The 461,373-nt window shown below is 28.0% G+C and carries 415 protein-coding genes, 6 pseudogenes, 6 riboswitches and 2 other annotated features (1 of these 429 only partly in view); of the genes and pseudogenes, 85 read left to right on the top strand and 336 right to left on the bottom strand.

The window, feature by feature from the left end:
- On the top strand, positions 1-1,033 hold the 3' portion of the coding sequence (locus JOC62_RS02115) for a [FeFe] hydrogenase, group A (RefSeq protein ID WP_204593502.1). Its footprint begins 893 nt before the window's first position; 1,033 of the gene's 1,926 nt are visible here — the last part of the coding sequence; the start codon falls outside the window, past its left edge; it ends in the stop codon at positions 1,031-1,033.
- Between the two features lie 187 nt (positions 1,034-1,220).
- On the opposite strand, the gene brnQ (JOC62_RS02110) is transcribed toward JOC62_RS02115, so the two are convergent.
- From brnQ (JOC62_RS02110) to JOC62_RS02080, 7 genes are all read right to left on the bottom strand, one after another.
- Positions 1,221-2,570, bottom strand: coding sequence for a branched-chain amino acid transport system II carrier protein (brnQ, locus tag JOC62_RS02110; RefSeq protein ID WP_204593501.1), 1,350 nt, complete (start codon positions 2,568-2,570; stop codon positions 1,221-1,223).
- Positions 2,571-2,809: 239 nt separating this feature from the next.
- Positions 2,810-3,095 (bottom strand) — a binding site (T-box leader).
- Positions 3,096-3,249: 154 nt separating this feature from the next.
- Positions 3,250-3,975, bottom strand: coding sequence for an energy-coupling factor ABC transporter ATP-binding protein (locus JOC62_RS02105; RefSeq protein WP_204593500.1), 726 nt, complete (start codon positions 3,973-3,975; stop codon positions 3,250-3,252).
- A gap of 37 nt (positions 3,976-4,012) precedes the next feature.
- Entirely contained in the window at positions 4,013-4,810 is a 798-nt protein-coding gene (locus tag JOC62_RS02100) for an energy-coupling factor transporter transmembrane component T family protein (RefSeq protein WP_204593499.1), read from the bottom strand.
- Between the two features lie 145 nt (positions 4,811-4,955).
- On the bottom strand, positions 4,956-5,927 hold the full coding sequence (gene cbiM, locus JOC62_RS02095; protein ID WP_204593498.1) for a cobalt transporter CbiM: 972 nt from the start codon (positions 5,925-5,927) through the stop codon (positions 4,956-4,958).
- 257 nt (positions 5,928-6,184) lie between these two features.
- Complete coding sequence (gene crcB, locus JOC62_RS02090) at positions 6,185-6,571, bottom strand: fluoride efflux transporter CrcB (RefSeq protein ID WP_204593497.1); 387 nt, start codon at positions 6,569-6,571, stop codon at positions 6,185-6,187.
- 528 nt (positions 6,572-7,099) lie between these two features.
- On the bottom strand, positions 7,100-8,314 hold the full coding sequence (locus tag JOC62_RS02085) for an ammonium transporter (protein ID WP_204593496.1): 1,215 nt from the start codon (positions 8,312-8,314) through the stop codon (positions 7,100-7,102).
- 550 nt (positions 8,315-8,864) lie between these two features.
- Positions 8,865-9,542, bottom strand: a complete 678-nt coding sequence (locus tag JOC62_RS02080; RefSeq protein WP_204593495.1) for a Crp/Fnr family transcriptional regulator — start codon at positions 9,540-9,542, stop codon at positions 8,865-8,867.
- Positions 9,543-10,082: 540 nt separating this feature from the next.
- Here JOC62_RS02080 and JOC62_RS02075 point away from each other — a divergent pair.
- Positions 10,083-10,232 carry a hypothetical protein gene (locus tag JOC62_RS02075; RefSeq protein WP_204593494.1) on the top strand — a complete coding sequence of 50 codons (150 nt, stop codon included), beginning with the start codon at positions 10,083-10,085 and terminating at the stop codon, positions 10,230-10,232.
- Between the two features lie 136 nt (positions 10,233-10,368).
- Here the strand turns inward: JOC62_RS02075 and JOC62_RS02070 are convergent, their stop codons facing one another.
- The 18 genes from JOC62_RS02070 to JOC62_RS01985 form a co-directional block, all read right to left on the bottom strand.
- Positions 10,369-13,515: a DEAD/DEAH box helicase gene (locus JOC62_RS02070; RefSeq protein WP_204593493.1), complete on the bottom strand. Its 3,147-nt coding sequence runs from the start codon at positions 13,513-13,515 to the stop codon at positions 10,369-10,371.
- A 103-nt stretch (positions 13,516-13,618) separates the two neighbouring features.
- Positions 13,619-14,347, bottom strand: coding sequence for an ATP-binding cassette domain-containing protein (locus JOC62_RS02065; RefSeq protein WP_204593492.1), 729 nt, complete (start codon positions 14,345-14,347; stop codon positions 13,619-13,621).
- Positions 14,348-14,357: 10 nt separating this feature from the next.
- Positions 14,358-15,902, bottom strand: coding sequence for an ABC transporter permease/substrate-binding protein (locus JOC62_RS02060; RefSeq protein ID WP_204593491.1), 1,545 nt, complete (start codon positions 15,900-15,902; stop codon positions 14,358-14,360).
- Between the two features lie 323 nt (positions 15,903-16,225).
- Complete coding sequence (locus JOC62_RS02055) at positions 16,226-16,855, bottom strand: HAD family hydrolase (protein WP_204593490.1); 630 nt, start codon at positions 16,853-16,855, stop codon at positions 16,226-16,228.
- 307 nt (positions 16,856-17,162) lie between these two features.
- A complete protein-coding gene (locus tag JOC62_RS02050) occupies positions 17,163-18,827 on the bottom strand; it encodes an FAD-dependent oxidoreductase (protein ID WP_204593489.1) in 1,665 nt (554 codons plus the stop codon).
- A 204-nt stretch (positions 18,828-19,031) separates the two neighbouring features.
- Positions 19,032-19,595 carry an alkyl hydroperoxide reductase subunit C gene (gene ahpC / locus JOC62_RS02045; RefSeq protein ID WP_204593488.1) on the bottom strand — a complete coding sequence of 188 codons (564 nt, stop codon included), beginning with the start codon at positions 19,593-19,595 and terminating at the stop codon, positions 19,032-19,034.
- Between the two features lie 263 nt (positions 19,596-19,858).
- The gene (locus JOC62_RS02040; protein WP_204593487.1) at positions 19,859-20,653 is read right to left on the bottom strand and encodes a Tim44 domain-containing protein; all 795 of its coding nucleotides are present in this window, start codon (positions 20,651-20,653) and stop codon (positions 19,859-19,861) included.
- Positions 20,654-20,672: 19 nt separating this feature from the next.
- Positions 20,673-21,668 (bottom strand): DUF4003 family protein, encoded by a 996-nt coding sequence (locus tag JOC62_RS02035; RefSeq protein WP_204593486.1) that lies wholly within the window; start codon positions 21,666-21,668, stop codon positions 20,673-20,675.
- Positions 21,669-21,884: 216 nt separating this feature from the next.
- Positions 21,885-22,862 carry an ABC transporter permease gene (locus tag JOC62_RS02030; RefSeq protein ID WP_204593485.1) on the bottom strand — a complete coding sequence of 326 codons (978 nt, stop codon included), beginning with the start codon at positions 22,860-22,862 and terminating at the stop codon, positions 21,885-21,887.
- A 15-nt stretch (positions 22,863-22,877) separates the two neighbouring features.
- Positions 22,878-23,615, bottom strand: a complete 738-nt coding sequence (locus tag JOC62_RS02025) for an ABC transporter permease (RefSeq protein WP_204593484.1) — start codon at positions 23,613-23,615, stop codon at positions 22,878-22,880.
- A gap of 9 nt (positions 23,616-23,624) precedes the next feature.
- The gene (locus tag JOC62_RS02020) at positions 23,625-24,557 is read right to left on the bottom strand and encodes an ABC transporter ATP-binding protein (RefSeq protein ID WP_204593483.1); all 933 of its coding nucleotides are present in this window, start codon (positions 24,555-24,557) and stop codon (positions 23,625-23,627) included.
- A gap of 11 nt (positions 24,558-24,568) precedes the next feature.
- Positions 24,569-25,138, bottom strand: coding sequence for a TetR/AcrR family transcriptional regulator (locus JOC62_RS02015; RefSeq protein ID WP_204593482.1), 570 nt, complete (start codon positions 25,136-25,138; stop codon positions 24,569-24,571).
- Positions 25,139-25,326: 188 nt separating this feature from the next.
- Positions 25,327-26,640, bottom strand: coding sequence for a DUF4179 domain-containing protein (locus tag JOC62_RS02010; RefSeq protein WP_204593481.1), 1,314 nt, complete (start codon positions 26,638-26,640; stop codon positions 25,327-25,329).
- A gap of 2 nt (positions 26,641-26,642) precedes the next feature.
- Positions 26,643-27,185 carry a sigma-70 family RNA polymerase sigma factor gene (locus JOC62_RS02005; RefSeq protein ID WP_204593480.1) on the bottom strand — a complete coding sequence of 181 codons (543 nt, stop codon included), beginning with the start codon at positions 27,183-27,185 and terminating at the stop codon, positions 26,643-26,645.
- 508 nt (positions 27,186-27,693) lie between these two features.
- Complete coding sequence (locus tag JOC62_RS02000) at positions 27,694-28,620, bottom strand: 2-dehydropantoate 2-reductase (RefSeq protein ID WP_204593479.1); 927 nt, start codon at positions 28,618-28,620, stop codon at positions 27,694-27,696.
- A 45-nt stretch (positions 28,621-28,665) separates the two neighbouring features.
- On the bottom strand, positions 28,666-29,760 hold the full coding sequence (locus tag JOC62_RS01995) for a PTS sugar transporter subunit IIC (protein ID WP_204593478.1): 1,095 nt from the start codon (positions 29,758-29,760) through the stop codon (positions 28,666-28,668).
- 925 nt (positions 29,761-30,685) lie between these two features.
- On the bottom strand, positions 30,686-31,363 hold the full coding sequence (locus JOC62_RS01990) for a fructose-6-phosphate aldolase (protein ID WP_204593477.1): 678 nt from the start codon (positions 31,361-31,363) through the stop codon (positions 30,686-30,688).
- Positions 31,364-31,375: 12 nt separating this feature from the next.
- The gene (locus tag JOC62_RS01985) at positions 31,376-33,784 is read right to left on the bottom strand and encodes a glycyl radical protein (RefSeq protein ID WP_204593476.1); all 2,409 of its coding nucleotides are present in this window, start codon (positions 33,782-33,784) and stop codon (positions 31,376-31,378) included.
- 206 nt (positions 33,785-33,990) lie between these two features.
- On the opposite strand from JOC62_RS01985, the gene JOC62_RS01980 reads away from it, so the two are divergent.
- On the top strand, positions 33,991-34,890 hold the full coding sequence (locus JOC62_RS01980; protein ID WP_204593475.1) for a glycyl-radical enzyme activating protein: 900 nt from the start codon (positions 33,991-33,993) through the stop codon (positions 34,888-34,890).
- Positions 34,891-35,068: 178 nt separating this feature from the next.
- Here JOC62_RS01980 and JOC62_RS01975 read toward each other — a convergent pair whose 3' ends face one another.
- The 19 genes from JOC62_RS01975 to JOC62_RS01885 form a co-directional block, all read right to left on the bottom strand.
- Positions 35,069-35,821, bottom strand: coding sequence for a DeoR/GlpR family DNA-binding transcription regulator (locus JOC62_RS01975; RefSeq protein ID WP_204593555.1), 753 nt, complete (start codon positions 35,819-35,821; stop codon positions 35,069-35,071).
- A gap of 259 nt (positions 35,822-36,080) precedes the next feature.
- A complete protein-coding gene (locus tag JOC62_RS01970) occupies positions 36,081-36,986 on the bottom strand; it encodes a GNAT family N-acetyltransferase (RefSeq protein WP_204593474.1) in 906 nt (301 codons plus the stop codon).
- Positions 36,987-37,114: 128 nt separating this feature from the next.
- The gene (locus JOC62_RS01965; protein ID WP_204593473.1) at positions 37,115-37,387 is read right to left on the bottom strand and encodes a CD3324 family protein; all 273 of its coding nucleotides are present in this window, start codon (positions 37,385-37,387) and stop codon (positions 37,115-37,117) included.
- 229 nt (positions 37,388-37,616) lie between these two features.
- Positions 37,617-38,363, bottom strand: coding sequence for a hypothetical protein (locus JOC62_RS01960; protein WP_204593472.1), 747 nt, complete (start codon positions 38,361-38,363; stop codon positions 37,617-37,619).
- 16 nt (positions 38,364-38,379) lie between these two features.
- Complete coding sequence (locus JOC62_RS19265) at positions 38,380-38,511, bottom strand: hypothetical protein (protein WP_279381492.1); 132 nt, start codon at positions 38,509-38,511, stop codon at positions 38,380-38,382.
- Between the two features lie 93 nt (positions 38,512-38,604).
- Positions 38,605-38,994, bottom strand: coding sequence for a hypothetical protein (locus JOC62_RS01955; protein ID WP_204593471.1), 390 nt, complete (start codon positions 38,992-38,994; stop codon positions 38,605-38,607).
- Between the two features lie 34 nt (positions 38,995-39,028).
- Positions 39,029-39,694, bottom strand: a complete 666-nt coding sequence (locus JOC62_RS01950) for an ABC transporter ATP-binding protein (protein WP_204593470.1) — start codon at positions 39,692-39,694, stop codon at positions 39,029-39,031.
- Between the two features lie 9 nt (positions 39,695-39,703).
- Entirely contained in the window at positions 39,704-41,122 is a 1,419-nt protein-coding gene (locus JOC62_RS01945) for an ABC transporter permease (protein WP_204593469.1), read from the bottom strand.
- 153 nt (positions 41,123-41,275) lie between these two features.
- Positions 41,276-42,412, bottom strand: a complete 1,137-nt coding sequence (locus JOC62_RS01940) for a sensor histidine kinase (protein ID WP_204593468.1) — start codon at positions 42,410-42,412, stop codon at positions 41,276-41,278.
- Positions 42,400-43,071: a response regulator transcription factor gene (locus JOC62_RS01935; protein ID WP_204593467.1), complete on the bottom strand. Its 672-nt coding sequence runs from the start codon at positions 43,069-43,071 to the stop codon at positions 42,400-42,402. The genes JOC62_RS01940 and JOC62_RS01935 overlap by 13 nt, the downstream gene beginning before the upstream one ends.
- Before the next feature lie 370 nt (positions 43,072-43,441).
- Entirely contained in the window at positions 43,442-44,554 is a 1,113-nt protein-coding gene (locus tag JOC62_RS01925) for a sensor histidine kinase (RefSeq protein WP_204593466.1), read from the bottom strand.
- A complete protein-coding gene (locus tag JOC62_RS01920) occupies positions 44,544-45,236 on the bottom strand; it encodes a response regulator transcription factor (protein ID WP_204593465.1) in 693 nt (230 codons plus the stop codon). The genes JOC62_RS01925 and JOC62_RS01920 overlap by 11 nt, the downstream gene beginning before the upstream one ends.
- A 20-nt stretch (positions 45,237-45,256) precedes the next feature.
- Positions 45,257-45,967, bottom strand: coding sequence for a M15 family metallopeptidase (locus JOC62_RS01915; protein ID WP_204593464.1), 711 nt, complete (start codon positions 45,965-45,967; stop codon positions 45,257-45,259).
- A 316-nt stretch (positions 45,968-46,283) separates the two neighbouring features.
- Entirely contained in the window at positions 46,284-46,424 is a 141-nt protein-coding gene (locus JOC62_RS01910; protein ID WP_204593463.1) for a MerR family DNA-binding transcriptional regulator, read from the bottom strand.
- 645 nt (positions 46,425-47,069) lie between these two features.
- The gene (locus JOC62_RS01905; RefSeq protein WP_204593462.1) at positions 47,070-48,434 is read right to left on the bottom strand and encodes an FAD-binding oxidoreductase; all 1,365 of its coding nucleotides are present in this window, start codon (positions 48,432-48,434) and stop codon (positions 47,070-47,072) included.
- Positions 48,435-48,609: 175 nt separating this feature from the next.
- Positions 48,610-49,242, bottom strand: a complete 633-nt coding sequence (locus JOC62_RS01900; RefSeq protein WP_204593461.1) for a cysteine hydrolase family protein — start codon at positions 49,240-49,242, stop codon at positions 48,610-48,612.
- A gap of 130 nt (positions 49,243-49,372) precedes the next feature.
- Positions 49,373-50,110, bottom strand: coding sequence for a class I SAM-dependent methyltransferase (locus JOC62_RS01895; protein WP_204593460.1), 738 nt, complete (start codon positions 50,108-50,110; stop codon positions 49,373-49,375).
- Between the two features lie 147 nt (positions 50,111-50,257).
- Entirely contained in the window at positions 50,258-50,533 is a 276-nt protein-coding gene (locus tag JOC62_RS01890; protein WP_204593459.1) for a CD3324 family protein, read from the bottom strand.
- A 368-nt stretch (positions 50,534-50,901) separates the two neighbouring features.
- On the bottom strand, positions 50,902-51,978 hold the full coding sequence (locus JOC62_RS01885) for an FAD-binding protein (protein WP_204593458.1): 1,077 nt from the start codon (positions 51,976-51,978) through the stop codon (positions 50,902-50,904).
- A gap of 433 nt (positions 51,979-52,411) precedes the next feature.
- On the opposite strand from JOC62_RS01885, the gene JOC62_RS01880 reads away from it, so the two are divergent.
- Positions 52,412-53,164 (top strand): acyl-[acyl-carrier-protein] thioesterase, encoded by a 753-nt coding sequence (locus JOC62_RS01880; RefSeq protein WP_204593457.1) that lies wholly within the window; start codon positions 52,412-52,414, stop codon positions 53,162-53,164.
- 180 nt (positions 53,165-53,344) lie between these two features.
- Here the strand turns inward: JOC62_RS01880 and JOC62_RS01875 are convergent, their stop codons facing one another.
- The 6 genes from JOC62_RS01875 to JOC62_RS01850 form a co-directional block, all read right to left on the bottom strand.
- Positions 53,345-55,420 carry an FtsX-like permease family protein gene (locus JOC62_RS01875; RefSeq protein WP_204593456.1) on the bottom strand — a complete coding sequence of 692 codons (2,076 nt, stop codon included), beginning with the start codon at positions 55,418-55,420 and terminating at the stop codon, positions 53,345-53,347.
- The gene (locus tag JOC62_RS01870) at positions 55,410-56,177 is read right to left on the bottom strand and encodes an ABC transporter ATP-binding protein (protein WP_204593455.1); all 768 of its coding nucleotides are present in this window, start codon (positions 56,175-56,177) and stop codon (positions 55,410-55,412) included. The genes JOC62_RS01875 and JOC62_RS01870 overlap by 11 nt, the downstream gene beginning before the upstream one ends.
- 115 nt (positions 56,178-56,292) lie before the next feature.
- Positions 56,293-57,324 carry a sensor histidine kinase gene (locus JOC62_RS01865; RefSeq protein WP_204593454.1) on the bottom strand — a complete coding sequence of 344 codons (1,032 nt, stop codon included), beginning with the start codon at positions 57,322-57,324 and terminating at the stop codon, positions 56,293-56,295.
- Complete coding sequence (locus JOC62_RS01860; RefSeq protein WP_204593453.1) at positions 57,321-57,989, bottom strand: response regulator transcription factor; 669 nt, start codon at positions 57,987-57,989, stop codon at positions 57,321-57,323. The genes JOC62_RS01865 and JOC62_RS01860 overlap by 4 nt, the downstream gene beginning before the upstream one ends.
- Before the next feature lie 435 nt (positions 57,990-58,424).
- Complete coding sequence (locus JOC62_RS01855) at positions 58,425-59,804, bottom strand: sensor histidine kinase (protein WP_204593452.1); 1,380 nt, start codon at positions 59,802-59,804, stop codon at positions 58,425-58,427.
- A 3-nt stretch (positions 59,805-59,807) separates the two neighbouring features.
- Entirely contained in the window at positions 59,808-60,530 is a 723-nt protein-coding gene (locus JOC62_RS01850; protein WP_204593451.1) for a response regulator transcription factor, read from the bottom strand.
- Between the two features lie 289 nt (positions 60,531-60,819).
- Here JOC62_RS01850 and JOC62_RS01845 point away from each other — a divergent pair, with 289 nt between their 5' ends.
- Complete coding sequence (locus tag JOC62_RS01845) at positions 60,820-61,485, top strand: hypothetical protein (RefSeq protein ID WP_204593450.1); 666 nt, start codon at positions 60,820-60,822, stop codon at positions 61,483-61,485.
- A gap of 69 nt (positions 61,486-61,554) precedes the next feature.
- Here the strand turns inward: JOC62_RS01845 and JOC62_RS01840 are convergent, their stop codons facing one another.
- The 12 genes from JOC62_RS01840 to JOC62_RS01785 form a co-directional block, all read right to left on the bottom strand.
- On the bottom strand, positions 61,555-62,124 hold the full coding sequence (locus JOC62_RS01840; protein ID WP_204593449.1) for an ATPase: 570 nt from the start codon (positions 62,122-62,124) through the stop codon (positions 61,555-61,557).
- 1 nt (position 62,125) lies between these two features.
- Positions 62,126-62,290, bottom strand: coding sequence for a hypothetical protein (locus tag JOC62_RS01835; protein ID WP_204593448.1), 165 nt, complete (start codon positions 62,288-62,290; stop codon positions 62,126-62,128).
- 142 nt (positions 62,291-62,432) lie between these two features.
- Positions 62,433-62,777 carry a DUF3784 domain-containing protein gene (locus JOC62_RS01830; protein WP_204593447.1) on the bottom strand — a complete coding sequence of 115 codons (345 nt, stop codon included), beginning with the start codon at positions 62,775-62,777 and terminating at the stop codon, positions 62,433-62,435.
- A gap of 133 nt (positions 62,778-62,910) precedes the next feature.
- Positions 62,911-64,476, bottom strand: a complete 1,566-nt coding sequence (locus tag JOC62_RS01825; protein WP_204593446.1) for a xanthine/uracil/vitamin C permease — start codon at positions 64,474-64,476, stop codon at positions 62,911-62,913.
- 35 nt (positions 64,477-64,511) lie between these two features.
- On the bottom strand, positions 64,512-66,242 hold the full coding sequence (gene ade / locus JOC62_RS01820; protein WP_204593445.1) for an adenine deaminase: 1,731 nt from the start codon (positions 66,240-66,242) through the stop codon (positions 64,512-64,514).
- 17 nt (positions 66,243-66,259) lie between these two features.
- Complete coding sequence (locus JOC62_RS01815; RefSeq protein ID WP_204593444.1) at positions 66,260-68,044, bottom strand: adenine deaminase; 1,785 nt, start codon at positions 68,042-68,044, stop codon at positions 66,260-66,262.
- A gap of 492 nt (positions 68,045-68,536) precedes the next feature.
- Positions 68,537-69,589, bottom strand: coding sequence for a hypothetical protein (locus JOC62_RS01810; RefSeq protein WP_204593443.1), 1,053 nt, complete (start codon positions 69,587-69,589; stop codon positions 68,537-68,539).
- A 21-nt stretch (positions 69,590-69,610) separates the two neighbouring features.
- Positions 69,611-69,949, bottom strand: coding sequence for an Imm45 family immunity protein (imm45, locus tag JOC62_RS01805; RefSeq protein WP_204593442.1), 339 nt, complete (start codon positions 69,947-69,949; stop codon positions 69,611-69,613).
- A gap of 157 nt (positions 69,950-70,106) precedes the next feature.
- Positions 70,107-71,336, bottom strand: coding sequence for a flagellin lysine-N-methylase (gene fliB / locus JOC62_RS01800; protein ID WP_204593441.1), 1,230 nt, complete (start codon positions 71,334-71,336; stop codon positions 70,107-70,109).
- 371 nt (positions 71,337-71,707) lie between these two features.
- Positions 71,708-73,423, bottom strand: a complete 1,716-nt coding sequence (locus JOC62_RS01795) for a hypothetical protein (RefSeq protein WP_204593440.1) — start codon at positions 73,421-73,423, stop codon at positions 71,708-71,710.
- A gap of 180 nt (positions 73,424-73,603) precedes the next feature.
- Positions 73,604-73,921, bottom strand: coding sequence for a DUF1648 domain-containing protein (locus JOC62_RS01790; protein WP_204593439.1), 318 nt, complete (start codon positions 73,919-73,921; stop codon positions 73,604-73,606).
- Positions 73,922-74,248: 327 nt separating this feature from the next.
- The gene (locus JOC62_RS01785) at positions 74,249-76,486 is read right to left on the bottom strand and encodes an ATP-binding cassette domain-containing protein (RefSeq protein ID WP_204593438.1); all 2,238 of its coding nucleotides are present in this window, start codon (positions 76,484-76,486) and stop codon (positions 74,249-74,251) included.
- A 436-nt stretch (positions 76,487-76,922) separates the two neighbouring features.
- Between JOC62_RS01785 and JOC62_RS01780 the strand changes: the two genes are divergently transcribed.
- The 4 genes from JOC62_RS01780 to JOC62_RS01765 all read left to right on the top strand — a co-directional run bounded on the left by JOC62_RS01780 (position 76,923) and on the right by JOC62_RS01765 (position 78,937).
- Positions 76,923-77,201: a CD3324 family protein gene (locus JOC62_RS01780; RefSeq protein ID WP_204593437.1), complete on the top strand. Its 279-nt coding sequence runs from the start codon at positions 76,923-76,925 to the stop codon at positions 77,199-77,201.
- 293 nt (positions 77,202-77,494) lie between these two features.
- Positions 77,495-78,154 carry a FusB/FusC family EF-G-binding protein gene (locus tag JOC62_RS01775; RefSeq protein WP_204593436.1) on the top strand — a complete coding sequence of 220 codons (660 nt, stop codon included), beginning with the start codon at positions 77,495-77,497 and terminating at the stop codon, positions 78,152-78,154.
- A gap of 136 nt (positions 78,155-78,290) precedes the next feature.
- Positions 78,291-78,623, top strand: coding sequence for a DMT family transporter (locus JOC62_RS01770; protein ID WP_204593435.1), 333 nt, complete (start codon positions 78,291-78,293; stop codon positions 78,621-78,623).
- Between the two features lie 2 nt (positions 78,624-78,625).
- Positions 78,626-78,937, top strand: a complete 312-nt coding sequence (locus JOC62_RS01765; protein ID WP_204593434.1) for a DMT family transporter — start codon at positions 78,626-78,628, stop codon at positions 78,935-78,937.
- A 331-nt stretch (positions 78,938-79,268) separates the two neighbouring features.
- Here the strand turns inward: JOC62_RS01765 and JOC62_RS01760 are convergent, their stop codons facing one another.
- Together JOC62_RS01760 and JOC62_RS01755 are read right to left on the bottom strand one after the other, a co-directional pair.
- Entirely contained in the window at positions 79,269-79,763 is a 495-nt protein-coding gene (locus tag JOC62_RS01760; RefSeq protein ID WP_204593433.1) for an NAD(+) diphosphatase, read from the bottom strand.
- A 239-nt stretch (positions 79,764-80,002) separates the two neighbouring features.
- A complete protein-coding gene (locus JOC62_RS01755; protein ID WP_204593432.1) occupies positions 80,003-80,209 on the bottom strand; it encodes a hypothetical protein in 207 nt (68 codons plus the stop codon).
- Between the two features lie 182 nt (positions 80,210-80,391).
- Here JOC62_RS01755 and JOC62_RS01750 point away from each other — a divergent pair, with 182 nt between their 5' ends.
- Both JOC62_RS01750 and JOC62_RS01745 read left to right on the top strand, forming a co-directional pair.
- Positions 80,392-81,261, top strand: a complete 870-nt coding sequence (locus JOC62_RS01750; protein ID WP_204593431.1) for a Cof-type HAD-IIB family hydrolase — start codon at positions 80,392-80,394, stop codon at positions 81,259-81,261.
- 49 nt (positions 81,262-81,310) lie between these two features.
- Entirely contained in the window at positions 81,311-81,532 is a 222-nt protein-coding gene (locus JOC62_RS01745) for a MurR/RpiR family transcriptional regulator (protein ID WP_243424982.1), read from the top strand.
- A gap of 52 nt (positions 81,533-81,584) precedes the next feature.
- On the opposite strand, the gene JOC62_RS01740 is transcribed toward JOC62_RS01745, so the two are convergent.
- From JOC62_RS01740 to JOC62_RS01720, 5 genes and pseudogenes are all read right to left on the bottom strand, one after another.
- A complete protein-coding gene (locus JOC62_RS01740; RefSeq protein WP_204593430.1) occupies positions 81,585-81,950 on the bottom strand; it encodes a hypothetical protein in 366 nt (121 codons plus the stop codon).
- A 313-nt stretch (positions 81,951-82,263) separates the two neighbouring features.
- Positions 82,264-82,332, bottom strand: a pseudogene (locus JOC62_RS19460) (NUDIX hydrolase N-terminal domain-containing protein); the annotation flags it as partial.
- Positions 82,333-82,358: 26 nt separating this feature from the next.
- Positions 82,359-82,982 (bottom strand): HAD family hydrolase, encoded by a 624-nt coding sequence (locus JOC62_RS01730; protein ID WP_204593429.1) that lies wholly within the window; start codon positions 82,980-82,982, stop codon positions 82,359-82,361.
- A 14-nt stretch (positions 82,983-82,996) separates the two neighbouring features.
- Positions 82,997-83,983, bottom strand: coding sequence for an ROK family transcriptional regulator (locus tag JOC62_RS01725; protein ID WP_204593428.1), 987 nt, complete (start codon positions 83,981-83,983; stop codon positions 82,997-82,999).
- Between the two features lie 343 nt (positions 83,984-84,326).
- Positions 84,327-85,151 carry a VanW family protein gene (locus JOC62_RS01720; protein ID WP_204593427.1) on the bottom strand — a complete coding sequence of 275 codons (825 nt, stop codon included), beginning with the start codon at positions 85,149-85,151 and terminating at the stop codon, positions 84,327-84,329.
- Between the two features lie 254 nt (positions 85,152-85,405).
- Between JOC62_RS01720 and JOC62_RS01715 the strand changes: the two genes are divergently transcribed.
- Entirely contained in the window at positions 85,406-85,585 is a 180-nt protein-coding gene (locus JOC62_RS01715) for a replication/maintenance protein RepL (RefSeq protein WP_204593426.1), read from the top strand.
- A gap of 265 nt (positions 85,586-85,850) precedes the next feature.
- Here the strand turns inward: JOC62_RS01715 and JOC62_RS01710 are convergent, their stop codons facing one another.
- Both JOC62_RS01710 and JOC62_RS01705 read right to left on the bottom strand, forming a co-directional pair.
- On the bottom strand, positions 85,851-86,261 hold the full coding sequence (locus JOC62_RS01710; RefSeq protein WP_204593425.1) for a peptide deformylase: 411 nt from the start codon (positions 86,259-86,261) through the stop codon (positions 85,851-85,853).
- 50 nt (positions 86,262-86,311) lie between these two features.
- Positions 86,312-86,665: a YjgN family protein gene (locus JOC62_RS01705; protein WP_204593424.1), complete on the bottom strand. Its 354-nt coding sequence runs from the start codon at positions 86,663-86,665 to the stop codon at positions 86,312-86,314.
- 353 nt (positions 86,666-87,018) lie between these two features.
- On the opposite strand from JOC62_RS01705, the gene JOC62_RS01700 reads away from it, so the two are divergent.
- Entirely contained in the window at positions 87,019-88,443 is a 1,425-nt protein-coding gene (locus tag JOC62_RS01700; protein WP_204593423.1) for a DUF4317 domain-containing protein, read from the top strand.
- 164 nt (positions 88,444-88,607) lie between these two features.
- Here JOC62_RS01700 and JOC62_RS01695 read toward each other — a convergent pair whose 3' ends face one another.
- From JOC62_RS01695 to JOC62_RS01655, 9 genes are all read right to left on the bottom strand, one after another.
- Positions 88,608-88,826, bottom strand: coding sequence for a helix-turn-helix domain-containing protein (locus JOC62_RS01695; RefSeq protein WP_204593422.1), 219 nt, complete (start codon positions 88,824-88,826; stop codon positions 88,608-88,610).
- Between the two features lie 10 nt (positions 88,827-88,836).
- Positions 88,837-89,304 carry a DUF2975 domain-containing protein gene (locus JOC62_RS01690; protein WP_204593421.1) on the bottom strand — a complete coding sequence of 156 codons (468 nt, stop codon included), beginning with the start codon at positions 89,302-89,304 and terminating at the stop codon, positions 88,837-88,839.
- A gap of 325 nt (positions 89,305-89,629) precedes the next feature.
- A complete protein-coding gene (gene bsh, locus JOC62_RS01685; protein WP_204593420.1) occupies positions 89,630-90,619 on the bottom strand; it encodes a choloylglycine hydrolase in 990 nt (329 codons plus the stop codon).
- A 20-nt stretch (positions 90,620-90,639) separates the two neighbouring features.
- Positions 90,640-91,305 (bottom strand): helix-turn-helix transcriptional regulator, encoded by a 666-nt coding sequence (locus tag JOC62_RS01680; protein WP_204593419.1) that lies wholly within the window; start codon positions 91,303-91,305, stop codon positions 90,640-90,642.
- A 269-nt stretch (positions 91,306-91,574) separates the two neighbouring features.
- Positions 91,575-92,393 (bottom strand): MBL fold metallo-hydrolase, encoded by an 819-nt coding sequence (locus JOC62_RS01675; RefSeq protein ID WP_204593418.1) that lies wholly within the window; start codon positions 92,391-92,393, stop codon positions 91,575-91,577.
- A gap of 505 nt (positions 92,394-92,898) precedes the next feature.
- Positions 92,899-94,194 (bottom strand): histidine--tRNA ligase, encoded by a 1,296-nt coding sequence (gene hisS, locus JOC62_RS01670; protein WP_204593417.1) that lies wholly within the window; start codon positions 94,192-94,194, stop codon positions 92,899-92,901.
- A gap of 429 nt (positions 94,195-94,623) precedes the next feature.
- On the bottom strand, positions 94,624-94,845 hold the full coding sequence (locus JOC62_RS19085; RefSeq protein ID WP_243424980.1) for a hypothetical protein: 222 nt from the start codon (positions 94,843-94,845) through the stop codon (positions 94,624-94,626).
- A gap of 464 nt (positions 94,846-95,309) precedes the next feature.
- Positions 95,310-99,590 carry a 2-hydroxyacyl-CoA dehydratase gene (locus JOC62_RS01660; protein ID WP_204593415.1) on the bottom strand — a complete coding sequence of 1,427 codons (4,281 nt, stop codon included), beginning with the start codon at positions 99,588-99,590 and terminating at the stop codon, positions 95,310-95,312.
- A 135-nt stretch (positions 99,591-99,725) separates the two neighbouring features.
- Positions 99,726-100,196, bottom strand: a complete 471-nt coding sequence (locus JOC62_RS01655) for a peptidoglycan recognition protein family protein (protein ID WP_204593414.1) — start codon at positions 100,194-100,196, stop codon at positions 99,726-99,728.
- A 519-nt stretch (positions 100,197-100,715) separates the two neighbouring features.
- On the opposite strand from JOC62_RS01655, the gene JOC62_RS01650 reads away from it, so the two are divergent.
- From JOC62_RS01650 to fliB (JOC62_RS01635), 4 genes are all read left to right on the top strand, one after another.
- Entirely contained in the window at positions 100,716-101,078 is a 363-nt protein-coding gene (locus tag JOC62_RS01650; RefSeq protein WP_204593413.1) for a DUF2089 domain-containing protein, read from the top strand.
- Between the two features lie 17 nt (positions 101,079-101,095).
- Entirely contained in the window at positions 101,096-101,485 is a 390-nt protein-coding gene (locus JOC62_RS01645) for an SHOCT-like domain-containing protein (RefSeq protein ID WP_341534781.1), read from the top strand.
- 10 nt (positions 101,486-101,495) lie between these two features.
- Positions 101,496-101,723: a hypothetical protein gene (locus tag JOC62_RS01640; protein ID WP_204593412.1), complete on the top strand. Its 228-nt coding sequence runs from the start codon at positions 101,496-101,498 to the stop codon at positions 101,721-101,723.
- A 548-nt stretch (positions 101,724-102,271) separates the two neighbouring features.
- A complete protein-coding gene (fliB, locus tag JOC62_RS01635) occupies positions 102,272-103,471 on the top strand; it encodes a flagellin lysine-N-methylase (protein WP_204593411.1) in 1,200 nt (399 codons plus the stop codon).
- A 528-nt stretch (positions 103,472-103,999) separates the two neighbouring features.
- Here the strand turns inward: fliB (JOC62_RS01635) and JOC62_RS01630 are convergent.
- The 3 genes from JOC62_RS01630 to JOC62_RS01620 all read right to left on the bottom strand — a co-directional run bounded on the left by JOC62_RS01630 (position 104,000) and on the right by JOC62_RS01620 (position 105,888).
- The gene (locus JOC62_RS01630) at positions 104,000-104,572 is read right to left on the bottom strand and encodes a class I SAM-dependent methyltransferase (protein ID WP_204593410.1); all 573 of its coding nucleotides are present in this window, start codon (positions 104,570-104,572) and stop codon (positions 104,000-104,002) included.
- A 53-nt stretch (positions 104,573-104,625) separates the two neighbouring features.
- Positions 104,626-105,387 carry a class I SAM-dependent methyltransferase gene (locus tag JOC62_RS01625; RefSeq protein ID WP_204593409.1) on the bottom strand — a complete coding sequence of 254 codons (762 nt, stop codon included), beginning with the start codon at positions 105,385-105,387 and terminating at the stop codon, positions 104,626-104,628.
- Positions 105,388-105,717: 330 nt separating this feature from the next.
- The gene (locus JOC62_RS01620; RefSeq protein ID WP_204593408.1) at positions 105,718-105,888 is read right to left on the bottom strand and encodes a hypothetical protein; all 171 of its coding nucleotides are present in this window, start codon (positions 105,886-105,888) and stop codon (positions 105,718-105,720) included.
- 235 nt (positions 105,889-106,123) lie between these two features.
- Here JOC62_RS01620 and JOC62_RS01615 point away from each other — a divergent pair, with 235 nt between their 5' ends.
- The gene (locus JOC62_RS01615) at positions 106,124-106,381 is read left to right on the top strand and encodes a DUF3955 domain-containing protein (RefSeq protein ID WP_341534780.1); all 258 of its coding nucleotides are present in this window, start codon (positions 106,124-106,126) and stop codon (positions 106,379-106,381) included.
- Positions 106,382-106,413: 32 nt separating this feature from the next.
- On the opposite strand, the gene JOC62_RS19410 is transcribed toward JOC62_RS01615, so the two are convergent.
- From JOC62_RS19410 to JOC62_RS01580, 7 genes are all read right to left on the bottom strand, one after another.
- Complete coding sequence (locus tag JOC62_RS19410; protein WP_204593406.1) at positions 106,414-107,109, bottom strand: ATP-binding protein; 696 nt, start codon at positions 107,107-107,109, stop codon at positions 106,414-106,416.
- A gap of 54 nt (positions 107,110-107,163) precedes the next feature.
- On the bottom strand, positions 107,164-107,619 hold the full coding sequence (locus JOC62_RS01605; protein ID WP_204593405.1) for a DUF2798 domain-containing protein: 456 nt from the start codon (positions 107,617-107,619) through the stop codon (positions 107,164-107,166).
- Between the two features lie 272 nt (positions 107,620-107,891).
- Entirely contained in the window at positions 107,892-109,160 is a 1,269-nt protein-coding gene (locus tag JOC62_RS01600; protein WP_204593404.1) for a sensor histidine kinase, read from the bottom strand.
- Positions 109,153-109,833, bottom strand: coding sequence for a response regulator transcription factor (locus tag JOC62_RS01595; protein WP_204593403.1), 681 nt, complete (start codon positions 109,831-109,833; stop codon positions 109,153-109,155). Before JOC62_RS01595 ends, JOC62_RS01600 begins: the two co-directional genes overlap by 8 nt.
- The gene (locus JOC62_RS01590; protein WP_204593402.1) at positions 109,833-110,390 is read right to left on the bottom strand and encodes a UBA domain-containing protein; all 558 of its coding nucleotides are present in this window, start codon (positions 110,388-110,390) and stop codon (positions 109,833-109,835) included. The genes JOC62_RS01595 and JOC62_RS01590 overlap by 1 nt, the downstream gene beginning before the upstream one ends.
- 151 nt (positions 110,391-110,541) lie before the next feature.
- Complete coding sequence (locus JOC62_RS01585; protein ID WP_204593401.1) at positions 110,542-111,084, bottom strand: UBA domain-containing protein; 543 nt, start codon at positions 111,082-111,084, stop codon at positions 110,542-110,544.
- A 407-nt stretch (positions 111,085-111,491) separates the two neighbouring features.
- Entirely contained in the window at positions 111,492-112,967 is a 1,476-nt protein-coding gene (locus JOC62_RS01580; protein ID WP_204593400.1) for a protein adenylyltransferase SelO, read from the bottom strand.
- A 368-nt stretch (positions 112,968-113,335) separates the two neighbouring features.
- Between JOC62_RS01580 and JOC62_RS01575 the strand changes: the two genes are divergently transcribed.
- Complete coding sequence (locus JOC62_RS01575) at positions 113,336-113,773, top strand: hypothetical protein (RefSeq protein ID WP_204593399.1); 438 nt, start codon at positions 113,336-113,338, stop codon at positions 113,771-113,773.
- Between the two features lie 256 nt (positions 113,774-114,029).
- Here the strand turns inward: JOC62_RS01575 and uhpT are convergent, their stop codons facing one another.
- The 36 genes from uhpT to JOC62_RS01395 all read right to left on the bottom strand — a co-directional run bounded on the left by uhpT (position 114,030) and on the right by JOC62_RS01395 (position 148,409).
- A complete protein-coding gene (uhpT, locus tag JOC62_RS01570) occupies positions 114,030-115,487 on the bottom strand; it encodes a hexose-6-phosphate:phosphate antiporter (protein WP_204593398.1) in 1,458 nt (485 codons plus the stop codon).
- A 786-nt stretch (positions 115,488-116,273) separates the two neighbouring features.
- Positions 116,274-117,038: an ABC transporter permease gene (locus tag JOC62_RS01565; protein WP_204593397.1), complete on the bottom strand. Its 765-nt coding sequence runs from the start codon at positions 117,036-117,038 to the stop codon at positions 116,274-116,276.
- Entirely contained in the window at positions 117,038-117,697 is a 660-nt protein-coding gene (locus tag JOC62_RS01560) for an ABC transporter ATP-binding protein (RefSeq protein WP_204593396.1), read from the bottom strand. The genes JOC62_RS01565 and JOC62_RS01560 overlap by 1 nt, the downstream gene beginning before the upstream one ends.
- 138 nt (positions 117,698-117,835) lie before the next feature.
- Positions 117,836-118,141 (bottom strand): helix-turn-helix transcriptional regulator, encoded by a 306-nt coding sequence (locus JOC62_RS01555; RefSeq protein WP_204593395.1) that lies wholly within the window; start codon positions 118,139-118,141, stop codon positions 117,836-117,838.
- 289 nt (positions 118,142-118,430) lie between these two features.
- Positions 118,431-123,053 (bottom strand): NPCBM/NEW2 domain-containing protein, encoded by a 4,623-nt coding sequence (locus tag JOC62_RS01550; protein WP_204593394.1) that lies wholly within the window; start codon positions 123,051-123,053, stop codon positions 118,431-118,433.
- 148 nt (positions 123,054-123,201) lie between these two features.
- Positions 123,202-123,285, bottom strand: a riboswitch (cyclic di-GMP riboswitch).
- A gap of 209 nt (positions 123,286-123,494) precedes the next feature.
- Entirely contained in the window at positions 123,495-124,154 is a 660-nt protein-coding gene (locus JOC62_RS01545) for a YczE/YyaS/YitT family protein (protein ID WP_204593393.1), read from the bottom strand.
- 5 nt (positions 124,155-124,159) lie between these two features.
- Complete coding sequence (locus JOC62_RS01540; RefSeq protein ID WP_204593392.1) at positions 124,160-124,573, bottom strand: MarR family winged helix-turn-helix transcriptional regulator; 414 nt, start codon at positions 124,571-124,573, stop codon at positions 124,160-124,162.
- A 494-nt stretch (positions 124,574-125,067) separates the two neighbouring features.
- Positions 125,068-126,267, bottom strand: coding sequence for a sialidase family protein (locus tag JOC62_RS01535; protein WP_204593391.1), 1,200 nt, complete (start codon positions 126,265-126,267; stop codon positions 125,068-125,070).
- Between the two features lie 184 nt (positions 126,268-126,451).
- Positions 126,452-127,348 (bottom strand): ROK family protein, encoded by an 897-nt coding sequence (locus JOC62_RS01530; RefSeq protein ID WP_204593390.1) that lies wholly within the window; start codon positions 127,346-127,348, stop codon positions 126,452-126,454.
- Positions 127,349-127,504: 156 nt separating this feature from the next.
- Complete coding sequence (locus tag JOC62_RS01525; RefSeq protein WP_204593389.1) at positions 127,505-127,957, bottom strand: NanQ anomerase/TabA/YiaL family protein; 453 nt, start codon at positions 127,955-127,957, stop codon at positions 127,505-127,507.
- A gap of 117 nt (positions 127,958-128,074) precedes the next feature.
- The gene (locus JOC62_RS01520; protein WP_204593388.1) at positions 128,075-129,577 is read right to left on the bottom strand and encodes a sodium:solute symporter family protein; all 1,503 of its coding nucleotides are present in this window, start codon (positions 129,575-129,577) and stop codon (positions 128,075-128,077) included.
- Positions 129,578-129,651: 74 nt separating this feature from the next.
- Positions 129,652-130,518 (bottom strand): N-acetylneuraminate lyase, encoded by an 867-nt coding sequence (locus tag JOC62_RS01515; RefSeq protein WP_204593387.1) that lies wholly within the window; start codon positions 130,516-130,518, stop codon positions 129,652-129,654.
- Between the two features lie 35 nt (positions 130,519-130,553).
- Entirely contained in the window at positions 130,554-131,219 is a 666-nt protein-coding gene (locus tag JOC62_RS01510; protein ID WP_204593386.1) for an N-acetylmannosamine-6-phosphate 2-epimerase, read from the bottom strand.
- A 332-nt stretch (positions 131,220-131,551) separates the two neighbouring features.
- Entirely contained in the window at positions 131,552-132,007 is a 456-nt protein-coding gene (locus JOC62_RS01505) for an ASCH domain-containing protein (protein ID WP_204593385.1), read from the bottom strand.
- Between the two features lie 113 nt (positions 132,008-132,120).
- The gene (locus JOC62_RS01500) at positions 132,121-132,393 is read right to left on the bottom strand and encodes a hypothetical protein (protein ID WP_204593384.1); all 273 of its coding nucleotides are present in this window, start codon (positions 132,391-132,393) and stop codon (positions 132,121-132,123) included.
- Positions 132,394-132,435: 42 nt separating this feature from the next.
- The gene (locus tag JOC62_RS01495) at positions 132,436-132,831 is read right to left on the bottom strand and encodes an SdpI family protein (RefSeq protein ID WP_204593383.1); all 396 of its coding nucleotides are present in this window, start codon (positions 132,829-132,831) and stop codon (positions 132,436-132,438) included.
- Positions 132,832-133,186: 355 nt separating this feature from the next.
- The gene (gene feoB / locus JOC62_RS01490; RefSeq protein ID WP_204593382.1) at positions 133,187-135,190 is read right to left on the bottom strand and encodes a ferrous iron transport protein B; all 2,004 of its coding nucleotides are present in this window, start codon (positions 135,188-135,190) and stop codon (positions 133,187-133,189) included.
- Between the two features lie 71 nt (positions 135,191-135,261).
- Positions 135,262-135,480, bottom strand: coding sequence for a FeoA family protein (locus JOC62_RS01485; RefSeq protein WP_204593381.1), 219 nt, complete (start codon positions 135,478-135,480; stop codon positions 135,262-135,264).
- A gap of 12 nt (positions 135,481-135,492) precedes the next feature.
- On the bottom strand, positions 135,493-135,711 hold the full coding sequence (locus JOC62_RS01480) for a FeoA family protein (protein ID WP_204593380.1): 219 nt from the start codon (positions 135,709-135,711) through the stop codon (positions 135,493-135,495).
- A 15-nt stretch (positions 135,712-135,726) separates the two neighbouring features.
- Positions 135,727-135,984, bottom strand: coding sequence for a FeoC-like transcriptional regulator (locus tag JOC62_RS01475; RefSeq protein ID WP_204593379.1), 258 nt, complete (start codon positions 135,982-135,984; stop codon positions 135,727-135,729).
- A gap of 265 nt (positions 135,985-136,249) precedes the next feature.
- Positions 136,250-136,759 (bottom strand): hypothetical protein, encoded by a 510-nt coding sequence (locus JOC62_RS01470; protein ID WP_204593378.1) that lies wholly within the window; start codon positions 136,757-136,759, stop codon positions 136,250-136,252.
- A gap of 124 nt (positions 136,760-136,883) precedes the next feature.
- Positions 136,884-137,072 carry a DUF4177 domain-containing protein gene (locus JOC62_RS01465; protein WP_204593377.1) on the bottom strand — a complete coding sequence of 63 codons (189 nt, stop codon included), beginning with the start codon at positions 137,070-137,072 and terminating at the stop codon, positions 136,884-136,886.
- Between the two features lie 219 nt (positions 137,073-137,291).
- Positions 137,292-138,590, bottom strand: coding sequence for a branched-chain amino acid transport system II carrier protein (brnQ, locus tag JOC62_RS01460; RefSeq protein ID WP_204593376.1), 1,299 nt, complete (start codon positions 138,588-138,590; stop codon positions 137,292-137,294).
- A 483-nt stretch (positions 138,591-139,073) separates the two neighbouring features.
- On the bottom strand, positions 139,074-140,366 hold the full coding sequence (locus JOC62_RS01455; protein WP_204593375.1) for a DUF2812 domain-containing protein: 1,293 nt from the start codon (positions 140,364-140,366) through the stop codon (positions 139,074-139,076).
- A 285-nt stretch (positions 140,367-140,651) separates the two neighbouring features.
- Entirely contained in the window at positions 140,652-140,972 is a 321-nt protein-coding gene (locus JOC62_RS01450) for a hypothetical protein (RefSeq protein WP_204593374.1), read from the bottom strand.
- Positions 140,973-140,983: 11 nt separating this feature from the next.
- Positions 140,984-141,391: a helix-turn-helix domain-containing protein gene (locus tag JOC62_RS01445; protein ID WP_204593373.1), complete on the bottom strand. Its 408-nt coding sequence runs from the start codon at positions 141,389-141,391 to the stop codon at positions 140,984-140,986.
- 208 nt (positions 141,392-141,599) lie between these two features.
- Positions 141,600-141,965 carry a nucleotidyltransferase domain-containing protein gene (locus JOC62_RS01440; protein WP_243424979.1) on the bottom strand — a complete coding sequence of 122 codons (366 nt, stop codon included), beginning with the start codon at positions 141,963-141,965 and terminating at the stop codon, positions 141,600-141,602.
- A gap of 585 nt (positions 141,966-142,550) precedes the next feature.
- Entirely contained in the window at positions 142,551-143,276 is a 726-nt protein-coding gene (locus JOC62_RS01435; RefSeq protein ID WP_204593372.1) for a DUF421 domain-containing protein, read from the bottom strand.
- Between the two features lie 397 nt (positions 143,277-143,673).
- A complete protein-coding gene (locus JOC62_RS01430) occupies positions 143,674-144,531 on the bottom strand; it encodes an AraC family transcriptional regulator (protein WP_204593371.1) in 858 nt (285 codons plus the stop codon).
- Between the two features lie 262 nt (positions 144,532-144,793).
- Complete coding sequence (locus JOC62_RS01425; protein WP_148323715.1) at positions 144,794-144,946, bottom strand: zinc-ribbon domain-containing protein; 153 nt, start codon at positions 144,944-144,946, stop codon at positions 144,794-144,796.
- Positions 144,947-145,150: 204 nt separating this feature from the next.
- Positions 145,151-145,966, bottom strand: a complete 816-nt coding sequence (locus JOC62_RS01420; protein WP_204593370.1) for a hypothetical protein — start codon at positions 145,964-145,966, stop codon at positions 145,151-145,153.
- Positions 145,967-146,200: 234 nt separating this feature from the next.
- Positions 146,201-146,500 (bottom strand): DUF1048 domain-containing protein, encoded by a 300-nt coding sequence (locus JOC62_RS01415; RefSeq protein WP_204593369.1) that lies wholly within the window; start codon positions 146,498-146,500, stop codon positions 146,201-146,203.
- Between the two features lie 58 nt (positions 146,501-146,558).
- Positions 146,559-146,927 carry a DUF1048 domain-containing protein gene (locus tag JOC62_RS01410; RefSeq protein WP_243424978.1) on the bottom strand — a complete coding sequence of 123 codons (369 nt, stop codon included), beginning with the start codon at positions 146,925-146,927 and terminating at the stop codon, positions 146,559-146,561.
- Positions 146,928-147,171: 244 nt separating this feature from the next.
- Positions 147,172-147,381, bottom strand: coding sequence for a zinc ribbon domain-containing protein (locus tag JOC62_RS01405; RefSeq protein WP_204593368.1), 210 nt, complete (start codon positions 147,379-147,381; stop codon positions 147,172-147,174).
- Positions 147,382-147,557: 176 nt separating this feature from the next.
- On the bottom strand, positions 147,558-147,956 hold the full coding sequence (locus JOC62_RS01400) for an HsmA family protein (protein ID WP_204593367.1): 399 nt from the start codon (positions 147,954-147,956) through the stop codon (positions 147,558-147,560).
- 21 nt (positions 147,957-147,977) lie between these two features.
- Positions 147,978-148,409 (bottom strand): MarR family winged helix-turn-helix transcriptional regulator, encoded by a 432-nt coding sequence (locus JOC62_RS01395; RefSeq protein ID WP_204593366.1) that lies wholly within the window; start codon positions 148,407-148,409, stop codon positions 147,978-147,980.
- 197 nt (positions 148,410-148,606) lie between these two features.
- On the opposite strand from JOC62_RS01395, the gene JOC62_RS01390 reads away from it, so the two are divergent.
- On the top strand, positions 148,607-149,464 hold the full coding sequence (locus JOC62_RS01390; RefSeq protein WP_204593365.1) for an MBL fold metallo-hydrolase: 858 nt from the start codon (positions 148,607-148,609) through the stop codon (positions 149,462-149,464).
- Between the two features lie 124 nt (positions 149,465-149,588).
- Here JOC62_RS01390 and dhaK read toward each other — a convergent pair whose 3' ends face one another.
- Entirely contained in the window at positions 149,589-151,349 is a 1,761-nt protein-coding gene (gene dhaK / locus JOC62_RS01385; protein WP_204593364.1) for a dihydroxyacetone kinase subunit DhaK, read from the bottom strand.
- Between the two features lie 3 nt (positions 151,350-151,352).
- Positions 151,353-152,489 (bottom strand): glycerol dehydrogenase, encoded by a 1,137-nt coding sequence (locus JOC62_RS01380; RefSeq protein WP_204593363.1) that lies wholly within the window; start codon positions 152,487-152,489, stop codon positions 151,353-151,355.
- Positions 152,490-152,758: 269 nt separating this feature from the next.
- On the opposite strand from JOC62_RS01380, the gene JOC62_RS01375 reads away from it, so the two are divergent.
- The gene (locus JOC62_RS01375) at positions 152,759-153,790 is read left to right on the top strand and encodes a PocR ligand-binding domain-containing protein (RefSeq protein ID WP_204593362.1); all 1,032 of its coding nucleotides are present in this window, start codon (positions 152,759-152,761) and stop codon (positions 153,788-153,790) included.
- 316 nt (positions 153,791-154,106) lie between these two features.
- On the top strand, positions 154,107-154,457 hold the full coding sequence (locus JOC62_RS01370; protein ID WP_204593361.1) for a DUF6568 family protein: 351 nt from the start codon (positions 154,107-154,109) through the stop codon (positions 154,455-154,457).
- 342 nt (positions 154,458-154,799) lie between these two features.
- On the opposite strand, the gene JOC62_RS01365 is transcribed toward JOC62_RS01370, so the two are convergent.
- Entirely contained in the window at positions 154,800-155,966 is a 1,167-nt protein-coding gene (locus JOC62_RS01365; protein WP_204593360.1) for a cyclically-permuted mutarotase family protein, read from the bottom strand.
- A gap of 393 nt (positions 155,967-156,359) precedes the next feature.
- Between JOC62_RS01365 and JOC62_RS01360 the strand changes: the two genes are divergently transcribed.
- The 6 genes and pseudogenes from JOC62_RS01360 to JOC62_RS01330 all read left to right on the top strand — a co-directional run bounded on the left by JOC62_RS01360 (position 156,360) and on the right by JOC62_RS01330 (position 163,305).
- A complete protein-coding gene (locus JOC62_RS01360) occupies positions 156,360-157,430 on the top strand; it encodes an ABC transporter ATP-binding protein (protein ID WP_204593359.1) in 1,071 nt (356 codons plus the stop codon).
- Entirely contained in the window at positions 157,430-158,326 is an 897-nt protein-coding gene (locus tag JOC62_RS01355; protein WP_204593358.1) for a carbohydrate ABC transporter permease, read from the top strand. Before JOC62_RS01360 ends, JOC62_RS01355 begins: the two co-directional genes overlap by 1 nt.
- Before the next feature lie 8 nt (positions 158,327-158,334).
- Positions 158,335-159,153 carry a carbohydrate ABC transporter permease gene (locus JOC62_RS01350; RefSeq protein WP_204593357.1) on the top strand — a complete coding sequence of 273 codons (819 nt, stop codon included), beginning with the start codon at positions 158,335-158,337 and terminating at the stop codon, positions 159,151-159,153.
- Entirely contained in the window at positions 159,137-160,435 is a 1,299-nt protein-coding gene (locus JOC62_RS01345) for an MBL fold metallo-hydrolase (RefSeq protein ID WP_204593356.1), read from the top strand. The genes JOC62_RS01350 and JOC62_RS01345 overlap by 17 nt, the downstream gene beginning before the upstream one ends.
- A pseudogene (locus JOC62_RS01335) lies at positions 160,389-161,705 on the top strand (ABC transporter substrate-binding protein). Before JOC62_RS01345 ends, JOC62_RS01335 begins: the two are co-directional and overlap by 47 nt.
- Positions 161,706-161,790: 85 nt before the next feature.
- Entirely contained in the window at positions 161,791-163,305 is a 1,515-nt protein-coding gene (locus tag JOC62_RS01330) for a bifunctional metallophosphatase/5'-nucleotidase (protein ID WP_204593354.1), read from the top strand.
- A gap of 221 nt (positions 163,306-163,526) precedes the next feature.
- Here the strand turns inward: JOC62_RS01330 and JOC62_RS01325 are convergent, their stop codons facing one another.
- The 6 genes and pseudogenes from JOC62_RS01325 to JOC62_RS01300 all read right to left on the bottom strand — a co-directional run bounded on the left by JOC62_RS01325 (position 163,527) and on the right by JOC62_RS01300 (position 171,394).
- Positions 163,527-166,406, bottom strand: a complete 2,880-nt coding sequence (locus tag JOC62_RS01325; protein WP_204593353.1) for a LamG-like jellyroll fold domain-containing protein — start codon at positions 166,404-166,406, stop codon at positions 163,527-163,529.
- Between the two features lie 284 nt (positions 166,407-166,690).
- Positions 166,691-166,819 (bottom strand): annotated as a pseudogene (locus tag JOC62_RS19455) (transposase); the annotation flags it as partial.
- A 163-nt stretch (positions 166,820-166,982) separates the two neighbouring features.
- Positions 166,983-167,978 (bottom strand): serine hydrolase domain-containing protein, encoded by a 996-nt coding sequence (locus JOC62_RS01315; RefSeq protein WP_204593351.1) that lies wholly within the window; start codon positions 167,976-167,978, stop codon positions 166,983-166,985.
- Positions 167,979-168,464: 486 nt separating this feature from the next.
- Complete coding sequence (gene hdhA / locus JOC62_RS01310) at positions 168,465-169,253, bottom strand: 7alpha-hydroxysteroid dehydrogenase (RefSeq protein ID WP_204593350.1); 789 nt, start codon at positions 169,251-169,253, stop codon at positions 168,465-168,467.
- A 43-nt stretch (positions 169,254-169,296) separates the two neighbouring features.
- A complete protein-coding gene (gene hdhB, locus JOC62_RS01305; RefSeq protein ID WP_204593349.1) occupies positions 169,297-170,082 on the bottom strand; it encodes a 7beta-hydroxysteroid dehydrogenase in 786 nt (261 codons plus the stop codon).
- Positions 170,083-170,137: 55 nt separating this feature from the next.
- Positions 170,138-171,394 carry an MFS transporter gene (locus JOC62_RS01300; protein ID WP_204593348.1) on the bottom strand — a complete coding sequence of 419 codons (1,257 nt, stop codon included), beginning with the start codon at positions 171,392-171,394 and terminating at the stop codon, positions 170,138-170,140.
- A 240-nt stretch (positions 171,395-171,634) separates the two neighbouring features.
- Between JOC62_RS01300 and JOC62_RS01295 the strand changes: the two genes are divergently transcribed.
- Together JOC62_RS01295 and JOC62_RS01290 are read left to right on the top strand one after the other, a co-directional pair.
- Positions 171,635-172,333: a response regulator transcription factor gene (locus JOC62_RS01295; RefSeq protein ID WP_243424989.1), complete on the top strand. Its 699-nt coding sequence runs from the start codon at positions 171,635-171,637 to the stop codon at positions 172,331-172,333.
- The gene (locus JOC62_RS01290) at positions 172,293-173,723 is read left to right on the top strand and encodes a sensor histidine kinase (RefSeq protein ID WP_204593347.1); all 1,431 of its coding nucleotides are present in this window, start codon (positions 172,293-172,295) and stop codon (positions 173,721-173,723) included. The genes JOC62_RS01295 and JOC62_RS01290 overlap by 41 nt, the downstream gene beginning before the upstream one ends.
- Before the next feature lie 70 nt (positions 173,724-173,793).
- On the opposite strand, the gene JOC62_RS01285 is transcribed toward JOC62_RS01290, so the two are convergent.
- The 14 genes from JOC62_RS01285 to JOC62_RS01220 all read right to left on the bottom strand — a co-directional run bounded on the left by JOC62_RS01285 (position 173,794) and on the right by JOC62_RS01220 (position 184,341).
- Entirely contained in the window at positions 173,794-174,321 is a 528-nt protein-coding gene (locus JOC62_RS01285; protein WP_204593346.1) for a putative immunity protein, read from the bottom strand.
- An 87-nt stretch (positions 174,322-174,408) separates the two neighbouring features.
- Positions 174,409-174,855, bottom strand: coding sequence for an NAD(+)--rifampin ADP-ribosyltransferase (gene arr / locus JOC62_RS01280; protein WP_204593345.1), 447 nt, complete (start codon positions 174,853-174,855; stop codon positions 174,409-174,411).
- A gap of 354 nt (positions 174,856-175,209) precedes the next feature.
- Positions 175,210-176,997 (bottom strand): ABC transporter ATP-binding protein, encoded by a 1,788-nt coding sequence (locus JOC62_RS01275; RefSeq protein ID WP_204593344.1) that lies wholly within the window; start codon positions 176,995-176,997, stop codon positions 175,210-175,212.
- Positions 176,997-177,614 (bottom strand): MarR family winged helix-turn-helix transcriptional regulator, encoded by a 618-nt coding sequence (locus JOC62_RS01270; protein ID WP_204593343.1) that lies wholly within the window; start codon positions 177,612-177,614, stop codon positions 176,997-176,999. Before JOC62_RS01270 ends, JOC62_RS01275 begins: the two co-directional genes overlap by 1 nt.
- Before the next feature lie 219 nt (positions 177,615-177,833).
- Entirely contained in the window at positions 177,834-178,160 is a 327-nt protein-coding gene (locus tag JOC62_RS01265) for an LbetaH domain-containing protein (RefSeq protein ID WP_204593342.1), read from the bottom strand.
- A 308-nt stretch (positions 178,161-178,468) separates the two neighbouring features.
- The gene (locus JOC62_RS01260) at positions 178,469-178,834 is read right to left on the bottom strand and encodes an ArsR/SmtB family transcription factor (RefSeq protein WP_204593341.1); all 366 of its coding nucleotides are present in this window, start codon (positions 178,832-178,834) and stop codon (positions 178,469-178,471) included.
- Between the two features lie 17 nt (positions 178,835-178,851).
- Positions 178,852-179,625, bottom strand: coding sequence for a nitroreductase family protein (locus JOC62_RS01255; RefSeq protein ID WP_204593340.1), 774 nt, complete (start codon positions 179,623-179,625; stop codon positions 178,852-178,854).
- A gap of 634 nt (positions 179,626-180,259) precedes the next feature.
- Positions 180,260-180,916: an ABC-2 transporter permease gene (locus JOC62_RS01250; protein WP_204593339.1), complete on the bottom strand. Its 657-nt coding sequence runs from the start codon at positions 180,914-180,916 to the stop codon at positions 180,260-180,262.
- Positions 180,913-181,782, bottom strand: coding sequence for an ABC transporter ATP-binding protein (locus tag JOC62_RS01245; protein ID WP_204593338.1), 870 nt, complete (start codon positions 181,780-181,782; stop codon positions 180,913-180,915). The genes JOC62_RS01250 and JOC62_RS01245 overlap by 4 nt, the downstream gene beginning before the upstream one ends.
- Positions 181,783-181,785: 3 nt before the next feature.
- Positions 181,786-182,160: a GntR family transcriptional regulator gene (locus JOC62_RS01240; RefSeq protein WP_204593337.1), complete on the bottom strand. Its 375-nt coding sequence runs from the start codon at positions 182,158-182,160 to the stop codon at positions 181,786-181,788.
- 137 nt (positions 182,161-182,297) lie between these two features.
- Positions 182,298-182,522 (bottom strand): protein kinase family protein, encoded by a 225-nt coding sequence (locus JOC62_RS01235; RefSeq protein WP_204593336.1) that lies wholly within the window; start codon positions 182,520-182,522, stop codon positions 182,298-182,300.
- A 50-nt stretch (positions 182,523-182,572) separates the two neighbouring features.
- Positions 182,573-183,088: a VanZ family protein gene (locus tag JOC62_RS01230; protein WP_204593335.1), complete on the bottom strand. Its 516-nt coding sequence runs from the start codon at positions 183,086-183,088 to the stop codon at positions 182,573-182,575.
- A 116-nt stretch (positions 183,089-183,204) separates the two neighbouring features.
- Positions 183,205-183,822, bottom strand: a complete 618-nt coding sequence (locus JOC62_RS01225; RefSeq protein WP_243424977.1) for a VanZ family protein — start codon at positions 183,820-183,822, stop codon at positions 183,205-183,207.
- 297 nt (positions 183,823-184,119) lie between these two features.
- On the bottom strand, positions 184,120-184,341 hold the full coding sequence (locus JOC62_RS01220) for a hypothetical protein (RefSeq protein ID WP_204593334.1): 222 nt from the start codon (positions 184,339-184,341) through the stop codon (positions 184,120-184,122).
- A gap of 953 nt (positions 184,342-185,294) precedes the next feature.
- Between JOC62_RS01220 and JOC62_RS01215 the strand changes: the two genes are divergently transcribed.
- A complete protein-coding gene (locus tag JOC62_RS01215; RefSeq protein ID WP_204593333.1) occupies positions 185,295-185,516 on the top strand; it encodes a hypothetical protein in 222 nt (73 codons plus the stop codon).
- A gap of 59 nt (positions 185,517-185,575) precedes the next feature.
- Here JOC62_RS01215 and JOC62_RS01210 read toward each other — a convergent pair whose 3' ends face one another.
- The 3 genes from JOC62_RS01210 to JOC62_RS01200 all read right to left on the bottom strand — a co-directional run bounded on the left by JOC62_RS01210 (position 185,576) and on the right by JOC62_RS01200 (position 186,363).
- Positions 185,576-185,791 carry a hypothetical protein gene (locus tag JOC62_RS01210; protein ID WP_204593332.1) on the bottom strand — a complete coding sequence of 72 codons (216 nt, stop codon included), beginning with the start codon at positions 185,789-185,791 and terminating at the stop codon, positions 185,576-185,578.
- Positions 185,792-185,867: 76 nt separating this feature from the next.
- Positions 185,868-186,143: a hypothetical protein gene (locus JOC62_RS01205; protein WP_204593331.1), complete on the bottom strand. Its 276-nt coding sequence runs from the start codon at positions 186,141-186,143 to the stop codon at positions 185,868-185,870.
- A gap of 76 nt (positions 186,144-186,219) precedes the next feature.
- The gene (locus tag JOC62_RS01200; protein ID WP_204593330.1) at positions 186,220-186,363 is read right to left on the bottom strand and encodes a hypothetical protein; all 144 of its coding nucleotides are present in this window, start codon (positions 186,361-186,363) and stop codon (positions 186,220-186,222) included.
- A 463-nt stretch (positions 186,364-186,826) separates the two neighbouring features.
- Here JOC62_RS01200 and JOC62_RS01195 point away from each other — a divergent pair, with 463 nt between their 5' ends.
- The 3 genes from JOC62_RS01195 to JOC62_RS19450 all read left to right on the top strand — a co-directional run bounded on the left by JOC62_RS01195 (position 186,827) and on the right by JOC62_RS19450 (position 188,236).
- On the top strand, positions 186,827-187,276 hold the full coding sequence (locus tag JOC62_RS01195) for a hypothetical protein (RefSeq protein WP_204593329.1): 450 nt from the start codon (positions 186,827-186,829) through the stop codon (positions 187,274-187,276).
- A 102-nt stretch (positions 187,277-187,378) separates the two neighbouring features.
- Positions 187,379-187,663, top strand: coding sequence for a bacteriocin immunity protein (locus JOC62_RS01190; protein WP_204593328.1), 285 nt, complete (start codon positions 187,379-187,381; stop codon positions 187,661-187,663).
- A 225-nt stretch (positions 187,664-187,888) separates the two neighbouring features.
- Positions 187,889-188,236 carry a CPBP family glutamic-type intramembrane protease gene (locus JOC62_RS19450; protein ID WP_423882969.1) on the top strand — a complete coding sequence of 116 codons (348 nt, stop codon included), beginning with the start codon at positions 187,889-187,891 and terminating at the stop codon, positions 188,234-188,236.
- Positions 188,237-188,786: 550 nt separating this feature from the next.
- Here the strand turns inward: JOC62_RS19450 and JOC62_RS01180 are convergent.
- The 3 genes from JOC62_RS01180 to JOC62_RS01170 all read right to left on the bottom strand — a co-directional run bounded on the left by JOC62_RS01180 (position 188,787) and on the right by JOC62_RS01170 (position 193,213).
- Positions 188,787-188,954, bottom strand: coding sequence for a hypothetical protein (locus tag JOC62_RS01180; protein ID WP_204593326.1), 168 nt, complete (start codon positions 188,952-188,954; stop codon positions 188,787-188,789).
- Positions 188,955-189,570: 616 nt separating this feature from the next.
- Complete coding sequence (locus tag JOC62_RS01175) at positions 189,571-191,010, bottom strand: beta-barrel domain-containing protein (RefSeq protein WP_204593325.1); 1,440 nt, start codon at positions 191,008-191,010, stop codon at positions 189,571-189,573.
- On the bottom strand, positions 191,000-193,213 hold the full coding sequence (locus JOC62_RS01170) for a peptidase domain-containing ABC transporter (RefSeq protein WP_204593324.1): 2,214 nt from the start codon (positions 193,211-193,213) through the stop codon (positions 191,000-191,002). Before JOC62_RS01170 ends, JOC62_RS01175 begins: the two co-directional genes overlap by 11 nt.
- A gap of 185 nt (positions 193,214-193,398) precedes the next feature.
- Between JOC62_RS01170 and JOC62_RS01165 the strand changes: the two genes are divergently transcribed.
- The 4 genes from JOC62_RS01165 to JOC62_RS01150 all read left to right on the top strand — a co-directional run bounded on the left by JOC62_RS01165 (position 193,399) and on the right by JOC62_RS01150 (position 194,625).
- Positions 193,399-193,935, top strand: a complete 537-nt coding sequence (locus JOC62_RS01165) for a DUF3267 domain-containing protein (protein ID WP_204593323.1) — start codon at positions 193,399-193,401, stop codon at positions 193,933-193,935.
- 100 nt (positions 193,936-194,035) lie between these two features.
- Positions 194,036-194,212 carry a hypothetical protein gene (locus JOC62_RS01160; RefSeq protein ID WP_204593322.1) on the top strand — a complete coding sequence of 59 codons (177 nt, stop codon included), beginning with the start codon at positions 194,036-194,038 and terminating at the stop codon, positions 194,210-194,212.
- 26 nt (positions 194,213-194,238) lie between these two features.
- Positions 194,239-194,403 carry a hypothetical protein gene (locus tag JOC62_RS01155; protein WP_204593321.1) on the top strand — a complete coding sequence of 55 codons (165 nt, stop codon included), beginning with the start codon at positions 194,239-194,241 and terminating at the stop codon, positions 194,401-194,403.
- A 57-nt stretch (positions 194,404-194,460) separates the two neighbouring features.
- Complete coding sequence (locus JOC62_RS01150) at positions 194,461-194,625, top strand: hypothetical protein (RefSeq protein WP_204593320.1); 165 nt, start codon at positions 194,461-194,463, stop codon at positions 194,623-194,625.
- Between the two features lie 283 nt (positions 194,626-194,908).
- Here the strand turns inward: JOC62_RS01150 and JOC62_RS01145 are convergent.
- A pseudogene (locus JOC62_RS01145) lies at positions 194,909-195,327 on the bottom strand (cysteine peptidase family C39 domain-containing protein); the annotation flags it as partial.
- Between the two features lie 186 nt (positions 195,328-195,513).
- On the opposite strand from JOC62_RS01145, the gene JOC62_RS01140 reads away from it, so the two are divergent.
- From JOC62_RS01140 to JOC62_RS19445, 3 genes are all read left to right on the top strand, one after another.
- On the top strand, positions 195,514-195,663 hold the full coding sequence (locus tag JOC62_RS01140; protein ID WP_204593319.1) for a hypothetical protein: 150 nt from the start codon (positions 195,514-195,516) through the stop codon (positions 195,661-195,663).
- A gap of 21 nt (positions 195,664-195,684) precedes the next feature.
- The gene (locus tag JOC62_RS01135; protein ID WP_204593318.1) at positions 195,685-195,843 is read left to right on the top strand and encodes a hypothetical protein; all 159 of its coding nucleotides are present in this window, start codon (positions 195,685-195,687) and stop codon (positions 195,841-195,843) included.
- Positions 195,844-195,929: 86 nt separating this feature from the next.
- A complete protein-coding gene (locus JOC62_RS19445; protein ID WP_204593317.1) occupies positions 195,930-196,418 on the top strand; it encodes a CPBP family glutamic-type intramembrane protease in 489 nt (162 codons plus the stop codon).
- Positions 196,419-196,802: 384 nt separating this feature from the next.
- Here the strand turns inward: JOC62_RS19445 and JOC62_RS01125 are convergent, their stop codons facing one another.
- The 4 genes from JOC62_RS01125 to JOC62_RS01110 form a co-directional block, all read right to left on the bottom strand.
- A complete protein-coding gene (locus JOC62_RS01125) occupies positions 196,803-197,024 on the bottom strand; it encodes a DUF2922 domain-containing protein (protein ID WP_204593316.1) in 222 nt (73 codons plus the stop codon).
- A 126-nt stretch (positions 197,025-197,150) separates the two neighbouring features.
- Positions 197,151-197,369 carry a DUF1659 domain-containing protein gene (locus tag JOC62_RS01120; RefSeq protein ID WP_204593315.1) on the bottom strand — a complete coding sequence of 73 codons (219 nt, stop codon included), beginning with the start codon at positions 197,367-197,369 and terminating at the stop codon, positions 197,151-197,153.
- A 470-nt stretch (positions 197,370-197,839) separates the two neighbouring features.
- Complete coding sequence (gene dnaB / locus JOC62_RS01115) at positions 197,840-199,126, bottom strand: replicative DNA helicase (RefSeq protein WP_204593314.1); 1,287 nt, start codon at positions 199,124-199,126, stop codon at positions 197,840-197,842.
- A gap of 328 nt (positions 199,127-199,454) precedes the next feature.
- On the bottom strand, positions 199,455-200,249 hold the full coding sequence (locus JOC62_RS01110; RefSeq protein ID WP_204593313.1) for a conserved phage C-terminal domain-containing protein: 795 nt from the start codon (positions 200,247-200,249) through the stop codon (positions 199,455-199,457).
- Between the two features lie 191 nt (positions 200,250-200,440).
- On the opposite strand from JOC62_RS01110, the gene JOC62_RS01105 reads away from it, so the two are divergent.
- Together JOC62_RS01105 and JOC62_RS01100 are read left to right on the top strand one after the other, a co-directional pair.
- Positions 200,441-200,788, top strand: coding sequence for a hypothetical protein (locus tag JOC62_RS01105; protein WP_204593312.1), 348 nt, complete (start codon positions 200,441-200,443; stop codon positions 200,786-200,788).
- A 94-nt stretch (positions 200,789-200,882) separates the two neighbouring features.
- The gene (locus tag JOC62_RS01100) at positions 200,883-201,188 is read left to right on the top strand and encodes a hypothetical protein (RefSeq protein ID WP_204593311.1); all 306 of its coding nucleotides are present in this window, start codon (positions 200,883-200,885) and stop codon (positions 201,186-201,188) included.
- 143 nt (positions 201,189-201,331) lie between these two features.
- Here the strand turns inward: JOC62_RS01100 and JOC62_RS01095 are convergent, their stop codons facing one another.
- The 6 genes from JOC62_RS01095 to JOC62_RS01070 all read right to left on the bottom strand — a co-directional run bounded on the left by JOC62_RS01095 (position 201,332) and on the right by JOC62_RS01070 (position 204,646).
- Entirely contained in the window at positions 201,332-201,919 is a 588-nt protein-coding gene (locus tag JOC62_RS01095) for a hypothetical protein (protein WP_204593310.1), read from the bottom strand.
- 543 nt (positions 201,920-202,462) lie between these two features.
- Positions 202,463-202,783, bottom strand: coding sequence for a hypothetical protein (locus tag JOC62_RS01090; protein WP_204593309.1), 321 nt, complete (start codon positions 202,781-202,783; stop codon positions 202,463-202,465).
- Between the two features lie 175 nt (positions 202,784-202,958).
- Positions 202,959-203,252 (bottom strand): hypothetical protein, encoded by a 294-nt coding sequence (locus JOC62_RS01085; RefSeq protein ID WP_204593308.1) that lies wholly within the window; start codon positions 203,250-203,252, stop codon positions 202,959-202,961.
- A gap of 122 nt (positions 203,253-203,374) precedes the next feature.
- The gene (locus tag JOC62_RS01080) at positions 203,375-203,608 is read right to left on the bottom strand and encodes a hypothetical protein (RefSeq protein WP_204593307.1); all 234 of its coding nucleotides are present in this window, start codon (positions 203,606-203,608) and stop codon (positions 203,375-203,377) included.
- 312 nt (positions 203,609-203,920) lie between these two features.
- On the bottom strand, positions 203,921-204,301 hold the full coding sequence (locus JOC62_RS01075) for a hypothetical protein (RefSeq protein ID WP_204593306.1): 381 nt from the start codon (positions 204,299-204,301) through the stop codon (positions 203,921-203,923).
- A gap of 159 nt (positions 204,302-204,460) precedes the next feature.
- Complete coding sequence (locus tag JOC62_RS01070) at positions 204,461-204,646, bottom strand: hypothetical protein (protein WP_204593305.1); 186 nt, start codon at positions 204,644-204,646, stop codon at positions 204,461-204,463.
- A 547-nt stretch (positions 204,647-205,193) separates the two neighbouring features.
- On the opposite strand from JOC62_RS01070, the gene JOC62_RS01065 reads away from it, so the two are divergent.
- The 4 genes from JOC62_RS01065 (at position 205,194) to JOC62_RS01050 (ending at position 207,218) form a co-directional block, all read left to right on the top strand.
- The gene (locus JOC62_RS01065; RefSeq protein ID WP_204593304.1) at positions 205,194-205,436 is read left to right on the top strand and encodes a DUF4318 domain-containing protein; all 243 of its coding nucleotides are present in this window, start codon (positions 205,194-205,196) and stop codon (positions 205,434-205,436) included.
- Between the two features lie 166 nt (positions 205,437-205,602).
- Positions 205,603-206,229 (top strand): HD domain-containing protein, encoded by a 627-nt coding sequence (locus tag JOC62_RS01060; RefSeq protein ID WP_204593303.1) that lies wholly within the window; start codon positions 205,603-205,605, stop codon positions 206,227-206,229.
- A gap of 28 nt (positions 206,230-206,257) precedes the next feature.
- Positions 206,258-206,653 (top strand): hypothetical protein, encoded by a 396-nt coding sequence (locus JOC62_RS01055; RefSeq protein ID WP_204593302.1) that lies wholly within the window; start codon positions 206,258-206,260, stop codon positions 206,651-206,653.
- A gap of 25 nt (positions 206,654-206,678) precedes the next feature.
- On the top strand, positions 206,679-207,218 hold the full coding sequence (locus JOC62_RS01050) for an NUDIX domain-containing protein (protein ID WP_204593301.1): 540 nt from the start codon (positions 206,679-206,681) through the stop codon (positions 207,216-207,218).
- Positions 207,219-207,438: 220 nt separating this feature from the next.
- Here the strand turns inward: JOC62_RS01050 and JOC62_RS01045 are convergent, their stop codons facing one another.
- Positions 207,439-207,849 carry a universal stress protein gene (locus JOC62_RS01045; protein ID WP_204593300.1) on the bottom strand — a complete coding sequence of 137 codons (411 nt, stop codon included), beginning with the start codon at positions 207,847-207,849 and terminating at the stop codon, positions 207,439-207,441.
- Positions 207,850-208,190: 341 nt separating this feature from the next.
- Entirely contained in the window at positions 208,191-208,601 is a 411-nt protein-coding gene (locus JOC62_RS01040) for a universal stress protein (RefSeq protein WP_204593299.1), read from the bottom strand.
- Between the two features lie 191 nt (positions 208,602-208,792).
- Between JOC62_RS01040 and JOC62_RS01035 the strand changes: the two genes are divergently transcribed.
- Positions 208,793-209,047 (top strand): hypothetical protein, encoded by a 255-nt coding sequence (locus tag JOC62_RS01035; protein ID WP_204593298.1) that lies wholly within the window; start codon positions 208,793-208,795, stop codon positions 209,045-209,047.
- 77 nt (positions 209,048-209,124) lie between these two features.
- Here JOC62_RS01035 and JOC62_RS01030 read toward each other — a convergent pair whose 3' ends face one another.
- Entirely contained in the window at positions 209,125-209,661 is a 537-nt protein-coding gene (locus JOC62_RS01030; RefSeq protein ID WP_204593297.1) for a tetratricopeptide repeat protein, read from the bottom strand.
- 318 nt (positions 209,662-209,979) lie between these two features.
- Positions 209,980-210,076, top strand: a riboswitch (guanidine-I (ykkC/yxkD leader).
- Between the two features lie 57 nt (positions 210,077-210,133).
- Here JOC62_RS01030 and JOC62_RS01025 point away from each other — a divergent pair.
- Positions 210,134-210,841, top strand: a complete 708-nt coding sequence (locus JOC62_RS01025; protein WP_204593296.1) for a B3/B4 domain-containing protein — start codon at positions 210,134-210,136, stop codon at positions 210,839-210,841.
- Between the two features lie 17 nt (positions 210,842-210,858).
- The gene (locus JOC62_RS01020; RefSeq protein WP_204593295.1) at positions 210,859-211,551 is read left to right on the top strand and encodes a radical SAM protein; all 693 of its coding nucleotides are present in this window, start codon (positions 210,859-210,861) and stop codon (positions 211,549-211,551) included.
- Between the two features lie 169 nt (positions 211,552-211,720).
- On the opposite strand, the gene speB is transcribed toward JOC62_RS01020, so the two are convergent.
- The 12 genes from speB to JOC62_RS00960 form a co-directional block, all read right to left on the bottom strand.
- Positions 211,721-212,575 (bottom strand): agmatinase, encoded by an 855-nt coding sequence (gene speB / locus JOC62_RS01015; protein ID WP_204593294.1) that lies wholly within the window; start codon positions 212,573-212,575, stop codon positions 211,721-211,723.
- Positions 212,562-213,416, bottom strand: coding sequence for a polyamine aminopropyltransferase (speE, locus tag JOC62_RS01010; RefSeq protein ID WP_204593293.1), 855 nt, complete (start codon positions 213,414-213,416; stop codon positions 212,562-212,564). Before speE ends, speB begins: the two co-directional genes overlap by 14 nt.
- A gap of 13 nt (positions 213,417-213,429) precedes the next feature.
- Positions 213,430-214,881 carry an aminotransferase class I/II-fold pyridoxal phosphate-dependent enzyme gene (locus JOC62_RS01005; RefSeq protein WP_204593292.1) on the bottom strand — a complete coding sequence of 484 codons (1,452 nt, stop codon included), beginning with the start codon at positions 214,879-214,881 and terminating at the stop codon, positions 213,430-213,432.
- Positions 214,882-214,899: 18 nt separating this feature from the next.
- Entirely contained in the window at positions 214,900-215,727 is an 828-nt protein-coding gene (gene speD, locus JOC62_RS01000; RefSeq protein WP_204593291.1) for an adenosylmethionine decarboxylase, read from the bottom strand.
- A gap of 650 nt (positions 215,728-216,377) precedes the next feature.
- Positions 216,378-218,291: a multicopper oxidase family protein gene (locus tag JOC62_RS00995; protein ID WP_243424976.1), complete on the bottom strand. Its 1,914-nt coding sequence runs from the start codon at positions 218,289-218,291 to the stop codon at positions 216,378-216,380.
- 395 nt (positions 218,292-218,686) lie between these two features.
- Positions 218,687-219,334 carry an HD domain-containing protein gene (locus JOC62_RS00990; protein ID WP_204593290.1) on the bottom strand — a complete coding sequence of 216 codons (648 nt, stop codon included), beginning with the start codon at positions 219,332-219,334 and terminating at the stop codon, positions 218,687-218,689.
- Between the two features lie 156 nt (positions 219,335-219,490).
- A complete protein-coding gene (locus tag JOC62_RS00985) occupies positions 219,491-219,937 on the bottom strand; it encodes a hypothetical protein (protein WP_204593289.1) in 447 nt (148 codons plus the stop codon).
- Between the two features lie 314 nt (positions 219,938-220,251).
- Positions 220,252-220,536 (bottom strand): 50S ribosomal protein L7/L12, encoded by a 285-nt coding sequence (locus tag JOC62_RS00980; protein ID WP_204593288.1) that lies wholly within the window; start codon positions 220,534-220,536, stop codon positions 220,252-220,254.
- 235 nt (positions 220,537-220,771) lie between these two features.
- On the bottom strand, positions 220,772-221,245 hold the full coding sequence (locus JOC62_RS00975; RefSeq protein WP_341534777.1) for a DUF3888 domain-containing protein: 474 nt from the start codon (positions 221,243-221,245) through the stop codon (positions 220,772-220,774).
- A gap of 282 nt (positions 221,246-221,527) precedes the next feature.
- Positions 221,528-222,064: a DUF4352 domain-containing protein gene (locus JOC62_RS00970; protein WP_204593286.1), complete on the bottom strand. Its 537-nt coding sequence runs from the start codon at positions 222,062-222,064 to the stop codon at positions 221,528-221,530.
- Positions 222,065-222,191: 127 nt separating this feature from the next.
- On the bottom strand, positions 222,192-222,692 hold the full coding sequence (locus tag JOC62_RS00965) for a hypothetical protein (protein WP_204593285.1): 501 nt from the start codon (positions 222,690-222,692) through the stop codon (positions 222,192-222,194).
- A gap of 211 nt (positions 222,693-222,903) precedes the next feature.
- On the bottom strand, positions 222,904-223,425 hold the full coding sequence (locus tag JOC62_RS00960; RefSeq protein ID WP_204593284.1) for a GrpB family protein: 522 nt from the start codon (positions 223,423-223,425) through the stop codon (positions 222,904-222,906).
- Positions 223,426-223,797: 372 nt separating this feature from the next.
- Between JOC62_RS00960 and JOC62_RS00955 the strand changes: the two genes are divergently transcribed.
- The 3 genes from JOC62_RS00955 to JOC62_RS00945 all read left to right on the top strand — a co-directional run bounded on the left by JOC62_RS00955 (position 223,798) and on the right by JOC62_RS00945 (position 226,416).
- On the top strand, positions 223,798-224,262 hold the full coding sequence (locus JOC62_RS00955; protein WP_204593283.1) for a MarR family transcriptional regulator: 465 nt from the start codon (positions 223,798-223,800) through the stop codon (positions 224,260-224,262).
- A gap of 166 nt (positions 224,263-224,428) precedes the next feature.
- Complete coding sequence (locus JOC62_RS00950) at positions 224,429-225,658, top strand: MFS transporter (protein WP_204593282.1); 1,230 nt, start codon at positions 224,429-224,431, stop codon at positions 225,656-225,658.
- Positions 225,659-225,933: 275 nt separating this feature from the next.
- Positions 225,934-226,416, top strand: coding sequence for a hypothetical protein (locus tag JOC62_RS00945; RefSeq protein WP_204593281.1), 483 nt, complete (start codon positions 225,934-225,936; stop codon positions 226,414-226,416).
- Positions 226,417-226,802: 386 nt separating this feature from the next.
- Here the strand turns inward: JOC62_RS00945 and JOC62_RS00940 are convergent, their stop codons facing one another.
- A complete protein-coding gene (locus JOC62_RS00940) occupies positions 226,803-227,213 on the bottom strand; it encodes a hypothetical protein (protein WP_204593280.1) in 411 nt (136 codons plus the stop codon).
- 428 nt (positions 227,214-227,641) lie between these two features.
- On the opposite strand from JOC62_RS00940, the gene JOC62_RS00935 reads away from it, so the two are divergent.
- The 4 genes from JOC62_RS00935 (at position 227,642) to JOC62_RS00920 (ending at position 230,106) form a co-directional block, all read left to right on the top strand.
- Positions 227,642-228,049, top strand: coding sequence for a GNAT family N-acetyltransferase (locus JOC62_RS00935; protein WP_204593279.1), 408 nt, complete (start codon positions 227,642-227,644; stop codon positions 228,047-228,049).
- Between the two features lie 314 nt (positions 228,050-228,363).
- The gene (locus JOC62_RS00930; protein WP_204593278.1) at positions 228,364-228,732 is read left to right on the top strand and encodes a GntR family transcriptional regulator; all 369 of its coding nucleotides are present in this window, start codon (positions 228,364-228,366) and stop codon (positions 228,730-228,732) included.
- 17 nt (positions 228,733-228,749) lie between these two features.
- Positions 228,750-229,445 (top strand): ATP-binding cassette domain-containing protein, encoded by a 696-nt coding sequence (locus JOC62_RS00925; RefSeq protein WP_204593277.1) that lies wholly within the window; start codon positions 228,750-228,752, stop codon positions 229,443-229,445.
- Entirely contained in the window at positions 229,432-230,106 is a 675-nt protein-coding gene (locus JOC62_RS00920) for a hypothetical protein (RefSeq protein WP_204593276.1), read from the top strand. The genes JOC62_RS00925 and JOC62_RS00920 overlap by 14 nt, the downstream gene beginning before the upstream one ends.
- A gap of 75 nt (positions 230,107-230,181) precedes the next feature.
- Here the strand turns inward: JOC62_RS00920 and JOC62_RS00915 are convergent, their stop codons facing one another.
- Together JOC62_RS00915 and JOC62_RS00910 are read right to left on the bottom strand one after the other, a co-directional pair.
- Positions 230,182-230,502, bottom strand: a complete 321-nt coding sequence (locus JOC62_RS00915) for a DUF3784 domain-containing protein (RefSeq protein WP_243424975.1) — start codon at positions 230,500-230,502, stop codon at positions 230,182-230,184.
- A gap of 35 nt (positions 230,503-230,537) precedes the next feature.
- Positions 230,538-231,014 (bottom strand): hypothetical protein, encoded by a 477-nt coding sequence (locus tag JOC62_RS00910; protein WP_204593275.1) that lies wholly within the window; start codon positions 231,012-231,014, stop codon positions 230,538-230,540.
- A gap of 446 nt (positions 231,015-231,460) precedes the next feature.
- Here JOC62_RS00910 and JOC62_RS00905 point away from each other — a divergent pair, with 446 nt between their 5' ends.
- Positions 231,461-231,676, top strand: a complete 216-nt coding sequence (locus tag JOC62_RS00905; RefSeq protein ID WP_204593274.1) for a hypothetical protein — start codon at positions 231,461-231,463, stop codon at positions 231,674-231,676.
- Between the two features lie 172 nt (positions 231,677-231,848).
- Here JOC62_RS00905 and JOC62_RS00900 read toward each other — a convergent pair whose 3' ends face one another.
- Together JOC62_RS00900 and JOC62_RS00895 are read right to left on the bottom strand one after the other, a co-directional pair.
- Positions 231,849-232,844, bottom strand: coding sequence for a DUF4179 domain-containing protein (locus JOC62_RS00900; RefSeq protein ID WP_204593273.1), 996 nt, complete (start codon positions 232,842-232,844; stop codon positions 231,849-231,851).
- An 11-nt stretch (positions 232,845-232,855) separates the two neighbouring features.
- Positions 232,856-233,386 (bottom strand): RNA polymerase sigma factor, encoded by a 531-nt coding sequence (locus tag JOC62_RS00895; protein WP_341534775.1) that lies wholly within the window; start codon positions 233,384-233,386, stop codon positions 232,856-232,858.
- Between the two features lie 167 nt (positions 233,387-233,553).
- On the opposite strand from JOC62_RS00895, the gene JOC62_RS00890 reads away from it, so the two are divergent.
- Positions 233,554-234,048 (top strand): GNAT family N-acetyltransferase, encoded by a 495-nt coding sequence (locus JOC62_RS00890; RefSeq protein WP_204593272.1) that lies wholly within the window; start codon positions 233,554-233,556, stop codon positions 234,046-234,048.
- Positions 234,049-234,263: 215 nt separating this feature from the next.
- Here the strand turns inward: JOC62_RS00890 and JOC62_RS00885 are convergent, their stop codons facing one another.
- The 6 genes from JOC62_RS00885 to ygjK form a co-directional block, all read right to left on the bottom strand.
- Positions 234,264-234,473 carry a hypothetical protein gene (locus tag JOC62_RS00885; RefSeq protein WP_204593271.1) on the bottom strand — a complete coding sequence of 70 codons (210 nt, stop codon included), beginning with the start codon at positions 234,471-234,473 and terminating at the stop codon, positions 234,264-234,266.
- A gap of 9 nt (positions 234,474-234,482) precedes the next feature.
- Positions 234,483-234,782 (bottom strand): hypothetical protein, encoded by a 300-nt coding sequence (locus JOC62_RS00880; RefSeq protein ID WP_204593270.1) that lies wholly within the window; start codon positions 234,780-234,782, stop codon positions 234,483-234,485.
- Between the two features lie 38 nt (positions 234,783-234,820).
- A complete protein-coding gene (locus JOC62_RS00875; protein ID WP_204593269.1) occupies positions 234,821-234,988 on the bottom strand; it encodes a hypothetical protein in 168 nt (55 codons plus the stop codon).
- Positions 234,989-235,593: 605 nt separating this feature from the next.
- The gene (locus tag JOC62_RS00870) at positions 235,594-236,142 is read right to left on the bottom strand and encodes a nucleotidyltransferase (RefSeq protein ID WP_341534774.1); all 549 of its coding nucleotides are present in this window, start codon (positions 236,140-236,142) and stop codon (positions 235,594-235,596) included.
- A gap of 204 nt (positions 236,143-236,346) precedes the next feature.
- Positions 236,347-236,667 (bottom strand): bacteriocin immunity family protein, encoded by a 321-nt coding sequence (locus JOC62_RS00865; protein WP_207758129.1) that lies wholly within the window; start codon positions 236,665-236,667, stop codon positions 236,347-236,349.
- A 580-nt stretch (positions 236,668-237,247) separates the two neighbouring features.
- Positions 237,248-239,899 carry an alpha-glucosidase gene (gene ygjK / locus JOC62_RS00860; RefSeq protein WP_204593267.1) on the bottom strand — a complete coding sequence of 884 codons (2,652 nt, stop codon included), beginning with the start codon at positions 239,897-239,899 and terminating at the stop codon, positions 237,248-237,250.
- Between the two features lie 719 nt (positions 239,900-240,618).
- Between ygjK and JOC62_RS00855 the strand changes: the two genes are divergently transcribed.
- On the top strand, positions 240,619-240,879 hold the full coding sequence (locus JOC62_RS00855) for a hypothetical protein (protein ID WP_204593266.1): 261 nt from the start codon (positions 240,619-240,621) through the stop codon (positions 240,877-240,879).
- Between the two features lie 77 nt (positions 240,880-240,956).
- On the opposite strand, the gene JOC62_RS00850 is transcribed toward JOC62_RS00855, so the two are convergent.
- The 3 genes from JOC62_RS00850 to JOC62_RS00840 form a co-directional block, all read right to left on the bottom strand.
- Positions 240,957-241,475 carry a hypothetical protein gene (locus JOC62_RS00850; RefSeq protein WP_204593265.1) on the bottom strand — a complete coding sequence of 173 codons (519 nt, stop codon included), beginning with the start codon at positions 241,473-241,475 and terminating at the stop codon, positions 240,957-240,959.
- 112 nt (positions 241,476-241,587) lie between these two features.
- The gene (locus JOC62_RS00845) at positions 241,588-242,931 is read right to left on the bottom strand and encodes an ABC transporter permease (RefSeq protein ID WP_204593264.1); all 1,344 of its coding nucleotides are present in this window, start codon (positions 242,929-242,931) and stop codon (positions 241,588-241,590) included.
- Complete coding sequence (locus JOC62_RS00840; RefSeq protein ID WP_204593263.1) at positions 242,921-243,601, bottom strand: ABC transporter ATP-binding protein; 681 nt, start codon at positions 243,599-243,601, stop codon at positions 242,921-242,923. The genes JOC62_RS00845 and JOC62_RS00840 overlap by 11 nt, the downstream gene beginning before the upstream one ends.
- Before the next feature lie 519 nt (positions 243,602-244,120).
- On the opposite strand from JOC62_RS00840, the gene JOC62_RS00835 reads away from it, so the two are divergent.
- The gene (locus JOC62_RS00835) at positions 244,121-244,885 is read left to right on the top strand and encodes a DeoR/GlpR family DNA-binding transcription regulator (RefSeq protein WP_204593262.1); all 765 of its coding nucleotides are present in this window, start codon (positions 244,121-244,123) and stop codon (positions 244,883-244,885) included.
- Between the two features lie 233 nt (positions 244,886-245,118).
- Here the strand turns inward: JOC62_RS00835 and JOC62_RS00830 are convergent, their stop codons facing one another.
- The 3 genes from JOC62_RS00830 to JOC62_RS00820 form a co-directional block, all read right to left on the bottom strand.
- The gene (locus JOC62_RS00830) at positions 245,119-245,634 is read right to left on the bottom strand and encodes a hypothetical protein (RefSeq protein ID WP_204593261.1); all 516 of its coding nucleotides are present in this window, start codon (positions 245,632-245,634) and stop codon (positions 245,119-245,121) included.
- Positions 245,635-245,708: 74 nt separating this feature from the next.
- Complete coding sequence (locus tag JOC62_RS00825) at positions 245,709-245,900, bottom strand: Blp family class II bacteriocin (RefSeq protein WP_204593260.1); 192 nt, start codon at positions 245,898-245,900, stop codon at positions 245,709-245,711.
- Positions 245,901-246,419: 519 nt separating this feature from the next.
- Entirely contained in the window at positions 246,420-246,767 is a 348-nt protein-coding gene (locus tag JOC62_RS00820; RefSeq protein WP_204593259.1) for a hypothetical protein, read from the bottom strand.
- 251 nt (positions 246,768-247,018) lie between these two features.
- Here JOC62_RS00820 and JOC62_RS00815 point away from each other — a divergent pair, with 251 nt between their 5' ends.
- Complete coding sequence (locus JOC62_RS00815) at positions 247,019-247,228, top strand: hypothetical protein (protein ID WP_207758135.1); 210 nt, start codon at positions 247,019-247,021, stop codon at positions 247,226-247,228.
- 149 nt (positions 247,229-247,377) lie between these two features.
- Here JOC62_RS00815 and JOC62_RS00810 read toward each other — a convergent pair whose 3' ends face one another.
- The 6 genes from JOC62_RS00810 to JOC62_RS00785 form a co-directional block, all read right to left on the bottom strand.
- Complete coding sequence (locus tag JOC62_RS00810; protein WP_204593258.1) at positions 247,378-247,881, bottom strand: YbhB/YbcL family Raf kinase inhibitor-like protein; 504 nt, start codon at positions 247,879-247,881, stop codon at positions 247,378-247,380.
- Positions 247,882-248,041: 160 nt separating this feature from the next.
- Positions 248,042-248,659, bottom strand: coding sequence for an SGNH/GDSL hydrolase family protein (locus JOC62_RS00805; protein WP_204593257.1), 618 nt, complete (start codon positions 248,657-248,659; stop codon positions 248,042-248,044).
- Between the two features lie 118 nt (positions 248,660-248,777).
- Positions 248,778-249,461, bottom strand: a complete 684-nt coding sequence (locus tag JOC62_RS00800) for a YjjG family noncanonical pyrimidine nucleotidase (RefSeq protein WP_204593256.1) — start codon at positions 249,459-249,461, stop codon at positions 248,778-248,780.
- Positions 249,462-249,763: 302 nt separating this feature from the next.
- Positions 249,764-250,219 (bottom strand): YdeI/OmpD-associated family protein, encoded by a 456-nt coding sequence (locus JOC62_RS00795; protein ID WP_204593255.1) that lies wholly within the window; start codon positions 250,217-250,219, stop codon positions 249,764-249,766.
- Positions 250,220-250,409: 190 nt separating this feature from the next.
- Complete coding sequence (locus JOC62_RS00790; RefSeq protein ID WP_204593254.1) at positions 250,410-250,784, bottom strand: hypothetical protein; 375 nt, start codon at positions 250,782-250,784, stop codon at positions 250,410-250,412.
- A gap of 121 nt (positions 250,785-250,905) precedes the next feature.
- Positions 250,906-254,166: an MMPL family transporter gene (locus JOC62_RS00785; RefSeq protein ID WP_204593253.1), complete on the bottom strand. Its 3,261-nt coding sequence runs from the start codon at positions 254,164-254,166 to the stop codon at positions 250,906-250,908.
- 741 nt (positions 254,167-254,907) lie between these two features.
- Here JOC62_RS00785 and JOC62_RS00780 point away from each other — a divergent pair.
- Entirely contained in the window at positions 254,908-255,258 is a 351-nt protein-coding gene (locus JOC62_RS00780; protein WP_204593252.1) for an SdpI family protein, read from the top strand.
- A 105-nt stretch (positions 255,259-255,363) separates the two neighbouring features.
- Here the strand turns inward: JOC62_RS00780 and JOC62_RS00775 are convergent, their stop codons facing one another.
- The 9 genes from JOC62_RS00775 to JOC62_RS00735 form a co-directional block, all read right to left on the bottom strand.
- Positions 255,364-262,848 carry a SpaA isopeptide-forming pilin-related protein gene (locus tag JOC62_RS00775; protein ID WP_204593251.1) on the bottom strand — a complete coding sequence of 2,495 codons (7,485 nt, stop codon included), beginning with the start codon at positions 262,846-262,848 and terminating at the stop codon, positions 255,364-255,366.
- 200 nt (positions 262,849-263,048) lie between these two features.
- Positions 263,049-263,132, bottom strand: a riboswitch (cyclic di-GMP riboswitch).
- 133 nt (positions 263,133-263,265) lie between these two features.
- A riboswitch (cyclic di-GMP riboswitch) is annotated at positions 263,266-263,349 on the bottom strand.
- A gap of 133 nt (positions 263,350-263,482) precedes the next feature.
- A riboswitch (cyclic di-GMP riboswitch) is annotated at positions 263,483-263,566 on the bottom strand.
- Positions 263,567-264,132: 566 nt separating this feature from the next.
- A complete protein-coding gene (locus tag JOC62_RS00770; protein WP_204593250.1) occupies positions 264,133-265,635 on the bottom strand; it encodes a catalase in 1,503 nt (500 codons plus the stop codon).
- A 480-nt stretch (positions 265,636-266,115) separates the two neighbouring features.
- The gene (locus JOC62_RS00765; protein WP_204593249.1) at positions 266,116-267,948 is read right to left on the bottom strand and encodes a PRD domain-containing protein; all 1,833 of its coding nucleotides are present in this window, start codon (positions 267,946-267,948) and stop codon (positions 266,116-266,118) included.
- 437 nt (positions 267,949-268,385) lie between these two features.
- The gene (locus tag JOC62_RS00760; RefSeq protein ID WP_204593248.1) at positions 268,386-269,099 is read right to left on the bottom strand and encodes a M48 family metallopeptidase; all 714 of its coding nucleotides are present in this window, start codon (positions 269,097-269,099) and stop codon (positions 268,386-268,388) included.
- 153 nt (positions 269,100-269,252) lie between these two features.
- On the bottom strand, positions 269,253-272,510 hold the full coding sequence (locus tag JOC62_RS00755; RefSeq protein ID WP_204593247.1) for a hypothetical protein: 3,258 nt from the start codon (positions 272,508-272,510) through the stop codon (positions 269,253-269,255).
- A 9-nt stretch (positions 272,511-272,519) separates the two neighbouring features.
- Positions 272,520-273,218, bottom strand: coding sequence for an OmpA/MotB family protein (locus JOC62_RS00750; RefSeq protein ID WP_204593246.1), 699 nt, complete (start codon positions 273,216-273,218; stop codon positions 272,520-272,522).
- 15 nt (positions 273,219-273,233) lie between these two features.
- Complete coding sequence (locus JOC62_RS00745) at positions 273,234-274,652, bottom strand: MotA/TolQ/ExbB proton channel family protein (protein WP_204593245.1); 1,419 nt, start codon at positions 274,650-274,652, stop codon at positions 273,234-273,236.
- Positions 274,653-274,856: 204 nt separating this feature from the next.
- A complete protein-coding gene (locus tag JOC62_RS00740; RefSeq protein ID WP_204593244.1) occupies positions 274,857-276,041 on the bottom strand; it encodes a C40 family peptidase in 1,185 nt (394 codons plus the stop codon).
- Positions 276,042-276,340: 299 nt separating this feature from the next.
- A complete protein-coding gene (locus JOC62_RS00735) occupies positions 276,341-276,820 on the bottom strand; it encodes an SEL1-like repeat protein (protein WP_204593243.1) in 480 nt (159 codons plus the stop codon).
- Between the two features lie 378 nt (positions 276,821-277,198).
- Here JOC62_RS00735 and JOC62_RS00730 point away from each other — a divergent pair, with 378 nt between their 5' ends.
- Entirely contained in the window at positions 277,199-278,167 is a 969-nt protein-coding gene (locus tag JOC62_RS00730; RefSeq protein ID WP_204593242.1) for an arsenic resistance protein, read from the top strand.
- 144 nt (positions 278,168-278,311) lie between these two features.
- Here the strand turns inward: JOC62_RS00730 and JOC62_RS00725 are convergent, their stop codons facing one another.
- The 12 genes and pseudogenes from JOC62_RS00725 to JOC62_RS00665 all read right to left on the bottom strand — a co-directional run bounded on the left by JOC62_RS00725 (position 278,312) and on the right by JOC62_RS00665 (position 289,554).
- The gene (locus JOC62_RS00725) at positions 278,312-279,148 is read right to left on the bottom strand and encodes a MurR/RpiR family transcriptional regulator (protein WP_204593241.1); all 837 of its coding nucleotides are present in this window, start codon (positions 279,146-279,148) and stop codon (positions 278,312-278,314) included.
- Positions 279,149-279,176: 28 nt separating this feature from the next.
- Positions 279,177-280,094: an N-acetylglucosamine kinase gene (locus tag JOC62_RS00720; RefSeq protein ID WP_204593240.1), complete on the bottom strand. Its 918-nt coding sequence runs from the start codon at positions 280,092-280,094 to the stop codon at positions 279,177-279,179.
- Between the two features lie 77 nt (positions 280,095-280,171).
- Positions 280,172-281,944, bottom strand: a pseudogene (locus JOC62_RS19065) (glycoside hydrolase family 10-like protein).
- A 212-nt stretch (positions 281,945-282,156) separates the two neighbouring features.
- Positions 282,157-283,257 (bottom strand): DUF871 domain-containing protein, encoded by a 1,101-nt coding sequence (locus JOC62_RS00705; protein ID WP_204593238.1) that lies wholly within the window; start codon positions 283,255-283,257, stop codon positions 282,157-282,159.
- A 169-nt stretch (positions 283,258-283,426) separates the two neighbouring features.
- Positions 283,427-284,704: a PTS sugar transporter subunit IIC gene (locus tag JOC62_RS00700; protein ID WP_204593237.1), complete on the bottom strand. Its 1,278-nt coding sequence runs from the start codon at positions 284,702-284,704 to the stop codon at positions 283,427-283,429.
- Positions 284,705-284,733: 29 nt separating this feature from the next.
- The gene (locus tag JOC62_RS00695; protein WP_204593236.1) at positions 284,734-285,042 is read right to left on the bottom strand and encodes a PTS sugar transporter subunit IIB; all 309 of its coding nucleotides are present in this window, start codon (positions 285,040-285,042) and stop codon (positions 284,734-284,736) included.
- A gap of 62 nt (positions 285,043-285,104) precedes the next feature.
- Entirely contained in the window at positions 285,105-285,458 is a 354-nt protein-coding gene (locus JOC62_RS00690; RefSeq protein WP_204593235.1) for a hypothetical protein, read from the bottom strand.
- Positions 285,433-286,623, bottom strand: a complete 1,191-nt coding sequence (anmK, locus tag JOC62_RS00685; RefSeq protein ID WP_204593234.1) for an anhydro-N-acetylmuramic acid kinase AnmK — start codon at positions 286,621-286,623, stop codon at positions 285,433-285,435. Before anmK ends, JOC62_RS00690 begins: the two co-directional genes overlap by 26 nt.
- Positions 286,624-286,627: 4 nt before the next feature.
- Positions 286,628-286,948 (bottom strand): PTS lactose/cellobiose transporter subunit IIA, encoded by a 321-nt coding sequence (locus JOC62_RS00680; protein WP_204593233.1) that lies wholly within the window; start codon positions 286,946-286,948, stop codon positions 286,628-286,630.
- A 12-nt stretch (positions 286,949-286,960) separates the two neighbouring features.
- A complete protein-coding gene (gene murQ / locus JOC62_RS00675; RefSeq protein ID WP_204593232.1) occupies positions 286,961-287,866 on the bottom strand; it encodes an N-acetylmuramic acid 6-phosphate etherase in 906 nt (301 codons plus the stop codon).
- Positions 287,867-288,169: 303 nt separating this feature from the next.
- Complete coding sequence (locus JOC62_RS00670) at positions 288,170-288,853, bottom strand: YitT family protein (protein WP_204593231.1); 684 nt, start codon at positions 288,851-288,853, stop codon at positions 288,170-288,172.
- 431 nt (positions 288,854-289,284) lie between these two features.
- Entirely contained in the window at positions 289,285-289,554 is a 270-nt protein-coding gene (locus tag JOC62_RS00665) for a hypothetical protein (RefSeq protein WP_204593230.1), read from the bottom strand.
- A gap of 301 nt (positions 289,555-289,855) precedes the next feature.
- Positions 289,856-290,073: a binding site (T-box leader), on the top strand.
- 296 nt (positions 290,074-290,369) lie between these two features.
- Here JOC62_RS00665 and leuS point away from each other — a divergent pair.
- The 3 genes from leuS to JOC62_RS00650 all read left to right on the top strand — a co-directional run bounded on the left by leuS (position 290,370) and on the right by JOC62_RS00650 (position 294,073).
- Complete coding sequence (leuS, locus tag JOC62_RS00660; protein ID WP_204593229.1) at positions 290,370-292,817, top strand: leucine--tRNA ligase; 2,448 nt, start codon at positions 290,370-290,372, stop codon at positions 292,815-292,817.
- 379 nt (positions 292,818-293,196) lie between these two features.
- Entirely contained in the window at positions 293,197-293,724 is a 528-nt protein-coding gene (locus JOC62_RS00655; RefSeq protein ID WP_204593228.1) for a DUF5808 domain-containing protein, read from the top strand.
- Positions 293,725-293,830: 106 nt separating this feature from the next.
- Complete coding sequence (locus JOC62_RS00650; RefSeq protein WP_204593227.1) at positions 293,831-294,073, top strand: hypothetical protein; 243 nt, start codon at positions 293,831-293,833, stop codon at positions 294,071-294,073.
- Between the two features lie 249 nt (positions 294,074-294,322).
- Here the strand turns inward: JOC62_RS00650 and JOC62_RS00645 are convergent, their stop codons facing one another.
- The 4 genes and pseudogenes from JOC62_RS00645 to JOC62_RS00630 all read right to left on the bottom strand — a co-directional run bounded on the left by JOC62_RS00645 (position 294,323) and on the right by JOC62_RS00630 (position 300,061).
- Positions 294,323-295,162, bottom strand: coding sequence for an AraC family transcriptional regulator (locus JOC62_RS00645; RefSeq protein ID WP_204593226.1), 840 nt, complete (start codon positions 295,160-295,162; stop codon positions 294,323-294,325).
- 231 nt (positions 295,163-295,393) lie between these two features.
- Positions 295,394-296,262, bottom strand: a pseudogene (locus JOC62_RS00640) (IS1/IS1595 family N-terminal zinc-binding domain-containing protein).
- Positions 296,263-296,475: 213 nt separating this feature from the next.
- Positions 296,476-299,154: a bifunctional acetaldehyde-CoA/alcohol dehydrogenase gene (adhE, locus tag JOC62_RS00635; protein ID WP_204593225.1), complete on the bottom strand. Its 2,679-nt coding sequence runs from the start codon at positions 299,152-299,154 to the stop codon at positions 296,476-296,478.
- 163 nt (positions 299,155-299,317) lie between these two features.
- The gene (locus JOC62_RS00630; protein WP_204593224.1) at positions 299,318-300,061 is read right to left on the bottom strand and encodes a hypothetical protein; all 744 of its coding nucleotides are present in this window, start codon (positions 300,059-300,061) and stop codon (positions 299,318-299,320) included.
- A 187-nt stretch (positions 300,062-300,248) separates the two neighbouring features.
- Here JOC62_RS00630 and JOC62_RS00625 point away from each other — a divergent pair, with 187 nt between their 5' ends.
- A complete protein-coding gene (locus tag JOC62_RS00625) occupies positions 300,249-300,578 on the top strand; it encodes a HesB-like protein (protein ID WP_204593223.1) in 330 nt (109 codons plus the stop codon).
- A 190-nt stretch (positions 300,579-300,768) separates the two neighbouring features.
- On the opposite strand, the gene JOC62_RS00620 is transcribed toward JOC62_RS00625, so the two are convergent.
- The 6 genes from JOC62_RS00620 to JOC62_RS00595 all read right to left on the bottom strand — a co-directional run bounded on the left by JOC62_RS00620 (position 300,769) and on the right by JOC62_RS00595 (position 307,057).
- Positions 300,769-301,446: a hypothetical protein gene (locus JOC62_RS00620; RefSeq protein ID WP_204593222.1), complete on the bottom strand. Its 678-nt coding sequence runs from the start codon at positions 301,444-301,446 to the stop codon at positions 300,769-300,771.
- A gap of 228 nt (positions 301,447-301,674) precedes the next feature.
- Positions 301,675-303,027 carry a vWA domain-containing protein gene (locus JOC62_RS00615; RefSeq protein ID WP_204593221.1) on the bottom strand — a complete coding sequence of 451 codons (1,353 nt, stop codon included), beginning with the start codon at positions 303,025-303,027 and terminating at the stop codon, positions 301,675-301,677.
- A 44-nt stretch (positions 303,028-303,071) separates the two neighbouring features.
- On the bottom strand, positions 303,072-304,157 hold the full coding sequence (locus JOC62_RS00610) for an AAA family ATPase (protein WP_204593220.1): 1,086 nt from the start codon (positions 304,155-304,157) through the stop codon (positions 303,072-303,074).
- 13 nt (positions 304,158-304,170) lie between these two features.
- The gene (locus JOC62_RS00605) at positions 304,171-304,944 is read right to left on the bottom strand and encodes a hypothetical protein (protein ID WP_204593219.1); all 774 of its coding nucleotides are present in this window, start codon (positions 304,942-304,944) and stop codon (positions 304,171-304,173) included.
- A gap of 318 nt (positions 304,945-305,262) precedes the next feature.
- Positions 305,263-306,054 (bottom strand): GTP diphosphokinase, encoded by a 792-nt coding sequence (yjbM, locus tag JOC62_RS00600; protein ID WP_204593218.1) that lies wholly within the window; start codon positions 306,052-306,054, stop codon positions 305,263-305,265.
- Positions 306,055-306,367: 313 nt separating this feature from the next.
- A complete protein-coding gene (locus JOC62_RS00595; protein WP_204593217.1) occupies positions 306,368-307,057 on the bottom strand; it encodes a metallophosphoesterase in 690 nt (229 codons plus the stop codon).
- 176 nt (positions 307,058-307,233) lie between these two features.
- On the opposite strand from JOC62_RS00595, the gene JOC62_RS00590 reads away from it, so the two are divergent.
- On the top strand, positions 307,234-307,860 hold the full coding sequence (locus JOC62_RS00590) for a GntR family transcriptional regulator (RefSeq protein ID WP_204593216.1): 627 nt from the start codon (positions 307,234-307,236) through the stop codon (positions 307,858-307,860).
- 155 nt (positions 307,861-308,015) lie between these two features.
- On the opposite strand, the gene tyrS is transcribed toward JOC62_RS00590, so the two are convergent.
- From tyrS to JOC62_RS00565, 5 genes are all read right to left on the bottom strand, one after another.
- A complete protein-coding gene (gene tyrS / locus JOC62_RS00585) occupies positions 308,016-309,242 on the bottom strand; it encodes a tyrosine--tRNA ligase (protein WP_204593215.1) in 1,227 nt (408 codons plus the stop codon).
- A gap of 371 nt (positions 309,243-309,613) precedes the next feature.
- Positions 309,614-310,039 carry a hypothetical protein gene (locus JOC62_RS00580; protein WP_204593214.1) on the bottom strand — a complete coding sequence of 142 codons (426 nt, stop codon included), beginning with the start codon at positions 310,037-310,039 and terminating at the stop codon, positions 309,614-309,616.
- A 99-nt stretch (positions 310,040-310,138) separates the two neighbouring features.
- Positions 310,139-311,314 (bottom strand): RNA-binding domain-containing protein, encoded by a 1,176-nt coding sequence (locus JOC62_RS00575; RefSeq protein WP_204593213.1) that lies wholly within the window; start codon positions 311,312-311,314, stop codon positions 310,139-310,141.
- Between the two features lie 239 nt (positions 311,315-311,553).
- Positions 311,554-312,684 carry a Ger(x)C family spore germination protein gene (locus JOC62_RS00570; RefSeq protein WP_204593212.1) on the bottom strand — a complete coding sequence of 377 codons (1,131 nt, stop codon included), beginning with the start codon at positions 312,682-312,684 and terminating at the stop codon, positions 311,554-311,556.
- Positions 312,656-314,089 carry a spore germination protein gene (locus tag JOC62_RS00565; protein ID WP_204593211.1) on the bottom strand — a complete coding sequence of 478 codons (1,434 nt, stop codon included), beginning with the start codon at positions 314,087-314,089 and terminating at the stop codon, positions 312,656-312,658. The genes JOC62_RS00570 and JOC62_RS00565 overlap by 29 nt, the downstream gene beginning before the upstream one ends.
- 102 nt (positions 314,090-314,191) lie before the next feature.
- Between JOC62_RS00565 and JOC62_RS00560 the strand changes: the two genes are divergently transcribed.
- Positions 314,192-316,273, top strand: a complete 2,082-nt coding sequence (locus tag JOC62_RS00560) for an endospore germination permease (protein WP_204593210.1) — start codon at positions 314,192-314,194, stop codon at positions 316,271-316,273.
- A gap of 279 nt (positions 316,274-316,552) precedes the next feature.
- Positions 316,553-317,557, top strand: coding sequence for a tryptophan--tRNA ligase (trpS, locus tag JOC62_RS00555; protein ID WP_204593209.1), 1,005 nt, complete (start codon positions 316,553-316,555; stop codon positions 317,555-317,557).
- Positions 317,558-317,674: 117 nt separating this feature from the next.
- Here the strand turns inward: trpS and JOC62_RS00550 are convergent, their stop codons facing one another.
- The 8 genes from JOC62_RS00550 to JOC62_RS00515 all read right to left on the bottom strand — a co-directional run bounded on the left by JOC62_RS00550 (position 317,675) and on the right by JOC62_RS00515 (position 327,227).
- A complete protein-coding gene (locus tag JOC62_RS00550) occupies positions 317,675-318,634 on the bottom strand; it encodes an ABC transporter ATP-binding protein (RefSeq protein WP_204593208.1) in 960 nt (319 codons plus the stop codon).
- Between the two features lie 4 nt (positions 318,635-318,638).
- A complete protein-coding gene (locus tag JOC62_RS00545; protein ID WP_204593207.1) occupies positions 318,639-319,652 on the bottom strand; it encodes an ABC transporter ATP-binding protein in 1,014 nt (337 codons plus the stop codon).
- A gap of 26 nt (positions 319,653-319,678) precedes the next feature.
- Entirely contained in the window at positions 319,679-320,596 is a 918-nt protein-coding gene (locus JOC62_RS00540) for an ABC transporter permease (RefSeq protein WP_204593206.1), read from the bottom strand.
- 10 nt (positions 320,597-320,606) lie between these two features.
- The gene (locus JOC62_RS00535) at positions 320,607-321,554 is read right to left on the bottom strand and encodes an ABC transporter permease (protein ID WP_204593205.1); all 948 of its coding nucleotides are present in this window, start codon (positions 321,552-321,554) and stop codon (positions 320,607-320,609) included.
- A 25-nt stretch (positions 321,555-321,579) separates the two neighbouring features.
- On the bottom strand, positions 321,580-323,229 hold the full coding sequence (locus JOC62_RS00530) for a peptide ABC transporter substrate-binding protein (RefSeq protein WP_204593204.1): 1,650 nt from the start codon (positions 323,227-323,229) through the stop codon (positions 321,580-321,582).
- Between the two features lie 628 nt (positions 323,230-323,857).
- Positions 323,858-324,949, bottom strand: coding sequence for a YncE family protein (locus tag JOC62_RS00525; RefSeq protein ID WP_204593203.1), 1,092 nt, complete (start codon positions 324,947-324,949; stop codon positions 323,858-323,860).
- Between the two features lie 111 nt (positions 324,950-325,060).
- Positions 325,061-326,530: a sensor histidine kinase gene (locus JOC62_RS00520; RefSeq protein WP_204593202.1), complete on the bottom strand. Its 1,470-nt coding sequence runs from the start codon at positions 326,528-326,530 to the stop codon at positions 325,061-325,063.
- Between the two features lie 4 nt (positions 326,531-326,534).
- Positions 326,535-327,227 carry a response regulator transcription factor gene (locus tag JOC62_RS00515; protein WP_204593201.1) on the bottom strand — a complete coding sequence of 231 codons (693 nt, stop codon included), beginning with the start codon at positions 327,225-327,227 and terminating at the stop codon, positions 326,535-326,537.
- 126 nt (positions 327,228-327,353) lie between these two features.
- On the opposite strand from JOC62_RS00515, the gene JOC62_RS00510 reads away from it, so the two are divergent.
- Both JOC62_RS00510 and JOC62_RS00505 read left to right on the top strand, forming a co-directional pair.
- Positions 327,354-327,563, top strand: a complete 210-nt coding sequence (locus tag JOC62_RS00510) for a hypothetical protein (protein ID WP_204593200.1) — start codon at positions 327,354-327,356, stop codon at positions 327,561-327,563.
- Between the two features lie 70 nt (positions 327,564-327,633).
- Positions 327,634-327,843: a hypothetical protein gene (locus JOC62_RS00505; RefSeq protein ID WP_204593199.1), complete on the top strand. Its 210-nt coding sequence runs from the start codon at positions 327,634-327,636 to the stop codon at positions 327,841-327,843.
- Positions 327,844-327,941: 98 nt separating this feature from the next.
- On the opposite strand, the gene JOC62_RS00500 is transcribed toward JOC62_RS00505, so the two are convergent.
- Both JOC62_RS00500 and galU read right to left on the bottom strand, forming a co-directional pair.
- Positions 327,942-330,419, bottom strand: a complete 2,478-nt coding sequence (locus JOC62_RS00500; protein WP_204593198.1) for a discoidin domain-containing protein — start codon at positions 330,417-330,419, stop codon at positions 327,942-327,944.
- Between the two features lie 262 nt (positions 330,420-330,681).
- Entirely contained in the window at positions 330,682-331,560 is an 879-nt protein-coding gene (gene galU, locus JOC62_RS00495; RefSeq protein ID WP_204593197.1) for a UTP--glucose-1-phosphate uridylyltransferase GalU, read from the bottom strand.
- A gap of 372 nt (positions 331,561-331,932) precedes the next feature.
- Between galU and brnQ (JOC62_RS00490) the strand changes: the two genes are divergently transcribed.
- The 5 genes from brnQ (JOC62_RS00490) (at position 331,933) to JOC62_RS00470 (ending at position 337,154) form a co-directional block, all read left to right on the top strand.
- Positions 331,933-333,228, top strand: a complete 1,296-nt coding sequence (brnQ, locus tag JOC62_RS00490) for a branched-chain amino acid transport system II carrier protein (protein WP_204593196.1) — start codon at positions 331,933-331,935, stop codon at positions 333,226-333,228.
- Positions 333,229-333,465: 237 nt separating this feature from the next.
- Positions 333,466-334,296, top strand: coding sequence for a Cof-type HAD-IIB family hydrolase (locus tag JOC62_RS00485; RefSeq protein ID WP_204593195.1), 831 nt, complete (start codon positions 333,466-333,468; stop codon positions 334,294-334,296).
- A gap of 24 nt (positions 334,297-334,320) precedes the next feature.
- The gene (locus JOC62_RS00480; protein WP_204593194.1) at positions 334,321-335,292 is read left to right on the top strand and encodes an LCP family protein; all 972 of its coding nucleotides are present in this window, start codon (positions 334,321-334,323) and stop codon (positions 335,290-335,292) included.
- A 159-nt stretch (positions 335,293-335,451) separates the two neighbouring features.
- Positions 335,452-336,426, top strand: coding sequence for an LCP family protein (locus JOC62_RS00475; protein WP_204593193.1), 975 nt, complete (start codon positions 335,452-335,454; stop codon positions 336,424-336,426).
- A 155-nt stretch (positions 336,427-336,581) separates the two neighbouring features.
- A complete protein-coding gene (locus tag JOC62_RS00470; RefSeq protein WP_204593192.1) occupies positions 336,582-337,154 on the top strand; it encodes a sigma-70 family RNA polymerase sigma factor in 573 nt (190 codons plus the stop codon).
- Positions 337,155-337,340: 186 nt separating this feature from the next.
- Here JOC62_RS00470 and JOC62_RS00465 read toward each other — a convergent pair whose 3' ends face one another.
- Positions 337,341-338,924, bottom strand: a complete 1,584-nt coding sequence (locus JOC62_RS00465; RefSeq protein WP_204593191.1) for a hypothetical protein — start codon at positions 338,922-338,924, stop codon at positions 337,341-337,343.
- Between the two features lie 207 nt (positions 338,925-339,131).
- A complete protein-coding gene (locus JOC62_RS00460; protein WP_204593190.1) occupies positions 339,132-339,653 on the bottom strand; it encodes a CpsB/CapC family capsule biosynthesis tyrosine phosphatase in 522 nt (173 codons plus the stop codon).
- A 350-nt stretch (positions 339,654-340,003) separates the two neighbouring features.
- Between JOC62_RS00460 and JOC62_RS00455 the strand changes: the two genes are divergently transcribed.
- Positions 340,004-340,489, top strand: a complete 486-nt coding sequence (locus JOC62_RS00455; protein ID WP_204593189.1) for a helix-turn-helix domain-containing protein — start codon at positions 340,004-340,006, stop codon at positions 340,487-340,489.
- Positions 340,490-340,532: 43 nt separating this feature from the next.
- Entirely contained in the window at positions 340,533-340,676 is a 144-nt protein-coding gene (locus JOC62_RS00450) for a Spo0E family sporulation regulatory protein-aspartic acid phosphatase (protein ID WP_204593188.1), read from the top strand.
- A 219-nt stretch (positions 340,677-340,895) separates the two neighbouring features.
- Here the strand turns inward: JOC62_RS00450 and JOC62_RS00445 are convergent, their stop codons facing one another.
- From JOC62_RS00445 to JOC62_RS00245, 41 genes are all read right to left on the bottom strand, one after another.
- A complete protein-coding gene (locus JOC62_RS00445; RefSeq protein ID WP_207758128.1) occupies positions 340,896-342,206 on the bottom strand; it encodes an NCS2 family permease in 1,311 nt (436 codons plus the stop codon).
- 65 nt (positions 342,207-342,271) lie between these two features.
- A riboswitch (purine riboswitch) is annotated at positions 342,272-342,372 on the bottom strand.
- 172 nt (positions 342,373-342,544) lie between these two features.
- The gene (locus JOC62_RS00440) at positions 342,545-343,381 is read right to left on the bottom strand and encodes a discoidin domain-containing protein (protein ID WP_204593187.1); all 837 of its coding nucleotides are present in this window, start codon (positions 343,379-343,381) and stop codon (positions 342,545-342,547) included.
- A 29-nt stretch (positions 343,382-343,410) separates the two neighbouring features.
- Complete coding sequence (locus JOC62_RS00435; protein WP_204593186.1) at positions 343,411-344,292, bottom strand: MORN repeat-containing protein; 882 nt, start codon at positions 344,290-344,292, stop codon at positions 343,411-343,413.
- A 174-nt stretch (positions 344,293-344,466) separates the two neighbouring features.
- A complete protein-coding gene (locus JOC62_RS00430; RefSeq protein WP_204593185.1) occupies positions 344,467-345,108 on the bottom strand; it encodes a VanZ family protein in 642 nt (213 codons plus the stop codon).
- 147 nt (positions 345,109-345,255) lie between these two features.
- A complete protein-coding gene (locus JOC62_RS00425) occupies positions 345,256-346,974 on the bottom strand; it encodes a phospho-sugar mutase (protein WP_204593184.1) in 1,719 nt (572 codons plus the stop codon).
- Positions 346,975-347,277: 303 nt separating this feature from the next.
- Positions 347,278-348,294 carry a UDP-glucose 4-epimerase GalE gene (gene galE, locus JOC62_RS00420; RefSeq protein ID WP_204593183.1) on the bottom strand — a complete coding sequence of 339 codons (1,017 nt, stop codon included), beginning with the start codon at positions 348,292-348,294 and terminating at the stop codon, positions 347,278-347,280.
- A 43-nt stretch (positions 348,295-348,337) separates the two neighbouring features.
- Positions 348,338-349,441: a UDP-galactopyranose mutase gene (gene glf, locus JOC62_RS00415; RefSeq protein ID WP_204593182.1), complete on the bottom strand. Its 1,104-nt coding sequence runs from the start codon at positions 349,439-349,441 to the stop codon at positions 348,338-348,340.
- A gap of 2 nt (positions 349,442-349,443) precedes the next feature.
- A complete protein-coding gene (locus tag JOC62_RS00410; RefSeq protein WP_204593181.1) occupies positions 349,444-350,889 on the bottom strand; it encodes a flippase in 1,446 nt (481 codons plus the stop codon).
- 67 nt (positions 350,890-350,956) lie between these two features.
- Positions 350,957-352,123, bottom strand: coding sequence for a glycosyltransferase family 4 protein (locus tag JOC62_RS00405; protein ID WP_204593180.1), 1,167 nt, complete (start codon positions 352,121-352,123; stop codon positions 350,957-350,959).
- Between the two features lie 35 nt (positions 352,124-352,158).
- A complete protein-coding gene (locus tag JOC62_RS00400) occupies positions 352,159-353,277 on the bottom strand; it encodes a glycosyltransferase (RefSeq protein WP_204593179.1) in 1,119 nt (372 codons plus the stop codon).
- 50 nt (positions 353,278-353,327) lie between these two features.
- A complete protein-coding gene (locus JOC62_RS00395) occupies positions 353,328-354,164 on the bottom strand; it encodes a glycosyltransferase family 2 protein (protein WP_204593178.1) in 837 nt (278 codons plus the stop codon).
- Between the two features lie 18 nt (positions 354,165-354,182).
- On the bottom strand, positions 354,183-355,550 hold the full coding sequence (locus JOC62_RS00390) for a hypothetical protein (protein WP_204593177.1): 1,368 nt from the start codon (positions 355,548-355,550) through the stop codon (positions 354,183-354,185).
- 9 nt (positions 355,551-355,559) lie between these two features.
- A complete protein-coding gene (locus JOC62_RS00385; protein ID WP_204593176.1) occupies positions 355,560-356,675 on the bottom strand; it encodes a glycosyltransferase family 4 protein in 1,116 nt (371 codons plus the stop codon).
- 29 nt (positions 356,676-356,704) lie between these two features.
- Positions 356,705-357,205 (bottom strand): LbetaH domain-containing protein, encoded by a 501-nt coding sequence (locus JOC62_RS00380; protein ID WP_204593175.1) that lies wholly within the window; start codon positions 357,203-357,205, stop codon positions 356,705-356,707.
- A gap of 12 nt (positions 357,206-357,217) precedes the next feature.
- Positions 357,218-357,952, bottom strand: coding sequence for a WecB/TagA/CpsF family glycosyltransferase (locus tag JOC62_RS00375; protein ID WP_204593174.1), 735 nt, complete (start codon positions 357,950-357,952; stop codon positions 357,218-357,220).
- Positions 357,953-357,974: 22 nt separating this feature from the next.
- A complete protein-coding gene (locus tag JOC62_RS00370) occupies positions 357,975-359,021 on the bottom strand; it encodes a mannose-1-phosphate guanylyltransferase (RefSeq protein WP_204593173.1) in 1,047 nt (348 codons plus the stop codon).
- Between the two features lie 15 nt (positions 359,022-359,036).
- Entirely contained in the window at positions 359,037-359,684 is a 648-nt protein-coding gene (locus JOC62_RS00365) for a sugar transferase (RefSeq protein WP_204593172.1), read from the bottom strand.
- A gap of 30 nt (positions 359,685-359,714) precedes the next feature.
- Positions 359,715-360,473, bottom strand: a complete 759-nt coding sequence (locus JOC62_RS00360; protein ID WP_204593171.1) for a tyrosine-protein phosphatase — start codon at positions 360,471-360,473, stop codon at positions 359,715-359,717.
- Between the two features lie 13 nt (positions 360,474-360,486).
- Positions 360,487-361,137, bottom strand: a complete 651-nt coding sequence (locus JOC62_RS00355) for a CpsD/CapB family tyrosine-protein kinase (RefSeq protein WP_204593170.1) — start codon at positions 361,135-361,137, stop codon at positions 360,487-360,489.
- 9 nt (positions 361,138-361,146) lie between these two features.
- A complete protein-coding gene (locus JOC62_RS00350; protein ID WP_204593169.1) occupies positions 361,147-361,857 on the bottom strand; it encodes a YveK family protein in 711 nt (236 codons plus the stop codon).
- A 440-nt stretch (positions 361,858-362,297) separates the two neighbouring features.
- Complete coding sequence (gene srtB, locus JOC62_RS00345) at positions 362,298-362,972, bottom strand: class B sortase (RefSeq protein ID WP_341534784.1); 675 nt, start codon at positions 362,970-362,972, stop codon at positions 362,298-362,300.
- A 117-nt stretch (positions 362,973-363,089) separates the two neighbouring features.
- A complete protein-coding gene (locus tag JOC62_RS00340) occupies positions 363,090-364,712 on the bottom strand; it encodes a vWA domain-containing protein (protein ID WP_204593168.1) in 1,623 nt (540 codons plus the stop codon).
- A 12-nt stretch (positions 364,713-364,724) separates the two neighbouring features.
- On the bottom strand, positions 364,725-365,339 hold the full coding sequence (locus JOC62_RS00335; protein WP_204593167.1) for a hypothetical protein: 615 nt from the start codon (positions 365,337-365,339) through the stop codon (positions 364,725-364,727).
- A complete protein-coding gene (locus JOC62_RS00330) occupies positions 365,339-366,001 on the bottom strand; it encodes an LPXTG cell wall anchor domain-containing protein (RefSeq protein WP_204593166.1) in 663 nt (220 codons plus the stop codon). Before JOC62_RS00330 ends, JOC62_RS00335 begins: the two co-directional genes overlap by 1 nt.
- A 24-nt stretch (positions 366,002-366,025) precedes the next feature.
- Complete coding sequence (locus JOC62_RS00325) at positions 366,026-366,622, bottom strand: BsaA family SipW-dependent biofilm matrix protein (RefSeq protein ID WP_204593165.1); 597 nt, start codon at positions 366,620-366,622, stop codon at positions 366,026-366,028.
- 21 nt (positions 366,623-366,643) lie between these two features.
- A complete protein-coding gene (locus tag JOC62_RS00320; protein WP_204593164.1) occupies positions 366,644-367,159 on the bottom strand; it encodes a signal peptidase I in 516 nt (171 codons plus the stop codon).
- 342 nt (positions 367,160-367,501) lie between these two features.
- Positions 367,502-368,815 (bottom strand): sensor histidine kinase, encoded by a 1,314-nt coding sequence (locus JOC62_RS00315; protein WP_204593163.1) that lies wholly within the window; start codon positions 368,813-368,815, stop codon positions 367,502-367,504.
- Between the two features lie 13 nt (positions 368,816-368,828).
- On the bottom strand, positions 368,829-369,542 hold the full coding sequence (locus JOC62_RS00310; RefSeq protein WP_204593162.1) for a LytR/AlgR family response regulator transcription factor: 714 nt from the start codon (positions 369,540-369,542) through the stop codon (positions 368,829-368,831).
- A gap of 185 nt (positions 369,543-369,727) precedes the next feature.
- A complete protein-coding gene (locus tag JOC62_RS00305; protein WP_204593161.1) occupies positions 369,728-371,059 on the bottom strand; it encodes a sensor histidine kinase in 1,332 nt (443 codons plus the stop codon).
- Positions 371,060-371,078: 19 nt separating this feature from the next.
- A complete protein-coding gene (locus JOC62_RS00300; protein WP_204593160.1) occupies positions 371,079-371,792 on the bottom strand; it encodes a LytR/AlgR family response regulator transcription factor in 714 nt (237 codons plus the stop codon).
- A gap of 262 nt (positions 371,793-372,054) precedes the next feature.
- Positions 372,055-373,176 (bottom strand): non-hydrolyzing UDP-N-acetylglucosamine 2-epimerase, encoded by a 1,122-nt coding sequence (gene wecB, locus JOC62_RS00295; protein ID WP_204593159.1) that lies wholly within the window; start codon positions 373,174-373,176, stop codon positions 372,055-372,057.
- Positions 373,177-373,207: 31 nt separating this feature from the next.
- Positions 373,208-375,010, bottom strand: a complete 1,803-nt coding sequence (locus JOC62_RS00290; RefSeq protein ID WP_204593158.1) for an EAL domain-containing protein — start codon at positions 375,008-375,010, stop codon at positions 373,208-373,210.
- Positions 375,011-375,076: 66 nt separating this feature from the next.
- Positions 375,077-376,675, bottom strand: a complete 1,599-nt coding sequence (locus JOC62_RS00285) for a peptide chain release factor 3 (RefSeq protein ID WP_204593157.1) — start codon at positions 376,673-376,675, stop codon at positions 375,077-375,079.
- Between the two features lie 238 nt (positions 376,676-376,913).
- On the bottom strand, positions 376,914-377,102 hold the full coding sequence (locus tag JOC62_RS00280; protein ID WP_204593156.1) for a hypothetical protein: 189 nt from the start codon (positions 377,100-377,102) through the stop codon (positions 376,914-376,916).
- A 224-nt stretch (positions 377,103-377,326) separates the two neighbouring features.
- Entirely contained in the window at positions 377,327-383,152 is a 5,826-nt protein-coding gene (locus tag JOC62_RS00275) for an alpha-N-acetylglucosaminidase TIM-barrel domain-containing protein (RefSeq protein WP_204593155.1), read from the bottom strand.
- A gap of 250 nt (positions 383,153-383,402) precedes the next feature.
- A complete protein-coding gene (locus tag JOC62_RS00270) occupies positions 383,403-384,566 on the bottom strand; it encodes an NAD(P)-dependent malic enzyme (RefSeq protein WP_204593154.1) in 1,164 nt (387 codons plus the stop codon).
- Between the two features lie 368 nt (positions 384,567-384,934).
- A complete protein-coding gene (gene pepV / locus JOC62_RS00265) occupies positions 384,935-386,308 on the bottom strand; it encodes a dipeptidase PepV (protein WP_204593153.1) in 1,374 nt (457 codons plus the stop codon).
- Positions 386,309-386,416: 108 nt separating this feature from the next.
- A complete protein-coding gene (locus tag JOC62_RS00260) occupies positions 386,417-387,379 on the bottom strand; it encodes a glycosylasparaginase (protein WP_204593152.1) in 963 nt (320 codons plus the stop codon).
- A 53-nt stretch (positions 387,380-387,432) separates the two neighbouring features.
- On the bottom strand, positions 387,433-387,954 hold the full coding sequence (locus JOC62_RS00255) for a GrdB-related putative oxidoreductase (RefSeq protein WP_204593151.1): 522 nt from the start codon (positions 387,952-387,954) through the stop codon (positions 387,433-387,435).
- Positions 387,955-388,026: 72 nt separating this feature from the next.
- Complete coding sequence (gene celB / locus JOC62_RS00250; RefSeq protein WP_341534771.1) at positions 388,027-389,379, bottom strand: PTS cellobiose transporter subunit IIC; 1,353 nt, start codon at positions 389,377-389,379, stop codon at positions 388,027-388,029.
- Between the two features lie 115 nt (positions 389,380-389,494).
- Positions 389,495-389,818: a PTS sugar transporter subunit IIB gene (locus tag JOC62_RS00245; protein WP_204593150.1), complete on the bottom strand. Its 324-nt coding sequence runs from the start codon at positions 389,816-389,818 to the stop codon at positions 389,495-389,497.
- Positions 389,819-390,182: 364 nt separating this feature from the next.
- On the opposite strand from JOC62_RS00245, the gene JOC62_RS00240 reads away from it, so the two are divergent.
- Positions 390,183-391,793 carry a sigma 54-interacting transcriptional regulator gene (locus JOC62_RS00240; RefSeq protein WP_204593149.1) on the top strand — a complete coding sequence of 537 codons (1,611 nt, stop codon included), beginning with the start codon at positions 390,183-390,185 and terminating at the stop codon, positions 391,791-391,793.
- A 151-nt stretch (positions 391,794-391,944) separates the two neighbouring features.
- On the opposite strand, the gene JOC62_RS00235 is transcribed toward JOC62_RS00240, so the two are convergent.
- From JOC62_RS00235 to JOC62_RS00205, 7 genes are all read right to left on the bottom strand, one after another.
- A complete protein-coding gene (locus JOC62_RS00235) occupies positions 391,945-393,333 on the bottom strand; it encodes an aspartate ammonia-lyase (RefSeq protein ID WP_204593148.1) in 1,389 nt (462 codons plus the stop codon).
- 405 nt (positions 393,334-393,738) lie between these two features.
- Positions 393,739-394,326: an AAA family ATPase gene (locus tag JOC62_RS00230; protein WP_204593147.1), complete on the bottom strand. Its 588-nt coding sequence runs from the start codon at positions 394,324-394,326 to the stop codon at positions 393,739-393,741.
- Positions 394,327-394,685: 359 nt separating this feature from the next.
- Positions 394,686-396,107, bottom strand: coding sequence for an MDR family MFS transporter (locus JOC62_RS00225; protein WP_204593146.1), 1,422 nt, complete (start codon positions 396,105-396,107; stop codon positions 394,686-394,688).
- Between the two features lie 6 nt (positions 396,108-396,113).
- The gene (locus tag JOC62_RS00220; protein WP_204593145.1) at positions 396,114-397,019 is read right to left on the bottom strand and encodes a TetR/AcrR family transcriptional regulator; all 906 of its coding nucleotides are present in this window, start codon (positions 397,017-397,019) and stop codon (positions 396,114-396,116) included.
- Positions 397,020-397,474: 455 nt separating this feature from the next.
- Positions 397,475-398,836: a 6-phospho-beta-glucosidase gene (locus tag JOC62_RS00215; RefSeq protein WP_204593144.1), complete on the bottom strand. Its 1,362-nt coding sequence runs from the start codon at positions 398,834-398,836 to the stop codon at positions 397,475-397,477.
- A gap of 169 nt (positions 398,837-399,005) precedes the next feature.
- Positions 399,006-400,445 carry a glycoside hydrolase family 1 protein gene (locus tag JOC62_RS00210; RefSeq protein WP_204593143.1) on the bottom strand — a complete coding sequence of 480 codons (1,440 nt, stop codon included), beginning with the start codon at positions 400,443-400,445 and terminating at the stop codon, positions 399,006-399,008.
- A gap of 138 nt (positions 400,446-400,583) precedes the next feature.
- Complete coding sequence (locus JOC62_RS00205) at positions 400,584-401,303, bottom strand: MurR/RpiR family transcriptional regulator (RefSeq protein ID WP_204593142.1); 720 nt, start codon at positions 401,301-401,303, stop codon at positions 400,584-400,586.
- A 151-nt stretch (positions 401,304-401,454) separates the two neighbouring features.
- Between JOC62_RS00205 and JOC62_RS00200 the strand changes: the two genes are divergently transcribed.
- On the top strand, positions 401,455-401,751 hold the full coding sequence (locus JOC62_RS00200; RefSeq protein WP_207758126.1) for a hypothetical protein: 297 nt from the start codon (positions 401,455-401,457) through the stop codon (positions 401,749-401,751).
- 266 nt (positions 401,752-402,017) lie between these two features.
- On the opposite strand, the gene dltC (JOC62_RS00195) is transcribed toward JOC62_RS00200, so the two are convergent.
- From dltC (JOC62_RS00195) to JOC62_RS00110, 18 genes are all read right to left on the bottom strand, one after another.
- Positions 402,018-402,245 carry a D-alanine--poly(phosphoribitol) ligase subunit DltC gene (gene dltC / locus JOC62_RS00195; protein ID WP_204593141.1) on the bottom strand — a complete coding sequence of 76 codons (228 nt, stop codon included), beginning with the start codon at positions 402,243-402,245 and terminating at the stop codon, positions 402,018-402,020.
- A 139-nt stretch (positions 402,246-402,384) separates the two neighbouring features.
- Positions 402,385-403,566 (bottom strand): D-alanyl-lipoteichoic acid biosynthesis protein DltB, encoded by a 1,182-nt coding sequence (gene dltB / locus JOC62_RS00190; protein WP_204593140.1) that lies wholly within the window; start codon positions 403,564-403,566, stop codon positions 402,385-402,387.
- The gene (gene dltA, locus JOC62_RS00185) at positions 403,566-405,086 is read right to left on the bottom strand and encodes a D-alanine--poly(phosphoribitol) ligase subunit DltA (RefSeq protein ID WP_204593139.1); all 1,521 of its coding nucleotides are present in this window, start codon (positions 405,084-405,086) and stop codon (positions 403,566-403,568) included. The genes dltB (JOC62_RS00190) and dltA (JOC62_RS00185) overlap by 1 nt, the downstream gene beginning before the upstream one ends.
- Before the next feature lie 108 nt (positions 405,087-405,194).
- A complete protein-coding gene (dltD, locus tag JOC62_RS00180) occupies positions 405,195-406,415 on the bottom strand; it encodes a D-alanyl-lipoteichoic acid biosynthesis protein DltD (protein WP_204593138.1) in 1,221 nt (406 codons plus the stop codon).
- 473 nt (positions 406,416-406,888) lie between these two features.
- Positions 406,889-407,116, bottom strand: coding sequence for a D-alanine--poly(phosphoribitol) ligase subunit DltC (gene dltC, locus JOC62_RS00175; protein WP_204593137.1), 228 nt, complete (start codon positions 407,114-407,116; stop codon positions 406,889-406,891).
- 121 nt (positions 407,117-407,237) lie between these two features.
- The gene (gene dltB, locus JOC62_RS00170; protein ID WP_204593136.1) at positions 407,238-408,419 is read right to left on the bottom strand and encodes a D-alanyl-lipoteichoic acid biosynthesis protein DltB; all 1,182 of its coding nucleotides are present in this window, start codon (positions 408,417-408,419) and stop codon (positions 407,238-407,240) included.
- Positions 408,419-409,939 carry a D-alanine--poly(phosphoribitol) ligase subunit DltA gene (gene dltA, locus JOC62_RS00165; protein WP_204593135.1) on the bottom strand — a complete coding sequence of 507 codons (1,521 nt, stop codon included), beginning with the start codon at positions 409,937-409,939 and terminating at the stop codon, positions 408,419-408,421. Before dltA (JOC62_RS00165) ends, dltB (JOC62_RS00170) begins: the two co-directional genes overlap by 1 nt.
- Before the next feature lie 108 nt (positions 409,940-410,047).
- On the bottom strand, positions 410,048-411,259 hold the full coding sequence (dltD, locus tag JOC62_RS00160) for a D-alanyl-lipoteichoic acid biosynthesis protein DltD (protein ID WP_204593134.1): 1,212 nt from the start codon (positions 411,257-411,259) through the stop codon (positions 410,048-410,050).
- A gap of 492 nt (positions 411,260-411,751) precedes the next feature.
- The gene (gene dltD / locus JOC62_RS00155; protein ID WP_204593133.1) at positions 411,752-412,963 is read right to left on the bottom strand and encodes a D-alanyl-lipoteichoic acid biosynthesis protein DltD; all 1,212 of its coding nucleotides are present in this window, start codon (positions 412,961-412,963) and stop codon (positions 411,752-411,754) included.
- A gap of 438 nt (positions 412,964-413,401) precedes the next feature.
- Positions 413,402-413,755: a DUF1667 domain-containing protein gene (locus JOC62_RS00150; protein ID WP_204593132.1), complete on the bottom strand. Its 354-nt coding sequence runs from the start codon at positions 413,753-413,755 to the stop codon at positions 413,402-413,404.
- A gap of 281 nt (positions 413,756-414,036) precedes the next feature.
- Complete coding sequence (locus tag JOC62_RS00145) at positions 414,037-415,278, bottom strand: NAD(P)/FAD-dependent oxidoreductase (RefSeq protein ID WP_204593131.1); 1,242 nt, start codon at positions 415,276-415,278, stop codon at positions 414,037-414,039.
- Between the two features lie 11 nt (positions 415,279-415,289).
- Positions 415,290-416,720 carry an NAD(P)/FAD-dependent oxidoreductase gene (locus JOC62_RS00140; RefSeq protein WP_204593130.1) on the bottom strand — a complete coding sequence of 477 codons (1,431 nt, stop codon included), beginning with the start codon at positions 416,718-416,720 and terminating at the stop codon, positions 415,290-415,292.
- A gap of 322 nt (positions 416,721-417,042) precedes the next feature.
- Complete coding sequence (gene glpK, locus JOC62_RS00135; protein WP_204593129.1) at positions 417,043-418,539, bottom strand: glycerol kinase GlpK; 1,497 nt, start codon at positions 418,537-418,539, stop codon at positions 417,043-417,045.
- A 150-nt stretch (positions 418,540-418,689) separates the two neighbouring features.
- Complete coding sequence (locus JOC62_RS00130) at positions 418,690-419,247, bottom strand: glycerol-3-phosphate responsive antiterminator (RefSeq protein WP_204593128.1); 558 nt, start codon at positions 419,245-419,247, stop codon at positions 418,690-418,692.
- Positions 419,248-419,713: 466 nt separating this feature from the next.
- A complete protein-coding gene (locus JOC62_RS00125; RefSeq protein WP_204593127.1) occupies positions 419,714-428,266 on the bottom strand; it encodes a GH36-type glycosyl hydrolase domain-containing protein in 8,553 nt (2,850 codons plus the stop codon).
- 333 nt (positions 428,267-428,599) lie between these two features.
- The gene (locus JOC62_RS00120) at positions 428,600-429,877 is read right to left on the bottom strand and encodes an L-cysteine desulfidase family protein (RefSeq protein ID WP_204593126.1); all 1,278 of its coding nucleotides are present in this window, start codon (positions 429,875-429,877) and stop codon (positions 428,600-428,602) included.
- Positions 429,878-429,924: 47 nt separating this feature from the next.
- Entirely contained in the window at positions 429,925-430,851 is a 927-nt protein-coding gene (locus JOC62_RS00115; RefSeq protein ID WP_204593125.1) for a DMT family transporter, read from the bottom strand.
- A 275-nt stretch (positions 430,852-431,126) separates the two neighbouring features.
- The gene (locus JOC62_RS00110; RefSeq protein WP_204593124.1) at positions 431,127-432,425 is read right to left on the bottom strand and encodes a M18 family aminopeptidase; all 1,299 of its coding nucleotides are present in this window, start codon (positions 432,423-432,425) and stop codon (positions 431,127-431,129) included.
- Positions 432,426-432,769: 344 nt separating this feature from the next.
- Between JOC62_RS00110 and JOC62_RS00105 the strand changes: the two genes are divergently transcribed.
- Together JOC62_RS00105 and JOC62_RS00100 are read left to right on the top strand one after the other, a co-directional pair.
- Positions 432,770-433,954 carry a cation diffusion facilitator family transporter gene (locus tag JOC62_RS00105; RefSeq protein WP_204593123.1) on the top strand — a complete coding sequence of 395 codons (1,185 nt, stop codon included), beginning with the start codon at positions 432,770-432,772 and terminating at the stop codon, positions 433,952-433,954.
- Positions 433,955-434,141: 187 nt separating this feature from the next.
- Entirely contained in the window at positions 434,142-434,840 is a 699-nt protein-coding gene (locus JOC62_RS00100) for a DUF2628 domain-containing protein (protein WP_204593122.1), read from the top strand.
- 135 nt (positions 434,841-434,975) lie between these two features.
- On the opposite strand, the gene pulA is transcribed toward JOC62_RS00100, so the two are convergent.
- The 14 genes from pulA to JOC62_RS00030 all read right to left on the bottom strand — a co-directional run bounded on the left by pulA (position 434,976) and on the right by JOC62_RS00030 (position 454,763).
- Positions 434,976-436,991, bottom strand: coding sequence for a type I pullulanase (gene pulA / locus JOC62_RS00095; protein WP_204593121.1), 2,016 nt, complete (start codon positions 436,989-436,991; stop codon positions 434,976-434,978).
- Positions 436,992-437,086: 95 nt separating this feature from the next.
- Positions 437,087-439,105 (bottom strand): amylo-alpha-1,6-glucosidase, encoded by a 2,019-nt coding sequence (locus JOC62_RS00090; RefSeq protein ID WP_204593120.1) that lies wholly within the window; start codon positions 439,103-439,105, stop codon positions 437,087-437,089.
- A gap of 18 nt (positions 439,106-439,123) precedes the next feature.
- Positions 439,124-441,484, bottom strand: a complete 2,361-nt coding sequence (locus tag JOC62_RS00085) for a glycogen/starch/alpha-glucan phosphorylase (RefSeq protein WP_204593119.1) — start codon at positions 441,482-441,484, stop codon at positions 439,124-439,126.
- A 3-nt stretch (positions 441,485-441,487) separates the two neighbouring features.
- On the bottom strand, positions 441,488-442,984 hold the full coding sequence (malQ, locus tag JOC62_RS00080) for a 4-alpha-glucanotransferase (protein WP_204593118.1): 1,497 nt from the start codon (positions 442,982-442,984) through the stop codon (positions 441,488-441,490).
- A gap of 15 nt (positions 442,985-442,999) precedes the next feature.
- Entirely contained in the window at positions 443,000-445,120 is a 2,121-nt protein-coding gene (locus tag JOC62_RS00075; RefSeq protein WP_204593117.1) for a TIM-barrel domain-containing protein, read from the bottom strand.
- A gap of 23 nt (positions 445,121-445,143) precedes the next feature.
- A complete protein-coding gene (locus JOC62_RS00070; RefSeq protein WP_204593116.1) occupies positions 445,144-446,160 on the bottom strand; it encodes a LacI family DNA-binding transcriptional regulator in 1,017 nt (338 codons plus the stop codon).
- A 25-nt stretch (positions 446,161-446,185) separates the two neighbouring features.
- Positions 446,186-447,916, bottom strand: a complete 1,731-nt coding sequence (locus JOC62_RS00065) for a glycoside hydrolase family 13 protein (RefSeq protein ID WP_204593115.1) — start codon at positions 447,914-447,916, stop codon at positions 446,186-446,188.
- Between the two features lie 27 nt (positions 447,917-447,943).
- A complete protein-coding gene (locus JOC62_RS00060) occupies positions 447,944-448,819 on the bottom strand; it encodes a sugar ABC transporter permease (RefSeq protein ID WP_204593114.1) in 876 nt (291 codons plus the stop codon).
- A 1-nt stretch (position 448,820) separates the two neighbouring features.
- Positions 448,821-449,702 carry a carbohydrate ABC transporter permease gene (locus tag JOC62_RS00055; RefSeq protein WP_204593538.1) on the bottom strand — a complete coding sequence of 294 codons (882 nt, stop codon included), beginning with the start codon at positions 449,700-449,702 and terminating at the stop codon, positions 448,821-448,823.
- A gap of 114 nt (positions 449,703-449,816) precedes the next feature.
- Entirely contained in the window at positions 449,817-451,028 is a 1,212-nt protein-coding gene (locus JOC62_RS00050) for a sugar ABC transporter substrate-binding protein (protein WP_204593113.1), read from the bottom strand.
- A gap of 41 nt (positions 451,029-451,069) precedes the next feature.
- Positions 451,070-452,179, bottom strand: a complete 1,110-nt coding sequence (locus JOC62_RS00045) for an ABC transporter ATP-binding protein (RefSeq protein WP_204593112.1) — start codon at positions 452,177-452,179, stop codon at positions 451,070-451,072.
- A gap of 302 nt (positions 452,180-452,481) precedes the next feature.
- The gene (locus JOC62_RS00040) at positions 452,482-453,204 is read right to left on the bottom strand and encodes an ATP-binding cassette domain-containing protein (protein WP_204593111.1); all 723 of its coding nucleotides are present in this window, start codon (positions 453,202-453,204) and stop codon (positions 452,482-452,484) included.
- Positions 453,191-453,877, bottom strand: coding sequence for an amino acid ABC transporter permease (locus JOC62_RS00035; RefSeq protein WP_204593110.1), 687 nt, complete (start codon positions 453,875-453,877; stop codon positions 453,191-453,193). Before JOC62_RS00035 ends, JOC62_RS00040 begins: the two co-directional genes overlap by 14 nt.
- 73 nt (positions 453,878-453,950) lie before the next feature.
- Entirely contained in the window at positions 453,951-454,763 is an 813-nt protein-coding gene (locus JOC62_RS00030) for a transporter substrate-binding domain-containing protein (RefSeq protein WP_204593109.1), read from the bottom strand.
- Positions 454,764-455,038: 275 nt separating this feature from the next.
- On the opposite strand from JOC62_RS00030, the gene JOC62_RS00025 reads away from it, so the two are divergent.
- Positions 455,039-456,127, top strand: a complete 1,089-nt coding sequence (locus JOC62_RS00025; RefSeq protein ID WP_204593108.1) for a P-loop domain-containing protein — start codon at positions 455,039-455,041, stop codon at positions 456,125-456,127.
- Between the two features lie 61 nt (positions 456,128-456,188).
- Here JOC62_RS00025 and JOC62_RS00020 read toward each other — a convergent pair whose 3' ends face one another.
- From JOC62_RS00020 to JOC62_RS00005, 4 genes are all read right to left on the bottom strand, one after another.
- Positions 456,189-458,288, bottom strand: a complete 2,100-nt coding sequence (locus JOC62_RS00020) for a HelD family protein (protein ID WP_204593107.1) — start codon at positions 458,286-458,288, stop codon at positions 456,189-456,191.
- A 26-nt stretch (positions 458,289-458,314) separates the two neighbouring features.
- Positions 458,315-460,351 carry an ATP-dependent zinc metalloprotease FtsH gene (gene ftsH / locus JOC62_RS00015; protein ID WP_204593106.1) on the bottom strand — a complete coding sequence of 679 codons (2,037 nt, stop codon included), beginning with the start codon at positions 460,349-460,351 and terminating at the stop codon, positions 458,315-458,317.
- Positions 460,352-460,381: 30 nt separating this feature from the next.
- Positions 460,382-460,927 (bottom strand): signal peptidase I, encoded by a 546-nt coding sequence (gene lepB, locus JOC62_RS00010; protein WP_204593537.1) that lies wholly within the window; start codon positions 460,925-460,927, stop codon positions 460,382-460,384.
- Between the two features lie 77 nt (positions 460,928-461,004).
- Positions 461,005-461,226 carry a DUF3006 domain-containing protein gene (locus JOC62_RS00005; protein WP_204593105.1) on the bottom strand — a complete coding sequence of 74 codons (222 nt, stop codon included), beginning with the start codon at positions 461,224-461,226 and terminating at the stop codon, positions 461,005-461,007.
- Positions 461,227-461,373: the final 147 nt, after the last annotated feature.

Below are 461,373 nucleotides of genomic sequence, written 5' to 3'. Positions count from 1 at the left end.
AGTTATGGAAGCTGCCCTTCGTACAGCTTATTACTTTATTACAAATGAAAACCCACCTGAAAAATTATTAGATTTAACTCCAGTTCGTGGACTTGAAGATATTCGTGAAGCAACAGTTAGCATTGGAGATCTATCATTAAAAGTTGCAATTGTCCATGGAACTGATAATGCAAAGACATTAATAGATAAGTTACATGCTTCTGAAGTTTCTTATGATTTTGTTGAAGTTATGACTTGTCGTGGTGGTTGCATAGGTGGAGGTGGACAACCTAAGAGCGCTATCCCTATGGTTGATAATATTCGTTCTAAAAGAATTCATGCTTTATATAATAGAGATGAGCATAAGTCTATAAGATCAAGTTATGAAAACCCTGATATAAAGCGTGTTTATGAAGAGTTTTATGGTGAACCACTTAGTGACCTTGCTAAAGAATTACTTCATACAACTTATACTGATAGAAGTGGTACTTTAGGTCCAAAGGGAATGGTCTGTGAAAGACTTTCTAGCTATACACCAACTATAAACAACGATGTATCTACTAGTACATCTAAGGATGATAATAATGGTTCTAAGAAGAACTATAAGTGTTCTATTTGTGGATATATTTATGTTGGTGATGAAATTCCTGATGATTATAAATGCCCAATTTGCGGTGCTAGCAAGGAAGCCTTTGTTCTTTTGGACGACAAAAATTCTACTGAAGATACTACTTCTGATGAAGCTAATAATTCTAATAAAACTAAAAAAAGTTATAGGTGTTCTATCTGCGGATACATTTATGTTGGTGATGAAATTCCCGATGATTATACATGTCCTGTTTGCGGTGCCAGTAAGGATGCCTTTGCTCTTTTAGAAGATAACAATTCTACTAAAGATAATAATTATAATAAAGATACTGCTTCCAGTGAAACTAAGAAAAGTTATAAGTGTTCTGTCTGCGGATATATTTATGTTGGTGATGAAATTCCCGATAATTATACATGCCCTGTTTGTGGTTCTAGTAAGGAAGTCTTTATTCCTATTGAAGAATAATGTAAAGTAAAACTTTTATATTTATTATTAATAATTTTATTTCAATATTATAAAAAGTACTGTATAGAAAAAATCTATACAGTACTTTATTTTTAAATAATAACTAATAAAATTTTATTCCTTTAATTTATAATATCCTAAAATAGTTCAGATTTTATAATTTAAATTTTATTATTCTATCTCATTATTAAGAAGCTTCTTCCTCGCTTAATAACCCTTTATTTACTACTTTATCCTTAACTAAATTTAAACACATACCTATACCTACTCCAAATAAAGCTGGAAGTACCCATCCTAATCCTCTATCATAAAATGGCAACCACTTAACCATGTTTTCAATGACTGAAATATTAATAGACGCATTACTTAATGCATAGATAACACTTACACAAGAAGTAATTCCTATAGTCACTCCATATACCATTTGATTTCCTTTAAAGAACTTATCACACATTGCCAGCATAATTAAAACTATAGCTATAGGGTATATTGCATCAAGAACTGGAATTGATACTTTAAGAATCTTTGTAAGTCCCATATTAGCTAGTACCATACTTGATAATGAAAGAACTCTAACCCAAGTTTTATAACTTACCTTTGAGCTTAATGTTACAAAATATTGACTACATGAAGTTATAAGTCCAACGCAAGTTGTAAGACAAGCTAATGTAAAGATTACTGCAAGAAGTACAGCTCCTGCATCACCAAAGATATATAACATTACATTTGCAAGGGTTTGTGCTCCATTTTCAGTTCCACCAAACCTTCCACCACTTGTTGCTCCTAAGTGGGCTAACATTGAATAGATTATAATTAATAATCCTCCTGCAAATATTCCTGCCTTTACTGAATTCTTAACTACTGCCTTTTCTCCTTTAATTCCTTTAGATTTTATTACAAGTGATATAACAATACCAAAATTTAAAGCTGCAATTGTATCCATAGTCATATACCCATCTAAAAATCCACTTATAAAAGGTGAATCTATATAACTTCCTGTTACCTCTCCATAAGAACCTAATGGCTTAAAAACACTAGCTATAAAAATTGCTGAAATTAAGATTAATAAAGTTGGTGTTAAAATTTTACCCATACGATCAACTAACTTAGCTGGAGTTAAACAAAGCCAGTATGCTACTAAGAAAAATACAAATGTATAGATGAATAATGCTAATCCATGTGATATTAATCCTTCTGGTAGAAATGGTCTTACAGCCATTTCAAAAGGTAAACTTCCTGCCCTTGGAATTCCAAGTCCTGGTCCAATTGAAAGGTATATAAGAACTGTAAATACCGTTGCAAATAGAGGATGTACTCTACTTGCTAGGTTGTGAAGTCCTGAAGATTTTGCTACTGCAATAACTCCTAGAATAGGAAACCCAACTGCTGTAATAAAGAACCCTACCATAGTGACCCATGTTGCATTTCCTGCTGCTTGTCCTAAAAAAGGTGGAAAAATTAGATTTCCAGCTCCGAAAAATAATGAAAAAAGCATTAAGCTTACAAGTACTAAATCTTTTCTTGATAAACTATTCATTTTAAAATTCCCCCAATTAATCATTTTACTTTTTAAATCATTCCAGTTTTATGTCTACCTCTATGTCCATATAAATGCCCCCTTTTTTTCTGTTAATTTATGTAGTAACGCTAAACTACAATGTGGTATAAATTATATACATACATTTTTTTATAAGAATTTATCTAAGCACTAATTATTAAATTTTTAAAGTATACTGCTCTTAAAATCCAAAAAAATAAAAAAATCCCCGTCCCTATAAAAGGGACGAGGTCTAATCGCGTTACCACCCTAATTCTATAAACAAATTATTATAATAAAACTTAATTTAATATATAAATTAAGTATGTTTATAGCACCTTAATTACGTACATCTTAATACGCCTTTCCTGTAACGGTGAAAATCCGATAAAACTTACTAAAAAATATTTTCAGCTTTACTTCTCAGAGATGATTTTCGGAAATACATTGAACATTGGCTTACAGCAAAATGCCAACTCTCTGTAGAACAATAATATACTTACTTTTTCTCGTCATAGAATTTAATTTTGGTCTTCATTAAATTTTATTATATTTTATACCACTGTTTTTTAATTGTCAATTGTTTTCCAAACTTTTTTTATTTAGTTACTATTCTAAAAAAGTTTCCGTCTATTTTTTATATAAATATATTTATATATGATTCATATAAAATATTTTCTTATAAAATATTATTCTTTTCCAAAAACTCAATATCCTCAAATATTTTTTCAAAATCATCATCCTTTATTATATGATTATCCTCAGAAAATACTATACCTCTTTTAAAAACTCCTTTTACATATCCGAACTCATGTGTAGAGCATATTATTGTTTTTCCACTCTCATTAAGCTTTATTAATAATTCTCTTATGAATTTTTTCCCTTTAGGATCTATTTCATTTAGTGGTTCATCTAATACAAGAACTTCTGGGTTTAAAGAAAGCACACTAGCAATTGCAACTCTCTTCTTTTCTCCTCCACTTAAATTATATGGTTCTCTATCTTTAAGATCCTTTATATCTAATAACTCTAAGCAATCATTAACTCTTTTTTGTACTTCATTTTCACTTAACCCCATCTGTCTTGGTCCAAAAGCTACTTCATCATATACTGTTGAGCAAAAAAGCTGAGCATTGGAATTTTGAAATATAAATCCAATTCTTTTATGAAAACTTTTTGAAAATGTACTATCATTTAATTTCTTTTCTGTAATATCATCATCATCAAATATATATTTTCCTTCTTCTGGATTTAAAATACCATTTAAAATCTTCAATAATGTAGACTTACCACAACCATTAGGTCCAATTAGTGCTACTGATTCTCCCTCTTTTATTTCAATATTTATATCTCTAAGTGCAATCTTATCCTTATAGGAAAAATGTACATTTTCTAATTTTATCATAAAACTTCATCCTTCTCTTTAGTTACTTTTTTTATATCTATACTATAAAAAATACTACTACCATTAATACGCTAACAAATAAATATATTGCATCTGCTCCTGTAAATTTAAATTTTGAATATACTATATATTCTCCTGTAAAGCCTCTACATTCCATAGCCGAATACATCTCTTCACCCATTGTTTTTGATTTTAGAAATAGATTTCCTATAATTCTTGATAATGAATTTCTTTTCTCATTATTTTTTCCAACAGATTTTAATTTTAATGCATATAACATCTTAAGTGAAAAATCTCCTAATACATATATATTTTTTATAGTTATATCAAATACTAGTATAAACATATCTGGAATAAAAAATATTTTAAGTGCTTTAGTTATATCACTCCAATTTGTTGTATATGAAAGTGTATTAACAAGCACTACTGTTATAAATATTTTTAAAACTAACATTATACTACTTTGCGTATTTCCCATAAAAAATATAGATGGCAATAACATTATTAGGGTAAATAAAGGAACTATTAAACTCACTGCTAATATCTTTTTTATTGCAATTCCATCTAGAAAACATAAGTATACTAATGAGTATGCTAACATAAAATATACAAAATCCATATTCTTAGATAGTGATAAAAATATAATTAATCCTATAGTAGATGATAATTTTACAAGTGGATTTATTTTATATATTGATCCATCTAGACTATTATTCTCTCTTCGTATCTTAGAAAGTATTGTTATAATTCCAACTATACTTTTATCTAAAAACTTTTCTTTATCTCTAACCGGTTCATAATCATCCTTCTTTAATAACCATTCACTAACTTCCATAATCTATAGATTCTAAAAATATATAATTATTTTTAAAATCTCAATTCACCTCTTTTATACTTAGTCAAATCTTCAGCATATATTATAATAAATCATAGAAAAGCTAAGTGTTTACTTTAACCTTTCTATGATTTATTTAATATTTTTATTCTTTCTTAAAGCTTGCAATTACTTTAAATAATATTATAAGTGCTGCTACTCCTATTACTGCTGATAATATATATCCTGTAACAGAGCTTAACCCACTAAACCCATACCCATCTCCAAACGCATGATATGAGAAACCTGAATTCATTCCCTTAGGAATATATCCAATTAAATCCTTTACTTCATCAGCACCCCATTCCCCCCAAGCTGTACCTGATGCTATAAGTCCAAGAGGTGTTAATATTATCATTACAATTATAGCAATAATTGAAGACTTAAATATTGTGTTTACGTTTTCTTTACCTGCATCATGGATCATTACTGGTGATACTTTTTTAATATAAGCATATACTCCTACTGTAACAGCCCCTTCAAGTAATCCAATTAAAAGATGTGTTGATAGCATAGCTGGTATTGATACTCCTAATGAGTATGGACAATATAAAGGTTGTCCTAATGAATTTTTAAATAATAAAGGTTGTATTCCAAATTCTAGCGCTGCACATAACGCTGCTATATTTAATCCTAAATAGCTTCCCAAAAAGGCTGCTACATACTCTCCCTTATCACTTTTTAATTTTGATTTCAAAAATTTATAAGTATAATAACCAACAACAGGCATAATAAATGCCATGTTAAATGCATTTGCTCCATATGCAAGTATTCCACCATCACCGAAGAATAAACATTGTATTAATAAGGCTATACTAACGGCTATGGTGGCCGATGCTGGACCTAACATTATAGCTATTAATACTGCTCCAACGGCATGAGCGCTAGTTCCTCCTGGTGCAGGAACATTAAACATCATTAACAGAAATGAAAATGCTGCACAAACTCCGAGCATTGGAATTTTCTTTTTACTTAAGTTTCTCCTTACTTTACTTATAGAATGTTTCCATACCGGAATCATAACAGCTCCCATAACTGCACAAGTAGAAGGACTTAAATAATTTTCTGGTATATGCATAGTTTCTCCTCCAAACAGTATGTCATATTTCTATATTATTAAATATATTTAATAATATAGATTTCCTAAGTTTATTATTAACAACTTAATTCTATATAATAATTTTTTCCTATTCAAGGATTATAGTATTCTTATGTATTAAATTAACAAATATTTAAATATAGCGTAATAAAATAAATTATATATAGACTAAACTTAGATAAAAAAGCTTAAAGTAAATATATTTACTTTAAGCTTTTTTATCTAATAAACAGTTCTTAACCAATTATTAATTTTGCTACTGATTGCCCAATTACAACTCCTATAAGACTTAAAAATAAATTTAAAAACAAATTCAATATTCCTAAATGTATTTTTCCATTTGTAATAAGAGTAATGGATTCTAATGAAAAAGTTGAGAATGTTGTAAGACCTCCAAATACACCTGTTGTTATAAATAACTTTGCCTTTGGAGACACTAAATCCGCTAAGCTAAGCTGAACAATAAATCCTATAAGTATAGCTCCTACAACATTTACTATTAGGGTTCCATATGGTATTGGATTTTTAAAGTTCCTTGTAAAAAAATCTGATATTATATATCTTGTTGCTGCTCCAATAAAGCCTCCACACCCTACTATTAATACTAGTATACCTTTCATCAAAGCATCTCCTTCCTAATCTTTAATTATTTTTCTTTTGCTTCTCTTATATTTACTAAAAATAAAGTAGTATCCTTCTATTAGAATTTTAATAAAACTACTATTAAATTTAGTGTTTAATTTAAACATTCTTCTAATATTTCAGTTATTAAAATTACCATGTCATAAAAATATGCTGTCTTCTAAATCTGAGCCTGATATTTGTTATAAATAATACCAATTTATACTTTACTCATAAATGTACTATAAGTTTTTAAAATAAGAATATTTGATATTATAACACAAACAATATTTTTTAAAAAATATCTTTCACAAAGATTTAATATCTAATTTTTATAATTTAGTAATGTATGCATCTAATTTTAAATTTATACAAAACTTAAGAGCCTATATAAAATATATAAGCTCTTAGATTTACATAGTAATATTATGAAATTTTTCATACGTAAACTATTATATTTTGTCTAACCTTATATTATATGTTTTGTTATAACTTTGAACGTATAATATAAATCCTATAGTTTTAAAATTCTAATCCCAGTAAGCTTTTTCACCTAATAACATATCATCTAATCCTTTTAATTGTTGTTCTGGTGTAGCTTTTATAGAGAAAATACTATCAAGAACTTTAAGGATTATATATGTTGCTACGAATGAATATACTGCAACTAAAGCTGCTCCAAATAATTGAACTAAGAATTGATGTCCTCCAGCTGATACTCCATTGACTGAAGCACTTGCTAATACTCCAATTAATAAACTTCCAGTAAATCCACCCATTCCATGTACTCCCCATACATCTAATGCATCATCCCATTTCATTTTGTTTTTTAATGATATACATAATGAACATACTATAGCTGCTACTATTCCTATTATTACTGCAGCCCAAGGTTCTACATATCCTGCACAAGGTGTTATTGTTGCAAGTCCTGCTACTGATCCTGTTAAAAGATCTGTGAATGCAATCCTTCCATTTTTGATTTTTACTATTATCATCCAAGCTACCATAGCTACTGCTAATGCAACTGCTGTATTTACAAAGGCTGTTGCTGCTAATTGATTTGCTGCCAATGCTCCACCTGAATTGAATCCAAACCATCCAAACCATAGTAATCCTGTACCAATTGCAACTATAACAAGATTATTTGGATCTGTTTTTTCTCCTGGTTTCATTACTCTTTTACCAAAGAATAATACACAAGCTAAAGCTCCAAATCCTGCACTAGTATGAATTACCGTACCTCCGGCAAAGTCAACAAATCCCATTTTAGCAAGGAATCCACCTCCCCATACCCAGTGACATACAGGTATATATATTAATATTGTCCAAACTATTAAAAGCCATATATAACCTTTTATATTTATTCTACCTGCAAATGCACCTGTCATAAGTGGTGCTGTTATAACACAGAACATCAATTGGTATACAAAGAACATAAGAAATGGTATAGTTGCTCCATGCATTGCATTTGCATATACTCCTACATTCCTAAGAGCAAAGAAATCTCCTATATTTCCTATAATTCCAAAATGATCTGCTCCAAAAGCTAATCCAAAACCACCAAAAATCCATATTACAGTCACTATTCCCATTGATATAAATGACTGCATCATAATTATTAAAACATTCTTTTTTCTTACTAGTCCACCGTAGAAAAATGCAAGGCCTGGTGTCATTAAGCACACAAGGGCAGTACATATAATCATAAAGGCAGTATCTCCATTATTAATAACGTGTCCCATCAGTGTTTACCTCCTTATTATAAGTAATATTTGTGTAAACGTACTTTCTCAGGACTCAATAATTTTATTCTAACAAGATACACATATACATATACTACTTATATATGTTATGTAAAGTAATAGTTAATCTTAATTATAAATCCACTTACATCTTAATTTGATATACTCGCATTTATATATAAGATGAATAACTTATTTCATCTCTGAAATTATAAGTAAATACTATTAGATACATGTATATAAATAACTCCTCTAAAGACTTTACTTTTTAAGTACGTTTTTCTATAGAATAAATCTATTTACCTCAATTGTAATTGACGGTTATCATTAATTTATAATCTTTTACAAAGTTAATATTTATGTTTTTTTATACTCATATAGTTCTTAAATTTTATTAAAATCACAAATTTCAACTTTCAAATTACCTATATTTAAATCAAATTTAAAATAACTTCTAATTATTTTTATTTTCTATATAATATATTAAAAAAGAGAACCACTTTTTCTGATTCTCCTCTAAAATATTATGTAATATAATTATTTATATTTATTAAATTCCGCATAATTTATTATTGCAACAATTACAACTTAATTCTTTTTTCATATATTCTATATCTGTAATTACTATATGTTTCTTTTGGTATTTTATTAAACCATCCTCTTTTATTATTTTTAATATCCTACTTATAGTTTCAGGAGTAGTCCCAGTGTATTCTGCTAAATCAATATTTGATAACTTTACAGTTATCTTAATTCCATTATCAACTTTAATTCCATAACTATTACTAAACCTTATTAAAATTGAAAACAGAGCATTTCTTTTTGTATTAAATAATAAATCCCTCATTTGAAGATAATTTTTTTGCGCCATAAGATTGTTGTAATAAAAAAAATCACGCCATATCTCTTTATCAAAATTTTCTTCTTCAAATGGAATTATTCCTATAGTACAATTACTCTTTGCTTCTGCTCTAAAAAGAGAGATAGGATTATTGTTATCTAGAAATTGTGGTAATAACATATTAGGCGCTTTATAATACCCTACTGTAAACTCTTTAGAGTTTGGTAATATATGAGTAAGCTTGTACTCTCCTTCAAATATTATTATTACACTATTTCTATTAATCCCCTGAGTGAATAACATTTTATTGCTAGGAATAACTATCTTTCTTTTAACTAATGGGATTAACTTTTCTACTAAATCATTCGTAAATTCTTGCATAATCATAAGAAACACTCTCTTCTTTGTTGTAGTTTTATTCTAGTTTAATTTAACAAAACATTATTTTTCATTCAAGCATTTTTTTCTTTAATTTCTTTTATTTTACATATAGTTAAGTAATTATAAACATTATTATACTTTTATTCACTTATTTTATCTTACTTTATGATTTTATCTATTATGTTGTTAATCTTAATTATTTCATTATATATATCTTCTAGCTACTAATATTTAACCATTTATTAAAAATTAATAATATTTTCTAGGAAATATGTATCTTACCTTATCTTTTTATCATCACGCCCGTATACTAATTGCCTACTCCTTAATCTCTTAATATAATTATATTAATCAATAACCACGAAAGGATTTAATATATGAAAATAACTGCTGAGAATACTGATACTAAAGAAAATGAAATAATCCTTAGATGCAAAACCTATGATACTAAAAATTTAAATGATGGACTTAAAAAATTTCAAAATAAGCTCTAAGCTTAATCTTATAAAAGTTAACTTAAATTAAAGAAATATGAGGTGCTATGTTATGAATAATAAATTTTTAGACATGTATCTATTTAAAAGAATTAATTATTGGTGTGATAAACCTATAACTTTATTAATTGTTTCTATTATCTTTGCTATAATAGGTGGCTTCTTTGGTTTATTGGCTTATAAATATAGATGGCTTGGATAACCATAATAAAAAAGATAGTATATTTAGAATTTTTTAATCTAGATATACTATCCTTTATAATAATTTTCCTTTTAAATATTGTATACATATATATTAAGTACTCTATATTAATGAGTTCACTACTACGTTTATTTATCTAATCAAACAACTTAATTATATCTTCTTCACTAAGTCTCTTAAGACCTTTACCATCCATAGTCTTTCCATCCATAAGACTTTGAATTAATTCTTTCTTATCTTCCTGCATAAGTACAATTTTCTCTTCTATTGTATCCTTAGCTACAAGCTTTATTACTTCAACAGTATTCTTCTGTCCAAATCTATGTGCTCTATCTGTTGCTTGATCTTCAATTGCTGGATTCCACCATGGATCAAAGTGGATAACTAAACTTGCTGATGTTAGATTTAATCCCACTCCACCAGCTTTTAATGATATTAAGAATACCTTTATATCCTCATCTTCATTAAATTCTTTTACTCTCTCTACTCTATCCCTTGCAGATGTTGATCCATCTAAGTACAAATAGTTTACTCCATGCTCTTTAAAATCTTCTTCTATCTTCTTTAATACTGAAGTAAATTGCGAGAATAATAATATTTTCTTTCTAGATTCACTTGCTTCTTCAACTAACTCTTTTACTATGTTTAGTTTTGCACTCTTTCCTACATAATCTGGTATCACAAGAGATGGATCTAAACATAGTTCTCTTAATTTTGTAAGGAATGCAAATAGATTCACTTTATCTCTTGAAGTATCTATCTTCATCTTAATCTCTTTTACATATGACTTATAAATCTGCTTTTGTTTTGAGTTAAGTTCTACTAAGTATTTCTTCTCAACCTTATCTGGTAATTCATCTAAAACATCTTTTTTTAGTCTTCTTAATATAAATGGCGTTATTAATGTCTTTAATTCACTTACATCATCATTTCCAACAAATCTTTCTCTAAATCTTTCTTTTGTAAATAAATATCCTGGCATCACAAAATCAAATATTGACCATAACTCCATTAAATTGTTCTCTATCGGAGTTCCAGTTAATGCAATATTACATCTTGATTTTATTTTCTTTACTGAAACTGTAGACTGTGCTGAATGATTTTTTATATTTTGTGCTTCATCTATTATTAAATAATCAAAGCTTAAATCACTATACTTTTCCTCATCATTTTTTAGAGTTCCATATGTAGTTAAGATTACATCATACTTTTTATAATCATCTAACACATTCCCCCTTGAACCCTTACTTCCATGTGCTAAGCCAAGTTTTAGTGTAGGTGCAAATCTTTCAAACTCATCTTTCCAATTATAAATTACTGATGTTGGTGTAACTATAAGTGTTTTTGTTTTCTTTTGAGATAATATAAATGCTATAACTTGAATAGTCTTTCCAAGTCCCATATCATCTGCAAGTATGCCACCAAACCCTAATGTTGTTATTTCATTAAGCCATTTAAATCCTGCTACTTGGTAATTTCTAAGTGTTGCATTTAATTTCTTTGGCACAAGTTTTCTTTTATATTCTTTGTTTAAAAGTTTCTGCACTATATCTTGAAGAACCTTACTTCCTTTTATGAATGATAAATTTCTATCCTTTAGCTTTTCTTGGAGGTATAGCATTTTATTTTTGTCTATTTCTATTTCATTATCAGATATTTTATCTAATCCTAAATCCTCTAGAAGATTTAAAAACTTAGCAACTCCTGGATCTTCTAAATCTAAATACGAAGTTTTACTCTTATAAAATCTTTTCCCATTTTTCATTAAGTTTATAGCTTCTCCAAGTTCTTTCACAGTAAAATCATTAAAACTATATTTAAGCTTATAAAAGTTATCAAACTCATTTAATTCTGAGAAAATCTTTGATGAATCTATTAAATTTACCCCCTCTAATTCTTTAGAAACTGTAACTATTCCAATCTCCCGTAGCTTTAAGAATCCGCTACTTAAGAGATCATATATATCTTCATCATCTCCGATAAACATAAAATCTTTGTCATTCTTAATAAATTTAAATCTTTCAAGTTCCATATCTATAAGCTTTTCTTTCATCTCATCTCTTAAAAAGCTTCTATTAGATTTATCTTTAATTAAATCTATAATGTACCCAAAATAGCTTAATTTAACATTGCAATATATATTATCTTTTTCTTTATAGAAATAAAATGTAGGTCTTATTAATTTCTTTCTATATTCACTTGTATACTCATCTAACACAACTTCATTAGTTATATTTTTAAGACTTTCTAATAGGGCATTTAGACTTTCTAGCGATTTCTCATATTTTATCTCACTATTTTTTAAGAATATTTTATATATTGGAAGATAAGAATTTAACTGTTTCTTTCTTGGTAGATATATATCTCTATCAAAAAACATTGCTTCCCCATTAGTACTTAATAGTTCTGGGAATTTATTATGATGCTTTAATATAAATTCATTACCTTTAAGTCTAACCGTTAGGGCAACCGGGACATTACTTTTTTTAACCCTTACATCGTAATTTATAAAATCATAATTAAATATAATCTTTTTATTTTCATCTATTAATTTTAAAAAGTCTTTTATTTCATTTTGATACAGAGTTATATATTTACCTTGTGATTTTTTCTTATTTTGTTTTATGAACTTAATTATGTCTCTATCACTATCTAAGAATTCATCTTTTATTGGGTTATAAGTAAATCCTTCATTAAATTTTATTGATCTTTTACTATTGCTCTTATCTATAAATTCTTTAATATCTGGAATTAAATGAGTACCTCCTGAGCCTATTCTAAATTCACACTTAAAAGAAGGTATTCCATCATTTTTGATGCATTTTATCATTATATCTAAATTTAAAAATCTCTTACTTTCCAATTCTTTCTTTACTTTATTTTCTTTTATATTTGTATTCGTATTTTTATTTTCTAATTTCTCTTCTTTTGTATTAGTCTTCTTATTCTTTACCTTTTTTCTTGCTGCATTATAGAATGTATATGTAGTTCCAACTATATGCTTGCATACATAATTTCTTATTTGCCTTCTATTCTCTTCAAAGGTCTCGCAAGTGCACTTAGTATCAATTATCCTATCTGTTTTCATGTCTATCTTTATGTGAGTGCTATATGTCTTGCTTTTATTATCACTTAGAACTTTTCCATATATATGATAGACTCCATTAATACTTTTACCTGCTAGATCTTTTATAAAGGATTCTTTTGATAATTTTTCACCTTGAGTTTTTGTAAATGATGAACTAATCCTTAGTAGATTATCACGTACTGTTTCTAAATTCAAAGGATTCACCCCCTCCTATTTTCTAAAGATATTCTATCATAGTTTATTAAAAATAAAGAAGTTGTATATTAAAATTTATACAACTTCCTATTTTAAATTTATTTTATAATATAAGCTTCTTAACAAAATCACTTGCGGGATTGTTCTTTATTACATCTGGTTTATCAAACTGTATAATTTCTCCTTTATCCATAACTAATACTCTAGTTCCAAGCTTTAATGCCTCTTTAATATCATGAGTTATAAAAATTATAGTAACACCTAACTCTTTGTGAATTCTAATAATCTCATCTTGAAGCTGCTTTCTTGTTATTTCATCTACTGCACCAAAAGGCTCATCCATTAATAATATATCTGGTCCTGCAGCTAGTGATCTTGCAATGCCAACTCTTTGCTTTTGACCTCCTGATAATTGATCTGGATATCTCTTTAGAATACTTTCTTCTAACCCTACTACTTTAATTAATTTTGAAACAGATTCTTTTATTTTTCCCTTATTTTTTTTATTAATTAAATCTGGAACATATGATATGTTTTTTTCTACTGTCATATGCGGAAATAAGGCAGTTCCTTGAATTGAATAACCAATCCTTCTTCTAAGTTCTATTAGATCCTCATTTTTTATATTGTTTCCATTTATAAATATATCACCTTTATCAGGAACATTAAGTCCATTAATCATTTTTAATACTGTTGTTTTTCCACAACCAGAGCTTCCTATTACAGTAATAAATTCTCCTTTATTAATATTAAGATTAAAATCATCAAGAATTATCTTATCATCATACTTCTTCTTAATATTTTTCATTTCTATAATTACCTTATTACTCATAATAATCCTCCTATTTTAACAAGCCTTTTTCAGTTAAAAACTCTTTAGCAACTACCTGTGGCTCTTTCCCCTCTACTTCTATTTCATAGTTTAGTTTAGACATTTCATTATTATCTAGTTTATTATTTAATTCTAATAAAACCTCTTTTATCTCTGGATGCTTGTCTATAACTTCTTCTCTAACTACATTTCCACACATATAAGATGGATAGAAATTCTTATCATCTTGAAGTACAACTATATCAGATGTATTTAATTGACCATCTGTTGTAAATATATTCATAACATCAATATCTTTATTTTTTATGGCATTATATTTAAGTCCTATATCTAAATCAACATTTTTCTTAAATTTAAGTCCATACGCTTTACTTAAAGCATCGAATCCATCTTCTCTTTCATAAAAATCATATTCAGCTCCAAAGACTAGATTCTTAGAATATTTTGCTAAATCAGAATATGTTTTTATATTATACTTATCTGCAATCTCTTTTCTTATTGCTAAACCATAAGTATTATTAAATCCATACATTCCCACCCACTGGAATTTATAAATTTTATTATATTCTTTCTGTAATTCGTTAAACATAGATTCATTATATATACCTTTCTTATTTAAAACATTATTCCATGCTGTTCCTGTATACTCTGGATATATATCGAATTCTCCCTTTTCCATGGCTGGTTGAATATTGGATGTTCCACCTCCAACACCTTGAGTTAACTCAACCTTTAAACCTAGTTTATTTTCAATTAATCTACTCATCATCTCACCAATAATATATTGTTCAGTCATTGGTTTTGTTGCAATTTTTATAGTATCTTTTTCAGCTTTAATGTTTAATACTGAAGTAATTATAATTCCTAGTATTAATATAGAAGATATAATATATATTACTTTTCTTTTAACCTTGTATTTTTTATTATTTTTTCTATTTAAAGATTTTTCTATAATTCCAAGTATTGTGTCTAATACTAATGCAAGTACTGCAATTAATATACTACCAGCCATAGTCATAACTTCATTGTTTGTTGTAATACCTCTATATATAGCTACCCCAAGGCCACCTGCACCAATAAATGAAGCAATACCAGTTAAAGCTATTGTCATAACTACCATATTCCTTAATCCAGACATAATTACTGGAATTGATAATGGTAATTTTACCTTATACAATATTTGAAACGTAGTACTTCCCATACCTTCTGCTGCCTCAATAATGGATGGATCTATATTTTTAATTCCAGTATACGTACTTCTAACCATTGGTAGTAATCCATATATAGTTAATGCAATAATTGCCGTTGTATTCCCTATTCCTGAAAATGGAATCAAGAATCCTAATAATGAAATAGACGGTATTGTATAAATGAAATTTACTAATCCCAAAACAAAACTAGATGATTTTTCATACTGACTAATTATTACCCCTAAAATAAGTCCTAAAATTGCTGCAATAATAATAGCTGTCATTGAAATCTCTAAATGTTGAATAGTTAAGTCAATGAAAAAATCTTTTCTATCAATATACATATCTAATATTTGGTGAATCATCCTTTTCCCCCTCGTATTTAATTAATTTTGCTTAACAAATACTTTATATAATATCCCTTAATATAATCATAGATTTCATGCTCTATCATATATATCTACTTTTAATACATTGTTATGCACAACTCTTCTTAAACTTTTACACATGTAATTCACTAATCTAAAGTAAAATAACTCCTTTTCAATCATAATATTATGATAATATCACAATTTTATGATGAAATTTTGAATAATGAAAATAAATTATTTAGTAAACAAAAGAGATGCCTAAACTCTACAAGCACCTCTTCTATTAATACATTTACACTGAAAACTATATCTTTTATTTATAATTCTAATACTCTTAAAATATCTTTTGGTTCATTTAAATTATAATCTGCCTCTATTTCTGAAGTATCATAGGCACCCCATACGGCTAGTCCAAAATCCATTCCAGCAGATTTTGCTGCTTTATAATCTACAATAGTATCACCTATGTACAATGAATCTTTTGGATCTATATCTAATATCTCTACAGCTTTTAATAATGGTTCTGGATGAGGTTTATGATTATCTGTATCTTCTGCCAAAACAACACTTTTCATATATCCTTGTAATCCTGTCTTAAAGAAATCTACCTCATACTGCTCTCTCATCTTTGAGCTTGATATTCCACATAAGACTCCATTCTTATTTAAAGACTTTATAACTTCATGGAACCCCTCATATAGCTTTGCTCCATCTTTATATTCATTTACATACTTTACCCACTTATCATAAGATTTTTCTATATCTTTAAACCCTAATAATTTTAAAGTCTTTTTACCTGCATATGCTCTATATTTTAGTAAATCATCATAATCTATATCTTTTTCTAACTCCTCTTTGATTAGATTTTGCAGAGGAATTATATTCATTTCCTCTGTATCTAACATAGTTCCATCTAAATCAAATATTATACATTTATATTTTCTCATAACTTACTCCTTTTATTCCCGTTTACTCAATAGTATATCTAATCCCCATATATTATCTACATTGACTTAATTATCTTTAAGGTATTTAAACAATATATAGTATAAGCCTATCATCTAATGTTAAAAATTTCAATTAATATAAAAAAGAAGGTATTATTTTTATAACACCTTCCTTTTTACTCAAAATATATAATAAATTATTATTTACTTTTATAAAGTATTATTAAGTATATAACTTATTTACTTAATAAATCCTTCTTAAATTTTGATACTTTGGTATCAATCCTATAACTAATTTTAAACTTTCCTACTTTATAAGACTTATTATCTCATCTATCTTCTTTGCACCAAAATAAATCTTTTCATCATTTACAATTATAGCTGGTACACTCATTACTTTAAATTTATCCTTTATATCTTTAAATCCTGAAATATCAAGCATTTCAGCTTCTACATTCTTATTTTCTATAGCTATTCTTTGTGATGATACTACAACATCTGGACATAGATGACATGATAATGATACGCAAACTTTAATGTTTGTTTTCTTTTCTATACCTTTAATTTCTTCTAATATATCACTTGAAATTTGTTGCCCTGGTCCACCTAAATTGTATATAGCTAATATAAATGAATTTAGTTCATGTCCACCTGGTACTCCATGGAACTTAACTCCACTATAATTTTTATCATTATCTAAAAGTGCAACTACAGGGTACTTGTCTGCATTTATTTTATCTTGAATTTCTATATTTTCATCCTTAATATAAATCTCTGCACTTACTTTTTCTCCAAGGTCTGATATATCTAATACTAAATCTCTAAGTTCTATAGACTTAGCATTACTTTCATCTACTATAGATACAAGAGTAACTTCTTTTTCTAATCTATCTAATATACCCTTTAATTGAGTTCTTAAAGCATCATTTAAAAGTTTACTCTTTCTTGAAACATTATCTAAATTCTCATTTGTTACTACTTCCTTCTCAGCCTTTTTATGAACTATATACTCTTCATCTTTTATACCAAGTCTTTCTTTAAGTTCAATAACATATCTTTCAGCTGTAGTTGCAGCAATCGCTCCATCTGAAACAGCAGTAACTATTTGTCTTAATTGCTTTGGTCTTAAATCTCCTGCTACATAAACACCAGGTACATTAGTTTCCATATTTTCATTAGTCATTATGTATCCAAATCTGTCTAGCTCTAAAATCCCCTTAAATAAATCACTTTGAGGTGCATATCCTACAAATACAAATACTCCAAAGGCTCCATCTTCTTTTTTAGCATTATACTCAAAGGTTTTGCTAGTTACATTATCAATAAATCTAGCATAGTTAACCATTTCCTCACCTTTAACTTCAAGTACTTCTGTATTAAATTTAACTTCTATCTTAGGATGTGAAAGCACCTTATCTGCAATTGATTTAGCACATGTAAACTCTGGCTCTCTTGCAATTACTGTTACTTTAGTTGCATATTTAGTTAAGAATATCGCTTCTTCTGCTGCTGCAAAACCAGCTCCAACTACAAATACCTCTAAACCTTCAAAGAACTGTCCATCACAAGTTGAACAATATGCTACTCCTCTACCTGTAAATTCTTTTTCACCCTTAAATCCAAGCTTTCTAGGAGACGCTCCTGTAGCTACAACTATAGCTCTACCTTTTAATTCACCTTTATCTGTCTTTAAAACTTTAAGGTCACCTTTTAAGTCTACCTCTGTAACTTCAGCAGAAATAAAGTTTACTCCAAAATCCTCTGCTTGATTTCTCATCTCTTGCATAAGTTTTGGCCCATTACTATCTCTAGCCCCTGGATAATTAGATATCTCATAAGTTTTATTTACTTGACCTCCAAGCTCTTCCTTTTCTATGATTAGCGTATTTAATTTAGCTCTACCTGCATATATCCCTGTTGAAAGTCCTGCTGGCCCTCCACCTATTACTAATAAATCATATATTTTTTCCATACGTACCTCCCAAATTTCATTACATTTCATCACTTTCAAAATATCATTAAAATTTTAACTCATAGAATCTTAATGTTAATTTGAAGAAAAAGATGAATTAATATTTTAAGTAATCATATCAATTCATCTTTTCACAACTAAGTATTTAAACTAATTTTAATTATCTATTATAGTTTTATAACTAAATTTACTATTAATCTTCTATTATAGCTTTCCTACTAAATCTAAGCTTGGTGTTAATGTTTCTTCACCTGGTTGCCATTTAGCTGGACAAACTTGATCTCCGTGTTCTGCAACGAATTGAGCTGCTTGAACCTTTCTTAATAATTCATCAGCACTTCTTCCAATACCTAAATCATGTATCTCGTAAGCCTTGATTTCTCCTTCTGGATTAATAACGAATGATCCTCTTAATGCTAGACCTTCTTCTTCAATCATAACTTCAAAATCTCTTGCTAATTTTCCTGTTGGATCTGCAAGCATTGGATACTTAATCTTTCCAATTGTTTCTGAAGCATCAGCCCATGCTTTATGAACGAAATGAGTATCTGCTGATACTGAGTAAACTTCGCAGCCTATTTCCTTAAACTTTTCATAGTTATCTGCTAATTCTCCAAGTTCTGTTGGACATACAAATGTAAAGTCTGCTGGATAGAATACAAATACTGACCAGTGTCCCTTTAATGATTCTGATGTTACCTCTCTGAAATCTCCATTGTGGTATGCTTGTACTTTAAACTCTGAAACTTTTTTATTTATTAATGACATTTTAAATTCCTCCTTGATATTTATTATCAAATGATATTTCCTATCACTTATCTCTTGTAATTAATAATAATTATTATTTAGTAATTTGTCAACAACTTTTTTAAATTAATTTTTATTTTAATAAAAAAGATAGGTTATCTTAACATATAACCTATCCTTTATTGATCCCATCTTTAAGTTTTAAGATATTCTTATAACTTAATAAAACTCTCTAACCTTCAAAGCTATTAGTTTTTTAAGTCTAAAAAATCACTTTAGATTTATTATTTAATTAAATCTAGTGAATTCTCCTCTTCTATATTAAAATAACTATCTATATCTTCAATTTCATTAGGCCATTTTATCTCATCTAATACCCAGTGTTTTTCATCTCTTTTAAATCTCCAAAATTGCTCATACCTTTTATGCTTAGATTTATTCCCATCTATAATTGAATTCGTTTTTTCATTTATTGTATAATCTACCATTGAACATTTTATATTAACCCAAATCATATCTTCAAATCTATCTTTAGAATTTAATGCTCCAATAGGTATAACTTCTAATAGCTCTATATCTTTTAATATATTTTTTTCTTCCCTTACTTTCATCCATTCTGTTTTTGTTTTATGAAGTGTATAAAGTTTTTTACTCATATACTCCCTTGCTATATCTTGATTTCTTTTAGTCCAGGCCTCTTGAACAAGATAAAAGGCTGTTGTTATATCATTTGAAATATCATTGTATTCCCAACCCAAATCATATTTTTTAAACTCTTTAATAGCTGATAAAAATCCATCTTTTTTTCTCTTTAAAATTATTTTACGTTTTACTTTTTCAAAACCTCCTACAAAGGTAAAAATACCAAGTGCTCCTGATATAATCTGTGATTCTACACTCGCACCTGAAGAACCTCCTCTGCCTGATGAGCCCCCAGACCTTCCTCCAGATCCTCCTCCAGCGCCGCCACCACCACCTCCGCCTGATCCTCCCCCAGCTATTGGGAAAGCAGAAGTCGTTGGAAGAATTAAAATAACCAATATTAAAATTTTTATAATTTTCTTATAATACTTTTTCATTTAGAATTTCTCCTATCTTCTAGCTTCCTGATGATGAAGCAGCAGCTGCTCCTGCTGCTGCAGCTGCACTTGCTGCTGCTATTTCAATAGCTATTTGTATTGTTAAAGCTACATTATTAGTAGTATCTATTAATCTTTGTTTATCTGTGTCAGTTAACTTGTCAACATAATATGAAGCAACAATGCCTGTAGCTATCATATTTCTAATAGTTGAACCTAATGTAAAACTTCCAAATCCCTTTTCAGATTTTATTCTTTCATTAACTTCTCTTACTTCTTTTGCAAAAGTATTAGGATCATCTGCTATAACCGCTGCTATTCCTAAGATTGGTAATGAATAATATCTTAACGGTACTCTATTATCCCTTAGTGCTTCATCTACTTTAACAATCCTACTAACTTTTTCATCCACACTTCCACTAAATAGAGGTAATATATGTGATAAACTTTGTGTATTATTGCCTATTCCAAATCCATTATCTCTTAAAGCTTTATAACATTCTTCTATTTCATTTAAAGTTAATTCCATATTTCCAGAAGTCGTTGCAATCATAGCTGCAGCTGATATATCTTCTTGACCTGTTAAAAATCTATGATTCTTTTTCATGTAATCATAAACCATTCTAGTATTTCTTACTGCCTCATCAATATTCACTCTATATCTTGCATTAAATATTACGATAGAAGATAAAATTAAATACTGATTTGTAAAGAAATGATTTTTTAACCTTTCATTAATAGTCATAAGTTCTTTAAAGCTACCTTCCATATCACTTTCAAGAGATATGGTAATTGCAGTAGTTAACAGATTATTTCCTCTAAAGTTTGATAACATAGATGTATTATCCTTAATAATTTTTATAGCATCATTAATTCTAGTAGCATCTGCATTTTTACCCTTTAATGTTAATGATAAAGCATTACACTTTCTAAAAGAATTCCCTGTAAATATTCCGCCTGCATTATCTAGCTCCATGCTATTATTTACTAATAATTGAACCTTCTCATAATTCATAATAAACACCCCTTAAAAGTTTTAATTAAATATATTATATAGTATATTATACCTTATTTCAAGTTTTTTAATACATTAATTCTAAAAAATGTTAATATTATTAAATCTTGCAATATATTATACTCATAATATTTACTTTAGCATTTCTGAAAATAAAAAAGATTAATTAAGAATTTAGATTTAACCAATCCTTAATTAATCATTTTTTCTTTTTATCTAAATGAATTCTCCATTTTCATATTGCTTTTTCCCAAGAAATATACTAAATCCAATAAATAAAACTATTATTACTAACAAAAATGCTAAGTCATTATTATTAAAATTATTAGCTAAATCAATTAATCTTTTTTGAGGTAACAAACCTCTTAAAAACTCCATTACATTATTGCTATCTACAATATTTACAATACATCCTCCTAAAAGGCATGTAATCATAGCTATTGCAGAACCACCCATTGTTACAGCTACTTTATTTTTGCAAAGAGTAGAAATTAATATAGCAAAACTACTACTTAATATTCCAACTAATACTATTAATAAAGACATTAACCCATAGCTAATACTTAATTCAACATTTAATACATTTAGTACAAGTAATGTTAATATTACTGTAGGTAGTGTTAGCGCTAACATTGAATACAAAATTTGTCCTATCATATACTGAAAATAAGAAAGTTTTCCATGAAGTACCCTTACATAAATACCATTTTCTCTATCTGTTAGGAAATTATCCATAACCATTAAAGAACCAAAGAATAAGAACATTATTAAGAACCCTATTATTTTTCCTTCAACAGTTTGGCTCTCCTCACTTCCCTCATAAACTTCACCTCTTAAACTAGCTTCTAATGATAGTTTAATCTCTTCATTTCCATAACTAATTACTTTTGGATCACCACTTCTAAAATCTATTTCAGCTAAATAAACTCCTTTTATAAGATCCGTAGTAGTTGGTTCTTTATCCAAAAATACTGGATTTATATTTGAATTCTCTTCCATTGATTCTTTCATCATAGTCTCTTGCTTAACATCAGCTCCAACTATTGCAAGTTTACCTTTTATATCGTCAATTTGACCAAAATAAATCCCAAAATAAACTACAATTGGTAATATTATAATTACTATAAATAATATAATCTTTTCTTTAATAATTCTATGCAAATTATTTTTAACTACTAATAATATATTTCTCATTTAATTTCTCCCTTTCTATAAATATTTTTCACTTTTAAATGTTCTAGTGCAAATCCCTATAAATATTATTGCTAAAACTATATTTACACCTATTGTTATAAAAAGTAAGAAATTATTATTATCATAAATACTATTTAGTAATCCATCCATTAACCATTTTACTGGTGATATCTTTGATAAAGCTGCTGGGAATTCTCCTAATGATTCTAAAGAAATGAAAGCTCCCCCAAGTACACATAAAAAGATTTGTAACATATTAAAAATCATATTAATAGGTCCAACATCATCTAATATTGTGCATAATAGAATACCTAATGCATTTGACATAAGTGATAAAGCAACAAAGGATAGAAAGATTATAAACTCATTTCCATTATAATTTATACTAAATAATACTTTAAAAAGTATCATTGATACTCCAGCTCCTACTCCGCTAAATATTGTTCCAGTAATTATTTGAGATAAATATATACCTATATTACTAATTGGAGTAAATATTAGTCTTAAATTACCTTCCTTTATAGGTTTGTCCATAAAGTTATATACACTCGCAAGTCCTGCCCCTGAGAATATGAATATCATCATGCTAATTGAATAATACTGATATGACGTTACTTCTCCCCCAAAGTTATTTTGGGTTAAATACCCTATTATTGAAGTCAATAGCACTGGATAAATAAAGTATGTCAATATCATAACTGGAGTCTTGACCATTAATTTAAATTCAAACTTCACCATATTAAGTAAATTCATAACGTCCTCCTAATCTCTTAAAGTTCTACCTGTTAGATTCAGGAAGACAGTTTCTAAATTTTGCTCTTCAGTAACTATATTTTTTATTTTTACATCATTCTCTATAAGCTTTAAAATTATTTTATCTAGGTTATTAGACTCCTTTAAGGTACTTACCCTTAAACATTCTTTACACTCTACCTTTTCTACTCCTTTAACTGATAGTAATATGCCCTTATCTATTTCCTCTACATCAGTTGCAGAAATGTTATAAACAACCTGTTCTTCCATTTGACCTTTTAATTCTTCTAATGTTCCTTCTGCTATAATTTGCCCATTATCAATTATTAAAGCCCTATCACTTATTGCCTCTACTTCCTCCATATAGTGAGTAGTATAGATTATAGTTGTTCCACTCTTTCTTAATTCTTTAATTGATTCTAAAATATGATTTCTTGATTGTGGATCTATCCCAACTGTAGGCTCATCTAAAATTAGTAGCTCAGGATTATGCGCTAAAGCACAAGCTATATTTAACCTTCTCTTCATTCCTCCAGAATACGTCTTAGGTAAATCATTAGCTCTATCTAAAAGTCCAACCATCTCTAATGCTTTCTCAGATTGAGTTTTTAGCTTCTCTCCTTTTAATCCATAAAAACTTCCAAAGTATTTTACATTTTCTAAAGCAGATAAATTTTCAAATATAGCTAAGCTTTGAGGAACTATTCCTAACTTGCTTTTATATTCTTTTTTATTTTTCAATATATCTCTTCCCATAAATTTCATTTCACCATCTGAGGCCCTAAGAGCTGTAGAAAGTATATTTATTGTAGTACTCTTTCCTGCTCCATTTGGCCCTAAGAACCCTAAAATTTCTCCCTTATTTACAGAAAATGAAATTCCTTTAACAACCTCGTTATGACCATACTTTTTCTTTAAATTGCTAACCTCTAATATCTTCATAAATTTCCCCTTTATATTTTTCTACATTTCATACCATTGACTATATCTTCACAGGTATCCTTTAACATCTCAATAATTTTTTCATCTGTTAGTTCTGAGGCAAAAGCTTCATTTGTAGCCATTATTGATAATCCAACTTGAAAAGCTTCTAACTTAGTTAAAAGCATTTTAAGTTCTTCTTCTGAAAAATTTTTAAGTTCTGGGTCCTTTTTCATTTCATCAATAATTATTGGCATCATATTTTCATTATAGATTTCTAAATAACTACTTTCTTTTAATAAAAGCTCCTTAAAAATTGTGCTATAATTCTTAGCAAATTTTATACTAGCTATCCCTATATCAAAAAATGCATCTCCCGTATTTTGTTCTACTATCATATCAGTACTAATTTCTTGTACTTTTGAAATTACAGCCATTTTCAATTCATCTAATTCGTTAAAGTTTACATATATAGGTGCAATTGAGCTTTTTAACTTTGAAGCAACTTTTCTTATAGTTATACTATCCATACCTTCCTCTCTAGCAATTTCAAATGCAGCATCTATAATTTGTTCTTTAGAAAATTTGTTTTTTGGTGGCATTTTTATTACCTCTTTTCTTATGGTATATTATATATCTAACGATACATATCGCCTGATATATATAATTTTACATTATACTTACATATATTGTAAATATATTTTTTTATTATTTTCACTTTATAGCTTTTACACAAAAAAAACCGTACCTATATATGGTACGGTTTTTAATTACAATTTATTATAATAATCTACTTTACTTTTATTATCTGAGGACTTTTATAATTGTCTAATGGAAGTCCATGATCTCCATAATTAAGTTCTATATTTTTCTTTTTATCTACCCCATCAAATATGGCAACATAACCATCATCCAATTTTGATATAGTATAGCTATTACGATACCTATTAAAGTTTTTCTCATATTCATTATCATAAGTAGCTAAAGCTACTCCATTAAATATAGCTAATGGTTCATACTCACTTTTAAAATAAAATTTAAGTTTATCCCCTTGCCACTGAATTTTATAAAATTCACCTTTTAATCCATTCTGTGATGTTATCATCTTAGGATATTTAATATTACCTTGCTGTCCATTTTCAATCTTAACTGTATCATCATTGCCTGTCCATTCTAATGATTCCTTAGTATCAGATAAAATAACATTTATAGATTTAGCATTCCTTATAACATCGGCTGTTAACTCTGGGAAGTCCATATTATCACCGTATGTTATAGTATATATCTTTCCATCTACTTCTATATAATATTTTGGTCCCCATGAATCATAAATATACCTTATATCTTCACCTGAAAAAGTAAGTTCACTTCCCATTGCATTTGATTCTAAACTCTTAATTTTTGTTTTATCATTAATTGATTTATTTATCACTATATTATATTTATCCTTAAACGCTGAAGAGAAATCCACTTTTGCATCAAAATTTAAATCTAATTCAACTTCTTTAAAATCCTCAGATAACTTTTGTATATTAAGTGTCAAATCTCCTTGCTTAGGATAAGTATCTCCATTTAAGTCTTCTGTGTAATTTAATATCATAGTATAATCATTAAGATAATAGCTATCTTCACTTGAAGAACTAGAAATTCCTGCTTTTCTTTTATCCATATTTACTCTTAACATAAAATTATCTTGTTTTGCTTTTTTCTTTAAAGGCTCCTTGCTTTCAATCTTAACTACTGCCTGCAATTTATTGGGTATAGAAATAATATTTTCTATAGTAACTTTATATCCATTACTCTCCTTTGATTGACCAATATAATTTGTATATTTTTCATATCCTTTAAATAATCCTAATTGCTTATAAATATTATTTAATACAGGTATGTTTGAAGCAACAGCTGGAGTACTTATTACGCCTACTAGAATAACTACTACTGCACTTGCTACTATCTTTCTTTTGATGTTTCCTCTTTTTCTAAGTTTCCTTTTAACATTCTTTTTTGTTCTTTTAATTTCTACTTCTGATATGTTTATCTCTGATAACTCTATATCCTCTATAGTTTCACTATCTAAATTATCTAATATATCCTTTGGATTCATAATTAGCACCCCTTATTTACTAGCTTTTCTCTAAGCTTTTTTCTACCCCTAAATACTTTTAGATTAATTAACTTCTCTGATATTCCAAGATACTTACTAATAACTTTAGTATCTTCATCTAAATAAAATTTTCTTAAGAATATCTCCTTATCTATTGCTTTCATATTATTAATTTCATTTCTTACTTTTACTAGATTATCTTTATGACCCAGTTCATCATCTAAGGTTCTTGTACTACCAAGTTCAACTGATGATATATCCACCTTATCTGGTTCACGTACTTCTTTTCTTAATAAATCTATAGCTGTATACTTAGCTATTACCATAATCCATTTTACGAATTGTGCATTCTCCTTATTGAAATATTTAGTATTATCCCATATCTTTAGAAATACATCATTCATGCACTCTTCAGTTAATTCTCTATTTTGTAATACGCCATATGAAACCTTAAATATAAGATTTGAGTAGTTATCAATTAAATAATCTAAAGCTTTAGGATTTTTATTCTTTAAACCCCTTATAAAATTTTCTTTGTTAACCATAGCCTTCCCCCTGCTAGTTTTGAAAGTACTTTCTTTTCACTAATTAGTCGTACGGTATATATTAAATATTTCATTTATTTATAAAAGAAATGCTTGGAAATTTAAAAATATTTTTAAGTGCACATTTATAGTAGCAATAACTTAATAAACTTACAATGTAAAAATAGCACCTAGAATGATTTATTAATATACTCATTCTAAGTGCTACATCTAATACTTTTTAATATTCATATTTTAACTTTCGAAGTAATTTCAGATATAATTATTTGATTATATCGTATTTTTTCTAATTTTAATTCTTCATTTCCAATAAAGTAAGTCTCAATAGAGTGCCAAATAAATACCCAATAAGATACTCTTCTAACTCAATTGAAAGATTAAAATCATCGGCAGCATAAAAAGAGCAAGATTATATTAAATGTTGCTCTAAAAATATTATAAATATCATAAGTAACAGTATTAAAGTAAAGTCATTTGGTATTAAAGAAACAATATCTTATTCTTAATATTAAACAAGTAAATCTTCTTTTGCATGAATAAAACTAGTAATTAGATCATTATATGGAGCTGATATTCCTAACTCTTTTGCTTTTCTTGAAACATATCCGTTAATATAGTCAATTTCTGTACGACGGTGATGCTGAATTAAATCTTGGTGCATTGATGGGTAATGCTCACCAGCTTGACTTGGATCATATATTGCTTCTATTCCCTTTGCAGTTTCTTCAACATCTAATGTTACTCCATAGTGTTTTGCTACTTCTGAGAATTCAGTAATAATTCTACGAATTATATTTGAAGTCTCACCTAAGCTTCCAAATTGTCTTATATTGCAATCTAAAAGTGTGCAACAACTATTTAAAGTACCATTAACGCAAGCTTTACGCCAAATTGAGAATACAACATTTTCACTATAATGAGCTTTTAAACCAGCTTCACTTAACACATCACAGATTTCTTTAGCTTCATCAGTCATACTTGAATCAATATTTTGAACTTCTAAGCTACCATCACCAGTTAATGTAACATGTCCAGGCCCAACTAATCCTGCTGTCCATAAAGTTACTCCCATGAATATATTCTTCTTATTTACATATTTAGCAACTGTTTCTTCATGTCCTAATCCATTTAATAAGCATAATACTTTAGTATTTGGACCTAATATATTTTTAATAGAAGTTAACATTGCTTCTAACCCCATTGATTTAGTAAATAGTATAACTAAATCTGGAACTTCTGTTGCATCCTTTGGTAGAACAGCTGGAATTTTTACATTTTTGCTTGTTCCATTTTCATCAATTCTCAATCCACTTTCATTGATAGCCTTTACGTGATCTTCCCAACCATCAATTAATAATACATCATTTCCTTTTTCATGTAACATATAACCATAACGTGAGCCCATTGCGCCGGCTCCAGCAATTGCGATTTTCATTAGTTATTCACACTCCAATTCATTAGTTTTGTATAAATTTTTTCATTAGCTTTGTATAAATTTAAAAATTTCATCTGTATATAAATGTAGAACTTTTCTGCAAACTAGATCAATTATAAATCCACCTACAAATGGGATAACGATGAAAGCTACGATAGCGCTAATGATAGCACCTGCTGCTCCAGCTGCTGCATTAACAGAAGCAATTGGACCAACTAAACCAACTAGACCAAATCCAGCACTACTTGGTGTTCCAAGAATATTGAACATATATGCTCCAATTCCTCCTAAAATAGCATTAGCAACAACTGGAATAGCTAATCTTGGATACTCTACTAAGTTTGGCATCATCATTTTCATTGCTCCTAATAATACAGCTAAAGTAACTCCACTTTGGTTTACTCTTCTAGAACCAATAACTAATATAGCTGTACACGCAGCAACACCAATTGCTGCAGAACCTGCTCCTAATCCAGTAACTCCGATAGCAATACCAATAGCTACTGTTGAGATTGGAGAAATAATTAAAATTGAGAATGAAACGCTAATTAAAATAGCCATTAATAATGGTTGTAAAGTAGTAAACGTATTAATTAAGTTACCTATATAAACAGTAATTTGCTTTACATAAGGAAGCATGAATAATCCAATCGCACCTACGCCTGCACCTACTATAATTGGTAAAAGTAAAACTGTTAATGACCCTAATCTATCTCCAATTAAACGAATAACATATACTGCTAAAAAGGAAACTAGCATAACATTTATTAAATCACCAATTCCCACCATTTGCACTCCTGCTTCAGTAACTTTATAAGCTCCTGAACCTAAAAATGCTGCGGCTCCAACAATAATTGATTGCATAGGATTAAATTTAAATTGTAATGCTATTAAAACCCCAACCATTACTGGAACAAGGAATTGCATAATATTTACAACGTTATAAAGGTCTCCAAAGATTGGATAACTTCCTCTTAACGCTTTAAAGATCTCTCCTAAAATTGCGTTTGGTATTAATCCAACAACAATTCCTGTAGCAGTTCCAGCTAAAACTTTATTTAGATAATCTTTGGGAGTTAATCTGTCAGCCTTTTCTACTTCATTATCTTTTTTCTTCTCAGATGTACTCTTCTGTGACATTTTTTCGCCTTCTTTCTTTTGTTGAATATTTCAATCAATATCTATTTGATGATAAAATAAATACTAACTAAATAGCTAATTTTTACTGAAATTAACTATGCTATAATATAAGGTAAAATTAAAGATTACTTATATATAAGTATTTCAAAAAGGTTATTAAAATATAAATAAATATTATAGAAAAGTAGATTTACTGTTTTATTTATGTACTCTATCTTGTTAAAAAAATATCTATTATATATAAAAAAAATGATACCTGTTTAAATAAATATAAAATCTATTTTTTTTTGTTCTTCTTTAAATAATATTTGCTTTTTCCTTAGTTAATATTCTCTACATATTTTATTAAACCACCCAGAACTATTTATTTTCAATTAGGTGATATACAATAAATATGCTTATCGATTTTATCTACATCATTGCAATTATTTAATTTATATAACTCTTTTACTTTTCTATCAATACAGTATAAATATACACACGAAATAATTACTTAATATTTTAATGTTAAATTTTCTACAATTATAAATATAATTATCCCATAGTTATTTATAATTTATAAAACGCCTTAGAAAATCTTGTTAACTATTACCTAATGATTAAACATATTTCCTGCAAACGCTAGCCCTTATATATATTAATTTCACATTACGTCATTTGTCAATAAATTTGTCGAAAAAACTTTATAAAAATTTCATTCTTTATATATATTTTTACATTTTTATTAATTTATATATAAAATTTTTGTAATATTTTTACTCATATAAATATTTTATACTCCCCATATAAATTATTACTTCAATCTACTTAGCATAAATTACGTGGCTGTAATTTAATGAATAATAAAAAAGAGATAATAAATATTTAAATTTATTATCTCTTTGATAGTAAAAAAAGGTAAGTTTCCTTACCCTCTTTACTATCTTTAAATATTCTTCATTGTTTTATTTTCACCACATAATTTTTCAAAGTCTTTAGTGAAAACATCCACTGCACAAGTAACAGCATCATTTTTTAATAACCCTTCAATAACATCAGGACTTACTGTTGAAGCCCCTACTCCATATTTAGCTAATTCTAATACTTGTTTAGAGTTTTTAAAACTAGCTCCTAATACTTCACATTTCAATCCATTATTTTTAAAGATATCATGAATTTCTTTTGCAACTTCAATACCATCAAAACCTAAATTATCAATTCTATTAATGTATGGTGCTGCATAATCAGCTCCTGCCTTTCCTGCTAGATACGCTTGCATAGAAGTATATATAGCTGTTGCTGTAACATTAATCCCTTTAGCTTTTAATGCTTTAATTGCTTTTAGACCTTCTCTAGTAACAGGTACTTTAATAAATGTATTATTACCTAATTCTTTTAATATACGGTCTGCCTCTTCTAGCATATCTTCTGCTTTTTTAGATATAACTTGAACATGAAGCTCTGCATCCTTACCAATAAATTCACGTATCTCTTTTAATACTTCAAATGGATTTCTTCCTGCCTTTGATAATATAGTTGGGTTTGAAGTTACACCATCTACTGGGAAATACTCATATATATTTTTAATTAATTCAATATTTGCATCATCAATAATAAATTTCATAGCTTTATCTCCTTATAATGTTTGTTCTGTTCTTTCAATAATATCATCTTGTGTTTGCTTTGATAGCACATTAAAGAATGCAGAATATCCAGCTACACGAACAATTAAATCACGGTATTTTTCAGGATTCGCTTGAGCATCTAATAAGGTATCCCTAGAAACTACGTTATATTGTACATGGAATCCTTCTAATCTATTAAAGAATGTTCTAATTAACATTGCTAATTTAATCTTATTCTCTTCTGTGGATAACATAGCAGGAGTAACCTTTTGATTTAACAATACTCCCCCTGTAATTTCACGAGTTGGCAATTTAGAAACTGTCTTAAATACAGCTGTTGGTCCATTTTGATCCATTGCATGTGATGGTGAACATCCTTCAGCAAGAGGTGTTCCAGCATTACGTCCATCTGGAGTTGCTAAAGTACCTTTCCCCTGACCTACATTTGCTGATATTGATGAAGTTCCTGCATATCTAACTCCACCAATTGGTCCTCTTCCGTATCTTGTATTTGGATACTTTTTAACCTCATCTATATAAGTGTTGTAAGCATCAACAACTAGCTTATCTACATAATCATCATCATTACCATATTTAGGAGCATCCTCAATCAATGTTTTTTGAATCATTTTACCTTTGTCACTTGCAAAGTCCTCCATTAAAGCATTCCATAACTCTGTTGTAGAAATTTTCTTTTCTTCAAATACTAACTTTTTAATTGCAGCAAGGGAATCAGCTAAGTTTGCAATACCCACTTGTAATCCTGAGATAAAGTCATATATAGCTCCACCTTCTTTTAGAGGCTTACCTCTACCAATACAATCATCAGTTAAAGCACTACATAGCACATCTGGTACATCATCTTCTAAAACTAAATCACAGCAATTTTCAATAATAACACTATGCTTAGTAAATTCACGGATAGTTATATCCCACGCTTCTTTTAACTCTTCATAACTTGCCATATTATCAAAATGTGTTAATCCTTCAACTAGTTTAGTTTTGCTAGCAGGATCAACCCCTTCATTCATTGCAATTAATAATGTCTTAGGGAAATTTATAAAACTCATACCTGTGCAACGATATCCCCATTTACCAGGAACAGCAACTTCAACACAACCAATTGCACTATAGTTATAAGCATCTTCTTCTGTAACACCTTTCTCAATAAATGAAGGAATAATAACTTCATCTGAATTAAAGGCAGGCATTCCAGTTCCTAATTTAAGAACTTCAATTGCTTCATTCATAAATTTATCATCTAACCCTTTATGATATCTAACAGTTAGGTTAGGCTGAGGTAATTTTGTTTGAGCAACAGATTTTAAAATTAAATAAGATAATTTATTAACTGCATCTTTTTTATCTATAGTTTGTCCACCAACAGTAACATTTTGATATAAAGGTGATCCAGCACTAAATTGTGTATGAGACCAACTTCTTACTTTATTGATTGTGAATGTTTTAAGCCATAAATTTGTTAATAACTCAACAGCTTTATCTTCAGTAATATTTCCACTTTCTAAATCTTTTTCTAAATATGGATATAAATATTGATCCATTCTACCATATGATAATGAATGTCCATTAGATTCAATTTGAAGAATTAAATGCACAAACCACATTGATTGAACTGCTTCATAGAAGCTGCCTGATGGTTCATATGGAACTTTATCCATTATTCTAGCAATTTCTATTAATTCCATTTTTCTAGTTTCATCATTTTCTTTTTCTGCCATATCTTTTGCTAAATTAGAATATCTTTTAGCAAAAGTTTTAATTGCATCCATTACAATTAGTATTGCTTCATAGAAATGATATTTTTTTATATTATGGAAGTCAGTAAGGTCTAGCGCATCTATTGCAGCAATAGTCCTTTCCTCATATTCCTTTAATCCATTTTTCATAATGCGTCCATAATCAACTGCAATATGGGCGTCACCACTAGTAATATTTCCCTCAGCTTTAATAATTCCTAAATCATATAATACCCTACTACTTGGAGGAATATTTGCTAAACCTTTATCAAGAGTTGTGTTATGTTCCCAATATGGAGCTATATTTCTAAGTTCTTCTTTAGTCTCTTCATCAATATAGAAAACATCACCATCTCTTTTTTCAAACTCATCTAACTCTCTGACTACCCAATCCATAGCATATTCAGGGAAAATAGGAGCTGCTCTATTAGCTTTTGCTTGGTTACCAACAATTAATGTTTGCTTTTCAATAAAGATAGGCATCTTCTCTAAAATGTTTTTAAGCATGTATGCTCTTTTCACGATTATTGGCTTATCTGCGTGTTCTCTATAAGCCTCAGTAGTAAGAATTGCTCTTGTAGCATCAACTGATGCTTTAGTTTCTAATAATTCTTCTCTAAAATCATACATTCTATTAGTTAATAATCCAAAATGATTTTTCATTCTTTCTCCTCCTTAAGGGAAATATATTATTTAAGTTTCATTCATAAGTTCATTTCCTTTCGTCTATAATTACATACTATCATATTAAGTATTATTGTCAATATTTTATTTCATAAAGAATATAAAAAAGTTTCATTTGAAACAATTTTATTTACTTTGATAACCTATAATGCTATTATATAAATATAATAAGGGGAGGAAGTAATATGAAAGATAAAGGTATAATATTTAATATTCAAAAATTTAGTATTCATGACGGTCCTGGAATAAGAACTACTGTATTTTTTAAAGGGTGTCCTTTAAGATGCAAATGGTGTTCTAACCCTGAATCACAGCTAGATAGTATTCAAATACTATGGGATCAATCAAAATGTTCAAGATGTAAGACATGTATTAGTACTTGTAACCAAAATGCTATTAGCATAATTGATAATAGAATCACTATTGATGATAAAAAATGTATAGGATGTTTACAATGTATCGCAAATTGTCCTAATGATGCTCTTAAAAATGAAGGTGAATATAAAGAAATTGAAGAAATTCTTGATAAATGTCTTAAAGACAAAGATTTCTATGAGGAATCAAATGGAGGTGTAACAATTTCAGGTGGTGAAGGAATGAGCCAACCAGCCTTCCTAAAGGAGCTAGTTGCAGCTTTAAAAAAAGAAAATATAAATGTTGCAATTGAAACAACTGGATACATTGATCATGAAGTGTTTAAAGAACTCTCTATTTTGTTTGACCTACTACTATTTGATGTTAAGCATTATGATAGTAATAAACATTTTGAAGGTACCGGTGTTTATAATGATTTGATTACTCAAAACTTGAAATGGGCAATTGAAAATGAAATAAATGTTTTGCCAAGAATTCCAGTTATACCTGATTTTAATAATTCTTTAGAAGATGCTAGTGGAATAGCAGATTTATTAAAAGATGTTGGTGCAGAACGTGTGCAACTTCTTCCATTCCACCAATTTGGTGAAAAAAAATATGATATGTTAAATAAAGTATACACTCTAAAAGATACAAAAGCTTTGCACCCTGAAGATTTAAAGAATTATCAAGAAGTATTTATTAATAAAGGATTTAATTGCTTCTTCTAATAAAGCAGGGGCCACCTCATAACTACAATTTAGTAAATTATATGAATAGCTACGAACAAAAATTTAACCAGTAGAATGAATATTTCTACTGGTTTTATTATTAAACTTGTACTGATTGCTTAATATTCTATAAGTATAAGTTCTATTTTAGGCACTGGCTATTTTAATACAGTCCCTTTTAATATTCTACTTTTTTTACTTCTATATTTTTACTAGACAAATAATCTTCATATTCTTTAGGTATATTTACATCCGTTACAACAGAACTAATCTCATCAGTTTCAATTAAATTAACAACACCCTTTTGAGAAAATTTAGTTGACTCAGTAACAATGATTACATGATTAGCTTGTTTTGCCATATCACGTACGGTTTCACTTCTCATATAATCCTTGCCTGTAAATCCTGATGCTTCTGAAAACCCATCAGTTCCAATAAATAATTTATCTACAAAGAAAGATTCTACACATTTTCTAGTAATAGGCCCAACCATTACTTGAGACTCATTTTGATATTCTCCACCTAACAAAATAATTCTTGTATTGGATTCTTTTCTTATATATTCAGCGATAAAAGCTGAATTTGTAATGATGGTAATATCTTTTTTTGTTCTTGCTATTTCAAGGGCAACTAATGCACAGCAAGACCCTGATTCTATCATAACAGTTTCTCCATCCATTACTGACTCAGTAGCGACTGTTGCAATCCTTCTTTTAATATCATAGTGATAAGCTAAACGATTATTAATATCATCACTTGAATTTAATGTTGCAAAACCATGCTCTCTAATAATAAGACCTTTATTTTCTAATTGTATTAAATCTTTACGAATAGTTACTTGAGACACATTTAATAACTCAGATAACTTAGTAACTTCTATTTTTTTATTCTCTGTTAATAACTCTAAAATTTTAGTATGTCTATCTAACATCTTAGCCATATATCAATTCACCACTCTTTTCATTAATACAATATCATACAATTATTTCGATTGCAATTTAAATAGCTTTCGTTTATTATTATTTACTCCAAAAACGAAAGCTATTCTAATCTTATTTATAATACTAAGTTTATTAACAGATATATTTGCAAAAAATCACTCTATATTTTTTTATTATTTCTATAATTATTTATTAATTTAAATTCATTTAGTCTCATACAATACACTAATTTTCTATCTCTTTCGTTAGCTATATCTCTTCTCCATCTCTCATATAACTTCTTGTAATACCTCTATTGGTAAATCCATTTCTGTCATAAAACCTTTGGGCACTTATATTATTTTTTGCTGTATCTAAATCCATTCTAGTAAACCCATTGTCTATTAAGTCTTTAGAAATTACTCTAATAAATTTACCTCCAAGACCTTTGCTTCTATGATTATCATCTATCCATATAACATTCACGTAGGCAGTATTTATTTTATTTAAATATAAGATTTTAACTTCTCCTACTTTTTCATTCTTATAGACTAAATCAATAATCTCTTTATTATATTTACTTACCCCATTCTTAATTAACTTAATATCTTTATAAGCGGAGGCATCGCATAAATAAGAAGAATCTTCACCTATTTCTGTTAAATCAATACTATAATATATATTTTCATGTTCAATATGATATCCATACTCTTTAAGTAAATCTGCAATATAGATTTTACTTTCATGAAGCTTACCATGACGTGCATTACAGCTTAATCCTAAACTATGATTAAAAGCAAAGTAGCTGTCAAATTTATTATTACTAAAATTCTCTTGAGCCTTTTTTATTAATAAATTACCTGCATCAGCTCTGCCTTCATTGAAATAAATATTTCTTATTATACCTATATTAGGCGAATAAAGTTTCTCACCAGTAGTATCAAAATATATATGAGGCTGTCCAAACTGAATAAACCCTAGAACTTCCTTATCTTCCTCTACTAAGTAAGTTTCTATATAATCAAACATTTTTTCACCTTCATAACTATCTTCAAAGAAACAAGTTTTTAAACCTTCTATATCAACTTGATAGAAATACGGAATATCCTTTGAAATCTCTTTCCAATAATTAAATATCTTATAAAAGTTACTTCTATTAACAATTATAATTTTCATATCTTCCCTCTCCCATCTAATACCTATTAATATCATATTTTAAATTTATCCTTTTATAAACCTATTACTTTTTTCTGAAATAAAAATAAGCCATAAACTATATAAATAGTCTATGACTTGTTTAATCTTTATTTAGATTTCTCTTTTAATATTATTCTATCTATACTCTTTTTTGATAAAAAATACTTTTCTGCAAGGGCTATTCTACTAGCTCCACTTTTATATTCATCATAAATTTTTAAATCTCTTAATTTAATTTCACTTCGTATATTAGTTGTCTCTCCCCAAGCTTTTCTATTATTCTCTTTCTTTGGGATGTATATATACTCACCTTGTACATACTGCTGAATAAGTTCCATGACTTCTATTGGAAGTATGTCTTTTGCTGTTTTATAGCACATAATGCTCCTCCTAAATTTTTAGATTCTATTTAGGGTTAGCAAAGGCTATTATATTACTTTTATTATAATGCAATAGCCTTGCTATGCATTAATACCAGGTCTTGCCATAAGAAAATCCCCCTTATTTTACAATATAATCATTATTTTATATATAATTTATTTAAAATACAAGTCGATTTTAGTTTATAATTTATTTAAAATCTGATAGTTATTATCTATTTCTATAACATTAATCCCATTTTTTCTCTTTAATAAAACTCATCATATAATCCTTATTTTCATTTAATTGAGGTATTCTATTAACATTTGCTCCAGATGGATGTGGAAATCCTTTAAGAATTTGATTTTCATTTATGATTCCCTCTTCTTCTAATTTACATAAAACTTCTTCTACTGCCCTACCTAGTGGTATTAATAATATATCTTCAAAATTATCTAAGCTTCTAAGTTCATTAATAAAATTCTCACGAACATATTTCATTAAAAAATCACTTTTAATTAACGTTGGAGTATGTCCTGAGTAATTTTGTTTTTTAACAAAAACAGAATACGGAATTAAAGATACTGTATGTAATAAATAGTCCTTTTCAGCAAATAATTCACTACAACTATCTATATTCAACACTTTATTAAGTTCTATCTCATCTAACATACTTATTATATTCTTTCTTAAAGATCCACTAAAACGTCCTGCAACTTTACACTTATACTGAATTGATTCAATATCATCGCTTACTTCTAACTCTTTTCTTGCAGTAGCAATTGCTGTACTCATTTGTTGAAAACCTGGAGTTATTCCAATTATAAACACTTTAGCTTTTTTATTAATATACTCATTATGTGGAGCGTAATATATTTCTATATTATCTTTTTTATCAATTAAGAAATCTTCTATTAATAATTCTTCTTTTGTATATTTATCTTTCAGAGGTAACTTTTTAATTATCTCTTTATAATCATATAATGTCTTTTTCATACAAACACCTCCAAAATTATATTATTACATTTTTAGTGAAATCTATAAGTATATCTTTATCCTTTAAAATAATAGTTCTTATAGCAGTTCTATAAAAACTTTTCATTTTTTCTACTTCATTTATTCTAATAATCTTGTTAAAATACATATCTTCACCCATTTAAAGAAATTAATATTTATAAATATAAAAATAAGGGAGTTTATATTCTAAACTCCTTTAATAATTAATTTATGCTTTATATTAATTTTGTTTTACCTCTAAATCTTTCAGAAATAAATCTATTTCATCGTCATTAGATTTCATTTTATTTACACTATAGTGTTCTTTATTACAGTTAATTATATTATCATGTTTATTATTTTTCTCTTTTCTTATACATTCTAATTTATTTATTATATATCCTATAGCTCCAAATACTATTGAATAAAATACATACGGCATACATGCATTCATATAATATATTATCACTTCTTTAAATTGATATTTAATACTTATTCGTCCTTGATTTACAAGTTCAGAGATATAGTCATAAGAATTAACTAAAGTAAATATTGAGTATAATATCATTAATCCTGCCATAACATAAAAAACTATCGAAACTATAGATACATTCTTACTATCTATTTTCAAAATCAACACTCTCCCTACACCTTTTTTTATTAACTTATTTTACAAACATAAGTTTTCCCTTTGCAAGTCCCCATATCTCATCAGCATACTTAGTTACTTTAGTTGAATGAGTTACAATAATAACACATTTATTTTCTTCATGAGCCAATGAAGTCAAAATACTCATTATATTTTTTTCTGTTTCTTCATCCAAATTTCCTGTAGGTTCATCTGCTATAATTATATCTGGATTATGTGACAATGCTCTGGCAATTCCGACCCTCTGTTGCTCTCCTCCTGATAATCTTAATACCTTTCTGCTAGCTTTTTCTCTATTAATTCCAATACTATCCAACAATTTAAAAGCTATTTCTTTTTTATTTTTTCTCTTATCTTTACTAATCTCCATTGATAGCATTATGTTTTCTAAAGATGTTGCATTATTTAATAAATTATATCCTTGAAATATAACACCTATATTTTCAGCCCTATAAACATCTCTATTTATTTCTTTCAAATCCTTATCTTTATACTCAACTACTCCACCAGTGCATACATCTAATCCTGATATTAATGACAATAAAGTACTTTTCCCAGCTCCTGATTTCCCTACAATAGTGTATACACACCCCTTTTCAAACTCTATATTTATTTTATTTAAAACATTTTTTTTGCTTCCTTCATATCTATAAGAAACATCTTTTAATTTAAGAACTCCCATATCTCTCACCTAATTCCTTTCTGAAAGTATTTTTATCGGTTCATACTTTGTAGCATATCCTACTGATATTGAGCTAGTTATTAACCCTAAAATAATTGCAAAACCTGATATTTTTAGAGCAGCATCTACACTAAGTTTAACTTCTAATTCTTCTAACTTTTCTACCTCTTTTATTTCTCCTGATTGAGTATATAAAGGTCTTAAATTTTGTTGTTCTACTTTTGATTTCACCTGTTCTTTTAACAAAATATCAGATGCTGGTTGTGCGCTTATAGCTCCAATTCCCAGTCCTAAAGTAAGACATATAATAATAATTGCTACACTCTCGTAAATAAATCCTATAGCTAATTTAAACTTAGACATTCCCATAGCCCTTAATACACCAATTTCATATTTTCTTTCCCTAATAGATAACACTGAAAGTAAAATAAGCACTATAGAACCAAATCCCATTATTCCAATCATAAACATTACGGATACCTTTTTTAATCCATTTACAGGTGCTATAATCCTATTGTAACTTTCTTCATCTGTTGAAACTATGAAATTATCTGTTAATCCCTTTGATTTCAACTCTGATTTAAAAGCTTCAAGATCATCTGGACTATTTAAATAATATGTTGCATTAATTTGAATAGGAGCACTTTCACCTTTAAATAAAGTATCGAACTCTGCTAATGTATTAAAATTTGTATAGATTTCATTTCTTAAATCCATACTAGGAATTGGCATATTTTCATCTTTTTGATTTAATCTTGAATATATACCTGTTACTTTTAATTTAAGTTTTTTATCCTTTTCATTTATATCAGCAATTTCAAGTTCATCTCCGGCCTTTAACTTGTTTAAATCTGCTAACTGCTGAGATATTATTGCTTCATTATTACCTTTAAACATTTCTCCGCTTTTAATTTGTATAAAGCCATTTTTAAAATCCTTAGGTAAATTATTTTCAGTATATCCCTTAACACTTAAAGATGGCCATACATTATTTGAGCTTGCTGCTCCCTCAGAAATAGCCCCTTTTAATGGTCTATTATTTTGTCTTTCACTTTGTCTTTTATTAAACTCTTCTTCTCCAATACCTTTTATTTCTTCAGATGCTCCTTCAAAAATTGCTTCCATTTTATATTCCTTGACCAATTTAGAGTCTGCAAAATTGACTTTCATCTTTCCAGTTATTTCTCCTGAAAAAGGTATCTTATTTTGATTTTTCTCAATTTCCTTTTGCGCTTTTACAGGATCTATATCTATAAAAACCTCCGATCCAAATCTATTTTTATACGACTTTATTACTTCATTAGTAGTTGTATTAATAATCGTAGAGATAGCTATAGTAGAGATCATTGTCAAAACAATTATTCCTATCAAAATATTTCTTCCCTTGTTTCTAACCAAGTTTTTCATAGCATTTTTTAAAATATACATATTACTTTCTCCTATCCTTATACTCACTTTATACTTGTTTATAAGTAAATTATAACAATTACTATGTTAATTGAATGTTTATCTATTTTATTTCCATGTATAATTAACATAAAATAAAAACAGTAGTTTTTTAATTAACCTACTGTTTTTTACCTAACAAGCTCTGAATGCAAGATAGAATACTGATCCCTTGCCTAAATTACTATCAACCCATACATACCCATCACATAAATCACATACATGACTTACAAGACTTAACCCTATTCCATAACCATCCTTATTAAGTCTATTTACCCTATATCTATTATCAAAAATTTTATCTAACTTATCCTCAGACATTCCTATTCCATTATCCTTTACAGTAATAATCACACTATTATTTTTATTATATACCGAAACCTCTATAGGTTTATTTTCTCCATACTTTACTGCATTATCTAACAAATTAGCTATAGCTCTATATATCCATCTTTCTTTTGCATAAATATTTGTGTTACCCTCTTCATCAAAATCAAAAGAAATATCATTATATACTTTCTTATATTGATCAATCACCTCTGCACATATAAGAGCAACATCAATATTTGCCATTCCGTCTACTTCATTTGAATCACTAACTGTTAGTATATCTTCTATACTATCAGTTATATAGTCTAAATTTTTTAATAGCTCCTTATCACCATTTATTTCAAGTTTAGTTTTTAATATAGCAATTGCATTTTTTTGCTCATGTGATATATACGAATGTAATCTTTTATAGTCCTCTATATGATTATTAAATTTTTCTTTTAGACCAGTATAAACCTCTACTAAAACAGGATCTAAGTTCTCAATATTATATTCTTTACCTTCTATATTAATTAAACTACGTGCAATAGTTAATACTTCTTCCTTTTCTATTTTTTTTAATATAATCCACAGTATCCAGGTAAAAACTATAGTAAGAATACATATTATCATCATTAATACTGGTAAATTACTATATAACTTAGCTGCATAATAATTTTCTATTTGATCTCTACTAATAATAGAATCTTTAGCAGTAGCATATTTAGTTATATCGTCTTTAGTAAAATCAGCATAAATATCATTAGTATTTTTCAATTCATTTATAGTTCTATAATTAATGCTTCCTAAGTCTACTAAATTATTTGGTAAAACATTGTATTTATTATTATTAAAGGTTCTAAGATAGATTAATATACCAACTACAAATATAATAGTTATAACCATTGAATATATAACTAAAATTAATCCTGTTTTTTTATTCCATTTAATCATTCTTCGCATATTGAATATCCCTTTCCTCTAGTTGTTTTTAAAACTTCTTTCCCACAAGCTTCTTTTAATTTTTTCTTTAATTTAGCTATATGAACTCTAAGTACAGAAGAGGTTGGATCAAAAAATTCATCATACACATGTTCTGCTATATCCTCACTTGATACAACATCAGGATGTCTATTAATAATATATTCAAATATATCAAATTCTTTTACTCCAAGCTCTACTTCCTTTTTATCTATAAAAACCTTCCTAGAAGCTGGATTTACCTCTATATTTCCTATAATTATATTTGGATTTGCTCTTCCATGAAATCTTCTTATCACAGCTTGTATCCTTGCTCTAAGTTCTAATAGTTGAAATGGTTTAACTATGTAATCATCAGCTCCCAAATCTAACCCTCTAGCAAGTTCTTTAACCTCATCTCTAGCTGTAACAATTATTATTGGAGTATTTATTTTATTACTCCTTAAATATTCCAAAATTTCTAACCCATCTTTATCAGGCAAATTTAAATCTAACAAAATAATATTGTAAGAATTTACAAAAGCCTTCTCCTCTCCATCTAATCCAAGATTAGCTACATCAACACTAAATTTTAGATTTTCTAATCCTTCCTTAATGTTATAAGCGAGTTCCTTATTATCTTCTATTATTAAAATTCTCATTACCTCATCTCCTAAGTCTTTTAAAAGTGCCAATTAATTATACACTTTCTTATGTTTATTGAATGTTAATCATATATATCCTATCATCTTTAACAAAAAAGAAAATCCTAGAAAATATTTGATATCTTCTAGGTTTTTTAAATTTGAAATTTATCTGCTAATTCTTTTGCTGTTACAATTCTTTTATTTAGAAGTATTATTATTATTATCTCAGTTAATCTATTAATTTTCATAACTTACCTCTATTTATGCTTTGTATTTTCTATATATATTTAAGTAATAGCATTTTATCTTAAACTATACACCTAGATTTTAACTATTTTAATTACATTATTGCCATTCTAAATATTAAACATATATATTAATAAGTCTATTTATTTAAAACTGGTAACCTAACTTCAAATATTGTTCTTGAATCATCACTATAAGCCTCTATTGTTCCTTCATGTAACTCAATAATATTTTTAGTTATTGCAAGTCCTAACCCTGATCCCCCTATATCACTATTTCTTGATTTTTCTACTCTATAGAATCTATCAAATATATTTGGAAGATCTATTGAAGATATTGCCTTACCATAATTTATAACTTGAATTACTGCCATATTATTTTCAAGCTTTGTTGTTACATCAACATAATGTCCGTCTTTGCCATACTTAATTGCATTAGATAATAAATTTTCAAAAGCTCTTACTAATTTTTCTGCATCTGCACTTACTATTAGTTTATCATCTGAAAAATAAATTCTTGATTCCATATCTGCATTCTTAAACTGGCATTCAAAATAAGCAACTACTTGACCTAATAATTCTACTAAATTAATTTCTCTCTTATCTAAATTAATAGTATTATTCTGCATTTTAGTTAATTCAAATAAATCATTTATAAGAAGATTTAAGCTCTTTGATTTTTCATATGCAATACTTGCATAATATCTAAGCCTTACTTCATCATCATACTGATCGCTATCAATTATTTCTAAATATCCCATTATTGAAGTTAATGGAGTTCTTAAATCATGAGAAACATTTGTTATTAAATCTGTTTTTGTTTGCTGTGCTTTTCGCTCCTCTATAGTTCTATCTTTAAGCTGTTTTGATATACTGTTTATATTATCTGCTAACTTTTTGATATCTCCTTCTTCGTAAGCATTTATTGATCTATCCAAATCACCATTAGCCATTATTTCAGTTTCATTTATAATATTCACCAGACTCCTATTTCTTCTATATCTCTTAACAAGTAAATAAAATATTATAAATAATCCTAATCCGGCAACTAAATAAATAATTCCATCAAGGTACATCTCATGTATATAACGCCATAGATTTATAATATTATTAATAACTTGAATTGTAGTATATCTATAAAGAAATACTATAATCCCTCTAATTATTATTACTGTAAAGTAAGTTAATATTGCAGAAATAGCTATATCAATTAATGTTAATTCCCAATGTTTATAAACCTTTTTATTTTTCAATTTTATAACCAACTCCCCATACAGTGTGAATTATCTTATTGCCTGCCATATGTTGTTCTAGTTTATCTCTGATTCTACTCATATGAACCATTACTGTATTATTTGATTGATAATATCTTTCTTTCCACACCTTCTCAAATATTTCTTCTGTATTAAATACCCTACCTCTATTTGTAGCTAATAAATATAAAATATCAAATTCCCTTGCAGTTAATGATACTTCATTATCATCTACAGTTACCTTATGTTTACTCTTATCTATAACCATTGACTCAATTCTTATTATGTCATTTGAAGTTTGCATTTTAGTATTTAAAAAGTATGCCCTTCTAAGTAATGCTCTTATTCTAACTGTAAGTTCTAAATGATTAAATGGCTTACATACATAATCATCTGCACCAGTCATGATTCCTTGTATTCTATCCATATCCTCCACTTTTGCACTTAACATAAGTATTGGAATATTATATTTTTCTCTTGCCCTTCTACAAACTTCTAAACCATCCATACCTGGCATCATTATATCTAAAACCATTAAATGAATTTCTTCTTTATCTAATATCTCTAAGGCTTCTTCTCCGCATTTTGCCTTAAAAACATTATATCCTTCATTTCTAAGATTTATTTCTAATAAGTCTCTTATTTCATTTTCATCATCTACTACAAGAATGTTATTATTCATATACCCCTCCAATTATATATTTATTTTCCAAGATACTCTTCTAATGTAATCTTATTATCATAAATATCCTTAGCAGCTTTTTTGCCAACGTATCTAACATGCCAAGGTTCATACTCTATACCTGTTACATTTTTCTTTCCATAAGGATATCTTATAATAAATCCAAATTTATAACAATTATTCGCAAGCCAATCTGCCTCTTTTGTTCCCTGTGCAAAATATTTATCCCTATTAGTAATATCAATACATAATCCTGTTTGATGTTCACTAAATCCTGGTCTTGCTACATATGCATCTGCACGTTCCCGTCCTTCTGCTTCTACCCTATTATTATAAGTTTTAGTTTGAGATCTATATGATCTATAAGCTGAATTTCCAAGTAATATTATTCCTTCTTCTTTAGCTGTATTCACCATATCCTCTAATGGTTTTACCACAATTCCAGCTACATGTTTTTCTTCATTAGTTGCTTCGTCTGTAAATTCTATATTTGGTATCGTTGAATCTTCTGGTTCATAATATTTGCTTAGTCCATATTTTCTATTTACTAAAATCAATTCCGTTCCTAAATTAGGACTCTTTGTTTGTGTCGCCATCTCTGCACCTTTTAAATTAAATATATTTTTTTTATTATTTATATCCCTTGATCCCATGCCTATAAAATCTAACATGTATAAAATTCCAATAATAATTATTATAAACGCTAAAACCTTTTTTAATCCACTTTTCATTTTTCTATCCCTCTTTTCTAAATATCATGACTTCATATCATGATTTTATTTTAGAAAGGAGAGTTTACAACTCTTATAAAAATTTCTTAAGAAACCTTAAGTTTCTTAATTTATAAGAGAAATTCTACAAGATTTATTCTGTCTTTCTTTAAGTTCATAAGATCATACAAACACTTGAATCTGGCAATTATATGATTCTATATTGAAAAAGTCATTAAATAACTCTTTCAAATTTTCAGTTTCTTTGCATGGTACTGTAATTACATAACGTTCTTTAAAAATTTGTTGTAACTCTGCTATGCTAGTTTCTAGTGCTCTAAAACCTTTTATAATATCTATAACCTATTGCATCATCAATATATTTCGGTATAAGTATACCAACCTTATGATAATATATTAAAGCTTTTATCGTAACCTCTTTAATTTTAGAAACTTCACCAATAGAAAGCAAGTTCATTTAGCAAAGTTGCAGAAAAAGACAATAAAATAATAGGATTTATTTAGGTAATGCAAAAAAAGATAATTTTAAAGGATGTATACAATTATTTATTGTATCAAAAGAATCTAGAGATCTTGTAGTAGGTAGAACTCTTCTTGGTTATCTATTTGATTATATGAAAAGGATGAATATGAAATCTTAATACCAGCTGCAGCTATGATTAAAACAGAATAAAATGTTACTTTTAACCCCAAAATTAAATTAACTCTAGTATGTATTGTTGGATGCATATCTCAAGAAAAAGATTGATCAATGAAGATGGCTGTGTTGACTGCGGAGCATACCAACTTGCTTGCCCTAAAAAGTGTATTTCACAAAATTAATTAAAATATAAAGATATTATTGAATTAACAGAAATAATAGTTGACTTGCTTAAAAATCTCAAGCAAGTAGAGTTACTTTTCAAGGTCTAGAATTAAGTCTAGACCTTATTTTTTATTTGTAGTAAAACTTTCCACCTAATCTCTAAATGAGGTTTTAATACTAAATCATATAAACAGGAAACACTTTTCCCACTTGATTATCACTACTATACCCTGTCTATACGACACCTTTAATTTTACCAATATAACTTTTTAACACATTTATTTCACAATATAATATCTATACAAAATTAAATTCTGCTTTTATTGATTGTGGATAATTAAATATATTAAATGGATCATATTTTTCTTTTACACATCTTAACCTACATACATTTCCACCATAATACTTTGCTTCATAATTTATTAGTGGACTGTATGGGAAGTTAACATATGAACCTTCCGTAATCAGTTCTAAATAATTTAATCTACTAGCTACCCACTCTTTATTTTCTCTAGCATAAATTGAGTTTTCCCATACTGATTGTATACTTATAATATAATTAGAATCTCTATAATAAAAAGCTGTTTCATGTTTTCCTTTATCCTTCACCGCCCCACCTAATCCATAAAAAGTGACTGCAACATAAACTGAACCTATAGGTTTTTCTCTAATAGATGATGCTAATTTTAATAACTCACACTTTGAGTATATTCTATCTTCAAATCTACCTTCTGTTTTGAATTTTTCACTCTCTGGATATATAGACTCAATCTGCCTTATAGCATTTAAAAAAGTTGTATATTCAAAATCAGACTCAGCCTTTGGTACTACTAATAAAGGCTTTAATATTTTCTTTAGCTCTGATATATCTCCATAAAATAAACCTATAAAAAATACTGCCAAACCTTCATCTTCAGCATTATAAAAACTTGCTCTCATATTTACCCTTCTATCTAAGGTTTGATATAGGTTTTGAAATATATCCATAATCTTTGCTTGTTCTCTAGTAGTAGTGTTTGGATAATATATTCTAAATAAGGTTACTTTATTCAATTTTGGTGGTAATCTAAAAGTTAATGAGGTAACTATTCCAAAATTCCCTCCACCGGATCCCCTTAATGCCCAAAATAAATCACTATTACAATCTCTATTTGCAATAATTACTTTACCTCTATAATCTACAATCTCAAATTCTACTACACTATCTATACCTAACCCAAATAATCTACAAGACATCCCCCAACCTCCACCTAAAGTGTATCCTGATAATGCTACAGTTGGACAAGTTCCACCAGGAAAAGGATATCCTCTTTTACCTAAATATTCATAAAGCTGACTATTTTGTACTCCTGATTCTATTTTTACTGTATTGTTTAATTCATTTATACTTATTCTCTTCATTCTGCTTACATCAATTACTATTCCATTATTTACAATTGAATAACCTTCATAATTGTGCCCACCAGATCTAATTCTAAAATTAATATCTTTTCTAACGCAGAATCTTAACGCACTTATAACATCTTTTCTACTAGTACAATATAATATAGCAATTGGACATTTTTGTATTGCTCTATTCCATATTTGTCTATCTTCATTATATTCCACATCATTAGGCGTTACTATTTCACCGTTAAAACATAACTCCTTAAATAGTTTCATATTTATCATCCTTTGTAATATAATATTTTGATTTATAATAAAATCTATATACTACTATCAATATATGACATACGTAGGAATTGATTTCACATATTATATTAAAAAAAGTAGCTAAAGAAACTTCTCTAACTACTCTTTATATATTATATAATTATTATAATCTTGATTTTATGTATTAATTTAATTCTTTTAATACTTCTTCTGTTGTTAATGAACCACTTGATAACATACCAAAGTTAACTTCTGCTGCTCCGTATGCTTCCATTCCTGGTGCTGCTGTTGCATCCTTTGCAATATAAACTTCAAACCCTTGTTCTACTAGATCTCTCATGTGTGATTCAATACAAATGTTTGAGTTCATTCCTGCAAGTATTACAGTATCTATTTTTTGTTTTCTTAACTGTAATACTAAATCATTTGTTTGTGGTCCAAAGATTTTATGTGGACTTGCTATTATAGTTTCTCCATCTTCAATATATTCCTTAAATTCATCAAGCATATCTGCTCTTGAATTCTTTTCTACCGCTTCTGAAGGTCCTTTTCTTTCAAACATTTTCATTTCATGCATCATATGCTCACCATTTGTTCCAAATTTCCATGTGTAATCATGTGGATAGTAGTAATGTGGTGATATAAATACTTTATATCCATTTTCCTTTGATTTTTTAAGTAGAGATACAATATTTTCTATAGTGTTATTAGCCTCAATAACATCTTTAGCTAATTTATATCCTTCTCCCATTTCATGTAAGAATTCATTCTGTGGATCTACTAATACTAATGCTGTTTCTTTATTATTAAATTTCATTTTAATTCCTCCCGGTTTTTTATTTAAAATTATTTAGTGCTGTCTTACAAACTCATAATAATTCATTAAATAAAAAACAACAATTAGGCACTTTTTAGTTTCCAGTAACATTAAAGTTACCACATATCCACTATTTCTTTTTTCTTGCTGATATTAATAACATCATTGGTCTACGTAATTCATCTTGCATTTCTTTATTACCTTCTAACATTTCTTTTGGTGGCTTTGGCTCAGTTACTTCCTTTATCTCGAAGCCACAACCTATTAATGTATTAATGTATGTAGTTATAGTCTTATGATATTTAACTACCTCTTCACCTAAAAAAATGCTTTTTCTTTTTCCTTCATTAAAGTAATTATCTACTGGCCAATGTAGTCTATCCCCTAATTCATCAACATACCATTCTTGGCTCCCATATGCTGTGAATATGGGATGTTCAACTGAAAATACAAAGTCTCCCCCATATACTAGGCAATCATATACCTTCTTACACACTTCTTTAAAATTTTCAACATAATGAAGTGCTAATGAACTTATTACAACATCAAAATATTCTTCTTTAAGTTTTACACTTTCTATTGTATCTTTTACATACTCTATAGATGAATCCCCATTAATTTTTTTAGCCTGTTTAAGCATTTTCTCTGAAGAATCTACTCCAACTACTTCTTTAGCATTATTTTCAATAGCATATTTACAATGCCATCCAAATCCACAACCTAAGTCTAAGACCTTTTTCTCCTCTAAATTTGGTAACATTCTTTTAAATTCCTGCCACTCACCAGCGCCTTTAAGCCCATAAATAGAACGAGTCATTTTAATATATTTATCAAAAAACTCTTGATTATCATACTTATTTTTCCCCATAAATTATACCTCACACTATTAATTTTATTTCTATATAAATTTTATCCTAATTAATCCATATATACATAGTTCATAAATAATTCTGTATTATTTATGTTTAATATATAAAAAGATATTTGTAATTAAACAAATATCTTTTAATTTTATTTATATATTATTTTTATATTCTCTTAATATTCTTCTTATACTATTATCAACTAAGTAGTATTTAGTTGATAACTCCTTTACTGTCATTCCATTATTAAAATCTTCATAGATTTTCTTATTTCTTGCATATAAATCTTTTTTAATGCCAGTATTATCTCCCCATGATTTTTTATTGCTACCTTTTTTAGGGATATATAAATAAGTTCCATCTACAAATTCCTGAAGCTTAATAACTAAATCCTGTGGTAATATGTCTTGTGCTTTCTTATATTTCATACTTTTTGCTCCTATCTACTATTAAAGTCGTAAATATTAATGCAAAAACTGCACAAAACTATTCTATTAAATTTTATAATTTCTTAAATGCTCCTAACAAAATAGTCTTATATACTACAGTTTCTGCTAGAAGCTTACTACACTTTTTAAGTAATCAGTTTTATATATACTCATACAATATTCCCCTATCTTTTAGATTTATTATCATATTAATTATATATCATATAAAATTCAATTAAATAATTAAATTATTGGTAATATTATTTTCATCCTTTGTCTAACGAAAGGCTTAGATTAAAAGATTCTATCATTTTAAAGCAAATAAAAAAGAGAAGCTATTAGCTCTCTCTTTTATTAAAATAACATAATTAAAAATCATTTTCTATTTTTATTACATCAATGCTATTAATTTTACTTTTAAGTACAATCTTACGTAAAATAGGATTGTACATAAATGGACATTTAAATAGTTTTGAAAATATTTTTAATCTTAATTTCAAAGTTTTTTGTCTATATTTTTTATTTGGGTTTTTGCTATATGAGTTTAATACTTTGCTTAAATATTCAGCACTTATTATTGCTGAACTTATTCCTTCTAGAGAACTTGGACTTATAAACCCTGCTGATTCTCCTATTAAAAAAGCATTATTTTTTCCACAGCAAAAATCTGAGTATTTTGATGGTCTTAATACAAGGCAAGCCTCTGTTTTTAATAGTTCTCCAAACTTAAAACCTTGCTTTCTTAAGTTCTTCTTTTGCTTTTCAAATCTTTCTTTTGAATTGTCTATTGGATAAGCTCCACCAAATATAAAGTGATTATCTTTTGATATTGACCATGAACAACAGTCTGTAATTTCCTTATCAAATATACAAGAATAAAATGGAGTTTCATGTTCTTCAGAGAACCATTGCTGAATAGCCATATAGGTTCTTATTTTTTTATTTGGATAAATTGTTCTACGAACAATTGAATTTGCTCCATCCGCTCCAACTAAATATTTAGTTGTTATAGTCTGTTTTTTACCATTTTCAGAAAAAGTTACTTTATACCCTGTATCTATTTTTTCAATATTAGTACAGTTAGAATTATTATAAATATGTACATTACTTGGAATAATTGATTTTAGCCATAAATCAAATTTATGACGATTAATATTTATATAAAACCTTTGATAATAACGAATTAATTTATTGTTTTCATCTATAGTTTTTACAGAAAAAATTTGAGGATCAACTAAAATACTTTTTGGTATAGTCATATCAAATCTTGCAAAAACCTTCTGAGCATCAGAAGACAATAACCCACCACAAGATTTTTGAAATCCATTTTCAAGATCGTTTTTTTTATCTATGGCAATAATCTTAAATTCCTTGGAAAGTAATCTTGCTAGAACAGAACCTGCTGGTCCTAATCCTATAATTGCAATATCATATGTTGTATTCATAAAAATAATCTTCCTTTTAATATATATTAAAATTAAATAAAGTAAATTTTCATTTAATTTATATATAGTATATTATTTTATAACAGATAAATCAATAATTATTTATTGATAAACAATATAAAATTATTATAAATTGATAATAATAAATAAAATTTATATATAACATCAATAATAAATTCTAACTAAATCACTTACTATTTATTATCTGTAAAAAGGTTGTAGAACTCCATAAAAGCGCTTGAAATTTAAACAATTCATCTGTACAAATACACCATGCCATGCAACAAGCCCCTACTATATTTAATCTACCTGAATAAAATATCTATCAATCTAATATTCCTTACATCTTCTATACATAATATGGAAATATTAAAACTGTGATATAATATTTAATATGAAATACATACCAAATTTATAATAGGAGGAAATATAATTGAATAATGTTTTTGAAAAAGAATACAGAATAAATATTTTTGACGTTGACTCTGAACATAAATGCAAATTTTCATCTTTAGTAGATTACTTATGGGATGTTGTTATTTCTCAATCTGATTATTTAGGCGAAACTAACGAAGGATTTGTTCATAATCAGTGTATTTGGGTTCTTTTAAAATATGACATAACTATATATGAATACCCTAAATTTAGAGATAAAATAACTGTAGACACTAAGGCTTTAGGTACAAAGAAATTTTATGGCTATAGACACAATAATATAAAAGATTCTGAAGGAAAAATTATAGGTGAAGTTGTTTCAACAGCTATATTAATAGATTTTGAAAAAAGACGTCCTATGAAAATAGCACCTGATCAACGTGAAATATATGGGCTTGAAGGAGAATTAGAAGAAGTACCTCCTTTAGATGATATTCCTAATATTCAAAAAAAGGATTATATAAAGGAATATCCTATTAGATACAGTGATATAGACTCTAATGGACATGTAAATAATGTAAAGTATATGGAAATGGCAATGGATACTCTGCCAAGATCTATTTTAAATGAATATGAACTATTTAATATCAAAGTACTCTTTAAGAAAGAAACAACTGATGGAGATACATTACATATTTCATCTGAAGTAATTGATGGTGATAATAACGAGATTACTACTATTCATAACATTACAAGTGACAATACTGGAAAGCTTCTTACTAAATTACAATTTATATGGAAGAAAAACTAAGATAGACTAATTTTAGTCTATCTTAGTTTTAGAAATATGTTTGTTTTCTTCTATATAACTCCAAATAACTCACCCAAAGTAATTCTTTTTCCCCTTTTTAATAATCGAATTCATTAGATTAATTGAAAAGTTCTTAGCATAATATCTAAATGAGCTTTTACGTTTTATTATTGTATATTTCTAACATTTAATATTTCTCTTAAATGTATAGTAGGTAGCTATAAAATAGGCCACATAGATACTAACTATTAACACTAAGGCTATTCTTATATTTAATATAAAACCTTTCTCTCCTATATATGCACTTATTTCACTGTTAAATATAACAGCATAATTATATATAAATATTATAAACCCAATTATTGCTACCAATATTGGAATAATAAAATATATAGATATTTGCTTTAAAATTATATTACTTATTTCCTTTTCCTCTACACCTAACTTTTTAAGAACATTAAACCTGTCTTTATGCTCTATTGAATCTGCAAGTTGTTGCAAAGCAAGTACTGTTAAGCTTATCATAAGTAAAACTATACCTAAATATATTCCGAGTATTCTCATTGCTAATGTTGCATTTAATATTTCACTAACTTCTGCTACTTTTGTGCTTGCATAAACAAAATATGAGTAATCATCATATCCATCATCATCATACTTACTTGCCAATTCTCCATACTCATTATTAATCCATTTCTGTACGTAATCATTTTCAAATGATATAGCATTATCATAACTCATATCCTTTTTAGTATTTGCATAAAAATCAGTACTAGCTACAATTAAATCTTTACATATTTCATCCGGTAAAATAATGATAGCATTTGTATAGAAATTATAAATGTCTTCTCCAAGAGATTCAGTATAATAAGGTGTATTACTAATACTTAAGCTTTTATTACTAACCTTAAAATTAGAATTTGAATTAATAAATTTATCAACTTCTTCTTTTGGTATTCTCTTAGCCCATTGCATAGTAAATTCATCATTTTTTAAATTTACCTTTTCATACCCTAACATATTTCTTAATTTATTAAATTCACTTAATTTAACAGCTAGTATAGGCATATCTCTTTTTTCTCTTTTATAAAAATCTTCTTTCTCTATAAAGTATTTATTAACCTCACAATATTCACTAATATTATAATTATCTTCATTTAAATACTCAACTATCTCCCCGTAGTCTATATTAGGAATATCATCTATATCTGTTATACTAAAACGTCCTGGTACACTATATTCATTTGAAATACTAATATCAAAAGGAATTCTATAATCTAAGTATCCTAAACTCCACTCAGACATTAAAAGTGTTAAACTAAAACTTATTGCTGCACCTAAAAAGGTTAATGATATAGTTGCCATCAAAATAGGTGCTGTTTTTATTTTTGATACAATTGATCCAATTAAAAATAAATTAGTATTTTCGTATCTAAATCCTATCCACCTATTTTTAATAAATATAATTATATAACCTAAAGAATAAAACAATGCATATGTTCCTAAAATGAAAGTAACTAAAGATACTATTATAAATGCTTGTTCACTTCCTTTTATAAGCTCTGGATTGTCAATTGCTTTTATAAGCTTATAAGTACAATATCCAGCAATTACATATAATATTGTTGATATAATAGATATGCTTCCATAAACTTTACCACATCTCTTAAGTTGAAACTCTGTTTTCTTTTCTGCATTAAGCATATTGATAAGTTTAACTTTTTTAAGAACCTTAATATTATAAAGACCTATTATACAAAACATAGATACAAAAAATATAAATGTTAAGGTAACTGTATCCATGTATAACTTTAAAGTAAATACAATCTCTTGCTTTGCTGTAATAAGAACTAAAGCTGTAACTACTTGAGAAAATAATGTCCCAATAAATATACCCAATATTATAGCCAATATTCCTACTATTAATGTTTCAATAAAAAACATCAATGCAACATTTTTTTGTTCTGCCCCTAATAGTATATATGTTGCAAATTCTCTTTGCCTTCTTCTTATCATATATTTATTTACATATCCTATAAGAACAACTAATAATGCTGTAATAATATATGTTGAATACTTTAATATGTCCTTTAACATATCAAATTTATAAGATTCTTCTGTTATAAACTCATAACTAGAACTTGATAAAGATGTAAAAGCATAAAATAAACTTACACATAAAGTTATAGTTATAAAATAAATTAAATAATCTTTTATTGATTTCTTTGCATTGCTTATTGCTAATTTAGCGTACATCCCTTACGTCACCACCTAACAATGCAACTACATCTAATATTTGATTAAAGAATTGTCTTCGACTATTATTGCCCTTTACTAATTCAGTAAATATCTTTCCATCCTTAATAAATAAAATTCTTTCACAATAACTTGCAGTAAAAGAATCATGAGTTACCATAAGTATAGTTGCCTCTAGCTTCTTATTTAAATCTGAAATCATCTCAATTAACATCTGTGCTGATCTTGAATCTAAAGCTCCTGTTGGTTCATCCGCAAGAATAAGTTTTGGATTTGTAATAAGTGCCCTTGCACAAGCAGTTCTTTGCTTTTGCCCTCCTGATACCTCATAAGGATATTTTAAAAGCAAATCTTCAATCCCAAGCTCTCTTGCTATCTTTTTCACTTTTCTATCAATTTCACTTTTCTTAGTCTTATTAATAGTCAATGCTAATGCAATATTTTCATGAATAGTTAATGTATCTAAAAGATTAAAATCTTGAAATATAAAACCTAAATTTTCTCTTCTAAACTTAGCTATATCTTTTTGATTTATTTCAGTTAAGTCCATATCTCCTATATAAATATTTCCTGAACTAACTTCATCAATTGTTGCTATAGTATTTAAAAGAGTAGTCTTTCCTGATCCTGAGGGCCCCATTACTCCAACAAATTCTCCTTTAAAAACATCAAAGCTTATATCATCAATAGCCTTTATTATATTCCCTTTACTTCCATAATATTTTTCTATATTTTTTATTTTTAATACCCTTTCCATTTATACCACCTCAATAAAATTGTACATTATTTACCCCTTATCTAATTCGATTTAATGTTACTTTAATGTTACAATGTTGTCACTTAATTTTTATAACCCCTAAAGCTAATCTATTTTATGAATTAACTTTAGAGGCTACATTTACAAAGCTCCCTTTAGGAAATGTAATTTTTACTCTCGTATATAAATTTTCTTCTGATTCTATTGATATTAATATTCCTAACTTGCTGCATAACTTTTCACATAGATATAAGCCTATTCCTGTAGATTTATTATTATTTATTCTACCTTTATTTCCTGTAAATCCTTTTTCAAAGACGCGACTTATTTCATTGCTAGGTATTCCAGACCCATTGTCTTCAATTATAAGTTGGATTCCATTTTTAATATTTACAGTACATATTTTAATCTTTGGGCTTTTTTCCTTTCTATACTTCACAGCATTAACTATTATTTGATTTATTATAAACTCAAACCACTTACTATCACAATAAACATTTCTATCTAAACTATCTATTTCAATATCTATTCTATTTAAGATAAATATCTGTTTATTTTTTATAATAGCCTTATTTACACATTCTTCTAAAGATATCTCTTTTATAAGATAATCTTTCTCTACCTCTTCACTTCTAGCATAAAAAAGTGCTTGTTCAACATATCTATCCAGACTTTCTAGCTCTTGTAATATAATTCTTGAAGTCATTGTCTTATTATTTTCCTCTATAAGCTTTATTGATGATATAGGGGTTTTTACTTCATGAATCCACTTTTCAATATACTCTTTATAATCTTTACGCTGGTTCTTAATATCATTAATCTCTTCACGCATAGATTTACTAGCTTTTTTTAATAAAGTATAATATGGTACAGCCTCAATATATGGTGGTATATCAATAACTTCGCTTATTAAATATTTCTTATCTAAATTTTCTGTATATTTTAAGATATCATCAAAATATACCTTTCTCTTTCTATATTCAAAAAATAAGTAAATTGTTAATATTGTAATCCATACTAAAGCTACCACCTTTATAGTATCAAAGGTATTACCTACACTAAATAAAAATACAATTAACGTTATTAAGGCTATAAAATTAAGTAATATTACATTTATTCTACTCTTTATATAATCACCTAAACTCATACTATATACCCCTGACCCCTTTTAGTCTTTATAAAATCTTTTATCCCTATTTCCTCAATCTTATTTCTTATCCTTGTAATATTGACAGTAAGGGTATTATCATTTACAAACATAGCACTATCCCATAAATACTCCATAATATCTACTCTAGATACTATCTTTCCCCTATTATTTAAAAGATAATGTAATATTTTAAGTTCATTTTTAGTAAGCTCAATTGCCTTTCCATTACACTCTATAGTGCTAGATAAAACATTAACCTTTATACCATTATGTTCAATAACATCCATAGATTTTTCATTAGGATATGCTCTTTTTAAAAGAGAAGCTATTCTTGCTAAAAGAATTTGAATGTTATAAGGCTTAGTTATAAAGTCATCTCCTCCTAATGTTATACCCATAAGCTCATCTATATTTGTATCTCTACTTGTTATAAATATAATTGGAACTTTTGAAAAACTACGCACTTCAGTACAAATTTTAAATCCATCACTTTGCGGTAAATTAATATCTAATAAAATAAGATTAACATTACTGTCCTTTACTAAATTAGGTATGTTTGAAAAATCCTTTGGCTTAATAACTGAATATCCATTACTAATTAATACATTGCCTATTTCATTTTGTAACTGTTCATTATCATCAACTATCATTATATTAAACATTTTTATTTCCTCATCATTAATTTATTCTCATACCTATTTTACAATTTATAGAGTAATATATAAATATTTACTTTTAAAATATTAAAAATTTATCTTAAACTAATAAAGACTTAAATTAATTTTAGTAAAAATAATTGGTTTTAATATAGAAATCAATAAAAAAATCTACTTATATTTTATAAAATATAAGTAGATTTTTTCATTTGCTTAATAGATGTTTTATTTTGTTATATAAATTTTTTCTAATAAATATTAGCTACTTTAAGAGCAATATCTAATTCATTAAAAAGGTTTTATCAATTAAACACTTTTGGGTAATCAGCATCATATAAATTCCAAGCATAACTATATATATAATTAATAACTTTATTAAACAAAAAGATGCTTAAAAAAAAAAAAATTGCAACCTTAAATTTAAGTTACAATTCTCTTTATCTAAAATTTTATATCTATTGTCAGTCCTTGTCCTAGTTTACTTGTAGCATAAATGTTTCCACCATGAGCTTTAACAATGTCATAAGCTATAGCCATTCCTAATCCTGACCCTTCTATATTCCTACTTGTATTTGTTCCTCTATAATATCTTTTAAATATATTATTTAACTCTTCTTCAGATACTCCTTTGCCATTATCCTCTACTAAAATATCTACATTATTATCATCAAGCTTTTGTATATTTATATTTATCTTTACATCATTGCTGTTATGAACAAATGAATTTATTATAAGATTTACAAATACTCTTTTTATTAAATGCTCATCTAGTTCTAGTAATATCTCCTCATCTGAATAATTAAAACTTATATTGCTATGGCTATATTTTTCATCATTTATAATATAAATTACAACATGTCTTATTAAGGATACTATATTTATTTTTTCCTTATTTAAAACTAAAGCATTATTTTTTAATCGTGTTGATAAATTTAAATCTTCAACTAAAGTTTTTATATATTCACTTTTACTTATTATAGTGTTGCAGCATTTTTTTATTGTTTCATCATCTATTTCATATTCAGTGTCTTCCATTATTTCTGCATTCCCAATAATTGAAGTAAGAGGAGTTTTTATATCATGAGAAATGTTTGAAATCCACTCTTCCCTCATATTTTCTAACTTTTCTCTTTCCTTCTCATTACTTTGAAGTCTTTCTTCTAATTGATTTAAACAATTTTCTACCTCATAATAAATTCCAAGCTTTACTTTTCGCTTTGAATAAATACCATTAGATAAATCTAATATTTTATCGACAATTCTACTTATAGGTCTAGTCACCCTTAAGGTATATAAAAAGCTTATTATTAATACTAAAACTACATTCATAACAATTAATGTAGGAAATTTATGTGCCTTCTCAATTAATTTAGAGTCATAAACATAATTTACTCTTTTCACTTCATTAGGATCTAAAAATAATAAATATGTATAAACAGTATCTCCTAAAGTTTTTTCATCTAAAAACAAAGTTTCATCATCATTATTATACATATTTATAAGTGATACATTAGAATAGTTAGATGGAGCTATATCAGGCTTCTTGTAATTATAAACCTCATTATTATTTTCATCTAATATTTGAAGTCCAGCATTATTTTCTTCTAGAAATTTTATTCCATCATTATTAACTAATACTTTATTATCCTTTGATAAATATAAATAATCCTTAAATTCTGATATTATCTCTTCTGGATGATAATTGTATAATGCTCCTTCTTTATAAATGTTACTTCTCATGAAAGCAATATTTATAATTATAATAATTGAACATCCTAATATAAATGATACGGCGTAATGAGCCAAAAGTTTCCCCTTCATACATTACTCCCCATTCATTATAAACTTATAGCCTAATCCAATTACTGTAGTTATATACTTAGGCTTTGATGGATTATCTTCGATTTTCATTCTAATTTTTCTTATGTGAACTGTAATTGTGTTGTCATACCCAAAGAAATTTTCTCCCCAAACTTCATTACAAATCATCTCTTTACTTATTATTCTATTAGGATTATTAATTAAATACATTAATAACTTTAATTCCTTTGCAGTAAACTCTAGAAGTTTCCCTCCTTTATATACTTCACTTGTTTCTTCGTTTATTTCAATATCCCCAAACTTAATAATTCTATTAACCTTTATATTTTTATTTATAGATACATTATCAAAAGCTTTGAGCCTTGCCTTTAATCTATATGCTACTTCTTTAGCACTAAAAGGTTTAGTAATGTAATCATCAGCACCAATTGCAAAACCTAATAGTCTATCTACCTCTTCTGCTTTTGCTGATATAAATAATATTGGTGCTTGACTATATTTTCTTAGTTCATTAAAAACATCATACCCACTTATATCAGGTAGCATAATGTCCAAAAGTACTATATCTGGATTAACCTTTTTGAATAATTCTATTCCATCTGTTCCATTATTAGCTATAAAGATATTACTAAAACCTTCCCTTTTTAATACAGTATCTAAAATATCTATAATATCTTGTTCATCATCAATTATTAAAACCTTATACTTATCAAAAATACTATTCATATATCCCCATTCCCCTTATTTTTTTAGATTATATCATAGAAATACTTAATATATACTATATTTCTAACAACATGAATTTATTTAAGATGGATTTAAGATGAAATTTATCCCAGTTAAATATAAACATAATAAACTAATATCAGAATTAATACTGTTTTAAGTCATTGTTAATTTTTTAGACAACCCTTCAGAACTAATTACTTATTAAAATGTTCTTACAGCGCTATCTAAAAAATAAACATTACTAAAAAATAGCTTAATCACAAATAATTTAATAAGGAGATTATTTATGCAAGCAATTATGGAACCAATTTTTCACGTAGTTTATTTAACTACAGTTATTATTTTAGGAATAATAATGATAATCAAATCAAAAGATAATAAGTATTTTAAACTTTTTGGAACAATGTCAGTAGTATTAGGATGTGGTGATGCATTCCATCTAATTCCTAGAATATATGCTTTATTAACTACTGGATTAGAGAGTCATGCAGCTTCACTAGGGTTTGGTAAGCTAGTTACATCAATAACTATGACGGTTTTCTATCTTATACTATATAAAATTTGGAAGATTAGATTTGATGTTAAAAATACAAGAACATTGGACATAACAATGTATGTATTAGCTGGAATTAGAATTGTACTTTGCCTATTCCCTCAAAATGAATGGTTTGTAAATAATCCACCAGTTAGCTGGGGCATATACAGAAATATCCCATTTGCAATTATGGGAATTATTATGATTTATCTTTTATATAGCTCTGGAGTTAAACATAATGATAAAGATTATAAACATCTTGGTATAGCTGTATTTTTATCATTTGCATTCTATATTCCAGTTGTGCTTTGGGCATCTGAAAGTATGCTTGTTGGAATGCTTATGATACCTAAAACTTTAGCATATGTTTGGGTAATTTTAATTGGATATAAGGAATTTAGAAAGGCTATTAAATAAGAATAAGGTTATGTTTTCACTTTAAAACATAACCTTATAAATAAAAATAGTTAGTAATAATATGTATTACTAACTATTTTTTAATATTTTATTTATACAATCTGGTATATTTATATCCGTCCATACAATATCACCATTTTGAAAATACATAACTTCTCTAAACATTTTTGTATTATCATATATATTTATCTCATCACATATTTCAATGACTTGCTTTAAATTATTTAATGAATCATAATATCTTCTTTCTATATCATTATCGGGTATTCCATGCCCTCCATTACTAACTCTAATTCTAACTCTTTCCTTAGCAACTTCAGGATTATCTACACTTATATAATTCATGGCCACATAAAATCCATTTTCTTTTGCTAATTTAATATTCCTGATAATACTTTTACCAGATAATGTTGTTTCCTGATTAAATGATATTCCCTTGGAAATATATTGTTTTATTAATTTAACTGCTTCCCTAGCGCATTTCATTTGAAGATTATTATCTCGCCATGATCCAATTCTAGCTACCATTTCATCAGTATTTATTCTTTTTTCATCTTTATTTTCATTGTAATAAATAGATTTATATATTGATGTTTTTCCGGCACCATTAACGCCTGCAAAAATTGTATAAGTCTTCATACTATTTACCTATGATCTTTGCTTGTTCTTTTTGTAATACCAAGTTAGATAAAGTCATATAAAAATCTTGTTCTTCTTTTGTCTTTGCCTTTTTAAACAGATCTTTTAATTGGCTATATGAATAATTTGTAAAAACATCATATAAATTAACTTCTTTATTCTTCATTAAGCTTACCTCCTAAAAGAAAGTTATTTATGTATTATTATATACCAAAATAAATAAACAATAAACACACCCTCATTTAATTTTACTTCTATAAATAAAAAAAGTAGCAAACCTTAAGTCCACTACTCTAATAATATATAAATTAATTTCTAGGAGATTTTCTATATTTTCTAAACGCCTTTTCTGGATCTATATGAACATCTTTTATAAAGAGAATTACCCAAATAATAATTGCTATAATAGCAAAGTAGTTACTTATAAAATATGAGAGTATTGCCCCTAAAAATAATATTATTGCCCAAAGTAAAAATGAGTTTCTCATATCTATACTCATTTTCTTTTTATCGTATCTTTCTCTTTTTTCTTTTGAAAATGAATTGAATCCACTAATTATTATTGTTGCTTTTTCTTTTAATACTGCAAATACTATTGAGACTATTAAAAATATTATTGCAAGTACTAAGCAAATTGTTGACCATACATTCATAATAATATCCCCCTTTTACTGATATTCCTTATATTTTATTCTATCATTAATACATATAATCATCTTATTTTTACGATAAATTTCCTAAAAAATAATGAGATAAGCATTAAAGCCTATCTCATTAATATTAATTTTATACATACTCAAAATCTTCTTGTGCATCAAAGCATTTTCCTCTTCCTAAATGAAGAATAAATGCTATTGCTGCAAAAACTAAATATCCAATTACAAAAGGTGAAGTTATATAAAAACCTAATGCTGCACTATGTATAAATCCAAATAATGCAAGTGCTGCCGCTGCTAATGCTGTTATTGCTACTTTATCTAATCTTCTATCAATAATAAATACTGTTATCGTTCCTAAGATAATTCCAATTATTATAGCACCTGATTTTACTTCTGCAACACCTCGCCACATTACACCATGATCAATTAAATATTGTGCGGTTTCTGCTTGATATCCAACAACTCCTGAAGGTAATGTTTCAGTCCAAACGTCTGCCATTCCTACTGCTCCTGTAACTTGAGTAAACAAATAATCTGCTACTGGTGGTACCATAGCTACTGCAATAGCTGCATAATGCTTTACCTTACAATCTTTAAATGCTTGTGATACCATAACAACAGAACACCAAAGATATGTTATCGCTGCAATTGCTGGTGGTACTAGTTTACTGAAGAATGTAAATAGACCAAATAAACCTGCAATTCCTAAAAGTACTCCTCCAAGCCAAGAGAATCCTATTCTTGCACCAGATTTTTTAAGACCAGCATGTCCAAGCCAAACTGTATTTGGTACAACTCCTCCAAAACTTGCAGAAATCATTGTACAAATTCCATCCACAAATTGAGCTTCTCTTATACTATAGTTATCCCCAGCTGCATTAGCTGCTTCAACATTATCCATAGTTTCTATAAAATTATAAATTTCAATTGGAATTATTATTGTTAAGTATGGTAATACTACTGCAAATCCATTTATAAGAGCTTGAATTGATGTAGCTGGATTTGGTATATATAATCCTATTCCTGAAAAATCTATTTCAGTACGTCCAAGTACTAGTGCATAAACTATACCACCTATAATTGCAATAACAAGTGGTGGAAACTTCTTCTTAAATAGATATCCACCAAATACTCCGACCATTGCTACAAGTAAAATAGGAAGTCCTACAATAGGATCACTAAATACATCAAATACACCTTGTGTAGCCATCCATATAAATCCAATACCTGCAACTGTTCCAAGTAGAGCTGCACGTGGTATTCTCTTTTTCATCCATGGTCCAATAAATCCACCAATAAACTCAACAAGTCCTCCAATAAAACATGCTACAACTGCTGCTGACCATGTAAGTTCTGCATCACCTAATGCATAATGAAGTGGCATTATAACACCGTATAATATTACAAACATCGCTGGTGTAGATACCCCTGAAGGTAATGCTGTTACATCAGTTCTTCCTTCTTTCTTAGCTAACTTATATCCCATATAAGCATAGTAACAACCACTTATTAAAAGACCTATGGACATCCCTGGAATAACACGTCCATAAACTATTTCATCTGGCCAACCAAGTACTCCTGATAATGTTGCTATTACAATAAGATAATTAACTATGTTATTAGTTAATGTATATGTTAATCCACCTATATCACCTGTAGTAAATAAAGGCATAATCCTTTTTGCTTTGTTCATCTTTATTTCTCCCCCACTTTTTCTTTAGCTTTTTCTTAAGCTTCTATTGATATAAATTTAAATTGTGTTACATCAAACAATCCCATATCTGTAAGCTTAATTTCTGGGATAACTGCTAAAGACATAAAACAAAGTGTCATAACTGGTTCTACAGTTTCATCTACATTAAGAATTTCATGAGCTACTTTATGTATACTTATAAGTTTTTTATCAACCCATTCTCCACTCTTATCGCTCATAAGTCCACCTATTGGCATTGGCATACTTTCTACTACTTCCTTATCTTTTACAAGTATAATTCCTCCACCTTGGCTAATAAGTTCTTCAACGGCAAAAGCCATATCTTCATCATTTACTCCTACTACTATGATATTATGTGAATCATGAGCTACTGAAAGTGCTATCGCTCCTTCTTTTATTCCATACCCCTTTAATAAAGCAACTGCTACATTTCCTGTATTTTGATGACGTTCAACTACAGCTACCTTAACAACATCTTCATTAGGATTATATACAAATTCATTATTCTCATCACGATTAATAGCTACTATTTCCTTACTTGTAACTACTCCACCAGGTAAAATTTTTATAACATGAGCCTTATCTGAATTAATTGGTAGTCTTAACTTTTCTATAGAAAAGTCTTTTACATGGAAGCTTCCCTTTGTATCAGAAATATCATGAAGTGATATAGGTAACTTATACTCTCCATTACCTGCTACCTCTTTACCTTCTATTAATACATTATCTACATTAAAATCTTTAAGATTATCAAAAATAACAATATCAGCTCTTAATCCAGGTGCAATTGCTCCTCTATCCTCTAATCCATAACATTCTGCTGCATTTAAAGTAGCCATTTGAATTGCTATAATTGGATCAATACCTTCTTCAATGCACATTCTTAAGCTATTATCTAAATGACCAACACTCAAAATAGTCTTTGGTTGCATGTCATCTGCACAAAGTATACAACGCTTGCTATTAAAAGGAGTGACCCCTTTAGCTAAAGTTCTAAGATTATGGCAAGCTGAACCTTGACGAAGCATTACATAAAGTCCACGAGAAATTCTATCATGCATATCTTCAACTGTTGCACATTCATGGTCTGTTCTAATTTGAGCTGAAGCATAGGCATTAAGATCATTTCCTACTAATCCTGGACTATGTCCATCAATAACTTTACCTTCATTTTTAGCTACAAGAAGCTTATTTAATACCTCATCATCAGCTAAAACAACACCTGGGAAATTCATAAATTCCCCTAAACCAAGAATCTTATCATCTTTCATAGGCCCAGTCATATCTTTTGCATTTATTATAGCTCCAGAATGTTCAAAAGGAGTAGCTGGAACACAAGAAGGTAACATCATTTGAATATCAAGGGCTGTTCCTTCTGCTGCCTTTAACATATAGTTGATACCCTTAAAGCCACATACATTAGCTATTTCATGTGGATCTGCAATAATAGTTGTTGTCCCATGAGGAACTATAAGTCTTCCAAGTTCTTCTGGACTAACATAAGATGATTCAATATGTATATGACTATCAATAAACCCAGGTGCTGCATACTTACCCTTTCCATCAATTACTTCTCTTCCTTCGTAATTACCTACACCTGCAATTAACTTATTACATATTGCAATATCGCCTTCAATAATACTTCCGTTGTATACATCAACAACCTTACAATTTTTTATAACTACATCAGCAGGTATTCTACCTGCTGATACATCAATTAACTTTTTAAGTTCTTTCTTTTCCATACTTACGCACCCCTCTACTACTTATTTTCAATAAGCTCAATAATTGGATCAAATGTATCTAAAGCAATACAATCAACTGGTCCAACATCTGTAATTGCGTAATCTGGAATAGCTGTAATTGGTAAGAAGAACATATACATTAATGGTTCTGGTAAATCACAACCTAACTGATTAGCTGCCTTATTAACACGCTTTTCCCATTCAGCAATTACCTCAGGTTCTAAGTCACTTGCAATTCCTCCAACTGGCAATGGTAAAAATTCAAGAACTTTACCATCAGCAACTACTACTTGTCCTCCACCATTTTCAATTAGATGATTTGCTGCAACAGACATATCTTCTGCATTTGCTCCCATAACAATTAAATTATTATCATCTGGAGCTGCTGATGAAGCCATTGCTCCCTTATTAAGCTTCCATCCTGAACAGAATGCTAAAGATTTATTTCCATTACGTCCAAAACGCTCAAGAACTGATACCATTAATGCATCTTGTTCTATATCTGGCTGAACAATTCCATCTTTAACCTCAAGAACTACATCTCTTCTCTTACGAACAAATGGCCCTTTAACATCCATAGATAAAACTTTTGCTTGTCCATTTTCTATACCTACTTTATATTCAAAATCCTCTTTTGTAGTTTTATCACATTTTAATTCACCAGTTAAAACAGCACTTCTCTTTGGAGCTTTAAGTTCATAAGCTAATTTACCATTTTCAGCAACTAACTTACCATTTGTTATAACTGTTTCTACATTAAATGTTTCTATGCTATCTACAAAAAGAATATCAGCAATTCTTCCTGGTGCAATTGATCCTACTAAGTGATCAATTCTGTACGCTTCAGCACTATTAATAGTAGCCATTTGAATAGCAGTCATTGGCTCTACTCCTTCTTTTATAGCTAAACGTACAACATTATCTAAATGACCTTTCTCTAAAACATCAGATGCAGTTACATCATCAGTACAGAAACTCACACGTCTTGCAAGATATGGATTTACTTCTGTTACTGCTCTTATATTTTCCTTAAGGAAATGAGTTACTGAAGATTCTCTGATTAACATATGCATTCCGTTACGCATCTTTTCTACCACTTCTTCATGATCATAACTTTCGTGGTCTAATCTTATTCCAGCACAAAGATAACCATTTAGCTCCTTACCTCTTGCCATAGGTGCGCATCCAAAAACAGGTAGCCTATTTTTAGCTGCAACTTCAATTGCTCCTAATGTATTTTCATCTTCTTCAGTTACATATTCACGAACTGTTTCCCATACTCCAAAGCACTCTGGCCACTTTTGAACTGTTTCATGAACTTCTTTAGTAAAATTGAAAGCAACTGTTGATTGTGGGAATGTATAAGGCGTCTTGTAAGGTGCACCCCAGAATACCTTTAGTGGGCTGGCTTTAATTTCATCGAATACTTCTTGTAATCCTTCTAAACCTGAAACTGAAATATACTCATCAAGTCCTGAAATCATACTTGTTGTTCCTCTTGGAACTACTGCCTTAGCATAACTTGTAATACTAAGCTTACTGCATTCGCTGTGAATATGGCCATCAATAAGACCTGGTACTAGATATTTTCCATTTGCATCGATAGTTTTGGTATCTTCTCCGATATAATCTGTTACATTACCAACTGCTACAATAGTATCTTCATAAATTGCAACATCAGCTTTGTAAACTTCACTAGTCATAACATTAACTAAGTTACCGTTAACTATAACTGTGTGCGCTGGTATAATACCTCTTCCTGCTTTGATAAGTTGTTTTAGATTAGTCATTGTTTGTTTCATTTTTAATTCCTCCAATAAATAAAGTTTTAGATACCCCGACTATTTCTAGTGAACCAGGTTTCCCGTCCTGCAGATTGTATCTAGACGAATTTAATGGATAAAATAAATATTTTTTTAATTTTAAAATACATACTATACAATTAAATGATTCGTATTTTCTTTGTGAAACATTGTTTTAGTAATATGATATATAATTTTTACATCACTTTTTTATGATTTTAATTATTAAATTTAATTTTTACGATAATTAAAGTTAATTTTTATTTAATTGTTCGTATTTATCTTGTATGTATTCTATCATAGTTTTTTATGTAAAACAATATTATTTTTTGCTTATATGAAAAAATATAGCTTTGCACCTAATTAGTACAAAGCTATATTCTATATCCCATTCATCTTTTTATTCTATCTATAAATATAATCTGATTCATTTATGATATGTTTCTTCACATCATGCCTAGCATGGCATTACTACTTATCTAATATAATACTTTACTTCCATTCACTTTTATTTAGTATCTCTACTATATCATTTATTGATAATTTCTTTACATCCCTTATTCCATTGATTTCTTGCAGATCAATATATCTAAAACCTTGTAGACCTCCTTTTGATACTTTAGGAAAATCACACTCAACAAATTTTTCTACAATATAATATGTATGAGGTTTTGTTAAATCCCAACCATACTCTTTAGCATTCTCAAATGAATATTCTATCTTTTTTCTTTCATCATCTGTAATCATATGTTTTAGTTCACCTTTTGGGGGTGAATAGTACCTAATAACTTTTAGCTCCTCACCTCTATCAAATTCAGCATCAATAATTGCTGAAATCTTACCAATACATCTAATGCTTTTATTTGTGTACAAACCTATATATGACACATCTCTGTACCCCATATATCCCTTGTAATATATATTATTCTCTAGATTAAATTGAAATGTAGTTCCTACAGTCGGTACTCTCATTAATGATTCTAGATTAGCGATTAAACCCTCTTCAATACAATACCTTTTATAATCAGAAAGAAGATTTTTTAATTCAAAATTGAATTGTGGTATTATATCTTCTAAAGATTCAATTATAGATTTAAAAGTCATATGAATATGTATTATATTCGTTGAACTTTCTTTATTAAATACATCTATATCATTTTTTATATCATTTTTTAATTCAGTCGGAAAAGATGTTGGATCGACTGTCAGCAATAATTGATAGTCCTCATTTGAAAAGGAACTTAGATGTCCTTGTAATTGCTTTTTATAAAATGCATTATTCAATTTAGTTTCAATTACAATCTTATATGATGGTTGAGTAATTGTAGCATCTGGTATCGATGATCCCCTCTTTTTATTTTCTCCTTCTTGTAATTTTGTAGTCTCTCTCAAACCTCCAACATCAAGATTATCAGTAAATAATTCCTCAATAAATTTATAATATGTATCTATAGAAATATGCTTTATTCTCTCTAAGAAGAATATTAAATTCGCAGTTACAACATTTTCTTTAGAATGATATTTTTGAAATATTTGAGTACTCATCTTTAACTCCCCCTTTTTAGATTATTTATTACTTATATCAATCATATTGTGAACGGTAGGCTCAAAAATTTCCACATTTATTATTGGGCAATCCGGATATACCCATTCATTCCAGTTCTCTATAAGCCACTTCACAGAAATCCCACGATTATATTTAGAAACCGCTTTTAATGGCAGAACAACTTCTACGCATCCTGCATGATAGCCGGAAATACAGTAAATTGCATAACCACTACTCATATCATCAAGATATTCCACCAACATAAAATCCACAATATTTTCAAACGGATATTTTCCAATACACCGAAAAATAGTTCCTCTAAATAAGGTTTCTGCTTTGCAATCAATTAATTTCTTCATACAACTCCTCACTCCTTACTCTTATTTGCCAAAACTTATTATATTATTAAAACTAAATTAAATAATTCTAACTCAACTCTAGTAAAAACCGCACCTATTTATGGTACGGTTCCTAATATCACAAATAGTTTTTTTAAATATTTCTTTTTTACTTCTATTACTTTAATACAGGCAAATGTATTTTAACAAATTCTATATTATTAAATTCCTTCTCTTTTATATACTTCAATAAATTAACTAAATAATTTCTATGATGCCCTATACTCTTTGAGAAAACTTGAATGAATTTAATTACATCTTCCTTAGACTCCTCTTTATTATTTAAATACCTACCAACTAAATAAAATCTAATAAACGAATATCTCATTAAAAGCATAATATATCCATCAAATACTGATTGTGTCTCAGAGAATGGGAACATATAATTATACATAAAATTCACTAGATAATTTTCAAATATATAGCTATTTTTATTTATAAACTCTTCTGAGTAATCTTCAAATGCTTTTATATATATCTCTGAATATTTATTTATATTCTCTTCTTCAAAATTAAATCCAGACATAACTTCCTTAGTACATTCTTTAAAATAAAGGCTGTACACTTCATTAAGTATATTTAAATACTTCATTGTCTTTTTGAAGAAATCAACTTGAAGTAGATAACTAAACTCTTCTTTATCATAAGGATCATTAACTGAATCTATATCATACTCTTTAATAAACTTAGATACATCTTTATAGTTATATTTAAGCTCTTCTTCTAATTCATTTATAAATTCACCTAATATGTAAAGTCTTTTATTTAAATCAAATTTTCTATTCTTTATTATTTTGATACTTAAATCTCTAATCTCTTTTAAATATTTCATAGGAGAATCTTTAAACTCCTTAGCTTTAGTATCTATTTCGCTTGATATTATGTGTTTTCCTAAAGTTTCTTCACTCTCTTCAAATTCAATACCTTCTTCTTTTGATAAAAGTATTCTTGCAGCTTCTGGACAAGATACATCAAGGGACATTTCATAATATCCATCTATTTTATTTAATATTCTAGGGAAAGATGTACAAACATTTGAAAGGTATTCCTCTCCAAGTTTAGAATAGATAACACAATAATTATCTTCATCTAAAAAAGGACATCTCTTATCACCTTTTAATTTTACTTTTCCATAGTCTACATCAGGACTTTGACAATATTCATTGTTATGAACATTTTTCTGGAACATCTTCTTCATTTCTTTATCTTGAACTTTGTAATATTGTCTGAAGGTAGTTTTATCAATATCTATATCCCAGCCAATACAACAACTATCTTCACACTCTCCCCCTATGCATTTGAACTCTTTAAGATATTTAGGATATCTTTTTTTTATACTTTTTTCCATGGTATACTTCCTTTGCAAATAAATTACTTCCTGTATTTCTTTATATTTATTTTACTATAGTATTTTATATTTGTCAGACATGCTTTCATTGCTCTATAAAACTTTCAAGTTCAATTTCGGATGCTTTTTCTGCTAGAATTATCTATTTCCTAGTTATATTAATACTTCATAATAGAGCCTTATTTATATTTAATTTTCTTATTATTTTGATATATTTAAAAAGATCTAATCATAATAAATTTAAGCACATCAATAACCAGATTAATTATCCAAATAACCGCATTAACTATTCTCAAAATAAAATAAGCCAATGATACCATAACATCATTGACTTATCTAATAAATTTTATATATTTCAAGTTTGCTACCTTCTATGAATCTCTAGCTACTTCTTTTACGTACTTCCATGCCTTTCCTTCATCCTTTGATTCATACAAAGCTTTACTTACTCCATTATAATCTCCATCGGAGCCTTGTCCTACTAAAACTTTAAGAGTTCCATCTTCCTTATAAGGCATTTCAGGGAAATCAAAAGGATTATAAGTTTTTTCCTCATTTAATTTCACTTTAACTTCTGGAAGTTCTACCTTTTTGTAAGATAAACCTCCATCATCTGTACGATACAAATCAGCATAGCTTCCGCCACTATGAGATAAAGCTAAGAATCCAATTTTATCATTTAAAAATGTTACCCCAGCCGCTCCACCACTACTTCCTGAGAATGGATCTCCATTTATAACCTTCCATGTAGCTCCTCCATCACGAGTTCCATATAATGCATAGAATCTACTACCTAGCGCTGCACCAGCTTCTACTAAACGATAACCAACTTTATCTGATAAATAAAATTCCTGTGTCTCTTTATTTATTGGTACAGCAAAATTTTTATCATCCTCTGACTCTAAAGATTTTGCTTCTTTAACTTCATTTAGATTCTCTACTAAATTATATCTAACAGGAGTATATCTAGTCTCTTTATCTGGTACAAATACAGAAACAGTATTTTCTATTATCTCTGATGAAACAACAGCAGGTGATTTTTCGTTTCCTTCTGGATCAATATAAACAATTCCATCTGTGTTATAACCCCAACTTCTTTTACCACGATAAAGGATACCGTACTGCTTTTCATTCCACTTGCTTACTGTTTGCTTAAGTGGAATAACTTTCATTGTATCAATTAGTGGTTCTAAAAGCTTGTCTTCATTATAATCTGCATATACGTTTCTATTTAGATATACGGTAATCTTATTTGAGCTACTTCTATCATAGGAAATTAAATAACTTTTTAATTCACCTTTATCATTTTTTCCATAAAGAAAAGTATCAATGTATGTTATTATTCCATCTGAATCAAAGTAAAGTCTAAACTCATCAGAAACATATAGTTTCTCAGGCATATGAAATTTTTCATTTATATCAGTAAAAATCCCCTCTATACCATCTTTATATATATCATTATGATTAAACTCTACAGTCTTTTTATCCTTTAAATCTTTTATAATCCATGAAAGTTTACCATTATATTTTATTGAACTACGATATATTTTTGCTCCATAAAATAATGTTATAAATACTATAAGTATTATAGCTACATACGTCCATATAACTTTATAAATTGCTTTATTTCTTATATTATCATTTAGAGCTTTCTTTATCATATCTATTTCTTCAGGTGTTTTATTTATCATATTTAGCACAAGTATGTCTTTATTTTTAAGTTTTATAAATCCATATTTTCTATTTATTCTAAATGACTTTATATCTTGAAAGTCTACTTGTAAATTACTTTCTTGTAACTCACCTTCCTGAAAAATCCTTATTCCACTATAATTAAATTCATATCTATCTATAACCTGTTGTGGTACACTTACTGGCTTTTTTGTAATTCTAATTATAAAAAATACAAACCAAGCTAAGAAGAATATCATGCATATAATTAAAATAATAATATTATTATTAAATCTTCCAAACCTAGCTAAGGTATGTAATTCATAAAATGAAATTCCATATACAAATATAAATATAGGGCACGTTAGCATTGATAGGAATACTCTTTTTGTTATAATTCTCTTGTATTTTTTCATTTACACATCATTTCCCCTTTTTATTAATCCTTATTTTTAATACTTATATCTTTCTGTAAAACTATTCATATTCTAAACTTAAAAATTATAAATTTTTATTTATAATAGCATTTTCTTAATTAATGATATTTTTATATATAAGTTTAAATAATTCATTAAACATCATAATATTCCTTATAATTAACTATTTATAAAAAGTAGAAATATATTTCCTAAAAATACAATAGCAGAAGCAATAGTAGCCTTAGCGCTTATATCTTTTTTAATTATAATTGAGTATATATTTATTGCTAAAAGTACAGTTGGAATTAATAAAATAAATGTAAATTTAGGCATAGTATTTAATACTTGTCCTGTACTAGAAACTTGAACTGCTATTTCATTTGGCAAACTATTTGACATTATTACGTTTAGACCTAATGTAATAATCATTAAGCTAATATTTATTACATCTAATTTATTAACCTTTATCTTCTTTTTACTTTCTTCTATTTTCATATAACTTCCCCCCATTACCCCTTTTAAATTCTGTCTATCTTAATTATATGTTCATATAACTTACTTCAATAGTATTTATATTTTATGCATTCCATAAGCCATATCCTTTAAACATAGTAAATAATAAATTTAAAGACCTCCCACCTTGTAACAAATATGAGAGGTCTTTCTTATTATTTTACCATAATATTTAAATTAACTATACATATTAAATTCATTTATATCAAATATATCAAACTAAAAATCTATATTTATAATACTTATATCTTCCTGTAAAAACTCTTTATCTTGATACTACTATTGTAGTATCTCCTTTTTTTAAAATCTCTAAATGTATTTAGCCGTTAGTGATTCTTTACATTTACGTAACTCCATTGGTGTTCCTTCAAAGATTATTTCTCCACCATTTGTACCACCATCTGGTCCAAGGTCAATAATCCAATCCGCACTTTTAATAACATCTATATTGTGTTCAATTATTATAACAGTATTTCCGTTATCTACAATGTTTTGAACTATATTTATGAAATTCTCAATGTCTGCCATATGAAGCCCTGTAGTTGGTTCATCCATAATATATACAGAGCTTTCTTTATGTAGCTCACTTGCAAGCTTTAACCTTTGACACTCTCCCCCTGACAATGTATCAAGAGTTTGGCCCAGTGTTAAATATCCAATTCCCATCTCTTCTATTGACTGTAATTTAGTTTTAATTGGCTTCAATTTAAAGAATTCTATTGCTTCAGAAACTGTCATATCAAGAACATCTATTATATTTTTCTCTTGGAATTTATATTCTAAAGACTCTTTCTTGAATCTTTTACCTTCACAAACATCACAAGGAGTTTTGATATTCTCCATAAAAGCAAGGTTTGTCTCTATAACACCAGTTCCTTTACAGTTCTCACAAGCCCCTTCTGAATTATAGCTAAATAATGATGCATTAACCTCATTAACCTTTGCAAAAGCTTTTCTGATGTTATCCATAATCCCACTGTAAGTTGCTAGATTTGATCTTGAATTTGCCCCAATTGGACTTTGATCTATTAGTACTGCTTGTTTATTTTGTTTTAAGAATTCATGCTTTATAAGTGTACTCTTACCAGAACCTGCTACCCCTGTAACCACTGTTAATACACCTTTTGGAATTGTAACTGAAATATTCTTTAAGTTATTTTTATTACAATTAACAACTTCTAAGTATCCATTATGACTTCTTACATCCTCTTTTATTGAAATGCTGTTATTTAAAGCATTCCCTGTAAGTGTTCCTGATGTTAATAAATTTTCATAGCTTCCTTCATATACAATAGTTCCACCCTTTTTTCCAGCACGTGGTCCAACATCAACTATATGGTCTGCTATCTTAATTACATCTGGATCATGTTCAACAACTATTACTGTATTACCTTTATCACGTAATCTTTTTAGAAGATTATTTAATTTATGGACATCTCTTGGATGAAGTCCTATACTTGGCTCATCAAATATATACATTAAATCTATAAGATTACTATTTAAATGCTTTACCATCTTAATACGTTGTGATTCTCCACCAGAAAGTGATGATGTTTCTCTATCTAAAGTTAAATATCCAAGTCCTATATCTATGATATTATTAAGTTTTTCTATTATACCTTTTACTAGTGGCTTAGCTTCTGGTTCATCAATTTCAGAAATAACATTTACAAGCTCATCAATCTGCATACTTGTAAGGTCTGCAATATTATAACCTTGAATTAAACATTTATATACTTCTTGATTAAGCCTTCTTCCATTACATAGAGGACATTCTCCTTCCTTTAGAAGTTTATTTAACTTTTTCTTTGCAGCCTCTGACATTTCCCCTTCTTTTTTTAGATATAATCTATTAAATTTAACTATTAATCCTTCATAAGTTAAATTCATAGTACCAACATCAGGTACTTTTATTTTTTCTGGCTCTCCATATAAAAATTTCTCTAATTCTTCCTCTGAATAATCACATATCTTTTTATCATTATCAAAAAAGCCTGATTCTGTGAAGAGTTTCCAATGCCAAGAACCAACTCCAAATCCTGAAAGTAAAATGGCTCCCTCATTTAAAGACTTACTTTTATCAAGAATCATATCCATATCTACCGTTAATTTCTTACCAATACCTTCGCATTCTGGGCACATACCATTTACATCATTAAATGAAAATACGTTAGCTTTACCTATGTTAATACTTCCAAATCTTGAATATAAAGCTCTAAGAAATGAATTAATATCAGTAATTGTTCCTAAAGTTGATCTGGAATTTCCTCCAATTCTCTTTTGATCAATTATTATTGGTGTTGATAAATTTTCAATGCAATCAGCCTTTACATCACCATACTTTGGTAGAAAGTTTCTTATGAAAGCACTAAATGTCTCATTTAATTGGCGCTGTGCTTCTTTTGCTACTGTCTCAAAGACTATAGATGATTTACCTGAGCCAGATACCCCTGTAAATATTGTTATTTTTCTTTTTGGTATTTTTAATGAAATATCCTTTAAATTATTTTCTCTACACCCTTTTAAGATTATATATTCTTCATTCATGTTCTGCCCTCCATTTATCCTATAAATCTATACTTAATTATTCCTTCTTCTTTTGTGTGTAATTATAACCACATAGAAAATTTATAACCTTTATGCTTTAGATTTAATGCTAATTTTAGCTATAAGGATCTAAAATTTTAGGCTTTTATCTATTTAGGTATTGAAAATTATATCAGAAATCAAATCATAAACCTACTGTTATTTTAATTATGATATAATGTGCTTAACGTATTGGAGGTGTTTTTTATGAAGGTTTGTAATACATTCAGCTCTAAATCAGGCTGCTCCTTGCAAAGACTACAACAAAGTCAGCTATGCCTTGTTTGGAGCCTAATCTATTAAGTTAGCTGAAATACGTACATGTTTTAGGTTCTGGGCATATAGCTTTTTAGTATTCTTTGCTTTAATACTATCGTAAAAGTAAAGGAGTAAGGAAATGAAGTATTTAAAAGCGCAAGATGTGTTACCAGAAGAAATTCTTAAAATAATACAGGAATATGTAGACGGAGATTATCTTTATGTACCTAGAAAAAATGGAAACCATAAATCCTGGGGAGAAAAGAGCGGTATAAAAAGTATCCTTAAGATAAGAAATAATGAAATTTATAAAAAATATCTTAACGGTCATACTATTCGTGAACTAGCTCAAGAATACTACTTGTCTGAAAAGAGTATTAGAAGAATAATAAGTCAAGAGAAACGTCTATGCTCATAATCGTTACAGAATTATTTATTAGATTGAATGTTTATTTAAACTCGTGTTATTCTTTCATTGTATCAATTCAATGAAAGTTATCATTTCTAATTTAATACAATATTCATAGGTAACTTGATTATGAATGTTTAATATATTTTAAATTTAGATGGTTATTGTTACTTTCAGTTGAAGTAATAATAATCATCTTTTTTTGTTATTGATCTGTTAATGAAATGAAACTGTATTTAATATATTGTTTAATTACATGAACAATAAAAATATCGTATGTTAGAAAAGAGGTGCTATATTTTATGAAAACTTTCATAAAAAAACACGAATATAATTATATAAAAAAATGCTTATATGATTTAAATAATGCTTTTAGAAATTGTATAGATACTAATACTATTGAAGCAACTAAAGGATATATACAAGATAAAATATTAAGTATTTTTACAAATTTATCTGAAGAAGAACGAGGTTTACTCGATATTAGTAAAATAACTGATCCATTGCATATCAATCCTTATTTAAGTAACCTGAATGAATATGTATATGGAATGCCAAATATCACAAATGCACAAATCAGTAAATTATTTAAAAAAGAAAAAAAATTAAAATTACCAGATTTAACGGTTCAGGATTCAAAGAATGTATATTTAGGTTGGATTGATCACTCTATAAGAAAATTACTTATAGCTTATAATATGGATGGAAAGCTCGTAGGTATGGCATGTAGAATTTTAAATTCTAATTCTAATAATACTAACGTATGTACACTTTGTAATCATATAGGCCCTGATAACGAGGTTGCATTTGTTTCACCTGTATGTAAGAAAGCTAATGCTGGAAAAGATTATTATAGATCAATAGGATTTCATATATGTTTAGATAGCGAGAAGTGTAATGATAGAATTACGTCTGTAGAAAAACTTGAGAGCATCTTAAAAGATGTTAATAATATAAAGTAAATCGAAAGAATTGACATCTATTTTTTCACATGCTAAAATGGCATTGTTTATCGGAGGGTTAGAGAAAGACCGGATAAGATATTTATCTTATCCGGTCTTTTTTGTCCTTATACTATATTAGAATCGGAGGAATAATATGAATAAAGCTTGGACTTATGTTATTATAGGTGGATTTTTAGAAGTTTTTTGGGCTCTTTGTTTAAAAAAATCTAATGGTTTCACAAACTTAGGATATACTGCAATAACTATTATTTTAGTTGTAATAAGCTTCTATCTTTTTTCTAAAGGAATGACCTTATTACCTTCTGGAATAGCTTATACAGTTTTTACTGGAATTGGAGCCATTGGTACAATTGTTTTTGGAATTTTAATTTTAGGTGAGAGCGTTAGCTTGCAAAAAATTATTTTTAGCTGCTTATTACTAATAGGAATTATTGGTTTAAAAATAAATTCAAAAGAAGAGGTGTAACAATGGATTGGCTATTTTTAATTTGTTCTGGATTATGTGAGGTTCTTCTAGTTTATTGCATAAAAAAGTCAGCTGGATTTACTCATAAACTATGGTCCTTAATTGTTATTTTAGTTGCAGCTAGTAGCTTAACTCTTTTATCACTTGCTATGAGAACAACTGAAGCTGGAACTGCTTATAGTATTTGGGTTGCTATAGGTTCAGTGGGATCACTTTTATTAGGTGCTTTCTTATTTAATGAGAATTTATCTAAAAAACAAATCTTTTATTTAATCTTGATTATAATTTCAGTAATTGGATTAAAAATATTCTAAAATAAACATTAAATCAAAAAAACTAACAATATAATGCGTAGGAGATATATTCCTATATATTATTGCTGCGAAAACATAATTTACATAAAGTGGCACTAATTATCTAATAAACTTAGATAATTAGTGCCATCTATCTATAAAGATATCTTATTTACTTTTAGTGTTTAATAAATATTATCAAACACTTCTTTAAGGTTAGTCAATTAATTAGTATCATTATTAAGACATATACTTTGTTCTCTCTAAAAATACTGCATATTTATATTCCAGTTAACTTTTCTTGATATTGTCATTTGCTTTCTCCTACATACTAAATAACAATATTAATATTTTATATATAATTCATTTTTTTAAAAGCATGTATTAAAAATTCTTCTGCTAAACTTTCACTTTTAATATGCTTTATTGCATCTTTAAATGTAAACCATTGTGCTTTATCAATCTCATCATTAATTTGACTTAAATCATCACTATCTACTGTACAAATAAAGTTACACATTAGTGTATTAGTTTTTTCATAATATTTGCTCTTCATATATTGATAATCTTTAATATTAAGACCTGTCTCTTCTTTTACTTCTCTTACTAAAGTTTGTTCTGCATCCTCACCTTTATTGATATATCCTGCTACAAGTATATTATCTACTCTTCCATACTGCTGTATAAGCAACACTTTATTTTTATCAGGATTTAAAATAATCGCACTTATAGCTGAACTAAAACCAGGAAAACGAAACATTTTACATTCATTACAATATGGAACTTCTCCCTCACTATTACATTGTTTATTTATTAATTTATTTCCACACTGAAAACAATAACTCATATTATTACTCCCTTTATATCTATATAATTTTATAATTATCCTATTTATAAGATTCTTAGATTTACATATCTTAAAATTGAATACATTATAAATCCTTCCGTAAATCATTTTTCTTTTCCTCTAATATTATAGTCTCATTCTATTATAAACTAAATAACAAAAACCTCATTTATTTATGATACGCTTCTCCGTAACTATTTTAAGTGAGGTTTTTCCATCTTTATTTATATATATCTGTGCTATTTTTGAAGATCCCTATTTAAAAGAAATATATTTTCTATCTCATTTCCTTGTTCATCATAATATTTTACTTGTGCTCCTGTTATATATCCTTCCGTGTCTCTATCAAGTACACTCCCTTGAATCTTTAATAAGGCTTCTTCATTCATAGGTAGGTTTACTTCTTTTGTTTCATAGTCTCTTTCGCATACTATTTTTACTTTCATCTTTATCACTCTCCTTTATAACATTAGTATGCTTCAATAAAATCTAAAAAATAATAAACTTGTTTCATTTATTATTTCCTAACTTTATTATTTTTGATATATATTATTAATTCTTTAATTAGCCTATTTATTTATAAAGTTAGTATTAGTATAATCAAATAAAAAACTATGGGGGAAGATATATGAGTAATATAAAAGTAATTATTATGGATGTGGATGGTACATTAACTAATAGTAAAAAAGTAATTACCAAAAAAACTAAGGACGCTTTAATTAAAGCACAAGAAGCAGGAGCTCTCCTAATTCTAGCATCAGGAAGACCTACATCTGGCTTAATAGATTTGTCTAGAGAATTAAAAATGGATGAAAATCATGGTCTTTTAGTTTCCTTTAATGGTTCTAAGGTCGTTGATTGTCAGACTAATGAAGTTTTATTTAATGAAACAATGAGTATTGAAGACGGACAAGCAGTGCTTGAGCATATGAAGAAATTTGATGTTAAACCTATGATTGATAAAGGTAACTATATGTATGTTAATGATGTTTTCAACAATCAGATACATTATAAAGGCGAGACTTTAAACATAATCCAATATGAATCTCGTGGTGGTAAATTCAAGTTATGTGAAAAGGATGATTTAGCAGCCTTTGCTGACTATCCATTAAATAAAATTTTAACTGCTGGAGATCCTGAATATCTACAGGCAAATTACAAAGAAATGATGGAACCATTTAAAGATACTTTAAGTTGCATGTTTACAGCAGCTTTCTACTTTGAATTTACTGCTAAAGGAATTGATAAGGCTAAAGCATTAGATACTGTACTAATTCCTATGGGATATAAAAAAGAAGAAATGATTGCTTTTGGAGATGGACATAATGATGCCTCAATGATTAAATATGCTGGCATTGGAGTAGCTATGGATAATGCGGTAGATGATTTAAAAGCTATAGCTGATGAAGTAACTTTATCTAATGAAGAAGATGGTATTGCTCATACACTAAATAAGTACTTAAAGGATATAGATATTTCAAAGTATTCTTTCGCTTAAAACAGTAAAATTTAACAAAATATTGTCTAATGTTCATGAGGTGATCTTCATGAACATTTTTAGTAAATTAACCAACTTAACTGAAAATGAGAAAACATTAGTCGGCTATATGCAGGATAATCCTGAATCCTTTGTAAGAATGAGTGCTCTTGAAATTAGCAAGTCTTACTTAATTTCAACTTCAACTATTTATAGATTTTGCAAGAAATTAGATTTATCAGGACTATCAGAATTAAAAATACAAATTACTTACTTCATAATGGTTATATAATACTTTTAAAAATTAACCTAAAATATAAGAAAGATTAAAATTAGATTGAAAATTAACTTCTTTTATTAATTTCCTCTGTTATTACTGATTTTGAAATATACATGGCTCTTATTATTTTATTGAAACGACTGTAATTAGATGTACCCTCTTCAAATTTTGATTGTGCTTTTTCACATTTACTAATAATTGAAGATACAGGTGTAAGTGCTTTTGTTAATTCTTCCTTTGTATATTTCCCCACAATACCCTCATTTGTTATTAATGACCTTGAAATGTATAGGGCTTTTAATCTATTCTTGAGTAATGTGTGTTGTGATGTACCCTCTTCAAATTTAGGATACATTTTTTCACATCTACTAATAGTAGACGATACAACTTTTAGTGCGTCCTTCAATTCCTCTCTTGTATACTTTTCCATACGCCTTCCCCTTCTGAAACTATTTGTTTTATTACATTAATTAACTATACTATATTATACATTATAAAATTTTCATAAATTAAGACTTAATATCTTTAGTTCACTCTTCTTTTCTTACATCATCTTTACAAATATATTATATTCCAATGAATATAAGGTTTATTAACTCAGTTAGTGCCTTACGCTGTGATTCATTTGAATCTATATAATACTAATTTTTTTCCCCTTCTGTATTAATATTTACAATTTTTGAAAAAGAATAATCATTAATTTAAACCACTTAACTATAAGTTAAATTATTAAAAGATAGACTTTATTCAAATGAATCCTTTGAATATGTTAGACCAACCTGTGCTAAATACTGTAACTCTATAGTCCAGTCTAGCCAATCCTTATTTAATTTGTTTTTTAAATTAAAACATCTAAAATTTCTTTAGGCTCTTTTAGCTTATAAGTTGCCTCTATGCATTCTGAATCATTTGCTCCCCATAATGCTAGTGCAGAATCAACACCTGCATTTTTAGCACATTGCATATCATAAATTGAATCACCAATGTAAATTACATTGCTTCTTTTAGCATTAGCTATTTCTAAATATTTTTCCATAGGATCTCCATTTGGTTTATGCTTCTTAGTATCATCAGCACAAACTACTACATCAAAGTATGGATGTAATCCAAATTTTAAAAAGTCATCTTCATATTCCTTTTTTGTCTTAGATGTTATAATTCCTAGTTTTATTCCATTTGACTTTAAAGCTTGTACTATCTCTCTTACTTGAACAAAGAGAACTATTTCATCAGCATAGTCACTTAAATAGTTATTCCACTTTTCCTCTACTCCTTTTAAATCTTCAATATCTAGCTTTTCTAAAGTATTTTTTCCTGGAATACCTAATGAAAATCTTAATTCATCTAATTTTTTTCTTATGCCTTTCTCTTCTAATACAACTCTTTGCAATGATTTTAAAACAGCACTCTCTGAATCTATTAAAGTCCCATCAATATCAAATACTACATGTGAATATCTCATATAATCTCCCCCTTTTAATTTTTACTCTCAATTAAATCAGTGGCAATTTTGCCCAATCCATACTCATAGTCACAAATAAATTCATCAGATAAAATAAGCTCTGGCATTACTTCTTGTGGAATCCTAAGCTTGCAATAATCTATTATCTCTTCTAATTTATCTGATATAAATGAATTATTGTATATGACTATTAAATTAGGGTTTACTAAGGCTATATATGATTGAATTATTTTTCCATAATACTCAACAATATTAATTCCATGAAACCCATTTTTACAATAACTTAGATTATTATCATCTATAGGAAGATAATGTATCTCTCCAGCAAAGCTAGCTGCACCTTTCCAGACATTGCCGTTAAAAATCATTCCTGCACCTACTCCATTGTCACCCATATATATGTTGACAATTACTTCATCATCTTTATTATCATGTTTTTCCCAGTATCCATTAATTGCAACATTCATATCATTTTCTACTTCTATAGGTATATTATATTTCTCTGTAAAATATTTAATAATATCTACCTCTTCTAACTCTTTATATTCTAAATATGATTCTACTTTTCCATTAGCAACATTACTTGCAATACCAATTACTATACTTGCTAACTGACAATACTTAGATTTTGTTAAAGATACTATGCTATCGATTTCTTCAACTATACTATTTTTTAATACTACAGCCCCAGAATCTATTTTTCTTCTGCAGAAATCATTTAATATCCAATTTATTTTATTACCTTCTAAATATAATAATAAAGAAACTGCATACATTGGATTAAGACCATATTTTTTTGCACATCTTCCACCCAATGAGCTTTTTAGACCTACCTCAATTACTTCTTCTTTTTCGATTAAATACTCTATGATTGTACTAACAGTTGGAAAGCTTAATCCTGTATACTTAGCTATATCTGTTTTACTCATAGCTTCATTCTCTTTTAGCACTTCATAGATATTTTTAATATTTAAACTTTTTATAGTCACTGAATTTGCCATATATCTTAAATCCTCCAAACTTTTTAAAATAGTTTTAAAAAGTATTTTAATAATTTAATTAAAGCAGTTTTTACTTTAATTGTCAATAAAAAACTCTTACCTTTTTTTAATAAAGGTAAGAGTTCTACTTTTCTAAGTAATAATATATATTTAAATTATCTTCTATATATAACACTTTAATTTTAAAGCTACCCAATAAAGTTAAATTTAATCTATTAATTATTTTTTGCTTTATCTATTATTATTATATCCAATAATAATTATCTCCTTAACAACTATCTCTTATATTTATAATAGTTATAACATAGATTTTTATTATTTTTAAAATAGAAGAGTGTCCACTTTATGAACACTCTTCGTCTTTGAATTCTTCAGGAACATACTTTACTAAAGCACAATTTTTAGTAACAAGTTCAGTATCTAGAATCCTTCCACCTTCAAACTTAGCTATCTTATTTCTCCAAATTTCATTTTGTCTATAATAATCATCTTTAATTTTTGAAAATTTGTGGTTCTTCTCAAACACATGATACCCAAAGTCAAGCTCTTCACTTACCCTAAGTTCCCCTTCTAAACATTTTTCACTCATCCAAAGGTTTATCTGAAAGGTATGGCTTGTATTATTTTTAATCTGAAAGTCTCCATAATTATAAAATATAGTAGCACCACTCCCAAAAGGAAGTACTCTGCCATTATCAGGGAATGGATCAAAACCATGATGGTGTCTCTCTATTACAGTAAGAGGACTATGTATTGTAAGCCAATTTAAAAGATTTGCAATTTGGCACAATCCTCCTCCAATTCCTGGCCTTGCTTCACCAAAACAAAGCTCCATCCCTTTAAGATATCCTTTCTTTTTTGTTGGAAGTCCAACTAATTTACAGAAGGAAAAAACCTCTCCTGGTCTTATGATAATTCCATCTATCTTTTTTATAGCTATCTTTAAGTTTTCAACCTTATTAAGCTGTAACTGTCTATCGCTATCCCCTAATTTTCTGATTAAAACTGACTGGTGCTTTTTAACTCTATATGGTAGTTTAGTAAAATCCCTTTCCTTTGCAAAATTTATAGAACTAAAATACCACTGTTTGTATCTAAGTATACGCCTATACCAAACAGCTAAAAAATAAAATATTGGTCCCCTTTGACTTAATAACTTCTTTTGCATTCTAATCTCCCCATCCAACTATTATCTATAAAACTATTATAAATAATATATTTCAATTCACCGCCTTTACATTTTACAATATTATGGATTTTATTTCAATAATAGGATACTACGAGTTGTTATTCATTCATTTTAATATCTTATATAAAAACTCTACAAACTATAACTTTAACGAAGTCTGTTTCTCGTTCTAATTTTATGATTATTTATTTGGGTATGATTACTCAGCTTCTTGATGGTGTAGATAATAAAAAATGACAGTTATAAGTTACATATTTAAAAATATGAATAAATCAACCAATACTCTTTTAATAACTGATAGAGATTTAGTTAAAAAATATAACGTATCATTAGATATAGTTACTAAGGCAATAAAGTTATTGAAAGGAAATAATATTATTGTAAAAACAAATTTTATTATGATTAATTCATAAGGATGATGCGGCTAATGAAACTCCCCTATTGACATGATTTAAAGAAATAGAAGAATAATGTATGTTTAAAAATGATTAATAGAATAGAATTTTTAACAAGAAAAAAAGATGAGCTTGTCCAAATAGCCATAATAGCTAAGAATTGACTATTACGATTACACTTTACTATTTGAAAAGATAACATTTTTAAATGAGTTGATTGATTAAATAAAAGCTGAAAAAATACGCAGATTAATATCTGCGCAATCTTAATAAATTTTACTACTTAAATTATTATACCTTCAAAATGATCTATTTCATGCTGAATAACCTGTGCAGTAAACCCAGTAAATTTTTCTTTGTGCTTTTTAAAGTTTCTATCAAGATATTCTACCTCTATTGTTTCATATCTCATTGTTTTTCTAAAACCTGTTAAAGATAAGCAGCTTTCTTCTGTCTCATAACTTTTATCTTTCTTTAATATAACTGGATTCACCATAGGAACTATAATATTTCCTACGCTAAATACTAATATACGTTTTTTTACTCCGATCATATTAGCAGCCATTCCAACACAACGGTCTAGATTTGCTCTTAATGTATCTACTAAATCATCAATAACTGATATATCACTTTTAATTGCTGGTTCTGATTTCTGTCCTAAAAATAATACATCCTTTACAACTGGTCTTATCATATTTATTCCAACCTTTCTATATGACTAAGTAATTTTAGTCATATAAATCTTTATTTTATTTCTACATCTTCAAATATTGTATTTGCTGTTATCCATTGATCCATTCTTACATGAGTTACTATAAGAAATAATCCAAATGTTATTATACTTAATAACCACCAAAATAACCAATGAAATATTAACTCACTAGGTTTACCTATAAACTTTAACCTTCTTCCACAAATAACTGTATGATGACTTTTCACTTTATATTCCATGCATAATGCCCATGGATATCCTATACCTAAAGTTAAAACACATATTAAAACAAATTTTATTTTTAATATAATATAATCTTTAACCTGTTTATCAAAATATGAATCATACTTTATTTTGTTTTCTATTATAGATGAACATATCTTCACGTCTATCACCTCAATAACCTTTATATACTCTTTTTTACTAATTATTTAATAAATTTTCTTTTACATTTAACATTTTAACAGTATTTTTATTTGCTTTATTTTTTTAACTTTATTTTTAATAAATATTTAAATTCATATTCATAAGCTTTACAGATTTAACTTATTAATATTAAAGTTTTATATGATTTATTTTTAAAATATAAAATTAACTTCTTCTAATAAAATCTTTAATTAAGAGAAAAAAAATACTATACTTAAATAATGAAAGTAAATATTGCATTTATATATAAATGCAATATTAAGTACAAGCAATATACCGTCGAATATGAAATATCAAATTGAGGAGTTTATATATGAGAAAAAAAGATATACTTGAGTTAAAAAAGCGTTTCAAAAAAGATTACTGCACATTCAGCAAAATGTGTGGTTGCTATGTTAATGGAGAAAAAAATACTATTTTAAAATTTAGAGAAACATTTCTAAATTTAGATGAGGATGAATACTTTAAATATTTAGAAATTGCTAAAAAAGTCTTATCTGGAACTATAGGCAACAACATTTTAGAGCTTAACTTTCCACTTAACGAAGATCTTATAAACGAAAAACAAATTTCACTCATGCAACTTAAAAACAGTCAACTAAATGATGATACTTTACTTGATGATTTTTATAAGTCTATCATAGATAGTTATGATTATACAGGTAATTTCTTAATACTTATTTTTAATGACTCTTATGATGTTCTTACAAAAACTAAAGATAATCAAAAAATAGACGAGTCTGAAGAAGTTTACGAATATGTTTTATGTGCAATATGCCCTGTAGAACTTTCAGAACCTGGACTTAGATATTTTGAAGAAGAAAATAGTATAAAAGCACGTATTAGAGATTGGATAGTTAAGCCACCAATTAATGGTTTTGTATTCCCTGCATTTATTGATCGTAGTTCAGATGTTAACTCTATTATGTATTACACAAAAAATGCAAAGGATACACATCCTGAATTAATGGAAAGTGCTTTAGGTTGCTACTCAAAACAGACTGCTACTATACAAAAAGAAACATTCCAATCAATTATTAAAGACTCTTTTGGTGCTGATGAAAAGAAGGCTGATAAAGTTTTTATGGACATACAAGATAATCTAAATGCTATGGTAGAAGAATATAATGAAATGTATGATGATACAGACTCAGAACCTATAAGTTTAAAAAATAAAGATATCCAAAATCTTTTAATAGAAAGTGGAGTTCCAGAAGAAATTACTACTAAGATTGAAAAATCCTATGTAGAAAGCTTTGGTGATGATATTCCTCTAGCAGAAAATTTAATTGATTCAAAGATACTTAAAGCAAACGAGCAAAGAAAAAAGGAAGAACACCTAAAAAAGCAAGTAGAAGTGCTTCAAACTAGACTTGAACAAGTTAAACAAGAGGTTGCTGTAGATAATGAAGCTACCCCATCTGCAGAAATTGATGATACTGTAGTTTCAGAAGAAGTTTCAGAAACTAATCTAGAGGATAATTTAGAAAAAGATTCAAAAAATAATGAAGAAACTTCTAATGCAGATTCAGAAGAAATCTTAGAAAATAATGAAGAAGCTCCTGATACAAACGTAGAAGATAGTAATATTGATTCTGATTATGATGTTATACTTCAAGTTAAACCTGAAAAAATACCTGAAATAAAATCTCAAGTAATTGATGGACAAAAATGTATAGTTATTCCTATCAATGATGATGAACAAGCTAAAGTTAATGGCTTAGATGACTTGATTTAAGTTATATTAATTGAGGCTGTATTTAAATATAGTTTTGATTTTTAAATGCAATCCACTGAAAAATGCTAACAAACAAAAAGCTCAGCAAATTAGCTGAGCTTTTTGTTCCTATTATTTTAATATTATGAAATGGTTATTATATATTAGATTAATATCACTTCTATTTATTCTTCTAATATATCATTTCTGTATTCTAAAATATCTCCAGGTTGGCATTTCAATTCTTTGCAAATTGCATCTAAAGTTGAAAACCTAATTGCTTTTGCCTTTCCATTTTTCAATATAGAAATATTCGCCATTGTTATTCCAACCCTCTCTGAAAGTTCTGTTACACTCATTTTCCTTTTAGCAAGCATAACATCAAGATTAATTATAATCGCCATATTATTCACCTCAGACCGTTAAATCATTTTCTGATTTTATATCTATGACATTTTTTAATAGCTTTTGAAGAACAGCAGCAAATACCCCAATCACAAAAGCTGCAAAAACAATAACCATTCCTATTACTATAATACCAGGAGCATCCTCTTTATCAGCTATGATATATAATAATGGTAGTCCTAATACATACAAGATGCTGATTGTCATAGCACAGTATTTTATATTCTTTAAAGCTTTTACAGATAAATATGAGAAAGCTTCATTTTTATCAATATAGCTTAAAATTCTTAAAGCCTGATACAGTGCAATGAAAAATGGTATCGCTGATACATATACAACTATTATAAAATGATACAAATCTTTATTTATTTCTGCCGCTCTATTTGCTATTCTAGGCAACAAAAATATACATAACCCAAGAGCTATAATTCCAATAAGAAAAATAACTGCCTTTAAAAAGAGCGTTTCTCGTTTCATAAAAAGCACCTCACTTCTAAATTTCTATATATAGAATAACCTTATTTTTATCGTTTTGCAATAAATAGTTATTAAAATTTATTATTTATTTATCGACATATTCTATATTTCTTAATAAAAAAGAGTATTCCTGATTTGCACAGAAACACTCTCCAGATTTTATATTTTATTAATAAGTAAATATATATCTATTTCACGATATATTTCAACTTTTCGTTACTTATTTAGAATTGTCTTATCATAATTATAAGGTTAATTCTAAACTTAACATATAGTATAATTTTATTTGTTTTACTTATTCACTTCATCATATATCTTTTTATTATTAATTTTGATAATTAAAATCTTGTTTTATTAAGTATGGAAATTTTTTAATTTCATCTCCATCTAAATCTTCCTTATTCATATCAACAGCATTTATTCTATTATTATAATAATTTTTATAATAGTAAATTCCTTTTTCTTGACTCATACAAGCTGTATATGTAGTTAAGTCTTCTAGTCCATCTTCTGTTATAACTCCACCCTTCACCATTTTTACATAATCAAGCATATTGAAAAACTGAGTAATAGCAGCTTCATCATCTTTTATATTAGGCATATTAGCTCTAATATATGCAATTCTTATAAATCTTGAAACAGAGGCAAAATCTCCTGGAATTCCTAATGTTCCAGCTCCAATACCTAATGCTCTTAAATTCTTATTGCTCCATTTAGCTTCTTTTGGGTGATTAGGAGTAATATATAAATACTCATTTAAATTTGTTAAATGCCAATCAAATTTTGGGTTATTAGTCATAGCTCCTACTGGATTATCATAAACTGCAATCCCTTCTTTAGTCTTTTCAACTACTATTGATTTTCCTGCTTTATCACAGATCATCCAATGAAGCATTGCTACTGGTGTACTTTCATTTATAGGAACATTTACTAGTTCTATATCTTTAATATTATTTTTAACTTCATCTACTGTTTCATAATTAGCTAATACCCAATATATAAAATCATATGGTGCAATATTATTTTTTCCTTCTACTAGCTTTTCTTCAAAGTAAGCATAATCTGCAAAATTCAATCCTGCACATCCTAATCCTTTTTCATTCATGCCATCAGCCATAGCAAGATGATTATCAATAACAGTTCCCATCCCAATAATTGCATAATTACATGTCATAATATTTCCTGTGGCTTTATTTTCGTTCTTATAATTTCTTGGTACAATTAAAACTGATTGATTAAAGTTATATGCCAAATCCATGTTTCTCCCAAAGAAATTATGTCCTTCGTTTGATTTAATACTTAATGCTGTACACATATTATCACCTCATTATTTTATTATTTACTATAATTAGAATAGTATTTTATATTTTCTTTATTATCTTCGTATTTAATTATTTTTCCTTCATAATGTCTTTCACATTCTAAAGCATTAGATACCGTGCTCTCTAAAATTAATTTATAATCATCATCGTAACAATATAAATATAATCCATCTTTTCTTAAAACATAAGAAATAGGAAATACTTCTATAACTTTTCCTTCTACTTCTACCTTCATAAAAGTTTTGTTATCCATACACTTATTAATTACTTCATGTATGTTATTTTCATTATTACCTTTCTCTTCATCCAAATCTATTATGAATTTTTCTTCTAACTCGGATAATATTTCTTCACATTTTTTAGAGTTAATAAATCTAAACTTATCGATAAGGTTTGATTTTTTTAAATCACTCATTATATTTTCTGAAATATATAATGATAGGATTAAATCTTTATAATCATTTTTCGTTAATATATATTTGGCTATTATATAATTTGGATCTATTTCTATACCACCATTCTTGCCTCTATACGAAATTATAGGAATTCCTAAAATTGATAATTTATCTAAATCTCTCTGTATAGTTTTTTCTGATACATTAAATGTCTTTGCTAATTGTTTAATTGTAGTTTTAGAATTAATTTTTAATAAATAAAATAATATTTCCAATAATCTCATATTACTCTCCTTAAAATAACTATAATTTAATTATTACTTGATGATTTTGTAATTATTATAATACTTAATTAAGACATTTATAGTCCTATTTAAATTTTTTAAAATGCCTATTTACAAAAATTTATTTTATTTAAAAAGGCTTCACTTTTATTAATATATATTTTAGTTATTTGTAATTTTAATATTATTAAATCATTACTTTAAATATTTAATAAAAAAAGAAAAGCACTTATAATTAAAATAATAGTGCTTTTCTCTTAATTAAATCTCTACTTTAACATTTCTAATTTTTCATAACATAAATTACGAAATAGCTGACAATATTTATTAAATCCACTACGTCCAATTAGATATATGTTTGGCATATAACTCATTCTCTTTTTTGAATATTCAATACGCTCAATTCCATTATCTAAGGCTGTATGGTTGCTAAGTGCTATTTGAACATTTTTATTTTCGGCCTGTTCCATAAAATAGTCTAATGACTTCATATAAATAATAATATCATTTAAATTAGATGGTGGATTAGAACCTCCCCATAAAGCGGCCCAATATGTTTTATTATCTTCTGTTACATTAAATATAAAACTAAGTCCTCCAGGTGTATGTCCTGGTGTATCATATATAAAAATCACTTTATCGCCAAGAGTTATCTTATCACCATCTTGAACATAAACATCAATATCATAATCTTTATATGTCTCAGGTCTATTTTTTTTAATGGGTTCATCTCTCCAAAAAATATCATCTCTTTTAGATAAATATGTTTTAGCATTATATTTATTTACAATCCACTTTCCACACCCTGTATGATCTGCATGTCCATGAGTTATTACTAACTTTTTTATAGACTTTGGATTCCATCCTATATCTTTAATTGCATATATAATGGCCTCAAAAGCTTCTTTGCATGGCCAAATTGCATCTATTACAATTAATCCTTCACTTGATTTTAATACAAAGCAATTTGTTTCTTTTTGTGCAATAATAAGCAAATCATCAAATATAAGCGCATGTGTGAAATAAGACATATCCTCCATTGCTTTTATTGTTTCTAATGTAATAATTGGTTTTTCTAATCTAAACATTTTTTACTCCTTTAATAATCATTTTTAATTAATCAAAAACGATGTACAAAATTTCATATTAAACGTTTCATAAAAGTTACTAAATACAATAAATTTTTGATGAAACTTTTTTCTACGCTCTGTACAACGTTTCACCTATTGATTTGTACAGAGCAAATCCTATTCTTTGGATGCATTTTTAAATATTTCTTCATATTATTTACCACCAAATCTTTCAGTTTATTAACATTATCTCTTAGATTAAATTCTATAGAGCATCCATTTTTAGCTGATTCCATATAATCAACTACAAAATGATATCTTAATTTTAAACTCTTAATATTGCTTCTAACACTTTTTCTACATTAATTATCATTCAATCATCACAAAAGCACAACGCTCATCTCACATTACATAATTAATATATTTTTTGTTTCATACTTATTATAAAGTAACTTTATCTAAATAAATATTAGAATACTAGAATATTGCAGCATTATTTTATCCAATTATACACTATAAAATCCTACAGCAACTTATAATCAATACTTTTACTCTCACCAGAAATCATATTTTTTATATTTACTTCATTCCTTTTAACCTCATCTTCACCAATTAATATTACATTCTTAACACCTATTTTATTAGCATAATTCATTTTTTTCTTTAATGAATCCTCTTCAAAATAAATTGTAACCTTCTTTCCATTTTGCTGAATACATTTCATAACTTCTAATGAATATTCAATTGTATCTCCTATTGGAATTATTAAATAATCTAAACCTTTTTTCATTTCATATTTATCTATAAATCCTATTTCCTTTAAAACAAAGAATAATCTAGTTATACCTATTGATATACCAACTCCAGGTAATATATTATTAGTATAATTTCCAGCTAAATTATCATATCTTCCCCCTGAACAAATAGAGCCATAGCCTTCATTTCCTATTAATATCGTTTCAAAAACTGTTCCTGTATAATAATCTAAACCTCTTATTATCTTTAAATTTATTTCAAATTCTTCATCACTTACACCTAATATTGATAATATAAAACACACCTTATCTAACTCTTCTATTCCTTCAATAAAATCTTTATTTTTAATATTAAGTTTTAAAAGTTCTTCTATTCTATCTTTATTAGTGCCACTTATATCTAATATTTTATTAATATACTCACTTTTATAAGCTCCTATAAGATTTTTTAACTCCTTAGAAAACAACTCTTTACCTATCTTTTCATACTTATCTATTAATATCATAACTTCATTAACTTTTTCTATTTCTAATTCATCTAATATACCTTTTAATATCTTTCTATTACTTATTTGAAATCTATAATTAGTTAATCCTATCGCTTTAAAAGCTTTAGAAGCTAAACTTATAACCCATGCATCATTATCTATGCTTAACTTTTCTTTGCCTATAACATCAATATCACATTGATAAAATTCTCTATATCTACCTTTTTGATTTCTTTCGCCTCTATATACCTTTCCTATTTGATATCTTTTAAATGGAAATACTAAGTCGTTATAATATTGTGCTACATATCTAGCAAATGGTACTGTTAAGTCAAATCTTAAAGCTAAGTTGTTCTTTCCCTTTTGAAAATTATATACTTGCTTTTCTGTTTCTCCACCAGTCTTTGCAAGTAATACTTCTGCTTTTTCTATTATTGGTGTATCTATTGCTAAACATCCATTATCTTCGTATACCTTTGTTATTTTAGATACTATATTATTAAATATTTGTTGATCCTTTGGTAGTAGCTCCATAAATCCTGGTAGTATGCTTGGTTTTATAATATTTCTTTTCATTTTAATCACTCCTATATATTTTTTATATAACAAAAGCCATGTAGGCATATATCCCACATGGCTCTAAATAAATTATGATTTCACTTAATTTATCATTACCTAGAGATACAAGCCTAATGCTAATAGACTTGTATCTGATTTTTTACAGACCAAGTCTCTAGTAATGATGATGTATTTTGCTTTGTTTAATAATATTAAGTGTTATCATAACTTTCCTCCTAAAATAATATTACTAAATATTATACGCTCAAATTATTTAATATTCAATTCTTATTATAAAAGTTTGTAGATTAATTCCCAGATAAACTTATGGCTATTTAAAAAATTAAGAATAAAAAAATAAGAGGTCTGAGTAATATAATCTCAAACCTCTTAGATTTTTAATCATAAGATTAATTAAATATTTATTCTTTTGTTTAAGTATTATAATTAAAAGAAGTAAGGGTATGGTGGCATAATAAAAGGATACTGTAATAGTGCTACTGTTGCTAGAGCACCAAATGGGAAAAATCTAGGTCTAAATGCTCTAAATCTCCTCCTTGGACGACCAAACCCAACAGGTTGACGCTGTAACTCTGATTCGCTTTCGCGGTCTTGCTCCATTACATCTTCACCAACTAACACCATAACACGGTCTGTCTGTACCTCCACAACAATTCCATCTAATTTACTTCCATCCTTCAGGGTTATCATAACATGGTAGTTTAAGCATTTTTTGCAATCATTATATATTGACTGTGTATCTCTGTAATAATTATTTTCTTCTAAGGCCATTTTTTAACAACCTCCTTTCCATTCCTATGATATTCATTTATATAAAGATTTGTACCACTGTAATTAATAAATATATATAAGATTTATAGATATAATAGATTAAATTTAGGAAGGATTCTTTTCTGTTCTAGCTAAAGGCTCAGCCTTAGTTATTAGCTTATCTTCATAAGCTTAGAAATTTTTTTCTCTAGTTAAAAATAAAATTAGTAAGTTTTATAATTTTAACCTTATATATTATAATAAAAATCCCATAGTTTATAATTTGTAAACTATGGGATCGATTCTATTATTTAAAAATTGAAAAAAGAAAAGATTATATATAAATTATGACATTATTAATTCTATTGGCTAAATCCTTGATTCTTTATATCTATTTTATCCTTTTCTACTTTTTCCATGTTTTTAATTGCAGTAGAAAGCATAAGCTTTATTCTGTTTAATTGGTTTACTTCACTAGCACCAGGATCATAATCTATTGGTGTAATATTTAAATAAGGATATCTTCTTTTAATTTCTCTAATCATTCCCTTTCCCATTACGTGATTAGGTAAACATGCAAAAGGTTGTATGCAAATCATATTACTAACTCCAGACTTCAATAATTTAACCATTTCTGCGGTGACTAACCATCCCTCTCCAGCTTGATTGCCAAGAGATAAGATATCACCAGTTTCTTTAGCTAATTTATCAATTTTTTCTGGCGCTATAAATCTTTTACTATCACTTAGTGACTTCTTCATTTCTGCTATATAAAATTCTATATATTTAATAGCCAATCTACCACCTAAGAAGCTTTTTAAGTTTCCACCTAACTTCTCATATTTAAATTTCTGATTATAGGCACAATATAATATAAAATACATTAAATCTGGTATTATTACTTCTGCGCCCTCCTTCTCTAATACTCCTATAATATTGTTATTTGCTAAAGTGTTATACTTTAAGAAAATTTCTCCAACCACTGCTACCTTTGGTTTAGCTACATTTTTAATTTCCAATCTATCAAATTCATTGACCATTTCTTTTGTAATATTTTTAAATTCCTTAAAGCTTCCACTAGCTATACTGTCTTTACATATATCAAGCCACTTCAAATAAGTTAATTTTGTTGAATCTTTAATTTTTTCATAGGGCCTTACTCTATTTATCATTTTTAGTAGCATATCTCCATAAGCTACTGCCATTAATGCTCTATTAATTATTGGCAATGTTATTTTGAACCCCGGATTATTCTCTATTCCTTGAGCACTTAAAGATATAACTGGTATTTTTTCATACCCTGCATCTTTTAACGCTTTTCTTATAAGAGAAATATAATTAGATGCTCTACAAGTACCTCCTGTTTGAGAAATCACCACAGAGATATTGTTTAAATCATACTCTCCAGACCTAAGTGCACTTATAATTTGACCTATTATTATAATGGCAGGATAACAAGTATCATTATTTACATATTTTAATCCCTCTTCTATGGTATATCGACTAACTGTAGGTAATACTTTCAAATTATATCCTGAGCTTTTAAAAGCAACTTCTAATAATTCAAAATGTATTGGAGAAAACTGCGGACAAAGTATTGTATGTTTTTCTCTCATTTCTTTTGTAAATATAGTTTTAGAATATGACTTAATTGGTTTAATATTTTTTGAGTTGGAACTTTGGGACTTATTTATATCATCCATAGCAGCTTTAAGAGAACGTACTCTAATTCTAGCTGCCCCTAAATTATTAACCTCATCTATTTTTAACAGTGTATATATTTTACCAAAGCTCTCCAATATTTCTTGTACTTGATCTGTAGCAATTGCATCTAATCCACATCCAAAAGAGTTTAATTGAATTAACTCTAAGTTTTTCCTAGTACCTACAAAATGTGCTGCCCTATATGTTCTTGAATGATAAGTCCATTGATCCAGTACTCTTAATGGTCTTGGAATTTCAACTAAATCAGCTACAGAATCCTCTGTAAACACTGCCAATCCCTCTTGTGATATCATATCTGCTATACCATGATTTATTTCTAAATCTAAATGATATGGCCTTCCACTTAATACAATACCTTTTTTACCACTTTTATCTAAGTATTCTAGAATTTCCAATGCTTTATTTTTTAAATCTTCTTTAACCTTGCTAACTTCTTCATAAGCCTTATCAACTGCAATGCTTATTTCCTTTCGACTTATATCAAATTCCTTTAGATCATCATATAAGTTCTTTTTCATTGACTTTATATCATTAAAATTTAAAAATGGATTTTTATATATTATGTCTTTACTTCTCAAAAATCCAATATTGTTTTTAACAACCTCTGGATAAGAGATTACTATAGCACAATTATAGTGATTATCTGCATTTTTATCTTCTAGTCTCTCATAAGAGATACATGGATAAAATATAAAATTTAAGCCTTTCTTTATAAGACTTGATATATGTCCATGAGCAAGTTTAGCAGGATAACAAATAGACTCTGAAGGTATAGTATCAATACCTTCATTGTAAACTTTCTTTGTAGAATTTGGAGATAATACTACTCTAAAACCTAGCTTTGTAAAAAGTGTGTACCAAAAAGGATAGTTCTCATACATATTTAAAACTCTTGGTATACCTACTTCTCCTCTTGTTGCTTCTTCTATTGAAAGAGGTTTATATCCAAAAATTCTTTTATATTTATAATCAAATAAATTTGCTGCTTTTTTTGTATTTTTAGTATCTCCTATACCTTTTTCACATCTATTACCGGAAATAAATTTTCTACCATCAGAAAATTTATTTACAGTAAGTAGACAATTATTACTACATAATCCACAATGCCTAAATTCATTTGATACTTTAAATTTTTCAATATCAGATTTTCCTAAAATATTAGAAACCTCATTTTCATTATGGTTATCTTTTGCAATAAGAGCAGCTCCGAATGCTCCCATGAGGCCAGCAATATCTGGTCTTACTGCCTCTTTACCAGTAACTTTTTCAAATGCTCTTAAAACAGCTTCATTATAAAAAGTCCCTCCTTGAACTATAATTTTTTCTCCAAGGTCTTCAAGCTTTCTTATTTTTATAACTTTGTAGAGAGCATTTTTAATTACAGAATAAGATAATCCAGAAGATATAGCTCCAATATCAGCTCCTTCTTTTTGAACTTGCTTAACTTTAGAATTCATAAATACAGTACATCTTGACCCTAAATCTACTGGACTTTTTGATAATAACCCTTCTTTTGAAAACTCTTTAATATCCATGTTTAAAGATTGTGCAAACATATCAAGAAAAGAACCACAACCTGATGAACAGGCTTCATTTAATTGAATAGAATTTATTACTCCATCTTTTATCCTGATGCACTTCATATCTTGACCTCCTATATCAAGAATAAAGTCCACATCTTTTAAAAAATGTTTTGCTGCTCTATAATGTGCTATGGTTTCAACTTCTCCAATATCAATATTTAAAGCTGACTTTATAAGTGCCTCTCCGTACCCCGTAACAGTGGCTTTAGCAATTTTTATTTTTTCATTAATTTTACTATATATATCTTTTAATATGTTTATGATGATTTGCATAGGATTGCCCTTATTGCTACCATAAAAAGAATATAATATAGTCCCTTCATTATCTATTAATATAGCTTTAGTAGTAGTAGACCCAGCATCTATACCTAAAAAAGCTTCTCCTTCATATGTATTTATATCTCTTATCTTTGCTTTGTATTTGTAATGCCTTTGTCTAAAGTCTTGTAATTCCTGTTCATTTTTAAATAATGGCTCTAATGTATCTGAATTAGCTATATCATTATTATCTAAACTCTCAACAGTTTTTAACAGTTGCTCAAAAGTTATAACTTTTTCTTTTTTGGATTCAATAGCTGCACCAATAGCCACAAATAGTTGAGGATTTTGCGGAAATAATATTTCCTCCTCCTTTAATTTTAAGGTGTCAATAAACCTTTTTCTAAGCTCTGATAAAAAGTATAGAGGGCCTCCTAAAAATGCAACATTTCCCTTTATTGGCTTTCCACAAGCAAGCCCACTTATAGTCTGATTTACAACAGCTTGAAATATAGATGCAGCCATATCTTCCTTGGTAGCTCCTTCATTTATAAGAGATTGTATATCAGTTTTTGCAAAAACCCCACACCTTGCAGCAATTGGATAAATTATCTTATAATTTTTAGCTAATTCATTTAATCCTTTAGCGTCTGTTTCAAGTAACGTAGCCATCTGATCTATAAAAGCACCTGTACCACCAGCACAAACCCCATTCATACGTTGTTCTAAACTACCTTCAAAATATGTTATTTTTGCATCTTCTCCACCTAACTCTATTACTACATCAGCATTATTTATAAAAACTTCAACAGCTTCTGTGCAAGCAATAACCTCTTGAATAAAAGATACTCCTAAAAGCTTTGACAGTGATAATCCACTAGACCCTGTTATCATTGCTGTAATATCATAATCTTTATATTTATTAAAAACTTCTTTTATAAAAAAAGCTGTAGTTTCTTTTATATTTGAATAGTGCCTTTCATACTTACTATAAATAATATTGCTATTGGTATCTAATAATACAATCTTAACCGTAGTTGATCCTATATCAATACCTAAATGTAATACTTCTTTCATAATCTTCTCATCCCAACATAAATTATTAATGTATAATACTTAAACATCATTTTATAATTCTGCCCTTTTTAATACCTAATATACCTATTTTGGGGTGTAAAAAGAGGTCATAAATATTTCATTCCGACCTGCACTTTAGAGTAGTAATCCATTAAATAAATATCTTCTAAATTCATTCATATTAAAATAATATCCTGGGCAACTTTTAGTTACTCCTTCAACCTCTCTATGTCCTATAACACTCTCTATCGGTATATTATATTTCTGCATCAGCATATTACACATATTACATAATGATTTTATTTGTTCTTTTGATGGATAACTTAAATCAAAGTTTCCGTTTAAACAAATTCCTATTGACTTATTATTAAAACCTTTAGTGTGAGCACCTATATGCATACCTCTACCCTCAATTATAGTTCCATTTTCCTCTATAAAATAATTATATCCAATTCCTTCCCATCCCAAAGTTTTATGATGATTATGGACTTTATGAATATTCCACCCTATTTCTTCAGTATGATGAATTATTATAAGACTCGGGTTTTTTAGTTCCTCTAACTCTTTGTCAAATTTAACTACGTCTCTTTTAATATATATATTCATATAACCTCCTTAAAGATCTAAATAAAATAAGCTCCATTTATTCCCTTTAATGTACCAATATTATTATATGTTCTTCCCTTAATTCATTGCTTATTAATACTTGAAGTTTCATATACTTCTAAAGCTTTTAAGGTCTTCTAACTTTTTTTAATTTCTCCTTGATATATACTCATTTCCATACAAAACAAAAAAGAACCAGCTCTATATAGAGTTGGTTCTCATTTATTATACTAGTTTATAACCATAAATGAATCATAAGAATTATAGAATGGCATAGTTAGTACTGAAGATTTTATAAATAATGATATTCTCTTTAAGTAGTACTATTTACATTACTCATTTTTTGCAAGCAATATATAAAATCCATATATATTAAAAATATTAATATAATACATTGATTATATTAATATTATATATCAATATATTAATATAATTAATTTAATAATTAAAATATTTAATAAAACTCTTTACATTTCATAAAAAAAGGAGTAATTTATTATTAGAGATTGGAGGTAATTTATGTATAAGTTATTAAGTCGTTGTCCAGTATGCTCTAATAAATTAAAGGCAATACGATTAAGATGTAATAGTTGTAATACTGTTATAGATAATGAATTTGAATTATCTAAATTTGATTATTTAAATAATGAACAATTATATTTTATAGAAACCTTTATAAAATGTAGGGGAAATATAAAAGAAGTTGAAAGAGATCTAGGCATTTCATATCCAACAGTTAGGGCAAAATTAGATGAGGTTATTGAAAGTTTAGGTTATTCATCAAAAGAAACTAAAGTTAAACAAGAAAATAAGGATATTTTAGCAGCTCTAGAAAATGGAGATATCTCAGTTGATGAAGCAATTAGTAAATTAAAAGATTAAATTTAGGAGGGATTATTGTGAACGAAGAAGTTATGACAGTGTTAAAAATGGTTGAGGAAGGTAAGATTTCTGCTGATAAAGCAAAGGAAATCATTGATGCTTTAGGAAATACATCAAAAAATACTGAAGCTATCACCCCTAAAAAATATGAGGATAAATTTTTAAAAGTTGAAGTTTTAAGTCATGAAGGAGATAAGGTCAATATAAAGTTACCAATTAAGGTAGTCAAAGAAGTTCTAAAGGTTACTGGTAAATTACCGATATCTAAATATGTTGAAGGTATGGATGAAATTGATATAGATGAACTAATGAATACTATAGTATCTTGCTTAGATAATGAAGTTATGGGAGAAATAGTAGATATCTGCTCCAGCGAAGGAGATACAGTTAAAATAGTTATAGATTAGAGGTTTCTAAATGATAGTTTCAATAAAAAGTAAAGAATTTAATTTAACTTTACCAGTGCCGTTATCTATGGGAGGTTTAATAATAAGATGCATTCCCAAAAAACAGCTTAATAAAGAGGAAAAAAAGATAGCTTTACAACTTTTTAAAGCAGTAAAAGGTAGCTTAAAGAGATATAAAGGATTAAAAGTGGTAGAAGTTGTGTCTCAAAGTGGTGAGCATATTACCGTTAAAATATAGCATAAGGAATATTCAAAAAAAGGTTGATCAAAGTGAACAACCTTTTTTTTGAATTAATAACTATAACTCCTTATTACATAAATTTTATCTTCCTCACCTAATTGAATATCATCAATCTCACTCATATAAACATTCTTATACTTAGGACTCTCTCTTATTTGACAATCCAAATTCAGTAAAAATCTCACCTCTTTAAGGAAACTATTCTTACTTTCTCTTACTAAGCAAGTTCACTTTAGCCAAATCGAATATTTGGAGGCTTATTTATGATAAGGTTCATTTCACTATTCTAAATTTATTTTTTATTAACTTTTTAAATTCTAAATAAACATTTTATCCCCAAACTTTCATATAAGTGTTAAAATATTAAAGCATGTAAACAAAATGCAAATTAATGATAACAATATAAAAAATATTTTAAATTACAGCTGTAATCTTATATTGAATTTAGGATAAACCTTAATTAAGCTTGCTTAAACTCATATAATTTAACAACTATAAGGGATAAATATAATTGTATTATTATCCAAGAAAGATGGTGTTACATTTTGAGAGTTAGTTTTTTTATGCCTGAATATATGAAAGGATTTAGTTGCGTTGGCCCAAATTGTACTGATACTTGTTGTGCCGGTTGGGATGTAAACATAGATGAAGCTACATTTAATAAATACGAAAATAGTAGTGACAATCTTAAAGCTCTAGTTAAGGATAAATATATTAGAAGTAATATACTTGATGATTCATTTAATTATGGATTTATGATTATTGGTGAAGAAAATAAATGTCCTTTCTTAAATAAAAATATGCTTTGTGATATCCATGGTTCTTGTGGTGAGGATAATCTTTCTATAACTTGCAAAAGATATCCTAGAGTTTTTAATATTGTTGATGATATATATGAGAAAAGTGGTCTTCCTTCCTGTTCTGAAGTATGTAATAAAGCATTTTTAAATAAAGAAAAAATGGAATTTATAGAATGGGAAGAAGATTTAGATGAAGATGCAGTTGAGATAAGAAGAATGATAGATAGTGAAGCCTTTAGTGGCACTGATAGCCTTCTTCAATATTTCTGGGATATAAGAATTAACTCAATAAACATAATGCAGAATAGAAATTTTAGCATTGAGGAAAGACTTAATATACTTAAAAGCTTTTATACAGAACTTGAAATTTTAAGAGAGGAAGCTTTAAGTGATACTAAAGATTATTATGATATTGAGATGCTTTTAGAAAACTTTGCTGATGATTCTATGGATTTTGATCCTTTAAAAGGAGAATCATTTGTAGAAAATACTAGCTTTTATAATTCAATCTTAAATGATAATATCTTTGATAAGGTTATTGGAGCTAGGCTAAAAGATTATTTAGGTAATTTAAGAAAAGATATTTTAAATGTAGAAGATGATTTTAGTAATATAAGTTGTAATACCATTGCTGAATTAAATCTAAATAGCTCTAATAAAGTTAGCTCTAGAGATTTTGAGCTTAGTAATTATTCTTACATCTTTGAAAACTACTTAGTAAACCAAATCTTTAAAAATATTATACCTTTTAATAGAGGAGAAAATTTAAGTGATAGTATAAAGATTCTTATTAATAGCTATAGAATTATTAAGGGGTATCTTCTATGCTCTTATGAATATTCCCATGAGATGATTACAGAAAATCAAATAATAAAAATTATTCAAGCCTTAAGTAAGGATACTGAACATAATAAAGTATTTAAATTTATTTTAGAGAATAGTTAATTAAAAAATGAGTAACTATATAAGTCTAAAGACTTATATAGTTACTCATTTATATTTTCTTATTTAATATAAATTATTTACTTCACAAATTTCCTATATGAATCTAAGGAACTTATATGTTTTATAAACATTCCTAAGTCTATTAAAAGCATTATAATTGATATTAAAAAGGCTGGTATTATAGTTATAACGCATATTATACTAGTTAAACATAATATTGGTTTGTTGATTTTTATATTTTGATTTTTTATATTCTTCAAACTAGATATTGCTGCCAAAATAAATATAATTATTCCTATAATCATTATTGAATTAATTAAAAAGCTCATATTTTTACTTTTACTATTTAATGCAATAGCAAGTGATGTAATGATAAAGGTTATAATATTTACTGGATACAGTCCTGCCAAGAAATAGTCTAGTTTTACCTTGTCACATATATAAATTCTTATTATAGCTAAACAAATTAGCAACACTAATACTACAATGATAATCCTCCTCCAATGTTTATAATTTTATATCTCTGTTTTAAGCTTTTATCTTTCTAAAAATATAAGTAAGGACAATTCCTCTCTCATCTTGATTTTCAATATAATTAATTAACTGAAATGACTTATTTATATCTTCAAAATCAGTTAGTTTGATTAAGTCCTCTTTTCTAAATTTAGAATCTACCTTATTATTATCTCCAAAACCACAGATAAATAAAATTCCATTATCGGTTAAATGATTTTTTAGATTTTTAAGTTGCTTCTTATTTAATCTATAGTGATTAATTACAATATTATCAAATATACCAATGTGATCTAGTGACCCATCTATGCTTAAATCAATTTGTTTTGTATTTACTAAATAGTTCTTTCTTTTAGCAAATCTTTCTAAGCGATTAAGAGCTTTGCTACTAAAATCAATTCCTGTTACTCTAAATCCATTTTCAATTAGAAATATTGTATTTCTTCCATCTCCACATGCAATATCAAGAACTGTACCTTTCTTAAAATACTTTATACTTTGAACTAATGATTTTTCTGGATTTAATAGTTTATCACTTCTATTAGAAAACTTCTCATCCCAATAATTCTTATTTCCCATGTATTCCATTTTAGCTCCACCTTATATTCTTTTAAATAACCATTTATATATAATCTTTATATCTATTTCTTTATATTTTTGCATACAACAATGAATCTATGCTCAAAACTTTCAATATAACCTTTAGTCTTTAATTCATCATTTAATTTGCAAAGTTCATCAAAGCAATTATCTACAGAAAAATTAGGGAATTCCCATTCTATGATTTTAGCAAAATACACTATTGCTCCAACATCATAAAATCTTAAATATGGAAAATATTCATTTTGGTATATAATATCAAAAGAATTTTCTTCAAGTTCTATTACTACATTATCTAAATTAATATTTGAAAATTGTGGCTTAAAGTCTTTTATTAATCTCTTAGACATGCTTTCATTATTCTTTCCACCAACTTGCTGAGTAATAAATATTCCATTTGGCTTTAATATTCTTTTTACTTCCTTTTCCTCATAGGATTCATGCCTATTTATAACTATATCAAAGGAGTTCTCTTTAAAAGGTAACTTGCTATCATCATATACTTGATTTACATCTATCCCTAACGGAACCAATCTTTCATTACATACTTTCACATTAGGTTCCCATTTTTCTGTTACTGAAGTCTTTTTATAGGGATGCTTTAATGATAATAGAAATTCTCCTCCACCAGTACCCATGTCAAGTAATGTATAAGTATTTTTTAAATAGTTTTCTACTATATTTTTATAGTCCCAAGGTATAAGTTCCTCTTCCCATCTATTATCTAAATAAGAAAAATCCCATCCCTTAAAACTCATATCTTCATCCATTTTCCATAATTCTTTTAATTTATTATAATCCATAACTGTTTACTCCTTTATATTGCTATTTTTCTTATAATAAGGGCAGTGCAGTTAGCTGATAGTAAATTAATTTATCTCAATACAATCTACTATCAGATTATCTAAACTGCACCGAGTAGTTAATTCGCTTTATTCTCATTAAAGATATTCACCTACTTTCAAAGATACTATTTATAGTATCTATATATAGATTATATAATTATTACCATTATTTGTATATATTTTATATTCTAATATATTCTTTTAAATACTTTTATAAAAAAAGAACATGAGTGTAATATACTAATACTCCTTTTTCAGCTAATTTCTTAATAAAGCACAGCTTCATTTTTACTTACGAATAAAATCCTTATAATTTATTTTTAATTTATCATATGCCTTTAGTACATTCTTAAATATTTCAACATGTACTATAAACCCTCTTCCCTTTGGACCATATCCCTCTTTATTATCAAGTAATCTTGGTATCTCGCCCATTATCAAAGATAAATAGCGATTCATGTCCCATATTCCCCATATGTCATTATTGATAAATTCAAGTTCTTCATTCTCTTCTTTTAAATATGGAATAAAAGCTGCATAGTTTATAAAAGCATATTCCTTTGTTACATTCTAAGACTTTATAAACTTACTTTAAATCACTCATTCCACAACTTCGTTTCAGTGCTAATTTTATTCCTAAATAATACTTTTTTATTGTTTTACGATATATTTTTATTGCTATTTATTCTTCCATATGCTAATATATGATCATAAATACAGAATATTAAGGAGTGATTTATATATGAAAAAATTTATTTATCTTTTACCATTTGGTTTAAGTTTTTGTTGCTTAATAGCTTTTAATATTATAGGTTCAGAAGTGGCTTCTGATGGAACACTTGTAGAACCATTCTTTTTAATTCCTATAGCATATATTTTCCTTTTTATCGGCATAATTTCATTATCAATTAAAGGAATATACTCTTTATATAAAAAACATGCAAAAGCTTAAATTAATAATATAAAAATGCTTCCATATACTTTTTAAGTATATGGAAGCATTATAATAAACTTAGTTCCTATCCCATATTTAGATTCTACTTCTATTTTTCCTTTTATAGCTTCTATATTTTCATATGCTACATAAAGCCCTATACCTTCACCTTTTATTTTATTTGTATTTACTCCTCTATAATATGCTTCGAATATTCTTTTTAAATCTTCTTTCTTTATTCCAATCCCTGTATCTTCTAGATCCTTTTCTCCTTCTATCATTTCACTCATATTAGATATTATGGATGTTACATTATCTATTTGATCTTCTAAGATGTTACATTCACTACTATTTAATTCTAATATACCATCTTCATATGCTTCTACATGGGATTTTAATATAGTTAAAGGAGTTCTTGTTTGGTGAATCATTTCATCTAGAAGTTTCTTTCTTCCCTTTTGTTTTAACTTTAATTTACTACTAAGCTCTTGCAGGCTTACTTGAATAAATCTTATTTCTTTTATACTGGATAATTTAATATTAGTATCATTACCTAAATTTATATTTTGAGCTAATTCCTCAGTCTTCTTTAAATCATCTACAGTTTTTTTACTAATATACAAACTTATTATTATGGCAAGGAAAATAACTATAGCACTAACTATCAAACTATTCATGACAAGTGTTTTCTTAAATATATTGATGGTACTTGATCCATCAATTGAAGCATTTTTTACTATGTACACTTTTCCTATTTTTCATAAAAGGATATAAACTAGTATATATTCTATAATACATTTTTATTTATTGAATATTTTATTAAATACAAATCTTATAATAGGCCCTGCTATTAGTAATTGTAATGGTAATGCTACAATAAAATTCATACCTAGTGCTCTTATATAAGCTGATGGTAAATCTGATATTAATTCTATATTATGTAAAGCTCCAAACATTGACATACATAATACCATACCACATACCATAAATACTGATATTAAAATAGCTATTTTTATTTGCTTGTCCCCTTCCTTTATAAATTTAAATGCTAATGATTTTGCAGGTTTTGATACAATGAACCAATCACATATCATTGCAACTATAAATGTAAGTGGAAATCCAATTAATGATTCTATAATAACATCTTTTGAAAAACCTCCTGAATATATTGATACATTATAAATGCTCATGCAAAGCACCATGAATGCACACATAATAATTGTAAAAACTAAACTTTCCTTTTTCGTTGTTGGCATAATTTTATTCCTCCTTAATTAACATTAAGAATTATATCAGCTTTTTTTAAATGGATGTAAGTTTCTATTTTGTTAACAATTTTATTTGATTTAATTAAAATATAAATTTCACTCTCCTTCCAGTTATCTAATTATCCTTATAAAATATAAAAAAGCATCTATATTAAAGATGCTTTAATTCCATTAATTATTTTTAATTTACTTATTTCTTACATATAATTATTTGAATAATTTCTTCTTAACAGGTATAACGTAGATTTTGATTATTTTTTCTATTTATTATTTTGTGGTAAAAATACTGTTACTCTTGTACCTATTTCCTTTCTACTTAAAACACTAAAGTATCCCTTATGGTTATCAATAATCCATTTTGCTATAGATAGCCCAAGACCAGTTCCCCCATCTTTTCTAACTCTTGCAGTATCAGCTCTAAAGAAACGTTCGAATATATGCGGTATATCACATCCATCCATTCCTATTCCATTATCTTGAATAGAAAAATAAGCTTCTCCTTTATCACTTTTTCCTGCTCTAAGTGTTATAACTTCACCATACTCTGTATATTTAGCTGCATTTTCAACTAATATTCTAGCTGTCTGTTTAAGCAGTCCTATATCACCATAAACGATTATATTTTCTGAATTAATATAACTATATATATGGTTTTTATCTATCATCTTAGACTCTTCTAAAACTTCATTCATCATATCATTAAGTGAAAATTCAGTCATAGTAAGCTGGGTTTTTCCATTAACACCTCTAGCTAAGAATAATAACTGCTCAACTAAATTTTTCATATTTTCTGATTCAGATTTTATTGCTGTAATAGATTCTTCTAATACACTCTCATCATTTTTACCCCAACGATCTAGCATATTTGCATAACCTTGAATTACAGAAATAGGAGTTCTAAGTTCATGTGATGCATCTGAAACAAATCTTGCCTGCTGCCTATAAGAATTCCTCATTCTATCTAAAAGTTTATTTATTGCATCTTCTAATCCTTGAAGCTCACTATCACCAATGTGTATTCTTTCATCAGATGTTACAGGACTAATTTTAGCTATAGCCTCCTCAAGGCTCTGAAATTTTTCCTCATCAAAATCCATATTACTAAGTCTACTTGCTGTTTCTGCTATTTCATTAAGTGGTTTTAAAACCTTTCTAATTTTTGCTGTACCAAATATTATTTCTTCTAATAAAAATATTCCTTCCACTATTCCTAAAACTATAATTATTTTTATAATACTATATAAAAAAGTACTAGCTTCTTTAACCATAGTCTTTCCATTATCCCAAGTAACTGTATAGTTTGCTGTTTCTATAGGATAAAAATTAAATGACCTTTGCGCATTTTGTACTAATTCCCCATAGAAGCTCTTTTCAGATTCCATGCACCAAAGACCAACTAAGATAATGATTAAACATATATCAATTAAAAGAAACTTAAAAAATAAATCTCTTACAGAGATAGCATTCATCTTTATTGCAATAGATGTAACGTTCTTGTTCTTATTCTTTTTACTCTTACTCTTACTCATCTTTTATTACATATCCTACACCACGTACTGTAGTTATTATTTTCACCTTAAAAACATCATCAATTTTTGTTCTTAAATACCTTACATAAACATCTATTACATTTGTTTCTCCAAAATAATCGTAACCACATACTTTTTCTATAAGTACATCTCTTGTTAGTACTATATTTTTATTTTCCATTAATATTTGCAGCAAATTAAATTCTCTATTAGTCAATTCAATTTCTGTATTATCATAAATTACTTTATGTCTCATTTTATTTAAAGTTAACAGACCACAGCTTAGTACATCTTCATCTTTTTTTACTGTAACTACTCTCTTTTTAAGAGCTGTCCTTATTCTTGCAAGTAATTCTTCTATTGCAAATGGCTTTGTTATATAATCATCTGCTCCTGCATCAAGTCCTGATACCTTATCCATAACAGCATCTCTTGCAGTAAGCATTATAACAGGAATTTCTGAACTTCTTCTTAGCCTTCTTAATACTTCAAGTCCATTAAGTTCAGGAAGCATGACATCAAGAATAACCAAATCAGCCTCACCCTTTTCTGCAATTTCAAGGCCTGTTCTACCATTATTCGTCTTTATTACTTTATACCCCTCATGCATTAGCTCTAGCTCTATAAATCTTGCTATTTTTTCTTCATCTTCAACAATTAAAATCTTAATCATTAATTAAACCCCTTTTTAAACTTATCTTTTATAATTTGGACATTTTTTGATATTTCACTAAATACCTCATTTACTTTATCTACCTTATCCGTATTAATACTTTTAGACGATACTAAAAATTCTATCTCAAAGAATAATCCAACAATCATTAGAGGTATTATTATCCAGAAGGTAAAAAATAAAAGTAGTATTAATACAGTAAGTGGAATCTTTAAAAGTACTATACCTCTTTTCCTAATCTCAACAAAGATATTATTGCAAGTATCTATAGCTTTACATATAGCTTCAAAAATTCCCTCAAAGTTATTTTTACTTTTAGAATAGTTATTATCTCTATTTTCACTAATATTACCTATTTCTCCCTGACTAGTGTAACTTTCTTTATATTCATTGGTATAAAATATGCTAACAGAAGGCTTTTCTACTCTTCCATTTTCTTCTAAATACAACATGGCATCTAGTATATCCCAATTATTATTTTCTAAAGCACTCTTAGCTTCTTCATAACTTATATTAGTTTTATCTCGTAATTTATCTACAAGCTTAAGCTTCTCCATAAATAATCCTCCATACCTATGGCATAATTAAAATCAATTATCTTAATTCTATCCTTATCTATTAAATTATATCATTCCCTTTAGTATTTCCACAGCATAAAAATAAAGAGACCTTGAATATTTTCCAAAACCTCTTTGTTAAACTTATATATTATTTTTCGTACCCTTCTTTAAAATCACTTTTAATGTTTTCTGCTGATTTTGATACCTCTTCAAAAATATTATTTACTCCATCATAATTAACATTAGGACCTGAAATTGAATATTTATATCCACAGAATAATCCTACTATTAACAAAATTATACTTGGCACTGATAAGAATACTAATGCAATTACTGATATTGTTAATGATATTCTTATTGGTTTTTCATTTTCCTTTCTGACTTCAAAGAAATGATTATTTCCTTTTTTTAAAATCTTTCCTAAGAACTTAAATACTCTTCCTACAACTTCTCCAATACCACCAAATTTCTCATCATGCTCTTTATTCTCCTTCGACTCCTCTTTCTCTTGATCTTCTTTCTTCATTTCAATTATAGTAGTAGTTTCATTATTTTCTACTTTTCCGCTTCTCTCTAAATAAATAATAGAGTCTAAGAGATCAAAGTTGCATTTTTCTAATACTTCTTGTGCCTCTTCATTACTTACATTAGCCTTCTTAGTTAAAATTTCAATCATTTCATTTCTTTCCATATTATATTACCTCCACAAATTCATTACTTGATTTATTATGGTTATATAGTACTTCTAGAAAATTAATCTAAAATATAAGAAAGATTAAAATTAGATTAAAATCTTATTTAGAGGTATTAATATGTGTAATATAGATTGTGATAGATACTTCTTCCGTAGAGAGTAGTGTGAGAGATATTGTAGTAGACAATGAAATAGCGATTGGGATAGCAGATTTGATTACTAATGTAATGTAATATTCTACTTAGAATTTCATAGATATGTACTTTTTAATTCAACTATAATTATTGTAATTCAGTATCGAGTGCAAATATATAAGGTCTTTAAAAACATATTTATAATTCAATAAAATAGCTAGTAAAACTTAATCTATTTTACTAGCTTCTAATTTTAAAAATTTTATATTTTTATGTTCCACAATAAGTCTTATATTTACAATTTGATGGCTCAGGTAATATAGAATAATATTCCTGTTCCTTAGAATGAGCATATGGTTTTGAAAGAGCATCTAAGAGTCTATCCATAACGCTATAATCTTCATCTTTTACTGCTGCATCTATCGCTTCCTCTACTCTATGATTACGTGGAATTACTGCTGGATTATTATTTTTCATAAGCTCCTTTGAATCATCCTTTGATTCTTCTTGCCTTTCTAATCTCGCCTGCCATAACTCATACCATTTATTAAATTCATCATTACCTGAAAGTTCTGTACTCTCTATTTTATCAAAAGTTAGATCACGGAATGTATTAGTGTAATCTGCACCATACTCTTTCATAATATTTAAAAGATTTTCTATTAGCTCTTCGTCCTCTGCCTCTTCATTAAATATACCTAGCTTTGCTCTCATTCCTGAAATCCATTTATCCTTATAAAGCTTTGCAAAATTTGAAACTGCATCTTGCGCCATCTTTACAGCTTCATCTTGATTGATATGCAAAAGTGGCAATAAAGTTTCTGCAAATCTTGCAAGATTCCATCCTCCAATACCAGGTTGATTACCATAGGCATATCTACCTTGAATATCTATAGAACTAAATACAGTTGCAGGATCATAGGTATCCATAAAAGCACAAGGCCCATAATCAATTGTTTCTCCACTAATTGTCATGTTATCAGTATTCATTACTCCATGAATAAATCCAACTAATTGCCATTTTGCAATAAGCTCTGCTTGCCTCTTAATAACTTCTTGAAGCAAGAAAAGATATGGATTCTCTTTATTTCCTCCTTCTTTAAAGTGTCTTTTTAATGTATAATCTGCTAATTCTCTAAGTTCTTCAACTGTTCCCCATTCTGAAGCGTATTGAAATGTACCAACACGTATGTGACTAGAAGCTACACGAGTTAATATTGCACCAGGCAGCCTAGTTTCACGAATTATTGACTCACCTGTTGTAACTACAGCTAAACTACGAGTTGTAGGAATACCTAGTGCATTCATTGCTTCACTTACAATATATTCTCTTAGCATTGGACCAAGTGATGCTTTTCCATCTCCACCTCTAGAATATGGAGTTCTACCTGAACCCTTAAGCTGAATATCAACTCTCTCGCCTTCTGGAGTTATATGTTCTCCTAGTAATACAGCTCTTCCATCACCTAACATAGTAAAATGTCCAAATTGATGTCCTGCGTATGCTTGTGCAATAGGTTTAGCTCCTTCTGGAATATTGTTTCCTGCAAATATATCTACTCCTTCAGCGCTTTCTAAAATATTTGCATTTAGCCCTAATGACTCTATCAACGAATAATTTAATTTAATTAATTTTGGTGATGGTACATGACTTGGATTCTGTTTAGTAAAAAACTTTTCTGGAAGGCTAGCATAAGTATTTTCTAAATTAAACCCTCTCTCTATTGTTCCCTCTTCTTCTCTCATCGTATCTCCCTTTCTCCTTTTATTTTTGTATAGTTTTTTATATGAAACAAAAAGCATAGATTCTATTATTTTTCAGATATAAACCTATATAATAACTAAGCTATTTTTAGTTTACACTTCTCATAATTTATTATTCTAGCTATATTTTATTTATCTTCTAACTATTTAATAAATTTATATTACTAAAATATTGTTTTTGCAATATTAATTTATTATTTTAGAATTGATATTTATATTAAAATGGCCTTTATTCTAACATTTTAATATTTAAATCTAAATTCATTATTTATTTCGACTTTTTTATGTACCATTATTAACAATTTGACATATTATAACATATAAACTAATTTTTATAAGAGGTGTTTTGTATGTGTGATAGAGATTTTGATAGAGATTGCTTTGATGAAGATTTCGGTTGTAGCAGTTGCAATGGAGATTTTGGGATAGGTTCTGATAGAGATCGTTGCCCTAGAGAATGCGAACGACGTTGCCGTAGAGAATGCGAGAGAGAATGTAATAGACGCTGTCGTAGGGAATGTGCAAGAATTTGTGCATGTTTACGTAGAGAATGTGAAAGAGATTGTGAACGACGTTGCCGTAGGGAATGCGAAAGAATTTGTGAGCGTTTGCGTAGAGAATGCGAAAGAGAATGTAATAGACGTTGTCGTAGGGAATGTGAAAGACGTCGTAGAGAATGTCAAAGAATTTGTGCACGTTTGCGTAGAGAATGTGATAGAGAATGTGAGAGACGTTGCAGAGAATGTGAAAGACGTTGCCAAAGAATTTGTGAGAGAATTTTAGCATAGAATATGAAAGACTTTGCCACAGAAATTGTGATTGAGACTGTCATCTAGAATTCGATAGAGAGTGCCATAGAGGTGTACTTTTTAATATAAATATAATTAATCTAATTAATTATATAATTTTAAATTTTTAGATTAAGATTAAGCTTGTATAATAAAAAAGAACTTATATATAAACTCTCTTTTTGATTGTCTATTATATAGGTTCTTTTTTATTTTTAGATTTATAAAATAAATGTTTATTTATGAGCTAAAATTTTTAGTTAGTTACAGCTGCTTCTTTTTCTAAACTAGTTAAAACTGCTTCTTCTAACTTAGCTGAAGCTTTCTCTCTTCTTAATCTTCTGATTTTCTTTTCTTCTCCATAAGCTACTACAAGAAGTAAAATTACACCTACGATAAGTGCTGCATAGAATACAACAAAAACATCATTCCATCCATGAAGATTTGTCCCAAATATAGTTATACCTGATGATTTTGGATCTGCAATTTTTGCAAGTGCAACCTTAGCAGTTGAATCACCAAAAAGATAACCAAATGTTCCACTTAACCCATTAGTTACTGTGGTTGCCTTTTTAGGAGTAAAACCTACTATTGAGACACCTATTAAAAGTTGAGGTCCAAATATTAATGCACCTAAGCAGAATAATGAAACATCTATCATTGCAACACTAGTTGCATATCTATATCCAAGTACCGCAAAAGCAGTTATTCCTAAACAGAAAGCTGCAAGTATTGCTCTTCTTCCTTTTAGAAGGTCAGATACATATCCCCAAGTCATACTTCCTAAAAGAGCTCCCATTTCAAAGTAGAATATTGTATCAACAGCATCTGTCATTCCAAATCCTAAATGTTCTGTAACATAAAGTGGAGCCCAGTTGTCTATTCCTATACGAACAATATATACGAAAACGTTCGCTACACAAAGTGTCCAAATCCAAGGATTCTTTAAAACATATTTTTTAAAGATTTCAAACTTAGTCATTGATTCACTTTCGATATTATCTTCATCTACAGGTTCACCAAAGATGTCTTCAACTCTATTCCAACCTAATTCTTCAGGTTCATCTTTACCAACAAACATTAATCCTACACCAACGATAAGTGCTATTATTGCTGGGAATATAAACATTCCTGCAACATTTCCATGGAAGAAAGTATTAGCACCCCATAGTGCAAGTATTCCAGCTATTGCCCCACCTATATTATGAGACATGTTCCAAAATCCTAAATATCTACCTCTTTTAATTGTTGGAGTCCATCTTGATATTGTAGAGTAAGCAGCTGGTCCTCCTGGTGCTTGTAAAAATCCACTTAATCCCCAAAGTAATAATATAATTCCTGATGGTTGTTTACCACTAAGTAGTAAAATACCTATTATTAATACTATTGTTGCTGACATTGCTAATAAAAATGAAACTATACGTTTTGCATTTCTACCATCAATTATGTAACCTAATAATGTTTTACCTATTGCATATGTAATTGAAAATCCAAATCCTATGTATCCAAGTTCTGATGTAGTGTAACCTAATTGTTCTTTTAAAAGTGGTTGTGCCGCTTTAAAGTTATTTCTAATTAGATACATACAAGCATAAACAACAAATACAACTAAAAAGGCTTTTAAAAATTGTTTAATCCATTGTTTTCTTTGTTGTTCTATTGGTACAGAAACTGATTTTTTATCGATATTAAAAAAATTAACTATTGCGTCCATTTAATTCCTCCATTTACTCATATATTCTGAAGTATTCTAGAATATATTTTAACTTTCAAAAAACGTTTTCTGAAAATGTTTGCAATATAATAATAAAATAATTTATACACGAAAAAATCTCCTAGATGTTTCACAAATGTAACATTTAGAAGATTTTAATTCTCAACCTTTTATACTTGCCTTAAGTAGACCTTTTAATTTTTAACCTTATATAAGCTAATTAATTATATTTTCTAAGTCTTAAACTGTATTATTATAATTATCAAGTCTAACTGTTTTAATTTCAATTTCTTATTAATATTATCTATAAAATTCCAAGTTTCATACTCCTTGTACTTTTCTAAAGAAGGATATAACTATTAGAATACCCATCATTAAATATAGATATAAATTTTTTATTTTCTAATAATCCATCATTCATTATCTCGTTTGTCCTAATAAGGTTTCTATAAATATACTCTAAAATATTATTAGTACCTTACCCCCTTATATCTCCATTTTGTCGCACTTCACTAATATATATACAACTAAAATGCATAATCCTAGTACAAATAAACTAGAGTAAGAATCAAAAAATATATTCATAAAAATAAATAAAATAATAAGTAATATAGCTTTTATAATAAACTTAAAATGCCTTTTTCTTTTAAGCAAAAGCTCACCTCTTTATAAAATACATATACTAAATTTTATGTGTAGAAATTATCTTTTAGAATGAAGTTTATATATAAAAAAGACTAAGTTCTATAGAGAACTCAGTCTAAATTTATCACTAATAATATATTATTAAAGAATATATTTACTTGAATCTTTTAATTGCTTTCTTTTATTAAAGAATGTTTTATAAGTTAAATATGTAGATATCATAGTTGATATAGATGCTGATGATAGAATCATAAAGGTAACCATTATTTGAAACTTTACTGCAACTATTGGTGATGTTCCACCTAGTATTAATCCAGTCATCATTCCAGGTAAGGATACTATTCCTAAAGTTTTTGCTGAGTCGATGGTTGGCATTATAGAAAGCTTTATACTTTCTCTTATTATGTCACTTGAGGCTTCTTTTATATCTGCCCCTAATGACAATTTAACTTCAACAGCTTCCTTTCTCTCTTTAAAGCTAGTATTTAAATTTCTATAACTTAATATAATTGCTACCATAGAATTACTTATAATCATACCTGCAACTGGTATTACATCACTTGCTTTAAACTTTATTGCATTTGATAGTATTAATATTGTCATAGTAATACTTGTCCCTATAAGAATAGAAACAAAGGATATAACAATTTGATTTTTTATAGAATCTCCTTTTTTCTTAGTATTTAATGCTGCAATAAATATCATAACCAAGATTAAAATTATTGTATATATTGGGTTTTCTAATCCAAAGATAAAATTTAAAAGATATCCTACTATAACTAATTGGATAATTGCACGAACTACACTTACTATTATATCTTTTCCAATATTTAATTTATCTTTATATGAAATAAATATTGGAATTACTACTAAAATTGATGAAAAAATTAAAGCCTCTGTACTCATTAATTTAATTCCTCCATCTTCTCTATATTTCTCTTTGAAAAGACTATTCTTTTATTAAATATGCTAGTGCTTTGCTCCTCACTATGAGTAATCCATAATACAGTAACACCTTCATTATTTATTTTTTTAACATAATCCTGAACGGTTTTTGTGTTGCTAATATCTAAAGCAGATGTTACTTCATCAAGTAATAGAATATCTGGCTTAAATATAACATTTCTTATAAGTCCAACCCTTTGCCTTTCTCCTCCTGATAAAGCTGATATTTGCTTGTCTAAATAGCTTTCATCTAAATTAAATAGGTTTAGAAAATATATCATTTTATCTTTATCTACATCGTTATTTCTTATCTTAAAAGGAAACTTTAAATTATCATACACAGTGTCTCCGAATAGACGTGCTGATTGTGTACAATAACTAACTTTTCTTCGTAATTCAGTAGGTTCATATGCTTCATATTCTTTATCTCTATATTTTATGCTCCCACTTTTAATTTCTATTAAATCTGCACATATTTTCATTAATGTGCTTTTGCCACTTCCTGATTCCCCTATAATAGATATACAATCACCCTCATTCACTTGAAGGGATACTCCATTTATTATATTTTTCTCATGATCTACATCATAGTAGACCTTATTTAACTCAAGTATTTTCATATTTACTCTCCCCAATTCTCAATAATATATCAATATCAATTTTCAATATCGCATTTCGATATTAACATAAAAATTTTTCCTTTTCAACATAAAAATAGGTTAGTAAATTTAATTTTTTTAAATCTACCAACCTATCTTCTACATAACCTCACCTACTAAAACCTTTAAGCTTTCCTTTAATTCTAGTAAAAGTTCATCTCCTTTTTTTGTACTTTTATAATATTTTCTTATCTTGCCGTTAACATTCTTTTCTTCCTTTTCTAAAAGCCCTTCCTCTACCATAGTTTTAAGAACAGGATATAATGTTCCAGGACTCATATTGTAGCCGTGTTCTTTTAGTTCTTCTATCATCCAACTTCCATAAAAACTCTCTTGATTTGCATGATGTAATATATGGATGTATATTAAGCCATTAAATATCTTTCTTATTATCTGTTCCTTCAATATATCCAACTCCTTAAGTTTTACAATCATTATTAGTTTTATTTATACAATTATATCATTTTATAATATATAAATTTAGATTATTTTTTCTTAAAACTAATAATACACTTATTATCATATGTTATTATATTTCTTTTATAAACTATATTTTATTAGTAAGATAAATATTTTAAAACATAAGTAAAAGAAGGTAGCTTAAGCTACCTTCTTTCTTCAAAGTTGTCCCATTTTAAATTAATATGATTTTTTGTTCCTATCATGTCTTTAGTATTGGTATCTACATATTCTACTAATTCTCTAAGTTTTTTTCTTTACTTTCATTATTATTAGCAAAATGAAGTTTAGCATCTCCCCATGTAGCATGATCTGAACCATTTCCATTTCCACCATCAGTTACTACAAGCTTTAATTCTTTAGCATCATTTATATTAACTTCAACATATTTTTGATGATCTCTTGAGTTCATTAACCCACTATCAAATTTCTTTTCTCCATCTACATAGACTTCAAACTTTACTGAACCTACACTTCCATACATGGCCCTATCCACACCTACATAAGAAGTGAAGTAAGCATAATTTTTATCAGTTAAATCATAGATTATAGTTGATGGTGCATGAGTTCCTATACCTTTAGCATAAGTAACTTCTTTATTATTATCTCCAGTAAGTCTTAAAGCATTACCACTTACTGCTTTATCCTTTTTAACAGTACTCCATCCTGTTTTAGCACTCTTCCAGTCATACTCAGTTAGATATTTATAATCTTTCATATTAACTACTGCAACTGTTCTAGTTTTAACTACTTCATTTCCATCACTATCTGCTACTTTATAAGTTAGATTGTATTTTCCTGGTTTATTAAAGTTAACGTATCCAGTTACTTTAACTTTAGATGTTAAGTCACCATCTTTAGTATCGTGTGCACTATATCCAATAGTTAAATCTATAGGCTCTCCTACTTTTGTAGACTCAGACTTCGCTATCTTTAATGTTGGGAATGTTGCTCTTATTAATTTCTCTGCTTTATCAAAATCTCCTTTAAAGAATTTGTAAGCTGGATAATCTTTAACTTCTTCTTTAAATGCATTTAATTTATCTAACGTATTGTATGCTTTTTCAACTTCAGATTTAGATTTATCAGTGAATAATTCAGTTGATATCTTCTTAGCTATAGTGTCTTCTTTATAGAATCCTATTTCATTCATACTTGCCCAATTAGCATTAGCATCTATAAACTTAAACTTAACTCTTCTTGCATTAGTTTTATCCATATCAAATTCAACAATATCTGATGCACTTCCTTTGTATTCACCTTTTCCTGTTAATATAAAGTCATTACCTTCTACTTTGTTAGAAACATATATTTCAAACTTAGTAGCAAATCCTTTATTGCCTGCATCTCTTCTAGCACCGTACGCTATTTTTGAAATTTCTTTAGATTCACCTAGATCAAATATTATTTCATTTTTGAATGAACTACTATTTGGAGTTTTAGTTTCCCAATGCGTATTTTGTTTACCATCTATAGTGTTTCCTATAACACTATTACCATAGTTTCCGCCGTTGTTACTTACAGAAACCACTGGTATCTTATATTCTTTATTGTAATTAGCTAAGTTATTAACCTGTCCATACTTAGACTTCTTAACATCTAATTTTTCAAAAACAGTAACATATACAGTTTTTGATGTAGTATACCCCTTATCCTCTGCTTCATAAGTAACTTTATACTTTCCTTTAGTTTTAGTGTCAGCATTACTCGTTACCTTTATTCTAGAATTTGGTATAGATTTTTCATCAAATGTGAGTGCACTTACATATTTTAAAGGGTCGAATTCACTATTTTTCTCTACTAATATATTTTCAGAATCTACTCTTAAAACTGGCTTATATATTATAGATGCAGTTTTGAATACTTCACTTTTACGTTCATTTACTCTATAGTCAAAAGCTACAACTTGGTAATCGTATTCTTTAGAACTATCAGTTAAGTCTTTATAACTACCTGTTCTTGTGAATCCAACAAATTCTCCATCTCTATATATTTCATAAGCTATAGTTCCTTTATTGTTATCACTTGTTCCTATATTTATTGTAAATCCATCTTTATCTTTCTTTACAGAAGTTATAACTGCCTTAGTTTCTTCATTAAACGCTTCAACATTATCATTTATTTTCTTATAAGTATCTATTGTAGTATATCTTATCTTTTTATTGAATGGTTTAAACTGAGAAGTGAACTCTTTTGTCTTATCAGTTACAGGGTAGTTATAATACTCGAAGTGGCCAGATAAATCATAGCCTGTTGCTTCTGACATTGCAGTAATTATAGCTTGATAATCCCCAGTTGCTCCATATCTAGAAGGATTTTCTCTAATTAGTCTACTTGCATTAGAATAGGCTTCGTCTCCGAAATAATTTGTTATTTGAGTTATAACTAACAATCTTTCGAATAATCCAAGTTTATATTTAAAATTATCACCTGGGAATCCACCAAATCCTTTAGTTCCTTTAAAAGTAAAGTATTTATCAATATTAGCTTGATTCCAAGTAAAGTCTCTTCCTATATAACCTATGTTTGATTTATGTGCTGCTATTGAGAATACGTTGTTAGTAACTTCTAGAAGTCTCATATCACCATTTTCTATTTGATGTCCAAACTCATGACCTATTCCCCAATCAGAGAAGTTTCCTGCAAATATATCTCTTGCTATACTTCCTTCATAATGAATATATTCATTAGATGCAAATAATCCCTTTGCATTACTACCTTTATAGTGATATAGAGCTTTTGATGGTCTATGTATTGGATTTGGATCGTTTTTATCATATCCTGCTAATTTGTCAAATGAAGATATAAGCTTTTTAAAAGCGTTAACTGCATCTAATGGGCTTTTACCTCTATCTACATATGCTATCTTAGCTTCACTATTTTTTCCTGATATTAAGAATCGCTCTCCTATTACATCTGTCATGTTGGCGCCTTTGTGATTCTTCACTTGCCCTATGTAATCATCTATATTTGTTTTACCATCTATGTATACAGGGTACTTTTTTAAATTCTCCCCTGCCACTCTAACTTTTGGTGCATATGTTTGTTCTTCAGGTAAAGCTTTATTAGTAAAGTATATTGCAAATCCCGTTGTTCCACTTGGAGCTTTTATTATATTTCTACCTGCGTTTAAGCTTCTTATATGCCTTCCCGAACTATCAACTTCACCAACTTGTGCCATAACTAATTGTGGTAATATACCATTTTCATCTGCATCTACATATACTTCAAATGCTTTATCTGGCATCACATAATATCCTGTTAAATCTAAATTTCCACCTGCAAATACTTGTCTTCTTTTATCTCTTTGATTGTTTTCATTGCCTCTTTGAGATAATGTTATTATTTGGCTTATTGTTTCTACTTCATTTTTACTTACTATTTTTTTTGCCGCATTAATTATTTCCATGTGATCATTTTTTAGAGGATGATTATTTACTTCTTCTTCTAGCTTATTTAGTTTATCTATCGTATTATAGTCTTCAGATATTTTAGTATATAACTTATCTTTAAATACAGAGTTTACCTTTCTTGTCGTTGTATCTTCTTTATAAAATGACATATCAGCAAGTCCCGCTCTATAATTATAAGCAGTTACAAATCTGAATTTTAACTTCTTAAATTTAGTCTTAGGAAATACTATTTCAGTGTCTTCTGACATAACACCATTTGCTTTTCCTTTAGAAATTAATTTATATGTATTAGAATTTTCATTTAGAGAACCATATATTTCATACTCTAGTGGGAATCCTTTATGTTCTTGACCTTTTCTAGATGACATAATAATTCTTTCTATTTCTTGTATTTCTTTAAATGTAAATACTACTTCATTTTTAAAGTTATCATCATTTCCTCTCCCGGTTTCCCAATGAGTGTCTTTATTATCATCATAAAGTTTTGTAAGTACACTACTTCCATAATTACCACCATTATTAGTTACACTTTTGAAATTATCTGTACTTATCTTGTATTTTTCATTATACTTAGCTAAATCTTTAGATTTTGCTATATCTGATATTTTAATTAAAGAATATGTTGACTGCTCTTCATCGCTACTATGTAAAAGATCTTTAGCTATATTTATATCATTTAAAAGAGTTTTTCTTAATGGATGGTTTGCTACTTGTTCTTCTAAGTTCTTTATTACATTTATATCTTTGTATTTATCTTTTAATTTATATTTAGTTTCATCTGTAAATAAATCATTTACTTCATCAGTTGCTTTATCTTCTTTATAAAGCATTATTTCTGAGGCTGCTGCCCAATCAGCATTAGCTTTTTCAAATACAAATTTTACTCTTTTAAATTCTGTAGAATTAAATTTAATCTCTAATAAATCAGAAGTTACTTCAGCTGAGCCATACGAGACTAATTGGAAGTCATCACCTTTACTAGTACTTGATGCATATATCTTAAACTCTTTTGCAAAACCTTTGTTGCCGGGTCTTGATTTATACATTATTCTATTTAATGTTGTTTTTTCACTAAGTTCAAATACTATTTCATTTTTAAAATTTGAGTTATTTGGTTTCCCTGTTTCCCAGTGAGTATTTAAATCACCATCTATTACTCTATTTAATGCACTACTTCCATATCTTCCACCATTATTAGTTATTGAAATTATTTTAGAATTATCAACTTTAAAAGCTTTATTGTACGCTTCTAAGTTTTCACTACTAATTAAATTAAATTTATTTACAGTAGCTTTTGTTTGTTGTTTATTTTGATTATTTTCATTTGATATGTTTTGAATCACTTTATTGCTATTTAATTCATCTGCAAAAACTTCTACTGCTGTAACTGAAAAATTTGTGATTATTGCAGCCATAATTATAGCTGCTACTTTTTTCTTATTCATATTTCTTCCCCCCTGATTAATTTAATACCTCAGAAGTACATTAAAAAAGCTACTCAAAAAGAGTAGCTGTATACACATAATGAAATTAATAAATTATAATCAATAATTATAATTAACTAATCTTAAAAACAAAAAGTATAATGTACCCTTTGGCAACTGGCTGACATAGTTTTAAACCTTAGTCCCTATAGCTTTGCGTCCCTAGATTTCTCTAAGTTTGCCTATTTAATTTTATTTCTTAGTAAAATTTTACTATTATTTTACATAAAATTCAATATATTTTCTATTTATTTTTTGAAAATTTCGACAAATTATTTTTATATAATAAAAAAGCTCCCATATAAAACTCTATATGAGAACTTTCAATTATAATCGTAACTTTAAAATCTATTTTTATTTTCTCTATTACCTAACTTAACTTCTATAACTGTCTTCTTCAAATTAGTCCATACTCTCTAGTTTATCTAATTTCTTTGTCCAAAACTTTAATGATGCCTGCATAACTGGTCCAATTAAAGGCACTGAAATAAATGTACCAAAGGAAACTGGTCCACCAATTAACCATCCAGTTGTTAGTGCTGTTACTTCAAGTAAAGTTCTAGCAAGTCTCACAGAAATAGAAAATCTTTTTGACAAAAATAAAGTCATTCCATCTCTAGGTCCTGCCCCTACCTTAGATGCAACATACATCCCTGATCCAATTCCCATGAGTACAATTCCTAATATTAATAGTACAAATCTTGATACTAGTCCTTGAAAATGTGGTATTATATTTGCTCCTAAAATAATATTAAGGAAAAATCCAACTAATACTATGTTAAATATACTTCCAATAACAGGTCTTTTTCTTTCAAAAATGCATGTCATTAAAACCATGATCACTCCTACTATTTGAACCCATCTCCCTACAGATAGGCTGGTTAAATTAGATAGCCCTATATGCAAAACATCCCATGTAGCTACTCCCAAATTTGCTGTAATTAAAGTTCCAGCACCTAATGCTAAAATAAATATCCCTACTACAAATAATACAACTCTAATACTATAGTTAAAGCTTATTATTTTTCTACTGTCTATTACTTCATGCTCACTTTTCTCCATTAACTTTATTCTCCTTCTAAGTTTTTCATCATCTTTTCTAAAACTTTATCAAATATTTCTAACTCCTCTTTATCTATATCTTTTAAAGCCTTTAATTCAACACTATTTGATTCTTCATATAATCTTGGATACATCGCATAAGCTTTTTCTGTTAACTCTATAAGCTTCTCCCTCTTGTCCTTTCCCTCTTTACGACTTATAAGTCCCATGGTTTTCATTCTAGTTAATGTCCTTGTAACTGTTGGTGCCTCAACACAGAGCTTGTGACTTAACTCAACTTGTGTACATTGCTTTTTTTCATGTAAGTACAACATAATCCTCCATTGTGAAGTATATAATCCCAAAGATGAAATCTTCTCGTTTAAATCTTTATTAAAATATCTAGCTAGTTTGTTTATGTTATGCCCATACAATTTCATATATTTCTTCTCCTTAAATTACTTACCTAGGTAATAGTTACCTAGGTAAGTATATCACTAAAACTATTGATTATCAAATTTTCTAAATAAACTAAAAGTCCACATATACCTATTTAGCATATGTGGACTTCTAATATGTAAGTTATTATATAAAAAGAAGTGTTAGCTTAAAATTATAAAAAATATTTGTTTAACTAAAGGTTGTTAGTAGCCTATAAATAGGCGTTACTTAATATTACATAATCTAAAACTAAAACTCAATAATTTAATCTATTCATATTTTTTATGCTATATATTAAAGCTTTATATACAATAAATAAGAAAGATTACAAAAAAATAGTTGCCTCAAAATTATTTTTAACTGTTTTAAGACAACCAATTATATTAATTTCTATCTTTAAAACTAATTACTATTAAAATCAATCAACTTGGTTTTCTCTTACTAAAAAAATCTTCAGCATAATTACTGAAGATTTTTTTAATAATATTTTCTTTTATAGTATTGATTTATAATAGGATGTTAAATCTTTATATTCTATATTTCCATCTGCTTCATAAAGAATACTTAATTTTTCATTATTAAAAGATAAGCAGGAATACCCACCTCCAGCTTTGTTTCCATCTTTAGGATAAGGAACACATAGTTCTTTAATTCCTTTAGATAAGTCATCAAAATCAATCATATAGACAGTAATATTATCTCTAGTATACCAGCCTTTAGTGTTCTTAGGTGCTGAAATTAATCCAATTCTATGCCCATTAGAATTGGTAATTTTAATAAATGAACCTTGACAGCCTGAACCATAACCAGTTGAAATTTTACCATTTAAAGGTTCATATACACTCCATGTAGATCCTAAATCATGAGATATATATGATGCTCTATAACCCGCTGAATCATCCCTAGCACTCATAATTAAGGCTCCATCTAACTCTATTACCATATTTTCAGAAGTTTTTGATTTAGGTACTTTATTTCCCATTGTCCATGTTTCACCATTATCTTTTGAATATATAATTGATGAATAATAATTATTAGTATTGTTTTCTCTTAATGCAATTTGTATTGGCATTACTATTGTTCCATCAGACATTGTAATACCTGATCCAACTCCACCTAACCATCCAATTGTATTACTTGGCTGATTTTTTATTCTTGATTGATTTGTAGTTAAATCTATTTTATCAGACCATGTTACGCCATTATCATCAGAGTAAACCATCTGAACAGACCAATCATTTCTTAATGAAGTTGTACTATTTGCCCAATTACCGTCCTTATTCCAAGAGCCTGCAATTAATATAACTCTACCTGTATTGGTAACTACTGTTGTTGAATCCATTACACGAGAAAATTTTGAATTGACACCATCATTTTTCATTGCCACTTGATAATCCCATGTTTTTCCGCCATCAATGCTACGTGCACATCCAATATCAATATTTCCATGGTCTTGAGGACCATTATGACGAATATCAGAAAACGTTAACATAGTGCCATCCTTCAATGATTGCATACTTGGAATTCTAAAATACTTTGAATTCCATACATTATTAGTTTTATCAAATACTGTTATTGCTGACTCCTCAGTATTAGTATTTAGTTCACTTGCAAATACAGGATTACTAATACACAATACGATAATAGTCATTATAGATAAGAATCTTAGGTTTTTAACAAAATTTTTTTTCATTTCTATCCCTCCATTTAAATTAGTATTTAAAATATTTTATAGAAATTTGCACATTTTAAAATTAAATAAATTTTTGTGCAATTTTGTATAAATCCTGAAGGCTAGTATATAAGTAATAAAACAATATATACCCAAATCAATGCTAATAATCTATCTTTTAAGTATCTCATTCTTAATAATCAAATTACAAAGAAGACTCCTTAAATATTTCCTTAAAATTATAAAAAGCTCCCTTAAGTCCAGCGGTATTTCTAAGTTCTGCAAAAGCTATATTAGTATTGATATAAACTGACTCTATTAAATACTTTTTCAAACTTTTTTCAATTAGAGGTTTAAAAACTTCCTCTCTAGCCATTATTCCTCCACCTAAAACAATAACTTCGGGGTTTATTAAATAAACAATGTTTGAAATTCCTAATGCTAAATTATCAGCCAATTTCTCAACTTCATCTCTGCATATCATGTCCCCTTTTTCATAATTATCTAATATGTATCTACCATCTATTTCACTAGAGTCAACATTCTTTCTTTTAGCTACATTTTTTACCAAGGTACTTGCTGATGCAATTTCTTGAATTTGTTCTCCGTTAACTAACATATATCCAATTTCTCCAGCTGAATTACTAAATCCACGAAGTATTTTGCCATCTATAATTAATGCTCCACCAATTCCTGTACCTATTGTTAAACATGCCATTGAAGATTTACCTTTACCAGCTCCCCCGAAAAATTCTCCCAGCGCAGCACAATTAACATCATTCTCCACAGCGCATGGCAAATTAAATTCTTCCTCTAATATTTTTTTCACTTCAACCCCGGTATAATTAGGTATTGTTGGTCCAGCATAAACAATTTTGCCTTCTTTAGGACATACCATTCCTGCTGTTGATATACATATTCCTTTTATATCATAATTAGCCTTAATCTCTTTAATTATATCTTTAACTTTATCAAGTATACTTAATCCACCTTTATAAGCTTGAGTATCTCTATCATTAACATTTATTAACGTTTCTTCTTCGTTTATAATTCCATACTTTATGCTAGTTCCACCTATATCTATAACTGCAAATAAATCCATATTTATCACCTCTAAAAAATTAATACCTTATAAAATTTATTATAAGCAATAAAGGCTGTATTAAAATAACTTAAAATAAAATTCTAAACCTAATCAATCACTTTAGTTTCATAGTTTATTATTGTAAGTTTTAATACAACCTCATAAAATAAAACATTATAAAATCACTTTATAAATAGCCTTTTTTATATCAGAAGACTCCGCACTAGCCTTTAGACAAGTCATGTGTATATCCTCTGGATAACAAATTAAGAAGTCCCCCTCTTCTAAAACAACTGAAGAGTTTTCATCTCCTTCAAAAGCTAAGAAATCATCCTTTTCAATAAATTCTTTAAATTCTAAGTTTTCTTTAAAATTAAGATTTATTCTTTCTTTTCCACTGAAAACAACATGAACATCTATATATTTTTTATGTCCTTCCCAAAAACGATCTTCCTTATTTTTTGTAGTATAATTAACCCTATTAAAGAACAGCTCTTCGCCTTTTATTTCATGAGTACCTGGAGTAAACTCTATTACATTATTATTTTTTGCATGTAGCAAAGCTTCCTTAATAAGCTTTGGTAAATAATCATAACTTTCTAAATTTCTTAAATTGCCAAATATCATTTCATTCACCTCTAAAAACATTTAATTTTAAAGTAGTGCTGATCTTCAAATGAATAGTAAGGATCATTTAAAAATCAACACTTAATCTAATTAAATATTATACTTTTATTTATATTATTAATTTTTATTGTAGTACATTGTTGCCTTATTTAAAGTTTTCTCATCAACCAATTGAGATTGAGTCATTAATGAAACTATCATTCCAACTATAACTGAAACTCCGATTGATATGATTGAGTATGACCATATACTTACATCAAATCCGCCATATTTACATACAACAACAGCTATTGCTGATGCTATAAATCCAGCATATGCTCCTGTTTTTGTAGCCTTTTTGAAGAATACTCCTAATACAAATATTCCTGCTAAAACTCCAAGAACAAGTCCCATAAATCCATTAAACCATTCATAAGCTGAGTTTACTCCACCATTTGCAAGGATTACTGCCATTATTATTGAAGCTATACCAACTCCTAAAGATATATATTGTGCAATTTTTGTTTGTTTTTCCATTGACATATCTTTTGTTATAAAGTTTTGAATATCTAAAGTCCAACTTGTTGCAACTGAGTTTAATCCAGTTGAAAGTGTTGATTGTGCTGCTGCATATATAGCTGCAAGAACTATACCTGTTATCCCAACTGGTAATTGGAATGCTATGTATGATGCAAAAATTTGATCTTGTTGAGCAGTTTGTAATAACTGAGGATTTTGACTATAGAAAACATATAAAGCTGTTCCTATTAAATAGAATATAGTTGCTACAAATAATGATAATACTAGGTTACCATAAGTCATTTTCTTTAATTGTTTTATATCTGTAGTTGTAGTAAACCTTTGCACTACATCCTGACTTGAAATATATGATGAGAAAGTATTTAATCCTCCTCCAACTATTAATAAGAATACACTTGTTTTAAATATATTAGCATTAAATATCGGTTCTGTTGAAGATAAAAATTTTCCTCCTTCAGTTAATTCACTCATAATAGATCCGAATCCGCCATCTATTGTTGAAATTAAGAATACTAATGCGAAAATAATACCTGCTATAAGTACACATCCTTGAATAAAGTCTGTCCATAATACTGACTTTAATCCACCTGTATATGAATAAATTATTGCTATTACGCCCATTGCTATGATAAGTAAGTAAACATTTATACCAGTAAGCTTTGCTAATACCATTGATGGTAAATACATTATAATTGCCATACGTCCAATTTGATAAATTATGAACATTATAGCTCCAAGAACTCTAAGCCCTTTATCCTTATATCTTATTTCTAAATATTCATAAGCAGTATCTATATCTAGTCTACTATAAATTGGTAAGATATATCTTATTGTAAGAGGTACTGCTACAAACATACCAAGTTGAGCAAACCACATTATCCAAGTTCCTTTATAAGAGTTACCAGCTAATGATAAAAATGAAATTGGACTTAATAAAGTTGCAAATATAGAAACTGAAGTAACCCACCAAGGAATAGTTCCATCACCTCTGAAGAACTCTTTTCCTTTCATTTCTTTCTTAGAGAACTTTAAACCTGCATAAAGCACAGCCCCTAAGTAAACAACTAGTACAACTAAATCAATTTTCGTAAACCCTTGCATACCAATTTTCCTCCCCTATTCTTTTATGTAGTCTAACTTTTTAAAGTTAGACTACTATTTTTCAATAAATATCCCTAAAAATACTTTTTGTTAATTTCCTTAGCTTTTTCAACCATTTCTTCAGTAGCCTCTTTCATAGGTTGTCTGCAGTATCCAGCATCCACACCTTGCTCTTGAAGAATTAATTTAATTGTTTGGTAAAGACCATTGTTTAAAATATCAGTTATTAAATCATTAGTTACATGTTGAACTTCTAATGATGTTTGTACATCACCCTTTTGAGCAGCTTCAAAGATTTGTCTTGCTCTAATACCGTTTACATTGAATGTTGAACCGATTGCTCCATCAACACCAAGTACTGTAGCAGGTAACAGCATTTCATCAAATCCAGCAAATATTAATTTATCTGGGAATGCTTTTCTCATTCTTTCTAATAAATAGAAATCTGCTGCTGTAAACTTAACGCCTATAATCTTATCGTTTTCAAAAAGTTCAGCAAATTGATCTATTGACATATTTACTCCTGTTAGGAATGGAATTGAATAAATAATCATTTTATTATCTACTGAATTTATTATTGTTTCATAGTAATGTTTTATCTCATTAAAATCAAATTTATAGTAGAATGGTGTAACTGCTGATAATGAATCATATCCAAGCTCTGTTGCAAACTTTGCAAGTTCTACTGCTTCTTTTAAGTTTACTGACCCTACTTGAGCTATTAATTTAACTTGTCCTTTTGCTTCATCCATTGCAATTTCAAATATTCTTTTCTTTTCACCAGTTGAAAGCATAAAGTTTTCTCCAGTACTTCCTCCTACATAAAGACCATCTACCTTACATACATCAATATTATGTCTTATTATTTCTCTTAACCCCTTCTCATTGATGTTTCCATCCTTATCAAATGAAACTAATAGTGCTGAATAAATACCTTTCATTGTCTTTCTCCTCCCAAAATCATTTAATTTTTAATTTATTTTAAAACATCAGTAAATCTCTTTGTTATTTGTTGTGGTCTTGTGATTGCGCCTCCAACCACTGCTGAATATGCACCTAATTCAAATGCCTTCTTTAGTTCCTCTGGAGTATTTATCTTTCCTTCGCAAATAACTGGGATTTTTACCGTTTTTATTAACTCTTCTAAAAGTTCAAAATCAACCTTGTTACTTTGTTTAGAATATGCTGTGTATCCTGAAAGTGTTGTTGATATACAATCAAATCCTATTTTTTCTGCTTCAATACCTTCTTCTAAAGTTGACACATCCGCCATTGCCAATTTTCCCTTTTCATGAATAGCATCAACTAAGTCTTGTATATTTTCATTATTAGGTCTTTTTCTTTTTGTAGCATCTAATGCTATCATTTCACATTCTGTTTCTAGAAGCTCGTCCACTTCTTTAATAGTTGGCGTTATATAAATTTCTGAATCATTGTAAACTCTTTTTATTATTCCAATGATAGGAAGTTTTGCAACCTTCTTTATTTCATTAATATCACTAACACCTTGTGCTCTTATTGCTACTGCGCCACCTTCCTTAGCTGCGATTGCCATTCTTCCCATAATAAAAGAGCTATGCAAAGGCTCATCTGCTAAGGCTTGGCAAGAAACTATCAAATTCCCTTTTAATCCATCTAACATTTTATATATCACCTTTTCCTGAAAATTATTTTCTCTATATTCTTATTGTAATCATTTTCTAAAGATATTTCAATACTTTTTTGAAAATATTTTTCAATTTATAGTTATTTATTTTCTAATATGGATCTCTTCTCTCATATAATCAAAATCTATTAGATAAGTTAAGTCTTACTTTTCTTTATGCGAACTACTTTCCCTTAAAAATAAGCAATAAAAAAAGTGCATAAATTCCTACAATTTTATGTTGGAACTTTTATGCACTTTCATCAACATACACTTCATTTTTACTACTCAATGTATCTAATCAAAATTTCCCATTAATTTTAATCAGTTTATTCTTTATAAAGAACTTCAAAATCTTCAAAAACTACTAATAATTCTTCAGTAAATTCGTAGCCTATTTCTTTACCCTCTTCTTTAAAAAATCTTATATGACCATCTCTCCAAGTTTCCAAACATTCGTCTTCCCCTTCTCTTTTACAGATATCATAAGTAATATCTTTAAATGGAATAATCGAAATGTCTTTAGTTTCTATTACACATTTAGGATTTCCCTTCCAATCTGTTACAATACTTAAATTACCTACCTGTGGAGATCTTATCTCTTCTTTTTGATATGAAATCAAACTACTTGAAGTTGCTTTTTTCTTTCCTTCAAGTACAAGCTCTAACAATTCATTTGCTAAGTATTCTGTAAGTTCAAAATGAAAAACTTCTAAATATTTTGTGCTCTTATCATAACCACTTTCTTGTAAAAATCTATTCCAAAACAAATCTATTTTATTCATTTTATCGCCCTCTTCTTATGAATAATAATGTACAAATATTCCTTTACTTTATACACTCCATTATAAACAGCTTATGGATACTTAACAAAATATACTATCCCCTTATTTCATGACTATCTATTCTCTTTAACTTCAGTATGAAAACTACTCAGTACAAATTTAAAATACAATACTATAGCAATAAAGAAAATTACATAACCTATGACTTTTAATGTAATTATATTCGGTAATATTATTGTAGCAATTGATTTATTAATTGTATTACACTCTATATATTCAAGTGCATTCTGTATACTGTTAGGCTTGGACTCATACAAACCTAATGTAACTGGAATTACTAACCACGCAAAATTTCTAACGATTTTATACTCCCATATAATTTTCATAAATTTTCTATACACCACTTTCAAAGATATTTGAGTAGTTGATCATTTTTTAGTTATTTCACTTTTTCTATTACCACGTTCATCAAAATTTTTCTTTAAGGCTCTCTCCGTAGGAAAAATAGAACCAATAAAAAAAACAAGCTGTATACCACAAAGTATTCCCCCAAAATTTCCTACAACATTTTCATCTTTTCCAATTACAAATAACATGGCTATGGCAGAAATAACAAGCATAATTCCTCCTATAGTTAGCCACAGTTTTCCACAATAGTGATGTGCAAACTCCCAAGTATCTTTATTTTTCATAGACATAGATGTTCTGTACCCATAAACTCCATTGATTTCTTTTGGTGCATTTTTCATAAACAATTTACCAAACCCAACCATTGTAAGTGGAATTAATAAATCTGAAACCATCATAAAAATCCAAAATCCCATTTTAATTTCCCCCATAATTTAATCAAATTCTTTATATATTCCATTATATATATCTTATAGATAATTAATCCAGTAATATTTATAAATTATTATATTTAAATATTTAAATTACTTTTCTTAAAATAATATATTATCATAGCTGTAAGGAATATTTCTTTATACTATAAAAATTTAGTATCTACATCACCTTTTTCATTAAAATATATAAGCCTATTTCAATCATTTCAGATAACTAAATAATCAATAAGATTAACTATAGTAATTTTATAAAATAAAAAGATATGAGAAGACTAAACCTCTCATATCTTATCAAAAACTTATATTAAAATTTCCAAAGTAATTCCCTATAAATTCTCTATTTAAATCCTAAAAGTAATCCTACTTGATATACAATTGTTGATACTATAAGTGCTACAACAAAAGTTCCTACTGCTGCAAAGATTGTCCATTTAGTTGAATTTGTTTCCCTCTTTATAGCACCAAGTGCTGCAAGACATGGAGTAAATAATAAAGTCATAACCATATATGACATAGCTGAAAGTGGTGTAAAGTGTGCTGCAATTGCTGTAGTTAACGCATCTCCTTCAGATACTCCAGCATATAACATACCTAAAGTTGCAACAACTGTTTCTTTAGCAATTATTCCTGAAAATAATGCAACTGAAGCTTGCCATGTAGCAAATCCAGCTAAAGCATATATAGGTGCTATAAATCCACCAATCATACCAATTATTGATTGCTCACTATATTGTTCTACACCAAATGGTAATACTGATAAAATCCAAATAACCACAACTGCTGGGAATATAACAATTCCTGCTTTTTTAATAAATGCTCCACCTTTTTCCCAAGTTAATGTTGCAACATTTTTAATAGATGGCATTCTATAACTTGGAAGTTCCATTACAAAATATGAAGTTTCACCTTTAAATAGAGTTTTACTTAGTAAATTTCCGCAAAGTAATGCTATTATAATACCTAATAAATAAAGACATAATAAAATAAGTGCTGCATGTGTTTGGAAGAATGCATCTATAAATACAAGATATATTGGAAGTCTTGCACCACAAGATACAAATGGATTTATAAGTATGGCTATCATTCTATCTTTTTTACTTTCAAGTGTTCTAGTTGCCATTATACCTGGAACATTGCAGCCTGATCCAATTATCATTGATACAAAAGTTTTACCATGAAGACCAAGTGCTTTCATAATTCTATCCATTATATAAGCAGCCCTTGCCATATATCCACTGTCTTCTAAAAGTCCCATTAAGAAATACATAACCATAATTAATGGTACGAAAGTAAGAACAGCTCCAACCCCTGCAAATATACCATCATTAACAAATCCTGTTAAGAATTCTGATGCTCCAAATCCTTCTAATTTACCAACTATAAAAGTTCCTAAATCTGCAATCAATTCTCCTGCCCACTCTTGTAAAAATCCACCTACATTAAATGTTATACTATATAAAACATACATAATTGCTGCAAATATAGGTATTCCAAGGAATTTATTAGTTACAATACTATCTATTTTATCTGACATTGTTTTAACTGATGTCTTTGGTTTTTTAAGTATTCCTTTAGTTATACTGCTAATATAGCTGTATCTATCGTCTACGATTGCCATTTCTGGGTCTAGACCCTCTTCTTCTATGTACTCATTTATAAGCCTATCTGATGTTTTTACTATATTTTCATATCCTTTTTTACTCATATAATCTTTTATATAGCTATCATTTTCTAACAGCTTTAACGCTATCCATTCTGATGAATAATCTAATCCTTTTGCAGTACCTTCAATCTCTCTCTCTAAGAAACCAACTTTTTCCATTAGCTTTTTATTTATATTGAATCTTCTAGTACTTTCTTTTTTAAGGTTTATAGTTTTCTCTATAAGCTTGTCTATTCCTTCTTTCTTTGTTGCAATAGTTTCAACAACTGGAACTCCAAGTCTTTTAGATAACTCATCAGAATCTATATTAATTCCCTTTGCTTTTGCATTATCCATCATGTTTAATGCAACAATAACATTTACTCCAAGTTCAAGTAATTGAACTGTTAGATATAAGTTTCTCTCAATATTTGCAGCATCTACAACATTTATAACTGCATCAGGCTTATCTTTTATTATATAATCTCTAGCTACTATTTCATCTTCAGAGTAAGCACCTAAACTATAAGTCCCTGGTAAATCAATTACATTATAATCATTTCCCTTATACTTTAAAGTTCCTTCCTTCTTTTCAACAGTAACACCTGGCCAGTTACCTATATGTTGTCTAGATTTTGTTAATACGTTGAATAAACTGCTTTTTCCACAGTTTGGATTACCTGCTAAGGCTATATTCATTTTTGTACCCCCTAAAATTTTACGAATAGTTAAGCTATTTTTTCGTAACAACTTAACAGATTCTTTTTTTCCTATTCTTCTACTAATATTTTTTGTGCCATACCTCTATTAATTGCTACTCTCATTCCACTTATCCCTATAATTAATGAAATACCATCGTTTTTGATTATGTCTATTATTGCTCCAGTATTAACTCCCATTTCTTGAATCCTCTTGCCCATTTTTTCATTTATCCTAATATCTTTAACTGTCACTGATGTCCCCTCATCAATAAAAGCCATTGGTACCATAAAACCACTTCCTTAAACTAATATTGCATTTGCCTCTTCTTTTCTTAATGTTAGCTTGTACCCTCTTACATAAACCTCAATTGGATCTCCAAGAGGTGCTTTTCCTGTTATTTCGATTAAAACTCCAGGTGTTATTCCCATATCCATTAGTTTTCTTTTTACCTTGCTATCTTTATCAAGTCCTTTTACTTTAATCTTATCTCCAACATTATACTTAGATATCTTTTCCATAACTCTACGCTCCTTTTATTTTCTCTTAATTAGATTTAAAGCTTTATCAGTGAATTCCCATTGAATAATTGGATTTAATGACTTTTCATTGCATCCACAGCTACACTTCTCACAAGCTGCACTACTGCAATCACCTTTTTTTATATACCCTGTAAGCTCAAGTTTATTTTTATACTCATCTACTACTTCTTCACTCATCTCTAAATTTTTTGCTATATTTTTTGAAGAGAAGTCTTTATTAGAATACATATAATTCAATATATCTTTTAACACTTAATCACCCCTTAACTGATATTGAATATCATTACCCGTAATTTCATATTAATAGTTTGTTTAAAAATTGTCAAATTTATTAACTTCTTCTATTATTTATTTGAATTTAATTAAAAGAATTTATCTCTCATTTCCTTTATAATTGTACTTTTTCCTATAAATACCTTATTATCTTTTTTAATTAAATTTATTCAATAAAAATAGAGCATTAATCAGAATTATTTTCTAATTAATACTCTATTTAGATAATATAGATATATTACTTTTAAGAATTATTAAGCGCTCTCTCTTCATCTATTTTCTTTTCTAATTTTTTTATATAAACATTTTGACCATCATCCATCTTTTTTATTACTCTTTTAGGGAATAAGTCTTGTAATTCCTCTTTATAATCGTCACCACCATTTGGATACTTATGACCTATAACTTCAAAATCATCATTTACCTTTAATTGAACTGGCGTAGATACTACACTTTTATCATTTGCTTTTAGGAGCCAAATATAAACTTCATCATTATTAACCCCTAGAATTTCAAATGCATTATAAGATCTGTTATTTGTCTTTTCACAAATATCATCAGTTTTACTCTCTATGTATTTTGTTAAGTTCTCTATTTCTTTTGTTGTTATCTCTTTTCCACCCGACTCTACCTCTCCGTCAGACTCTACATCTCCACTAGACTCTATAGCATTTTCACTAGAGTTATTATTTACATAATAAGCTCCACCTATTAAGAGCGCTAATAAAAGACAAGCTACTATAAATTTTTCCATAGAATACTCCTCCTTGAAATTTAAATTTCGTACATTTTAAAGGAATTTGTAATAAATCGTTACAATATTAATTCTATGTCAAAACCTATATCTTTTATTCACTATATTATCTTTTTATATAATTTTATTCGTCACATTTCTTTTCAAAAACTAAATCAAAGGTTTGAATTTGACCATTATTTCCATAAAACTCAGTTGGTATAGCACTTACATATCTCCAACCCTCTTTGCTATAATTATCTATTAATTCCCTGTGATCTGCTTCCCTAAACATTCCACTAGTAGTTGCCTCCACATACATATATTTATACATATAAACCCCTCCAATAATATTATAGAAATTGTATTTATCAAATTAATAACCCTATTTATACAATAATCAACAATTAATTTCAAAACGTTATCATAATTATAACATAAATTCAATAATTTGTATTTTAATGAAATAAAAAAGACATTAGCTAGACTATGTTATCTAAGCTAATGTCTTATAAATTCCATTGTTTTATGATTCTTTTATTTTGTGAATTTCCTATTCTGCATCTACTATATCAACAGCTGCATCTATTGATTTCCTATTAAGAATGTTAATCAATAAAGAAACTCCCACTGCAATTACAGCTGGTACTACCCATGCAAATCCCGCACTAGCTAATGGTACAAAGTTAAATAGCCCATTAAGTGCTGTTACTCCAAATTGAGTGTGAAGCACATCTAAAATAGATACTACAAGAGTTGTGTATACTGTAATCTTATAAGTTAACTTACTCTCTACTCCAATTACATTAAATAATATAAGAATTATTTGTATTGGGTAGAAAATCATAAGTATTGGTAATGCAAGTTTTATTATGCTACCTATACCTGCAATTGAAACTACTGCTGATGCAACACAAATTATTGTAACTATAATTTCGTATTTAACCTTTAAAAGTTTTGAGAAGAACTCTCCTACCATTGCAGTTAATCCAATTGCTGTTGTAAGACATGCTGCTGCAACTGCTATTCCAAGTGCTATCTTACCAAAGTCTCCTAATACCATATGTGCAATACCTATAGTTAATTCTGTTTGGCTTATTCCTTGTGGAAAATATCCTCCAAGGGCTGCACCTAAGAATAATAATCCTCCATAAACAAATACAAATCCAATACTTGATACTATACTTGCTTTTTTAAGTATAGATTTCTTATCTGAACTTTTAGTGTATCCTAATGCTACAATAGCATTTATAGCAATTACTGCTGTAAGTGGCGCACCTAAAGCATCCATTGGTTGGTATCCATTTATAAATCCATAACTAAATGAATTTCCTGTTCCTTGTGTAAACATGTGCTCTGTAAAGAAGACACCTTTAATTATGATAATTGCAAGAATAACCAAAATAATTGGTGTTAATACCTTTCCAATATATCCTACTATCTTTGTTGGTCTTAAAGTCAATACTAAAGCTATTCCAAAGAATATTACTGCAAATACCCATGGGCTTATTACATTACCTATATTAGGTAATATCCCCATTTCATATGTACTAGCTCCTGTTCTAGGAATTGCAACGATAGGTCCTAAGCATATAAGTATTAGTGCTGTATAAATATTTGTAAATTTAGATCCTATCTTTTCTCCAAACTTTTCAAGTGATCCTGCTTTATTAATTGCCAATATTCCAAGAAGGGGTAGTCCTATTCCTGAAATAAAGAATCCTAATAAAGCCATAAACCAATTTCCACCTGAATTTATCCCAATCTCTGGTGGGAATATTAAGTTTCCTGCGCCAAAGAATATGGCGAATATTGTGAATCCTACTGCTATGAAATCATGTTTTTTATTCATGTTCATACCTCCTATACTACTATAAATTTTTCTTCTTTTAAGTATCTACAATATTACTTTTAAATACTTAAATCCTACGTAACTATCTTCTCTTTTTACCTATGCTACTACGCTACATATTTTGTCCTATTTTATCATAGAAATTAATATTTTGTAAACACAATTTTCTATTTTCATTTGATATTTTATTAACTTTTAGTATAAATTTTGTATTCTTAATCAAATAATAGAACTTATTTTTTATAATATTATAAAAATTTTTTCTACACTTTTATTATATGAATTAATATTTAATTTTTTACTTTTTATAATATAAAAGAAAACCCTATCTCTAGGATTTTCTCTTAATAGCTATACATTACTAAAATTATTCTTTAGCATTATATTAAAACGTAATAAATAAAGTTAATTCATATGAGATGAATTCTAAGAATCTATGTTTCAGCATTATACTTAAACATAACCTAATTATTGAACATAATGTTATTCAAATAACTTTTTATATACCTTATTTATAAACTCATCTTCTCTAATATTATCTAAACCATTTCTAATATCAACTACTCTATCTTCTGAAATAATCACATATTTTTTAAAATTATCATCAGAATATATTTTTATATTCTTAGTTAAATTAATATTTCTTTCACTCATGTTAAGTTCATATTCATCAAGTTCATTTAATAATCTATTTTTATAAAGTTTAATTACCCAAGGATATTTACTTTCAATAATTGTGTAATCTAAACCATTATTATCATAGTCATAACTATATTGTATTCGCTTGGCCAAAACACTTGATTGAATATTTTTATATGGATTCTCATCCGCTTTATCAATTTCAAAATCCGCTACTGTTAAATTTAATTCATAGGCTATATTATTATCTTTTAAATCAAACCAATTAACCATTGGAGATGCTAAAACCTCAATAACCATAATAAGACTGATAATAGTTATTCCTATAGTAATAAAGATATTAATCCCAGTAGAAACCTTAAGTTTATCAATTGATTTATAAGAAATTACCATGACTATAACTGGTATAAGTATTAATAATAAATCTACAAAGGTAATCCCATCTCCAATAATCATAGAAACTATTAATGTAATTACAGCTAATACAGCATTTAATAGCATAATAGAATTTTTTATTCTTAGTTGTTTATAACTACCATAGTGTTTAAGCTTATTTTCTTTAAGCCTTCTTTTAGTTTTTAAATACCAACAGAAAAAGCTTACAACCTCTATAAGATTAATAAGTATTATAGTCACCATAAGTATACTTAATACTATACTTAAATTTGAAGAAAGCCAATGGTCTGGTGTTCCAGAAAAAAACTGTGAATAAATATTGACCATAAATAATATAACTATAGCCAATTGATTAAATACATAATAAGATGAGGATTTATAGATTGATTTAAAAAGCTCTTCTGGCTCTTTATAAATAGAGATAGTCTCACATTCATATTCTGAAGCAAATATTTGCACCTTATTAGCCTGACATATGAATCTCCACCCATCAGCTTCACGGCCCCTTCTATATTCTAATACTTCATCATTATCTTTAGTATCAAAAATAGAAATTTTATGAAGAGTATCTACTGAGTAGCTTATCTTCCTAGGCTTTATTTTTTTGAACTTGAAAAAGTTCATTGATATTGATTGTAGGATCCACCCTTTTTCTGCCATGCTCTCTAAATATTCTTTAACAGCATTGCATTCGTAAGGTTCAAATAAACATAGTGTTATTTTGGTATCTTTAAATCTCATACGCCCCCCTTATATAAATATTAATTACACTTCTATATAAGTAATTATATAGAACCTTCATATATAATTAGTAACATTTTAGTAATATAATTACATATATATTTAAAAGTTAGTAGTTATAAGTTATTAAAATAAATAAAAGGCAATAGAAATAATTCTATTGCCTTTCAAATCATATTACTTAATTAAAATCTATTATTCTATTCTTATACTGATTTCCCCTCACAAGATTAGATCTCTTCTCTGTTAATTCCTACTTTTATAAGTTGTTGATTTTTAATCTATTTAAAATGTTAAAATACAAATTGTGAATAGAGTAATTGTTGATAATGCCAGAAAAGCCAAAGAAACACCTGCTTTCTTTTTTCGTGATTCCATTGCAAGTTTATCAGCTTCACTCATAGAAGATGTATATTTTCTTCTCCCAATCAAATATAGTAATAATCCACCGCATCCATCTCCACTCAACGAGAAAATTCCCCAAAACTTCGGATGCTTCAATCCTCTACTTACAGCATCAAGTTCTGTCATTTTATAAACTTGATAAGCAAGAGTTAAAGCTCCTAACATTACAACAAATACTACTACAATTAAATACCAGCTCATATAAATCCCCCCTAAAATTTCTTGATTATTTGATAGAATAATACCGTTGTACTTAATACACCAACAGATGCACTGCCTATCATCAGATAATTATTCTTTACTATAATACTATTGAAAAAGATAAACAAAATCATAAATAACACATTCAATCCAATAGCAATTATCAGCTTTTTGTTACTACTCACAACATTCGTGCTTTCCTCCAAATGTTTTATCATGTTGGAATCTCCTTTCAGTAATTCGTCCAGACTGATACTATAGAGATCACTCAATTTGATTACACTTATAATATCCGGATAAGATTTTTCATTCTCCCAATTTGATATTGTCTGTCTGGAAACTTGTATTTTCTCAGCTACTTTTTCTTGAGTAAATCCAGAACCTATACGTGCATTTTTTAATTTGCTTCCAACCTCCATAACACCCTTCCTTTCACTAACATCTTGTCATAGTTGAGAATATTCGTCTATCAAAACTCTTTTACATTGGATTTTTTCTATGTCAAAATACTTTTACATGCCCATTTTACAGGCTTTTTCATATAAATTAATTATAAAGAGCCTTGTTGTTATTTATATAATTATATTAGTTTTAAAACATACTATTTTTTATTTTATAAATTTGATTTTAGCTTTTAAGAATATTCAAATCTCTGAAGTAATATTTTTTATCAATTATAACTTTATATCCATCACTTAATACTCTATATGTCCCTGCATCTAAGGGAGTTTCCATCCATGATGGCTCTACAATACCAAATTCAATTTCTCGTCCATCTTTATACCATACTCTGATTGAAGTACATTCTCCGTAATATTCAGTTTGTTTTTTCTCAATACTTCCAAATACTTTCGTAAAATCTTGATTTTCAATCATAGTTTCTTTATTGGATGTAATTATACAAATGTCTATATCAGAAGTTTCCTTATTTAACCCTCGTGCGTAAGAACCTACAACAATTACACTTTCGATATGTAAATCTTTTTTGCCCATTCTTCAATATCTTTAATAAATTTTTCTATCATAAAAATATATCCTCTCTATCGAATTCCTATTTATTTTATATTTATAATATATATTAACGTCCAACTATCTATTATTCACTATAGCATTTATTGTAAATATTGTATATTATAATCATTTCACATTATTACTTATAATACGTTATTTGCACTCATAAAAATAGCCTTAGCCAATTAAAATTAATTTCTAAGACTAACGCTCCCATTTAACTGTGCTATATTTTTGTTATATTGATATAAATATTATCATTTCAATATTAATAACAATTAAGCCCTCAACTAACTAGTCGAGGGCTTAATTATTTATATACTATTTACCTTTACCACTATACCTTCATTCAACCTTAATAAAAGACCAAATTTACTTATATGAGACTCTTCTAGCATTTGCTCGCTGAATAAATTCGCCTTATCCAAATCAAATATTTAGAGGCTTACTTATGGTAAAGTTCTCCGTAACTATCCCAAGTGAATAAGATTACTGGAGTAACCATATGGACAGCAAAACAATTTATTTTTCATTTCACATAAGTTTATTTCTTTTATTATTTAACGTTTATTCTATACCAAACTTATCTTCTGGATTAAAATCATCCGGATACTTCTCTGAAATAATAAGTTTTTTATTTTTATCTACACCTGCATAAAAAACATCTTTAATATTATTTATCTTTTTCTTTTTAAGTTCAGATTGTAACCACTTTTTATCTATACCGGCTATTTTAAGATTTTTATCTCTTATTTTCCCATCAATTATAATATCACTTAGCAAAGAAAGTCCCTTCACCTTTAAATTCATATCATATGGAGTTACTGGCTTTTTATCAGCTTTTATTAAAACTGATAATTTACCATTGCTCTCCATTATTGCAAATTGTACATCTTCTAAACTAAAAATATCCTTTTCTCGAAGCTTCATCATAAGCTCATTTATTGTGATTCTAAGTTTCTTAATATTTTTATCAATAATGCGTCCATTTTCTACTAATATTAATGTCTTAGCATTTATTATGCTTCTAGCTGTATAACTTTTTAAATTTAAATAACTAGTTGCTATAGTTAATAATGTAAACATTATTAATGCTACAAGTCCTGAAAATACTACATGATCCTTATCAATTATAATTTTAGCAATCATTGAGCCTATGGATATACCCACTATAAAATCAAAAAAATTTATTTGAGAAATTATTTTAATACCAATTAATTTGCTGAGAATTAATGCTAAAATATATATTAAAATACTTTTAATTATCGTACTAAGTAATATACTAGTATACATTCAAATTTACTCTCCTTATCTAAAATATAGTTATATTTTAAGCAAGTGGAATAATTTTATTCATTAATACTTTTTATTAGACTAAGATATAAGCGTATAAAATGAACTCTTTTTATATAAAAAACCTCCACTCAAATAGTAGCGAATTCTATATTAATGATATTTCAATATCAAACTTTAATTATATATTTTTATAAAAATAGCAGTTTGTTTAAAAAACCTACTTAAAAACAAGGGCACTAAAAACTTAAATTTTTTCAGTACCCTCATATTTATATATATTACTTTTTAGACTAGCCAAATATCATTTTGTTAACTAAATAATATTGAAATATTGCCTCCATCTTTTTCGTCCTATCTAAAAGGAGCTTCCATATCCTAATATCTTAATTAAAACCTATTTTTTCTTTACCGGAATCCAAACTTCGCTATAGTAATTTTTATCTAAAATTCCCTTTTCATACTCACTTGGATCATTATACATTTCTATATTATAACCTGCAGCAATCTCATAATCTCTACAGTTTGGTAACCACTCTGAGAATATTTTCTTATTAGTTTCTTGAATTGATGCTGGGCTTGGTCCATAGCAAGGGAAAACAGCCCAAGTAAACTTAGGAATTGTTTTAACTATATATCCTGCCATACCTTCTTTCTCTTTAGAATAATCCTCTGCAATAAGGTACTCAAATTCATTACCACCCATTTCCTCATCAATATTAATACCATACATTCCGCATATATCCTTTAACTTTCCTTGTGAAATATGCTCATTCCAGAATGAAGGTACCTCCATAAACGCTGAATCATATTTAAAATTTTTAGATGCTCCTATAACCTTAAATGCATCCTTCTCAAGTATTTTATAATCCATAATATATCCACCTTCCAATGAAAATTTGATTTTAAGGGCAACAAAAGACTTTATCATTGCACCCTCTTTACGAACCGCAGATGGTGTAACTCCATGGAATCTTGTAAAAGCTTTAGTAAAGCTGTCTGGAGAATCATACCCATACTTCATTGCAATATCTATTATTTTCCCATTAGTAGATAAAACTTCACTGCCGGCAAGTGCAAGTCTTCTTCTCTTAATGTACTCGCTTAGAGAATAGCCACATAACATTCCAAATCCTTTTTGAAAATAAAAAGGAGAAATATTTACTCTATCTGCAATTTCTTTCATGGATAAATCCTTGGTAATATTCTCTTCAATATATGAAATAGCTTCTCTAATACTTTCAATCCATTCCATAACTTTACCCCCTTACAATTCGTTAATCTAATCTTATCATCGTAAAAGATTGACATCCCGACTTTTTAAGCTTTCTTTTGTCCTATTATATAATTGACTTTAATTTAATATTTTACAAATTTCTTTTAATTTTGGTTCTTCACAGATATACTTCTCCGTATCAGTCATAAAGGAGTTTTTTTATTTAACATATCATTCATTTCATTATAATAAAACATTAAAAAAGGTTGTAGTTTACACTACAACCTATAACAATCTAAAATTATCTTCTATTTTGTTCTTTCTTAGCTCTTCTACAAGATACACATCTTGTTGGCTCATTTTCGAATCCTTTTTCTTTATAGAATTCTTGTTCTCCTACTGAAAATATGAATTCGCTTCCGCAATCTCTGCATGTTATTGTCTTATCTGTCATAAATATTCCTCCTGAAATTAAAGATCCTAAATTGATATAATAATCTCTAATTTACGAGAAACTATTTACCTAAATGAAACTTTTTTTGTTAGCAACTTTGCTACTTATTTATATTAACATATTATTCATTTCATTGCAATACTTTAATTAAAATATTTACTATAAATAGGTTTTATTGCAATTCATAATGTATAATCTATGATATTAAAAATCATTTTTTGAAAATTCTCTAGGCCATGAAAGTAAACTCTTTCTTGATATTTTTAACTGTTTTTCATTTGGAAAATTTAAATCACAGAAATAATTATGATAATTAGCTATCCACACATACTTGTCCCATACTCTTATATTTTTTTTATTTAACTCTAACATTTCTTCAACTTTAGCTTTATGTCTAAGAAGCAACTCTATTTGTACTCTTTCAAACTCATATTCATTGTTACATTCTGTGTAATATTTAAATACAGTATTTAAATAATTTAAAAACCACTGCCCATCACTATCGATAAGTATTTTCTTGTGTTGTGGCGCAACATCATAATTGTCTATATACTTTTGTAATCTACTCACTGTCTTATCGTCTAATATAATTCTTGGGTAGCAAGCTAGATTACTTTCAGTATTGTGAGCATCTAAAAGAGCTGGCCCAAAAACAATCTCTTCATTTATGTAAAATTCACCTACACTTACACCCCCTCTAACAAAAAGCCCTTCTAATGCTAAGTTAAATTGATATTCTGATACATTATCCAATATTTCGTCTAATTCTTCCTCACCATCATCTTTTATAGGGTATCCAACAATCATATTATCAGTATATATCTTTATCTTTCCTTGACTATACTTATTGGGGATTATACATTGTTTGTTCTTATTTATAAGAACGTTAATCTCATTAAGTAGCCTGTTTCCATTCCCCTCACTACAAGAGTCTACTATCATTTGTGAAAATCCTAATATATCTATAGTACATACCATAGAATTAATAAGCTTTGGATTATCCTGATTATATTTTTGCATAACTCTTTCAACACATCCTTACTTAAACTTCTTCTATGGCTACTATTTTAACATTTAAGGTAAGCTGTTGTGAAGATATTATGTTATCTCAATGAAAATTCACATTATTAAATTTATAAAAACCTCATTTATATGAAATTCTTCTAGCATTCGCTCACTGAGTAGTATTATATTTTTTCATTGCCTTTTCTTCATCTACAATATAGTAGTCTTATGCAAATCTAAAAAATATCTCTATTTAAAATCATTTTCTCTCCCGGTTTTATTCAATATATCTCGGTTTAATTTTTTACTAAATTTGTCGGTCCACTTTTTCGTATCACGTAAAAATTCGTCGCAAAAGCCAACAACATCTTTGCCTGTCACTTCGAGAACATGCTTGCCATCTGCTGCACTATTTTCAAACAACTCTATCAATTCTTGCTGAGCTTTCAACATATCTGATCCGTCACCTCCAGCTAAACTCCACATATATCCATGAATTTTTTCAAATACAAATCTATAGTCCTCTGGCAACGCTTCTACCCTTACCATTTGCTCTTTATACTCTTTTTTATCATCAATCTTTTTTTAATAAGATTTATCATTATTATTATCCCTCCTTATTAAACTTTTCCATAATCTCTTTATTTAGTTTTTCTTTTAATGTTTCTGTATCTAGAATATGAGCACGCATAAATTCATCACTAAACTTACTCACGTCACTTCCAATAACATCAGTAATCTTTCTTCCCGCAGCCGCACTAACTTCAAATAAATCTAATAAATCCGTAAACATAGTGATATCCGTAAATATTGTCATATTACCGCCAGGTGCTCCAACAGTATACATATACTTTTGAATTTTTTTAAATGCAAATCTATAATCTTTTGGCAGTTCATCAACCCTCTTCATCATTTGCTTATATTCACCTTTCTCATCTAAGTCTCCTATTATCAATTTTATAAAATTATCAAGCATTTTTTCTTTCCTCCTTTGCTTGTCATGCGGCTTCCTAATATTAATTCTAAATAATTAATTAGTAGTCTAACAATATTATAAAATACTATTTTAAGAACCCTTCTCTCCAATGATATAAAAATATTATCACTTTTATAATACAAAAATTAAATACTATATTTAAACTACTCTCATAACAGCTATAAATAAGACTATGTATAAGCATCATACTTAAACATAGTCTTATTACTTAACTTTTTTATTATTAACCTATTAAGAAATCTAGTACATTCCATCCATCACTAGTTTTTGCTTTATATAATTCCGTATATCCACATCTTGTACAGCTTATTGTAATAAATTTCTTATTTTGGACATCAAATATTTTTGCGAAATTTCCTCCAGTTGCTTGAAATTGATCTGATTCATAATGATCATTTCCACACTTTGAACAAATATATTGTTTCTTTTCCATAAATACCACTCCCTCTATATTAATTAAATTATATTTTACTATTAAAATTGCCTTAAAATCAAAATATTAATCTTAAATATAAGTCTACATTAATATATATTATATTTAAAACTTTTGATACTCCTGATATTAAAAAAGGTGCTAAATTCATAGCACCTTTATTTTCATATAATATTTTAGCCTGCCATTCCTATATACATTCCTACGAAGTATGGTATTAACCATATAAACCATACTACCATACTGAATTTATGGAATGCTTCTTTAGCTTTTTCGCTTCCTCTATTTAATACCCAAGTTGCCCATACAGCATGACATAACATTAATAATATTGCAAGCATACCTGTTGATTGGTGAATTAAAAGTTGTGTAGCTGTTATTGTTTTATCAGTACCTGCTTCTGCAATTCTACTCATTGTATATGTTCCTAATGTGTCACAAACTAAACCACACCAGAAAATAATAACGTGTTTCTTTTTTAGTACCTTTGCTCTATGCTCTCCCCATACACCTACTGTGTAGAAAATTAAAGCACATGTTATAAATATAATTGCTGGAATTAATAATTTTGGCATATAAATCTCTCCTTTTTTATTTTAATTTTTTTGTATTAAATTACTTAGCTTTCCTAAATTATTTTCTATAAGTATTAGATCTTCTTCAGAAATACTATTGAATATCTCTTTAAAACATCCATTTATATCTTCTTTTATTTCATTTGATAAGACCTGTCCTTTTTTAGAAAACATTATGTAAGTTATTCTCTTATCAGTTTCATCTTTAACTCTCTCTAAAACTTCCATCTTTTCTAATCTATCAACAATTCCTGAACAAGTAGATTTTTTAATTGACATATAATCACTAAGTTCTGTGATTGTTAATTTTTTAAAATGCGCAATAAACTTTATTACTGTAATTTGACTTTGAGTAAGCCCTCTTTCTTTAACTCTATTATTTATCTTATTATTTATTGTGGAATTGATTTCTTTTAAATAAAGACATATCCTAAATTCATGTGCGCCTTTCATCGTAGCCTCCTAGGATTAAATTAGTTAGCATCCTAACTACTTTTTCATGATAATACTTTTTCCGAGTAATTACAATGAACATACTATTAAATAACATTTAACAAACAAATACTAATTTTTAAGAAATTCATAAATTGAGAATGCATATATATAGATGTTATAATTAGTTAAATCAAATGAAAAGAAGGGATGAGATTATGTTAAAGAAACTTACTGATAGAGTATATTATATGGAAAATAGAGAGTCTGGAGATAGACCAGCACTTGGGGTTGTAATTGGTGATAAATATAGTTTAATTATTGATGGAGGAAATTCTAAAAGTCATGCTGAGGAATTTTTAAATGAGGTTAATAAATTAAATCACTCACCTCTTAAGTACCTAGTTATAACTCATTGGCACTGGGACCATATAGTTGGTGCAAATTATATGAATTTAATAAATATAGTAAATGGTATTACTAATGAAAAACTGGATAAGATTAGAGATTTAGAGTGGACAAACAGTGCTATTGAAGAAAGAGTAAAAAGTGGAGAAGAAATAGAATTCTGCCTAGAGCATATAAAGATAGAGCATCCAGATAATAATAGAGAAATTTCAATTCCTACAGGAGATATTATTTATGATGAACTCTTAAAAATAGACTTAGGTGGAGTTAAAGTATTTATTGAGCATATATCAAGCGATCATTCAAATGATAATTCAATAGTTTTAATTGAAGAAAATGATAAAACTACTGCCTTTATTGGAGATTCCCTTTACCTAGATATGTACAACGGTGAATGGAGCTATTCAAAAGATAAATTTATACCACTTTTAATAGAGCTTCAATGTTATGAGGCTGATTATTATGTTCCTTCTCACCATGGAATATATACTAAAGAAAGCTTTGATGAATATGTAAAGCATATGAAATCTATAAGTAAGTTTGTTTCTGATAAAACTTCTATTGAAGATTGTATAAATGAATTTAAAAAGAAATTTAACAGAGACCCTAAGGAAGATGAAATTTACGATATGAATTGTTTTGTGGAAGGTAATAAAAAAAAGCTATAAAATAATTAATTTAGAAGACAAAAGTGATTAAATCACTATTTAATATTATATAAAGAAAGGTCAGCAATAAATTTGCTGACCTTTTTAAAACCTATTATATTAATATTGAAGTGAATTTCTATTTTTATTTTAATTCTTTTGAAATCTCAGTAAATATAACACCTAAAGCATAGGCACCAGCATCTGGATATCCAATACTTCTTTCTCCTACAGTTCCTGCTCTTCCCATACGAGCTACTATTTCTTCTGTATTTTTAGCCCCTTCAACTGCAGCTTTAGCAGCATTTTCAAAGGCTTCTAGAACGCTTTGTTCTTTATCAGCACTTTCTGACCAAGAATCTGCGCAAGGTGCAAGTGCATCTATTAAAGTCTTATCTCCTACTACTGCTCCTCTTCCGAAAGATCTCTTTCCTGTGTCTTGGATACCTTTTACCGTACTTTGTAGCATACTAGCAAAATCCTTAACTGATAACTCTGATAAATCTCCAACGTTTTTACCAGCAGCTCTAAAAGCAGATCCCCAAATTGGGCCTGATGCTCCTCCACAGTTCTCCATTATGATCATAGAGCATGCATCTAAGAATGATCCTATACTCATGTCTTCATTACTTATAATATCTTTCCACTCTCTCTTCAATTGTCTAAATCCTTTAGCAACACTCATACCAAAATCTCCATCTCCAGCATGGGCATCTAATTCACAGAATGGAACTTCATTAGATATAATACATTCACTCATTTTATCTACAATATATATCATGTTATTTAATGTAATCTTATTGTCTCTTATAACAGAGTGTGCTTCATCTGTTTCTACTTTAAATGATACTTCTTCATCATTTAAATCTTCAATCTCTACATCTGTATATTCTCTTGATTCTATATGCTTAGATACTTTAAATGCTGGAGTATCACAAGGCTTAGTTAGTAATTCCTTTAATTGATTATCTAATTTCATTATAGATATAGACGCTCCAGCCATATCTATACTTGTCATATAGTTACCTACAAAAGTCTTATATATCTTAATATTTTTCTTTGCAAGTTCTCTAGTAACTGAGTTATTAAGTAAATATAATTCTTGTGTTGGTGTTGCTCCAAATCCATTTACTAAAAGAGCAATCTCATCATTACTACCTTCACTTATTCCTAAATCATTTAAAACTTGATTTACCATTCTTTCAGCTAATTGATCTGCTGATATAACTTTTTCGCGACGAATTCCTGGCTCACCATGGATTCCTACACCATATTCCATTTCGTCATCACCAATTTCAAATGTTGGTGTTCCCTTAGCTGGAACTGTGCATGAAGTAAATGCAAAACCTATGCTACGTACATTATCAGCTGCCTTTTGTCCAATCTCTTTTACATTTTGCAGACTCTCTCCAAGTTCTGCTGCTGCACCAACTATTTTATGTACTAATACAGTTCCTGCAACACCTCTACGACCTACCGTATAAAGACTGTCTTCAACTGCAATATCATCTTCTACTTTTATATAATCTACATTTATTCCATCTTCACTTGCTAGATATGCTGCATTCTTAAAATTCATCATATCTCCACTATAGTTTTTGATTATAAGTAAAGTTCCTTTATTACTAGCAGATTCTTTTATTCCTTGATAGATTTGAATTTGTGATGGTGATGCAAATACATCTCCACAAACAGCAACATCTAACATACCTTCTCCAACAAATCCTGCATGTGCTGGTTCGTGTCCACTTCCACCACCACTTATAAGCGTTACTTTATCTTTATTAATTTCTCTCTTTTTAACTATTTTATATTTGCTTATGAATTCTAACTCAGGATGAGCCATAACCATTCCATTACATAATTCTCTTACTACATTTTCTGGTGTATTTATTATCTTTTTCATGTTTTATCTACCTCTATTAATTTTATATTCTTTACCAATCTTATCAGCTACTACTATTGCTGCCGCTACTTCTTCTACTACTATATCAAATGGCATTGAATGAACTGATTCCTCTTGAATACAAGACTTTCTAGCTACTTCCATTAACTCTTCATTTGAAATTTCATCAACACCTATATCTGAAAGACATACTGGTAATCCTACTTCTAAACAAAAATCTAATACTTGATTTATTTCTTCAGTTGGCGCATTTTCAAGAACTAATTGTGCAATAGTTCCAAAAGCAACCTTTTCACCATGGAAATATTTATGTGTTCCTTCTAATATAGTTAGTCCATCATGAATAGCATGTGCTGCTGCTAATCCACCACTTTCAAATCCTAAACCTGATAAAAGTATATTAGTCTCAATTATATTTTCTAATGCTTTAGTTACTAAATTACAATCACAAGCTTCCTTTGCTTTCTTACCATCATTAAGTAATGTTTCATAACATAGTTTTGCAAGTGCTAATGCTGCATTAGTTCCTCTCGCACGTCCACAGTCTCCTTCTCTAACTCCACAAGGTAATCCTGCATTTACATTTGAATAAGATTCTGATGTAGCTCTTGCTTCAAAATATGTTGATAAAGCATCTCCCATACCTGAAACTAAAAATCTTGTTGGTGCATTTGCAATTACTGTAGTATCTACAAGTACTACACTTGGACTTTGTTTGAAATAAGCATAATCATCAAATGCTCCATCTTCTGTATATAATACTGCTGAGTGACTAGTAGGAGCATCTGTAGCTGCTATAGTTGGAACTATTATTAATGCATCTCCCTCTGCAACACACTTTGCAGTATCTATGGCTTTTCCACCACCAAGACCTATTGTACAAGCACAAGAATTTTCTTTTGCTAATTGTTGTAATCTCGCTACTTCAGTTCTAGAGCATTCTCCTTTAAAGTTACTTTCTATAAACTTAACTCCAAATTTTTCTGCTGTTTTATCTAATTTAGTTCTTACACGTTCTATATCATCTTTATGGGCAATTAAAAGTGCTGATTCTCCAAACGTTTTCACGAAGTACCCAAGATTTAATAACTCATCTTCTCCTTGAACATATTTAGTTGGGCAAATAAATGCTTTTCTCATAAAAAGTCCTCCTTTAATCTTAACTATCCTGTTATGATAATGTTTTCGTAAGTTCATTATAATCCCTCTATTATTTATTTTCATTGGAGTATAATGATGAAATATTGCAATTTGTAATCGTAATATTTTGCTACAATTTAAAATAATTATACTTTTATGATATTGGCATTATTTTCTTGTACAAAGTTATAGGTACTAAAATAGAGTTTTTATTATTTATGTGATAAAATTAATTTTATATTATTAAGAAAATAAGAAAGGAGATTTCATTGAAAAGTAGACACCTAAATTTAAATAAAATTATTGATTTAGATAAATGGCAAAAACTCCAAGATTCCCTTTCCCTAGTTACAAAAATGGCTATGATAACAGTTGATTATAAAGGTATTCCGGTATCTAAGCATAGTTCTTGTAATCAATTTTGTGAATCTGTTAGAAAAGATCCAAAGTTATCATCTTACTGTCAAAAATGTGATTCTAGAGGTGGACTTGAAGCAGTTAGAGAAAATAAACCTTATATTTATCTTTGTCATTATAATATCGTTGATATAGCAATTCCTATTATTGTAGATGATAAATATATTGGTGCCATAATGGCAGGCCAAGTTAGATTAAATAAAAAAGAAGATGAAGATTCATTAGAGCATATTTTAACTATACCTTCAAAGTCTTTTGTAAATGATAACATGGATCAATTAGATGATTTATACTCTAATATACCAAGTTTATCTTATGAAGAAGTTAAAAACACTGCTGAAATGCTGTTTCAATTATGTAATTATATAGTTGAAGAATCACTAGATAAGAGTCTTATTCTTGAACTCTATGAAAAAGAAGTTATACATAAAAACTCCTCTGATAATCAATTAGATTTATCTAGTTATAAAGTAAATAATATAAAAAATATAAAAGATGAGCTTTCTAATGCTATTACAAACTCCCATATAAAAGATTTATCTTGTGAAAAAGATATCGTACATAATTCAATCTTAAAACCAGCTATTGAATATATTTATTCTCATAAGAATGAAAACGTATCACTTAAAAAAGCTTCTGATTTATGTCATATAAGCCCTAGTCATTTTAGTAGAATATTTGCCAAGGACGTAGGTCAAAACTACTCTTCATACTTATCATTTCTAAAAATAGAATGGGCAAAACAATTACTTATATCAACAGATTTAACTATTTCAGAAGTTAGTGATAACCTTGGTTTTAATGAATCTGGATATTTCATAAAAATCTTTAAAAAGCATGAAAGTATAACTCCTTCACTATATAGAAAATATCATAAAAAATAAAAATAGCCTTAGTCATTTCTTGAGTGTGCTAAGGCTATTTTTAATATTTCTCTTTTATTAAGATTGTCTCTATATTATTGTATTTTTAATTGTTTCATCAATATCACATAATTCATCATTAGAAAGTTTAAGTGCGTCATTAAATTTTCTAAATGATTTTCTTTAAAAAATCATTTTATAATACTAATAAAAAAAAGAAGTACAATAATAAATTATAAACAATTTCATTATTCTGTTCTATTTCTCTTATATCAGGTCTATAATAAGTTTAATATAGCTTTGGTATAATATTTTGAAAAATTAGGAGGACAATAAAATGTTTGAAAAAGACACATATATAGAAGATGTAAAACTATTTGAAAAAGTACTTTCTACACAAGCAAATGAGTTATTATCTAATAAGGAATTAGCAGTTGTTTATATTGGTAGAGGAACATGTCCATTTTGCCGTAAGTTTGCTAAAAAATTAAGTGGATTGGCTAATGAAATTAATACAACTATTTATTATGTAGATAGTCAAAATTCTTCAGATTATGGACTTAATTCATTTAGAGATCAATATAATATTATAACTGTGCCAGGGTTTATTATTAGTAAAAAGGGAGAAATAGAAGTTCGTTGTGATTCTTCACTTCCAGAAGGTGAAATATTAAATATGTTAAAATAAATAAGCTTAAGTTATAAGAAATAGTCTTAGATATGTTTTATCAATATCTAAGACTATTTTTTCTATTTATTTCTTTTATTATTTAACGTTTATTTACTTATAAAAAGCACGTTAAAATCTCTAGATAATTAACAATAATATTTTTAATTGTACATACAGAGTATCAATAAATTATTAAACTTACCTTATTCTTATATAAAAAAACCGTATTAAAACTTCAGCAATAATGCCTCTATGTTTCAATACGGTTTCTATATAATTATCTATTTAATCTTCAATGTTTATTAATTCTCAGTAATATTAACTAAAATTCTTACATATCCAAGTTATTTTAATATTATATTATTTATAAATTAAAGTTCCAGAATAAATTTTGTCTGTTCTAGTACCAGGCTTGATTTCTCCATTTATTGAATATATATGGTCTTTATCAAGAACTAATCCCTCTCCACAAGGTGCATTAAATGGTACTTCTCCTATGGATGTCCATTTATCAGTAGCAGCATTATAAATTAACATTTTTTTGTTCCAATTAAATTCATGGGGATCTGCTCCAAAATAAGATTGTTTAAAATCATCTAATTCTTTATCCTTTAATGATCCTAACTTCTCTACAGCATTGTCATAAATCTTTTTATTAAAACCACCTATTACAAGCATTTCATCTTCATTTAATTTAACTGAATTTGCTCCTAAAAGAGAAATGTCTTCATCTCCGATTTTAACATCAGATGCCTTACTCCATGAATTATTTTTTATATCATACTTGTATCCATCTGTATAAGCAATCTTATCTCCACCACTAAATACATATATGTTATCTCCTAAAACTTGAGCTACAGCTTGATTTCTAGTAGCTTCTCCAGGAATGGATTCTAATTCCTCTGTTTTTCCATTTTCAGTATCGAATTTATAGAATTTATTGCTTGGCTTTCCATTTTGCTTTCCAAGTCCAACATATATATTCTTATCCTTTTTTACTGCAATACCATCGCTAAGAGTAAAAGGTAAATCCCCTATGTGTTTTGTAGTTATATTACCCTTATCATCAGCTGTAATAAGTGTGACATTATCTCCTTCTTTTTCATCTGGACTTCCACCAACATAATAAACTCCTTCGTCAGTAGTTATCGAACTTCCGTAACCAATTTCATAGTCTAATGTTGTATGATTTACCTGATTTAATTTTCCGTCCTCTTCTTTTAATACATAGATATCTCGATATAATTTCTTTTTCCCACCTTTTGCGGCTGGCTCGTCAGGAAAATTAGCGCCCCCACCAACAATAATAAAACCATTTGATTTACCGGCAAGTACACCTGCGGTACCAATATTTTTACTATAACCTTTTTGTGCCTCTAATTCTCCTCCTTGTTCCCAGAGAATCTTTTTTATTTCCTTCTTACTATTAGATGTTTCCCCTTGATCCTTTGTGCCATTAGTAGTACATCCTACAAGAATTAATGATGTAGCTGCTATAGCTACAATAGACTTTAATAACTTTCCCATCTTCTCCTCCTAACAAACAGTCTTTTATAGAATTTTGTTAATATTTACCTACCTATAATTTTATCATGAAACCGTTTAAACAGCAATTAATTAGTAACATAAGAATATTCTTAAAAACTAGGATGAAAATAGAATGTTTGAAAAAATATATATAAATAAGATATAAAACTATATCACTTTCCTCCTTTTAATAAAAATAAGTTAAATTTTTGTTGAAAATTTTTGTTTTAGTTAAAATTATGTTAAAAAAATTCACATAAATATAAAATTGTTTAAAAAATCTTTAATAATTTTACACATTGTTGTATTATAAAGGTGGCAATATAATCTAAATAATGAACAAAATACTAAAGTGTATTGAGAAAAATCAAATATTAATAATAGAGGTGAACTATGATACATATCGAAAAACTAAAAAAGGTTTATAACAATGGTTATGAAGCTCTAAAAAGCATTGATCTTCAGATTAATGAAGGTGAACTTATCTGCCTTTTAGGACCTAGTGGTTGTGGTAAAACTACTATACTTAATCTACTTGCTGGATTATTAGATCCTACTAGCGGAGATATTAGATTTGATAATGAGTCAGTTATTGACAAGCATCCTAAGGACAGAAATATAGGATTAGTATTCCAAAACTATGCTTTATATCCTCATATGTCTGTACTTGAAAATGTTATGTTTCCTCTTACTGTTGGGAATAAAAAGAAACCTAAAAATGAAGCAATGGAAATTGCAAAAAAGTATATGAAAATTACAAGTATTGAGGAGTTAGCTGACAAAAAACCTGGTGAAATGTCAGGAGGTCAACAACAAAGAGTTGCTATTACAAGAGCATTAGTTCAAAATCCTAAGATTCTTTTATTGGACGAGCCTTTAAGTAATCTAGATGCTAGGCTTAGATTAAGAATAAGAGAAGAAATAAGAAAGCTTGTTAAGGAAATTGGAATCACTACTATATTTGTTACTCACGACCAAGAAGAAGCTTTATCTATAAGTGACAGAATAGTACTTATGAATGAAGGTATTGTTCAACAATTTGATATTCCTCAAAATTTATATTTAGAACCTGCAAACTTATTTGTAGCTAAATTTATGGGAAATCCAATTATTAATATATTCAACATGAAGAAAAAAGGAAATATTTTAGAAAGCAAAGACCTTTCAATTGATTTAAGTCTATTAGATAAAAAGAGATTTAAACAAGAATTAAATGAAGAAAATTATATAGTTGGTATTAGACCTGAGTATTTTAAAATAAGTAACGATTCTTTATTTAAAGCTGAAATTAACTATGTTGAATTAATAGGAAAAGATTGCATATTAAACTTCAATATTAATGGTATGGATTCAAGATTAATTACAGATATAAGTAACAAAGTTTCTGAAGGTGATAAAGTAGGTATTGATATTGATTATAGTGGTATTTATATATTCAAAGAGAATGGAGATAGAGTGTACTAATGAGAAAGTTTAAATTTAAAAAATTTAAGTACAGAGCTGAAAATTCTCCACAGGCATGGCTATTCCTTCTGCCTGCTTTAATAATAATAGGAATATTCAATGTATTACCATTAATCAAAACCTTCATTATGTCCTTTCAAAAAGGAACTTTAAATAACTTAGCATTTAATGGAGCAAAGAATTATGAGTTTGTTTTGCAAGATCCAAAATTTCATAAAGCAATAACAAACACATCAATTTATGCATTCGTTGTTGTGCCCTTAGGGCTTATTATCTCAATGTTTATTGCTATTACAATTTACGAGAAGATAAAACATAAACAAATATTTGAGACTATATTTTTTATACCATATTTAACTAGCATTATCGCAGTTGGTATTGTGTTTAGATTTTTATTAAATAAAGACTATGGATTTGTAAATTACTTATTAGGTATTGTAGGTGTTGATCCAGTAAACTTCTTAGACAATCCTGCTATGAGTATGGTTACTCTCATTATATTTGGTATTTGGTCTGGACTTGCTTTTAATATAATTATATTACTTTCTGGACTGAGAAATGTTAATAAAGATTATTATAAAGTTGCAGATATGTTTGGAGCATCAAAGATTGAGCAATTCTTTAGAATAACTCTTCCACAAATGCTACCAATTATTACATTCCTATTGATGGTTAATTTTATTAATGCATTTAAGGTATATGCTCAGGTATTTTCTATATTCAATGGAAAAGCTGGTATTGCAGATAGTGCTACTACCGCTGTTTTCTATGTATTCAATAAGTTCTATGTAGAAAATCGTTATGGTCAGGGTATGGCTGCTGCAGTTATTTTATTTATATTAATTTTAATTTTCACATTAATTCAAAATAAAATATTAAAAAAATTATCTAAATAGGTGAAAGTATGAAGAAGATTAATTTAGTTTTATCAAAAACATTTATTATTATCATGGCGCTTATTACGCTGTTTCCATTTGTATATATGATTTTGTCAAGTCTTATGACTTTTCAGGAAGCAACTAGTATTCCACCAAAACTTTTCCCAGATAAGTTTCAGTGGGAAAACTTTGCACTAGCAATGAAGCAAGCTCCTTTTGTTAGATATTTCTTTAATACAATTTTAGTTGCAGGATTATCAACAATTGGAACAATATTAACATCTATACTTGCTGCATTTGCTCTAGTTAAATTAGAGTTTAAATTTAAAAATGTATTAATGCTTGGTATGATTGCATTATTAATGGTACCTTATGAAGTTGTAGTCTTTACAAACTATCAAACAATTGCAAAGCTTGGCTTATTAGATAGTTATGTAGCATTAATAGTTCCATCCCTTGCAAGTGTATTTTATATATTCTACTTAAAAGAATATCTTACAAGTATACCTATCTCCTACTATAAAGCTGCTAAAGTTGATGGATGCGGTGATTTAGAATTTATAAAGAGAATTTTAATTCCTTTAGCTAAACCTTCATTATTCACAATGGGAATACTTAGTTTTATTAATGGATGGAATTCATTCCTATGGCCAATACTTGTAACTAACAGTAAAGAAATGAGACTTTTAAGTAATGGATTAAGTTCTTTCGCAACAGAAAGTGGTACAAACGTACAATTACAGATGGCTGCATCAACAATAGCCATTGTACCGATTTTAATATTATATTTAGTCTTTAGAAAACAAATTATTAGAGGAGTTGTTAAGAGTGGTATTAAAGGATAAAAAAACTAGAATTACTTTCCACAATGGTATCCTAACTATTGGTGGAACTATTATAGAAATTACTTATGAAGATAGTCATATATTCTTTGATTTTGGTAGCGAATATAATCCAAAAGCAGAGGTACAGCCTGAAGATCTTCAAGGATTATTGGATGAGAATTTGGTTCCATATTTAAATAATATGTTTGATCCTAAAATACCTTTGATTGGATATGAATCAAAGGAAGATAACTTTAAAAATACAGCAGTATTTTTATCACACGTTCATTTAGATCATTCTAAAATTGTTAACTACTTAAATCCTAATATACCTTTATATACTTTAGAAGGTACTAAATCATTATTAAATACTTTAAATATTAATGATGATTTTCTATTCCCTCTTCATGAAAAAAATGAAGGGGCTAACACTAGAGAAATCGTAGGTGTTAAAGAAAATGAAGTTATAAATGTTGGGAAAATTAAAGTAAAGGTAATGCCAGTTGACCACGATGCTTATGGTGCTAGTGGATTATTAATAGAAACTCCAGATTTAGTAATATCTTATACTGGAGATATTAGACTCCATGGTTATAGAAAAGATGCTACATTAAACTTCTGCAAAGAAAGTGAAGAATGTGATGTTTTATTAATAGAGGGTGTTAGTGTTTCATTCCAAGAGTTTGATGAGGATGTAAGTGATAGAGAAATATCAAATGAACCTGAGTTAATAGAAAAGATAAATGAAATTGTTAAAAACAATCCTGAAAAACAAATAACATTTAATTATTATATTTCTAATATAGAAAGAATTTTAAATATAATAAAGACTAATCCTAGAACAGTAGTTTTAGATGCATATTACTCATATGTACTTAAAGAAGCTACAGGATATCAATCTTATTACTATCAATTAGATGATAAAGAGTATGGGCTAGATACAAACTATAAGATTGATTTTGAAAAACTTTTAGAAGATGAAGGAGAATTCTTCTGGCAATTAGATTCAAATGCTCTTAAGCATATGGATAAATTAAAATCTGGTGGAATTTATATTCACTCAAATGCAGTTCCATTAGGAGACTTTGATCCAAGCTATGTACCTTTTGTAGAAAAGTTTGGAGAACATAATATTGAATTTGTTAGAGTATCATGTAGTGGTCATGCTCATCCGTATGACCTAATTGAAATAATAAATTTAATTAAACCTAAGTTATTAGTTCCTATTCATTCATATCGTCCTGAGAGACTTTACAATGAATGTGGAGATATATTATTACCAGAAAAAAAACAAACTATTTAGTGGGGGGAAAACAATTATGAAACTAAAAAAAATATTACCTTTAATGCTATCGCTAGGATTACTTACTGGTTGTGCTAGTACAGGAGGTAACGGAAATGATGAAATAGTAACAGAAATTAAGGAGCCAGTTGAAATAACATTCTGGCATGCAATGAATGGAGAGCAAGAAAAATCTCTTCAAAAGCTAACAGAAAAGTTTACATCTGAAAACTCAAATATTAAGGTAACACTACAAAACCAATCAAGTTACCCAGACTTACAACAAAAAATAACTTCAACTGTTTCAAGTCCAAAAGATCTACCAACAATGACTCAAGCATATCCAGATTGGATGTTAAATGCAGTTAAAGATAATCTAGTTGTTGATTTAGGTCAATATATAAATAATGAAACACTTTAATTTGATAATTATGATGATATTCTGCCAAGCCTTAGAGAAGCAACAACTATAGATGGAAAGACATATGGAATACCTTTTAATAAATCAACAGAAGTTATTTGGTACAACAAAACATTATTTGATGAATTAAAATTAAAAGTACCAACAACTTACGAAGAATTTGTTAATGTTTCTAAGACAATAAAAGAAAAGAAAGGTATACCAGGAGCTGGATTTGATTCACTAAATACTTACTATACTACTTTCTTAAAAAATGAAGGACAAACATTTGACCCTAACTTTGATGTAACTAGTGAAACTTCAGTTAAAGCTGCTGACTATTACTTAAAAGGTATAAAAGAAGGATACTTTAGAATAGCTGGAACAGATAAGTACCTATCAGGACCATTTGCAAATGAGACTGTTGGTATGTACGTTGGTTCAATGGCTGGAGAAACTTTTGTTAAATTAGGAGTTGGCGATAAATTTGAAGTTGGTGCTGCTCCATACCCTGCAAAAACATCTATCCAACAAGGTACTGATTTATACGTATTCCAAAATGCAACACCTGAACAAAGAACTGCAGCATATGAATACTTAAAATTCTTAACTACTAAAGAAAACCAAATAACTTGGGCTAAAGAAACTGGATATATGCCAATTAGAAAGAGTTCTATTGAATCAGATGAATATAAGAATTCTGGAAGCTTAACAGCTAAAATCTTATCAGATGCAACTAAAGACTTATATATAATGCCTGTTGTACCTGGTGCTGATAGTGCATTCCGTGAAATAAGCACAGTATTAGAAGGTATCTTATCTGACACTAATTCAGATGTAAATAAAAAGTTAGAAGAATTTAAAAATACTTTAAGTTCAACTTGGGAATAAAAGAATTATAATATAAATAAAAAGGTGTCTTAAATGTAGTTTTTAAGTCACCTTTTTTATTAAACTTTATTAAAGGAGAAATTTTATGAAAATTGCTATATATCAAACAAGCGACCTACATGGATTTGTATATCCAACTAATTACGTAACTGATCAAAATCTTGGAATCCTTAAAATAGGAAGTTATATTCTTAAAGATGAGAAAAATTATGATGCATCATTAAAGATTGATTGTGGAGACTTAATTCAAGGGTCAGTACTTACAAATTATTTATCTAGAAAAGATTTTAAAAGTAATACTATAATTCAAGGGTTAGAAAAAATAAATTATGATGCTTATGTATTAGGAAATCATGAATTTAATTATGGATTAGATTACTTAACTAATTCATATACTGAAGTTTCAGATAAGGTTATAAATGCTAATATTAAAGGTCTATCTTTTGATACAAAACCATATAAAATATTTGATTTTAATGGATTTAAAATTGGATGTATTGGACTTACAACATCATTTATACCAAATTGGGAAAATGAAAATAATATCAAAAATATAGAGTTTTTAGATCCTGTAGATATGTATGCAAAATATGAAAAGGAATTAAAAGAAAAATCTGATTTAATTGTTGTATGTTATCATGGTGGATTTGAAAGAAGCTTAGATGATCATATGATTCCAACTGAAAGCTTAACTAAAGAAAATCAAGGAAGTGAATTGCTAGAAGAATTTGATTCAATTGATATCATTTTAAGTGGTCATCAACATCGTTCATTTATAACTAAGGTAAAAGGAGTTATTTGTTCTCAACCACTTAATAACGGACAAACTTTTACTAAGATTATCTTAGATACTGATACAAAAGAACTGACTTATGAATTAGTAGATGTTAAATTGCTAAATGATAATATAGATGAAAACTTAGAAAGAATTTTTACAAGCGTTCAAGGTGATTTAAAAGACTTTTTAGATACTGAAATTGGACATTTAGATAAAGATATAATTATTGATGATATTTTCCTAGCTAGATTAAAAGGACATCCTTTTATTAATCTATTACATCAGATTCAGCTTGATATTTCTAATGCCGACTTCTCTGCTCTTTCATTATTTGACTGTGCAATAGGATTTAAGAAGAATATAACTATTAAAGATGTACTAATTAATTATCCTTATGCAAATACTTTAAAGGTTCTAAAGATTAAAGGAGCTCAATTAAAAGAATCTATTGAAAAAAGTGCTACATACTTTGTTGTTGCAGATAATGAAGTACATATAAGTAAGGACTTCCTTCTTCCAAAGGTACAAAATTATAACTATGACACATATGGTGGTCTAACATACGAAATAGATTTATCAAAGGAATTTGGAGATAGAGTTGTTTCTATGAAAAAGAATAACGAAGCAATTAATATGGATGATTACTATACTATAGTTTTAAGTAATTATAGAGCTAGTAATACTTCTGTTTACCCAGCTTATGAGAATTCTGAAGTATTAAAGGAAATTAATCTAGATATGAGTGAAATCATAATGGATTATTTACAAAAGAAAGATAAAATTGATTTAGTGGATGAAAGTAATTATATAGTTAAGTATTAGGCTGATTAATATATTTAATATTTTCTACTTAAAAAGGCTACTTATTAGTAGCTTTTTATATTTAACTTCTATATTATCATTATATAAAATTAAAGCCACATTAAATAAAAACCTCACTACTTATGATATGGTTATCCGTATCATATTTAAGTGAGGCTTTTTATTATAAATAATTCTGAAATATATTATTATTTTAATGCTGCCTTATCAACTTATGGTACTTAAACTTCATCCTTTAATTTTAGTTTTAATCCTACAACAGAATGCGCTGGAACCTCATATTGAATTTTATCAAGGTCTACAATAGTTTCCCCTTTAACTATATCTACATTATTCGGATTATCTAAAGAGTTAATATCATAAACATCATCTCCTGAAAGTGTCATTGTTTCTATTTTATTATTTTGTACTACTTTCCCATCTATATCAAATTCAACTGTAATGTTTTCATCTCTATTCATATTTATAAGAAGAACATAAATATTATCTTCATCTTTAGTTATCATTGAATGAATGGAATCTACATTATTGTAGAACTTTTTATTGTTTCTAATGTTACTTTCTATAAGATTATTAGCTGTCATTTCATTTAATATGCTAAATACCTTTAAAGAAGGTGTTCCATAAAATCTATAACTTCCATCTGCTTGTTGTATAGATTGTATTAAGGCTTGTTTACCAGGCCCTAATATATCTCCACCTGGAAAATCTATTAAACAATGCTTATTAGTATAAGCGGTATTAAACTTCATAAATTCCATAATATTTGATGCAATATATATAGCATGTGTTTGTGATTGTACAACATCACTAGGATGATTAAATATTCCATATTCTGATATTGCTACTTCCTTACTTCCATCTGTCCAATATCTTTTTAAAGCATCCTCTCTACTTCTAATCTGTCCTACAACACTAGTTTCAATTTTTTCCATTATTTTTTCATAAAATAATGGATCATTATCTTGTATTTGCCCTCCAGTATGAGAGTATGGATGTACAGCTATACCATCAAATTTTCCACCATCTTTACTCGCTTTCTCAGATTGATCAATCGCTTGAGCTATATTTGAATTTGAATATCCTGAATATATTTTAATTTCTGGATCAACTTTTTTCATTTCTTCGTAGTAATCAGCTAAACCATCTTTGTAAACAGTATATGATACTCTAATGTCTGAATCTTTAACAGGAATTGCACCATTTACTCCATCACCAAAAAGTATTTCTCCATTTTCATAATTAACTTGAGCTACTTTTTCATTTGCCCCTGCTTTCTTAATATCATTTACAATTGGCCACTCTTTATTATTTACATATACATGTACACTATCACTTTTAACTTTTTTTGATTTATCGACTTGATCAGTTACATCATTTGCATAACGCATATACTTCTTTTGATTTGCTGTTCCATCACTAAAATATGATGCCTTTGATTTATTAACAGATGTGTTCCAATTATCTATTTCTGCTACTTTTTCTTTTTCAAATGTTCTAACTGCACCTTCTGCATACATTTTTGCAACATCTAATCCACTTCCTGACCATTGATCAGGGCTATTTTGTAACCAATATCCACGACCTTCGTCAACCTCATTACCTATTTCAAACATTTTAACATTATAAGGTTCAACATGACCATTATCAGCACGAACTTGAGCCCAATCAATACCACCATTTGGATTTTGTCCAACTTCACAGTTTAAGTATTCAACTAAGTCAGCCGCATCTAAAGCTGAGCCATTACCAAATCCATATACATAAACCATCTCACTGTTACTTTCGTCAATAATATATTTAGCAGCCTCATCTAAACCAAAGTTAGGTGTAATAGTAGGTTCATTCCAATTTCCATGAATAGTTGTAATACGATTTTCTATATTTCCAATAGACCTTTTCCATTGAAATAAATTAGCTACAATTCCTCCTGGATATCTTACTGATCCAAATTTAGCACTATCTGATAGTTGTCTAAATTCATCATATAAATCTTCTGTTTCTGGATTATAACTTCCATAACCATCCATATGATATCTATGATTTACTCCAAACATATAATCCGGTATGTTTTTAATTACATTATTATAATCAATTGATATTTTTACTGGCAATTTTCCCACCACTTCTGTATATATATCAATTAATAATTGTAGTTCTGCCTTTGCTCCCATTATCTCATTATAAGATGAATTTATAGTAATATTTTTAACTTCTTCAATTTTATTATATAAATCTGTATACTCACTGTATTCATCTGTTAATATTCCATTTTCTAAAAGCTCTGTAGCCTCTTTAATTAAATTATTTAACTCATCGAAAACAATTACATTTTTATGTTCATCAAATAATGCATTGATCATATTTTTATCCGCTGATTTATTATAAATACGAACACTATCTATCATACCTTTGAATGAATATCCTGTACCTGGATTTTTATGACATCCAAACTGTAAATCTGTAATACCTCCATTAATTAAGTTTATATCTTTAATTAATTCTTCTTTAAGTAATTCTCCATTTGAATATATTTCAAAAGTGATAGTTTTGTCATCGTTAACCTTACTTGTTATAATAACATTTTGCCATTTTCCATAGTCTTCTATGTTATCAGATATAACGTCACTTCCTGAAACAAAACTCCCATACTTTTTATTCTTTAAATATAAAAGTGTTCTCCCAACCCCTGTTTGTTGTATAATATTTATTGATGTTGAGTTAGTTGGCTGTGTTACATTATTATATATCCATAGTGAAATTGTATAATTTTCCTTTGCATTTATTACTTTTGGTATTCTAAAATAACTTTCTGTTCCATCAAATTTTAATCCTTCTCCTGAAATCCCCCTATCTATCCTTATGTTAGTTGAATTAAAATTACTTAATGAACCTAGTCTCCCATTGTATACCTCTCCAGTTTTAGCAATATTCGTAACTGTCATATTATTTATACTATTGTTATCAAATACATAATATCCTAGCAATGAATTACTTAAATCATATTTTGATGAATTTTCAGCCATAGCTAGTTTAGAATTAAAGCAACTTGTAATTAACATAATAGCTATTAGAGTAATACTAATACACTTTTTTCTCATAATTTTCCCCCATTAACAACTTAATTTTTCACATCATTATTTTATATTATATTTTAATAAAAAATCTCAATAATCACCCTCTTTTCTTTTATTTTGCATATATAGTTTAATATTATATGTTTTACTTTAAGTAGCTCCTATTCTTTTGTTATTTCTCCAATATTATATATATATATTCTAATAAAGTTTCCACATTTTAACATATAACCTATCTATAGTTTGTATAGGAAATTTATTTATTTATTCTTCGCGTCATTACTCACCTCTTACCTTGAGTAATGACGCGAAAAGAATACATTGTTTATTACAGAAGACTTTAACCCTCCCCATAAAACCTCTATCAAATTAAGTTTAGGACTATATGGTGGTAAAAACATTAATTCTAATCTGTCTTTAAATTCATCTAAAAAAGGAAAATTATATGCTGCCATTGAAAGAGCAAAAGAAAAGTTTGAGTATAAAGAAATTGAATAAAAATATAAGATTAAAGGATATAGTGAGTTACATTATATCCTTTAATCTTTGCAGTAAATTGAAATTTGGTTATATATTGAAAACCTTAAATTTGTTAATTATCTAATTTATGTTTTCTATTTCCATTAATAATTCATAGGTACTAAATTTTCTATTTCCTAGTATAGTTACTTCAATTTCTTTATTAGGATATACTATTGACTCAAAGCTAACACCAGGATCTCCACCAATTATAGAATATTTATAAATACCATCATCTCTTTTTACTATATAAATACCATAACCATAGTATACGTCGTAATTAACATATACTTGTGGAGTCAATAATTCATTAGTAATATCCTTATTTAATAATTTATAATTTAATAACCCATCCCATAGCTTACTTATATCATTAGCTGTTACAAAAACTCCACCATCTCCTCCGCCAACTATTGGGATAGAAAATATATTAGTTTTTAAGGTACCATCACTATTTTCTTCGTATCCATAAGCACAGTTTTTAGGTAACATGTCCATACTAAAATAACCGCTTGAATTCATTTCTAAAACATTAAAGATGTGTTCTTTTACAAAGTCAACAAATCTTATTTCACTTACTTTCTCAACTATATAAGCTAGAATTACATATCCTCCATTATTATATTGGTATTTTTCACCTGGCTTACAAACACTTTTTTGTCTTATAATAAGAGGAAGAAAATCTTTTGGTTCTTTCAACATATACATAGGAGAAGTTATTTCAGTAAAATCTACATAAAAATAATCTGGCAATCCTGAAGTATGTGTTAATAAATGCCTTACTGTTACATTTTGATCAAAATTATCACAATCTATATATTCTTTTAATAATGAGTCAAACTTAAGTTTTCCTTGTTCAACTAACTTACATATAGAAATTGCAGTTAATAACTTAGCTCCTGAAGCAATTCCAAATCTTGTATTAATATTATTTATCCTATCATTTGAAATATCAGCAAAACCATAAGCCTTTTCAAATAATACCTCTTCAGCTCTATTTATTCTTATGACACCTGAAAATTCTTTCATATTATTAATTTTATCTTCTATTAATTTTATATTTAAATTTTTCTCCATATAATTCTCCCCTTTTTAATCTTCTATAATCTCCAATGCTTTTGGATAAACATCTATTATTTTTCCAAAGCTACCTAATCTCAAAATCACAAAAATCATTCTTAATAAGAACATCTGTTTTTTTATAATATACCTCCAATAAAAAAAATCATTTGCTGCCAAATGATTTTTAGATGTACACAAAATAAACGTACTTATTTTTATTTAACTAAGCACATCCATGATATATAATCTAACTTTGGCAACACAATAAAACGCACCCTAAGTACGCCCAAAAACTATGTCATTCCAAAATAGATTAATTAATCATTTCAGCACCTCTTCTGCATTTAATATAATTATTATACCAAATAACACCATAATATCCAACTTTGCTTAAATTTAAAATTAAGACAACTTTAATTACACTACTTACTCCTTGTAACCCTTATATAAAATATTTGGCAAAGATAATTTATCCTTGCCAAATTCAATATATGCCTTAATTTATCTTGGACAGTATTCTGAGTATTGAGGAGTTCCTAATGCAAAACCTCCTGCAACTTCATGAATCATTCCTGTTACATAACCTGAATCATCACATGCATAGTATAAAACTGCATTTGCTATATCTTCTGGTCTTCCTACTCTATTTAGAGGAACATGTCCTAAGAATGAATCTCTAAATTCATCAGTCATATTTTCGAGTGCTGCTCTAGTTCCTATTAAACCAGGTAATACTGCATTACATCTGATATTCTTTCTTGCATATTGTAATGCTATGTTTTGAGTTAAAGAGTTTATAGCGGATTTTGATACACAGTAAGCTATTCTTGATATATCTGGAACAACTGATCCTATAGTTGAGATATTAACTATACTTCCACCGCCTACTTTTTCCATATGTGGTATAGCAGCCTTTGATGGTAAGTATACACTTTGAACGTTATCTTTTAATATTCTAAAGAATTCATCTGTATCTCCAGCAGTTAAGTTCTTATCTAAATTAACATTTGTTCCACCGTAGTTATTAACTAATATATCTAATCTGCCTTCAGCTTCAGCAACTTTTTCTACCATTGAAGTGTAAGTTTCTTCTTCTCTAGCATTAAAGTAAACAAACTTAGCTACTCCACCTTGCTTTTTTATATCTGCTATAACTTCATTAGCTAATTCCTCTGAACGTGCTGCTAGATATACTAAAGCACCTTCTTTTGCTAATGCTTCTGCAGATGCACGTCCTATTCCTCTAGTAGATGATGTTACTATTGCGACTTTTCCTTCTAATCTTTTCATTATGTTCACTCCTTAAATAATATATCTATTACAAATATAAGTTTTATGCCATATGATCAAACATTTTTCCTAGTTTTGCAATTAAGTCATTTCTATCCATTGCATTATTTTCCTTCATTTTTTCTCTATTTAATTCTCCAGCTAAATAAGTGAATTTTTTTCCTAATTGTTCAAATCCATCTTTTATAACATCTTCTGGATACATTGCTGCTGCAACCGCCTTAGGGTCTGATGGCTTATTTTTTAACCAAGTAGGTGTGATTGTTGAACCAGCTGATAAAAGCATTACGTCAACATTAGTATTTGCACATTCGTAAGCAACTCCTTCTGTTACTGTCATCATATACGCTTTTTCTGCTGCATATTCTGCACAGAATGGTAATGATGTCCATCCTGATAAAGAACCTATTGTTATGAATGCACCTCTATCTCTTTCTTTGAATTCACCTACATAGTGATGTAATAATTTTGAGAATGTTCTTATATTAACTCTATACATTTGTTCATATTTAGCGTAGTCAACTTTATTATATTGTCCCATTGCATGTAAACATGCAACATACTCAACCACTCCCATATCTAGACCTTTAGTTGCTTCTATTAATTTTTCTGCAGCATCATATTCAGATAAATCTTGTGGTAATACTCTGATTTCATTTCCTGTTTCTTCATGTATTGCCTTAGCTAGCTCTTCTAATGCTTCTTTTCTTCTTCCAACTAAAATAACATCCATTCCTCTTTTAGCTAATTCGAAAGCACTAGCTTTACCTATTCCTTCTGTTGCTCCTAAAACGATTCCCCATTGTCCATATTTTTCTCTAAAATTCATATCTAAATCCTCCTAAATTCATAATAATTTATTAAGTAATCAAGATAAGTATTTCTTATCTTGCTGCTTTCTTTTTATTTGCAATATTAATTGCTACTAAGAATGTACCAAAAGTTATAACTAATAATACGATAAATATCATCCAAGTTATTTTGTATTCTCCAGTAACATCAAAGATAAATCCTGATAATGTAGGTCCTATAGCACCTCCAAGCTGGAAGAACATCATAACTACACCTAATACTGTTCCATAGTCCTTTTTACCAAACATTTCACTTGTTAAATATGATGGTCCCATTGCTGCTATAGCTGCAAACATACCAAACAATACTGCAAATACTACTGCAAGAGTTGAAACTTTACCTAATAGCAAACATATTATTGCCAATACCATGAATATTCCAACAGTAGCCATTCCTTTTTTTAATCCAGCTTTCTCTAGTAATGCGCCTATTAATACGTTAGAAACTATACCTACTATTGCAACAATTGAAGTTACTGTAGATGCAAAACTAGCACTATGACCTATACTTTGCATATAACTTGGAATATGCATTTGTACTCCTGCAAATACTACCCCTAGCAAAATTATTGCTGCTATAAAAATCCAAAATATATTTGTACCCATAGCTTCTTTTAATGTATATCCTTGTGCTTCCTTTTTAGGTGCTCTTTTAGAGTTTGATTTTGCTAATTTTTCCTCATATCCATATGGAAGCTGCCCCTTATCTGCTGGTTTTCCTTTAATTACAAATAATGAAACTAATACTGTTATTACTAACATAATTCCACCTAGGATAAAGTAACACTTTTCATATCCTATAGTTGGTATTAAATTAGAAATTATTAATATAGTTAAAAATGATCCTACATTCCCTCCTGCAAAAGCTATCCCTGTAGCTACACCTTTCTTCTTTGACGGGAACCAGTTAGTAATTACATTCGAAATTGGAATTTGAGTAATTCCTGTAGCTGACACCCCAACTATTGCAGCCAATATGTAAAATTGCCATAATTCAGTTGCTAGTCCAAATGCACCAAATGCTATTGATACTATCCCACCACTTATAGCCATAACATATCTAATATCATACTTTTTCAATAATTTACCCATTACTGGTGATGTTAACGCTGTTGCTATTGCCACAATTGTAAACACTAATGAGAATTGAGTTGCTGAGAATCCTAATGCCTCTGTAACTGGCTTAAGAAATATTGAATGTGCTAAAAATATTACTGCAAAAGGCATTGCCATTATAAAGAATGATCCCGTGGCAACTTTCCATCCATAAAACCCTTTTTTATTTTCCATAGTTACTTCCCCCACTTTGTGATTTCTTTTATTAAATATTTAAAAGTTCTTGTTAGATTGTTTTTATTCTATCTAACTAGCTACGGCAAAACAAACGAATAACTGTGGCAACTTTGTGGCATTTACATATCTTTCTAATAATCAATAAAGTACGTGACTAATTCATGATTTTACTCTTTATAATATGCTATAATTATGTTTAACAAATTTATGCAATTTAGAGGTGATATATTGAAAAAGATGATATATTTAGTCGATGATGAAGAAAATATATGTGCACTTATAAAATCATTTCTTGAAAAGGATGGCTTTATAGTAAAATCATTTAATATAGGTTCAGATTTACTTCAGGAGTTTTATAAGACTCCTGCTGATTTAGTTATTTTGGATGTAATGTTACAGGATATTGATGGAATAACAATTTGTTCTTTACTTCGTAAATTAAGTTCTGTACCAATAATTATTGTTTCTGCACTTGGTAGTGAAATTGATAAAGTAACAGCCATTAATATTGGCTGTGATGACTATATAACTAAACCATTCTCACCACTAGAGCTATTAGCAAGAATTAAAGCTATTTTTAGAAGAATTGATCTTGATCAAGTAGATAAAACAAGCCCTGCTAATTTAACTTTTGGTAATCTAATAATTGATGAAAGGAAACGTATAGCTACTATCGATGGTGAAGAAATCAATTTTACACCTACAGAACTATCACTTATAATTTACCTTATTAAAAACTCTAATCGTGCTATAAGTAGACATGAACTTTTAAGAAAAATATGGAACTTTAATTCAGATACTATAGATACTAGAGCAACAGATGATACTGTAAAAAGACTAAGAAAAAAATTATTATTATTTAATGCTAATATAACTATTCAAACTTTGAGAGGATATGGTTTTAGAATTATACAAAATGATAGCTATGAAAAATAAGCCCGTAAGTATAAGATACAAGATTCTTAGTTTCTTATTAATAGTATCAATATTATCCTCACTTATAATTTACATCCTTTTTAAATTAGTAGTATCTCCTGATATTGAAATGTATATTAGTACTAACCTACTAGATTTAACAAATACAATTGAAAGTAAATACAATCAAGATACTATTGATAAAGACATGGCTCCTGAAGAAAAATTTAAGGATTTAATTGATATATTGAGTAATGAAATTAATGATTCTAAATTAATGTCTGGTATTCATATAGCATTATTTAATAGTTCCGCTAAAGTTTTATACCCACATGATAATATTACATCTGATCTAACTAATGATTTATTAAATCAAGCTTTTACTTCAATAGACTTTAAAAATCAAAGTAATAAAAATAAGATTTTAAAACTTTACTCAAATAATAATAGTTATTATGCTTCAATAATTAAAACTGATATTTATAAAGAGGACTATCTATTGATATATCTATCTAAAGATATAATTGATTCTTTTCTTAAGCCACTTGATTATACCATGATAATAATTTTAGTTTTAACGACCATAATATCTATAGTTCTCTCTCATTTTATGGCTATATCTTTATCAAAACCCATTAGGGATCTTTCTAATATTACTAAAGATATTGCAAACGGACATTATAAACCATTAAAAAATGATAATAATATACAAGAAATCATTGAACTTAATGAAAATATAAACCATCTGGTTTATAGACTTGAAAAATATTATTCATCTCAAAAGATGGCTTTTCAAAATGCTTCACATGAATTAAGGACTCCTTTAATGTCTATTCAAGGATATGCTGAAGGAATTAAATATGGTGTGTTTGATGATTTAGATGCTCCAACTGATATTATTATAGCTGAAAGCAAGAGACTTAATGCAATAGTAGAACGTCTTTTAGAACTTTCAAAATTAGATACTTATGATTTTGAATTGAATTTAGAATACTTAAATTTATATGATGTACTTAAAGATTATTCAAATAGATTAGTAGGCATAACATATAAAGATGATTTAGAAATTTTAATTGATTGCTCTAAAAACATTCTAATCCATACTGATGAGTATTTATTATCTAAAGTTGTTCTAAATCTGCTATCTAACTGTTTAAGATATGCAAATAAGGTTGTTATCATATCTGTTGAATTAGATGATTCTTATATAAATATAAAAATAAGTGATGATGGGAAAGGTTTTGATGAAGACGATTTGAAAAATATGTTTTCTAGATTCTATAAAGGTAAGGGTGGAAAATTCGGCTTAGGATTACCTATAGCTAAATCTGCAATTACTTATCTTAATGGAGATATTAGTGCTAATAATACTGATATTGGTGCTCAATTCACTATAAAGCTTCCGTTATAAAAATAAATAGGCTAAAAATATTTTTAAATATCGTTAGCCTATTTTTAATCTCTTAAATAAATTTTTATATTTAGCAATTCCAATTTATTTCTGCTGGATTAGGCTCATCTATTACAGATGCTTTGCGTAAAGCCTCCTCCATGTTCTTGCACTCTCTTGCTGCAATTTCATCATAAACCTGAGCCTTCTCATTAACACCAATAGATGAATATGCTATGGCTGCAGCACCGTAAAATGCAAGTCCTAAAGAACTCGTTACAGTATTAATTGTTGCCGTTGTTGCTCCAATTGCCCTAGCCGCGGCTTGTGCAGCTGGATTTCCTTCTGCTTCTCTTGCAGCTATTTGAGCTTCCTTAATAATTTTCTTTGCATCTATTAATTTCATATTTCCTTCTAGCCATTCATTAGATGCATTCAATGCATTTTTTAAACGAGAATCATTAGGATAGTCTTTTTCATAAATAGGTAGAATATGCTCCCTTGCATATTCATTACACCATTTTACAATTGTATTTTTGCTTTGTGTTTCTATTAATCTCATAAGAGAAACAATATATGGTGAATCTGCCTTTCCAAGCATTTTTCGTACTTTAGCCATAATAACCCCTTTTCCTTAAATATATTTTTTAAATTTTTATTTATCTCATTGTTATATACTCATTTTTAGTAGTACTTAATCTAGTTTTTACTCATTAATGGCTTCAATTCCCTGTTCCTTAAGCTTAATTAAATTATCTTTCATATTTTTAAGTACTTCTGGCGAATGTCCTTTCCATTCACTTATTTCACCAATTACTTTCAATGGAAAGCGTGTACGATAAGAACGTGTAGGATTCCCTGGGAACTTTTTATCAGTCAAATTAGGGTCATCTTCAAATTCACCAGTAGGTTCAACTATATATATTCTTTCATCGCTATCACCAAGTGCTAGCTCTGCTCCCCAAATCGCTGCATCTAAAGTTGCTGTCATATAAACAAAATTAGCTTTGTTACCTTTACCATAATTAGATGAAAATCCTATTTCAATTAAATCTCCTATTTCAAGGTTAGCCTTAGTTCCATGATAAAAAGGTCCTTTTTCTAAAGTTACATCTAGGTTGGTTTTTATAGGTGCCTTGTCTTCAATACTCATATAAAGTCTCCTCGTCTTTTTATTATAGTTACATTATCTTAATATATATAAAGTGAAAAATATAGACTTATATCTCCATTTTATATATGCTATAATTAAGTTGAAAAGAGATGTTTACTAAATAAGAGTGACTTCTCTTTTTTTGTACTTATATTTACTGGCTACCTTACCTTCGAAGAAGCTAATATAGCAATATTTAAATACATTAAAGACTGCTATAATAAAAAAAGCTACACTCTTCTATTAATTATATGACTCCACATCAATATGAATTATTAGCTATAAGTGTAGCATAAAAAAGTTTGATTTTTTGTGTCTAAGATATTGACATAGGACCACTCATAGATTATTCTCCTACCTCGTTAAAAGCGGAGTTTCAACTCTGAATTGTTCACTCACATACTTCGCATAAGTTTCGTGGCTTTCTACAAGTTCATCATGCGTTCCGCTACCAGTGATTTTTCCTTTTTCTAAGAAATATATTTTATCGCTGTCAACAATTGTGGCAAGTCTATGTGCAATTACAAGTGTTGTTCTACCCTTCATTAAATTCGTAAGAGCACTTTGCACCATCATTTCTGATTCACTATCAAGACTTGCAGTTGCTTCATCAAGCATTAAAATTTTAGGATTACGTAAGAACGCACGAGCTATGGCAATTCTCTGACGTTGACCACCAGAAATTTTCACACCTCTTTCCCCTACTTCTGTTAATAAGCCCTCTGGCATTTCTTCTACAAATTTACGAGCATACGCTAGTTCTAATACTTTCCATAATTCATCATCACTAAATTTCCCATCTAATCCATAAGTTAAATTTTCACGAATCGTTCCTGCCATTATGGCACTGTCTTGAGAAACGAAGCCTATTTGACTACGATAATTTGTTAAATTAATATCTTTAATATCAATATCTCCAAACTTAATAGTTCCACTAGTTGGATCATAAAATCTTTCAAGCAAACTAAAGATTGTTGATTTACCACCACCAGATGGTCCTGCAAAAGCAATAATCTGACTTGGTTTTGCCTCAAAAGATACATCTGTCAAAATCATTTCATCTTTTTCATAAGAGAAAATTACGTTTTCAACTTTTAAATTTTTACCAGTCAAATCAATAATTTCTCCCCTTTGTAAATCCTCAGGTTCTTCATCAAGTAATTCTTGAACACGCTTAGTTGAACCAGCAGCTTTTGCCATTTCTGTAAACAACGTAGCTACGCTTGGTATTGCACCAATTAAGTTAAATAGATACATTAAAAAGCTCATCAATGTCCCAATTTCCATCTCACCTATGGCAATTCGATGCATACCATATGCAAGCAATCCAAAAATCATACTCATCATAACCATCATCATAATTGGCTGCATGGTTGCATCAAAAACTGCCTCTTTCTTACCAACTTTAAAAAGTCTATCTACTTCCTTGTTTGCACGAAGTTGTACCTGTTTTTCAGCATTTGATGTTTTCACTAAGCGAATCTCACTTAATGTTTCACTGGCAACCCCATTAAATTCAGCTAGTGCATCTTGTCGCATATGTCCAACTTTCGTTCCAAAACTAAATATCGGTAACATAATAATTACCACGATAGGAACGACTACGAGCATCGCCACACACATACGCCAATCCATACGAATCATCATATATACAGAGCCTAATATTAAGATAATACTCGATAGAGTTTGCGGGAATGTAGTAGCAAGTAATTGTTTCACTTGTGATGTGTCATTTACTAGACGACTTGAAATTTCACCTGCTTTTACTGTATCAAAGTATTTTACTTTAAGTGTTACCAGTTTAAACCAGAGATTTTTTCTTAGGTTTTGAATAACATTTTCGCCAAAAACCCCTAATATTGTTCCAGCGATAGCTGAAATAATAGCTGCAGCTACAAAAAGAAATACAACCTTTGCTAATAAAGTATAATCTATGCCTTTCGAGAAGTTGTTAACTAACGATGATGCTAATTTGGGTACGTAAATTTGTACACTAGATGAAATAAGTAATAACAAACTTCCAATAATTAATAGATAATATTTAGGTCTTGTTGTTTTAATCAGTTTGGCAAATTGTTTTAAAGAGAACTTTGTTCCGTCTTTACGAATATCTCCGCCACCTTCTGGTCTTCCTCCACTCATTATTTGTGCTCCCTTCCAAAGAATTTACCATCTCCACCGAATATACCATGAAAATCTCCGCCAAAGCCCCTATGTATATCATTTCCGAAGCCACTACGCTCTAACATTTGCTCTCTAGCACGACCGAAATGAGCAGATATTTTACTGAAATGTTTCCAACGTTTGTCATCACCAAAAATCTCATTTAACTTTTCATTAAATTCATCACTTGAGATATTTTCATTAATACGGTTTAAGTATCTATCAAGTGTTTCTAACTCCTCTTCAGTGAAGTTTTTAAACATTTCATCTTTCAAACCTGAAGAAATTTTTCCTTTATCCCTTATGCTTTCTCTACCTTTATCGGTTAATTCTACAAAAATAACACGTGCATCATTTTCTGATTTAACACGATTAGCAGTTCCTGCTTCTTCTAATTTTTTAATTATTTGCGTAACACTAGAAGGTTTGATATCCAAGTATTCAGCGATACGGCCAGCAGTAACATTTTCCTCTTTTTCTAGTAATCTTAGAGTTTCAAAAGCATTGTCAGACTTTTCTTCTACTTTATTTGCAAAAATCAGAAACGGCTGATATGTAATCTCCATTAATTTATTTAATATATTATTCTTATTCATGTGATTAACCTCCACAATAATTTATTTAGTTTATATATTAACTAACGAAATAAATTGTAACCTTGTTTATTTAGTTTGTCAATAACCAAACTAAATATTTTTTTACTTATTATAAGTTTTATAATTAATTAGGCAATATATTTATATTAAATAAAGAGATACCTTAATAGATATCTCTAAAATTGAAATGTTTTAAAATTACTTAATATATGCAATATTTTATTTATTTAAAATTATAGTTTTTGCATCAACTTGAACAGGATAACTTTCTCTTATTTTTCCTGTAATAAATACTCCTTTGCCTAATCTAATATTAGCTCCAAAATCTGTGTTAAATGGCGTTAATACTTGTATAGAACTATCAATTTTACTACCAGTGATTTTTGATAATATATTTCTGATTTCTTCAGGTGTTTTATACCCTGAATTTAATTCATTTGTTAATTTTAAAATATTTTCAAGAATTTTATTAATTTCAGTAAATATTGGATCCTCATTTGAAATAAACTCTCTTGTTTGTATCTTCTCTAATAACTCTCTACTCATTATATCCCCCTTAATTAGCAAATATCGCTATGTGTATACCATATAGTAGACTTTATTAATAACTCTATTCTGCCTTTATAATCAATATATAAATTTATTCTATCACTTAGAGTTAACTCCAAATCAATAAAAAACTACTCTTATTTCCTTAATATTTTTACTTATGATAAGTTTTTCCCTGTATCCTACATAAAAAAGCTTAAACTTTTTCTTATACAATATAATTAAGATTATTTCAAATTCAAGTTTTGATTATATATTTCTATAAAAAAAGAAGATAGGCTTTCACCTATCTTACTAATCACAGCTTATTCCTCTTTTCTTTTATCATCTTCACTAATATGCTGTATTCCTACAAATACAAGGTTTATTAGATCTCTTATAGTTTTCCATTGAGATTCATTTGAATCAAGATAGTAATAATTTTTTGTTCCTTCTTTGCGGACATTTACAATTTCTGCTCTTTTTAATATTTGCAGATGATGAGAGACAGCAGGTCTAGAAAGATGAGTTTTCTTTGAAATTTCTCCTACTCTGATCCCATTAAAATCACTTTCTAAAAGAGTAAGTAAAATTAATTGTCTAGTTTCATCTCCTATAGCATGAATAGCTTCTCCGCAGATTTTAAATTTTGATGCTATTTCTTCTAATCGTTCTTTGCATTCATTTTCCATACTTTTTCTCCTAATCTTTATAAATATCTAACCATAGCTTCCTCTTTTTTAGTAGTTCTTCTATATTTCACATTTGGGTATCCAATTACCAAAGTTGTTACTACATTATCCCCATGTTTTAAGTTTAAAATTCTACGTAATTTTCTTGAATAGTTTGCTACACTTGTAAAGAATCCACTATACAATACCCCTAAACCATAAGATTCTGCCATTAAAGCCATATTGCCTGCTGCAAGAGAACCACTCACTTTATCCTTAGTTACCACCATAATTGCAACTGGTGCTTTCTTAAAGAAGAAATTATCATCAATGGTAACTTCTCTTGCATCTTTCATCCAAAGTTTTGCAAAGCCTTGAATTTTTCTGAAAAATTTTACTGCAACTTCCTCGTACTTTCCTTTATCTTCACCTAAAACAATATATGATACATTTTGAGCATTCTTAGCACTTGGAGTTATTCGTCCTGCCTCAATAATTTGCTGTATAATCTCCAAAGGAACTTTTTTATCCTTAAACTTACGAATAGTCCTTCTTGTTTTAAGTGCCATTAATAAATCCTTTGGATTTAGTGTAGATTCCTCTGTAATTTCCATTGTTTTTTCACTAAATCCAGTTAAAGTAATAGCAGCTTTAGGACAAATAGCTTCGCAATGTCCACACTTAATACAATCCTGATTTTTAATTACTGCTTTTTTTTCTTTAATGATAATATTATTTACTGGACAATCACCACTGCAAAGCCCACAACCAATACAAAGATTTTTATCTACTTGAATAATATGATCTTTCATAAATACATTTCCTACCTTCCGTTCATTTGTTTAAACCATTATAGCAAATAGATATTCTTTTTGTTCATTGGTAAAGAAATTGATTACCATTACTTAAATTTCAAATTAATATTTAGGTCTTTAATCACTTATCCAATACTATAAAATAATATTTTAATAATACGATTTACTAGCAGAATAAAAATCTATCATAGTAAAGTATATTAGTTGATTTCTAGTCACTAGAAACTATAATGTTACTAAGCCTTTATGTAATCTATCTAAAACATGCTTTGCAAATTTATAATTACCTTTCAATTTTCACATAGCTATACCTTACTTATAATATGATATTTTTATATTTTAAAACCTTATAACCCTAGTCTTGTAATCACTTTGCAAGAAAACCTCACTTATTTGTGATACAATTCTCAGTATCAGTAGTAAGTGAGGTTTTTGCATTTTATTCTTATATGTATATTCTACATAATTATGGTATAATTCTAAAACATAATTTTTTTAATACATCATTTAAAAATTAAGATTAAATTTCTTGACCTTGATATAGAAGTTAAAGGCAAAGAAAAAAGTGCCCCATCCTGCAAAGATTAGCACTTTTTCTTAATAAATATGAAGGTATAGTAATAATAATAAATTAAAATTCTTTTCGCTTATATATAGCAAGAGAGATAAAATAAGAAGATATAAATATTATCACACTAATAACAATACAAATTATTCTATAAATCATATTTGCATTGTTTAGTTTAATCAAGTATGGTGTTAAAATTGCACTTCCAGCATTAAATAAACATAGAGTAATTGCAACGGAAATACATAGCATTATCTCTGATTTATCTGCTCCGAATTTTAATACTAATGGATATAAAAATGCTGGAACTAAAAGAGCAAATATAATTCCAAAACTATATCCATAGCCTACTCCTTCAAGGTTCGTTGGTTGAGCTGAAATAACAGAGAATAATACTACAGTTAATGTGGCAAGTAAAATTCCTATAACAGAAAAAATTAGGAATGAAATGTATCTTGCCATTACAACATTACGTATTTTTACTGGTAAAGTTTTTTCATATTTGCTCCAATTTGAAGTGTTATCCTTTTGAAGTGCAGTGCCAGTTAAACCTACAAAAGCCCCTATTTGTCCAATCATCAATATTGATAAAAAGCCGTCATTGCTTTGAAATCGCATTGCTCCAATTATGACCGCAACATTTACAACAATGCAAAAAGCTATTGTCCATCTTAAAGAACTGCCAACTGAATAGAAATTATTTCTTATTAAACCTTTCATTTTGTTTGTTCTCCTTTCGTAATAAGTGGTAAAATTTCATCAATGCTTGTTACATCTAAAGTAACATTTGGATATTTTTTTAAAAAACTAATTTTATCCGAAATTAAAACCTCAATCTGTAAGCCTCTTTTCCTGTAAGAAATATATTCAGATTTTTGAAGTTTATCAAAATCATTTCGTTTCATACGGGCAATACCATAATCATAAATTAAAGTATCTTTGCTTTCCATTAAAATAACTTTACCATTATCAATAACCGCAATATAATCAGCAATTTTTTCAAGATCACTGGATATATGAGATGATATTAAAATAGAGTTATTCTCATCTTCCACAAAATCTAAAAATGTATCCAGAATTTCTTCTCTTATAACTGGGTCAAGACCAGCTGTAGCTTCATCTAAAATTAGAAATCTAGCTTTATGAGAAAGAGCAATACTGATTGATAATTTCATAGTCATACCACGAGAAAATGTTTTTATCTTTTTATCACTCGGAATTTTGAACTTTTCAAGATAGGAAAAAAATAAATCTTTATCCCAATTTTTATAGATGTCCGACAAAATCTTTTCTATATTTTTAGCAGTTAAATCTTCGTGGAAATTAACTGTATCAAATACAACACCAATGTCTTCTTTAATAGAAGTGATATCATCAGTCATATCGCAACCAAAAAATTTTACTGTTCCACTATCCTTTTTAATAATATTTAAAATTGAATTAATTGTGGTGCTTTTTCCAGCACCATTTTTCCCCACAAACCCCAAAATGGAGCCTTTAGGGATACTAAAAGTCACATTATCTAATTTGAAATCCGTATTTTCATAAACCTTACAAAGGTTTTCAACTTTTAAAGCATAATCCATTTATTAATTCTCCTCATAGAATATTTTAAGTAGTTCTGTTATTTTTTCTAACTTAATACCATTGGTGCGAGCAATATCAGCCGCTATCATTAAATGCTCTTCAACTTGTTTTTGCCGCTCTTCTTGTATGAAATCTTTATTCTGAGCAGCTACAAAGCTTCCTCTTCCAACGGAGGTTTCAATAAAACCATCTCGTGTCAAGTCTTCATAAGCCTTTTGAACAGTGATTACACTAACATGAATTGTTTTAGCAAGTGAACGCATAGAAGGAATTGGATCACCTGTTTTTAACTCTCCACTCATAATCATAGCTTTCATTTGTGATGTTATTTGCTCGTAGATTGGCTTACTTGTATTACTACTGATTATAATTTCCACGTAGTACCTCCTTCCGTAATGTAGTGTACTTATCGTACAAGTACATTATAGGAAATAAATACCATACTGTCAAGACATAAAAAATAGCAGACTATATTTCAAGTCTGCCAAAGAGTATATAGACACTTGGTATTTCATCACCTTTTTATTAAGTCTGAACTATGCATTTTTTCTGTTTCTATACTTTTTCCTTCGATAAATTCAGTAATTAAAAAATCCTTCTTATTTCTTGTAGAAAAAATAATAGGCGCTAAGCCTAATTTTGATGCTTTAATATTTGCATCTTGTTCTTTTTCCCTGCTTAAATCTAGATATTCATTTTGATTACTGTTAATCCTTAATACATAAAATTTATTATCCACTTTTATCTTATAAGTAATATTTTATAAACCACCATTCTTAAAGTAATAAACTAATTATAAATAAACAGTGCTAAAATAATAACTGCAACAGGTACCATAACTAAAGTACTACAAATAGACACAAATGTTTTAACTCTTTTATCATCTTTTAATATCTTCTTAATTACTAAGTACAAACCTATTCCAATAATTCCACCAAAGGTATTTGTAATTATATCAGTTATATCACTCGCCCCTATTGCAAACACATATTGAATAACTTCAAACAATATTGATATTCCTGCTATCTTAACTATATTTTTGCCTATCTTAGAGTTTTTCAAAAATATATTAATATAAATTCCTAAAGGAATAAACAAAATCACGTTACCCCAAATATCAAGGCTATTATAATATCCGTTAATAATATCATTAAAAGGAATCAAATTAATACTTCTAGAAAAATATCTTCCACCACTAAATAACTCCATAGGTGAAACATACTTAAAAAGAATATTCCACAGCAAAAATAAAATATAAAAAATAAAACTTAGCATAAATAAACTATTGATTATCTTCTTTTTCACATTCTCACTCCTTTTCAATAAATCTAATGAATCATAATATACAATAGTAAACTTCTATATGTTATGAAAATACTATTTTGCGTAAGTTATACTTGCTATTATCTTCACTTAATAATTCAGCTTAAAAATGTACTTATAATTGCAATTACAATGTATATATAAGGTTCCAATTTTAAAATAATACTATCTGTAGAAGAAGGCTCAGCTGCAGTCGTATTAGACAGTTTATAAAAAATTTTACTCATAGCCATAAAAATAATCAATCCTAAAATAGCTCCTAGTACATTCATTATTAAATCATCAATATCAGAGGCACGATGAGTAAATAATTGTCCAATTTCAATGATAAGTGAAAATACTACCCCTGCACATAATGTAGGTAAAAATCTTCTAAATTTTTGCCATAAAACAGGTAATAAAAATCCAAATGGCATAAAAAATATTATATTAAGTATAGTTGAAATTTCAATTCCATTGCTAAAAGGAATAAAATTTATAATAGGATTAAATATTGATTTATTTAATTTTAAAGATGTTTGCAAATCACTTATTGAAGGAAAACCTACTACATCTTTTAATGCAATCATTAAGTATAGAATAAAAAGATATCCAAAAAAGTAATGCTGCCATTTAATTTTCCCTTTAATATTATTAGTACTTTTATTTAAACAAATATTTAAAATAGTTATTAAAATCAATGCTAATGCCATGGATATTATATAACTTTTCATCATAATAATTTAACCTCCTCATTTATTATTCAATTAAAACTTTATCATTTACAAATATAGTATATACTTCTAATATTAAGATAATATTGCTAAATTTCTTAATTTTTTCTTATATCTACAAATGTAAATCCTTAAATACAAATATATAATAGATTTATTTATTGTTTTAAAATAGAAAAACTATATAAATAACTAAAAAAAATTAACCACAATATGTACTTTGGGTTAATTTATTTCCCAGTACATATATTGTGGTTAATTTAAAAAGTCTATCTAAATCTACAAGTAAACTTTATGTTTCTATGCTTTATGATTAGTCATAATATTTTTTACTTCTTCAATGAATTCTGGCTTTATTAATTGTAGCATTTTCGGAATGAAAGTAGCCATATATTCTGCATTGAAAGTACCTTCATCTTGCTTTGCAAAACTTTCGCTAAGTAATTCTTTTGCTTTACCTTGATTTTGTTCTTCTACTCTATCCATTATAAAATTAAAAAATCTTTCTTGCCCGTTGTTCATTGTAATTCTCCTTATTAAAGCATTTTTTCATTATACTATTTGAAATATTGATTTCATTATACTATATATTTTTTATTAATGTTATATATAGTTTATTTTGTAAAGTAACTTTAATTTAAAATATTATACTAATGGTCCAATTGATAGAAATTCACAAATAAAAACTAAAATAAAGAAATTTAGTAATGATAATACAATATAAACTAATTTACTTTCCTTTATAAAAAAGTCAATAAAATATTTTATACTAAGTTTAAAAGATATATACATATAAATAATACATAAGCTCATACCTACAAACATAAGTGTAAGTCTAAATATTATAACAATACACAACAATAATATATTACTTATAAAAACTAATAATTTCTTTTTTTGTAGAAGTTTTATAAATAAATCACCAATAAAAAAAGAAATTATTATAGAAAATATTATGTATAATTCACGAATGTATGCGGGTACTAAATAATATTTAAAAGACATTTCTGTATATCCAAAGGATAATATAACAATACCTGCAAAACATAAGAATTTAATTATATTGAAAACTATGTACCTTTTATTTGATCTCACAAAGATATCCCCCAATATATAACAAATTATAATTTATTATACATTATAAAGAATTATCATCAAAGCTAATTTTATTATATTAAAAGTAAAAAACTTTATTAACTACTTAGAAATTGTAGTATTTTTGTAGAGTACAATTTTAAGAACATCCTTTTTTATTCTATTTACTTTTATGTAAAAATGTGGTAAAATTATTAGACTATTTATTGAAAGGGAGGGAAATACCAACAACTTTTTAGAAGTTATTGATATATTGAGAGTTATGGGAAAATCAAAAACTAAATTATTATTATTATCCTTATATGACATGGTAGTTGATGGTGTATGGGGATCAGCTTCTAAATTAGCAGCCAAAAGTTTCCAAAAGAGGATACACTTATATGAAGACATACTTAGGTCTATTTAATGAGCTATCTAAAATGAATATATTAAAAAAATTTATTGAATTTGTTCTCTTCCCTTTTATTGGTGGGCTTATTCTTTCTATATTATTTCCTGAAATTCATATATTAAAAATAATAATAATTGTTGTAGGATTAGAATTATTAATTGAATTTAAAGTTAAGTCTACAATAAAAAATATAAAAAATGAGGAGTCTTAGCACTCCTGTAATAAATAAAAGTAACATAATTTAATTATGTTGCTTTTATTTTTGCATACTTATTTTCTTTGATTATTAAACTCTCTTATAAAATAAAAAATTGTATATATAGTACTACACAAAAATAGAATTGCTGATCCTCCATACATAATCTTAGTAAATATCATGTTTGATTGAATGCTTAAGCATCCTGTAACAATAGAAAATACTAAAGTGAGAAATACAAATTTTAATCCATTCTGTTTAAATTTATAAAATTCTTTTATTGTTTCCATAAAATATATCCTCCTAAGAATTAATATACATTAATTCTTTTTTCTTCACATTAAAAACTCCCACCTCTAATAATTTTTATAACTTACTTAAAATTAATTCTTGCTCTCCATTTATAGGAATATTATTAGAGCTTATTGGTACTTTATATTGAACAAGCCCAGCCCCTTGTAAAACTAATTTCATCTTAAATATGGAACCATCTATTTTAATATATAAGTAAAATGTCTCTTCTTTATTTACTAGTTCAATAGAAAATCCTAAATTAGTAAAGTAATCTTTGCAACATTCTATAACCTGCTCTTTGTTTGTTAAGTTATTCTTAGGATATATAACATATCTATTTTTAAGCATATCTTTTCTCCTATTCTAAATCTTAATTACTTCATATTGTATACTTGATATGTATGTTGAGCATTGCATCTATAAATTATCGTAAATTAAATAAAGAAACCATTATAAAAATTATAGTCAATATAACTTCTGTTTTACTAAGCTTTTTCTTTCCATAGTCTCTAATACACATGATTAGTGCAATAATTGAAACTATAATAAGTATAATTTTAAAAATCATATACCTCTCCCCTAACCATATTAACTTTTTTCTCTAAAAGCAATTAGTCCTATAATAATTATTATAAATGGTGAAAATACAAACGATAATGCAAAGTATTTGGGAGGAGCAAAATTCTTTAAAAGTGTGAATATTATCAAAAATATTGTTAATACAATACTCATTTTTTTATCCTTAATAGTAACTCCTCCCTTCTTTAATAAACTAATAGATTTACAAGCTAATATACTTCTAATTCCTTTATTATTATTTTTTACTTTTTAATATATAAACATATATTCTCTTTTATTATAGAAATACTATTATTTCTTAATTTTCTATTATTTATATTAACTTTATAATATAGGTTAAATATGTATATTTTTTAAATTTTTTATATATTTTAGGTCAACTTTTATTTTTTAGGCTTTATTATGCTAATTAAAAATATATAATTAGTATTTAGATACGAGGGGGAGTATTAATGAGTTATAAAAAGGAAAAAAGAATAAAAACACCTTGGCATTTATGGTTTGTTGCAATACTGTTTATTTTTATATATACAAATGGTGTTTATGATTATTTTATGATGTTAGGACATAATATGGACTACTATAATAGTAAAGGTTATGGAGATACTGTAGTGCAATATTTTACAAACTATCTAACTCCATTTTTAATTTTATATACTATGAATATATTCGCTGGTATTTTAGCACCAATACTACTTTTATTGAGGAAAAAGGTGGCTACTTACGTTGCATTAATATCTGCTGTCTCTGATACGTTATTACTTATACTTACATTTTTATTTCGCAACCGCTTAAATGTGTTAGGATTTAGTATTGCTCTTTTTGATATTGGAATTGCTTTAAGTACATTTGGATTATATTATTATTGTACTAAAATGAAGAAGAAAGAAATTTTGCGTTAAATCACAAATTATTTAAGTGACAATGTATAAATAATTACAACATAGACCTTATGCTCATTAGAATAAAAATAATATACTTTTATATAGAAAGGTAATAATCAAATGAATAAAAAATATTATGATTTAATAAACGAACTACAAAAAACATTAGATGATCCAAAAGTTAAAATCAATAAAGAATTAACTCATACTTTAACAGTATATAAAAATAAATTAGAAAATGGAGAAGAGTATAGGTTAGTTTGTACAAAATTGACAAATGATATCACCATATATGTACGAGCTAACCATTTTAAAGCTCCAGAATCAGTTTTAAACTTATATAATCATTTAGCAAATGTTGCATCTCAATACAGAGGATTCTCTTCATTTATTACATGGTTTTAAGTTTTCAAAATACAGATATATAACAATGAAAAAGTATTTTTCTTAATTTTAGGAGGCCCTATGAACACGATTAAAGCCAAAATTAAACATTTAAATAACTTTCAATATATTATAAGTTCTTCTTTAGTAGCTTTTATTTCAGTAATCCCTTTCGTACTATTAAAATCCTCTATAAATATCCATTCAGAACCTTCAACTTTAGAATACACATCAATACCATTCGTATTGATATTTAATATATTAATTGTTCCTATTATAGAAACTTTGTTAATAGTATTATTGATAAAAATTATTAATAAGCTTATTAGTAATAGACTTATTATTACTATAATAACAACAATAATTTTTAGTTTAGGTCATTATCAAAATATAATCTACATTTTTCAAATGATAATACCTGCTTTTATATTTGTATATTCATATGAGATTCGTACATACGATTATATTAAGCCTATATATTCCTCTATATTGATACATATGTTATTTAATGCTTATCCATTTATATTAATATTATTATCATTAATATTATTCTCAGCCTCTATAATTACTTATCATTATCTTGTTATTAAATAAAACACGACTTACCTTAAAAGCTAAGTCGTGCTTCATCATTATCTATCTACATCTAACATACATAATTTAGATAAAATCAAATACAATTTTTTATCTTTTTTGCATTAGAAGATATTATTATGAAACTTCTTGAAAAAAATAAAGTAATTGAATTTATATAATTTATTTAAGATAAAAAAAGGAGCTGAGCACTAATTATTTAGTGTGCCAGCCCCATTTAAGCTATAACTATATATAAACAATAATTTAAAACATACTCCTATTATTAAATAAACTATTTAATAATAAAGACTAGCTCTCTGAGTAAATCATTTATACATTAATGATTCATATAAAAAAAGATAAGTCTTTCTCTTGAAAAAAGCATAATAAAACATCATTAATGTCTGAAAAAAATCCTGTTAAATTAATCTCCACATCTAAGTATATAGCTTCATCAAGTAATATAAAAAATGTAGTAGTTTCAAATAGAACTGCTACATTTTTATACTACCTTGATTTCACTTCAAGATAATAACCTTTTTTTATTAAGCACTAGTTGGACGACCACCTAAATAACTTTCTGAATTCCAAGTTGAAATAAAGAATGGGAACGCACTTGGTCTTCCAAGAATATTTTTATATATCTATAGCCAACTCCAATAGCAGTTGTTATGTTATCCCAAGTACGACCTCCTCCGTTTATTTCTTCTAACTCTTTAAAATTTAAGTTATTCAAAAACATTCCTCTTATATTAATCTTAATATTAGATCTAATATCTGCAATAATAATTTTTTTGGGTTTTTACTTAAAGGTCCCTCATCAATATGACAAATGGTATCTTTTAATTTTAATAATTTTCTTTCAAAAGAATTTAACATGAAATCACTACCTTTATTTATGATGATCATACAATAATTTCTATATAAATTGTACCTTAATTGTAAAAGCTAAACACTTATTGTAAAAATTTATAAATTGTCTATTCTTCTTTTTAAACAAATATAAATACACTCCGTAAAAGCTTATTCTTTAATGGATTATTGCTCCACCACATCAAATATTTAAGAAATCAGCTATTAAAAGGTCCATAATCGATTTTGAGAGTTCTTATATAGTTCCTCCCTAACAATATTATTATTACTATCAATATCCCTATTGTCTTAATTACTTTTTCACCTGTCTGCCTAAACTTCCTTGCTATATATAATAAGCCTATCGCTAAATTTCTTTTAGTTAATATAATTCACATTATATTTAATGCTAGTGCAATATTATATGATTCACAATTATTTATCTTTTTATTTTTTATTGATACTACTAAATCAACTATACTTATTATTAAACTTATATTTTAATTTTTGATCCCTAATTTTTCTAATAAATAATACAACATTCTTTCTTTTCTTGTTATTATTCTCCCTTCACAAGTCATTCCTGACTTTATAAAGCTTTCTTCTCCATTATTGCTATATAAAACATTCTTATCTAAACTACCTTCAGCTGTATAGAAAGATATTCCCTTTTCACTATCAATCTTTGAATCTGGACTAATACTTTCTATCTTCCCATCTATAAATCCATATTCCTTATAAGATAACGCATCAAAACTATACTTTATATCTTCTCCATCTTTTATATTTGCAATTTTATTATTTGGTATTATTAAATCTACCTTATATTTATTTGCACCTGGTAATATATTTGCAACTATTGCACCAGTTTGGATCATTACTCCTGGTTGTAACTTCATATTTATATCTAACTTTCCACCAACGGAAGCTTTTACAGTGCAATCTTCTATATTTTTGTTTATATCTTTTATACTTGAATTTACTTCTTTTAACTTTTCTTTATCAGCAGTTATTTTTTCCTCAATCTGAGCTAAAACTGTTGTTTTACTTTTTTCTTTTACTATATCATTAGATTCATCTATTTTATCTAAATCATTATCTAAACTTTTAATATTTTTATTTATTTTATCTATAGATGCTTTTATTTGAACTTCTGTATCACTTTCTAATTTAGATAATTGATCTTCATTACCTTTAATTTCTCCTTCAGCTTGAGTAATCTGATCACTGGTTGCTTCACTTGAACTATTTTCCTGTAACTTTTTTTTCATTTTTTTTAGCTGATCAATTTTATTCTCTATAACCTTTCTTGAAGAAATATAACTGTTGTACTGATCACTATATAGAGAGTTACTTTCATTATAATTTTTCTGATCCTTAACTGATCTTAATAATGACTCTAAATTACTTTTCTCATTTTGAAGGTCTTTCTTAGATTCACTTATATTATCTTTATCACTTAATGGAACCTTATTTCCAGCCACATAACTTTTATATTTATAATAATATTCCTTTTCTTTTCTACTGTCTTCAAAATAGTTCGTATTATCATTTATACTCTTAGTTAACTTTTTTAAATTATCTATGTCTGTTTCAAAATAATCTTTATTATCTTCTAACTGCTTCTTTTTATCTTCTAAATCTTTAGAGTTTATTTTAAATAAAATATCTCCTTTAGAGACATTTTGTCCATTTTTCATATTAATTTCATTTACTTCGCCTGCTATAACATTAGATATTGCATACGTTTCATTATATGGTCTAACTATTCCAGTGGCTTTTACTACAATCTCCTTTTTACTAAACCAAGCCCATAATAAAAATATAACTATTAATGCAAGTACTATATAAATAAAAATACTTGTAAATTTATTTGGTTTAGACTCCATAACCTCTCTGCTATCACTTAAGTTTTCTATATTATCTATTTTAAACTTCAACTTTCACAACCTCCTTAACTTGAATTTCTTCAACTTTATTTATTTCTGGAAGTTGTTCTTTCCAAAGTTCATAATACCTACCCTTTTTCTCTAATAATTCATTATGTGAACCTTCTTCTTTTATCTCTCCTTTTTCTAAAATATAAATATTATCGCATCTCATAATTGTACTTAATCTGTGAGCAATTATTACAGTTGTCATTCCTTCACTAAATTCGTGAATGGTTTTTTCTATAGCCTTTTCTGTTATAGAATCAAGATTGCTTGTAGCTTCATCCATTATAAGAATTTCTGGTTTTCTAAGAATTGCCCTTGCTATCGATAATCTTTGTTTTTGTCCACCAGAAAAATTTGATCCATTTTCTTCAACTAATGTGTTATATCTTAATGGCAGTGAATTTATAAATTCGTGAATTTGTGCCTTTTTGCAAGCCTCTATAATTTCCTCATAAGTTAAATAAGGATTTCCAAGCATTAAATTTTCTATTATTGTTCCATTAAATAAAAAAGTTTCTTGTGATATGTACGCTATTTTATTTCTCAATGCTTCAACATTTATATCTAACAAATTATAACTATTTATTGTAATTTCACCTTTTTCGCATTGATAAAAATTAAGTAAGAGTTTTGCTAAAGTAGTCTTTCCTGAGCCACTTTCCCCTACTAAGGCTATTCTTTGTCCAGACTTTATATTCATATTTACATTCTTTAATACTAGACTTCTAGTTCCATATCTAAAATCTACATTTTCAAATTTTATATCTCCTTTTAATGAATCTGGATTTATTTTCTTATGTTCTTCTGCAGATTTTTCAAGCTCTAAATCCAATATTTCACTTAATCTTTCAGCAGCTACTACTGCTGTTTGTAATGTTGGCTGCAAATTAATTATATTTTCAATTGGTGTTAAAAAGTATGCTAGTAATGCATTGAAGGTTAAAAGTTCACCAAAAGATATTTTCCCATTTAATACTTGAATTGTACCAATCCATAGAATTGATATTGCAAAAATACCTTTTACTCCACTTTTTAGTGAAACCTGTATGTTATTTATTGTTCCATTTTTAAATATAGCTTTTATAAGTTTTATAAATCTTTTCTCTGTTTCTAGATTTACTTCTCTTTCTGAATTAAAAGCCTTTATAGTTTCAATTCCGTTTAATGATTCTACTAAGTAAGATGTTAACTTTGCATTACTCTCCATAGTTTCTCTGTTAACTTTTTCTATGTTATTTTTAAATATAAAAACTATTATTCCATATAAAATTAAAGGAATTATTGTAATTCCAAATAATAATGTACTTTGAGAATATAATATAAAACCGCCTATTAATACCATAAGTACATCTATCATCATAGTTAAAGTTACTCCAGATATTGCATCTCTTATTTTAGATGCATCATTAAATCTTGATATTATTTCACCAACTTCTCTTGTTCCAAAAAAGTTCATTGGAAGATTAACTACATGATCATAATATCCAAGCATTAGTGGTATATCTAGCCGTTGTCCCAAATGTATCAGAAGTTGAGTTCTAAATGCCTCTAAAATAACTTTGAATAAAGCTAAAACTATGAATCCAATTGAAAATATAGTTAAAGATTGTTTTAGATTATTAGGTACTATATCATCCAATAAAAACTTAAAATAGAATGATCCCAATATCCCAAATATAGTTATTAATATTGATGCTAAAAATATATTTACTAATAACCCTTTTTGAGGTTTTATTAAATCAAAAAACCTCGAAAATACACCTTTAACTTCATTTCCTTTTTTAAATTGTGAAGTTGGAGTCATAATTAAAAGAACGCCTGTCCAAATGCTAAAGAAATCATTTGGCTTATATTTAACAATTCCTTTAGCTGGATCTGCAACAATTATTTCTTTTTCGCTTATTTTATGTATAACTACATAATGTAGAAATTTCTTATCTATAACTACATGAGCTATAGCTGGTAGTGGTATTTCACCGAATATGTCTTGCGGCTTATTCGCTTTAACTCCTTTTGCCGAAAATCCTAATTTTTCAGCTGCTTGTATAATTCCTAAAGCACTAGTTCCCATTTTATCTGTCCCAGCAACTTCTCTTATCTTAGATATTGGATACTTTAGACCATATGTCTTACATATAGTGGATAAGCAAGCACATCCACAATCCTTAAAATCATGTTGCTTTATACAATAATATTTTTTTATCATGCTGTCCCCCAAAATAAAATTCATTAAATTTATAATATAGGTTAAATATGTATAATATTTGAAATTTTTATAAAATTTAATTCAATTTTACCATATTTTTTAGTAAATTTTATATAATTATACATGAATAGTATTACTAATATTTAATTTTTTGAACTATTTAGAAAATTATGGAGGTTGCTACTATGTTAAATGATTTAACCTTATCTCGTAAAAAAATTTTAAATTTACAAGTTGCATTGAGTATACTAATTTTATTTATAGGAGATTTATTATATAAATTAATATATGATATATCAATTTTTAAGGTAATTTTTCAATTTTTAAACTACAGTTTTTTCTTATTTCTTATATCTATTATTTTTTTAGGACTATTGCATGAATTTTTTCATTCAATTTCTTATATTTTATTTGGCAAAGTTAATTTTAAAGATATATCAATTGGTTTTGACTTTAAAACTTTATATTTTTATACAGATTGTACTAAATTTTTAACAGCCAACACATATATCTGGATATTATTATTTCCTATGCTTATATTAGGAATATTTCCCTACTTCATTGGCATCATTATTGAAAACGTTTATATAGCTACTTTAGGATTAGCTCTAATTGCATCTAGTAGTGCAGATATAATATATCTTATATCTCTTAAAAATATTCCATCTAATTCACTATTAAAAACATCAAAAGAATTTGATGGGTTCATAATAAAAATTTAAAGTTCTAACATTATTTTTTATTTGTTTTGTACATTGAAAATTTTTATTTATTAAAATTTTCAATGTTCATATAAATTTATACAATAGGAGGTATTTAAAAATGTATAGTTCTTTTTTAGACTTAAATGAATCATCACTAATTGATATTAATGGAGGGATAGGCGATCTTTCATATGATTTTGGTACGTGGATCGGTAAAATTTTCCATGGATCTCATGATGAAATGGTTAAAAGTGCTTCTCATATAATGGGTAATCATACAACTATAAGAAGATAGTATTTATAATTTAAGGAGGATATTTTATGAATTACGAAAATTTTAATCAATTGGATGAAACTACTTTATCTAATGCAAATGGTGGAAGTATAGCCGCAACAATAGTAACTATTGGTGGAGTAATCGTGGCTGTTAATGAAGTATATAAATTTGGTCAAGGGGTTGTAAATGGCTGGAATAACTACAAATAAGCACATTATATTATTATGATGTCCATTGTAATATCATAAACTAAGGAGGTTACTTTTATGAGCTACGAAAATTTTAATCAATTAAATGAAACTACTTTATCTGATATAAATGGTGGAAGTGTAGTAACAGTAATAGCAGTAGCTGGAGGCATAATTTGTGCTGCTAATGAAGTATATAAGTTCAGTCAAGGTGTCGTAAATGGTTGGAATAACTATAAATAAATATATTAAATTTATTTATAAAATAATAAACTAAATAAAAATATAGCTTAATTTAGAATGAGTTATTCAGAATTAAGCTATATTTTTTATTTATATACTAATAAAGTAAATTCCAAGTAATATTGCAATTTAGTTCTTTTCTTTGAATAGTATTAAGCCAGTTTTCAATAAAAACATTTCATTTACACTATAGATAAATAAACTTGTTCCTTTTAGCATAACTCTTCTTATCAGTGAGTTATTATTTCCATTACACCCTTCTAAAATTGTGCAGTTGTAGTCCAGTTGCAGTTATAATTAAAAGTACACTGTCCAAATAGCAAAGAAATCACTTGGCTTATATTTAACTATTCCCTTACCTTTATCTTCAGCAATTATTTCTTTTTCATTTATATTATGTATAATTACATAATATATAAATTTTTTATCTATAACTACATGAAATATAGCTGGTAGTAGTATTTCACCAAATATGTCTTGCGACTTATTCGCTTTAACTCCTTTTGCCGAAAATCCTAACTTTTCAGCTGGTTGTATAATACCTAAAGCACTAGTTACCATTTTATCTGTTCCAGCAACTTCTCTTATCTTAGATATTGGATATTTTAAACCATATGTCTTACATATACTTGCTAAGCAATCACATCCACAATCTTGATAATCATGTTGTTTTATACAATAATACTTTGTACCATAAATTATATTTATAAACTTTATTTGTATATTATATATAACAAAGTATTTATATGTATATTATGTAAATACTTTGTATATTTTAGTTCAACTTTTACAATTTAATTAAATTCTTTTGTATAATCTATTTGTAATTATTTTATATAAGAGAAAATAATTACAATATATAATAAAATTTATAAGGAGGTTATAATAATGCAAGATTTAAATGAAAATTTTGAAAATCTTAATGAAGAATCATTAGAATTAGTCAATGGCGGTGGATCTGATAGTATTTGGTATTGGATTGGAAGTAAATTAGGTAAAGCTGCTTATGATACAAGAAATGATGTTTTTTGGGATTAATATTTAAGGGGGAAATTTTTTATGAATAAATTAAATTTAGAAGAATTAGAATCTATAAATGGTGGAATAAGTGGAAAAAATATTTGGAACGGAATTAAGTGGCTAGGAGCTCATCTTCAAGATGTTTCTGATTTTGGACATGGTTTTGTTGATGGCATAGAGTCAGCAGCTTCAAAATAACTATAAATTATAAATGACTATAAATTCCAAAGAACTTTTAATGTTCTTTGGAATTTATAGTCAAATACTATTAAAAAGGGGATAAAATGGACATAATAAAAAAACTAGATAAATTTTTTTTGAATTTAAAAATACATAACTTTATAATAATAACTATATTATTAGGTATATTAAATTTTCTCTTTAGTCTATTACCAAACTTACTCTTTGAAAATGCATATGTAAATAACTTTAATTCCCCAACCTCTATAATATCAAATTCTATCTTCTTACAAATATATATCATTTCTATTGGTCCTTTTCTTGAAACATTTATTTTCCAATTCTCAATTGTAAAAATATGCAAAAATTTATTTAAAAATTATATAGTTGGATTCATATTATCTGTATTAATATTTTCATTTTTTCATAATTATTCATTAAAATATATATTTTCAGTATTACCTGATGCTATATTTTTTGCATATATATTTATATTATATGATAAATATAAAAAAAATCCATTAATAAGATTAACATTTATACATTCTATATTCAATTTAATTCCTTTGCTAGTAATTAAATTTATAATGTAAAAACTTAATTTAAATAAAAAGAAAGTGATTAATATATTTTTTTATATTATTCTCATAAGTCGTATATAATAAGCCTTAAAACATTTAAGCCACACTCTTAATAAAATTAAGTGTGTGGCTTATAAATAAATTATATTCTTAATATTTTTCCATTACAGAATTCAATTTATTTAGTGCTACAGCCTAAATTTAAGCTATGACTATCTATAAATACCAATTTAAAACATAGCCTTATTATTAAAATAAATTGACCTAAATAAATTTATTTTAATAAAGAGCTAGTCTAAAGACTAGCCCTCTGAGTAAATTTATTTGAGAAAATATTACTTGTTATAAAAAAGTTTATTTATCTGTAAGAGATTTTATACTATTACTTATAATTTACTACACTATTTCTATATCAGTAGTTTCTTTAGTAATTATTTCAGCATCTAACTTTTGAACTAGAGCACCACCTGATGTTTCAAAAACACCCTTTGAAATAATTAAATCCATTAGGTCATTAACAGCTGTATTATCTAAACTTTCCTTTACATCCTTAACTGTAATGTTAACCTTCTTTTCTAATTCATTCTTAAAACTCATGACTAATGACTTTTGTATCATATTCCTTCTCCCCCTAATCTTTTAATATTTTAATTTTAATCTAGCCTCTATCCTTAAAAGACTTAACATAATTTCTATAAAAGTAAACTATATTAAATTCTAAGGATAGAATCAAAATAACTTTAATTATTCTGATAATAGACTTGCTTCTTCTCTTTCTACAGATACTGCTGGATAGTTTACAACTTCTGATAAAGCTACTCCAACTGCATGTAGATCCTCATCTTTTGCATTTAAGTTTATATCCTTAAATCTTTGATATTTAATTATGTCCTTACCCTTATCGTCCTTTCCTTTGTTGTAGGTAATTTTTAAAACTACCTCGTCGATTGTTTTTGTTATCATACTTATCACTCCCTTCACTTTACATATATGCACTAGCCCAAAAAAACTAAAAAAAGATCTACTATTTTTTAAAATTTAAAAATAGCAGATCTAAAATCTAATAAATATAATTGTTATTTCATTTCACCCATAATCCATAACTTTATAATCTTTTCATCTCTAAATACCTTATTTCTTTTTTCTCTAAATAATATACCCTTATTACTTAGTTCTCTTATAAGTTTCATCATAAATACTCTCCTCCTCATATTATTCTCTTAGACTTTTATAAACCATAACAAATACAATCCATATATTGTATTTAATTGCATTATATCACTAACCTATATAAATTAAACCCTCTTCTCTTATGTTTCCTTACTTTAAGAAATTATTTTTTAATCCTCATGTCTTTTCTATTTTCTACCCTATACTTCAACCTTTTATAACATACTTTACTAATCTATACTTTCTATATACTCTATGCTTTGCTACACTATATTCTCTATTCTTTGATAACTCTCTAAATATCTAAACTTTAATATTCCTGTCCTTCCATTTCTCTGCTTTGAAATAATCCACTCCATAATGTCCTTCTCATCACTACTTTTCTCATAATAAGCATCTCTATAAACAAATATTACAAGGTCTGCATCTTGCTCTATATTCCCACTTTCTCTAAGGTCTGAAAGCCTTGGCCTTCTACAAGATCTTTGCTCTACTGCTCTGGATAATTGGCATAAAAGTATAACATTAATATCAAGCTCCTTTGCAAGAATTTTAAGTGCTCTAGTTACATCCCCTATAGCTTGTGTTCTATTTTCTGTCCTTCCCATATCCATAAGCCCTAAGTGATCTATTATAATTGCATCTAAACCTTCTGCCATCTTTAGTGCTGTTGATTTAGCTCTTATATTTAATATATCTTGTCCACTTGTACAATCTGTAAATATCTTGCCTCTCTTTGATACCTTATTAAATACTTCAGTTATCTTAAAAAACTCATCATCGCTTAAAACAGCCTTTTTAATCTTATCAGCTTTAATATTAGCCTTTGCCGCAAGTCTCCTTGTTCCAATACTCTCCTCATTCATCTCCATCTCAAAAATGCCAACAGTATTCCCATTATCAGCTAACCCTTCTGCAATACTAAGTGCCATTGCTGTCTTTCCCATAGAAGGTCTGCCACCAATTATAGTAAGCTCTCCCTTTTGAAGACCATTTACTGCATTATCAAACTTTATAAAGCCTGTCTTCATTCCTGCTATTCCACCACCATTTGCATATCGCTCTTCCATATGATCTAGTGTTATACTAAATAGCTGATTTTCATTAAGCATACTTCTCTTACTAGTATAATTCTCCATAAGCTCTACCTCTATCTTACTTGTAATATTTCTTAAATTTGAGGTTTCATCTTGCAGCTCTCTAATTCCATTATGCAAGCACTTTATAAGCCTTCTCCTATAGCTTTTGTCCTTTAATATTCCTATATAAGAATCAATATTTATAACTGTTCCAGTTGCCATAAGTTCAGTTAAGTAGCTCACTCCACCAAACTTTTCAAGCTCTTTCCTTGAAATCTCCTCGATTAAAGTTATAAGGGATATATCCTTCCCCTCCCCATAAAGAGTGATTATTGCCCTATATATTCTCTTGTGCTTATTTAAGTAAAAATCCTCTTCTTTTAGACTTTCAATGCATTTTGGTATAATGCTATTTTTATAAATCATAGCTCCTAAAACTTCTACCTCTGCCTCAATATTTTTTATCTCCATACCCTAATTTACCCCTTTTCTTTTAAATCCTAAAATAAAATCATAGAGACTAAAACTAATTGCTTTAAAACTAAAATAAAATTTTAAACTCTAAAAATAATTTCTTTGCCTCTTAAAGCAAAGCCCTCAAACTCTAAACCCACTTACCTTAAGCCTTAAAGTAAAACTCTTAGATCCTAAAGTAGATACCTCAACCCCTAAAACTACTTACTTCAAGACTTAAGTAAAACTCTTAAACTCCAAAACCAATTACTCAACCCCTTAAGTAATAACTAACTCCCTTAAATCATAACCTCTCCCATAAGCCCTAAATTATGGTGCTAAATCACTAAATATCAAAATCAAATTCACTATACATGTCCTTAAATATCTCATCTGGTGCACTTACCCTTGAATATACTTTCTCATTGAGATATTCCTCAAATTTACTCTCCCTAAAGAGAGTTGATGGTCTTAAATAAGCCTCATACTTAGTGCCTTTCCATGACTTTTTCTTATTCTCAATAACTTTTTTAAAATCATCTACAGTGTACCCCTCCGCAAGCCTTCCCTCTATTAACCTAACTATAGTCTTTGTTGTGCTTTTATAATTTGTATCTAACTTTTCATTTAGAAAATCTATAATCTCCTTGCAAATCTTTTTTGTATATATTTTTTTATTATCTTTTTCTTTAGTATCTATAGCATTAGTATTCTTTGGTACTGATTTTTCATCGTCTCCTTCTGCGTCAAATTCGGACCCCCCACCTAAATTTTTATCGTCTCCTTTTGGGCGCAAAGAATCCTTGTCATTTTTAAAGAATAAATTTTCATACTCACTTCCTATAGCATAAAGTGTGTATGTGCCTCCTTCTTTCATTAATCTATAATCTAAAAGCTTATTTTCAACTAATTTCTTTACTCTTCTCATAATCATATCTTTGCTCTTTATATTAAGTAATGGAAGCTGCTCTATAATGTAGCTTGTCTTTATCCAATAAAAGTCACGTCCATCAATTTTTTTCTTAAATATTGATTTACTTATTATAAAAGTACAAATAAACCTAAGTATTATTAGATCCTTTAAATCTAACCCAAATTCTACTGCCTTTTCTTGTGAATATCCAATTAATATGTTTTGCATAGTGCTTTAACCCCTTTCTTTTTCTTATCTTATTTTGTATATATGCAGTAGATTAAATTTACTAGAAAAATTTTTTAAAGTTTTTAAATAAAATTTTTAGAAAGCATAGGCATTCTCCAGGAAAAATTTGTTATAATTTAAAATGAAGTGATTTTAAAACAATCTATATTTAATGAGGAGAGTGGTTACATATGAAAAATTATATAGTTGGAATCATTGTGGGCTTATTAGGTGGCATGGTAAACATATTATTTTTATTGTTTGCACCTGATATTGATATATCAGTTTATGTCTCAACATTTATTACTTGGACAATTATTGGTTTATTAATTTCAAGTAGTAATTTCAAATTAAATGGATTTTTAAAAGGTTCATTAATTTCTGTAATGCTTTCTCTACCATCTATTGTTTATACAATTAGTTTTTCTGTGTTTGGAGCTATTTGGACTTTAATAAATGCAATTATTGTTGGTGCAATTATGGGATTTGTTATAGAAAATGTACCAAAAAAATTTAATCAAAATAACCGTAATATGTAAGCTTTACATTATATACACTAAGTAGCAATTTCACTTTACGATAATATTAATATGTAACAAGATACTAATGCTAAAAATATTAAGGGGGTATATTATGCTAACAATTAGTAGAAACAATTTATTTAGGGATGAATTAAGAGGTTATAAAGTCATAATAGATGGAAATTATTGTGGCAGTATTAAGTGTGGTGAAACGAAATATATTGATATTGATCCTGGGAATCACACAATATATTTAACAATAGATTGGTGTAGGAGTAATAAAGTAGACTTTGATATTTCAGAGAATGAGACAATAAAATTTAAATGTGGTAACTCTATGAAAGGATGGAGAATTCTATTTGCTATTATTTATACAACCTTTCTAAAAAATAAGTATTTATGGATTAATAAAGCATAATCTTAGAATTATAAGAATTAAATAAGAAAATGAATAGATAAAAAGGACTTAAGATAACTTTGTTTAATAACAATTTTTATCTTAAATCCTCTCATTTGAATAATATGCTTGATATTATATACTAATCTTTTATTATGAAGTCTTTATTTCTTTTGGTATTCTATTTTATCTTCCATAATATTTCCACTGCCCTCTATATTAATAACTTTTCCATTATCATCTAAAGTTCCGTAATTGAATATATATGATTCCCCTGTAAATTCTATGCCCTTTTTACTAGATAATCTTAATGTTACCCATTTATAATTTGAATCCTCTACAGTATCTTTATAAAACTTTATTAAATTCGCATCTGTAAATTTTGATTTATCCTTTATAGTTACTTCTGCATATGTACCTATTTTATTAGTTTTCTTTTCATCCATTACAGGTTTCTCCGTAACTTGTCCAAAGATTTCTGTCTCTTCTATTTGCTTTACAACATCTTTAGTCTCATTAGATAAATTCTTATTATCATCATCAGTAGTAGTCTTATCTACTACCTCTAAATCATCTTCTATGTTTATTTGTGATATTACATCTTTATTTGTGCTGATTTCTTCATCAGATTTTTTACTAGTAGTATTATTAGTTTTCGTAAATTCAACAATTTCGTTCCTTGATGTGCATGCCACAGCTGCCCCTATAGCTACTACAGCGGCTAAACACATTATTAACTTTTTCCCCCTCATTATGTTCCTCCAATTTTCGCTCTTTTGTTTTAATATATATTTAACATATTATTCAAATTCATTATAAGTTTATAATATTTCTAAGTTTTTTTCAACTGTATTAAAATTTTATACATAATTTTAACATATATATTTTTTTGATAATAGTTTATTTAATACTATATTAAATTGATATTATTTAAATTTTGGGGTTATTATTTTTAAAATCTCCTCATCCATTTTACACTTAGTGTATTAATTGTAATTTTATTCATTTTAAAATACAAATGCCTATATTTATTACCATAAAGAGTTTAATTTGGGATTTTATTAACAATTTCCTGATTTATTCTTTAGTATTACCACTTTTCTTTTAATAGGTTTGTTTTACTACCCTCTCCTTTATTATTCACCATATATTTAAATGAATTCAACTTATGTATAGCACTAAAATCTATTATATATGCTCCCCCTATCCTTATATTTATTGATATAAAAAATACAAGTTGCATTTGATATTATTGATAAAAGGTGCTTAAGTTCTATTAAGCACCTTTTGTCAATTTATATTTTACTTATAATTTTTTTACTAATACATATCATCTTAAATATAAAATTAACACTATGCAGTAACAGGGGAACTAGTATTATAAAGTATATTTCTATGGATTCAAGTGATATTAATATTCCTATAGTAATGCTTAATGTACATGAAAGTAATGAAAATAATAAATTATATAGATAGAAAGTCTTTTTATCTATAATTTCATAATTATCTAAATTAAAATAAATAGGCACTGACTTCTTATTTTTACTACATATTATTGAATAGATTAAATATATTATAGTTAAAAATATATTTGCTACACCTACCATTATGCTCATAATAAATCCTCCCCATCACATTGTATCAACTTTTAATTTTCATTATTACATACTAATTAAGAAGATTACCTTCTCTACTTTCTAAATCTATTCTTGATTTTCATCATCATGTGCTATTTTAATAGTCCTAATATTAATATTTTTTATACTTTCACTAATATATTCTAATAGAATTTTAAGCAGTTCGTTTTTTTCTAAAACTCTCAAATAAAATATTAACTCCTAATAATGCGGCTGAAGTTATCAGCGTTGCATTTAAAAATCTCACAGCTCCATAAGATTGTATACTCATTATTTCAGTATAGTTTTCCGGTCTTATTATAAATACAAATGAAGTTATACTATAAATAAATAAAAGTATCCAAAATACATGTAATTTTTTTCTTCCTTTAGTTAAATTATTTTTAGTTAACTTATAAGTACAATATGCTATAACAATTATAGCTAAAATAATTCTACCTATATCCAAATTTAAACACCTCCTTTATATATAAATATCTGCTCCACCTTTAGCTTTTTTCTAATGTTATTTAAATTTATTTTTATGTAGTATATATTAAAATCTTTAGTATTCTTTATTAAAGTAATTGATTATTCATTTTTAAATTTAATATTATTCTTAATTAACTTTACAGATGAAATTATAAAAATAATAACACCTACACAAGATAACATGTTAATTAGTACTAATGCTATATCACCTAAATAAGGTATGCCAATAAGATTTAAAAACATTAAAGCATTTTGAAATACAGTAGTTTGTAACAATACAAGCATGAAAGCCCCTAAAGCAGAATAAAGTAATTTAATATCTTTACTATTCATAAAAATATCCCTTCTATTTTTAAAACTCTCTATTTGAATATAAGATTTTCTCTATAAAACATTTAATTTATGAAATTCTTATCTTTATAGTATAATAATATTATATACAAATTTAACCTTTTTTACTATATTATCCAATAAAAATATATTATAATATACTTATACCTAGATACTTTCAAAATCTAATTAAAACATTCTACAAAAATAGGGACTTAGATTTCTACTCATTAGATAATCTAAATCCCTATTTTTCATATGTGGACTAACATTTATTTTAAATGTTAACTAGTATTTCTTTTTAATATTAAACATCTATTTTTTTCTTTTAAATAATTTAAATGCAGCTACTCCTGCAATTAATGCACCTAAACCTAAAGCTACGTTCTTTTTATAATCTACTTTTGATTTCTTAACTGGAAGTGATTCATATATTACTACATTACTATCTCCTGAATCATTATAGCTTTTATAAAGATTTTTAAGTATTATGTATTTTTCTCTTGAAAAGTTACTCATTAATTGAGTTGTACATCTATCTATGTAATTTCCTAAGCTTTCATTTTCTTTTCTTACAACTCTTTTTCCATTGTCCATTTCAAATATATCATTTAAGCTAGCCTCTTCTTCAAGTCTCTTGACTACGGCTTCATTTTCATTCCATAATAATGCATTTATTAATTGTTCTTTTAACATATATAATCACCTCTCTAGTTATCCTTCGTTTTCTTTAAATTAATTATAATTCTTTTACAATTATAATTCTTCTACAAACTGATTAAAATTAATTACAAATAGGTTAAAATTCTGCATACATAATTTTTGAGTGCAGAATTTTTTAAAAATAAATACTAACTATCCTTCTCTATATTTTGGATTTATATCTGCAATGAACTTTCTGCTACTTAATGCTAAGTACCAAAATCCTATTACTGAAAATACTATTCCTAATATACTTCCAAGAAGACCTACTCCAAAGTTACTAAATATTTTATATAAAACTATTATTGCTATAACCCATTTTATAAAGTGGATATGCACTTATAACATACATTATAACTAATAAGATAAAGCTGACTCCTAAAATGCTTGTAGAATAAACCATATTATAATCAAAATTTTCTATAATATTAATTTCTCCCCTCTTTTGTATACTATTAGTTTCTTACTAATATTAGTTTTTATTCATGTGGTTTTGCCCATATTAGTATTCATTTATTCTAATATTTACTGATACTTCTATTTATTTAATATATATGTTATATTAAAATTCTTATTTTTTCATAAATCAAAAATGAACAATTTGTATCTTTTGATAGCATAATACAAATTGCCCACTACTTCTGTTATTTTATAATTTTATTTACCCTATATTTTATATTTAAATTCTGAATAATAATAGTCTCTATTAGACAATAATGCTTATATGTGTATACATACTTAAACACCTTTTATAATATAAATATTCTAAAGGGAATTTTATGTATTATTTCCAATAAAACCTTGAAAATAAATAATTACCACTATATAATAAGTTATATAATAACCTATTGTGTAATATATCACGATATAAAAAGGAGATATTATTATGAGTGAAGGATTTTTTGCTAAACTTCTGAAAAAAGGGTTTGATGTTGAATTAGATGAAAAGCCAAGTGATAGAGAAGAATTTTTCATTGAAATCGAAAAGTACTGTGCTAAAGAATATTTTAAATTTGAATTTATTCAAAGAACAAAACCTGCAATAATATCTATAAATGATGTCACTTATAAATGCGAACTTGTTCAAAAAGGACGATCAGGTTGGTTTCTTGACTTTAAAGAAATATAATTTAAATAATTAGTAAGTTCCTAAGACAAGGCGGTTATAAAAAGTTTGCCTTGTTTTAATTTTAAGCTATATTAATGTATTTATCATATACAATACACTAATGCTTTCTACAATAAATGATTACATATAAATTACACTTAAATATTCTATATAGTGAGGTATACCAATGAATTTAGATAATTATAAATATGTTAATACTATAGAAATTACTGGAGATATAGTAGTTGATGTAACTAACTTTCTTCTAGAAAACAATAAACAAAAAACTTTAGAACATGTTATTAATGTTGCTAGTACAAATAGTAAAATAGCAGAAAAGTACGGATTGGATAAAAATATATGTGCTATATGCGGCTATTTACATGATATAAGTGCAGTAATCAAACCTAATGATATGCTAACTTATATGATGGAAAACAATTTATTTATTGATGAATCAGAAAGAAAATATCCTTTTATCTTACATCAAAGAATTTCAAAATTACTAGCAAAGAATTTTTTCAATATAGAAAATGAAACTATATTATCTGCTATCGAGTGTCATACAACTTTAAAAACCAATCCATCACAATATGATATGGCTCTTTTTATTGCTGATAAACTTTCATGGGATCAAGGAGGGACACCCCCATTTTATGATGTAGTAATCAAAGATCTATCCATTTCCTTAGAAAAAGCATGTCTATCTTATATAAATTATATTATAGATAATGGTATGATTTTATATCCTCATTCATGGATAATAGAGAGTAAAAAATATTTAGAAGAATTGTTGTGTATAAAACAAAATTAACTAATTTAATTTGAAAAGGAAGTGACTTATGAAGAAAAAAAGTTTTATATTAATATTAACTTGTATATTAATACTTTTACTTATGGATAATATCTACAGACCTTATATTTATAGTAGGGGAATATTTGATTTTTTTATTGCTGATTCTTTCCCTAGCTTAATGGGACCTATAATTCTGTCAGCTTATACAGCATGTACAGATACATCTATTTATAAAAATAAAATAGATGAAATATTATTTATAATTACACCATCTCTTGGACTTATAATTGCTGAATTCATAGCCCCAATTATTTCTAAACATGCAACATTTGATATTATGGATATAGTTTATACGGCAATTGGTGGGGTAATAGTTTATTTTGTTAAGAAAAATTTATACGATAAGTGGTATAATACTATAAAACTAGCACATACTATATAGATTAAGTTTTGTCTGGAGGGATTTTATGGTATTCAATTATAAATTAGGGATAACAGAGATAAATAACAATAGAATAAATATAAACTATAGAGAAGCTGTTCGCGGTATCATATTTAGAGATGATAAGTTTCTTATGGTCCATTCTAATAATGGTGATTATAAATTTCCAGGTGGTGGAGCTATTATAGATGAAGTACATGAAGACACATTAAAAAGAGAAGTTAAAGAAGAAACTGGATATATAGTCACTAAAGTAAAAGATAATATAGGATTAATTATAGAAAGACATCCAGATCATTTTAAAATAGGTGATATATTTGAAATGGTTTCATCCTACTATTTATGTGAAGTATCCCATGAAAAAACTTCTCAAAAGTTAGACCTTTATGAAAAGGAGCTTGGTTTTAATCCAGTTTGGGTTACATTAGATGAAGCTATCTCTACAAACGAAAATATTTTAAATTCTACTAGTAAAACTATAAGTCCTTGGGTTTATAGAGAAACTTTAGCCTTAAAAGCCATTAAAGATAACTTTGATTTAATAAAAAATGCTAAAGTCTCTTAAAGATTATTAGATATAGAATAATTTTAAAAGCCATAAACATAATTTCAAAAGATATAATATTGTTCTTTGAACTTAACAAATAAAAAATTATAAATAAAGAGGTAGTTAAAATTTTTAACTACCTCTTCTTATATTCAATTAATAATTTATTCTAAATTTGATTAATAGTTCACTCTAGATTTGATTACTAAGTCATTCTAAATCTAATTAATAGTTCACTCTAAATCTGTGGTAATACTATTACTGTACACTTTGACTTTTTAAGGACTTTAGAAGTTACTGAACCAATAAACGGCACAAATTTCTTTTTAGTATTCTTCGCCATAATTATACTATCAACATTAAGATCAATTGCGTAATCAACTATAACCTTATCTGCATATCCAAATTGAAATTCCTTAGTGCAGTGAAAATCTTTTAAAATTTCATAAGCTCTTTGTAATACTCTCCCACCATGTTCTTTTTCTGAACCTATTAAGTGTGATACAACAATACCATGAGCATAAACTATTTCCCCTACATTTAGTAATATAACCTCTGTTTCTTGTGGCTTAAAGTTCTCCTTTAGGAAGTTTACTGCAATTAAATCTCTATCACTTCCATCAAGTGGTAGTAATACTTTTTTCTTCACATAAATCACCTTCCTTTTATATATAATTCTATATTTACTTACTATTTCCTTCTAAAATTTATAAAATATTCTTTTTAAAATTGGCTCTGTTAAACTAAATTTTTGATATATACAAAAAAATAGGTAGCCTAAATTTAAACTTGAAAAATAAATATTTATTATTTTAAATATTGGAACTACTTGCCATAAAACTTCACCTTAGTACATTTATATTTATGTTGTAATAATTCTTTCACAAAGCACAACAAGGCAATATTATTGTCTAATACTGCCTTAAAATAAAATAATGAGGTAACTAATTTTTCAGCTACCTCACGCAATATTTAAACTTATAACTTATTCTAAACTTGTGGCAATACTATTACTATACACTTTGCTTTTTTAACTACTTTACAAGTAACAGAACTTATGAAAGGTATATATACCTTTCTAGTATCCTTAGTCATGATTATAATATCACTCTCAAAAGCAATAGAGTATTCAACTATAGTTTTATCTACATATCCAAATTGAAATTCCATCTTGCAATCAAAGTCATCTAGTATCTCATAAGCTCTTTGTAGTGTCCTATCTGAATTTTCCTTCTCCATTGAAATTAAATGTGATACAACAATTCCATGAGCATAAACTATATCCCCTACATTTAGTAATAAGACCTCTGTATCTTCTGGATTAAAATTTTCTTTTAGGAAGTTTATTGAAATTAAATCTCTATTACTTCCATCTAGTGGTATTAATACTTTTTTCTTCATAAAAACCACCTACCTTAAATACACAGTAATTCTAGATTTATTTAATATTATTTTTATAAATCTAAAAAAGAACTATCTTTATATATAGTATGATGTTTTTCTCTACTCTGCTTTAAATTGAATATTTTAAATTTAGCAGAATATATATAATACATAATGATAGATATGTATTTTATTAAGGAGTGGTACTTTTGAAATCAATAATTTTACTAGGTTCTATTCTATTTTTTAATTCATTTTTTGGTTTAGAACCTCAAACACTCAATCCGTCTTATAGCTATATTATAAATAACGCTTTTGAGAATAGTGAATATACAACTAATAAAAATAAATCTGATGATATTATAACAAAGAGTTCTACTGATTATAATAAAGGTAATATTAATGTTATAGAACTTCCTACTCCAAAGGATACTTCAATAGAATCTATTACTTTAGATGTTTAGATTCTTTAACAACTGAATAAAAATATATTAAAATGAAAGAGACTATAACTTAATCACTAATTATAGTCTCTTTCCTTTTAATTGATATTCTCTTTTATAGTCTTATTTAAAGTATTAATCTTTTCTAGTTGCTTTTTACTTGGTGAATTTACATCTATTTTCTTTATCTCAGCGTCAGCTTCTTTATATTTCTTTTGCTTTATCAATGTAGTTGCTTTGTTTATATATTCATCTACAACCTTTGTCTTACTTTCTTGGAATGCAATTTCACTCTTCAATTCATCTATATCACCCTTAATAGCAAGATTACTATAATCTGCTGTTATTTCATTAAGTTCCTTTTCAGCAGCCTTATATTCTTTATCTTTATAGTGAATTACTGCTCCATTATAATTTCCTAATATTTGCATAAGATTATTTGCTTCTTTATTATTGCTATCTTGGTCTATTACTATTTGCAGGGCATCCATTGCCTTTGCATAATCTTTATTATTTATATCTTCTTTTGCTTCATTTAGTGACTTTGTAACCACATCGTTACCACAACCAACAAATGCAAGTGATAAAATTATTGCTCCAATTATTATAAATATTCTTTTATTTAATATCTTCATTTTAACTTCCCCCTATATTTAATTTTTACTATCTTTTCTTCATTATATAATAATAAAATTAAGTAAATTGGGATTTAACAATAAGTTTTCAAAAAGGATAATAAATTTAACCTTTGCTAAAAGAAAGAAAGCTAGAAAGAGTTCTCTCTCGCTCTCTTATCTTTTAAAAATTAAATCAATTATAATCTATTGTTTTATTTTAAAAACTTCGCAAATTTTATTAAGCTCTATAAAGCAAGTCGTATGTTTGATTTAAACTTACTAGTATGATAAAATTATTTTATAAATTTAGACTTGTAAATCATAATTTAATTATATATTTAAGTTTTCTAGGGTTCCGTAGTTTTTAAACTAGCAGGTCCGAGAGAAAACGCACAATTAACTGTGTACACGGAAGGATAAAAGCCTGGGAGATATTTAATAATATTCCTATGGCTTTTTTTATTTTTTATTTTTAAGGAGGTACATTCTAATGAAAAAATTTATTGTTGAAGATGACTTTTGGAACATATTCCCTAATGCTAAAATTGGTGTTGTTGTTTGCGATGGAATAGACAATACCATTAAAAATGAAGATAAATATAAAGATATTATTTCTTCTTCAGAAAAGGAAGCTTTAAATCACTTAACTAATCCAGAATTTAGTAGTAATGAAGTTATAAAGGTATGGAGAGATGCCTTTCAAAAGTTTAAGAAAAAGAAAGGTGCAAGATCATCTATTGAAGCGTTACTAAAGAGAGTACATAATGGAAATCATCTAGGAACTATTAATCCTCTAGTTGATATTTATAACTCTATTTCATTAAAATATGGATTACCATGTGGTGGTGAGGATATTGATACATTTGTTGGAGATATAAAGTTAACTAAAGCAGTTGGAGATGAAAATTTTGTTACATTGGGAACAGATAGAAGTGAACCACCTTATGAAGGTGAAATAGTATATAAAGATAATGAAGGTGCAATTTGTAGATGTTTTAATTGGCGTGAATCAGTAAGAACCATGCTAACTGAAAATACAAAGAATGCTTTTTTATGTATAGAATTAATTGATGAAAAAAGATTAGATGAATTCCAAAATGCTTTAAAAGACTTAGCAGAAACAGTTCAGAGAGATTTAGGTGGAACATGTAATATTTCTATTATTGATATTAACAATAAAGAAGTATCAATACAGTAATTTAGGAGGCTACGGTGATGGGTAATTTTACTTATAAAGATATTTATATTGAAGATGAAAAAAGGATACTAGAAGTTAATATACTACCAGAAAAGCATTGCAACTTTGACTGCATATTTTGTCCTATTGGAAGAACTCAAAATAAGGTAGATACCCAAAAATCATTTGATAAAATAGATAGTTCATTAATTGAGCTAGAACGTATGATAGACGATAGAAAAGCAGATTTAGTATTTATTAACTCAAAAGGTGAAGCCCTAGTAAATGATAAAATTGACGATATAATTGATCTTATCAAAGGCAAGAATATACCTGTAAGGTTATTATCTAATGGATATTTACTAGATAGAGATGAATATATAAAAATTGCTAATAAATGTGATGAGGTTATTGGAGAGATAAAAGTAATAACAGAAGAAGATTTCCAAAAAGTCCAAAGACCTATTGAAGGATATACATTAGAAGAATATATTTCAAATATGATTTCATTTAATAAACAATATAAAGGGAGATTTATATTTGAAATAACTATAATTAAAGGCTATAACGATGATGACGAATCAATCGAAAAAATTAAAAATATCATCAAAAAAATATCTCCTAGTGAGGTAATTGTTGTAAGAATGGATGATGAAATGTTTAAGAAAAAGCTTGGTATATCTGATGAAAGATTTGAGGAAATTTCAAATGAATTACTAAGTATTCAGTAAATTGCTAAGTATTCAGTAATGCTTATACATAATTTTTATACTAAAAATTTTAAGGATGTCAAATAGACATCCTTTTTTTAAACCATAAGAAGCCAGAGAAAGTACATACCTCTCTCTAGCTTCTTTTTTAGAAATTCAATCAATTAAAATATATTTAAACTCTTTTAGATTACTTATTTGTTATAAGTAACATCTCCCTAAGCACCTTACATGCAACAGCAGTTGATACTCCTGTTTGGTCATATTGTGGTGATAATTCATTTATATCAAAACCTACAATATTCAATCCTTTAAGCTTTAAAATAGAATTTAATAAAGTATTAAACTCTATTCCTCCTGGTTCTGGTGTTCCTGTCCCAGGAAATACTGATGGGTCTAACACATCTAAATCTATAGTTACATAGACTGGATGCTCTTTAACTTTCTCAATTGCATACTCTAAGTTGTCACAGTTAAATTTGTTTGTAAATACATGATCTTTTCCCCAAAGGAATTCCTCTCTATCCCCTGAGCGTATTCCAAATTGGAATATCTTATTATCACCAACTAAGTCCCAAACTCTATGAAGAACTGTTGCATGAGATAACTTTTGATCTAAATAACTATCTCTTAAATCTGCATGAGCATCAAAATGTATTACATGGACATCAGGATATTTCTTAAATACTCCCCTAAATGCTCCAAGTGTTACTAAATGCTCTCCCCCAATCATAGCTGGAATCTTAGAATCTTCTACTACTTTAGTTGCAAAGTCCTCTATACATTTAAGTGAGCCTTCTGTATTACCAAAAGGTAATTCCAAATCTCCACCATCAAATATATTCATGTCATAAAGGTCAGCATCTTGGTATGGACTATAACTTTCAAGTCCCCAAGATTCAAGCCTCATAGTTTGACTTGCAAATCTTGTACCTGGTCTAAAGGATGTAGTTGAATCAAAAGGTGCTCCAAATACTACAACACTTGACTTATCATACTCTGATTCACAGCCTATAAATGTACTAACATTCTTATTCATTTGCATCCTCTAACATTTCCTTTACGTAGTTTGGAAGAGCAAATGAAGCCTTGTGAAGGTCTGTATTATAGTACTTAGTCTTTAATCCTAAGCTATTCCACTCTTCTATGCTTTCACTATTTATTGGATCATATTTCTTTGATGCAAATCCAAATAACCAGTGTCCTGAAGGATATGTTGGAATATGTGCTTGATATACTCTGCATACAGGGAATGATTCCTTTATTCTCTTATGAGCTCTCTTCATTGATTTTGCATAAGATTCATAATATGGACTTTCATGTTGATTTACTAAAATTCCATCCTCTTTAAGAGCTTTGAAGCAGTTTCCATAAAACTCTTTTGTGAATAATCCTTCTCCTGGTCCAAATGGATCAGTTGAATCAACAATTATTAAGTCATACTTATCTTCTACTGTTCTTACAAACTTTAATCCATCTTCAAAGTATAAAGTTACTCTCTCATCATCAAGCTTTGAAGCAGTTTGAGGTAAGTATTCCTTGCATACATCAACTACCATCTTATCAATCTCAACCATATCAATCTTTTCAATTGATTTATATCTTGTAAGCTCTCTTACAGTTCCACCATCTCCAGCTCCAATTACTAATACATTTTTTATATTAGGATTTGTTGCCATAGGAACGTGAACTATCATATCATGGTAAATAAATTCATCCTTCTCTGTTACCATCATAAGTCCATCTAATGTGAAGAAAGTTCCAAATTCTTGTGATTTAAAAACATCTATTCTTTGAAAATCACTTTGTCCTTTAAATAGTTGTTCCTCAACCTTAATTGAAAATCTAACCTTATCTGTATGTTCTTCTGTGTACCATAATTCCATTTTTCATACCTCCTTAAATTAAAACGTTTATATATTCGATATTCATATCCTGAGGTCCAGTTATTAAACTTCCCTTTGATTTTGAATACTCTATACACTCAATTGCTTCCTTTGTTATAAGCTCCCCTGGTGCTAATATTGGTATTCCAGGTGGATAACACATAACAAATTCGCCTGTTATATTGCCTTCACTCTCTTTAAGAGGAATGCTTGTCTTCTCTGCATAAAATGCTTCCTTTGGAGTAACCTTAACTATTGGATTTATATACTCATGATCAAATATAAAAATCCCTTCCTTCTTGTGAATTCTCTTAATCTCACTTAAAGCTGATACAAGTCTTTCTATGTTGTACTTTGTATCACCAACTGATATTATTGCTAGAATATTTGCTGTATCTCCAAGTTCTATCTGTATTCCATAATCATCTCTTAATATGTCGTAGACCTCTATTCCAGCTAGTCCTACCCCTAAAGTATTTATAGTTAATTTAGTTACATCAAAATCATAAATATTATCGCCATTTACAATTTCTTTTGAGAAAGCATAGTAGCCTCCAATTTTATTTACTTCATTTCTTGCATACTCTGCAAGCTCTACTATATCTTCAAAAATCTTTTCACCATTAGTTGCAAGATTCTTTCTTGCAATATCTAGAGATGATAATAAAAGATAAGATGCACTTGTTGTCTGAGTTAAATTTATAACTGTTCTTACATAATCAGGACTTATATTATTGCAATTCATAAGAAGAATTGAACTTTGAGTTAAAGAACCTCCTGTCTTATGTATACTAACAGCTGCCATATCTGCACCAGCTTCCATAGCTGATGGTGGAAGATTCTTATCAAAGTAAAAATGCGTTCCATGTGCTTCATCAACTAAAACATACATGCCATGTTCATGTGCTAACTTAACTATTTCTTTAAGTGGAGAACAAATTCCATAATAAGTTGGATTGTTAACAAAAATAGCTTTAGCATCCTTGTTCTCTAGTATTGTTTTTTCTATATCCTTTATAGACATTCCAAGTGAAATACCTGTTTTTTCATGTGTTCCAGGATTAATATAAACTGGCTTTATTCCAGCTATTATTAAAGTATTAATAGCTGATCTATGAACATTTCTTGGAATTATAATCTTATCTCCATCTTTACAAACAGTCATAATCATAGCTTGTACTGCTGAAGTTGTTCCATTTACCATAAAGAATGCTCTATCTGCACCAAAAGCTTCTGCAGCTAAACTTTCAGCATCTTTAATTACTGATGTTGGATGGCAAAGATTATCTAAGGGTTTCATTGAATTTACATCAACTGATAAACAATCTTCCCCTAAGAATTCTCTAAGTTCTTCATTTCCTCTACCTTGCTTGTGTCCTGGTACATCAAATGGAACTATTCTTTGGTTTCTATACCACTTTAGCGCCTCATATATTGGGGCATTTTCTTGAGATAATTTATTCAAAAAACTAAGCCTCCCTTCTTAATAAACATTCACTCCACAATAAATTTCTATCATCTCTTTAGTTAGTCTATCTCTTATGTCTCTTCTCTCCTCTGGTGATAATTCATATGGATCTGAATTGAATAAGTAATTATTTAATTTAATGTCTTTAAGCATCATCTTTGTATGGAATATGTTTGATTGATACATATTTACATCCATTGCATCATAACGCTTTAATATATTGTCATCTATAAAATCTTGTATTGTCTTCATCTTGTGATCTATATAACACTTGCGGCCATCTACATCTCTTGTAAATCCACGAACTCTATAGTCCATAGTGATTACATCTGAATCAAAACTATTTATTAAATAATCTAGTGCATTTAGTGGTGATATCATTCCACAAGTGGAAACGTCAATATCAACTCTAAAAGAAATAATATCATTGTTTGGATGAAACTCTGGATATGTATGCACAGTAAGATGACTCTTATCTAAATGACCCACAATACTATCTCTTAAATCCACATATGAAAGTTCCCCCTTGTTACAGGATGGATCAATATTAGCAACCGGTAGTGCTTCCTCTGTGATGAGGATATTAACACTAGCCCCTTGTGGTTCATAGTCTTGTCTTGAAATATTAAGTACATGGGCTCCAATTATTTCTGTTACATCACATAATATTTTTGTTAAACGCTCTGAATTATATTGCTCATCTATATATTTAATATAATCCTCTTTTTCTCTTTCTGTTTTTGCATAACAAACATCATAGATGTTAAAACTTAATGTTTTTGTTAGATTGTTAAATCCATAAAGTTTTATTTTTTCACTCACTGCATACACACCTCTTCTCATTACTTTTTGATATTTAGCTAAATTTCAGATTTTTCGGCTTTATTATATATTACAATTTTTCTTTTTTCTATCACTATAAACTTACATATATTCAACTTAATTACATTTATTCAAAATATTATCTTTTGTTAAACAAATACTAAATAAAAAATTTAGTATTACTAAACAACCAACTATTATAACCAATTTTTTATTAAGCATTGATATAACTTATATCTAATCCCTTATTTCCTATAAAAGTAAAAAATCTAAATTTAAAATTTATTTTCAAAATTTAATTGTTAAATCTATGTTAAATCTTTTATGAATTTGTATTCATAGTAAATTTTATTACTTTAGAGTGCTAAATTTATACTATTTTATAATATGAAAGGCAGATATACAGTGCAATATATCTGCCTTTTTAGTATTTATTCACATTGCTTTTTTACATGATTCAATGCATTTTCATCATTTTTTCTAGATATATTGATACATTTTTATACTCTAAAAACGTATTAAATTCATATCTATTTACATTTAATTTATATATTTTATTTATATGACTTTTATAACTTAATACACGCCATAAACTTTCTAATTATATTTTCTATAATTAGAAATCTATTAATGAGTCTCTTATTTTTTATCATTGTAATTAGATATTTAAACTAATCTTTTAGAACCCTAAGAGGTCTCATCATATCATAATCCTCATGTTCAAGTATATGACAATGCCATACAAAGTCACCTACATGATCCTTAAAGTGCATAATAATTCTTGTAATCTTTCCACCATCAACTCTTACCGTATCCTTAAATCCCTTTTCAAAATCTAAAGGTTCCTCTGGTGGGCCAGTAAACACAATTTCTCCTGTTCTTCTATACTCTTCAACATCAAAAGGTGTCCTATCTAGTATTTTAAATTGAACTAAATGCACATGAATAGGATGTGGAAATGGGAATGTGTTTATTATATTCCATATCTCTATACTATCTATTTCGGGTTTTTCAGTAGTAGGATCTGTCCAAGTTTTATCATCTAATAAGAACATTTGTCTATTAAATCTATCTAATCTTTGAGTTAGTGGTAGGAATCTAGTATTTTTAACTAAAGTTTGATTTATAGGCTCAGCATGATTTATTTCTTCTGGAATTTCACTTGTATCTGCATCAGTTAAAGGCATAACAACCTTAAATTTCATTATTACATTAGTATTATTGTCAGCACCAAATCCTGAATTTAATAATGTAATCTCTTCTCCTTTAAATTTTGAAAAGTCTATGATAACATCCACTCTTTCAGCTGGTTCTAAAGTTATGCTTGAAACCTCCATTGTGTGATCAATAAATCCACCATCAGTACCTATTTGATAAAAACTTTCACCATTTGATAAGCTTAAATCATATGGTCTTCCATTAGAACCATTTAAAATTCTAAATCTATATTTACGAGGCTCTACATTAAGATAAGGCCATAACTTTCCATTTACCGCTATAGTGTTTCCAAAGAATAACCCTACTATTGAAGGGATAGGCGCATTTGGATTATTTGCTACTCTATCAGGGTAGAATAATGAACCATCCTCATTAAAGCTTTTATCTTGTATAAGAAGTGGTATTTCATATCTTCCCCTAGGAAGATTAAGTCTTTTTTCTAAACTGTCTCTAATAATATAGAAACCAGCAAGACCAGCATAAACATTTAATCTTGTTATTCCCATAGAATGATCATGGTACCATAAAGTAGTACCTGGTTGATGATTAGTATATTCATAAACTTTTCTTGTGAATTTTTTTCCTACCTGTGAGTAATCTTTTGTAAACCAAGCTTCTGGATGACCATCACTATCAGAGTCTACATTTGCACCATGTACATGAACTACGCTTCTCACATCCGGAAGATCAATAGTACTATGAAGACTATGATCTATTGGAAGGAAATGTTTATCAGGAAGGTAATTAGTCCACTTTACAGAAATAGCTGAGTCCTTAGTTACCTCAATAGTTGGTCCAGGATATATTCCATTATATCCCCATATTTTAGTGAATGGAAAATCCCTATGGAATTTATGTCTTGCTTCTCTCATTACAATATTATAATAAGGATTTTTATTTGTGTTATCACAACTATTTATTGATCTTGCAATAGGGGGAATCACTAAAGGATCTCTAAATTTAGAAATGGTGTTTGGATCAGAAGGATTAACTTTTCTATTTTGTCTTCCGTCTCTATTACTTGGCTTTTCTTCTTTTTTAATTTCCTCTTCCTCTTCTTCATTTGGTTCTTCTTCCTTTTTAACTTCGTCTTCTTCTACCCTTGGCTCTTCTTCCTTTTTAGCTTCCTCTTCTTCTTCCCTTGGCTCTTCTTCCTTTTTAGCTTCCTCTTCTTTTTCCTTTGGATCTTCTTCCTTTTTAACTTCCTCTTCTTCCTTTAGCTCTCCTTCTTTTTTAGCCTGCCCCTTTTCTTCTTCCATTGGCTTTTCTTCCGTTTTAACCTGACCCTTTTCTTTTCCCTTTAGCTCTTCTGTTTTAATCTGCGCCTCTTCCTTATTAAGTTCTATTTCTTTCTTATTAATCTCCATTGTATTCACATCCTTTTATTACGCTATATATTGCCTTTGTTAAAAACTTACTACATTATATGAATGTGCTATGTGTTTGTGTTTTGTATAGTTTAGTATTTGAAATTATCAAAAGTAATTTAAAGAAATGGTTAAGACAAAAAAAGTGTAGTTATCTAATCTAGATAACTACACTTAATTACTTAATATATTTTCTTTAAAGTTTATATATTACTTTACATAACTCTTAAATTAAACTTTATATTTTAAATTATTATAGCCCAATTATAGTTAATACTATCAAATTGTTTTACTACTATTCTCTAAGATACTCTTCTGCAAGTAATGCATACATAGAATAATCACAAATTCCTTGATTAACAATATATATAACAATTACTAATTTAATTATTCCCTCATTCTTCTATCTCATATAGTTCTTCTTCTAAAGAATTTAAAAAATCATACAAAATTTTAGTTCGTCTTTCTGCAATACTTTTTGCAGTTTCAGTATGCATTACATCCTTTACTATTAAAAGTCTATTATAAAATAAGTCTAAAGCATAATTTAAACTATCTGGATCTCTTTCCCTGCAAAAAGGATCATCAAAATTATATAACTTACTATTCATTAACCCAGCAGAGGCAAAGGTTCTCATTATAGAAATAGCTCCTGTTGCCTCTAAACGATCTGCATCTTGTAATATCTTCCCTTCGAGAAGTTCTGGAATTATTCCTTTAGAAAATGAACATTCTCTTATTGATGTATGTACTTTTGATATTTTATCCTTAGGATAATCAGGTAATGAGTATAATATACTAGCTGCAAAATTTGCACTTTCGACTGATGAATATTTAGACTTCTCACTATCTTTTGGATAGCAAATAATATCATGAAATAATGCAGAAGGAATAATAATATCTAAATCTCCATTTTCTTTACTTGCTATAAATTCAGCATTTTTTAAAACCCTAAGAGTATGATAGATATCATGAGAAGGATCACCCTCTTGAAACTTTTCTTTTGTAATGTTAATTAATTTATCCTTCATAATATTATCCATTATTACCTCCTGATAACTTAACTTATAGTGAAAATTTACAACCACGAATTAATTACACTAAAATTTACATATATGTTTTAAATACCATATATTCTATTTTAAATAATACGATATTTTTTATCATCAATCTATATTAAAAGAATGTCTAACACTATTTTAAAAACCACCAACAATTATACCAAATCTAAAAATCATAAATAGCATAATTAGTATATTAATTAAATAGCCAATTAGCAAAGCAACCCATTTTTTACAGTTCATTTTTTCTTCTATATCTCTGTAGTTAAAAAAACCAATCACAATTACTATTCCAACAAATATTAACGTATAAAAAATCTCAAACTTAAAACTCTCTGATGTAACCACATTCCAAAAACCTAAATTTGTATAATGATGAATGCTGTGTATCATATCATAAATCATTTGCGCTATTGATACTACAATGCCTTGGGTAAACAAAACCATAATAGCAACTTTCCATATCTGCTTTTTCTCTATAAAAAATGAAAATACAACTTGAGCACTCATTGCAATTAAACAATATGCAATATATACTACATACATAAAATAACCTAAAAATAACATTGGAAAAATGGCTTCCATATCGAATCTCCTTATAAATGGTTTACGTAATTCTATACAACCATTCTTCATTCTAAATCATTAACTACTAAGCAAATTACTATTTATATAGTAATTTTGCTAGAATTTAATGTATAACTTCTTCCCATTGATAATTAATTATAACATACTTTCCAAATATTATATTTTTATCTAGCTCGTAATTTCTTAGTATTGCGAGCTAAAAAATACCGTATGTTCATTTTGAATAATACGGTATTTTAATTATATCTTTTCTTATATTTTAAATATTCTAATCAATAAACTGGAACTTAACATATTCATATTTCTATCAACTAATCTAATTTTTCAACATACTGTTTTGCTTCTATTAGAGACATTTGTGTTTGCTCACGAATTTTTTTTATGGCTTCAACTTCCTTTCCAGTTCGTTTTAGATGAATGACAAGCTCTTTTAATTCATCTGAAACCCAGTAAGAGGATAAGTTGTTATGTCCTGTTAGCTTGCATAATTGATTTATACGATCTTCTTGACTTTTTATTCTTTTCTTTAATATGGAGATTTCATTAAATGCCAGCATACCACCGATAATCAATAATACAGAAATAAAATAGTCCATGTGTTTTCCTCCTGATAAAAATAATAATTCCCAAAATTTTAATTTCTATAACTCAAAAATTAATACTTTTCCAAATAAATTATAACACATTTTGTAAATACCATATTATTCAGTTTTTTAAAAACACTTTTTCGTAATTTCCTCAATCTCTCGTGTATATGCTTGTACACTTATGTAATTTATTTATTTTTACATAGACTACATATAAACAATGTAGTCTATAATTAAGCTAATTTTAATATGCTTTCTTTATTATATGTTGCCAATTCCATGTCAATTGGTAACTTTTAATATGTTCAAATTTAATAACCTTAACTGATCCAAAAGCTCCAGTTTCAATTATAATTCTGTCATCTCCAACAATATTAATAGGCCCAACGAATGGATGTACTATAAGTTCTAATTCGATTAAATACCCACTTCCACTCTCTCTTTTAGCCCTTACTATATCTACGCTATATGGAAAAACTATTGGCAATTCAGTCAAGTAATCTTTATAATAATTATTTATTTCTCCTTGTATATATGGAATAAGTAATGAAATAGACACATCTCGATATATTGCTTCTTTTGAATTTTCAGGTAGTTCAGATATTTTTTTGTTATAATGATTTCCTATATCTAAAGCAAAGGATTTATCTGTACAAAAGAACCATGTGAAGAATAGTACGCAACTTAATACTATTATTATCTTTTTCAAAGTAATCACCTTCCATTCTCTTATATACACTCCTATATTCTTTATCTTCTTACTTATATAGTTTACTATGATTAGTTTTTACATACTAACTGTATATAAAATAAGTAATGTTATATATTTCATTAGAGCCCTATATTTAAATTTTCAGTATATATTTTCATTAGATCAAAAACTATATAAAAAATAAAACGAGTAATAGACAACGTTTTATTAACGCAATCCATTCCTCGTTTTTAACTATATTTATCACAATATAATTTAACAAATCCAATCTTTATAATAATACTTATATTACTTTTTAAAGTTTAGCTTAAATATTGTATCTTTCTTACTATTAAACATATTATCATAATACTCAAGCTCTAAAGTATCTCCACTATTTACTGCATAAGCCATTTGTGCAGTACACTTTCTACCCTTTGAAACTGCTTTTGGCATCTTTTCTATATTTGCTGGATAAGTATCTACTGCATTTCCATCAGCATCATATACCTTAAATGCCATAGAATCTATAAATAAATCTTTATCACTATTTAAATTCTCATAAGTGTAAGTTATAATTACAACCTCTTTTGCCTTCTTATCTGCAAATTGATTTCTTTCCTTTGTAGTCTTAACACTATCTATTTTAAGTGAGTAATCGTCTTTGTATTTGTAAGTATCACCTACTCCATATACTTTTTCTTCCTGTTTTTGTTCTTCAGTCTTTTTATCATCTCCTGAAGCTTTAGCTGAATCACTTGTATCCGTACATCCAACAAATCCTGCACCTATCATCATTACTAATAATCCTAATATTAATATCTTTGATTTCTTAAATAATCTCATTTATACGCTCCCCCTAAGAATGTATTATAGTTCTCTCTTATAATTTATATTTTATATAAAAATTTAAGGAGATTGGTCTGCTCGCAGCATACAAACTAATTACTTTTTTAAATTTATAACTAATACTCTAATTTGTTTGTTTATATGTATCTAGTTTAGCATCATATTCTATATAAGTATTTTCCTCACCTTTATTTTCCACTGTTATCTGTGCACTTAATAACTTAGCATCAAATACATTAAGAGATTTTGGACCAGGTGATTTTACTACATCACTTACATCTCCAGGCTTTAATTTCCCATAAGTAAATAAATATGATTTCTCTCCATTTACTTCATATACATATTCAATGCTTAAAATATTCTGATTGGAATTATTTTTAAATTTTGTTTCCATATAGATATCGCCTGACGAATCTGGTTTTCTAACTTTAAACCCTACTAATTCAATATCATTTATCGTTACTTTTGGTTTATTACTTTGACTTTGTTCTTTTTCAATTTCTTGAGATTTAGTTTGTTCTGTATTATTACTTGCTTTCTTATTTGATTTTGTTTCTCCACAGCCTTGTAATACTCCTATACAAATAATAGAAATAATAACTAAACTTAAAAGCTTTTTCTTCATTAGTATTCCTCCGTTAATATTTGAATCTAAAATTGCATGTATAAGTTTAACATTGCATAAATCCCATGTCTATATTTCAATTTTTTCTATATTTGTTATAATTCTAAAAACTATATTTTAATTAACCAAGAGATTTCTACTATTTTTATCTAACTATTATTTTCAATTTTAAATACATATACATCATAAATACACTATAAATATAACTATATCATTTCTTATTATTCAAAATACCACTTATAAAATCAGCCTTCGCTTCTGTATACTCATATCTATCATTTGGATACTTCTTCTCTAAATTTAATTTTAACTCTTCATATGCCCTTCTCTTACTAACATCATTATTTAAAGTATCCCTAAACTTAATATAATCACACCATTCCTTATCTCCAAATATAACAACATGAATATGATGTGTTCTAGTATCAGCATCAAAATCTCCAGAGCTAAAGAACCTTTGACTCTCATCATCATTCTTTTCTACATGAATAAATCCCTTATCTTCAAGAGTTTCAATAAGTTTGTCCACATCCTCAAAAGATTTTACTCCTACAGCAATATCAATAATAGGTTTGGCTTTAATCTCCTTTATAGACGTACTTCCTACATGCTGAACATCTACTGCCTTATCTGAAAATATATCTTTTAAATCTTTTATTGTAGCTTCCGCTAAGTTTCCCCATTCATTTGAATGTGGATATAACTTTACTGTATTTCTCTTTAAACCAATCATAATTCCCTCCATGCAAATTTATATTTTTATATTCCCTTATGTACAATATTTTAATATCTATATCTCATGATAACCCTCTGAAAATCATATTAATTATAATATATAGACCCAATTAAAATCATATTGGAAAATCCTCTCAAAATAATATTATATTTATCATATCACTTTCTATATTTAATAAAAATACAAAATTATTTTTTAATATAAGCACCAAACGATAACTAGAGTTTATTTACAGAGTACTTAGACCCTTTCTGTATATCTTTTTTCACGTATACCTCAATTCCTATAATAATTATTTTAGTATTGTTGAAATAGAAACAAAACTTTAATATAATATTGTTAATGCACCAACGGATGGGAGGACAGTCCATGAACAAAGAAGAACAGGTCATGATGAGTTTAAGGGATTTATTAAACAAGATATCTTGGCTTAATAAGTTTAAGATGGAAGACAGTCTTAAGGGTTATAAACCTTCTGAAGTACATTGTATTGAATATATTGGAAGAAATATAGACTCCAATGTGACAAAACTTGCAGAATCCTTTTTTATGACTAGAGGTGCCATAAGTAAATTAACTAAGAAACTCATAGAAAAAGGCCTTATCGAAAGCTACCAGAAACAGGATAACAAGAAAGAAATCTATTTTAGGCTTACTGAGCAAGGGAAAATAATTTATAAAATTCATGAAGAATTGCACCAAGAGTTTCGTGAGCGGGATAAAGCCGTATTTGAAAAGGTAACCGAGGAACAATTTGATAGTATGCTTAGCTTAGTGGAAAAGTATAGTAAGCATTTGGATGAAGAAATTAAAAAAACTAGAGATAGATATTAAGTCGAAATAAATTTGAATAATTAAAATGAAACCATAGGCAGCCAAAAACTCTATTGAGAATAGGCTGCATTTTTATTGCTATTATTTTGTTGACAAGGAAACAAAATTGCGATATTATTTTTGTTGACTAGGAAACAAAATATTAACTTTTGAAAGGAGAATTTAAGTGTTTAAATTTAAATCATACAATGAACAGAACATAGAAAAGACCGTAGATAAACATGCTTTAATATTTGGTCTTATCTCTGTGTTTCTTTGCGGGATAGGCTTCAGTATCATAACACCTGTCGTCCCATTTTTAGTACAACCTTATACAAGCAATCCAGGAGAACAAGCTATAGTTGTTACTCTTCTGACCTCTGTTTATGCAGTCTGCGTGTTTTTTGTAGCTCCCGGACTTGGAGCTTTGAGCGACAAATATGGCCGCCGTCCATTACTACTAGTATGCCTTTTAGGTTCCGCAATTGGGTACTTAGTTTTTGGCATAGGAGGATCTCTATGGGTACTATTTGTTGGGCGTATAATAGAAGGTATAACAGGCGGAAGCATAAGCACTATATTCGCATATTTTGCAGACATAATTCCTAGAAAGCAGAGAACCAAATACTTTGGATGGGTGAGTGCAGTTGTCGGTGTAGGTACCATCATCGGTCCAACTATAGGTGGATTACTTGCCAAGTTTGGTTATTCTGTGCCAATGTATTTTGGAGCAATAATAACTTTATTGAATGTTGTTTATGGAGTTTTTTATATGCCTGAGAGCCTTGAGAAGAAGAATAGACTGAAAGAAATCACCTTTGTAAGACTTAATCCATTCACACAGCTTGCAGACATACTTTCCATGAAAAGCTTAAAAAGATTACTTGTCTCAGCATTCTTACTTTGGATACCAAACGGATCCCTTCAGGCAGTTTTTTCACAATTTACAATAGATACTTTCAATTGGGCTCCTGCACTAATTGGACTTATGTTTTCAATTATGGGATTCCAAGACATCATTTCACAAGGTTTCATAATGCCAAAGCTTGTAATAAAGCTTAGTGATAAGCAGATAGCAATTCTTGGAATGTCTTCAGAGATTATAGGCTATAGTCTTATTGCAGCATCAGCTTTATTTTCATTCTACCCTCTTTTTATCGCTGGAATGTTTATATTTGGTTTTGGTGATTCAATCTTTGGGCCTTCATTTAATGGGATGCTCTCCAAGTCTGTCGACTCCAGTGAACAAGGAAGGATTCAAGGCGGTAGCCAATCTATTCAGGCTTTAGCAAGAATGATTGGACCTATCATTGGAGGTCAAATCTATGTATCACTTGGTCATGCCGCACCCGCTTTTATGGGTATAATCCTTATATCAGCGGCAATATCCGTTTTATATAAGGATACACACATGTAAATATGTAAACCACCTACTTTGTTTAGCCAAGTATCTACATTCATTTATGATTATAGAGGGGTAATAAGAAATTCAGCACACATCTCTCCACGTTGTGTGTGATATACTTTCATTATCCTTCTTTATAAAATCACCCTTACCAAATTATTGATGTAGTAATCTGAAAAACTTCTACACCTTAAAAGCTTTAGATGTTTTTTAATTCTATAATCCTAATATTTAACTTTATTTTTCCAATATATGTTATAATGTAGAAAAAAGAATTGAGGTTTTCTATGAATAAACGTAGAATCAAAAACTTACTAATTATAGTTTTATTTATAATAGGATTATTATCATTTATATTTTACTATTCTTCAAAGTTCCCATATGATCCCCCTACTCTTAAAGTAACTTCTTCAAGTGATGACACAACATTTTACGCACCTACCAATGGAGGTAATTGGTTTGATTCTTACGGAGGTAATAGCTTTGACTTAGGAACATATGATATAGATAAATTGTCGGAGATTAATTATGCTACTGTTCCTTGCAGTACCGATATTAAGTTAGACCTATCATTTACTAAAGATCTTAAATCCTTTAAAGTTTATTCCATAAATAAGAATTTAAGATCAAATAAAGATCATACTGAAATTGAAATCTCTAATTATACAATTACTACCCCAAAAGATCCTGGAACTTATGGATATGTAGTTGAAACTGAGTGGGATGATACACATAATATTAGATTTATTTTTAAGATTAAAACTATTTAAATTAGTGTGTTAATCTTAAGCTTTAAATTATATAATAAGAAATTCTTCTAACCTTACACAAAAAATTTTTTAACCTATTAAAAGGAGGCTATAAATGACTAATTTTTCTATACTTAAAATAGTTAATATCTCATATCTACTATTAATATTTACGCTGTATATATTCAACATAATAAGCTATTCATTATTTTGGACTCTAAGTATACCTGGTCTTTCCTTAAGTATTTTTATATTAAGGAAAAATAAAACTCTTAAATACAGCAAAATACCTAGGCTTATGAATATAGTAACAAAATAAAGGATACTTAAGAGTATCCTTTATTTTTTCTACTTTTCTTTATCATCCGACGAACTATTAAATAATGTATCATATTTTAATAGTTTAATTAAATTTTCTCTTTCACTTTTCCAATTCCTAGAGACATGGCTATAGTTAATGATATTCCTGTAGGAATTACAATAATCATATATAGTATCCTTAAATATTTCTCCCATAAAATAGTATCGTATAATCGTACATATCCTATTGATGGATACCACTTTTCAACTTTAAATTTAACATTATTATTTTCATCTCTTTTAAATGTTCCATAAAAATTAAAGTCTATATATTTAGGATTTCCTTCTGTAAATGTAGTTAATTTTGGAGTATTTCCATATATACTTTCCCCTTCTAAATTATGATTTTCTGCAACAAATCCAGCCATTTGTGAGTGATAAACCTTTATCATTGTATAATCCGAATTATCTAAAGTTCTTGCTATTTTATATGGAAGAAATGGTAATAATAAAACCAAAATTCCAATAAGAATTGCTATATATTTTCTTGCTTTTTTTTTTCATAAATCCCCCTAACACCCTAATACATTTTATCCAATATATGTTATCATAAGTATATCATATTAATCTAATTTAATTAATAATTGCCATGTAAAACTATAAATTCTGGAGGTATTATAAATGAAAAAAATGTTTTTTGGTGCAACCCTTCTATTAGTTGGAACACTCATTATATTAACAATGTTTTCCCTCTCTCTTATTATTCAATATGAACACACCGGTGTATTACGTCTACTTAGATTTGCATCCGAAACTGACTCTGTACTTTACTTTTTATTTGCAGTAATAGCTAGTATATACGGACTCATAATTTGCTTTATGGAATCACGTAAAAATTAAAACTAAAGTTATAAAAAAATATCATAAAGTAAAGTGAGGGACAGCAATGAAAATTGAGTATGCAAGTGAACTAGACTTTCAATATATACTTGATAATGATAAACATATATCGAAAGAACTAATAAACACTAAAATCAAAACAAAAGAAATTATTATAGTAAGAAACCAAGATAATAAAAATATTGGTTGGCTAAGATATGGTTACTTCTGGGATAACACCCCATTTATGAATATGCTCTATATTGATGAAAACTATAGAAACAAAGGCATTGGAAAAGATTTAATTAGATTTTGGGAAAATGAGATGAAAAACAAAGATTATAAATTAGTTATGACATCAACTTTATCCAATGAGAATTCACAACATTTTTATAGAAAATTAGGATATAAAGATGCTGGTAGCCTCCTATTAGAAGATGAACCTTTAGAAATAATTTTTACTAAAAAGATATAACTACAAACTGTTAATGAAGGAATTTCGCTCTTAAATGAAACAAGCTCTGCTTTTTACTTCATACTTGCAGTACTAGCTAGTATCTATGAACTTATAATCTGCTTTATTGAATCACGTAAAAATTTAAAATACACTCATCTAAAACTAAGATTACTTTAAAATCAATATGTATATTTTAAATAATTAATATTATATTACCATATATTCCAAAGTATTTTTTTGAATATATGGTAATTTTTGTTGACTTCCATTTATTACTAGTGTACTATATCAGTAGTACACTAGTACAAAGCAAATGGAGGTGAATTTTAATTGTGAATTTAGATAATTTTGAATTTAATAGTAATGAGCCCATATACCTTCAAATAATAGAACTTGTTCGTAGGGCTATTGCTACTGGCAATTTAATGCCAGGTGATAAACTCCCCTCAGTAAGAGGTATGTCAACTTCCTTAGGGGTTAATCCAAACACACTCCAGAGAGCTTATGGTGAATTAGAAAGATTGGGTATTACATATACCAAAAGAGGTATGGGATCATTTATAAGTGATAGAAAAGAAAATTCAGATGAACTTCAATATAAAATGGGCATAGAACTAGCAGATAAATTTCTTAAAAATATGAAATCAATAGGAATATCAAAAGCAAATGCCTTAAAGATACTTGAAGAAATAGCCGAGTAAATTTAGGAGGGGAATAAATGATTAAATTAATTAATCTAAATAAAAGCTATGAAAATAAAATCATTCTAAACAATATAACATTAGATATTAACAAAGGTGAAATAATAGGTCTTTTAGCTCCAAATGCACAGGGAAAAAGTACATTACTTAAAATTTTAGGTGGTCAAATTACATTTAATAGTGGAGAATATTATTTTGAAGGAGATAAATTCAATTATAAGCATAAAGGACTTATTGGTTACATGAGCGATAATTCAATTATGCCTAATGATTGGCTTATTAAGGATTGTATATCTTATTATGAAGAAAACTTTAAACTATTTAATAAAGAAAAATGTAAAACTATATTACAAAACTTTAATTTAGACTTAAAGAATAAAATAAAGACATTATCAAAAGGTGAAAATGAAAAAATGCATTTAGCATTAGCCCTATCAATTGAAGGTGTCTTATATATTTTGGATGAACCTTTAGCTGCTGTTGATTTACTTACTAGAGAAGAAATAATTAAAATGATTTTAGAAAATTTCAGTCCAAAAAGTACAATGATAATTTCTAGTCATCTGCTAGTAGATATTGAAAAAATGCTAGATAGAATCATTCTTTTAAAGGATGGAAATATAGTCCATAACGAACTAGTTGAGGATTTAAGAATGAATGGTAATTCAGTAATAGATCTATATAAGGAGGTATATAGTCATGCAAATAGTTAAAAAGGATTGGTTATATGATGCAAATTCTATTACATTGGTACTTATATCAGGTGTACTTAGTTTTGGTGTTCTATCACTTTTATTTTTAGGATTTGTTCCAGAATATCATGAATTTATAAAACAGATTTACGGTAAGTCCTATACTGCTATAACAGCGATATTATGTATGTATCCAATCTTCGTTTTAAAAGGAATATGCCCACAGATGGGAAGTGATAAGGTTTATTTAAGTACAACAAATCTTCCTTATAGCAAAAAACAATTGCTTTTTAAAGGATTAAGACAATGGATTATAGTATTTATACTCTATAGCTTAATTGGTGCTTTAATAAATACTTTATTAATAAATTCTTCTGAATCATTTATCTCACAATATATTATATCACTTACTAAGCCTGTTTCTTTTTTAATTACATTATCCCTTATTCAACTTAATATTTTTTCAGGAGTTATTTTAGCTTTAGCTAGAAGAATTAAGTGGTACATTATCCTTCCTATTGGACTACTTTCATATGGAATATTAACTATATTATGTAAGTTTATTATTTCCTTCTTAAACAATTCAATAACACAAGGATACCTAATAGTTGGTATATATACATTATTTACTTTAATTGTATTTGCTATAGCATGGAAAGATATCGAGAATGTTCACAACTAACTCTTATTAATTTCTTCATTTAAAATTAAAAGCTATTATCAATACTATACATACTGATAATAGCTTTTTAAAATATTACTTCTTAAATTTCTTACTTACATTCATATAAATTAAAGTAAATATTATAGAAATATACATGATTACTTGTCCTATGACAAATAATGCCTTCTTTTCAAATACTTCACTTAAAGCAAACAGTAATATAGAAAAAGCAATTACAAACATGAATTTCCCCATATATTTGCATAAAGCAGGAACATTATATTTTGCTTTCTCTTCCTTTGACATTGTATTAAGTCCTGCAATTAAGAATGCTCCCTTCCCCATTGAAAAAATAACTCCTAAGAAAATAAATAATCCTATAACTAATCCAACAAAAATCATTCTAAAATCCATAACCTTTATCCCCTTTATACTATTTATATAAAACTCTAGTCATATCTATTTCTATGCTTTATAAAAAATGTAATGAATCCTAATAGCACCATCACTCCAACTATTATGAAATAAACATCACTAATCTCCTCTTCCCATAATGCAGTATCTAATAATTGTACATGTCCATTTGATGGGTACCAATCCTTAACATCAAAAACTTCATAACCGCCTTTTTCTTTTTTAATCTCTCCATAAAGATGAAATTCAAGGTATTTAGGAATGCCTTTCTTAAATGTAGTTAATTCCTTGTAAGGAGTATTCCCTATTATATTGCTATCAGTAAATTTATTCTCTGAATTTCCTTGTCCATCTGTTGTTAAAAATCCATCCATTGAAGAAAACCATACCTTTACCATTGTATGATTTTGATTATCCATTTTCTTTGGCAATTTATATGGTAACAATGGAATTGATATTAGGAAAATTACAATTAATGTAACTGTTATTTTTCTTATCAACCTATCTCTCATTATTAATCCTCTACCTTTTAAAACTCTGTGTTTTTATTGACTTATTCTACGAAAATACTATTCTTTTCTAACAATCTTAAAATTAAATCCTTCAATCATTTCACTTTCACATATTATACAAACTCTCATATATAAATACCCCCTAATTTTTTAAATAGTAAAATTATCTTTCCAATAAATAGTAACTCTCAAACTAACTTAATAACACTATAACGAACCCTCAGCTTATCTGCCTTATATAAATTCATTTACTTTTTTATTATAATTATAACATATATTTCCACTACAACCATGATATATTACCTATTGACACTTATCCTAAAATACTATAATATAAATTGATTTATTAATCTAAGGAACTTTTATATTTAAATAGGATTATTAACTATACAATATGTAAGATATACTGATTGATAAAAAGCAAATGATAAACAGGAGTTAAAATTATGATAATTGGAAAGCTATTATTTATACTTTTTGGAGTGCTTTTAACATTATGGGGTATCCATAGAATGAAAACAGATGATGCCTTTTTTGGAAAGACTCAAAAGAGAAAAAACATATTCAATCTTTTAATAATGGGACAAGCTTCTGGAATAGGACAATTCTTAGGCGGAATTCTATGTATAATTATAGGTATTGTATCCTTTATAATTAAATAATTCATACATAAATGGAGTTAAGCTGTATTTTAAGGCTTAATTCCTTTTTTATAACTTCATTTAGGCTTAGTAATTACAAAAGAAAAAGCTATGAATATCATAAGATCTTCATAGCTTTTATTTTTATTATTTAAATCTAATAAATAACTCCTATTCAATAGCCTCCTATTTTCTATCTTAAGTTCACCTTTATAATTTTATCTTTTAATACTTCTATATTATCTCTATCTCTCAATATAGGAACTATATAAATTTCATCACTTTCAGGCATTATATATTGATTCAGATATGAATTTTCTACTTTATTTTCAAATCCTGCAATATACTTTAATTCTTTTTTAGCATCCCATACTATAAAGTCTAACTTTTTGTCCTTTTTATCAATGCTCATTCTATTCTCTACAAGTATCCTTGCTGGGTACCTCTTTACTTTAAGAATTTCAATTTTATCTCCATCATTTTCTATTACTTTATTTACCTTATATTCTTTAATAGAATTTGCTTTATTATCCAATGATAACTTTAATATATTTTTTTCAACTGGAATCTCTTCCTTCTTATCTCCAAAACCAATAAATAAATCACTTATCTTTAATTCTATATCAAGCTTATCTTGCATTTTTATCTCATTAGAACCCGTATCATTTTGAATAAAATTAAATGTCATCATTCCAGCAAAAGTATTTTCATCAATAAGACTTCCCTCTTCTATTGCATATTCATAACCACAATCAATATTCATCTTCATATTAGCATCAAACCAATATTTTTTTGCTTTATCTAATGGTTTATTACTAGTAACTGTATAAAATAACGTCATTTCTAAATCATCATAATATACATCTTCAATATTAATTGAATAATCGCCTGCTTTAATAGACTTTCTAACTCCCTCTACCACATTCTCATATCCATGCCTATCAAATTTTTCATTTAAATATTCTATAACATTTCTTACTATAGGTACTTGATCTGCAAATGCTGGAAAACTAAATCCTAATGTAAATATACAAGCTATAAAAACTACCGCTACCTTACTTACACTTTTAAACATATATTTTATTTTTGCCCTTCTACAAGTTTTATTAACTTTCTCTCTAAGGTGATTTGAAGCTTTAACTTCAGATTTTTTTGCCATCTCCTTTAATTCCATATCAAACTTATCCATAATATCCCCCTCTACTTTTCCTTAAGCATTACATAAAGTCTTTCTTTTGCTCTAGATAGCCTTGATTTTACAGTTCCCTCTGCAATGTCTAAAATTTTAGCTATCTCCTTATGACTCATATCATCAAAGTAAAATAATATTGTAGTCACTTTAAATTCCTCTGGCAAATTACTTATAGCATTATATAAATCTATGTGACCATCTTTATCAATTGTATATGTCTCTTCTTCAGCTTTACTATAAATTCTTTTGCTCTTAGAATAAATCTTATTAGATTCATTAATTAAAATTCTGATTAACCAAGTTTTAAAATACTTATCTTTTTTCAATGATTTTATATTTTTATAAGCTTTATAAATTGTATTTTGTATAGCATCCTCAACATCTACTTCATTACTCAATATACCTTTTGACACTCTGTACATAGAATCTAGATTATCCTGCATTAACTTAGTAAATGCCTCGCTACTCCCTTTCTTTGCTAAACTTATATCATATTTTTCTACTATAAAGTTTCCTCTTAAAAAATTTATTGATTCCACATTATCCCTCCCTTATGACCATTAGATATTCAATATCTATATAAGGTTCCCTCGTATTTATAAATATTTTATTAGAATTAGTATTACAGAATATTATGTAAACAATGTTATAATAGGTATATTATAGTAATTAGCTAAACTCTTCAATATTGTAAAGGAGATAAGATATGGATAATAATAAAACTCTAAGATTTGAACCTATAACTAAAGATGACATTATTCCATTAACCGATATAATGACAAGAGCTTTCGACTCTGATTCTAAGCTTCATACAGATAATGAAAAAGATGGACCTACTGGATATGATAATGGAGACTTTCTAAGGAAGTGGGCTTTAGAATCACCTTCTGAATCCTATAAAATATTATTAGATAATAGACTTATAGGAAGCTTTATTGTGTTTATAAATGAAAATCAAGAAAACTACTTAGGTAATATCTTTATAGATCCTGATATTCATAATAAGGGTCTAGGATTAAAAGTGTGGAAATATATCGAGTCTAAATATCCAAACACTAAGAAATGGACTACTGAAACACCCGGTTTCTCAAAAAGAAATCATAACTTTTATGTAAATAAATGCGGATTTAAAATAGTTAAGATACTTAATCCCCATGACTTACATATTGAAACTTATGTACTTGAAAAAGAAATACTATAAAAAACTTAAATAGACTTTTATAAATTCACTTAAATTCACTTAAATTCAAGTAATCATAATACAATAAAAGCCATGAAAATCATAAGATTTTCACGGCTTTTATTGTATTATGAAGATAAAATATTCTTAACTTTTTCTCTAACTTCTACTAATATCTTTATTCCTTTTTCACTCTTATTTATTTGAAATCCTTTTCTTTACAAAAGATATAATAACTAACCTTCAACTGTTCCATTAGGTTGTTTCTGCATTAAGATAATATTATTATGAGAATAACTATAAAACTTTGTCTTAAAAGAAAAATACTCCTTCATATTTTCTGGAGTATCAAAAATCTTTTCTATTCTTTTTTGAACATTACTTATTAATAACTCCACTTCTTTTCTCTTTTCATCTAACGACTTCTTTTTATATACTTTATACATAATTCACCTCTAAATATTATAATTTTTAGGATCTATTAGTTCTCCATTTTTGTTAAAACATAATCCATTGCTTAAATAAACCTTCCCTTCCTCTTTTTTTATTTCACTTAATATTACAGCATCTGCAATAGCTAATTTATCATCAATATACATTGCTAGTGCTACAATCATTCCTTTTTCTATGTATTCATAATTAAATTCATCTAAATCATATTCACTATCAGTTGAATTTAAAAAAATCCCCTTGTTTAGATCAAATAATCTATACAAGAAGGAATTAAAAAATTTTAATCTATATTCATTTAACATATTACTCTCCTACTGAATCAAATTTTAATATCTTTCTATCAAATAAAACTATAATAATCTCTTTTGATAGTAGATTGTTTTATTCTTCGATTTCTTCTTTTTCTGCACTTATTTCGATTTCCTTTTCTCCTCCTATTGCTATAATAGATAATTTTTTTTTCATCTATTATGTACCTTACTATTTCTAATTCATCATTTAAATTCATAGAAATCACTCCTTCTTATTAAATATTAAAAAGTTGTCTCCTTGGGAAACAACTTTAACTTAACACGTTTAAAATAGCTTTTTCTTGCTGAATATACTTCACTTTTTATAACTTCTATTTTCTCCAAATCAAATTTATATGTATAGATATATTCATCATAATTACAATACTACTAATTATAATTATCGGTTTTATTTAATATATCTTTATACTCTTCATTAACATCTTTAACATTATAAAACATTTTTAATATATATAGTAAATGTAAAAAATCAATATCTAAACCTTCACCAACTAATTATTCAAATTTAAATTGTATTTCAACTATTATTTTTGCTAAAGCACTAGATTCTAACTCACTTTCTATTATAAGTATAATTTAAAAATTGGAATGGTATAAAACTAGAGCATAAGTGTGGACTTTACATCTTGACTAACGTTGAAATAAAAGGTAATTTTTCTGATAACAAATATGATTGTATAGAACTTGAAAAAGAAATACTATAAAAAGACTTAAATAAACTTTTATAAATTCACTTTTAATTAAATAATTGTAGTAAAAAAAAGCTATGAATATCATAAGATTTTCATAGCTTTTATTTTCATTATGAAGATAACATATTCTTAACTTTCTCTCTAACTTCTAATGGCAAATTTCCTTCTAACATTCTCTCTAATAAATCATATCTCTTAATTCCATTTGATATTATATATTTTTCTATCATATTTACCTTCGCTTCTCTGCTCGGAATCAATTGATAAATCACATACCAATCTTCCAAAGAAGTAAAAGGAATATCAACTCCATTAATTTTTCTAGTTTCTGAAATTGACCTATTATCAAAAACATATTCAAATACTCCACTATTATGATTAATTCTAAACCCAGCCATTACATCAATATTAACACCATTTATTACATACTCGTAAAAATATTTTGTTGAATATGTAGAAGCTTTTTCCCATGGCTTTTTATCACCAATACTTTTAAGAATTTCATCTACTTTATCAATATCTTTAATATCTACAAAAATATCTATATCATTAGGTTTATCTATAAGACTAAATTGATTTAATAATATGGAAGCTCCCACTCCCCATACTACATTTGAATCATTAAGTTTTTTACCTATATAACTTAAAGTATTAAACACGTTATTTATCACCTCTTACTTCTTATTTATTATATTATATCACTTATATTTTAATCTTTATTGAGTGAAAATATATCTAAAACTTTATACATACATAGTATAAAAACTATTAAATATAGGTATTAAAAACCTAACATTAACAACACCAAATGTAAAATGTAAAGAATTAGAGCAAGCAATAAAAGAATATAGAAAATGAATTCTTTATTTACCTAAAAAGCCAAGTGCAGCCAAGCCAATACCCAAATTCTTTTTAAGTAATCCAGTAGTAGAAATGTCCATGTAAAATTTACCAACTTCTTGACTAAGTGTTTCTTTATCCTTGAACTTACGAACTGCTAGTTGTCGTAAAGCTTCTGCTAAGTCCATTAGTTGTTGCTCAAAATCTTTTCCGCTTTCAACTGCATTCTTAAATTCAATCAGTTTAGAACGTTCATCATCAAGAGTTTGTGTATTTAAAATTAAATCATAAACTCTTGCTAATAAATCATCTTGTTCTTCTATTCTTTTTTCTTTTTTACTCAATTTAATTACCTACTTTCTGCAAAAATATCCACCAGTAGCAGAGCTTGCCCAACCATTGCTAATAACTTTTAAAGTATAAGATAAGTTAATTTCTGTTTGAATCCATTCATATTTGTGTGTACTTATATTATATTGATATACTTCTGGTAAAACTGATCAAATGTTTCCCCAATTGCCTCCAGTAATAATTGATAACTGATGATCCGTACTTTTTCCAATATAGTCTAAATTTTTCGTATTATCTTAATTAATAGTTTTTGTATTTGATCTAAATCTATTATGTTTCCTTTAATTAAAATTATATATTAAATCTTAAAACAAGCAATATTTATGGATAAAAGTGGAAATAAAGAAAGTAGTGATTGTATGGAATTTGCTTGGAAGGTTCCAAAATAATAAAATGTTAGATATTAATAAAAGTGAGTATTAAAAACCTAAATTCCTAATACTCACTTCATTATTCATACTATTAAATTTACTTACCTTAGTAATATATCTTAGACTATTTAACTTAATAGTCTTATTTATAATATTTACCTTAGTAACTTTTAATTGCTTAAGAAGATTTTAAATAAATTTATTATTTCTTTCTTCTCTTAAGCATTCTAACACCTACACCTATTGAAGCTGCAGCTGCTGCAAGTCCTGCAAATCCAAATGCGTATCCAGTTGGTGGTACTGGCTTACTATTGTCAGCCCCTGGCTTGTCTTCTCCAGGTTTATTGTTATCATTTCCTGGTTTATTGCCCTCACCTGGCTTGTTTCCTTCACCTGGTTTATTCTCATCTCCTGGCTTATTTCCTTCGCCTGGTTTGTTTTCATCACCTGGTTTATTTTCATCGCCTGGTTTATTTTCATCTCCTGGCTTATTACCATCTTCAACCTCAGATACTGGAATTGCTATTCCATCTTGTGATGTTGTATCTTTTGAAGTTAATGTATTTTGGTACATTAAGTAGTAAGCTGATGCTGACCAACTGAAGTTTGTTGTATGAAGTCCCTTACCTGTTTCAGGATTATAATTTTCTCTTATTGGTCCATCTCCCATAAGGCCTTCTGCATTATTAAATAATTTCTTCGCCATTCTTTCTGCATCTTTATCAAATCCATAGTTTTGAAGAGCCTCTACACCATATAAAGCTTGGTCCATCCAAACTGGTCCTCTCCAATATTTATTTGGATCGTACTTTGAATTATCCTTTGAAGCTGTTGGGAATGGTACAAATGTATCAAACTTTCCTGGATCAGTCATATTATCTTTAACTTGTTCAGCTTGTTCTTGTGTTGCCATCTTAGCCCATAGAGGAATCCAACCTTCAGTTCCTTTTCCTCTTTCATCTAACATGTTCTTTTTCTTTCCATCTGCACTTATTTGAAGATCATAGAAAAATCCTGTCTTTTCATCAAACATATTTTCACTTACGTATTCTCTTACGTAATCTGCTTCTTTCTCATACTTTTTAGCATCGCCATTATTTCCAAGCTCTTCTGCCATTGATTTTAAGAAAGCTTTTTCTGCATAAAGATATGCATTTAAATCAGCTGATTCTTGGTTTATTGAATATCCAATAAGATTTCCCTTCTTATCTTTATTTTCAAATACCTTAACTCCAATATCTTCTCCCCCTGCGCCTTCTTTATCGAATCTAGTAGCATTATCCATACCACTTTCCCAAGCAGCAGCTAAGATTACTTCATCTTCATTAAATTTAGGATTTCCATCTTTATCTTTTACTATATTTCCATTTTCATCGTATAACCAATGAGCATCATGTACCATTCCACCATATTCTGCTATACCATTTTTATCGTGGTCTCTATTTGTATACCACCAGTTATGGTACTCAACAAGTTTTGGATACATTTCTTTTAAGAAAGCCTTATCCCCTGTTGCTTCATATACATTCCAAACAGCCCAAGCTGCTAATGCTGGCTTTGAGTTTCTCTCATTCCAGTTACCGCCATCTTCTCCTCTAGCTCCATCTTTGTTATAGAATATTGCATCAATTATTGCGCCCTTATCCTGAGGTCTAACATCATCCTTACTACTTATTTGATAATCAAATAATGCTCTAATATTATCCTTAGCTAAATCTCCATTAAAGTTTGCTGTAGCAACTGCTTGCTTCCATGAATCCCATGCCCACATTCCTATAAACCATTTGTATGACATTGAAGGTACTATACCATCATGCTTTATAGCACCTGCTGCACTTCTCCAGTTTGTAGTTAATGTTTCAACTGATTTTACAGCAGCATTTTTATATTCTGGGTTTCTTGTGCTCTCTACCTTTTCAAATGTTTTATCTAAATATCCTTGCCAACGCGTATTGTTATCTGCAAAGTGCTTGTCTCCATTTTTAATAAAATCATCTAACTTTTTATTTTCTTGTTTAAGTTCCTTATCAGTAAATGTATAACTTTGAGTTGAATATGTTTTAAATTCTCCCTTAGGTGCTATTTTCACTGCATCTTTTAATTTGGTAGTGTATTCTTTTCCTTCAACTTTAGTTTCTACATTACCATCATATTTAACTGTGAACTTAGTTTCAGGAGTTGAGAAGAAGTTCCATGTATCTCTAAAATCTGAGAAGTTAACTTGAACTCCATCATTTGTAGCCTTTAAGCTTTGCTTTAAATCTATAACTTTTTTACCTGTATTAAATTCTCCAAAGATATTTCCAGTCCATTGAACATCTAAGTTTAGTTCTTTGTCTGTCTTATTCTCAATTTCTGTTCTTACAAGTGCACTTCTATTTGATGCAAATATAAGCTCTAATTTCAAGTTAAAATCTTGCATTTCATATACTTGTACTAATTTTCCTGGATAATAATCAAAACTTACCTTTTTAGCTTTTGTTAAATCATATAGTTCATTATTATCAGCATTTTTAACTTCTATTTTGCTTATTGTATCTGACATATTTACAGGATACTCTTCCCCTATAATTACAGGCCCTGCAAATCCCCCGTAAATATTTGTTGCATCCTTACTTGGAAGGTAGTATCCATGCCAAGCTCCCATATCTGAAAAGTTATTATACTTATTTGTTGAATATGATCCATATATTTCTGATGTAGGATTTGCAGTTACATTAAGTACATTTTTAAAATCTGTAACCTGATCTCTTCTATCCTTTGCTAATGCGTTTATTCCCCCTAGGTTTCCAGCAATTACAGTTGCTGCTAAAACAGTAGCTATAAGTGTTTTTTTCTTAATTCTAAAAGCCATAAAATTATTCTCCCTTTCCAAAATTACTTTTTTTATAATTAATTAGTCGCGACACCATTATTAACTTAAATATTTTTTTAATTTATTTGTAAATAAAAAATACCCAAATCAAAGTTATTCTAAACATATAACTGCACACTAATAGACCACAAAAAGTATGGTTCTTTGCGTATAGATAATGTAAGAATTAAATTTTGACTTAGGTATTGCCTCCTTATTGAGTAACAATCCAATTATTAACTTGTATAAATATCCTTTACAATCCAAATATTATCATGTAAAGGTTTAATGGTCAATAGTTTTTTGAATTTTTATTAAATATTTTTAATTTTTAGTGAATTTATAATCAATTTCGACATATTCATTAGTTTTCTCTTAAGAATAATCTCCTCATCTTTATGTGAAAAATATATAATAATATCAATTTAAGTCACTAAAACCTACAATAGAAATTCTTTTTAGCTCTATAAAAATACTATTTATATATTTCTATATTAATCTTTAACAATCTACTACACCCTAAAATTTCACTTTGCAGCTTCTTATTAAAAGTTTGAGAAAAATCATTAAGAGGCTTGAAAAAGAAAATAAAAAAACTTAAAGAACAGACTAAAATAAATTATGCTGATATTTATAAATAACTATAATTTTATGGAATTTATGTTGTAATTAAACATATGGATTAATGTACAATTGTATCTAAAAAAAAGGGGGATAACTTGGAAAAAAAGTCCACAATTATTATAGGAATATCAATTGTCATAGGTTTTCTTATTTTGGGAGGGGCGATAATTTATTCTTTTAAGCATTTTACTGAAAATGATATAGTTAATAAGAGTAGATATGAGATGATACGCCCTAACGACTCAAATATTATAATATTTGATAAAGAGACAGGCCGATATTGGAGAAAATTTATTAAATCAGATGAAGGTCCAACTGATTGGACAGAAGAAACAATAGATTTTTTGAATGAATAATACACAGTTTTCTTAAATTACTAATTAAAAACTCCAACAAATAAATTTGCTGGAGTTTTTATTATTACAACATATTCTTAACTAAAAATTGTTCTTTCAAATTCTCTTATTATACTCTTATTTCCATAATCAATCTTAACTTCATAAAGACTTATTTCATCACTTGCTAAGTCATAATCTTCGAAGTCTGAAGGTCTAGAACCTGAAGCATAATCTTCTATAATATCATTTATAGCAGATACAGGTGCAATAGTATCTTTTTCATAGAATCCCCCATCTGTTGAATCTATATTTATACTAAGCATTGAATCTAATCCATCATCTAAACTTTCAATATCCATTATTCTATAATATTTAAGTAGTAAATATAATGCTGTATTTAACTTCTTACAATCAACCTTTGGAAGATCCTCTAATTGCTCCTCTTTAAGTAATACACCGTAGTTTATAACTCCCTCTATTACCTTTAAAGCTTCTAAGCTTGTTAATTCTGAATAATTTATACCCTTAATTAATTTTTCTTTATCTCCACTTTTAATATTGCTGTTAATAATTATTATTTGTTTAAGTAATTCATTGATATCAAATTTTTTCATATGTACCATCTCACTTCTCTCTACTTTTATATATAATTATTGTAACAAAATTATAAAGACTAAAAATTAATTTGTAATGATTTTTTTATAAATAATTTATTACTTATTTTAATTACTCATACTTTAATGCATCAATTGGGTTAAGCTTAGCTGCCCTTGATGATGGATATAATCCAGCTAATATAGTAATTATTATCGCAAAGCTTATTGTTATTAAACATATCTTAAGTGGTGATGCAAATACATTATCTAAAAATGATGTATCCGTAACCCCTTTAGATTTTAGTACATACATTGCAATTGCCTTAATTACAACTAAGTTAAATAAAGAGAATAATGTTCCAAGTACTCCCCCTATAAATCCAATTGTTCCAGACTCTACTAAGAATATTGCCTTAATATCACCTTTAGATGCACCAACAGCTTTCATAACACCAATAGATTTAGTTCTTTCATAAATAGACATAATCATTGTATTTATTACTCCAAGTGCTGCAACAAATAAAACTATTGCTCCACCAATTGCAAGTATTGATTTAATAACTATAAATATTGATTTAACTCTCTCTGCAACATCTTCCAATGAGAATGTTGTATATCCTAAATCTTTTTGAATATACTCATTAATTGTCTTAACATCAGAAGCATTCTTAACATTAACATTTATAGTTGTTGGTCCAACTTTTGCATAAGTGTATTCATTGTTTTTCATAAATTTATTTATCTTATCTGCCACTCCAATTGTTGTAATTACGCTATCTGATTCATTTACTTTTTCATTTATTACTCCAACTACTTTTACCTTTAGGTTCAGTGGTTTCTCCTTTATATTAGCAAAACTTTTATCTGCTATTATCTCTATTTCTTTTCCTATCATGTCTTTAGGATTATCTATTCCTAATTTCTTTGAAAGCTTTTCTGTAATCATACATTCACTTGCATTATTATCTTTAATTAAATTACCTGATATTAAGTAGTCTATACTATCATCTTTCTTCTTTTGTCTTGCTGAATCAACATTTGACTTTGCATATATACTGTAATTAGTATCTACACCATTAACAGAGGCAAGTTTAACATCCTTATCTCCAAGCTTGATGCTACTAATACTAGCATTAAACATTGAAACTATATCTTGAACGTCCCCTTTTTCTTTAATCTTATTTATATTTTCTTTTGTAATTTCTTTAAACTTAGTATCTGCTACTGCATTTTCATTAGTATTTGCACTATCATCTACATCATCTTTATACTGAGTAGGTATAACTGATATAGCTTTTATATTATTGAATTCTTCTAAAGAATCTGTTATTAAATTTTCAACGCCTTTTCCGAGGCTTACCATTGTAATTATAAGCATAACTCCAATAGCTACTGCAAAAGCGGTTAAAAATGTTCTAAGCTTTCTTCTTCCTAAATTAGAAAAAGCCATCTTTATGTAATCTTTAAATTTCATTTTTTCTTATCCCCTCTATTTTTCCATCCTTAATAGTTACTACTGTTTTCACTTCATTTGCTTGTTCATTATTATGAGTAACCATAATAATTGTATATCCCTTTTTATTAAGATCCTTAAGTAATTGCATTATTTGTGCTCCAGATTTAGAATCTAGATTACCTGTTGGTTCATCTGCAAATATTATCTCTGGATTATTTACAAGAGCTCTTGCAATAGCAACCCTTTGCCTTTGTCCCCCTGACAATTCTGTTGGCTTATTTCTAATCTTATCTTTAAGTCCAACTTTCTCTAAAGCTTCAGTTGCCATTTCAACTCTTTTCTTTCCAGATATCCCTGCAAATATAAGTGGCATCATAACATTTTCAAGTGCAGTCTGTGTTGATTCTAAATTAAAATTTTGAAATATAAATCCAGTCTTTGTACTTCTATACTTTGCAAGTTCCTTTTCCTTTGAAGTACTTATGTCTTTACCATCTACAATAACTTGTCCAGTAGTTGGTTTATCAAGTCCCCCTATAATATGCATAAGAGTGGATTTACCTGATCCTGAAGGACCTACTATAGCCATGAAGTCTCCATTTTCAACCTCTAGATTTATATTATCTAAAGCATTAAAAACTTCTTTACCCATAGTGTATCTTTTATTAATGTTTTCGAGTTTTATCATTAGTTTATTCATCCCCCTAACTAATACGTTTTTCCATATTTCATTATATATAATTAATTTGTATTAATCTTCTATTTTAATCATTTGTTTACAGTGTGGGTTGCTTAATATTTACAAAATTAATATGCAGTTTAAATAATATTTATATTCTTTAAATTATTAACATTAATAAAATAATTATGTTTTAAAATATCTCTCTCTTTGTTTATTATTTATTATTGTTTTTTATTATTATTTATTATTTACTATTGATTTCGCCGAATTTTTCTCTTATAATATTTTTAAAGGCATCATTATAGCGTCATAGGATAATGCCTAGCGTAATATTTTATGGGCCGGCAAAAGTACTAAGTCATAAAGAAAATCACTTAGTACTTTTCTTTATGACTTTCATAATATACCCATATAATCAATATAAAAATCATTTATTATTTTTATTAAATTAATGTATAATTATTTGATTTTAGATTATTTATTCTATAAAATATTATTAAATTTATATAGATTGGAGTTTTTATATTGTTTAACAAAGAAAGATTAGATGAAATATTAAATATCTTGGATAATGAAGGGAAAGTTAAAGTTAAGGACTTAAGTAAAAAATTCAGTGTTACAGAAGACTGTATTAGAAAAGACTTAAAGCAATTAGAACAAATGGATAAACTTCAAAGAACTTATGGTGGTGCTATTCAGCTTCGTAAATCTAAACAAATTTATGAATTCTCTGATCGTAAAAAAATAGATCTTTCTAAGAAAAATATAATAGCAAAAAAAGCCGTAGATATTATTGAGGATAGAGATACAATCTTTCTAGATTTATCAACTACTAATATTTTAATTGCAAAACTATTAGCTTCAAGTAAAAAGAGAGTTACAGTTGTTACAAACATGCTAGATATAATAAATATTTTATCTAGTGAAGATAATAATATAATAGTAATAGCTACTTCAGGAATATTAAGTAAGAATTTAAATGGATTTGTTGGTCCTGTTACAATTGATCTTATTAGAAGATATAAATTTGATAAATCCTTTATAGGCAGCTCTGGAATTGATGTTTTTGATAAAAGTGTTACAACTTTTGATATTGAGGATGGAATAACTAAAACTGCAATAATTGAATCTAGCAAGAAAACTTTCTTAGTTATGGAAAACAAAAAATTCTATATTGATGGTAATTATAAATTTGCAACAGTAGATGATATTCAAGGAATAGTAACTGATACTATTCCAAATGATGAAATTGTTAATATATTAAATGAAGATAATATAGAATTATACTAAAAGTATATTTAAATAGATTGTATATGAAACTGTATTTATAAGCCATATTAAATACATTCCTCTACCACTATCAATTACATAGTTTGGAATAGATAAATTTTGTAAAAATTAAGAAAATTATAACATATTTTATCTAAATAAAAAAGAGCTTTTAAAGCTCTTTTTTTTACCATTTTTATTCATGCATTTAACAATATTTTTCCACAAATAATATACTACATATATAATTATCTTTACTTAAAAGTCTTATCTAAATAATCTATAGCAGACTGATAATTTGTTGATAATGTAAATACGCTAATCATAGGACCTTCAAAACCACTATTTTTAATTTGTCGAAAAATTAGTCTACGTAATATATGTAATCCTAATTGTTTTCTGAATATATTATAGTCTTTAGGATAAATATTTATAAAAGGAATTCCTTTATATTCAACAAACTTATATCCTTCGAAAATATCAATATTTAAAGAATATTCTCCCAATATTGAACAAGAAGTTATTTTTTCTTTATCAAATATAATACAAGGTTTATTTTTTCTTAATATTACTACACTCTTAAAAGTATAATATATCAATATCAAAAAAACACACAATATTGCCATAAAATAATAAGGATTAAATGACAATTTATTATTACTAATAAAATAATAAATTAAATATAGAAATGACATAATAGCTATAGGTCCTATAGAATAAATTAAAAATTTAATACGATTATGTTCATAAGGTATTTCTACTGTATCCAAATTTTACTCCTTTTTTTAAATAGTATTATTTCTAAATTTAGAAATAATACTATTTTTAGTTTGAATTTTAATGTTTATGATAATCCACCAAGTATTCCACCTACAAGAGCACCAACTGTACCACCTACAACTTCTCCACCAAGAGGATCTATAATAGCCCCAACATAAGCACCTGCTTCAGCACCAGTTTGTGACCAATACCATGCTCTACGAGCAGATGTTCCACCATTAATTTCTTCTAATTCATTTAATTCTAATTTTTCCATTTATAATTATCTCCTTTAATAAATATTATTAAAATTAAACGTTTAACTTTAATAAGATATTACAATAAAATTTATAAATATATCAAATAAATTAATTTATAAATATCTCAAAAAAATTTATTAAAATAAATTGAATTTAACACTCTAATAAAAAAAAACTCACCATTTATTTCATAATTAAATGATTTTCATAGTAAAAGTATATTTATTTTAAAATTTATTTTATTTAATTACAGTATTTACTTTTATTTGTGCAATACTTTAACTTTTTAATTTTACTAACTTCTCATTATTATTTTTAATTTCTAAGTCTATTTAAATTATTTGATTTTTTAATTTATTATTTTTTTCTTTTATTACCTGATCCTTATTATTTTCTTTATTTGATTTTTCTAATTATATATTCCTTTTAAAAAAGAAAAAAATAATAAGTATAGCATTCAAAATGCTATACTTATCAATTAAATTTTAATATTTCTTTCTTAGAAATTAGCTAAAAATACTCCCTTTTTCTATCCTTTAAGCTTCACCATAAGCATTTGCAAAATATAAGAAACCTACCTTTTTAACTTTAAAATTATATATGCCAAATCCATTTCTATCTGTAAACCCTTTATTTTTAACACTATATATTTTAGAATTATCATCTTCTAATGTTACTTTATCTAAATTATGCTGAAATTCATTAAATTCTATATCTGCTATAATTGATTTTATAAAATATCCTTTAAAAAATAAATCACTTCTAATTGAAGCTGAAGGTGTCAAATGACTTAAAATAAAAATTACAGCTATAACTAAAATACCACTTATTATCATTTTTATTTTTCTCTTACTTATAATTTTCCATCTTCTTTTATCCCCCATACTATAATCCTATCCCCCTTAAATAAAATTATCCCCTATAAAATTATTTATGCTATATAAATACAACTTATTATATTTAATTCTTTACAAATCTTATTTACTATACCCATAAGATTAATTTTAAATAATAAATATATCTAAAATATATTATTATAAATTTTTCTCCTATAACTCTTTGAAAATTATTTCACTATGGCTTATACTTAATATTAATGGTAAACCATTTTTTTACATATATCAATTTAAAAGGGGTGTTCTATATAGAAAATAATGAAGTTAAACAAACTACTAATGATAATAGGAACGTTATAGTAAAAAAAACTGTTAAGTCTGGACTTTCTTTTGGTTCTTGCCTAGCAATGATAATATCTTATACTGCATGGCATTCAATACCATGGGCAATACTACATGGATTAATGAGCTGGCTATATGTTATATATTATTTAATTAAATATGTATAAAGTCATTATATAATTAATTTATAAAAAACTCTCACTAATTCTTAAATTTTAATAGATTCAATAAATTATTAAAGCTAAAATAAATAAAGAACTTAGATATTTTAAAGTATCTAAGTTCTTTATTTATATATAATATATTTTTATTCTAACTAATTTTTATAAACACCTTTTAATGTATCTTGATCTATAATATGACCTTCCATCTCTTTGTATAATTCATTTAAATAGAATCCATCTTTTAAATCAAGTAATTTATCTAATGCAAAAACATGAATTTCATATGTGTGAGGTGCATCTGGAGGTGCCATTCCACCATAGTAACTTGATTCTCCTCTACTTAAGTTTCCTCCAAGTTCACTATGCCAACTATTAACCCCTTGAATAAAATCTTTAGCATTTTGACTTTCATTTTCTCTAATATGGTCTTTAGTTATATTGGCTGCAACCCAATGAATCCATGTGAATCCTTTAGTTACAGGGTAAGCATCCTTATCTTCTAATATTAAAGCAAAAGACACTGTATTTGCTGGTGCATCTTCTATCTTTATAGGTAAAGAATATGTTGGCATCCCAAAACTATTAAATTCACTCCCCTTTTTACCATACTTTTCTTCAATGACACCATTATTGATGCCTGCACTGGTTACTTTCATACTATCTCTCCTTTATCTCAAGTTTAAATATTAATTAAATTACAAGACAAATAAATGTCTATATAAGCTACCCTTTTTCTTTTATATGTCATTTGCTAATTTTATAGCATGCCATATAAAATTAGACATCATCTTCATTATTTTTTTCCTCCATTTTAAGCTAAATATACACTCCAAATAAATATCCAGCTATAAATGAACTCTGCATTTTCACTATATCTTCTTTAAAATGTACATGATCTCTATAGATATCTTTTCCTAAAGTACTTGTAAATTTATAAAGATCAATAGATGATACACCATTATCCATCATGATTTTATATGCTATTTTATTGTATTTTAAAACATCCTTGTTATAACGCAAAAATCCAAACTTTCTCTTGTTGTGAATTTCATCATCAACAGGAGTTGTTGTAATCCAAAATACCTTTTTAGCCATCTTATTAGCTAATCCAATAACCTCGTTTAAGTTCTTTTCATAAGTCTCTTCATCTATCTGAATTTTTTTAGTATCCCTATCTACTCTTACATCATGCAACCCACAATTTAGTAACAATATTTCGTATCTAACACCTTTATCATGTTCTTCTTTCAAATACTCTAATACCATTGAACTATCACCAGCATTTGCCCCAATAGGTTTATCTAAATCCTCTATTGCATCTTCTAAATTGCTTTTTCTTCCATAGTTATATTTATTTTTAATCATGTCCTCTAAATAGGATCCATAATTTAAAGATATACTATCTCCAATAACAAATACTGTTTCTTTATTCATTTTTACTTCTCCATTTAATTCTTATTTTATAAATCATTATACATAATAAATTTGAATTTTTTTGAGTTTATCTGTTAATAAAGAAGCACCAATCTGTAAAGATTGATGCCCAAAACTTTTATAGAATGTTCTTTAAATCCTCTAATTTATGTATCTCATATGTAGGTTTTATATTAGTATCATTAACCTTTTTATCTGGATTATAAAGACAAGTATCAATTCCTGCATTTATTCCGCCTTTAATATCTGATGATAAACTATCTCCTATCATCAATACTTTACTCTTATCTCTATACTTTATACTATCTAATGCATATTCAAATATTCTAGCATCTGGCTTTGCTATTCCAATTCCATCTGAAATAATAACTGCCTCAAAGTATTTTCCTATAGTAGATTTACTTATCCTGTTAGTTTGTACTTCTTTTAGCCCATTGGTTACAATAACTAGTCTATAATTTTTACTTAATCTCTTAATAAGTTCCTCTACTCCATCAAATAAAAATGTAGACATACCTAGATATCTCATATAAGTATTACTAATTTCTTCAGCATCTCTTTCAATATTTAATGCTTTAAGTAATCTTCTAAATCTTTCAATCTTTAAATCTTTTGATGTAATTAATCCCTTCTCAAACTCTTTCCATATAAGAGTATTTATCTCTTTATATAATTTAATGCAAGCTTCTTTATCTTCCGATAAATTAAAATCATCTACACATTTTAAAAATGCAAAATTCTCTCCCTTTCTAAAATCAAATAATGTCTCATCTGCATCAAATAATAGTACTTCGTATCCCATTTTTTAAATCCTCACTCTCTTAAATACTATAAATAATTATAATTACTCATTACAAATATTTCAAACTTATTTATATAATATTATTCTATAAATTATTTATTGCAATTAGAGAATTCTACTTAATTAATTCTTTTATAATATAAAGTCTACAAATATGTTAGATTATAAAATTAATTATAATACATAGTACCTCAGCAATAATTAGTTAGAGCATACTTATGCTTGCACTTAGTGTTATCTTAAAACTATTAGTTTTTATTAAACTAATAGTTTTTTATTTTAGTTATATATTTCAATTTTGCTTATATCTTTTCTTTATTTTTAAGTTTTTCTAAAGCTGTATTTATACGCTTAATCCTTGTTTCCTCTTTTTTGGCTGACTCTATCCAATTAACATATTTTCTTTGCATTGAAAATGATAAACCATTCCAAAAACCCTTTATTTCATTATCACTTTCCATACCATTAACTAATTCCTTTGGAGGTACAACTATCCTTTCATCCTCATCTTTTTCAATAGTTACATCAATAATATCTCCAGGCTCCTTTCCAATAGTTTTTCTTATAGCTTGAGTAATTCCTATAATATAACAAGATGCCCCCATCTTAACTATTGAACCTCTATAGTTAACTCCGTCGAAAGTTGCTTTTACCTTAACTCTTTTACTTCCATAAGTTTTTTCAACATCAAATGGAATTTCAATATAAGTTCCATTTTTATCTTCTAATTTTTTAATTTCTGCTTTAAACTTCTCCATTAGGTTGTCATCCTCTCATAAAAAATTATATTTTCATAATATTATTTTGATTATATATTATAAATTTTACTTTTACTATACCATCCGTATAACAGTGGTTTTCTTTAAACTAATCAAAAGAAAAAAGGAGTATCTCTACTCCCTTTTGTAATATATTATCTATCTTTACTCTTCACCCTTTAAAATTTCTTTAGATTATAAAATTAATTATAATACATATTATTCCACCAATAATTAGTGACATCATACTTATACTTGCACTTATTGTTGTCTTAAATCTATTTCTTCCTCTATCTTTCTCCATCTTAGATATTTCAAGATTAGCACTTCCTATATATTGAGCATTATTTTGCCCAAGTCCTTGAAGTGATACCCCCATAGGATCTCCTCCAACACATGAAAAAATACCAATAATCACAAAGATAATACCTTCAATAAACAGAACATCTTTAAATACATGCTCTGTATATTTAGAGATTACAATTGCAGCAACAAATAATATAGCAGCCCATACTATTCCCCAAATTACACATTTAATTAAGGATTTAACTTGAATTTTATCCACAATAAATTACCCCCTTTTTTATTAAGATATCTTATATAATATCTTATGATAATTATGATTGAATTACCATAAAATGTATATAAATAAAAGGAGTATTTCTACTCCTTTTTATAACATATTATTATTCTTTACTATCATCTACATTTTCTGCTTTACTCTCTGTTTTAGCTTCTATCTTTTTGCCCATAAATGGCCACCAACTTGCTTCTCTAAATATTCTAACCATAGCTGGTATGAATAATGGTAGAATGACTATTGCATAAAGAAGTATTCCTGTAAGTACAACTAATGATATTTCAACAAGAGATAGAACTCCTGATGGAAGTAATGCTGCAAATGTTCCACTTAATATAATTACAGCAGAAATTATAACTCCTCCCATTACCTTCATTGTCTTAATCATACGCTCTTTAATTGGCATGCCTTCATATTGGTTAAATCTTGTCATTATAAATATAGAATAGTCTATTCCAAGTGCCATTAAAACTACAAATCCAAAGAAGGATGTTATCCATGATATTCCTGGATACCCCATTATCTTCTCTACAATAATCTCTACTATACTTAGTGAAGTAAAGTAAGTTAGTATTAGAGATGCCATTAAGTAAATTGGCATAACTAATGATCTTAATATACAAACTAATACAATTGATACACCAATAATAACAAATGCTACTGCTTTCTTGTAATCTGTATTTGCCATTAATTTAGTTTCATAGCTTGTACTAACTATACCACCAATACCAACATTAGCATTTTCAAGCTTAGTTCCCTTAACACTATTTTCTACAGTGTCTTTAAGCTTTGGTATCTCTGATATAGCTTCATTAGAATATGGATTCTCATTAAATGATACATTTATTTCTGTTAGCTTTCCGTCTGGGCTAATATATTGATTTAATGCTTTTTGGAATTCACTATTATTAAATATTTGTACTGGAACAGATATTCCTGAATCATTGTATGAAAGATTTGCCCAATCATTAATGAAACCATTAGCATATTTAAGTCCATTTTGAATTTCTTCTAACCCATTTGCACCTGATGATAATCCAGAAGATAATTCATCAACTTGATTTGAAAACTCTTTAAATCCATTCTTTATTTGAGTTTGTCCTGATTTAATTTCAGTTAATGCACTTGATATTTCAGGTACTTTACCTAATATTTTTTTGCTTCCGCTATCTGTTTTATCTAGTCCATTATCTAAGGCATCTAACCCTGTCTCTAATTGACTAATACCAGTGTTAAATTCACCTAGTCCTTTACTTACTTCAGCAGATTTTGAATTTAACTCGTTCATTGAAGTAGCTAAAAGCTTAATTCCATTGTTTAAATCATTTAATTGACCAATGGCACCCTTTATTTTACTAGCTACTTGATTTTCTATTTGCTTTTGTAAACCACCTGTTTCTTTAGCTAATTGCTCTATATAATTAACTACAGCTTTAAAGTTATTATCTCCCATAACTTCAGGATGTTTATTTATATATTCTGTTAAGTTAGAGTTAAGAGAATTAAATATTTTTTGAAGCTCTGAAGTATCTATTGCATTTGCACCTGAATTAATTTTTTGAGTAAATCCATTTAATTTACTTGATACTTCATTTAGGTTTTTCGCTACTTCTACATAGCCATTTTGTATTTCATTTTGTCCTGTTTTTAATTCTTCTAATTTACTCTTTGCATCTGCAATTCCTGATTTTAATTTATTTGTACCAGTTGTTTCTAAGTTTATACTATTAGTTAATTCATTTAATGCCTGTTGTAGTTGCTCTACCCCATCTTTTGTCTTAGATGTACCATTTTGAAGTTTTGTAACGTCCTTTTGTGCAGTAGAAAGCTGAGGTTTTGAATCATTTAATTTATCACTTGCACTACTTAATCCATCCTTAACCGTATTTATTCCATTTGTAGCTTTGTCTACACCTTTATTAACTTGACTTGCTTGATCATTTACGTAAATCTGATCTAATCTTGTGCCTTCTGGCCTTGTAACACTTAAAACTGAAGTTATATTGCTATTAGAATTTCTAATATCCTCTGATATCTTTTCTATTAATGCAATATACTCTGGCGTTTTCATATTAACATCATTTTCAATATAAATTGATGTTGTAGAAGCCTTTCCTTCACCAAAACTATCAGTTAAAATATTAAAACCTTGTTTTGAAGAATACTGATTTCCTATTTCATTTACATTATTAAAGGATTCGTCCCAGTTGTTTAATATAATAAATGGAATAGTTACAACCGCAACCATAATAAGTGTTTGTACTGGCTTTTTAAAAGCAAATAAGCCAAGCTTTCCCCATAATTTATTTTCTTTTTCTCCAGTATTCTTTTTAGAAGGCCAGAACACATTCCTACCAAGTAAAGCCATAAATGCTGGAACTATTGTAAATAAAGCTAGTACTAAAAATACTATCCCAATTGCAACAGCTACTGCACTTCTATAAAGATTAAAAGAAATAAAATTAAGTGAAGCAAATACTACAAATACTGGTGTTGCACTAAATAATACTGTCTTACCTGCTGTTTTATAGGTTGTTTTTATAGCTTCAAATCTATCTTTTCCATTTGATAATTCTGCTTTAAATCTACTTAATAATAGAATTGAGTAGTCTGTACCTATACCAAACATTATACAAATCATAAATATCTGCGTATAATTTGAAAGTGGAAAATTAAACCTATGAGCTAATATAGCTACAACATCTTGAGCCACAAGATAACTTATTCCAATTGTCATTAATGGAATAAATGGTGCAATTATTGATCTAAATACTATTATAAGTACAACTAGTATAAATACTATTGTTATACCCTCTGTCTTTTGAAGACCTTTCTGTGCTGCTATATTTACATCAGCTTGTATTAATTTACTTCCTGTAAGATAAGTCTGAACGCCTTGTGTCTTTATCTTAGATTCAAGTGCCGCTCTTATATCTTTAATATTTTCTGGAGTTGAATTTAATGTAAATAATACAATTATTGTTTTATTATCCTTTGATACCATTTGAGATTTTAACTGTGGATTATTAAAGCTATCTAATACATTTGATATATGGAGATTATTTTCATCATTTTTTAAATTATTTACAGTCTGTTTTATATTTTCTTTATTTGCGCTTGTAAGTTCACTATCTGAATGGAAAACTGCTATACAAGAATCATTAGAATTTAGCCCGTGATCTTTAGCTAATTGTTCTGCTACTTTTGAAGAATAACCATTTGGTAGCTGTACTCCTCCCTTTTCACTAACTAGTTTCGTAAGTGATGGAGAAGTTAATGTTAAAAATATTATTGCTACTATCCAAATAACCAATGGAATGCATTTTAATATCTTTTTCTTTCCATTATGTTCGCCCTTTTGCTCCATAAATCACTCTCTCCTTTTTAAATTTTTATTTAATCTCTCTTTATCATGCTTTTAATTAAAACGAATTATATACTTTTAATAATCCAGAGCTTATTATGTATTTAAATTATTACTTATTTGAAATTACATTCAAATACATAATCAGTATATCAACTGCCAAAAAAAAGTCAAAAATAGAAGAACTATTTTTACTAGTTCTTCTTAACAATAGTTTATATCTTTATTATTTTTAGAATATTTTCTTAATACTTTTTACAATTTATCAAATATATATTATCTGATATTTATCTACCTGTTATTAAATTTTCTATATTTTATATCATTACTTCAATAAGATTTCTTTATATCGTTCATATTTATATATTAATGTTCATGATAATTTTAAAGATTTAGTTAATAAAAAAAATTATTTCTCTATATTACATAATAATTATATATTGTTATGTATATTCAACTTACTTTTATCCCCGTAACAAATTAATCCTAAATCTATTATTATAAATGGAAGCATTATAATACTTAAGAAAAAATATTTTAGAGATGCACAATCCTTAACCAACGCAAAAATTATCATAAATAATATTAACACAATATGAAACTTCTTAGATACCATAATAACTACTTCCTTTCTATAATTATTAGTATTACAATAATAACATATATGGAAATTATAGATAATATAGGTGAACCTGTATTATATAGTTAAAATCATTTCATTATTAATGAATTTAGGAGGTAAATATGATAGGTACTATAGGAATAGTATGTATAATCATTGGTTTTATATTTAAGGCTTTTCCACCACAAAAAATAAATGGTATATATGGTTATAGAACTCCATCATCAATGAAAAATCAAGATACATGGAATGAGTCACAAAAATATTCAGCAAATGCTCTTATTATATTGGGTTTTATTTATCTATCTTTAGGATTTCTTTTAAGTCACTTATTTGAAGATATTAGTATTGTTTATGAAAATATAATAATTTTAATAGGGGTCATTATTATGATTCTTCTTGATGAAGTACACTTGAAAAAGGTTTTTAATAAAGACGGAAGTAGAAAAAGTTGTAATATAAATAAAAATTAGAAGGGTATCATTCATCCTTCTAATTTTTATAAAGATTTAAACATTAAATAAAGGTATAGACTAACAAAAAAGAACACAACTAAAACTTAGTTGTGTTCTTTTAATTTATTTCTTATTTCTTTTTTTTGCTAAAATCAATAACATTATACCTACTGCTATTATAATAAATGCATATAAATATTTCATCTCATAGCCAGTCTTCGGAATAATATCTTTTTTACTATTATCAATAGTTTCTTTATCCTTTGGTTTATCTATCTTATCATTTGTATTTGGTTTATTATTGTTATCCTTTGGATCATCATTTTCTTTAGGGTCTTCTTCCTTAGGCTTATCTTCTTTTATCTTAGTATTCTTAACTACTAATTCCATAGGACTTTCAGTTTTACCTAAAGTTATTTTAAATTCATGCTTTGAATTGTCTAACTCATATCCTACTGGTGCCTTTGTTTCTACAAAATAATAATCTCCTGGCCTTAAGTCTTTTACTGATATTGATCCATTTTCATCTGTAGTATATGTTCCTATCTTGCTACTATCTGGAGTAATTAAATCTGATATTCCCCTTATTATCGAATTACTATTAGTTGATTTATCATTTACTTTATATAAATCAAACACTGCACCTTCTAAGCTCTGATTATTTTCACTATCTTCTTTGATAAGATTTACTGATCCTAAAAGTATATCATCATTAGCAGTTATCTCTGGAACCTTTGATGTTTCACCTAAAATTATCTCAAATGGATATTTAGTTTGACTTAATTCATATCCAAATGGAGCTGTAATTTCTCTAAAATAATACTTTCCTGGTCTTAAATCAGTGGCTGTTACTTCTCCATTATCTCCTGTTGTAACCTTCTCTACTAAGTTATTATCTGCATCATATATTCCATATACTGCACCTTTAAGTTTTCCACCAGTTTTGCTATCAATCTTTATAAGTTTTGCTGATCCTAATATAACATTATCTTTTCCAATTGCTACCTCTGGATTTACTGCTCCACCAGTATTTATTTCAACTGATATTTTTTCATTACTTATATTGTATCCATTAGGCGCTTGTATTTCCTTAAAGTAATACTTTCCTGGTCTTAATTTAGTACTTACTATAGCTTGACCATTCTCATTTGTTGTAACCTTCTCTATAAGATTATCTGATGAATCATATAGTCCATATATAGCACCTTTAAGTCTTTCTCCATTATCTGAATCTTCTTTAACTAAGATAGCTTCTCCTTTTTCTATATCATTTTTTATAACTAACTTAGTTGTCTCTTCTGTTTTTCCTAATACTATTTTAAATTCATGTTTCGAACTATCTAACACATATCCATTTGGTGCTTTTGTTTCAATAAAATAGTAAGTTCCTGGTCTTAAATTCTTTACTTCTAATGAACCATTCTTATCTGTAGTATATGTTCCAAGATTCTTATTACCCTTTGAATATAGTTTAAATTCTGCACCTTCTAATCTCTTGCTCGTTTCACTATCCTCTTTAGTAAGATTTACTGATCCTAAAAGTATGTCATTTTTAACTGTTACTTCTGGAACCTTTGATGTTTCTCCCAAAATTATTTCAAATAGATATTTAGTTTGACTTAATGCATATCCAATTGGTGCTTTTATTTCCTTAAAGTAATATTTGCCTGGCCTTAAATTAGTAGCTGTTACTTCTCCATTATTTTTTGTTGTAACTTTATCTACTAAATTATTATCTTTATCATATATTCCATATACTGCACCTTCTAATTGTTCACCTGTCTCACTATCTACTTTTATAAGCTTTGCTGAACCTAATATTACATCATTACTAGCAGTTACTTCTGGAACCTTTGATGTTTCTCCTAAGTTTATCTCAAACGGATACTTAGTTTTACTTAATTCATATCCAAATGGAGCTGTTATCTCTTTAAAATAATATTTACCTGGTCTTAAATCGGTAGCTGTTACTTCTCCATTATCTCCTGTTGTAACCTTATCTACTAAATTATTATCTGCATCATATATTCCATATACTGCACCCTTAAGTTTTCCACCTGTTTTGCTATCAACCTTTATAAGTTTTGCTGATCCTAAAATAACTGAATCTTTTGCAATTACACTTTCTCTCGCTGAAATTCCTCCTGTTTTTATCTCAACAGGTATTTTTTCATCACTTATGTTATATCCATTAGGTGCTTGTATTTCCTTAAAGTAATAGTTGCCTGGTCTTAACTTAGTACTTACTATAGCTTGACCATTTTCATCAGTTGTTACCTTTTCTATAAGTTTATCTGATGAATCATAAATGCCATATATAGCACCTTGAAGTTTTTCTCCTGTTTTACTATCTTCTTTAACTAATATAGCTTCACCTTTTTTGATGTTATTATTTACTGTTAATTGTATTGGAGTATTAGTTTCACCTAAGGTTACTTTAAATTCATGCTTTGAACTGTCTAACTCATATCCTATTGGTGACTTTGTCTCCACAAAATAATAATTTCCTGGTCTTAAGTCTTTTACTGATATTGCTCCATTTTCATCTGTAGTATAAGTTCCTATCTTACTACTATCTGGAGTAATGAAGTCTGATATTGCCCTTATTATTGAATTACTACTAGTTGATTTATCATTTACTTTATATAGATCAAACTCTGCTCCTTCTAGTCTTTGAGCTGTTTCGCTATCTTCTTTAATAAGATTTACTGTTCCTAAAAGTATATCATCATTAGCTGTTACTTCTGGAACCTTTGATGTTTCACCTAAAATTATCTCAAATGGATATTTAGCTTGGCTTAATTCATATCCAAATGGAGCTGTAATTTCTCTAAAATAATATTTTCCTGGTCTTAAATCAGTAGCTGTTACTTCTCCATTATCTCCTGTTGTAATCTTATCTACTAAATTATTGTCTGCATCATATATTCCATATACTGCCCCTTTAAGTTTTCCACCTGTTTTGCTATCAACCTTTATAAGTTTTGCTGAGCCTAAAATAACTGAATCTTTTGCAACTGTTATTTCTGGATCTGCAATTCCTCCTATTTTTATCTCAACAGGTATTTTCTCATCACTTATGTTATATCCCTTTGGAGCTTGTATTTCTTTAAAATAATAACTTCCTGGTCTTAACTTACTACTTACTATAGCTTTACCATTTTCATCAGTTGTTACCTTTTCTATAAGATTATCTGATGAATCATATATTCCATATATAGCACCTTGAAGTTTTTCTCCTGTTTTGCTATCTTCTTTAACTAAGATAGCTTCACCTTTTTTGATATTATTTTTTACTATTAATTGTATTGGAGTATCAGTTTTACCTAAAACTATTTTAAACTCATACTTTGAACTATCTAAAGCATATCCTTCTGGTGCTTTTGTTTCTACAAAGTAATAAGTTCCTGCTCTTAAGTCTTTTACTTCTATTGATCCATTTTTATCTGTAGTATATGTTCCTATCTCTGTATTGTCTTGAGAGTATAATTTAAATTCTGCTCCTTCTAATTTCTTAGCTGTTTCACTATCCTCTTTAATAAGATTTACTGAACCTAACAGCATATCATTCTTAGTAACTACCTCTGGAACCTTTGATGTCTCCCCTAAGATTATTTCAAATGGATATTCTGTTTGGCTTAAAGCATATCCAAGTGGTGCTTGTATTTCTTTAAAGTAGTATTTACCTGGTCTTAGATTAGTGGCTGCTGTCTCTCCATTATCTCCTGTTGTAACTTTCTCCACTAACTCATTACCTGAATTATATACTCCATATACTGCACCTTGAAGTTTTTCTCCTGTTTTACTATCAGTCTTTATAAGTTTTGCTGAACCTAATATTACATCATCATTAGCTGTTATCTCTGGAACCTTTGATGTTTCTCCAAGTGTTATTTCAAATGGATACTTAGTTTGACTTAACTCATATCCAAATGGAGCTGTAATTTCTCTAAAGTAATACTTCCCTGGTCTTAAATCAGTAGTTGTTACTTCTCCATTATCTCCTGTTGTTACTTTATCTACTAAGTTATTGCCTGCATCATATATTCCATATACTGCACCTTTAAGTTTTCCTCCAGTTTTGCTATCTACTTTTATAAGTTTTGCTGAGCCTAAAATAACTGAATCTTTTGCAATTGCACTTTCTGGATCTGTAATCCCTCCTGTCTTTATCTCAACAGGTATTTTCTCATCACTTATATTATATCCATTTGGTGCTTTTATTTCCTTAAAGTAATACTTTCCTGGTCTTAACTTAGTACCTACTATAGCTTGACCATTTTCATCAGTTTTTACCTGTTCTATAAGTTTATCTGATGAGTCGTAAAGCCCATATATAGCACCTTTAAGCTTTTCTCCTGTTTTACTATCTTCTTTAACTAAAATAGCTTCACCTTTTTTAATATTATTTTTAGCTACTAGTTGTATAGTATTTTCTGCTTTACCTAAAACTATCTCAAATTCATGTTTTGAATTATCTAATTCATATCCATCTGGTGCTTTTATTTCTACAAAATAATAGTTTCCTGGTCTTAAATCTTTTACTGATATTTGACCATTTTCATCTGTAGTATATGTTCCTATCTTCTCATCATTTGATTTAAATAATGATTTTATTAGATTAACTAATCCATTGCTAGAACCATCATTAACTTTATATAAATCAAACTCTGCTCCACTTAACTTCTGAGATGTTTCACTATCTTCTTTAATAAGATTTACTGAACCTAATATTATGTTATCACTAGCTGTTATTTCTTGAACCTGTGATGTTTGTCCGAGTGTTATTTCAAATGGATATTTAGCTTCATTAACTTCATATCCAACTGGTGCTGTTATCTCTTTAAAATAATACTTTCCTGGTCTTAAATTAGTAGTTGTTACTTCTCCGTTTTCTCCTGTTGTAACCTTATCTACTAAGTTATTATCTGCATCATATATTCCATATACTGCACCTTTAAGTTTTCCTCCTGTTTTACTATCAACCTTTATAAGTTTTACAGATCCTAGCATTATTGAATCTTTTGCAATTACGCTTTCTGGATTTGCAATTCCTCCTGTTCTTATCTCAACAGGTATTTTCTCATCACTTATGTTATATCCATTTGGCGCTGTTATTTCTTTAAAGTAATAGTTTCCTGGTCTTAGCATACTACTTACTATAGCTTTACCATTCTCATCAGTTGTTACTTGTTCTATAAGATTATCTGATGAATCATAAAGTCCGTATACAGCACCTTTAAGTTTTTCTCCAGTATCTCCATCCTCTTTAATTAATACAGCCTTACCTTTTTTAATATTATTCTTTACTACTAAGTTTATAGGATTCTCTGTTTCCCCTAAAGCTATTGTAAACTCATGCTTTGAGCTATCTACGTCATATCCTTGTGGCGCTTTTGTTTCAACAAAGTAATACTCTCCTGGTCTTAAATCTTTTACTTCTATTAAGCCATCTTTATTTGTTGTATATGTTCCTATTTCTTTATTATCCTTAGAATATAGCTTAAATTCTGCTCCTTCTAACTTTTGTGCTGTCTCACTATCTTCTTTAGTAAGATTTACTGATCCAGTCTTTATGTTATTTTCTAAGTTTCCTATATTAACAACTGTTCCTATATCACTATCTTTTATAGTAAATTTCTTTTCAAAGTTATCTAAAACATATCCCTTTGGAGCTTCTACTTCTTTAAGATAATAATCTCCTGGAGCATCAACATTATGCTTTATATTTCCTTCAGAATCACTTGTTACAGTATCAATTAAATTTTTGTTGCTATCTAAAAGCTCAAATTTTGCTCCGTTTAATGCTTCTTTTGTATAACTATCAATCTTTTTAGCTTCAAAAACATATCCTTTTTTAGTAGTAACTTCATTTGTTGTCGCTTTATCTATTTTAGCTACATTGCTTATTGTTGTTCCATCTGGTACATTGCTAAAATCAGCTTTTATCTTTACTTGAAGCTTTTGTCCATAGTCTATTGAACCTTTATCATTTACTACAGTAACTTTGTTTCCATCTGCTACTTTTGCTGTAAATTCCTTTGGTACCTCAACTCCTACAATCTTTAATCTACTATCTAAATTGTCAACTAAACTTAAATAATTTTGATTAAAATATCCATAACAATCAAAGTTTATTGTATAAGTAACTATCTGATCGTCACCCTTTTTAATCTCTGTTTTATCAACTAATTTTTGTGCATTTATTGCACCTGCATTCATCTCATAATTAATTTCTGAATTTACTTCCTGTGATGTTCCATCATAAGATATTTTTGCATTATTGTTATATTCTTTATATCTATCAGTTACTTTAAGTTTGTAGTATATATAATAGTGCTTGTTTGTATCTCCAAGATTTATAGTCATTTTGTTATTGGTTGTACTTATATTACCTTTAATACTATCTGTTATCCATTTAAAGTTTCCACTTATATCTTTTTCTCCAACCTGTACACTGCCATCAACAAGCTGCATTCCTTTTGGGAAGTTATCTTCAAATATTGCATTTTTTATACTAGCATTATTAGGATTTACATCAACTGTATAATCTACAATGTCTCCTATCTTACTTACAACAAATGTGGATCTTCCATCCTTATCTTTAATTTCATTTTCACTTTTATATTCTTTAGTAATCATCCTATCATCAACTATAGGTTTAACTATTGTTGAACTATTTATAGGATCTTTTCCATATTGTGAAAGCTTTGCTGTATTTATATATTGAGGATACTCAGTATTATACTTTGCTGAATACTCTATCATATATTGTTTATCTGTATAATCTAAGTATAAATATAATCTATTAGAAGTTATATTCATCTTATTTATCATATCCTTAGTTACATCTTTTGCTGATCCACCATATGGTATTTCATAAATTTTTATAGAATCCTTTAAAAGCTCTGTGCCTTCTGGCATAGTATCATCTAAAGATACATTATGCATTGGTGCATATTTTTCATTTATATATATAGTATACTTTGTACTTTTTCCAACCACTGGTTTAGCTATATTAGCTAACATTTTATTTCCTTCCCAACCAATAGCATTTTCAACACTCTTTAATAACTGCCTATCTGCTGGATTCGGATTTGGGTTTATATTTGGATCTTCTGGTTTTGGTGTTACCGCCACATCTAAGTATTGTGTTGTACCATTTACATTTACTTCAACCCTAGCAGGAGTGTTATTATTTACATTTTTTGCAGTTGCTACTATTGACATATATCCAGCAATAGCTGTTTCTACTCCTTTACTAAATATAGCTCTTACAGTAGTTCCATGTACCTCTACATCTTTAAAATGTTCTGGTGGATATTTAGGCTTTATATTACTAAATTCATCAGGTAGTTTAAATTCTAAAACGTCCCCCTCTTTTATAGAACCCTGTCCACCAACAACTTTATATTCTAGATTAAATGTAATCTGACTTCCTGATTCTACAGTCTTTTTATCACTAGTTATCTTAACTTCTATATTAGAGTTACCTTTTGAAGTTGTTGCTGCCAAAACTGATGCAGTAGGTAAAAACATACTAGTAATCATATTAACTACCACTACTATAGCAAGAAATGCAAAAAACTCTTTTCTCTTATGACTCATATAATCCCTCCTTTTTAAATTTTCTTAAAATTCCCATAAGATAATTTCTCCTTCACTTACTCTTAAATAATCCTTTAATTATCACTCCTTTCTAAATTTTTTTAGTTTAATAAATTCCTGTTGTTCATTTCATTCTATTTGCATAAAAAAAGACTAATTTATATTTAATTTGTATAGAAAGTTCTATAGCAGTAATTAAAAAATAAATTAGTCGGTTGCACTACCAACTCCATACATTCCAAGTGCCCAAATACAGAATGTATTTCACAGTTCCTAAATATTTGTTATTTAATTTTGTTATTATATAATTAGTTCATTTATGCATAAAAAAAGACTAACTTATATTTAATTTGTATAAAAAGCTCTATCCCAATATAAAAAATAATTGGCATAAAAAGTTTTATAACAGTAATTAAAAAATAAATTAGTCGGTTGCACTACCAACTCCATACATTCCAAGTGCCCAAATACAGAATGTATCTCACAGTTCCTAAATATGTGTTATTCAATTTTTTATTATATAATTAGTTAATTTTTGTATAAAAAAAGACTAACTTATATTTAATTTGTATAAAAAGTTCTATCCCAATATTAAAAAATAATTGGTATAAAAATTTCTATAAAAGTAATTAAAAAATAAATTAGTCGGTTGCACTACCAACTCCATACATTCCAAGTGCCCAAATACAGAATGTATCTCACAGTTCCTAAATATGTGTTATTCAATTTTGTTATTAATTAGTTCATTTATGCATAAAAAAAGACTAATTTATATTTCTAAGTATTAATTTAAATAAATTAGCCAGTTACAATACAACCTCTATATATCTAAAATATAAATATACAGAGTATAATTCTTCAGTTTATAGATTTTATTGACATCATGAAATTTACTCATTTTATCAAAACCAATTCTAACACTATACAAATTTGACCTCAATACATAAAATCAGTTATTAATAATTTATTCAAATTTCTTCCATAATCATCCACCATTTATATGTTAAATTTTATTTTTGTTAAAATTTATTTAATATTAGTTGATAATTTATATTACTTAATTATCTGTTAATTATAGGACTAAATATCCAACTTGTCTACTTAATATCAACAAAGTAAATATTTTTTTGTCTTACAAGTAAAATAAATTTTGGTAATATAAATCAAATCTTATACTGTTCTATTTTAAAATTAATTATATAAAATATTAGAAGGACTTTTTCCTAAAAGAAAAAGTCCTTCTATCTACAGTCTTAAATCAGCTAAAACTTGAACTGATTTTTATTAATAATTTAAAGTTGCTTTCACTCTATCTTCTTGAAACATTTCTGCAAGCTCTTTCACTCTATTAACATCTAATTTTAATTGTTCTGCCACTTTAGTTCCGAGTTCAACATCAACTTTGTAGAATAAAGCTGCTTGTCTATATTTAATGTTTTCAACAGCATTACCAAGATGTAGTACAATATTATGAACTAAGTTAATTTTTTCTTGTGATTTAAGAACTCTTCTATAGAATTCTCCTGGTTGAAGGAAATCTATATCTTCTACATCTAGTTTATGCTTTGCTAATATACCACTTACATTTACTGCTGGTGGATTAAACTTCTCATCTGTAGATATGTCTTCAAATGAATTTGGATAATAGTTTGGTCTTGATCCTCCATTATTTAAAGTCATTTGTCCATCTCTTTGTTTTGTATTGGTAGGATGTTTTGGAGCATTAATCGGTAATTGATCATGATTAGCACCAAGTCTATATCTTTGAGCATCTTTATATGCAAACAATCTACCTTGTAATAACTTATCTGGTGATGCTGCTATTCCTGGAACAAAATTACTTGGAGAAAAGGCAGCTTGTTCAACTTCTTCAAAATAGTTTTCTGGATTTCTATTTAAAACTAATTTACCAAATGGAATTAATGGAAAATCTTTATGATACCAAACCTTTGTAACATCAAATGGATTAAAATTATACTTTTCAGCTTGTTCTGGTGTCATTATTTGAACATATACAGTCCAGCTTGGGAAGTTTCCTTTATCTATATTATTAAAAAGATCTTCTATAGAACTATCAGGATTTTCACTAGCTAGTTTTTCTGCTTCTTCAACAGTAAGATTTTCTCTTCCTAAATCAGTTTTAAATGTATATTTAACCCATACATACTCATTCTTTTCGTTATACCACATGTATGCATGGCTTGAATATCCATCTATATGTCTTATATCTTTTGGTGTTCCAGTATCTGTAAACATATAAACTACCTGATGTATTGATTCTGGATTAAGTGATAAGAAATCCCAGTACATATTTGCATCTTTTAAATGAGTTTGTGGATTTCTCTTTTGGGTGTGTACGAAATCTGGGAACTTTATAGCATCTCTAATGAAGAAAACAGGAGTATTATTTCCAACCATATCATAGTTTCCTTCTTCTGTATAAAATTTTAAAGCAAACCCTCTTGGATCTCTTGCTGTATCTGCTGTACCTGACTCACCGCCAACTGTTGATATTCTTGCAAGCACCTCTGTTCTCTTACCTACTTCTGATAAAAATTTAGCTTTTGTATATTTTGACACATCATTTGTAACTTCAAAATATCCATGTGCTCCAGCAGCCTTTGCATGAACAACCCTCTCTGGAATTCTTTCTCTTGTGAAATGAGCAAGTTTTTCAATTAACTCACTATCTTGTATACCAACATATCCTTCGTCTGTTGAAAGTGATTGATTATCATTTCCTACTGGAGTTCCAGCAGCAGTAGAAAGTATATTTTTTTCCTTCATAAATAGCTCTCCTCATCTGTATAAATTCAATACTCACAATCCATTAGCTAATAAACTTTAAATATTAATTAATAATTATTATTTGTCATTAGTATACTCCTGCAATTTTCTAAAATCAACATAAGAATTAGTATTTTAAGAATAATTAATATTTCAAAAAATAAAACTTCACTAGAATACGCTCTACTCCGCATTATCACTACATTTAGAAAATAACATTCATTTTGAATACAACTTCACAAATTCACCAATAATATATTTATAATTTTCATTCATGAATTTAACTCTATTTATAATTATAATAAAAATTTCAAAGTCAGAATTGCTTAATACATTCTTAATCAAAAACAAATATTTTGTTAATAGGATTTTCATTAATTTATATTAAAATAAAAATATCATTTTTATAAAGATAAGATACAGCTTAAATTCTTCAAAAAAGAAGCGAGCCATATAGCTCACTTCTTTTTTATTTAAATATTAAACTTTTATCTTCCCTAATCTACTTTCTATTATTTCTTGAACAATTTGAATTTCTTTAGTTGTTAAGTAAAAATTATATTCTTTTGAAGTATCTCTAAAGCTATCTTCTATGACTTCTATAATCTTTTTATTATTCTTAACATACTTCCTATCATCTTCTTCAAAGACCATTCCTTGATTTAATATAAGTCTCTCTATCATAACGCTTATATGAATATATAAAAGCATCCTAAGATCTAATGAAAATACCTTTTTAAACTTTCTTTCCATTTTACTTATTATTATATCAACTTCATTTATTATCTTATTTGGATTTAATATAGTTAATTGATTTATTATATTTTGAAGTGAGAACATCTTTGCAATGTCTCTTTTTATAATCTTAATATGCTCTTTATCTAAAAACTCTAATAATAATTTTTCAAGCTTTCTATCTGAATCAGAATTTATTAGACTTTCTAATAAGATGCAGTTTATACCGTCTATTTTCAGATTGGTTGTACTTATTATAAGCTTTACATCATACTTCGAAAAAATTTCATCATCAATTCCTTTATTAGCTAGACTTCCATATTCATAAGGGATTATATCGATATCTACATCCCCTATACACTTTAAAAGTAATTCTTTTATTTTTACAGAAGTTCCTATTCCAGAAATACATGTTGTAAGTATAGCTTTCTTTTTCTTTTTACCTTTAATAAGTCTACATTTTGATTTTTCTTCTTTTTTTATGTAATCAATTATATCTGGTATACCTTTCCCATCTATCATCTTCTCTGCAATATTTATAGCAACATTTGTTGTTATATTATTTATAACTCCAATATCACCCTGTACTATATCCTCTAAATCACTATCAATAGACAGTAGAGATTCCATATCAACTAAAACTAATGCATCTTCCTCATTATCTACTGATTTTATATATCCATTTATTATTCGTACAATCTCTTCCTTTGGCATATTTATAGGTATATCAAATGTATTAAATATAAACTCTCCAAAGTATTGATTTACTGTACTTGCAATACTGCTTGCAGTTGAATATCCATGAGCAATTATTAAGGCATTCACCTTTAAGTTATTATTCTTCATTGTAATTAAAATATATAGTGTTATAAAAAGCTTAGTATTAAAACCTATATCACACTCCATATTATTTTTAATATTTAAGGTAAGCTTATTTACCATTATGTATTCTTTAGATAATTTTCTATTTAATATTTCTTTAAGTTTCTTTTTCTCTTCCTCTGACCATGCAGAATTTAGACATTTATGTTTCATAAAAAATAAGATTATTCTACTGAATACTTTAGCAGTATTGCCATAATATTTAAGTCCATAATTATCATGAACTATTTCAAGAGATTTGCTAATTATATTTAAATATTCTTTCTCCAAAATATCATTTTTAGCAGGATTTTCACTATATACAATACTGCTTAAACATTTATTCATTATTATACTAATCTCTTTTCTAATTTCTTTTAAGCTTAATCTATTTTCATCATATTCTATAAGTAAATTACTTATAGACATAAATTCATTATATATAACTCCTTCAATAGATCCATCTTTTATTTCACTACTCTTTTTATTTCTATACTTATTTAATGTCTCTCTGTGAATAAATTGTACAGGTCTACTTTTTATTTTAATAACTTTATCTTCTGCTACTAAAACGTTTAAATAATGGCTAACAACATTTCTTCTTAAATTCAATCGTTCTGATATTTCAAGGGTTTCTACTCCACCACTTCTATTAGATTTAAATGCTTCATCTGTTAGTTCTGCTAAACATATCTCAATTTTTTCTTTATTACTCAATTTTGTCCCCCCATTATACTACGGTTAAATCTATCCTTTATTTAAATTATTATTTTAATTTAATCCTTTTCATTTGAAATTATATCATCTATCAAGTAAAATATACAGTGCTTATTATATTAAATGATAAATCCTTAAGTCTTACTTCGCATAACTATATATATCTACAATTAACACTCTAATATTATTATAAATTAATCATATGTAAACTTCTTATAAGCTTTTAAATTAAAATATCATATACAATAAATAAATTCTTAAACAATATAATAACCTCTTAATCACTACTCTAAATAAGCTAATCATTTAAAGCTTTAATATTCAGCATAAAAATTAATTTTAATAAAAATAAATAGGAACATAATGTTTCTTATATTCTTAAAAATTAAAAGATTATAAAAAATATTATGCTCCTAAATAAGCTATAAAAGTTCATTCTATAAACAAAACTTATTTAATACTTCTTTTCTTTTCTTCCAGTCTGGCATTACCTTAGTTAAAACCTCATAGAAAGCTTTACTATGATTTGCTTCAACTAAATGGGCAAGCTCATGAGCTATTACAAATTCAATACACTCCATTGGTGTTTTCATAAGTTCACTATTTAAAGTTACTCTTTTCTTTACTGGATTGCAAGATCCCCATCTACTTTTCATTTTTCTAACCTTTATATCAACATGTGGAATCATATAAGAACCAAATTTCTTAAACATACTTCCATATATAGAGGTGAATACCTCTAAGCAACTCTCTCCATACCACTTGCTTAAAAGTGTATTAACTCTTTTCTCATTATCCTTATCTTTTAAAAATACATAAATATCATCTTTTCCTCGCTTTATATATTCTTTTTCACTCTTAACAGCCTTAACTTTATATACCTTTCCAAGATACCAAATACTATCTTCGCTAGTTCTATCCTTTTCTTTTTGAATTGATTCTCTTCTCTCTTTAAACTTCTCTCTATGTCCTATTATCCAAGGCATTTTTCTCTTTAAGAAATCTATAATATACTCTTCATCAACCCTAGGATTTGCTGTTACTATAGTTTCTCCTGTTCCTTTAACTCTAAGGTTTATATTCTTTACATTTTTTCTTATAAGAGTAAATGTAATAATCTCACCATTATGAGTTATGTTAAGCTTTTTCATTTTCTTCTCCTAATAATATATAAATTTATTTTCACTTATATATTATAACTTTAGATAATAATTATCAATAAGCAGTAATTATTAAAACTTTGTAAACTTTTAAATTATAAAATAAAAATAGATATAATGCTTCCACTATATCTATTTTTCTAATTAACTTATCATTTTCTCTTCTATATATTGAAGATTCTCTATTCCAGCTAAACTTCTAACTTCCATTAACACTTCAAGGCTATCATAATTGCACTTTTTAGGTGTATTTAAAAATAGCTCTATAAGTTCATTTTGGAAATTTCTAGTTATAGTGCTATCTTCTTTTATCATTGCTATTACTTTTTCATAAATCTCTTGAAGTTCAAACATATCTAAATCAAAGTAATGCTCATTAAAACAATCAATTAAATAGCTGAAATACTCTTCCTTTTTAGATACCTCTAAATCATAATTTATAGCAATTTCTTTTGCCCTTTTTCTAGTATCTCCTCTATTAAGAATGAGCTCAAGAACCCTCTCTTTAAATAAATTTTTAAGCTTTGGATATTCTTCTAAATATTTAGGATACTTGTATACTTTAAATTCTTCAACTGATGATTTAGCTGTATTTTTTAAAGCATCTCTTAATCCTCCATAAGTATTTACTTCCTTATTTTGAATTATATCTTTCATAATAGAATTTAATACCCTAAATTCATTTTCATCTAATGATTTCTTGTCTATTAATTCAAGCCTTAAATGTAAAAAATACTTTATTAAATTAACTATATTCTTTTCATTTATAATTAGCCTTCCTTTATCATTAGTAACAATCTTATCATTCTCAAAAAGCTCCCTATTCCTGCATACATACTCCTTCTTATAAGGAACTAAATCTTCTAAATTCTTAGGCAATATTACTCCATTTATATATTTAAATGAATTCGCTCTAAAATCAACTATCATGCTTCCATTTAGTATTAGTCCTTGTTGAAGTTTTATAAGATTTAGTATATTTCTAATCTCTAGGCTAATTGTATCTTTCTTTTCTTTTTTTATATCTTCTATTTCATTATTTATAATTAAAATTTTTGAATCTATTTCTCTAAATCCTATACTAGCTTCTTTTAGATATTTTTTAATTATATTTTTAGAACCATCATTTTTAAATAGGTATCCCTTTGATTCTTCTTTATTAAATATTCCCTTTAGTATTACAAAATCACATACATTAGATGATTTTCTTCTTAAAACTCTCATATTTCCAAAGATATATAGAAGTTTAAGATTATCTTTATACTTATAATAATCTCTTATATATCCTTCAATCTTCTTAATCTCTTTATTTTTTGATCGTAATAGTGATATTAATTTTTTAACATAATCCTTATCTTTGTAGAATTTACTCTCTATCTTTTTTAATACGATAGCTAAGACTTCTGGATCATCTTTTCCTTTTTGTATAGTCTTTAAAAATTCCTCATCACTATCAAAACATTCTTTAAGGGCAAGAGTTTTGGAAAGTGCACTATCTGAATTTCCATTTAAGAAATTTTTCACTATACAAGTTTCATTCTCCTTACTTCTATAGATATTATAATTTTTTTCTCTAAAGCTTATTGGAAGATCTTTTCTCTTTATCAGAAGCTCATATATATCTATTTTTTCATCATTTGGAAGTTCATTATATATTGGAATTATAAGCTTATTATAGGCGTAATTATTTATGAAACTTCCGTTTATAATAAGCTCTTTTAATATAGGAATATACTTATCTTTTCTTTCCATCTTCTTATATTCTTTTAATATAACAACTAAAAGATCCTGCTTCTTATTTTTAATTACTCCCTTAGTTACAATCTCTAAAATACCATCATCTCTACATACTTCTGCAAGTCCATCTCTCATTATAAAAGTTCCTAAGAATTCTATATTTAAAAGATTATTTTCTATAATTCTCTTAAGACACTTGTTTTCATCCCGTGTAGCTAAGTTAACAATATAGTATTTCAAATAAGATATATACTTCTTTTCATCTCCATTTTTTATATAAAAATCTATTATATTCTCAAGTATCTCTATCCTTTTAGAATCTTCAATACCTTCGCCAATATTATTTAGGTAATTTTCTAATGTTATAATCTTATCTAAATTCTTTTTAGTGTAAGAATCCATTACATTTTCTATATAATATCTATAAACTACTCTACTATAATTACTTAAATCTCTTATTACCGTTTTATACTTTACACAAATATATCTCTTATCCTTATCTTTTCCCTTTGTAATAATTTCTTCTAATATATTTACTAAAGCATCCTTTATATAAATACTTCTTTTATAATAATCTTCTGAGTATTCTAAAAGCTCTTTCCAATCTATTAATATATTCTTTCTGTAGGCTTTAACAAGTAAATTTCTATCTTTAATTTGTATACCATAATCCTTTAAAGGTATGCCCCTCTTTTTAAGCTCTCTACATACAATAATTAAAGAATTTACATCATTATTTCTCCTATAAAAATCAAATATTATCTTTAATAGCTCGTCATTATACTTAACATTATCAGAATATAGAATAATATTTAAAATCTTATCTAATGACTTCTTATTATCTGACCTACTATATAGAATTATTAATCCATGTATAAATTCTTCATCAACAACCTTAAGCTTAACTTTAACATTTATTAATGCAGCATTAAGTTCTTCATCACTGGAGCTACCTATTCTTAGGTATCTTAATACATCTCTTGTATTTTTAGTGACTAATCCTTTCTTATACATATCTTTAAGTGGTTCTATAATATCCTTTAGAAGTATTCCTTTCTTTTTTAGAAGTTCCTCACAAAACATTGAAAGCTTGATATTCTCTTTGCTTAAAGACCTACACCTTTTTATTATTTTAATATAAGTATTTATACTAAGTTCATTATTTAATATAGCTGGTGCTTTCTTTGTAATTTCTAATATATCATCAACTCTTTTTATTCCATTTACTATCTTTAATAGATTCTCTTCACTTCTATTAAAAAATAAAATCTCTTCAAGTTTTATAATATTATTTTCGTTAGAACTTCCATCTATACATTCAATAGAAAATGAAAATTCTCTAATATCATAATCTGTATATATAAGAATTGTCTCTTTAAAATTGTATTCTCTAGTAAGACCTTTTGGAATATCAACAGCTATCTTAACTTTCTTTTCATCAATAGTATTAAATACATCACACTTTATAATTTCATTATGATCATTATGAATAACTCTTATATCATAAAGTGGCCCATCACTTTCATACTTAACTTCAAATCTTTTATGAAGTCCAATATCTTTTTTGTAATACAAAACTTTATCTTCTAAGGAAGTACTTTCTTTATAGCTAAAGGCATCATCCGTTGTAATTTCCTCATAATCTCTATAAATCATATTACTCATAAAGTCCTCCTACTCACTTGCTCTAGACCTTATAGCCTCTTCTAAATCTCTATTAGAAAATACCATTTTTATTTCAATCTTTCTTTGATCCTTAGTCTTTTCAATATCTTCCTTAGAATACTCTTTTTTATCTCTATCTTTCTTATCTGGATTGGTTTCAAATTCTGACATACCAGCGGCTTTAAACTTTCCTCCAAATTCATTTTCTAAGGGACTATCCATCGGAACCATAGCATTTAAAAAGCTCATAGCACGTTCTGTAGAAAGTTTTCTATTTGAAATTGTATCTCCTGCATAATCTGTATGTCCTACAACCTCTATATACTCAATTTCAGGTGCTATTCCTTTTTCATTTAAAAGTAGATAAAATATCTTATTAAGCTGATTGGCTAGAGTTTTCCCTTCATCTTTTAATATCCATTTATCAGTATCAAAGAATGTTTCTGTATTTAAAACCATTTTTCCTTCTTCTCTATCAAAGTACATAATATCTTCATTGACTTCATTCTTATCTAGATTCTCTTGAATTGAATTATAAATCTCTTCTCTCTTTTTAGATATATTATCTACGAATAGAGAAGAAACCGTCATAGATATAATCATAAGGAAGAAGAAAACTAATGTAGCTGCTGTCATTACATCTACAAAAGAAGGCCAGTAAGATGGACCCTCTTCCCTAGTCCTATACTTTCTGCTTCTTATCTTCATAAAGCTTCGCCTCCCCTACTCATCACTAGTTGCAGCTACCCATTCATTTGTTGCACGAACAAGCTCCCCAACAGTTCTTGTATTGTAGCTTAAGCTTTCTGTTGCCTCTTCAATTCCTCTAATTGATTTTTGAAGTTTATTTGCCATTTCCTCTGAAATATTTGCAAGTTCCTCTCTTAATACCTTAGATATAACTTCTCCTATTCCTTCTCTTAACATTTCTACATTAGATACAAAGTCATTTATACCAGATTCAAAGCCTGCATATCCTTGTCTTAAGCTTTCAATTTGCTCACTTGCACGACTATTACTATCTTCAATTGATTTATTAATATTCTCTGTTCCACGTATAAGCTCTCTATAACTCTTATCTAAACCTTCTTTATAACCTCTAAGCTCTTCATTTATAAGCTCGATAGATTCCTTTTCTCCTTCTATACTCATATCAAGCTTATTTAATACTTCTGATAAAACATCTATCTTATCAGAAAGTCTAGTTACTGAAGTATTCATAACAAATTCTAATTTTTCAGTTGTTATATCAAAATCATCTATTGAAGACTTAAACATATCAATTGGCTCTTTAAAGTTATCAACTGATTTATTAAGGGATGATATAACCATTTCTAAATCCTTAGTGTAATTAGATAAAACTTTTGCAGACTCAGTCATATCGATAGTATTTTTATTTATGTTTGAAACTAGTTCATCAATTCCTTCTTGGAATAATGATCTCATCTCTTTAGTTAATGTAATCATAGAAGCTGATATAGTATCATTAAATCTTTCAAATTGAGTTACAAAGCTAAAAGCATGTTCACTATATAAAACATTATCTAAATAATCTTCAACATCATCATAGAATTCTTCCTTTTCTCTTTTTGCCATTTGTATTACAGAATTTAAAACAAGTGACATTATTACACCAAAGATACTTGTCCAGAAGGCACTAGCCATACCTTGTAGTGGCACCCCCATCTTATTTAAAAATACATCCATGGTTTTAATTCCAGACTCTAACACACCATTAGTTGAGTGAATTGCAACAGTCAGACCTAAAAATGTTCCAAGAAGACCTAATGCAATAGAAGTCGATGGCAGTAAATGAATTACTCTTTCATTAATATTTATATATTTTCTTAAATTTTTCTCCATAAGGACTTCAGTATTGATATTCTCTGTTCCTTTGCTTGCACTCATTTTAAATTCTTCTGATATTTCATAAAGTGCTGTCCCCTTAAGATCCTTCTCTCCTGTATCTTCATTTATAACTATGCTACGTTCAAATTCCTCCCTTAACCCTTCATAATTTCTCTTAAGTTTAATACTTAAATATACTCCATAACTTCCAAGAGCTAAAATAACAAATATAACAGCCCACCCTAGTATTCCTTGACTTATCATTGAGCCAAAAATTTCTGAAATAACTTTCAAATTATACCCCTCCAAAAAACTTAATATTACTGTATTTTTATTATTTTATATCTTTAAATATTCTAAATTTCTAATTACTAATTATATTTTAAGAATTGTATATTTGTATTTTTATATTTTATGTTTTAGTAAAACTATAAAACAAAAGACCTTTTGGGTAGTTTTACTAAAACTACCTAAAAGGTCTTACTTTAAAAACTTATATTAATTTATTACTCTTCTTGCATATCCTATCTTGTTCCAAGGTACACTCGCAATTCTTACAGTCTTTCCTGTACTAGGTGCTTCTATCCATTGTCCATTTCCTATATACATACCAATATGTTCCTTACTAGAATAAACTAATAAATCTCCTGGTTTTGCACTATTAATATTTACAGCTGAACCTGCTTTTACTTGGTCATAAGTAGTTCTACCTATGTTAATTCCAGCTTGTTTAAATCCCCATTGCATAAGTCCAGAGCAATCAAAACCTGTTGATGGTGACGATCCTCCATAAAGATACGGCTTACCAATTTGAGATTTCATAGCACTCAAAACTTTATTGTATTTAGACGATGCGTTATTTGTATTTTGTGAATTTGAACTACTACCTGAAGTTTTTTGTACATAATCTGCATTTACATATCCTAAAGAACCATTATACTCTACATAGTACCAGTTTCCACTTTTACTCTTTAATTTAACTTGAGAGTTGTATGGAATAGTTGTTATTAATCCTGAGCCTGTAGATGCACCTTTTCTTAAATTTAATCCACTTCTTGCTGTAACTTTTCCATATCCATTTATTTGAGTTTGCGTATTTGAATTGCTGCTTGAATCTTGTGAATTAGAGCTGACACTTGAAGTCTTTTGAATATAATCATCGCTTACATATCCATAAGAGCCATTATATTCTACATAATACCAACTTCCACTTTTGCTCTTTATATTAACTTGTCCATTATATGGGATAGTTCTTATTATCCCTGAACTTGTAGATGCACTCTTTCTTAAATTTAACCCACTTCTTGCTGTAACTCTTCCAGTTCCACTTGTTTGAGTTTGTGCATTTGAATTACTTCCTGAATTACCACTTGAAATTTGATTTATATAACTATCACTTACATATCCATAAGTACCATTGTATTCTATATAGTACCAACTTCCACTTTTACTCTTTATATTAACTTGTCCATTATAAGGAATAGTTCTAAGTATTTGTGAACTTGTAGTTGCACTTTTTCTAATATTTAGTCCACTTTTTGCAGTAACTTTACCAATTGATACAGAACTTCTCTCTGTATTAAGCTGAGTTGCATTAGCTTGTGTAGCATTCGATGTAATTGAAATTGCTGAACAGAATATAGTAGCTATAGCCAATATTTTACTTACTTTTCTTTTTATCATATTTATAAATCCTCCAGTTTTTTTATTGCTTTTGTATTTTTTTAGTTAACAGAACAAGAATTTAATTTACCTTCAAGTATTATTTGTCAACAAAATATGATATTTGTTAACATTCTATAACATGATAGTTACATTTTCAAATATTGGCCCTAATTTCCTACATTGTCTATTTATATTTTCATTAAAAACATTTAACATTTTTGATATTTTGATAAATTAAATAAGCCTAGTACAATAAATTCATTGTACTAGGCTTATTATTTTAGCTGTTAAATATTTTTTATTTTCTGAATTTAATATCAATTTTCCTTATTTAGCTCCTTCGCAAGCTTTTTAAGTCCATCTAATCTATTATCATTAGATTTTATTAAATTACCATCACCTTTTTCTAAAATTTTCATAGCAGATTTTGCTTCACTTTTAGTAGATTTCATATGCTTTTCTGCAAGCTTATAATAGTAATGACTCTTAGATCCATCAGCCTTAACTTCTCTACCACCTTTAGAGTAAATTATACATAAAATCATTGCTGCATGTACACTTGCAAATGATTCTGCTCTTTCAAATAAAGAAATGGCCTTTCTAATATTTTTATCAAAGCCATTTTTACCTTCTAAAAAATTATATCCTTGTCTAATTAATTCATCACAATCATCAATAGCTAAAAATTCTTCCATCTCTTCTACTTCAGCTTCATATATGCCATATTTCTTTTTATCTCTTTTATGAAGTCTGTTTGTTATTGATTTTTCTATCTTTTTAAATGGTACCCAGTCCATTCTCGTCATCTCCTAGTTTTATCAAATTTCTATTTAACAGCTATGTATCTAAATTATTAAATTTAATTTTAGCTATTTTATTGATAATTCTAATTTATTAATTATAGGTATAAAAAATATGTATCATTTACTATGATAATACTTTAATTCGTAAAGGCTATTAACTATCTGTTATCATTTAATTAACATTTATAGTTATATCAATTTATTATTTTTACTTCTTATATAATAATATATTAAATCGAGTCATAGTTAGATGTTATCCCCTTAACAAACTATCTATGGGTTCTTTTTATTTCTTCAAAATTGATATTGATTATCATTAATGATATACTTCTATATTAGAGTTTAGAAAACTTACATTAGGAGGACATTAAATTGGATACAAAAGATAAGTTCCAAAGCTTGATTATAATTATTATAGCTTTTATTGGTATTTTTATTGGACAAGTAGACTTTATATCTATTATATCTGATAAGCTTATTATGCCATTTCTTACATTAATGCTATTTTTATTATTTCTTCAGATTCCCTTTGGAAACATAAAAACTTCTTTAAAAAATATAAAATTCACTTCTACAGCAATAATAATAAATTTTATAATAACACCTATGCTAATATTTATATTAGGTAAATTATTTTTAATTAATGAAGCTGATTTATTAATTGGATTTGTTATGCTTACTGTTACCCCTTGTACTGATTGGTATTTAATCTTCACAGAGATAGCTAAAGGGAACACTGCTCTTGGTGCATCTCTTCTTCCATTAAACTTTATCCTTCAAATTGTATTACTACCTTTATATGTATTATTAATATGCGGTACAAGTATTAAGTTTAATTCAATAGAACTAATAAGTAGTACTATAATAACTTTAATTATTCCTCTTATACTTTCTATAATAATTAGAAATATAATTATTAAGATTAAAGGATATACATATTTTGATGGAACAGTATCAAAAAAATGTTGCAGCCTTCAAGGATGGTTTTTAAATTTAGCTATACTTTCAATGTTTGCATCACAAGGAAAGGTATTTTTATCACATCCAAGCATATTTTTAAAACTACTAATTCCTTTATTACTATTTTTCTTTATAGTATTCTTACTTGGGCAGATTATTGGGTTTAAGTTAAATATGTCCTACGAAGATACAGTAGCTTTGAATTTAACTACATTAGCTAGAAATTCGCCAATAGCTCTTGCAATTGCTGTAGCTTATTTCCCTGATAGACCTCTGATTGCTGTTGCCCTTATAGTTGGACCACTTATTGAGATTCCAGTTTTAATGGTTGTATCTAGAATATTATTATTTAAGCAAAGTAGAGAAAAGGAGTGTACTTAAAAATCGCAAAAACTACTTCAATTAACATACTTATTATTTAAGACTTACGAATAAAAATAAATAGTAATTTAAAAATAAAAAAGCCTAGCAATTAATTTTATCTAATTGCTAGGCATAATTATTTTAGTTTTTATCTTAATTTTCTTATTTTATTTTTTCAATTATTTTTCTAGTTTCAGTAATATAGTTTTTCGTTTTTGATATATTACCCTTTACAATTCCAAGATATAAAATATCAATTAATGTTAAAGCTGACATTCTTGATGCTATAGCTCCAAGTCTTATTTCCTTTTCTTCATTTGGTATATAAAGACACATATCAGCATTTTTTGATAATGTGCTACTATTATATTTTGTTATAGCAATAGTTTTAACACCATTATTTTTAGCTTCATTTATTGCAATATTAATCTCCTTTGTTTCACCGCTGTAGCTTATTCCTATAGCTACATCATCTTTTTCTATATGAGATGCAGTAGCAAGTTGTATATGAGAATCATGGTTATATATTACATCTTTTTTTATTCTAAGTAATTTATACTGAAAATCTAAGGCAATAAGTCCTGATGCACCGACACCATAAAGATATACTTTTTTTGCATTAGCTATAGTATCTATTGCATTATTTACTACATCAATATTTATAAGCTTACATGTCTGCTCTAATGTATTAATGTTAGATCTTATAGCTTTTTTTATCATGGTTTTTGTATCATCATCTTCACTAATCATCTCGCTAAAATCTACTATTTCCTCTTCATTTTCCTTTGCAAGTTCTACCTTTAAAGCAGTAAAGCCTTTAAAGCCTAACTTTTTTGAGAATCTAACTATTCCAGCTGGTGATACAGATACTCTATCTGCAAATTCTTGTGCTGAAATATTAATCACCTCATCTTTATTTAAAAGAATATATTTACCTATCTTTTTTTCAACATCTGTAAATCCATTCATTCCTTGTCTTATAATATATAAACAACTCATTTTTCATCTCCTAATTTCATTTGTAATACTAAAGCAACTTATACTCATCATTTTTTAATGCAAGTATAGCTGCCCCTATATCCGCTGTATATTTTGGAGGAACTAAAACACATTTTTTATCTAATAATTCTATTAATGGATTTAAAATAAATTTCCCTGATTTAAATACGCCACCAAGATAAGATACTTTTATATTATTACCTTCAAAATCTTTCATTAATAGATTTACCAATTCTGAAAGTTCCTTCGATGCAGCCTTAAATATCTCAATTGCATTTTTATCACCAAGGTTTGCTGCTTCAAAACAAACCTTTGAAAATTTTGCTACTTCCAACCTATCAGCTTTTATATCCTCATTAATATATTTAATAATATCATAATCATTTGATAGAGCTAACTTTTCCTTAATTATCTCATATATATTTGTTTTTTCCAATCTTCCATCAGCTTCTTTAGAGAATGTCTCTATAATTCTTTTGCCTATCCAGTAAGCAGACCCTTCATCACCTATAGAATATCCCCAGCCTCCACATCTCTTATACTTATCACCTATTTTAGATAATGCTATAGACCCTGTTCCTGAAACTATAACTACACCATCTTCTCCATTTAATGCCCCAGCTAGAGCTATTTCAACATCATTTCTTAGGATATATTTAAAATCTTTAAATACTGTTTGTACAACTCTATCAAGCACTTCTCTATCCTTCTGTATATTTCCATACCCTGCAAGCCCAATACCTACTCCCTTTATCTCATCTGCACTTATACCACTTTCAAGTAATACTTCACTTAACCCATCTCTTAAAACATTTTCTACTCCATCCAAGCCAATCTGTTTAAAATGGGATGTACCTTTTTTAATGGATTGAATAACCTCTACATTTTCATTTATTATTGTAAATTGTGTTTTGGTGCCACCACCATCTATTCCTAAATAGTACATATATTTTTACTCCTTTATTCTAAAATAATCCATCATTATTTTATCTATATAAAAATTATTTTAATAGTTTATATAGATTATTTTTTACCCTTTACAGTAAATGTATTAATATCTGATTCATTACCTGCTTTATCTACAATAGTTACTCCATAAGTATAAGTCTTTTTGCTATCAGCTGTATTATCTGTAAATTGTGTTCCATTATCTATCCCAAAACGTGCTATAACATTCTTAGCATCATTTCTATCTATATTCTTACCCCTGCCTTCTACTCTATATATTTGATAGAACCTAGTATCACTATTTTTATCATTCCATCTTAAAGTAATCTCCTCATTCTTATTCCTTCCATTTAAACCATTTACCGCTGAAGTTTTTTCATGATCTAACCAAGGTTTTGCTGGAGTTTTAGCATAAGTTTTATAATATTCTTGTATTGTCTCTGTAGTCTTCTTGTTAATATCATCTCTATTTACTGTATTTATATTTTCAACTATATTATCTAAATTAAACCTTGCTCCTATAAGGTCATATGAACTCATTAATTTTATATGACTTCTTCCATCTAACTTGTTATAAGAGAAAAATGCACTACCTTTTACATTATCATATTTCTGATTAAATCTTAATTGTGATGGTATCTCATCAGGATTATCAAAATCTTTTGCTGAGTTTTCTATTATCTTATAGTTTGGATGTCCAATATATAATTGTGTTTCTTCTACACCTTCAAACTGCTCATTCCACCAATCAACTAACTCTCCATAAGGTGCTGCTGGTTGATTAAATTGCCAATATATTTGTGGTATTAAGTAATCTACCATTTCTTCCTTAGCCCATTTTCTTGTATTTACATAATCGTTTATACTTGCTGTAGATGTAGTAGGTGTATGTGATCCCCCCTCTATCTCTTCAGCATGTCCTCATATTCCAAATGGACTTATACCAAATTGAACACTACTTTTCGCTTTATTATTATGATTTGAGATAGTATCTTTTACTTCTTTTACAAGTAAATTTATATTGTCTTCTCTCCATTTATGGATATCATCAAAACCTCTATTATAATTTTTAAATGTTTCAAAATCAGCATCACTATCTCTCATTGCCATTGTAGTGCTATTTGTATCTACTATAGGGTTTCCATTTTCATCATAGCCTAATACTTTCTTAAATGTTGTTTTATATGGATAGAAATAATCATCAAAATGTATTGCATCTACATCATAATTATTTAAAACTTCTTCTATTGTATCTACTATATGATTAAGGACTTCTGGTCTACCTGGATCTAAATATAGCTTATTTGCAAATTCGTATACTAAATCAGGGTTCTTTTTAGCAAAATTCATATCGTCTAATTCTTTTAGCTTATCTTCTTTTCTTCTATAATCGGTAGTTTTATTAGTTACCCTATAAGGATTAAACCATGCATGGAGCTCTAACCCTTCCTTATGTGCTAATTCTATCGCAATCTTTAGTGGATCAAAGCTTAATTTTCCACCTTGAGTTCCATCAATAAATTCTGATGATGGATTTATTGAAGATTGATACCAAGCATCTAACATAGGTCTTACTTGAAAAATCAAAGCATTTAGACCTAATTCTTTTACCTTTTTTACTACCTTTGTAAATTCAAATCTAAACTCTTCCTCATTAGCTATTTTAGGAAAGTCTATATTGCTTACTGTAGATACCCAAGTTGCTCTAAAGTCCTCTTTTTTATCATGAAATTTAGATGGTACTGTAATTTGCTCCCCGTGTAATAGTATAGGTTCATTAGTTCCATACTTGAAAAGTGGTTCTTCTTTAATACTACTTGCAGATGTTATTATAGTCTGTCCTCCCATTAATGCAGCTAATACTGTTGATAATAAAATAAACTTTTTCCTTACCATTAATATTTCCCCCTAATTTTTAAATATTAAATTAGCTTAATTACTAAATGTTTGGTACTTTATAATATTTTTTATTAATTCTGCTCAGTTTAAATGTGAAAATTTATATTTTCTTATAATCCATCCAATATACTGCTTATATCTTTATTAACTATTATTTTAATTTATAGTTTTTCCATAGAAGTAAAAGTGAACTTTTGCCATGGCTTAATATAATCTAATAAGAATATCTCCTCGTCTCTTACTCTTCCAACTACATTTGATTTACCACTATTTTTCATATCACTTCTCGCAATTTGAAGCTCACCTGCGTAATGACCATATTCGCTACTTTCGATTATTATATCTCCCTTTTTAATGTCTTCCTTTGGATTAAAAATCTTAAAATCATGACCTTTGTATTTTACTCTACTTGCTGTTGATCTTATTAAATTATCTGAGAAATCCCCTCTATTAAAATGTAGTTCTTCAAATAAAATCTTCTTCTCTATTTCTGGTACATTCTCCTCTAACATAACTTCAAATGTCACCATATCTTTTCTCATATTTTTAAGTTTTAAAAGCTCTGCCTCTGTTGGATAGCAATTTGAAATTATAATATCATCTATGTTTCCCATAGCTATTAAATGTTTTGCTTGTACTTCTATTGGTATATTTCTATGCATCTCTAAAGTTGGTAGCCCATCAGTTACAGGCCATGGTCCAAAACTATCCTTGTTCTGACTAGTTATAAATGCAGCTGTTCTTAAACCATATTTATTGAATCTCTCTGTACACTTAACAAAATGATCGAAATTTAATCCACTATATCTATGAGGATAAAAATTATGGCAAGCTATTAAGTTATCTTTATTTGGCATATAGTCCATTATTGTATCTATATAACTTGTATTATTGCTCATATTTATTTCAATTTTTAATCCTTCTTTATTAAAAGTCATTAAAGATTCCTCAAGTCCTGTAAATCCCATATCGAGTCTTAATCCATCAGCTTCAATCTCTTTAAAGAAGCTTAAATCTTTATAACTTATGCCAAGCTCATCAAATACTCTAGGGCTTACATCCACTATAACTTCAAAACCTCTATTTTTAGCATAAGTGTTTATACCTTTAAACTTTTTAATTATACTCTCTTTACTATCTTTAACTGATAAAAGGCATGAGAAAATTCTGCTAAATCCACATTCCTTTGCCTTATCTATGTATTCATATATTTCTTTTTCTGTACTCTTTTCTTCATATATTGATATTCCAAGTCTTCCCATACTAACATCTCCTCAAATCTTACTTTTATTTACTAATTAAAATATTTGCTATACATTACATAATGACGCTTTTTACAATATATTTTACTTTTATTTATTAATCAGAATGCCCAATGAAGAGATGTATATTTTCCTCCATTGAGCATTCCCATAGTCATTATTATATTTACTAGATTATATTTCCTTCTCCAGTTGTCTCTTCAGCTAATAATTTTTTATCATACATTTTTACAAATGGATAGTAGATTATTAGTGAAATTATTATACATATTATATTTAAAACAGAAGCTCTCCAGTCTCCTCCAGTTGCTAGGAATGCTCCTATAGGTCCTGGAAGTGTCCATGGTGCTGTCACTGTAACTTTATTTACGAGATCGAAGCTCATGGCAAACCAGGCTACTATAGCTGAAACCATTGGAGTTATTACGAACGGTATTATGAGTATTGGATTTAATACTATCGGTGCTCCAAATATTACTGGTTCGTTTATGTTAAATATTCCTGGAACTAAAGCTGTTCTTCCAAGGCTCTTACCATACTTTGACTTACATATTGTAGCCATTAATATTACAAGACCTATTGTAGCTCCTGATCCTCCGACCCATATAAACCATTGATAGAATGGTTCTGCTGCTATTCCTGTTGCTGTTTGTCCTGCTGCTACTGCTGCAGTGTTTTGATCTAAAAGTTGTAACCATAATGGTCTAGCAAGTGATCCTATAATTGATACTCCATGAATACCAAATGACCAGAATAATGTAATTAAGAATACTAATATTAAAACACTTGGTAATGTATCTGATGCTGATACTAATGGATCAACAACCTTTGCTATAAATCCATGCCAATCAAATTTTAAGAAGTATGATACAACACCCATAAATAATATAACTATTGCAGTAGGTGTAAGTGCTTCAAATGATCTTGCAACTGATGGTGGAACTTGTTCTGGCATCTTTATTCTAAAGTTCTTTGTTGTAGTAAACCTCAGAACCTCTACAGCAAATATAGAAACAACTATTCCAACGAACATTCCGCCTCCACCCATGTTACCCATAGGCATTACAAATCCCATACCTTCAACAACTTGAGGAACAATAGTCATCATAAATGCTATTGCAGCTAATATTCCGCCTGTAACTCCATCAAGCTTATATGATTTTGCAAGGCTATACCCTATACCCCAGGTCGCATACATGGTCATAATATACATTGTCATACGATAAGGTAATAAAATTGTACTTGCGTTTTCTTTTAAGTATTGTGTTATTCCCCATGAATCAGGTAATGGTGGAAATGCAATAATTAAGAAGAATGATCCTACAATAATAAGTGGTAGAGTTGCTATGATACCATCACGAATAGCACGTAGATGTCTTTGTTCAGCTAACCTTGCCATTGGCATTGATAGCTTGTTCTCTAAAAAGTCAGTAATTTTCTCTAACATATAATTCCCTCCCCCATTTTAAATAAAAATTATAATTTAAGAGTTTCCTTAACTTGTTCTAAAAGTTTAGGACCTCCAAGTGGGCTATAAGCTTGTGGTTTAATTAATACACATGGAACATTTGCACTATCTGCATACTCCTTTAAATAATCAAATCTATGTCTAACTTGTGGTGCAACCATTGCAATATCATATCCATTTTTAACTTCTTCTTCAAACTCTTGAGTACTAACAGCTAAAACTTCCATGTCTAATCCAGCTTTCTCTGCTGATTTTTTAAGTGCACTTACAGCTATTGCACTTGACATTCCTTGAGAACAAACAAATAATACTTTCATAATAAATCCTCCTAAAATTTTCTTTTAATTAATTTTTTAATATAAATTTTAAATATAAGCTTTTAAATATAGGCTCCTAAATACATCCAGAAAAATGCTATTATGCAAAATGCTAATGCAAACCCTCCATATGTCATCCAAAATCCTTTGCAGTACTTCTTATTAGTTTCTATGAAATATCTTGAATAAGCCAGTGTATAACTTGTAATTGTAGCATTTCCAATTACTACTCCTGTTTTGAAATCTATTCCAATAAAACTAAGTATATATGGTACAATAAATGTTGAAATCACTGCACCTAGCATAATCACTAAGCTACTTTTAAAGCTAAAAGTTGGAATCCCATAATCTGTTCTACCATTTGCAAATGCTTTAACTTGAGTAGTTTTTTTACTCTTTACACATTTTGAAACCATACTTTCTGTCTCCTTCCATAAATACTCTTGGACTCATTGTTATCTGCCCTAATATCACTTTCTCCTTTGCACCAGTCGCTGATGGAACATTTGAAAAATTGTTATTTAATGTTTCATTTCCTAATACAGCAAATGCTATTGCTTCCTTAGCATCTGATGAAAAGCCTATATCTTCTTGTATTAATACATCAATACCTTCTAACTCTTCTTTTATAAACCTAATTAAAGTCTTATTATGAGCTCCACCACCTGCTATTATTACTCTTTCCAATTTATTATTTGGAATGATAAACTTTTTATAATTATGGGATATTGTTTTTGCAGTAAACATTGTTAATGTGGCTACTATATCCTCACCCTTTAAATTGCTATATTTAGATATGATTTTTTCAACAAATCTTTGTCCAAAGTCTTCTCTCCCTGTTGTTTTTGGTGGTTTTTCATTAATATATTTGATACTCATAAGTTCATCTAACATTTCATTATTAACTATTCCTTTCGATGCTATCTCTCCATCTTTATCATAAGGAATACCAAATAGTATATTGCAAGTTTCATCAATAGCCATATTTCCAGGACCTGTATCAAAGGCAAAGATATCATCTATACAATTACTTGCTGGTAGACATGTTACATTCCCTATTCCGCCTATATTTTGAAGAGCTACTCCTTTTCCTTTTTCGCTATACAAAATATACTCTGTATATGGAACAAGTGGAGCCCCTTCTCCATGAGCTGCCATATCCATAACCCTAAAATTAGATACTACAAGTGTGCCTGTTCTATATGCAATTACACTTGCTTCTCCTATCTGCAAAGTAGATTTAACTAAATCACATTTATTTCTAGGAATATGGTATATAGTTTGCCCATGAGATGCTACATAATCTAATTTGCCTGTATCAATATTAGCCTTATTACAAATATTGATTACAGCATCAGCAAATAGCTCTCCAAGCTTAAAATTCAAACTACAGATTAAATCTACTGATGATTTATCCTCTAAACAAGCTCTCTTTATTTCACTCTTTATATCATCTGGAATTTTGTAAGTTTCAAATTCCACTAGATCAACTTCCGTATTTAATCCACACCCTTTAATCTCAACTAATGCAGCATCTATGCCATCTAATGATGTACCTGACATCAATCCTACAGCTAACATTTTTTTATTTCCCATCAACCTTTTTATGAAGTTTTATCATACCTTCTATTAAAGTCTTTGATTCTATAGCTGCCATTAGATGGTCTTGTGCATGTACCATAAGTAATGATACTTCTGTTTTTCTTCCTGCTGCTTCTTCTTGAATTAATTTTGTTTGGACTGAGTGAACGTTTAATAATGCATTATCAGCTTCTTTTAAAAGCTCATCTGCTTTTTCATATTCTCCTTCTTGTGCGGCACTTAAAGCTTCATAGGCTAACCCCTTTGCTTCTCCTGCATTACCTATTATCTCAAAAATTATTTCTTCCATATTTAAATTACTCATAAATCTTTCCTCCTATTTTAATCTTTCTAATGCTTGTGATATTCTGCCTTCGCTTTCTTCTAGTGCCTTAATTGCATCTTCAACTTCTAACCCTGAAAGAATCATAAAAATCGCTAGTTTAACGTTTTCAGAAGATTTGTAGAAAAATTCTTCTGCAGTTTCTCTCTCACATCCTGTAGATTCCATTATTATTACTTTAGCTCTCTCAACTAATTTCTTATTTGTAGGCTTTAAGTCTATCATTAAATTTTCATATACCTTACCATACTTTATCATAACTCCAGTTGAAATCATGTTTAAAATCATCTTCTGCGCAGTTCCAGCTTTCATTCTAGTAGATCCAGTAACAACTTCTGCACCTGGGATAACTTCTATTGATATATCTGAATACTTAGAAACTTCCCCATTATTAACGCAACATATAGAAACAGACTTTGCACCAATTTCTCTTGCATATTCAAGTCCACCTATTACATATGGAGTTCTTCCAGATGCTGCAATTCCAACTAAAGCATCATTTTCATTAAATCCTATAGATTTTAAATCCTCTACTGCAAGCTCTTTGGAATCTTCTGCACCTTCTTTAGCTTTAAACATAGCACCTTCTCCACCTGCAATTATTCCTCTTACTAAATCAAAACTAACTCCATAAGTTGGTGGACACTCTGATGCATCTAACACGCCAAGTCTACCTGAAGTTCCAGCCCCTATGTAAATTAATCTCCCGCTTCTTTTGATCTGTCCATATATTAAATCAATAGCATTAGCTATATCTTGTAATACTTCTTCAACTGCAAGTGCAACTTTCTTATCTTCATCATTTATCAATTTCACAATTTCTCTTGTTGAGAGCTTGTCTATATTTTTACTATTACAATTTCTTTTTTCCGTATCTAACCTTTTTAAATTCACCTGCATCTTTCTCCCTCATCTCCTTTTTGTTTGAAATAAAATTTCAACATCTCTATATTTTTTAAAGAAATTTAATTTCAACCTTATTATATCATGCTATATTTTATTTGCAATAGTTTTCATAAATAAAATTTCAATTATTTTTATTATATTTTGAAATTTTATTTTATACAGTGTCTATCCTTAATTTTATTCTTATAAATTTTCTTATAACTACTTACTACTAAGCAGTGATATATATTATCGTCCCTAAATTTATTCAAAATAAAAAGAGTAGTTAAAAAACTACTCTAAAAAATCTATAATATACTACACTGTTAATGAATCACCTTTTATGTCCTCATTATTTTCAGCCTCTTCAGTACCTTTATCTTCAACACTATTATCTTGTATATCATCATTTTTGTATTCATATATAATACCTATTAATTTACCACTTATAAGCACAGCTACAATAGAAAACATAACTTGTATAACGTCTAGATAAACTAAAGATATTATAAGAATTATTGCATCACTTAATAAATAAACATGATTTACTTTAAGGGGTGTAAATTTATTACCTAAAAGTGCAATAACATCATCTCCACCTGACGCTCCTCCTCCACGAAGTACTAGTCCAGCTCCAATTCCTACAAATATTCCTGCAAACATACTTGCAAATAACATATGCTCGTTTAAATTTGGTACAACAAAGCCCATTCTTTCAAATATGCCATATGAAGTTGAAAAACATACTGTTGCAAATATTGAACATAATAAGAATCTCTTCCCAAAAAATCTTGCACCAAGTGCAAATAATGAGAAATCAATTATAAGATTTGTTATTGATGGTGAGATATCAAAGACATTTTTCACTAAGAGTATTAATCCTAATACTCCTCCCTCTGTTACACCATTTTGATAATTAAAATTATAGCTTCCAAAAGCTAAGATACCTGAGCCAATTATTACTAATAATATGCTTCTCAGGTTCTTTCTCGTCGAACACAAAATATCACTCTCCTAAATTCTTTGTTTGATATAAATTGTTTAAATCATTAACACCCTTATTAAAATTATATTATTATATTCAATTAATATCAAACCTGCCTATTTAGGTCTATTAGGACTATTTAAAGGCAATATGGATTCAATTGAATCCATCTCTTCCGTCATCATACTTCCTATTATCTCGTATGATTTCCTCTTAGTTCCTTATATTTTTAAAATATATTCATATACCTAGCCATCTTCTAATATATAACTTTTTCTTCTATTCTATAAATAGAAATGGCTTTGTTTTAAAATAATATGTAATTACAGATAAATTAAAGGATGCCCTATAAACACCCTTTAACCTTGTAATATTTTAATATTATTCGATTGTCCTATATTCATTAAAACTAAAATCAGAAAAATAATAATTACTCCATTTTAAATTACTAAAACCCTATACCTGAAAGCTCTGATGAATTTATTACTGTAATATCATTTGATTCTATTCCGATTTCTTTACATATTAATTCAATCAAATTCTCCTTAGTTAATTCACAATATGCATGGTAACTATTTTCACCAAATTTTGACCACTGTACATCCTTTTTTAATCCCGCATAATTATTAATATCAATACAGTCATTTTTAAATTTAACAACGTAGCACACTACAAATGCATCTTTAGAGAAAAATTTAAAATAATCTTTTACTGCCATCTGTCCCCCTCCTTTTTATGGTATAACACTCTACTATTATTCGTTAATCTATATATTTAATTATACACAAACGAGAGAGAAATATAAGCATTTTTTCCTATTTATGTATATATTAATTTCCTTTTTGAAACTCTTCCCTAAAGTAATTGAATGTATAAAATTCTCATGAATAAAAAGTTTTTATACTTATTTCTTTCTATCGATAATGCATTAAGTATAAAGAAAACTTAACTTATCTATCACTATTGACTTAAAGTTGTCCATTAATATATAATTATAAGAAATGATTACAATTATATATTTCATTGCTATGATTAGAAGTAGTACTATAACCTTGTAATTCCAGAGAGCTGTTGTTTGGTGCAAAACAGCATTTCAAATATAGGAACTTGTCTATGAGCTTACTTGATGATAAGTCAAGTACGGTTTAACCGTTAAATTATTGAGTGAGGAAGTTTTATTATATTATAAAATTTTCTAACAAGAGTGGTAACGCGGAAGTATCCTTTCGTCTCTTATATTTTAAGAGATGAGAGGTTTTTTTATTCTCAAAATATACTTAACTTATATAGATTAATACTATTTTTATTCTATATTTACAGTCTTATTCTTATATAAATAAGTACTATTTTCATCTTACCCAAGACCCCTAAAAATTTATAAAGTATATTAGTGGATTAAAGGTAAGTTAAAAGATTATGCTACATACTTTCACTCATTTATATAATTAAATTGTAATTTTATAAATGTAATTTATATTAAATAATAATTCTATTTTAGATTATTATTTTTGAAATATTAAGGAGGAATAAACTATGGGAAACTATGGAACTGCTATTGATAAGAAATGGCAAGACAAATGGGAAAAAGAAGAATTATATAAATTCGATCCTACAAAATTAGATAAAAAACTTTATGTATTAGAAATGTTCTCTTATCCATCAGGAAGTCAGCTACATGCTGGTCACTGGTTCAACTACGGACCAGTAGATACTTGGGCTAGATTTAAGAGAATGAATGGATACAATGTATTCCAACCAATGGGATTTGATGCTTTTGGATTACCTGCTGAAAACTTTGCTATAAAGACTGGTATCCACCCACAAGATTCAACTGATAAAAATATTGTAACTATGGAAGCTCAACTTAAGGCAATGGGTGCTATGTTTAACTGGGAAAATGAAGTTGTAACATGTAGACCTGATTACTACAAATGGACTCAATGGTTATTCTTAGAATTATACAAAAAAGGATTAGCTTACAGAAAGCAAGCTCCTGTTAACTGGTGTCCATCATGTAACACTGTTCTAGCTAATGAGCAAGTTGTTGATGGATTATGTGAAAGATGCGATACAGAAGTAACTAAGAAAGACTTAACTCAATGGTTCTTAAAAATCACTGATTACGCTGATGAATTACTTGAGAAGTTAGATGGACTTAACTGGCCAGAAAAAACTGTATCAATGCAAAAACACTGGATTGGTAAGTCAACTGGTGCTGAGGTTACATTCAAGATTAAAGATCATGATTTAACATTTGATGTATTCACAACAAGAGTTGATACTTTATGTGGAGTTTCATATGTTGTTTTAGCTCCTGAAAATAAATTAGTTGATAAAATAGTAACTCCAGAAAATAAAGATGCAGTTGAAGCTTATAAAGAAGAAACTGCTAAGCAATCAGAAATAGAAAGACAATCAATTTCTAAAGAAAAGACAGGAGTATTTACTGGTGCTTATGCTATAAACCCTATAAACGGAAAAGAAGTTCCTATCTGGGTTGGAGACTATGTTCTTGCTAGCTATGGAACTGGTGCTGTAATGGCAGTTCCTGCTCATGATGAAAGAGACTTTGCTTTTGCTACAAAGTTTACTCTTCCAATAAACAGAGTTATAGCTGCTAAAGATGGATCAGAAACTGAACTTCCATACTGCGAACATGGAGTATTAGTTAATTCTGGAGAATTTGATGGATTAACTACAAAAGAAGCTAAAGTTAAAATCGTTGAAAAATTAGCAGAAACTAATGAAGGTAGCCAAAAGGTTAACTATAGATTAAGAGACTGGCTTGTATCAAGACAAAGATATTGGGGAGCTCCAATTCCAATGATATATTGTGAAAAATGTGGAACTGTACCAGTACCTGAAAAAGATCTTCCAGTTAAATTACCATATGATGTTGAATTTACACCAGATGGTAAGTCACCACTAGCTAAGTGCGAAGAGTTCGTTAACACAACTTGCCCATGCTGTGGAGGAAAAGCTAAGAGAGAAGTTGATACTTTAGATACATTTGTTTGTTCATCATGGTACTACTTAAGATACCCAGATAACAAAAATACTGAAGCTCCATTTAATAAGGAACTTATAGATAAGATGCTTCCAGTTGATATGTATGTTGGAGGACCTGAGCATGCTTGTATGCACCTTTTATATGCAAGATTCATAACTAAAGCTCTTAGAGATATGGGATACCTAAACTTTGATGAACCATTTACTTCATTAGTTCACCAAGGACTAATCTTAGGACCAGATGGACTTAAAATGAGTAAATCAAAGGGAAATACAATCTCACCAGATGATTACATTAAAGAATACGGCGCTGACGTATTTAGAATGTACTTAATGTTTGGATTTGCTTACACTGAAGGTGGAGCTTGGAGTGATGACGGAATTAAATCTGTTGGTAGATTCGTAGATAGAATTGAAAGAAATCTTGAAACTGCAAGAGAAGCTATTAATTCAGGAAATTCTAAGACTACTGTAGATAAGGGTGAAAAAGAGCTTAACTTCTGGCTTAACACTGCAATTAAGGGTGCTACTGAAGATGGCGAAAAGATGCAATTTAATACTGCAATAGCAAGAATGATGGAATTTGTAAATGCACTATCAAAGTATAACAAAGAAGAAGTTGTAAATGCTTCATTCTTAAAAGAAGTTTGCGAAAGCTTTATAAAAATACTTGCACCATTTGCACCACACTTTGCAGAAGAACAATGGAGCCTATTTGGAAATACTACTTCAGTATTTAATGAATCATGGCCAATGTTTGATCCTAAGGCTTTAGTTAAAGATGAAGTTGAAATAGCTATCCAAGTTAATGGTAAAATCAAATCTAAGATAAACGTAGCTTCTGATCTTGATGAAGAAGGTATAAAAGCTGCTGCTTTAGCTGATGAAAATATAGTTAAGAATACTGAAGGTAAGAATATCGTTAAGGTTATTGTTATCAAAGGAAGACTTGTTAATATAGTTGTAAAATAATATTACATTATTAATTAGTTTATAAATATATAAAGGAACTTTGCAAGGTTTTGCAAAGTTCCTTTTATATTTCCTAATTATTATTTTATAAATCCTTAAATTCATGCTTAAAATAACCATAATTAAAGTATAAAAGTAATATTATTAATTTATAAAGTATACTAATAAATTAAATCTCGACATCATATATTGTTAATTGTCAATTCTCAAATTAGAAGTATAAATTACTGTTTTATATACATTAATATTATTTCTAATTACTTAATAGTTTCTTTATAATTTCTTTCCATTTTTTTCATGTGTTAATGATAATATTAAAGTATAAAATAATACGAAATTACATATACTAATTTCCATACATTAAGGAGGGATACAAAATATGATTATTAATATTTCTACAATTTTTCTTTACTTTAATTTGTTGATTTTATTTTCAATTGGATGTATCTTACCCTTTATGAGTAGTGATGATACAATCTTTGGAGTAAAGGTAGATGAATCCTTCGATTCTGAAATTAACTTTACTAAACTTTATTTTAAACATTATATTATAAGCTCTATATTTCTTTTAACTTTATCATTTATAACATTTTCAAAATATCCTAATGCTAATCTTTTTATACTTTTTACTATACTTATTGTATTTAATATATGTGTGAATTACTTAATAATAAATCATAGAGTGATGATGCTTTTTAACTCTAGCCAACTTAATAATCATAATACCATTATTCAAAGTAACTCTACACTTTGGAAACTTGGAATATTTTATTATAATCCAGAAGATCCTTCAATATTTATTCCTAAAAGATCTGGAAATGGTCTTGTGTTAAATTGGGCAAAGAAGACAACTTGGATGATAATAATAGTTCCGCTAATTCCTATATTTTTAATATTGTTTATTTAAGCTTTCCATAAAAAATTATATATTTACTATGAAACATAAATTACATTTTTCTTTAATATTAATATATTGAATATATGAAACTCTTTATTTAAAGGAGGTCATTTAATTGAATAGATTTAAAGAAAAATTTAGTTTAATAGCTGTATCACTAACTTCATTTTTGGCCATTAAAGCTCCAACTTGTGCCTTTGCAAGTAGTATCTTTAATCAAAGTTCTATCTACAAATCATTTTCTTTAATGTATTTTATTGCTTTTATAGTAATTCTTATCTTCTCAACTGCATTAGTTCTTAACTTTAATAAAAAAGTTAAGAAAAATCCTGACTATAAAAAAAGTCATAAACTATAAAAACAATTCTTGATCTAATATTCTATGAAGTTAACGTACTATATAATGCATTATATAGTACGTTAACTTTTTATATAAAAAGGAGCATATAATAAGTTATAAATTTTCTAACATTTTTGGCTCTGTTAGACAATACTAAGAATATAACACAAAAAAGTTAGCCCATTCAATTGAATGGACTATTTCGGATAACAGAATAACTGTTTTCTTGGTTAACGTTACTGTTGTAGCAGATTTATAAACCAGAATTTATACCTTTTCTACAGGTATCCAAATTTCGTTATATTCATCATCCGGATTTCCACAAAGTGGTGTATACATCTCAATATTGTAGTTACCTGCAAGCTTATATGCTTTGCAAGACGGCAACCACTCGCTCCATATCTTTGTGTTCACATCCTGCAACGCTCTTGGTAATGCACCACGACAAGGGAATATAGCCCATGTACCTGCCGGAATTACTTTTGTTTCGTAGCCCTCTGGAATCTCATTCCCCGGAATATAGTTATCGGCAATGAGATAATCAAAGTGCTTTCCATCACTGTCCATACATATTCCATACATGCCACATACAACTTTGCTCTCGCCGCTTTCCATATGCTCCTGCCAGAACTTAGGAATTTCACCATAAGAAGTTTCTGTATTGAATTTACGTAACCTTCCCATTACTGTAAACTGTGCCTTTTCGGCAATCTTGTACTCTAACATAGTACCACCCTCCAATGTAAGTTTAATTTTCAGCGGTGCAAAAGAATTCAGCTTACTGCCTTTTTTTCTTGCTGTGGAAGGACTTATCCCATGAAACTTAGTGAATGCTCTGGCAAAACTATCCGGCGAATCATAACCGTATTTCAGTGCAACATCAATCACTTTGATATTGCTAGAACAAAGTTCCTGTGCAGCAAGTGTCAGACGGCGATTCCTTATATACTCACCCACTGTAAATCCACATAATACATTGAATATTTTTTGAAAGTAGAAACTTGACACATATGCTTTATCAGCTATTTCATTTATATCAATATCTTCAGTTAAATTCTCTTCAATGTATGCAATCGCATTGGTAATACCTTCATTCCAACCATTCATAAGATGCTCTCCTTCCTTATTTCGCTGTAATTACATTATATTGACAAACATATATATTTTCCCGACTCTCATTGTCTTCTTATGTCGGTATGTAGCCGTTCATCATCTGATAGTCAAAATTTATAATTTATCGACTTACAAAATATATATTTTATAAATAATTATATATAAGTCTATACTAAAAATCTAAATATTATAACAGTTATTCACTTAACTAAATATAGCCTCTCTTTATCGATAGGTTACTATTCTAGTGTCTACACACGGAACCACACTATGCAGAAGGATGTGTTTACTACGTACAGATTCTTTTTTATCCATAAAGGTTTGAAGCCATTTAAACCAATAAAAGTAATTAATTAAGAATTTAGTCGATACTCCTTTAAATTGACGTAACCACCCTTTATACACGCTGTGTAAGGCATTTAAGTGGTTTATATAATATATATCCTCTTTTTGTCTGCCACGTTTGATTTTCTTATGGTCTAGGTTGAAATCTTTAGCAAACAGAGCATAGGATTCATGGCTATCCGTACAAATTATGGTTCCCTTTTAATGCATCCTTCAAATAGGCATGTTCAATTCTTCCCTTACAAACAGGTCTAGGCATAACGAATCCACTTTTCTTATGATTTCCTTTGTAGCTAATAGGCTTAAAAGTTTCATCCATATCAATAACACACTTAACTTATCCTATTCCCATCTACTCACGAATACAATCAAGTAGCTTATGTCTCATATAAAAATGAGATTTTAACGCTAACATCAATGTGTGCCGCACATTTGCGAATACTTATACCAAATAACATGTACTTAGCATATTCCATCCATACGTTTAATGGAATCTTTGTACAAGCTAGTGCAGATAAGGATACGTTATTAAAATGTTTTTTTCAATCTTTGCATTTATAAAGTTGTTTATTACCTAACTTTCCATTTTTAACAACAGAAAGTGAACCACAATGAATACATACTTGCCCACTATTAAAGCGGCGTTCTTTAAACTCAGTATGAATCTCACTAGGAACAAAATGAATCGCTAAAATTTTACTGATAAAACCAACTAGTTCTTTTAGTTTTCTAGGTGACAATTCTTTAATCTCATTTTATAAACTAACTAAATCTCTCATGTGTGGATCCTTTAGCATAGTATATTAGTTAGATTATAACATTTGTAGGTTTACCTATACAAATATACCAATTTAATCTAATATATCCATATTTTAAATTACAGTTTTAAGTTATTTTAATAGCAAAAAAGGAAGGTATTGACTAAACACTCTTCCTTTTTATAAAAATTATAATTTTAAATTTTATTCTTCCGTTCCTTCACCTGCATAGCCATAGTCTTCAGAATATTCTTCATCTACACTTCTGCCAGCCTCTTTAACAGCATCATAATTCTTATATCCATTATATGCATTTATGTACATTTGTTTTATTTCACTCATTAATGGATATCTTGGATTTGCTCCAGTACATTGATCATCAAATGCCTGCTCTACCATTTCATCTAAAGTTGCATAGAATTTATCCTCTGAAACTCCAGCTTCTTTAATTGATTTTGGCATTCCAACAGTTTCATTTAATTCATCTATAGCTTTAAGTAAGCTTTCTACTTTTTCATCATCATTTTCTCCTTGAAGTCCTAAGTATCCAGCAACTCTTGCATATCTCCACTTAGCATTTGGATATTTATATTGTGGGAATGCTGCTTGCTTTCTTGGAGCATCACTTGCATTGAACTTAATAACTTCTTTAATTAAAAGTGCATTTGCCATACCATGTGGTATATGGTGGAATGCTCCTAATTTATGAGCCATTGAGTGGCAAATTCCTAAGAATGCATTCGCAAATGCCATACCTGCCATGGATGCCGCATGAGCCATCTTTTCTCTTGCTTTAACATTCTCTGTTCCATTTATATAAGAGATTGGTAGATATTTAAATACTAATCTAATAGATTCAAGTGCTAATCCATTTGTAAATTCAGATGCAAGAACTGATACATAAGCTTCTAGCGCATGAACTAATACATCTACACCTGAAGCCGCTGTTAATCCCTTTGGCATACTCATCATAAGTGCAGTATCAATTATAGCCATGTTAGGTGTTAATTCATAGTCCGCTAATGGATATTTAACTCCTGTCTTTTCATCAGTTATAACTGCAAAAGGAGTTACTTCTGATCCTGTTCCTGCTGATGTTGGTATTGATACCATCATTGCCTTATTGCCTAGCTCTGGGAACTTAAATACTCTCTTTCTTATATCCATAAATCTCATTGCAAGCTCATCAAATTTAACATCTGGATGCTCATACATTACCCACATAATCTTAGCTGCATCCATTGGTGATCCACCACCAACTGCAATTATTACATCTGGATTAAATGAAAGCATTTGCTCTGCACCCATCTTAGCTGCTGCAAGTGTTGGATCTGGTTCTACATCTGTAAACATCTTAAATTCAATACCGCAGTCTTCTAAAACTTCCACAACCTTATCAGTATATCCAAGTTCAAATAATACCTTATCAGTTACTATAAATGCTTTTTTCTTTCCCATATCACATAGCTCTTTAAGTGCTATAGGTAGACAACCATATTTAAAGTAAGTTTTCTCAGGAACTCTAAACCATAGCATATTTTCTCTCCTCTCAGCTACACTTTTAATATTTAATAAGTGCTTAGGACCAACATTTTCAGAAACTGAGTTTCCGCCCCATGATCCACACCCAAGAGTAAGAGACGGTGCTAACTTAAAGTTAAATATATCTCCAATTGCTCCTTGAGAAGAAGGCATATTTACTAAAGTTCTTGCAGTCTTCATAGTAGTACCAAATTTATCCATTCTATCTTTTGATTTTATTTGATCTGTATAAAGAACTGATGTATGACCAAAACCTCCAAGTTCTATAAGTCTTGAAGCTTTCTTTAGTGCATCATCAAAGTTATGCGCTCTATACATTCCTAATATAGGTGATAATTTTTCATGAGAGAATGGCTCTTCAAGTTCTACTGATTCAACTTCTCCAACTAAAACCTTAGCATCTTGAGGTACTTTAACTCCAGCCATCTTCGCAATATTATATGCAGATTGACCAACTATTGCAGAGTTAAGTCCTCCTTTTTCATTTAATATAATCTTTCTTACCTTTTCACATTCTCTATCATTTAAAAGATATGCTCCTCTATCCATAAGTTCTGCACGAACTTCATCATATACCTCATCAATAGCAATAATGCTTTGCTCAGATGCACATATAACTCCATTATCAAAAGTTTTGGATAATAAAATTGAATTAACAGCCATCTTAATATGTGCTGTCTCATCAATAATTGCTGGAGTATTTCCTGCTCCAACTCCAATAGCCGGCTTACCTGATGAATAAGCAGCCTTAACCATTGCAGGTCCTCCAGTTGCAAGGATTATATCAGCTTCATGCATAACCTTTTGAGAAAGTTCAACTGATGGTTCATCAATCCATCCAATAATATTAGAAGGTGCCCCTGCTTTAACTGCTGCATCTAATATTATCTTAGCAGCCTCAATTGTTGCATTCTTAGCTCTTGGATGAGGTGATATTATTATGGCATTTCTTGTTTTAAGGGATATCAAAGCTTTAAATATAGCTGTTGATGTAGGGTTTGTGGTTGGTACAATTGCAGCAACGACCCCTATTGGCTCTGCAACTTTTGTAACCCCAAAAGTATTATCTTTATCTATTATTCCACAAGTTTTCATATCTTTATATTGATTATAAATATATTCAGCTGCAAAATGATTCTTAATAACTTTATCTTCAACTATACCCATTCCACTTTCTAGAACAGCTATTTTCGCAAGCTTTATTCTTGCATTGTTAGCTGCCATTGCAGCAGCTCTAAATATGTCATCTACCTGCTCTTGGGTATATGTTGCATATTCCTTTTGAGCTAATCTAATCTCTTCCATCTTTTTAGATAGTTCTTCTGAGTTAGTAACCTTCATAATAAATTCCTCCTAAGTATTTTAAAACTAAATATTCTTAAAGGTATTTTCTATACCAAAATATAAGCCATTACGTACTTTAGTAGTTTTAGAATTATTATGATGATTTATTCATTTTACTCTTTATTATATTTACTTCCTTTTCTGAACCCTTAAAATATCTTTAATCATTTAGGATTTCTTTAAACTCTTCAAGAACCTTTTTAACAAGTTTACTGTCTAATTGCTTATACCACTCTAAATATCCTGACTGTTGAAGAGCTGCAAATATATGCTTACTAAGTTCCATCCATATTTCAGGAATATATACCCATACTATATCTTCATATCTACAACTTAATAGGAAATGTTCAACACCCCAAAACACATAATCTTCGATATCAAGAGCTTCATTGAAGTGTTTATAATCACTAACTACTTGTTCTGTTAATTTGTACTCATATATATCAACATAAAAATAATCAAATTTTTCGCCCTTAACTTTATAAGCATCTTCATTAATTATTTTTATCTTTTCATTTTCACCAAAATTCTTTTTATAAAGCTCTATTATATCTTTTTCAAATTCATAAACAACTACTTCAGAAACTTTATCACTTTTAGCTATTTCTTGTACCACGTAGCCAAGTCCAAGTCCAACAATTCCAACTCTTCCATGTGCTTGCTTTATAATTCCATATGAGCTCTCTATTTCTCTAGGACTAAGCTTCATCCAAAATTTATCATTTCCTACAAGTTCTAAAATATCTATATCTATTTCATCATCATGTTCATAAAGGTATCCATGAATCTTTCCTTTTATTCCATTTGTCCTTATTATTTCATGATTATTTATTCTTCCTTCATGAATCTTTTCATTATATTCTTTTATTTTTTCTAATACAAAATTTCTGTCATATGGTTTCACTAAAAACCATCCTTTCTACATTTATATAGTATCTTACTTATAATAAATTCGCTCTAAAGTCTAGTATACCTTTATTTTTTTTATTGTACATAAATATTTTTAATTCTGACTGGTTTACTTTGAATTAAATTGTGTTATAATATCATTAAGACTATTTTTAATTTTAAAATAAGGACAGGTGAAAAAAATGAAAAATATGACAATAAGCGAAGATGCTTACAAAGAATTTAAAGAATTTTTAGACGAAAACAAAGTTGAAAATTATAATATAAGAATTAACTTAGGTGGAATGGCTTGTAGCGGTCCAGTATTTAACATAACTGTTGATGAAGCAACTGATGACGACGTAGTAGAAGTAGTTAATGACATAAACTTCGTTATAGAAAAAAGATTAATCGAAGAATTCGGTGGATTTATCTTACTTTCAGCTGAAGAAAATAATGGAAATGGCTTAAGCTTAAAACCAGTTATCGCTCCAGAAGGTGGTTGCGGTTCATGTGGTGGTGGATGTCACTAATTATAAGTAATTAAATTATCTTGATTACTTATAAAGCGTAGTATATATACTACGCTTTTTTTAATTAATTTATACACTCTCAAAAATAAAATAGAAAATCATTACAAAAATATTTCTTATAAGTTTTAATAGTTAAAAAATAAGAGTTTTATAATAGTTTAAGCTATTATAAAACTCTTATTAATATTAATTAATAAATTACTTTAGATACACTAACATCTCTTGTAAAATCATAATCTATATATTCACTACTTGTTCTATTAATCTTATTTAAAACATCTATCCAATATTTCTTTTTAACAACTACCTTTTCTTTCTCTTTACCATCTATACCTTTTAAGGTTGTTTCATTAAATTCTAAAAATATATCATTCATTTTAGTAGATAAATCTTTCATAACAATAAAATCCCTTAGGTCTTTTTCTTTAAGAAGAAGCTCATTTTTTTCAGTATTCATTATATTTATTAATGTATTGCTCAAATAGCTCTCAATTCTAGAATACACTTCATTCTCTATTATTGAACTAGTATCAATATTCTTTTTAAATAAACTATTACTATCATTTTCACTATAAAATTTATAATCATCCCATAGTTCTATTACACAATCTGAAATATCACTGTAATTTGTATACAGTGTTAATAGTTCCTCATTACTAATTTTATTTACTTCTATAGCCTTATTTACTATCTCAAGAGTTTTATCATTTTTGACTTTAATACTCTCTATATTTTTATATGAATTAATCCCAACTCTATGCTTGTATTCTATATTATCAATATAAACAAAAATGTTTATTAAAAAACTTATTAATAAAATTACTATGAGTATGATTGAATGATTCTTATATTTTTTCCCTTTCTGCATACTTATTCTCCCCCTTACATTAACAATTTTAACATAAAGGTTACAATTATACTACAAATAGAGTATTTTTTGATTAATTATTAATTTTAGAAAGCTTTTATTTATATTTTGTAAATTCAAGTTAACTTTTTGCCCGAAAATTTTCCAATAACTGAATTATTACTATATAGTATCCTCTACTGATAATTGAAACTATTTTATATACCTTCTTTTAATTGAATATATATTTTATCTATGCCATTCATGCCCAACTTCCCTCATCATTTCAATAGCTGCTGATCCACCTTCGCCAACTTTCTTTTTAACCTTTATATGCTTTATAACTCCAAACTTTTCTTTTAAAGAAAGCTTACCTTCTCCAGTTAATACCCATATAACATTCTTTAAAGTAGGCTTTACTGTAAGTTTCTCTTCACCTATACCATCTGTAAAATAAATTAAAACTCTATCAGAAAGTCTATTATCTTTTATATATTCAAATACTGGCGAGAATTTAGTAGCTCCATTTTTACTACTTCTCTCCTTTATATCTCTAGGTGTTCTAATATCATAAACTCGTCTTATCATATCATCACATTCAATAACTTTTATTTTATCTACTCTGCTCCTAGTTATAGCAAGTACCTCAACCATAATCTTACGTACATCATCTTCGCTCATACTAGCACTAATATCTATTGCTACAATTAATTCTGGAATGGTATCTCTTAAAGCTCCTCTAAGATCTACCCTATCTGGCTGTCTCCTATCTCTTCTAACTATGGTCTTCTTATATCCACTCTTTACAGTCGGAAGAATTCTTTTAAGAAACTCCTGCCAGTTTATTTCTTCCTTTTCTTTATACTTTGCAACTATATCTAATATATTTTTAGGAGTATCCCCCTTTATAGAGCTAATTGCAGTCTTTTTAGTAAGCTCTTTTACCCTATCTTTATCCATCTCGAGGTTTTCCCATACATCATGAGCTGATTCAGTATCGTACTCTCTTTTTATTTTATCGCTCTCATTCTTTTTCTTTTTATTCTTATTTTTTTCTTCTCGCTTTTTTATTGCCTCATCTATTTCTTTTGCATAGTATTCAACGGTCATTTCATCTTTTAAATTTATATTGTATTCCATCTTAACAGAATCAATTCTCTTGCACTCCATTGGAAGATGTTTTATAAATTGATTTATTGAAATATCCATAGCAACACTTACAGCTTCTTTACTATAAGAATTTTTAAGCTCCTTTTCTCTCTCATAATGATTAAACATTATATGATATATCTCATGCTTAAAGAGAGCTCCCATCTCCCGCTTTGAACTATTAAGAAATAATATTGGATTAAAATACATCTTAAACCCATCGATAGTTGGAATAGTTGCAAGTGGCCATGATATATCAAGCTTTATTTCCCTATCTACTTTAAGCATAAAGTTTCCAAAGAAACCTTCCTCAATTTCTATTTGATCTATTATTATTCCTTCAACTAAGTTTAAAAATTCTCTCTTAAACTTAGCTGAGACATCATTTATATCCTGAAAATTTAGAGCTTCTTTTAATAATAAACTCCTCTTGTCTTCAAATGCTACCGCCATACCATTCCTCCTAATCTATGGATTTATTTATACAATACTTATATCTAATATTCATATATAGCAAAGAACGCCTCTAAGAATTCATCTTCATCTAGAAGTCCTTCATATACCTTCCTACTTCCTTCACTCTTAATTTCCTTCATAATTCCAAGCCTTAAATCTCTTGGATAATAGTTTAATATTTCTCCAAAGATTGAAAGTTCATTATTAAATTCATCTAATCCATCAAGGTAGAATAAACATGTCTTTGCTAAAATATAAAGTCTTGAATTATTCTCACTTTCAAGTCTTTCTTTTATATGACTTGGAAGTATATCATAGCTAAATACTTCTTCAGCTTTAACCATTGGTTTCTTCTTACTTTTTATAAAGCTTGCAAAATCTGTTGATATACTTACTCCTAAATTACCTTTAACAGTACTTAAAAATACATCAAAAGAATATCTTTCTTTATTCTTCTTATATATCTTATAAGCTTTAGAAATTCTTTCATAGCTTCTTGGTGTTGCTTTTATACTATCATTTGAGTGTGGAGTGTGAAGGTATTCTGGGAATGTTGATATAAATTCAATTATATCCTCATCTATATTACCTTTCTTGCTCATTCCCCATTTAATCCACTCTTTAACATCAACATCCATTTCAAGCCAAACAAATCTATCTTCTTGAGCTGGATCCATATCAACTACTGCATATTCACTATCTCTATAATTTTCATATTTATTTGATGGGTTCATAGCAGCAAGTATCTTAACATTATCATGAAGAACAAATCCATTTATTTCTCTATTTAAAATTAGATTCATAAGTTCTTGCTGTACTGCATGTTCACATCTATTTAATTCATCAATGAAAAGCAATACTGTTCTCTCAAGATTAGTGCACTCACATACTTGAACTAACTTGTTATGAGTTGCATATTTAGTTCTTCCACACTCAACCGTTGGAAGACCTCCTATTTCTCCCTCTTTTAATAGATTTGCATCAATTGTAATAAGGGTATAATTATTTTTCTTAGCAATTTCACGTGCTAAAGCTGTTTTACCTATTCCACTTTCTCCTATAATTAAAGGAACGTCATTTCCTTCCATAACTAATTCTGCTGCACTTAAAACTTCTGAATATCTCATTTATAATCCTCCCCTAAAGCTTGCAATCTACTAAAAGCTTCTTTGTTTCTTTATCTCCATATTCTTTAATAAAAAATACTTTATCCATATCTAAAATCTCTAGATCTAAAAAGTTCCTCATATACTCTTTAGTCATTTCTTTATCACGTAATTTTTCAATTAATACATCCACTACAAGTTCTGGATCTATACTCTCATAAAGATATTTAACTACATTTATATTATCTTTTATAAATAGCTTCATCTCATCGTAAGAATAACCTTGAATATAATTTATAGCCTCATCATCTTCCATTATAGAAAGTCTTTGAACTTTAAGTGTTGGATTCTTTATAAATCTTATAGCTCCCCAATAATTTTTAACTGCAGTTTCTTGTACTTCTTCACTTGGATTTTCTATATATTTTATTGCATCATAGTCTTTTGATACTGCTAAAAGTTGCAGTTCTTCACTAGGATCTTTTACATATTGAATTGCCCAACCCTTAGTCTTTATAGCTTCCTTTATAACTCTTTCACTTGGATATTTTATATATTTTAATGAATTCCATAATGTTCTAACTGCAAGTATTGCAATCTCTTCATCTAAATTATCTATATACTCTATTGATAAAGGATCATTCTTTATTGCAAGCTTTTGAAGCTCAATGCTTGGATTCTTCATAAATTTTATAGTCATCCCATTTCTCTTAAGAGCTGCTATTTTCATATCTTCAGTTTGATTTTCTATATCTCCAATCTTCATTGGATTTTGTTCTATCATTTTAATTATACTTTTTTCATCCATTGTAACACCTCATAACACAATGTTTTTTACTTACACACTATAATATTTTCTTATTTATTATTTGCTTTATTAGCTTAAATTTATTATTTATTTAACGAACTGAAATTTATCATCAATTAACAGATACTGAATATTAAATATCTACTAATAATTATTATTTTATAATTATATCATTTCTTACCATTTTGCTCAACATTAGTTTTTGGAAAATCAGTCTATATAATTCATTATTTCTTTTAATCTTAATAAAAAAAATCAACATAATTTGGAAAACCAAATCTATGCTGATTTTTTTAAATATATTTAAATTTTTATATTTTAATCTTTATACTTATCCACTTCTTTTTTTATTGAGCTAAGTAAATTATTTAGTTCCCAAACATCCCCATTTTCAATTAATTTATTTAAGGATTTTTCATATCTACTTGCTTCTGGGATCTTCCCTAAAGATATTAACACTAGAATTTGATTCATTATGTCTGAAATAATTGCTGATTTTACTTCAAATAACTTTTGAGCATCTTTTATTTCATCTTTAATTTCTAGCATTTCTTCATCAAGCTGAAAAGCTGCATCTGCTGCACTTTTTAGTTTTTGCTTAAGTTCGACTGGTATTTGTTGTTTATATTTATAATTTAGTGAATGCTCTATTGTTGCCCAGAAATTCATAGCTAACGTTCTTATTTGAAATTCTGCTAGTATATCTAAAGGACCATCAACCATATTTACAGTATACTTAATAATCATATGGTAACTTCTATATCCACTAGATTTTACCCCTCTAACATAATCTTTCTCATATAAGACTTGCATATCTTTTCTTTCTCTAAGCAGTTCGACCACTCTATCTATATCATCAACAAACTGGCACATGACCCTTATACCAGCTATATCTTCCATTTCAAATCTTATTCTATCTACAGGAATTCCAAATTTATTAGCCTTCTCTAAAATACTTGATACTTCCTTGACTCTTCCAGTAACGAACTCAATTGGAGAATATTCTTTTCTCTTTCTGTACTCTTTTCTTATACTTCTTAGCTTAACCTTTAATTCCTCTACTGCCTGTTCGTAGGGCATTAAAAAACTCTTCCAATCATTAATCGCCATAAATAACCCACCTATTCCTATTACTACACTTTATTATACCAAAAACTTTTCTGTATGTAATGTCTTTATAGATATTCATATTCAATGAAATTCATCAAAAATATTTCATTTTATGCTATTAAATTATAGCTAGTTTCTATAAATATTTAACTCAATTAATTATAAATATAAATTTAATTTTTATAGTATCTATTTGTGTTTTTCTTTAGTATTAATAAATAAAATATGGGGAAACATTTTTAAATTTATTTATTACTTTAAATCAATTAAAAAAACGTCTCCCCCTTTCATATTTTAAAGATAAGAAAATCTATTATTCTTTTATAAGTTTTGGATCAAAGTCTAAAAAGTCAGCTGCTGTCATTATATATTCAACGCCTTCAAATTCACCTTCTAATACTCTATTTAAGCAATTTCCATGAAGATGCCCATAAATTACTTTTTCAACACCATATTCTGTACAAATTTCAGTAAACTGTGATGGCATAAACTTTTCATTAGTTGGAGGGTAATGTAGCATTACAATAAACTTAGTAAATCCTTTTTTCTTTGCTTCATCTAAAGAAAGTCTAAGTCTTATACCTTCTCTTGAATATATTTTTTCATCATGAGAAGTGAATCTATCAGTACCAGGACATATCCATCCTCTTGTACCACAGATTGCATATTCTCCATATTCATAAAAATTATTTTGAAGGAACTTTGTCTTTTCAAACATACTGTTTAATTTGCTAATACTTCCCCACCAATAATCATGATTTCCTTTTGATATTATCTTTTTTCCTGGAAGGCTTTCAATCCAGTTAAGATCTGCTTCACTTTCACCTGATTTCATTGCCCAAGAAATATCCCCTGCAATTAATACAGTATCATCTTCATTTATCTTAGATAACCAATTCTCTTTTATTTTTTCATCATGTTTGCTCCAGTGCTCTCCAAATATATCCATTGGCTTATCCCCACTTAAAGCTAAATGCAAATCTGATATAGCATATAACGCCATTATTTAATCACCTTTCTATTTATGTATACAAATTCTAAACTCTGCTTTATTATATCATCATACCCTTAATGATTTCCAATAACTTTAGTAAATATTATCATATATACTATTTATCATTCCATCTATTATGTTTTATTAATTTATGGTACAATTATTCACTGATAGGAGTGATTAATATGGCAAGAAAAACATCAACTCCAACATACTTAAAAATAGCAATTGATATTGCTTCAAGAATAGTAAATGGTGGATTTACTGAAGGTGAGAAACTTTCTGGTCGTTCTACACTTGTAAGTATATACAACGTTTCTCCTGAGACAATACGTCGCGCAATTGCTTTATTAAAAGATATGGATGTTGTAATTGTAGAAGAAAAGAGCGGAATAAGAATTGCCAGCAAAGACAATGCTAATGAATTTCTGAAAAAATTCAAGACTAAAAGTGAGTTTACAAATATCAAGGAGCAAATTTATACTCTGTTAGATGAGAAGAAAACTCTAGAGAAGAGTTTAGAGAGTAATATTGAAAATCTTATTGAATTTGCTACTCAACTTAGAAATGTAGGACTTATTGTTCCCTACGAGAGTTTAGTTCAACCAAATAGCTTGATGATTGGAAAAAGCTTAGGTGAGTTAAACTTTTGGCATAATACTGGGGCTACTATAGTTGGAATTAAAAGAAATGATCAATTATACCTTTCTCCCGGCCCATACTTTACTATAAACGAACACGATATAATAGTTTATGTAGGTGAGAATGATGTTGTAGGCAACGTCAAAAATTACATAACTTCAATAGAATAAATTAAAAAATAAATAATTTTATAAGATATTTTAAAGCCCCCTAATTAATAAACAAATTAGGAGGCTTTTATTTAACTAATAATAAGTTACTAAATTAAATGATTATATAAATCATTAAGCTTTTAAACTATATTATTCAGTGATTACGCTATAAATTATTCAACTATTAATTTGTAGAACTTCTTCTTTCCTCTTTTAACTAGAGCTGATCCATCTACAAAGTCACTTTCTTCTAATGTTCTCATAAAGTCAGTAACTTTTTCATCATTTATTGTAACTCCACCTTGCTTCATTAATCTCTTTCCTTCAGCCTTTGATGGGAATATATTAACTTCAACTAATGCATCTAATAAGCTTCCACCTATCATTTCTTTCTTGATTACTTCAGTTGGAACATTGGTCATATCATTTCCACCTGCGAAAAGTGCTGCTGAAGCCTCTTCAGCTTTCTTAGCTTCTTCTTCTCCATGAACTAAGCTAGTTACTTCAAATGCAAGTACTTTCTTAGCTTCATTTATTTCTGCACCTTCAAGACTTGAAAGCTTATTTATTTCATCCATAGGTAGGAATGTTAATAGCTTTAAGCATTTTTCTACATCAGCATCTGCAACATTTCTCCAATATTGATAGAAATCAAATGGTGAAACTTTTTCTGGATCAAGCCATAAAGCTCCTCCAACAGTTTTACCCATCTTTTCCCCTTGGCTGTTAGTTAAAAGTGAACAAGTCATTGCAAATACACTTTCTTGTGATTTCTTTCTAACTAAATCAACACCAGCAATCATGTTTGACCATTGATCGTCTCCACCAAGTTCCATCTTACAGTTATACTTTTTGTTTAATACATAGAAGTCATATCCTTGCATTAACATGTAATTAAATTCTAAGAATGAAAGACCATTTTCAGTTGCAAGTCTCTTCTTAAAACATTCAGCTGAAAGCATCTTGTTAACTGTAAAGTGTGCTCCAACTTCTCTTAAGAAATCAATGTAATTTAGGTCTAATAACCAATCTCCATTATTTACTATAAGTGCCTTATCATCTGTAAAGTCAATAAATCTCTCCATTTGCTTCTTTATTGAATCAACATTATGCTTTATTTGCTCTTTAGTAAGCATCTTTCTCATATCAGTTTTTCCACTTGGATCTCCAACCATTGCAGTTCCACCACCAAGTAATGCTATTGGTCTATGTCCTGCTCTTTGCATATGCGCCATAAACATCATAGCGATAAAGTGTCCAACATGTAAGCTATCTGCTGTTGGATCGAATCCTATGTAAAAAGTTATCTTTTCTTTTTCTAATAACTCTCTAGTTTCTTTTTCATGTGTAAATTGTTTTATGTATCCACGTTCTAATAATTGATCTAATACATTAGCCATTCTATTATCCTCCAAGTCTTTAATTCTTTCCTACGTTTACATATAAATAGTATATATTCTATATGTTATTTTTGCAATAAAAACAACCTTTATTCACTACTTCATCACCATTATTTGCTTTTTATGTTTAATACGTTAATTTTTACCTTATAAAATTAAATTATCCAAAATTACAAGATACTATAAGCTTTTAACTAATGTAATAAAAGCCTATAGTATCTCTAATTTTAGATAGTAATTTATATTTTACTATTAATATATGATTATCTTGATTTATATCCCATGCTAATATACTCAAGTGTATTTCTAATTCAAATTCTTTAATACAAAGTAATTGTTTTCACAAATAACTATTTCAAAATTAAACAAACCTACGCAACGTGATCTCTAACGTGAGCTCTTATGAACTCTGGAATATCCTCTTGGAATTCATAATTTATATTTATGAATATATTAATATTGAATCTGGCTGAAAGTGATCTTAATCTTTTAAACAAACTAGAAGTTTCCTGAATTGAACATGAAACAATACCAAGTAAACCATCAATATAAATATTCTCTACATCATAATTTTCTGCAATAACACCACAAAGCATTCCATAAAAACTCTCGCAATCATTTACTCCAAATTCTTCTGTGGATATAAACCTTATCTTTCTATCTACCTGCCTCATGTATCTTGAATCATCGTCTATATATACTGAATCTCCTCTAACTTTATCTAAATGAGTATTTGCAAGTTCAATTAGTTTCTTTGTCTTTCCTGAACCTCTCCTGTTACAAAATACTTGAATCATTAGGACCACCCCTTATTTATAGTTATATTACATTATATTCATCATTTTAAATTTAATCCTAATTTTAATAAAAGTTTTATCATTTTATAGATAAATATTTTAAAAAGTTCCAGGCAGTATAACTTTAAATGAATTCTGCGATTTAGAATTAATGAATCTTACTCTATTTTTACCTTTAAAGGCACTCTTAATTCTTGATAAACCATTCCCATCATTTAAAAATCTCTTTTGTTTATCTAAGCTTATTAATTTCTCATATATCCACATGTTTCTTTTGCTGCAGGATAACTTATTAAAATCAACTGTTTTATCTATAAAATCACCAGGACTTGTAATCGCTACACTTTTATCAGTAATAACTACCTCTATAATCTTGTTAATTTCTGTATACTCTCTATACAAAATAGCATTTTTTATAGCTTCTACAATCGTACATGATGGATAGTTAATTGGCATAATACTATTTATTTCTTTTTCTGCTTTATCTACCATTGTAAGTAGACTACCTTGTACTATTCTAATATCAGAACTATCACACTTATTGTTTCCCTTATTTCTTTTACTTTGATTTTTTGATTTATTGACTATCTTTATCATATTATTTGGAATACATAAATTATTAACCTCTGAAAACACAAGTAATCCACCATAAGTGCATCTATACCCATTTAATCTATCAACAAAATTAATTATGCCTGCACTTTGAAGTAAAAACTCTTTATTATCTTTATTAAGTTCTATTCCTTTTTGCCTAAAATATAACTTTAGTAAATTTTCATCTAGCATATTAATATTACTTCTTATAACACTTGTGGTTTCAACTGTTAGCTCCATATTATCTTCAAAGGCTGCAATAAGTTCACTTCTTCTCATAACATCTGTTATTGAACCTCTTCTTGTATAAAATATTCCATGTTCTTTAATTTGATATGGTCTCTGCTGACCATCACATATTGTAATTATAGCAACAGTCTTGCTATCTACCTTGAGAAAATCAACAATAATAGGAATAGGTGGATCACATCTTGATGATATAATCTGTTGGACTTTCTCTTCTGTAAACATGTCCTCTTCTTTTATTCCCTCTATTATCTTACTTTTATCCCTTACTCCAACAACAATATATCCCCTTCCCCCATTACAATTTGCAATTGCACATATATCCTTTGCAAATTCCTTTTTACCATTATCAGTTACTAGGTCTAGTTTTAACTTAAAATCTAATTTTTGTCCTTCTTCTCTTTTAATTAAGGAGTTTAATTTTTTTCTATCCACAATTTTTCTTCCCTTTCTCCAAATTAAATACTTGTCCTGTTGATTATCTAGTTAAAAAGTTTTAAACCTCTCTATCTTATATTATATTTCTATTAATTAACTCTATTACTAATAGTTTTATACATATAATTATATTTTATAATAAAAAAATAAGTGACATTATAGACTAATTCACATATAGTCTATAATGTCACTTTATAAGTTATCTAAATCTATCTAACAATAGCATATTTTTTAAATTAAACAAGACTACTTTCTACTCTATCTCCACCTTGAATATTTATTTCTACATCTAAATTAAAATCAATTTTTGATAATACATCCTCTATAATTTTCTGTGGATATTTAATTTCTAATAGTCTTTCAACTTGCAAAATATCTATATCTTTATCAGTAAAGCTATAAAAAAATTGTTCAAGATAATCTTTTATATTTTGTTCAGCTTTAGCTTTCAAAGTATCTAATGCTTCCTTAGAAACAACAAATCTTCCTTGTGCCTCAGCAATTACAGCCTTTACTTTTATCTTTTTATTAAGCGTAACTTTATCATCTTTATATTCAACATTTGTCTTTGTCTTACTATTTAAGATCTCTAGTGTTACGAATCCCTCATTCATTTGAGGATTTGCTATTTCTAATGTTCCTGTTTTTATTTTATCCATTAAAAAATTGTAGCTCATTCCATCTGTAACATCTATTTTTTCAATCATTTTATTATCTCTCATAAGTACTCCACCAGATAACTCAACTCTTTGGTCTACAACATCTTTTCTAATTTCTAACCCACTCATCACTGCATAATTATTTCCTGTTTCTGAGTCTACTATATAGTCATTTATGTTACTTATTATACTCCTTGGATTTTTTTTATTTTTATCAACTAAGTCATTTAAAAATAGTCCTATATACTCCTCGTCATTTTGACTAATATCAATTAAATTTTTAACATCTCCAAAGTATACAAATGCATATGGTTTTACTTGGAATTCCTGATCGTTATTTATTAAATTTAAAAATTTATTTATCCCTTGTTTTGCAGCAGCTTCAGTAAATATTAATGCTCTATTTTGAGTAAAGTTAATTTTATAACTTGAAGCCATATTTACATCTCTTATAGCTTCAAGTGCTGTCTTACCAACACCTTTATATATCACTCTCTTACCATTATCTGAACTTTCACTTGTATTTCTATATGGTCTCATAGAGTCTAAATACAATATAACATTTCCTGTGTCATCAATATCAAAAATTGCACTTGTTACAAATGTTATTTGATTTATTTCATTATAATTAAAGCATCCAGATAATATAGTAGGTACCATAAGAATTATTAATATTAAACTAAATATTCTTTTTCCATTCTTTTTCATATTCCTTTCCCTCCCCAATTATCTTCTTAGATATTCTATCAAGTCTTCCTCTGTATATTACATCCTTAAATTTAAATGTATCTATACTTCCAATTGGGAATAGATAAGAATATCCAGTTGATTTTAAATCTGCAAGTCTTGTTAAGAATATAAGGAAAGTAATAAATACTCCTGGAAGTCCATAAAATCCTGCTACTATTACAAATATAACAGACCAAATTGATAAAGCTCCATAAAGCTTTGGTACTAAGAAATAGCTTAATGTACTAAGGGCTACAACTATTATAGTTATCCTAGATGCAATACCAGCTCCAACTGCTGCATCTCCTAAAATAAGAGCTGCAACAATACTCATAGCTCCTCCAATTGGCTGGGGAAGTCTAAGTCCAGCTTCTTTAATTATCTGAAATGCAAAAATCATGACCAGAACTTCTACTACTGTTGATAGTGGCACACCAGCCCTTGAAACTGCTAATCTAAATAAAAATAATGATGGTATAAGAGAAGGGTGATAAGTTATAATTGCAACATACATACTTGGTATAAAAGTTGCAAAAACGAATGCCATCCATCTTATTACCCTTGTAAAATTAGTATAGGTTTTATTCAAATAATAATCATCTGGTGCTTGAAAATTCTCTATAAAAAAATATGGAGCTGTTATTACAAATGGTGTACCATCAACTAATACAGCTACTCTTCCTTCCATTATCTTAGAAGCTGCTTCATCTGGCTTTTCTGTATATCCAATAGTATCAAATGCTGAATTTGATTCTCTAAGTTGGCTCTCTACATAATTAGTATCTAATATAAACTCCATATCCATATTTTTAATAACACTTTTTATGTAATTTATTAAATTATCTGGCGCAACTTCCTTTATATACGCTACACATACAACTGTTTGGCTTTTATCACCTACATATATAGGTTCAAACTTAAGATCTGGATTTTTTATTCTTCTTCTAATAAGTGCTATGTTATCAACAAATAATTCATTAAAACCTTCTCTTGGACCCTTTACTACTGATTCAGTAAGGGGGACTCCAACACCTCTTCTTACATAACCTTTAACTTCACAATAAATCATTTCTTCATAGCCTTCAACAAATATAACAACATCTCCTGAAACTATATGAAGCATTGCATCATCTATACTTGTTTTGTTCTCTACAAAGTTTGCAATATTAATTTCTAATACATTAGTAATTAGATCTTCAAGGCTTTGACATCTTACCTTTTTACTTCTTATTGGACTTACAATGTAGTCACTAAGAAATTGTGTACTACAAAGATTATCAATAAAAACTAATGTTGTCTTACCTAAAGGTCCATTAATTTCTCTATACTTGACATCAAAGCTATCTTTAAATCTTTCTTTGATTATTTCTAAATTATTTTTCATCTGCATCACCTAAAAATATTATTCCTCCAGAAATGTTTAATATTCATTATTTTGCTAATACTATACTTGAATGTTGTAACTTAGAGTTTTAGAGGTGATTTAATGAATAAACTATCAAGCAAACATTATTTATTTTTTATATGTGTTGTTTCATTTATAGGTTTAAGAAGTTATTCTTCCATTTTTATTAGTATGGGGGGTGCTGATACATGGATTGCTGGAATTATTGCTGGAATTATTTACTTAGCTTATTTATACTTCATTATATATGTATGTAAAAAGACAAATACTTTCGATATTAAGATAATATTTAAAGGAGCATATCCTAAAAAGATCGGTAATATATTTATTTTTATTTTTGCACTTACACTATTTTTAACATCAATTGAATCTACTGCTGCTCAAAGTGATTCAATACATTCTAATATATTTATCGAAACACCAATTTGGTATAGTTTACTATTTTTTATAATACCTGCTGCTTATTTAATTACAAGAAGACTTGAAACATTATTAATTGTAATAACGGTTACCATTGTACTTGTATTCTCAACAATGTTTATTGTTGAGTTATTTACCTTCTCATATCAACATTACACTTATCTTTTACCTATAATGGGCCTTGGGATAAATAAAGAGTTTATTCTATGTATACTACTTATACTTGGTTCTTTTTGTTCGACAGCAGTTACTTTTCCATTCTTAAAATATGTAGAGAAAAAGGAAAAGCTAAGTAAATTTACTCTTATAGCTGGATTAATTATTGTATTTATTTCAGTAGCAAGCGTTACATCTGCTGTTACAACCTTTGGTCCCTTAAGAGCTAGTAATATATATTATCCTGAATTTTTAAGAACTCAGCGTATAGAGCTTCAAGGGTTTATAGAATTTGGTGATTTATTATTTATATCAAAGACAACTTGTTTATGGTTTCTTAAATATGTTATTTGTGCTGTTGCTATACTTTATCTTTATAAAGATAAGTTCTCAAACAAAAGGATATATTCCATTGTTTATTCGATAATTGCCTATATATGTGCATTTTTTATTACAAAAAATCATTATATCTTCTTTGACTTTTTAAAATATTATCAATTAATTGCTTTAGTACTACTTGGTATAATGCCATTTATAACATTTTCTATTTACTATTATAGATGGAATAAAAATTTAAGGGCTCAAGCTGCTGGAAACGTAAATACTCCATCAAATAATCAATGTGCTCCTAATAATCAAGATACCCCAAACAATCAGAGCAATCCGAATAATCAAGGTATCCCAAACAATCAGGGCAATCCAAATAATCAAGGTAACCCGATTAATCAGGGCAATCCGAATAATCAAGGTACCCCAAACACTCAGGGTAACCCGAATAATCAAGGTAACCCGATTAATCAGGGCAATCTGAATAATCAAGGCAATCAAATTAATCAGGGCAATCCGAATAATCAAGATATCCCAAACACTCAGGGCAATCCGAATAATCAAGATATCCCAAACAATCAGGGCAACCAGAATAATCAAGGTATCCCAAATAATCAGGATAATCCGATTAATCAAGGTATCCCAAACACTCAGGGCAACCCGAATAATCAAGGTACCCCAAACAATCAGGGTAACCCGAATAATCAAGGTATCCCAAACACTCAGGGCAATCCCAATAATTATGGTAACCCAATTAATCAGGGCAACTCGGATAATCAATGTATCCCAGACAATCAGAGCAATCCGAATAATCATGGTATCCCAAGTAATCAATGCAACCAAATCAATCAAAACATTTATGGTAATCAAAATTACTTTAATAGTACTACTAATAATGGTGCAAATATTCCAAACAACTTTAACAATAGGAATTATCCTAATGCTCAAAGTATTTTAAATAACCAGAACAATTATAATAATCAAAGTAATTCTAGCAATGGAAATTATCCTAATAACCAAAGTGCTTTAGACAACAATAACAATTATAATAACCAAAATGGAACTAATAATTGTAGTGATCAAGATGAATCAAGTGGCTGCTATGTATTTGGTAATTATACTGATTCACAAAATAAGAATCAAAATAACAATCAAAATAACAGTGAAAGTAATAATCAAACTAATAGCGAACAAGATTTTAAAGAATCCCATATTAGCGGTAACTTTTTCTTTCCATCAGGCACACAGTCAAAGGAATAGAGAAGTTATAATTAAAAATCATTATAAAGCTCACTATATACCAGTAAATGCTATTGTAAAGTTTACTATCTATAATCTAATTTTAATTATTAATATTCCCCCAAATGCTTAGGTTTTATTATTTTACCTAATCATTTTTTATATGTTACAAAGTAACCTATATATCTAAATAATATAAGTAAACTGCCTATTTACATAATACATACAAATTGACATTACTAGGCAAGACCAATTATAATTTATATTATGACTTTAGTTTAAATTAAGGAGTGAAGCACTATGGAAAATAGCGAAGCTAAAAAAGTCATCTTTAGTGGAATTCAGCCTTCAGGAGACCTTACAATAGGAAACTACCTTGGAGCTATAAAAAATTGGGTGAAACTTCAAGATGAATATAACAGTTACTTCTGCGTTGTAGATTTACATGCAATAACAGTTCCTCAAAAACCTGCAGATTTAAGAAGGAGAACATTAGAACTTCTTTCAATATATTTAGCATGTGGAATTGATCCTGAAAAGAATACTCTTTTCATTCAATCTCATGTACCAGCTCATTCAGAAGGAGCATGGCTTTTAACTTGTAATTCATATATTGGAGAACTTTCAAGAATGACTCAATATAAGGATAAATCAAAGAAAGCCGGAGATTCAGTAGGAGCAGGATTATTTACATATCCTGTACTTATGGCAGCTGATATATTATTATATCAAACTGATTTAGTTCCTGTTGGTAAAGACCAAATCCAACATTTAGAACTTGCAAGAGATATAGCTGCAAGATTTAATAATACTTACAGCCCTACATTTAAAATACCAAATGGATATGTTCCTAAAACTGGTGCTAAGATAATGAATCTACAAGAGCCAACTAAGAAGATGTCAAAATCAGATGATAACTTAAATTCATTTATCTTAATCATGGATCCACCAGATGTTATAAGAAAGAAAATTTCAAGAGCTGTAACTGACAGTCTTGGAATTGTTAACTATACAGATGATCAACCTGGTGTTAAAAACCTTTTAAATATTTTATCTGCAATAACAGAAAAGAGTCCTGAAACTTTAGTAAAAGAATATGAAGGCAAAGGATATGCAGAGCTTAAAGCAGATGTTGCAGAAGCTTTAGTAAATGAACTTGCTCCAATTCAAGCAAAGGTTAATGAACTTCTTAAAGATAAGAAAGCTTTAGAAGCTATTTATAAAGAAGGGGCTTCAAAAGCATCCTATATCGCAAATAAAACTCTTAGAAAAATGCAAAAGAAAATTGGCTTTATTCCAAGATAATTTTTTCATATAACCACTATGAAAAAGGAGAATTACTAAATTTAGATTATCTCTAATTTAAGTAACTCTCCTTTATTTTATAAATATTTTTTTATTAACTATATAGCTATGCTCTCATTAATTATATAAATGGCAAGCAACAAAGTGATCTTTCTCTACTTCCTTTAATTCAGGTTGTTCCTTTGAGCAAATATCCTTTGCATACTTACATCTACTTACAAATCTACATCCTGGTTTAGGATTTATAGGACTGCTTACTTCACCTTCTAATACTATTCTATCATCTCTTTTTTCATTGCTATATTCAGGTAATGGTATAGATGACATAAGAGCTTTAGTATATGGATGTAATGGATGCTCATATACCTTATTACTTTCAGATATCTCCATAAGATTTCCTAGATACATAACTCCAACTCTATCTGATATATGTCTTACCATTGATAAATCATGAGCAATAAAAAGATATGTTAACCCCATTCTCCTTTGCAAATCAATTAATAAATTTACAACCTGTGCTTGAATTGAAACATCAAGAGCAGATATTGGCTCATCACATACAATAAATTTAGGCTCTACTGCAAGTGCTCTCGCTATTCCTATACGTTGTCTTTGTCCACCTGAGAACTCATGGGCAAATCTTGATGCATGCTCTTTATTAAGACCAACAAGTTCTAATAACTCATATATCTTTTTTGTTCTCTCCTCTCCAGTGTATAGCTTATGTATATCTATACCTTCTGCTATAATATCACCAACTGTCATACGAGGATCTAATGAAGCATATGGATCTTGGAAAATCATTTGACATGTCCTAGAGTTAGCTCTTTTTTCTTTATTACTAAACTTAGCAATATTTTTCCCGTCTAATATTACTTCGCCACCTGTTGCATCATAAAGGCCCATTACAGTTCTTCCGCAAGTTGTTTTTCCACATCCTGATTCACCAACTAATCCTAATGTTTCTCCTTTATTTATGGTAAAACTAACTCCATCTACTGCTTTTAGCGTCTTATCTTTTCCTACACTAAAATATTTTTTTAAATCCTTAACTTCTAAAAGTATTTCTTTGCTCATTAGCTTACACCCCTCTCTTTAAAGGTGATTCTACCTTTGGTGCATTTTCATGCATAAGCCAGCAGTTTATCTTATGAGAATCTGTAATTATTGTTTCTTCTGGCATTTCTTCTTTACATATTTCCATTGCATACTCACATCTTGCTGCAAATGGACATCCGATTGGTGGATTTAATAAATCTGGTGGAGTTCCACTTATTGAATATAATTCCCCTTTATGCTCAGTATCTAAAGTTGGCATAGACTTTAATAACGCCCAAGTATATGGATGTTTTGCATCGGTAAATATCTCTTCAACCGTTCCTCTTTCAACTACTATTCCAGCATACATTACCTGTATCTTATCTGAGAATTCTGCAACAACTCCCAAATCATGAGTTATAAGAATTACAGATGTTCCAAGCTTCTCTTTTAAATCATTTATAAGATTCATAATTTGTGCTTGGATAGTTACATCTAAGGCTGTTGTAGGCTCATCTGCTATTAACACCTTAGGATTACAAGCAAGTGCTATGGCAATCATCATTCTTTGCCTCATACCACCTGAGAATTCAAATGGATATTGATTTATTCTACTTTCAGCATTAGGAATGTTAACTAATTTTAATAGTCTAATTGCTTCTTCTGTAGCATCCTTTTTATTCATACCTCTGTGTATTTTGAGAACTTCTATTATTTGTTTTCCAATCTTCATTGTTGGGTTTAGAGAAGTCATAGGATCTTGGAAGATCATACTTATATCTCCCCCTCTAAGCTTTTGAAGTTCCTTTTTATTTAAAGATAATACATCTTTTCCATTAAATATAATCTTTGAATTTTTATCTATCTCAGCTGGTGGAGTAGGTAGTAATTTCATTAATGATTTAGCTGTTATACTTTTACCACAACCTGATTCTCCAACTATAGCTAAAGTTTCGCCAGCTTCTAAATCAAAGCTAACTCCTCTAACTGCCTTAACTTCTCCAGCATAAGTGTGAAATAACACCTTTAAGTCTTTTACTTCAAGTATCTTTGACATTTCTTTTCCTCCTATACCGAATCCTTTTATTGTCTTAATTTAGGATCTAACGCATCTCTTAATCCATCACCTAATAAATTAAATGCTAACATTGTTATAGCAATAGCTAGTGATGGGAATATAAGCTGACTTGGGTAGAATAACATAACCTGTTGTCCTGCTGATGCCATAGCACCCCAACTTGTTTCTGGAGGTTGAATTCCAAGTCCTATAAAACTTAAAAATGCTTCAGCAAATATATAACTTGGTATATCAAAAGTTATATAAACTATTATTATTCCAAGTGAATTTGGTATCATATGTTTAAATATAATCCAAAGTGGACTTGCACCTAAAGTTTTTGCTGCCATTACATATTCTGATTCCTTTAGTTGCATAACTTGTCCACGAACCATTCTTGCAATCCCAGTCCATCCAGTAATACATAATGCAATTAAAAGTGGAAGTATACCATTTCCAAGTCTTACTGCAATTAATATAACTATAATTAAATATGGAATACTATTTAGTATTTCAACAATTCTCATCATTATATTATCTACACGACCACCAAAGTATCCACTTATACCGCCATATATTATTCCAACTAAACACTCAATTAACGTACCAACAAAAGCAATAATTAAAGATACTCTACCACCAATCCATAATCTATCAAATAAATCTCTTCCAAGATTATCTGTTCCAAAGAAATGTTTTGCTGAAGGTCCTTGATTCATTTCACCCATATTTTGAACAGCATAATTTTCACCTGCTATTAGTGGTTGAATTACGCACATCAATACAATTACTATTAAAACTATTAATGATACTAGTGCTACCTTATTTCTCTTAAGTCTCCTCCAAGCATCTTGCCAATATGTTAAATTTGGTCTTACAATACTTTCTGATCTTGTTTTATCTATCCCTACAATTTTAAATTTATCCCTACTTATTTCTGCCATACATAAATCCCTACTTTCCCTCAATCTTAATACGTGGATCTATAACACTATATAAAATATCAACAATTAATATTGAAAGAATATAAAGAGCTGAAAAGAAAACTGTTAAGCCCATTATAATGTTATAATCCTTAGCATAAATCGCATCAATTAAAGCATTACCTATACCTGGTATAGCAAATATTCTTTCAATTACAACTGTACCTGTAATTATTGTTGCAATTTGAGGTCCTAGTATTGTGATTATTGGTAATATAGCATTTCTTAAAATATGCTTCATTGAAATAGCACATGAAGATAATCCCTTCGCCTTAGCTGTTAAGATGTAATCTTGGCTTACAACCTCTAGTACTGATGCTCTCATATATCTTGCATATGTTGCTATTCCTGCAAAACTTAATGCTATTGTAGGTAATATAGTAAATTTAAACTGCTCTATAAACGGTATTGAATTATCATACCATCCTGCAATAGGAATTCCATGAGATCCTCCAATTGCTAATTGTATTAATGTAGCTAGAACAAAACTCGGTATTGATACACCGAGTATTGCTATAAACATAACCACATAATCTATTGGAGTTTCCTTTTTAAATCCTGCTAAAATCCCAAGTAATACACCAATTACTAACCCAAAAGCTACAGATTGTAGACCTATCCTGACTGATGCTGGAAAGTTGTCTTTTAATTTATCTTTTACACTTATTCCTGGCGTTACGAAAGAATCACCTAAATCTCCTTTTAAAAGATTCTTCATATATACCATATATCTTTCAGTAACAGGTTTATCTAATCCATATTTAATTTCCATATTTTTTGCAACTTCTGCTGGCAATTTCTTTGCTTGAGATGTTACTGGATTTCCTGGCATACTGTTCATTAAGAAAAATGTTGCAGTAGCTATTACAAATAAAGTAACTATCATTAAAGCCAGTCTTTTTAAAAGATACTTAACCATGTGGTCTCCTCCTCAAATTTCTAGATTACTCTCCTATAGATGTCCATCTTAATTGATATGTCCCTCCAAATTTAGGAAGTTGTAATCCCTTTACATTCTTCTTTTGGAATGAATGGATATCTTTATAGTAAGTAGGAGTCACAGCTGGATTCTTAACTACTTCTATTTGCTCAATCTCTTTATACATCTCAAGTCTCTTATTATTATCAGTTTCAGTATTTAATTTTTCTAATAATTCATTTACTTTTTCATCATTATACTTACCTGTGTTATTTGTATTTGATTTTCCAAACAAATCAAGGAATGTTATTGGATCATTAAAGTCTGCTCCCCATCCTGCACTTGCAATTTCAAAATCTCCATTTTCTAACTTAGTTAAGAAATCTGAGAAATCTGCTGCAGTAACTAATTCTATATTAACACCAAGCTTTTGTTTCCATGTGTTTTGCATAAATTCACCTTGACTCTTTGCTGTTGCATCGCTAGTTTGTAGTAAGAATTTAAAAGTATGTTTTGCTGGATCTGGATCTAATCCAGCTTCCTTTAATCCTTCTATTAATAATTTCTTTGGATCTTCATTCATAACCTTCTTTAAAGGTTGCTCTACCTTATCACGATAATCAACATCTCCAACAGCTATTCCTTGTGGAACTAATCCATATGCTGGAATAGCTCTTTTTAATACATCTTTAGTATATCCTTCTCTATCAGATGCAATTGATAATGCAAGTCTTACCTTAGGATTACTTAATGCCTTATTTTTACTCTTTATATTATATTGACCATAGAATACACTTGGTGCAGTTCCTGTAATTTCATTCCATTTACCATCCTTTGCACCTTGTTGAAGTTTAGCTAAGAATTCTCCTTGTCCACCCATTACATCTAATTGGTTGTTAGTAAACATTTGGTATATAGTACTTTGTTCTGTAAGTTCCATAAAATCTACTTCGTTTAATTTTACATCCTTTTCATTCCAGTAATTAGGATTCTTTTTAAGTTCAAATTTAGATCCTTTTTGCCAATTTGATACTGTAAATGGTCCACTATAAACAAGCTTTGATGGATCACTTCCATATTTCTCACCTTGTGATTCTACTATATCTTTTCTTTGCGGTGCCAGATTTGGATATGCAACTAATTGGTCAAAGTATGGTACTGGATTTTCAAGTGTAACAACTAATGTATTATCATCTGTTGCCTTTATTCCAACATCTTCAGCTTTAGCTTTACCATTAAAATAATTTTCACCATTTTTTACTTTAAATAAGAAGAATGCATATTGTGATGCAACTTTAGGGTCTAGCAACCTCTTCCATGAATATTCAAAATCCTTTGCAGTAAGTTCCTTTCCATCACTCCACTTTAATCCTTTTCTTAAATGGAATGTATAAGTCTTACCATCCTTACTCTTATCATAAGACTCTGCAGCACCTGGTACTGGTTTATTATCATTGTATACAAGTAATGTTTCTTGTGTATTTTGAGTTACACTATGAGAAACTTCATCTGTCGCTTTAACAGAATCAATAGTCTTAAGAGCCCCACCTGATGTTAACTTTAAAGTTTCTACTGACTTTCCTGATGATTCTGTATTGCTACCTCCACATCCTACAAATAATGATGCTGTTAATCCAAGCATCACTATTGCTCCTATGATTTTTTTCTTTCTCATTTTTAACGCCCCCTTTTTTTCTTGTTTCTATTCTATCAAAGATAACGTCACTAAATTATATATTTTTTGAAAATTTTTTATCATATTAAATCAATCATAAAAATAATGTATTTTCTTTATCATTTTAATATATGTTTTTCTGTTAAATACATGTGTATTTCAAGGTATTTTTTGTAAGTTTTTCACCTTTCTCAATACAGTTCAATTGATATAAATTATTAATTAATACACTTTTGGCAATATAATCCATAGTTATATGTAATTTGTTATTTATAACACTAAGATATAAAATGGCTTTATTACTAGTAATATAATGGCTTTTAAATCTATTTTTAATATTTATTGATTATCATATATTCTTTTAAAAGTGATCCCTAAATAAATACTGTATTAACGTAATATTTACTGTATCAAATCACTTCTGTAATTTTTTTGAATCTTTTCTTTATTAGGTAAATTAATGGTATATTTTAATCATTTCCCTTCAATATTTATATATAAATATGTATATTTTTACGGTGTTTTTAAACATTTTATTAATAATTTAATATTTTATACATATATAAAAGAGTAGATAGATTATACTAATTGGTATAATCTATCTACTCTTAATAAAAATTTTCTTATATTATTTATTTAATTTATATTTTATTATTTTAGGTTCAGATCCATGTAAAAAAACATAAACTTCTTTTCCATCATTACTAATATCTACTCTACATTCTTCATTATTGATGTTTTCATAAACCTTACATAGCTCACCTTTGTTCTCTCCTGAAATAGATGCAATATATACAACCTTTTTATTATCCTTTTCTTCAGTATAGTAAATCTTTTCTTTATTTTTACTTATTCCAATATACCAAATGTTCTTATTCTTAATTATAGTATCGTAAGTTTTCTTATTTAAATTAAAAATATTTAAATCTGCATATTCTGAGGATATAGTACTTAATGCAACTGTATTTTCATCTATTAGAACTGCTTGTCTGTATGGATCTACCTTAATAGTATCTTCAAATTCCCCTGTAATTAAATCAATTTTCCCTATCTCATTTGCAAATTCTCCACTTTCTTCTCCACTTGCATATAATAATTTGTTATTTATAATTCCAATAGTGTCATAATAGTTTATATCATCTGGTATATCTATTGATATTTTTTCTTTAATATTAGATTTCTTTTCTTTAGAATTCTTATTATTATGTTCTATATCATCTTCTTCATTATATATGGTTATATTTTCTACTATTATCGTCTTCTCTTCATGCCAATTCTCATTTAATATATTCTTTACTGCATATCCATCAAATTCCTCATAAATTTCATGTGAACTATTCTTCCTTTTATGAACTGACTTAGTAACCTCTCCCTCTGGGTCTATCTTTACCTCTCCATTTTTGAATAATAATTTCTCCTTTGTTGATTTGTAACCTGATTCATTATTAGGTTCATCATCATCTTCATACAATTTTGCATAAACCCCATCATCTCTCATTAAATATTCTATACCTGTAAATCCATATATTATTGCATCAAGTATTTTATTATCAGTAATTTTATATTCTTCTTTTGATACTACTTTAAAATCATTTTTATTTGAATCTTCTTTTACATTTTCTGAAAGTATTGATGACTCCTCAATACTTTTTGGACTGCTACAACCTGTAGTAAATAACACAGCTATTAAAGCAGCTATCATTACTCCAGACCTTATCATATTCCCTTTACCCCTAATTATCATATTCCCACTCCAATCTATTATTTATATCTCAATAATAATAGTAGGATTTTACCAAAACATTAAATTATATTGCCAAAATGTTTCCAATCAAAGTTTTTTATTACATTCCATTTTAATAACTACTTTTGCTTCCATTAGATTTTCATCATATATAAATTTTATATCTCCATTATACTTTTTAACTATTCCCTGTGTTATATAAAGTCCAAGTCCATTTCCACCTATACCTTTTGATTTTTTTATATTATATCTATAGAATGGTTCGAATACTTTACTAATTTCCCCTTTACTAATTAGTTCACTAGAATTCGTAACTACTAATTCTAAATATCCATCATCTTTTGAAAGATTAATATTAATATCTTTATTAGGCTTAGAATAATTAATAGCATTATCTATTATGTTTATAAGAATTCTCTTTAAATCCTCTGAAGAGCATACTAGCTTAACCTTTTCTAAGTTATAGATAATATTTACATTATTTTTCTTAGCTTTTATTGATAAATCTTTTACTATTACTTCTATAAATCTATCTACACATAATACTTCCATAGATTCACTATCTATATCCAGATTATCTTTTGAAATATCTATAAGTTCCTTAACCATTCTATGCATTCTATCACTTTCTTTTTCTATTCTCTCTAAAGCTAATTCTTTAAATTCCATATCATTAAAATCAGGATCTTTAAGAATTTGTGCATAACCTGATATAGTAGTTAAAGGGGTCTTAAGTTCATGAGTTACATTATTAAAAAACTCTCTACGATTTTTCTCTAAAGCTATGACCTTATCTTTTTCATTATTTATTGTATCTATCTGATTTTGTATTCTCTCATTCATATTGTTGAATCCAATTGATAAGTCGCCTATTTCATCCCTAGATTCTATATCACTTCTTACATTTAAATCTCCATTTTCAACTTTCTTAAATAAAATTTTTAATCTCTCTAAGGGCTTAATTATTTTGCTACATAATATATAGCTTGAAATCAGTATTAAAATAAATATAATTACAGTTAGAGTTTTCCATATTCCCATGAGGTTAATTAAGCTTTTATAATTCTCAGTAAACTCTTTACTTAAAGATATTATTTTTAAATGATTTCCTTTAATGTATAAAGGAAATGTAATACTTGAAGTTACTTTATTCTGTTTTGTGTATATATTGAAAGATAATTTATTTTCTTTTGAATCATTTAATGACTTTTTAAGTTTTTCCTTATCTATATAAATCTCCGTATCATTATTTTCATAAGAATAATCCTTACTTCCTTCTGTATTGTAGATATCTATCTGACAATTATTCTCTTCATTTATCTGAGTTGCAAGCTCTGGAGAATTCTTATCAAATATACTTTCCTTAATTTCTAAATCGTTATTTTGAAAGTATCTATTTATAATTCTATAAGCACTTTTATATGAGTTTTCCATTTCTACTTTTATTTGATTTTTAATATAATTATCAAATGTTCTATTTATAAAGTGATTAAATACTATGAAAGAAATTAAAAATACAGCTATAAATCCAGCCCCAAATTTATGTTTAACTTTCATATAATTACCCCTTTAGCATGTAGCCAATACCAAAGATAGTTTCTATAATATCCTTGTTATTAAGCTTCTGTCTAAGCCTTCTTATATGGACATCAACAGTTCTAAAGTCTCCATCATAATCATCACCCCACACCTTGTCCATTATCTGTTCTCTTGAAACTGCTATATTTTTGTTATCTATCAAATATATTAGTAAACTCATTTCTTTTGGCTTTAATTTAACTTCTGTATTATCTATAAATACCTTTCTTGAGTTTTTAACTATTTTTATATTATCTATAGTAATTTCAGTTAGCTTTTCCTCTTTGTCTATATATTTATACCTTGATTTATTTTTTTGCACTCTTCTTAGTGCTACATTAACTCTTGCAATACATTCTCTTATATCAAAAGGTTTTGTTATATAATCATCGGCTCCAAGTTCTAATCCAAGAACCTTATCCACTATATCATTTCTTGCAGTTAACATAATTATTGGTATATTATATTTTGTTAATCTTTTGCAAACCTCAAATCCACTTATATCTGGTAACATTAAATCCAGCATTATTATATCTGGACTAAAATCTTCACATATTTCTATGCCATCTATTCCACATGAAGCACATCTAACTTTAAACTTTTCCTTCATAAATGAGTATCTAAGGATATTTTGAATATCCGATTCATCCTCAATTATAAGTATCTTATTTTCCATATCTTTTAATCCCCTACCCCTTTATATAAATATATTTATACCATTAGATAATAACATAATTTTGGAATTTATTTAATATTATGTTAAAATTGAAATTAAGTTATTTCATCATAGGAGTGTATTATAATGTTTATTATTTTATTGTATATTTTCATACTTATTGTTGTATTAATGAGACTTTTTGAATTGAAGGAGTCTATTATTGAAATATGGAATGAAGATGAATCAGTATGTTATAAAGTATCTATGAGTGTATTTGCTACTTCACTTAAGTTTACTATAATTGCATTAACCTGTTTCTTTTCTCATTATTTTATAGAAAGCCTCTTAATTTAGCGTAAATTTTAAATCTATGTTTTTTTAATAATCTATATTTCTTATTATTTAACTTTAAGGAGAACTTTATATGGTCAAACTAGCCTATTTATCCCTACTATTAGGATTCTTTATAAAAATATTTCTTTTCATAAAAGAATTCCATGAAGTTTTTTCTAAGAAAAAAGAAAAGCACACTGCATTTATAAGCTTTCTCTTATGCAGTATTTATGGAATTGTTGATATTATGGTTAGCATTGGATGCGGACTCTATGGTATTGAAATATTTTTAATTAAATAAAACTTTAGTAGCCAATATAGACTCTATTTTTAAAATTAGAAATTAACTATAAAAAAAGAAACCAGAAATATAACTGGTTTCTCTTAATTTATCTTTTATTAATTTGTGTATAAACTTATATCAGTAGCTGATGCATATCCGCCTGCACCTTGAATAACTTCAAGTTTAACATACTGAGCCTTAGTTGCCTTAAACTCTGCTGTTTTCATTGCTCTATTGTTAGCCCATGAACCACTTGCTACCTCAGTAAAGTTCTTTCCATCTAAACTTGTAGATATCTTATACTCTGTTATATTTCCATTATAATTACCCGCTTGTCTTGGAAGGTAAGTTAGTTTTGAAATATCATATTCTTTATTAAGCTTTAAAGTTATAAATGGATGCTTATCACTTCTATCCCACTTTGTATGCCATATTGTATTTTTGTTTCCATCAATAGCCTTTGTTGCAGCAGATCCATTATCTTGTTGACTTGAATAACTATCCACTGTCATATCTTTATGAAGTATAAATCCTTTTGGAAGCTCATTATTTGTAAATACTAACTTTGTTATATTACTAGCTAATGTATTCCCTGTTGCTGCTCTACGTACTAATAATGTCATATCTTTACTAAGATCAGGTAGGTTATTTCCATTATATTTTGTCCAAGTTGCACCATTATCAGATGAGAATTCCATATTTTTATCTAATCCGAAAATTAAGTTTTCTTCATCATTGTTAGTTACATTTATATTAGCTGCTTTTTTTATAGAAATCAGATTTGCATTATCTGTTCCTTTTACTCTAATTAATATTCCATTTTCTGAAGTTATAGAATCTAACTCTTCTTTAGTTAGCTGCTGTGAATCTTCTTTAACTAACTTATATGTTTTTCCACCATCTAAGCTATATTCATCAACTCCAGCTTTAGTTCCATTTAATTTTCCTGCATTTTTTCCATCAAAACTAAATGTAGCTAAATAAAGACCATTCTTTTGCATATCATTTAATATATTTTCAACATATGGCTTTTGTCTATTATCAGTAACTTTATTTAATGCCTCTTTATATTCTGAAACATATTTTTGAAGTTCTGCTCTATTATTTATCACTTTGTCTTTAATTTTAACAAGAAGATTTGCCATAACTTGTGGATACTGTGCAAAAGTATTCATTATATCTGAATTTACTTTTCTGAATTCTTCTGTTGATGTACTAGAATCTTTAAGCATTAAATCTAATTTATATTCCCATGCACTATAGTTAAGAAAACAAGCTTTAGTAGATTCATCTGATATAACTTTTGCTTTTTCATTTGAATTAACATCATTTGCAAGCATTCTAAGTTCTTCTGATTTATCGAAAGCCTCTTGGTTTTGACTTAGAGTTTCATGTAAAAACATATATGGAATTGTAGTAGTATAATGCGCAGTACCTTTCCATCCTGAGATATTATTTCCTATATACCAATGATTATCTGATTTAAGATAAAGGAAAGCACAATGTCCAGGTTGTCCAACTGCATATGCTGGAACACCAAACACTTGACATGAAGCATTACCATATTTAGATAAAGCACCGCATACTCCCCCATACTCTACTACCTTTTGTATTGTAGGGTTATCTCCATAGAATCCAGATCCAAATACACTCTTACCTTCTGGATTCTTAGTTGTATACTGTATTGTATAATCACTTTGAGCTATTTTATCTTGGCTTAATAAATCTTTCTTTTTAATATGCTCTTTTTGCCATTTAAACTTTGGATCTATTTTACCTTCTGACACATCCTTAGTATGCTGTCTAAGCCATACTACATCTTCATTAGTTAATTTTACATTTACTATATTTCTTAAGTTCTTTACATTAAATATTCTAAAACAAGGGAATAATTCATTATTTTGATTAGCATCTTTAAAATTTAGATATCTTTCAACAGGATCTATTACTTTATTTGCAGGCCAACTCATTACTGGACTTGCAAATTCTAATGAAGTTGCTACTGCTATCTTTAGATTGATTCCTTCCTTTGAAGCTGAATCTTTATTCCAAATCTTTGACCATACTTCAAGAGCACTTAGTTCTTTTGCAGGTACAACTTTGTTATCGTTGCCATAAAAATATGCATCCATTGTACCTTGTTTTATTTTAGACGGTAAACCTCCATCTAAATATTCTTTCATTGCAGTTTCATCATTTAAAAGCCAATTTAAAAAATCTGCATTTTTCTTATCTTTGCTCGCAAAAGCTTTAAGGTTATTTTCTCCGACTCTTGATATAATTTCTTTTGCATATACTTTTTTAGTTAATTTTTGATTGCTTGATAACTTGTCAAAATCAGAAGATGGTATTTTATCTACATCTGAATTGATTTCATTCTTTATACCCTCTATTGATAGATTATTAATGTCTACATTAGAATTACTATCGTCATTTAAATTTTTCTGACTTTCTTGTTTACTCAAATCATTATAATCACTTGATTTCGTATTAGTACTTTTTAATTCGTCTGCAAAGGCAGTTCCCCCTGGCAATAGTAAATTTACACTAAGTAAACTTGCAACAATTATTGCTTGTATTTTCTTACTCTTCATTTGCTTCTCTCCTATCATTTCCCCTTAATTTTATTCGATATATAGTTTTAATTATAATTTTAATTTAATTATAATTATAATTAAATTTTTACTATTAATTTATTATATACAATATCTTTGGATATTGTATTAATAATATGTATATAAATTATTATAAATAAAAAAATATCGGAGATAGGTTTTCTAAAAACCTATCTCCAATATCTATCATATTTTATTTAATTTAAGACTAGCTTTATGAATAACTATTAATCTAATAATTCTACTTAAGAGTTTTTTCCCAATCTTTATTTTCTAAGTACTCTAATAATTGTGGTCTTAATTCATCCTTTTTAAGTCCAAATTCTATTGTAGCTTGTAAGAATCCAAACTTATCTCCAACATCATATCTTCTTCCTTCAAAGTCATATGCATACATAGCTTCTTGAGATATTAAAGTCTTTAGAGCATCTGTAAGTTGAATTTCATTTCCCTTACCTGGTGCTGTATTTTCTAATATTTCAAATATTTGTGGAGTTATTATATATCTTCCAAGGATAGCAACATTAGTTGGTGCTTCTTCTCTCTTTGGCTTTTCAACTAAGTCCTTAACCTTGTATACCCTATCTTCTATATGAATTCCATCAACTATACCATACTTTGATACATCTTCTTCTGGAACAGTTTGAACTCCAAGTATTGAAGTTTTATATTCATTAAAGCAATCCATAAGTTGCTTTAAACATGGTGTTTCACTATCAACTACATCATCACCAAGTAAAACTGCAAAAGGTTCATTTCCAACGAAAGTCTTTGCACAATGGATAGCGTGACCTAACCCTCTTGGTTCCTTTTGTCTTATGTAATGGATATCAACCATATCTGAAATATCTCTTACAAGCTCTAATAATTCATTCTTACCTGATTTTTCAAGTTCCATTTCAAGTTCTACTGATTTATCAAAATGATCCTCTATGCACTTTTTATTTCTTCCTGTAATTATTAATATTTCTTCAATTCCAGATGCTATAGCTTCCTCTATAATATATTGTATTGTTGGTTTATCCACTATTGGAAGCATCTCTTTTGGCTGTGCCTTTGTTGCAGGTAAAAACCTTGTTCCAAGGCCTGCTGCAGGTATTATCGCCTTTTTTACTTTCATTACTATCACCCTCAACTTAATTGTTATTAATTGTTACTAATTGCCATTATGAAATTAATAATCATAAAGCTAATTTTCACTAAAATATAGACATGTAAACATTATATCATAAGGGATACTTTAATTGCCATATAACGATTATTCAATATTAAGCGCCTTTTTTTATCAATTTGTTAATTAAATTCCATATAAGTCTTGTAGTTTTCTATAATATTATGTGTTTTTTTGTTGATATTTATAAATATTAGTGCTATTATAGTTGATATATTAAAATTTATAGGGATTAAAACAAAAGATATTTAGTAACACTTAACGCAAGAGTTATATTATAAAACGCAATATTTTACTTTATTTAAGAAAGGGTTTGAAATTATGAATAAGAGAACAAAAGATTGTTTAGTTATAGGATTTGCGCTATTTGCAATGTTCTTTGGTGCTGGTAACTTAATATTCCCGCCTTATCTTGGACATGCAGTAGGAACGCAATACATATTTGCAGTAATAGGATTTACAGTAACAGGTGTTGGTCTTCCACTCCTTGCAATAATTGCATGTACTAAAGGGGATGGAACATTTGAAACTATGGCTTCAAAAATAAGCCCAAAGTTTGCAATTATATTTGCATCACTTTTATTTATCGCAATTGGTCCAATGCTTGGAATTCCAAGAACTGCAGCAACTACTTACGAATTAACTATTAATCCAATACTTCCTGGTATTCCACCACTAGTTTGGATGTTTATATACTTTGGAATTAACCTATTCTTCGTATTTAGACAATCAAGTATTATAGATACAATAGGTAAATTCTTAACACCTTCACTACTTATTATACTAGCTATAATAATAATTAAAGGATTCATATTCCCAATTGGTGATATAGAAGCAACAGGTGCAACTTCAGTACTATCAACTGCATTCCTTGAAGGTTATCAAACCATGGATGCCCTTGCAGCATTACTTTTTGCAGCAATAGTATCTTCTAGTATTTTAGCTAAAGGTTATAAGAATAAAGATTTAGTTCCAATGACAATAAAAGCTGGTATTGTAGCAGCTGTTGGACTAGCTTTCGTATATGGTGGATTAACAATTATAGGTGCACAAACTGCATCACTTGCTCCAGCTGATGTTACAAAGACAGGATTACTTTTAATAATATCAAAAGGTATCTTAGGTAATGTTGGAACTATAATTATTGGTATAGCAATGGGACTAGCTTGTCTTACTACTTCAATAGGTTTAATAACAGCAGGTTCTTCATTCTTTGCAGAAATCTCAAAAGGAAAGCTTCCTTATAAGGTTAATGCAGTAGTTATATCAATTATAAGTATAGTAATTGGATGTCTTGGTGTTGATAATATAGTTAAAATATCAGGACCAATATTAAATATATTATATCCTGTTGCAATAACACTTATAGCAACAACTCTTTTAGACAGATTCTTAACTAATGTTAATGCTGTAAGACTTGGAGTTTACACTTCATTAGTATTTGGATTACTTAGCCAAGTTCCTGGAATAAACTTAAGCTTTATTCCACTTGGAAACCAAGGCTTTGCTTGGTTAATTCCAACTGTTATTGCAATTTTAGTTGGATATGTATTATTTAGAAATAAAAATGAAGATAGTGTCACTAATACTTCTTTTAAAGAAGAATTAGTTAAATAAATTATTGGTAGAACCCCAAACACCTTAGAAGCAGGATTATTAAATATCCTGCTTCTTTCCATTCTGATTATTAATTAAATTAGTCTATATCACTTAGATTAAGCACTTCATACTTTAATTTACATATTTAGCATTGTAAATGTAATAAATACTTAACTTTACATTACTTTTTATTGATGATAAAATTTTGATGAATACATTAGAGTATAATAATCTATGTATAAAGGAGGTTTAGACATGGCTATAAAACTAATTTGTATAGATATGGATGGTACACTTCTTGATAATGACCATAACGTATCTGATGAAAATAAACAGGCATTAATAGAAGCTATAGATAAAGGAATTGTTATAGCAATTACAACTGGCAGACTTTTCACATCTGCAAAACACTACTCAGATTTACTTGGAATTAACGCTCCTATAATCTCATCAAATGGTGCTTATATAAGAGAAAAAGATTCATCTAAGGTTATATATGAAAATGCTCTATCTTTAGATGAGTGTTTAGAAATATATGATATTTCCAAAAAGTATAGCTTTGAGACTTATTTTAATACTCATAATACTGCTATATCTTCTACTGAATTTAAAGAAGATCATGCTTACGCAGTTACAAATAAGCTACTTAAAAATGAAGATAAAATTAAATTCAAAGTAGCTCATGACCTTACAGAAATATTAAAAGAACTTGAAGGTGATGTACTTAAATCTATATCAATTAATAGAGATTCTGAAGATGATACTGAACTTTTAGAAGCAAAAAATGAATTTATAGATCTTAATAAATATGAGGTTGTAAGTTCTGGATTACATAATTTTGAGGTAATGAAAAAAGGCACTTCAAAAGGAAATGCTGTTAAACAATTAGCAAAATTTCTTGGAATAACTAAAGATGAAATTATGTGCATTGGAGATAGCGAAAATGATCTTTCTATGATAAGATTCGCTGGAACTGGAGTCTGTATGGGTAATGGTCTTGATATTCTTAAGGAAGAAGCAGACTATATTACTGATACTAATGTAAATTCTGGTGTCGCTAAAGCAATTAGAAAATTTGCTCTCTAATATAATTTGAAAGGAGTCAAATAAATGGGGGAAAATAAAACTACAAAAAAGAAAATGGCTACGTGGAAAAAGGTACTTATAGGTGTTATAGTTGCTGCAATAGTTATTATAGCTTCAGGAATGGGATATGTTTATGCAACTCTTAGTAAAACAAATAAGGTTGAATTAAACAAAGACTCATTAGGTATCAATGAAAATACTCAATCTACAGACAAGAAAGACGCTATAATTAATATAGCATTATTTGGAGTTGATGCTCCAAACGGTCAGGCAGGAAGATCTGATGCTGACCTTATACTTACAATTGATAAAAAACATAACAAGTTAAAGCTTAGTTCTATTATGAGAGATTCATATGTTGATGTAAAGGGTCATGGTATGACAAAGCTTACACACGCTTATGCATATGGTGGACCTGAACTTGCACTTAATACAATTAATACTAACTTTGATTTAGCTATTGATAAATTTATTACTGTTAACTTCTCATCATTACCAAAAGTTATTGATCAGTTAGGTGGAGTTGATATTAATATAACTAAGGGCGATTTAAAATATATCAATAATTATATAGTAAACTTAAATCAAATAAATAAAACTAACGTTGATAAAATCGAAAGCGTTGGAATGCATCATTTAAATGGTACTCAAGCGTTAGCTTATTGTAGAATTAGATATGACGGCGGAGATCAAAGAAGAACTGAAAGACAAAGAACAGTCCTTGAAGCAATTCTTAATAAAATGAAAGATACATCTCCAACTAAATATCCTGCTATCTTAAATGAATTACTACCACTTGTAACTACAAATATAAGTTCAAGTGAATTCATAAGCTTAGGTAAAGATATACTTGATACTGGTGCTACAAGTTTCCAAGATTTAAGAGTACCTTGTGATAAACATGAAGATGGTAAAATGATAAAGGGTGTTTATTATATGACATATGATTTAAAAGCTGAAGCTAATGAACTTCATAAATTTATATATGAACAATAAAAATAAACTTTCTAGAGATAGATTATTAATTTAATCTATCTCTTTTTTTTAATCACTTTATATTCTGATATTTCTTAATTTATATTTCTTATTTACATAAAATTAACAAAATGATATACTGTCTTTATATTGGGAATTTGTAAATTTAAGGAGATTGATATGGGAAAATTTAAAAATATATCCTCGTGGAAAAAAGTTCTTTTAGTAGTATGCCTTTTAATAATTCTTTTCTTTGGTGGAAGTTTTATGTACATAAAAAGTCTTTTAAATAAAACTACTAAGGTAGATATAAATAAGGACAACTTATCAATAAATAATGAAGTCACTCAAAAATTAGATAAAGATAACAAAGTAAAAAATATTGCATTATTTGGAGTAGATTCCCCTGAAGGTAAAAATGGACGTTCTGATTCAATAATGATACTTACAATTGATGATAAAAATAATGAATTAAAACTTTCATCAGTAATGAGAGATTCTTACGTAAATATAAAAGGTCATGGACAAGATAAAATAACTCATGCTTATGCCTTTGGTGGTCCTGAACTTGCAGTAAATACATTAAATCAAAATTTTGACTTAGATATTGAACATTTTATAACAGTTGACTTTACTTCTCTTCCAAAGATAATAGATGAAATCGGAGGAATTGATCTAAATATTACTGAAGGTGATTTAAAGTATATAAATAATTATATATCAGACATAAATAAAGTTAATAATTCAAGCTCTACTAATATAACTACCTCTGGAGTACATCACTTAAATGGAAATCAAGCTCTAGCTTACTCTAGAATCAGATATGATGGTGGAGATCAAATGAGAACTCAAAGACATAGAAATGTAATAGAAGCTATATTTAATAAAGTTAAGAAACTGCCTGTTACAAGCTATCCTTCTTTATTAAATGAAACACTACCTCTTGCTCAAACAAATTTAAGCTCAAGTGAGTTTATGACAATTGGTACAGATATTATATCAATGGGAGTATCTGATATGAAGCAGTATAGATTACCTTGTGATACTCATTCAAAGGGAACTAATATGAATAGTGTATATTATATGACTTTTGATAAAAAGGCTGAAACAAATGAACTTCATAATTTCATATATGGAAATACAGCTAAAAAATAACAAAAATATTAGCTTAGTAATTTAATATTATGATTACTAAGCATATTTTTTAAAAATTAATCGAACATATGTTCCTATATTTTTCTACTTTTTTTACTTAAATGCATATATAAAAGGTAAATAATATTTGTTTTAATTTGAAAGGGGGACATAATATGTGTGACTTAACTTTAATAAATTTAGCTAAAGAAAATAATTCTAAAGCAAAGGAAGAATTAATAATTAAATACTCTCCACTTATTAAGAATCAGATAAAGAAATATACTTTTATAGATTGTTATGAGAAAGAAGATCTTATGCAGCATGGAATTCTTTCTATTTTAAAAGCCATAGATACATTTAACCCTAATAAAAGTTCATCTTTTAGTTCTTATGTAAAATGGGCTATTACAAATAATTTCGCTTATCTTTGTAGACAGAATAATATAAATAAAAAAGCTTCTAGTTTAAATAATAAAATAGATGAAGGGATTGAGATAATGGAATTTTTAGTTGAAAAAGTTACTACTGAAGATATAATACTTAATCAGTATGAAGATAATAAAATTAAGAAAGCAGTAAATCTTTTAAGCGATGAGTACAAGCATTTATTTAACTTTCTTATGTATAGTGGAGTTAAATGCCCTCTTAAAAGATATTCTGAAAAGTATAATATTGATTATGCAAAATGCCTGTATAGAAAGAAAAAGCTTGCAGATAATCTTAAAGTAATTTTATTTAACTTATAATATCAGGTTTCATAAGTTTATTTAGATCTTTTAAATGAAATTATATAAATTTTTACCCATCATTAAGCTATTTTAAATTCATTATAAAATATAAAAATGAGGTAATCTTCCTAGCTTACCTCATTTTTATTATGTTTAGAATAGTTTTTTATTATTTTTATACTTTACTATTTTATAGTATCATTTTTATCTTCTATGGTGTGTCGTTCCATTTTGGGTAGCTCCATCTCCATTCCCTTCTGCTTGACCATTATCATCATTTCCTTGGTCTGGTTTACTTCCTGCATTAGACCCACCAGCTTGATTATCACTATCTGTTTTATCTTCATCTACTGTTTCATTATCAGTGTTTCCATTACCGTTATTACCATTACCACCTGATGTGTTATGATTTCCACCACTACTTGGTCTATTCGTTGAATTTTGAGGTCTATAATAATTACTTGATCCTGAGCTATTTTGAGGTCTATTATTATTTCTATTACTATTATTATTTTCAACAGCAGTATTAGTTGCTTCTTCCTCAGCATCTTTAATTTCTTTATTCTTTGCTTTAAGCTTCTTTACTAAATCATTATATTCTAAATCATTATAATCAAAGTAATATAATACATCACCCTTAGCCTCATCCCCTAAAGCCTTTATAGCTTTATTAGATGCTATTGAGTTTAATGAAACTTCATAATACTTACCTTTTTTAATATCAAAAGTTTCTTTTGAATCTTTTATTATATTTTTATACTTTAATGCAGCATCATAATCTAAATAATTTTCTTCTACCTTATCATCTACTTTATTTAAGATAGATGCATCACTAACTATCTTCTCATATTTTTCATCATCTAATTTAGTAGTATTAATTAATATATCTTTATATTTATTTTCTACTTTACTATCTTTAAGTTCTGGCATTATTTCTTCCACCTGTTTAATATCAACCTTTACTTGAGGAATACTCTTATCTATGCCAAAATATTTTTTAAATACTCCATCTGGTATTATTCCCTTATCCTTAAATACATCATTTAATGGTATAGCTTTATCCCCTTCTTTAACAAGAACTTCACCATTATAATATTTACCACTCATCTTATGTTTATCTTTATCAAAATTAATCAAAGCAAAGGATTCAATATTTTTATCATCTGCTAGTAATATTATAAACTGACTTGGTATCTCAATCTTTTTATCATTATTCTTTGAATCACTTTCACTTTGAGTTGTTACAGCCTTATATTCTGTATTATGACTATTAGATTTCACTTTAAATCCAGTAAGTAATGTAACACCTATAAGCATTAAAATTCCTGCAATACAAAAAATTGTATTTTGCTTTTTTATGCTATGCTTATAGCCTTGATTCATCCTAGCGCCCTTTTTCTCATCAGCACGAGATAATGATATATTCTCCTTATACTCATGAGAATATCCATTTTCCTCATATTCATCAAAAGGTATTGCACCTTCCCTTATAAGCTTATTAGAATAAGCCTTACCTGAAAATACACCTACTATAAATGTAATAATAAAACTTAATATAATTCCAATTGGTATATTTAATAAATATATTAAAAGTCCTTGTAAAAATAACAATGCTATACCTTTTATTATTTCTTTTCTAAATAAATATGCTAGCCCTCCAAATAAGAAGGTTAGATAGTCAAAATTATAAGGAACAACTTTCAAATTGTTTTTATCATCTACTAAAACATCATATTTAATGCCTTTACCTTTAAGATAGATATGTCTATTAAAGTCATTTTTATTCATTCAATCTTCCCCCCACAAATTATTTCATATACTACATAATTTTAACATATAATCCACATAATTTTAATTGTATATTAGATTATTTTGGAAAATAATTGTTGATATAAATAAAAAAATATAGAATATATAGTCTTATTAAACTATCTATCCTATATCTATAATAAAAGTATATTACCTTATCTAATCTAAATTAAGTTTGCTTGTCCCTTAAAATATACCAAGTAATTTCTTCTTAGGCTTAATCCTTCTTCCATAGAATTCAACTAATTCTTCATTATTTAATTTTTCAATACTCTCTTCTAATATGCCATTATACCCTTCATATCTTGAAATATCTTTATCTATATCTTCCTCAGAAACTCTATTTTTATTGATAAAACTATAGATTTTATTTTCCAATAAAGTTTTTGAAGTGTTCTTTATTGCTCTTCCATAGTCCCCTTCTAAACTCTTTGCATCAAGTACAAACAGACAATCTGAATCAACAAAGTCGTTTATATTACTTATGTTATCTATTATAGGTATAAGTTTTTCAGGATAAAGTATTATCGGAATATCTCCTTTTAATTGAATATCATAAATATCCTTAAATATGTCTGATGGATAGTCCTCATCTAATTCTAAAACTTTATATCTGCTTATATCTAAATTTTTATTACTTATTTTGGTATTTTCAGGATTATACAAATTTATTAAATCTAATTCTTTTAATTTAATTAAGCTTTCCATAATTTATTTCCTCCGACAACTTATTTTATGTATGTTTTTATCACTCGTATATTTACTGTTTTATATAAAAATAATATTTTAGTAATTAATCTATTATTCAACTAATTTATTATTCAGCTAATTTCTAATTTAATTATTATAAATTATATCATTTTTTAAATACAATTTATAATTTACAAGAAATATTAAGAAATTTATAATAATTACCTTCCTATAATAGCATTCTCACATAAGTAAATTTATGTTAATATATGTTTATTACTTTAAATTTGACAAAAATTTAAATTTAATTTATTTGTCAGAACGAATTTTTATTTACTGTTTTTGGTATATTATATTTAGGTGATTTTATGAATTATAATTTTTGTGTTAACTTGAAAAATTTACGGCTAGATAATGATTTAAGCCAAATAAAGCTCTCTGAGAAATTAGGAATCTCACGTTCTACATATTCTAATTACGAGAATGGTATAAGCGAACCTGACTTAGATATGATAATAAAGATATCTGACTTCTTTAACTGCTCTATAGATGAACTCCTTAAAGGTAAAGTTGCAACTGAATCTTATCCTTTTGATACTCCAAAATTTGCTGACCCAACTTTTAATTTCGATATAAATAAATTTAATATAGAAAAACTCCTTAGAAAACTTAAAAACAATAAAAAATATTATGAAAATCACTTAAAACAACTTAATAAAGAGATAAAATTAAAGATTAAAGAAATTGATGAAATAGTTGAAATATTAGAACATAAACAAATAAAGAACCATAGAAACAATACAATTGAATTTGCAGAAGAAATAACTCCAATAATAAATAAAAAATTTTTTTAATCTAAAAATAAATTATACAAAAACTATTATTAGAGGTATTTAAATGATTGATATTCTTAAAGAGAAACTATATGAAATGATTGATGAACATGGGCTTGATAGTATAGAGGCTTTAAGAGCTAGTGAAGCTTTAGACTATGAAATTGTGAATCAAATGAAGCTAATCCATAATAAAAAGGATGATTAATATTAATCATCCTTTTTTACTATAATTTTATTTTTTCTCTTTTCCTTTAATCTCTGGAACAGGATCTACATCATTCTTTGGTGGAGCTTTAAATCTTTTACTATTCCATGATGATTGCTGATCTTTTTTAGCCAATAAAATTACCTCCTAACAACATATAGATTACATAATAATCTTTTGTAATTAGGAGGCTTTTTATTCTGATATTATATTTCTAAGCTATGCTATTCCAAATGCAAAGTAGAATGTAAATAATACTGCTAAAGTATACATTACAGGATGTATTTCCTTAAACCTACCTTTAAACATCATTAATACAACATAAGTACAGAATCCAAATGCTATTCCTATAGCAATACTATAAGATAATGGCATTAAAATAACTATTAAAAATGCTGGTATTGCAATTTCTGGCTCTTTCCAGTTTATATCTGCAAGAGATGAGCACATAAGTGATCCAACAATTATTAATGCTGGAGCTGTAACTTCTGGAGTTACAACTGATAAAAGTGGTGAAAAGAACATTGAAAGTAGGAACATTCCAGCAACTATAACACTTGAAAATCCTGTTCTTGCTCCAACTGAAGCACCTGATAATGATTCAATGTATGAAGTTGTATTAGTTGTTCCAAAAACTGCTCCAACACATGTTGCAACTGAATCTGAAAGTAATGCCTTTGATCCATTTTCAATTGATCCATCTTCTTTAACTAAACCTACCTTTGACCCAACAGCAACTAGTGTTCCTGCTGTATCAAAAAAATCCATAAATAACATCGTAAATACAACCATTAACATTTGAGGATTAAATACTTGTCCTAAATTTTTAATAGCTACGCCAAATGTTGGTTCTAATGATGGAATAGGTGCAACTATAGCATCTGGTGTTCCAATTAATCCGAATACCACCCCAGCAATTACTGTACATACCATTCCAACAAATATAGCAATTTTTACTTTTCTAGCTAATAATATAGCTGTTACTAAAAGACCAAATACAGCAAGTAAAACTTTAGGATTGGTTAAATCTCCAATTTTAACAAGAGTTGAAGCATCTGCAACTATAATTCCTGATCCTTTAAGTCCAACAAAGGCTATAAATAATCCTATCCCTGCACTAACTGCATATTTTAAATTCTGCGGAATTGCTTTAATTATAAGTTCACGAAGTCCTGTTACTGATATTATTATAAATATAATTCCTGAAAGTAAAACTCCTGAAATAGCAACTTCCCATGGAATACCCATCTCTCCACAAACAGTAAATGCAAAGAATGCATTTAGTCCCATTCCTGGTGCAAGTGCCATTGGGAATTTCGCATATATACCCATTATTAGTGTACCAACTGCTGCTGCTAATGCTGTTGCAACAAAGACACTATTCTTATTCATTCCTGCGGCTCCTAGAATGTCTGGATTAACAAATAGGACATATGACATTGTAATAAATGTTGTAAGTCCACCTATTATTTCTCCTTTAAAACTAGCACCTCTCTTTTCAAAATTAAAATATTTTGAAATAAAATTCATCTTGTAATCCTCCTTTAGTACTTTAAAGCTTTTTCTTTGTCGTATCTTTTAGGATTCATCTAAGGGTTGCCCTTTAGAAAAATCGTAGTCAAGTCATTTACGGTGACTTGGTAGAGACTATCAGACCATATTCTGATATTATACGATAATTAATGTTTATTTTTTAAATATCTTTCGTATATTTACATAATATTATATATCTATACCTTTGTCAATGTTCGTGAAATATTTTTTAAAATAAAAAATCACTTACAAAAATATTTTTATTTTTGTAAGTGATTCTTATTTAAACCTTATACTCTTAAAAGAATATTTTAAACTTTTATAGTTTTGATCTCTTAATCTACATCATATCCAACAGCTCTTATATCTGATATACATGTATCATTATATTTATTTCCTTGATAAACATCATAAATAGTCATTCCTACATATGGTGTTTCTATACCTTTACCTAAATTTATTTCCTGCTCTCCCATTACATCATCTTGTAACTTAAAATCTTTAATTTCTCCATCTCCAAAATCTAATCTTAATATTTTAACCCTATTATTTGCATAATACAATCTTTTAGATTTAGCAGATCCATTTATTATATATAATTTCTTTACAACTTTATTTTTATTAAAATCAATCCTTATAAATTGCTCTATTCCTGGCCCCTCTGCTCCCTCTGCCCATATAGTATTACTTCTTCCATCAATAAGATTACTTGGGTCATAATTTGCTCCAGTCTGATCTTGTAATGTTGATGATACATAAATCTTTTCTACTTTTAAGTTTTCTTCTACATTATTATCTTCATCATTATTTATTTCTTTATCATCTTTTGCTTGTTTATTATTTTCTAAGCTTTTATGTGATTTATTAATATTATAATCATTCTTTTCATTATCTTTAATATCTAAATTATATGTATTATCTTTATTTTCAGTACCATTAACATCATTAACTTTGCTATTATCTTTGCTTACTTTACCTTCATTATATTCAGCTTCTTTTTTCGCTAATAGATCCATACTTTCTGCTTCAGCTTTAGCTTGTTCTTTATCATTTTTTATTTTAAATGTTACTCCTAGAACTATAGAAACAATAACTACTATTGATATTGTTCCTGTAATTAATATTCTATTTCTTTTTTTTATTTTATTTATATTCTTATCTATCTTTGCCACCTCTTATTTAAAATTCTATTATCGATTGTCTATTTTTGATCTCCATTAAGCCACTTTCCTTTATATTTAACTGAACCATCCTCATTATATAAAGTGCCTTTTCCTTCATATTTAGAGTTTTTAAATTTACCTTCGTACTCTATATTTCCATTTTCATAATATAATTTTCCATAACCTGAGTATTCATCATTTCTAAATTCACCAGTATACTTTACATTCCCATTTTGATAATATTCAGTTCCATTGCCATTTAACTTGTTATTTTTAAATTCACCATATCCTGAGAATCTTGAAGGAAATAATGGCATATTAGAAATACATACCTCAGAATCTAATTTCTTATATAGTTCATCTTTAAAGTTTTCTATAAATTTACCATTCTTATCTATATAGTTATTAAATGCTTCTTCATAGTTATCTGTATTTATTTTAGGTGAGTATAATTTCCCTCTTCCAGAATGTCTTCCATTTTTAAATTCACCTTCATAGGATAAATATTCAATCCCCATATTACTTAGATATTCATTTTCTATAAGCTCTAAATTATCATAGTGTAATCCAAAACCATTATATGTACCATCTTTAAATTGTCCAACATATCTAATTGCATAAATATCGTCTTTATCTGTATTTTTAAGCAATACCCCTTCACCGTTTGGTTTATTATCCTTTAATTCTCCATAATACATGTAATTTGATTTTTCTAATGTTAATTTTAATTTAGTACCTCTCAAAATATGCTTTTCTTCTTCTAAATAACTTCTTTTATATTTTGATGTGTAATCCTCTCGTAATTTAATGAATTTATCTTTTTCTTTAAATTCATATCTATTACTTTTCCCGCATCCTCCTATAGCAAAGATTACTGCCACAGTTACTGTAATTAATAGTATTCTTTTTAATAATTTCATTCTTCCCCCTAGATTTATAAATATTTTGTCTATATTGTTACATTTAATATTTTATAATAAATTTAAATAATATTTGGTAAATATTCTATTAAAATTATTCTTTTGATTTCTAAGAAATAAAAAAATCACTTACAAAAATATTTTAATTTAAGTAAGTGATTTTTTATTTAAACTTTATATTTTTAAAGTAGTGTCATATAGCTTCATACCAATTATAAATCCAATTGTATTCATAAGTACATCATTCATATCACAAGTTCCAGTCTTAGTTATACCTTGAGTAAGCTCAACTATAAGAATATATATTAGAAATAATATTATAAGTACTTTAGTTTTACGGCTTGTCTTGTATTTAATATATATACCAACTGGTACATACATTAATAAATTTCCAAATATATTTATAAGTGCAAAAGTCATATCTCCTTTTAATAATTCAAAAAATGTACTAAATGGATTAAATACAAATTGCATTGAATACAAATTATTCTTAAAAAATGTAACTCCTAGTAAAAATAATATATATATAATCATAAAATTATCTGCATGACTTAATAGTTTTTCTTTATTTACAATTATATTTAAAATAATATATATTATAACTTCTGTAAGAGTTATAAATATTGCTTGAATAAATATATTTCTTTGATACCCAAATTTCCCCCAGAAAGGTATAAGAAACTTTATATTAATTATGGTAGAAATAATTACTGATATAACCATAAATATATCTTTATTTATATTAGGTACTTTATTATTCTTATTAACTCTTCTTATTCTCGCTTTATTTATTTCTTCATCTCTATCACTACTCATATTACTCCCCCTCTTAATACTATCTTTTAATTATAATCCCACATTATAACATTTCAATGTTATTTCTATATATTTAAGAAATTTGTTATTATCTATTTTAAATAATTAAAGCAGCACCAAAATAATAAGTGCTGCTTTTTATAATATTTAAATTTCTATATTTTGCATTATATTCTTTTCAAATTCTATAGCTTTCTTATTGGAATCTTCTAAATCAGATCCAACTACTGCTAAGTATACTTTCATCTTAGGTTCAGTTCCTGATGGTCTTACAACAAACCATGAACCATCTTCTAAAATATACTTAAGTACATTAGATTTAGGTAACTTAACGTCTCTTATTTCTCCTGACTCTAAGTCTTTTTCTACTGATTCTTTATAATCAAAGAATGTCTTGACCTTTACCCCATTAACTTCTTTAATAGGATTTTCTCTTAAAGTATCTAAGCAAGCTTTAATCTTTTCTTGTCCTTCTTTACCTTTAAGTTCAATAGAAATTAAGTTTTCCTTATAGTATCCATATTTTTCACAAAGATTTATAAATCCTTCATAAAGACTTAGTCCCTTACTCTTATAGTAAAGAGTCATTTCAGCAATCATTTGAGCTGCAATAACCGCATCCTTATCTCTTGCATGATCTCCAAATAGACATCCGTAACTTTCTTCAAAACCAAACAAGAATGTGTTACTATTTGTATTTTCAAATCCTGTCATCATCTCACCGATATATTTAAATCCTGTAAGTACATCAAAAAGCTCTACATTATATTCCTTACATATATTTCTTACCATTTCTGTAGTAACTATGGTTTTAATTACAGCACCATTTTCAGGAAGATTATTTAATTCCTTATAAGAATCTAATATGTAGTGAGTAAGTAAAACTCCCATTTGATTTCCTGTAAGTATTTGATATTCTCCTTTAGAATCTTTAACTACCGCTCCTATTCTATCAGCATCTGGATCTGTTCCAAATATTATATCTGGATTTAATTCCTTTGCCATATCAAGAGCAATCTTAAATACTTTTGGATCTTCTGGGTTCGGATATGAAGCTGTCGGGAAATTTCCATCTGGCTTTTCTTGCTCCTTTACTATATGTAGATTTTCATATCCAAGTTCTTTTAATATTCTAGTTACTGGCATTAATCCTGTACCATGTATTGGAGTATAGATAATTTTTAAATCTTTAGCATTTTCTTTCACTAAATCTTTTCTTATAGTATGTCCCTTTAAAGTATCTATAAATTTCTTATCTACTTCTTCTCCTATTATGTTAAGTAGTTTATTTTTTAAAGCCTCTTGTTTTGATATCTTTTTTATATCTTTATAATCAATATTATTTATCTCACTTATTATTGCATTTGCAGCTTCATCTGTTATTTGGCATCCATCTTCTCCATAAACCTTGTATCCATTGTATTCCTTTGGATTATGTGAAGCGGTAAGTACTATTCCAGCTTTGCTCTTAAGTTCTCTTACAGTAAATGATAACTCTGGAGTTGGTCTAAGGCTTTCAAAAAGATTTGCCGTTATTCCATTTGCAACAAGTACAAGAGCTGCGGTTTCTGCGAATTCTGGTGACATATTTCTTGAATCGTATGCAATACTTACTGATATATTATCTTTGTATTTATCTCTTAGATATCTAGCTAGTCCTTCAGTAACTCTACCTACTGTATATATATTAAGTCTGTTAGACCCAGCACCTATTACTCCTCTAAGTCCACCAGTACCAAACTCTAAATCTTTGTAAAATCTATCTTCTATTTCTTTTTCTTCTTTTATTTTTTTAAGCTCATTTTTTATAATCTCATCAAATAAATCATTTTCTAACCAATTATTATATTTATGTTTATAATTCATTTCTTGATCCCCTTGTATTATATATTCAAAAATGCCTCAAATATATAATAATCTATATCATATCTTTGAGGCAGTAATTTAGTTAAGCATTTAATTCTTTATTATTTATAGTATACTCTTTAAATAATCAGTAAATTCTTTTTAATCTTCTATTCTTAGTGCTTATTATACTGTTGCTTCTAAGAAGCTAGCTTATCTACAGCATTATATCTTATACCTTAAAATTATAAGTATACATTATTGTAAAATAGTTAAATACATATTTAGCAGCACAAACTTCCTATATTATTACCTTCTTTATTTTTATTTAAAATTTTTCATACCAATACATTGCCATTTCCAGAAATCTTTGCACATATCCTCTAGACTTTTTTCTGCACACCATCCAAGTTCATTTTTAGCTTTACTTGGATTTGCATAACTTGTAGCTATATCTCCAGCTCTTCTGTCAACTATTTTATAAGGTATTTTTTTACTAGATGCTTTAGAAAATGCATTTATAATTTCTAAGACTGAATAACCTTGTCCTGTTCCCAAATTATAAGTATTTAAACCAGAACCGTTTTTTAACTTCTTCATAGCTGATACATGTCCTTTTGCTAAATCAACAACATGTATATAGTCTCTTACTCCTGTTCCATCAGGTGTATCATAATCATTTCCAAAAACTCTTACATAATCTAATTCTCCATCAGCTACTTTTGATATATATGGCATAAGATTGCTTGGTATCCCATTTGGTAATTCACCAATAAGTCCACTTTCATGAGCTCCAACAGGATTAAAATATCTAAGAAGCACTATATCCCATGACCTATCTGATATATAAATATCTCTTAAAATATCTTCTATCATTGTCTTTGTTCTACCGTATGGATTTGTTGCTGTCATTATAGGTAACTCTTCATATACTGGCATGATATCACTATCCCCATATACCGTTGCTGAAGAGCTAAATATAAATTTTTTTACATTATGCTTTTTCATTGCGATCAAAAGATTTAATGTCCCTATAATATTATTATTATAATATTCTAATGGCTTTTCTACTGACTCTCCTACTGCTTTAAGAGCTGCAAAATGTATTACTGAATCAATATCTTCGTTGTTAAACACTTCATTTATACCATTAAAATCAGTTAAATCTATATTATAAAATTTTATATTTCTCATTGAAATTTCTTCTATAATATCTTTTATTTCTATCCTACTATTAATTAGATTATCAATAACTATAATCTGGTTATTACTATCTTTTAATAATTCGATTATAGTGTGACTTCCTATATAACCTATTCCACCAGTCACTAATATATTCATTATTCTACCCCCTCCAAATTTCAAATGCGCCTTAGTCGTATTTCTAATCAAACTCTTTTTTTACACATTCTAACACTCTTTCAATAACATTATGCATATCATAGTATTTGTATTCTGCAAGTCTACCACCAAATATAATATTTTCCTCTTTATTGGCTAATTCTTTATACTTTTTATAAATTTCATTATTTCTTTCATTATTCACTGGATAATATGGCTCATCACCTTTGTTCCAAGTTGCCGGATATTCTTTAGTTATAACTGTCTTCTTAGAATCGCAATTTTCAAAATGCTTATGCTCTATTATTCTAGTATAAGGTATTTCATACTCTGTATAATTAATTACAGAATTTCCTTGATGATTTTCTTCATCTAATATTTCATTTTCAAATCTTAAGCTTCTATACTCTAATGTTCCAAACTTATAATTATAAAACTCATCAATCATTCCTGTAAATACTACTTTATCAGCTAAAGCTTCTAATTCTTTTCTATTTTGGAAAAAATCTACCTCAAGTTTTACTTCTATTCCAGTTAACATTTTTTCTATTATTTTATTATATCCACCACTAGGAATTCCCTGATAGCTATCATTAAAATAATTATTATCAAAAGTAAATCTTACTGGTAATCTTTTTATTATAAACGCTGGAAGTTCATTGGCTTTTTGTCCCCACTGCTTTTCTGTATAACCTTTAATTAATTTTTCATATATATCATATCCTACTAAACTTATTGCTTGTTCCTCCAAGTTTTTTGGTTCTAATATGTTAGCTTCTTTCTTTTGCTCTTCAATTTTTTCCATAGCTTCCTTTGGAGTTTTTACTTTCCATAATTGATAAAATGTATTCATATTAAATGGAAGATTATAAAGTTCTCCTTTATAATTTGCAACTGGAGAATTTGTATATCTATTAAATTCAGCAAAACTATTTACATAATCCCATACTTCTTTATTACTTGTATGAAATATATGTGCACCATATTTATGTACATTTATACCTTCCACATTTTTACAATAAACATTTCCTCCTATATGTTCTCTTTTATCTATTACTAAACATTTCTTTCCTCTTTTATTTGCTTCATATGCAAAAGTTGATCCAAACAATCCTGCTCCTACTATAATATAATCATATTTTTTCATTATTAAATTCTTCCCCTATCCTTTTTAAATTTTGTTTTTAACAAATTCATTACTTCTATTAAAAATTGATCTTTAAATAAATACATAATAATTATATATATTAAAGCTCCAATAACAACCTCTATAATTGTCCATATAAAACCAATCTTAAACATAGGTAATATAAATATTAGTATTATAAGCATAAAAATAGATCCTATCATAGGTTTTATTATCGTTTTTATTATTCCTTTTATATCAATAAAGTTTCTTAAAAAATATACTTGTGTAGATGTTACAGCAAATTCAGCTAATACAGAAGCGACTGTTGTCCCTACAGACTGAAATTTATTTATAAGTAATATATTTAGAATAAAATTTACTATAGCACCTATTATAACAGAAATTGTAAACTGCTTTTCTTTTCTCATAGGTAACATAACCTGTATTCCTAATATGTTACTCCATCCTATAGCAATCATTAAAACAGAACCAACTTTTAACAAAATATCTATTCCATTAAATGCTTGTCCATAAAACCATACTGAAAATGTATTAGATATTGCTATAAGTCCGAATACCATTGGAAAAGCCATAAAATTAACAAAGCTAAATGATTTATTTATCATCTCTTTTATTTTTTTAATATTTCCTTCTGAATACAATGCGCTCATTCTAGGCAACATTACTACTCCAAGTGATGTTATTAAAGTAAGTGCTAGTTTTATTGTTTTCTGCGAATTTTCATATAGTCCTACTTCTCCAACTCCAACCATATATCCTAGCATAGTTTTATCTAATAATGTGTATACTTGAATGGCTAACTGAGATATAAAAAGTGCTAAAGCAGGTTTTAAATGTTTAATTGAACTTTCAAGTTGCGGTTTATAAAAATCAATTTTATCTTTTAAATTTAACCACATTATAATTTGTCCTATAAAATTACTTCCAGACATTATTATTGCATATTTCCAAACATCTGATTGTTCCTTTACAAAGATAAACACACAAACTATACCTAATATTTTTACTATAGTATTCCTTACTACAACACTTTTCATATCTTCATATCCAATAAAAAACCACGATATATCGAAAACTGTTGATAGTACTATTATAGATTGAATCAAATATATCGCTTTATTGTTATCATTTATTATACAAAATAATACTATATATATAACTAAAGCAAGTATAGTTGTAATAAATTGCAAACAATAAATATTCCAAAATTCTTTAGATAAATTTTCTTTATTATTTTTGGTATATGCAACTTGTCTATTTCCGTATAAAGAAATTCCTATCATACCAAATAAAACAAAATATTGAGCATATGAAGCTGTATATGAATATAATCCAACCCCATCAGGACCTAATACTCTTGATACATAAGGTACTGTTATTATTGGAATAATTATTATAAACATTTGATAAATTGTATTATATAAAAAATTTTTTTTTAAACTCATATATCTTTCTCACTAATTCATATTATTTTTGCACTAACTCATGATTTATATCAAAATATCTTTAATCTTAATATAAATTATTTAACAAATTATTATATCTTTCTGCGAACTTTTCTGTTGTGAAATTTTTGTAATAACATTCTAAATTGGCCAATTTCATCATATCTAATTTTTCTTTATTACTTCCTAATCCTTCTATCTCCTTCACGACCAAATCAATATTATCTAAATCAAATAAACTTATCCCATCGGTGTACTTTGAAACTGTTTTGTTTCCACCAGTATTTGATGCAATAACAGGTACTCCTATTGATAAAACTTCAAGTAGCACCAAATCGAAGTAAGTTCTTCTATTAGGTAATATAAATAAATCTGATGAATTTACAATGGATCCTGGATCATCAGTCCATCCTATATCAATCCATTTTTCATTTTTTAAAGGCTCTATATCTCCAATTCCACCAGTTACAACATAAACATTCATGCCTTTTTCCCAAAGTTTTTGTGTGATCATTTTTAATATATCAAATCCCTTAACTTTATTATGTCTTCCTATATAAGATATTAGGAATGCATCATTCGGAATATTATATTTATTTCTAAATGTTTCCCTATCTAACTTGAATTGTAATTTTTCAACGCCACTCATCATAAATTCTAAGTTCTTATTCTTTATTAACTTTTCAAATCCATTAATAGTTTCTTTATATGGATCCATTGATTCTTCTGAAGGGAATATTATATAATCGGCTAATTCAAATGCCTTTATGTCATAGTTTCTATATAGAAAATTTTTAAGTTTAGTAAAGTTATAATTTGTCTTAAGAGAAGCTCTCAAACTATTCACCTGTTCCTGTGATGGAGCCTCCGGTGAATGTGATGTTAAAATTAATTTAACATTTTTTTTATTTTCTTTTTTATACCTAACTATATCTTTTACATTGTGAAAATGTATAAAATTGCAATCTTCATCTATGTATACTTCTTCTGAATTTTTTTCTTGATTAATCAATTTTTTCTCGTAAACACTTGGTAATTTATGCTTAATTATATTTACTAAACTTTTTTTCACTTTATTTTGTTTATTTATATAAGTTTCTGAATTATAATCTTCAAGTAATTTTATATTTTTTATATTATTTTTTTTTATTCCATCAAAAAGATTATATAAGTATCCTGCTGGACCTCCTGATCTCTTGTTGACTTTATCTCTTATATATATTATAGTTTTCAAAATTATCCTCCTAAAATAATAAAATATTTACTTTACTAATCAATCGCATTATATATTTTTTTCATTATATAATTACTTTCAAATAATTTTATTGGTTCAATAGTTTTACTTATATAGCTTTTATATAAAGTATGATCCTCAAATACTCTAATTATATTTTCAGAAATTTCTTTGTATTCTCCACATTTAACCAATATACCCGCCCCATTATTTAACAACTCTGATGGTCCAGTACAATCTGTTGAAATTATTACTCTGTTCAATGCTAAAGCTTCACAGATAACTAATGGAAGTCCTTCATAATCTGAAGCCATAATATATATGTCTGATTTTGCTATATATGGGTATGGATTTTTAACAAACCCAAGAAACTTTACAGAATCACCTACACCTAAATTTTTAGTTAATTCCATTAAATCATGTTTTAATGGACCTTCTCCTAAAATTATAAGATTATGACTTATACCTCTATCAATAACTTCCTTATGAGCTCTTATTATTAAATCAAACCGTTTAGACTCTATGAGTCTTCCTACAGATACTATATTTTTACCATCAAATTTAAATTCAATTTTTTCTTTTGCTCTTTTTTTTATCTTTTCTATATCTATAAGATTATATATTACCGTTGACTTATCTTCTGTAAAAGGATATAGCGATATTAAAGCATTTCTAACCTCATTTGAAACACATATTATTTTATCAAATTGGTTATATATTGTTTTTTCCTCTTTCATTTTTATTCTTCTTAATCTTCTTAAATCTGTATGAACCCACCCAATCTTTTTAACACTATTACTCTTTATTTTAGAAACTACTTGTGATGAAGGGCCCTCTAGAAACGCAATTTCTGCATAATAATTAGAGTCTATTTTATTTTTAATAATAAAATTACAAAAATATTTAACAATTATTTTTTTAAATATTTTATCCTTTATTTTATCTAAAATTAATATTTTGCTTTTATTATATATATATTTTTTATTGACATTTTTATTTATCTGCTCTATATATACACCAGTATTCTTTATTAAAAGCAAATCTACATCATATTTTGAATATTCTATGTTATTTAGAATATCTATTAATACTTTTTCAGCTCCACCACCTTCAAGTGTTTCCTGTACTATTAATATTTTTTTCTTTTTTCCCAAACATTTCACCACTTTTATTAATTCTTTTTATAATTAAATAAATATTTTAATTAATATGTTTTATATCCATTTATAATTCCCTTTAATCTGTTTAAATGAACTTTCGTTCTATCTAATTTAATAATATTAAAAGATATTATTGCTATAACTTGTTTAATAATTTTTACATTATACTTTTTCTTAATAACTTTATTTTTATATATAGTACTATGTTTTTTAACTAATGCCCCATATCCGACCCCATAAGAATAAATTTTACTTAACTTAATGTCTTCTTTTTCCTCATAAGGATGGTATACTATAGCATCCGGATAATAATAAATATTATTATCCTTATAATAAATTCTTAGTATTAAATCAGTCTCTTCAGCAGACCCATATTTAGATCCTGCTCCAAATTTTTCATCAAATCCATTTACTATACTTAATAATTTTGAGTCAATTACAAGAGCTGAGCTTACAAGATAATTTTCTATAATATCTTCAGTCAATTTTATAATTGAATCATTCATGTCTTTTAAAAATACTTGTCCTGTTATTTTATCCTTTACTTTTCCACCAATGATTGCCGCATTATTATTACTTAAAAATCTATTTATATTTTCTAAAAAATTTTTATCATATTCAGCATCATCATCCAATAAACATATATAATCACCTTTAGCAAACTTTACTCCAATATTTCTAGCATTTGATAATCCATTTGGCATTATATTTATATATCTTACATCATCATATTTTTCTACTATTTTTTTTGTTTTTGTATCTCTACTCTGATCTACTACTATAATTTCATAATTCTTATAACTCTGTAACATAACAGATTCTATACATTTATTTATCAAATCACTTCTATTTATCGTTGCTATAATAATAGAATATTTCATTTTTTCCTCCTTTTTATTTTATTGTCTTTCATTCCTTATATTATATTTATAAGGAAGTAGTATAAATAAGTTCATCATCATAAATACACTTGGAACTTCAAAATATATATCGAATATAGATATAATTATAAAAAATATTATAATTATAGAATCTTCATAGTCTTTTATATAACTTTTGAATACTAATAACATAAAAATAAAACCTATAAATCCTATTTCTGCAAATATAGATATAAAGCTTTGTAACGGAAAACTTAACACAAAGCTTGTATTATGTATGTTTCTCATATAACTTCCTATCATTAAGTCTTGTATATTATATCTATAGTCTTTACTTATAAATGATTCAAAATATTTATCTCTTTCTCCTATATCTTCATGGTAAAAACCATTATAAGCTATATAGTTTGAAGCTTGTGAACTGTACTGGCCTAATCCTTCTCCTATAAAAAATTTATATCCCCTTAATGTATTGAAAGTTCTATCAAAAAAAATATATTTTTGATTATATCTTGGATTGTACACGTATTGAGATACATCTGGAATTTCTTTATTTAATTTATTTTCTACTGCATTAATTTTAAATACATTAATCCCCAAAATTATAATTAATAATATAAAAACTCCTGAAATAACAACAACATTTTTTTTAGATATTTTCTTAATAAAATAATATATAATTAAAGCCACTATAAAAATTGCATATACATGCTTTGCATCATTCATCACAAACATAATAATTACTAGCATATAATTAAATATTACATGAATTTTATTTGATTTTTTGGTATCATTAATTACATATTTTGTATAGTAAAATATCCATAGCGCTAAAAATATTCCATAATAATGCGCACTAATAAAAGAACCTCTAATAGAATCTCCAAACTGTTTTGAAATAATGAATTGAGTTATTCCTATTATAGCTTCAACTACAACTATAATTTCTAAATTTTTAATTAGCTTATACTTAATTAGTGAAGCTTTATTTATTATTAAATATATGCAAACAAAATATATTGAATAAATAGAAAATTCTAATATTAAAGCTAAAATACTACCTTCATGAATTAATATGTCAAATAAAGACTGTATTAAAATATATATTAAAAATATAATTATTATATTTGTTTTTTTATAATAACTTGCTTTATTTTTCTTTATTAATAATATGAATATTACAATCAAAACAGCTAAAAATTGTACTGCTTTTGATGGAATTAAAAAAGAATAAAGTAAAAATGTAACATCATCAATATTAGAGAGCATATAAAAAATAACATTTATCAGAAACAACGCTACATATATTGATTCTTTATTTAATACACTTGCTACAATACCTATTAAAAGCAAAGATAAATTTAAAAAATTAATACTCTTATTCATATCTTAAATTCACCTCTCTAAATTCCTAAGTAGTTTATTAGCTTCTTCTTTCCAAGAAAAATCTTTAGCTCTAATGTATCCATTGCTAATAATTCCTTTTTTATCTTCGTCATTCATATTCAACAATTTCATTATTTTCAATTTTAAACTTTCTTTATTATTTTCAAACAATATTCCATTACCTTCCAGAACTTCTGGTATAGATGAAGTATTCGCACCAATTACTGGAACACCCACTGACATTGCCTCTATTATAGGTATTCCAAATCCTTCATAAATAGATGGGAACACAAATAATTCTGCCATATTGTATACATATGGTAAATCTTCATCATCTACAAATCCTGTAAATATAATATCTTCCTCAAGATTATTTTCCTTTATCTTATTTATTATATTATTATACTTCCATCCCTTTCTACCAACTAAAACCAATTTAAAATTAATTCCATATTCTTTTTTTAGTTCTATGTATGAATCTATTAATAACATTACATTTTTTCTAGGCTCTATAGTCCCTAAGCATAAAATATATTTAAAATTCAAATTATACTTCTTGGATACTTCATTAGCCCTATCTAAATCAAACTTAAAGTCAATAAATTTTTCATCTATCCCATTAAAAATAATATCTATTGGAATATTATTTTTATTAAATATTTTATTTATATCTCTTTTAGAACTTTGTGACACTGTTACTATTCTTTCACTATTAATTAGTGCCTTTCTAATTAATAGCTTAAATAAAATTAGTCCCTTTTTAGACATAGTTTCTGGAAATAACCATGCAGTCATGTCATGAATTGCATTTACTATTCCTTTTCTAAAAAATAAAACTGGTGCTGGAAATGCCAAAAATATATATTTATCTGCCTTAATTTTATATAATTTTAATGGTAATATTATTTGAGTTGTTATTAATTTATTTTTCCCTTTTATAACTTTAACTTTAACATTATTTTTATTTATAATATCTTTAAATTCTTTATATATTTCATTTTTAAATATGAGTATATATTCATTTTTAAAATCGTTAATAATTAAAGATTTACTTATATTTAAAGTAAATCTCTCAATACCTGAAAAATTATCATTAAGACTCGTTAAATCCAAAAGTATTTTCATCAATTTTATATCCTTTCATAATCTTGCAATTAGGATTTTTCAATTATTCTTTGCTCACTAACAACTGTGGTATTTTTCTTTATATTCTTAAATACCACTGCATTAGCTCCTATTTTACAATTATCACCTATAATTATTTGACCAATAATTTTCCCACCGGTCCCTATATATACATTATTACCTATAGTCACCGCTAAACTTTTTTCTGAATGCTCATTTATTCCAACTGTAACTCCGTTAAATATAGTACAATATTCTCCTACTTTAGCACTACTCGCTATAATTATTTCTTTTGGATGTACTATTCTCATACCTTTTCCTATTGTGGATTCATAATTAATCTCAATACCAAAAACAATATCAATAAATATTTTTTGAAAAACTTTAATAAATATTAAAATAATTTTTTTTATAACTTTATTTATTTTAGAATAGTAAATCTCATTTCCTATCCTATATATGAATAATATAAAAATTGGAGTTATTCTATAATTATTCACCTTGGCATCTTCTTTTAGTTTTTCAAACATACTTACCTCACTTTAATATTTATTTATTAATTTTATTATTTTCAAATCATCAACTATATATCTTTTAAACATTCTTTTAGGTTCTTTACACAATCTATAAAACCATTCTAATCCATAATTCTGCATCCACTTCGGAGCCCTATTTATATTCCCAGCTTCAAAATCTATACTAGCTCCTATAGCCAATGAAATTGGTACATTTAATTCATCTCTATATTTGTATATAAATTTTTCTTGTTTTGGAGCCCCAAGCCCAATCGCTAATATATCTGGTTTTACTTCATTAATGATTTTAACTATTTCTTTAATTTCATTATCTTTTTTTTCAAAGCCATAACTTGGTGAATATGTACCAACTATATTTAGTCCTTTATATTTTTCCTTTAAATTTTCTGCCGCCTTATATGCAACTCCCTCAGCAGCTCCTAATAAAAATATTTTATACCCTTTAATACTTGCTAATTCACATACTTTAGGAAAAAAATCTGAACCTGATACTTTCTCTTTTATAGGATTCCCTTTTAATTTTGATATCCATATCAAAGGCATTCCATCAGTCAATATTAAATCAGCATTTTTATATACATCTTGAAATTCCTTATCTGTTTCTAATTTAACTATATGGTCTACATTTGGAGTAACTATATAACTTGGTTTTCCATTTTGTATAATCTTATCTACAACCTCAATAGATTCATCCATAGTTAAGTTATCTACTTCTATATTGAGAAATTTAATTCTACTCATCTTTACCAACACTTTCTATTTATTATAAAACTTCTTTGTAATCTCTTAAATTATCCATATAATCTTTATTTACTATAAATATTGTATCCTCTGTCTCAACAGTCATAGTATCTTCTATTCCTATCATTACAATTTTCTTATTATTATTTATAGCCATATTTGACTTTGATTCAATCACCTTTACATTTTCAGTTACTATATTATTATCTATATCTTTTTCCTTATATCTTTCAACAGACTTCCAAGTTCCTATATCATCCCAATTTATATTACTTGGAATTACATATATATCATTTGATTTTTCAAGTACTGCATAGTCTACTGAAATTACTTCAGTCCGTCTATAATTTTCATTTATAGTTTCTTGAAGTCTTTTTTCTTCCACAATTTCAATTTCCTTTAATGCCTCATATGTGCTTGAACTAAATTCTCTTATTTGTGTTATTATATTCTCTACTGTCCATATAAACATTCCACCATTCCAAAGATAAGAACCATTTTCTAAATATTCCTTAGCAACTTCTAAACTTGGTTTCTCAACAAACTTTTCCACCTTTATTACTTCATTTTCATTAACACTTACTTTATCATTTGTAAATTTAATATATCCGTATCCTGTTTCTGGTCTATTTGGCGTCATACCAAGAGTAATTATAGAATTACTATTTTCTTTTAAATACTCTTCTCCATTTAATATTATATTTCTAAATCTTTCTTCATCTTTTATTAAATGATCTGAAGGTAATACTACCATGGTTGCATCTTTATAATACCTTTTTATAACTAATGCGGATAAAGCTATACATGGAGCTGTATTTCTGCCTTCTGGTTCTACAATTATATTTCTTTCTGGAAGTTCTGGTAATTGTTCTTTAACTAAAGACACATATCTCTCGCCAGTACATACAAATATTCTTTCTATTGGTATTATTGGTTTTATTCTATTAATAGTCATTTGTATCATAGTGTTATCACCAATAAGATTTAAAAATTGCTTTGGTTTTTCCTCTGTAGATAAAGGCCAAAACCTTGTACCTTTACCTCCTGCCATGATTAAAGCACATAACATATTACATTTCATCCCCTATCTAGCATTTTCATCTCCAAACAGTACAAATACTGTCTTAAAAATTAATTTTATATCAGTTACAGTATTTCTTTCTCTCACATACCTTATATCAAGATTCATCCAATCCTCAAAGTCAATGTTATTACGCCCTGAAACCTGCCAGTAACATGTAATTCCAGGTTTAACTTCAAGTCTCTCCATCATCCAAGATTCAAACTGTTCTACTTCTTTAGGTAATGATGGTCTTGGCCCAACAAGACTCATATCCCCCTTAAGCACATTAATAAGCTGAGGCAGCTCATCAATACTTGTCCTTCTAATAAACTTACCTATCTTAGTTACTCTTGGATCTTCCTTCATCTTAAACATTGGGCCTGACATCTCATTTTGCTCTTGTAGCTTTACCTTTAACTCCTCAGCATTTTGAACCATTGATCTAAATTTATACATTTTAAATATTATGTTATCTTTACCAACTCTATCTTGGGAGAATATAATTGGACCTTTTGACTCCTGCTTTATTAATATACTAACTACTAAAAATATTGGACTTAAACATATAATTCCACATAGAGATCCAATTATATCTATTACTCTTTTACTTATATTATATAAAGTAGTATTTTTTTCTCCCACGGTATCTCTTACTTCCGCTTTTTCCAAAGCACATTCCCCCTATCATAATTTTATCTATTATCTAAAAAAGAACCCCTTTTTCTTCTTTATCATCTTTCCTTTAAACTGAATTTCTTCATTAGCTAAAAGTTTATTAGAATTATCTAAGAATATATTTTCCAAACCCTTATTCTTCTTAAATATCTCTTGATATTCTTCTTTAATTCCAGTATTTCTACTGCTATTATTATGAGCATCACTTCCAATAAAAGAATAAATATTATTTTTTATCAACGTTTCTGCTGTCTTCTTAACATCTTTTCCGAAGAACCCTCTTATACTTCCTGCATTTAGTTGGAAAAGACAACCTTCTTCAATAAAAGGATTTAATATTCCAGGATTTTTTATAGCTTCTGAATATCTTTCTGGATGAGCTATTATCGGAGTAATTCCTCTAAGTTTAAGCTCGTACATATAATCTGCTGCTTCACTTGGAATCCTCCTCATAGGAAATTCTACAAGCATATATTGTCCCCCATTTATAGTACCTATAAATCCTTCTTCCAAATCTTCAATAATCCTGTCTGAATAATAAACTTCTTGTCCATAATGTATATTTATATCTAGACCCTCTGACTTTAGTAAATCCTTAAAATACTTAACTACTTTCTTAACTTCGCTATAAGGCGTCTCAAAACAGCCTCTTCTATAGTGAGGAGTGGCTACTATATCTTTAGTTCCTTCTTCATAAGATCTTCTTATCATATCTAATGACATTTCCAACTTTTTTGGACCATCATCTATTCCAGGTAATATATGAGAATGAATATCTACCATAAATACCTCCTAATTAATTACCATAGTAGTAGTAGTATTTACCTTTACTACTTTCTCCGCCATTTAGTACAGTTCCTAAGATATTAGCATTAACTTTATCTAATGCTGCCTTAGCTGATATTACTGATTCTTTCTTTGTTCTTTCTGCTCTAACAACAAGTATTACTCCATCAACCTTAGTTGAAAGTATCTGAGCATCAGTTACAGCATGTACTGGAGGAGTATCTAAAATTATTACATCATATTTTTTTCCTAATTCATCAAGTAAATTTTCTAATGCCTTTGACCCTAAAAGCTCTGATGGATTTGGTGGCACCTTACCAGCTGGTAATATATCTAAATAATCATTTCTCTTTATCAGTGCCTTATCTAATTTCCCATTATCTAATATTACATCTGAAAGTCCTATATTATTAGAAACTCTAAACTTCTTATGTATACTAGGCTTTCTTAAATCACAATCTATAAGTAAAACTCTCTTTTCATCCTGAGAAAATGTAAGTGCAAGATTACCTGTTGTAGTTGACTTACCTTCTCCTGGCTCTGAACTTGTAACTAACATTCTCTTTATCTTTTTATCAATAGATGAGTATTGTATATTAGTTCTTAATACTCTATAGCTTTCTGCTGGTATTGATTTTGGTTTCTTTTCAACTATAAACATCTTATCACCTTACTTTCTATATTTTGATCTTCTAGCACTTGGATCTTCAGAATCTAATTCTGGTATAACACCTATAACTGGAATGTCTAATGCTTTTTCAAGTTCTTCCTTTGACTTATATGTGTTGTCCATAAATTCTAGAAGAAGTGATAATCCTATACTCACCATAAGTCCAAGTACAAAGGCTATTAGTATGTTAAGTTTCTTATTAGGACTAATTGGATCTTCTGGTATCTTAGCCTTTTCTATGATTTGAATATTACCATTTGGAATAAGTTTTTTTGATTCCTTTATAAACTCCTCAGTAATATTTTTGACTATATCTACAGCTTCAGTCTTATCTGTTCCTGTATAAGATATTTCTAATATTTGAGTGTCAGCTCTAGGCGTAACCTTTAAATTTTTCTCTACATCTTTAGTTTGTTCATCTATGTTACCCTTCTTAAGAGCTTTCTCCATTAGATCATCAGTTTTTATAATTTCGGCATATGTAGTAATAAGCTTTTGGTACATCATTACATCATTACTGTCATACTTCTCTGTTTTACTTTCTTGTTTTCCTATGAATAATTTAGTCGTGATTTCATACTTAGGTTTAATCACTAAAAAACTAATTAGCGCAGCTATTATTGTAAATGCTAAAGTGATTGTAATAATCATCTTATATCTCTTCTTTAGCGCATCTAATATTTCACTAATATTTATGTTTTCTTCCTTCATTTACTTTCCCCCATCTTAACATTTCATTTATTATGATTATTTCACACATTTAACATCAAATGTGTTTTTTTTACAAATACTAAACAATTATAACATAAAATTAGTCTTTTTTCTCGGCATACTTATGTTTAAATTTGATGCATTTTATCTTTTTTTTACGTTTTGTTCATCATTTATTCATTTTTATAGTAACAATCTAATTCCTTATATATGTTACTATACTTTTTTATCACAGTTAATTACTTTCGTTTTACAATTTTTGTACTAAATCACTTTCTTTTTTATTTTTATTAATTATAATTAAACTTTTTATTAATTTAAATTAAACAATCAATTAACTTATTTGATAGATCACAATTTGTAATTTTGATAACGTTTTTATTTATAAATTAATATCCCTATTTATAAGAAAAAGAAAAGTAGTATTAAAATTTTTAATACTACTTTTCTCTTTTTAATCTCCCATGAACAACCATCCTAGCATCATCATTCTCATAACTACATGTACTTAAAGTTACTATCCTATCATTACTTATAATATCTGTATCTCTACTAAAAATAGATTTTTCTTTAATTTCTTGTAGATACTTTAAATACTCATCATCATTTCTAAAATTAAATTTAAATTCTACGTTATTTGCATCATTTACATATGCTGAAAATATTTCGTATTCATATACTTTTCCATCTATAGTTAAAATAATTGTATTATTATTCTTCCAAAACTCATCATCTTTAAATTTCATAAGATTTTGAAACATGCTTTTATTTTTCATGTTGTGTCCATAGATTACTATATTTTTGTCTTTATCTATATCATTTTTATAATCTATAAAAATAGCCCCTGAGCTACTTTCTTTCTTATTAAAATCATGATTTAAGTAAAAATGATTATCTTTTCCTTGTACTACCGGATAGTTTATATTGGTATTAGGTATCTCTATCCACATCTTATAATCTTCATTTATTTTCATTAGCTCTTTACTAAAATCATTACTATTACTTTTCACATCTTGAATTTTTTCATATGTGTTTTTACTTTTATTATAATCATTTATCTTTGTTACAACTTTATATAAAGAAAAGATTATTGCTATTATAAGCAATATATTTATAACTTTTTTAATAGTAATACCCTCCCTTAAACTGATAAATCATAAAAAATAAGCCCTGAAAATTCAGAGCTTATTTAAAAAGAGTTATTTACTCTTACAGTTACCTTTAGTTCCAGATTATTTTGCAAGTTGTAGCACATTTTCCTCTTCGGCTTTATCATAAAAATATTTATCATTTACATACTTATTTACAACTTTGATTGTAATATTATTATTTGTATTATTTATTGTAAATTTATTATCTTTTATCATATCTTTATTTAACTTAGTGCTGCCTACATATATATCTTCAAGCTCATAATTCATTGGAACTATTTCTCTTATATCATATTCTCCAATATTTAAGAAATCTTTAGATTTTAAGTTTTCTGATGATACCTTTGCATCACTATGCTTTAATGTGAAGTTCAAAATTTTTGTTTCTCCACCTTTCAGCTTAATACTATACTCACCTATATTATCTTTTCCAGTTAGTGAAATATTAAAGTTATCATCTTTAGGCGTTGTTAAACCTGTATTATTCTTAACTTCTTTTATAACCGTAATTGTTCCCTTCTTATAAGGTACCTTTACTGCTGGTTTCTCAAAGGTTATTGTATTTTTATTTCCATCTGGATCTTTGTAATCCATAGTAGCTTTTACATTCGTTGGTATCTTATCATCACCAATTCCATAATACTCATCTTTAAGCCTAATCTTAAATCTAATTATTCTACCTTCAGTACCAATATTTCCAAGATCCCAAGAAAGCTTATTTCCAATTACTGTTGGCTTTATATTTAGTTCCTCTAGTTCCCCATCTTTCAATGGCTTATACACTTTAGCATCAGCTCCATTATTTACGATTTCAAACTCTTTTGTAACTTCGTCTGTTATAATTGCACCATTTGCCATTGCTGTTTCTGTTTTTATATTATCTGCTATTTTAGCATATATTCCATCTAAATTTATTTCTTTTCCTTCTATAAAATGTGGTCCTGCTTCTTGATTTTGCACTCGTCTCAAGAAACTTCTTGCTTCTTCTTTTTCATACCAGCTTACATTTCTTATAAGTCCTATTGAGTATGCATTAATTCCATTATATTTTGCAACAACACTATTATAAGCAGATACAGCACTTTCAACAGCATCTCTACCACTTGAAGTTTTATTTGGTAATCCATCAGTAAAGAATAACACATATTTATTTGCACCTTGTCTTGCCTTAGCTAACTGGTCATACGCTTTTAACCATGCTGCTTGAGCGTTTGTTCCACTCCATAATAATTCTGCATCACTTATCTTCCTATTTATATTTTCTGCATTATTCGAAAAATCATGAAGAACACTTGCACTACCTGAAAATCCAATTACTGATATTCTTGAATCTTTTACCCCTTTTTCTTCATCAAGTATACTGCTTGTAAACCTCCTCATAGCATTTTTAAGGTCTCTCATATCATTTTCCATACTACCTGATGTATCCATTATCATTACTATATCTACAGGAACAGTTTTAGTTGTTGGAGTTCCTGAAACCTTTAGTTCTATTTCATATTCTCCCTCAACTCCTGTTGGTGTTGCTGTTTTACTATTTTTTATACCATTAGTTTCTTGCTCTCTATTAATTTTATCTTGCTTACTACTATTAGCTTGACTATATGGCTCTGCCATTGCATTTATCAAAAAGCAATTACATAATATAAAAGCTAGAGATATAGCCATCTTTTTAAATTTAAATTTTCTTTTCTGTTTTCTCATATAGCTACCTCCCTACTCTTTATTACATAATTTATCTAGCATATTCTTTATAGTATCATTTAAGTTTTTCCAAGTTGCATTATATCCACCAACAGTAGCTTGAACTGCTTCAGTCCTTACATCAACAATTACCTTTTTACCTTTATATCTTTCCTTTAACTCCACCGGAACACTAAGCTCAACTGAATCTAATATTGCTTGAGTAACTTCATTTTCAGACATTATCTTATTGTAGTAGAAGTATCCATCATTTCCATCAACCCAAAGATTTCCCTCACGTTCTGAAAAACTTAGGTTAATATAATTTGTATCTCCAGCCCATGTATTTCCTTTCTCATCTACCCATCTCTTCTGTATGCTAATTCTTATAAGAGCAGGTCCAGTGCTATTATTTTGAACTTGAACTAGCTTTTTATGAGAAGTCCCATTCCAATCAGTAGGAGGTTTAAAATCTTCCTCAATCTCCACATCTATATTAGCTACACCCAAGTTATTTGTTTTGCTATCAAAGTCTCTAAACCAACCAACTATCTCCTTACCTTGAGCATATACCTTTGTAATTAATCCTCCTGGGAATAGCATTGTGATTCCAATTACTGAACATATAATCAATTTACTTTTCTTCATTATGCCTTTCTCCCCTTTCTATTAATTACCTTAAATACAATAAAGCATGAAACAATAGCTATCAAATATCCTAGAATTCCATTATCTCCTGTTTGTGCTGGTTTACTTGTTGAATTATTGTTTGATTGATTATTATCTTGAGGAATTCTTCCTGTAGGTTTGGTTCTTACAGCTGTAAATATCCATTTAACCTCTCCAGATTTATTTTTATATTCATTTCCTGTACTCTGTCCATCAAGGTCTACTTCTGCTACTAGCTCCTTACTTTCTCCTGGATTTATTTTTCCAAGCGAAACATTCTCCTTTATACTATGCTCACCAGTAGCATCACCTTCATGTAAATTACCATCATTACGATCTATCTTCATCTTTAACTTTTCTAATAGATCGTATTCTTCTTTTTCACTTATTCTTTCAGCTCTCATGAATATTTCATAAGAATCTGTAAATTTATTGCTCAATACCAACCTTCTTTTTATTTTATCTCCTGGAACCATACCCCTAAATTCTAAAAAAGGTTCATTGCCAGGAATATATACTATACCATTAGCATTCCCCTCTAATTCAACATTAGGGGGTGCAAGCTCTGCTGCATCCCCTATAGTTCCAGTTATTAAAAGAAGTGATAAAGATAATATTAATATCTTAAAAATATTCTTCATTATCTCACTCCTTTATTTTTAATATTAATTACCTAAATTCTTTATAACGTCTGGTGCAGTTGTCCAAGCACTGCTTACTGCTCCATTTGAAGCTTGTATACCTTCAGCTTTAACTATTACATCATATCCTACATTTTTGTAATTATTGTCAGCTTGAGAGCTTAATTTAACACTATCTAAAAGATATTCTGTAGCTGTACCAGCTGCAACAACTCCGTTGTAATAGAAGTATCCATCTTTCCCATCAATCCATTTATTAGTTTCAGGTGTTTCAGTTAAATTTTGATATTTTAATTCTATGAAATCAAGATTTAAGTTTTTACCATCTGTGTTTGTTGTCCATTCCTTTTCAAACTTAACTCTAATAATCTGATCGTAACTAGCTGTATTTTTAACTTTAGCATCTTTATTTACATCAGTTCCTGGTAATACCTTACTTGCTAACTCATTATCAAATACTTCCTCTATTTTTATTCCATTAGTTTCATCTATTCCATTGCCTTGTGTTGCAAAGCTATTAGGAACTTCAGCGTTATCTGTAAACCACGCAAGTGATCCTCCAACTACTCCAACCATTAATCCTACTGCTAAACATAACCCTATAATTTTTTTCTTTCCCATAAAACCCTCCATAAAATTAAATTAATCTTTATTTTTAATTGCCTTAGCCCCCTTATAAAACGTGCCAAAACATAAATAAGCTATTATTAAAATGACTATGACTACTCTATACTGATTTATAAAGCTCATAACCTTTCCCATATAAGGAATATCAAATACTACCTTTCCAACCAAAAGGTTTCCATCAATAAGCATAGGATCTAAAACATCATTAGCATCCCCCTTTGTTTGGAATTTAATATTTTTATCCTTTTCTATCACTTCAACAACTCTATGTGTTGTTAAGTTGCTTGTACTATTTCCTTTAAAGGTTATAATATCCCCTTCTTTTACCTCACTATCATCTATTTCCTTAACAACAATAAGATTTCCAGGATTTATAGTTGGACTCATACTTCCGGTCAAAACATCATAAAACTTATACCCAAACAATCCAACATTACTTAAAATTGATATAACCATAAAGATAAATACTATTGCTATAACAATATAAGAAATAATATCCTTAACTAATTTCCCCTTACTCTTCTCTCTCATTTAATCACCATTATTTCTAAAACTTAACCCTTTATATTTTTATCATTTATTAAAATTTGCAACAACATATTTGTAATTAATAACATTTAATTTGTTCCAAATAACAAAAGCATTAATATAGTCTCATATATTTTTATCTATTTTATACAAATCTTAATCTTCTGATTTGTATACTATAATCACTATTTCTCTTAAAATTTAGTTCTCTATATTTTTATCATCCATTAAAATCCATAACAACATATTTGTAATTAACAACCTATAATTTGTTCTAAACAGCAAAAAAGCATTAATAAGAACTATTAAGTTCTTATTAATGCTTTACCTCTATAAAATTTCAATTTATATTTTCATTATTAATTTTGCTATAAATATATCTTTTTTATCTTTTAAAATTAATTCCCCATTATACTTTTCAATACTTTGCCTAACGTTGTCTAAACCTATACCATGAAACTTTTTATCATGCTTTAACGTTATGAACTTATTATTTTTGATTACTACATTCTCTGAGTTGGAATTCTCAACCTTTATCATAAAAAAATCATTTGATATTCTTGATTCAATTTTTATAACTTTTTTAATACTATAATCTTTTATTCTCTCACATGCCTCTATAGCATTGTCTAAAAGATTTCCATATATAATGCATAAATCTAAATCATCTATTGATATATCATTTCTTATTTCAATATCAAAATATATATTAATATTTTTCTTCTTACAAATAGCCCTTTTGCTTACGCATATAGCATCTATTATTTTATTGTCACATATTAAGATATCGTTATTAATCTTATTAAAAACTTTATCAATATTTCTAATATAATCTTCTAACTTCTCATATTCATTCTTTTTAATTAACGCTGATATGATATTGTTATGATTGTTCATATCGTGTTTAACTTTAATAACATTATTATAGTGCTTTTCTAGCTCATTATAATAATTTAATTGTTCTTTTATAAGCTGATCTAATATTAACTTTTCTTCCCTCATTTTCCTTAATTTAAATCTATATTCAGATTGAGAAATCATTAAATAACTAGTAAATACCCCTACAATAGAAAATAATAATAAGAAAATATTAATTTCACTAGAGTTTCCCACATAATAATCATGATTTAATAACTTTAAATTAATCATATATATAATAATCAAAGAAATATTATTTATGAATATTTCTTTTTTCTTATATTTTATACATACTATCTTTTTATCTTTTATAATCATAGAAATAATCATTTTAAGCCATATAATGATTAATATTATATATACTACTAAATAAAATAAATTGAACTTTGTATTATTATTTACTCCTAAATTATATTTTTGAAAAATTATAACTATACAAAAGGTTATATTTTGTAAGTTTATTAACGCTATAGCTACCATGCCTATACTATATATAATAGATAATTTTTCCTGAATATAAATAGAACTTATAAGTAAAATAACTGAAAAAAATAATATATATTCTAAAATATAATTACTTAATTCAGAATACATAGAAGATGTACCCAGAAGAGCAACTAATAAAAGAGCTATGATATTTTGCCGAATTCCACCATTTTCTGAAACTAAATTATTAACTAACTTAAAGCTATAACTTAAAACTATAACTAATATAAAAATCCTTAATATAATTTCTACCATTTATATTCTTTCCTCAAACTAATTCTAGATAATCAAAAAAAGACTCTTTTAAATTCTGTTTATATTTTCTCCCAATAGGAATTATTTCTCCGTTTATTAAAGTTATATCATTTCCATCTATCTCTTTTACTTTTGAAATATTTATAACATATCCTCTATGACATCTGATAAATCCTTTATCTAATAAATCATTCTCTATATTCTCTATTTTTTCATAATACTCCAACTGTTGCTTGTCCATATAAACATTTATCTTTCTTTTATTTATTTCAAAGTAATATATATCACCCAAATTAATAAATTGTTTTTTTCCACATCTATTTATTTCATAAAAACCTCTATTACTATTTCTGATATCTAATGCCCTATACAATTCTTTCTTTATTTTCTCTTCACTTGCTGGCTTTAAAATATAATTTACTGCCATTATTTCATATCCATTAAAAACATATTCTTTTGTGCTACTTAATATTATAAATTTAACTGATTTGTCTATATTTAATATCTTCTTTGCTATATCTATTCCATTGTATTTTCCAAGCATTATATCTAGAAAAATCACATTATATTCTGGAGTATCTCTTTTGTATAATTTAATTAGTTCTTCTGCATCACTAAAGCATTCTGTATTAATAACAATATTATTGTCTAATGATATTTTTTCTATTATACATTTAAGATAATTTAAATCATGTATTTCATCATCACATATAGCTATATTAATCATATTATCTCCAATCCTTCAGTTACATTTTTTTCCAACCAGTAAATTATATATCATTTACTATTTTTTTACAATATTTACTTATATATTTAATTAAACACATATTAAAATTATATGATAGTAGGCCTATTTAAATTCTATTTTAAAAAGGATTAATATAAGAAAACTCCTACATTAATCCCAAATAATCATTTATTTTTAATTATTACGCACGCTATAAAAGTTTCGCCTTTATCCTTTAGGATAAGTTGCCCATTATATCTATTAATGCTCCTTCTGACACTTTCAATGCCTATTCCATGATATTTCTTATCTTTCTTTAAAGTTATAAACTTATTATCTTTCCTTATAGATACATCGGCCTTTGAATTTATTAACTTTATAGTTAAATATCCATTTGATACTTTTGACTGAATATCTATAACTTTTTCCCTATACTTATCATCTATTCTATCACAGGCCTCTATAGCATTATCTAAAAGATTTCCATATATAGCGCATAAATCTAAATCATCTATATTAATATTTTCAGGTACTTTAATATCAAAGTTTATGTCTATCCCCTTTTCTTCACATATTATTTTTTTACTTAAACATATGGCATCTATTATTTTATTTTTACAAATTAAAATATCCCTTTCTAAATCTATAATATTAGAACAATATTTATCCATATAGTTTTTAAGCTCATTATACTCTTCATTTTGAAGAAGTACTGAGATTATATTATTATGATTATTTATATCATGCTTTATTCTAAATATTTCACTATAATATTTTTCAAGTTCAACATAGTGATTATATTGATTTTTTATTTGCTCATTTAATAAATCAGTCTTTTCTTTAAACTTCTTTGCAGTACCTTTTGCTATTGAATTTTTGATTATAAACCAACTAATCAATAAATTAGTAGCAGAACAAAATAGCACAAATATTGAAAAACCTCTAGTATTACCTAATACGTAAAGATACTGAACAAACCCAATATTAACCATATATGAAAATATTAATATCAGCTTTATTCCTAAACTTTTTTCATTTTCAAGACTCTTTTCTATATACTCACTATTATTAATTATTACGTTACTTACTATTTTAAGAGTTATTATTACCAAAGTAATATATAAAACTACAGTTCTTGTTTTATCTAAGCTTTGTATTGAAGTATTAATGTTACTTATATTATTTTTTGTAATTAATTCATAAGATGAAAATATTATATTTTGAAAATTAATTATATTAATAGGTATTATTCCAGATAGGAATAATACCTCCCCTTTACTACTCTTTGTGAATAAAGTTACTACACTTAGCAAAACAGAGAATAATAATGTATTCATATTTATATTATCGTTAAAACGAAATGATACTAAGGATAATAATATTGTTGATGTCATAAAAAAATATATACCAATCTTACTAATAAAATTTAAATCATCATCCAATTTCCTTATAATAGATATATTATATACAGCTATAAAAATACCTGTTGCCAGAAATATAACTTTTGTTTCATTCATCCCCAATATTACTCACAATTTATACCATCTGCAAATAATTAAAGAAAGATTCTTTTAAACTCTCCCTATATTTTCTACCAATTGGAATTACTTGCCCATTCAACAGTCTTACTTCATTACTTTTAAGTTCCTTTATCTTAGATATATTTATAACATAACTTCTATGACATCTTTTAAATCCTTTCTCTTCTAGATCTCTTTCAACATTTTCTAATTTTTCATAATAATTAATAACATCATCTTTTTTGTATACATTTATTTTTCTATGTTCTACTTCTAAGTAATATATGTCATTTAACTTCAATAACAGTTTACTGCCATTTTTATTTATTTCATAAAACTCCTCATTACTATTACTTATCTCTATAGCTCTAAGTAATTCTTTTTCAATTCTATCAATAGAAGGCGGCTTTATTATATAATTTACTGCTGATATTTCATATCCATCTAATATAAATTCTTTGCTACTACTTAGAATTATAAATTTTACTGATTCATTAAATTCTATTATCCTTTTTGCAATATCTATTCCATTTGAATCACCAAGAATCATATCTAAAAATACTACATCATATTTTGGTATATCTCTTTGATAAACACTTAAAAGTTCTCTACCGGAATTAAATTCTTCTATTTTTATTATTATATTATTTTTTATTGCTATCTTTTCTAATATATTTTTTAGATTTATTCGATCATAGCCTTGATCATCACATATAGCAATGTTAACCATAATATTCCTCCTTAAGTTTATTACCCCAATTCCCTTTGATTTTTATTATATATTAAAATTTATTTTATTAAATACTGAGTATATAATTGTATTTAAAATTATATAATAGTTAATATTTATTTTTTATTATTTTGTATCAAACTACTAATATCATGTACTAAACAACACATTTTATCTACTTTTATCTTTTTATGTAAATTTTTTCATACTTATTAGAAATAAAAAATCCTTCTAATTATCTATATAATCAGAAGGATTTTCTTTAATTAAAATATTTATCTATTTCATCTAATATTCTGATACATGCTTTTCCATCTCCATATGGATTTGCAGCATGTGCCATCTTTTCGTAAGCTTCTTTATTTGTTAGAAGCTCTTTTGCTTCATTATATATATTATCAGTGTCTATCCCAGCAAGTTTTATAGTTCCTGCTTCTACTGCCTCTGGCCTTTCTGTTTCTGTTCTAAGAACCATAACTGGTTTTCCAAGAGTTGGTGCCTCCTCTTGTATACCACCTGAATCTGTCATTATAAGCTTAACTCTTGACATAAGATTTGCAAACTCAACATATTCTAGAGGTTCTATAAGATGAACTCTTCCTTTATATTTATCAAAATAACTATGTGCAAGTTCTCTTATTGCAGGATTTTTGTGCATTGGGAATATCACTTCAACTCTTTCATCTTCTTCAACTAACTTTATCATAGCTTTAAAGATATTTTCCATTGGTTCTCCCCAATTCTCTCTTCTATGAGTAGTTAATAATATTACATCTTTATTCTTGTAATTTATATCATTTAATACTTCTTGTTCAAATACTAAATTTTCATCTATTACACTTAAAAGTGCATCTATTACTGTATTTCCTGTTATGAATATATTATCAGGATTTACTCCTTCTCTTAGAAGATTACCCCTATTAGTTTCTGTTGGAGCAAAATGCATTGTTGCAATGCTACCAGTTAATTTTCTATTTGCTTCCTCTGGAAATGGTGAATATATATCATATGTTCTAAGTCCTGCTTCAACGTGTCCTACTGGAACTTGATTATAAAATGCAGCAAGAGCTACATTTAATGTTGTTGAAGTGTCTCCATGAACTAGAACTATATCTGGAGTACACTTTTTAATTACTTCATCTACTCCTCTTAAAACCTTAGTTGATATATCTATTATTGTTTGTCCATGTGCCATTATATCTAAATCATAGTCTTGCTTTACATCAAATATCTCAAGTACAGTATCTAGCATATCTCTATGTTGTGCTGTATCACAAACTATTGATTCAAATCTATTATCTCTTTCAAGTGCCTTAACTAAAGGACACATCTTTATTCCTTCTGGTCTTGTTCCAAAGACTGATAATACTTTTATAGGTTTCATAATAATCTACCATCCTTATATTATATTTAGCCTATTTTATTATTTCGCTATAGTCTAATTTTATTTCTTCTATTTTAGTTGGTTTTTGAATATAGCATCCTTGGCCAAAATCAACACCTAAGGCTCTAACAAAATCAAATTCTTCCTTTGTTTCTATGCCTTCTGCAACAATTTTAACTCCAAGCTTTTTAAGCATTGTTATTATATTTGTTGTTACTGTCTTAGTATACTCATCTTTATCTATATTACAAATAAGCTCTTTATCTAGCTTTACTATATCTGGTTTTATTTTAAGAATTAAAGACTCATTTGCATATCCAGCTCCAAAATCATCAATTGCTATTTGAATATTTTGCTCTCTATATTTATTAAGCATATTTTCCAATTTTTCATTCACATTATAGGATGTTCTCTCGGAAAATTCTACAACTATATTCTTATAATTATCAATGCTATCCATATCTACACCAATGTTTTTAAGTTCATTTTTTGTCTCAGCTACATATCTATATCCATCATCTTCATTCATCTCACTAAAATTAACATTTATAAATATTTTAATTTTATTGTAGAAAGAAGAGCTTATATAATCATTATAAACATTAACGCCAAATTTCATTGCTGCATAATCTTCTAATCCCTTTTCTTTTGCTATATCTAAAAAGTCAACTATGCTCCTATAAGTTCTATCTTTAATACGGGTTAATCCCTCTATTCCATAAAGACTCATATCATCTAAATATACAATTGGCTGGAATATACTATAATACTTCCTATCCTCTATAACCTTTTGTAATCTTAGCTGCTTTTTATTTATCTTTTTATATTTTTCATACTGATTTTTATTAAAATAATTTAAAGTTGTTTCTAAAGGCTTTCTAATCTTTTTAGCTTCTTGCATTGCAAACTCAGCATATTTATAAAGGCCATCCTCTGTTGCAACGTCAAAACTTAAAATAGATATACCTATTGAGCAGGTTATATTAACTTCTGTATTATTTATTAAAGTATTTATAGTTAATCTAGTCCTTATATCATTTAAGAAAGATTCCATATCTTTTCTTTTATTAAATCCATGTCTATAAACTCCAAATTGATCTCCTACAAATCTAAAAACTACTGTCTTCTCATCACTATAGCCTTTAAGCCTTGCAGCAAAAGTTTTAATAACTTCATCTCCAAATTCATGTCCATAGACTTTATTGTATGTTTGGAATTCATCTATATCTATAAATAAAAAAGCACCATATGAAAATCTATAGTCATCAATAAGCTTTTTTATCTCTCTTTTGTAATTATTTCTATTGATAAGTCCTGTTAGTGGATCTATTCCTTCATCAACTTGATAAGTAATATCACCACTTCTTTCATAAGTAATATCAGTTAAGATAATATCAACTCTATTATTACTTATTATGTGAGCATACGCCCTAACAAATCGCTCTATACCCTCATCTTTTACTGAATACTCAAATTCAAAATGCTCTTCTTTTTTAGCAGAATCTATAAGTCTATTAAACTCTTCTCTTGAAATTGATATTGCTTTTAAGAAATCATTTAAGGTTATAATATCGCTTGACTTATCATAAAGAAGCTTGAAATTCTTTTGTGAATTAACTCTTTCACTTTTTATCTTTGCAGTTACTATATCTATATTTTCGTTTTTTCTAACTAACGTATCTAACTCTCGTCTTATTATTTCATACTTTCTATTTGTATCTTTATTCATCACCATAATAAATATCCAGATGAGAGCTAAAACCAGACAAAACAATATTAATATAACTGTATTATCTTGCAAATTCCCAGTTTGCATAATAATTAAAGATTCCACACACACTTCATCCCCTCAAATATTTAATTAACCCTTTTATACCACACACTAAATTATTGTTATATTCTAACTTTCTGACTTTCCTACATCTGATAATATAATTCCCTTATTATGATCTAATGCCCAAGATATTCCCCAAGTGTTTTGGAAAATAAGTAAGCTTCTATCTTTTAAATCCTTAACCTTCTTAGTATCTGATGTAAGATTTAATTTATCTACGTCTATGTTTCCATCATCTTCAATCCATCTTACGAATCTATATGGAAGTCTTTCCATCTTAATATCAACATTATATTCATTCTTTAATCTATACTCTAAAACTTCAAATTGAAGTACACCAACAACACCAACTATTATTTCTTCCATACCAATGTGTAACTCTTTAAATACTTGGATTGCTCCTTCTTGAGCTATTTGAGTTACCCCTTTAACGAATTGCTTTCTCTTCATAGTATCTACCGGTCTAACTCTTGCATAATGTTCTGGTGCGAAAGCTGGTATTCCTGCAAATGTGAATTTCTTTGAAGGTGTACAGATAGTATCTCCAATTGAGAATACACCTGGATCAAATACACCAATTATATCTCCAGCATAAGCCTCTTCAACTATTTCTCTATCTTGTGCCATAAATTGTTGTGGCTCTGCAAGTTTAATCTTCTTACCTTGTTGCATATGATAGTAGTCTTTACCTTTTTCAAACTTACCTGAACAAATTCTCATAAATGCTATTCTATCTCTATGTGCTTTATTCATATTTGCTTGTATCTTAAATACGAATGCTGAGAAATTATCATCAAATGGATCTATTTCACCTATAGATGAATTTCTTCCAAGAGGTGATGTTGTCATTTCTAAGAAATGTTCTAAGAATGGTTCAACACCAAAGTTTGTAAGAGCTGATCCAAAGAATACTGGTGTTAATTGTCCTTCTCTTACTTTTTCTACATCAAATTCGTCTCCTGCAATATCTAAAAGCTCTATATCTTCCATTAGCTTTTCATGAAGAGCTTCTCCTAATATTTCTTTGAATTTAGGATCATCTACATCTCCATCAATTGCCTTAACTTCTTTTTGTCCATGTTCTCCACCTGTAAAGGCTATGATTCTCTTATTATCTCTTTCATATACCCCTTTGAATTCTTTACCTGAACCTATAGGCCAGTTCATTGGGTATGTTTTAATTCCAAGTTCATTCTCAATATCTTCTAGTAATTGGAATGGATCTTGAGCTTCTCTATCCATCTTATTTACAAAAGTAAATATTGGCATTTCTCTAAGTGCACATACATGGAAAAGCTTCTTTGTTTGTTCTTCGACCCCTTTAGCTGCGTCAACTACCATTACAGCTGAATCTGCTGCCATAAGAGTTCTATATGTATCCTCTGAGAAGTCTTGGTGACCTGGAGTATCTAATATATTTATACAGTGTCCTTCATAATTAAATTGCATAACTGATGAAGTAACTGATATTCCTCTTTGTTTTTCTATTTCCATCCAGTCAGAAACTGCATGCTTTGATGCTTTTCTTGCCTTAACTGAACCTGCAAGTCTTATAGCTCCTCCGTATAATAGGAATTTTTCTGTTAATGTTGTCTTACCAGCATCTGGGTGAGATATAATTGCAAAGGTTCTTCTTTTTTCTATTTCATTTCTTAAATCAGCCAAGATTTTTCCTCCTTAATTTATGTTAATCTAGTTTTATTTACAAATATTATAATCCACTCTCGATTATAACATAGTATTTAGACTTCTGTATATAATTTGGTCTGACAATATACACCTACAATTTACATTTTCTATTATTTATTTTAATATTATTATTCTATAATCTTGCCATATAAAAAAGCACCTAAACTTATATTTTAAAAATAAGCTTAGATGCTTTAATTTATAACTGTTCTTTTTAAGGCATAACTCCAATTAAAGACATAAATCCAAATACAACAACTACTATTACTGCAACTACTATTACTATTTTGTGTATGGCTATTTGTTCTTTACTTTCTTCTGGCCTTGAATTAACATGCTTATGTGATATTTGTTTTTCATGTTCTTTGTGTTCTTTGTATTCTTCATGCCTATCTTTACTCATATTCTTAGCTCCTCACATTCACTAATTTTATGTATAGTATCTTTATTTATAAGTAATAAATTATTTTTAATAATAAAATATCATCTTATAACTAATATAATACTTCCATAATTTTCAGTAAATGATTATATGAGTTAATTAATCCTTTATTTATAAAATGTTATAAATGTTCAAGATTAACCTACATAAAGCTCTAATATAACGGTCTAAATTAAAGTAAATTATTAGTCTCTCTTTTTCTTTATTAAGAATGCTCCAGCTGCTGTCATTATTCCCCCTAATATAAGACCCATAGTTGGAACTTGTCCTCCTGTATTTGGAATATCATTTGGATTATTACTTTGATTACCAGGTTTATTGTTCTCATCTCCTGGTTTATTATTTCCATTTCCAGGCTTATTCTCTACGTCACCTGGCTTGTTATTTCCGTCTCCTGTATTATTTCCATCACCTGGTTTGTTATCCTCTCCCGGCTTATTATCCTCTTCTGGCTTATTGCCATTATTTTGTTGAAGCTCTGATAACTTATCTTCTCCAAACTTTATAACATCATTTAATTTATCTGTAATCTTTTTAACTTCCTCTGCTCCTATATCATCATTATTACATACTTTTTCGGCTTCCAATATACAATCTTCTATCTTCTTTATTACATCATCTGTACCATCATATTTTTTAAGATCATTAATAAGTTCTTTTGCCTTTATTATTAATGATTTTAAATTATCCTTATTTACAATTAAGGACTTATTGAATTCATCTTGAGCTTCTAATAACTCTTTTATAGCTTCATCAACTTTACTTTGACTAGCATTTTTATCATTTAATACGTTAGTTGCAACATCTATAGCTTCCTTATATTTTTTTATTGCAGACGGAGTATATATTCCGGAGGCTCCTTCAAGTTCCTTTTTACCTTCATCTATAATATTCTTTAATGCATCTTTATTTACAACATGTACTCCTTCTTCAAACTTATCTAATGCAGCTTTTAGAGTCTTCGTTATTTCTTTAATTTGCTCAGAGCTTTCTGCCACTTTAAACTCTTTTTCTGATTTTTCTATTGCTGCTTTAAGCTCATCTACTGATTCTTTAGAATATTGGCCATGACCTTCACCAACTACTGCATTTCCAACCTTTTCTTTAGCTATGCCTAATATAGAATTGTATCCATTTTCTGCATCAGCTACTTCAATATAGCTATCTAACGCTTTGTTTAATTCATCATATGAATCATCAATTTCTTTCTGAGTAACCTTAACTTTTTCATATACTTTTACTGCATTATCCTTTTCTGTCTTTAATGCATCTATTATACTTCTCTCTTCTTTTGTTAATTTATTTAACATCTCAGTATCTATATTATCTAATACATATTCAACATTACTTATTAATGATGCTAAGTTTATTCTATTAATTGTAACTTTACCTTTATAGAACTCTTTTAATGCTTCTTTAAGCTTATCTATCTCTTGTCCTACTTCCTCTGAATTTAGACCTCTCTTTGAAGCTTCTTTAGCAGAATTTATAGCATTTTCTAGAATATCTTTTGACTCGTTGCTATATTCTCCTGAGAATTCTCCAACCTTTGCACTATCATATACCTTTTGAACCTTTTCTATATAGTTTACTAATGGTCCAGTTACATCTGCTTTATAGATCTTTAGCTCATTTAAAGTAATATTCTCATTTCCATAAGTAACTCTTATTGCACTTGCAAGTACTGATTGAGGTAACATATTAAGATTGCTTTCTACATTTTTATCATTTGATAATTTATCAACTATAGTCTTCCAGTTTTCATTATCACTTGTATATTCTATCTTATACCTTAGAGCCTCATTTGAACTTTTTATTGTCTCTATTGCAGAAATATCAGATTTTTTATCTAACTTAATTACATATTCTTTTGCATCTCCATTTATTAATGAAACTGAAGTTTTAGCATAACCATCTACTAAAGAATTCATCTTACCATCAACATTTGGAGTAATAGATGAATTTATAGCTACATTTTCTGGCTTTGAATATGCTTTTATTTCAGCAATTGCAGGCCAAGCTCCTTGAGCATTTCCAACTTGTGCTTTACCTGTTATTGTTACTACTGTGTTTGTTATATTCTTATTTACTGGAATAACATATGATTTCTCCAATACTTCATTATTGTTTGTCTTATCTAAAACAGTACTTCTATTTCCATTTCCATCTATAACCTCTACCTTAAATTTAAATGGTAATCCAGCCTTTTCAAATACTAATTCTAAATTTTCAACAAAGTATTCTTTCCCTAAATCTACAGTTGCTTCTGCTGGCATTGCTCCACCACTTGCAACCCATATAGTATTTTCATCTCCATCTGTTATGTTTGATAATGGCTTTCCACCTTCTGCATTACTTCCTGTTACTTTCTTATTTAAAGCAACATTTACAGATTCAATTTCTTCTTTTACTGGTCTTAATGCCTTAACCTCTGCAATTGCAGGCCAAGCCCCTGGCCATTCACCAACATTTGCCTTGCCAGTAAATGATACCTTTATATTTTTAATATTATCATTTACAGGTATCTCATACGTTCCTTCAAGAACTGAATCATTCTTAGTTTTATCTAATATCACTTTCTTATTTCCATCGTTGTCTATAGATTCTACCTTAAATTTAAATGGTAACCCCGACTTTTCAAATACTAATTCAACTTTTTCAATATATTCCGAATCAGTTAAATCTATAGTTACTTCTGATGGTATCTTGCCTCCATCTGCTATCCACAATGTATCTTCTTTTCCATCTGTAATATTTGATAATGCACTTCCACCTTGTGCATTAGTTCCAGTTACCGGCTTACCTAATGCAACATTTTCGTAATTTACCTTTTCATCCGCACTTTCGTATACCATTATCTCTGTTAATTCTGGAACTAAATTTTTATCATTACTATTTAAGTTAACTCTAACTTTCTCAGCGCTACCTTTATAATCTATATTTATAGTTCCTGTAACTGTTCCTTCTGTCTTTTCTGCAATCTTAGTCCATTTACCTCCGCTAAATATTTCAACATTATAAGTTATAGGGAAGCCTCCAGCGGCTTGATTAAATGCAATTTGAATTCCATCTACATTATATGATTTTTCAAGATTTACAGTTAAACTTGCTGGCCATGTAACTCCATTTGCAATCCATGATGTACCTGTATTTCCATCAGTAAGATTTTTAGTTGGATATTCACTATTAGTAGGTACACTACTTTCAACTGTTTTTCCTAAAGCTATATTAACTTTCTCTGCTACACTTCCACTCTCACCTAAGAATTTTTCCATGTTTGTTACAGAGAATTTCTCCATAGCTATAGTTGCAAGTTCACTTAAAATTTCTCCTGATCCTTCAGTTGGATAAGACTTTTCTTCACTTGACTTTTGAACTGCCCACTCATACTCCATCTTATGCCAATTTATTGATGGAGCTTTCTTTCCAGTTTTCAATTCTTCAGTTAAACCATTAACCCAAGTCTCCCACCTCTTAAGATATAAATCTCCTGTTAGACCTGCCCACTGTCTATTTGAATAATCCTTTAAACTACCATTTTTGTAATCACCCCAAGTTGTTATAAGAGCTCTTGCATTAAATTCAAATAAATCCTTTGTCCAATCATCAGCACCCTCAAGCATTGTTCTTGAATCTTCTATCCAATTTCCAACTAAGAATTCAGGACTTGTAGATAATATTCTCTCTTGTAATCTTATAAGTTCTAAGAACTGAGTAGATATCTTCTCAAATTTAGCTAAATCCTTCTTCTTATAAGCATTTACTATTTCTTTGTGATATTCTTGAGATGAATTTGCAAGTACTTGCTTTGCAACATCTAGGAAATCATATATAAATGCCTCACTATCCTTTAATTCATCATAAGCCTTTATAAATAATTCTAATGACTTTTCAAATTCCTTCTTGTCATATGGAATCTTATTATTTCCCCAAGTCGATGCACTGTTTATTGTAAAGTCTGGTCTTGAGTTTATAATTGACTCTGCTGCCCCTTGATAGTAATCATTTCTTTTGTTATAAGCTGTTTCTAGAAGTATATCCCAAGCTTCTTTTATATTCTCATTCTCTTTTCCATATCTTCTTTCAATATATTTATAAGTCCACTCTTTAAAATCAACTTTATCTCTAGTCCATATCATATCACTAAGTAATTCATAAACTATTGGACTATTATTTATTGCTTCTGGTGTAATTCCTATCCCCTTCATATTTTTTGAATCTGCATATGCATCTTGTATATTGTTTGCTATTCTCTCTGGTTGTCCGTCAAGACCCATTCTTCCTCCAAAGTTATGAAGCATGTTCCATACCCACGGTACTCCTAAGTCATCAAATCTTTTATATCCTGGATTTAATTCAGAATTCAAATCTAGAATTAGAGCTTGATCCTTGTTCTTTAATCCATTTACTTTATTATTAGATGGATTTCCTTGCCAATGTTGTATAACCCAAACTGAATCTTTATCATGTTCAATCATCTTTTCTTGAATTGTTCCGTAAATTCTTCCCTCATCAATCCCTCCAGTATTTCCACCTTCATGGAATGGATCAACTGCATAATAATCTGTCACATCTCCAAATACCTCTTTTTGCTTTTCATAGAATACATCTGCAACTTCTGCAAAATAATCCCTTTTACCATCCTCTACAAAAGTTTTAAGCATGTTAGGTCTATCAAATCCACACCACTCACCTTGTGGTAATATTTCAGCATCCTTATTCTTTTCTTTAAAATCTAATGGAACCATACCTGAATATCCTTGAAGCACTGGGTTTATTCCATAAGTTTGCATTCTATCGTGCATCTTTCTTCCAAGTTCAGCTCTATCTTCAAACCAATTATCTGGAAGTGGTCCTCCAAAGCTAGTCATATTCTGCATATAAAACCATGCAAAATAAGCAGGTCCTGATATAAACTCTTTTACTTCTTCATCAGAATATCCAAACTCATTTAAAGTTCTTCTTAAAACTTCTTCTTGTCCTACTATATCTAAAACTAAGTTATAACCGCTCATTGCAGCCCAATCTAGAAATGCTTCATACTCATCCCAATCCCAGAATGCCATTGTGTATGAATAAGTACAAAAATTTAGTGCGTATCTATGTTCATATGGTGTATCAATAACTATTTTCTTTAAAACTTTAGGCAAATTCTCTGGCATATTTAGATTTGATCCCATCATAGGATTGTACATTACATTACAATAATTCTTTAAATAATAATTAAAACCTGACGCTAGTGAAACCCCATCATTTCCTCTTATTACTATCTTTCCATCCTTAGAATCTTCAATTTCAAAAACATCATTTCCTGTTGACGTAGCTTTTCTTACCTCAAATTTAAACTTATCTTTATACTCATCTCCTATAACTCTTCCAACCATGTTTGACATTTCTTTTATAGTTTTTTCATTAGCATAAGCTTTATCATTTGCAAAATTATTATATTCTTTTGACCATTTTGTATCATTGAAATCAGTCACAGAAATTGGTTTATCAACTGGCTTTTCATTAGATACTTTCTCTCCATAAATTTCAACTTCTGCAATGTTTGAGTTATTAGATGCAGAGCTAAAAGTTACATCTACTCTAATCTTTGAAGCTGACATATTTCCTAGATTATGAGAATCCCCTTCTGATTTAGCTGGACTTGAATCACTCTTTTCCGCTACTTTAATGAAATTTTCCCCATCTGAAGAAGCATATATATTGTAGTTATAGTATCCTTCTAATTTATTAAATATCTTAATTTCTGATAAGCTATAGGTCCCATTTAAATCTATTTCAATCCATCTATAATGATTTGATGACTCCCAGTAAGTAGATTTATCTCCATCCATAGCTAAGTTAACATCATGACCATTTGTATTGCTTTTAGCTGTTACTGTAACGCCCTCTTTAATATTCCCTTTTTTAATATCTGCCTTTGCTATTAATGGAGCATTCCCTATAAGACTTGTTACTATTGTTAATGCCACTGCCCTACTAACAATTTTCTTGACGTTTTTCATTGATATTCTCCCCTTTTGAGTATATTTTTATTAATTAATGTAATTTGCACATAAAAAAAAGCTAAAAAAGATAGTAATATATCTTTTTTAGCTTATGCCCATTTTTTATGGTAGCACGCTTTCGTTTGCAATTATTATTCATTTTCTATATTTAAATTATATTTCATATTTTTACCATAGTCAACCATTTATTTACATTTTTCTCGTCTTAAACTAACAATATCAACCTTATATTTACATCTACTTTATTTTATTTATTAATATATTTAACTGCCTTTCTAACCTCTTCTGCTACTTTTATTTGAACATCTCTATCAAATGGCTTTGGCATAATATAATCTTCTGAAAGCTCATTAGATTTAACTGAATCAGCAATAGCAAATGCTGCTGCAAGCTTCATTTCTTCTGTTATTCTCTTAGCACCACCATCAAGTGCCCCTCTAAACATACCTGGGAAAGCTAATACATTATTAATTTGATTTTTAAAATCTGAACGTCCTGTTCCAACTACTCTAGCGCCAGCTTCCTTTGCATCTTCTGGGAATATCTCTGGTACTGGATTCGCCATAGCAAAAACTATAGCACCCTTATTCATAGTTTCTACCATTTCCTTTGAAAGAACATTACCAGCTGAAACTCCTATAAATACATCAGCATTCTTTATTACATCAGAAAGTCCACCTTTTTCATTATTTAAGTTTGTAACTTTAACAAGCTCTCTATGAATATCACTTTCTTGTTCCATATCTCTATGAAGTACCCCATTTATGTTGCACATAACAATATTTTTAGCCCCCCATGATAAAAGAAGCTTCGCTATTGCACATCCTGCTGCTCCTGCACCATTTATAACAATTTTTATATCTTCTTTATTCTTATCTACAACTTTTAAAGCATTAATTAAAGCTGATAAAACAACTATAGCTGTTCCATGCTGATCATCATGGAATACTGGAATATCTAATCTTTCTTGAAGCTTCTTTTCTATTTCAAAGCAACGTGGTCCTGAAATATCTTCTAAGTTTATTCCACCAAAAGTAGGCGCCATTCTAACTACAGTATCAACAATTTCATCTACATCCTTTGTATCTAAAACTATTGGAATTGCATCAACATCTCCAAACTCTTTAAATAGTACACTCTTTCCTTCCATTACAGGTAGTGCCGCCTCTGGTCCAATATCGCCAAGTCCAAGCACTGCTGTACCATCTGAAACAACAGCTACTGTATTCCACTTTCTTGTATATGTATTTACTAATTCTTTATTTTCATGAATCTTTCTGCAAGGTTCTGCAACTCCAGGCGTATAGGCTAAACTTAAATCCTTCTCATCGTTTACTTTAACTCTTGATTTGATTTCAAGCTTTCCTCTAAGTTCTTTGTGAAATTCTAATGCTTCTTCATATATATTCATTTTAACCTCTCCCTTTACCATAATCTTTTCTAATATATTACATTTATTTTTATATTACATTACAATCATTTAGAATACAACATTTCATAATATTATAAAGAAACCTATATCCATAAAAGAGACTCTTACATCTATTATTACTTTTAAAGTTTGAATTCATTAACGCAAATATATTTCTATACATAAAACTTAAATTTACTAACTTAATCGTCTAATTATGGTTGCTTCTCCTAAAGATACCTCTTCTGCAATTTCTGTTATTGATTTATATATACATTCAAAAGCGTTTTTCTTAAATAGAAATTCTAAATTATATATAAATTGCCTTGAATAAGAGTATATTTTACTCTCCTCAAGGCAACTTTAAGTTATTTCGCTAAATTGTAAATTGCATTTGTAAAAATTTCTGTATTAAGAAGTAAATCTCTAATATACATGTACTCATCTTTATTATGACCTATTCCTTTTTGTCCTGGAAATGATGGTCCAAAGGCTACTATGTTTGGGAATACCTTAGCATAAGTTCCCCCTGTTGTAGTTACTGGTGTTCCATCAAATCCAGTTACAGTTTCATAAGATTCTTGTAGCTTTTTAAGAAGTTCATGGTCTTTATCAAAGCAAACTGAATCCATTCTTCTGTTTTCAGTTATCTTATATCCTTCATTTATGATACTCTCTATTATACTTATCATATTTTTGTGAGTATAAGTAATTGGATATCTAAATACAACAGATAATCCTATTCGATCTCCACTAATAGATAACTTATATGGATTTACTACTAAACTTCCTGATATATCATCTTTGCACTCTATACCGCTCTTTTCTAATGAATAATTCTCATGGAAGTTTTTATATACAAATTCTATGAACTCTTTTAGTTCACCTGTAAAACTACTATTTCCTATTCCATGTAAGGTTTTACACAATGTTGTAATAGCATTCTCTCCAGCTTCTGGTGCATTACCAGGTGCTTGCGATCCTTTAACACTTATCTTTTCCGCAACTTCAGTTTGCCAATTTATATTCTCTCCATCCAATGATTCTCTTCTAAATATTTCTATCTCAGCGAAATCTGGTACCATATTATTTCTAAAATTTCCTTTTATACTTTTTATAATACAATCTTTAATCGGATTACTCCATATAGTTACATCAAGTATTCCCCTCTCTCCATATACTGCTGGATACTTACAATCTGGAGTAAATCCCATAATTGGTGGCTTCTCTTCATTTAGATAATATGGAATATCTTTAAATCCAGTCTCTTCGTTTGTACCAAAGATTACTCTTATCTTTCTTGAAATTTTAAGATTTAAATCCTTTATTATCTTCATTCCATAAAGTGCTGCCATTATTGGTCCCTTATTATCTAGAACACCTCTACCAAATATTTTCCCATCTTTAACTGATAGATCAAAAGGAGGATAAGTCCACCCTTTTCCTGCCGGAACTACATCTACATGTCCAATAATTGCTATATATTCTTCCCCTTCACCGTACTCTGCATACCCAATTGCATTTCCTATGTTCTTCGTTCTAAACCCCAATTTTCTTGATATCCTTAAAGCTTCCTCTAATGCCCTTTTAGGATTTTCTCCAAAGGGTGCATTTAAGGATTTTTTACCTTCAACACTGTTTATTTGAACTAATCTTCGTATACTGAATAAAAGCTCACTTCTATATTCCAAAACCTTCTCATAAAACGCAATCTCTAGACTATCTTTATCTACGTTTTTCATATCTAATTTCTCATCTTCTTTCATAATTATTTAAACATAGACTATATATACTCTAATCTTTTTTAGTTTAAACCTTTAAAATTGACCCATTTAATAATTAATTAGTTATTAGTCAAAAGTTATTGGTGATTTTATTCTCTTAAGATAAGCATCAAGCCACTCTTCTGAAGCTTTTTCGTAAGTTGTTTTTCCATCTTTAATTTCGTTACAAACATATACTGTTGGCTCTTCATCTTCTGATACAACTGAGAATGAGAACCCTACTATATTAGTTGCAACTCCCCATTCACCTTTGTTGTTAAGAGCTACTAGTGAAAGATCTCCTGACTTTCCTCTTCTTTTTACAAGCTTATCATTTAATTCTTGAACCGCCTTATCGCAAGCTTCTTGAGGATGCATTCCCTCTTTCATAAGTCTAACTATTTCATATGAAATACAACCTTTCATTAAATCTTCTCCAAGACCAGTTGCTGATGCTCCACCAACTTCACTATCACAGTAGAATCCTGAACCTGATACTGGTGAATCACCAACTCTTCCTCTTCTCTTCATGAAAAGACCACTAGTTGATGTACCAGCTACCATCTTTCCTTCTTTATCTACAGCTATCATACCAACTGTGTCATGACCATCATATGGACTTAATCCTTTTTCAATTGTTTCTTTTCTTCTCTTTGTGTAATATCTCTTTGCTCTATCTGTAAGCATATTCTCTCTTTTAAAGCCTTCTTTATGTGCATATTCTTCTGCACCATCTCCAACTAAGAAACAATTAAATCTCTCTTCACTAAGCTTTCTTGCGATACTTATTGGATTCTTAAAATCTTTAATTCCTCCAACTGCACCTATTGAAAGAGTGTCTCCATCCATATATGCAGCATCTAGTTCAACTTCACAATTTTCATTTGGAAGTCCACCAAATCCTACTGATTTATAATAAGGGAAATCCTCAACCATTTTTATTGCCTTTTCTATTGCATCTCCTGCAAACCCACCCTTTTTAAGGTCTTCTGATGCTTCTGTTATTCCCTCAACTGCCATTCTCCACGTTGCTATCATAGCCCACTTCATAATAAATTCCTCCACTTCTACTGCTTTTCTACTATCCATTCACTTCTTTTATTCTAAAAACATACTTCTCTTTTTAAATCTTCTACATTTTCTTTTTTAGCAAGTTTAACTGCCATCTTGCAGATATTTTCTATTGATTGATTTAATCCAACTCCACCTTTTTTAGGTGTTTTTACAACTATAACTTTATCTTTATATTTTTCTGTTGCTGGATTTTCTAAAGACATAGCCGCAAATGCTGGTATATCTGATTTATTATTTATTTCTTCAGCAAGTCCCCCTGCCATTTCTCCAAAGTTAGGATAGTGAAGAGCTGGCCCACATACTACTACATCTGGACTTAACTTCTTCGCCATTGCTACAAACTTCTTCTTTACTTCCTCTTCATTGTTTTGATAATATAAATCTCCACAATACAAAGTAGCAACTATCTCCCCGTCCATTTCTTTGAAATAAGGCTCCATCATTTTTCCTGGTCCTATTATTGATTTTTTTCCAGCTGGTGGTAAATCTGCGTTTTCATCACTTCCCATTCCAGCTTGTACATGATTTAATACTAGTAATATTTTAACCATTGCTCTATCTCTCCTCCTAAACCTTTATATCTTATCTAAATCTTCTAATTTTTATTTTTAAATTCTTAAATTCTATAACTCTAAATCATCAAAATCTATATCGTCATCATCATCTTCAGTAAGTGCCGCTGTGCCTTCTTCTTTTAGGTACTGTCTATCAATTGTCTTTATAAATGGAATGTATATAAATACCCCTAAGATTATTAGTAATATTTGTAGCACTGAACCTTGCCATCCTGAAACTAAGAAACCTGAAATAATTGGTGGTGTTGTCCATGGAATTTGAACTCCATTAGTATATGGTACCAGTCCACCTGACATTGCAAAATATGAAATAATTATATTGATTGTTGGTATTAAAACAAATGGTGCAAGCATTATTGGATTAAGCATGATTGGTAGACCAAATATAATTGGTTCATTTATACCAAATACTCCTGGTAAGAATGAAAGTTTACCAATCTTAGAAACCCTCTGGCTTTTACATACTAAAATAATTGCAATAAGTAATGATAATGTACTTCCTGCGCCTCCAAATGTTGCAAACATATCTTGGAATTGACCTGTTATAATGTTTGGAATTTCTTGTCCTGCTTGGAAAGCTTCTAAATTTTCTACTGATAATGCCTTTAATACTGGATTAAATACTGCTCCAACAACACTTGATCCATTGATTCCAAAGAACCAGAATCCGTGTAAGAACAGATATGCAATAATCATTGCAGGTAGTGTATTACCTAGCTTTAGTAGTGGTACTTGTAGCATTTTGAATACAAAATTATGTATTGTCTCATAAGCTGTTGCTGCAAATATATAATTTACTGCGAAGAATATAACAATAACTATTCCAGCTGGTATTAATGCTTCAAATGATTTTGCAACTGTTGGTGGAACACCAGCAGGCATTTTAATTACCCAACCTTTTTTAAGAATCTTTGCAAATATAGTAACTGAAACAAGGGCAACTATCATTCCAAGGAATAATCCATTAGAACCTACCCAATCTAATGGAATACCTTTAACGATGTAACTTACATCTTCTCCCTTTGGAGCGAAATCAATCTTATAAGGAGTTACAATAAAGAATGCAACTATAGCTGTTGCTGATGCTTGAATTGCATCAATATCTAACTGTCTTGCTAAGCTATAAGCTATACCCATTACAGCTAATATTGTCATAATATCAAATGTTGCTGCAACTGGTGTTGTAAGCTTAGCTGCCCATCCTTCTCCTAAGAATTGCGCTACCCAGTCATTCCATCCTGGAATTGGAAAGTTTGCTATAAGTAAGAAAAGTGATCCTATAATTAAAAGTGGTGTCGAAACCAAGAAACCATCTCTTATAGCTATTAAATATTTATTTCTACCTATAACTTCTGCCATAGGCATTAATATTTTCTCAAGCTTTTTCATAAAAAAGTTCATTTTGTATTTCCCCCTCAATATTAAATTTTGCTATTATACCAAGTAAACTTTAACCCTTTTCACTTAAAATATTGCTTTATCTATTAATGTTTCTTTTATCTTGTTCTTTAGTAAATTACTTTGATGCTTTCTTGATTAATTTAATTGCATGCTTTAATACTTTCTCTCCGTCCATAACTCCATAATCAGCTGCATTTATTGCATCAACTGGTATTCCTAATGGCTCACACTCTTCTTGCATTTTTTTAAGCATAAATCTTACTTGTGGTCCAAGTAATACACAATCAGGTCTTTGCTCTTGAATTAAGGCATGAGCTTTAACACACGGATTTGCTTCAATATGTATGTCTAAGTTATGTTTTTTTACAACCTCTTGCATTTTTGAAACTAAAAGACTAGTTGACATACCTGCGTCACAGAATAAAAATATTTTTTTCATTTATAATTCCCCCTTAGATTTTGATAAATTTTTTAAAATTTTAATATTTTATTTACTTATGCCTATATTAATAGCAATTAATATGCCAACATTTTTTAACATCTATAAATGACCTATTTTAGCCAATATAAATGATATCCTTTTCAATAATCATTGATTTTCTATAGAGTGTGCATTAGAATAATACATAATAATGTAAATATTCCTTATTTTAAGCACACTAAATAAGCTTAAAATACTTATTTTAGACAATAGGGAAATAAAATAAATACATTAAGTGATATTACTCTAAATATTTAAAAAAGTAATTATAAAGAATTTACTTATAAAATAAATATATTAAAAGGTATTAGGGGTGAACAATTTGAAAAGAGTCGATTTAGTTTATGAGACTATTGAGAAACTAGACAAAGGTAATGGGGTAACAACACAGGATGTTTGCGATGCTTTAAATATAGAGCGCTCAAACATAAGTAAAAATTTAAATAGATTAGTAAAGGAGGAACGACTTTTTAAAAATTCTACAAGACCAGTAAAGTACTATCTCAAAAATCCAAATAACATAGATTTTAATTTAAGATCATCTCTTGATAAACTTTCCTATCTGTATCCATCACTAACTGAAGCAACAAAACTTGCTAAAACTGCTATTTTATATCCTCCAAATGGCATGAATTCTCTAATCATTGGTGAAACTGGCTCTGGTAAATCCATGCTTGCAAAACTTATGCACGACTATGCAGTTTCATTCTTTAAAGATAATGATATTCCTTTTATACATTTTAATTGCTCTGACTACTCAAATAATGTTCAGCTATTAAGCTCACATTTATTTGGTGTAAAGAAAGGTACATTTACTGGAGCTACTGAAGATAGAGCAGGCCTTATTGAAAAAGCGAATGGTGGAATATTATTTTTAGATGAAATACACAACTTACCTAGTGAAGGACAAGAAATGTTATTCTTATTTATGGATACAGGCTATTTTAGAAGGTTTGGTGAAGTCTCTAAAAAGATAAAATCATCAGTTAGGATAATATGCGCTACAAATGAAGATATAAGCCAAACATTACTTAGCACATTTTTAAGAAGAATCTCTATAAAGATTAAAATGCCAAACCTTCATGAGAGAAGTCTTGAAGAAAGACTTACTTTAATTGAAACCTTCCTAAAGGAAGAAAGCCACAACTTAAACAGCCCAGTGTACATATCTTATAATGCATTACTTTGCTTCCTATCCTATGATTGTCCATACAATGTAGGACAACTCAAAAATGATATAAAGCTTGCAGTTGCAAATGCATATACTGATTATTTTATAAATAACAAAAAACACATTAAAATAAATAGTCCTGATCTTCCAAAAGAAATAAAACATAAATTATCTAATCCTTTGATTGAAGAAAGAACTGTTTTAGATACATTGGATTCTATAAATAGATACTTTATTTATGATGATAATACTAAAATAACTAGTCATTCATTCCAAAATCAAAAGCATGCAATATTTACAGCTTATAAAAATTTAATTAATAAAAGTGAAATACTAGCTTCAAGTAAAAACTCAATTGCTTCTGATTATAATACTATATTAGAAGAATATTTAGATTGTATAGAAAAGCATTCTGATAATTACAGATATAACTTTTCATATGCAACCTTTGATGAGACAAATGATAAGCTATATGAATTTGACAATAATATAAAAAAATTCTTTAAGGTTAAATTATATGAAACATTATTTAATATTCATATAGACTTAATCTACGATAGACTTAGCCTTATAACGTTAGATACAGTCACTCTTCATAATAGATTGAAGGCTCAATTCCCTGAAGAATATAAACTTGCAATATCATATACCAATATAATTGAGGATAATTTAAATCTCTATTTCCCTGCATCCGAATTTATATTAATTATGCTTATATCAATTTATGTAAGTAATAGACAAGCTACTAAAACTGAAGATTAATATTATAAAAAATAAAATGGAGGCTTCCCTATTTAATTAGATTAGCTTCCACTTTATTTCCTAACTTTTTATATATTAAATTTATTTAATTGTCTATAATTAACTTTCCATAAAAACCCTAACTAGCCTTTATTAGTTTCAAACATTTAAATTATCCACTTATTTTAACCATCTTATCTATATTAAGCGTCTTAGTTATTTCTTCATCACTAAGTCCTAATTCTTCCTTTATAACCTCTTTAATATTTCTATTAAGTTTAAGTGCCTTCTTTGCAATAAATGCAGATCTTTCATAACCAAGACTTGGTGCAAAGGCAGTAACTATTCCTATACTCTTTTCCACAAGTTCTTTACATCTCTCCTCATTAGCCTCTACTCCATTTATACAATTCTTAGTTAAAGTATGAACTCCATTAGTTAAAATTCTAATTGATTGGAATACATTTAGAAGTATTATTGGATAAAAAGCATTAAGCTCTAATTGCCCTGAACTTGCAGCAAGTGTTACTGTTGTATCATTACCTATTATTTGAAAAGCTATTTGCTTTAATAATTCTGGCATTACAGGGTTAACTTTACCTGGCATTATTGAAGAACCATTTTGCTTTGCAGGAAGATTAATCTCGGAAAATCCTGTTCTTGGACCTGATGACATAAGAATTAAATCTCCTGCTATCTTACTTAAATTAACTGCACATACCTTTAAATCTGAAGAAAGTGCTGCAATAGTATCCGCATTTTGAGTTGCGTCTATCAAATCTTCTGCTTGAGTTATATTAAGTTCAGTTAACATTCTTAAATTACCTACAACTTCTTTTATATAATCTGGATTTGCATTTATTCCTGTACCTACTGCTGTTCCTCCAAGATTAACTTTTAATAATTCCGTTTGTCTTGATTCTAATCTATTTATATCTCTTCTTATAGCTCTACTATATGCAATAAATTCTGAACCTAGGCTTATTGGAACTGCATCTTGCATTTCTGTTCTTCCCATTTTAATTACATCTTCAAATTCTTTTCCTTTATTTAAAAGAGCATTTTCAAAATCTCTTAATTCCTCTAAACAATATTCTAATAAGCCATGACAATTAATAAGCCCAGCTGTTGGAATTACATCATTTGTTGACTGCCCCATATTAACGTGATCATTTGGATGAACCGGATATTGAAGTCCTTTTTCATAACCTAAGATTTCATTTGCAAGATTAGCCAAAACCTCGTTCATATTCATATTAGTTGATGTTCCAGCTCCCCCTTGTATTGGATCTAATATAAATTGATCCATATAATTTCCATTTATAATTTTATCGCAAGCTTTTACTATACCATCCTTAATCTTATCTTTGAGCTCTCCTACTTCACAATTTGTAATAGCACAAGCCTTCTTAACTAAAGCTAAACTTCTTATAAATGATTCTTCTAAACTCATCCCACTTATTCTAAAGTTTTCATGCCCTCTCAAACTTTGAACTCCATAATAAACATCCTTTGGTACCTTTTTACTTCCAATAGAATCCTTCTCTACTCTAAATTCCATCTTAAAAACCTCCAATATCACTTATGATAAATTTCTCTTATCTATGTTTATATTAATAGCAACTCTCATGCCATAATCTGTGTGGATTCTATTTTTAAAGCTTTTAAGCATGCTCCTTAAAAGCCAAATACAGTAGATATAATTTTATATAAATATCTTCACACTTATTTAGACTATATAATCACACAATACCCTTAAATCTTGTAGTATCAATATAAAAAAGTAGTATTCACTATCTTAATGAACACTACCTTTTCTTACAAATTTCATTGTTATACTTTTCCTACTTTATAACTCTTAATAATCTTAAAATCACTTTTTATATAAAACTACAAGTAATATAAATATAAAATAAAAAAACATGCCTATTAAATATGAACACTTTAATAAACATGTTTTCTAAAATTATTTTTGTGGCATAGCTGCCTTTACTTCTACATCTTCTAATCCTATAATTTCAAGTATCTTCTTAGATCTTTCCTTAGTTGAGCCAGTTATAGTTTCAAACTTAACATTTTCGGCTTCTAAGAAACTTAAGATTGCTTTATCTATTGATTCAGCCATTTCTTCATCTTGCCATCTTACTCCATCCTTCGCATATCCAAATTCTCTTGGTACAAAGAATATGTAATCATACTTTGGCAAATCTCTTAAGGCTAGTATATATAAATCTTTAAGTATTTCTATTTCTTTTACTGTTCTCTTTTTATCACCTAACATGAATCTACCATATATGTAAGGCACAAAAGTTGCATAGTCTGTTATTGCATAATCAAATTCATTTAAGCTTTCTTCTAGTTGTGCTTGTCCTAAATATATACCATATTGTTCTGCGATAGTTTCTATCATACCTTTATCTCTTAAGTAATCAGTGCTATACTCCGTTGCTACTCCAACATTTAAATCTCTTATTTTTAAATCAACATAAAGTTGTTGTATTAATGTAGTCTTTCCACATCTTGGACCACCTAAGATGGCTATTCTTATCGGCATATAATCTCTCCTTCAAACTAATTATATTACCACCATAAGGTAATATTATTGTTTTTTATATTCTCTAAATTTTGAAAACAAAATCATTATATCAGTTTAACCGACAATTTTCAATAAAATTCGCACTTAGAGGGAGTAGCAAGATATGACAGTTGCTACTCCCTCTAATTATGATTTAAGTAATTTTATATATATTTTTTTATATCTAACTATTTATGTTAATTTTGTCTTTTTCCACATCTAAATATTTATCTCTGACGTTTATATCTTATATTTAGATTCTTTTTCTATTAGACAAATTCACCTTTTATAGTTATTCTTCAATAGACTATTTTGAGTTTATCTTCTTATAATATTAATTAGTTAACTTGAGCATCTTCTTTTGGTTTTTTCTTAACAACAAATACTGCTATAATTAATGAAATTAATGTAAGAACTCCTGATGCAGCAAAAGCAATATTCATTCCGTGTATTTGTGCAAGTTGTGGATTTAATATTCCTGATTTTAAAGCTGCTTTAGTCATTAATGTAACTAATATTGCAGTACCAATTGAACCTGCAACTTGTCTCATTGTATTATTTACAGCAGTTCCGTGTGATAAATCTTCTTTTCTTAATGTGTTTAAACCAGCTGTAGTTAAAGGCATCATAAACATTGACATACCTAAAAGACGAACTGAATACGCAAATGTTATAAGTTCAATCTTTGTATCAGCACCTAAGAATGATAATCCAAATGTACCAGCTGTTAGAAGAGTTAATCCAATTATTGAAAGAAGTCTTGCTCCAAATTTATCAAATAACTTACCAGTTATAGGGTTCATTATTCCCATTATTATTGCACCTGGCATAAGCATAAGTCCTGAATCAAGTGCTGAATATCCTCTTGCCATTTGAATATACATTGGTAATATTAACTCTGCTGAAACAAGTCCAGCATATGCTATCATTATTATTATTGTTGTATATGTGAATGTCATACTCTTAAATACTCTTAAGTTTAACATTGGCTTCTTGCTTGAAAGTTGTTTCCATGTAAATATAATAAGTGAAACTATACCTAGTATTAATGGAATTAATACTTTTGCATTATCCCATCCATCAGTACCTGCATTACTAAATCCAAGTAATAATCCTCCAAAACCTAAAGTTGATGTAATCACTGATATAATGTCTAATTTTATTTTGTTTGATTCTTTTATATTCTTAAGCGCAAAAAATGCAAATACTAAATCAATAATACATATAGGTGTTATTAAGTGGAATAAATCTCTCCAAGGATGACTATCTACTATAACTCCTGCAAGTGTTGGTCCTATAGCTGGTGCAAAGGCAATTATTATCCCTACAACCCCCATAGCAAATCCTCTTTTTTCCTTTGGGTATATAACTAAAAATACTGTTTGCATAAGTGGCATTATTATACCAGCCCCTGCTGCTTGTATAATTCTAGCTACAAGTAACATATTAAAACTATTAGAAAATCCTCCAAGTATTGTACCTAGCGTGAATAATCCCATTGATGCAAAAAATAATTTTCTAGTTGAAAATCTATCAATTAGATAGGCTGTACATGGAATCATTATTCCAGTAACTAGCATAAATGCTGTTGTAAGCCACTGTCCTGTTGTTGGTGATATATTTAAATCTTTCATTATTGTTGGAAGTGCTGTTGTAATAAGTGTACCATTTAAAAATGATACAAAACCTCCAATTAAAAATACCGCTGATATAAGTATCGGGTTAAATTTTTTCTTTTCTCTTATGTTTTCTTCACTCATAAAATTTTATCCTTTCGTTTTTATTCCGTTCCATATATGCTTCAAATAATTAGCATGCTCTTTTAATTCTTCATTATTGCTTATATACATTATTAAGGCTTCTATAATTACCTTGTTGCTATTCTCCTTTAGACCTTCTAGCTCTAACAAGGTTATTGCTTCTAATACCTTTTCTCTGTCCATTACTGAAGATGATGTTACTACTATTGATTTTATTTTTGCTATTTTAAATCTCCACTCTTTTCTTAGATATTCTAAATCCAAATTAAATTTATCATTCTTAGTAAAAGCTTCTGTAATGTCTACTGGTATAAGTGGTTTATCTTCTTTGTGTTTATTTATAAGAGCTGTAGTTGAGCTTACTATAAATTTTGCTATATCTCTATAGTTCCCTGTTGCAATCTCTCTGATTGCAAATATAACTACAAATTCTTTAATCATACCTTTTAAACATAATGTTATATCCCAAACTATTGATTTTATACTTTCTCCATATGCTTCAATTAATATATCTTTCAATTGATTTGTCATATAAATCTTGTTAGACAAAATTATATTTCTCACACTCTCTTCTTTTTTTATTGATTCATTCTGGGCCATCATCAAAGAAAATTCCCTATCGACTGAAAAATGTTTGAATAATACATATATTTTTTCTTCATACTTCTCCATAGGCGATAAATCTTTGTTAAGATCTACTCCTCCAATAAGTCTCATCATTTGGTTATTAAAAGATTTTATTATCTCAATTAGTATATCTTCTTTAGAGTTAAAGCATTTATAAATTGTAGCTTTTGAAATATTGCATGCTTTAGCAATATCTTGAACAGATGTTGACATATACCCTCTTTTAGAAAATAAATATGTTGCTGTATTGATTATTTCCTCTTTTTTCTCATTAATTAAATCCAACCTATTATCTCCATATTTATAATTTATTTATAAAAACTATACGGTTTTTTAAAGAACTATATAGTTTTCATTATGAGATTATATTACTTTAAATATTTAGAGTCAATTAGTTAGCCGCCTAATTAACACTTAATTCACATCATTTTCATCTAAATTTCTATAATATAAATTAATTGTTTTTAATTTACATTTAGGTCATTTTCTATATTCAACAATTATTTTATATAAAACTACTAATTTATTTTAAAAATGTATTACTCTTTCTTATAAAGCTTCCAAAAGTTCTAACTTTTATATACTTCAAAACAAAAAAGGAGGAATAACTCCTCCTTTTACACTATCTTACTTTTAAAATTCTCTATTTAACCCATAGATGATTTTATAGTAGACAATTAATTTTATACTTTACTAATTTAAAAATATTAGGTTTAAATCTAATATTTATATTAAGACTACTAGAACTCTGCTAAGTTAACCTTCTCAATCACGTCTATCGCTTTAGAGAATTGAGGTAAATACTTCTTATGTGCAACTAACATATCATTTAATAACTTTCTTCCTCTTATATCATCCCCAACTAGTGGATTAGTTACCATAGCCAAAAGTGCTGTATTGTAATCTCCTGTATAAGCTGCCTCTGCTGCTAATCTTTCAAATGCTTTTATTTGAGATGTTAATCCTTGAGCTGCTATTGGAAGCTCTCCAACTGTCTCAACTGGTACTGGACCATCTTTTGTAATATAACAACTTACTTCAATTGCTGAATTATCATCAAATTGCTTAAGGGTTCCATTATTCTTTGTATTTACAGCAACTACATTTCTCTTGTCATTATATATGCCATTTATGACATTGCAAGCTACATCTGAGTAATGTGCGCCCCCTCTTTTTGAAAGTTCTTCAGGTTTTACATCTAAATCTTTATTCTTATAAAGTTCAAATAACTTCTCTTCAAGTTTCATTACAACTTCTGCTCTTGTTTTGCCTTCTTCATATTCTTTTAATTCATCTGAAAGCATGTCTCTCTTTTTGTAATAGTATCTATGATATGGACATGGCATTACTCCAAATGCTCTTATAAATGCAGCATCCCATCCTAAAGCTTTTATATTTGCCATACTATGATCATCTTCTGAGAATATCATTTTTTCAATTACTTCATTACTTACATCTTTTCCATCTAAATAAGCTCTTTCTGCATAAACCATATGATTAAGTCCTGCGAAATCTACTTGTATTCTATCTTTCTCTACTCCTAAAGTTTCTGCAATTGCAAATTCCATTCCTATTGGTACATTACAAACACCAACAACTTTCTTGTGAACTCCATATCTAAGTAATGCTTCTGTCACAATTCCTGCTGGATTTGTAAAGTTTATAAGCCATGCATCTGGACAAAGTTCTCTTATATCTTTAGCTATATCTAAAATTACAGGAACCGTTCTTAATGCTTTAAATAATCCACCTGGTCCATTTGTTTCTTGTCCTAAGAATCCATAGCTTAAAGGAATTCTTTCGTCTTTAGCTCTTGCTTTTAAAAGGCCTACTCTCAATTGGGTTGTTACAAAGTCAGCATCCTTTAAAGCTTCTCTTCTATCAAGAGTTAAATGAATCTCCATAGGAACTCCCGCTTTTTCTACCATTCTCTTTGCAAGTGCTCCTACTATTTCAAGCTTCTCTTTTCCATCTTCAATATCAACTAACCAATACTCTGATACCGGCATTTCATCATATCTTTTTAATATTCCTTCTACTAACTCTGGAGTATAGCTTGACCCACCACCAATAGTTACAATTTTAAGACCTTTTTTACTCATATATTCCACCCACTTTATTAAATTTGCATATAGCATAATATTTTAGACGTTTTCTAAACTTTATATATAAGAGAAACCTATAAAAGCTTTCTCAAATTATTAAATTAGATTTTATCTGTATAATAATAACGGATTCATCTTGATAATGCTTATTTTTAAAATTATTAATCTAAAGTTCCTCTCCATTAGTTTCTATAACTTTCTTGTACCAATAGAAACTATCTTTCTTATATCTCTTCATCTCTTTTTCATCATCTTCATCCCTATCAATATAGACAAATCCATATCTCTTTTGATATCCATTAAGCCAGCTTAAAAGATCAGTAAAGGACCATGTGCAGTATCCAATTAAATCAACACCATCATTTACGGCTTCCTTACATGCTTCTATATGTTTCTTTAAATATTTAATTCTATATTCATCATGGATTTCTCCATTTTCTAATTTGTCGTATTCTCCTAATCCATTTTCAGTTATAAGTATTGGGATATTATATCTGCTTGTGATTCTTCTCATACCTATTCTTAAACCTTCAGGATCAATTTCCCAATCCCAATTTGTAGCTTCAAGATTTGGATTTTTTATTGTTTTGAATACTCCTGGAATTCCAGTTTCTTTAGATGTACCTTTTTTACCTGTAGTATTAAATGTACCACTATCATCAACTCCACCTTCTAATGAATTCATCTCAACTGTTGTTGTTTGATAATAATTAACACCCATAAAATCTGGAACACCTTCTTTAAGAAGTTCCATATCTCCTTCTTCTATAATTGGTTCGATGCCCATTCTTTCCATGTATCTAAATACTACCTTTGGATATTCTCCTCTACAGTAAACATCAAGCCACCAATGAACATTAAATTCTTCTGCATTCTCCATTGCAAGTACATCTTTTGGTTTACATGAATATGCATAATTAGGCGATAGAGCAAAACTTGGTCCTATCTTACCATCTTTAACATATTCTCTAAATGATTTTATTGCTTTTGCATTAGCTAAACTTGCAATATGATTTGCTTGTATCATCCTTTTGAAGTTTCTTACCTTTGGTGGGTGAAGTGCTAATCTATATCCAAGACCTATAAATATATTTTGTTCATTTAATGTAACCCAGTACTTAACTCTATCTCCAAATCTCTTATATAAAATTATACAGTAATTATTAAAGTCATCTATTATTTCTCTAGACTCCCATCCCTTATAAAGGTCTTGAAGGGCTTGTGGTAAATCCCAATGATATATTGTAATTATTGGTTCAATATTATGTTTTATTAATTCATCTATTAAATTATCATAGAATTTTAAACCTTCTTCGTTAACTTCACCTCTACCCCTTGGGAATATTCTAGTCCATGAAATAGAAAATCTATAGGCCTTAAGTCCCATATCAGCCATAAGCTTAACATCTTCCTTATATCTATTATAATGGTCTACTGCTACATCACCATTTGTATTCTTAAAAGTATTCCCTGGTACTTTAACATATTCATCCCATATTGAAGGTCCTTTTCCATCTGCATCATGTGCTCCTTCAACTTGATATGCTGCTGATGCTGATCCCCATAAAAAATTTTCTTTAAATCCATCTAACTTTTCATAAAACATACTTATTACCTCCAGCTATCTTCTCATCTGCTTTTATACCCTAATTATATTTTCAAAAATTCACTAAGTAAATGCTATTATACTCTTAAAAAACATGTACCATCATTAAGTAATATGTTTTATACATAAAACATCCTGTTACAGGTTAATCATTCTTTTTCCTATATCTTCAATCATATATAAAACAGGAATTTGAGTTGTTGCTTCATGGGTTCCTCTCTTCTGTTGTGGAACATAGTATGCAAGCTTTATGTCTGAAAAATTTGCTATAGTACAGTTTTTGCTATTTGTAATAGATATTATTTTTCCTCCTGCACTTTTCATTCTATTTATATGTGTTATAGCACTTGGGTTCTCTCCTGATACTGAGAATACAAATGTTACACTTCCTTCTGCATATATACCTTCAGTAGGATAATATGGATCTGTTATTGAAAGAGAGAATTTCCCAAGACCTGCAAAATATCTAGATGCATAGCTTGCCATAGCCCCTGAGCTTCCAACGCCAACACAAAATACATACTTAGCCTCCTTAAGTGCAACTGCAGCTTCTTCTAAATCATTTTTAAAATTATCATTATTAGCTCTATTTAAAAATTCTATTATTATACTTTTATCATCCTTTATATTTACACTTTCATTTTCTTCTAAAAACATTTTTAATTTAATTTTAAATTCAGAAAACCCTTCACAACCAAATTTTTTACAAAATCTAAGTATCGTAGTCGTTGATACATGAGCTTCATCTGCAAGTTCCCTTATTCTCATATAAATTACAGTATTTTTATTTTTCATTATGTAATCATAAACACCAAACTCTAAATCATTAAGACTTTTTATTTCATTAACGTCAAACATAAATAACTCTCCTTTTATTCTTTTCTTAAAAACTACCATATTTATTCCTATTCTAATACAAATATCCTTATAGTAAAATAATTAAATTTTTATAATTCATGTATTAATATATTTAAATTACAAAAACTATTTTTGTAGGAGGCGATATAAATTGAATAAGAATACGAAGCATAAAATCGGTGATATATCTAGTGCTACAAAAGTTCATGAAGAGTACTCAAACGTATATCTTCCTGATGAAAGAACAGGCTACCATCCTAATGATGAGGATCTAGTAAGCAAAGCTCCAAATGGTGATATTACACCTATTCCTAACCCTGCTACTGATCCTATAGTATGTAATAATATCTCATGGCCAGAATTTGACTATACTGAAAGCATGGCAGATGAAATGAATGACTTTGAAGATGCATCAGGAATAAATAGAGATATGCAAGATAACAAATAATTGAGTGTCCTGTATAAACTAAAATAACTAAATTAAGCGTCAAAAAGAGAGTTCAATATTTAAAATAAGAATATTGAACTCTCTTTCTGTATTAAACCATTAATAATTTAAAGTTTAGCTAATTTACTTCACATATAATATAAAACAAAACATAAAGAATTTATAACTAAAAATAACTTACTATTACTTTACATAACACATAATATAAAACAAAACCCAATCTTTAATAGATTGGGTCTTAAATTTATAATTACTTTTTAAATTAATTATCTAGTTTCTAAGAATGCTACTAGGTTATTAACAGTTGCCATATCTGATCTTTCTAGATCTGTTGGTTGAAGTTTTATTCCTAGTCTTTCTTCTATTTGTAATAATACTTCTATTATTGCAAGTGAATCTAAAAGTCCAGCTTCAAATAAATTTAATTCTAAGTCATCTCTTATTTCGTCGCATCCAGTTACTTCTTCAAAAATTTCTATTACTTGTTCTTGCATTTTCCTCTATCTCCCTTATATTTAAATCAAATTCTTTAAAAATCTCTATCTTCTATTTTAGCTATAAAATCTTTTTTTTCTATAAAGTTTATATAAAATTTACATAAATTTATTTTAAGTAATTATTAAGCTTTAAATTTTACTTCACTATGTGGAAGTATCCTGAGAATATTAACAAACCAAAACATGCTATGTGGAATGTTATTATTATCTGTATAACTTGGAACCATTTTTCTTTCTTATGAGCTTTATAGAATTTTGATTTCTTTTGATATATATCAGTTAATACTAAAACTACACCTTGATAAATACCATAAACTATGTAATACCAAGTTAATCCATGCCAAAATCCCATTGTAAGCATTGTAATAATTTGTGCAACATGGGCTGCTGTAGCTCTCTTTTTAAATCTCTTCTTTCTCATTGAACTGATTACAAACCTTGAGAATATATAATCACCAAACCACCTTGAAAGTGATATATGCCATCTTGTCCAGAACTCTTTCATATCTTTACTTATGAATGGTTTATCAAAGTTATCTGGTGCCTTTATTCCAAATATATAACTTGTGCCAACAGCAAAAAGGCTGTATCCTCCAAAGTCAAAGAATAAGTATAAACTATAAGCATACATATAACTTAAAGCTCTTAAAAATGTCATATGGTCTGTATGAATTTTAGTAAGCCATAAAGTATTTATAATAAATGCTATAACAAACTTATATCCAACACCCATAATTATTTTCTTAATACCTGGCATTAAATAATCATTTATATATTCATCTTTTGGTATTTTCTTTTCTAAATCTTTTTCAAATCTTCTTGATCTATCAATAGGTCCTGAACTTAATGTTGGGAAGAATAATATAAAGTAAAAGAATGTACTAGGTTTTACTTCTGTTATTGCTCCATCATATATTTCTATAACCATTTGAATAGCTCTAAAGTTTAAATAAGATATTCCTATAAATCCTATTATCCCAATTTTTGCGTGGGGGAATAATACATTAAAATGTGGTGATAGTTTATTTATTATTACTGGAAGCATTGATGCAAACAGGAATAATCTATATACAAGTTTGCTCTCTGTTCTCCTTCTAACAAACAAGTAACCATAAACTATAAGTGTTTCCCATATAATAAATATACATAGGAATTTAAACTGTACATTTATTCCAACTATAAGGAATATCATAAATGCAGTTGCAATCATTCCATATATTTTTATCTTTTTACCGCAGATTCCTAAAACTATTGCAGGAATTGCTGTTAATAATAGTATGTATAGATAAAAATAATCTCCATATTGTGAAAAAGTCATTACATTTCCTCCATAAGTTTCTTTCTATCTATTTTTCCGTTTACGTTTGTTGGGAACTTATCTATTACCTTAATGCTTCTTGGTATCATGTATCCTGGAATAAACTTCTCTAATCCTTTTTTGATAATCATACCATTTTTTAAATTGCTTAAATCATTCTTTTCTTTAAGTTCTACTATTCCTTGAAGATAAGCAATCTTTTCATCTTTGTATATTGGAATAACTACAGCATTCCTTACATTCTCAACTTTTCTTAAGTTGTTTTCTATATCTTCTATTTCAATTCTGAATCCATTAAGCTTTATTTGGAAGTCCTTTCTTCCACAGTAGTATATTCGCTCATCTAATATGTAAGCCATATCCCCTGTTTTATATGCTCTAAACTTCTCTCCGTTAAAATTATCATAATAGAACACTTCATTAGTTTTTTCTGCATTATTGAAATAACCCTTTGAAACTGACTTACCTATTATTACAACTTCTCCCTTTTCTCCAGCTTTTACATCTTGTCCATTTTCATCAACAACTCTAATTCTTGTTGTTTCCATAACTATTCCAACTGGAAGACTCTTTTCATCTTCAAGCATTTCTACAGTTATATCATTTGCACTTATTCCAACTGTTGCTTCTGTTGGTCCATATCCATTTATTATTCTAGTACTCGGGAATCTTTCCATAAGCTCTTTTGAAAGATTCTTTGGAAGAACTTCTCCTATAAATATCATTGATTCTAGGTGCTCTAGCATTTCACTGTTAAAACTTGCTTCTGTTACACAAACTCCAGCAAATGATGGTGTTGAGACCCATATATTCATCTTTGATTCGTCTAATTGCTTAAATAACTCTTTATAGTCTGCTAAAGTCTTCTTTGATAATGAGAATAATGTAGCACCATGAGTTAATCCTGGATATATAGTTGTTACTGAAAGATCAAATGAATATGCCGCTTGGTTCATTATAACTTTTTCGCTTCCATCAATGTTTAAGTATTCACTTATCCATTCAACGAAATTATCTATATTGTTGCTACTTATTTGTACTCCTTTTGGCTTTCCTGTACTTCCTGAAGTAAATAGGATATAAGCATTCTCATCTTCCTTTACCCATGCCTCTTCCATTATTACTTCATCTTTATAGTCTTCAATTATTCTTTCAAGTTCTTCTTGATTAATTACTTTAACATCTTCTCCGAAAACTTCTTTTTCTAAAGTACTAAAATTAAATACTATCTTAGGTTTAACTTCTTCTGTTACGTTTAATACTCTATCTAATGGAAAACTTATGTCTAGTGGTACATAAGCTCTTCCTGATTTTAATGCTCCTATCATACAAGCCATTATTAAATTATCTTTATTTCCGTATATAACTATAGGAGTATTATCATTATGATTTTCTTTTAAATATGCTCCTATACTTTCTGAAAATCTATCTAAATCTTTATATGTAAGTTCTTCTCCATCACATTTTAAAGCTATTCTATTAGTTTTAGCATATTTTTTAATCCCTTTAATTATTTCCATATCAATATCCTCCTAAGTTAAAATTCATTATATATAAATGGTATTTGCTTAAATGGCGCAAATGTAAATACTAATATTGCTGCTATAATAAATATTGTTATAACTATACTACTTATTAAATATTTGTCCTTCATTATATTCTTTATAAAGTTTTTCATTAACATCTAGCCATCCTTTCGTTCCAAGATGCATAACATCTCTTAAGTAATACTCAGTATTTTCTTTATCCTTTAAATTAATAACATTAAAACCTTTTTCTTTTGCCATTTCTGTTACTTTATCATAATATTTGTATCTTTCTTCTTGTGACATTCCAGTATAATTATAAAACCATCGTGAACCTGGCATAACTACTATTGTAGGTTTAACGCCTAAATTTTTACATATATCTAAGAAGTATTGATAATCATGTATTTCTTCTGATTCCAATAACTTAACGTTTGAGTATTTATTCTTGAGGTTAGGTAACTCATGCTTCAAAATGGTATTATAGTACCAATCATTTATTTTATATTTATTTTTATTGCTTCTTACTTCTGCATCTTTAACAGCTCTTTTATATTCGTTATCCCAATTAAAAGGCTTACCTAGTTTTTCATTATTATTAGTTTTATTTTCTAAATTTTTAAGGTCTAAATATAGTAATCCTTTTTCTTTTAAAATAACCATCTTTTCTCTTAATTTAAAATACGGATATAATAACATTTTTTCAACCTTATCTATAACTGTGTTAGAATTATAAAGTAACGCATATTCTCTTTCTGGTTTATATTCTTCACTTCCATTTAGTAGTGTAGCAACTCTTTCAGCCATTTCTTTTTTATTTTCATTAGATATTTTTTTATTATTAAAGAATGTGTAAAATTGTGCTGGAGAAAATCTTCCTTGGAATTCAGAATCTTTGATTCCTTCTTTTCCCATGAACCACTGCATAGATAATAGTAATACTATTTTTTTATTCTTTATATTTGAATCCGTGCTTCCAACTACTAATGCATCCTGCAAAGTTTGGGTGTTAGCTCTTCCTATTATAAACACTCCATCCTTACTTCTATTTGTATTAAATATATTAGATGGATGTTGGTTTTTAACTGCAATTGAATGGTTAAGTTCAGATGATCCAATCATCATTATATTACCTTGTTCTAAAAAATGATTATTTATTAATATTCCTTTATCTTTAATATTTGTTGAATATTGATTTTTAAGAGGTACTAGATTTTTGCTTTGATACAGTTTATTGATCTCATTATCTAAGAACTTATTTAAACCAAAGGCGAAAACTACCCCTATAAGTACTGGTATTATAAAATATAATAATTTCTTCATACCTGGCTCCTCTCTAAATAAAATTCAATAAAAATAGTATTACTATTATGTAAGATAATCAATTACATAAATTTAATCCTTTTTAACAAACAATGAATAATATCTTAAAAAATACTAAAACTTATTTTTTAAAATTAAATAAATACGTAATACAGCCGTTTTTTAATGTATTACTTGATTTTTACTTTTAATCATTTAACAAATTATTAACTATTTTTTTTTAAGTATTTTTACAAATTATCCATTTCTACTCCTATTTTTTCACTCAGAAGCTATTGTTTAAGTCATAAGCTCCCTCCCTAAATTAACCGCCATAATATAATCCCTAATAACTAATATATTTCTAGGTATCTAATCCCCTATAAAATATAATTCTATAAATGAAAATAGTTTCTATATTTATTCATAAAATTACGCAAAAAAACCAACCTATTATTTAGGTCGGTTTTAATCATAATTCCTTTTTAAATTAATTATCTACTCTCTAAGAATGTTACTAAATTATTAACAGTTGCCATATCTGTTCTTTCAAGATCTGTTGGTTGAAGTTTTATTCCTAGCCTTTCTTCTATTTGTAATAATACTTCTATTATTGCAAGTGAATCTAAAAGACCAGCTTCAAATAAATCCATCTCTAAGTCCTCTCTTATTTCGTCGCATCCAGTTACTTCTTCAAAAATATTTATTACTTGTTCTTGCATTTTCTTCTATCTCCTTATTTAAAAATATAATTATATATATATTAATTTTATAATTACTTTTATAATTTACTATTAAAAAGTACATGAATTTCATTTTGATGATCTATAAAATATTATAATTCTACTTTACCATATGGAAGTATCCAGAGAATATTAATAAACCAAAACATGCTATGTTAAATGTTATTACTATCTGTACAATCTGGAACCACTTTTCCTTCTTATGAGCTTTATAGAACTTTGATTTCTTTTGATAAATATCAGTTAATACTAAAACTACACCTTGGTAAATACCATAAACTATATAATACCAAGTAAGTCCATGCCAAAATCCCATTACAAGCATTGTGATAATCTGTGCAAAATGTGCTGCTGTAGCTCTCTTTTTAAATCTTTTCTTTCTCATTGAACTAATTACAAATCTTGAGAATATATAATCTCCAAACCATCTTGAAAGTGATATATGCCATCTTGTCCAGAATTCTTTCATATCTTTACTTATAAATGGCTTATCAAAGTTGTCTGGTGCCTTTATTCCAAATATATAGCTTGTACCAACAGCAAAAAGGCTATATCCTCCAAAGTCAAAGAATAAATAAAGGCTATACGCATACATATAACTTATTGCCCTTAAAAATGTAACATGATCCATCTTTATTTTTGTTAATACTAATGTATTTATAGCAAAGGCTATAACAAATTTATATCCAATCCCCATAAAAATCTTCTTAAGACCTGGAATTAAATATGAATTTATATATTCATCCTTTGATATTACCTTATCTAAGTCCTTTTCAAACCTTCTTGATCTATCAATAGGTCCTGAACTTAGTGTTGGAAAGAATAATACAAAATAAAAGTATGTTGAAGGTATTACTTCTGTTATCGCTCCATCATATATTTCAATAATTATCTGAATTACTCTAAAATTTAAATAAGATATCCCTATAAATCCTATTATTCCAATCTTAGCTTGAGGTAATAACACCTTAAAGTATGGTGAAATCTTATTTATTATTACCGGAAGCATTGATGCAAATAGGAATATTCTATAAATTAATTTACTATCTGTTTTCTTTCTAACAAATAGATACCCATATACTATAAGTGTTTCCCATATAATGAATATACATAGGAATTTAAACTGTACATTTATTCCTACTATAAGAAATATCATGAATGCAGTTGCAATCATTCCGTATATTTTTATCTTTTTACCACATAAACCTAAAACTATAGCAGGAATTGCTGTTAATAGGAGTATGTATAGATAAAAATAATCTCCATATTGTGAAAAAGTCATTACATTTCCTCCATAAGTTTCTTTCTATCTATTTTTCCATTTATATTTGTTGGGAATTCCTCTATTACCTTAATGCTTCTTGGTATCATATATCCTGGAATAAACTTCTCTAATCCTTTTTTAATCATCATACCATTTTTTAGATTACTTAATTCATTCTTTTCTTTAAGCTCTACTACGCCTTGAAGATAAGCTATCTTTTCATCCTTGTATATTGGAAGAACTATTGCATTTCTTACATTATCAACCTTTCTTAAGTTGTTTTCTATATCTTCAATTTCGATTCTGAAGCCATTAAGCTTTATTTGGAAATCCTTTCTTCCACAGTAGTATATCTTCCCATCTAATATGTAAGCCATATCTCCTGTTTTATATGCTCTGAATTCATCTCCATTAAAATCATCATAATAGAATACTTCATTAGTCTTTTCTTCGTTTCTAAAATATCCTTTAGAAACTGACTTTCCTATTATTACAATTTCTCCTTTTTCTCCAGTTCTAACGTCTTGTCCATTTTCATCAACAATTCTAATTCTTGTTGTCTCCATAACTGTTCCAACTGGAAGACTCTTTTCATCTTCAAGCATTTCTTTAGTTATATCATTAGCACTTATTCCAACAGTTGCTTCTGTTGGTCCGTATCCATTTACTACTCTAGTACTTGGGAATCTTTCCATAAGCTCTTTTGAAAGGTTCTTTGGAAGAACTTCTCCTATAAATATCATTGATTCTAAATTCTCTAGCATTTCACTGTTAAAGCTTGCTTCTGTTACGCAAACTCCAGCAAATGATGGTGTTGATACCCATATATTCATCTTTGACTCGTCTAATTGCTTAAATAACTCTTTATAGTCTGCTAATGTCTTCTTTGATAATGAGAATAATGTAGCACCATGAGTTAATCCTGGATATATAGTTGTTACTGAAAGGTCAAATGAATACGCAGCTTGATTCATTATAACTTTTTCACTTCCATCAATGTTTAAGTATTCACTTATCCATTCAACAAAGTTATCTAAGTTATTACTACTTATTTGTACTCCCTTTGGCTTTCCTGTACTTCCTGAAGTAAATAGGATATAAGCATTCTCATCTTCCTTTACCCATGCCTCTTCCATTATTACTTCATCTTTATAGTCTTCAATTATTCTTTCAAGTTCTTCTTGGTTTATTACTTTAGCACCTTGCCCAAAAGAATCTGATGATAAATCACTAAAATTAAATACTACCTTAGGCTTAACTTCTTCCGTTACATTTAATACTCTATCTACTGGGAAACTTATGTCTAGTGGCACATACGCTCTTCCTGACTTTAAAGCTCCTATCATACAAGCCATTATTAAGTTATCTTTATTTCCGTATATAACTATAGGTGTATTATCATTATGATTTTCTTTTAAATATGCTCCTATACTTTCTGAAAATCTATCTAAATCTTTATATGATAGTTTTTCACCATCACATTTTAAAGCTATTCTATCCGTTTTAGCATATCTTTTAATACCTCTAATTATTTCCATGTTAACATCCCCTTAGCTTAAAATTCATTATAAATAAATGGTATCTGTTTAAATGGTGCAAATGTCACTATTAATATTGCAGCTATTATAATTATTGTTATAACAATACTACTTAATAGGTACTTGTTCTTGATTAAATTGCTTATATAATTTTTCACTAACATCCAACCATCCTTTCGTTCCAATGTGCATAACATCTCTCATATAATAAAGTTCTCCAGCTCTGTCACTAGTATTTATTACGTTAAAGCCTTTATCTTCTGCAAGCCTAGATATTTTATTATATAAGCCCTCTCTCTTCTCAGCTGTTACTCCAGTATAATCATAATATTTAGGTAAACCAGGTATTATAACTATAGTTGGCTTTATCCCTAAGTCTTCACATATCTCTAAGAAGAACTTATAGTCATCCATCTCTTTTGCATTTTCTACATCAACTTTTGCATACTGATTTTTTAATTTCTTAAGTTTAGGTTTTAAAGTTTTATCATAATACTTTTGGTCTACACCAAATGGATTATTACCAACTCTTTTCTTAGCATCAGATACAGCTAAGTCATATTCAGCTTTCCAATCTATTTCTTGTCCATTTTTTTCATCTTCTGATGTTTTATTTTTAAGCTTTTTAAGTCTTGAATATAAAATACCCTTTTCCTTTAAAGAAACCATTCCTTTTCTTAATTCAAAATATGGATATAAAAGTGTCTTTTGAACTTTAGATAAGAATGTATCTGAATTGTAAATATCTGCATATAACTTTTCTGATTTATACTCGTCGCTTCCTTTTAGAAGTTCTGAAGCTCTAGCATTCAACTTCTTTTTGTTTTCCTCAGATATATCTGGATTATTTAAAAAAGCATAGAACTGCCCTGGTGAAAATCTTACTTGGAAATCCTTTGGTCTAATACCATCTGGATACATAAACCATGATAGGGCTACTAATAAAACAACCTTCTTGTCCTTTATATTCGTATCCATACTTCCTATTGTAATTGCATCTTGAGCTTCTTGCGTAAGCGACTTACCTACTGTAAAAGCTCTATTTCTAGTTCTATTTGTATTGAAAAAATATGCAGGATGTTGTCTAGTCTCATGTATAAAATCAGATGCACCAATCATCATTATATCTCCTTGTGATAAAAAGTGATTATTTAATCCGACACCTGTATCTTTAACAGCTGCTCCGTACTCACCCATAAGTGGCACTAAATTTTTACTTTGATATAAACTATTTATTTCTTTATCTAGAAATTTATTTAGTCCAAAAGCAAAAATCCCTCCTATAAGTACTGGTATTATAAAGTATAATAATTTTTTCATTCCATACCCCCATCTTAATAACTTTAATGAAAACAAATTATAATTTATTTGTGTACAAATAATTTTAATATAATATTTACTATTTTAATTATTTATTTGTAATTCTATGTAATTTTATGTTATTTTATACACATTATACAATAACAATATCTATTATAAATGAATTAGACTTTACATACAATTACAAAAGAAAGTCAAAATTGTTACAATTGTTAATTCAAATTGTATAAAAAAGAAAAAGATTTTAAACTTCTCTTATGATTTATGCTCTACGTTAGTGTATATTTAATAATTAAAAGTTATTATTCACATTCAATATTCCTGCTAACAACTACACCACAATCAATTACTTTTTGTACATCATTATAATGGATAATTTTTATTATATTATTGTTGAATTATTTATATAAAAATAAAAGCCACGCTTAACATGGCTTAGTATCTAATATTATATAATTTTCATAGGTATTAGACTTTAATTTCTGATATAAACTACTTATTAAATATTTGTTCTTGATTATATTCTTTATAAATTTTTTCACTAACATCTACCCAACCTTTAGTTCCAAGATGCATAATATCTCTTAAATAATAATCTGTAGTTTCTTTATCTTTTAAATTTATAACTTTAAATCCCTTTTCTTCAGCTAATTTTTCAACAGTGTTATACAACTTAAATCGTTTTTCTTCTGTTAACCCTGTATAATCATAATACCACTTAGCATTTGTCAACATAACTATAGTTGGTTTTATCTTAAGATCTGAGCATAGGTTTAAAAATTGTTTATAATCATCAAGCTCAGTAGATTTTAAAAGATCAATTCTTGAATATGCATTTTTCATTTTAGGTAACTCTTTTAGCATAAATTCATAATAAGAATAATCAACTTTATACTTATTTCCTTTAGTCCTCTTTTTCGCTTCCCTAATAGCTTGTTCTTCTTCCTTATTCCAATTTATAGGTTGTCCTATTTTGTTATCTTCAGGAGTTTTATTCGGAAGTTTTTTTAATTTTAAATATAATTCACCTTTTTCCTTTAACTTGACCATATTTTTTCTTAATTCAAAATATGGGTATAGTACTATTCTTTTAATTCTTCCTAAAAAACTCTCATTATTATATAGCTTTGCATACATCATTTCACTTGCATAATCTTCATTCTTCTGTAAAAGATTATGAACCCTTTTAGCCATTATATATTTATTTTTTTCCGATATCATTGGATTGTCTAAAAATTCATAGAATTGATTTGGTGAAAATAATGTTTGAAAATCCTCAGGCATTATTCCATACTTCCCCAGAAAAGCTTGCATAGAAACTAACATTACCACTTTTTTATTCTTTATATTAGGATCTGTACTTCCTAAAGTAATAGTTTGTTGTAAATTTTGATCATATGGCCTTCCTACAGTAAATAAATTACTCCTACTTCTATTTGTATTAAAATAATTTGTAGGATGTTGATCTTTTATAGTATGAGCAAGTTCTGATGAACCTAACATCATTATATCATCCTGTGTTAAAAGCTCATTATTTAATAATACGCCTTTATCTTTTATATTAGATGCATACTCATTTTTCAAAGGTATTAAATTTTTACTTTTAAATAAATCATTTATTTCTTTATTTAAAAATTCATTTAACCCAAATGCAAAAACTACACCTATAAATACTGGTATTATAAAGTATAATAATTTTTTCATGTCAGCCCCCCTTTAAGTAATTTAAATAAAATAACATTATCATTTAATATATTAACTTTATGATTTTCAACAAATAATGAAGTTACTGCTTGTATAACTAATTTTAAATATCTCTAATACTATTTAGTTTCCACTACTTAATAGTATTTATTGATATTTATTCTGTATATAAATATTTACGATAATATTCTACTATTACAGTCATTTTTCTGTTGACAAAACCATTTTTATACTATTTTATGCATATTATACAATATCCATATTTATTATAAATAAATTGTATCTTACATACAATTACAAAAAGAAGTCAAAATCATTACAATTGTTAATGACAAAATAATAAAAATAAAAGCAGCTTAAACTTGTTTTAATAGGCAAGTTTAAACTGCTCTTATGAGGTACGCTTTATGTTAGTGTGTATTTATTAATTAAAATTTATTATGCACATTCTATATTTCTGCTAGCAACTATATCAACACCAGTTCCTAACACATTCTCTATAATAACATCTCCCATTTTAACTGGAGCTTCTATTACAGTTTCACCTATTATATCCATGCATTCAAAATTTAAATGCTTAGGTATTGCACCATTTGTCTTTACAGGTATTACTGGAAGTTCTCCTCCCTTTACCTTTACTGTTGAAGTAACAACTCTAACTGGATTTGTAACTTCATTTAATCCATATATTTCTCCTCTTTTACAAGTGTTTCCTTCTACTGTCTTATTGTCTACATCTACTTTTAGATGACATCCCATTGGACAACTTATACAAATTAATTCTTTGATCATATCAAATTCACCGTCCTATAATATAGTATTTATATTAAATCCTTATTTACATATTCTAAAATTATATATTTATTGGTCATTCCTTAATAAGCCCGTCTTATATAAAAAATTGTAGTTTAAAATATCCTATTTTAAATGGTTGTTGCACATTGTTATCATGGATGATTGTTTATTATATATCATTATTTGTTTAGGGAATTTTTGTTTTTTCTCAGTCATCATTAAATTAATTAAAGAGTAACCACTAAGAAATGACCACTAAATTGGCTATATTATTAAACCTATTCTAAAGAAATTGTTAAATCTCCCTTAACTCCTTCTAGAAGCTTTTTAGGTAAAATTATCTTTTCCATTTCTGATGGTGCAAGATGTTTTCTCTTAAATGAAGCTATTTCCTTATCTCCTTCTCTAACTACTAGAGCTTTATCATGATAGATATTATTTACTCTCATAAATACAGTCATGCTTCCATCTATTGCATCTACAGTAACTCTTTGAGGTACAGTGTAGTTTACATTTTGACCATTAACTATTTTGATGCTATCTCCTTTTTTAAGGTCATCTTTGATGTATTTAGCTGCTGATTTTCCAGCATGCTTTGATTCTTGAGTAACAAAATCAACTAGATCATGAACATGTACTACATTACCACAAGCAAATATACCATCTATTGATGTTTCCATGCTTTCTGATACTATTAATCCATTTGTTCTCATATCTTTTTCTATTCCAGCTTTTCCTGATAATTCATTTTCTGGAATTAATCCAACTGAAAGAAGTAATGTATCTACATCAAATTCTTTTTCAGTTCCTTTAATAGGTCTTCTATTTTCATCAACTTCAGCTATAATAACCTTTTCTAATCTTTCTTTTCCTACTATATCAATTACAGTATGTGATAAGAATAGTGGTATATCATAGTCTTCAAGACATTGAACTATATTTCTATTTAATCCATTTGAGTATGGCATAAGCTCTACAACACCTTCAACCTTTGCTCCTTCAAGTGTCATTCTTCTTGCCATTATAAGTCCTATATCACCAGATCCAAGTATAAGAACTTTTTTACCTGGCATAAAACCTTCCATATTTATATATCTTTGAGCAGCTCCTGCTGTAAATACTCCTGAAGGTCTATCTCCTGGAATATTTATCGCTCCTCTTGTTCTTTCTCTACATCCCATTGCAAGAATAATTGCTTTTCCTTTTAATACAACATATCCTTCTTCTGGATTTATAGCATGAACATTTTTATCTTTATCTATATCAAGTACCATTGTTCCAAGCTTAACTTCTACATTTGTATCTTGTAACATATTGATAAATCTTTGTGCATATTCAGGACCAGTTAGCTCTTCTTTAAATGTATGTAATCCAAATCCATTATGGATACATTGATTTAATATACCACCTAGTTCGTTATCTCTTTCTATAATTAAAATTTTCTTTACTCCATCACTATAAGCTTCATAAGCTGCTGCAAGTCCTGCTGGACCTCCTCCAACTACTATTAAATCGTACATAGCTATCCCTCCTACTTTGTTTTTCCTACTAATATATATGAACCGTCTTTATCTTGATGAATATCTTCCATCTTTATTCCTAATTCTCTTGCTATTATTTCTTGTACTTTTGGTCCACAGAATCCACCTTGGCATCTTCCCATTCCTGGTCTACATCTTCTCTTAACACCATCTAATGTTATATTTCCAAAACATCTTTCTATAGCTGCAACTATTTCTCCTTCTGTTATGCTTTCACATCTACAGATTATTTTTCCGTATCTTGGATCCTTTTTAATAATTTCAGCCTTTTCTTCTGGTGAAAGTTCCATAAATATTATTTCTTCTCTTTTACCATTGAAATCTTTATTTTCTTTTAGATCTAAACCACAGCTTTCTAATATTTCAATTACACCCTCTGCAATTGCTGGTGCTGATGAAAGTCCTGGTGACTTAATTCCAGCTACATCTATAAAGTTTTTAACATCTGCAGCTTCTTCAACTATAAAGTCCCCTCTATCTGGAGTAGCTCTAAGGCCTGCAAAGTTTCTGATTGATTCTCTAAAGTTAACTTTATTAGTTGTTTTAGTTGATGTATTTCTAATATAGTCTAATCTATCACCTTTAGTTTTAGTATCATCTTTATCTTCTATGTCTTCTGCATCTGGTCCAACTAATAGATTCCCATGAACTGTTGGAGTTACTAATATACCTTTACCAAGTTTTGTTGGAGCTTGGAATAGTGTATGATTTACTAGTTCTCCTTGAGTTTTATCCATTACAAAGTATTCACCTTTTCTTGGGATAATCTTGAAGCTTTCTTTAGCTATTAAATTATGTATTTCATCCGCATGAACACCAGCTGCATTAATTACATACTTTGCTTCAATTACTTTTCCATCTTTAGAAGTTATCTTGAAAATATCATTTACTTTTTCTATCTTTTCAACTTCAGTTTTTAATTCAAGCTTACCACCGTTTGCTACAGCGTTTTCCATTAATGCTATTGTATATTCATATGGTCCAACGATTCCTCCTGTTGGTGCATGTAATGCTCCAACTACATCGTCATTTATGTTTGGCTCCATTTCTAATATTTGTTCTTTATTTAGAATTTCTAATCCCTTAACTCCAATTTTAGTTCCATTTTCATATAATTCTTTTATATGATCCATTTCTTCTTCTGAGAAAGCTAATACTAGTGATCCATTTCTCTTAAATGGTACACTTAATTCTTTACAAAGTTCCTCAAACATTTCATTTCCTTTTACATTGTACTTTGCCATTAAAGTTCCAATCTTTGGATCATATCCTGCATGGACAATAGCTGAGTTTGCTTTTGATGTTCCCATTGATACATCATTTTCTTTTTCTAATACTACTACCTTCAAATCATATTTTGTAAGTTCTCTACAAATTGAAGCTCCTATAACACCTGCTCCTATAATTGCAACATCATACATACTAAAACCTCCTAGAATTATTTAAATTCTTATAATTAAGTTATTTTATATTTCATTCATTAACTTAGCGATAGCGACTTCTCTAAGTAATTATCTTGTAGCTCTCTCTTTTTCATTTCTTTATCCCTAAAATTTTAAAGGGCTATAAGATAACTTGAATCTTTAAGTATACAGAACAAAAAAAGCCAAGCAGAAACTAAGGACTATTCATCCTTAATTTATGTGCTTGACTCTATCTCTCTCAACACTTGTATTTGATTATATTTATATGCTATCACATTTTTTAAGGCTTGTCAATCGTTTTCACAAATTTGCATCTATTTTATTGATCTTCCCAACCTTTAACTCTTTCAATTGCCTTTTTCCATCCTGAATATAGTTTACTTCTTTCTTCATCACAGAAATTTGGCTTGTATGTCTCACTTACATACCATGACTTAGCAATCTCATCTTTACTTTTCCAGTATCCAACTGCAAGTCCCGCTAAGTAAGCTGCTCCAAGAGCAGTTGTTTCTGTTATTATTGGTCTTGTAACTTCTTTATCTGTTATATCTGATTGGAATTGCATTAAGAATTCATTCTTACTTGCTCCTCCATCAACCTTTATACTTTCTATCTTATATCCTGCATCTTCTTCCATAGCATATAAAACATCTTTTGATTGATATGCTATAGATTCAAGGGCTGCTCTAATTATATGATTTCTATTTGATCCTCTAGTTAATCCAAATATAGCTCCTCTAGCATACATATCCCAATGAGGTGCACCAAGTCCAACAAATGCAGGAACTACATAAACTCCTCCATTGTCTTTAACCTTCTTTGCAAAATATTCAGTATCTTGTGCATCATTTACAAGCATAAGCTCATCTCTAATCCATTGAATAACAGCACCACCTACGAAAACAGAACCTTCTAATGCATATTGCACCTTACCATCAATACCAATTGCTATTGTAGTTAAAAGTCCGTTTTTACTTTCAACCTTTTCTTCGCCAGTATTCATAAGTAAGAAGCATCCTGTACCATAAGTATTTTTAGCTGATCCCTTAGTAAAACAAGCCTGTCCAAATAAAGCTGCTTGTTGGTCTCCAGCAATACCAGCTATTGGCACTCTAAAGCCACCTTTTCCTCCAAGATTTGTATATCCATAAATCTCTGAAGAATTTTTTACTTCTGGTAACATTGATTTAGGTATATCTAAGACTTGTAACATCTTATCATCCCACTCTAATGTATTTATATTATAAAGCATTGTTCTTGAAGCATTAGTATAATCTGTTATATGAACTTTACCACCAGTAAGCTTCCAAACAAGCCATGTATCAACAGTTCCAAATAAAAGTTCTCCTTTTTCAGCTTTTTCTCTCGCACCTTCTACGTTATCTAAAATCCATTTTATTTTAGTTCCTGAAAAATATGCATCTAAAACAAGCCCTGTCGACTCTTTTATATAATCTTTCAATCCATCCTTTTCAAGCTTATCACAGATTGAAGCTGTTCTTCTACATTGCCAAACAATTGCATTGTATACAGGTTCCCCTGTTTTCTTATCCCATACAATTGTAGTCTCTCTTTGATTTGTAATCCCTATTGCAGCTATTTCTTCTTGAGTTATATTTGTTTTGGCCATAACTTCTTGAAGAACCCCATATTGAGTTGCCCATATTTCCATTGGATTATGTTCAACCCATCCTTCTTTAGGATAAATTTGTGTTATTTCTTTTTGGCTAACTCCTAATATATTTTGTTCATTATCAAAAATAATAGCTCTTGAACTTGTTGTTCCTTGATCTAAGGCTATAATATACTTTTCCATTCTACACACACCTCTACTTAATACTTATCTTAACAATCTCCTATTAATTTTCCCTTATTAAAATTAATATCTTTGTTTCTTATTAGTTTATTTAGTTATTACTTGCTATTAATTATACTGAAGTCGCTATCGATTAATTAATGCATTAAACTACATATCCCAAATTTCTCTTTTTGTTGTAGAAACGGATGTGGCACCTGAACTTAAAGCCATCATTACTTCGTCCTTTGTTTCTATAAGGCCTCCACATATAATAGGCTTATTTGTACTTTTTGATACTTTATCAATTACTTTAGGAATTAATCCTGGTAAAATTTCAATTGCATCTATATCTGATATTACATGATTCTTTACATTTTTAAGTGAAATAGTATCAAATACAAAACTTCTTTGTATCGCAATAAATCCATTTTCTTTTGCTAGTTTTATTGCTTGAGATTTTGTACTAATTATCCCTTTAAACTTTGTTTCTTTTCTTAAATACTTAATTGCTGCTTCTTTCTGATTTAATCCATCAATTAAATCAACATGTACAATTCCAATCTTATTTTTATCATCTATTATTTCACTAATTTCCTTAACATTTAAAATATCCCCAAAAAGAACAAATATAACCTCAATATTTGAGTTTATTGCTATATTTAGTTCTTCGAAATTTTTTACTGCTGCTATAATTGGATTATCTGATAATACTTCACTAAAATTCATAAATACGTCCCCTATGTAATATATTTTGTTGTAAATGTTTACTATTTATTTATTTTTATTATTGCACTTTAAAAATTACCTGTCAATTTAGATAATTTTTTAACGTTTTCCTTTATTTTATATTATTTTATTAAATATTTATAATTATATTTATTTTCATACTTTTTAGTAATTAATAAAATAATTAAAAAATTATATTCTTTATAAGTCCATACTAAGTTGATTTTATGTATATAATTGAAACCTTATACTTTAATATAATTTATGCCTTTTATCTTTTTAGTCCATTATCGCTTTACATAAGTATTGATATTTATTTAACAATTTTTACTTTTATACCATTATTTTAATGTTATATTTTTGTTCATTTTTTATATTTATTTAATACTGTCTTATTTGTTTATAAAATTTTAACTTTTGAACTACAAAAAGCAGCCTCTATTTTAAATAAAGAGGCTGCTAAACTTTATTTTTCTTTATAATATAACTCTATATTCACTTTCCCTAAATTCTTTGGTATTATATTTCCATCTATCTCTTCTCCATTTATAATAATTTTATCTTTATCTGATTTTATAACTCTTATATTATATTCTTCATTTTCTCTATTTATATTTATCTCAAATTCCTTCCATGACTTAGGAATGCAAGGAGTTATTTTATAGCCTTCCCCTTTATAAACTTTAAATCCAAGTATATTCTCAAGACCAACTTTATACATCCAACCAGCTGTTCCAGTATACCAGCTCCAACCGCCTCTACCACCATGAGGCTCTCTTATGTAGACATCCGCTGCCATAACATACGGCTCTAACTTATATCTTCTACATTCTAATTCTGTATTTGTATGATTTATTGGATTTATCATATCAAAGTATCTAAGAGCTTTATCTCCCATACCAAGTTTTGTAAGTGCTAATATAACCCAAGTTGCTGCATGAGTATATTGACCACCATTTTCTCTGACACCTGCAACATATCCCTTTATATATCCTGGCTCTTCTTTTGAGTTTGCAAAAGGTGGTGCCAAAAGTTTTATTAATGCTAGATTTTCATCAACCAAATTTCTATCTACAGCCTCCATGGCTTCCTTTGCTCTATCTAAATTACCACCTTCTGATATTATTGACCAACTTTGAGCTAATGAATCTATTTTACACTCTCCATTTTCTCTTGATCCGAGTGGCATTCCATTATCAAAGTATGCTCTTCTATACCAGCCACCATCCCAAGCATTCTTCTCAATATTTTCTCTAATATATTCTTTCATTTTTATATATCTATCTTTCTTTTCATTATCTTTCATATGAGTACATATATCTTCAAAACTTGTTAGTATCTTATAAAGGAACCACCCAAGCCATACGCTCTCTCCTTTTCCTTCATTTCCAACTGTACTCATACCATCATTCCAGTCTCCACTACCCATTAATGGAATTCCATGATCACCAAATCTTAATCCTCTTTCAATAGCTTTTATACAATGCTCATATATAGTTCCTTCCGCACTTGATTGATTTACTATAGTATATCTTTCATCTTCACCTTCTCTTAAAGGTTCATCCTCTAGATAAGGTGCTTTCTCATTTAATATACTGTAGTCTCCAGTAAAGTCTATATATTCAGCTGTAACAAAAGGTAACCATAATAAATCATCTGAGAATCTTGTTCTTATTCCACTATTTATTATTGGATGCCACCAGTGTTGTACATCACCCTCAAGATATTGTCTTGATGCACTTCTTATAATTTGATCTTTAGTTATATTAGGATTTATTAATCCTATAGACATTGAATCTTGAAGTTGATCTCTAAATCCATATGCTCCACCTGATTGATAAAATGCAGTCCTAGCTAAATATCTACAACTATAATTTTGATAAAGTAGCCAACCATTTAACAAGTAATCCATCGACTTATCTTGAGTTTTTACCCTTATATTTCCTAGGAAATCACTCCAATATTTCTTCACCCTATCTAACTCTTCATCAGCATTTGATATATCATTATACTTTTCTATTATTTTTTCTATATCTTTCTCATCTTCCTCTTCACCTAAAAGTATAATTAATTCTTTACTTTCTCCTGGCTTTAACTTTATATTACATTGTGTAACTAAACATGGATCTAGAACACTTCCAAAACTCTCCTGTAAGTTTTCATATTTTAATCCTAGCGGATCTTCTAAACTTCCAGAAATTCCAATAAATTCTCTTCTATCACAAGTGAATCTTAGATTTTCCCCTCCTAATATAGTTGAATAAGCTTTTAATCTTCCAAAATATTCAGAGTAAGGATTTTTACCATATATGTAATTTCCGTTCTTATATGTACTTATATATCTAGCTGTTTGGTAGTTTAAAACTCCTAGAACAAGCTGAGCATAGTAAAATACTGATATATCTCTTTCTTCTTCTGATATATTCTCTAATATAACCTTTTGGATTTTGACCTTTTCTTCCTTTGGACAGAATGTTGTCATTGTACTTTTAATCCCACATGAAGTATGCTTAAAACTTGAATATCCAAAGCTATGACGAATTATATATGCGCCTTCATCCCTAACTGGTTTGGGAGTTATTGAGAAATATCTGCCATCATTATTATCTCTAACATATATAGCTTCACCTAAAGTGTCTTGAACCCAATCATTATTCCAAGGTGTTATCTTATTCTCTCTACTATTTCCGCACCAAGTATGTGATGAACCTATCTCTGATATATGGAACCCAAAATTTTCATTAGAAATTACATTTATCCATGGAGCTGGTGTATTATTATAATCTTCAAGTATTATTACATAACTTCCATCCTTTTTATCAAATCCACCATATCCATTAAAGAAATCTAAACTTTTCTTTATCTCTTCTATTTCATCATTTTCTTCATGATGATTATTTACTTCATAATCATCATCAGATATTTTATTATCAAAATCATAATTATAATCACCATTACCTCCTATAGGATTATCATGTATATTTACCTTTGTTACATTGTTTTCTGATAATTCCTTATGTCTTCTTGTAGTCTCTCGCTTTTCTTCTAACCCTTTCATTTGAGTTAATATTGTTCCTTTTTCACTATTTATATATATAGATGAAATTCCAATTATAAAATCTCTTATCTCTTCGCTCATACTTGCTTTATTATGAATAAAGATTCCACCTGGTTTATTTAAAACTTCACCATCACTTAAAGTATTTATTAATTGCAATATACTCTTTTGAAGTGGCTGCTCATAACTTAATTCTTCTTGGTTATATATTATTAAATCCACTTTAAGACCCTTGCTTATAAAGTAATTATGCATTTTTATCATAGATCTAATAATATCTATATCATCATCATCTTTGACAACAAGCATAGCAATTTTTATATCTCCTGAAATTCCATAAGCCCATAAATCCTTTTGGTGCTTATTTATATTTCTTATATACTCTTCTCTATCTGCTCTTCCATCATTTAAGAAAAGTATATATGATGATAAGCTTTGATATATATTGGCCTGTGATGACTTAATACCAAGATTTCTAAGTTGTACTTGCATTGATTTATTATACATTCTAAATGCTGAATCTAATCTATTGATACTACTGTAATCATTAGCTATTCTTATAGCTTCTTCCCTATCATCAGCTACACCCGTTATAAAATATATTACTTTTACTTCATTTGCATCTAATCTTATTCCATTTCTTATACTCATGATAGGATCTAAAACTATTCCTACAGTATTTTTTAATGAATTATCATTATCTAGTGCTACCGGAGACTTCAAAGTTCTATTTCTGCCTATAAAATTAATTCTTGATGTTTCATAGCTTGCTGAACCTTCTAAATCACTTAATGTTATTGCTTTATGGAATATGTATGGTACTTTTCCACTTGGCACTCTAGCTCTTCTCTTTCCGAGTAATGTAGAGCTTTCATTATCATATTCAGTTTCTATAAAAAGGTTTGAAAAACTTGGATGAGCAGAATCTCCTTCAAAGCTAGCTAATGTTATCTCCATATAACTTGTTATTTCTATACTTCTTCCTTTATCACCAGAATTTCTTAATGTTATCTTTCTAATATCTAAATTATCTTCTGGTGATACAACTATCTCCATTTTGCTTTCTATAGAACCTTCCTTTTTACTAAATTCGCCTTTGTCTATAGAGAATTTTACAGTGTAATCCTCTCCTTCACTTTTACAAGGCTCATAAGTGGCACTCCAATAATCATTAGAGTTTAGATTCTTTATATAGAAAAATAATCCGCTACTATCTGACGTAGTGTCTCCTTTCCATCTATAAAGAAGCTCTTCCCCTCTTTTAGAATAACCACTTCCTGTTAAAGTGATCATACTTGAAAATGTTCCATTTGATAATAATAAAACTTCTGGATTATCTCTTAATGCCCCTTTATATACTCTTTTTACAAAGTCTTCTGTTTCAAGTCTTTTTCTTTCATACTGAACTTCTATATCTCTTTCAAAAGTTATATATTCTGGAACTTTTTCCTTGAGTAATATCTCCGTTGCCTTTATTTCTGGTATATCATGAAATCTCTTTTGAAGTATATTATCATTTAATATATTATCTAGGCTTAAGAATGACATACCTAAATGATGAACCATATAGCATTTAACCTTTTTACCACCTGATCTTATCCTACAACTCTTTCCTTCTATATCATTCTCTTCATAATCATCTACTACTTTTACTTGCTTATTTATTTTCTCATCTTCTAATTCATCTATTGCTTCATCAGTTTGATCATCTAATACTACTTCTTCACTTAATATTTTATTTATTCTGTTTGGAGTAAAATCAATAGCTTCTATAAAGCCATATCTTCCTAATGCCCCTTGACTCTCTAGTAACTTTAAATTTTCTATACATTTATCTTTCACCCAAGGTAATACCATTAAAGTTGAATATGGTGATACTACTACCTCATCCTCAAGACCTCTCTTTAAACCTATTCCCGGCACTCCAAAAGCTTTATATTGATAATTTTCTCCTATATCAAATTGATAATATGCTGATTCAGATATTCCCCAAGGTACTTTTTTCTTCCTAGCAAATGCAATCTGAGCTTTTAGAACTGATCTATAAGTTAGGTCTAAAAGTGTTCCCTTATAACTTTTCATTAAAAGATTTGGCATAAAGTATTCAAACATAGTTCCACTCCACGAAACTAAACTTTTTCCTCTAAATGCATTAGTCATTGCTCTACCTAGCTTAAACCAATGACTAGTGTCAACTTCATTTCTAGCTATTGCTAAGAATGATGTAATTCTTGCTTCTGATGCTAATAAATCATAATAAGAATTGCCTAAAGAATCTTCTTCTAAGTTATAACCTATAGAGAATAGTTCTCTATCCTTTTGATATAATATAGAAAAATTCATTTCATCCATTATACTTTCTATATTTAAAATTAAATTATCTACTCTATCTTCAAAACTTTCTATTTGTATTATCTTTTCATTTAGTATATTTTTAAAGTCTTCTCCTGAGTAGCCTATAATTCCTTTTATCTCTTCTTTAAGTTCTAATAGAGATGGACTTTTTTTCTTAAAGTATTCTGATAGAATTTTGTTTACTCCATCAAAAAAATAATCTGCATAGTCTATTTTTGTTTTAATTTCATTTTCTAATTTATCTATCCAATACTTAAACTCTTCATCTCTATCTTTATTTTCTTCTTTTATTTTTTTAACTCTTTCAAGTTCATCTTTAAGTACTAGAATATATTCTTTTCCGTCTTCTCTATCTAGCCTCTCTAGTGTAGCATTACTATCTATATTTAAAATTCTATAAATATCTTTTAGCCCAGTAAGTTCTTCTTTTCTTATTAATGGTTTTTTCTTATATTCTTTCAGAGTTTCTTTTAAAACCCATAAATAACCTAACAAATTACCACTATCTACTGTTGAAACATATCTAGGCCACAAAGGTAGTGCTGTTTTTGTATCATACCAATTTAAATAATGGCCTTCATATTTTTCAAGCTTATTCATTCCATTTAATATATTTTCTATTCTGTTTACAACTTCTCCAAAAGGTATATAGCCTAAGTCATATGCAACTATATTGGATATAAGTCCCATCCCCATGTTAGTTGGTGATGTTCTATTTGCAACTCCCTTATAAGGTTTCTCCTGATAATTATCTGGTGCTAAATAATTATTTTCACTATTTACAAAATCCTCATAATATGCCCATGTTCTTCTACTTATACATCTTAAGTATTCTCTTTCATTATCACTTAGATTAACTTTTTCCTCTTTATAAATTTTACTAATCTTATACGCCAATAAAGGTGATAAAATCCATACAATAGATAATATGCTTATAATTACTCCAAGGATTAATGATGACCTAAAACTAATAACTATAAACAATGCTCCAGCTATTACTGAAAACCACATTTTTTCATAGTGATATCCAATTGTGCTTTTAACTGTTCTTTCGGCCTCTTCAGCCGTTTGCCACTCTAATAAATGATTTTTAGAAATAAATAGTCTAAATAATGCTTTTAAAATAGCTCCTATCATAATATAAGTCTGATAAGGTATAAAGCTTATAATGAATACTATTTGCCTCAATGTTTTTATAGTTCCAATTAATTTATTTTTAGGCGTAACTACAAAGTCTGTAATAGTAAATAATAATGGCATTATTAAAGCTAAGAATAAAAGAATCGTTACTTCTATTCCTCTATTTAATAAAAGGAGCGCAGTTCCAGCTCCTATCATAAGTGATGGTGCCAGTAAACTTCTCCTTAAGTTATCGAATATTTTCCATTTTGACAGCATAGATAATTTAGATGAAAATAGCCATGGTAATAGTTGCCAGTCACCTCTAACCCACCTATGTAACCTCTTTGCACTTGCAAGATATGATGATGGATAGTTATCAATTAACTCACAATCTGTGACTAAAGCACTCCTTGTATAACATCCCTCTAACAAATCATGACTTAATACTTTATTTTCATGAATTTCATCCTTTAATACTCTATAGAATACATCTATATCAATTATTCCCTTACCTGTAAATGATCCTTCACCAAATAAGTCTTGATATGTATCTGAATAAGCTGTTGAATATCCATCAACACCACCTTCTCCACCAAAAATCTTTGAAAATTCACTTTTATTTTTACTCTCTAAAGATATAGAAACTTTAGGCTGCATTATTGTATATCCTCTTTTTACAACATTATCTTTATATACTGCTCTATTTAGAGGATGCATCATGGCGCTTATAAGCTTTTTAACAACTCCTCTTGGCATAAAAGTATCAGAATCTAGTGTTATTATGTATTTTGCACTTCTAAGTTCTTCTATAGAACTACTAATAATATTAAAGGTATGCTCATTTTCTTCTCCCTTTAATAGTGCAATAAATTCCATTATCTTTCCCCTTTTCCTCTCCCGGCCCATAAATACTCCCTCATGAGAATTATATATTCTTTGTCTATTAAGGAAGAAAAACTTATCCCCTGTATCTATGCAATACTTTCTGTTTAATCTATTAATTTCTTTTATTGTAATTTCGTTAATTATCTTATCATTCTCTTTAATTTCTTCATCACTATCTGGAAAATCTGCGAGAATTGCAAAATATAAATTTTCTTCTTTATTTGCAAGATATATTACCTCTAACTTTTTTACCATTTCTTTTGCACTATTTATAGAGTTTATAATTGTTGGAATTATAACTACACTCTTTTGAGGCTCTTCTATTCCATTTCTCAAATCTATTTTGGGAACATGCCTCATAGTTACCATCCTACATGTAATCCAATTTATTATATTAACAACTATTTCACTTGCCGGAATAATTAATATTATTCCAGCTAAAATATACTGATATCTTTCATATTCAACACCTGATAAATATCCTAGAGATAAGACAACAAAAATTATAAATAATGTTCCAAACACATTTATAAACCAGAACATATTTTGACTAAACTTGTTCTTTAGGTTTACCCTTGAGCCTAATTCTTTATTTAATTGTCTTATACCGTCATCAATTAGATAATACCCAATATGACTTTTACATCCAATCTTTCCTGATTCCCTTGCTCTTTCTGCAAGAAATACTAATTTTTCTGCAACCAGCTCTTCTTCGATTTTATATTTTCTAGATATCTTTTCTATTTTATGACGATAATAATCCTTAGACTTAAAATCCATTTTGCCATAAGTTCTATCTGGATCCTTCATAAGTGTTTTTTCTACTATTGATGTTTCACTAAAAAATCTTCTCCAATTTATCCCATCTACTTCTCTAAGAGATGTTATAGATGACCCTATAGTATCCTCTAATGAACCTTCTATAAAAGAACTTCTTATTAAGTTTTTATCTTGCTTATTTTTATCCAATTTAGAAATGGCAATATTATATACTTCCTCATCTTCAATAGAGTTATCTTTTAAAACTTTATAAAATTCTTCAGTAAATACTTTTGAGCTGTAATTAATTTTTTCTAAGATATTCAATCTATTTTCATTATTCTTTACTGAAATTACTTTATAAGCGAGTTCCCTTCCCTCTTTTCTATCCTTATATATACTCTTTAATTCATCTGTAACCTTTGAAATATTTATTATAAGACTTGCCCTAAGCATTAATGGGAACGCCCATAATTCTCCCATATTAAGTCTTTTATTTTTTTCTAGAATAAAAGATATTGCTTCTTCCTCTGTAACCCTTCCTTTATTTTCTCTTATCATTTCTCTAGCTAATATAAATATTCTAGGAACCCTTCCACTTGATTCTTCTTCTATAACAAGATTTTCAAAATACGCCCTTGGCATATTAGTCCTTATAGCCTTATATTCCTTTTCAATAAGATAGATATTATCTAAAAGCCATTCTCCAGAACCAATTATTTCTTCACCCTCATTTGATAAAACTTTAATATACTTATAAGTATCTTTTATTTTCATAAAACTAAGCTTTAGCTCATTAATGACGTTCTTTCTGCAATTTAATGAATTGTTTTTATCCACTATAATCTTCTCCTTTGCAAAGTTTTACTTGTAGCAATAGTTTTTACCAAAAACTAAAAAATAATTACCTATAAATATTTAATTATGAAAATAGTTTTATTCTCATTTATAATTAATCTCTCTATACTTAACTTATTTATTTTCATAAATTAATATTGAAAATATAAAATTGCATTATAAATCATTGATATACGCTATTATTTATCTACTTAAATTAACATTTAAAGGAATAGAAATTAATATATCTGTGGATAAAAAATAAGACTCAGTGCATAAAACATAAAATTGTTTTACGCACTAAGTCTTTATATAATAAATACCTTTTAAATCATATTATTTTCTAAGCATTATATTTAGTATTGTGTTATCTGCATTGTTTAATCCGTCTTTAACTAATACTTCAATATTTTTTATTGTATCTTCTGCATCTTCAAAAATTATTCCATCCTTTGATGATGGAGATATATTGTTCATTGCAAGAGTTGCACATTGAATTGCTGCATTTGTTGCTGTTGCAATCTTTAAAGCACATGTACTTTTAGCACCATCACATATCATGCCTATAACATCTGATATCATATTGTTTACTGCATGTTTTAGATTAGTAAGATTTCCACCTAAAAGATATGTTATACCACAACAAGCACCTGTTGCCCCTGCAATACCTGCACCACAAAGAGGTGAAAGTCTTCCTATATACTCTTTTATATGGATAGTCATTAAGTTACTTATAATTAGTGCCCTTGCAATATCTTCATCTGACTTTTCTAATACCTTCCCAGTTTCAGCTACTGGCATTGAACAAGCAATTCCTTGATTTCCTGATCCAGCAGTTGTCATTATAGGCATTGAGCACCCATCCATTCTAGCATCTGAAGCTGCTGCTGTTGCTGCAATTACTCTATTTGCTAAATTATTTGTAAATAAATTAAAACCTTTGTCTTCTATTATTTTACTTCCAACTTCTAAACCATATCCACCTTTTAATCCTTCATCTGATACTCTTCTATTCATATTAGCACCATCTAATATAAATTTTATATCTTCAAACGGAATTTTAGTTGCAAAATCATATATCTCTTCAATTGATAGGCCACTTGCACAACTTGAATCTTTACTTCCTTTTTCTAATGAATCTTCTTGATTATTCAAGATAACCTCTTTATTTTTTTGTATCAATACAACATTAGTATGATCTTTTGCAATTACAACTTTACAAATATCATGTTCTCCTTTTGCAATTACTTCTATATAAAGTTTCTCGGAAGTATCTTTTTGAAATATCTTAATTATTTTATCTTCCACAATCTTATTTGCTTTTTCTAATTGTTCTTTAGAGAAATCTGATAATATTTCAAGTTTCTTATCTGATTTTTTTATAACAGCACCTAATGCTGCTGCTATCTCTATACCTATTTTCCCAGTTCCAGGAATCCCAACACCTAAAGCATTTTTTATAATGTTAGCACTAAGTAATAATTCCATATTAATTAATTCTTCGCTTAAATTTTCTACAGCAATTGAAGCTGCATATGCTACTGCTATAGGCTCAGTGCACCCTTCTGCTGGAACTATTTCTTTACTTAATATATCTAAAAATTCTCTTCTCATAATATGTTCCCTTCTTCCCCTGTGTTTTTACCATAATTATATCACTTTTATATTTCAAGACCTATATTATGATTCTTTTCTTCTATTATTTCTTCAATAGTTTCATCACCAGATTTATCTCTAGCTAAAATAATTGTTGATATAAGTATTAATATTGTTCCTATAATAAGGGCAAATGTAAGCTCTTCTCTAAATAGTAGGATTCCCATTATTATACTAACAATTGGCTCAAAAGTCCCAAGAATCGATGTTGATGAAGCCCCAATCATCTCTATTCCTTTTAATAGTAATATCATTGATAGGATTGTAGATACAACAGCTATTAAAATATATGCTACTCCTAGATTCATTGTAACCTTTGTAATTAATGAACCATCTATAAGACTATATATAAACATTCCAACAGCTGCACCAAATGTTATATACATTGTTATTACTCTATTATCAATATCTTTGATTTGCTTCATAGCTAACATTATTATATTAATTCCATAAGCTATCCCTGAGAATAGTGCTAAGAATAATCCTAATGCACTTAATGTGTTATTTTCAAATGCTATTAATGCATAAACTCCTATTCCTGCAAATATTAATGAAAGTAATTTGTTTCTACTCATCTTCTTTTTAAAGAAAATATATTCTAATATACATACAAATGCTGGATAAATAAAATGTAATGTAGTGGCTAGTCCTACTCCTAAATAATTATATGACATAAATAATGTTTGAGTTGTTATTGTATATCCTATAAGCCCAGTAATAAAAAGTAATAAAAATTGATTTTTAGTCACTTTAATAGATACATTTTTACATAATAAATATACTAATAATACTAATGATGCTATTGCAAATCTAAAAAATAGTACTGTATTTGGATTTGATCCATTTATATAAGCAAACTTAGCAAATATAGGCATTAATCCAAATGCTACTGATGCTAAAATTGCAAATAATATTCCTTTGTAATTTTTCATAAATTTACCCCCTAATAATATTGTTAATCATTTAAATTTTATCCTAAGTTTCTCACTCAAGTATTCATTCTAATTATCTATATTTTCATTGTCAATTACTTATTTAAACTTTTATTATATTTTTTATTTAGGGAGTAATAAATTACTTACTATATATATTAAGCGTCACTTTTCTTTTGGTCTTTACAAAAAAAATCCTCCTTGAAATCATTAAGTTTATGTCTTAATAATATCAAGGAGAATTTAAAATACTCTTTACATTAAATTAGAACTTTCTAATTTAAGCTAAAGAACTTTGTAAATGCTTCTATTGTATAGAAATTATCTTTAACAGATGCAAGCTCTCTAACTGAGTGCATTCCTATAAGTGGTGCTCCCATATCTACAACTGGTATAGAAAGGTCAGCTGCTGACATTGGTCCTATTGTTGTTCCACCCTTTACATCTGATCTATTAACAAATTTTTGTACTGGTACTTTTGCTTCTTCGCATACTGATTCAAATATTCCAGCTGCAACACCTTCTGTTGAGTAACTTCCTGAAGCTGCTATCTTAAGAACTGGTCCTTCACCTAATAATGGTCTATTAGTTGGATCATGCTTATCTGGTAAATTTGGATGTACAGCATGAGCTAAATCAGCTGATATCATTAATGAATTTGAAACTGCTCTAAAGAATTCTTCAGTACTCTTTCCTAAAGCAATTGCAATTCTTTCAAGTGTTCTTCTTATAAAGTTAGATTGAGCACCTTGAGCTGTTAAGCTTCCTATTTCTTCATTATCAATGCAAATCATAACTTTTGTTGAATCTATATCTGTACTATTTATTAATCCTTTTATTCCTGCAAATACCATCCATTGGTCATCTAACTTTCCAGCAGATATGAATTCTTCATTTATTCCCATTATGCATCCTTTTTCATATTCATATAAGAATAAATCAAAATCTAATATCTCATCTTCTGAAACTCCAAGTTCATTAGTTAAAAGGCTCATTAAGTAACCTTTCTTTTCTAATTCTTCATTTACAAAGCCTACTAATGGTAAAGTATCCTTTTGTCTATTGAAGTTGTATCCTTCATTAACTGTTCTATTCATATGAATAGCTATACTTGGTATTATTAGTACTGGTTTATTTATATTTACTAGCTTAACTTCTGGCTTTAAAGGTGATTTTCCTTTTAATATCACTCTTCCAGCTACTCCAAGTGGTCTATCAAACCAAGTATAAAGTATTGGTCCACCATATACTTCTGTGTTTAATCTTACATAATGATCTTCTGTCTTCATTTCAGCATTTGGTTTTATCTTAAATCCTGGTGCATCTGTATGGGCTCCTATAAGTCTAAATCCATCTTTTTCAATTTCTCCATTACCAACTTTAAATGCCACTACAGCAGAATTATTTTTTACTAAATAATATTTTCCACCCTTTTTAAGACTCCATGAATCTTTTTCAAATATTTCTTCAAATCCTTCTTTATCTAATATATACTTTACTGAATATGCAGCATGATAAGCTGTTGGACTTTCATATAAAAAATCTATTAATTCTTGTGCTAATTTCTTTTCCATGTTAATTCCTCCTAACACTTTCCACTATCTATATTAAATACATTTTATCATATTTAATTGTATATATGATGTACTGATAGTTCATTTAATACTTTATTCAAACTCTATTAATTTACAATAAAGATCTGCTTTTGTAATTCTATTATTTGCAAATTTCTACATGAATATTTTAATGCAATTTATGTTATCAATAACTATATAAAACTATTACATTCTACATAAAATAATTATATCACATCATATTTCTCATTATGTAAAATAGTAATTTTACCCAAATAGATTTGATTAATATTTATTAGTAAGTTAGAATAAATTATATAATTTAAACTGGAGGGAAAATTTCAATGCTTTCAAATTTTTTAGTAAAAACCTTCATTAAAAATAATGAAAATACAAAGGATAAAGATGTACGTAACAATTATGGTTTCTTAGGCGGAATAATCGGGATAATAGTTAATCTTATCTTGTTTATGATTAAATTTACTGTTGGTATGTTAGTATCTAGTATTGCAGTAACGGCAGATGCATTTAATAACCTATCTGATGCAGGATCTTCCGTAATAACTATAGCTGGTTTTAAAATGGCTAATATGCCAGCAGATGAAAAACATCCATTTGGACATGGAAGAATGGAGTATTTATCAGCTCTTATAGTAGCATTTATGGTTATGCTAGTTGGACTTCAATTTGTAAAGTCATCCTTTGATAGGATATTAAATCCTGAATTAATAAAGTTTGAATGGATTCCATTTATATTACTTATTATTTCAATTTTTCTTAAGTTTTGGCTTTCAAGATTTAATAAATTTATTGGAAATAGAATAGATTCATCCGCACTAAAAGCAGCATCTGTTGATGCTCTAGGAGATGTATTTACATCAACATGCGTTGCTATATCTTTACTTGCAGCTAAATTTACAACATTCCCTATAGATGGGTATATAGGTATTGTTGTAGCTTTATTTATAGTTTATTCTGGATTCTCTTTGGTTCGTGAAACTATAAATCCACTTCTTGGAGAAGCACCAGATCCTGAACTTGTAAAAGATATAGAAACTATGATGTTATCTTATGATAATATAACTGGTGTACATGACCTTATAGTTCATAACTATGGCCCAGGTAGATGTATGGCCTCAGCTCATGCTGAAATACCATCAGATGTTGATATTATGGAAATACATAATATTATAGATAAAGCTGAAAGAGATATATCTAAAAAATTAAATATTTACTTAGTTATTCATATGGATCCTATATGTTTATCAGATGATGAAGTTAATGCAGCTTATAAAGAAGTAAATAAAATTATTAAGTATAATCCCTTAATAAAATCAATGCATGACTTTAGGATAGTTGGGGAAGGAAATGAAAAAAACCTTATATTTGATATAGTAGTAAATTCAAAAGCTTTATGTAAAGTTATGGATGAAGAAGATCTAAAAAAGGATATCATTAAGTCAATAAAAGAGATTCATCCTAATTATAATTGTGTAATAACAGTGGATCATGATTATAGTAATGATTAGTTAAATTCCTTTTAATTAAGTTAAATATACCTTGTTAAGCAGAATTGGTTAAATTATTATTTATCCTCTACTTAATGAGGTATTTTTTGATCAGTTTAAATTACATATAAAGTAATATTTGTAATTGTTTTAAAGTTTTCTGTGTGTTATACTAACTTTGTTATCATTTGAATAAGGGGGATATTCAATGTTTTGTGAAAAATGTGGGAGTGAACTGGGAACTGATGGAAAATGTAATAATCCTTCATGTGAGTCCAATAAAGAATATATTCATTTAGATGAATCTAAAGCTAGAGAATCAAAATCTTCAAATGTATTTGACTCTTCCTATAATGATTTTAATAAAGATCACGGTAATAATTCCTATTATCAAAATTGTTATAATAATAGGATAAACGACGATGATATAACTTCTGATGAATTTGTTTCATTTATAGGAGTGAAAAATACCGAGTATTATTTAGAAAAATTAGAGATGTACAGAGATAATGAAAAGTTTTCTTCTTGGAACTGGGCTGCATTCTTTTTAATGGTTTATTGGCTTTTATATAGAAAAATGTACAAGATTGCTGCTATATTATTTGCAATTAATCTAGGGGTGTCATTTTTCTTAGGTTCTTTTGCACCAATAACATTCTTAATTATAAGAATAGGTGTTGGAGTATATGCAAATAAAATATATATAAAGGATTCATTAACTAAGATAAAAAACATTAAAAGGTACTCTAAAAATTTAAGTACTGATGCACTTTATTTACGTTTAAACTCTAATGGTGGTACTAATCTTGTTGCACCTTTAGCTTTATTTGGAGTAACTGCATTCATAGTAATATTAACTGGCCTATTCTTTATATCATTAATAGGAGCATTTTTCTTTGGAGTTTAATTTTAAAGGGATGTTGCAAAACTAATTAAAGTTGGGTTTGTAACATCCCTTCTTTTGACTAAAATATAGAAATAAAAACTGATTATAACTATTTATTTATAGTCATTTTGTATCACTTCCTATTTCTTATATTATTTATTCTATAACTAATATATTTGCACTTCTTCCATCTACTATTATCTCATTACAAATATCCTCACTAATTCCATCTTCATCGACTCTTTCTCCATTAGCAATTAGTTTCCATATGCCTTCTAAAAGATTTACTTTAGCTTCATCTTTATTACCATTTAATATAATCATTATCTTTTTGAATCTATCATTTAATGCTTCTCCATTTATTATATATGAAACAACATTATCTTCGTTACTATCTAAAAATCTTAAGTTTTCTCTTATCTCTTCAGATGAGTTCATTCTAAAAGCTTTATGATTTTTTCTTAGATTTATAAGTTCTTTATAATATTCGAAGACATCCTTATATTTTTCTTTTCTGCTCCAATCTAACCTATTAACTAAATCACTTGATTTAAAACTATTTTCAATTAGAGTTCCATTTTCATCAACCTTAGTTCTTAAGAATTCTTCACCTGCATGTATGAATGATATACCTTGTGAAGTCAGAATTATTGAAGCTATTAATTTGTTCATTTTTATACGGTCTTCTTCAGACTCTTCACTAGCTGTTATATAAAGCTTATCCCATAGTGTATAGTTATCATGTGCTGATGCATAAGTAACTGTTTGATATGGCTCGTTTGCCCAAAATTCATCTGAGTATATAACCTTTGAGTACTCTATTTGATCATGGTTTGTTGAAGCTACTATCCCACATTTTATTGTTTCTTCAAAGCCTTCTCCACCATTTACAAAGCCTGGCTTTTCTTCAATAAATACATCACCCTTAACACCATCTCTTATATCATCACTAAATGCCGCTATTTGAAGCTTTTCGTATTGAGTTGTATTCTTCTTTAAAGCTCTATCGTTTTCTTTTAGTGGAGTTTCTCCTCCAGTCCAACCTTCACCATAAATAATTATAGATTTATCTATTTTATCAAGTTCTTCTCTTATAAGCTTCATAGTTTCAATATCATGTAATCCCATTAAATCAAATCTAAATCCATCAATATGATATTCTTTAGCCCAATATACTACTGAATCTATCATAAATTTTCTAAACATTTTTCTATCTGATGCAGTTTCATTTCCACAGGCTGAACCATCTGAAAGATTTCCATTTTCATCTTCTCTATAGTAATAGTATGGCACTACTTTATTAAATAATGAATTCTCTGATTCATATGTGTGATTATAAACCACATCCATAACTACTCTTAATCCTTCTTTGTGAAGATTTAAAATCATATCTTTAAATTCTTTTATTCTTACATCTCCATCAAAAGGATTAGTTGAATATGATCCCTCTGGACAATTATAATGTTCTGGATCATATCCCCAGTTATACTGCGGCTCATCTAACTTCTTTTCATCTACTGATTTATAATCAAATGTTGGCAGTAGATGTACATGAGTTATTCCAAGCTCTTTTAAGTGATCTATTCCTGTAGCAACTCCACCATCTGTTTTAGTATTTGATTCCCATACACCTTTATATTTCCCTTTAAAATTTGATCCTGAATTATAGTCTATTGTAAAATCCCTTATATGCATTTCATATATAATTGCATCAGTTGGATCTTTAAATTCTGGCTTTCTATCATTATTCCAACCTACTGGATTGGTTTCTTCCAAATCTACTACCATTGAATATTCACCATTAGCAGATACAGCTTTTGAGTAAGGATCAGTAACTATGTTTACCTTATCTCCTATTTCTATTTCGTATCTATAATAAACTTTATTTAAATCTCCATTTTTCTCTAAAACCCATACATTATCTATTTCTTCCATCTCAATAGATTTAAGTTTACATAACTTATTTAATTGATCATCTTTATAAAATAATTGTAATGTTACCTTTGAAGCTACTGGTGACCATAATCTAAATATAGTCTTATCCTTTGAATATATTGCTCCTAGCTCTAAATCATAGCCATACTTTTCTTCAAATTCTTTTGAGTTAAATATATCTCTTAGCTTAGCTTTTTTATCTCCATTATACATATTATATATTTCTTTTATATTCATATAACCTCACATCCTTAAACAAACTCTTTATTCTTAAAAGTCCTATAATCATATTAGATAAACTTTTTTACTCTTTATGATTATAGGACTTTATTTTATTTATTGAATATATTCTTCTTTGCTTCTTCTAGTCTTTTATTATTGCCTCTTATGCACTCATAGTATACTCTTAAAACTTCTCCAACTCCCCAAGCTTGATTATAGCAACCTCTAGGATTATGTGGAGAATCTCCATCAAATATTTCAGCTATTCCACCAAGACATTGATCTTCTATATGAATCTCCATTTCTTTAAGTGCTTCATCTACAAACTTTATAGCTTCCTCTGAGTACTCATGTACTCTACAATAACCACTTAAAAATGCTCCTATTGGAAATGACCAAACTGTTCCTTGGTGATATGCCATATCTCTATCTATAAGTTTACCTTCATAAAAAGGCTTATAGTCCTCATGATCCTTACTTAAACTTCTAAGTCCAAAAGGAGTATATAGATAATCATATATCTTTTCTATTACTTTAATCTCCTTATCTTTAGGAATCATAGTAAATGGAAGAGATATTGCCCATGCTTGATTTGGTCTTATAGACGGATCACTCTCTATATTATTAACTACATCATAAAGGCACTTTTCATCTTCATTCCAGAACTTTTCATTAAATGAATTCTTAACTTTTGCTGCAAGACTTTCATACTCTTTATATTCTTTATCATTAAACTTTTCACCAAGTAGTGATACTATCTTTAATGCATTATACCAAAGAGCATTTATTTCAACAGGCTTACCATGTCTTGGAGTAACAACTATTCCATTAACTCTTACATCCATCCATGTAACTTGATCTAGCCCATCCCCTGCCATAATTAATGAATCTTCATCCATCTTTATTGAAAAATCTGTTCCTTCTTTATATGCTTTAATAATATTTTTTATAGTTCCATATAATTCTTCTTTTACGAATTCTAATTCCTTTGGATCATTCTTATATAATAAGTACATGTATATAGCATGAATATACCAAAGTGAAGCATCTACTGTATTATATAAAGGTTCTTGCCCAAAATCAGGGAACATATTTGGAATTAACCCATTCTTCTCATATATACTAAAGCTTCTTAAAATATCTCTAGTATCATCAAGTCTTCCTGTACACATTCCTACACCAGTTAATGCAATCATAGTATCTCTTCCCCAATCTAAAAACCATGGGTATCCAGCAAGAACAGTTTTGCTATCTATTGAATCCCTATCAACTATGAAATGATCTGCTGATATTGGAAGATACTTAGCTATTACTCTATCATCCTCAAAAGTATTTCTTAGAGCTTCAATTCTCTCTTCTTCTTTCTTAATTATATCCTTAGCATTAATTTCTGTATATTCTTCAATAGTACATACTAAATAAACCTTCTTTTCTTCATACTCTTTAATGCTAACAGTTAATTCTCCTGGAACATAATATCTATCTAAGTATTTATCACCTGTTGATTTATCTACATCATAATAAACCTCTGAAGTTATACTAGATTCTTTAGATGATACTTTACCCTCAGATACAAATAATCTTATATTTAAATCCTTTTTAAGATCTGGGATAAGATTAAAACCATTATTTAAATCACTTTTAGTAAATTCAAGATTTTCATCTTTGCTTGGTTCTCCTGGATCTCTGAAAGAAAACCATGGAGTAAGTATAAGATCTCCCCCATCTTTATTCCCTTTTATTGAATACTCTATTACAGCTGTGTTTCTTCTTCGCTCTAAGAATACCCTCTTCTTTATTAGAGTCCCATTTACAAAATAAGTATACTCTGGTATCCCATTATATGAGAAGCTTTGAAGGTTTTTATAACCTTCAATAACTTCATCCTTATACTTAGTTGTTGTTAATGGATATTCTATTCCTTTTGAAATAAATTTCTCACAAACTTTAGGTAATATCATATATCTTTCATCTGGAGATTTAAGTGCTGCTATTAATATAGCATGATACTTTCTACTATTAGCACCTATAATAGTACTTCCTGAGAAAGCACTTCTTCCATTTGAAAGCATCCATTCCTTTTCAATTCCTCTTTCATAACTTTTACAGCTATTTTTACCAAATCTCATAAAAACTTCTCCTAAATACTACTTTGTATTTTCAGTCTGATTAATTCCCCAAATATCTTTGCTGTACTCTAATATAGTTCTATCTGAAGAGAATGTACCTGCATTGCAAGTATTTTCAAAGCACATCTTAGCCCATCTCTTCTTATCTTTATAAGCCTTAAACACTTCATCTTCAGCCTTTTTAAATGCTTCAAAGTCTGCTAATAAGAAGTAACCATCACCTTCTTCAATTAATGAATTGTATAAATCCTTAAATAATCCAGTTCCTCCATCACTAAATGTTCCATCTATTAGTGAATCTATTACTTTCTTAAGTGAAGGATCTTTTTTGTAGAACTTCTTGCAATCATACTTTCCTTTTAAAGCTTCTATATCTTCAACTCTTAGTCCAAAGATAAAGTTATTTTCTTCTCCACTTTCTCTTACTATTTCAACATTTGCACCATCATAAGTACCAAATGTAGGAGTTCCATTTAACATAAACTTCATGTTACCTGTTCCTGATGCTTCCTTACCAGCTGTTGAAATTTGCTTTGAAAGATCTGCTGCTGGGAATAATTTTTCAGCATAAGAAACTCTGTAATTCTCTACGAATACAACCTTTATCTTTCCATCTATGTCCTTATCATTGTTTATAAGCTTTGCAACTTCGTTAGTAAATTTAACAATAGCTTTAGCTCTTCTATATCCCGGGAATGCTTTAGCCCCGTATATAAATGTTGTCTTTGGAATATCAAGCTTTGGATTTTTCTTTAATCTATAGTAAAGGTCCAATACATATAATGTATTTAATAATTGTCTTTTGTACTCATGTAATCTCTTTATTTGAATATCAAATATTGAATCTGGATCAATTTCTATTCCTTCTGTTTCTTTAATATATTTAGCAAGCTCTTCTTTCTTTTCATGCTTTATTTCCATGAATCTATTTAGAACTTCTTCGTCATCTTTAAACTTTTCAAGTTCTTTAAGTTTTCCTAAATCTTTAACCCAAGATTCATCTCCTAAAAGCTCTGTTATAAATGAAGATAATTGTCTATTACATAATCTAAGCCATCTTCTTGGAGTTATTCCGTTAGTCTTATTTTGGAACTTCTCTGGATATAGCTTGTACCAATTATTAAGTTCGATATCCTTTAATATATCAGTGTGTAACTCTGCAACACCATTAACTGCAAATCCTATGTGGATTGCAAGGTTTGCCATTCTAGTCACTCCATCTTTAACTATTCTAAATTCTTCTATTTCTTCTTTTGAATAGCCTTTTTTCTTTAATTCATTTATAAATCTTGTATCAATCATCTTGATTATTTGCACTATTCTTGGGAATAAAGCTACCATTAATTTATTATCCCACTTCTCAAGTGCTTCTGCTAATATTGTGTGATTAGTATATGCAAATATACCCTTTGTTATATTAAGTGCCTTATCAAAAGATAATCCATAATCATCTACTAATATTCTTATAAGCTCTGGAATTGCAAGGACTGGGTGAGTATCATTTAATTGAACTGCATGATATTTATGAAGCTCATCAAAATTTTCTCCATGAAGTTTTATATGATTTCTAATTATATCTTGAAGTGATGCACTTACTAAGAAGTATTGTTGCTTAAGTCTTAATAACTTTCCAGCTTTCATATCATCATTTGGATATAATACTCTTGATATATCATCTGCCTTGTTTTTAAGCTCTACTGCTTTAGCATATTTACCTTCATTAAATGCATTAAAATCAAACTCTTCTATTGGCTCACATTTCCATAGTCTTAAAGTATTTATATTTTTACTCTTATATCCTATTATTGGTGTATCATAAGGAATTGCTTTAACATCCATTCCCTTAAACTTAACTATTACTTCATCTTTATCTTTTCTTATGCTCCAAGGATCACCATGAGTCAACCAGTTATCTGCACATTCATATTGGAATCCATCTTCAAAGTATTGCTTAAATAATCCATTTGAATATCTAATTCCATAACCTCTTAAAGGTACTTCCATTGATGCTGCTGAATCCATAAAACATGCAGCAAGTCTTCCAAGACCTCCATTACCAAGTGCTGCATCATCTTCTGCTTCTTCAATTACATTTATATCTATATTTAATTCTTTAAGTAACGCTTCTACTTCTTCATATAACCCTAAGCTTATTAAGTTATTACCAAGTGCTCTTCCCATTAAATATTCTGCTGAGAAATAATAAGCTTGTTTACCTTCTTCATAAACTTCTTTTGTATTATTCCAATCATCTACTATAGTTTCCATTAAAGCTGATGAAAGACTACTAAATATTTGACCTGCATCTGCTTCCTCTAATCCTACTCCATATCTAATTTTTAATTCTCTTTCCATGCTCTTTTTTAATTCTTCTCTCATCTTTTATAGCCTCCCATATAACTTTGTTAAATCGTATATTTTTTTTGCTAGTTCATCAGTTAGTTGTCCTGGTTTTATTCTCCACTCCCAGTTTCCACCTAGAGTTGAAGGTATATTCATTCTAGCTTCACTACCAAGGTCTAATAAATCTTGCATAGTAGCTACTGATAAAAAGCTTACTGAACTCCAAATACCTCTTATAAAACCAAAACTTACTCCCTCTTCTTCATTTAATGATAAGTACTTCTTCGCTTTTTTAATTTCTTTTTTTGAAGTATTATTTTCAAACCATCCGAGTACTGTATCATTATCATGAGTTCCTGTATAAGCTACAGAATTATTTATATAATTATGAGGTAAATCAGTACTATCTTCCCCACCAAATCCAAATTGAAGTACTTTCATTCCAGGAAATCCACTTTCATTTCTAAATTCTATTACCTCATTTGTCATAAATCCTAAATCTTCTGCAATTATATTTACATCTCCTAAAGCTTCTTTAATTGCATTAAATAATTTAATTCCAGGTCCTTTGACCCATTCTCCATTTACTGCTGTTTCATCTCCATAAGGTACTTCCCAGTAAGATTCAAAACCTCTAAAGTGATCTATTCTGACCATGTCATAAAGCTTTAAGCTTTCTCTTATTCTAAGAATCCACCATTTATATCCGTCTTTATCCATAGCATCCCAATCATATATTGGATTTCCCCATAATTGACCTGTTACTGCAAAAGCATCTGGCGGACATCCTGCTACAAATTTTGGCGTATTATCTTCATCAACTTTAAACATCTTTGGATTACTCCACATATCAGCACTATCTTCTGCAACATATATTGGAATATCACCTATTATTTCTACTCCATTATAATTTGCATATTCTTTAAGCTCATTCCATTGTTTAAAGAATATGAATTGGATAAAGTTATAATATTCTATCTCATCTTTAAGCTCTTTTTTGTATTTATTAAGAGTTTTTTCTTCCCTATTTTTTATATCTTCATCCCACTCTTGCCATGAAACTAAGCCAAAGCTTTCTTTTATAGCCATATATGAGCTATAATCTTCAAGCCAGAATTTATTTTCTTCTTTAAATCTTTTATATCTAAATTCTTGATATCCATTTAACTTTTTACTCTTAAAGTTTTCAAATGCTTTTTTAAGAATTTCATTTCTAAGTTCAAATATTAGTCCGTAATCTACAACCTCTAGATCATCTCCAAAATTTTTATCAATATAATCTTCCTCTTTAAGAAGTCCTTCGTCACATAATATTTTAAAATCTATAAAATGTGGGTTTCCAGCAAAAGCTGAAAAACATTGATAAGGTGAATCCCCATAGCTAGTATGACCAAGGGGTAGTATCTGCCAGTACTTTTGACCTGCTGCTACAAGAAAATCTACAAATTCATAAGCTTCTTCTCCCATGGAACCGATTCCGAATTTTCCATTGAGAGAAGAGATATGCATTAATATCCCACTACTTCTCTTTCTCATAATTTTTATATCCTCCTAAAATTCATAACACTTTTTAATGTTATCCTTATCCTTTGATATTACTGTAATATTTAGTTTCTTTACATTAGTTTGTCCTTTAACTTCACAATTTACATTAATATCTCCATCTTCATTCTTTATTTCTATATTAATGTTATTATAGACACCTTTTATATACTCTTTTGACTTTCCATCATCGTCATAAAGCATATAGTTTGCTCTATCTTCTAAGAATACTGTAACATCTAATTCTTCATTCTTTATACTTTCTACATTCTTTGCTGAATCTCCTAAAATTAGTATCTTATCTTTTCTTATAAAGAATATAAATTCATCAATATCAGCTTCTATATAATAATGTCCTTTAGTCATTACCTCATAATTAATTTCATCTAATGATTTTGCCTTCGCCATAAGCATGTCTTCTGGTAAATATACATATCTACCTTTAGCATTTTGCTTAATAATTGGTGCAAGCATTAATGAATCACCTAAAAGTATTTGATCTTCTACACCTCTTGAAATTTCATCATTATAATCAAAACTTAACGGCTTAAACATAAGTTCATTATTTATTGCTGCCTTCATATACTCACTATATAAATAAGGAATAAATCCATATCTAAATTCTATAAGCTTCTTAAGTATCCCCTCTGTTTCTTCTCCCAAAGCAAATGGTTCTTGCTTTCTTGTTCCCATAGCTGAATGATTTCTAAATAACGGAGTAAATATGCTAAATTGGAACCATCTCTTCATTAAGTCCTCAGTACAATTTCCTCCAAAACCACCTGTATCAGCTCCGGTATAAAGATAACCACACATATTTAAATTTGGCATCATTTTTACATTCATCTCTAAATGCTCCCAAAGTGATGTATTATCTCCAGTCCAAATACCTCCATATCTATGCATGCCTATTGATGATGCTCTTGAGAATAATAAAAATCTTTTATTACTATCAATACTTTCTAAACCTTCTGCTGCTGATCTTGTCATATTATGACCAAATAAATTATGAACATCGTTATGCTTTATTATATTTCCATCCATATTATGATAGAAACTATTATAATCTGCTTGGCTATTACTTAGTCCTGTAAATGCATCTTTTAATGCAAAGAAACTATAGATATCTAAATTCTTATTTTTACTTTCTTCTACTTTTTCATAGGCCTTTTTTAGTCCTTCTTCTGAATAGAATATAGCTGGTTCATTCATATCATTCCAAAAACCATCTATTCCCTTATCTACTAACCATTTATACTTCTTTCCAAACCAAAGCCTTGCTTCGCTATTTAAGAAGTCTGGAAAATGAACTCTTCCTGGCCATACTGCTGCTACAAAAGGTTTTCCATCTTTATCTTTGCAATAGTAACCTTTTTCTACACCCTCTTCATAAATATCATATCCATCTTCAATCTTAACTCCTGCGTCTATTATAGGGATTAGTCTTATTCCATCCTTTTTCATATCAGATACCATCTCTTCAAAGTTTGGAAATGCTTCTCTATTTACTGTGAAATTTTTAAATCTTTCCATATAGTCTATATCTAAATATATGCAATCTATAGGAATATTCTTTTCTCTAAATTTATCACCAAGAGTTCTAACTTCCTCTTCATCCTTATAACTCCATCTACTTTGTTGATATCCAAAAGCCCACTTTGGAGGAACATAACTTTCTCCTATAAGTGCTCTAAATTCTCTTGAAATATCATTTAAATTATCACCATCTATTATATATAAATCGTAGTTATTTCCTTCTACATCAATATATAATTTTTCATTATTAGAATATCCAACATCAAATTTTACTTTAGCTGGTGTATCTATAAGTACTCCAAAACTTCTATCTACTCCATGTATAATTAAGAAATTATGAGCTCCATATAGTGATCTTTTATCCTGAGCGTGATTTGGATCATCTGAACAATAACTTTCAAATATCCAACCTCTTTTATTTATGCCTCTAACATTTTCTCCAAGACCATAAACCAAATCTTCTTTTTTAAATTTAAGTGTTAACTTACCATTCTCATTAAAAAAGTATGGTATTTTCCCATTTTCTGTCTTTATATCTTTAATAACAGAATTACAATCTACTATCTTTCCAAAAGAAAATTTTCTTATCTTCATATATTCTCACATCACTCTCTAAACTATATTCTTTTACAAGATTCTCTTTCAACTAATTTAGTGTCTAGTACTACATGCTTATTTTCTGAATTGTTCTTTATTAAATCAAATAACATATCTACACTTTGTTCTGCCATCTCTCTTCTTGGCTGTACTATTGTAGTTATTGAAGGGTTATAAAATTCTGCTATATCCATACCATCAAATCCAAGTACCGATATCTCATCTCCAACTTTAATATTATTATCAATTAAAGCTTTTACACATCCAGTTGCCATAATATCCGATATACAAAAGATTGCATCTATTTCTTTATTATTTTTTATAAGTTCTTCTGTAACATCATAAGCACCTTTTGCACTATATTTACCATATACTTTATATTCATCTTTAACTTCTATTCCATTTTTATTTAATGCATCAATATATCCTAGTAATCTTTCTGATCCAAGTCCAGCATCTTCTTTCAATCCAAGAATAATTGCAATATTCTTATGTCCTGTATCTATTAAATATTTAGTTGCATTAAAAGCTGATTCTGCTTGTTTTATACCTATTGAAGAAAAATTATTAGCATCTGTATCATAAGTACAGTTTGTAGATGCTAATACTAAAGGAATATTTATATCCTTAAAAGTATCTTCGCAAACTTCTTTTATATCGCATCCTAAATATATTATCCCTTGAAGCTTTCTTTCTTTTTCAAGTTCTATTAAATTTCTGACTTCTGCTGTACCACTAGCTGAATAGTCCGTATGTCTAAGTACCATAGTACATCCATTTTTAGTTATTCTTTTACTTATTACATCTATCATTTCTGAGAAAAACGGATTGAATACCCCTCTCACTAAAACTCCAATGGTATTAGAATTAGATTTCTTTAAATTCCTCGCACTATTATTAGGTATATAATTACTATCTTTTATTATTTTCTTTATTCTCTTTCTAGTCTCATCTTTTACATCTGGATGATTATTTATAACTCTTGAAACAGTTCCAACTCCAACTCCAGCAATTTTAGCTATATCATTAATATTCATGTCTTACGTCCTCTCAAACCTTGTATTATTTCTTCTTTAAAATTATATATGATAAAGGCTTTACTATAATTTTATCATTACAATTTATAGTAATATTATTACACATATCTATATAATTTCCTTTTATATTTAAAGAAATTTCTGATATTTTTTCATCATTGTTTATAATTACAATAGTTTCTTCATCATATAATCTTCTTCTAAAAGAAATTACATTACCTTCTTCATGTAGGCACTTATAGTCGCCATGAATTAATGATTTATTTTCTTTTCTTATTTTTATAAGATCTTTATAATGATCTAAGACTTCTTTATTTTGATTTTCTTCTTCCCATGGCATACATTTTCTGCACTGTGGATCATCTCCACCATCTATTCCAACTTCGTCTCCATAATAAATATATGGAACACCAAGATAGGTAAATTGGAATGCTATAGCAAGTTTCATTTTTTGAATATCATTCTTGCATTCTGTTAAAAATCTAGCTGTATCATGACTTCCAAATAGATTCCAAAGTTGTCTTGTTATACTTTCCATATAAATGTATCTATTCATTGAAAGTGCATCATTTAATTCTTTTGCATCTATAGTTCCTTTTGCAAAGAAATCAACCATAGCATGTTTAAATGGATAATTCATAATGGAATCAAGTTGCTCTCCTCTTAAGAAAGATACTGCTTCATGCATGATTTCTCCAATAAGAACTGCATCTCTTTTTACCTCTTTTATTCCAACTCTCATCTCTCTCCAAAATCTATGATCTACTTCATCACAAACATCGAATCTCCATCCATCTATATCTACTTCTTTAATCCAATACTTAGCTACATCAATAAAGTATTTACGAACCTTCTCATTATTAGTATTAAGTTTTGGCATATTCTTAACATCATTTGCAAATGTATAGTAATTCACTTTATCTTGATCTATAGGCAATTTATCTATATGATACCAATCTCTATATTCGGAATCCTTTCCATTTCTAAGTATATCTTTAAATGCAAAGAATTCATCTCCTGTGTGATTAAATACTCCATCTAATATAACTTTAATGCCATTCTCATGTGCCTTCTTAACTAGATTTTTTAAATCCTCTTTATCTCCAAACTGTGGATCAATTTTATAATAATCATTTATATTGTATTTATGATTACTTGGAGACATAAATATTGGGGTCATATATATAAGATTTACTCCAAGATCTTTTAGATAATCAATCTTGTTAATTATTCCTTTTAAATCTCCACCAAATATTGATTTAGTATCAACCTTATCTCCCCATTTTTTTATTCCTTTAGGATCGTTTTCTTTATTACCGTTACAAAATCTATCAGGAAAAATTTGATAAACAACTGCTTCTTGAAGCCATTTTGATTCTTCATAGACATCAGCTTCTCCTATATATGCATATTGAAATGGTATAAGGTCTGCTTCTTTATTCCCTATATTCTCTCTATATCCACGTTCATCATAATAATGGATCTTTCCCTCTAAATCTGTAATTTCAAAATAGTATCTATATCTATTTCTAAATACCTTTATATCCGCTGAATATATTTCTATAAGATTATTATCTTCAAATAAATTCATCTTAACTGTCTCATATGGACTTTTAAAATCATATCGACACCTATAATAAAGTTTAACCTCTTTAATATCATCTTTTGCAACTCTTAATGTTATTCTTAAGGTATCTTTATCAATTGCATATGCATAAGGTACATCTGGTATATGATAAATAGCTTGCTTATTCATAACATCCTCCTAAAACTTTAACGTATATTATTCTTTAACTGCTCCTGCAACTAATCCTTTTGATACAAATTTTTGAATTGCTGCAAACATTATTGCAAGTGGAATTGTTGCCATTACTGATGCTGCTGCATATGCAGTCCAGTTTGCTGAAACACCACTATCCATGAATGATTTTAATCCTATTACTAAAGTTTTAACGCTTGGATCTTTAAGTAATGCTGCTGATAAAATAAATTCACCAAATGTTCCAATGAATGAAAAGAAGAATATAACTACAAGCATTGGTTTAGTTAATGGTAATATTATTTTTCTAAATATTTGTCCATGTGTTGCTCCATCAACAAGAGCTGATTCATCAAGTTCTTTAGGTAATCCTTGAATATATCCTTTCATAAGCCAGATATTATAAGCACTAGCACCACACATTACAAGAACTAAGAACCATAGATTATCCATTCCCCATGGAAGCTTGTATGCAACTCCTAAAATAGCAGGTAATGCCATAGAAGCTGGGAACATTTGAAGTATTAAAAGGAACATAAGACTATACTTTTTACCAGTAAATCTTAATCTACTAAATGTATAAGCTGCTGGTAATGTCATTAAAACTTGAGCTAATGCAACAAATAGACATACTTTAAATGTATTCCATACCCATAATAAGAAATCAGTTTCCTTAAGTACAAATGCATAATTTTCAAATGTTATCTTACTTGGTATTATACTGCTTTGTGTAAAGCTTGTACCTTCTGAAAGTGATGCAGTAACTATTGCAAGCACTGGGAATAATACTACTGCTATACTAAGCCAAATAAATATTCTACTTATCAAAAGCGTAACTTTTTCAGGTTTAGTTAATCTTCTCTTATGCTTATATTTCTTATTCTTATTTAAACTCATCATATTAATCCACCTCTTTAAATTGGCCAGATGCTTTCATTTGAACAAATGCTATAGTTCCTACTATTATGAATAGTATTATTGAAAGTGCTGCCCCTAAATCAAATCTTCCAAATTGAATTGTCATTTTGTAAGCTGCTGATCCAAGTACATCAGTATAACCTGCAAATGGTGAATCTGGTCTTACTGGTCCACCACCTAATAAAAGGTATGCTGCTGTAAAGTTACCAAAATTAAATGACCATGATCCGATTAAAAGTGGAAATGCAGTATTTGCAAGAGATGGTAGTGTTATTTTAAAGAACTTTTGTACAGGTGTTGCGCCATCTATACTTGCTGCTTCATAATATGTTTCAGGAATTGCTGCAAGAGCTCCTATACATACATTCATCATATATGGGAAACCAAGCCAAATACTTATAAGTACTATTGCTGTTCTTGCTGCCCATGGCTCTGTAAGCCACATGATAGGTTCTGCTATTATATGAAGATTCATTAATATTCCATTTATAGCTCCATATTGGCTATTTAAAAGTCCTGTGAAAGAAATTATAACTATAGTTGCTGGTAATGCCCAAGGTATTACTAAAAAAGCTTTATATATAGCTGATTCCTTCATATTCTTATTTGATAGAATTAATGCATATATTAATCCAACAAAAAAACCACCAAAAGTTATTATTGTTGTTGAGACTATTGTCCATCCAAATACAGGTAAGAATATTTCTTTTAGTGGACCTGTTATAATATCTGCAAAGTTTTTAAGTCCAACAAACTTCCATCCTGTATTAAGTGTTTTTATATTATAATTTGTAAATGCTATTACTATAGTACATATAATCGGAAGTACAGTTAATATAATCATACTTATTAGTGACGGCGACATAAACTTTAAAGCTCTTAGGTTATCTTTATATGTTATCTTTTTCTTGCTCACTATATTCACTCCTTAAATTAATAAGGGAGAGAAGTTCCTACCTTCCCTCCCCCGTCTTAGATATTATTGTCCTTGTGTTTCAATACCTTTTTTAATTGCACTAACAACATCTTTTCCTACTGTAGCTGGGCTTTCACCTTTGTATAATCTTGTGATTTGGCTAGTTGCATTCCATACAGCTTGCATTTGTAAGATATTTGGCATAGGTACAGCTGTCTTAGCTTGATCTATAAATCCTTGGAAGTATTTATTATCTTTAACAGCTTGTGAATTTAAAACATCTTTTAATACTGGTATTCTGTTACCTGCTTTAAATAATGCTTCTCCTTCATTATCAACAATGTATTTTAATAGATCCCATGATAAGTCTTTATTCTTTGATTTTGAACTTACTATAGCGGTTTGTACACCTAAGAATGATTTATATCCTTCACCCTTTATTGTTGGAACTTTAGCTACACCAAAGTTCATTCCTGCTTTTTCAAATTGAGCTATATCCCATGGTCCTGAAATATAGAAGGCTGACTTACCATCTTTAAAGTTTGATGATGCAATATCACCAGTTATATCAGCTGGCATTAATTTATCTTTTAATACTAAATCTTGTAAGAATTGATATCCTTCTTGTGCTCCCTTATTATCTAATCCTATATCATTTGGATCATAATTTCCTGGTTTTCCACCAAATATATATCCACCATATGATTGAATAATTCCGCCTGTTATATAGAAGTTTCCTAAATCAATTTGGAATCCATTGTTATTTTCTTTTGCTACTTTAACTAATTCATCCATAGTCTTAGGTGCTTCTTTAACCTTATCTTTATTGTAGAATAATGCTACTGTCTCTTGTGCTAAAGGTACTGCATAATTCTTTCCATCAAATGCTGTTGCATCCCAAACACTATCACTTGTGTATTTACTCTTATCAAATTTTCCATCTGGTACTTCTTCTAATAAACCAGCTTCTTTAAATGTTGCTAGATTATCGTGAGGCATACCTATATATACATCTGGTCCTTTACTTGAGTTTGCAGCTTGTAAATAATCTTGGAATTCACCTTCATCATTTACTACTTTTACGGTATTTCCTGTACTTTCTGCCCATTTCTTAGCTGAATCCTCAATAACCTTCATTTCATCTTCTTTTACTTTTGTCCAAATAGTTATTTCTTGTCCTTTTGTTGAGGCTTCTTTTGATCCTCCGCACCCTACGAATAATGATCCTGTTACTACTACAGCCATAAGGCAAGCAATAAGTTTCTTTTTAACCATGTTAATCCCTCCAAAAATCAATAATACTTTTATCAAAAATCTTAGAAAATAGTTATTTGAGTTTCTTTATCAAAAGCATGTATATCATTGATATCAAATGCTATTTCTAACTTTTCTCCTATGGCCTTCTCTGTGCCACCCTTTGCTTTTATAACGATATTTCTATCTTGAACTTTTACGTGAATGAATACTTCTCCACCTAAGTTCTCAGTTAATTCAACTACACCTTCAAATTTTAAGATATTTTCTTTTTCCATATCTTCAGGCATGTATAATATTTTTTCTGGTCTTATTCCAATTATTAAATCTATTTTATCTTTTTTAATTTGTTTTAATTTTTCCGTATTCTCTTTTGATAACTCTACTCCTATATCATTTATCTTTATATAAGATTTATCATTTTTAAATTCTGCACTACCATACAAGAAATTCATTTGTGGATTTCCTATAAATCCAGCTACAAACATATTTACAGGATTGTTATATATCTCAGTTGGAGTTGCAACTTGTTGAATTTCTCCATCCTTCATAACAACAATTCTAGTTCCAAGTGTCATAGCTTCTGTTTGGTCATGTGTTACATATATAAAAGTAGTATCTAGTTCTTTATATAATTTTGATATCTCTATTCTCATTTGAACTCTAAGTTTTGCATCTAAATTTGAAAGAGGCTCGTCCATTAAGAATACTTGCGGGTTTCTAACTATTGCTCTTCCCATGGCAACTCTTTGTCTTTGTCCACCTGAAAGTGCCTTCGGTTTTCTATCTAATAGATGCTCTATATCCAAAATCTTTGCTGCTGCTTTAACCTTTTCATCTATTTCATCTTTTGAAACCTTTCTAAGTTTCAATCCAAATGCCATATTTTCATATACTGACATATGAGGATATAGTGCATAATTTTGGAATACCATTGCTATATCTCTATCTTTGGGCGGTGAATCGTTTACAAGCTTATCGCCAATATACATATCACCTTTGCTTATATCTTCAAGTCCTGCAATCATTCTTAATGTTGTTGATTTCCCACATCCTGATGGACCAACAAACACTACAAACTCTTTATCCTTTATCTCTAGATTAAAATCTTTTACTGCATTAAATCCATTTTCATAAATTTTATAAACATCTTTTAAAATAACTCCAGCCATATTAAACCTCCCAATCAAATCTGGAAACCTTTCCAATTAACTTAAAAAAATTATTATCTATATAACGCCTCTAAACTAATATAAATTCTTTTTACTTTGGAATCCTTTCCAAAAGGTTCAAAATAAAAAATGTCATTTTATTAGTTTTCACCTTAGAAAACGTTTCCTTGAATTAAGAATACCATCTTTCCTTTACAATTTCAACCACTTTTTTAATATTTTTTTAATTTTTTATAATTAATATAAATAGAGAGTTTTTTTTCTCTCTATTTATACTTATAATTTTTTATTTATACATATATCTATAAAACTTTAGATAAAAAACTTATAGTTCTTTGATTTTTAGTATTATTAAATATTTCTTCAGGACTTCCGCTCTCTACTATATTACCTTCATCCATAAAAATAATCCTATCCCCAACTTCCTTTGCAAATCCCATTTCATGCGTAACTATAATCATTGTCATTCCATCATTTGCAAGAGATTTCATTACACTTAAAACTTCTCCAACCATTTCAGGATCTAAAGCTGATGTAGGTTCATCAAATAACATTACGTCAGGCTCCATAGCTAATGCTCTTGCAATTGCTATTCTTTGTTTTTGCCCACCTGATAGTGAATTTGGATAAGCATCTTTCTTTTCAAGAAGTCCAACCTTTTCCAACAGTTCTTCGCCCTTCTTTGTTGCCTCATCCTTTTTCCATCCTTTAACGTTCATTGGAGCCATTATTATATTTTCCATAACAGTTTTATGTGGAAATAAATTAAATTGCTGGAATACCATCCCCATCTTTTCTCTAATCTTATTTATATTAATCTTTTTATCTATAATATTATTTCCTTCAAATATTATTTCTCCACTTGTTGGCTGCTCTAAAAGATTTAAACATCTTAAAAATGTACTTTTACCTGACCCTGAAGGCCCTATTACAACAACAACCTCTCCCTTCTTTATCTCTTCATTTATTCCTTTTAGAACTTCATGTTTGCCAAAAGATTTTCTAAGTTCCTTAACGTATATCACTAGCCTTCAGCCTCCTTTCAAAATATGCCATAAGTCTTCCAAGTGAGAAAGTCATAATAAAGTATAATACACCTATTACCATAAGTGGTTCAAAAACTAAATAAACTGATCCTTTTACTATATCTGCACTAAACATAAGCTCTCCAACTCCAATAAATGAAGCCATTGAAGATTCTTTTATTACTGCAACAAATTCATTTCCTACCGCTGGCATAATATTTTTAACTGCTTGTGGAAGTACAACCATCTTCATAGATTGAACCTTTGTCATTCCTAAACTTCTAGCAGCTTCCATCTGCCCTTTATCTACAGCATCTATACCTGCTCTTATAATCTCAGATACATAAGCTGCTGAATTTAATGAAATCGCAACAACTGCTGCTGTAAGTGGACTAAAATCCCACCCAAAGAATAATGCTGATCCTGAATACACCATTAAGATTTGTAATATCATCGGTGTTCCTCTAACTATCTCTATATAAATAGTTGCAATCCATAATAATGGCTTTAATTTACCTATTTTAAAATTAACAGTTTTCATAAAATATAAAACCGATCCAAATGCAGTACCAAAACATACTGATATAAGTGATATAATTAATGTCATCTTAGCTCCATCCAAAAATACTGGAAAGTATTGTGGAAGAAAACTAAAGTCAAATTGATATCCCATTTTAAAGCCCCCTTTTTAAGATAAGATTGACAATGAATTAATTCATCGTCAATCTTAAATTTCTTTTCATATATTATTTTTGTTGTATTTGTTTTGAAGCTAATTCGTTAGCTTCAACTATAAATTTATCAAGTTCTCCACTATCTTTTAATCTCTTTATTGTCTTGTTTACTTGATCTAATAATTCTTTATTTCCTTTTTTAACAGCAACTGCATTTCCACCTGATTCATCTTTAAATTCTATATCTGACAATACAAGATCATTATTACTCTTAATTGCCATCTCTCCAACTGGTTTCTCAGTGACTAAAGCATCGATTTTACCGGATTTAAGCTCTAATATCAAATTATTAACATTAGATAAAAGTGTTGGATCCTTAGCTTTTATAACCTCTTTAGTTATATCTGCTTGAGTTGATCCCATTTGTGCTCCCACCTTAGCATCCTTTAAATCCTCAGTCTTTTTATATTTAGCTGCATCCTCCTTCTTTACTAATACAGAGTGTTGTGCAGTATAGTATATATCTGAAAAGTCTACTTTTTTTGCTCTTTCTGGATCAGGATTCATTCCTGAAATTATCATATCAATTTGTCCCGCTGGCAATGCCCCAAGAAGTGAATCAAATTTCATTTCTTTAATTTTAAGTGTTGCTCCTAAATCTTTTGCTATCTCTTCAGCAAGTTTAACGTCAAACCCAACAATTGTATCTTTTCCATCTACCATTGCATGAAATTCATAAGGTGCATAATCTGCACTTAGTCCAACTACCAATTCCTTTTTATTTCCTTCATCTGTCTTAGCCTTGTCCCCACAAGCTACTATACTAAATGCCATTACTCCTACTATTGCTACCGCAAATATTTTTTTTAATAATCCTTTTTTCATATCTATATCCCCCTTTTTATTTAAGTGCCTCAATTCATTTACATTTTTAACTTGTTATAAGTATACAACATATATTAATATTTATGCAAGTATTTTTTATTTTTTTTCGTTTTACCCATTATTTTTAAGTATTTATGCATAAATAATGTATATTTACTTAATTTCAATTCATGTAAACATTCCTAAGTACAGTATACTTTGTTGTAGTAACAAATATATTCAAGGCAATATATAATATATTATTTAGAATATATTATATGTAAGAAGGTGGCATTATGAGCAAAGCAAAGAATAGACACATGTTTCTTGGAAACAATACCTCTCAAGGATTTTATTCGTTATTTAAAAATCTAATTTCTCAAGAGAATGCTAATAAAATAATATGCTTAAAAGGAGGGCCTGGAACTGGAAAATCTTCTTTAATGAAAAAATTAGCCTTTTATTTTAAATCTAATTCTTATACTGTAGAAGAATACCATTGTTCTTCAGATGATCAATCACTAGATGCAATGCTAGTTAAAGAACTAAAGGTTGCAATATTAGATGGTACTGCACCCCATACAACTGATCCTGTGACCCCTGGTGCCGTGGATAAAATAATAGATTTAGCTCAAGCTCTTAACCATAAAAACTTAGTTACTCATAAGACTGAAATAATAGATATCGGAAAAGATATAAGCGAAAGTTTTAGTAGAGCATATGCTTTCTTTAATTCAGCTAGTAAAGTCTACTTAGACTGGAGAAATCTTAATAATAACTCAGTAGACAAAGATCTATTAGTTAAATTTGAAGCAACTGTGAAAGGTATAGTTCTTCCAAAGAAATCATCATCTACTTTTGGAGGAGAGAGACATACTTTTGCTACAGCATTCACTCCAAATGGTATAGTTTCTTTTGGTGAAGATTTAGCAAGCTCTGTTGAAAATTTATTTGTACTTAAAGGAGAGCCTGGACTTTCTAAAAGTAATATCTTAAAATCAATTGGAGAATCTGCTCAAAAATCAGATCTTTATGTAGAGTACTATCATCATCCATTATTACCTAATGATATTGAACACATTATTATACCTGAGGAAAACATCGGAGTATTTACTGAAAATGAAATATCAAAACTTAAGATAAACGGAACGGTTTTTGATATGTCATCTCTATGTAATAAACATAAACTTGATAAGTATAAAGATGAACTAGATTTTGATAGATGCGAATTTGATATATTATTAAATAAAGGTCTTTCATTAATCACTGAAGCAAAGCTTCTTCATGATAAACTTGAAAAGCATTATGCTAATAATATGGACTTTGATGTGGTAAATAAAATTTATGATGAAATTATCTTAGAGTTTGAACAGTTTAAAAAGTAATATATATAATCTTAGATTTTTATGTGTTTCTTGATAATAAAAAAAGAGCCTACAGGCTCTTTTATTTTTTATTTTGTTTTATAACAGATAATCTATGAAGTGCTCTAGTACACATAATATATTTAACAAGATTTGGAGTTTCCTCTTCATCTTCTAATATTATTACTCCATCAAACTCTAATCCCTTAGCAAAGTAAGCTGGAACAAGTACCTTGCCTCCTCTATAAATTATATCATTTCTATCAAAGGTAAGAATCTTGACTTTTTCTTTTAAGTTATGAGATATATCCTTAAGTTCTTCTCTCTTTTTAGTTATAACTGCTATACTTTCAAGACCTTCTTCTTCATAATCTTCAATTATTGAAGTTATTGTATCAATTGTCTCCTCAATACTTTCAGTTTCCTCTTCAAGAACCTTTTCTCCATTTCTAACTAATGGTACTATTCTATCCTCATCTACAAATTTACTTGCATATTCCATTATTTCTTGAGTTGATCTATAACTCTTATTTAATGAGAACTCTAAGACATTATCTTTAAATACTTCATCTAATTTCAGCATTGCAGGTATTTCTTTTGTATCAATAAGTCTTTGATTGCTATCTCCAACTATTGTACAACTATTACATCCTGTTAGCTCTTTTAAAACCATAAATTGCATATAGTTATAATCCTGTGCTTCATCTATTACAAGATGTTTATAATCTTTCTTTGTCTTCTTTCCATTTAATTTAATCATTAAATAAAGAATTCCTGCAAGATCCATATATCCTAAAAACTCAGTATTAGTAGCCCCTTTATATATGCTAAGGATACTTTCATGTGATAACCACGCGTCTACTCTATCTCTAGTATTCATTACTTCTCTTACTATTTCTCTTATTCTAATTCTTCTTTGGAAATCTAAATTATTCTTTTCAAAAATAAGATCATCTTCACTTAATTCACTTATCTTCTTTTCTATATCCTTATTTAATTTCCAAACTAATTCATCTCTCTTATCCTTTATTTTTGAAGTTAGTATTCTCTTTACCTTTTCACTTCTTCTAAATAAAGGCATATATGCGTAATGATCAGTAAATAAAGCCTGTATCTCATCTTTAGATACTATTTCTTCTCCAAAGAATTTTACTGGCTCAATATTAAAATAAGTACTATTCATATCATTAACTATATCATCAAGCTTTGAAACAAATCTTTTTGAGCTCTTTTCTTTATATTCTTCAAGAGCCTTTTCATTCCCTTTCATAGCTTCTTCTATATAATAAGAGAATTCAGTTATATCTTCTTCTAGTCCTATCTCTCTTCTTGCAAAAGCTTCAAATGTCATATTATCTATTCCATCTTCTCCAAGTGAAGGCAAGACTCCAGCAATATAATCCATAAATATATCATTTGGCCCTAAGATAAGTACTTTATCACCAAATTGCTTTCTAAAGTTATATAAAAGATATGATATTCTATGAAGTGCTATTGTAGTTTTACCTGATCCTGCAACTCCGTTTACTACCACAGCTTTATCTTTAGGAGCTCTTATGATTTCATCTTGCTCCTCTTGAATTGTCATTACTATATCCTTAAGCTTTTCTCCAGCATTGCTAGTTAAAACCATTTGAAGAATATCATCTTTTACATCAACTGCTGAATCAAATATTCCCTTAAGCTCACTATTTTTAACTATAAGCTGTCTTCTTGCCAATATATCAGCTTCTATATCACCAACTGGTGACTCATATGATGATTTTCCAAGGCTTCCTTTATAAAATAGTGATGCAATAGGAGCACGCCAGTCAACTATAACTGGCTCATATGTTCCTTCTTTAGTTAATCCGAATCTACCAATATAGATCTCTTCTGGAGTACTATCTTCTATAAAGTCTATCCTTCCAAAATAAGGTGACTCCTTAAGAATAGTATATTCTCTAAGCTTTTTATCAATATTTTTATAAGCTTCCTCTTTTACATAAGCTTCATGGTCAAAATACTCTAATACCCTATCTTCATCATCTCTGTATTCTTCTATAACCTTTTTTCTATAGTCTACGATATATTCTGTTATATATTTTCTTTTCTCTATATAATTTAATATCTCTTCATTTAATATCTTTAAAGTATTCTCTAAATGCTGTTCTTCCATTAGGAAATCTAGGTTATTATTCAAGCGCGCTACATCTCCTTTTTTTCAAATTATTGATTATCTGAACCATCTTGTTCTTTTGAAGAACTCTCATCGTTGTTCTCGTCTATTGTTGTAGTTTTAGTAACTACAGCTTCACTTTCGCCATCTTCATCTATCTTTTCAAGACTTAGAATAGTAGCTTCCCTTTTAATTTCTTTTCTACTTTCTGCAAGCATTTTAGCTTCTTTTCTAGCCTCTTCTTTTATTCTCTCTTCTTCTTCTTTTTTTACTTTCATTTCTGGATATTTATTATATACTATATCCATAAATTCATCACCAAAGATTGTTTCTTTTTCTAGAAGAACATTTGATATCTCATCTAAAAGATCTCTATTATCATGTAATAACTTTCTAGCATTTTTATGAGCTTCTCTTATAATTTTTAAAACTTCATTATCTATCATAGTTGAAGTCTCTTCACTACAATTTCTTACTGCTCTACCATCTAAATATCTATTTTGTATTGATTCAAGAGCCATCATATCAAACTTATCCATACCATAAACAGTTACCATACTTCTAGCTGTTTGCGTTGCTCTTTCTATATCATTTGATGCTCCTGTTGAAACTAAATTAAATACTTCCTCTTCAGCAGATCTTCCACCAAGCATTACTGTAATTTGGTTTAATAACTCTTCTCTTGAAATTAAGTATTTATCTTCTTCTGGTAATTGCATAGTATATCCAAGTGCACCCATTGTTCTTGGAACTATTGTAATCTTATGAACTGGGTCTGCTCCATCTAAAAGTGCTGCAACTAAAGCATGCCCAACTTCATGGAAAGCAACAGCTTTCTTTTCTTTAGGTGATAGAATTCTATCTTTCTTTTCTTTACCTGCTATTATATCTTCAACAGCTTCTCTTAAGTCAGCTTGAATAACTTCTTTTCTTCCTTCTCTAACTGCTCTAAGTGCTGCTTCATTCATTATGTTTGCAAGATCAGCTCCGACAGCTCCTGGAGTACTCTTTGCTATTTCTTCTAAATCTACATCATCTCCAAGTTTTATATCTTTAGCATGAACTTTTAATATAGCCTCTCTTCCTGGGAAGTCTGGTCTATCAACTATTACTCTTCTATCAAATCTACCTGGTCTAAGTAATGCTTTATCAAGTATTTCAGGTCTATTTGTAGCACCAAGTATTACTATACCCTTTGAAGAGTCGAATCCATCCATTTCTGAAAGTAATTGATTAAGAGTTTGCTCTCTTTCATCATTACTTTGTAATTGATTATCTCTACTCTTACCAACGGCATCTATTTCATCTATAAATATGATACAAGGAGCTTTTTCTTGAGCATCTTTAAATAATTCTCTAACTCTTTTTGCACCAGCACCAACAAACATCTCAACAAAGCTTGAACCTGATATTGAGAAGAATGGCACTTTTGCTTCTCCTGCTACTGCCTTTGCAAGTAATGTTTTACCTGTTCCTGGAGGTCCAACTAAAAGGACACCTTTAGGAAGCTTAGCACCTATTTCTGTATATCTTCTTGGATCATTTAAGAAGTCTATAACCTCTTCTAGTGATTCTTTAGCTTCTTCCTGTCCTGCAACATCCTTAAAAGTAACTCCAATTTCATCTTCCATGTAAACTTTGGCGTTATTTTTGCCCATAGACATCATTCCGCCACCCATTTTACCTGCCATCTTTGAGAATAACATTCTCCATACAAAGAACATTAAAAGTATTGGTAATCCGTAAACAAGTAATAAATCAAATACTGGTGATTGTTTAGGATTTTGTCCTGTAACAGTAATATTTGAAGCATTTAACTCTTTAAGTAAATCATCATTTTTTATATTTGCAGTATATAAAGTTTTACCTTTAAATTCATTATCATCCTTTGGTGTTATTATTAGATTCTCATTAGTTATTATAACTTTTGAAATTTGTTTGTCCTTAACCATTTGCTGGAACTCTGTATAACTAATCTCTTTATTCATAGATGTTTCTCTAACATAATTAAAAGACATTATTATAGCTAGAGCTATTATAAAATAAATAATCCCAGCTTTATTTCTTTTTTTATTTTGCTGTTCCATTTAATCCACCTCTTTCTTTAGTATAATTCTCTACTCTAAAAAACCTATGTTATTAAAAGGATAAATCCTTATTTGGGCTTTTCCCTGTATCTTACTTCCATCTATATAAGGATTTTTCCAAAAACGCGAATCATTAGAATTTGCTCTATTATCTCCTAAGAAAAAATACTTACCTTCCGGAACTATATAAGTTCCATATGAATCCATTGGATATTCTACATATGGTTCATCTAACTTTTTCCCATTAACATAGACTGCTGTTCCATCAATTTTGATTGAATCCCCTGGAAGTCCTATAAGTCTTTTTATTACAGTTTCATTAAGCTCATCAGAGTCAAATACAACTATATCACCCCTATGTAACTTTTCTGGATTATAAACCCTAGTTACCAAAAGTCGATCTCCAACCTTTAAAGTTGGTACCATTGAGGAACTTGGGATATATACCTTGAAGATTAAAAAATTATTTATCAATATAGCAAGAACTACTGCTATAAAAACTGGTACAATCCAATCAAAAAAGAAATTCTTCTTCTTTTCTTTAACTTGCTTCTTTCCTCTATCGGATCTTTTCATTGTATAGTCAGTTATCTTTACATCATTTTTTTCTTCTTCTATATTTTGATCTTGTGATGTATTTGGATCTTCGATCATTATTCCACCCATATTCCTTTCATTAACTCTTTAATATCATTCTTACGTTGCTTGGTCATTTCTTTACTATAATAGTATTTATTTTCTTTTTTATATAATACATCTCCATCTTTTGGTGACATATGGACTTCACTTTCATGAACATTAATCATCTCTCCACTTGGAGCTTCCAAAATATAATATTCGCCTTCTTTTCTATCCACTATATATGCGTCTTTCATAAATATATTATCGCCCTCTTTAACCTTTCTAAAACTTGATATTATCATTAATTATATCATATTTTTTTGTCAATTTTCTTTCAGGAGATTTAAATTTATTATAAAGTTAGTTAAGCTTTATGTGTCATATGTGTAAATTTAGAAATT

The sequence above is a fragment of the Clostridium sardiniense genome (genome assembly GCF_016907995.1).
Taxonomy (GTDB): domain Bacteria; phylum Bacillota; class Clostridia; order Clostridiales; family Clostridiaceae; genus Clostridium; species Clostridium sardiniense.
This window is presented reverse-complemented; position numbering and strand designations above follow the sequence as displayed.

Excerpts from the sequence above, each read along its gene's own strand:
- JOC62_RS01135 (WP_204593318.1), top strand. The coding sequence starts at position 195,685 with ATGAATAAATTAAATTTAGAAGAATTAGAATCTATAAATGGTGGAATA.
- JOC62_RS01860 (WP_204593453.1), bottom strand. The coding sequence starts at position 57,989 with ATGTTTAATATAATGATAGTTGATGATAATGAACAGTTACAAAATGAA.
- JOC62_RS01455 (WP_204593375.1), bottom strand. The coding sequence starts at position 140,366 with ATGAGATTTAAAGATACCAAAATAACACTATGTTTATTTGAACCTTAC.
- JOC62_RS00955 (WP_204593283.1), top strand. The coding sequence starts at position 223,798 with ATGAACAAAGAAGAACAGGTCATGATGAGTTTAAGGGATTTATTAAAC.
- JOC62_RS00070 (WP_204593116.1), bottom strand. The coding sequence starts at position 446,160 with ATGAATATTAATGATATAGCTAAAATTGCTGGAGTTGGAGTTGGAACT.
- JOC62_RS00880 (WP_204593270.1), bottom strand. The coding sequence starts at position 234,782 with ATGTTAAATGAATATAGATTAAAATTTTTTAATTCCTTCTTGTATAGA.
- JOC62_RS00755 (WP_204593247.1), bottom strand. The coding sequence starts at position 272,510 with ATGAGTAATATGATTTATAGAGATTATGAGGAAATTACAACGGATGAT.
- anmK (WP_204593234.1), bottom strand. The coding sequence starts at position 286,623 with ATGTTAGCTGTAGGATTGATGTCAGGTACATCATTAGATGGCATAGAT.
- JOC62_RS01030 (WP_204593297.1), bottom strand. The coding sequence starts at position 209,661 with ATGAAGATATTAAATAAAAGAATATTTATAATAATTGGAGCAATAATT.
- JOC62_RS00735 (WP_204593243.1), bottom strand. The coding sequence starts at position 276,820 with ATGGACTGGGTACCATTTAAAAAGATAGAAAAATCAATAACAAACAGA.
- JOC62_RS01720 (WP_204593427.1), bottom strand. The coding sequence starts at position 85,151 with ATGCAAAAGAAGTTATTAAGTCAAAGGGGACCAATATTTTATTTTTTA.
- JOC62_RS00770 (WP_204593250.1), bottom strand. The coding sequence starts at position 265,635 with ATGAAGGAAAAAAATATACTTTCTACTGCTGCTGGAACTCCAGTAGGA.
- JOC62_RS01060 (WP_204593303.1), top strand. The coding sequence starts at position 205,603 with ATGAATTTAGATAATTATAAATATGTTAATACTATAGAAATTACTGGA.
- JOC62_RS00340 (WP_204593168.1), bottom strand. The coding sequence starts at position 364,712 with ATGAGAAAACAGAAAAGAAAATTTAAATTTAAAAAGATGGCTATATCT.
- fliB (WP_204593441.1), bottom strand. The coding sequence starts at position 71,336 with ATGGAAAAAAGTATAAAAAAAAGATATCCTAAATATCTTAAAGAGTTC.
- JOC62_RS00525 (WP_204593203.1), bottom strand. The coding sequence starts at position 324,949 with ATGATAAGGTCTGGAGTAATGATAGCTGCTTTAATAGCTGTGTTATTT.
- JOC62_RS00045 (WP_204593112.1), bottom strand. The coding sequence starts at position 452,179 with ATGGCTGGAGTTATTTTAAAAGATGTTTATAAAATTTATGAAAATGGA.
- JOC62_RS00550 (WP_204593208.1), bottom strand. The coding sequence starts at position 318,634 with ATGAGCAAAGAAATACTTTTAGAAGTTAAGGATTTAAAAAAATATTTT.
- speD (WP_204593291.1), bottom strand. The coding sequence starts at position 215,727 with ATGAGAAGAGGTGTGTATGCAGTGAGTGAAAAAATAAAACTTTATGGA.
- JOC62_RS01945 (WP_204593469.1), bottom strand. The coding sequence starts at position 41,122 with ATGTATATTTTAAAAAATGCTATGAAAAACTTGGTTAGAAACAAGGGA.
- JOC62_RS01905 (WP_204593462.1), bottom strand. The coding sequence starts at position 48,434 with ATGAAACTATTTAAGGAGTTATGTTTTAACGGTGAAATAGTAACGCCT.
- JOC62_RS01055 (WP_204593302.1), top strand. The coding sequence starts at position 206,258 with ATGAAGAAAAAAAGTTTTATATTAATATTAACTTGTATATTAATACTT.
- JOC62_RS00775 (WP_204593251.1), bottom strand. The coding sequence starts at position 262,848 with ATGAGTCATAAGAGAAAAGAGTTTTTTGCATTTCTTGCTATAGTAGTG.
- JOC62_RS00065 (WP_204593115.1), bottom strand. The coding sequence starts at position 447,916 with ATGAATAAGCAAGCTATTTATCATATACCAGATGTACCTTATGCATAT.
- JOC62_RS01680 (WP_204593419.1), bottom strand. The coding sequence starts at position 91,305 with ATGAGATTATTGGAAATATTATTTTATTTATTAAAAATTAATTCTAAA.
- JOC62_RS00470 (WP_204593192.1), top strand. The coding sequence starts at position 336,582 with ATGTGTGACTTAACTTTAATAAATTTAGCTAAAGAAAATAATTCTAAA.
- lepB (WP_204593537.1), bottom strand. The coding sequence starts at position 460,927 with ATGAAAAGATCCGATAGAGGAAAGAAGCAAGTTAAAGAAAAGAAGAAG.
- ftsH (WP_204593106.1), bottom strand. The coding sequence starts at position 460,351 with ATGGAACAGCAAAATAAAAAAAGAAATAAAGCTGGGATTATTTATTTT.
- JOC62_RS01270 (WP_204593343.1), bottom strand. The coding sequence starts at position 177,614 with ATGAATAAGAATAATATATTAAATAAATTAATGGAGATTACATATCAG.
- JOC62_RS01155 (WP_204593321.1), top strand. The coding sequence starts at position 194,239 with ATGAATTACGAAAATTTTAATCAATTGGATGAAACTACTTTATCTAAT.
- JOC62_RS01355 (WP_204593358.1), top strand. The coding sequence starts at position 157,430 with ATGAGAAAGTTTAAATTTAAAAAATTTAAGTACAGAGCTGAAAATTCT.
- JOC62_RS00610 (WP_204593220.1), bottom strand. The coding sequence starts at position 304,157 with ATGAGATATTCAGAAGTTTTAAGTGCAGCAGAATTAGTTATGGAAGGA.
- brnQ (WP_204593376.1), bottom strand. The coding sequence starts at position 138,590 with ATGAATAAAAAACATGATTTCATAGCAGTAGGATTCACAATATTCGCC.
- JOC62_RS00980 (WP_204593288.1), bottom strand. The coding sequence starts at position 220,536 with ATGGACTATTTTATTTCTGTATTATTGATTATCGGTGGTATGCTGGCA.
- JOC62_RS01900 (WP_204593461.1), bottom strand. The coding sequence starts at position 49,242 with ATGAAATTTAATAATAAAGAAACAGCATTAGTATTAGTAGATCCACAG.
- JOC62_RS00105 (WP_204593123.1), top strand. The coding sequence starts at position 432,770 with ATGCTTTCAAATTTTTTAGTAAAAACCTTCATTAAAAATAATGAAAAT.
- JOC62_RS01200 (WP_204593330.1), bottom strand. The coding sequence starts at position 186,363 with ATGATTTTTAAAATTATACTTATTATAGTTTCAATTATTGCACTAATC.
- JOC62_RS01465 (WP_204593377.1), bottom strand. The coding sequence starts at position 137,072 with ATGTATAAATATATGTATGTGGAGGCAACTACTAGTGGAATGTTTAGG.
- JOC62_RS00450 (WP_204593188.1), top strand. The coding sequence starts at position 340,533 with ATGATTGATATTCTTAAAGAGAAACTATATGAAATGATTGATGAACAT.
- JOC62_RS00390 (WP_204593177.1), bottom strand. The coding sequence starts at position 355,550 with ATGAATAAGAGTATTAATTTTTTAAATTTATCTTTGCTTTTAATAGGT.
- JOC62_RS00520 (WP_204593202.1), bottom strand. The coding sequence starts at position 326,530 with ATGAAAGTTAAACATAAATTTGGGGCTGGATTTATAGCTGTATTTTTA.
- JOC62_RS01950 (WP_204593470.1), bottom strand. The coding sequence starts at position 39,694 with ATGGGAGTTCTTAAATTAAAAGATGTTTCTTATAGATATGAAGGAAGC.
- JOC62_RS00130 (WP_204593128.1), bottom strand. The coding sequence starts at position 419,247 with ATGAATTTTAGTGAAGTATTATCAGATAATCCAATTATAGCAGCAGTA.
- JOC62_RS01640 (WP_204593412.1), top strand. The coding sequence starts at position 101,496 with ATGATAGTTTCAATAAAAAGTAAAGAATTTAATTTAACTTTACCAGTG.
- JOC62_RS00260 (WP_204593152.1), bottom strand. The coding sequence starts at position 387,379 with ATGAAGTGGGCTATGATAGCAACGTGGAGAATGGCAGTTGAGGGAATA.
- JOC62_RS02030 (WP_204593485.1), bottom strand. The coding sequence starts at position 22,862 with ATGAGAAATATATTATTAGTAGTTAAAAATAATTTGCATAGAATTATT.
- JOC62_RS00985 (WP_204593289.1), bottom strand. The coding sequence starts at position 219,937 with ATGGAAGCCATTTTTCCAATGTTATTTTTAGGTTATTTTATGTATGTA.
- speE (WP_204593293.1), bottom strand. The coding sequence starts at position 213,416 with ATGGAATTATGGTACACAGAAGAACATACAGATAAGGTTAGATTTTCA.
- JOC62_RS02010 (WP_204593481.1), bottom strand. The coding sequence starts at position 26,640 with ATGAATCCAAAGGATATATTAGATAATTTAGATAGTGAAACTATAGAG.
- JOC62_RS00900 (WP_204593273.1), bottom strand. The coding sequence starts at position 232,844 with ATGGATAAGTTTGATATGGAATTAAAGGAGATGGCAAAAAAATCTGAA.
- JOC62_RS00310 (WP_204593162.1), bottom strand. The coding sequence starts at position 369,542 with ATGATTAATATAGCTATATGTGATGATGAAATACATGATTTAAATTAT.
- imm45 (WP_204593442.1), bottom strand. The coding sequence starts at position 69,949 with ATGAAGAAATTAATTGATTGCAAAGCAGAAACCTTATTTAGAGGAACT.
- JOC62_RS00515 (WP_204593201.1), bottom strand. The coding sequence starts at position 327,227 with ATGGAAAATAAGATACTTATAATTGAGGATGAATCGGATATTCAAAAT.
- JOC62_RS00480 (WP_204593194.1), top strand. The coding sequence starts at position 334,321 with ATGGGGGAAAATAAAACTACAAAAAAGAAAATGGCTACGTGGAAAAAG.
- JOC62_RS01275 (WP_204593344.1), bottom strand. The coding sequence starts at position 176,997 with ATGAGTGGAGGAAGACCAGAAGGTGGCGGAGATATTCGTAAAGACGGA.
- JOC62_RS01515 (WP_204593387.1), bottom strand. The coding sequence starts at position 130,518 with ATGAAAGGTATTTATTCAGCACTATTAGTTTCATTTGATAAGGATGGA.
- JOC62_RS01510 (WP_204593386.1), bottom strand. The coding sequence starts at position 131,219 with ATGTTAGATGGATTAAAAGGGAATTTGATAGTTTCTTGCCAAGCCTTA.
- JOC62_RS00935 (WP_204593279.1), top strand. The coding sequence starts at position 227,642 with ATGAAAATTGAGTATGCAAGTGAACTAGACTTTCAATATATACTTGAT.
- JOC62_RS02080 (WP_204593495.1), bottom strand. The coding sequence starts at position 9,542 with ATGATTATGCAAGAATTTACGAATGATTTAGTAGAAAAGTTAATCCCA.
- JOC62_RS00025 (WP_204593108.1), top strand. The coding sequence starts at position 455,039 with ATGAGCAAAGCAAAGAATAGACACATGTTTCTTGGAAACAATACCTCT.
- JOC62_RS00560 (WP_204593210.1), top strand. The coding sequence starts at position 314,192 with ATGAATAAACTATCAAGCAAACATTATTTATTTTTTATATGTGTTGTT.
- JOC62_RS00705 (WP_204593238.1), bottom strand. The coding sequence starts at position 283,257 with ATGGGAAGACTTGGAATATCAATATATGAAGAAAAGAGTACAGAAAAA.
- JOC62_RS02060 (WP_204593491.1), bottom strand. The coding sequence starts at position 15,902 with ATGATTCACCAAATATTAGATATGTATATTGATAGAAAAGATTTTTTC.
- JOC62_RS01295 (WP_243424989.1), top strand. The coding sequence starts at position 171,635 with ATGATATATTTAGTCGATGATGAAGAAAATATATGTGCACTTATAAAA.
- JOC62_RS01360 (WP_204593359.1), top strand. The coding sequence starts at position 156,360 with ATGATACATATCGAAAAACTAAAAAAGGTTTATAACAATGGTTATGAA.
- ade (WP_204593445.1), bottom strand. The coding sequence starts at position 66,242 with ATGGAAAAGAAAGAACTTAAAAAGTTAATTGATGTATCAGCAGGTAGA.
- malQ (WP_204593118.1), bottom strand. The coding sequence starts at position 442,984 with ATGAGAAAGAGAAGTAGTGGGATATTAATGCATATCTCTTCTCTCAAT.
- JOC62_RS00235 (WP_204593148.1), bottom strand. The coding sequence starts at position 393,333 with ATGGAATTTAGAGTAGAGAAGGATTCTATTGGAAGTAAAAAGGTACCA.
- JOC62_RS00890 (WP_204593272.1), top strand. The coding sequence starts at position 233,554 with ATGGATAATAATAAAACTCTAAGATTTGAACCTATAACTAAAGATGAC.
- leuS (WP_204593229.1), top strand. The coding sequence starts at position 290,370 with ATGGGAAACTATGGAACTGCTATTGATAAGAAATGGCAAGACAAATGG.
- JOC62_RS01075 (WP_204593306.1), bottom strand. The coding sequence starts at position 204,301 with ATGTTAAAAGAACAATTAATAAATGCATTATTATGGAATGAAAATGAA.
- JOC62_RS01325 (WP_204593353.1), bottom strand. The coding sequence starts at position 166,406 with ATGAGAAAAAAGTGTATTAGTATTACTCTAATAGCTATTATGTTAATT.
- JOC62_RS01675 (WP_204593418.1), bottom strand. The coding sequence starts at position 92,393 with ATGTTTAGATTAGAAAAACCAATTATTACATTAGAAACAATAAAAGCA.
- JOC62_RS00725 (WP_204593241.1), bottom strand. The coding sequence starts at position 279,148 with ATGAGTTGTTTATATATTATAAGACAAGGAATGAATGGATTTACAGAT.
- JOC62_RS01565 (WP_204593397.1), bottom strand. The coding sequence starts at position 117,038 with ATGAGTACAGAGGCTTTAATTTTTTCATCAATTTTAGTAGTAATTCCA.
- dltB (WP_204593136.1), bottom strand. The coding sequence starts at position 408,419 with ATGACTTTTTCACAATATGGAGATTATTTTTATCTATACATACTCCTA.
- JOC62_RS01990 (WP_204593477.1), bottom strand. The coding sequence starts at position 31,363 with ATGAAATTTATTATTGATGATGCAAATATTGAATTAATTAAAAATATA.
- bsh (WP_204593420.1), bottom strand. The coding sequence starts at position 90,619 with ATGTGTACAGCATTAAGTATTAAATCAAACGAAGGACATAATTTCTTT.
- JOC62_RS01560 (WP_204593396.1), bottom strand. The coding sequence starts at position 117,697 with ATGAAAATACTTGAGTTAAATAAGGTCTACTATGATGTAGATCATGAG.
- JOC62_RS02005 (WP_204593480.1), bottom strand. The coding sequence starts at position 27,185 with ATGGTTAACAAAGAAAATTTTATAAGGGGTTTAAAGAATAAAAATCCT.
- JOC62_RS01615 (WP_341534780.1), top strand. The coding sequence starts at position 106,124 with ATGCTAATATATGATCATAAATACAGAATATTAAGGAGTGATTTATAT.
- JOC62_RS00590 (WP_204593216.1), top strand. The coding sequence starts at position 307,234 with ATGGCAAGAAAAACATCAACTCCAACATACTTAAAAATAGCAATTGAT.
- JOC62_RS00700 (WP_204593237.1), bottom strand. The coding sequence starts at position 284,704 with ATGTTAGAGAAAATTACTGACTTTTTAGAGAACAAGCTATCAATGCCA.
- JOC62_RS01660 (WP_204593415.1), bottom strand. The coding sequence starts at position 99,590 with ATGAAAGAAGTATTACATTTAGGTATTGATATAGGATCAACTACGGTT.
- JOC62_RS01760 (WP_204593433.1), bottom strand. The coding sequence starts at position 79,763 with ATGAGTTATTGTTTTCAGTGTGGAAATAAATTAATAAATAAACAATGT.
- JOC62_RS00965 (WP_204593285.1), bottom strand. The coding sequence starts at position 222,692 with ATGAAGAAAAAGCTTTTAAGTTTAGTTATTATTTCTATTATTTGTATA.
- JOC62_RS00920 (WP_204593276.1), top strand. The coding sequence starts at position 229,432 with ATGCAAATAGTTAAAAAGGATTGGTTATATGATGCAAATTCTATTACA.
- JOC62_RS00100 (WP_204593122.1), top strand. The coding sequence starts at position 434,142 with ATGTTTTGTGAAAAATGTGGGAGTGAACTGGGAACTGATGGAAAATGT.
- JOC62_RS00565 (WP_204593211.1), bottom strand. The coding sequence starts at position 314,089 with ATGAAAAATAATTTAGAAATAATCAAAGAAAGATTTAAAGATAGCTTT.
- JOC62_RS00720 (WP_204593240.1), bottom strand. The coding sequence starts at position 280,094 with ATGTACTATTTAGGAATAGATGGTGGTGGCACCAAAACACAATTTACA.
- JOC62_RS00410 (WP_204593181.1), bottom strand. The coding sequence starts at position 350,889 with ATGAGTTTAAAAAAAAATTTTTTATATAATACAATTTATCAAATGTTT.
- JOC62_RS00465 (WP_204593191.1), bottom strand. The coding sequence starts at position 338,924 with ATGAATAAAAATGACTTTAATAGACATATCTATCTTAAAGGTAAAGGC.
- JOC62_RS01370 (WP_204593361.1), top strand. The coding sequence starts at position 154,107 with ATGTTTGAAAAAGACACATATATAGAAGATGTAAAACTATTTGAAAAA.
- JOC62_RS01845 (WP_204593450.1), top strand. The coding sequence starts at position 60,820 with ATGCAAGCAATTATGGAACCAATTTTTCACGTAGTTTATTTAACTACA.
- JOC62_RS01700 (WP_204593423.1), top strand. The coding sequence starts at position 87,019 with ATGAGAAAAAAAGATATACTTGAGTTAAAAAAGCGTTTCAAAAAAGAT.
- JOC62_RS01285 (WP_204593346.1), bottom strand. The coding sequence starts at position 174,321 with ATGGCTAAAGTACGAAAAATGCTTGGAAAGGCAGATTCACCATATATT.
- JOC62_RS01965 (WP_204593473.1), bottom strand. The coding sequence starts at position 37,387 with ATGTGCTATAAAACAGCAAAAGACATACTTCCAATAGAAGTCATGGAA.
- JOC62_RS01870 (WP_204593455.1), bottom strand. The coding sequence starts at position 56,177 with ATGGAAAGGGTATTAAAAATAAAAAATATAGAAAAATATTATGGAAGT.
- JOC62_RS01895 (WP_204593460.1), bottom strand. The coding sequence starts at position 50,110 with ATGGGGAAAAATAAGTATGATAATCAAGAGTTTTTTGATAAATATATT.
- JOC62_RS01220 (WP_204593334.1), bottom strand. The coding sequence starts at position 184,341 with ATGAACAACGGGCAAGAAAGATTTTTTAATTTTATAATGGATAGAGTA.
- JOC62_RS01960 (WP_204593472.1), bottom strand. The coding sequence starts at position 38,363 with ATGAAAAAGACATTATATGATTATAAAGAGATAATTAAAAAGTTACCT.
- JOC62_RS00820 (WP_204593259.1), bottom strand. The coding sequence starts at position 246,767 with ATGGGGGATAAAAGAAGATGGAAAATTATAAGTAAGAGAAAAATAAAA.
- JOC62_RS00885 (WP_204593271.1), bottom strand. The coding sequence starts at position 234,473 with ATGTATAAAGTATATAAAAAGAAGTCGTTAGATGAAAAGAGAAAAGAA.
- JOC62_RS00595 (WP_204593217.1), bottom strand. The coding sequence starts at position 307,057 with ATGGCGTTATATGCTATATCAGATTTGCATTTAGCTTTAAGTGGGGAT.
- celB (WP_341534771.1), bottom strand. The coding sequence starts at position 389,379 with ATGAACTTTTTTATGAAAAAGCTTGAGAAAATATTAATGCCTATGGCA.
- JOC62_RS01160 (WP_204593322.1), top strand. The coding sequence starts at position 194,036 with ATGTATAGTTCTTTTTTAGACTTAAATGAATCATCACTAATTGATATT.
- JOC62_RS01065 (WP_204593304.1), top strand. The coding sequence starts at position 205,194 with ATGAGTGAAGGATTTTTTGCTAAACTTCTGAAAAAAGGGTTTGATGTT.
- JOC62_RS01810 (WP_204593443.1), bottom strand. The coding sequence starts at position 69,589 with ATGAGTACTCAAATATTTCAAAAATATCATTCTAAAGAAAATGTTGTA.
- JOC62_RS01395 (WP_204593366.1), bottom strand. The coding sequence starts at position 148,409 with ATGAAAGGCGCACATGAATTTAGGATATGTCTTTATTTAAAAGAAATC.
- galE (WP_204593183.1), bottom strand. The coding sequence starts at position 348,294 with ATGAATATATTAGTGACTGGTGGAATAGGTTATATAGGAAGTCACACT.
- JOC62_RS19445 (WP_204593317.1), top strand. The coding sequence starts at position 195,930 with ATGGACATAATAAAAAAACTAGATAAATTTTTTTTGAATTTAAAAATA.
- JOC62_RS01195 (WP_204593329.1), top strand. The coding sequence starts at position 186,827 with ATGAGTTATAAAAAGGAAAAAAGAATAAAAACACCTTGGCATTTATGG.
- JOC62_RS00910 (WP_204593275.1), bottom strand. The coding sequence starts at position 231,014 with ATGAGAGATAGGTTGATAAGAAAAATAACAGTTACATTAATTGTAATT.
- JOC62_RS01750 (WP_204593431.1), top strand. The coding sequence starts at position 80,392 with ATGAGTAATATAAAAGTAATTATTATGGATGTGGATGGTACATTAACT.
- JOC62_RS00385 (WP_204593176.1), bottom strand. The coding sequence starts at position 356,675 with ATGAAAATACTTTTGGATTTAACGAGTCTTAATGATAATTTTTCAGGT.
- JOC62_RS01265 (WP_204593342.1), bottom strand. The coding sequence starts at position 178,160 with ATGAGTAGAGAGTTATTAGAGAAGATACAAACAAGAGAGTTTATTTCA.
- pulA (WP_204593121.1), bottom strand. The coding sequence starts at position 436,991 with ATGAATATAAAAGAAATATATAATATGTATAATGGAGATAAAAAAGCT.
- JOC62_RS01150 (WP_204593320.1), top strand. The coding sequence starts at position 194,461 with ATGAGCTACGAAAATTTTAATCAATTAAATGAAACTACTTTATCTGAT.
- JOC62_RS01825 (WP_204593446.1), bottom strand. The coding sequence starts at position 64,476 with ATGAACAAAGCAAAAAGGATTATGCCTTTATTTACTACAGGTGATATA.
- JOC62_RS01940 (WP_204593468.1), bottom strand. The coding sequence starts at position 42,412 with ATGCGAAGAATGATTAAATGGAATAAAAAAACAGGATTAATTTTAGTT.
- JOC62_RS01255 (WP_204593340.1), bottom strand. The coding sequence starts at position 179,625 with ATGAAAGATCATATTATTCAAGTAGATAAAAATCTTTGTATTGGTTGT.
- JOC62_RS00090 (WP_204593120.1), bottom strand. The coding sequence starts at position 439,105 with ATGAGATTTGGTAAAAATAGCTGTAAAAGTTATGAAAGAGGAATTGAA.
- JOC62_RS00255 (WP_204593151.1), bottom strand. The coding sequence starts at position 387,954 with ATGGTTAAAATATTACTAGTATTAAATCATGTACAAGCTGGAATGGGA.
- JOC62_RS01470 (WP_204593378.1), bottom strand. The coding sequence starts at position 136,759 with ATGGAAAAATTTATAGTAGCTTGTCTTTTATTAGCGCTCTTAATAGGT.
- JOC62_RS01125 (WP_204593316.1), bottom strand. The coding sequence starts at position 197,024 with ATGATACAAAAGTCATTAGTCATGAGTTTTAAGAATGAATTAGAAAAG.
- JOC62_RS00665 (WP_204593230.1), bottom strand. The coding sequence starts at position 289,554 with ATGGCAGTAAAAGATTATTTTAAATTTTTCTCTAAAGATGCATTTGTA.
- JOC62_RS00990 (WP_204593290.1), bottom strand. The coding sequence starts at position 219,334 with ATGGATAATATTATGAAGGATAAATTAATTAACATTACAAAAGAAAAG.
- JOC62_RS01815 (WP_204593444.1), bottom strand. The coding sequence starts at position 68,044 with ATGAAACAAACAATGACTAATCTAAAACAACTTATCAAAGCAGGAAGA.
- JOC62_RS01600 (WP_204593404.1), bottom strand. The coding sequence starts at position 109,160 with ATGAGTAAGAGTAAGAGTAAAAAGAATAAGAACAAGAACGTTACATCT.
- JOC62_RS00275 (WP_204593155.1), bottom strand. The coding sequence starts at position 383,152 with ATGAAAAACGTCAAGAAAATTGTTAGTAGGGCAGTGGCATTAACAATA.
- JOC62_RS01710 (WP_204593425.1), bottom strand. The coding sequence starts at position 86,261 with ATGATAAGACCAGTTGTAAAGGATGTATTATTTTTAGGACAGAAATCA.
- yjbM (WP_204593218.1), bottom strand. The coding sequence starts at position 306,054 with ATGGCGATTAATGATTGGAAGAGTTTTTTAATGCCCTACGAACAGGCA.
- JOC62_RS01730 (WP_204593429.1), bottom strand. The coding sequence starts at position 82,982 with ATGAGATATTCACATGTAGTATTTGATATTGATGGGACTTTAATAGAT.
- JOC62_RS01690 (WP_204593421.1), bottom strand. The coding sequence starts at position 89,304 with ATGAAACGAGAAACGCTCTTTTTAAAGGCAGTTATTTTTCTTATTGGA.
- JOC62_RS02015 (WP_204593482.1), bottom strand. The coding sequence starts at position 25,138 with ATGCCACCAAAAAACAAATTTTCTAAAGAACAAATTATAGATGCTGCA.
- JOC62_RS00780 (WP_204593252.1), top strand. The coding sequence starts at position 254,908 with ATGATAGGTACTATAGGAATAGTATGTATAATCATTGGTTTTATATTT.
- JOC62_RS00270 (WP_204593154.1), bottom strand. The coding sequence starts at position 384,566 with ATGAATATATATGAAGAAGCATTAGAATTTCACAAAGAACTTAGAGGA.
- brnQ (WP_204593196.1), top strand. The coding sequence starts at position 331,933 with ATGAATAAGAGAACAAAAGATTGTTTAGTTATAGGATTTGCGCTATTT.
- JOC62_RS01865 (WP_204593454.1), bottom strand. The coding sequence starts at position 57,324 with ATGAGTTTAGGTGATTATATAAAGAGTAGAATAAATGTAATATTACTT.
- JOC62_RS00245 (WP_204593150.1), bottom strand. The coding sequence starts at position 389,818 with ATGAAAAAAATATTTTTATTCTGTGACGCAGGTATGTCAACTAGTCTT.
- JOC62_RS01835 (WP_204593448.1), bottom strand. The coding sequence starts at position 62,290 with ATGAAGAATAAAGAAGTTAATTTATATGATGTTTTTACAAATTATTCA.
- JOC62_RS00505 (WP_204593199.1), top strand. The coding sequence starts at position 327,634 with ATGGTCAAACTAGCCTATTTATCCCTACTATTAGGATTCTTTATAAAA.
- JOC62_RS00215 (WP_204593144.1), bottom strand. The coding sequence starts at position 398,836 with ATGAGTAAAAAAGGTCTTAAAATTGTAACTATTGGTGGTGGGTCAAGC.
- JOC62_RS01415 (WP_204593369.1), bottom strand. The coding sequence starts at position 146,500 with ATGGTAAGGGTAGAAGCGTTGCCAGAGGACTATAGATTTGTATTTGAA.
- JOC62_RS01215 (WP_204593333.1), top strand. The coding sequence starts at position 185,295 with ATGAAGACATACTTAGGTCTATTTAATGAGCTATCTAAAATGAATATA.
- speB (WP_204593294.1), bottom strand. The coding sequence starts at position 212,575 with ATGCAAATGAATAAGAATGTTAGTACATTTATAGGCTGTGAATCAGAG.
- JOC62_RS01740 (WP_204593430.1), bottom strand. The coding sequence starts at position 81,950 with ATGGAAAAGTATACAAGAGAGGAATTGAAGGACGCACTAAAAGTTGTA.
- wecB (WP_204593159.1), bottom strand. The coding sequence starts at position 373,176 with ATGAAACCTATAAAAGTATTATCAGTCTTTGGAACAAGACCAGAAGGA.
- JOC62_RS01205 (WP_204593331.1), bottom strand. The coding sequence starts at position 186,143 with ATGCTTAAAAATAGATATGTTATATATCCTAAGAATAACTTAACAAAC.
- JOC62_RS00500 (WP_204593198.1), bottom strand. The coding sequence starts at position 330,419 with ATGAAGAGTAAGAAAATACAAGCAATAATTGTTGCAAGTTTACTTAGT.
- JOC62_RS02035 (WP_204593486.1), bottom strand. The coding sequence starts at position 21,668 with ATGAATTATGAGAAGGTTCAATTATTAGTAAATAATAGCATGGAGCTA.
- JOC62_RS00875 (WP_204593269.1), bottom strand. The coding sequence starts at position 234,988 with ATGAATTTAAATGATGAATTAGAAATAGTAAGGTACATAATAGATGAA.
- hisS (WP_204593417.1), bottom strand. The coding sequence starts at position 94,194 with ATGAAAAGAAATATTATAAAACCAAGCATACTACCAGGATTTATGGAG.
- JOC62_RS01765 (WP_204593434.1), top strand. The coding sequence starts at position 78,626 with ATGGATTGGCTATTTTTAATTTGTTCTGGATTATGTGAGGTTCTTCTA.
- JOC62_RS01170 (WP_204593324.1), bottom strand. The coding sequence starts at position 193,213 with ATGATAAAAAAATATTATTGTATAAAGCAACATGATTTTAAGGATTGT.
- JOC62_RS01535 (WP_204593391.1), bottom strand. The coding sequence starts at position 126,267 with ATGAAAAAAAATTTTGTTAAAAACCTAAGATTCTTATCTATAATGACT.
- JOC62_RS00355 (WP_204593170.1), bottom strand. The coding sequence starts at position 361,137 with ATGTTTATAGTTGAAAAGAAACCAAAATCAATACCAGCAGAAAGCTAT.
- JOC62_RS01020 (WP_204593295.1), top strand. The coding sequence starts at position 210,859 with ATGGGTAATTTTACTTATAAAGATATTTATATTGAAGATGAAAAAAGG.
- JOC62_RS01350 (WP_204593357.1), top strand. The coding sequence starts at position 158,335 with ATGAAGAAGATTAATTTAGTTTTATCAAAAACATTTATTATTATCATG.
- JOC62_RS01190 (WP_204593328.1), top strand. The coding sequence starts at position 187,379 with ATGAATAAAAAATATTATGATTTAATAAACGAACTACAAAAAACATTA.
- JOC62_RS00425 (WP_204593184.1), bottom strand. The coding sequence starts at position 346,974 with ATGAATTATAAACATAAATATAATAATTGGTTAGAAAATGATTTATTT.
- JOC62_RS00455 (WP_204593189.1), top strand. The coding sequence starts at position 340,004 with ATGAATTATAATTTTTGTGTTAACTTGAAAAATTTACGGCTAGATAAT.
- JOC62_RS01495 (WP_204593383.1), bottom strand. The coding sequence starts at position 132,831 with ATGGGATTTTGGATTTTTATGATGGTTTCAGATTTATTAATTCCACTT.
- cbiM (WP_204593498.1), bottom strand. The coding sequence starts at position 5,927 with ATGCATATACCAGAAAATTATTTAAGTCCTTCTACTTGTGCAGTTATG.
- JOC62_RS02055 (WP_204593490.1), bottom strand. The coding sequence starts at position 16,855 with ATGAGAAAATATAAATGTATAATATTTGATTTAGATGGAACTATGTTA.
- JOC62_RS02000 (WP_204593479.1), bottom strand. The coding sequence starts at position 28,620 with ATGAAAATCGCAATTGCTGGAGCCGGCGCAATGGGCTCACGTTATGGT.
- JOC62_RS00460 (WP_204593190.1), bottom strand. The coding sequence starts at position 339,653 with ATGGAAAGCTTAATTAAATTAAAAGAATTAGATTTAATAAATTTGTAT.
- JOC62_RS01625 (WP_204593409.1), bottom strand. The coding sequence starts at position 105,387 with ATGGATTATAATAAATTAAAAGAATTATGGAAAATGGATGAAGATATG.
- JOC62_RS00060 (WP_204593114.1), bottom strand. The coding sequence starts at position 448,819 with ATGATGAGTTTAAATAAGAATAAGAAATATAAGCATAAGAGAAGATTA.
- JOC62_RS01970 (WP_204593474.1), bottom strand. The coding sequence starts at position 36,986 with ATGAAAATTATAATTGTTAATAGAAGTAACTTTTATAAGATATTTAAT.
- JOC62_RS01915 (WP_204593464.1), bottom strand. The coding sequence starts at position 45,967 with ATGAAAAGTGGATTAAAAAAGGTTTTAGCGTTTATAATAATTATTATT.
- JOC62_RS00915 (WP_243424975.1), bottom strand. The coding sequence starts at position 230,502 with ATGGATTTTAGAATGATTTTTGTTGGATTAGTTATAGGATTATTTATT.
- JOC62_RS01365 (WP_204593360.1), bottom strand. The coding sequence starts at position 155,966 with ATGGGAAAGTTATTAAAGTCTATTGTAGCTATAGCAGCTACATCATTA.
- JOC62_RS01885 (WP_204593458.1), bottom strand. The coding sequence starts at position 51,978 with ATGAATACAACATATGATATTGCAATTATAGGATTAGGACCAGCAGGT.
- JOC62_RS01025 (WP_204593296.1), top strand. The coding sequence starts at position 210,134 with ATGAAAAAATTTATTGTTGAAGATGACTTTTGGAACATATTCCCTAAT.
- JOC62_RS00655 (WP_204593228.1), top strand. The coding sequence starts at position 293,197 with ATGATTATTAATATTTCTACAATTTTTCTTTACTTTAATTTGTTGATT.
- JOC62_RS01840 (WP_204593449.1), bottom strand. The coding sequence starts at position 62,124 with ATGAAGACTTATACAATTTTTGCAGGCGTTAATGGTGCCGGAAAAACA.
- JOC62_RS00845 (WP_204593264.1), bottom strand. The coding sequence starts at position 242,931 with ATGAAATTTAAAGATTACATAAAGATGGCTTTTTCTAATTTAGGAAGA.
- JOC62_RS01505 (WP_204593385.1), bottom strand. The coding sequence starts at position 132,007 with ATGAATAAAATAGATTTGTTTTGGAATAGATTTTTACAAGAAAGTGGT.
- JOC62_RS01245 (WP_204593338.1), bottom strand. The coding sequence starts at position 181,782 with ATGGATTATGCTTTAAAAGTTGAAAACCTTTGTAAGGTTTATGAAAAT.
- JOC62_RS00625 (WP_204593223.1), top strand. The coding sequence starts at position 300,249 with ATGAAAAATATGACAATAAGCGAAGATGCTTACAAAGAATTTAAAGAA.
- JOC62_RS01400 (WP_204593367.1), bottom strand. The coding sequence starts at position 147,956 with ATGCCAAAATTATTAATTCCAGCAATTATATTTATAACATGTGCTTTA.
- JOC62_RS01790 (WP_204593439.1), bottom strand. The coding sequence starts at position 73,921 with ATGAAAATAGAAGAAAGTAAAAAGAAGATAAAGGTTAATAAATTAGAT.
- JOC62_RS00430 (WP_204593185.1), bottom strand. The coding sequence starts at position 345,108 with ATGAGTAGTGATAGAGATGAAGAAATAAATAAAGCGAGAATAAGAAGA.
- JOC62_RS01935 (WP_204593467.1), bottom strand. The coding sequence starts at position 43,071 with ATGAGAATTTTAATAATAGAAGATAATAAGGAACTCGCTTATAACATT.
- JOC62_RS01165 (WP_204593323.1), top strand. The coding sequence starts at position 193,399 with ATGTTAAATGATTTAACCTTATCTCGTAAAAAAATTTTAAATTTACAA.
- JOC62_RS00615 (WP_204593221.1), bottom strand. The coding sequence starts at position 303,027 with ATGGCGGTAGCATTTGAAGACAAGAGGAGTTTATTATTAAAAGAAGCT.
- dltD (WP_204593138.1), bottom strand. The coding sequence starts at position 406,415 with ATGAAGAAATTATTATATTTTATAATACCAGTACTTATAGGGGTAGTT.
- ygjK (WP_204593267.1), bottom strand. The coding sequence starts at position 239,899 with ATGGCTTTTAGAATTAAGAAAAAAACACTTATAGCTACTGTTTTAGCA.
- JOC62_RS01250 (WP_204593339.1), bottom strand. The coding sequence starts at position 180,916 with ATGAAAGGTTTAATAAGAAATAATTTCTATTCAGTTGGCAGTTCTTTA.
- JOC62_RS01380 (WP_204593363.1), bottom strand. The coding sequence starts at position 152,489 with ATGAGAAAAGCATTTATTTGCCCAACTAAATATGTTCAAGGAGAAGAT.
- JOC62_RS00540 (WP_204593206.1), bottom strand. The coding sequence starts at position 320,596 with ATGGCAGAAATAAGTAGGGATAAATTTAAAATTGTAGGGATAGATAAA.
- JOC62_RS01435 (WP_204593372.1), bottom strand. The coding sequence starts at position 143,276 with ATGTATACTAGTATATTACTTAGTACGATAATTAAAAGTATTTTAATA.
- JOC62_RS01530 (WP_204593390.1), bottom strand. The coding sequence starts at position 127,348 with ATGGATTTATTTGCAGTTATAGATATAGGTGGAACTAGCATAAAGTAT.
- JOC62_RS00800 (WP_204593256.1), bottom strand. The coding sequence starts at position 249,461 with ATGGGATACGAAGTACTATTATTTGATGCAGATGAGACATTATTTGAT.
- JOC62_RS00925 (WP_204593277.1), top strand. The coding sequence starts at position 228,750 with ATGATTAAATTAATTAATCTAAATAAAAGCTATGAAAATAAAATCATT.
- JOC62_RS01480 (WP_204593380.1), bottom strand. The coding sequence starts at position 135,711 with ATGGAAAAGATATCTAAGTATAATGTTGGAGATAAGATTAAAGTAAAA.
- JOC62_RS00375 (WP_204593174.1), bottom strand. The coding sequence starts at position 357,952 with ATGAGTAGAATTAAATTTCTCAATATAGAAGTAGATAACTTAACTATG.
- JOC62_RS01330 (WP_204593354.1), top strand. The coding sequence starts at position 161,791 with ATGAAAATTGCTATATATCAAACAAGCGACCTACATGGATTTGTATAT.
- JOC62_RS01260 (WP_204593341.1), bottom strand. The coding sequence starts at position 178,834 with ATGGAAAATGAATGCAAAGAACGATTAGAAGAAATAGCATCAAAATTT.
- JOC62_RS02040 (WP_204593487.1), bottom strand. The coding sequence starts at position 20,653 with ATGAAAAAGTATTATAAGAAAATTATAAAAATTTTAATATTGGTTATT.
- JOC62_RS01225 (WP_243424977.1), bottom strand. The coding sequence starts at position 183,822 with ATGATGAAAAGTTATATAATATCCATGGCATTAGCATTGATTTTAATA.
- JOC62_RS00475 (WP_204593193.1), top strand. The coding sequence starts at position 335,452 with ATGGGAAAATTTAAAAATATATCCTCGTGGAAAAAAGTTCTTTTAGTA.
- JOC62_RS01650 (WP_204593413.1), top strand. The coding sequence starts at position 100,716 with ATGTATAAGTTATTAAGTCGTTGTCCAGTATGCTCTAATAAATTAAAG.
- JOC62_RS00945 (WP_204593281.1), top strand. The coding sequence starts at position 225,934 with ATGAATAAACGTAGAATCAAAAACTTACTAATTATAGTTTTATTTATA.
- JOC62_RS00620 (WP_204593222.1), bottom strand. The coding sequence starts at position 301,446 with ATGCAGAAAGGGAAAAAATATAAGAATCATTCAATCATACTCATAGTA.
- JOC62_RS01105 (WP_204593312.1), top strand. The coding sequence starts at position 200,441 with ATGAAAAATTATATAGTTGGAATCATTGTGGGCTTATTAGGTGGCATG.
- dltD (WP_204593134.1), bottom strand. The coding sequence starts at position 411,259 with ATGAAAAAATTATTATACTTTATAATACCAGTACTTATAGGAGGGATT.
- JOC62_RS00605 (WP_204593219.1), bottom strand. The coding sequence starts at position 304,944 with ATGGATGAAAAAAGTATAATTAAAATGATAGAACAAAATCCAATGAAG.
- JOC62_RS00545 (WP_204593207.1), bottom strand. The coding sequence starts at position 319,652 with ATGTCAAAGATACTTGAAGTAAAAGACTTAAAGGTGTTATTTCACACT.
- hdhB (WP_204593349.1), bottom strand. The coding sequence starts at position 170,082 with ATGAATTTTAGAGAAAAATATGGACAATGGGGAATCGTTTTAGGAGCA.
- dltC (WP_204593137.1), bottom strand. The coding sequence starts at position 407,116 with ATGCAAGAACAAGTAATAAATATTTTTGAAGAAGTAACTGGATGCGAC.
- JOC62_RS01630 (WP_204593410.1), bottom strand. The coding sequence starts at position 104,572 with ATGGAATACATGGGAAATAAGAATTATTGGGATGAGAAGTTTTCTAAT.
- JOC62_RS00210 (WP_204593143.1), bottom strand. The coding sequence starts at position 400,445 with ATGTTTTATGAAAAGTTAGATGGATTTAAAGAAAATTTTTTATGGGGA.
- dltD (WP_204593133.1), bottom strand. The coding sequence starts at position 412,963 with ATGAAAAAATTATTATACTTTATAATACCAGTATTTATAGGTGTAGTT.
- dltB (WP_204593140.1), bottom strand. The coding sequence starts at position 403,566 with ATGACTTTTTCACAATATGGAGATTATTTTTATCTATACATACTATTA.
- JOC62_RS01550 (WP_204593394.1), bottom strand. The coding sequence starts at position 123,053 with ATGAATAAGAAAAAAGTAGCAGCTATAATTATGGCTGCAATAATCACA.
- dltA (WP_204593135.1), bottom strand. The coding sequence starts at position 409,939 with ATGGAAATAATTAGAGGTATTAAAAGATATGCTAAAACGGATAGAATA.
- JOC62_RS02100 (WP_204593499.1), bottom strand. The coding sequence starts at position 4,810 with ATGGAAGTTAGTGAATGGTTATTAAAGAAGGATGATTATGAACCGGTT.
- JOC62_RS00205 (WP_204593142.1), bottom strand. The coding sequence starts at position 401,303 with ATGTTTGACGTTAATGAAATAAAAAGTCTTAATGATTTAGAGTTTGGT.
- JOC62_RS01410 (WP_243424978.1), bottom strand. The coding sequence starts at position 146,927 with ATGCTTGATAATTTTATAAAATTGATAATAGGAGACTTAGATGAGAAA.
- JOC62_RS00485 (WP_204593195.1), top strand. The coding sequence starts at position 333,466 with ATGGCTATAAAACTAATTTGTATAGATATGGATGGTACACTTCTTGAT.
- JOC62_RS00580 (WP_204593214.1), bottom strand. The coding sequence starts at position 310,039 with ATGATTCAAGTATTTTGTAACAGGAGAGGTTCAGGAAAGACAAAGAAA.
- JOC62_RS00510 (WP_204593200.1), top strand. The coding sequence starts at position 327,354 with ATGTTTATTATTTTATTGTATATTTTCATACTTATTGTTGTATTAATG.
- JOC62_RS01290 (WP_204593347.1), top strand. The coding sequence starts at position 172,293 with ATGGTTTTAGAATTATACAAAATGATAGCTATGAAAAATAAGCCCGTA.
- JOC62_RS01855 (WP_204593452.1), bottom strand. The coding sequence starts at position 59,804 with ATGAAGGGGAAACTTTTGGCTCATTACGCCGTATCATTTATATTAGGA.
- JOC62_RS02065 (WP_204593492.1), bottom strand. The coding sequence starts at position 14,347 with ATGAGTAATAAGGTAATTATAGAAATGAAAAATATTAAGAAGAAGTAT.
- JOC62_RS00380 (WP_204593175.1), bottom strand. The coding sequence starts at position 357,205 with ATGTTTGAAAAACTAAAAGAAGATGCCAAGGTGAATAATTATAGAATA.
- JOC62_RS01500 (WP_204593384.1), bottom strand. The coding sequence starts at position 132,393 with ATGAAAATTATATGGGAGTATAAAATCGTTAGAAATTTTGCGTGGTTA.
- JOC62_RS02075 (WP_204593494.1), top strand. The coding sequence starts at position 10,083 with ATGAATAATAAATTTTTAGACATGTATCTATTTAAAAGAATTAATTAT.
- JOC62_RS00960 (WP_204593284.1), bottom strand. The coding sequence starts at position 223,425 with ATGATTGGTTTAAAGAGAAATACAGTAAAGTTATATCCACATTCAAAT.
- JOC62_RS01485 (WP_204593381.1), bottom strand. The coding sequence starts at position 135,480 with ATGGTACCAATGGCTTTTATTGATGAGGGGACATCAGTGACAGTTAAA.
- JOC62_RS00305 (WP_204593161.1), bottom strand. The coding sequence starts at position 371,059 with ATGAATGAAACAAAAGTTATATTTCTGGCAACAGGTATTTTTATAGCT.
- JOC62_RS01120 (WP_204593315.1), bottom strand. The coding sequence starts at position 197,369 with ATGATAACAAAAACAATCGACGAGGTAGTTTTAAAAATTACCTACAAC.
- arr (WP_204593345.1), bottom strand. The coding sequence starts at position 174,855 with ATGAGTATTGAAGACAAGGCACCTATAAAAACCAACCTAGATGTAACT.
- JOC62_RS01755 (WP_204593432.1), bottom strand. The coding sequence starts at position 80,209 with ATGAAAGTAAAAATAGTATGCGAAAGAGACTATGAAACAAAAGAAGTA.
- JOC62_RS01425 (WP_148323715.1), bottom strand. The coding sequence starts at position 144,946 with ATGACAGATAAGACAATAACATGCAGAGATTGCGGAAGCGAATTCATA.
- JOC62_RS01785 (WP_204593438.1), bottom strand. The coding sequence starts at position 76,486 with ATGAATGAAGAATATATAATCTTAAAAGGGTGTAGAGAAAATAATTTA.
- JOC62_RS01300 (WP_204593348.1), bottom strand. The coding sequence starts at position 171,394 with ATGGAAAATAAAAAAGGGTTTTATGGATGGAAAGTTGCCACGGGATCA.
- JOC62_RS00350 (WP_204593169.1), bottom strand. The coding sequence starts at position 361,857 with ATGAAGGAAGAAAACATAAATATTAGTGAAATATTAGATGCGCTAAAG.
- JOC62_RS00115 (WP_204593125.1), bottom strand. The coding sequence starts at position 430,851 with ATGAAAAATTACAAAGGAATATTATTTGCAATTTTAGCATCAGTAGCA.
- JOC62_RS01315 (WP_204593351.1), bottom strand. The coding sequence starts at position 167,978 with ATGGAGAAAAATTTAAATATAAAATTAATAGAAGATAAAATTAATAAT.
- JOC62_RS00760 (WP_204593248.1), bottom strand. The coding sequence starts at position 269,099 with ATGAAAAAGCTTAACATAACTCATAATGGTGAGATTATTACATTTACT.
- JOC62_RS01210 (WP_204593332.1), bottom strand. The coding sequence starts at position 185,791 with ATGGAAACAATAAAAGAATTTTATAAATTTAAACAGAATGGATTAAAA.
- JOC62_RS01745 (WP_243424982.1), top strand. The coding sequence starts at position 81,311 with ATGAACATTTTTAGTAAATTAACCAACTTAACTGAAAATGAGAAAACA.
- dnaB (WP_204593314.1), bottom strand. The coding sequence starts at position 199,126 with ATGGAGATAAAAAATATTGAGGCAGAGGTAGAAGTTTTAGGAGCTATG.
- JOC62_RS00995 (WP_243424976.1), bottom strand. The coding sequence starts at position 218,291 with ATGGAGATTAATAAGAAAGAAATAGAACTTAATAAGGAAGAGGCGCAG.
- JOC62_RS01595 (WP_204593403.1), bottom strand. The coding sequence starts at position 109,833 with ATGATTAAGATTTTAATTGTTGAAGATGAAGAAAAAATAGCAAGATTT.
- JOC62_RS00030 (WP_204593109.1), bottom strand. The coding sequence starts at position 454,763 with ATGAAAAAAGGATTATTAAAAAAAATATTTGCGGTAGCAATAGTAGGA.
- JOC62_RS01040 (WP_204593299.1), bottom strand. The coding sequence starts at position 208,601 with ATGAAGAAAAAAGTATTAATACCACTAGATGGAAGTAATAGAGATTTA.
- JOC62_RS00150 (WP_204593132.1), bottom strand. The coding sequence starts at position 413,755 with ATGATCAAAGAATTAATTTGTATAAGTTGTCCAATGGGATGTCATCTA.
- feoB (WP_204593382.1), bottom strand. The coding sequence starts at position 135,190 with ATGAATATAGCCTTAGCAGGTAATCCAAACTGTGGAAAAAGCAGTTTA.
- galU (WP_204593197.1), bottom strand. The coding sequence starts at position 331,560 with ATGAAAGTAAAAAAGGCGATAATACCTGCAGCAGGCCTTGGAACAAGG.
- JOC62_RS00805 (WP_204593257.1), bottom strand. The coding sequence starts at position 248,659 with ATGAATAAAGAAACAGTATTTGTTATTGGAGATAGTATATCTTTAAAT.
- JOC62_RS01770 (WP_204593435.1), top strand. The coding sequence starts at position 78,291 with ATGAATAAAGCTTGGACTTATGTTATTATAGGTGGATTTTTAGAAGTT.
- JOC62_RS01995 (WP_204593478.1), bottom strand. The coding sequence starts at position 29,760 with ATGTCACAGAAGAGTACATCTGAGAAGAAAAAAGATAATGAAGTAGAA.
- JOC62_RS00230 (WP_204593147.1), bottom strand. The coding sequence starts at position 394,326 with ATGCCGATAAGAATAGCCATCTTAGGTGGTCCAAGATGTGGAAAGACT.
- JOC62_RS00395 (WP_204593178.1), bottom strand. The coding sequence starts at position 354,164 with ATGAAATATTCTATTATTATAGCAACGATAAATAGAAGTGATTTGATA.
- JOC62_RS01830 (WP_204593447.1), bottom strand. The coding sequence starts at position 62,777 with ATGAATGTATGGTCAACAATTTGCTTAGTACTTGCAATAATATTTTTA.
- JOC62_RS00120 (WP_204593126.1), bottom strand. The coding sequence starts at position 429,877 with ATGAGAAGAGAATTTTTAGATATATTAAGTAAAGAAATAGTTCCAGCA.
- JOC62_RS00570 (WP_204593212.1), bottom strand. The coding sequence starts at position 312,684 with ATGAAAAAGAATGGAAAAAGAATATTTAGTTTAATATTAATAATTCTT.
- JOC62_RS02105 (WP_204593500.1), bottom strand. The coding sequence starts at position 3,975 with ATGATAAAATTAGAAAATGTACATTTTTCCTATAAGGATAAGATTGCA.
- JOC62_RS00110 (WP_204593124.1), bottom strand. The coding sequence starts at position 432,425 with ATGGAAAAGAAATTAGCACAAGAATTAATAGATTTTTTATATGAAAGT.
- JOC62_RS01050 (WP_204593301.1), top strand. The coding sequence starts at position 206,679 with ATGGTATTCAATTATAAATTAGGGATAACAGAGATAAATAACAATAGA.
- JOC62_RS00225 (WP_204593146.1), bottom strand. The coding sequence starts at position 396,107 with ATGAGTGAAGAAAACATAAGAGAAAAGAAAAAATTTAACCCGATACTT.
- JOC62_RS00795 (WP_204593255.1), bottom strand. The coding sequence starts at position 250,219 with ATGGAGAAGTTTAAAGCAGAAATTAAAAAATTAGAAGATAAAAATGGA.
- JOC62_RS02020 (WP_204593483.1), bottom strand. The coding sequence starts at position 24,557 with ATGAAGATATTAGAGGTTAGCAATTTAAAGAAAAAGTATGGTCATAAC.
- murQ (WP_204593232.1), bottom strand. The coding sequence starts at position 287,866 with ATGCAGGTGAATTTAAAAAGGTTAGATACGGAAAAAAGAAATTGTAAT.
- JOC62_RS00645 (WP_204593226.1), bottom strand. The coding sequence starts at position 295,162 with ATGAATGGTTGGAATGAAGGTATTACCAATGCGATTGCATACATTGAA.
- JOC62_RS01540 (WP_204593392.1), bottom strand. The coding sequence starts at position 124,573 with ATGAAATTGTATGGGCATAACATAAACAAACTAGCTAGATATTTTAAT.
- JOC62_RS19265 (WP_279381492.1), bottom strand. The coding sequence starts at position 38,511 with ATGTATTTTAACAAGATTATTAGAATAAATGAAGTAGAAAAAATGAAA.
- JOC62_RS00075 (WP_204593117.1), bottom strand. The coding sequence starts at position 445,120 with ATGAAGATAAGAAAATTTTCTTTTGGAAAGATAGTAGATTGTAATTCT.
- JOC62_RS00360 (WP_204593171.1), bottom strand. The coding sequence starts at position 360,473 with ATGGTAGATATTCATTCTCATATATTACCTGGAATAGATGATGGTCCA.
- JOC62_RS01780 (WP_204593437.1), top strand. The coding sequence starts at position 76,923 with ATGAAGTATTTAAAAGCGCAAGATGTGTTACCAGAAGAAATTCTTAAA.
- JOC62_RS01580 (WP_204593400.1), bottom strand. The coding sequence starts at position 112,967 with ATGAGAGAAGAAGAGGGAACAATAGAGAGAGGGTTTAATTTAGAAAAT.
- JOC62_RS00035 (WP_204593110.1), bottom strand. The coding sequence starts at position 453,877 with ATGGGATATCAATTTGACTTTAGTTTTCTTCCACAATACTTTCCAGTA.
- JOC62_RS01110 (WP_204593313.1), bottom strand. The coding sequence starts at position 200,249 with ATGCAAAACATATTAATTGGATATTCACAAGAAAAGGCAGTAGAATTT.
- tyrS (WP_204593215.1), bottom strand. The coding sequence starts at position 309,242 with ATGGCTAATGTATTAGATCAATTATTAGAACGTGGATACATAAAACAA.
- JOC62_RS01985 (WP_204593476.1), bottom strand. The coding sequence starts at position 33,784 with ATGAAAAATCATTTTGGATTATTAACTAATAGAATGTATGATTTTAGA.
- JOC62_RS01545 (WP_204593393.1), bottom strand. The coding sequence starts at position 124,154 with ATGGAGAAAAGTGAGCATGAAGTAATAGACAGTAGAAAAATAATAAGC.
- JOC62_RS01775 (WP_204593436.1), top strand. The coding sequence starts at position 77,495 with ATGAAAACTTTCATAAAAAAACACGAATATAATTATATAAAAAAATGC.
- JOC62_RS00680 (WP_204593233.1), bottom strand. The coding sequence starts at position 286,948 with ATGAGTAATTTAAATATGGAAGAAATAATTTTTGAGATAATAGGTAAT.
- JOC62_RS01440 (WP_243424979.1), bottom strand. The coding sequence starts at position 141,965 with ATGGGCAAAAAAGATTTACATATCGAAAGTGTAATTGTTGTAGGTTCT.
- JOC62_RS01890 (WP_204593459.1), bottom strand. The coding sequence starts at position 50,533 with ATGAAATATAAGAAAGCACAAGACATATTACCACAGGATTTAGTTATT.
- JOC62_RS00445 (WP_207758128.1), bottom strand. The coding sequence starts at position 342,206 with ATGAATTTTATTTCAAAATATTTTAATTTTGAAAAGAGAGGTGCTAGT.
- pepV (WP_204593153.1), bottom strand. The coding sequence starts at position 386,308 with ATGAAAAACGTAGATAAAGATAGTCTAGAGATTGCGTTTTATGAGAAG.
- JOC62_RS00330 (WP_204593166.1), bottom strand. The coding sequence starts at position 366,001 with ATGAAGAATATTTTTAAGATATTAATATTATCTTTATCACTTCTTTTA.
- JOC62_RS00055 (WP_204593538.1), bottom strand. The coding sequence starts at position 449,702 with ATGTCGCCGTCACTAATAAGTATGATTATATTAACTGTACTTCCGATT.
- JOC62_RS00325 (WP_204593165.1), bottom strand. The coding sequence starts at position 366,622 with ATGGGAAAGAAAAAAATTATAGGGTTATGTTTAGCAGTAGGATTAATG.
- JOC62_RS01715 (WP_204593426.1), top strand. The coding sequence starts at position 85,406 with ATGACAGTTATAAGTTACATATTTAAAAATATGAATAAATCAACCAAT.
- glf (WP_204593182.1), bottom strand. The coding sequence starts at position 349,441 with ATGAAAAAATATGATTATATTATAGTAGGAGCAGGATTGTTTGGATCA.
- JOC62_RS01725 (WP_204593428.1), bottom strand. The coding sequence starts at position 83,983 with ATGGCAAATTCAGTGACTATAAAAAGTTTAAATATTAAAAATATCTAT.
- JOC62_RS01405 (WP_204593368.1), bottom strand. The coding sequence starts at position 147,381 with ATGGAAAAGAAACAATATATTTGTTCAAAGTGTGGAAATGATCATTAT.
- hdhA (WP_204593350.1), bottom strand. The coding sequence starts at position 169,253 with ATGAAAAGATTAGAAGGAAAAGTCGCAATAGTAACATCATCTACTAGA.
- JOC62_RS01920 (WP_204593465.1), bottom strand. The coding sequence starts at position 45,236 with ATGAATAATAACATTCTTGTAGTAGATGATGAAAATGAAATAAGAGAC.
- JOC62_RS00315 (WP_204593163.1), bottom strand. The coding sequence starts at position 368,815 with ATGGTAGAAATTATATTAAGGATTTTTATATTAGTTATAGTTTTAAGT.
- JOC62_RS02085 (WP_204593496.1), bottom strand. The coding sequence starts at position 8,314 with ATGGGACACGTTATTAATAATGGAGATACTGCCTTTATGATTATATGT.
- glpK (WP_204593129.1), bottom strand. The coding sequence starts at position 418,539 with ATGGAAAAGTATATTATAGCCTTAGATCAAGGAACAACAAGTTCAAGA.
- JOC62_RS00840 (WP_204593263.1), bottom strand. The coding sequence starts at position 243,601 with ATGATAAAACTCGAAAACATTAATAAAAGATACACTATGGGTAAAGAA.
- JOC62_RS01520 (WP_204593388.1), bottom strand. The coding sequence starts at position 129,577 with ATGCAAGGGTTTACGAAAATTGATTTAGTTGTACTAGTTGTTTACTTA.
- brnQ (WP_204593501.1), bottom strand. The coding sequence starts at position 2,570 with ATGAATAGTTTATCAAGAAAAGATTTAGTACTTGTAAGCTTAATGCTT.
- JOC62_RS01090 (WP_204593309.1), bottom strand. The coding sequence starts at position 202,783 with ATGAGCATAATGGTAGGTGTAGCAAATATATTTTTAACTATAATATAT.
- JOC62_RS01100 (WP_204593311.1), top strand. The coding sequence starts at position 200,883 with ATGCTAACAATTAGTAGAAACAATTTATTTAGGGATGAATTAAGAGGT.
- JOC62_RS00335 (WP_204593167.1), bottom strand. The coding sequence starts at position 365,339 with ATGAAGAAAAGTAAATTGATTATATGTTCAGTAATTGGAATCACAATG.
- JOC62_RS01420 (WP_204593370.1), bottom strand. The coding sequence starts at position 145,966 with ATGCAAAAATATAATCAGGATAATCCAAAGCTTATTAATTCTATGGTA.
- JOC62_RS00050 (WP_204593113.1), bottom strand. The coding sequence starts at position 451,028 with ATGGTTAAAAAGAAACTTATTGCTTGCCTTATGGCTGTAGTAGTAACA.
- JOC62_RS01975 (WP_204593555.1), bottom strand. The coding sequence starts at position 35,821 with ATGTTAGATAGACATACTAAAATTTTAGAGTTATTAACAGAGAATAAA.
- JOC62_RS00280 (WP_204593156.1), bottom strand. The coding sequence starts at position 377,102 with ATGAGTAAAGATAGGCATGAAGAATACAAAGAACACAAAGAACATGAA.
- JOC62_RS01605 (WP_204593405.1), bottom strand. The coding sequence starts at position 107,619 with ATGCCAACAACGAAAAAGGAAAGTTTAGTTTTTACAATTATTATGTGT.
- JOC62_RS01430 (WP_204593371.1), bottom strand. The coding sequence starts at position 144,531 with ATGGAATGGATTGAAAGTATTAGAGAAGCTATTTCATATATTGAAGAG.
- dltC (WP_204593141.1), bottom strand. The coding sequence starts at position 402,245 with ATGCAAGAACAAGTAATAGAAATTTTTGAAGAAGTAACTGGATGCGAC.
- JOC62_RS00970 (WP_204593286.1), bottom strand. The coding sequence starts at position 222,064 with ATGAGATTATTTAAGAAATCAAAGATATTAATATTAGGATTATTAGTA.
- JOC62_RS00695 (WP_204593236.1), bottom strand. The coding sequence starts at position 285,042 with ATGAAAGTATTATTTGTTTGTTCTCAAGGAATGTCAAGTGCAATAGCT.
- JOC62_RS01450 (WP_204593374.1), bottom strand. The coding sequence starts at position 140,972 with ATGAGCTGGTATTTAATTGTAGTAGTATTTGTTGTAATGTTAGGAGCT.
- dltA (WP_204593139.1), bottom strand. The coding sequence starts at position 405,086 with ATGGAAATAATTAAAGGGATTAAAAAATATGCTAAAACTAATAGAATA.
- JOC62_RS00905 (WP_204593274.1), top strand. The coding sequence starts at position 231,461 with ATGATAATTGGAAAGCTATTATTTATACTTTTTGGAGTGCTTTTAACA.
- JOC62_RS00535 (WP_204593205.1), bottom strand. The coding sequence starts at position 321,554 with ATGGTTAAGTATCTTTTAAAAAGACTGGCTTTAATGATAGTTACTTTA.
- JOC62_RS01850 (WP_204593451.1), bottom strand. The coding sequence starts at position 60,530 with ATGAATAGTATTTTTGATAAGTATAAGGTTTTAATAATTGATGATGAA.
- JOC62_RS01795 (WP_204593440.1), bottom strand. The coding sequence starts at position 73,423 with ATGAAAAAATACAAGAGAATTATAACAAAAAGAGTATTCCTATCAATG.
- JOC62_RS00140 (WP_204593130.1), bottom strand. The coding sequence starts at position 416,720 with ATGTATGATGTTGCAATTATAGGAGCAGGTGTTATAGGAGCTTCAATT.
- JOC62_RS01525 (WP_204593389.1), bottom strand. The coding sequence starts at position 127,957 with ATGATATTTGGCAATTTAAGAAATTTAGAAAGTTATGATTATTTACCA.
- JOC62_RS00530 (WP_204593204.1), bottom strand. The coding sequence starts at position 323,229 with ATGAGAAAGAAAAAAATCATAGGAGCAATAGTGATGCTTGGATTAACA.
- JOC62_RS01620 (WP_204593408.1), bottom strand. The coding sequence starts at position 105,888 with ATGAATCGCTATTTATCTTTGATAATGGGCGAGATACCAAGATTACTT.
- JOC62_RS01980 (WP_204593475.1), top strand. The coding sequence starts at position 33,991 with ATGAAAGATAAAGGTATAATATTTAATATTCAAAAATTTAGTATTCAT.
- trpS (WP_204593209.1), top strand. The coding sequence starts at position 316,553 with ATGGAAAATAGCGAAGCTAAAAAAGTCATCTTTAGTGGAATTCAGCCT.
- JOC62_RS00320 (WP_204593164.1), bottom strand. The coding sequence starts at position 367,159 with ATGAGAGAGAAGAGTAAGGGGAAATTAGTTAAGGATATTATTTCTTAT.
- JOC62_RS00435 (WP_204593186.1), bottom strand. The coding sequence starts at position 344,292 with ATGAAATTATTAAAAAGAATACTATTAATTACAGTAACTGTGGCAGTA.
- JOC62_RS01080 (WP_204593307.1), bottom strand. The coding sequence starts at position 203,608 with ATGAATAGTAAAGATATTAAATTACTTTATTCTGCTTTAGGGGCTTTC.
- JOC62_RS01390 (WP_204593365.1), top strand. The coding sequence starts at position 148,607 with ATGTTAAAGAAACTTACTGATAGAGTATATTATATGGAAAATAGAGAG.
- JOC62_RS02025 (WP_204593484.1), bottom strand. The coding sequence starts at position 23,615 with ATGAATTTACTTAATATGGTGAAGTTTGAATTTAAATTAATGGTCAAG.
- JOC62_RS01590 (WP_204593402.1), bottom strand. The coding sequence starts at position 110,390 with ATGGAGAAGCTTAAGCTTGTAGATAAATTACGAGATAAAACTAATATA.
- JOC62_RS01585 (WP_204593401.1), bottom strand. The coding sequence starts at position 111,084 with ATGGAAAGAAATGAAATGATTGAAATTTTAACTAAGAAGGCTAATGTA.
- JOC62_RS00785 (WP_204593253.1), bottom strand. The coding sequence starts at position 254,166 with ATGGAGCAAAAGGGCGAACATAATGGAAAGAAAAAGATATTAAAATGC.
- JOC62_RS01910 (WP_204593463.1), bottom strand. The coding sequence starts at position 46,424 with ATGAACTTGCTTTCTATTGGTGAAGTTTCTAAAATTAAAGAGGTTACG.
- JOC62_RS00690 (WP_204593235.1), bottom strand. The coding sequence starts at position 285,458 with ATGGTTTCAAAATGTGTAAAGAGTAAAAAAACTACTCAAGTTAAAGCA.
- JOC62_RS00825 (WP_204593260.1), bottom strand. The coding sequence starts at position 245,900 with ATGGAAAAATTAGAATTAAATGAATTAGAAGAAATTAATGGTGGAACA.
- JOC62_RS00370 (WP_204593173.1), bottom strand. The coding sequence starts at position 359,021 with ATGTTATGTGCTTTAATCATGGCAGGAGGTAAAGGTACAAGGTTTTGG.
- JOC62_RS02050 (WP_204593489.1), bottom strand. The coding sequence starts at position 18,827 with ATGGAAAAAATATATGATTTATTAGTAATAGGTGGAGGGCCAGCAGGA.
- uhpT (WP_204593398.1), bottom strand. The coding sequence starts at position 115,487 with ATGGACGCAATAGTTAATTTTTTTAATATCGATAAAAAATCAGTTTCT.
- JOC62_RS01140 (WP_204593319.1), top strand. The coding sequence starts at position 195,514 with ATGCAAGATTTAAATGAAAATTTTGAAAATCTTAATGAAGAATCATTA.
- JOC62_RS01695 (WP_204593422.1), bottom strand. The coding sequence starts at position 88,826 with ATGGCGATTATAATTAATCTTGATGTTATGCTTGCTAAAAGGAAAATG.
- JOC62_RS01575 (WP_204593399.1), top strand. The coding sequence starts at position 113,336 with ATGTGTGATAGAGATTTTGATAGAGATTGCTTTGATGAAGATTTCGGT.
- JOC62_RS01655 (WP_204593414.1), bottom strand. The coding sequence starts at position 100,196 with ATGAATATATATATTAAAAGAGACGTAGTTAAATTTGACAAAGAGTTA.
- JOC62_RS00085 (WP_204593119.1), bottom strand. The coding sequence starts at position 441,484 with ATGAGAGAAGAATTAAAAAAGAGCATGGAAAGAGAATTAAAAATTAGA.
- adhE (WP_204593225.1), bottom strand. The coding sequence starts at position 299,154 with ATGAAGGTTACTAACTCAGAAGAACTATCTAAAAAGATGGAAGAGATT.
- JOC62_RS00810 (WP_204593258.1), bottom strand. The coding sequence starts at position 247,881 with ATGAAAGTAACCAGTGCAGGCATCAATAATGGTGTCATTGAAGAAAAG.
- JOC62_RS00300 (WP_204593160.1), bottom strand. The coding sequence starts at position 371,792 with ATGGTTAACATTGCTATATGTGATGATCAAGGCTATGATCGAATAAAT.
- JOC62_RS00850 (WP_204593265.1), bottom strand. The coding sequence starts at position 241,475 with ATGAAAAAATTTGATATCAATGAATTACTTAAACAAATAATAATTATT.
- JOC62_RS00750 (WP_204593246.1), bottom strand. The coding sequence starts at position 273,218 with ATGAAGATAAGAAGCAGAAAGTATAGGACTAGGGAAGAGGGTCCATCT.
- JOC62_RS01875 (WP_204593456.1), bottom strand. The coding sequence starts at position 55,420 with ATGTACGCTAAATTAGCAATAAGCAATGCAAAGAAATCAATAAAAGAT.
- JOC62_RS00740 (WP_204593244.1), bottom strand. The coding sequence starts at position 276,041 with ATGATAAAAAGAAAAGTAAGTAAAATATTGGCTATAGCTACTATATTC.
- JOC62_RS01095 (WP_204593310.1), bottom strand. The coding sequence starts at position 201,919 with ATGAGGGGGAAAAAGTTAATAATGTGTTTAGCCGCTGTAGTAGCTATA.
- JOC62_RS01445 (WP_204593373.1), bottom strand. The coding sequence starts at position 141,391 with ATGGAGGTTGGAAGCAAATTAAAAAATGCACGTATAGGTTCTGGATTT.
- JOC62_RS00005 (WP_204593105.1), bottom strand. The coding sequence starts at position 461,226 with ATGAAAGACGCATATATAGTGGATAGAAAAGAAGGCGAATATTATATT.
- dhaK (WP_204593364.1), bottom strand. The coding sequence starts at position 151,349 with ATGAAAAAGATAATAAATACACCAGAAAATGTAGTAAGAGAATTATGT.
- ahpC (WP_204593488.1), bottom strand. The coding sequence starts at position 19,595 with ATGTCATTAATAAATAAAAAAGTTTCAGAGTTTAAAGTACAAGCATAC.
- JOC62_RS00145 (WP_204593131.1), bottom strand. The coding sequence starts at position 415,278 with ATGTACGATTTAATAGTAGTTGGAGGAGGTCCAGCAGGACTTGCAGCA.